Here is a 461373-nt window from a genome sequence, read left to right as displayed (position 1 = left end):
AGAAGTATTGCCATAGTATCCTCGGCTATCGTAAGAGCTGCGATCGTCATTGAAATTCCGTCTGATATTATCGCCAGAATTTGATTTGAGGCTATCTACAGCTTTGTCTATCAAGTTACCACCACTGCTGCCGCTACCAATGTTATCGGGTGTGCCTTTATAATAGATTCCCTCTGGTGTTTTGACAGTATCGGCTTGTGCTTGCATTCCATTACTGTAGCCGAAAAACTGCATTCCCAAAAACGCCAAACCTAATAGAAAAACCATCGCAATCCGGCGGACTAGTACATTTTGTACCCAAGCAAATACACGTGTCATAGACATCCTCTATTTTATTACAATGTGTAGGTTGTTAATAGCTAAAAGCTATTTCAAGGTTTAAGAACAACTTTGATACAGTTGTCTTTTTTCTGTTGAAAAATCTCGTAACCGTAGGGTGCTTGCTCTAGCGGTAATTGATGGGTAACAACAAAAGATGGATCGAGTTTTCCATCCAAAATGAGATTTAGCAACCGATGCATATATTTCTGACCATGCATTTGTCCCATTCTGAAGGTTAGACCTTTATTAATCGCTGCACCAAAGGGCATTTTGTCTACGAATCCACCGTAAACACCCATAATGGAAAGAGTGCCACCTTTACGTGCAGCCACCATCATTTGCCGTAGTACATGGGGACGGTCGGTTTCTAATCTCAGCTTTTGTTTTGTCTGATCGTAGAAGTCTTCTAGACCTACACCATGTGCTTCTAAACCCACTGCATCAATGCAAGCATCGGGGCCACGGCCACCAGTCATCTCTTTCAACGCTTCGCCAGCATCAACGTCTTCGTAGTTAATCGTTTCTGCTTTGGCAAACTTTCTCGCCATTTCTAGACGTTCAGGAAAGCGATCGATCGCAATCACTCTCTCTGCACCCATCATGTAGGCGCTAATCATGGCAAACTGTCCGACAGCACCGCAACCCCAGACGGCTACGGTATCACCGGGTTGAATATCGCATAATTCGGCTCCCATATAGCCGGTGGGAATCGCGTCGGAGATGAATAACAACATCTCGTCCGGTAAATCGGGAGGAACTTTCACTACACCCACATCAGCAAAAGGTACGCGTATATATTCGGCTTGTGCACCTGCATAACCACCTAACAGATGAGAGTAGCCGTAAATTGCTGAGGTTATATTGCCGTATAGTTTTTCTTCCATCCAACCTTTAGGATTGGAATTATCGCACAGCGACCACATATCACGTCGGCAATAGTTGCAGTGACCACAGCCAATTGTGGAGGGAACAACGACACGATCTCCAGGGAGAAGCCGCTTCGCGTCTACGCCTACTTTTAAATTGTTGACTCCACTACCTACTTCTACTACTTCCCCCATAAATTCGTGACCAATGATGTCACCCTTTTGCACTGTGGGAATATAGCCACCGTAAATATGTAAATCTGAGCCACATATCGCTGTGGATGTAATTTTGATAATTGCGTCACGCGGGTTGAGAATTGTGGGGTCTGGTACTGTCTCTACCCGGACTTCATTAGCACTTTGCCAACAGACAGCTTTCATAATTTAGTCCATAGTCATTGGTCATTGGTCATTAGTCATTAGTCATTGGTGTAGATTGCAAATGACACAGAACAAAAGACAAGTGACAAACACTAATGACTCCGTCCAGAGGGTTGACCTTCTGTAGTAGCGATTTCTCCAGCTTCCATCAGCATTTTGAAGCGGCGTAAATCATCGCCAATTTGTTGTTCTGGTTCTTCACCAAAGAGTTTGGCGAATACAGCTGCTAAAGCTCCACCAGGGGGGTTATATTCTAGAACTACTTTGACTTCCGTACCGCGATCGCCTGGTGCTTTTTGAAAGCGTACAAAACCAGAATTATCCACGTCTGCGCCTTCTACGGAAGCCCAAGAAATAAACTGATTTTCTCTATCTTCTAAAATATCTGCATCCCATTCCACACTGTTACCTAAAGGTGCATTGGCAATCCAATGAGAACGTTTTTCGTTGTCCACCTTCACAGATTTGAGATGTTTCATAAATGTGGGCAGTTTTTCAAAGTCGTGCCAATAGCGGTACAGTTCCTCTGGCGATTTATTGATAGTTACTGTCTTTTCAACTTTGATCGGTTTATTCATCCCCACAATTTCCTGTGCTTGCTGGATTGTGCTTTGTTTGGTGACACCTTGATATATCAAACCGCCACCAGCCAAAGCCGTTAGCGCACCTCGCAAAGAGCCTTGCTTTAAACCCATTAACACCATAGCTCCGCCACCAATTAAAGAAGCCCAACGTTCGGCTTCACTGGCTTCACCCTGATTGGTATTTATCTGATCTCCCGGAGTTGCAGTCATACAATTTTAGATTTTAGATTTGGGATTTTCGATTGATTCCACAGATAAATCCGGAGGCTTGTACCATCAACTAACTATTGGTCATTTTTCTCCTGATTACTGTAAAATGACCACTGAAGACGCAAAGGCTCTCTTCTCTCTCTAGTTCTTTGCGTAACGGACACTTTCCACTTTGGGTTATCCCTGCTGAAAAGTGTCCTCTCCTGTGGTTCAAGCAGAATTTACATAGCGGTAGCTGCGCCTGTAGTTGGCTTAGGTGGCTTAACTTCAGCACCTAAAGCGTTACGATACAGCCCTACCAATCGTTGTTCGTATTGCAACAAATTCTGATATATTTCTTTGAAAATAGCGGTGGCTACCGGATCTGTCAGTTTCGCCCACAAATTGCCAATGTCGCCAATACCTGTTTGTAAGTCGCCCAAAGCTGAACGGATTTGATATATATCATCACTTCCAGTTAAGGCGGTTTTCACCTTGGCGTATTGTTCTGCGACATTTACAGCTAAGGAAGGTTTTTCGCCTAGCCTGTCGAGATAGGTTTCGATGATTTGGATATGGCGCTGTTTAGTACCGATGAGTTCTTGAAACAGCGATCGCGCTTCTGTGTTAGATTCTTTTTCAAGATATTTTTCTAATGCTTCCAAAGAATAGCGCTCACCAGCCAAAGCCGTATTTAAATTTTTAACGATATCGCCTTTGGTTGAGCCACCCCAAGCATCAGCCAGCTTCCACCATTCTGCAGTTGTATCCTTCTCGCTAGGTAATGCCGCATCTTTACCACCGTAACCCAAACGGCTGAGAATCGCTGTGGTGAAAATCGCCAAATCTCCAGGTTCACGGGAAGTAATTAAATTACCATCCACTACTAGCGCCTCATCTTTAAAATCTGCGCCAGCATTGATAATATCTTTGCGGATCGCTCTAAAACCCGTGATGCGCTTACCTTGAAGTAAATCGCCTTCAATTAACAGTTGTGGCCCGTGACATACCGCCGCTACCCATTTTCCTTGCTGTACAGCTTCTTGTACAAAGCGTACTGTATTGGGGTTGCGACGCATTTTATCGGGAGCCATACCACCAGGAATTACCACAGCATCAAATTCCGATGCGATCGCTTCTGTGGTGGTAGCATCTGCTTGGATGCTAACTTTACCTTGTTTTCCCTTATACTTCTCATTCATGCGTCCGCCGAGGACTACTACCTCCATCCCCGCTTGTTTTAAGCCATTGTAAGGAACAGTAAATTCTGCATCCTCAACCCCATTTTCTATGAGAATTGCCACCTTTTTCTTAGCAGAATGATTGTTAGTGTGTGCCATCTAATTTTTCCTATGTAACTGTAAATTCGGCTACCTAAAATAGTTAACAATTTTGTTAATTTTTTTATCCCCTATGGGAGATATTTTCTATGTAGAAACTTCACTACTTGAGACGCTAGTAAAGAGTTCTTCGTAATCGTGAGAAAAATAACCATGAAAACTAGCAAACTTTTCTGGAACAACTGCATTTTGTAGCACAGCAAAAACTGCTCTCACATGAATAGCGGTAGTTGTAGGTTCAATATTTTCTTTTTGACTAGTACGGTTAATAAACTCTTGCAGATTAAAACTTTGTCCTGGTTGCCCTTGACTTGTTTCTAAATATTTCCTGATTTCTCCAGGTAACTGTTCTGCTAATGCTTGTACTTCATCTGCAGGAATTCTTTCCTTAATTGTTTCTAATGTCGCACGGGTAGCACGTTCTGCCTCTACACGAGAATCTGATAGAGCCAGGCTTTGTACGTGGGTAATAAACTCTTCGTATTGCACTTTCTACCTCCGTTTTTCCCCATTCATGCTGTGAATTAGCATTCAGGTAGTTGAGAGCAACAAGAAAATTCAAAAAAGATTAATTGAATATATTGTTAATTTTTTGAATAAAAATTAGTTATAAGTAATAAGCCACTAAGCAAATTTTTCCTTTATTAACTTATTACTCATAACTAATAACTTCAACTACACGGGGTTTGACCATGAATTCATATTTACAAGGTTATTGTTCAAATCTGGAATTATCTTCGTTCCCAAGGGATAGATTCTTTTATTTCTAAAGTTATACATCCCTGGTTAGACACAGCTTCTGTTAGTAAAAGGTTATGGTGAAGATGCACCAAATGACTAGCATTATGGCAGAAGAAAATCATAACCAAGAAATCAACTCTGATGATTTGCCTCAGGCAATCACCGAATCCTACGGTACTGGGGTGAAAGACTTGCCAGGGTACAATATCGGTGGGCGTTCCATACAAGCAGAACGGCGTGAGTATACAGAAACTAGTCCTGAACTGACTGGTGGTGATGTTGATGCTTATTGGGAAGATGCGGATGCTGTGGGGGATGAAGCAGTGGGTGGTACTGCTCCCACTCCCGATCAAAACGTCACTGAAGATTTGGAAGCTGCAGTAGGATTAGAAATGGACGATCGCTCTTTCCTCCGCACTAACGATATCTTAGAAGAGCGTGACGATCGCCGTTGGGAATTAGATCCGATGTCCTCTGAAGATTATCAACAACGAAAATAGCTCGCTGTTGTGTAGTTTAACTCTCGCCAGAATCCAAAGTCTCTTGCGAGGTTTCCTCCGTAGAGGCGTAGCGGCTCAGGTATTAGGGACTTCCACCTAAAAAATATTCTATCGCTAGGGTAGCAGAGGGAGAGAAAGAATTTGCTCAATATCTTCGCCCTTGCTGATTGAATAATTTAATGTCTGGAAGTCCCTAAAGAAATCTTTACCAAAATAAGTGATTGAGGAAATTACATAATAACTTTGGCCCAGTTGGTTCTTGATAATCTGTTGGTAAAAGAGCTTGCATTTCAGATTGCAATTTCAACAATACTTGCTCAACTTCTTGACGTTTGGGTATGGGATTTTGAGCAAAATATAATGGTTGACCAAATCTAATAGTGAACTTTTTTCTTAAGTAAAGATTATGAGTGCCAATCAGCGCTACTGGTACAATTGGTACTCCAGATTTTAGAGCATAAATTACAGTTCCTCGCTTCAAAGGAAGGTGTAAATTTCCTTCAGTTTCTCCGAGTCGTCCTTCAGGAAATAAAACTATCCCATCACCACGAGTCAAAATTGTCAGCACAATGCGATCGATTTGTCTTAATGTTTGAATATCTGTACCTTTAGGAACATTCTGTTCAATTTCTGTCGCTAATTCTAATAGTTCTTTTCGTCCAGCTTTCGCCTCTGCAATTACTGCAAATTCTTCTTTCCACATCCTTTCTAAAGGGATGACACCACCAGCAAATCCTAAAATGAAGCGTTTCCACCACTTGTTATAAAGGGTACGAGCATCACCCAAAATATAGTAGTAAGGTGCGGTAGGAATTTCGCTGAGTAACAGAAAGGGGTCAATATGGTGGAGATGGTTGACGGCTAAAATTGCTGGTTGTTGAGGAAATCTTTCTAAGTATTCTACCTGGACTTGAAAAAAAGTATGAATTAGCGATCGCAACACTAAACGACGCACTCCAGGGTTAACTCGCGGTTCTGGATACTGGGAAGTCATGTCTGTTAACTGTTGCAGCGTTTTTGCAATCTGCTGGCGCACAGCAGGATCGACAGCCGCAGCTAAACCCTCTCGTACTCGGTTAATGCTTTGGGCAGTCAAGGGTGGTACGTTGGGTAGTTGTGTTTGATTTTCTCGGGAATTAGATTTTTCTTTTGCAAATATCTGAGAATTGTTCTCTTCTGTGTAGTCTTGAGTCACAACTTCACTACAAATATTGTGAATAATAGCCTGATTGAATTTGTAAATAAATCTTAGTTCTTGTTGTGCAATTATTAACTAATCTCTGGTTATAAAAATATTAATAGGACTTACGCAAATGTCATATTTTTTCGTTGAGGCTGTCAAGGGGAGCCAGTCACGTGCGGAGGTTCCCTCCGTTGAGTGAACTGGCGTTCAAAAGTCAAAAGTCAAAAAAACTTGAATTTTTAATCCTTGACTCTTACACAAGAAGATAGATGTACCAGTCGCGTAAGTCCTGATAACTACAATCTCAAATTTAAATGGTGTACCATAGCGAAGATACTTTCAAAGGTTTGGGTGAGCTTGATCTCTATTACCAAAGCTGGTTTCCAGAAGGTCAATTAAAGGGAATCTTGGTAATTGTGCATGGATTGGGGGCGCATAGTAGCAGATTTGGAAATATTATTGACCAACTGATACCTCAACAATATGCTATCTACGCTTTTGATATGCGTGGTAATGGAAGTTCCCCAGGACAGCGAGGCCATATTAATAGTTGGGCTGAGTTTCGTGAAGACTTGAGAGTTTTCATCAAGTTAATTGAGATTCAGCAGCCAGGATTTCCACTTTTTATTATGGGTCAAAGTTTAGGTGCAGTGGTTGTCTTAGACTATATTTTGCACTATCCCAATGAAGTATCTACATTAAAAGGTGCGATCGCTTTAGCACCTGCTTTGGGAGTAGGTGTGTCAAAATTCCGCCTACTTTTAGGTCAGTTACTTTCCCGCATCTGGCCGCAGTTCAGCCTCAGTACTGGTCTGGATTTGTCTTCAGCTTCCCGTGATCAAAAGATTTTAGCTGCTTACGCCCAAGACCCCCTACGTCATACTTTAGGAACTGCGCGTTTAGCTACGGAGTATTTAGCTACCGTAGATTGGATTTATACTCATGCTCCTGAGTGGCAATTACCGCTACTAATTCTCCACGGCGAAGCTGATAAGGTAGCTTTACCAGAAGGAGGAGAGAGATTTTACGATTTAGTTTCTGCCAAAGATAAGCTGCGGATTGTATATCCCGGGGCGTATCATGAGTTACACAATGACATCAATTACAAAGAGGTAGTGGCTGATTTGCAAAATTGGCTAGACTGTCATGGGGATTAGGGATGAGGGGGATGGGGGAGATGAGGGAGATGAGGGGGATGAGGGGGATGAGGGAGAAATAATTACCCATTACCCATTACCCATTACCCATTACCAAATGACAAACCCCCTTTTTTAACTGTCATCTTCCTATAGATAGGTTATCGCAAAACTTTAAGTCAGATTTCTTAAATGAAACTGTGTGATTTAATAAATTTAGCCATATAGGTATACGGGTAGTGCCTCTGTGAAGCGTGATAAGAGGGGTAAGTTTATCCAAAGTTGGGGATTAGAAGCGAAGCAGGCAGTTAACCTATCGTTGACGAAGACGGCTTGGCAACTATTACAGCAGGAGGCACATAAACGTGGCATTTCTCGTTCTGAACTTGTAGAACGTTTTGCCCGGAGTTTAGAACTTGATACTGCTGATAATTATGTTGCCAAAAGTAATGACACAGTTGCAGCGCTACTAAATCTCCATAATAGCGATGTCTACGACGGGCTATGCCTACACACTGCCGATGCAATACTGAATGTAGTACAGGTTGACAATACAGAGATTAGCAGTACATATACGGCAAATGGGCAGCAAGCTGAAGATTGGTTTCGGCAAGTTCTTGATGTCATCCCTCATATAGTTTGGACTTGTAAACCGAATGGGGAATTAGAATACTTCAACCAGCAGGCCCTTGATACCTTTGGTGTCAACTTGCAACAACTCCTAGCTAATGGTTGGTATCCATTAGTTCACCCAGAGGATTTACAACAATGTATCAAGACCTGGATGGCAACAGTGGCTACAGGTAACGATTACCAAATAGAATGTCGTTTGAAAATTGCTGACGGCTCTTATCGCTGGCACTTGACAAGGGCAATTCCTAACCGCGATCGCACAGGAAAAATTACCCGTTGGTATGGTACTTCCACTGATATTAATGACCGCAAGCAATTAGAACAAGTATTTCAACAGCAAGCTCAAGCTCAAGCTAATCAAAGCCAATGGCTGGAGGCGGTACTAAATTTGCTACCGATTCCATTGGTATTTATTGACCCAAATACTACTTGTTTTACCTTCTCCAATAAAGCTGCAAAAGCAATGGCAGGAGGTGAAATGTATAGCGATCGCCCCTCTGGAATATACGATCAGGACTTTTACTGTACCGATGCTACAGGAAAGCTGATCCCATCTGAGCAACTGCCGACATTCCGCGTCACCCTAGGCGAAACAATTCAAGGCGCAGAGTTGAATTGGCATACCCCAACTGGTGTTTACCCATTGTTGGTTCATGCTGATACTTTACCTGCAATGTACGATCGCCCGGCAACTTGTGTGATGGTGTTTCAGGATATTAGCGATCGCAAACGCATAGAACAACGAGAAAAGTTTCTGGCGCAAGCATCGCAAACTTTTGCCGCCGCTAGGTTAGATTTACAAACTTTGTTGGATACCATCACTCAACTGATTGGCAATTTAACTGGTGATTCCTGTGTCTTGAGTTTGTTATCTCAGGATCAACTTTGGCTAGATACGGTTTCTTCTTACCATGTCAATCCCGAAATTCGGGAATTTATCGGTGAACTACTCGCTCAACGGCGTTCTATTGATGATGGCATGAGTGGACTTGTTGCCCAAACAGGCGAAACGATTTTTTTGCCAGTTGCTTCACCAGAAGAAATTCGTAAATCTATTAAGCGAGAATATTTACCCTATGTCGAGCGCTACGGCGTTTACAGTTTGTTAATGATACCGTTGCAGGTACAAGAACAAATTATTGGCACTCTGAGCATTTCGCGGGAAAGGCCTGGAGAACCTTATAGCAACGAAGACCGCAGATTATTTCAAGATATCGCAGACCGAGCAGCGATGGCGATCGCAAATGCTCGACTTTACCAACAAGTCAAGCAAACTGCTAACCGTAACGCTAGTTTACAGTTAGTTACCACCGCCCTTTCGGAATCGCTGACACCAACGGAAGTTGCAGAAGTAATTGTAGAACAAAGCTTTGCTGTTTTAAATGCGGCTGCGGCTTTAGTAGCAGTTGTCTGTGAAAATGGCCAGGAATTAGAAATCATTCATTCTATCGGTTTTCAGCTAGAAGTAGTCAAAAGTTGGCAGAGAGTTGCCATTAATGTATCATCTCCCCTATCGGATGCAGTGCGTACTGGCAAACCGATTTGGGAAGAGTCGATAGAGCAGCGAGTCAAGCGCTATCCGCATCTGGCAGATATCTATGCTAATTATGATTATGCTGCTTGGATTTCCTTACCCCTCATGCTGGAAGGTCGAGCAGTGGGAGGAATTACCCTTGGGTTTCAAGAATTTTCTGCACTTAATCAAGATGAGCGAGCATTTATCTTAGCTTTATCACAACAAGCTGCTGGTGCGATCGCTCGTGCCCAACTTTACGAAGCCGAAAAACGCGCTAGAGCCGCAGCAGAAGCAGCCAACCGCACAAAAGACGAATTTCTCGCTATCCTCTCTCATGAACTGCGAACACCATTAAGTCCGATTCTTGGCTGGACTAAATTACTTCGTAGTGGCAATCTTCATGCCAATAAAACAGCCGTAGCGCTAGAAACCATCGAGCGCAATGCCAAGTTACAAGTCCAGCTCATTGACGATATCTTGGATATTTCGCGCATTTTACAGGGTAAGTTCAGTTTAAATTCTGATGCTGTTGACCTGAAAGAGATTATTAGCGCAGCTGTAGAAACTGTACATTTAGCAGCCGCAGCTAAAACAATTCCCATCCACACTGATTTTGCAGTTGATGTTGGACAGGTATTAGGTGATGCAGCAAGATTGCAACAAGTTATCTGGAATTTGCTCTCAAATGCAGTGAAGTTCACACCTACAGGGGGTAGGGTAGAAATTCGTTTAGAGAAAAATGGTTCACAGGCGCAAATTCAAGTTATAGATACAGGTAGAGGTATCAACCCAGAATTCTTACCCTACGTCTTTGATTATTTCCGGCAAGCTGATAGCAGTATTACCAGAACTTTTGGGGGTTTAGGATTAGGATTGGCGATTGTCCGACAAATTGTCGAACTGCATGGCGGAACTGTCAAAGCCGAAAGTCCAGGTATAGAACAGGGTGCTACCTTCAGCGTTAATTTACCTTTATTACCGACACCAAAATTAAAAACAGCAGTGGAACAATCAATAACAGATAGCCTGAGTTTGCAGGGAATTCAGGTGTTAGCTGTAGATGACGAAGTAGATAATTTAGACTTAGTTAATTTTATTTTAGAAGAAGCAGGCGCTAACGTTATCTCCGTATCTTCTGCCACAGAAGCATTACAGCTACTCCAGCAAACTCAACCCGACATTTTGCTAGCGGATATTGGAATGCCAAAAATCGATGGCTATACATTAATCCGCGAGATTAGAGAACAAGGGGGAAAAATCCCTGCGATCGCTTTAACAGCCTACGCTGGGGATATGAACAAAAAGCAGGCTCTGCAAGCTGGTTTTCAGTTCTATCTCTCCAAACCCGTTGATCCAGACGAGTTAATCCAGGCGATCGCGCAAATTGTTCAGCGTGAATAATTGCGATCGTATCTACCTCAAACTCATATAAATTTGAAAAAAGACTGCGACAGATGCTAAATCCCAGCAGGGTTGGCTGAAAAATCAAAGGTGATACCAATTTGAAAAAAGAATGCGAGAGATTGTAGGGGCAAGGCAATGCCTTGCCCTCTAGAATATATTGATGTGTAGCAAACATTATTTGAATTGGTATAACCTTCTCTGGATTCTCAGAAGAAAAAATCTATTCAGGTGCAAGGATGGGAGTCAATACTGCTCGGTTAAGGATTTTCAACTCGGAATTTGGTTTGGGGAAAAGGTGAAAGGGTTAGGGTTAAAGGTTTTTTCTTGCCCATTTTCCCCTTCCTCTTTTGCTCTTAACCGACAAGTATTGAGATGGGGGTAAAGTATACCCCCATCCTTGCATCACACTGGTCAGATTCAAGACGGTGTATCCGAGGTAAAATCAAGACAAATTTTCAATTGCTATAAATATGAAGGATTCTGCAAGAAGTATCAAAGCTTCTAGCATAGTATCAATAAGTGCCTGATCAGTATCTCTTACGCACTCAAGTAATTTAAGTTATTATTTTTACTTTACAGTTACTGAAACCTGAAATTACCATCATCACAAGAGATTCGATGATTTTAAGAGGATGAGATAGCATAGAACACCAATAATTATAATGCTTGTGTAAACAAAATTTGAACTTTTTATAAAAAACGGGGAAACTAGTTGCAAATTTAACATGACTAATCGATGATAACTAATAAGTAAATCACGTAAAAAACAGACTAAAAGTTTCAGTATTATTACGGTTGCATCACCTATCTACCTCGACTTTAATGTCGATTTTAATCGGGGATTTTGAAAATTAGTTATTGCTTGGGGTAATTTAGTTATAAATTACCAGTAGTCAACATAGGAAATTGTTTGGCAATTTCATGTGATGTGCAAAACTACGTAAACTTATCTTTTTTCTGTTTTTTATATGTATGGTTTTTCATACATAGATAATTGTCACAAATCATATAGGATAGCTCAATATCTGGGATGTGTTATAGAGTGTAAGAAAGTGTTAAGCTTTTAAATCCAAGTAATACATCACATATAAATAGGTGTGCCTCTACATTTAAATGCTTTGGACTCGTAAGAGACGTACTCATCAGTTTTCCCAACTATTTAATTTAAATAATCTAATTAGGAATATTGGTGATTTGCTACATAGTTGATTAGACAATTGAGGTAGCAATTAACCTTTGTTTCTGATTTCATTGCATCAAGGCAGCTTTTTGTAGGCTATATACTTTTGATGTCAAGCTTGCTTGTGCTTGAATATTTTTTAGTCATGGAAAGCAAAGCAGAAAGAATTATTGTTAACCCTTAATGGTTAATAGTTACATTATTGGTGAACATCGAAAAATTAGATATTGGCAACAAACTCATGTTTGGTAATTAACTAATCACGTCGAAGTCAAAACTGAGATTACTTAACTTTTTGGTTGTGTAATTTTTACAAACCAGATAAGTTTCAAATATTCATTTTTCCTTTCACCTGAGTGCTGTTTGGTCTAAATTAGAGACGATGAAAATAATGTTGGTATGTACTTCTGGCGGTCACTTTGCGACCATGAGAAGTTTGCAGTCTTTTTGGTCAATGCATGAGAGAGTATGGGTGAGTGATCGCAAGAGCGATACAATAATTCTTGAAGAGAGTGAGAAAGTACATTGGTTGCCTTATCAAGCGCCCAGAGATATTTTAGCTCTAATCAAGAATATTCCCAAAACCTTCCAATTTATCCGTTTGGAAAAACCTGATGTAATTATTTCAACTGGAGCTAGTATTGCTATAAATTTTGCCTTTGTAGCTAAGATTTTAGGGATTCGATTCATCTACATCGAAAGTATCTCTCGTGCTAATGAATTAAGTATTTCAGGGAGATTGGTCTACCCAATATCTGATGAATTTTATGTTCAATGGGCTGAACTTTGCCAGAAATACCCTAAAGCAATTTTTAAGGGATATGCATCATGATTCTAATGACCTTAGGAACTATTTCATTTCCGTTTGACCGTGCTGTATTGTGGTTAAAGATATTAATAGAACGTGGCGTAATTTCTGAATCTGTGTTTTTGCAATACGGGACTAGCGACGTTTCTATATTAAAAGGAATGTCTTCTGTAACTTTAGAACCAACGATTACTGCCCAAGAATTAGTGAAGTTGGTAGATGCTTCTCGCTTAGTTATTTCTCATGCTGGGCAAGGTTCAACTAAGATGCTAGCAGCTAAAGGTGCAAGTTTTGTGATTTTACCAAGACTCAAACGCTACGGAGAACATGTTGATGACCATCAGCTGTTATTTGCTCGAAGCGTTGCGAAATTTGGGATCAAAAGCTTTCTATCGTTAGATGAATTAGAGAAGGCTATTGTCGAACCACCACCATACTTTCAAGAAAAAATCTTTGCCTATCCTAGGCTAACAGATTACCTGTTGACACAATATCCTCCTAAGAATAAGACTATTCAGTTAGTTTCGTAAGCTTATTATCTATTTGTAGTTATTTGAGGTTTAAAGCTGTGAAGGTATCTGCAATTGTAAAAAGACATGGACTAGCCTTAGCTGGATTGAATAGCCTAACCATTGGTGGTACTGCAATCATAGCTATATTTTCACCAAGGGTTTGGACGGCTAGTACTCAACTAATATTGCCGGATACCACAAGTAACTTAGATGCGAATTTAGGCAGTTTAGGACAAATCAAAGACCAAGGAGTTGCTTTTACTAACGAACTCAATCCTTTACAAGTGCAGACTTCCATCATCACTAGCGATGATGTGATTCGTCCTGTTTGGTTTACTGATCCTGAAAAAGATAACTATAGCAGCCTTGAAAGCTACAAAAAACAATTTAAAGTCAAGCCTGTAGACCAATCCACAACTATTCGCTTAGAGGTAACAGGTTCTTTAGCAGAACTGGCAAGAAACAGGTCAGAAAAACTGCTTTTGAGCTACCAACGTCGTCTTAACGAACTGCGTCAGGGAACTTCCAATTCTCGACAGCAATTTAGCAAGGTGCAACTTGAACAAGCAGAACGCAATTTGCAAATAGCTAAGAATAAACTGGCGCAATTCAAGCAATCTACAGGATTGGTGAGCAATGATGACCAAACTAGGAATTTAGTAGAAGCCATTAAAAGTTTGCGAACGACACAAATTGAAGTGCGTTCCCAAGCGCAAGCTGCAAAAATGCGATCGCAAGCTTTAAGTCAGAGACTGGGGATGTCTGCACAACAAGCAATGAATTCTTTACGTTTGAGTCAAAATAAGGAGTACCAAGGACTAAGACAAAAATTATCAGAAGTTGATACTGCGATCGCCGCCCAAAGGGGTAATTTTACTGAAGAACACCCCAGTATCCAGTCTTTGCTGGAAAAGCGTACTTCATTAAATGATGCACTCAACCGACAACTAAGTTTGCTAATTCCTGGTTCGGAAAAACTTGATACTAGTTTTGGTGGTAATAACTTTAAAGATCCGACAATGGATTTAATTGTGCAGTTGATTCAAGCCGATACTGATGGCCAAGCACTAGAACAACAAGCAAAACAAATTCAAGCTCAAGTGCAGAGTTTGAATGCAGAATTAAAATCAATTTCTACTAAACAAGGAGAACTGTTAGATTTACAACGCAAGTATGAGATTGCAGAAGGGGTTTACAAAGGTCTTGTAGCTCAGTTAGAGCAAGCAAAAATTAGCGCTTTTAACTCTTATCCGAATGTGCAAATTCTAGATTCACCGACTGTTGATCCTAAACCAACAAGTCCCAAGTTATCTTTGATGGTTCTGGGTGCAATGTTGTCATCAATCTTTGGTAGTCTGGCTGTTGTCACATATCTGGAATCTCGTAACTCGCTACTCAAAGTCAAGGATTTGCAAGAGATGGAATTGCCTATTTTGGGAAGAATTCCGACTCTCAAAGCTGCGACTAGAGGGTTGAAATTGGAATTGGTATCGGAAATAGGGTTTCAACGCTTGGCTTCTACCCTCAGCTTGATGTCTTTAGAGAAGCGTCGTTTGATGGTGAGCAGTTCTATACCTGGCGAAGGTAAAACTACGGTAACAATTGGACTAGCTGCAGCATTAGCTGTTTTAGGTTTCCGAGTGTTAATTATGGATGGCGATTTCCACAAAGCTCAACTAAGCAAGTATTTTGGCTATGCTGTCCCGCGAGAAACAAATGTTTTACCTTCACCAATAGCGGTAAATTTAGGATTAGATTTTTTACCTGCACCTTCGATACCGACGAATAAGGTGATGGAATTTGTAGCGAGGGGACGTTTTGAAGAGTACTTAAATAAAGCTCAGAAGTTAGGCAACTATGATTACGTGATTGTTGATAGTGCTCCTGTGAATTCGACGGTGGAAACGGCTTTGATGGCCAAGATATTCACCAACGTGTTGTTAGTAGTTAGGTTGGGAGTCAGCGATCGCCACATGTTACATGAAAGTTTAGAACAACTCGCACATCACAATGCCCAAATTATCGGTTTAGTACTGAATGGTATCGAGCAACGAGGTGAGGGGTATGTATACAGACAAGATGGGCAAAAGATTGAAGCATGAAACGACATTTATCTTTAAACGCTTTTTCATCAAGAATAGATAGCTATAACGATAAACTCTTTCGCGGTGTTTTGATTCGTTGGGAACTCTTAACGCAAGCAGAAAAAGTTGTCAGCCAGGGAATTATCTTGATTCCCCTGTGGTGGTTAATTGGCTGGGCTATAATGCCATTTATATGGGTTATTGGTATCGTAATTTATGAATACAAAAATTATAAAAAAATACGTTTATCTCGTCCTAGTGTAGAAGTCATTGCAATACTTTTATTTACCGTTAATAGCATAATTTCTTTTATAGTAAATTCTCCACAAATTTATCCAAGAGGGCTGATTTTCCCATTTTATATGTGGGGATGCGGTGGACTGTTACTTTGGTATATTCAAAGCCATAAAATTCGCATTCGCTTACAAGTTGTCGCTTGGGCATTTTCTATTGCTATCTGTATGATGTTGGTTTGGTGGTTACTGTTTTACTTTATTCTTAATGAGCCATACTTTATTCCAACGAGAACTCTTTATGCAACCATTCTTGATAAAGGAGCACGATATAATCCTAATGATATAAGTAGTGTTAGTAATTTCTTGGTTCCATATAACTCTGCCGAAAGAGGTTTTGGAGGATTATATCGTTATACATTCTTCTTCACTCATCCAACAGTTTCTTCTTTTGCTATAGGCTTTGCAGGACTCATCGTTTTAGATACTAAAAAACGTCTATGGTATTTACCAATTATTACAGTATGTTCTTTTTTAATCCTGATTTGTCAAGCACGTAATGCTTGGTTAGTGTTACCTATAATCCTGATTTTACGGTGGTTATTTATAAATAGTAAAACAAAAGAAATTGCATTTATATTAACATTATTATCAATCATAAGTTTTGTCAGTCTCTCTATACCTTCAGTTACTAATTGGATTAATGAAACTAACTCTAATACAGTAGAAGTTACTAGTAACTTCCGCAAAGATTCTACGGAAACACGGAATTTGATTTATCAACGCACATGGCAAAGTATTGTTGAAGAACCTTCTCTAATAGGACATGGATTAAATGGAGCTTCTGTACAGCCTGGGTTTGAGTTTGCTGTGGTCGGTACTGAGAGTTTTATTTTGGGAACCTTACTTTACAAATCAGGTTTTTTAGGTACTGGATTATTTATCACTTTTTTGTTTGCTTTTCTCCGATGGTTTTACAAAACACGCGAAAATAGACCTATTTGTAGTTTTTTAATACTACTATATTTTGGCTTAACTTCTCTAGTAACTGAATTTGAAATACCCGTTGTAATCATGACTTTATTGTCAAGTATGTTATTCAATCCAAGTCAAATTACATCTAAAAAATAATTGTTAAAAACATGCTTTTTTATTTAAAATAAAGGAAATATTTATGCGTAAATTACTAATTTTGCCTGGGGACTGTGATACTATTGGAGGGACATTAGTTTCTTTATCTATGCTCATTACTGGAGTTAAGGAACAGCAGATACAGAAGCATATATGTGTCATAGTTCAAGCAGGTTCTGTAATGGAGAAATATTTACACAACCTGGGATTAGATTTTTGCCTTCATGCAATTCCTGCCGTTACCCAAAAAGAATTTTTTCAGAAAGGAATTCAATGGGTAAGCCAACAACCAAAAGTCTATCCTTTGTTATTGGATAACTGCGCTTATAACTACTTGCTACCAACTTTCTTGATGATTGCATTTCGACTACGTTTCAGCGGCCGTACTATATATTACTTTTGTCATGACTTGGTAGGTTCAGGTAGATTTTGGGGTTATTTAGCTAGAAAATACATTTTTTTTTGTTTGTCTCCTCGTGCTCTTTGCAATTCGCACTTTACCGCCCAACATGTGCGACATCTAATGCCCAATGTCCAAGGTGTTCTTTACCAGCCAGTAGATCAGAAGCGTTTTAACGATTTACCTCTGCTGTATCTTCCCAAAGAATTGCAATCAATTTTACAGCTAGGATTTCGTGTCATATTGACACCTTCACGCATTAACAAGCATCCGAAAGACGGCGAAAACTGTGATAAAAATTTGCGAACTTTAATTCCAGTTGTTGCACATTTGAAGACTAGGGGTTATGATTATCACGCAGTAATTATTGGCGAAGATAAGTCTCCCAATCAAGTTAATAGCCGTATCTTACTTGAAAAAGCTGAAGAGCTAGGAGTAGCAGATCGTTTTACAATTCTGCCTGCGACTATAGGCATTGAAGATTATTATAAATGTGCAGACATAGTAGTTACACTCGCTCATAAAGAAGCTTTTGGTCGCGTTGTTGTAGAAGCGATCGCTTGTGGTGTTCCTGTTGTTGGTAGTTGCAACGGTGGCATTGGCGAAATACTTAATCATTTTGCACCAGAATGGACAGTTAATCCTAATGATCCTATTGCTGCTGCCGAGGCTATTATACGCATTGCTAATGATCCGAACACATCCAATCTTCTAATACAGGGCAAAAACTGGGTTCAGTCAAAATGTAGTATTGCTAGCTACGCCCAACATATGATGGAAATTACAGGAATAATTAGTAATACGAGAATTAATCAAATCCCTTCATTGACTAATTAAATAGTTATCTCTTATGAATGTACTATTGCAAGAAGCTGCTACAAAAATTGAGCAATCCCAAAAACGAGATATTTTAATTATCTGCCGTGTATTTTTCCCGGATGCTGGAGGAATACAAGAGTATGTTTACAATCGTTGTATGCAAGATCCAACGCAGATTGTGGTTCTCACTTCTAGCTGTACAGGTGATCGAGCATTCGACCAAATGCAATCATTTCCTGTCTATCGTTGGTGGATGCCTGCAATTTGTAGTTTGGGAGCGTTTGGAAGTATTATCAAGCAAATTCTAAATATATTCTGGTCAGTGACACTAGGCATCAAATTATATCAAAAGTATCGCTATAGTTACATCGAATGGTGGCACGGTTACGACTTCCCAGCGTTATTGCTATTAAGCTATTTATTGCCTGTAGAGTGTGTGATTTACCTTCATGGTGATGATGTATTATGTCCTTTAAAAAATCCAATTTTTCATTTTTTATTTCAGTGGACATTACAACGCACTAAAGTTATCGTGTGTAACAGTAAATTTACGCAAAGTTATGTCAAAAGCAATTGGAAACTGAATAGGCATATTGAAATAATTCATCCCACTATCAGAGCAGAAAAATTCGGTGATCTAAGTTTAAACAGTTTGGAAGATTTGCGTCAGCAAATTCGTGATAAATATCAAATTCCAAAAGATGGTATTGTAATATTATCGGTGGGTCGTTTAGTAAAACGTAAAGGCTTTGATCGTATAATTCATAATTTACCACACCTAATAGCAGCAGGATTGAATGTCTATTATTTAATATGTGGTCGAGGACCGATGGAATCGGAACTCAATGAATTAGCAAATAGATTGGATGTTAACTCACGGGTAATTCTTACAGGATATATCTCTGATGCAGATTTAGCAGGATATTATTCAGCTTGTGACATATTTTCGATGTTAACTTTTTATGATAGTAATAGCCGAAGTATAGAAGGATTTGGAATAGTTTATTTAGAAGCAGGTTATTTTAGCAAACCAGTCATTGCTTCACGAGTTGGAGGAGTAGAAGATGCAGTTTTTCACGGAGAAACTGGTTTATTAGTAGATCCTAACTCATCAGAAGAAATTTTATCTGTACTGCATCAATTATGTGTTGATAAAGAACTACGTCAGCGACTTGGTTTTAGGGGAAAAGAATTAGTAAATCGGACAATTTTCCATCGAATTATTTACATGAATAAAGTTACACATAAAATTATAAATAATTAAATTTAGGTGAAGTATGAGTTTATCTAACATATTAGCTGAACAAATAGGTAACTATGATAATCCAGCTTCTATCGGTTATAAGTTACGCTGCAAACGTATAGAAACACTTATCTCTATAATAAGTAAAGTCTACGACAAATCGAAGGAAGTAAGAATAATTGACATTGGTGGAAGAAAAAATTATTGGCAAATACTACCTCAAGAAATATTGAACAAATACAAAATTTACATCACAATTGTAAATTTACCTGGAGAAATATTGCCAGCGTCTGAAGAACATTATCAATTCATTTATGGAGATGCATGTAACCTCAAAATTTTTGAAGATAATTCTTTTCATATAGCTCACTCCAATTCAGTAATAGAACATGTTGGAAATTGGAATAACATGAGTAAATTTGCTAAAGAAGTAAGAAGATTAGCACCAAACGTTTATGTTCAAACTCCATATTTTTGGTTCCCAATTGAGCCACATTTTATGTGTCCGTTTTTTCATTGGTTACCTCGTCCATTACGCATTAGCTTGATTAAAAATTTTGATTTAGGTAATCATAAGCGTTCAAAAAATGTTCATGAAGCGGCTACTAAATTAGAAAATTATCGTTTACTGGATAAACAAATGTTACAGGAATTATTCCCAGATAGCGTAATTAACTATGAAAGGCTCTTCGGTATAACTAAGTCTTTGATTGCTATTCGATCTGCTGAAATTAGTTAGCTTCTTATAAGCTAATAAGGAGTGAATATTTACAAATAAATATGTAATCAAAAGTTAACATCTATTTTCATTCGGAATACATATGAAGCTTGAATATCGCAAAGTAAAAAATACATCTCATATAGCAGAGTTCAAAACATATCTGCATGATTTGACTACCGCTCCAGAAATTAAAAGAATATGTGAAGTAGGTGGAGGAGCAAACCCAGCTATTTCCTTAGATTTGATTGATAAATATGGATTGGAATACACTTTACTTGATATATCTGCTGAAGAACTAGCAAAAGCTCCAAATGGATATCATAAAATTCAAACTGATATTTCATCTCCTAGCTTGAATATAGATAGAGAATTTGATTTAGTTTTTAGCATTATGCTAGCTGAACATGTTCCAAATGGGCTGACTTTTCACAAAAATGTCTTTAATATCTTACGAGATGGTGGGTATGCAATACATGTGTTCCCTACTATGTATGCTCTACCGTTTATTGTTAATCAAATATTACCGGACAAATTATCAGAAAAAATTTTATGGGCACTTTCACCCCATAGAAAAACAGATACGAATAAACTTAAGTTTCCAGCTTATTACAGTTGGTGTCGTGGCCCTTTAAATAGCCAGATAAATAAGTTTGAAAATCTTGGTTATAAAGTCGAAGAATACGTTGGTTTTTTTGGAACTCCCGCCTATTTTAGTAAAATTAAGCCACTCAGTTTATTAGATGATTGGATGTCTTCTATATTAGTTAAATATCCACAACCATTAATTACAAGTTATGCATATCTTTTATTGCGTAAAGATTTTAGCTTGTTAAATTGAATATAGCTTTTTGTGATTGCTAGCAAGCTATTTCAGCTTTTTGTACAGGGTGCTTACTTTGTAAGTATACGTTAATTTTGCTATTAAATCTACTAATGATCAGTATGCTGCTTAAATTTTACTATGACTGTAAGCAATTCAAAAAAGTTATTTAAAGCGAGTTTATGGATGACTGTAAGCTTTGGTCTTGGCAAAGTTGCTCAATTACTTTCTCAAGTTTACTTGGCTCGTTTACTCTCGCCTGAAGACTTTGGTATTTGGGCAATGGTTCTAGTACTTTCTAATTTTTCCCTTCTTTTTAGAGATAGTGCTATTGCTCAAGTATTAGTACAAAAAGGTTTAGATGATTCCAAACTAGTTAATACTGTTTATAGCTTAGGTATTAATATTTCTATTTTTTTATTTTTTATACAAGCTTTAGCAGGATTACCTTTATCTTACTTCTTTAAGCAACCTATTTTATTTCCTTTGACAGTACTATCAGCATTTATCTTCCTAATTGGTGCTGGTGCTGGTTCTCATACTGCAATATTACAAAGAACAATGAAGTTTAAAGAGCTAGCTATTTGTGATTTGCTAGCTAATTTTTCACGAGTGTTTAGCTTAGTTATTAGCTCGATGCTTGGATGCGAATTTTGGTCTTTTGCTATTGGAGAAATTACTATGGCTTTGGTGGATTCCTGTTCAAAGCGTTTTTTTAGTAGGTATGAATTTAAATACTATTTAAAATTGGAGAGAAATAAAATAAATGAAGTCAATGGCTTTATTTTAGGTGTTATAGGTAGTAAGATTGCTCATCAAATGAATATAACGGGAGATAACTTAATTATTGGAAAATTAATAGGAACACAAGCTCTTGGCTATTACAATGTTGCTTATCAATTAGCTACCACACCAGCTTTTGCATTTTCTCAAATTAATAGTCGTGTAATTTTTTCAGCACTGTCGCAAGTGAGTGAACAGAGAAAGTCATTGATAATGATTGAAAAAGTCGTTGAATATTACGCTACTACTGCTACTTTAATATATGGTTTAGCATTTATTTTAGCACCACCAATCATCCTACTAATTTATGGGGACAATTGGAAACAATCTATCAGTATATGTCAAATCATATTAATCTTTTCCTATACATCAGGTTTTGTATCAATCCTTGCTGCCTATCTATTGTCCATGAATAAATCTCTAGAAATTGCACGTATAGACTGGTTTATCGTTCCTATTTCTTTAACTGCTTATTTTATTGGTGCTCAAATAGGAGGAGTACAAGGTGTTGCGATTGCCGTTACATGTGTTATGGGCTTTGTTGCTTCAAGTTGGTATCTTATCTCAGCATGTCGTATCGCTGGAGTGAATATTCTAGCCTTATTAAAACCAGCATTGATGCCGACAACAGCTATATTAATAGCTTTAGCAACAATACGAGTGATTCCTTACCCTCATAACGGAGCTATTTATCTACAAATACTAACTTTAGTATTTCTTTATATAACAATAATTGCTTTAATATCAAAAGGTCATTTACCTTTTAGCATCTTTAGAAGATTGCTTTATAAAATAGGTTTATAGAAATAGTATCAATAATTGTAAACTTGGTTTTTCTTGGTTATAAACTTAGATATTCAAAGATTTTAAATTGCTTTATTCTCTTTATGTAATCTAATAAAATTAACTTTATGAATAATGATTATCAAGCTTTATCAATTACGAGTCATATTCTTGGACATCACACCTATGGTAAACTCTTAAGAGAGTACTTCAACAATTCAAATTCCCTTGGCTCAGTAGACTTCTATTGGTTTAAAGAAGAATGTAACAAGTTACTCTGGCTTGCCACTAGATCTTTTTATTGCAAATTCCCAAGCTCTTGGATTCAGCAGCGTAATTTAGATTTTCAATGTCTTCGTTCTGAATTGACAACTGCATATATTACTAAGTTGTTAATAAAACAAAAATTGCACAGTAAGCAATATTCTGTTATGCATCTACATACTCAAGTTATGGCTCTCTTAGCCCTTGAGTATATGAAAAGAGTTCCTACAATTGTTAGTATTGACTTTACTGCTGCGCTGAAATATCGTGAGATGCAAGATGTGAGTTTTCAGTGGACTTATGCTCCAAATATTTCATTAGAAAAAAGAGTTTTTGATGCTGCTTCTCAGATCGTGACATGGTCTGAGTTTGCCAAACAATCTGTGATTGAAGATTATGATATTAATGAAAATAAAGTCATAGTCATTCCTCCTGGCGTTAATTTAAGTGCTTTAGAATCTGACAATAATTCGGCAGATAAAAATTCTGATAACTGTAACATTCTATTTGTAGGTGGAGATTTTAAAAGAAAAGGAGGACATGATTTATTAAAAGTCTTTCTAGAGAATTTCTCAAATATAGCAATTCTTCATATAGTTACTAAAGAAGCTATTGAATGTTCTCATCATCGCGTGCGAGTTTATAACAATATAAGTGCATATACGCCTGAATGGAAATCTCTTTACCAACAAGCAGATATTTTTGTAATGCCTACTTATAGTGAGGGTTTACCTCAAGTATTTATGGAAGCTATGGGATTCAGTCTTCCGATAATTGCTACAAATTTACCTCAAATGAAAGAAGTTATTATTAATGATGTAACAGGCTTTATGATTCATCCTGGAAATAAAAATGAATTAGCAAAAATGCTCAAAATTTTGGTTGAAAACCCTATATTAAGAATTGAAATGGGTAGAAAAGGCAAGCAGATTGCTCAACTTAAATTTGATATTCATAAAAACTGCTCTCATCTAGAAAGTATCTTTAAAGAACTTTCTGCTAGTCAAGGGAGAAATATCTACACAAATATTTTGTGATCTGTTGATTAGAACCAAGCCTTTGCAAGCAAATCTATCTTGTCTCAAATTTTGTACACAAGGAATAAATTTATATGAATAGCCAAACCATTAGTTACAGTTCAAACTATTTCCAAAGTAGTTTTTTTGAAACTGATTATCGAATTCTAGCTTCTGTAATTTTTGAACTTTATCGCCCCGCAACTGTAGTAGAATTCGGCTGTGGACCAGGTCATTTAAGTAGGGAATTCGCGAAGCTTGGGGTACAGGTTATAGCTGTAGACGGTTACTCTCAACCAAACTTCACTGGATTTTCAGTGGAATTTCATCGACTAGATTTAAATAACCCTGTAGCAATCGCCAACTTCTTCACGAACAAGCACTTTGACTTAGCTGTATGTTTAGAAGTGGCTGAACACTTACAGCCAGAAAGTTCGTCTACTTTAGTTAAGTGGTTGACTCAAGTTGCCCCTATAGTAATATTTTCAGCCGCTGTTCCCGGACAAGGTGGACATGGGCACATTAATTTGCATCCTCGCGAATACTGGCACAATGAATTTACTCAACATGAGTTTGTAATCGCAGATCGTGTACGTGAGAAGTTACGCGTTACTTCTAGTGTTGCACCCTGGTATCGCTACAACACCATTGATTACTTGCAGCGTCAGCATCCTCAAGCTCCAGATTCAACTGAGGTCATTCCTCGTTTGATTGCCTCTGAATCAGCATCAGCAACAGGTTATTACCAAGAATATGATAGGCGATTTCTTGCAGAACTTCGTCTAAAGTATTCGCCTTTGCAGTTTTATACACCGATAAAGCAATTTCGTCAGTTTACTAAATACCTTCTTGGTAGAGCTTAATGGGCTTCAGAATTGAAATATACGGGACTTACGCATGAGCAACAAGAAAGCTGAAAGCGGATTGTAAGAAAGTATACACCAATAAACCTTTGTTGTGGCGTAGATTCTATATAAATCAAGCTGAAACTTGCTGAAATATTGGGGCTTATAGATTCATATGAACTTGGAGTAGGAAGGAGTAAGCTCTCTCCTACCTATCCCATAAAATCATAAATATTGTGTAAGTGAGCTATCTTTGCTATTGAAAGTGCTTAATTAGTAAGTAAACATTATAAAATTTATCTCACTTCTCTGTAATAATGCGCTGAATCAGCCTGCGAGGTGTCCCCATAATCGGGTTTCTTGACTTGTATCGATTGCTTATAGGTTTTTCAATTAAGGACAAATAAAACGCAAAATAGGGGCATTGTTATTAGTATATAATAAACCTTTTGATTATATTTTTATATATATAAATTATCTCTAAAAATAGATTTTAATTACACAATTAAATATATGACATCTAAGCATAAATTTGTAGAGTTATTCGTATATTTTTTAGTTTATTCAAAAGTAACCTTTTTAATATTTCAATTTTATAAAGATTGTATAAATTTAGCCTTTTCTCAATCAGAAACTAAATTTATACAAGTATAATAAGTAATAACATGCAAGATAATGGTCATAAAAATACTTGATTTTTACGACCTTTGTTTTGTAAGGAAAATAGAAGCAAAGTGTTTTCTAGGATAACCGTTAGGCTCTAATTTTGGAGTCTCTAGGCTATTGATATAGCTTCCATTTGTTCAGTTATGATGAATACCCTAGCACTAAGAACAAATATTGATAATCTCTTAATTATTGATTTTTGTTCATTTGCTAATTAAGATTTTTATCTTAACTTCACAATAAGTCTTTGAAATATACATCTGTAAAAGTTTGAGATTGCATAGTTAATTTCATTATTTAAATACTAATGAAATGATGATAAATCAAACTTTTATAGAGTGATATATATGATGCGCGAACGCATTCTTGAAAAAGATGTAGTGAACGCTTAAGGCTTCTATCTGCATTAGAAGTAAAAGTCTTAAATAATGGGTTGAGTTCATCAGGGTGCATTTATTAATTTGATTTCCGAAAACTTTAATTGAAGGAGCAAAGCTCTACTATGACTATTAGCTTGACTAACTTAACTCCTGGTGCTGATACCTACAATGGTACTGATGGCGCTGACTATATCAACGGTAGAGGTGGTAATGACACTCTAAACGGCTTCGGTGGTGATGACTACCTCGGTGGTTCACTGGGAGACGATGTCATCAGAGGAGGTAGAGGCAACGATATTATTGTAGGTGATGAGGGAAATGACTTTCTAGCTGGCGGAAACGGTAACGATACACTGTACGGCGGCATAGGCAATGATCTCCTTACTGGCGGTAATGACGATGATAGGCTTCATGGGGGTGCTGGAAACGATTATCTCCAAGGCGAAGCGGGAAACGACTTGCTTGTAGGTGATGCTGGAAATGACTTTCTCTGGGGTGGCTTAGGCAATGACACTTTAATAGGTGGTACTGGTAATGATGTGTTTAACTTCAGAAATACAACTGAAGGCAGGGATATTATCAGCGACTTTGTCATTGGCGAAGACAAACTAAACCTATCTGGTATATGGCAACAATTGGGTGTTAGTAACTATTCACAAGCAATTGCTGGTGGTTTCCTGGGTATAGTACAACAAGGTGCAAATACAGTCATCCAAATTGATATCGACGGTAGTTCTAGTTCAAGTAGCTTTAATGATTTGGCAATTTTGAACAATGTGACTGCTACAAACATTCAAGCTAGTAGTTTCACAGTTTAAGACTAAGAACACTGCTCTAATCCTTTTCTATGAAGGTGATTGATACCTGAAGTGTTGTTGTCTGTTGATTGATGTTGCTATCGCAACATCAATCAACAGCTTTTATTGTCTGAAAATTTACAAGTTTACTTTTTGGAAAACAGAATCAGAATACTAAAATCAATGAGAAAAACTTTAATTAACAAATTCTTATCAGATAAAAGCTCATCTCAGCAGAAAGCAAATAGGCTATTCTCACTTGACTTACTCAAAGCCATGAGTATTATAGCTGTAGTATCCTTTCACTCAATTCTTGTACCAAGGACAACTTATGCAGATAATGGATTAGCAATTGATATACTTTTTTCACCTTTAAGGTTTTGCGTTCCAGTCTTTCTGACAATCTCTTTTTTACTAATGGAAAAAAGATTGGTTAAACAGACAAGTTCTACTTGGGATGCAATTTATAAACGCTTGAATAGGCTTTTAATTCCAACTTTATTTTGGTTTACGATCGCAGGATCTTTTAAAATAATAAATCATAACCCCTTACTAGAGGTAATTGCAACTATATTTAATCAAATTATTGGTTCAATATGTCTACATTTATTTGCAGAATCTAGTTTTAACTTTTTAGAGATTATGAGTATAAAATTAGTATCTTGTTTATTATTGTTATCTATTTCTTTAGGTTTCTCTATATTGTTAGACAAAATAGGATTGAAAGCAGTAGTTCGTTGAAAATTTATTTAAATTAATGATTATATTCGTGATAATTTGTTATTCTAAACAAATTTTTTGTAATTGAATCAGAAATTAATAATTTTATTGATTATTTTGGAATACTCTCTAGAGTAATTACCAAGGCAATCTGCTACCATCCCAAGAGAAAAATTGCCCACTATCGCCTTCCTGAAGTTGTTCAATAACATTCATTAATTGACTAACAGTACGTTCTACTGAAAATAATTTTTCTGGTGGTACATTACGTTGAAAAGGAAGTGATAGACGTGTATCTGTTGTCCCTGGATGTAATGTCACTACTAAAGTTTGGGGACTACTTCTACCATACTCAATTGCGACTGTACGCATAAACATATTCAGCGCAGCTTTAGAAGCGCGATAACCATACCATCCACCTAGTTGATTATCGCCAATACTACCAACTTTTGCAGAAATGCTAGCAAATACGCTGCGTTCTTTATGTTTAAATAGAGGCAATAAATGTTTGGCTAACAATACAGAGCCTATACTGTTAATTTGAAAGTAGCGCAGTAAATTATCTGGGTTAATTTGTCTTAAACTTTTTTCAGGTTGCAAAGTATCTTCATGAAGTAATCCTACACAATTAACTACCAAGTGGAGCTTGTTAACTTGGTTACGGATTGTTTGCGCTGCTTCTGCGATTTGCGATTCTTCAGTAATATCTACAGGTAAACAAATTAATTGTTCGGAATTCTCGTGTGACAGCCTAATCAAATCTGAAGATGATTCTAATTGACGATAGGTTGCATAAATTTTACTAATTCTTGTATCTAGCAATAGTTTTTTCACAAAACCGAAACCAATGCCTTGATTAGCTCCCACAATCAAAGCATTTACCTGATTAATTTCATCAATAAAGGACATAACTTAAATTTAGATATATACTTATTTGCCAATACAAAACTTACTAAAAATCCTGTCAAGTACAGATTCAGTCACTTCCTCACCAGTAATTTCTCCTAATGCATGAATAGCATCGCGCAAGTCAATTGTCCAAAAATCAAGGGGTAGTTTTTGAGTGATTGTGGCTTGCATTTGCTCGAGAGAAATTTTAGCTTTTGTTAAGGATGCGGCTTGTCTTTGGTTAATCGCTAAATCCATATCAGCAGCTTGGACTTTTCCGGCTTTGACTATTTCTAAAATCGCCGTTTCTAAATCTTCAATGCCTTTATTTTGTGCTGCAGCTGTGAAAATTTGAGATTTTATATTTGGGATTTGGGATTGGAGATGATTTCCTATATCTGCTACTAAATCTATTTTGTTAATCACCAGAATTAAGGGACGATGTTGCACCTGTTCGTAAATTTCTGCATCGCCTGTTGTCCAACCTGTAGATGCATCAATAGTTAATAGTACTAAATCAGCGGCACTGGCAGCACGGCGCGATCGCTCTACGCCAATTTTTTCTACTTGGTCTTCTGTTTCCCGAATTCCTGCCGTATCTAGCACTTGCACGGGAATCCCACCCACGACTAGCTGAGATTCCACAACATCGCGGGTGGTTCCTGGTAAGTCGGTGACAATCGCGCGATCGCTCCGGCTCCAAGCATTGAGCAAGCTGGATTTTCCCACATTCGGCCGCCCAACAATTGCTACTTTTAAACCTGTGCGGAGCAGTTCGCCTTTGTCTTTGGTTGCCAATAATTGAGAAATTTCGGCGGCGATGCCATCAATTGCTGATATGATCACTTTATCATCCAGCGGAGGTAAGTCTTCCTCGAAATCAATCCGCGCTTCAATTTCTGCCAAAATATCCAAACAGTTAGCGCGTAACTGGCGGATGGGATGAGCTAATTTACCTTGCAAACCAGCTAAAGCAGTTTGAGCAGCTTGGGGCGATCGCGCTCCTACTAAATCGGCAATACCTTCAGCTTGGGTTAAATCCAAGCGCCCATTTAAAAAAGCGCGTAGGGTAAATTCTCCCGGCTGTGCTAGCCTTGCGCCATTTTCCAAACACAGTTGCAATACTTGCTGCACTGCCATAATTCCACCGTGGCAATGAAATTCCACCACATCTTCCCTGGTGTAAGAACGGGGTGCTTGCATAATCAATAGCAAAGCTTCATCCACCAATTTTTTGCTCTGGGGATGGCGAATATAACCATAAAGAATGCGGTGACTTTCCCAAACTTGACGACCAGGAGCATGAAAAAGAATTTGGGCGATCGCGATCGCTTGAGAACCAGACACCCGCACAATGCCAACGCTACCCTGCTGCGGAACAACAGCAGTTGCGATCGCGGCAATGGTTCCAGTTGTGGCAAATACTTCCGACATGAGCGCCCTTTTTCACAAATATATATTATGAGACTAGCAGGTACATTTGCATAAGATGGGGAAAGGAGAAAAGGTGAAAGCGTAGAATTTACAGTTTGTTGTCAGGTTTGCCTCGTCTCTTACTAAGGGCAGAAGTTACGGGATCGAGGAATTATATACTAAATAATGGTAAGTATTTAAACCAATCAGGGAGCAACAAGCAAGGTAAGATTTATCTGAAGAGTAGAAAAAAGCTCTTACTAGAGAGGGATTCACTGTGGAGCAAAAAATTAATTGCGCGGAAGCCTGCGTTAATGGTTGTGTTTTAGGGGATAAATGCCCCAATATTGAATTTAGAGAAGCTGCGGCACAATTTATTGAGGAGACTTCTTTAGATCAAATGCTGGCGCTTGCGGAAGAACGACTGCGGCGAAAATTCATGGAACCGCCAAAATGGGTACTTCCAGACGAAGAATAGCATTTTTGTGAGCAGATAACAGAATAACAGGGGGAGATTCTTTACTTTTCACATCTTTGCTACTCAGCGATCAGCTTCAGGAACACCAAAACGCTCAGGAAAAAACTAACATCACCTAATAGTATCTGGATCGATACCTAATTCTCGCAGTTTTGCTGCCAAGCGATCGCTTCTTTGCTTTTCTTGTTCAGCTCTTTGTTTTTCTTGTTCTACAAGTTCTTCTGGTGTTGTAACTAGTTGTCCATCAGCAGTGAAAAAGCGTAACTTTTCTTGTTCAACTCCTAAATATAGCTCTAGCTGCTGACTCCACAACCAACCTTGAGCATTCGCTTCTATTGCTTGATATTTACCAGCTACTAAGACAAACCCAGCAAAGTCTAAATTCTGCGGATCAAACCAGAAATATTCGGGTGTGCGAAAAGTATCTTGATAAATCTGTTTCTTCAAGCCTTTGTCTGTTAAAGCTGTAGAATCTGATAACAGTTCGATAATTACATTGGGATACTTGCCATCTTCTTGCCAAAGTACCCAACTTTTACGGGGTTTGCGTTCAGTTCCTCGCACCACAAAAAAATCTGGGCCGCGAAAATCTTCTGATTTGCGCTGACGTGGACTGTAGTAAATTGTAATATTGCCGGATACATAGAAGTCATTGCGATCGCGCCACAATAACTCTAGACATTGGATCAGCAATGTCATTTGTAGACGATGTAAGTCAGATTCCAAAGGCGGTTCGTTACTGTATAAATCTCCTGGAGGAAATATTACATTATCTGGGGTAGCTAAATCTTGGGCAACAGACATGGCAATCACTGTCTCAGTGCTAATAAGTTTAGCGTAGCAGGGCAAATATCAAATTCTAAATATCTAAACCAACAACTGTTAATTCCGGTGGATACTCAACTGTAAATTGATAAGTTACCTCTCGTCTTTCTTGCGGTAGCAGAGTTAAATCCCATTCCAAAATCCCCATCTCTCCCAGTTGAATTTGCGGATGGCTGTGGGTGAGGCGGACTTTAATTTTTTCGTTGCGGCTAATTGGTAATTGTTCAGTAAGTATCAGATGAGTTTCTTCTTCCAGCAAGTTAGTAACTATCAGCCGATAACCATAAGTAATCCGGCGCTGGTTACTCATCAATTTTTTATCAACTATTCGCTCAAATAAGTCACGCTCAATTTTTAAGCCTTCATCAATTCCTAAATTAATTTTGAATTCTTGTCCTGGCGCAATATTATCTAGTTTTGTTGTTCCCACAAACATATTGTCGCGGAAAATATTGGCTTTGCCTGGTAATAAAGTTGCGTTGTTAGCACTATTTTTGACTATGGCTTGGAGATAAGCAAAGCTCACTAACCTCGGCATGGCAACATAATGGCAACTACTCAAATAATCATCTTGAAAAATTGTAGTTTTATGGGGTGAGCCATCATTAGGAATATTACCACCAGCACTGAGTTTAAAGGTGACTACACTTCCTGTTGTCGAGACTTCCGCATCAACAGTTTCAGCTTCTATAGATTTGTCTTGTACAACCTCATCTGCTTCTTCATCCATTTCCCGCGCCATACCAGCTGACTCTGATTGAGCCGCCATCATTGGCATTTGGGTGACTTTGCGCCGCATAAAATCTGTTGTATAGCTGGGAGTATTTATATACCAAGGTTGCAGTTTGGGGGGAATAGTACCTAAGCCCGGTTTAGCAGTAGAGAGGGTTAGAGCTACGCCCAGCCACTCTTCCCCTGTGCTTTGGGTAACTTCAGCTAAGTAAGTGAGATTCACAACATTGCTGGTACTGCTAAAACGCAAATCATAAAGCGGAGTCCAACTAGCGCGATGAACTACGTAAGATAGCTCTAACTCAAAGTCTCCCGCACCAGCAACTTCCACAGGCACAATTATGCTCAAGCTTTCTTTGGGGTGTGGCGTTTGGATTTTTTGTAATGAAGCGCGCAGTACTTGCAACTGCTTGTCTAATTCTTCCTGTTGAGTTTTGCACTCCCCAGAGGCGATCGCATATTCGCTATACTGGCTGCCAATAAAGTTGAGAAAATCTAGAGTTTCGCTGAGACTGAGGTTTTTCCGTGACAAACTCTGAGAGAAGGGTTCTTCTGTCTTTTCCCGTAAGCCGGCAATAAAACTAGATTGCAATGCTAAAGCGTCGATTTGAGCTTGTAGGTGGCGTTTTTCTGCCTCCAACTGCTCAATCTGTCTGGTTAATTGCGCCACCCGTTCGGTAATCGGTTCTGTAGTGTAAATGCGATCGCAACTCACTCCTAACAAGCGTACCCCTACCGTCCCTTTACCACCAACCCTCACAGAATCAGTTTCTAGCGTTACCGGCAGTGAGGTAACGACTAATTCCTGTTCTTCTCCTGTTAGAGAAACCATCCCCCGTCTTGTAACTAGGGCTTGATCGCTGTAAACTGTCACAGCTACAATCTGGCTTGCTACTATCTTGCGTAAAGAAGGCATTTCTGGGTTAACCACTGCCAGTTTTCCCCCATTTTGAATGATTCTGCTGCTTAATTGTTAATGGTTAAAGGTTCCACCGTCAAGTCATTAACAAATTGGGTGTTTGGTGTTTGGTATTTGTCCCAATTACCCATTACCCATTACCCATTCCCCAGTCCCCAGTCCCCAATCCCCAATCCCTAATTCTTCACCTCTTCCTCATCCTGAAGTTGCTCAAAGGTACCCCAAGAAAAAGAGGTATTTTGCTCGATAAAATTCTTAGCAGCATTGATCAGGTAATCATAATAGGTGCGAGCCACAATCGATAGCTGTTTCCCAGAAGGGTAAACTATGTACCAAGTGCGCTTAATCGGAAAGTGCTGTACATCCAAAATACTGAACTCTGAAGAGTCAGAAGTTAGGGTATGACGGGATAATACAGAAATTCCTAAGCCACCTGCGATCGCTTGTTTAATCGCTTCATTGCTGCCCAATTCTAATTTCACTTTCACTGTTAATTCATGCTGATCAAACAGGCTTTGGATAGCACGACGAGTTCCTGAACCTGGTTCTCGCATAATAAAAGCTTCTTGCGCTAGGCGTTCGATGGGAATATTTTTCTCTTTTGCCAGTGGATGATTAACTGGAGCAAAAACCACCAAGGGATTATCTAAAAATGGTTGGCAATTCACATCAATATTTTCTGGCACTTGGCTCATAATATACAAGTCATCCAGATTATTAATCATTCGCTCCAAAATCCGCTCATGGTTTGTTACTTGCAGCGAGATATCTATGCCCGGATAAAGTTGGCAAAAAGGCCCCAACAAACGCGGTATAAAATATTTTGCAGTTGTAATTACTGCTAATTTTAATTGACCTTGTTTTAGCCCTTTTAAGTCTGCTACTTTCATTTCAAATTGGGCTATGGTTTCAAAAATCTGCCGACAAGTAGCAAACAATTCTCGTCCTGCTTCGGTTAAATATAGGCGCTTACCAACCTGCTCAAATAAAGGCAATCCGACCGATTTTGTTAACTGCTTGATTTGCATGGAAACGGTAGGCTGGGTGAGGAACAATTCCTCAGCAGCACGAGTAAAACTACCGTGTCGTGCTGCCGCCTCGAACACCTTCAACTGGTGTAGCGTCGCTTGGTTCAAGGGTGATTCTCCTCTAAGAGCGATACAGAGATATTAATCTAGTATCACTGAACACTTGCATTAGCGATAGCATTGGTCACACAAAAATTCTGATTCATAAGTATAGACAATACTCTATGAATTCTATTACGAGATAGATCTTTTCCTATTATAGTGAAACAGTTATTATCAAAACAACAAAGCAAAGCGTAAGATGCCTTCCAGCTCTAGATGAATGCTGAATACTGAATCCTGAATGTGGATCTCCTACAATCCATAATTCCTAATTCATCATTCACCATTCATCATTCTTCTAATTCTTCTAAAACTTTGATAGGTAACTGAGCCAAATCTGGCAACTGCAGGCGTTCAATTTCGGCAACTTGCTCTTTAATATTAATGGGTAAGTTGATTGGTTGACGTTCTTCTATCCAGCAACTTGCTAATGGTAATGTCTGCTCTAATTCATCTAAAGGACGAGGAATTACCATAACTGCATTCAATTCCCCGATGCGTTCTGCCTCATACATTCCTGCTTCTACTGCTACTGCAACATTGGCTACGGAACCGCGAATAATGGCTGTACACAAACCTGCACCAATTTTTTCATAGGCTGCCAATTGTACATCAGCTGATTTCAGCATGGCATCGCAAGCTCCTACCATCGCTGGAAATCCTCGTGTTTCCACCAAACCCACTGCTTGGTTACTCAAACGACTGTAATTTCCATCCTCCATAATTTTACTGAGCTTGGAGGTAATGGGTAGCACTATCTCTAAATTTGGGTAAGGACGGGGAATAACTAAGCTAGAAACTAATTGACCAAACTGTTCCGCAGTTTGGATACCAGCTTCTACAGCCAATCGGACATCAGCAATCCCACCTCGGACAATTGCTGTACAATGACCACCACCAATTTTTTCATAGCCAACTAAATGAACCCCTGCTGATTTCAGCATCATATCGGCTGTTCCCACGATCGCGGGAAAACTCAGCGTAGATACCATACCCAAAGCAGTATCCTTGAGGCTATCTCGACGGCGGGTGTCTTTAATAGTGCTAAGAGCTTTTTGATTAGATGTTTCCATGTGAAGTCTCCGGATACTCACAGAAAGGATAAAGGCTAAAGGCTAAAGGATGAAAATATATAATCATTTAACTCCTGAATTACCAGGAATTTCATCCTTCATACTTCAGATGACATCTTACAATTAACACTTATTCACTCTGCTCGTCCGAGATGGGTTCATTTAGAGATTGCCGATGGGGAAATAGTGTAACTAACAGTCTTTGAATACTCCCTGTACCATAAATCTGAGTGCCAAAAGTATTGGGGGATTCGGTAGCAGGTGGAGTTGATTGTGACTCTTGGCTGCTTTCTTGTGAGGCTTGTGCGGCTGCTTCTAGTTCAGGACTACCCAATGAGGGGTTTTCTTCTAGAACAGGAGATTCATTTGACAAATTATTAGCAGGCTGAGTTTCAGAACTGGATTGGTGTTGTAACTCCAGGTAAAATCCGCCGGAGAAAGTAGTAGAGGAGGTAGTTGTTTCCCCATTGCTACTTTGTTCCTTGTTCCTTCGCCTCCCAATCAAAGTTTTTTGTTCTCTCAACCCCTGCGTATTTGTAGAAGCATTACTTGCTGATGGTTCCGGTGTGATACCACCAATATGCCGACTACTATCTCCCAAAATTGAACCAGGCGGAACCACTTGTCCTGGTGCAACTGAACAGTTAAACACTGTAGTTGCGGAACCAATACAAGCATTTGTTCCGATTTTACCTTGACCAACCATGAGAAAACCGGCTCCCAAGTTTGCTCCTGCTTCTACTTCTAGGGTTCCTTCATCAATTTGCAGAATCGACCCCATGCCAATACAGACTCCTGGGCCTATGATGATTTTGCCGTTAACAGCCGCTTGTAGTATTACCCCTGGTGCAATTACTGCACTGGGATGAATAGTCACCTCGCCACTAATGTAAGAGTCAAAGTTGTTGCTGAGGCGCAGTGGCGGCACAGACATGGAAATTCTAACCTCGGAAGCCGGAAAATTAGGAAATGCGGAAGATAATGAGTTTAAAGGATGTAGTCTCCTAAAAAGTGGCTGACCACAAGCTACTTCATCCTTTATACTTTATCCTTCCTAGCTATGGGCGTTGGATAATGGTCTCCAGTACCCGACGCTTGGCTTTGGGGTCAATACCAATTAGGCGCACATATTCTCCTGCGTATTCAGCGAGGGCTGCTTCTATAGCTGCGATCGCATCTCTTTCAGAATTGGCTTGAATGGGGCCTGTGCTTGTCCAGGAACCGGTGCGGAAGCGTCTTTGGTCTACATGTTCAACGCTAATTTTATACCCAGCACCTAGTAATTGCCGTAGTTGATCGATGACTTCTCCACTCAAACGGGTGCTAGTTGCGGTGGCTGTAGCTGTAGCTGTGGCTGTAGGCGCACTGCTGGTAAAAGATTTTGTGCTGCTAGATGGATTAACCTGACCGTTGGGACGTTGGATAATGCTTTCTAATACCCGACGTTTAGCTTTGGGGTCAATACCAATTAACCGGACATACTCACCTTGATGGTTGCTGATACAATCTTCTAGAGCCGCAATCACTTCATTGGTAGAGGTAGAGTTAATAGGACTACAGCTTTGCCAAGAACCAGTCCGGAAGCGGCGCTCATCCACATGTTCTGTACCAATTTTGTAACCACCTGCTAACAGCTGACGGATTTGTTCTACTGTTTCTGTGTTTAGTCCGCCACCAGAACCGTTACCATTACCATTAGAGCTATAGCTGCCATTAGAAGCAGCCTTGGGAGCCTTAAATGCAGCAGCAGGCGCACCAACTGTGCCATCTGGACGTTGGATAATTGTTTCGAGAACGCGTCTTCTGCCGTTGTCGATGCCAAACAAGCGCACATACTCACCAGCATGATCTGCCAAACAAGCTTCTAATGCTGAGATGGCTTCACCAATGGATCTAGCATTGATAGGCTGACAGCTAGTCCAAGAACCCGTACGGAAACGTCTTTGGTCTACATGTTCTGTACCGATTTTGTATCCTTGCTGTAACAAATAGCGTACTTGCTCTATTGTTTCTGCACTTAAACTACCGCTTGCCACTTCACTACTCCTTTCTAGCTCTAAAACAGTAATGCCATTACCTGTAGAAGATTTTTTTATTTGATCCCGAATGGGTGTAATACATTTACTATCTGCAACGCACAAATATCCAGCTCGCAGTGCCTGATTAATTCCCACTACATGATGGGTGAATTCCTGATCCTGCGATTGGACATCTGGTAAACGGTCAGCTTGTTGCTGAGTAGTAATGATTGCTCCCGAAGGTACATATTTACCAGGGGGAATTTCTACATCTTGAATTAAAGCGTGCATCATCACGATGCAACCTGCACCCACCCTGGCATTAAATACCGTAGAGCGAAAGCCTATAAAAGAATTATCACCAACATAAGCAGGCCCGTGAATCAGGGCCATATGGGTAATAGAAGCATTTTTACCAATCCATACCGAGTATTCTTCTTGGTCATCACCAATTACTCGGCCTTGCTCCAACCCATGAATTACTACACCATCTTGAATATTAGTATTTTCACCAATGAAAAAAGGTGTACCTTCATCCGCTCTAATCGAAGTCCCCGGAGCAACGATTACGTTGGCACCTATTCGCACGTCTCCAATCACCTTGGAAAAAGAATGTACAAATGTGCTTTCATGGATTGTTGGCTCAGCTAAGTTCCTCGACCACGGGGTTGGGGGTGCCACCGTGCTGCTGACTGCCATTGCGAGATTCCTCCTAAAATTGTCAATTGTCAATTGTCAGTTGTCAGTTGTCATTTGTCCTTTGTCTTTTGTCTTTTGCCATAATTTTTGTGTTATGACCAATGACTAATGAACAGTAACTAATGACTAATGACCAATGACTAATGACTAACGGTATTGGTCTTTTTTGCTGTAAATGAGACGATCTTCAACATGAATAGTATCAATTATCGCCACCACTGCTGCATCTAACGGACGATTTTCGTTTCCAGGAACTTGACGAGCTGCGCTACCACGACTGAAAAGTACCCATTCGTCTACTCCTGCACCTACGATATCTGCTGCTACTTCGTATTTTTGCAGGAGGTTGCCTTCTTCATCTACTAATTGCAACAACAGTAGTTTCACACCTCGAAGACTTGGTTCTTTTTGCGTGCTAACTACTGTGCCCCGGACTTTAGCAATTTGCATTACAAATTATGGTCTTCTGCCGAAAGGACGAATGGCGTTGACATTTTCCCGGAACTGCTCTACATCCTCTGTATAACGAATTGGCAGGACATACTCTAAGTTTTCGTGAGGACGAGCAATGATATGGGTAGACAGTACTTGTCCGCCGTTAACTCGCTTCACAGATTCTACGCCTGCGGCAACGGAGGCTTGAACTTCGGAAACATCTCCCCGAACGATAACTGTGACGCGACCGCTACCAATTTTTTCGTAGCCTACTAAGGTAACGCGAGCTGCTTTCACCATCGCATCTGCGGCTTCTACTACTGCGGGAAAGCCCAGCGTTTCTACCATTCCTACTGCAATCGACATTAGTTTTAATCCTTAATGACAGTTTTTCACTCTGGACAACAAAAGCACTCAAGAAGGCAACCCCGTTAATCTATTTTCTTAATGGGTTTTTAAGTGCGGAACTGTTCTACGGCTTCTGTATACCGAATCGGTAATACATATTCGAGGTTTTCATGGGGACGGGCAATGATGTGAGTGGATACTACTTCCCCACCATTTACTCTTCTGGCTGCTTCTACCCCAGCTGCAACTGAGGCTTGCACTTCCGATACGTCTCCCCGCACAATTACTGTGACTCGTGCGCTACCAATTTTTTCATATCCTACTAATGTTACACGGGCGGCCTTCACCATCGCATCAGCAGCTTCTACTACTGCGGGGAAGCCCTTGGTCTCAATCATTCCAACTGCAATTGGCATCGCAGAACTCCTACAAAATTAATCCAATCAGTACTGAGCTTTGAAATTTTTGACGGGGAAGCTCATCTTGAGCTAAGAAAACACTTCCAAAATAAGCATAGGAAAGCTTGGCGTTCCTGGCAATATAAATCACTATAATAGTTTATAATAAAATTGTTTAAGAAAACTTAACAAAAATTAATGCTGTCATTTGGTTAATGAAATTTTACGGATTGCTAGAGCGCTCAAGTAAGCTTTATAATTTTTTAATTACATTTGTCAAACTTCTATTAATAAAGTTTTTAATTTATTCTCAAGAGATTTGACAAAAGCCTATAACCTTTGCCAGCATTGCCTTTGGTAGATTTATCTATTGTCTCCAAGCAAGAGGCTAAAAGGCAGATAAGTTTTACTAATAATACATATAAATTGAAAATGTAAAAGTAAGAATTCCCATACTACAAGTCAACTGTAGTTTAGGAATTAAATATTTTTATTCTGTTATATTCACTTTTGCTATCGATCTAATGTCAAGCTAATTAGAGAAAATATATTTAATAAAACTGGTTTTAAAACAAGGCATTCCATACTGAGTCGTCAAAGGAAATTTAAATGGATCATTTTCTCTACATTACAAGTTGGTTTGTGCCTTTTTATGGTTTAATAGGTGCTATTTTGACCTTGCCCTGGGCCATGGGAATTATTCGGCGAACAGGGCCAAGACCAGCAGCATACTTCAACTTGTTGACGACCATTGCCGCATTTATCCATAGCCTGTTGATATTTCAAAACATCTGGGATAAAGAGCCAGAAACAGTGATAATTAACTGGTTCAAAGTCGCAGATTTAGATTTATCCTTTGCCTTAGACATTTCCCCCGTCAGTGTTGGGGCAACGGTGCTGATTACAGGGTTAAGTTTCTTAGCACAAACTTATGCCCTAGGCTATATGGAAAAAGACTGGGCATTGGCGCGGTTTTTTGGGCTGATCGGATTTTTTGAGGCGGCGCTGAGTGGTTTAGCCATTAGTGATTCTCTATTTCTCAGCTATGCCTTGTTAGAAGTGCTGACGCTTTCCACATATTTGCTAGTGGGATTTTGGTATGCACAACCCTTAGTGGTGACCGCAGCGCGGGACGCATTTTGGACAAAAAGGGTCGGAGACTTGTTACTGCTGATGGGGGTAGTGACCCTTTCTTGCCTAGCTGGTAGTTTGAACTTTTCTGATTTATCTGAATGGGCGCAAACAGCTAGCTTAGATCCAGTCACTTCTGCGTTATTAGGATTAGCTTTAATTGCTGGGCCATCTGGTAAATGCGCTCAATTCCCCCTACATCTGTGGTTAGATGAAGCAATGGAAGGGCCTAACCCTGCTTCTATACTGCGGAACTCATTGGTGGTAGCAGGTGGTGCTTATGTGCTATACAAAATGCAGCCTTTGTTGGCACTGTCCCCAGTGGCTTTGAATGCCTTGGTAATTATGGGTACGGTGACAGCAATTGGGGCGACGTTAGTGTCCTTAGCGCAAATTGATATTAAGCGAGCACTATCTCATTCCACTAGTGCATACATGGGCTTGGTATTTTTGGCAATGGGTTTACAGCAAGGGGGTGTAGCCTTGATGTTGCTGTTAACTCATGCGATCGCAAAAGCTCTATTATTCATGAGTTCGGGTTCGATTATCTCTACTACCCACACCCAAAACCTTACAGAAATGGGTGGTTTATGGTCACGGATGCCGGCTACAACCACTGCTTTTGTTGTTGGTTCGGCAGGGATGGTGACACTGCTACCACTAGGCAGTTTTTGGGCAATGCTGGCTTGGGCAGATGGCTTTGTGAATATTAGCCCTTGGGTGATTGGTGTATTAGTAATAGTTAATGGCTTAACAGCACTCAATTTAACCAGAGTATTTAGATATATTTTCTGGGGTACACCGCAACAAAAAACCCGCCGTGCGCCTGAAGTGGGTTGGCAAATGGCATTCCCGATGGTGACCTTGATCATCTTGACTCTGTTATTACCCGTAATGCTACAGCAATGGTACTTACTTCCTAGTTGGGAAAGTATTAACTGGTATGTAGTAGCGATATTACTTTCCTCAACCTTAGTAGGGGTAGCAATCGGCTCGGTAATGTATCTAGACAAAGCATGGTCAAGGTCAAGAATCCTAGCATGGAGATTTATCCAAGACTTGTTGGGTTACGACTTCTACATCGACCAAGTGTATAAAGTCACCGTAGTCAGCGCTGTAGCCATCCTATCGAAAATTTCCGCATGGAGCGATCGCTATTTGATTGATGGCTTAGTCAACTTAGTTGGTTTTGCCGCCATCCTCAGCGGGCAAGGTTTAAAGTACAGCATTTCTGGACAATCCCAAGGTTATATGCTAACAATCCTCTTCGTTGTCAGCGTCTTGGGATTTTTCATTAGCTGGTCATTAGGGCTACTAGATAAGTTGCCTTTTTAGTCATTTGTCATTGGTCATTTGTCAATAGGCAATTATCATTGATCGCCTCTGCTTGCTCTTCCTCTCTGCCCTCCTTCCTCATATCCTTAACTAGTTCTGTGTATGCTGAGTGCGTTGATTTTAGTACCATTAATTGGTGCTGTTGTAATTAGCTTATGGCCACCGGGGATAAATGGTAAAAACTCCCGAGGGATAGCCTTGGTAGTTGCCAGTATCGCCTTTGTATGGTCGATAATTTTAGCAATTCAATTTAATCCTGGGCAGGTTAGTCAACAATTTGTAGAATTCTTACCTTGGGTAGATGCCTTAGGTTTAAATTATAATCTTGGGGTAGATGGCTTATCTTTACCTTTGCTAGTTTTGAACGGCTTGTTGACTTGCGTTGCCATCTACAGCAGTGATGAATCTCTGCAACGTCCAAGATTGTATTACTCATTAATACTGCTGTTAAGTGCTGGGGTAACTGGTGCTTTTATTGCCCAGGACTTACTATTATTCTTCCTGTTTTACGAAGTTGAACTCATACCCCTATATCTGTTGATTGCAATTTGGGGTGGTGAAAAACGGGGTTATGCAGCTACAAAATTCCTCATTTATACTGCTCTTTCTGGGATTTTGATTTTAGCCAGCTTCTTAGGAATGGTTTGGTTGAGTGGTGCGCCTAACTTTGCTCTCGGTTCTTTGAATGCCACGACTCTACCATTAGCAACGCAACTTTTGTTACTAGCCGGAATTTTAGTTGGTTTTGGCATTAAGATTCCTCTAGTTCCCTTCCATACATGGTTGCCAGATGCTCACGTAGAAGCTTCCACACCCATTTCTGTGCTACTGGCTGGGGTACTGTTAAAACTAGGAACTTATGGCTTACTGCGCTTTGGCATGAACTTATTGCCAGAAGCTTGGACTTATTTGGCTCCCTGGTTAGCGAGTTGGGCTGTAGTCAGTGTACTTTATGGTGCATCTTGTGCGATCGCCCAAAAAGACATGAAAAAAATGGTGGCATATAGTTCTATTGGACACATGGGCTATATTCTGTTAGGGGCGGCATCTGCGACACAGTTAAGTATTTTAGGCACTGTGATGCAGATGATCAGCCACGGCTTGATTTCTGCACTCCTGTTTTTGCTGGTAGGGATTGTCTATAAAAAAGCTGGTAGCCGCAACCTAGATGTTATCCGGGGGCTACTAAATCCAGAACGAGGTATGCCCGTAATTGGTAGCTTAATGGTTTTAGGAGTCATGGCTAGTGCGGGAATTCCAGGAATGATCGGGTTTATTTCCGAATTTGTCATCTTCCGTGGTAGTTTCCCGGCTTTTCCCGTGCAAACCTTGTTATGTATGATTGGTACAGGTTTGACTGCCGTGTACTTCTTAATCCTGGTAAATAAAGCCTTTTTTGGACGTTTATCCGAGCAAGTTGTCAATCTACCAAGGGTATATTGGAGCGATCGCCTACCATCGATAGTATTAGCTGTAGTGATTGTAATTTTTGGTATCCAACCCTCTTGGTTAGCACGCTGGACTGAACCAACAATCACAGCGATGGTGAATACACAAAACACCGTAGTCACCGTGGCTTTGGATCATCAAAGCAAAAATTAAAATACCAGATTGGGTTTGTAGTCAGGATGATGCCAGACTACAAACTCAATCATCTGTTTGGTAGGTGATGAATAATTAACAATTGATAAAGGCAGATAAAAACTACTTAATTTCCCCATTTTAATAAAAAATCAAGCTTGACCAAATCATATTTTAAATTACTAGGAGAAACTGCCAATGGTCACCATCAAAAAGAAACCTTATAACAACCCTTTAGGTGAATTTATCAAGCGTTTGCAAACAGGAGAAGCACTGCTGGCTGATAGCCCCCAGAACGTTTTAGAAGTGGTCGGCATTCTGAAAAGCTATGGCGTAGTTTTAGATGCTTACTCCAATAATCTCATCTACATTGCTGAACATCAATTTTTAGTATTTTTCCCCTTCTTTAAATACTTTAATGGGGAATTTAGTTGGCAAAAATTATTTCGTCATTGGTGGCATGACCGAATTAATTTTGAATATGCCGAATATTGTATGAAGTCCATGATGTGGCACGGTGGCGGTGGACTGGATACATATTTAGATACAAAAGAATTTCAAACAGCCGCCGAAGCGGTAATTGCTGCTAAATTTAAAAACAATCCTTTAGTTATGGTAATGCACCAACTGTTTCCCGATTTCTTAATTGAACAGTTGCGTGTTTCTGCATATTACAGTGGCTTGGGGCAATTTTGGCGGGTAATGGCTGATATCTTCCTGACTTTATCAGACCTATATGACCAAGGAAAAATCAAAACCATTCCCCAAGTTGTAGAACATATTAAAGCAGGCTTAGTTGCGGATGCTAGCAAGCCAATTACTTACGCCGTCAAAATTGATAATAAAGTTTATGAACTCCTGCCTAAGAAACTTGGTTTAACCTTCTTAGCAGATACAGCAATACCTTATGTAGAAGCTGTTTTCTTCCGGGGAACACCTTTTTCTGGCACAGTTACATATAATGCCCAAGCATATCAAATTCCGCCCGATCAATCGCGCTTTCAATATGGTGCATTATATGCAGATCCTTTACCCATTGGTAGCGCGGGCATTCCTCCCACTTTATTAATGCAGGATATGCGGCATTATTTACCAGAGTATTTGCATGAAGTATATCGCCGCAGTCGTCGCGGTGAAGATGATTTGCTAGTGCAAATTTGTATTACTTTCCAAAAGTCAATGTTCTGTGTAACTACAGCTACGATTTTGGGATTAATGCCTTATCCATTAGATAGCGAAGATCCATCAGAACAACAAGCTAATCAAGTTTATTTAGAAAAGTGGATGGAACGTTTCAAAACTTCTCGCTTGTTGGAAGTGAATAAATGAAAAACTCCACCCACTCGTGTGTGGAGTTTTTGGGCATAGGGCATAGGAAAAAGTTACTGTGTCCCGCCACAAACCCGAAGCAATGGGGTGAGTATCCCTGTTCATCGAATAAGGTTCGGATAAGACAAATCGATTGGCGTTTAAATCCTGTAGAGACGCGATGAATCGCGTCTCTACAAACCCAAAATCATGACGAAAAATGATTAACCGAACTGTATTGCTTGTTCATCGACAAGGAAATAAAGTTTCCCCTTGCTTTCAATAATTGAGGGATGGATTTTGTGCATTACGGCTTATATGATGTCTGTTCAAATGCCCGTCATTGCGAACACTTCGTTCTGTACCCTATGGGAAGGTGTTCTGCCAACGCAATGACATATTAAGCGTAATTTACCGGACATCATACTTATGCCTAACACACATTAAATAGTAATGAGATTCCAATTACCAATTACCAATTACCCATTACCTATTCGCCAAATATTGATACATTTGCCAACGCATATCCACTTCCGCTTGCGCTTGTTCTAGCAATTGTTTGGCAACTTCCGGCTTACTCTTGGTGAGCATTTTGAAGCGATTTTCTTGATACATGGATTGCTCTACCGATTGCTTCGGTGCTTTCATATCCAATTGCAAGGGATTTTTACCTTGTTTTTGCAACTCAGGATTATACCGATACAGCAACCACCTTCCAGATTCTATCAGAGATTTTTGGTGATTCATGCCTGTGGTCATGTTGATGCCGTGGGCGATGCAATGGCTGTAAGCAATAATCAAGGATGGGCCGTTGAAGGCTTCGGCTTCTAAAAATGCTCTTAGGGTATGTTCATCTCTAGCACCTAAAGCTACACTCGCTACGTAGACATTTCCGTAGGTCATGGCGATTAAGCCTAAGTCTTTTTTCGGCGCAGGCTTACCACTGGCGGCAAATTTGGCAACGGCGGCTTTGGGGGTGGCTTTTGATGATTGTCCGCCTGTGTTGGAATATACTTCTGTATCCATTACTAAGATATTCACATTGCGACCACTGGCTAAAACATGGTCGATACCGCCAAAGTCAATATCATACGCCCAGCCATCACCGCCGACAATCCAAACGCTTTTCCGCACTAGGTAATCTGCGATCGCTTTGAGATTTTGGATTTGGGCATGGGGCATGGGGCATTGGGCATTGGGCATTGAGAGATTCGGCTTTTGCAATAATTCATCTAGCTTTTGTTTGAGGATTTCTACTCGTTCCCGTTGTTCCCAAATGTCAGCTTCGGTGCTTTGTTTGGCATTGAGAATAGAGTCCACTAAATCACTGGGTATTCCCAATTCCCCATGACCCAATTTTTGCAGCAGTTCCGCCGCAAATTCCGCTTGCTTATCTAAAGAAAGGCGGAAACCATAACCAAACTCGGCATTATCTTCAAATAAGCTATTCGACCAAGCTGGGCCTCTTCCTTCAGCGTTTGTTGTCCAGGGTGTTGTGGGTAAATTTCCGCCGTAGATGGAAGAACAACCGGTAGCATTGGCAATGACAGAGCGATCGCCAAACAATTGGGTTAATAATTTTAAATAGGGTGTCTCGCCACAACCAGCACAAGCACCAGAAAATTCAAATAATGGTTCTTGCAGTTGTTGTTGGCGGATTTGGTTAAGTTTGAGTTGTCTGCGGTCGGGATTGGGCAAACTTAAAAAGAAATCCCAGTTTTTGCGTTCTTGTTCCCGCAAAGGTAACTGTTTTGCCATGTTAATGGCTTTTTTCAATGGCTCAGTTTTATTTTTGGCTGGGCAGACGTTTACACAAATAGCGCAGCCTGTACAATCTTCTGGGGCTACCTGAATGGTAAATTTTTGATTGGCAAAGTCTCTATCTTTGGCATCAACTGACTTAAAGCTGGGCGGTGCATTCAGTAATTCACTTGGTTGATAAGCTTTAGCACGGATGGCGCTGTGAGGACAAACCATCACACATTTACCGCATTGAACGCAGACATCCTCATCCCATACCGGAATTTCTTGAGCAACGTTGCGCTTTTCCCACTTGGTTGTACCTGTGGGGAATGTACCATCAGGGGGTAGGGTGCTGACAGGTAAATCATCGCCTTCCCAAACCATAATTTTACCTAAAACTTCCCGCACAAATTCTGGGGCTTGGTCGAGTAATGAGGAATTTTCGCTTGGGGATTGGGGATAGTGAATTGTTTGGGGGATGTCTACCTTATGCAAGTTAGCCAGGGTATTATCTACGGCTTGCAGATTCATGCGGACAACTTCTGCACCTTTTTTACCGTAGGTTTTCTCAATTGCTTGTTTGATTTTGGTAATTGCTTCTTCCTGTGGTAAAACATTGGCTAAGGCAAAGAAGCACACCTGCATAATGGTGTTAATTCTCCCACCCATGCCGCTATTACGAGCAACTTGGTTAGCATTAATAACATATAACTTCAGGTGCTTATCGATTATTTGCTGTTGCACCTTCACAGGTAAATGTTGCCAAACAGTATCCGCATCGTATGGGCTATTCACTAAAATAGTCGCCCCAGGAATCGCTGCTTTGAGAATGTCAATGTTTTCTAAAAATCCCCAGTGGTGACAACCAATAAAGTTGGCTTTGTCGATGAGGTAAGTTGACCGAATCGGCTGGAGGCCAAAGCGCAGGTGAGAAACCGTCATCGAACCGGATTTTTTGGAGTCGTAGACAAAGTAGCCTTGGGCGTAATTGTCGGTTTCTTCCCCAATAATTTTAATTGAGTTTTTGTTTGCCCCCACTGTACCATCGGAGCCTAAGCCGTAAAACATCGCCCGCACTACATTATCGGGTTCCGTGGAGAAGTTCGGGTCAAAGCTTAGGGATGTATGGCTAACATCATCATTAATCCCAATAGTAAAGTGATTTTTCGGCGTAGGTAAGGCCAGGTTATCAAAAACGCCCTTCACCATCGCCGGGGTGAATTCTTTTGAGGATAAACCGTAGCGACCACCAACTATTTTAGGGGATGAGGGAGATGAGGGAGATGAGGGAGATGAGGGAGATGAGGGAGATGAGGCTTTTCCTGTTTCCCAGACTTCATGAATGGCGGTTACTACATCTAAATAAAGTGGTTCGCCGGCGCTACCGGGTTCTTTGGTGCGATCAAGAACTGCGATCGCTTGTACAGTATTAGGTAATGCTGCGATAAATCTTTCGACATCAAAGGGGCGGAAGAGTCTAACTTTGACGACACCAACTTTTTCGCCTTGCTTGTTGAGGTAATCTACGGTTTCATGGACTGTTTCGCAACCAGAACCCATAATTACAATTACGCGTTCGGCATCCGGTGCGCCATGATATTCATAGATTTGATAATACCTGCCAGTGCGATCGCCAAATTCATCCATGAGGCGCTGGACAATGGCGGGAGTGGCGCTGTAGTAAGGGTTAGCACCTTCACGGGCTTGGAAGTAGATATCGGGGTTTTGGGCTGTACCGCGCAATACTGGACGGTCGGGGGTGAGGGCGCGATCGCGGTGGGCTAATATGAGATTGTCATCGATGAGCGATCGTAAATCATCATCAGCAAGTAGTTTTACTTTCTGCACTTCATGGGAGGTGCGGAAACCATCGAAGAAGTGCATAAACGGGACTCGCGACTCTAAAGTTGCAGCATAGGCGATGAGGGCAAAATCCAGATTTTCCTGTACAGAAGCCGAACATAGCAGCGCAAAGCCTGTAGCCCGGGCTGCCATTACATCACTATGATCGCCGAAAATAGATAAAGCATGGGTAGCTAAAGAACGTGCTGCAACGTGAATTGTTGTACTGGTTAATTCCCCAGCAATTTTGTAGAGATTGGGAATCATTAGCAATAATCCCTGAGATGCAGTGAAAGTGGTACTCAGGGAACCTGTTTGCAACGCCCCATGTACCGCACCAGCTGCGCCGCCTTCACTTTGCATTTGCACTACGCTGGGAACTGTACCCCAGAGGTTAGGGCGATTTTCTGCCGCCCAAGCATCCGCCCATTCACCCATTGTTGAAGAGGGGGTGATGGGATAAATGGCAATTACTTCATTTAATTTGTAAGCAATCCGGGAAACAGCCTCATTCCCGTCAATAGTAGCAAAGGTTTTGTTCATCATTTACTCCTGCCTTGTCAGCCAGATGCGAAAATATCCACATTGCTCAGTAGAAGGGCATAATTAAACGTCAAGAGTCCATAATTTGGACTCTTTTTTCCAGTCATTGCCAACTAGGTTTTATTTATAACTGCCTGCTACTAAAAATTAGGAAATGTAGGAATAGATGAATTAGAGTGAGCCAATCCCAGGCAATAGTATTTCTCAATATTCTCTTTTAAAGAACTGTCTTCTGCTCAAGTTAAAATTACAATTTATGGGCAGATTTTAGCTCTATGTTTGTCTCTAATTCCTTATGATTATCTCATAAGGTTTCTATACATATATAAATATATTAATTTTGTACTCAATACCAACTCAACCTCTAGATTATGGATTTCAGGCGAAACATTAATGTTTTGGGGGTAGAGGTTCGGGAATTCATTATTCAATAATCTTCAGCAGATTACCTAATTTATGAGATTTGTTTGTACATTTTATAGCAATTATAAATTATGATTTTGTACTCATAACTTCAATCATCATATTTAGTATGAAATTTATACGCTTATGAATGCTTACAAAATGGACAATCGCATATTTGTCTTTTGAATATTTAAGAGATGATTGATAGAGTAGTGGCATGGCAAGCCTTAAATGTTGCATTAAAAATCAATTTTATCCGCACGGCAGTTGCTTCTCCCAAGGGGAGACGCTACGCGTAGCTTGCTTCCCCGTAGGGGTACAAGTCGGGAAACCGCAAGGGCGCACTGCCTTGTTTATCTGCGTACCCTGCGGGAAGCCGCTTTGCGTCTACATCTGCGGTTAATTTTTTCCAATCTAATGCACTATTTTAGCCTTGCCACGCCAGTAGGGTGCGTTAAAAAGATGTTGCCCTGCTCATAGCCTTGCCAGCAGTAGTTTAGATGGCACGATGATGCTTCACTTCCAGAAACAGGAGAACTGAGGAAATTACTGAAATCTCAGCAACTTTATGAAGGTATAGATATAACAGATGTGGTTCATCTCACAAAAGTACAAATCAAAACTTTAAAAAGTTGAGGAGCAAAAAAGATGAATAGAAAACTACAAAATGCTTTGATTGGGATTACCACTTATGGGCGCAAAGACGCATCACCATTTTCTTTGCCAAGTACTTACATAGATGCTGTCCGTGCCGCAGGTGGTACTCCCATCTTATTACCACCAGGAGAAACCGATCCTGCCAGGCTTTTAGAACCGCTAGATGGATTGATTATTTCTGGTGGTGGAGATATTCACCCCTTACACTACAACGGCTGTGACCACCCTAGCATTTATTCTGTAGATAGCGATCGCGATACCTTTGAACTGCAACTAGCTCAGTTAGCCCTGGAGTATCATTTACCTGTGTTGGGTATTTGTCGGGGTTTGCAAATTCTCATTGTCGCTTCTGGTGGTACTCTAATTCCCCATTTACCAGAGGTATACGGTACTTCAGTCTTACATCGCCTAGATCCGGCACCTGGAAGGCGTTTATCAACAGAACACATGGTAAAAATTAGTCCAGACAGCCGTTTAGCTGATTGTGTCAAAAATACTCATATTTCTGTAGTTTCTTGGCACCACCAAGCAGTACACCAAGTTCCCCCAGGATGGCGTGTTGTTGCCCATGCTTTAGAAGATGAGGTGATTGAAGCTGTGGAACACGAACATCATCCTTGGGCTATTGGCGTGCAATGGCATCCAGAACTTTCAGCTAACGATCCCAATCATCAAAGAATTTTTCAGGCTTTTATTCAAGCAACCTATACTAAACAACGGTTATTAATAGCTTGAATTATTATTCAATGCTGAGTTTATAAAATAATATAGAGGCAGTGTGGCTTGCTGTAAGCTACCGCAAATTATACAAAAAGAAACAAGAAAGCATAGACAGATGGGTAGCGTGTGTTACGGCTATGAAAGTATTTGGAACACAGAGACAATGAAATTTAGCCGTAACGCACGAAAAGCTTTGTGCTGACATTATATCGCTAACGCATCCTACTGGACTGACACGCCTGAAATAGTGCATAAAAAAACTCTTGTAGGATGGGCTTCTAGCCCGTCCTGGGCGGACAAAATGTCTACCCCACAAGAAAAATTATTGCATAAAATTAGCTGTGTCAGTCCACTACTAATGCTCTGCGACTTTATATTAAGCTGAACTGTAGCGAATAACATTAATGTTAGCTAACTACAAATTTATTAAAATTTGCTACTGTTACAATAATTACTTTAAATTTTCTTAAGATGAGCTATTTTTCCTTTATTAGCAAGTTTATAAAAGATTTGTTGTTGATAACTCTAGTATTCAAATTATTTTAGCTACTTACTTCCATATACTAGCCACTTTATAATAGATAGGTTACAATACATAGCCCCTAAGATGTATTGACAATTAATTTTTTTTAAGCATTCATATTGCATAATTTGAAAAAAAGTTATAAATTATTAAGTTATAGGGGAATAAAAGAATTTTTAGTGTCAAAAACTAAATCCTAGCTAAGTAAAAATACCTTAACTATTTGAAACTCTAAGGAAATATTTAACAGTGTTAGCAATATATTTTTGTTTGAGATATCAAGCATTCCAGGCTTAAAAGTCGATTTGCGAGCAAGCTAAAATATATTTTGCGTAACTGGTTTTAAAGTAATATCATTTTTTAAGGTGAGAGATAAATATTTCTCTTTCACCAAGATGCTTATTGCTTAAAAGCAAATTAACTGCCAATTAAGCAGCATAATAACTGGCAGTTATAGACAGCTTTTGTAGAGTTAATCATTTATTCCCAGATTGCATTTGCTATCCAAAAAATCGTCTTTGTTATGATCGGGATAGCAAAGTCCATACATGAAAACGAACGCATCTACCACAAATTTACAAATCTAGTGGAGTTATTCTGGCGATGCAAATAAACGAATTGGTAATAGCTGAAAATATAGAAGAACAAGCTTGGCAAGCATTAGAAAAGTCGATTCTCTATTATCAAGGTCGTCCTATTGGGACATTGGCCGCATACGATCCTTCTGTAGAGGCGCTGAATTACGACCAATGTTTTATTCGCGATTTTGTCTCATCGGCTTTAATTTTTCTGCTCAAGGGTAAACCAGAAATTGTCCGCAATTTTCTGGAAGAAACCTTAAAGTTACAGCCTAAAGAAAGAGCATTAGATGCATATAAGCCGGGAAGAGGTTTAATTCCTGCTAGTTTTAAAGTTGTATCGATTAATGGCGAAGAATATTTAGAAGCTGATTTTGGCGAACACGCGATCGCTAGAGTCACACCTGTAGATTCTTGTCTGTGGTGGATTCTGTTATTGCGTGCTTATGTCGTCGCTACCAAAGAGTATTCGCTAGCTTATCAGCCTGAATTCCAAACTGGGATTAGGTTAATTATGGAAATTTGCTTGGCGAATCGATTTGATATGTACCCAACGCTATTAGTTCCAGATGGCGCTTGTATGATTGACCGACGCTTGGGTATATATGGTCATCCTCTAGAAATTCAAGTATTATTTTATGCGGCTCTGCGTGCTGCGCGTGAGTTATTAATTTGCGATGGTAACCAAGATGTTGTCGCCGCAATTGATAATCGCTTACCTCTTTTATGTGCTCATATTCGTCAGCATTATTGGATAGATATTAATCGACTCAATGCGATTTACCGCTTTAAGAGTGAAGAATATGGCAAAGGAGCAGTAAATTTATTCAATATATATGTAGATTCTCTTCCATATTATGAATTAGACAAATGGTTACCAAGAAAAGGCGGTTATTTAGCTGGGAATGTTGGCCCATCACAACTAGATACTCGCTTCTTTTCACTTGGTAATTTGATGGCGATTATTTCTGACCTTGCTACTGAAGAACAGTCGCAAGCGATTATGACTCTGATTGAAGAAAGATGGGAAGATTTAGTAGGAGATATGCCTATGAAAATTTGCTTCCCAGCTTTGGAACATGAAGAGTATAGAATTGTTACTGGTTGCGATCCAAAAAATATCCCTTGGTCATATCATAATGCTGGTAGCTGGCCTGTATTGATGTGGATGTTAGCGGCTGCTGCTGTGAAAACTCACAAAACAGGTTTAGTGAGAAAAGCAATTGAAATTGCCCAAACACGTCTAGTTGAAGATGAATGGCCAGAATATTACGATGGTAAGAAAGGGAGATTAATTGGTAAACAAGCGAGAAAATATCAAACTTGGTCAATTGCTGGATTTTTATTAGCAAAAGAACTAATAGCGAATCCCAGTTCTTTAAAATTGGTGAGTTTTGATGAATTATCACCAGAAGCAGTTTCTCGAGCTTGTGAGTTTGAAATTAGCAGTGTAGATCCATACCTATCACACTAGAAATACCTAGCAATACATAATTATAGCTATACAAAAAATTCCGCCTAACATAGGTGGATTTTTTTTGTGCATTACATCTATTAATGACAGGACTTACGCAACTGGTACACCAATCTTTTGGTTTAAGAGTCAACAGTCAAGGGTCAAGGGTCAAAAATTCAGGTTTTTTGGACTTTGGACTTTTGACTCTTGATAGCCTCAACGAAAAAAATGTGACACTTGCGTAAGTCCTAAATGAATTAAACATCATCAATTGTTGTAGGGTGTGTTGTCGCGTAGCGCAACGCACAATCAATTAATAATTCATGCAAGATACTTTACTTCCATAAATAATATTCTCCAAAAAATTTTGTAGTGAAAACAGCTTTTATATTTTTCTCAATTGTTCTCCGTGATAGATTCAATAATATGTCATAAAACCAAATGAATTAACTGAAAAACTTGGGCTATCCTGAAAGAATATATGAAGAAATATAGTGCTGAGAAGGTGTGATAAATACTCTGCAACTATATCTCTGTATCTATTCCTAAGTAAAAAGCATTAAAGCTGCAGTACTCAATAAAAGTATTATCTATTGCCAACATCCAAGCAAAATGGAGAGTTTATTGCTATGGAAAAAGATAAATTATTTACATTTGATGATATAGAGAAGCAGGCGTGGGAACTACTAGAAAATTCAATTCTCTATTATCAAGGTCGTCCTGTCGGTACAATAGCTGCAAGAGATCAATCATTAACAGAATTGAATTATGACCATTGCTTTGTGCGAGATTTCGTCTCTTCAGCCATACTGTTTCTGATTAAAGGTAGATATGATATTGTCCAAAATTTTTTGGAAGAGACTTTAAAATTACAACCTACACAAAATCAATTAAATGCATATACCCCTGGACGGGGTTTAATACCAGCTAGCTTTAAAGTTATCTCAGAAAATGGACAAGAAACGTTAGAAGCAGATTTTGGCGAACAGGCGATCGCACGAGTGACACCAGTTGATTCTTGTCTCTGGTGGATTCTGATTTTATATGCTTATGTCAAAGCTACAAAGGATATAAAATTTGCTTTGCAGCCGCAATTTCAAAAGGGAATCATGTTAATTATGGAACTTTGTTTAGCGACGCGATTTGATATGTACCCAACGCTATTAGTTCCAGATGGTTCTTGTATGATTCATAGGCGGTTAGGTATTTATGGTTATCCTTTAGAAATTCAAGTTTTATTTTATGCAGCTTTACGGGCGGCGCGCAAGCTATTAATTTGTGCAGGTGATGAAGAAATTGTGACTGGTATTAATAACCGCTTACCTTTATTACGAGAGCATATTCGCAATCATTATTGGATAGATATACCTCGTCTAAATATAATTTATCGTTTTAAAGGTGAAGAATATGGACAGACAGCAGTGAATCAATTTAATATCTATGCAGATTCAATTGCTTATATTAATTTAGCTCTTTGGTTACCAAAAACTGGCGGTTATTTAGCAGGAAATGTTGGGCCTTCGCAGCTAGATACACGCTTCTTTGCACTAGGAAATTTGATGGCGGTGATTTCTTCTTTAGCAAGCGATCGCCAATCGCAAGCCATTATGAATCTAATTGAAGAACAATGGCAAGACCTAGTGGGAGAAATGCCGATGAAAATCTGCTTTCCGGCTGTCGAAAAAGAAGAATACAGGATTTTTACTGGTTGTGACCCTAAAAATATACCTTGGTCGTATCATAATGGAGGCAGCTGGCCTGTCTTATTGTGGTTTTTAACTGCTGCTGCTCAAAAAACAGGTAGAACCAATCTTGCTCAAAAAGCGATCGCACTTGCCGAAACACGCTTGAATGCAGATGAATGGCCAGAATATTATGATGGCACTAGGGGTTTATTAATTGGTAAAGAAGCGAGAAGATATCAAACTTGGACAATTACCGGATTTTTATTAGCCAAAGAATTGATGAGAAACCCTGAAAATTTAGGTTTGATTAGTTTTGGTGAATTAGATTTAAGTGATGCTTCCCAAGTTTGTGATTTGTAAGTTGAAATTACTGAACTTTATAAATACAAGCTGACAATTTGCTTCATCACTTGCATCACGTCGTACAGTTCATTTTTCTGAGGATTAGACAGAGTAAATTTATTGGATAACGCATACAGACGTTGCTGCTGATTCAGCTTGATAAAAAGATAGTCTTCCCCAGTTGTGACCATACCAAAAATTGGTCTTTCTAAATTAGGATTTGCCATTATGTAAGTTAAGGTTTGAGGAAGAGCCTGCATGACACTAAAACCAAAACGTTTTGATTCAATCAATACGACCCAGAATCTATTTTGAACTATTAAAGCGTCAATAAATCCTTCTAAGATAATTTCTTCATCATCGCCGCTTGGAAGTTCAACCTTCACTAACTCCTCACTTTTAATTTTAAAAGGCGGATCGCATAAACCCATTAATTCTAAAAGCGGAGATAGCATAATAATATTGACAGTACCTTCCGTAATAGCACCATCTGCTGCATAATAAAGATAACGACTCTTGAGCCGATTTAAAGAGGCTTTTTCATTATCAGTAAGTTCGGGTAAATTCTCAAACCATTCTGGAAAAAAATCAGGCGTAGTAGTTTGAGTTAAATGGAACTTATTGTGTACTTCATTCAGGTTAGTAATTGCTTTGCTGATGCCAAGTGTTTTGACCATATTTGATTAAATAGTGCTATTTTTTTAAATTTATAGCCTGAGTATAATTAAAATTCTCTAGATTATAAAATCTAACATTTTAAAGATTTCCATGACAAATGCTCGTCAAATAGCTTTTCTTGCCCTGCGAGATGTTCACAAAGGGGCTTATGCTGATTTTGCTTTAGATAAAGTACTGCAAAAATTTAAATTACAAGATACAGATCGCCGTTTAGTTACAGAATTAGTTTATGGTAGCGTCAGGCGACAACGCACCCTTGATGCGTTAATTGACCAATTCGCAAAAAAGAAATCTCACCAACAACCCAAAGAACTTCGCACTATCCTGCATCTTGGCTTATATCAACTGTGCTATCAAGAACGGATTCCGGCTTCTGCGGCTGTGAATACAACTGTGCAACTAGCTAAAGAAAACGGCTTTGCGGGATTGACGGGTTTTGTAAATGGTCTATTGCGGCAATATATTAGACAAGCTGAGGGAGATGAGGGAGATAAGGGAGATGAGGGAGAAAAATTTATCTCATCCTCCTCATCTGCTTCCCGTATTCCTTTGCAACTTCCAGACAATCCTGGGGAACGCTTGGGTATTTTGCACAGCTTTCCTGACTGGATTATTCAAGTGTGGTTGGAACAACTGAGTATTGCCGAGACAGAACAGTTGTGTGAATGGATGAACCAATCACCCACAATTGATTTGCGAATTAACCCACTTCGCTGTTCTATTGAGGAGGTGGAAGCGGCGTTGCAATCGGCTGATATTTTAGTCAGGCGGATACCCCACCTACCCCAAGCTTTAAGATTGATTAGTAATAGTGGGCCGATTCAAAATTTACCTGGTTTCCGTGAAGGTTGGTGGGTTGTCCAAGATAGTAGCGCGCAATTGGTGAGTCATTTACTCGATCCGCAACCAGGGGAAGTGGTGATTGATGCTTGTGCTGCACCAGGCGGGAAAACTACCCACATTGCTGAATTGATGGGGGATAAAGGGAAAATTTGGGCTTGCGATCGCACTGCTTCTCGGCTCAAAAAATTGCAAGAAAATACCAAACGCTTGAATTTGCAATCTATTGAAATTTGTACTGGTGACAGTCGTGAATTTTTACAGTTTCAAAATACAGGCGATCGCGTATTATTAGATGCGCCATGTTCGGGTTTGGGAACTCTCCACCGTCATGCTGATGCACGTTGGCGACAAACACCTGAAACTGTGCAAGAACTTTCCCAACTGCAAACAGAACTTTTATCCCATACTGCTACTTTTGTAAAATCTGGCGGTGTCCTTGTCTACGCTACCTGTACCCTACATCCTTTAGAAAATGAGGCTGTAATTAGCCAATTTTTGGCTAATTCTCCTGATTGGCAAATCGAACCGCCTCAGAAAGATTCACCTGCTTTCGCCTATTCCACCCCTGAAGGTTGGTGTAAAGTCTGGCCCCATCGCCAAGACATGGATGGTTTTTTTATGGTGCGCTTAAGAAAAACTAATAATTCCGAGTGAACACTGTTTGTGATTGTACTATTTAATCGAGGTTGAAATCTCCCAGAGGATGCAGCATGGTTACTGATTCCAATGTGAAAAACTTAGTGAAAATCCTGATCGGGGCAGCTTGGATAGATGGTAAAATCCAACCTGAAGAACGCCAATATTTGCGCGAAATCGCCCAAGCTAAAGGTGTAGCCACCGATCCAGAGATTAAGCCTTGGCTGTACGAATTAGTTCCTGTACAACCAAATGAATGCTATACCTGGGTACAAGAATATTTAGGCGATCATCCTAGCTTAGAAGATTACGAAAGTTTGATTGAAGCTATCAGTGGCCTAATTTATAGTGACGGGGATGTGGCGACTGAAGAAGCAAGACTCCTGACTAAATTACAGGAGTTAGGCAAAGCCAGTGAGTCACATCCATCAGCCTACAATGCTTTACTCAAACAAATTCAAAAGCTCTATCGCCGTTGGGTTGATGTGCAAAATTAAGAGAGATTTATGATTTTTGGTTTAAGCAGACGCGATATCTCGCGCCTGACCATGTTTTTTAAATTTCGTAATTTAACTCAGCACTCATCAGTACTTATGACTTCGGTTCACCCAGTCCCGGAGTTTCTTCTTTTTCTACCTTGGGTACAAAGTCAGGACGTTCTTTGCTTTCCCAACCTGGTGGACGCTTAGAGTTATACCAGGCGATAGAACCAATGGTAACAGCGGCAATAAAACCAAATACATATACAAATGTAAAAGCAAAAGGAAAATGAGGCCCATCTGCTATTGGTGCGGCTGTTTGCATGAATATAAGCATGAGTATATTCTCCTAATGTAGGTAACACTGCTTAACACACTATAAAACGAGCGTATCACCTAACATCCCTCTGTAGTTTGAACCCAGCAATTTTAAATTTTAGATTTTAGATTTTGGATTTTAAATTTAAGGGTCAATAAGGTTTAGCTAAGGATAATTCTAGATTTAGCAAATGTTGACTGCTGACGGTTAACAGTCAACAGTCAACGAACAACAGATAACCCCCTTTATTGCGAGGAAGATGGTCTCAGTCTCTCCCGCCAGGTAGGGGTCGAATTGGAGGAACCAGATGAGCCACTACCAGAGGATGAAGCAGAACTCCGAGATCTCCGAGGTGAGGAAGGTTGAGATTCTACACTCCTGCGCCGACGGGGACGAGATTCTGAAGATGAATCGCTGCTGCTAGCTTCTGTGCTACGATAGCGCCGCCGTCTGCTAGAGGACGGGGTGTCATCATTTTGTTGTTGATAACTCCTGCGCCGCCTTCTTGGGGTTTCATCTTGTTGTTGCTGGTCTTCTTGAGAATATCTCCGCCTTCTAGATGGGCGTTCCTCATTATTAGAGTTATCCTCATCTTCATCATTAGAAGGAACAGCTTTATTAACAATGCTTTTGGGCTTGAGGCGCTCGGCTTTAATCGTCCCCTTACGACCATCTAATTTTGGCCTTGGGGGAAACTTTTCGACCGGCATATCTTTAACGGCTTGTTCCATAAATTCATGCCAGGTATAAGCAGCGCTACCGCTACTACCCCAAGTCGGGCGGTTATCATCGTTACCTAGCCAAACTCCGGTTACGATTTGGGGAATGTAACCAATAAACCACAAATCCCGGGCTTCGTCAGATGTACCAGTCTTACCTGCTACAGGTCGATTATCTAATTGCGCTGCTGCACCAGTCCCTTCTTGCACAACATTACGTAGCATCCAGGTCATAATCGCAGCACTATCAGCATCCAGCGCCCGCTTGGAGGAAAAATCAGATGACCAAATTACTTGCCCTTGGCGGTTGAGGATACGGCGAATACCGTGGGCTTCGGTGTGTAAACCTTGAGTGGCAAAGCTACCGTAAGCGCTAGTTAATTCCAGCAAATTTACTTCATTTGAGCCAAGGGCTAAAGAATAAGTAGGCTTAAGTTCAGATTTAATGCCCATATCTTTAGCTAGCTTAATTGTTGGCTCAAATCCCACATCAATTAACACCTTCACCGCAATAATATTAATGGAACGGGTGAGGGCATCACGCATATTCATCCAGCCACGGAAGTTTTCGCTGTAGTTTTTGGGTTCATAACCATCTACAACAAAGGGTGCATCTAAATAGCTATCGTAGGGACTCTTACCACTAGCGATCGCAGTCGCATAAACAAAGCCTTTAAATGTTGAGCCTGGTTGACGCTGGGCTTGCGTAACGCGATTAAATTGGTTTTTTCCAAAATCTTTACCCCCCACCATCGCTTGAATTTCGCCGTTGCGGGGGTCAATAGCGACCATTGCTGCTTGTTTAAAGTTTTCCCAGCGTCCTTGATTTCTTAAGGTTTTCGCAACTGCTTCTTCGGCAAATTTCTGCCAAGTTGGGTTTAAAGTGGTTTCAACAACTAACCCCCCACCTGCTAAAACATCAGGGGAAACGTATTTGGGTAATTCTTTTTGAATATAGGTAGTAAAGTAGGGTGATTCTACTTGCAGTCGCTTGGGGAAACTACTGTTCACAACTAGCGGTTCTTTAACTGCGGCTTCCCTTTGGGCAGCAGTAATGATGCCATCTTCCTGCATCCGCTGCAATACTAAATTCCGCCTGGCTTTTGCAGCTTCAGGATTTTTATCTGGGGCGTAGAGGCTGGGTGCTGGTGCTAATCCGGCAATGGTAGCCATTTCCGGTAGGGTCAATTGGTCTACGGTTTTACTAAAATATACCCATGCCGCATCCGCTACACCATAAGCACCAGATCCCAAATACACCAAATTTAAGTAACGCTCAAGAATCTGGTCTTTGCTCAATTCATTTTCCATCTTTTGTGCCAGACGGACTTCTTTGAGCTTACGCCAAATAGTTTTTTCTTGTTTGAGGAAGAGAATACGCGCTAGCTGTTGGGTGATGGTGCTACCACCTTCCACAACATCTTGCGATCGCAAATTATTCCAAACTGCTCTAATTATTCCTTGAGCATCAACGCCATTATGTTGCCTAAATCGCCTGTCTTCGGAAGCGATAAAAGCTTTTTTGAAATTATCTGGTATTTGCTCCAGTCTCAGTTGTTCTCTGGCTGCTTCACCTTGCTGTTGTAAAATTGTCCCGTCGGCAGCTTTAATGGTTAATGTCTGCTCGCGGATCACAGCGTTTAATTCCGATTTATCTGGCAAGGTGCGATCGATTGTCCCGATGCCGTAGCTAATCGCTATCACACTACCACCTACACCCAAACTAGCCCAGAACCAGAGGCGACGATAAAAAGGTTTATCGCGGCTGGAAAGTTTGGCAACGATCCCAGATGAGATGTTTTGCATCTGGCTCAGTACCGGTTTTAACTTGTCCAGCTTGGTTGATGGTAAGTTCTCATTTGCAGATTCTTCGTTCTCGAGATGATTACCAGGCGACAATCGCGGCTTCTCCTTGTCAGATGCACTGAAATCGGGTGATCTTTGCTTGAACCAGGAGGTTAGTTTCCCCACGTTAGTTCCTCAGCTCAAATGTAGTTGTCACCTAACCACCAGCCAAAAATCACGGGGTTAGCGTACCACTTTCGTGTTAGTATAATATCCCATAAATAAAGAACTAAATTAAGTCAAATATGATGACTTTTTAGAATTCTTTAAATACGATCCCGTAAAGATTAGTACAGAATTCTCATCAATTATTCGGACTCAGCAGACCGTGGACTTAGCGGAAAAATATACCGCATGGTATAGGTATAAAGACCAGATAACTAGTATGGATGAAACTGCTGAGATTGCTATGGGTGTAGGTGCAGCTATCGCTCTAGGTAGTAATATCGGGGATTCGCGGTTGATTTTAGATGCAGCGATCGCCACCTTAGCCAAAACACCAGGGATTTTTATTGAAGCCCAGTCTCATTGGTATATAACTAAAGCCGTAGGCCCGCCACAACCAGATTATTTAAACGGCTGTGCAATATTGCGAATATTCATGTTACCGCATCTATTATTAGAAACATTATTAGCAATTGAACAGAAATTTGGACGTGTTCGTCAACAGAGGTGGGGCCCCCGCACCCTAGATTTAGATTTACTGTTGTATGATGATTTGATTTTACATACACCAAATTTGCAAATTCCCCATCCCCGGATGCGGGAGCGGGCTTTTGTACTAGTACCCTTAGCAGAAATAGCACCAAATTGGGTAGAACCAGTTTCCGGATGTGTGATTAAAGAACTGGTTAAAGATGTAGACTGTTCTGATGTACATCTATTCATGGGCAATTAAAATTACCACCCATAAACACAGAGAACTTCTGGATTGTACAGCCAGTCTGAATATTTGCCTTTGTATCGAAAGACAACAAATAATACTATGCCATTAGGTAGAGAATTACCGCAGCTGCTGAGACAACGCTTATTTTATAAAGGGCGCAAGTTTAATTTTGAAGTTAATCGCTTGCGGTTACCCAACAAAGCGGAGGGAGAATGGGAGTGTATTCGTCACCCAGGGGGCGCTCTAGCTGTGCCAGTTACCCAAGACGGTAAGCTAATTCTGTTGCGTCAGTATCGTTTTGCTATTCAAGGCAGAATTATCGAGTTTCCGGCTGGTACTGTAGAAATAAATGAAGATCCCTTAGAAACAGTACAGCGGGAAATTCAGGAAGAAACTGGTTATCGTGCAAACAAATGGGACAAATTAGGAGAGTTCTTTCTGGCTCCGGGTTATTCTGATGAAATCCTCTATGCTTTTCTGGCGCGAGATTTGGAAAAGTTAGAGACACCGCCAAATAAAGAAGATGATGAAGATATTGAAATTCTCTATTACACACCCGAAGAATTGGAGAAAGCCTTTTTAGATGGTGAACCAGTTGATGCAAAAACAATCTCTAGCTTTTTGTTGGCGCGTCCTTACTTGGTTTAGGGATTAGGGATTAGGGACTGGGGACTGAGGAAAACGTCAGATTTTTCACCCTGTAGAGGCTTTAGCGCATCAGGGTGAAGCCCAACTTTAACCTTTAGAGACCATTTATTAAGTCAATCTGAAGTAGGGTGTGTTACGGCTATGAAAGGATTTAGGACACAGAGACAATGAAATTTAGCCGTAACGCACCGCCGCATGGATGGTAGGTTAGGCTTGATAAATAACCTTTTAGCTATTGTGGGAACTTGTAGATGCTCATAGAATTAGCAATTGGCGATGCCTACGGTGCAGGCTTTGAATACGCTAACGAAATGAGCGTTTATAACGATTTGAGTCGATACTTTACACATCCTCGTCATCGACTCAATCCTGGTAGCTATACAGACGACACGCAAATGAGCATTGCGATCGCAGAAGTGATTGTCTCCGGCGCACCTTGGACACCACAAGTTTTAGCTGAAAGTTTTGTGACTTGCTTTAAACGCGATCGCAGAAAAGGTTATGCTAGTCGCTTCTACGATTTTCTAGAAAGTATCCCAGATGGAAGTGAGTTCCTAGACAAAATTCATCCTGATAGTGATAAAAGCGGTGCGGCAATGCGCGCAGGGCCGATTGGGGTTTTTGCTACACCAGAAAAAGTCATAGAAGCCGCAACTATTCAAGCAGCGCTTACCCACAATACACCAGATGGCATTAACGCCGGTGTTGCTGCTGCGTTAATGACCCATTATTTTATTTACCAACTAGGGCCAAAGCGCAAATTAGGGCAATTTCTCGAAGGCTATGTTTCTGGAGAATGGTCTAAGCCTTGGGCAGGTAAAGTTAAGTCTAAAGGATGGATGAGCGTCAGAGCAGCAATTACAGCAGTAATGCGAAATGACAGCATGAGCGAACTGTTAAAGGACTGTATAGCTTTCACAGGTGATGTGGATACAGTCGCCACAATTGCTCTAGCTGCTGGTTCTTGCAGTCAAGAAATCACACAAGATATCCCCCATCATCTTTTAATGGGTTTAGAGAATGGTACCTACGGCAGAGATTATCTCATCGAATTGGATAAACAGCTGATGAGTTTGGTGAGGTGGTAGGAACTGGGGATGAGGGGGACAAAGGGACAAGGGGACAAGGGGACAAGGGGAGAAATGCCCCATGCCCCACGCCCCATGCCCCATAGCAATTTACGCTGGATTTAAAAACTTCGCTACAGTTTGCACATCCTTATCACCGCGTCCGGAGCAGTTAATTATAATGCGGGGACTACCAGTTAGTTGCGGACAGAGGGTTTCGAGGTAGGCGATCGCATGAGATGTTTCTAATGCTGGGATAATTCCTTCTAGACGGGATAATCTTTGGAATGCTTCTAAAGCTTGGGCATCTGTGACGCTGTAATATTCGGCGCGAGATGTATCTTTCAAATAGCTGTGTTCTGGCCCGACTCCGGGATAATCTAAACCAGCACTAATTGAATGGGCTTCAATTACTTGCCCATCTTCATCTTGCAGTAAATAGCTCATTGCGCCATGTAATACACCTACTTGCCCTTTGGTTAAGGTGGCAGCGTGTTTATTGGTATTCACGCCTTCTCCGGCTGCTTCCACGCCAATTAAGCGCACAGAAGAATCATTGACAAACTCATAAAATAGTCCCATCGCATTAGAACCACCGCCCACGCAAGCCATGAGAATGTCTGGCAAACCGCCCCACTTTTCTTGAGCTTGGGCACGAGTTTCTTGACCAATTACGGCATGGAAATCACGTACCATCATGGGGTAAGGATGGGGGCCTGCTACTGAACCGAGAATGTAGTGAGTGGTTTCTACATTTGTCACCCAATCTCGAATCGCTTCAGAAGTTGCATCTTTGAGGGTTCCAGTTCCCGCAGCTACAGGACGCACTTCTGCACCCATTAATTTCATGCGGAATACATTTAACGCTTGGCGTTCCATATCATGAACGCCCATATAAATAATGCATTCCAGCCCAAAACGCGCGCAAACCGTCGCCGTGGCTACTCCATGTTGTCCAGCGCCAGTTTCCGCAATAATTCGGCGTTTGCCCATGCGCTTTGCCAACAATACTTGACCCAGGGCATTATTAATTTTGTGTGCGCCAGTGTGGTTTAAATCTTCCCGCTTTAAATAAATTTGCGGCCCAGTACCATCGGGGCGAGCATAATGAGCAGTTAAACGTTCAGCAAAATACAACGGTGTAGCGCGCCCTACATAGTCTTTCAGCAGTTGTTGCAGTTCATTGAGAAACTCAGGGTCATTGCGGTATTGCTGATAAGCTGCTTCTAATTCAGCCAGCGCAGGCATCAGTGTTTCCGGGACGTACTTACCGCCAAAGCGTCCAAAGCGTCCTTGTGTATCGGGAACAGAAGCAGTAGATGGGGAACTTGGAGATATGGGTGTGGTAGTCACGGACTGATCTCTACGACAGAACGAACTTTATTATAGATAAAGTCTGAGCTGCGTAGAATAAAAAGTGCGATCGCCAGACTGACTACTTGATAGAAAAAAGTTTTTGCAAGCGGGGACTAGCTAGAAAATAGAGACTGGAGATATAAGGATATAAATGACCTTTGACCCTTGACTCTTGTACAGACGCGATTAATCGCGTCTCTCCAACCCTTGACTTTTGATTAAAATTTATGTCTCCTTCCAATTCTTCAGACAAACGCTTCGTCTATCGTGAATTTGGCAACGATGACTCACCAGCTTTAGAAAGACCAATTTCCGAACTACCACCGCAACAGCAAAATCTGAAAGTGCAAGCTAGCCGCAAAGGGCGTAAAGGTAAAACTGTCACTGTTATTAGTGGTTTTCAGTCCAAACCAGAAACCCTCAATGATTTAGTAAAACAATTAAAAACTCAATGCGGCACAGGTGGCACAGTTAAAGAAATGGAAATTGAAATTCAAGGCGACCACAAGCAAAAAATTGTGGAGATTTTGACTAAGCTGGGTTATAAAGCCAAAATTAGCGGCGGCTAGTGTAGAGATTGTTGTCAAATTACGAGAAATCGGCAACAAATGGGCTAATGTTATCGTTGAAATATTAATAGATATCTGAGCAGTTGTGAATCTGTTACTTTAATCTCTGCTCACTATTAACATTCACAGGAGGCTTACATGGATTTAATTCGGATTCTTGCCGCGATTTTTTTACCCCCTTTAGGTGTGTTTTTGCAAGTAGGGATAGGTAAAGATTTTTGGATTAATATTCTTTTGACCTTTTTCGGTTATATTCCCGGAATTGTCCATGCAATTTGGGTAATTGCTAAGAAGTAATCGGGCATCAGGTTAGGTTAGTTTGCGATCGCAAATTCACTAAAGTAAGTTCCCATACTTGTTAGTTAAGGGAAAAAAAGGGGAAGGGTGAAAAGTATATCTTTTCACCCTTCCCCTTTAAACACACAAGCCCCTAATTAGAAGACTTTGAAGGTTGCGGTGCTGGATTTGGTGATGGTTTGGCACGTTCTTGCTGATAAAACTGAGACACTTTTTTGACATAAGCAGCAGTAAAGCCACTGTTACAGCCTGTATAATTCCCAGTCATCCACCAACAAGCCACGCCATTAACTGCGGCAGTTTCATTATTGTTAGTAGCGCGAAATTGGTTATTTAACTCCCGGCGCGTAATACAAGAGACAACTTGGCGTGCTGTCTCCGGACTGTTTTCAAACTGCGTCGGTGTTAGCTCTTTTTTGAGACAAGTTCTTGCCCAACCTTTGAGAGTGTCTGGTTTGACTTGCCATTGACTATATAGTCCATCGTTTTGCTTGCCAGTTTGGGGCGCTGCTTTTCGTAGCGCTTCTACCATTGCTGTAACTTGAGCATCTGCAACCTGCTGTTGTGCTTGAACTAACCCAGAGGAAAGTCCCAAGCTAACAGCCACTCCGCCTAGTAGCAATCCTAAGAAGTTTTTGCTCATGACTTTGGACTTATTTTAAACACTAATCATTTAGGATACTACGTGTTTATATGTTGTAACAATTTTATATTTGGTAGAAAAGCTGAGTTTGTCAGCGGATATGAAATTAAAGTAATGATTAATGGCGATAATTGCTACTTCTAGGAATCAGATTTGATTTCTCAAAAAATCTCGTTACCACGTAGGCTGCCTGAGGCCTAGCCGTAACGCACGTAAAGCCTGAGAAAAGGTGCGTTTCGTTGAAACTAAAGAAGAAAAAGTTGCAATTAAATCTTGAATAATTCTGTATTAACAATAACTTGTATTTATGAGTTTGAAAAACAAGAGTATTTGCTCCTAGCTTGCGGAATGCATAAAGTAGAAGTAGTAGTTGGATACATATATAAATAAATGGGGGTATTAGTATGTTTAATAACTTCCGGGAAATTCGTTATCAACAAGGATGTCGCGATCGCGATGCTGGGTTACTGCCTAAAATTCAAGATTCCGCATATTTGGAAGCTTACCTCAAAGGAAGGCCAGAAGGGTTAGATGGCATCATGCAATACTTTCCTTCTGTTGAGGCATATATGAAATGGAAGTTCAAAGATTTAGGTCGTTCAGTATCTTGAGGTTGGGGGTTGGCGACTGGGGGACAAGGAGAAATTACCAATTACCCATTTTTGGAATGCGCTAACATACCATTGTATAAATAACAGTGGTTAAACCGCGTAAATGTATGGATATAGCTTTAATTGTAAAATTTCTCGCGCCTTGTCTGCCGTTTCTGTTGAATGTGGGTGGTAAAGCCATAGAAGGCGCATCGCAGAAAGTCGGTGAGGATGGATGGAATAAAGCAAAAGCTATTTGGGCTAAGTTACTACCCAAGGTAGAGGCGAAGGAAGCAGCGAAGGAAGCGGCGGCGGATTTAGCGCAAAATCCAGATGATGAAGATTTACAAGCCAGCTTGCGAGTGCAAATCAAGAAGATTTTAGATTCAGATACAGCACTGGCTGAGGAAATAGCCAAGATTTGGCAAGAAAATAATTCTGCTGATGGCTTTGTTAATCTTAATGCTCAATCTTACGACGACAGTATACAGATAAATACAGCAGGTGATGTTAATCAGCCAACCTATGACTTAAGCAGGAATATCAACAGCCCAAAGTAATTACAAATATTGCTGTTTATGGTACTGCACAGCAAGAAATAGTGGAGTTGATAGAACGCAGTACCAAAGCAGAATCGCCTGGGGTTCTCAAAGCTGGGAACCCACAGAAAAGTTTGGCTTATTGGCAAGGACGCAAAGCCGAAATTGCCCAAATACAGCAATGGTTAACTGATAACAATACCTTTTTAATTGGCATAGAAGGCATCGGTGGCATGGGTAAATCGATGCTGGCAAGTAAAATTTATGAAGGTTTCCCTGAACCTCAGCGATTTTGGGGTGATGTGAGTAATGGGGCAAGTTTTAGCGATTTAGCCCGTAAAGCACTGCGTAAATTTGGCTTTCCGGTTCCAGAAGAAGAAGCGCAGTTAGTAGACGCGCTGGTGATGTGTTTACGCAGTGGTGAATTTTTACTGATTATTGACAACCTAGAGAGTTTATTACAACCGAATAGACAATGGGGAAGTCTATTTTACGGTGAATTTTTCAACGCTTGGGTGGAATTTGGTGGTAATAGTAAGGTAATAGTGACCACCAGAGAAAGACCAGAATTAAAAGGCTTTGAGTGGCTACCGTTGAAAGGTTTGCAAGTAGATGAAGGGGTAGCACTGTTAACAGCTTTAGGCATTCGGGGAGATTTAGCCGAGTTTGTGGAATTAGTAGATGGACATCCTCTGCTGTTGCGATTGATAGGTGATTTATTAAAAGAAGAATATCCCCAAGACCCAGATTTAAACAGATTAGCAAATTTAGGTTTAGGCAATTTGCGGCAGTTGTTGACAGATTCTCAAGTGGTAGGTGTGCATCGCCGGGAAAATGTGGGGATGGTGTTGGTATTGGATGCCAGTTTTGAAAGGTTGAATGATTTACAAAAGGCTTTATTGCTGAATATTAGTGTTTATCGTGGTGCGGTTGATAGTGCAGCAGCAGTGGCGTTGTTGCCGGGAAATTCAGCAGCAGAGATTGAGGGAGAATTAAGGAATATTGTTAAGCGTTCTTTGTTAATAGAAAAGCTGAATGGTAAGCGGCTATTTGAGTTTCAGCCTGTGGTGTTGGAGTATGTGCGGTATAAGGCTGGCAATCAGACAGAGGCGCATCAGCAAGCCATTAATTATTATCGCTCAATTGCTCAACAACCGCCTTGGACAATAAAAGATGATGTAAAAGAATACTTAGAAATCTTTTATCACTATTATCAATTGCAAGATTATGACTCTGCCTTTGATGCGCTTTGGTTTTGCGATAAATTTTTAAGCTTGCGGGGTTATTATGCAGACAAAGTAGAATTATATGAGCAATTGGTCAGTAAATGGCAAGAAATTGGCGATAGAGAAAATAGGAATTATCAGGCTTCTCTCACTTCATTAGGCAAAGCTTACTACTACCTGGGACAGTACCAACGGGCAATTGAGTTCTACCAGCAGTCTTTGGATATCACACGGGAAATTGGCGATTCTCCAAAGGAGAGGCTTCGCCAACGCAATGGTGAAGGTAATTCCTTAATCGGTTTGGGCAATGCTTACAATTCCCTGGGACAGTACCAACGGGCGATTGAGTTCTTCCAGCAGTCATTGGATATCACACGGGAGATTGGCGATTCTCCAGAGGAGAGGCTTCGCCAACGCAATGGTGAAGGTAATTCCTTAATCGGTTTGGGCAATGCTTACTATTCCCTGGGACAGTACCAACGGGCGATTGAGTTCTTCCAGCAGTCATTGGATATCACACGGGAGATTGGCGATTCTCCAGAGGAGAGGCTTCGCCAACGCAATGGTGAAGGTGCTTCCTTAAACAATTTGGGCAATGCTTACAATTCCCTGGGACAGTACCAACGGGCGATTGAGTTCTACCAGCAGTCTTTGGATATCAAACGGGAGATTGGCGATTCTCCAGAGGAGAGGCTTCGCCAACGCAATGGCGAAGGTAGTTCTTTAAACAATTTGGGCAATGCTTACAAGTCCCTGGGACAGTACCAACGGGCGATAGAGTTCTACCAGCAGTCTTTGGATATCTTTCGGGAAATTGGCAATCGCAATGGCGAAGGTAAATCCTTAAACAATTTGGGCAATGCTTACAAGTCCCTGGGACAGTACCCACGGGCGATTGAGTTCCACCAGCAGTCATTGGATATCACACGGGAGATAGGCGATCGCAATGGCGAAGGTAATTCCTTAATCGGTTTGGGCATTGCTTACGGTTCCCTAGGACAGTACCAACGGGCGATTGAGTTCTACCAGCAGTCAATGGATATCTTTCGGGAAATTGGCGATCGCAATGGCGAAGGTAATTCCTTAATCGGTTTGGGCATTGCTTACGGTTCCCTAGGACAGTACCAACGGGCGATTGAGTTCTACCAGCAGTCTTTGGATATCAAACGGGAGATTGGCGATCGCAATGGCGAAGGTAATTCCTTAAACAATTTGGGCAATGCTTACGATTCCCTGGGACAGTACCAACGGGCGATTGAGTTCTACCAGCAGTCTTTGGATATCAAACGGGAGATTGGCGATCGCAATGGCGAAGGTAATTCCTTAAACAATTTGGGCAATGCTTACGATTCCCTGGGACAGTACCAACGGGCGATTGAGTTCCACCAGCAGTCATTGGATATATCAAGGGAGATCGGCGATCGCAATGGCGAAGGTAATTCCTTAGGTAATTTGGGCAGTGCTTACGGTTCCCTAGGACAGTACCAACGGGCGATTGAGTTCTTCCAGCAGTCATTGGATATCACACGGGAGATTGGCGATCGCAACGGCGAAGGTAATTCCTTAATGAATTTGGGCAGTGCTTACGGTTTCCTAGGACAGTACCAACGGGCGATAGAGTTCTTCCAGCAGTCAATGGATATCAAACGGGAGATAGGCGATATTCGAGGGGAAGCAACAGCCTGGTTTAATTTAGGTGTGTCATTAAAAAACGTCAATCGACAAGCAGACGCGCTGGGTGCTTATCGCAATGCGCGTGAACTGTATCAGAGAATGGGACTTGATGCTGATGTGCAAGATTGCAATGATAAAATTGAGCGTCTTTCGCAACCACAAGCGCCTGTAGTTTCTCGGCGTGGGTTTTGGGGGTGGTGGCGGCGGTTGTGGCGTTGGGTTCGTGGTTGGTTTCGGCGATAAAATAAGGTATACGCTATAATCACTTGCAAGATTTCATAGAATTACTATGACAACTCCACTGCTGCCAACGCTTCATAATTTACCTGCTACCTTACTTTTAGAAGGTGCAATCAGCATTGAGTTGCAAGAGGGAATACCTATATTTAGAGCTTCTAGTATTATCCAAAATCGCATTGCAGCTTTACTAGCCAAACAGCAAAATTCTTCACTCAATTCACAAGAAGAACAAGAACTAGATGGCTACGAAGAAATTGATGATTATTTAAGTTTTCTCAATCGTGTAGCTAGAAATGTTGTGCAAAATCCCGATAATCAAACTGTGTTAATAGCAATTTAATGTGAAGTTGCACATATCTAGATCCCCCTAAATCCCCCTTAAAAAGGGGGACTTTAAGAACTTTTCCCATGTTTTAAGGGTAGGGTGTATAGACCTCTTCGTGCTAAGTGCAAAATGTGGTTTTATCCCCCTAAATCTCTCTTAAAAAGTGGGACTTTGATTCTCTCTTTCCCCCCCTTTTTTAAGGGGGGTTAGGGGGGATCAAAACGTTGTGGTGCTACGTTATAAGACTTATATATACACCGTAGCCTTACAAAGGGGTGATTAAATCTTGTATCTGCTCACATACACTATCAAACTGATTTAAAACTTGATTATTTGTAAACCTAATAATCTTTAAACCATAGCTTTCTAAAATTCTTGTTCTCTCTATGTCATAGTCTTGAGCTTCATCTGTAAAATGGCTATCACCATCAATTTCAATCACTATTTGTAAATTAGGACAATAGAAATCAACTATAAAATTATTAATTGGTCGTTGCCTTAAAACCCGAAATTTAAAATTCCTCAAATACTCATACCACAGCTTTTTTTCTGCTATGGTCATGTTTTTGCGAAGTTCCTTTGCTCTTTTTATCAGCTTTGGATTATACGGTAAATGGAAATCGCTACTTTTCAGATTGTTTGCCATAATTTATAGCATTTATATCTATATACCAATTTTTTATGAGGCTGCATAGAATTCGATCCCCCCTAACCCCCCTTAAAAAAGGGGGGACAAGAAAATATCTTCAAAGTCCCCCTTTTTAAGGGGGATTTAGGGGGATCTACAAGTCTAAAATACAACACCAAAAAGTTTTGAGAAATCCTCTTTTGCGAAAACCACAAACCATCTATCTAAGTCCTCTTACATAAATTATTCGTAAGGGTACAATAATTTTGTACCCCTACCAATTTATGGCTTTCACCAATTTGTATGGCGGTTTTCGTAATTATGAATTACGAAGTAGGCACAACTACATTTTGACGTACAACACGTTTGCGATCGCTTTTTCGAGTACCCCCAGCCATCTGATATTCATGGCTATTGCTGCCAAATTTATACGCAATACCACGCAAAATGTTCTCAGAATAGTCTGCTAAATCTTTTTCATTCTCTACAATTTGAGTTAATAAATTATCTATAGTAGAGAGAGTCCGATTATATTCTTTTATAGATTGGCGTAGTTTTTGGATTTTTTCAATATATCCTTGGACTGTTAATCCTTCTCCTACATCGAGATTGGAATTGATAGATTCAATGCTAGCTAGACGTTTCTCAGCTTTGCTAAGAACACGTGAACTACGTTTCATTCTTGTCATTATTTGCACCCTATTAGCAAATTTTTCCTAAATCTATAGTGGACAATTAGGGAAAAATTTGTCATACGTAGAATTGTTGATTTTTCTGAAAAAACTCAAAATTTCCGTAATTTAGCGCAATTTATCATTAAGAAAGTCTCAAAATATGTCATTTCTAGGGTTTAAAACTGTTGGTAAATTTTAGAACACCAGTATGTTTTTGCTAACCTCAAGGTGAAAGTTCCTACAGACTACGCGAAACACGGAAACGTCAACCCTGAAGTTGATTCCGACTACGCGAAACACGGAAACGTTAACCCTGATGTTAATTCCGGGAACCCTGAAGTTGATTCCGACTGCGCGAAACACGGAAATGTCAACCTTGATGTTGATTCCGGGAACCCTGAAGTTGATTCCGACTGCGCGAAACACCGAAACGTCAACCCTGATGTTGATTCCGGGAACCCTGATGTTGATTCAGTCAAGAATAAAGGAATAAATTACTCAATATTGATGCTACGTTTGCTTACCCTGCTTGCCAAAGTTCATGTAGGATGCGTTAGCGATAGCGTAACGCATCCGCTAAGATTTTTTCAGAAATCAAATCGGATTTTCTATATTTTATTAAGTAACGTACCATATTCGGCGGCGGTGCGTTAGGCGCTAGATTAGTTATTTTGTGGCAAATAATATTTATCATATAGCGTTTCTCAGTCTGGTGAAGTACGAAATTACCCCTCCCCAACCCTCCCCTTGGTAAGGTGCGCGATAGCGCGGGTGGGGTGTATTTCATTTGCTTGGGAATTGCTATATGCGCCTAACACACCCTACAACAAGATTTATTTTTAATTGATAAATAATCTCTTATTTAGAGCTAGATTCAAAATCAGATACAGCACAGGAAAACTCTCTGAAGGCTGTTTTAATTAGCACTTCTTTCATTTCTCTATTTAAAGCAGAATCACGGATCATGTCTGCTAATTCGAGGAATAAAAAGGAAATCATAAAACGGTCTTGGCGGTCAATTTGTTTTAAGCAAGATGAAATAAATTCATAAAGTTCTGTTTTTTTGGGTTTGCTTTCTTCTTCCCAAAGTTGAAAAGCTAACCTGAAGGTTTTTAACCTAATTTCGTTAGTGTTGTAAGACGCGTCTTTGTAGCGAATTGATACGCGTTGGGGCATTTCCATAGTTTTGAATAGCCTGAATAAATATAAATTATTCTTCCATTTTTTATTAGTTAATCCGGAGGAAACAATAATTTTAGATTGGGTTAAAGCCAGTGAAACATAACAAAAAATTGAACTTAGGTTAAGTTACCTTGGAAATGTTTGGTTAACCCAAAAATATTGGGTTCCGTTCCTCAAACCAACCTCCGCAGATTGAAATCAAAATTTGTTTTGGGGTAAAGATTAACGGGTAAAATTTAAAGTGTTTTATTTTGCTTTTTACTTTTTGGTGTGAGAAGTCGCTAAAATCGAAATGTTTACATAATAATTTACGCTTAGTTAGGTTGTGGCTACTGTAACTTGTCCTCGCTGCCATCAACTGGTTGATCATCAGGCTATTACTTGTCCTTATTGTCAGACAACTCTCAAGGCTTACGGACATCCTGGTATTCCGTTGCATCGTGTGAGTGGTGATGGTTATCTGTGCGATACTTGCACCTATCATGCGGATGATACTTGCAATTTTCCTAAACGTCCCTACGCAAAAGATTGTACCCTTTACCAAAATTTGGAGGAGAGTAAGTTGGAGTCACAACAGCAGCTTGCTGAACAGAGTTTTGGTGTGGCTGTCAAAGGTTGGATTAAACGTAATCAGGGCTTGCTGTTGATATTAGGTCTATTATGCATCTGTTTACTGCTGGCGTTGTCAACAGGATAGCAGGGGTGGTAATAATACTCGGTTAAGCGTTTTGAACTCAAAATTGGTTTTGGGGAAAAGGGGAAAGGTTAAAGGGGAAGGGGAAAATACAACACCTTTCCCTCTTTACCTTTACCCTTTTCCCGACTTACAGCAGATTCAATGTTTATGAGGTACAGCAACTAATGGAAAAAAGTAATGAGTAAGAAGTAGTGAGTAATAAGTAAATTTCCTACTCATTACTCATTACTCATTACTCATTACTCATGATGTACCTCAATTACTTCAAAAGTGCTGTATGCAATAAGTCTAATGTTTTGTATGAGGTGCGATCGCGACTATCTTTTTGGCTTCATCTACTGTAATCCGCGCTAGTCCAAATTTTTCAATAATCGCCGCATTTGTGGTTAAGTGGGTACTAATGTTGGATACCCCATATTGGCTTTCTTCTAAGGCTAAGGTAGCTGGTAATAATAATTGATCACCTAAATGTTCATCGACTGGTGCGCCTGTGTGATGAAATTCTAACAATTGGCGACAAGCAATATCTGCAACTTTCTCGGCTGGTAAACGTAACCGCCCAAAGCCACCAAATCCGGTTAAGCTGTGTTTATACTCAGCAGTTAAAAAAACTCCCGCCCCCGGTGCAATTCCTTTTTCTCGCAAGGCTTGAATAGCTGTATTTAAACCAGCTTGATGTAATAAATTTTGGGCGCGATTCGCCATGCGTTGAGAAATATGCGAGGCTAATTCTGTGACTACTGCTAATCCTCTGACTTGCTGTAAGTTACCTCTCTCCAGCAAAGTAATACCGTTAATTTTGCCACTACCATTCACTTTAATATGCATTTCGCCGCCACCTTGGGGATACCATCCCCAAGCGCGTAACTTAGCTGTCGCCTTAACTCCCATGCGGCGCAGCATCGGCAAATATACTTGCTCAATATAGGTCATGGTGGGGCTAAAGGGTACATGAGTCCCACCTTTTAAAATTACTTGGGATTCCGCAGAAGCTAAAGCCAAAGGTAAAAGAACAGTCTGTAATACCAAAGTCATCGCCCCAGCCGATCCGCCTTGCTGTGCGTCGGTGACATCAAAGGTATATTGTCCCGGTTTTACAGAACTACCAGGAATAAATTCCAACATCATGGAACCCAAAGTATCACCATGCATTTTGGCATCACAAATTCTAGCCGCAGCACGAACTGCTGTTAAATGTTGTGCTGCTAATCCTGGTCTTCTACGTTTAGCACGAATACCTGCAATGCGGATAGATTCACCAGTGATAGCCGCTAAACTCAAGGAAGTGCGAAGAACCTGTCCACCTCCTTCTCCGTAGGAACCGTCAATGTCAATCATGGGAAATTTGAGATATTGAACTTTGGATTATCTCTACGGTTGAGTAATCAGATTACAAAGTTTATAGCTGTTTTCATATAAGTGCAATATGGCTCATTTGTCATTGGTCATTGGTCATTTGTCATTTGGTAATTGGTGTTTGTCTTTTATTCTTCCTTATCTCCCTCATCTCCCTCATCTCCCTCATCTCCCAGTCCCCATTACCCCTTATCCCCAGAGGGGGCCCCGAGTTCCCCATTCCCCACTCCCCGTTCCCCATTCCCCATTCCCCACACATCCCAGGAGATTGCTAAAATCCTGTTATCCTCGTAACTACTCACGCAGAAAGCACCAGAAAAAGCGATCGCTATGCTTCAGTATCCGAATCTCGAACAAGCGCTAAAATATCACTTCGGTTATGACCGATTTCGTCCGGGACAACGGCAAATTATCGAGGATGCGCTGCAAAATCGGGATTTAATGGTGGTGATGCCTACGGGTGGGGGAAAATCTTTGTGCTTTCAGTTACCAGCGCTGTTAAAGAAGGGTTTGACGGTGGTGGTGTCTCCTTTGATCGCTTTGATGCAAGACCAGGTGGAGGCGTTACGGAATAATAATATTAGCGCTACGTTCCTGAATAGTAGTTTGAATGCTTATAAGGTGCGATCGCGGGAGGAAGCAATCCTCAGTGGTAAGGTAAAATTACTTTACGTTGCACCAGAACGGCTGTTGAGTGAAAGATTTCTGCCGTTTCTGGATTTAGTTAATCACCAAATTGGGATTTCTACTTTTGCAATTGATGAGGCGCACTGTGTCTCGGAATGGGGACATGATTTCCGTCCAGAATATCGGCAATTGCGATCGCTACGCCAACGTTACCCTAATATTCCTGCTGTCGCCCTGACTGCTACAGCTACCGATCGCGTCCGCAGTGATATTATCCAACAACTAGGGTTAAAGCAACCGAGTATTCACATTGCCAGTTTTAACCGCCAAAATCTTTATTATGAAATCCGTTCTAAATCTAAATATGCTTACGCGGAATTATTAGAATTAATTCGGGATACCCAAGGTTCGGTAATTATTTATTGTTTGACTCGTAAAAAAGTTGATGAATTAACTTTTAAATTGCAAAACGATAAAATTTCTGCCATACCTTATCATGCGGGATTAACTGACGACGAACGCACCAAAAATCAAACGCGGTTTATTCGGGATGATGTGCGGGTAATTGTCGCCACTATTGCTTTTGGGATGGGAATTAATAAGCCGGATGTGCGCTTGGTGGTTCACTTTGATTTACCCCGCAATATAGAAAGTTACTATCAAGAATCCGGGAGGGCGGGTAGGGATGGCGAACCTTCACGCTGTACGCTGTTCTTTAATTATGGTGATATTAAAACTATTGAATGGAGTATTAATCAAAAAACCGATCCGCAAGAACAGTTGATTGCCAAACAACAATTGCGGCAAATGATCGACTATGCCGAAGGTACAGATTGCAGACGCACAATTCAACTAGGTTATTTTGGCGAACGCTTTGCGGGTAATTGCGGTAACTGTGATAATTGCCGTTATCCCAAACCGATGCAAGATTGGACGATTGAAGCGATGAAGTTCTTATCTTGTGTGGCGCGTTGTAAAGAAAGATTTGGGATGCTGCATATTATTGATGTGCTGCGGGGTGGAAAAAGCCAGAAAATTCTGCAAAACGAACATGACAAGCTATCTACCTACGGTATCGGCAAAGATAGAACTGTGGATGAATGGCGAATGCTGGGGCGATCGCTTTTGCACCAAGGTTTACTGGAACAAACCACCGATGGTTACTCGGTTTTGAAGCTGAACGCCTTGAGTTGGGAGGTGATGCGGCGACAACGTACCGTCAGTTTAGCTGTGTCAGCAGTGCAAAAAGTGACTTGGGAAGAAACCAGCGAGAAAGCAGTTGAAGTAGAATTACTCATGCAGAGATTGCGATCGCTGCGGAAACAACTAGCTGATGAACAATCTGTACCACCCTACGTTGTTTTTCAAGATTCTACCTTGAAATTAATGGCTCAGGTGCAACCTACAACCCTCAGCGAATTTGCCAAACTTTCTGGTGTTGGTAGTCATAAACTCGCCCAATATGGTGATAAATTCCTGGCAGAAATTCGCGCCTATCGTCAAGAACAAGGTGTCATCGATGTAGTGGTGAATGAAAAACCCGCTTTTGGTTTTCGCTTACCTTCAACTACAGAATTATTAACATTACAATTGCATCAACGCGGTTTAACTGTTGCTAAAATTGCCGAGCAAAGAAATCTTCGTTCTAGTACAGTTGTAGGACACCTAGTAGATTTAGTTGAAAATAATCAGCCTGTAGACTTAAATCAATTAGTGCCTTTAGAAAAGCAAAAAAAGATTTGGCAAGTGTTAGAAGTGCTGGGTGATATTTCTCTCACCCCCATTCGCGAACAGCTGGGCGAGAATTATACGTATGATGAAATTCGCCTAGTGCGGGGAAGATGGCGCAGGGAGAAAAGGAAGTAATGGGGATTGGGGATTGGGGATTGGGTAATTGCCCTGTTTATGAAAAGGTATTATGAATTTGTGATTTTAAAAGCTTGCCACTACCTACAATTTTCATACCAATTTAAAAAAAGAATGCGACAGATTGTAGGGGCAAGGCACTGCCTTGCCCTCTAGATTATATATTGATGTGTCGCAAACATTATTTTATTTGGTATCAGCTATTCCCAATTTAAATTGCATAATTCAGGCGCGCAGAATACCTGAGCCACAACATCTTAGATATTGTAGATATACAAAATATATTGGATTTAGCTTAATTTTTGCTTTGCCGTCTACTCACTTGGGAATAAATTCCCATACCTATCGTAAGTTAGATTTTGTAGTGAGATGACAGGTTGTTTTGATACTGGAACCTTGACAAAAATGTAGGCAATGACAAGGGGAGTTTTCCTAGTGTCTGTTGACTTTTTGTAAATCGTGCTGCAATCAAAATGATGCGCTGGAATTAATGGCAATTTTGGTGAGTATTACCAGATTTCATGAAGAAAAGCTGGGTACTTCTGAACTAGGTTCTGGTACTTCCATAGGAACCACAGCAGGTTGCGCCTCTTTGGTTTTGGGTGCCAAAATTATCGATAGCAGCTTAGGGAAAGACAAACAAATAACAGTACTCACCAGAGTTAATAGTAGTACATCTATCATACTCATAGATTATCCCCCCGTAAAATAAAGATTTTTTTGATTCTATTTCTTAACTTAGCAGTAAAATTTGTATTTGCAAATACACCTAGCATTTGAAATTACTTGTATTTTATATAAGCAAGTTAAATATATTGATTTCCTTTGCCAACCATAGAAAAAATTATTGGTTGGTGATGCGCTGATGCTGATGTTTTCATGTATGTGAAAATATCCTATTTGAATTGTCAACTTCCTCGCAGCAGAATAAAGCTAAGACGGAAACAGCGTACTAATTCTACACTGCTCGTCTGAACCTCATAAATATTTCCCACAAACAATCGAGAGTTTGTATCCCTATCTCCAAAAATTTTGAAGATTACGTAGTCAGCTATTTAATGCTGAAAAAATTCCCAAATATAGCAGTCCCAAATTATTTGTGAAAAACTATTGATGAGGCTACGAGAGATTTCACAATTCAAATAGGATGGCAATCGAACTCAACATGGTATGAATGCACCGGTGGGTTGTTCTCCTAATTAACAGATCCAACTAAAGAAGCGGAAATTATCATTAATTTGGAGTACAGCGATCGCAAAAACGAGGACGGAATCTACAAAATTGGCTGCCTGTCAATGGGTGAACCGTACAATAAGGAAAGGTCGTTATTGGGACTCTACTTGCTTGGGAACTGGTTGATGATTCAGTCGGTTCGGTTTTAAGTGAGAGAATAGTAGATAGCAGCCTAGGAAATGCCAAGCAAGCAATAGTACTGATGATTGTCAGTAATGCAGCATCCTGTACAACTATAGGTAATCACCCCCCTGTGTAAATAGGTGGTCGCTTTGATCTACTGTCAGCAAATGTTGATGTCATTACATTAATTGTCATGACAGCCATTGCTTTAAGTCTATATAAGTGAATTCTACCATAAATATTTGTAAATGGAAGCCAGAACTTTCCGAAAATATAGATGCGGAAAGCATTGTGTATATTAAAGACATTTATTGCGACACAATAGCAAAATCATCTCCAAAAACAGCAAATTTAGTATCTAGGTAATAGTGTGATGTCAAAAACTCAATCTGCGGCGATTTACTTATCTAATATTAGTGAACAAGAACGTTTAGCATTAAAGCGGTTAAAAGATTACACCCATATCAATGCAATCCCAGAAATTTGGCCCTTAGCAGCCAAGTCATTTGGGGATACAGTGGCGTTGCACAATCCCCATGCTAAACCAGAGGTGGTGATTACTTACAAGCAGTTAGCAGAGCTAATTCAAAAATTTGCGGCTGGGTTACAGGTGTTAGGAGTCAAAGCAGGCGATCGCCTGTCGTTAATTGCCGATAATAGTCCCAGGTGGTTTGTAGCCGATCAAGGAATTATGACGGCTGGCGCTGTGGATGCGGTGCGGAGTTCTCAAGCCGAAAAGGAAGAATTACTGTTTATTATTGCTAATAGCGGCAGTACAGGGCTAGTACTAGAAGATTTAAAGACACTGCAAAAATTGCGCGATCGCATCAACGATTTACCCGTGCAATTTGTGATTTTGCTTTCCGATGAAACACCGCCAGAAGATAGCCTGAAAATCCTCAATTTTTCGCAATTGCTAGAAATTGGCGCTAACAATGCTTGGCAACCAGTTGAGTACAATCAAGACAATTTAGCCACACTCATTTATACTTCCGGTACTACAGGCAAACCCAAGGGTGTGATGCTGGCTCATAGCAATTTAATTCATCAAATCACAACTATGGGTACCGTAGTACAGCCTAACGTCGGTGATATTGCCTTGAGTATTCTTCCGAGTTGGCATAGCTATGAAAGAACCGTAGAGTATTTCTTACTTTCTCAGGGTTGTACTCAAATTTATACCAACTTGCGTGCTGTCAAAAACGATTTAAAAAACCGCAAACCCCATTTTATGGTGGCTGTACCGCGCCTCTGGGAATCAATTTATGAAGGAGCGCAAAAACAGTTTCGCGAACAACCAGCTAATAAGCAACGCCTGATCAACTTTTTCTTTGAAAAGAGCGATCGCTATATTAAAGCCAAGCGCATTGCTGAAGGAGTCAGTTTAGAGCATTTAGAATCCTCAGCAGTAGAGAAATTAACGGCGAAAATCCAAGCTGCGGCTTTATTTCCCCTCCATGCCTTGGGAGAGCGGCTAGTTTATGCTAAAGTCCGGGAGGCAACAGGAGGGCGAATCAAGCAAGTCATTAGCGGTGGTGGCGCACTTCCCAAGCACATCGATATGTTTTTTGAAATTATTGGTGTCGAAATTTTGCAAGGCTATGGCTTAACCGAAACATCTCCTGTAACTAATGTGCGTCGCCCTTGGCATAATGTCCGTGGTTCATCCGGTCAGACATTACCCGCAACAGAAACTAAAATTGTAGATCCAGAGACTCGCAAACCTTTACCAATAGGTGAGCGAGGCTTGGTGTTATTGAAGGGGCCGCAAATTATGCAAGGCTATTACCAAAATCCCGAAGCAACAGCGAAAGCCATCGACGCTGACGGTTGGTTTGATAGCGGCGATTTGGGTTGGTTAACACCACAAAATGACTTAGTACTGACTGGTAGGGCAAAAGATACGATTGTCTTAACTAATGGGGAAAATATCGAGCCGCAACCAATCGAAGACGCGTGTTTGCGATCGCCCTACATCGATCAGATTATGCTAGTTGGTCAAGATCAGCGTAGCCTTGGTGCATTGATTGTCCCCAATTTGGAAGCATTAGTAAAATGGGCAGAAACTCAAAATATCGATTTGAGTAAACCAAATGAAGATGTTACCGCCTCAGCCAGTCAAAAAATAGACCTGGAGAGTAAAATAATCCAGGAATTATTTCGGAAAGAATTGAATCGGGAAGTGCAAAATCGTCCAGGCTATAGAGCAGATGACCGCATCGGCCCATTTAAGCTCATTCCAGAGCCGTTTTCTATTGAAAATGGTTTAATGACACAAACACTAAAAATCCGGCGACATGTCGTCAGCGAACGCTATCGCGATATTGTGAACGCCATGTTTGCTTGATAATTCCACTTACAAAATATAGAGTGAACGTGAAACTTTATGGATGCTTCCAAATCCCAACAATTGCTTTTGAAACGGATCGTGAATGTCAAAGTCATTGTCACCCCTCTGTGGAAAGAGGAAGTACAACAGCAATTGCAAGCGCAAATCAACCAAACCGATCAGCAATTGCAACAACTAGACGTTGAAGGACAAAGAGCGATTACCGCCATTCAAAAGCAAAGTTTGCAACCCCCAGGCCCCCAAACTCTGCAACAGATTGACAATATTCAACTGCAAGTCAACCAAAAGAAAAGCGAACTGCTAGAACAGAAAAACCAATTCCTGCAAAATCTCCAGCAAGTCCAGTATTTGGAATTAGATCAAGAAGTCAACCAATTCCAAATGGAAGGCTTTTTCCGCATCGAACCAGGCGATAACTTAATCAGCAAAACCCAAGTTGAAATCGTTATCCGCGATGGCATTGTCGAAGAAATTCGAGGAGATATTTAGAAATTTGTTTGCCATTTGTCATTTGTTAATGTTCTCCTGCTAATTACTGCATAACTCATGACGAATGGCTCAAATCCCAGCATCTACTGACATGATTTACTAGCTGTATTTCACCCCACGCACTTGCATTCAATTGGTAAACGCAAGGACGTGGGTTTTTTAATGGAATTGGTAATTGGTAATTGGTAATAGGAATTTGAAAAGGAATGTGATACACGGGTAGGGGCAAGGCACACCTGTGTCAACTTAACGTGAAACCCTTGCCAAAACTCGATTTTGAATTCCTTTGCCTACCATCAAGATCCGCGTTACCCCACCCCAGTTTTGTCTAAAGCCAAAACGTCACCTCCCCGCGCGCGGAGAGAAGTTACAAGAGATGCGTTACGCTGACGCTAACGCATCCTACTGGCGTGGCAAGACTAAAATGTTGCAATAATTTTTCTTGTGGGGTGGACATCTTGTCCGCCCCGGACGGGCAAGATGCCCATCCCACAAGAGTTTTTTTTCATGGACTATTTTAGTCTTACCATGCCAGTAGTGGCATGGCAAGCCTTAAATAATGTTCGCAACAGATAAATTCTACGTAGGGGCACGGCATCTACAATATTTTGGTACATTCAATTATCTTACTGGTGCCGTGCCCTTAACAAGGTTCGGTTAAAAATTTTTTCGTCATATTTTGGGCTTGTAGAGACGCGATTAATCGCGTCTCTACAGGATTCAAACGTCAATTGATTTGTTTTATCAGAACCGTATTTGCCTTATCCTTAACCATGTAATTCAGATTAACTTGGGCGGGGTTGAGTGATTATTTGCTCATCATGTGCATGATTACTCAAGCTATCTAAAATTTCCAAAACTTGCTGTTCAAAAGCAACTTGGGCGCGATTAGTTTTACCACCAACAAACAAGCGATCGCCTTTTTGCAATGCCCAAATTTGGGAGTGGGAAAAGTAACTCATCACGACACCCAGCATCAGTAAGGCAAAGCCGGTGTACACAATGGGAATACCCGGATCGGCTTTGATTTGTAAGCCAGTACTACCGATGACTTCTAAAATTTTCAGGGTTACGCCATTTACTTGGGTAGACATTCCCGCACGGACGGTATCAATTAATTTACCAGTGGCATCATAAATTAACACCATCCCTTGTAAGTCTTTGGCAATTAACGAAACACCTTCGCTTAAATCTGGTTTTGTGGGAATCCAAGTACCCCAAATTCGCCCTGCACCATTAGTATCTAGTTGTGCCATTGGCAGTTGAAAAATGGGGCTGTTATTAAATTGAATGCGAACCCCCGCCAGTCCCCAATCTGTTTGATAAAAAGTCACACCATGATAACGCAAAGGTTCGTTGACAAAAATCTTTTTGTGGTCAACTTCTTGCCCTTGCTGATTTAACACAGACATATCTGAATAAAACTGATCAATTCCACCTGTGGGGGTGTAGTCAATCCAAAATCGATTAACTCTAACAGACCAATCTTTAGGAACTTGAGCTAATGCCAAAGGCCCAGCATCTACAATATTTTTTACCTGAAATGTATCGCCGCTAGCAACCATTTCTTGAGCCATAAACCCAGTCATTGCCCCCCAAATTCCCCCTAATAAAATAGTGACGATGCCGATATGCACAATAATCGGCCCAATGCGTCCCACTATTCCTTTACGGGCATAAAGAATATCGTCTTTTTCTTGAAAAATTTTATAACGCTGTTTTTGTAATATGGGGATGAGGCTATTTAAGGAACCTGTATCTAGTTCCGCACTCAAAGCTAATTTTTGAAATTGTCGCGGTTCATCATAATATTTCCACCTTTGAGCAGCTTTTAAGGCGGGAAGTTGGCGCGTAAAAGTACAAGCTGTCAAACTAGTCCCAAATAAAACTAATAAGCTGAGAAACCACCAAGTACGATATACATGGTCTAATCCCACTACTTGAATTACTTTCCAACTGAGGAAACCAAATAAAGCAGGGTGTTCTGGGTAATTAGCTTGGTAGAATCCGGGTGTCTGACCTTGTTCGATGACAGTACCGCTAATACTAAATAGGGCGATCAGCAGTAAAAGTGCGATCGCTAATCGTAAATCTGTCAGTACAGGTAAAAACTCTCGCCGCAAAAAGCGCCCAGGAATTGACCACCAACTTAATTCTGTGGTCGTGGAATTGTCTGTTGTCATTGCTTAAAAACTTCCAAACGGAATCCGCGAAATTAAGGAAAATACACCAAACCCAACTAACAGCACACCGCTAACAGGGTTAATCCAACCAGACCAACGGCGTAATTCCAGCAGCCTTTTAATTGCTGCTGTAAATGTACCTGCCAAAATTAATGGTGCGACATAACCGGCTGTGTAAGCAATTAGCAACACCGCACCTAAAATTAAGTCTTGTGTATTCGCCACCCAACCCAGCAAGCTGGCCAACACTGGGGTACTACAAGGTGACGCAACTAAACCGAAGGTTAAACCTATCAAGTAGGAACGCACTCCTGGGGGTAAATCTTGGGAAATCCAATTTGTTTCACCTAAAGAGGGAAATTGCAGCGGTAGTGCTTCCAGCAAGTTCAGCCCCATGAGAATGGCGATAATACTGACAATTATCGGCAAACCGATGCCCACTTGACCGTAAACCTTGCCCACAAAAGCCGCTACTATCCCCATCCCAGCTAATGTGGTGGCTAATCCCAAGGCAAACCAAGTGGATTGGGCGGCGGCTTGTAGACGGCTTTTAGCTTCATAACCGCCGATATAGCCAATGGTAATTGGCAGCATAGAAAGCATACAAGGCGTGAGGCTGGTTAACAAACCAGCCGCGAAAATAACGCCAATACTCACCACACTGAGGTGTCCCAGCTGATTAGAGACTAGGGCATTGGCAAATTGTTCTAGTTTGTAAAGTTGGATTTGCAAAGTCTCAAGCATGGGGCATTATGACCGGGAAATGCTTACTATGCTTGAATTTTAGCTTAGTTTGGGACTTTGGGTAGAAGGAATCAGGGAAGGCGATCGCAATATTATAGAACTCATATTTTGATGTTTAAAGTTCAGGTAGTGGCGTGTCTAGACTAAAATGGTGCATTATTCAAACTCTTGTGGGATAGGCATCTTGCCCGTCCTGGGCGGACAAGATGTCCACCCCACAAGAAAATTATATTGCCACATTTTAGCCTTGCCACGCTACTACAGTAATTCTATGTTTACTTTATAAATAATCTCTCAGAGGAAGACGGTAGAGAAATACGATACCTACGATAAATGCACTTACTCTGTATAAGTTGGTAGCTGCCATTAATAAAATCTACTCTGGATGTTACTATTCCATTGCTCCAGAAACTTTTGATAAGCCAGATTTATTGCTTGCATTGAAGCTTTAGCATTCTCAGAAGCGTTAAGATCAGGATGGTAAAATCTTGCTAATCGACGGTAAGCAAGCTTCACTTCATTAGGATGAGCGTCCCGATCTACACTCAAAACTTCCCACCATAACTCAGAATCTATATTTTCGATTGTGAATTTCTCAAAGCTTTGAGTTGTTTGCCAAATCTGGACTGTAGCATTATTACCACCACTAATCAGGGTTTTGCCATCAGGACTAAAAGCTACAGGACTACGACCATAAAAAGTTTGTATGATTTCTCCTGTAGGCAGATGCCAAATGTTAATGACACCATCACTGCTGCTACTAGCTAAAGTTTTACCATCACTGCTGAGACTAATAGATAAAACCGCCGTTGAGTGTCCGGTGAGGGTGTGGAGTAATTCACCAGTATTGAGATTCCAAAGTTTAATTGTGGTGTCTGTACTGCCACTAATTAAAGTTTGACCATCAGAATTAATAACAACCGTGTTAACTGCTGCTAAATGTGCAGATAAAATAGAGCGCTGTTTTCTAGTATTGACATCCCAAAGTCTAATAGTTTTATCCGCACTTCCACTCACAATCGTTTTGCTATCTGGGCTAAAAATAACGCCTAAAACTGTATCTAAATGCCCATTTAAAGTACATTTAATTGTTCCTGTATAACCTCCCCAAATTCTGATAGTTTTATCATTACTACCACTCACAATGTATTTCCCATCAGGGCTAAAAGCAACTGAGTGAATAAAACCGTTATGGCTGTAGGGAGAGTTTAAATAAAAGAATGTACGCAAGAATTTTCTTGTATCTATCTGCCAACTGCTAATTTTACGATCTACACTACCACTGACAACTTTCTGCCCATCAGGACTAATAGCCACAGATAAAACAGCTTCTGCTTGTCCGGAGAAAGTATAAAGCCATTTTCCGCTGCGTAAATCCCATAGATGAACTTGTGCGTCATTACTGCCAGTAGACAGGAGATGACTATCTGGACTGATTGCGATCGCATTTACTGCTGCTGAGTGTCCCTTGAGTGTGCGTATACATTTCCAAGTTTCTGTTGTTGCAGCTGATGCAGGAATTATTTTTGTTTCAATATTGGTAGGAGAAGGTTCAGGATTAGTTTGATTTTTTTCTTTTAATTCAGCCTTCAATTGTTCCAATTCATCTTCAATTTCTAAAGCCGCAAATTTGGGGTTGAGATCCTCACCAGATAAAAATGCCTCTAACTCCATCACAGCTGCGGCATAATAATCCATTGCTAGGACTTTCTCTTCCATGCGCTCAAAAACTTGTGCAGGAGTTTCCTTAGTTTCCGATTCATCTAACAGCTTGGCAATCCCATAAGCGGCAAGTCCCACTACTGCACCAACCCCTACCATTGGTACTGTACCAATACCAACCGCCAGCCCTATTTTTGGCGCAACTAATCCCATACCACCCACAACGCTAGAAAATCCAGCACCGCCAACTGCGCCAATTCCCATTGCAGCAAAAGCTGCTGCATCTCCTTGGGCGATCGCACTAAACGCCCCATAAGCAGCTGCACCACCTACAGCACCAATCCCAACTACTGGAACTGTGCCAAGTCCCACAGCGCCAAATCCTCCAGCTAACCCCATCCCGCCAACTGTTGCGGAAACGCCAGCGCCTGTTATGCCGCCTCCAGCAATAAATGCTGCACCTGTTTGAGAATTTTGAGTCACTTTCAATTTATTTGGAGAATCTCTTCATCAACGATGCTCCAGATAAAAAACAGTTGAGAATGGAAAAAATACTTAAAAGTTTCTCTATCTTCTTTAATGCTCAGTTTCTATCGCCAAAAAAAGGATGCAAGCCCCTAAATCTACTTATGCATCACATAGATTAACACCAGGCACAAAACTTAAGTATGGGTATTGTAATGGGTGAATTTTGAATTTTGAATTTTGAATTTTGAATTCCCCGGAGGGGTTGACGGTATTGTAGTAAAAGCGATGCCTGGATAAAACAAAGAATTTATATGACTTCGGTTTCTCCTCATAAAAAAGCCAAAGCCTTAAAACCCACTAGCCGCCGCCCTGCTAAAGAACTGTGCAGCGAGTGCGGACTGTGCGATACCTACTACATCCACTACGTTAAAGAAGCCTGCGCCTTCATTAATCAGCAGATAGGGGAACTAGAAGCACAAACCCACACCCGTTCTCGCAACCTGGATAACCCCGATGAACTTTACTTTGGTGTTCATCAAGACATGATGGCGGCGCGGAAACAGCAGCCCATCGAAGGCGCACAGTGGACAGGTATTGTCAGTTCCCTGGCGATTGAAATGCTGAATCGTAGGCTAGTTGAAGGTGTTGTTTGCGTGCAAAACACCAAAGAAGACCGCTTTCAACCCATGCCAATTATCGCCCGTACCCCAGAGGAAATACTGGCAGCGAGAGTCAATAAGCCAACACTATCACCCAATCTCTCAGTTTTAGAGCAAATAGAACAATCTGGGATGAAGCGGTTATTAGTAATTGGAGTTGGTTGCCAAATCCAGGCATTAAGAGCCGTAGAAAAACAGCTAGGCTTAGAAAAGCTGTATGTTTTAGGTACGCCCTGCGTAGATAATGTTACCCGGGCTGGACTGCAAAAATTCTTAGAAACTACCAGCCGATCGCCTGAAACTGTCGTGCATTACGAATTTATGCAAGACTTTCGCGTTCACTTTAAACATGAGGATGGCTCTACAGAAATGGTGCCATTCTTTGGCTTAAAGACCAATAAACTCAAAGATGTCTTTGCCCCCTCATGCATGAGTTGCTTTGACTACGTCAATTCTTTGGCAGATTTAGTTGTCGGCTACATGGGCGCACCCTTCGGCTGGCAATGGATTGTTGTGAGAAATGATACAGGTAAAGAAATGTTGGACTTGGTGAAAGACCAGTTAGACACCCAACCTGTAATGTCTCAAGGGAATCGCAAAGAAGCTGTACAGCAAAGTATTCCAGCTTACGATAAAGCTGTGACTCTCCCCATGTGGGCAGCAAAACTTATGGGTGTGGTGATTGAGAAAATTGGGCCGAAAGGTTTAGAATATGCCAGATTTTCGATTGATTCCCACTTCACTCGTAATTACCTGTATGTGAAGCGGAATCACCCAGAGAAGTTGGAAGCCCATGTGCCGGAGTATGCTAAACGCATCGTTGAGCAGTATAAGTTACCAGACTAATACGCAACGATTTTAAGCAGGGCCGACAGCTTCTATTGCTGCTTCTAGTGCGATCGCAATATGTGTCCAATGCGTACCCCCTTGGCAATAAACCACATAAGGCTCACGCAACGGCCCATCTGCGGAAAATTCCAAGGTGCTACCTTCGATAAATGTCCCCCCAGCCATCACTACCTGGCTCTCATACCCCGGCATTTCATCGGGGATGGGGTCAAGGTAGGAACCGATGGGAGAATTTTGTTGTACAGCTTTACAGAAGGCAATGAGCTTTTGGGCGGAACCGAGTTTAATTGCTTGAATTACGTCGCGGCGGGGCGCAAGTGGCGCAGGATTGACAGGATAACCCAGTTGATCAAAGACATAACCTGTAAGGTGAGTGCCTTTCATCGCCTCTCCCACCATCTGCGGCGCGAGAAATAACCCTTGGAATAACAGACGATTTTGGTCAAAGGTTGCACCACCATAACTACCAATACCAGGAGCAGTAAGACGACAGGCTGAGGCTTCTACTAAATCAGCGCGACCAGCTACATAACCGCCAGCAGTCACAATTGTGCCACCAGGATTTTTAATCAATGAACCCGCCATTAAATCAGCACCAACATGGGTGGGTTCTTGAGTTTCGATAAATTCACCGTAGCAGTTATCTACAAAACAAACAGTGTTGGGATTTTGCTGTTTGACTAGTTGGACAATTTTTTCGATATCAGCAATCGATAAGCTAGGCCGCCAAGAATATCCGCAGGAACGTTGAATTAATACTAAACCTGTGTTATCAGTCACGCTAGTGCTTAAAGCCTGCCAATCAATATTTCCATCAGGTGTTAAGTCTAATTGGCGGTAATTTATGCCAAACTCAGTAAGGGAACCTTGACCTTTACCCCGTAAACCAATCACTTCTTCGAGCGTATCGTAGGGAGCACCGACCACTGCTAACATTTCATCTCCAGGACGCAGCACACCATACAAGGCACAAGCGATCGCGTGAGTCCCTGAAACAAACTGTACCCTTACTGCCGCAGCTTCGGCCCCCATTACTTCGGCAAATACTTTATCTAAAGTTTCTCTTCCTAAATCATCGTGTCCGTAGCCACTTACACCTGCAAAGTGGTGTGCGCCTACGCGTTGATCACGAAAGGCATGTAATACTCGTTGAAGATTGTGCTTGACCTGAGCGTCAATTCCAGAAAAAATCTCTAACAGTGCCTGTTCTGCTTGCCGCAGCTGTTCCAAGCTGTTCATTGGTTCCTCATTAAAAAAAAATTAAATTAATATGCGGATTTTTGGGATCGCGCAGATTAGGCTTCACCTTTCCTATTCAGGTTACTCATGACAATTGCTACCTCAACCAAACTTCAAATTAACTGGGTTAATACCCTCTTCTTCGCTGCGTTGCACATCGGAGCGCTGTTTGCCTTGCTTCCTAGCAACTTTAGCTGGCAGGCATTTGGTGTCGGTTTATTGCTCTACTGGATTACCGGAGGTTTAGGTATTACTTTGGGTTTTCACCGCCTGGTTACCCATCGCAGTTTTCAAACTCCCAAGTGGTTGGAATATCTATTGGTGCTTTTCGGAACTCTCGCCTGTCAAGGTGGGCCAATTGAGTGGGTAGGTACACACCGTATCCATCATCTACACTCGGATACTGAACAAGACCCCCATGATTCTAATAAGGGCTTTTGGTGGAGCCATATGGGTTGGCTGATTTATCACGCACCCGCTCACGCTGAGGTTCCTCGCTTCACTAAAGACATTGCCGATGACCCAGTTTATCAGTTTTTGCAAAAATATTTTATTCTCGTCCAAGTGGCCCTAGGTTTGTTGCTATTGGCAATAGGCGGTTGGCCGATGGTTGTTTGGGGCATTTTTGTGCGGATTGTTTGGGTTTACCACTGTACCTGGTTGGTAAATAGTGCTACACATAAATTTGGTTATCGTACCCACGACTCTGGCGATCGCTCCACTAATTGCTGGTGGGTAGCTTTACTGGTATTTGGTGAAGGCTGGCATAATAACCACCACGCTTTCCAATACTCAGCTCGTCATGGCTTGGAATGGTGGGAAATTGACATGACTTGGATGACTATTCAATTGCTGCAAGTGCTTGGTCTGGCTACAAATGTCAAGCTGGCAGATAAAAAGTCCTAAGCGAGTACATTGATTGGCAATTACATCTTGACATTGCACAGTCGATAGTTTACTCAGGGACAAAGTTTTTTTTAGTAACCAAAATATTGATTCCCTTAACTCTTAAACAAGAGTGAGTTGGGTTACTATAATCCGAGACGTTAATGTGTATAAGCTTTACGGCAAACCACTTAGTGGTGTGTTGGTGGAGGATTTTGTTGTTTTTCAGGTTTTCATGACTACATCAATAATCAAAATTCAAAATCAAGCTAATGACCTTGGTAGCTCCAAGCTGAAGCTAAAAGATATTATTAAAACCCTGCCCAAGGAGTGTTTTAAAAAGGATAAACGTAAAGCTTGGACAAATGTGGTGACTGCCGTTTTCATGGTGGCTTTAGGCTACTTCAGTCTGGCAATTTCGCCTTGGTTTCTCTTGCCATTTGCTTGGATTTTTACAGGTACAGCTTTAACAGGTTTTTTTGTCATTGCCCATGATTGCGGTCATCGTTCCTTTGCGAATCGTCGTTGGGTCAACGATTTAGTCGGGCACATTTTAATGATGCCTTTGATTTATCCATTTCATAGTTGGCGGATTAAACATAACTATCACCATAAGCATACAAATAAGCTGGAAGAGGACAATGCTTGGCATCCCATCACACCAGAAGTATTTCAAAATTGGGGGCCATTCCGCCGTTCAGTCTTTGAAGGCTTTATGCGTAAACGCTTCTGGTGGGTAGGTTCCATTGGACATTGGGCAGTTGTACATTTTGATTGGCGTAATTTCAAAGCTAAAGACCAATCAAGTGTTAAGCTTTCTGTGGCTGTAGTAGTAATTTTTGCAGCCGTTGCCTTCCCACTACTCATTGCGACAACTGGTATTTGGGGATTTGTCAAATTTTGGCTTTTACCCTGGATGGTTTACCATTTTTGGATGAGTACCTTTACTCTGGTTCACCATACTGCCGCAGATGTGCCCTTTAAGGCAGCTACCAAGTGGAATGAGGCTCTAGCTCAACTATCTGGCACTATTCATTGTGATTATCCACGCTGGATAGAATTTCTCTGCCACGATATTAATGTTCATGTACCTCATCATCTTTCTACTGCTATTCCTTCCTATAATCTGCGCTTGGCTTACAAGAGCATCAAAGAAAATTGGGCAGATTATCTTCATGATGAAAGCCAATTTTCTTGGGCTTTAATGAAGGACATTACCGGCCAATGTCAACTTTACACTCCTGATGTTGGTTATCAAACTTTTGACGATTATTACGCAGGGCGATAAATCAAAGATGAGGTATAACTTGGAAGATTATTTTTTCTTCTGGAAAGTTTTGCTTTTATCTTTGTAATTTCCCCTTGTTAGTGATTTGTATTCTGGCAGATCCTACTAATGAACATTGTTCAGGAAATTGCCAGAAGACAATTTTGTGTGGATCAGCACTCAAAAATATATCTCCGAAGCTGCTCATTGCAGAGGTCAAACGATTTTGGATTTTGGATTGGTTACATACTTTAGAGGTGAGACATAATCACAACCAACTAAAATACGCCAATCTAAAATTTTCAGTAACATTTCCTTGTTTACAGCAAGGCTTAGAATTTATATTCCATTGAATCCAGTGCCATCAAATAGTATCCCAGCCGACAGCGTTAAGCTACTCCATCCCCTTAGCTCACAATCATCTGAAGATTCGGCAAAATTACCTTTTACTCTTCAGGAATTAAAAGCAGCAATCCCACCTGAATGCTTTCAGCCAAATTTAGGTAAATCTCTGTTCTACTTTTTTCGAGACATCCTCATTATTGGTCTACTTTACGCAGTTGCTAATTATCTGGATTCTTGGTTTTTTTGGCCAATTTTTTGGCTAATGCAAGGAACAATGTTTTGGGCTTTGTTTGTAGTTGGACATGACTGCGGACATCAATCTTTCTCTAAAAAGAAATGGCTCAATGATTTAATTGGACATCTTGCACACACACCAATACTCGTTCCTTATCACGGTTGGCGAATTAGCCACAGAACCCACCATCTCAATACCGGCAATATCGATAATGATGAAAGCTGGTACCCTGTGAGCGAATCACAATATAAAGAAATGCCGTGGGAACAAAAGATAGGGCGGTATTATGTGTTTTTCTTAGCTTATCCGGTTTATCTGTTTAAGCGTTCTCCTAATAAAGAAGGTTCCCACTTCTTACCCAGCAGCTCACTTTTCAAACCTTCTGAAAAATGGGATGTGATTACCAGCACTGTACTGTGGACTTGCATGGTAGCTTTGCTTGGCTTTCTTACATATCAGTGGGGTTGGTTATGGTTGTTGAAAAATTACGCCGTACCCTACATTGTGTTTGTAATTTGGCTAGATGTGGTGACATTCTTACATCATACTGAGCCTGATATTCCCTGGTATCGTGGCGAAGATTGGACTTTTCTCAAAGGTGCTATTTCTAGCATTGACCGTAATTACGGTTTAATCAATCATATCCATCACGATATCGGTACTCATGTAGCTCACCATATCTTCCTGAATATCCCTCATTACAATTTGCTCAAGGCAACTGAAGCAATTAAACCAATTATGGGGGAATATTTCCGTGAGTCTCAAGAACCCATTTGGAAGTCATTATGGCGTTCCTGTATTAGCTGTCATTTTGTGCCCGATTCTGGCGGAAAAGTTTACTACACATCTAATAGTAAACTTGCTAAACCTTCATAAATAGACAGCATTTGATGAACTAAAAAAGCATAGCTCAGAAGATAATCTGCTGACGCTTTTTTAAGTTTCCATTAACTAGTGCTAGCTTCTTATGAAGCAGCACTTTCATATTAAAGTTACGTGAGTAAATCTATGACAACAGCACCAGAGACAAGAGTTACTTTTACTAAAAACTTTGGTTTTAGAAAAGAACTGAATAAACGAGTTGATGCTTATTTTAAGTCAAACAATATTTCTACCCGCGATAATCCAGCAATGTATTTCAAAACATTGACTATTGCTGTTTGGGTAATTGGAGCCTGGACATTTACTCTCTTCGGCCCCCCGCAAATCTGGCTGAAAGTGATTGGCTGTATTGTTTTAGGATTGGGTATTGCGGCTGTCGGATTTAGTGTCGGACATGATGCTAATCATGGCGGTTATTCGAGTAAGAAATGGGTCAATACTCTTGTGGGTTCAATTTATGACGTAATTGGATTATCTAGTTATTTATGGCGATATCGGCATAATTTTCTACATCATACTTATACAAATATCTTAGGTCATGATGTGGAAATACATGGTGATGGCTTAGTGCGAATGACTCCCTATATGGAGCATCAATGGTATCACCGATTTCAACACATATTTATTTTATCTATCTATACAATCATCCCTATTTACTGGTCTTTTGCAGATATTCACATCATTCTGTTTAAGCGTAAATATCATTCCCATGTGGTTCCTACACCCAAACCACTAGATATGCTGATTCTTTTTGGCGGTAAAATCATCTGGCTAGCACTTTTTCTAGGAATTCCCATTGCTGTAGGCTACAGTCCTATACAGGCGCTTGTAGGATTTCTCATCACTTACATGACCTATGGATTTTGGATTTGCATAGTTTTTATGCTGGCTCATGTGATGGACACAGCAGAGTTTATCCAACCAGATAGTCAACCAGAAGAAATTGATGATGAATGGGCAATTTTCCAAATTAGAACCACCGTTGATTTTGCTCCTAAGAATCACTTCTTAAATTGGTATTTAGGTGGACTGAATTACCAAGTCGTCCATCATTTATTCCCTCAAGTTTGTCATATTCACTATCCCAAAATTGCTCCTATTTTGGCAGAATTGTGTGAGGAGTATGGAGTGAAATATAATGTCTGCCCAACATTTACATCAGCGCTTATTTCTAATTTTCGTTGGTTGAAATATTTAGGCACTACGCCAAACGCAGAATATAAAACTCCAGCTTTAGTGAATAGTTAGTATTCAGTAAGCTTCTTGTATAGTGTCAATAAGACAGAATATAGCTTATATTTAATCCGCTTTATTGACACTATACTATATACCAGATTGTGAATTTTTAAATAGATTAATTTTTAGGGGCATAGTATTACTATGCTCCTAATTTTATTTGTATTTGTGATTTAGCATTTGGGACATCAAAAATCCTACCCTGCAAGATTTATATGTATTATCCCCAGTCCCTTAAAACCTACCATTACCCTGCACAATATGCTTAACAGTCGTCAGGGTTTCTAGGCTGATAAATCCCCGGCGATGACCTTTTTGATTAGACATTCCTAAAAATATCGAGTCTCCCCGTGAAGGATTGCGAGAAAACTTTGGGGAGGCATTGATATAAGTAGAGGCGCTATTTACCCCTAAAGCAAACTGGCGACTTTCTTGATAAGATTCGGTGACAATGCAGTCAGCATGACCGCTACTGTATTGATTAATCCACGCGATCGCAGCTTCTAAGCTATCAACCAATTTAAAGGCTACGGTTTTGGTTAAATAGGCAGTTCCCCATTCGGTATCTTTCGCTAGCTGCAATTGGGGAAAGGCTTCTACTAGTTCCGCATCGCCTTTAACTTCAAAGCCTTTGTCTTTTAAACTATTCCACAAAACTGCTAAGGATGAAGGTAAGGCTTGGCGATGAATTAAGACTTTTTCAATGGCGTTGACTGGATCTGGATCGCTTTCATGGCTATCGATAATCATCCAGCGCACCATTTCTAAGCTACTATTGAGCGACCAGTAAAGGTAACAATTGCCCATTGCTGACTTTAACACTGGGCAAGTTGCTTGTCGCATGACTTGCTGTACCAAGGTGGAACGTCCGTAGGGAATAACTAAATTTAAGTATTGGTCTTGCACAACCAAATCCCGAACGGAAGCACCATGTTCTGTGGTAATCAATTCTAAACAGCCTGCTGGTAAACCAACTTCAGTAATCGCACTTTGGAGAACATTAGCGATCGCTTCGTTAGAATGACTGGCCTCAGTACTGCCTTTAAGAATAATACTATTACCAGTTTTGATACATAAACCAGCTGCGATCGCTCCTAAATCGGGGAACGCTTCATAAATGAATCCAATCACCCCTAAAGGCATTAACTGGGAGTAACTTTGAGAATCATCCTGCTGATACTCAGCATTTCTCACCCGCCGCAGTGGATCGGATAATTCCCCTAACCGTTGTAAAATTTCCACAGTCGTTTCTAGCCTGGTGGGAGTTAATTTCAGCCAATCTAAAATCAACTCTGGCACTGCCATTTCTCGGCTTGCTTCTAGGTCTAATGTATTAGCTTCTAGAATGTCATCAAAAGCGCGTTCTATAGCCCGCGCCATTGCCAATACAGCACGACTGCGGTCTACTCCTTTTGCGATCCCCAGCTTAAGGGAAGCTTGGTAAGCGCGTTTAGCGCTATTTATTGGTTCGGGGATATCATCCAAAACTTCAACGGTCATTGAGTTAACGTCTGTAGGTAAGCCAGACCATAAGTGCTGGCAAAATAGCCAGAAGTACCGCCACCATTGCCCAAGCAATAATGGTGGAACCATTTGCTAATCGCAGTGCTAATGGTAGCCATATAATCACTAGCACGAAAATAATGCCCAGCGCTATCGGTAGATAGCTTTCTCCTAGTTTTGGATGGACAACGTGCCAACTATTACCCATCCAGCGCCAAGCACGTTTGTAGGGGTAGGTGGTAGAAAGTTGCTCTAGGACATAAGCATCATTTTCTACCACAAAGATTTGTTGACAGCGATCGCAACCAAATGCATCTGTCAGGGTAATCGGAATTAACCGTCCTCGGCGACGGCAGGGACAAGGATATTCCGTATTGAAGTCTATTTTTTCAGGTTTTTGAGATTGCACAAGCGTTCTAATAACTTGAGCTTATTTTTTACAATAGGTGAAAACACTATGCCTTGGTCTATGCCTTGGGTAGTGGTTTTCTGATTTTTTCAGCTTGATACAGATAGGAGACAAAGCCGAAGTTGCAATGATTCTCCAGGATAAATGAGGCTGAATGAGGCTGTGATCACAGCCGTCTTCACGTTCGGTTAGTTAAATAAAGCTTATCTGGCTGTTGTTCCCTATGTTGAGCAATTTTTTTTAAGAGTTTTCTCGTCTGCATCTGTGGCTTAAAAAGTAATCTAGTAGTGTTTTTTAGACATTTATTGTTTTTGAATATCTGGCACCGTTTTTAGTTTAAGTGGCAATATCTCATAAAACAACCGTTCTCTGAGGTCAAGCTTAAAAATAATTAGTACCAGCAAATCAAGGCTAAGTTTTTACGTCAAACGAATTACAATTTACTCGTCAGACTAATCAGGAGTCAACAGTTCAAGTTAGCCTAAAACAGGCAATTGCAAAAGCCAATGAACTTAACAGTGCCGACTCTTGGTCTAGGTAGATTTTGGCTCACTTCACAGCCACAAGGCGCTTGACACCTACACAATATTGCTATTAATCTAGCCACCCTTGATCCAGTGTAGTACACTGCATAAAAAACGAATTGACTACATATATGAAGATTAGATTAAGCCTATATCTCAGTCACTAGAGACTTACACTTTCACTTCATCTATTCTTATTTTTATAAAGCGGGTAACGCGATTCGAACGCGCGACATTCACCTTGGCAAGGTGACGCTCTACCACTGAGCTATACCCGCATTGCTTAACACATTTAATATAATGTCATAAATATCCTGGTTTGTCAACCCCCTGATTGAAGTTTTGAGTCAAGGAGGGGATTGGGGGATTAGGGACTGGGGACTGGGAATTAGGAAAAAAATGACTTTTGAACGCCAGTTGCTACAACGGGGGAAACCCCCACAACGCACTGGCTCCTTTTGTACAGACGCGATGCATCGCGTCTCTGCGACTCTTGTTAGCCCAATTCTTCAGACTCAGGGGAGAAATTGCCGATGCTGGCGCTGGGGAAAGATGCTGGTAGAGATGGGCTATTACGGGCGTATGGCTCTGCGAGATTAGAGCGCAATTGCCGCATCAGGCTGGCCATTTCTAAGGCATTCATAGCGTATTCCCAGCCATGATTACTTTTTATCCCGGCTCTTTCTAAAGCTTGCTGCATGGTGTCTACTGTCAAAATGCCAAAAATTACAGGCACACCAGTTTGAAAGCTTGCGGCGGCAATGCCTTTGGCTACTTCTGAAGAGACATAATCGAAATGGGGTGTTTGCCCGCGAATGACAGCGCCTAAACAAATAATGGCATCATAGCGATGAGAAAGCGCTAATTGCCGGGCGACTAATGGTACTTCAAAGCTTCCAGGAACCCAAACGTAATCAACTTGCTTACCTTGGGGGTCGGGATCTACACCGTGGCGTTTCAAGCAATCTTGACATCCCTCTAACAGCTTTACGGTAACTAGGTCATTAAATCGACCAATTACCAATGCAAACCGCAAAGGTTCTGTTTGAGTAAAAGTTCCCTCAAAAACTGCCATGACCGCCTCTTTACAAACTATACATCAAGGCTAATATACATTTCTTCTGCAAAGATAGAAGAGCAGAAGAACACAATCAGCTAAAAAGAACAAGGCGAAAAAATAAATTCACCTCAATTACTCTTTAGCGTAGCTCTTCTGCTCCTGAATATTTTTGCTATTTAACTGTGTCTCTAAGCGATCGCTTACACTACAAAAAAGTTTAATAGCCCTACTAAAAGTACCAAAGCGATCCAAACTCCAGAACCTAGCCAGAGTAGTTTTTTCGACTCTACCCAATTTTGGGGGGTCGCATAGGCAACAGGAACGCCAATAACTAATACAAAAGACAGCAGAACCAATCCTAACAAAGCAATTTGGAATATTATGGTCATTTTTGCTTCTCCCAAGACAGCGAAATACTAAAGATAGAATATCGTACAGGGCAATACTGACATTTCCTTATTTGTTAAGCTATCAGAAATTGCGTCACTATAGTCATTAATCCCAAGTCCAAATCATGAATGTTGCTTAGTCCTTCTGGAAGTGCAAAGGATAAGGGAGATAGGGAAGACAAGGCATAAATATTTATATTACTATGCCCCATGACGGCAGTTGCTCCACTTGGGGAGACCCCAAGACCGCACTGCCTCCCCCATGCCCCATGCCCCTTGACCCTTGACTATGGACTTAATTCTTTGCCACACTACAGCTGATTTTGACGCACTGGGCGCTGCGGTAGGGCTGACGCGGTTACAACCAGGTAGCAAAATTGTACTAACAGGCGGCGCTCATCCACCTGTACGAGATTTTTTAGCATTGCATCGTGATGAATATCCGCTGATTGAAAGGCGTTCGGTCAATCCTGAGAAAATTCGTTCTATAACCGTGGTCGATACTCAACAGCGCGATCGCTTGGGTAAGGCTGCTGAATGGTTCGATTTACCCAATGTCAAAAATATCATTATCTACGATCATCACCTGGGACAAGATACAGATATTCCCGCCACTCAAACTCATATTTCCTCAGTAGGAGCCACTACAACTTTAATGGTGGAGCAATTGCAACAACAGCAAATCTCTCTTACACCATTTGAAGCTACAGTTATGGCTTTGGGTATCCATGTGGATACAGGTTCGCTAACATACGAACAAGCCACGCCACGAGATGCTTTAGCTTTGGCTTGGTTAATGCAACAGGGAGCCAGCTTGTCTGTAATTTCGACTTATCGAGACCCTGGTTTGTCACCGCAATTACAGCAGCTATTAACTAAGGCACTGGACAATTTAGAATATCTTTGCTTGCGTGGATATACGATTGCTTGGGTAACTTTAAAAACTAATGAATTTGTGCCAGGGTTATCAAGTATTGCTTCCCAACTAGTTGAGTTAACCGAAATTGATGCTTTACTGTTGGCAAACGAATACCCTTTGACAGAAGATGAATCTCGGTTAACAATAATTGGGCGATCGCAAATTCCCGAGACTAATCTCAACGAATTATTCCAACCTCTAGGCGGTGGGGGTCATTCGCAAGCAGCATCCTTAAATTTACGCGGAGTCGATTCTCAAGCTGTCCTCAAGCAACTCCTAGATGATTTTAAAGCCACAATTCCCCATCCCCTCACAGCTAGGGATTTGATGTCCTCCCCTGTCCGCACTATCCGTCCGGAAACCACAATTACGGAAGCACAGCGGATTATGTTGCGTTATGGACACTCCGGTTTATCTGTAGTTGATGCTGAAGGGCAATTATTAGGTATTATTTCCCGCAGAGATATTGATATTGCTTTACACCACGGCTTTAGTCATGCACCAGTTAAAGGCTACATGACATCCAATATCAGGAGTATTACACCCGAAACAACATTGCCACAAATTGAGGCGTTGATGGTGACTTATGATATTGGACGATTACCAGTATTAGATAATGATCAACTAGTTGGAATTGTCACCCGCACTGATGTATTGCGAGAATTACATCAAAATAGCGCCGAGTTCCGAGAGATGGATTCTCAGTCGCAATTTCCTCTCAAAACTCAAGATTTAGGACTCAGCACAGAATTAAAAAATCGCCTGACTCCCCAATTATGGCAATTGCTTACCCAAGCATCTCAAGAAGCCGAAAAACGAGGTTGGCATTTATATTTGGTTGGGGGTGCAGTCCGGGATTTACTATTAGCTGAGGGTGCTAGCAAGACTTTAATGATTAAAGACATCGACTTAGTAGTTGATGGCTTCCATAAAGCCGCAGATGTGGGTGCTGGTGTCGAACTAGCCAAAGCGTTACAACAAATACACCCAGAGGCGCGCCTAGAAATTCACGGTGCTTTTCAAACTGCGGCTTTGCTATGGCACAAACACCCAGAATTAGATTCATTATGGGTAGATATTGCAACGGCTAGAACTGAATTTTATCCTTATCCTGCTGCGAATCCGGAGGTGGAAGCGAGTTCTATTCGCCAAGACTTATACCGCCGAGATTTTACCATCAACGCTATGGCACTGCGGCTGACTTCTTCCCGTCCTGCTGGGAGAACACAGCAAGCTGCACCCCTACTCGATTTCTTTGGCGGATTACTAGATTTACAAGCCAAGAAAATTCGCGTTTTACACGCCAACAGCTTTATCGAAGATCCCACCCGGATTTATCGCGGTGTGCGTTTTGCTGTCCGCTTTGGATTTGATATTGAAGCACAATCAGAAGATTATATTCGCTATGCCATTAATAGCGGTGTTTATGATCGCACTGCTCAAGAGAATAGCAGAACTCCAGCTTTACAAACTCGCCTCAAAGCCGAATTGAAACATATTTTGGAAGCGCCTTACTGGAAACCTGCTTTACAATTACTCGATAACTTAGGCGCATTGCAGTGCATTCATCCCACCTTGAAATTAGATGAGGATATCTTACGAGAATTGCGTTTATTAGAGTTATGTTTGCGAAGATTTGACCGCCAACAAACTTTAATTCATTGGCAAATGCGTTTAGAAACTTTAATTGCTCACTTATCACCTAAATATAGAGAAAAAGTTGCCAAAAATCTGCAAATGCAAGAAGAAAGTATTAGCAGATTGCAAACTTTAGCCCATGTACAAGCTGAGGTAATAGCATCATTATCTAATTTTCAATCTCCCAGTCAGATAGTAAATTTATTGCGACAGCAGGATTTACAAACACTGATTTTAATTGCTTTGAAAAGTCCACGAACAATCCGAAGACAGATTTGGCATTATTTAACAGTTTGGGCTAATGTTCAACCTATTCTCAACGGTAATGATTTAAAGCAACTTGGCTACAAACCAGGCCCCCAATATCGCCAAATCCTCGACGATTTACTCACAGCAACTTTAGATGGCATAATCAACAATAAAACAGAAGCACAAGAATATTTAAGCACGCATTACCCTCAATAAATTCTCTCCTCTCTGCGTCTCTGTGCCTCTGCGTGAAAAAAAAATTATTTTAACTTTATCTTACCGCTTTTATGCAAACACAAACACAAAAAATATTCTACACACCAGAAGAATATCTCCAACTGGAAAAAACATCGGAATTTAAAAATGAATATTGGGATGGAGAAATTGTACCAATGGCTGGCGGGACAACTAATCACAACGAAATCGCTCTCAATTTTTGCACCAATTTTAAATTTACAACGCGAGGTAAAAACTACAAAATATATATGGGTGATGTCAAATTGTCGATACCGCGTTATCGCATTTACACATATCCAGATATTATGGTCATTCAAGGAGAACCAATATATGAGGGAAATGGTACTACTACAGTGACAAATCCATTATTGATTGTAGAAGTATTATCTAAATCCACAGAAAACCACGATAGAACCAATAAATTTAGATTTTATCGTTCCATCCCAACATTAAAAGAATATATTATGATTGACCAGTATGAATATCTAGTTGAGCAGTTTACTAAAAATGCTGATAGTCAATGGGTATTAACTGAATATGAGTCTGAAGATGCAGTATTATCACTTCAGAAAATAGACTTTCAAATTCCCTTTAGTGAAATTTATGCAGGGGTGAATTTTGAAGTAGGCGAAGAATGAATTTTGGCTTGTCTTTCAATTCGCATCTGGCGCATTTTTTCTGACAAATGTTTTTTTCTGACTCTATGACTATATTCTATCCATTGAAATATTTTAGTGAAAGCGATCGCACTACATGAAGGGCTTGGAAAAAAGGCGATCGTATTCTTAACTAGCTAGATTAAATTGAAAATTCACTATTAGCATAAGACTACGCTGCATATCTTATAATCTCGACCTCTGCGCCATTATTCACAGCTATTTCTGCCCTTTCTAGGACTTGTTCAGTAATGGAATCACTTAAATAATATTCTCCGCAGTTATCACAAACTTCTGCTGGAAATTTTTTAATTATGATAATACATTCATCTCTTTCTAAGGTAACAGTTACTAAACCAGGTTTAGTTTCTCCGTGCTTGCAAATGACACATTTCATAGTTTTTGTCTCCTAATTATAAAATCATTTGACCAAATGTTTTGATCGAGAATATAAGCAGTTACTACATATCCTGTATCTGTAGATTCATCATATGAATATACGACATGAACAGGTTTACCTTTGAGTTACGGCTTGATTAAATATTCTTCAGAGTTACGATATTTAGTAATTAACTTACGTGTTTTTAGGGGTGAATAAAGCAGCATGGAAAGTGCGGATAAACTGGTTCCAGTTAGTGCCAACAAAACTAATGGATTTAGAAAGCCTGCTATTATCCCAGTTCCTGCGCTAGCTCCAAATCCTAATGTTAGTAGTACTTGTAGCCATAGCTACCACCACAGTCATTAAAAACAACCCAATTAAACTACCAAAGGGTATCTTTCGCTTGTCATGTCTAGCAAGGGAACGCACAAGTCAAGTTATTTTTAAAACGGAAAGATTATCAATGCTGTGCCTCTACAATTTGTCTTAACACTAGGTACATGACCGAAATAGTTACTCTACAGCATAAGCGGTGAATTGCCGTTTAAAAGGCGAATAAAAACCAATTACAATATCATAATTAGGTACACCACACTCCACTAATTTTTCCGCAATCAGTTCTTCCGTACCATTATATTGAATCCATATTTTTCCATTTAAAATATCAAAATGTAGCACAGGGCCAAATACCCTTTTATCGCCATTCCAGCCAACATAAGCTAATTGATAATGGTCGTTGTCATTATCAAAAATCAATTATGTATTTTTAGACCATATTAGTTGGGATAACTTTAATGAATCAACCGACTTCAAAACACAAATAGAATCAAATAAAAACTACACTGGATATTATCCAGAATCAGTTCACGTTGATAAAATTTATCGCACCAGAGAAAACCGGGCTTGGTGTAAAGAACGAGGTATTAGAATTAGTGGAGTTCCTTTAGGAAGACCTCCAAGAAATCTGAGTAAAGAAAAAAAGAAGCAAGCTTTACAAGACGAGAGAATTCGTAATTATATTGAAGGCAAGTTTGGAGAAGGTAAAAGAAGGTTTAGCCTGGGTAGAGTGATGGCGAAACTCTCTCATACTTCTCAAACAGCAATTGCTATTACTTTTTTAGTCATGAATCTTTCTACTCACTTGTCACGGGTTTTTTATGCCTTTTTCTGTCTATTTTTAAAAAATAGACCTTTTTTAGAGATTGACATAATTGAACATTATGATTTTGCTAGCTATGGGCAACAAAAACTTATCTTTAACCTTGTTTAAATAACTAGTCAACCCAAAAGAATTGCTTTTTTATGACTTTTTCAGCAACCCCTAAATAGGTTTGTTCGCCTAATGTTTTTGAAAGCGACGTTGTAAAGATACCCGACTTTTTCAAAAAGTCGGGTATCTAAATTCCGCGAAAGTCAGCGTCGCGCCACGAGTCATAGTTGATCACTTATTCCCCTGACGGGGATGAAAAATATGGCACTGGAGGGTCAATTCCTTTAACTGCTTGACTCTCCAGTTTTGGGGCTACCAGATATCCCCATGATTAAAATCTCAACTATAGTTTGTTGCTTCTTGGCTAATTTTGTTCAACAGCAAAGATAATTATCTGGTGTTCGCAATTGCTGCTAATTATTGGACAGTGATTGTACCAACCATACCAGCACCACGGTGAGGTTCGCAGTAGAAGGTGTAGTCACCAGCAGGTGCATCTGCGGGGATGGTGGTGGTTTGCTTTTGACCAGGATTCATTAACAATTGCTTGTGAGACAATGATTTAGCTAAATCAGCGCTCTTTGCAGGGTTTTTAGCTGTATCAAATACAACGTTGTGGGGAGGAACTTTGTTGTTTACCCATTCAATGGTGTCGCCAGGTTTAACGCTTATTTTTTTGGGTTCAAATGCCAACATTCCTTTGTCAGTCCCTAGCTTGATTTGGTATGTGTCAGCCGATGCGCTGGGAGTAAAAACAGCAAAGCTGCTCACGACTAAAAGAATTGTCAAAACAGCTAGGCTAAAACGCCGCCAGCTTGCTGCAATTAATTTCATGGCTTCTCCTAACAAACAGTTTTTAATTTCTCTTTCCTATTTTAAATACAAATAACGCTAAATACGACAAACTGTCATAGATAATTTTTTTTGTAAAATATCGCCAACCAATACTGACGCAAAATCTGAAAAAATGTAAACCTGGAACGGCTTACCGCAGACTAGGAAAGAGAAATTCCTAGTTTCTTACCCTATATGACGTATAGAAGAGTCAGGAAGCAGAATTTTAGAGATTTATTGCATCAACCCTATCAACGCCCATTAATAAAAAGTTGTGCAATCAGTAATAAATACTAGATTGACATATAGCAAAATATCTGTATATGAAGAGGTTTAGTACTCAGGTAAAAATAATTTTATAGAAAAGCTGCATCAATGTTCAAAAATCTTCTTGGCCCCAACCAGGAGCTTTTTTTGCTGCGGCGAGAACAAAAGCTGCTAAACTCTCTATTTGCTGTTGTGGCAAAAAATTGGGTGTTAACTGCCGACACCAATAAGTTTCTTGACTACCATCATAGGTCATTGGCTGGCGCATAAATTCTATCAGCGCGTTAATGCGATCGCGCGGCGGATTCGCACCCTGGAGTGTTGTTAGCGCCAGGGATACTTGAGGATCGGGTAAAGTTGCACCACCAACATGGCAATTAATGCAGTTGGCTTCAAACAGTTTTTTACCCACAGATAATTCTACAGGTGAAAACAGACGCGTATTACCCTGTGCATCCATTTCCAGGGCAATTGGCTCAGTGACATGTAAATATCTACCTATATAAGGGTCAATATTGGCAGCGTGAGCTATTAAGCTACTGCTGTCATAAAAAACAAAGAAAATCACCAAAACCAGGAAAACACAACGAGCCAAAAATTTATCCAACATACACAAGCAGTATATTGCGATCGCGTTCCCAAGGTACTGAGATCTAGATTCTCAGTCCTGAGTCTTTGAGGAAGGGAATTAGCGGGTAATCTTAAATCCCTAGTCCCTAAATCTCAGAACTCAGCACCCAGACCTCAGCACTAATGACTAGATTTAGTAGTAAATCTTACCGCCGCCCCACTTAGTACCTACAACTTTGGGTTGTAAGAGAATATGACCAGCGATCGCTTCTAAGTCGTCATCAGTTAGGTTTCTCATTTCTGTGAAAATATCTGCACTCTTGGTGCTGGGGTGTAATTCTGAGATATCTTCTTCACCGTCATAAGTAGTAGGATTCTTCATGTAATCCACCAAACCTTCAATATTATTACGGTTTGGTGTAGCCAGTGATAATGCTTCTGGTTCCAGCCCTACGTTTTGGTTAGTCTTAGTTACACCACCAACGTGACATTGAGCGCAAGCGTATTGAAATAAACGTTTACCTTCTTTGACTTGTTTCAAGCTGAGTACAGTTGTATCACCTTTGTCATTTAATGTTACTGTCCGGGTGGCTTTATCCAGTTCTACGGCTGTCGCATTACCGACAAACAACTGAAACGTTAATAAAACAGTAGCTACAACAACGCCAATTAATCTTCTAAACATGTTTCCCCTTAAAGATTTTGACACTCAACACAGCTATTTAGCGTGACTCAATCTCCATGTTGTTATTTGTTCATTGCTATAAGCCAAAGCCATAGCAACAAAGCCCTTCAGGTGGCTTCAGTTTCACCCAACAAGCCGCTAGTACTTATGGGATATTTTTCAGCCAATATGTGAGAAATAATTGCCTTTGCAGCCGCCAACGCCAAATGGGTCTTTTGGTGTTTATCGGCAATTAAGAGGTGGTTGTACAGAGAAAACCCTTTCTCCACAGTATTCCTGCGGTCTGCTGCTATCTCTGCGATCCATAGGTCTGCAAAACCCATAATGTTTTCTTAACTGATATATAGAGATTGAGTCGCTGTAATACCAATATCACGTTAAGAGTGCAATTTGTCGCCCAAAATACTGTTCTTGTAGTGGGGAGAGTGGGGACTGGGGATTGGGGATTGGGGATGAGGGAGATGAGGAGGATGAGGGAGATGAGGAGGATGAGGGAGTAGGGGAGGATGAGGGAGATGAGGAGGATGAGGGAGATGAGGAGGATGAGGGAGATGAGGAGGATGAGGGAGATGAGGAGGATGAGGGAGATGAGGAGGATGAGGGAGATGAGGAGGATGAGGGAGTAGGGGAGGATGAGGGAGTAGGGGAGGATGAGGGAGATGAGGAGGATGAGGGAGATGAGGAGGATGAGGGAGTAGGGGAGAAATAATTAATGACAAACACCCAATTACCAATTACCAATTACCAATTACCAATTACCAATGCCCAATGCCCAATGCCCCATGCCCAATGCCCATATTATTACCCCTTCCCCCCCGTAAATGTGACACTTTGAATAAAGTAACGGTTGAAAAAGGCGTAGATTCCCAAGGCTGGTAGAGTGAAGACCATCGAAGCTGCCATGATGTAGTTCCAATAGCTGATGTATTGACCTTTGAAGGTGTTTAATCCTAAAGGGAGGGTAAACATTTCGGGGTCGAATAAAATTACCACAGGAAGCAAAAAATTATTCCAGCTACCCATAAATACAAACACTGCTTGGGCGGCGAGGGCTGGTTTGGCTAAAGGTAAGACAATATGCCGAAAAATTTGTAAGGTATTTAAGCCATCAAGTTGTGCGGCTTCTTCTAGTTCTTTAGGAAAATTAACGAAAAATTGCCGCATCATGAAAATGAAAGTGGCATTAACCATGCTAGGCACAATCATGCCTTGGTAAGTGTTGAGCCAGCCGATCGCTTTTAAAATTAAAAAGGTGGGAATCAGGGTAATCTGAGCAGGAACGGCTAAAACCGCTAAAATTAGCAAGAACCAGAAGCTTTTACCCGCAAAGCGCAATCTAGCTAAGGCATAACCTGCCATTGAGTTCAGCAGTAAATTTAAAATTGTCACACTGAGAGCAATTAGCACACTGTTAAATAACCAGCGCCAAAATAGGGGTTCTTGTAAGAATATTTGCTTGTAGTTATCAAAGGTAAAATTTTGTGGTATCAAATTGGGCTCTCCACTAACAATTTCTGATAGCGGCTTAAATGAGGCTGAAAGCGCCCATAAAAAAGGAATTAAGGTAATGACAGCATAGAGTGTAAGTAAGGCATAAAAAAGTATTCTCAGCCAGGGAAAGTGCAAGATTTTACTCAAATTCTCTCACCTCCAAACAATCGCTGCTGAATCAAAGTAATCGCAATAATAATTGCTGCTAGCAAAAAAGCGATCGCAGCTGCATAACCCATCTGTAAATTCCGAAATACAGCTTGGTAGATTAACAGTACAACAGTGAGGGTGGCATTATTTGGCCCACCAGTCCCGCCAGAAAAAATATAAGACTGATCGAATAATTGAAACGTGCCAATTATCCCCATAGCGACAACAAAGAAGGTAACTGGCTTGAGTATGGGGATAGTAACATGAATAAATTTTTGCCAACCATTTGCCCCATCCAGTTCTGCGGCTTCGTAAAGCGATTGGGGAATATCCTGCAACGCTGCTAGGTAAATCACCATGAAAAACGGCGCTGTAGACCAAATATTCATCATCATGATGCCTTTGAGGGCAACGGCTGGATCTCCTAACCAGTTATATGTAGGTAATCCCAAAGCCGCGAGAAAATCATTTAATAGCCCATCGGTATTGTAAATCCACATAAAAATCAGCGTTAGTACGGCTGAAGATGTGACCGTTGGTAAAAAATATAGGATACGCCACCAATTTTTTCCCCGAATGCCAGAATTCAGCGTTACAGCTAAAATTAAAGCCAGGATAGTTTGGCTGGGCACAACGATCGCCACATATTCTGCTGTATTTCTCAAAGCAATCCCAACGCGCTCATCTTCAACCAAGCGTGAGAAATTGCGAAAGCCGATAAACTGGTACTCAATACCCCCAAGCAGCTGGACTTTGTGCAAGGAAAGAAAGACAGCATAGAGAATCGGCAGAATCACAAAAATGCCCAAAACTAAAATAGTAGGCATCATAAATAGATATCCAGCCAGGTTTTCTGTCATACTCCACCTGGGATTTCTCTGCCGTCTCCTACTTTCCAACATAATTAACCTCCCCTGAATCTCGCATCAACCCAGCTGTAGCGAATGGCTGTGCATGATTATTGATCGTACTGCTTATGAGGGAGATTAGGGGGATGAGGTAGATGAGGTAGATGAGGTAGATGAGGGGGATGAGGGGGATGAGGGGGATGAGGGGGATGAGGTAGATGAGGGAGAAATACCCATTACCCAGTCCCCAATCCCCATTACCCCTTATCCCCAGAGGGGGCCCCGAGTTCCCCAATCCCCAGTCCCCAATCCCCAATCCCCAATCCCCAATCCCCAGTCCCCATTCGATTACTCTATGGAAACCGACAGAAAGGTTTATGGAACTTTAGTTCAGAACAATAGATAGAATGAACAAAGTTAGCCTTGATGTCTAATCGCCAAAACCTATACAACTCATGGATTTTGCTAATCTTGCATCCCAGTTAAATGCTGGAACGATTTTACCAGAGGGTATTGTCATACTCACCCTTTTGGGGGTTTTGATTGTTGATTTGATTTTAGGGCGTACATCTTCGCGCTGGATTGGGTATCTGGCGATCGCAGGTTTACTTGCGTCGATTGTCGCCCTGTATTTTCAATGGGATGCTACTAATCCCATTGCCTTTAGCGGTGGCTTTAATAGTGACGACCTTAGTATCGTCTTTCGCGGGATTATTGCCTTATCTGCCGCAGTCACCATCTTAATGTCCATTCGCTACGTGGAACAGAGTGGCACGGCTTTAGCAGAATTCATTGCGATTTTGCTTACCGCTACCCTAGGAGGAATGTTCTTATCCGGGGCTAGTGAGTTGGTGATGATTTTCATCTCCTTAGAAACCCTGAGTATTTCCTCTTATTTGTTAACCGGTTATACCAAGCGTGACCCGCGCTCTAATGAAGCGGCGCTGAAATACCTGTTGATTGGTGCTTCCAGTACAGCAGTATTTTTATATGGCGTATCGCTGCTGTATGGCTTATCAGGTGGACAAACAGAACTGAGTGCGATCGCTAATGGCATTGCTACAGCTCACATTGGTCAATCATTAGGTATAGTGATTGCCTTGGTGTTTGTGATTGCCGGGATTGGCTTTAAAATTTCTGCTGCACCCTTCCACCAATGGACTCCAGACGTTTACGAAGGCGCTCCTACCCCAGTGATTGCCTTTTTATCTGTCGGTTCCAAAGCAGCAGGTTTTGCCTTAGCTATCCGCTTACTCACCACCGTCTTCCCCTTGGTTGCTGACGAGTGGAGATTCGTCTTCACCGCCCTTGCAGTTCTCAGCATGATTTTGGGTAACGTAGTCGCCCTCGCCCAAACCAGCATGAAACGGATGCTGGCTTATTCATCCATTGCCCAAGCTGGGTTTGTGATGATTGGCTTGATTGCTGGTACTCAAGCTGGATATTCCAGTATGATATTTTATTTACTGGTCTATCTGTTCATGAACCTGTGCGGTTTTACCTGCATTATTCTGTTCTCTCTCCGGACAGGAACCGACCAGATTGCCGAATACTCTGGTTTGTATCAAAAAGACCCACTGCTCACCTTGGGTTTAAGCATTTCCCTGCTGTCTTTAGGCGGTATTCCCCCACTAGCCGGATTCTTTGGGAAAATTTACCTATTCTGGGCTGGTTGGCAAGCAGGACTTTACTGGTTAGTCTTGTTAGGCTTAGTTACTAGCGTTGTCTCCATCTACTACTACATCCGCGTAGTCAAGATGATGGTAGTCAAAGAACCACAGGAAATGTCTGATGTGGTAAAAAATTACCCTGCCATCAATTGGAATTTACCAGGCTATAGACCTTTGCAGGTAGGATTGGTAGTGACTTTAATCGCTACTACCATTGCCGGGATTTTGTCAAATCCCCTATTTACCTTAGCTAACAATTCAGTTGCTCATACAGCCATATTGCAAACAGCTACAATTGTCAGCTCTCAAGCAAGTGCAGTTACTATCCAGCAACCCGAAGAGTTATAAATTGCCTCATATTGATCCCCCCTAGCCCCTTTAAAAAGGGGGAAAAGTTCTTAAAGTCCCCCTTAAAAAGGGGGATTTAGGGGGATCTAAAACGTTGTACTATCAATCAGAAGACTTTTAAACAATCCTCTAATAAACATGGGAAAAGCTCTAATATTTTTACCAAACACCCAACACCCAACACCAAAAACTATCAAATCGGCAAAGTAATTACAAATTCGGAACCATGACCTAGTACAGAATTTACCTCTATATTTCCCCCATGATTTTCCACAATGATTTGATGAGTAATCGATAAACCCAAGCCTGTGCCTTTACCCACAGCTTTAGTTGTGAATAAATGCTCAAATACTTTTGATTTAATATCATCGGGAATACCTAAACCATTATCTTTAAACTTAATCACAATAGAATTTTTATCTTCAGTTAAATTAGTTTGAACTTTAATATAATTAGGATTGTTTTCTATTTCTTGATAACTCCGCCCTTCATTAGACTCTTCTAAAGCATCAATCGCATTAGCTACTATATTCATAAATACTTGATTGAGTTGCCCAGCAAAGCATTTTACCTCAGGTAAATTACCGTAATCACGAATGACTTCAATAGCAGGACGAGTCTCACAAGCTTTTAAGCGATGCTTCAGAATTAAAATTGTGCTGTCGATGCCATCATGAATGTTAAAGGGAATTTTGACAGTGCTATCGGCACGAGAAAAGGTGCGAAGAGAAGCACTAATATCAGATATTCTTTCTACTCCCTTATGCATAGAAGTGAGTATGTGCGGGAAGTCTTCTAGGAGAAAATCTAAGTCAATTTTTTTGGCATGTTGAACAATTTCTGGTGTTGTAGCCTGATTTTTATAAAGGTTGATGTGGTCTATCAGGTCTTGCATATATTTTTGAGCATAGGTGAGATTGCCCCCAATAAAACCAGCCGGATTATTAATTTCGTGGGCAATTCCTGCTACCAATTGTCCTAAAGAAGACATTTTTTCACTTTCTACTAACCGCTTTTGAGATTGTTTGAGTTGCGCTACAGTAGTAGTTAATTCTGCTGCTCGTTGTTCTAGCTTTTGGTTGAGATGGCACAATTTTAAGTGGACATTTACACGCGCCAGTACATCTTCTGGTTGAAATGGCTTAGTGATATAATCTACAGCACCGAGAGTTAAACCTTTTACTTTATCGACCACATCTGATAAAGCCGTCATAAAAATAACTGGAATATCACGGGTCGATTCTTGTTCTTTTAATCGGCGGCAAGTTTCAAAGCCATCAATTCCCGGCATCATCACATCTAATAATATCAGGTCTGGAGAGACTATTTGTAATTTTTCCAGAGCACTTTCGCCACTTTTAGCAACTAAAACACGAAAACCCGATGCTTGCAAAAACTCAAACAGTACCTTGGCATTAACTGGGTTATCCTCAACAATCATAATCAAATTTTGTTTATCACTAAGCATATTTACAGCTGACCAATGTACTGTTTGACTAGTTTAATAATTGCTTCTTCATCTAGATTTTGAGTCAGTTCTAGAAGCTTGGTAGTAAAAGGTAAATATTTATTATTTAAATTTTGTAGTCTTTGGGCTTCCTGCTCAACTCCTGTAATATCGCCAATTGTGGCAGCATTCACCAAAGTTTTTAATTCCTCTGTGGCAGGAAATACCCATTCTTTAGGCGAATATTCATTAAAAATTACTGATTTTGGGATCTTATGATTGGTTTCTTGATAAATCCAAATTATTCCTAAATGCTGCTGAATTTTGGCTAATAAATCTTCTGATTCCACAGGTTTAGGCAGAAAATCATTGCAGCCAGAATCATAACTTTGTTGTCGGTCAACTTGGCAGACATTAGCTGAAGACGCAATGATAATCGGGTGGGAAAATTCTCGTTGAGAACGTAAATTTCGCGTCATTTCCCAACCATTAAGTAAGGGCATTACAACGTCAGTGATGATTAAGTCAGGATTCCAAGCCAAGGCTTTCTCTAATCCTTCTTGCCCATTGACTGCTTGCATTAGTGTAAAACCAAGAGGTTCTAAAAAATTAACAATCACAGAGCGATTTTCCCATCGGTCATCAACAACTAGAACCTTGATTGGGTGATTACCTTCATAACCAACAATGTTATTAGTAGTCTTCTGGGTAGCTAAATCAATCCATTGCTGTGATACTTGCAAGTCCACATCAAACCAAAACTTACTACCTTGGCCTAAAGTACTTTCTACATGAATTTCACTACCCATCATTTGCACGATTTGCTGGCTGATAGCTAACCCAAGTCCAGTTCCCTCTGCCATGCGCTGCTTATTGCCCACTTGTTCAAAAGGAAGGAATATTTTATGTAATTGCTCTGGACTCATGCCTAGGCCTGTATCTTCAATTTGAAATCTAATTTTAATTATAGGTAATTGTTTATAGTCGCTATGATTCGTGATTTCCGCTTCTGTCTGGTTTGACAGATTATCAAATTTAGCCGCATTACTTAGCACATCGACTTTAAAGATTACTTGACCAGAATCTGTAAATTTGATGGCATTACCTAATAAATTCAATAAAACTTGGCGTAACCGTTTTTCATCAGCAAATAGAGCTACAGGCAGTTTATTAAATTCTTGGTAAATAAAACCGATTTCTTTTTGTTCAGCTTTAATGCGACAGATTTCAAAAATGCTTTTGAGGAAATTAGCGAAGTGAAAATCGTGGGGGAATAATTCCAGCTTGCGGGCTTCAATTTTGGAGATATCCAAAATATCGTTAATCAGTGTTAGTAAATGGGAACCACATTGGTAAATAATGTCAAGTCCCTCCTGTTGCTTAAAAGTCACATTTTCTTCCATCCCTAAAATCTGAGCATATCCCAAAATACCGTTGAGCGGTGTCCGAAGTTCATGGCTCATATTTGCCAGAAATTCACTTTTGGCATTGTTTGCACTGTCAGCAATTTCTTTAGCTGCTTTTAATTCGGCGGTACGTTCTTCAACCCTAGCTTCTAGTTCAATAAAAGCAGTTGCTAACTGTGTAGCCATTTGATTAAAAGATTGTGCCAAACTTTCTAGCTCATCTATACCTTTAATTTCGACTTTCTGGTCGAGTTTTCCGGAAGCGATCGCTAAACTCGCAGCCTGTAAACTTAAAATTGGTTGTGTAATCCACCGGGATGTGAAAATGCCGATCGCAGTGGCCCATACTAAGGCTATTAAACATAAAATAATGCTAGTGCGGGTATTTTCGCTGATTTGTGCCATAAATTCCGATTCCGGCACAACTACAACTACTAACCAATCCAAACCAAATTTGTCTCGCCAAGGGTTAATGTGGATATACTGTCTCTCACCTTGCAAGATAAAATTTGTTTCTTGGCTTCCTTCTATCTGCCGAAAATCACCATATTTCTGCTGTATATACTGGGCTGTTGCTTTAATTAAAGAGTCTTGACTATTTAAGGCTGATAGTCTTTCTGCTTTGCCATTAATCACCTTGTATGGTAATTCATTTGCAGAAGAAGCTACTATTAATCCAGAACGCTCCAAAATAAAAGTTTGACCAGCTTTACCAATTTTCAAATTAGCTAAAAAAGTACTAATCTGTGACAATATCAAATCAACGCTTAATACTCCAGCTATCTGATGATCTCGATTGTAAACAGGATAACTAGAAGAGATAGAAAAAATATCTGGTTTATCTTCCCATTGATAAATTTGACTCCAGAGTGGTTTATTAGCTTTAACTGCATCTGCATACCAAGCTTCTTGACGCGGATCGTAATCTTTGACTTCTTTTAGTTGATTAATATTGCCTTGGCTGTCTGAACTATAAACATAAAGTTTACCGAGACGAGTTTTTTGAGAAACTTCATTAATTAACAAATTGCCATCATTTAATCTTTCAACGCCAATAAACTCACCTTTAGGGTTAGCAAAGCTAATATAGCCAATATTAAACACCTGCATTTGCTTCCAAAAATAAGTTTCTGATTTCCGAAAATCTTGCAAGTTGAGCATTCCCAACTTACTAGCATCCAGGTTAATTTGATTGATTTGATGAGGAGTTACTAAATAAGTATCAAGATGCTGGGTAACAATTCTGTTGACTTTTTCGATCAACTGGCTAGCCAGATCATTAACTGCTTTTTCACCATTCCTAAAAGAAAGATAGCCCACTAGTCCCACAGCCGTAAATATCTGAATTACAAAAGGCAGAATCAGAATAAGTCGCAGTGGTATTTTTTTTGATTTTTTTAATATAAAGTTAGTCATAAAATTTCTACTATTAAAATTTATGTGTAAAACTCATATTTAATTTTTGAAAAAAGTAAGTACACTATTATTTCTTCTTGCCCTTCGGGTGAATCCTTCACATACGCTACGCGAGCAGCCGTTGCTCATGGGGAAAACCCCCTTGGCGCTAGCCTCTCCTCTTGGGAGAAGACTGCTTCACCTGTTCTCCCTTCTCTATTAAGAGTTACCTCCCTAGGCAAATAATTTCAGGAATCAAAACTGATTTAGCTATCACTGAGAAGACTAAGTATAAAAACTATCATAAACTTAAAAGCACAGCAGGGTTTAAAGATTATTCTTCTTGCCAAATACATTGCTAGATAGGAATAGCGATCGCAAATTTCTCACCCTGCTTAGTACAAAATATACCTTCTAGTTTTTGCTCCGGAGTAGCAAGTGCGATCGCACTACTTGCTGGCACTAATCCCAGGGTAAGTATAGAGGGTTAGACATTCCTCAACATCCTGCATCTGTTGTCAAAGCATAGCTGTTGTAGCCAATCTCCTGAAATACCTGTATTTTTTTACAAAAATAACGACCTGAACCTCGGAAATTACGCAAGTTTAGGCATCCTACTTCTATTGCATCGGCATTGATTTGATGAATTTGATGAGGCGTTGCCAGATATCTATTTAAATTGTGATTGACAAGTATGTTAACCTTACTCATTAACTGTTCAACAAGGTTGTTGACAGCTTTGTGTCCATTTTTAAAACAGAAATAACCTACAAATCCCACTGCGGCAAAGACTGGGATTAAGAATGAGACATCGACTATCAGCCGTAGAGATAACTTCTGGTAAATAGAAACACCAGGATATGTCATGGTTTTCGGTTGTGAGCATTTAGAACAATGAAGAGTAAACTCTTACCAGCATTAGTTTGCCCATTCTCCGAGTGTAGATATCATACAGTTTCAATGCCTGGGAATTGAGGCGATCGCTGAAAAATAAATTAGCTGCTTTCAACTTTTTAATTTTGTCATCTGTCATCAGTATTATTTCTTGAATATCCAACTGCTACTTAATTGCTGAGTGTAGACTGCTATATTGAGTTTTTGCGTTTTTATTCCAAAAAATTTTTGATATCTGCGTAAAAAAAAACTATATGTTAACAAGTCCTGACATTTAAGTGATTTTATATAATTTATATGTTACTTAAATTACGAAAATTTATAAATGATTTTTATTAAAATTTTAAAATTAATAAACAAAAGTTTTGCTTATTGTTATCTGTAATACATGTTACACCGCAATTCACAGATATATATTTGCATCTGATAAAAATCAACCTATATTTGCAAAAATCTCATGCATAGGTTAAAAAAATATGTGTATAGAGAAATTCAGTAATTTTTACAACAATGTACTTGTTGAGCTTCATTTATTTATATTAAACCCATATAATTACTGATCTTTTTTTGAATAAAAAATTAAAAAATGATTACATTCATCAAGGAAGAATATTTCTAACTCTACTTTTTAAGGATGTAAGCAAAACTAAGAGCAGACAAAAATATTCGCTAATTCTATCCATTACTGTTCAATAGTCTTAATTTTAACTCATCTAGACATCAAGCTATTACACAGTTAAACATTTTTATAGCTTCAGGGTACAAAGTTGTAGAAGAAGCTATCTGTTGCAGATATACTGTCACTGAATTTCTCACAAACAGCAGATATATGCATATTTAGGTTGATTTAAGCGCAGACAACCTAAATTAGATTTGGAAAACTTAGCTGATGTTTCAGTGTTGGATTTCCTGATATCAAAATAGATGAGATTTAAATCCTGAATAATGAGCAATGACATAGACGCATTGGCGCTTTCCACATGGTAATACAAATGACATGCCGTACCAGTTACTGTTAATTAAATTTCTTACATATAGATAGTTTGAAATTTCACAGCCTGTAAATCCATAAATATTCAACATCAGAGTAATAGATATGAAAGAAGTTCTAGATTTCATCCAATATAAAAAGCAAGAATTTGCTCAGTTGCCATTATTTAATTTTATGCGTGACCAAAGCATAGACCCGAAGCAAAGATTAGCTTGGGCACCATGTGCGGCTTATTTCATCATGAATTTTGGCGAACTGAACAAATATTTTCTCCGGGTAGAACCCACAGAAGATCCTTTGCAACTTATCATCAACAAACATACTTATGAAGACGATCATCATTGGCTTTGGTTTTTGGAAGATCTCAAGCGTCTAGAACTGGATCAATCACTAAAATTTAGTGAAGCTTTGAGATTTCTCTGGAGTGAAGAAACAGAAAAATCACGCTGGTTAACATATCAACTGTATCGCCACACTTTACAAGCTACTCCTATCCAGAAATTGATAGTTATTGAAGTTGTGGAAACAACTGGTAACGTGATGTTTTCAACAGCAGCAGATATTCAGCAAGAACTGAAGTCCATTACCCACAAAGAATGCTTATATTTTGCTGATTTTCATTTAGCTGTGGAAACTGGACATACAACAGGTTTACCTGGCATAGAAGAATTTATCAGAAATATTAAACTTACCGAAGAAGCTCGCATAGAGGCTTATGAATTAGTTGATAAGGTATTTGCAGCCTTCACTGAATTTACGCATTCTCTTCTAACTTATGCTGAAAAATACCAAGTACAGCAACTATCTAATGTTGCATGAAGCAAATTTACTAGTCTGTATAAATTGTAACCATAATTTCTATATCACTAGTCCGTTTGTTTTCTACACAGATAAATCATCATTAAGTTCATCCACTTTCGTCAAATAACGAGGTAACAAACAGCATGAACGTACTAACATTTGAGTATTTGATAATTGGTGCTGGCCCTGCTGGATTACAATTAGGTTATTTTCTAGAAAAAGCTAACCGAGATTACCTTATATTAGAATCAGGTAGTACGCCAGGAACATTTTTTCAAAAATTCCCCAGACATAAGAAATTAATTTCTATTAATAAATTTTATACAGGATATAATGACCCTGAAATTAATCTCAGATGGGATTGGAATTCACTTTTAAGTGATAAGGAAGAAATGCTCTTTAAGAACTATAGCAGAGAGTATTTACCCAATTCCGATGACCTTGTGAGATATCTAAATGATTTTGCTAACCACTTTCAACTCAAAATTAAATATAACTGCCGAATTTCTAGAATTGCCAAAAATGAGCAATTCATGATTATCGACAACCAAGGAACAGTTTATTGTGCAAAATATCTGATCGTTGCCACAGGTTGCTCTAAACCCTACGTTCCAGAAATTCCTGGTATTGAATTTGCTGAAAATTATAATGATGTAACTATCGATCCTGAAAATTTTGCCAATCAAAAAGTATTAATTATTGGCAAAGGTAATTCCGGATTTGAAACTGCTGATAATTTAATTGGCACAACTTCCTTGATCCATATAGTAAGTCCAGAACCCATATCTTTATCATGGAAAACCAAATATGTAGGTCATCTCAGAGCAGTCAATAATAATCTCATAGATTCATATCAACTAAAATCACAGAATGTAATTTTAGATGCTGTTGTAGATAGAATCGAGTATACAGAAGGGAAATATATCGTAACTTTTACGTATGATCATGCTAATGGAGAAGTTGAAGACATCATATATGACCGTGTGATTGTATGTACTGGATTTCATTTTGATGCTTCTATCTTTGATGAATCATGCCAGCCTGAACTAACTATCAACAACCGCTTTCCAAATCAGACTAGTGAATGGGAATCAACCAACATTAAAGACTTATATTTTGCTGGAATCCTGATGCATATGCGGGATTTTAAGAAGAAGCAATCTGGTTTTATTCATGGATTCCGTTATAACATTCGAGCGCTTTACCAAATCTTAAGTTATAAGTACCACAATCAAGAGCTACCCTATCAATCTATTCCTCTGAATCCCGAAAGCTTGACAGAAGCAATTATCAGACGAGCAAATCAAAGTTCGGCCCTATGGCAGCAAACAGGCTTTCTTTGCGATTTAATTATTGTTTCTAAAGATGATTCAACAGTCAAATATTACCAAGATCTGCCAATAGATTATGTTCGTGAAAGTGAATTAGGTGAGCATGAACACTACTATACTGTCACACTAGAATTTGGATTAGATATTATCTTCTCCAGCCCAGATCCCCTTGCAGTTGAGCGAATACATAAAGATGATGTTGAACGAGCTGCTCTAAGTTCTGGTATTCATCCTATTATCCGGCGCTTCTGTGGTAATCAGCTAGTAGCAGAACATCATGTTATTGAAGATATTGCTAGTGAATGGTTGGAAGAGGTACATATTCAGCCATTAATCAAATTCTTGCGTAACCAACTTTCCACAGATGTATCTCATTCTGTAGTTGAGTCAACTGCTACTTCTATATGAGTCTAATGGAGAGAATGCAAGATGACAGTGAAACAAGTATGCGTCATTGGAGCTGGAATCAGCGGATTAGTCTCAGCCAAGACATTTCTAGAAGAGGGCTACGAAGTTACAGTCTTCGAGAAACACAAAGGAATCGGCGGCGTATGGGAAAAATCGAGAATTTACCCAGGCGTAACGACTCAAACACCTCGTGATATGTATGCTTTTTCCGATTATCCTATGCCTGCATTCTATCCTGAGTCTCCCACAGGTGAGCAGGTACGGAATTACCTAGAGTCCTACGCCCAGCACTTCGGCATTGCACAAAGAATTTGCTTCCAAGCAGAAGTTACTAATATCGCCAGAAAAACTGGGGAAGGGACGGGATGGATTGTCACAGTCAAAAATCATAATAACGATCAAGGGAAAGCAAAAGAAGAAAAGCACGAATTTGATTTTGTCCTCATCTGCAATGGCACTTGTAATATCCCAAATACACCTTCCTTTCCTGGTAAGCCAGAGTTTATGAAATCTGGGGGATTGGTCTTGCATTCTACTGATATTAATGATGATTCTCTGATTCAAGGTAAACGGGTTGTTGTTATCGGTTTTGCAAAATCAGCGGCTGATATAGCAACTTTCGCTGCTGACAAAGCTTCTGAATGCACGCTTGTTTTCCGCCAAGCTTCTTGGAAAATACCTAGATACTTTCTCGGATTCATTAACATCAAATATCTGATGTTAACGCGCTTGGGACAAGTTTGGTTTCCGTACCGCAAACTTCGCGGAGTAGAGCGGCTATTGCACACAGTAGGCAAGCCCTTAGTCTGGGCTTTTTGGCGAACTTTAGAGATGGTACTACGCCTACAGTTACGTTTAGATGCTTGTGGGATGTTGCCTGAAGAACCAATCGAAGGATTTATCAACTGTCCCTTAAGCATAACTACGAAAAACTTCTATAAATATGTGCGTCAGGGCAAAATACGTGCCAAAAAGACAACCATAGAACGGTTTGTTCCTGGTGGTGTGGAGTTGGCAAATGGTGAACGGTTATCAACAGATGTCATTATCTTGGGAACCGGATTCCAGCAGAATATCCCCTTTTTGCAAGAGCAGTACCGTCAGCAGATTATTGATAAACAGGGTAACTTTCACCTATATCGCAATCTCATTCATCCTCATGTTCCTAATATGGGTTTTGTCGGCTACAACAGCATTTTTTCTTGCACGCTCTCATCGGAGATTGGCTCTCGGTGGCTAGTGGAATATGTCAAAGGCAACTTAGTATTACCCTCATGCTTGGAGATGTTAAAAGATATAGAGGAAGAGTTGGAGTGGAGGCAGACTAAAGCACCAAGAGGTTTATACAGTGCAACATGCTTTTTCCCTTTTAGTTTTCACTACTTAGACTATCTAATGCGTGACATGGGTGCTAGCATTCGTCAAACAGGCTCGATATCAGAACTTATGAAGCCTTTAAGTCCATCTGCCTACAAAAATCTCCGGCAAGAATTACAAGCGAAAAGACCGATATCTGTGAATTATTTTCACCCTGTTTTGTCACTTTTGGAAAACAATCATTGAAGTGAAACTCTGAGACTTTAATGTAATCAAGCTTTACCCGGATTTCTCACAGAAACTAAAATTTGTAGCCAAAGCATGAAAAATAAAGCTCCCAAAGGCTTTCAGGCATTGGCTTCTCCCAAATTGACAAAGTAGGGTTAATTATGGAATTAGCTAACAAAATAGCTCTAATTACAGGAGCAAGTTCTGGTATTGGGCGAGAGACTGCAAAGCTTTTTGCCTTAGAAGGAGCTAAGGTGGCACTTGCAGATATAGATAGCGTCGGTGGACAAACACTCATTGATGAAATCAAATTATTTGGTGGTACTGCTCTATTTCATCCAGTGGATGTTTCCGTAGAAAGTGAGGTTCAAAATTGGATAGCTGGAGTAGTTCATGAATGGGGTGGTATAGACATCCTAGTTGCCAACGCTGCGGTTATGGTTATAGGCACTGTAGAGCAGGCAACAGAGTTAGATTGGGATCGAGTTTTAGCAGTAAATGTCAAGGGTTATGCTTTTTGCGCTAAGTATGTAACTCCCCAAATGCGCCAACGTGGCGGCGGAGCAATTGTGAATCTTGCTTCTATTAGTTCATTCGTTGCTGTACCTGCATTTGCACCCTATAACACTAGTAAAGGAGCGATTTTACAACTAACTCGAAGCCTAGCCTACGATTTAGCACCTGATAATATTCGTGTTAACTGTGTTTGCCCAGGGCCGATTTATACTTCTGCTGTACAACAAGTTGCCACTTCTTTGGGTTTAAGCGATGAAGATTTAGTCAAGCAATTTGCACCATTAACTCTCTTGAAGCGCATGGGACAACCACAGGAAGTGGCAAATGCGATTCTCTTTTTAGCTTCTGATAAAGCCTCGTTTATTACAGGAACACCACTCATGGTAGATGGAGGCTATACTGCCTACTAAATGATACTAGCTCTCCAAAATAAAGCTAAATATACATAGCGAGGCGACAGAGATCTGGGAAAATTATCTGTAGCCAGAATTGAGAAATGGTATAACTCCCCAGTCTAGCTGTCACGCCCGTAACTTTTTGCCAGCGAAATGCCAGTAATTTACTGTCGTATTGGTATCTCAATCACAAACTCAGTCCCTATTCCTGGTGTAGAATCGCACATTAACAGGCCTTTGTGTTTGTCCACTACAACTTGATAGCTAATAGATAGTCCTAAACCTGTACCACTGCCTATCGGTTTAGTAGTAAAAAATGGGTCAAAAATTTTCTGCTGCACCTGTGCAGTCATTCCATGACCATTATCAGCAATCCTAATCCTCAGCGTATTTGTATCTTTTAGTTCAGTATGAATACGAATCTGAGGATTTTGTCTTACAGAATTATCTTTATGTGTGTAATCATCCAAAGCATCGATCGCATTACTTAAAATATTCATAAATACCTGATTAAGTTGACCTGCATAACAACTTACTTCTGGCAGCTGTGCATATTCTTTGATTATCTCTATTTCGGGACGAATACTATTTTCTTTGATTCGGTGCTGCAAAATCATCAAAGTGCTATCAATTCCCTCATGAATATTCACAGGTTTCATTTCCGATTCATCTAGGCGCGAGAAGTTGCGTAAACCCAAAATGATATTTCGGATCCGAGAACTGCCGAGCTTCATAGAATCAAGAACCTTGGGTAAATCTTCTGCCAGGAAATCTAAATCCATTTCCTCAAGCTTGTTCTTGATTAAATCAGAAGCATAAGGGCATTCTTGCTGATAAATACTCACTAAATCTAGCAAGTCTTGCACATATTCATAGGCATGAGTAATATTGCCATGAATAAAATTGATAGGATTATTAATCTCATGAGCAATACCTGCTACCATTTGCCCTAAAGAGGACATTTTTTCACTTTGGATTAATTGGCTTTGCGTACTACGTAATTCTTCTAGAGCCTGTTGTAAATGGTAATTCTTGTCATTAATTTCTTGGGTTCTTTCTGCCACCTTTGTTTCCAAATCGTGATTGTAGTCTGCTAATTGTGTATTGACAGCTTCTAAATTTTGATAAAGAAGAGCATTCTCTAATGAAATAGCAGCTTGGGTAATAATTAACTTCAAAACTTCTAAGCGCTCTTTGGTAAATGCTGCCGTAGTTAAATTATTTTCTAGATAAATGATGCCTAGCAATTTACTTTGATTAATAATAGGAATACATAATATACTCTTTGGCTCCTCACGAGTAATGTATATATCTAAGGCAAAGGCAGCTTGAGTTTTGATATCATCAATCACCAATATTTCTTGAATGCGTTTTACATAATTTATTAAAGTAATAGGTACATGATCGCTAGACTCTAAAGGAATAGATAAAAATTCAGTGTAATGGGCAGCAAAATTCCCATGAGAACTAACTGCGGTAATAGTTAAATCTAAGTTATTGACATCACTCAGAATCAATACACATTTAGAAGCTCCTGCATTCTCCATGACAACTTTGATTAAAGTAGAAAGCAGTGCCTTGAGTTCAATTTCTCCAGAGACTGCTTGCGAAGCTTTAATTACAGCAGCCAAATCTAGCATATCCGAAATGCTCGTATTAGAACCGAGAATAGTTTCATTAGTAGCTATGGTAGATTGATGGCTAGTTGTAGATAAGTGTGTTCTCTGCTCTAGTAAGTTATTTTCACTAGAAGATGACTTCATTTTCTCCTGTTGAATAATAGGTGTAAGTAATTGAGGGTAGCGTTTTTTTAAGTCATTAATTTTGGCTTTCGCACCCCAACGAATATAGGAATAGTAGGCATCAATGAGGTAAGTTTGGGCGATTTTTTGTTTGCCCCATTCAAGATAAAATTTAGCCGCTAATTCGTAAGCGAGGGCTTCTTCATTGATGTAATCGTTTTCTTTAGCATGGGCAATAGCATATTCATAATTATCTATAGCTGCAATATATTCACCAATAACTCTATACTTTTCTGCCTCTACCAAATGAAATTTATGCAAATGATTCATCGGGGCATGATTCGCCCAGTTCTGCATCTTTTCCTGGTTAAAATTCACTTTATGGAGGATTTTATCTTGTTCAACTTTTTCAACATCAAAATATATTGCTAAATGTGCTAATGAGTCATAAAAATAGAATTGAGCAGTTACTAACATGCCGACTCCAGCATATAAGTATTTTTCCACCATATTCGCATTTTTAATAGCTTCAGGGTAGTTATTCAGCAGAAAAGATATGTTAAGTTTGCAAAAATATAGCAATAGAAGTGCTACACCATCTTTAGCTTCAAGATGAATAGGTAACATTTTTGTTTCGTCATATGCTTCCCCCATCAATATTTCTGGATTTTCTGTACTTGACTGCAAATTTAATATTGTCTGCCGAAAGATTTCATTCCAGTGAAATACTCTTTCTTGCTTCATTTTTTGAATAGTATGGCTATATGTTGCTAAATCCTTCTCCAATCCTACTAGTTCATAACCAAGAAAATAGGCATTATGAGAGTAACCATAAAGAGCATAAGCCGCAAATTCAACATCTCCTACTTCGAGATTTGTAGCATAAACATCAAGTAAAGGTTTTAATGTTGTTCGTACATGCTCTTTCCAATGTCTAATCAGTTGATTAAATCCTTCAAGCACCTTGCCAGCAACTTCTTTTGCCTGAAATCTATGTAATAAATTTTCAGCTAGCTTACCAAATTTATAGCCAGAATCAATGTCTTCCATTACGCCACATAACATTAATCCATAAGTTACATAGGCAAAAGCAGAAAAAGAAGAATTACCATATGTAATAGATAAATTGATTTGTTTAAGAATAATCAGCAAGAATAGTTTTGGTGCAACTGGATAGGCGATCCCAACTACACTAGATAGAATACGCATAACTATCAATGCTGAAGCTTCTGTAATTTCTGGCAAATCAATTAAGTCTTCAATATTGATATTAGCCAGCTTTGCAGATGTATTTTCTATTTCTAACTGAACATCTTCTTGGGTAGGGTTTTCAGGGAAATCTACTCCCAACATTTTCAAAATAGCTATTGCAATGTTGACAGCTTCCAGTTCTTTACCTTGCGCCCCATAAGCTTGTATTTGAACTTCATAAGCTTTAATTTTATCCAGCAAAGTTTTTGCTTTTTGCAAAATAACTGGGATTAATTGCTCTGTTAGCTTAAAATTACCGTTGAGATATGCGGCTTCTGCTGCTGTCTCATACAAAGCTAGGGTTAGCTCATATTTAGTATCCCAACAATCATCTGTCAGCAGTTCGATTCCTGTAGTTAAATACTTAATTGCAGATGAGTAAGCTGTTGATATCAAAGCTTTACGTCCTGCAGTCAAATTCATTACAGCCAATTCATCACGTTTAGCTTGATGAGTAATAAATTCTAGGGCAATATTGAACTGATTGACAAGCTCAAAAATCTTGTCTTCCCGTTCTGCTATTGGGATATTACTTAGCAAAAGTAACCCTATTTTTAAATGAATTGGCTTTCTTTGCTCTTCAGGAATGAGAGAATAAGCAGCTTGTTGTACTCTATCATGTACAAATTTGTATTTAGGTAATTGATAACTACTAATTGTTAAATCATCTAATATTTGATTGTCATTTTTTGAAATTAAATTATATCCATCAGTCAGAGGTAAAATTAGCCCTTCAAATAATGCTTTCCATAAGTCTGATGCTGTATCCATGACAGACTTTTCATTGACAATTGCCAAAGTTTTTAAGTCAAACTCATTACCTATGCAAGCAGCAAACTTTAACACATTTTGTGTATTCATGGGCAATTTTTCTATTTGAATGCCCATAAACTCTACAACATCATCTGTCAGAGATAAAGTTTTGATTCTAGCAATATCGTACTGCCAATAACCAACATCAATATTTAATGTAATTAGTCCGTCATCACATAGCGACTTAAGAAATTGAGCAGCAAAGAAGGGGTTACCTTTGGTTTTGGCAAACACCATTTGAGTTAAAGGAACTGCAATTACCTCGCGGCAATGAAGTGTATCAGCGATTAAATGGTTTAAATCAACTTGATTTAAAGGTGAAAGTTGAATTTGATTAATTATTGCTCCCGTTTGAGCAATTTCCTTGAGAGTTAAAGTTAAGGGATGTAAATTTGAAACTTCATTATCTCTATAAGCACCAATCAGTAGTAAACTACCCTTACTGTTGGATATTTCTTCTGTATCATCTGCAATCTGAGCAGCAGTTTCACTCATTAATAGTTGGATAAATTTTAAAGAAGCATTATCTGCCCATTGCAAATCATCTAGAAAAATTACTAGAGGATGTTCTTTTGTAGTGAAGACCTGGATAAATCTCTGAAATAATAAGTTAAACCGATTTTGAGCAGCCAAACCAGCAAGTTCAACTACTGAAGGTTGTTGACCAATAATTTTTTCTAATTCAGGAATTACATCTATAATTACCTGACACTGTGTACCTAATGCTGATAGAATTTTCGCTTTCCAATCTTGAATTTGGATATCTGTTTCGGAGAGTATTTGCCCAATTAAGCTACGCAATGCTTGTACCAAAGCTGACAAAGGAATATCTCGTTGCATTTGGTCAAACTTGCCTTTGATAAAGTAACTTCGCTGCCGTACTATAGGTTTGTGAATTTCATTGACTACAGCTGTTTTACCAATACCAGAAAAACCAGAAACTAAAATCATTTCTGTTTTACCGTTGCTGACTCGCTCAAAGGTAGTGAGTAATGTTTCAATTTCTTTTTGGCGACCATAAAGTTTTTCGGGAATCGCAAACTGATTCGAGATATCTCTAACGCCTAATGCAAATGATGTAATATTTCCTTTCTCTTGCCATTGTTTTTGGCATATTTCTAAGTCATGTCTAATTCCATACACGCTCTGATATCTATCTTCGGCATTTTTTGCCATCAGCTTGCTGATAATATCAGCTAAAATTTGGGGAATTTTAGAGTTAATCAGGCTGGCTTTTGGTGGTTCTTTCGCAATGTGTGAATAGACTAACTCCATTGGATCATTAGTATTGAAGGGTAACTGTCCAGTGAGCAGTTCAAAAAATGTAACACCCAAAGAATAAAAATCTGTACGGTAATCAATACCTCGGTTCATACGTCCTGTTTGTTCAGGAGAAATGTAAGCTAAAGTTCCTTCTAAAACATTAGGATTCTTAATAGATTGAATTTCTTTTGGCAATAAGGTTGCAAGACTAAAGTCGATAATCTTAATTTCTCTTGTGGTAGGATGAACTAGAATATTTGCAGGTTTAATATCTTTATGAATTATGCGATGGCTATGCAATTGTTCAAGAGTAGAACAAACTGACAGAGCTATCTGAAAAAATTCTTTTAATGGAACAAAATTATTTCCCTGTTCTTGCTCTCTTATTTGCCAATCTTTGAGGGATATAGCTTCATAATCCTCCATAATCAGAACATAGCCATTGCGGTAATTCTCTAAGCTGAGGGGTTTGACTATGCCTGGAATCTCCAGATTTTGAGTAATAGTATATTGACTGCGAAATTGACTAACTTCTGCAAAGGTAGGATATTCATTTCGCATCAATTTCAGGATGACCCTCTGGTCGTCTTTTTCTCTGATACCCCGATAAACTACAGTCTTTTTACCTAAATAGAGTTGCTCAGTAATGCGATAGCCAAGGATGGGAGATACTGTATCTGATACTAATAACATAAAAGCTTATGAGGGTAATTATAATTCTGTTATTATTATTCCCATTGCAAAGCTGGAACTAGCAGACAATAATGTGGAAATTATGTGAAATATATAGATTTAGGCTAAAAAATTAACTACTTTAAAGTGGCTTTCCTAATTCAGAAGAGGAGAAAACCGCCAATCTCTAATATTGAAAGACCAAATATCCGCCAATAGAGAGTATAAAAAACCTCAGATGTTCCACATTTAACTTGCATATATTGGGCGGGCAAGATGCCCACCCCACAAGAAATATACAATTTCAGATTATGCAAACTAGATTTGGTTTAGCTTACCTTTTTCTTGATGATGCTGAAGCCTGGCAGGTAGTTTTATGATTATTGATTGCACTCAAAATAGTTATATAGGATTCATATTTGATTTCTGAACTAGACGTAGGGTGTGTTGTCGCGTAGCGCAACGCACCAAAGCTGAGAATACGGTGCGTTACACTTCGTGATAACGCACCCTACATATACTTAGATTTTTCAATAATCAAATCGGATTCCTATACCAATTTAAATAATGTTTGCGACACATTATTTAAATTGGTATAATCTCAAATTTATCTATTTTGAGAACTGGAGTTTACCTAAAGGGAATAGCCTAGGATTTAGAAATCAAATTTAATTTCTAAATCCTAGGCTGTTTGATTGGCTAATTACACTAGTACAACAAGGCAAAAATAAAAAGTGAGCCAATACCATAGATATGCTGTCTGGCTCACTCTATAAAATAATTTATTTCTAAGAACTCCCTTAGTGTTATCAAATTAAGAGCATATTTATTTGCGTCTAGAATGCTACGAGTAAGTCAACAGTCAAAAAGTTTCTATATCAATCAAAGCTTTTAGCTGGTTGAAATGGTTACTTTATTTATGCCGTGTTGTACTAGTCTTTAGTCTCTAGTTTTATGCGTGAATGTTCTACGCATTTGATAAAGACTATTTTACTTTTTGTTTAATGAAGGTCACAACCTGAGTTAGCTGTTTCTTCAAGCTCTCTATTTCTGCTTGCATCTTGGCAATTTTTTCATTTAAAAGCTCAATTTCTCCAGAGGATGCGGTAGCAACGCTTGGAGGCGGAACTGTAGCATTACTATTGATAGCAGCTGGGGCTGTGGCAAAACTATGGCTAGAAGTTACAGTTGCACTATGAGCAACAGCAACGCCTGCTCCCACTAGAACTGGTTCTGGGCGTACCAGTTTAGCTTTTGTCATTGCTGACTTAATAGCACCAATAAGTTGTTTCTGGTCAAAAGGCTTACCCAGAAATTCAAAATATTCAAAGGGTTCTGAAATTTTTTCAGTTACCTCTTCTTTACGCCCAGACATCATTACTAGAGGAATCTTCCTTAACTCAGGCTGGGCTTGAATTTGCTGGAACACTTCCCAACCGCTCATTTTCGGTAGTAGAAAATCTAACATGATTAAACTAAATTTTTCTTTAAGGATGTAATTTAGTCCTTCTAAACCGTCTTTTGCTTCTACTACCTCGAAATTGCCAGGCGGCAACATCTCTCGTACTTTTACCCTGACAACTGTGGTGTCATCAATAACTAGAATTTTGTTACTTGGCACGACTTATTACTCTAACAGAAACTATAGGTGTAGATGGCTATTATGCCCATTGACATTGAGAATGCTCTTACTATATCCAACATTTATCTTGATTGGGGGAGAGTATATTTTCGGTATAAGTGATTTTCGGGGATGTGTTTTCTAGAACCTCTGCCCTTGTTCTGGTCAATTTATGTCATGGTAATATTTAAGGCTTTAACCTTGCTCTAGAGCATAGAAAATTTGCTCCACAATACCTTTGGATCTCGCGTGGATGTCTATGACTTCGTCACAACAAGCCCAACTCAAGTCAGAAATAATGGCAATGCCCAGTTGGTTACGTCGTTCTATCGGCAGAGCCAGCGAAATTTCTACAGTACAACGGATTATTAAGCAGCGCCAAATTCATACAATTTGCGAAGAAGGACGTTGCCCCAACCGGGGGGAGTGCTATGCCCAAAAAACTGCTACTTTTCTGCTAATGGGCCCTACTTGTACTCGTTCTTGTGCATTTTGTCAAGTAGATAAAGGTCATGCACCAATGCCCGTAGATTTAGAGGAACCGCAAAAGGTGGCAGAAGCTGTGAAGCTTTTGGGTTTACGTTATGTGGTACTGACTTCTGTCGCCCGTGATGACTTGGCAGACCAAGGAGCAGGTCATTTTGTCCAAACGATGGAGACTATCCGCCAGTTGAACCCAGAAACTCAAATAGAAGTGCTGACACCAGACTTTTGGGGTGGTATAGCTGCTGGGGAAGAAGGACAACGCCAAAGGATAGAGATGATTGTCAAGGCCAAGCCCGCTTGTTTTAACCACAATATTGAGACAGTGCGACGCTTAACTGGGCCAGTGCGCCGGGGAGCAAAATACGATCGCTCCTTGCATGTACTTGCACTCGTCAAAGAAATCGACTCCTCTATCCCCACCAAATCTGGTTTAATGCTGGGACATGGCGAAACCTTTGATGAAATCATAGAAGCCATGAAAGATTTAAGAGCAGTAGGATGCGATCGCTTAACTATTGGTCAGTATATGCGACCTTCCCTAGAACATCTGCCAGTTCAAAAATACTGGACTCCAGAGGAATTTGATCAACTGGGCAGCATAGCATGGCAAATGGGATTTAGCCACGTCCGTTCTGGGCCACTAGTTCGGAGTTCCTATCATGCAGGGGAAGAATGAGGGAGGTGAGGGAGGTGAGAGAGATGAGGAAGATGAGGAAGATGAGGGGGATAAATATCCCAATCCCCAATCCCCATTACCCCTTATCCCCAGAGGGGGCCCCGAGTTCCCCAATCCCCAATCCCCATTACCCCTTATCCCCAGAGGGGGCCCCGAGTTCCCCAATCCCCAATCCCCATTACCCCTTATCCCCAGAGGGGGCCCCCTGAGTTCCCCAGTCCCCAATCCCCAATCCCCAATCCCCAATCCCCAATCCCCAATCCCCAGTCCCCAATCCCCCATTCCCAACCTTCACACAAATATTTTTAAAGAAACTGGCTAATCGGTACCTCTGTTTGGTATTTCTTAAACAGTCCTGAAATTTAGGAGAACAGCCAATGACTGCTAAAAGCAAAAGTTCACCAGTAGCAGATAGTGGAGCTAAACCCCCCTATCCTTTCCGTACTGGTTGGGCATTATTCTTATTAGCGATCAACTTCTTAGTTGCAGCTTACTACTTCCATATCATTGAGTAATTAGGAGCTGATTGGTGCTGCTCAAATCGTGCCTTTAAATAAACCTTTAGGACGAATGAGCAGCACCAAAATCATGATTAACAGCGCTACTCCTTGTTTATACTGAGAACCAAGCCAAGGGGTGCTGACTTCTTGGACTATGCCAATGATAAAAGCAGCTGCGATCGCTCCGTAAGGATTACCTATTCCCCCCAAAATTACTGAGGCAAATAAAGGCAGAATCAAAAACCACCCCATATTTGGGCGCACTGCTGTAATTAACCCGTACATACTGCCACCCAAGGATGTGAGTGTGCCAGCGATTAGCCATGTCCAGAGGATGACTTGCTCTACATTAATTCCCGACACTCTAGCTAAATCTAAATCGTCAGCAACTGCTCGCATTGCCTTGCCAATTTTTGTATTTTGCAGCAGGTAATGCAGTGCCAAAATCGCTACTACTGCTAATCCCAACACTAACAACTGATTTTGTGGTACCTTTAAGCCGAAGATATCTAAAGCTTGGGTCACAGGTAAATTGTAATTTTGGTTCTTGCCACCCCAAATGAAGATAATGCCATTGCGGAGGAATAAGGCCAATCCAATAGAAATGATAATTAGTGTCGTAGAAGTAGCACGAAGACTACGCATTCTTGACCACAGTAATTTTTCTGATACCAGCATCATTACTACTGTTCCCGCTGCAGCTAGTACCATTGATAGCCAAATATTTACGCCAGCACTGTTTACTAGCAGCGTTAGATAAGCTCCCAAAGTGAGAAAATCTCCGTGGGCAAAATTAGACAACCGTAAAATCCCATAGGTAAGGGTAAGTCCGACCGCGCCCAGAGCAATAATACTCCCTACAGCAATTCCATTAATAATTAATTGAGCAAGTTGTAGATCCATAGTGTTGTGTTAAGCAGCTCTTAAGAATTTACTAGTTAGTGATTTCATACATTAAATTGGTGGGATCATCGTCACATTCGACACTATAGGTTATGCTTTATAAATAAGCAGGAATTGTGCGCTAATATACATAGAATCCTGTTCGCACTTTTGTGCGAAGCTCCACTTGTTCAGCGGTCTAGTTGACCATGCAGCAGTATTCAAGCTTACCAGAACAGAACTCACAGATAGATACAACCCAAACACTTTTGACCACAATACAGCAACTTCGAGCCGAGTTGTGGCTAGAAGGTGGCTTGAACCAGTTGCAAAGCCATCTCAATGATTGCTTGCTTTCTGCTTGTACCACCTTGCCACAGCCAAGAAGCTCAGAAGCAGATATTTTTCAAATTTTGGTCAACGAGATCAGCCATGCTTTAAACACTAGTAAGGTGGCGATCGCGCTGTTCCAACCACAAGAGACAACTGGTAAAATTTTTTATGTTCCACCATCCTCCTCCCGACGCTCACAACTTCTACAGGTAGAAGCGTTATCCAAAAAAGGCAAAAAGTTACGCCTAAAATTGGATGAGGTGATAGAACTTGAGGATTTACAGCACTTAGAGAATCAAGCAACGCCCGGTGCTTGGCAATTGGCCAATGATTGTGGCGGTATAACCGTTTGGCTAATTGTGGCGACAGCGCAGGTGAGAGCGGATGGGGAACTATGTAACACAGCAGAATTAGAACTGCGATCGCAATTTATCGCAAGGGCTGTGAAATATTGCTCTGTAGCGTTGGCAAAACTCAGACATATCCAATCTTGGCAACAAAAGTCGCAATATTTGGGTAGTTCTAATCGTGAGTTGGAGCGTACTAATCAACTTAAGAACCAGTTTTTGGCAAATACCAGTCACGAAATCCGCACACCGCTGAGTTCGATTATCGGCTTTACTCATCTGCTGTTGGCGCAAGGCTACGATCCAACGAGAGAACGCCATCAAGAATATTTAAATATTATTCAATCTAGCAGCAAGCATTTGCTAGCACTAATCAATGATATTTTGGATCTTTCTAAAATTGAAGCCAACCAGCTAGATGTCCAGTGGGAAATAGTTAATGTGCCGACATTGTGCCGGAATGTGTTGGCACTAGTAAAAGAAAAAGCTGCTAATAAAGGTTTAAAATTACTATTAGATATTGAGCCGGAGATAACAACGATAGTTGCCGATCCTTTACGGCTCAAACAAATGTTATTAAATTTACTTTTCAACGCCCTTAAGTTTACAACTACAGGCACTGTCGGTTTACAGGTAGTCGCTAAAGGTAGCTTTTTACATTTTACAGTTTGGGATACTGGTACTGGTATTTCTCCAATAGACCAGGCAAAACTTTTCCAACCCTATTTCCAAATTGCTAATCCCACAGTTAACCGTAATGAAGGTACTGGCTTAGGTTTAGCTGTAACTCGTAAACTCGCTGAAGTGCATGGTGGTTGTATAGAAGTCGAATCTAAAGTTGATTGCGGCTCGCGTTTTACGATCGTACTTCCCTTAAATCCTGTGGGAGAATTAACGGGAATTATGGGTGATGTGACTGCTGCATCCGCTACAACGCCTTTAGACATTGCGCCTAGTTGTTTTTTAGAAATTTTGCTAGTAGAAAATGACTTAAACAATGCTAAGTTAATGCAAATTTATTTAGAAAAACTAGGTTATCAAGTCACTGTGGCCAAGAATGCTGCTGAAATGTGGGAAGCATTAAAAGATATTAATCCAGCAGTAATTTTAATGGATGTAAATCTGCCAGATGATAATGGTTTAAATTTAGTGCGGCAGTTACGAGAAAATTCCCAATATCAAATGACTCCGGTAATTGCCCAAACAGCAATGGCCATGAAAGGCGATCGCGAAATTTGTCTGGCAGCTGGAGTGAATGATTATATTTCTAAACCTATCGATTTACCACTGTTAGCTAGTTTGGTAGCTAAATATAGTAAACCTCAGTAAGAGATGATTTATAAAGTAAAAATAAAATTGCTGTAGGGAAGCTAGTACAAGCCGGCGTAAATAGCGCAAAGTTGGCGGTGTCGGTTTCCGTCCCGCCAAACTTTGTAAGAGAAACAGACCATCTGTAATCGCTAAAAGGCTTGTGCTAACTATTCTTTCTTTTGACTTTTGACTCCTGCGGAGTTCGCCAGTTGCTTTATGCCGACGGCACTTCCTTCAAGTCGGCAAAGCCGCCCAACGGAGTGCCTTGGGAACCCGTCCACCGCACTGGCTCACTTTTGACTTTTGCCTTGTTGTACTAGTCGTGTAACGTCTCCGCAGTATTCACCCGTAATACCATTTCTCTAAATTCAGGCTACAGATAATTCTCTCCCTACCCCCTGCTGCCTATTTGTAGCGGTATTTTGGAGAATTGGGATAATTTGCTGGCTGGTGGGATGACAGTGGAACAGGTGACGAAGTTTACAGGTTTGGATATAGAGGCGATGGCTTCGCCATCGCCTTAGGCGATCGCATCCACAAAGGCACTATCAGCAGTTGACGATTGACTGTTAATCCTAACACCAAATTTGGACAACGCGACCTTGCAATTGTTGCCCTAGCCAAGGTGTATTACTAGAAAGGGTGTGCAGGTTTTTACTCTCGACTTTCCAGTTTTGCTGAGGGTCAAATAAGGTTAATTCAGCTTTTTGATGAGGTGCGATCGCCTGAAGTTTATCTCGCAAACATTCGGCTGATCGCGTACTCAAAGCCCGCCATAATTCTAAGGCGGTAAATTCGCCAGTGTCTACGAGATGTTGCCATAACAAAGGCAATGCTAACTCGTAACCAATTGCCCCTGGAGGTGCTTCTGCAAAGGCTTGGACTTTTTCTTCGTAGGTGAAGGGTGCGTGTTCAATGGCGATCGCATCAATGATTCCGGTGCGTACCCCCTCCCGTAGCGCCTTGACATCGCTGGGATTACCCAAGGGCGGATCTAAATGCAAGCTGGTGTGATAGCTTTTGACTGACTTGGTATCTAATAACAAATGCATCCAAGTAGTGCTGGCGGTGATGGGTAGACCAGATGCCTTGGCAGATGCAATTAAATCTACACTACGTGCAGTAGAAACACGCATAATATGCACGTGGGAATTGCCTGTGGCGGCGACTAATTCCAATAAAGCTGCGATCGCACTTGTTTCTGCACTGGCGGGGATGGGTGGTAAACCCAGGCGAATCGCGTCTGGCCCTTCTCGCATCACTCCATTGGCTGTTAATTGCTGGTCACAAGGCCAAAAGGCTACTGGTTTACCTATAGGCAGGAGATATTCTAACACCCGCCGCACTAGCCCTAAATTTTCCCTGGGGACAGCATCAGTAAAGCCAACAACACCCGCCGCAGCTAAATCTGCTAATTCTGTTAATTGCTTCCCTGCTAAATCGAGCGTCATCGCACCCCAGGTTTGGAGATGTGGGAGAGGGGGGGATGAGAGGGAGGAAGCTTCTCTTTGTTGACTCATCTTTTGCAACTGTGCCACAACAGCCGGGTTATCAATGACGGGGGAGGTATTAGGTAAGATGCTGATTCTGGTAAAACCACCAGCCGCCGCTGCTTGTAGCAGAGATGAGATGGTTTCCCTTTCTTCAAATCCCGGTTCTCCAGAGTGGCTGTACAAATCCACTAACCCTGGCCCTAGAATTAATCCCCGACAGTCTTTGATTTGAGTATCGGAACTGACATCGGTAATATGTGCGGCAATGGCTTGAATGTAACCATCAGCAATTAGCACATCAGTTAGTTGATCTGTTCCAGAAACCGGGTCAATTACCCGTACTTGTTGTAGCAATTCAGTTGTCATGTGTGCTTTTAGCGATTACTTATCAGTGTTTTAACTGTGAGTCTATTTTGATCTATTTGTTGACCGAACAAAGGATGAAGGATAAAGACAGGTTGAATGATACCAATTTTAAAAAAGAAGGCGACAGATTGTAGGGGCACGGCACTGGCCATTGGTGTCAACTTAACGTGAAACTCGCTTGGTTGAAAGGTTTCGCCCTCACCCCCAGCCCCTCTCCCGCAGGGAGAAGGGAGCAAGAGATTTAGTTCTCCTTCTCCTGGGGGAGAAGGGGTTAGGGGATGAGGGCACGAGGTATTTGTACAACGCCCGCCCTATATAGCTTTTAGCTTAAGTTGACACGTATGGGCACTGGCGTGCCCTCTAGAATATATTGATGTGTCGCAAACATTATTTGAATTGGTATGAGAATGGCGATCACTTCAAACCCATCCCTAAATCAGTCGAGTAATTTCATACTTCATACTTTATATTTCAGTCTTCAATTGACTGACAGCTTAACACTGACCTCTACAATGCTCCAGCTGCTGTTTTATCGAATACTCCGCCACCTAAGTGAGTGGTGATATTCATGGCTTGCAGCACTGGTAAACCATCTGGCCCAGCTGGGTAATCGATGACGCTAACTGCGCCGTTACCCTGGCGGAAATTCCAGAAGTTGTCTGATGGTAAACCAAGAATATGACATAGTAAAGTTTTATTGGTAGCGTCGTGAGCGACGACGATGCCAGTTTTGAGATGACTTTGTGATGCTGCTTGCACAATTAAGCGCCAAGCTGCAACGCTACGTTCCCAAACTTGCTGTAAATTTTCCCCTTCAGGCATTTGTACTTGTGCTGGTTCTGTGCGCCAGCGTTCTAACTCTCCGGGAAACTCTTGTTCTATTTCTGCTTCTAATTTGCCTTCCCAGAGTCCGTGGCTGATTTCTCTTAAACCATCTTGAAATTCCAGCTTTACACTAGGATGATGCTGCAAGATGAGTTCTGCTGTTTCTTTGGGACGCGCCATTGGACTGCTGACAGCAAAATCTATGTCCACATCTTTGAGAAATTCACCAGCTTTCCGCGCCTGGTTTCTACCGTTGTCGTTGAGGGGAACGTCAATTTGTCCTTGGAACTTAGTTTGACGATTCCACTCGGTTTCTCCATGACGTACCAGTAGCAACCTGACTCCTTGATGTCCGGGACGCAATGAAGGCAGAGTTTCGCCTGTATGTTGTGTCTGATTTAAAGATTCTAACTGTACGGGGTCGCCCAAACCGCCAGCAAAATTTAATACTGTAATGCCACAGTTAGATTGCTGTATGGAGTGGTAGCGGCTAGCGGGAATTCCTAACGCCGTGCTAATTAAAGCGCGATTAATGCCGTTATGTCCCACAATCAAGATAGTTTCACCTTGATGATGGGGTAAAGTTTCTTGCCAAAACTGCCGTGCTTGTTCGTATAAAGATAGAACCGGAAAATGTTCTTTGGTTCCTTCTGCGCTTTCCACTAACATCCGCAATTCATGGGGACGTTCGTGCCAAGTTTGGTAATCTTCAGCGAACTGTTGCTTCACCTCAGCTGTGAGCATTCTCTCCCATAAAGGCAGGTCAATCTCCAGCAATTTATCAGAAGTTTGGCAGACAGCAGACTTGCTAGTCGGATTTGTCAACTCACGTTGAATAATTTCTGCTGTTTGCTTTGCTCTCTGTAATGGACTGCTATAAATTGCATGGAATAAAATATTACTGAGGGCCTTGCCTAATTTGCCGGCATCGGTTTGACCTTTTTCTGTCAATAAGGACGCATCCGTGCGCCCTTGGATACGCCGCTCAGTGTTATACATACTTTGGCCGTGGCGTACAATGATCACACGGGTCACTATCTTGCCCTCCTCTCTCTAAAGGAACAATTTTACTGCAAACTGGGTTAATCACTGTAACTTAATTTTTACCAGGAAAGATAGGGGGGGTTGGGGATGAGGGAGATGAGGAGGATAAGGGGGATGAGGGAGAAAATAATCATTATTGTACAGACGCGATGAATCGCGTCTCTTGGTCTCTATGACTCAGTACTATTAAGGAATTATATATGTTAAAAGGTATTTCGTTAGCGATCACTCTTTCTTTTATTTCTTTCATTAACTACAGCCATAGTCAAGCAATTGCTACCACCACTACTGATTATCAAATTGCTCAAAATTCTCAGCCATCGACAGCATTAACTGAGGAACAGTTGGGAATCGGTGGTATTAAACTTTCTATGCGTGAAATACAAGTCAGAAAGATTTTAGGTAAACCTGTAAAAGTAGAAAATATTGATAGTCCTGCGATCGGCAGAATTCGGACTCTGAAATACCCTGATATCACAGTTGATTTAGATGAGGGTGGTACGCCAGGTAAATTTACTGTTTATCAAATTAAAGTTACCAGTAATAAATATGCCACTATCGATGGTGTAAAAGTTGGCGATGGGCAATCAAAAGTCATCAGAACATACGGTAAAGCTGAGATTTATAAAGAAGATAATCTGACTAGAATAAATTACGGACTAGAAAACCCTAGCCCTGCAGGTTTAAATTTTACTTTTAAGAATGGCAAAGTTATCGAAATTCTCTGCTTTTACGTAATGAATTAACCTGACTTTTTTTACTGCAATTGCATTGCACTTATTAAGAGAGCATTGATACATTAAGGTGTGTTACGGCTATGAGAGTGGGACAAAGAGACAATGACATTTAGCCGTAACGCACCATCAATGCGCCGATGCGTTAGGCGCTAAGATAGTTATTTCGTGACAAACCACATTGGAAATGAGCACCTAACACATCCTACAGTAATTTTATTTTTCCTTTAGCAATAACCCGTAACCGATAATCGTAAAGCTCAGTTATCCAACTTTCCTAACCAATACTTGTCGGTTAAGGGGAAAAAGAGGAATGGTTCAAGGGAAAGAAAAAACCTTTAACCGTTTCCCCAAAACCAATTTTGAGTTCAAAACGCTATCCCTTGTAGTATTGCTCCCCTAACTTCCTTAAAATCAGATAATTGTGATAAACTACGGTAAGACGATGGATTTAAAGACTATTGTAAATGCAACTGTCAATCGTTTGATTCATGGGAAAAAAGTGCAAGATTGGCGTTGAGATTTGTAGGTATCTTTGCGTTGTATTAGCTAGAAAGAGAAATTCTGATATTTTGAGGAATTAGGGGTTATGGCTTTATCAATAGTAGATTCTACACTTACTTATATCTGCATTCGCGTAAACTTGCAAGACCATACCCAACCGATAATTTCCCAATTAATTTCTCGCTACGGCTTAACAGTTAATATTGCAGCAGCTAGTTTAAAAGAAAATACTCAAAACAACGGCTGGTTTAATTTAGAAATTCAAGGCGATGCTCAACAAATAGCATCTGGACTTAGCTATTTACAATCGCTAAATATAGATATTGAGCAGTTAAACGTTAAAAGCCTCAGCGCTCAAAATCAAGAAAAACTCAAATTATTATGTATGAACCCAGATTGTTATGGGTGTTATCAGACAAAGCAAGAATTACAAAATCGTAACCAAGAAGTTGAGATGACTGTTCCCAAAAATCGAGCGAAATTTCAAGTTTCTATTCCCCATAATTATCGTTCAGCGCCGATAATTAGCGGATTGGTAGCTTGTTATGGCTTAACTGTAAATATTGCTAAGGCTGATTTAGATATAGATGCTCAAAGAGATGGTAAGTTTGATTTAGAAATTTCCGGGAGTCCTCAACAGATTATCTTCGGGTTGAGATATTTAAAAGAATTAGGCTTACAAATTTGGCTGTAATATCAAGTCCATAGAGCTTTCTCAACAAAGGTAGGGTGCGTTACGGCTTTAATAGCAGCAGAATAGATAATACTATTTTGAACAAAGACAGCATCGATAAGGGCACGGCGACCATAATTTTTTGCGATATCAAATTATCTTACAGGTGCCGTGCCCCTACAAAGAATTTATCTATCGCTTGTATCGGCGTTTATCAGCGTTTATCTGCGGTTAAATTCCTTGCAAACTAACATCTATTGTGCAAGCCATACAAAGATGCAATAGTATAAAAGCGTATGGGTGAGTAAGCATCTTTTACCAGTTTACTGACCTAAAACGCTTAAAATTACTTAATATTTTAACTTGTATGGTGGCTATTGTTACTCAAACACAATTGCATGACTTACGCCCGGGCGATCGCGTTAGATATCATGGTGTCGATTGGAAAGTAGAAGACTACAGCATATATCAAGATCCGCAGGGGTATTTAACGGATGAGTGGTTGCTAAGTTCTAAGAAGGGTTCAGAATATTACTTATTACGAGAATTCGATCCAAACAACAAGCCACATTCTATAACTTGGTATCTAGCTAACCCACTGCAAAATCCGCGCCTGTTACTACCAGATTCCGAAGAAAATATCATACCCAGGTTATGGGAGGATATGCAATCTCAAGGGGAACCATATCCAGAATTGCAACTCTTTTATAAGCGTTATTACTTTGAGTCACGCACAGAGGGAGACTATCAGACAGAAGGTGAAATAAAATCTCGGATTACCTGGGATTATTGGGATGAAGAACATCAAATGAATTTAGCTATAGAAGCTTTTCCCTATCATCAATTAGATATTTATTCTACCAAAGTAGTCCGTCCTGACGAATTTTCCTCTATCCAAAAATTAGCAGATGCAAATCAGATTGATGTGGGAGAGATTATTGTCAAATCTGTGCAAGCTGTATTTGCTTCTGTGCTATTGCTCATAGGAATTTGTATGCTCATATTTGGATAAGTGGGAAATGCCTAATTCTTTATTTATTGAACAGCATGATGATGGTATTGCTTTCTATATCAATGGAGATTTGCAGTTTGATACAGCAGATGAAGCAATATATCATGAATATTTGGTAATTCCTGCGATCGCTTTAGCCATTAAAAGATTTCCGCATACCGATTTACGGGTGCTGGTTTGTGGAGGTGGTGATGGATTAGCGGCGAGAGATATCTTACGGTTTCCCCAAGTTAGCGAAATTGATTTAGTTGATTACAATCCAGAAGTTTTAGAACTAGCTAACACTGTATTTAAACCTTATAACTTAGGCAGTTTAGAATCAGAAAAAGTCACTGTCTATACTCAAGATGCATTTGGCTTTGTTTCCCAACAGCCAAATGATTATTATCATGTCATCATTTGCGATTTTACCTATCCCCATGCTGCAGAAGACACGAATATATATAGTCGGGAATGGTTCCAAAAGCTAAATCGCGTACTAATTCCCAATGGCGTAATTTGCACGAACGGCGTTTCTCCCCAAAATAGAACAACAGGTTTTTGGTGTTTATATCAAACACTGTTAGCAGCAGATTTCACAGTCAAACCTTTACAGCTAGCTATTCCTTCATTTTCTCATCATGGTTACGGCAATTGGGGCTTCTTTTTAGCATCGCCGCAGGTAATTACGCGCTATGAAATCGAAATCCTCAACTTTCCTGAAGAGTTACATTTTTTAACACCTAGTCAGCTACTCTCAGCCTTTATTTTTGAGAGTGCGATCGCAAATTCTCGGCATGGAGTTATGATTCATACTTTAGAGAGTCCGCAACTGTTTTATTATCTGCTGAATGCGTCATCTAATTTAGACAATTTAGATTTAGAATCTGACGCTAGCGTTGATTTTTTAGATATTGAAGAGATAGGAACAGCCGAAATTGGAGAAGGTGATTTCCTAGATTTAGCATCAGTAGCTAAATTTTGGATAGAAAATATTTATGCTTTGCCAGAAACACAGGATAAATTAGCAGATATGAATCGGTATTTACCTGTGCGTCATCGCTACCATAGCCAAAATATGACATCAGCATGGCTAGCACATCTCAAAGAATTACTCGCAGAAATAGATATTAAGCAATTATTGCAGAGTTTGTTAGCCAGAGCGCAAGATTTACCTCCACAAATTGCCCAAGATTTGAAAAAATTAGCTGACAAATTTAGTAATAATCAAGCATTAGCAAATCTACATCCGCAAACTGTGGAGTTAATCGCCATGCTATCGGTAACGTTATTAATGGCAAATTTAGTCGCGCCTGATTCAGTATTTGCTAAAGGTTTCTCTTCTAGTAGTGGTAGTAGCAGTAGTACTAGCTATAGCGGCGATGGTGATACCTTTATGAACAAATTTATTGGTATGTGTCTCACTGGAGTGGGGGGAGTTTGGCTATATAATATCTTCTTCCCGCAACAAAGGGATGAGTGAAGATAATTCGTAGTTCGTAATTCGTAATTACATCAATACGCAAATAATATGATTTATGCAGATAAATCGACGCAGCAGGATTTAGCTTTAAATATTAGAGAATTAAATACAGCCGCACAACAGGATTGGGATGCACTCATTAAAAATCATCCCAATGGTTGCTTTATGCAAACTTTCAGTTGGGCAGATTTTAAAGAAATTGAGGGATATAAAACCTTTCGCTATGGTTTGTTTTTAAATAATCAATTAATAGGAGGATGTATTTATTATTTATATCCTCAAAGCAATAAAGCTAATTTATTGATTGCGCCTGGTGGGCCGATATTACCAGCAGAATATGCAGAGTCAGCGCTACAGCTATTGTTACATCAAGCTGAAAAATTAGCAAAAGAATTAGGAGCGATCGCACTGCGGATTGAACCACTATGGACAGAGAAACCAGCGTACCTGAAAAAATTTGTGCGCGCACCTGCTGATTTATTACCATCGGAAACTTTACTTATAGATTTAACCCCAGAAACCAGCGAAATTTTAGCGGCGATGAAGCCGAAAGGACGCTACAATATTCGCCTCAGTCAACGCTATGGTGTGACAACAGAATTTAGCAACGATTCGCAAAAGATTCCTGTCTTGTATGAATTGTTTTGGGAAACTGTACAGCGTCAAAAGTTTTTTGGTGAACCCTACGGCTTTTTTATCAATCTTTGCCAAACATTATTTAAATCAAACATGGCAGAAATTGGTGTAGCCTATTGGCAAGGTGAAATCATAGCAGCAATTTTAGTAGTATATTGCGGTCAAGTGGCTACTTATTTATATGGCGGACGCAGTTTAGCACATCCACAAGTCATGGCTAATTACAGCTTACATTGGGAAGCCATGCAAAGAGCCAAATTGCGCGGTTGCCAATTTTATGATTTCTATGGGTTTACCCAAGATGCAAATCATAGCTATGCCAAGTTTTCGCAATTTAAAAGTCAGTTTGGTGGTCAGCCTATTAAAACTATAGGCGCACATGATTACTTTTTTTATGACCAATTAGCTGATACCCTCATTAGCTTATTTCAAAACCTGGCAGGTGGAAGCAAATGAACGAAAGACTGATGGCGATAGTTACGCAATTTGGTGTTATTTTACTAGAATTATTTGTAGGTTTTGGTTTATTCTGGGTGGGACAGTTTGCCTACCAAAAGCTGTTTCGCCGCCGCATGGAATTAAATTTAGAATTGTTTGTTAATGATAACCCTGCGGTTGCTGTAGCGCTGGTAGGTTACTATTTTGGTATAGTTATTGCTTTAGGCGGCGTTCTCGGCCAAGCTGTAGATAATTGGCAAGATAAAGCGCTGAATTTAATTAGTTATGGTGCAACAGTAATTTTATTAATGTTAGCTGGTGCATGGGTAGGGGATAAATTAATTCTGCGTCATTTTAATTGCGAACGCGAAATTATTCAAGACCGTAATATCGGTGCGGCGAATGTAGAAGCTGCAAACCACATCGCCAACGGTTTAATTTTAAATGCGGCTTTAGCTGGAGAAAGTGGTGGTTGGTTGGTAGGAATAGTTTGTTGGTTAATTGGTTTGGGATTACTCGTGTTAGTCAGTTTCATCTATCCCAAAGTTACTAAATATAATGTATTTGCAGAAATTGAAAAGCGCAATAACCCGGCGGCTGGTGTTGCTTTAGCAGGGTTACTGATTGCTACAGGTAACATTGTACGAGTCGCTTTTGCTGCTGAATTTGAAAACTGGGTTGTGAGTTTTACCCAGTATGGATTACTGTTAATATTTTGCTTAATTTCCTTGGTTGTAATTCGCTGGTTAGCCGATTTAATTTTAGTACCTGGCGTTAAAATCTCCGATGAAATTGCCAATCAAGAAGTTCCCAATGTTGGCGCAGGTTTAATAGAAGCTTTTGCTTATATTGCCGCTTCTTTTTTAATTGCTTGGTGTCTTTAATAAATTATGAATTATTAGTAGGCTGTGTTAGCGAGCGCGACTCGTAGCGCACCTCCGCTTAAATGGTATGCCAATACTTGTCGGTTAAGGGGAAAAGGAGAAGGGTAAAAGGGGCAAGAAAAAACCTTTAACTCTTACCCTTTCACCTTTTCCCCAAACCAAATTCCGAGTTGGAAATCCTTAACCGAGCAGTATTGAATGGTATGCTACTAATATTTAAATAATACCTTTGATATAATTATCACGAAATAATTGTTCTCGCGCCTAACGCACCGCCGCGTAGATGGTGCGTTACGGCTAATTTTAATTGTCTCTAAGCATCAAATTATCTCATAGCCGTAACACACCCTACATTGATTGGTATATGAGAAAGTTTATTAACCAGTGATATTTAAATAATTCCAGTTAGCCATGCTTTCAGAATTAGTAATTTGTCTGGTGAGAATTTCTGCCAATAGCCTAGCTTTTTGCTGATTATCTTTTTGGTAGTCGCAGATATGAATATCGATTGTAACTTTTGCTTCTTCTGGCCAAAAATGCAACGCTACATGAGACTCTGCTAGTAAAATAACTGCAGAAACTCCCTGTGGTTGGAATGCATAAGCCAGTTCACCAACAATAGTAAGTTGAGCTATATGAGCCGCATTTTTGATAACCTTGATAAAATCTGCCGTTTCCCAATTGAAAACAGTCTGTGCAGCAGGCAAAATTGCGTAGAAATGATGGGACTGAATCACCTATACAAGTCTTGGGTTTGAATCGTCAAAGGTAATAGTATGCTTAAGCGTAACAGTAAAATGATCCTTGTGTATGATACAGAAGTATAGTATGATTACCCAAAAATAATCATTGCTTAACTACATTGTTACGGACAGCATATGCTGTGACGGCTTGTGGTTTAGCATAAGTTTGTTCTGGTGCGTTAACCTCGAACCACAAGAATTAAAATTACAGATTTTTTACAGTTTAATCTTACCAATCTGACTTAAAAAGTAGTGCGGTAGGCATTAGGGAGCAGAGAAGAGAAGGGACGGGGTAACGAAAAATAACGAATGAAAAATTACAAATTACAAACTAAGAAAATTCAAAAATATTTATTCGTTATTCTTAATATGCAGTTTATTGAGGAATAATTAGAGAAATTCATGTCACGCGATGGTAAAGAGAAGCGTAGCCTCTACTTTTACCATCATTGATTACAGTTATCTCCAGTTTAAGAAAGCGGGCGAGAATCTATTAATTGAGAAATTTTATTCTCGAAAAGATGCGATCGCCTACGTTTTGTGTTGTATTTTTCTAATATAAGTACCAGTTAAACAACCACAGGAGCATCTATAGATTGCTTAGTTAAATCCAACACCCAATCACTATTGCCTAGGTTAATTGGAATCATAATGGCTAAAGTTTATATTTTGGATGCCAACAAACAACCCTTGTATCCCATACACATCAGCCAAGCTAGAAAGCTATTGTCACAAGGTGATGCAAAAGTATTCCGACGATATCCATTTACGATTATTTTAAAGGAGGTGCTGACGCAGTCTAGGCTAGAGCAACTTGGTATTAAGATTGACCCTGATGTAAATTAAATTAATACAGAATAACGTACATCAATTTCTAACTAAAATAAGCGAAAAGCTTATACAGTAGAATTTTTCTATTAATTTTTACTTTTGCTTTTTGTCTTTTTTTCTATTATTGCTGTGCGAAATTCGCGGATTTCAAATTAAAAACTTTTGTGAACTAGGCTTGTAGCTATTTTGTGACTGTGTATTAGTAGTGACAGTAGCTTTAATATGTCGCAATACTTTAATCCTCAGGAGAATCCAAAGGATAGAGTAAGGCGAAAGGCAGGTTATGGTAAGCTAAAACAACTCTAATTTGTATATGTGATATCAATTTATATTGAGATTGATCATCGTCTTGTACGTTTGAGGTTTTATGAGTTCTTTTGTACTAAGCACCTCGCAAATTGGTATCAATTTGTGCAATTGCTTAGACTATTCTGAGCTATTTTAGCGAAGCGACTTTTCGGTAGTTGCTTTAGCAATTTATACGTGCCAAATTATGCAAATTCAATTATGTAATAGCTGAGTTTGATGGTTGTCTGCTGTATTAAAATCAACATTTTTACGGCTTCAGAGCCTGACTAAGCCTATCATCACCCCAGGCAAGAGTATGTGTTATTCATGCCGATTGTTTGGTGAAGCTAGGAATATATATTGCAAAGTACAACAATTTTCAACCATTGCTAAAAAATTAATGGTTAATTAATAGTTAGGAATAAGAAAATGCCTAAATTAGAAAGACCCAAACCCCCTGTATTTGAAAAAGTAGAAGATGAACGCTTACACCGTAAACAACGTTTAGCCGCAGCCTTTCGTTTGTTTGCGCGCTTAGGATTTAATGAAGGTACAGATGGTCATCTGACAGCGCGCGATCCAGAATTTACAGATCATTTCTGGGTAAATCCCTTAGGTGTCGAGTTCTGTGATGTTCGAGTTTCCAACTTAGTATTAGTTAACCACGATGGCGATGTAGTTAAAGGCGACCAGCCGATAAATCGTGAAGCGATCGCCATTCATTCTCATATTCATGCTGCTAGACTAGATGCGATCGCAACTGTATACGCCCATTCAATTTATGGTAAAGCTTGGTCTACCCTAGGTCGTCCACTTGACCCCCTCAATGAAAATGCTTGTGCTTTCTACGAACACCACAGTGTATTTCATGACTGTACGGAAGTCTTATTTAACGCTTCGGAATATCAACGCATTGTGGAAACTTTGGGAAATAATAAAGCGATAATTTTACGTAATCATGGGATGTTAACCGTTGGTCAATCAGTAGATGAAGCTGCTTGGTGGTTTATTAATTTAGAAAATTCCAGTCAAGCGCAACTTTTAGCTGAGGCTGCGGGAAAACCGCATATTATTGAACATAATACTGCCCGTTTAACCAGAAATCACATTGGCGCACCTTCAAATGGTTGGTTCTGTTTTCAAACACTTTATAACAGAATTGTCCGCGACCAACCTGATTTACTTGAGTAATATTACAGCACTTTTGAAGTAATGAGTAATGAGTAGGAAATTTACTTATTAGCCAAGATTGATATTAATAAAATTGGGCAAAAGATTTAAACGTACCGCAAAGCGGAAGGGGGAAGTCAAAAGTCAAAAGATTGTGACTGTTTGAAAGATAGCTTTATTTCCGCCGAACTAATCTAGGTAATCTTCAATTACGAATTACGAATTACGAACTACGAATTACGAATTACGAATTACAAACTAAAAATATGGATTTACAACTAAATGGCAAAGTAGCTTTAGTGACGGCTGCTAGCAAAGGTTTAGGTAAAGCCACAGCTAGACAATTTGCCCGTGAAGGTGCAAAAGTTGTGATTTGTGCGCGCAGTGAATTAGTTGAGAAAACTGCTGCGGAGATAGAAAGCGAAACTGGAAATGAAGTATTAGCTATCCGTGCAGATGTTAGCCAACAAGCGGATATTGAACGGGTAATTAATACTACAGTAGAGAAATTTGGTGGCTTAGATATTTTAGTTACCAATGCTGGGGGGCCACCTGCGGGTACATTTGATGATATTGATATTCCTCAATGGGAAGCTGCGATTAATTTAAATTTGCTCAGTGCAGTTCATTTAGTAAAATACGCCTTACCTTATCTGCGCCAATCTAGCGCTGGGGCGATTCTCACTATTACTTCTACTTCCACTAAACACCCAGTACAAAATTTGGTTTTGTCTAACTCCATTCGCCTAGCGGTAATTGGCTTAACCAAAACACTCAGTCAAGAATTAGGTAGCGATCGCATTCGGGTTAACAGCATTCTACCAGGCTGGACATATACAGAACGGGTAGAAGAATTAGTCAACGCCCGCATTGCCAAAAGTGGTAATACCAAAGAAGCAGAAATTACCGCTATCACCAACAATATCCCCTTAGGTCGCCTGGGAACACCAGAAGAATTTGCCAATGTCGCCGTATTTCTCTGTTCGCCAGCCGCTTCATTTGTGAATGGCGTGATGTTGCAAGTTGATGGTGGAAGCAACCCAGGCACATTTTAAGAGAAGTCAAAAGTCAAAAGTCAAAAGTCAAAAGTCAAATAAAAATGCTATAGGATGCGTTAGCGTTAGCGTAACGCATCGTAATTTCTATTCTGCTGCTGCATACTTAGGAAAGACTTCTCCGGCTAAGTAAGCATCAAAATGTTCTTGAAAGTAAAGCCAAGAAGTCATATCTTCCACATCCAGCGCTGATTGTGGTGCTTCCTTATATAAAGGAATGCGATGATTAATTTCATCTTGAAATAATTGCGGTAACCCAGAGAAACCGTTGACTTTACCACCAATAGCACTATAAATCAGCTGACCGGGGCGATCGCTCATTTTCATCCAAGGTAGCCATTGACCAATCCTATCCCAACTGAGTTTCACTTCTGAGACGGAATTTAGTGCTGAGTTAGATAAATCTTCAGTAGGTACAGTGAGTTTAAATAATTCCGCCGCTTGATAAATTTCTTGGGGACTGTACTCTGCAAATTTTGGGTTTCCTGCTAAAGGATTGGGGTAAGTAGGAAAGATATCAAAAACGAAAGTTGTGCTTTCACCCTCAACTTGCGCGGGAAATTTACCTTTAAATGTACCTTGTACAGGATTATTCGCCACATGCATCACCGGCACAACTTCCCCCGTCCAAGGATTTTCCCATTTAGTTAACTTCTCTTCTGTTTCTGGGTCAAGGTAGTATGTCAGTTCCCGAGAAGTAAAATCCCAAACTCCTGGTTCTAGGGCAATACATCTACTAACACTCATCCCTAATATTTTAAATAAGAGTTTCCGCTTTTCACCGGGGATAAAGGCGTAAATTTTACCTTTCCATACTAAAAAAGTCGATTCGCTAGCATCGAGGGAAGAACGTGTTTTTACCCAGTCTTGGGCATCTAATTCTCGAGTTTGAGCAACCATTTACAATATCCTTGGTATTGGGGACTGGGGATTGGGGACTGGGGATTGGGTGAAAGTCAAATTTTCCTTTTTCCAGTCCTTATAGCAATTTGAAAAAAGAATGCGACAGATTTTAGGGGAGTGGTGTCAACTTAACGTGAAACCCGCTCTTGTGCAAGGTTTCGCCCTCACCCCCAGCCCCTCTCCCACAGGGAGAAGGGAGTCAGAGATTTAGTTCCCCTTCTCCTGCGGGAGAAGGGGTTAGGGGATGAGGGCGCGAGGTATTTGTACAACGCCCACCCTATATCGCTTTTAACTTAAGTTGACACCACTGGGCACTTCCTTGCCCTTTAGAATATATTGATATGTCGCAAACATTGTTTGATTTGGGATTACCCAGAATTTTAAGGTTGGCAGACAAGTGAGTTAAAACAGCGATAAATTAATCTAACACAAACAATTTTTCTAGGTGTCCCCCCTCCGGTTTACTCAACAAACGCCAAACATCTAACAAAAATCCATTAGATTTACCCCAGGGCGGACAAGATATCCACCCCACAAGAAAAATTATTGCAACATTTTAGGGACTTCCAGAAATTAAATTATTCAATCAGCAAGGGGGAAGATATTGAGCAAATTCTTTCTCTCCCTCTGCTCCCCTGCTTCCTCTGCTCCCTCTGCTACCCTAGCGACCGTATATTTTTTTAGTTGGAAGTCCCTTAGCTGTGTCAGTCCACTACAATTTCAGGGTTACTTGATTCGTGGCGAATTACAAATTATCAATTCCCCTCGAATCTATTTAAGAAATCAATCTTCACCCCTAGGTTAATAATTCCCCGTCCATCACGAGATTTAATTTCTGCATTGTTCAGAGCGACAATGTAAGGACGATTATTAATTACACCGATAATCGGCCCACCTGAAGAACCACCACTAGTATCACAATCATGTAATAAAAAATTGTTTTCTTCACTAACAATACTGCAACCTTTTTCTACACTAGCTGTCCAGCCTTGACCTGCGGTGAAGAATTGATATTGTGCTTTATTATTGTTAGGGAAATCGCCAGAGTAACCAACGAAAATATATTTGTTGCGGTTTTTTGTGAGAGTTGCTGTAGGTAAAGATTTCCAACCTAAATAACCGTATTTTAATCCGATGGGTTTATTCAGTTTTAACAGCGCCCAATCGTTGATTTGATTTTCTAATTGAGTTCCTGAGAAATCAGTGCCGTAAACTACATTTTCTACTTGGGCGATATCTTCTTCATCAGCTACTTTGCGATTAATCACATTGGGTAAAAATGCGACTTTTGCACTTAGTTGGCGAGTTTCTGGATCGATGACGCAGTGTGCATTAGTTAATACTATATCTTCACTAATTAATGTTCCTGTGCAATGATAACCTTTACCTTCTGTAGTCAATCCTTGAACTCTACCAATAGCAGACCAAGGATATTTGCGACTAAGTAGGGGAATTCTGTCATCCCAACCAATCACTGCTCGGCGGCGAAATTGTTTATCATCAGCTTGATCGGGTTTATCGGTTTGTTGTAAGTTGCTAGGTTGAAAAGCATTACCTTTGCCTTTAATTTGAAAATTCTTAGCATCTTGCAAGGATGTATATTTTGGTGCTTTTTCTGTTGATGTAGCAGTTTGCGCGTTGGCGTTCCACCAAGTATTTAAGGTAATTCCGCCGAGACAAGCTGCAATAAATAATGCGATCGCCTTTTTGTTAATGATTGTGCTTTTCATAGTTGTTGGTGTAGTTTGTTATTTGGTAATGAGTAATGAGTAATGAGTAATGAGTAATGAGTAATGAGTAATGAGTAATGAGTAATGAGTAATGGCTATTCTCCCCTGCACCCCTGCTTCCTCTGCTTCCTCTGCTTCCTCTGCACCCCTGCTTCCCCAATCCCCTAACGCCATTCCCCCTGCAACGTAAACGCCGCCCATTCATAGGGACTTCTCCCCTCTTGCCATAACTTTAGCTGTGCTGCACGTAACGCCTCTGCAGGCTTTTTCCCTTGCTGCAACATCTGTTTATAAAACTCCTGCATTAATGTTGACGTACCTTGATCGCTAACTTGCCATAGGGAGACTGCAACCCGCGCCGCACCTGCATACATCAAGCCGCGTGTCAAGCCTACCAATCCCTCACCGGTGATATTTTTACCCAATCCGGTTTCGCAAGCACTCAAAACAATTAACTCTGCGGGATAATCTTGGTTAAACAAATCTGCTAACCGCAAATGTCCGCGAATATTATTACCTTTTTGATCAACTAAAGACAGTACAATTCCCGATAACTCTGGTTGGTCTTGATTGACAAAGCCGTGAGTAGCAAAATGTAAAATGCGGAATTGATTTAAAGCGCTGTTAGTTGCCCAATTGTAATTAGCATCAAAATCTAAAGCTTGCGCTTTACTTTCGGCTGGTATCAGTTTTAAAATTTCTTGAGCTTCTATAGCTGTGTTAGTTAACCTAGCCCAACCCTTACGCTTGAGACTTCTGGCGGAACGTTCTAAGGCGGAACGTTCGAGTTCTAATTCTAAACTTGATTGCGATTTGTCTGATTTAGTTGATTTTGTTGATGTTGCTGTGACTCGCTGATCGTTAGTGCTGTATACTGGGTCAGCGAGGACAGCTAAAGCTTTCGGCGCAGGCTTGCGGTTGGCGAGTTGTTGACGTTGAAAGGCTATGGTAGATGCAGAAGGTAGACTAACAATTTCGTGGTTGGCTAATAGCGGTTGATAATTCCAATTTTGTGGTTTAACTGGCGAACAAACACGAATACCACGAGCATGAGAACATTCAACTTCCTTTGGTTTTTCTGGTTCGGCTTTGGGTGGTGTGGAACTCTGTGGAGAATTTAAATCAACTAACGCTGTAAACGGAATATATTGCAAAGCACCATCAGCAACAATGACTAAGCGTTTTTTACCGAGTTGATCTTTTGCGGGTGAGAGAATTAAGTGACTGAGTTCTTGAGCAGCGACATTAATCTGCGGCGTTTTAAGATTAGCGCAAGGATTTTCTTGATCAGTTGCAGAAGGCGGTTTAGAACTATTTTGACTAATTAAACAAAATAAATTGATGGCGCTTTTTTCTATATCTTGTCTTTTGGGAAGTTCGTAAGTATCGAGAGAATTAGGACTTACCACCCACAAAAAGCTGCGTTCTGCTCCTAAAGAATATTGTAAAAGTAAAGTGTCTTTATCTAGTTGTTGTTGAATTTGCGGTAATTTGAGAATATCTTTTTCTGGGTCTAAGTTTTGTAATTGGGCATAAGCTGGGCTAGAAGCACGAATTTTTGCTTGGATTTCTTGGTATTGGTTGAGAAGATTTTCTATTTCGGTAGTGAGTTTTGCAATTGCGGTTTTGGTGATGGGATCGTTTTTATTGGCTGAATTTTGTAAATTGAACCGCAGGGTATCTTTAGCATCAATTTGCTGACGTAAATCTTGTTCTTGTGCTACTAGTTCGGGATTTGTGCCTTTTTTGATTTTGGAATTGGCTTCGTTTAATAATTCGATGAGGCTGCGGGCGCGGGAGCGTTCGCTGTAGTGTAGGGCTAATGCAGCGTATCCTTGGGATGGGTCTTGTTTGTGCAGTTCCATCAGCAAGTCGATGTAGAATTTGTAAACATCCTGCTGGGTGGCGAAGTAAGAACTGCGAAGGTCTTTGCTGTCAATTTTGGTGCGTAATTCTTCGATAATTTTGATAGCCGCTTCTACGTTAGTGCGAGATGCTTGAAGATTTCCGCGACTCCGTTCTAGGTAGGCGAGGTTGTAAAGGGTAGTAGCTTCCCCACCTCTGTCGCCCACCGCCCGCCTCAGTGGGAGTGCATTGTTGTAATATTCCAATGCTTTCTGCTTTTCCCCTAAAGCGGAGTAAACATAGCCGATATTATTCAGGGTATTAGCTTCCCCATCCTTGTCGCCCACCACCCGCAAGAGTGGGAGTGCATTGTTGAAATATTCCAATGCTTTCTGCTTTTCCCCTAAGTTGGAGTAAACTAGCCCAATATTATTGAGGGTAGTAGCTTCGACTGCTTTGTTACCCACCGCCCGCCACAGTGAGAGTGCATTGTTGAAATATTCTAAAGCCTTCTGATTTTCCCCTAAATCGGAGTAAACTAGCCCAATATTATTGAGGGTAGAAGCTTCCCCACCCTTGTCGCCCACCACCCGCCTTAGTGGGAGTGCATTGTTGTAATATTCCAATGCTTTCTGCTTTTCCCCTAAATCGGAGTAAACTAGCCCAATATTATTGAGGATATTAGCTTCCCCACGCTTATCGCTCACCGCCTGACTGAGTGGGAGTGCATTGTTGTAATATTCCAATGCTTTCTGCTTTTCCCCTAAATCGGAGTAAACTAGCCCAATATTATTGAGGATAGTAGCTTCCCCACGCTTATCTCCCACCGCCCGCCACAGTGGGAGTGCATTGTTGTAATATTCCAAAGCCTTCTGCTTTTCCCCTAAATCGTCGTAAACAGAGCCGATATTATTCAGGGTAGTAGCTTCCCAACCCTTGTCGCCCACCGCCTGACTGAGTGGGAGTGCATTGTTGTAATATTCCAAAGCCTTCTGCTTTTCCCCTAAATCGTCGTAAACTTTGCCAATACCAAGAAGTGCAACAGCTTCCCCTTCTTTATTCCCTACTTTCTGCCACAATATGAGTGCTTCTTGCAATTTTTCTATTGCTTGTTGCAATGATTCGGCTGTACCTTGTTTGTAAAGCGCCGTCCCTTCTTCAGTTGCTTTCATCGCTGCGGCGCGGGTTGCATCTTGCTGTGTTGTGGTTGACTGCTGGGCAATTTGCGTCTGTTGAAATGTAGCGTTTGCTCCCACTGACTCAGATAATAAAACTACACTCAGCAAGCAGGTTAAGGTGTAAAGCTTCAACATAGTTCGTAGTTCGTAATTCGTAATTAAGAGGTATGAGAAGTTAGCCAGGCGTTTGGGTATCAATCTGTCTCTGGATTGCGGATAATGGGGATTATTAAGTTATTTTCAGAATATATACTGAGCTAGATGGGATTTAGTTTAAAGCTTGGATTAACATTGGCTGAGGCTGGTTTCAGTTTTGGCAACAAAATTTTTGATAATTTGTCTGTTCATGGGGGTTTTTCCTCGCTTCTCTTATATTTATTTCTGAAAAGCGAGGACTTATGCAGTTTTCGCGTTTTGATGCCACGTACAACGTAAGTCTTTGGAGTTCTCTCTCTTTGCACGATAAACTTTCGATCCCCCCTAACCCCCCTTGAAAAAAGGGGGGAAAAGAATCAAAGTCCCCCTTTTTAAGGGGGATTTAGGGGGATCAAATATCTTATAGCAACAAAGCCTTTCACGTTAAGTTGACACCAATTGGCATTGTTAGCCCATACAATCGCAATGTCAGCCGATACATTGGCATTGTTAGCCCATACAATCACAATGTCAGTCGATGCAATAGCATTGTCAGCCCGTACATTGGCAATGTTACCCGATACATTGGCATTGTTACCCGATACAACTCAATTGCTATTCGATGCATTAATATAACAAGCCGATGCAATAGCTCAAGTTTGCCATAGTGCGATAGTGCGATCGCATCGCCTTATACCAATTTGAAAAAAGCAGGCGACAGATTGTAGGGGCAAGGCACTGCCTTGACCTCTAAAATATATTGATGTGTCGCTTTTCCCCCTTATCTCCATTCCCCCTGTACTGTAAAAGCTGCCCATTCATAAGGACTACGCCCGTCTTGCCATAACTTCGTTTGCGCTGCACGCATGGCGGAGGCTGGGGTTTTATTTTGCTGTAACATCTGTTTGTAAAATTCCTGCATTAATATTGATGTACCTTCATCGCTCACTTGCCATAGGGAAACTGCAACCCGTGCTGCACCTGCATACATCAAGCCACGTGTCAAGCCAATTAAACCCTCACCGTTGACATTCTTACCCAATCCGGTTTCGCAAGCACTTAAGACAATTAACTCTGCGGGATAATCTTGGTTAAATAAATCTGCCAAACGCAAATAGCCGCTAATAGGAGTGCCTTTTTGATCAAATAATGACAGTACAATACCGGATAACTGTGGCTGGTCTTGATTGACAAAGCCGTGAGTAGCAAAATGGAGAATGCGGAATTGATTTAAAGCTTTGCTGGTTGCTTGGTTGTAATTAGCATCAAAATTTAAAGCCTCTAAGCGGCTGGATGCTGGTAATAGTTTTAAAATTTCTTTGGCTTCGGTTGCGGTGTTTACTAGCCTATCCCAACCACTGCGTTTAAGGCTTCTGGCGGAACGTTCTAGGGCAGAACGTTCGAGTTCTAAATTTGAACCGACTGAGGTGTTTTCTGTTTTACCTGTGACTCGTTCATCAGTAGCGCTATATACTGGATCTGCAAGGATAGCTAAAGCTTTCGGTGCAGGTTTGCGGTTGGCGAGTTGTTGGCGTTGAAATGCAATGGTTGAGGCTGAGGGTAAATTGACGATTTCATGGTTTACCATCAGTGGTTGATATTTAGTAGCGCTTAAATCAGGTAACGCTGCAAAAGGAAGAGTTTGCAATGCACCATCAGCAACGATTACCAAACGCTTTCCTGGTAATTTATCGGCAACAGGTGCGAGGATAATTTGACTAAGTTTTTTGGAACTAGCAATAGTAGCTTCACTAACTATTGGTGATTTTAAATCTTGAATTAATTGTTGGGTAAGTTTTTCTATTTCTTGGCGTGGGGGGAGTGTGTAAACTTGCATTGATGTGGGAGTAACAGCCCATAAATAACTACGTTCTTCTCCCAAGGAATATTGCAACAGTAGAGTATCTTTATCGAGTTGTTGTTGAATTTGAGGCAATTTAAGAATGTTCTTTTCGGGGTCTATGTTACTCAATTGTGCGTATACTGGGCTAGTAGCACGAATTTTTGCTTGCAGTTCTTGATATTGAGTCAGAAGATTGCTGATTTCTTTGCTCAGTCTTTGAAGAGCTGCTTTAGTAACAAGGTCGTTTTTATTAGCTGATGTTTGTAAATTTTGCCGCAGTGTATCTTTAGCATCAATTTTCTGTCTTAAATCGCGTTCTTGTTGAATTAATTCAGGATTCGCACCTTTCAAAATTTTGGCATTTGCTTCATTCAACAGCTCAATGAGACTTCTAGCACGGGAGCGTTCGCTATAGTGCAGGGCTAAAGCATCGTATGCTTTTGATGGGTCTTTTTTGTGCAGTTCCATTAGCAGGTCAATGTAGAATTTATAAACACCCTGCTGTGTAGCAAAGTAGGAACTGCGGAGTTCTTTACTGTTAATTTTGGTGCGTAATTCTTCAATAATTTTAATCGCAGCTTCTATATTAGTGCGGGCTGCTTGCAAGTTGCCGCGACTTTGTTCTAAAAGAGCAATGTTACTCAGAGAAGTAGCTTCCCCTTCTCTATTGCTTACGGCACGATATAACAGTAAGGCATTGTTGTAAAATTCCCAGCCTTTTTGCTTTTCTCCTAAACCATCGTAAACTAGCCCGATATTATTGAGGGTAGTAGCTTCTCCTGCCTTGTCACCTACCGCACGCCGCAATGGCAGTGCATTGTTGTAATATTCTAAAGCTTTCTGCTTGTTCCCTAATGCATCGTAAACTGTGCCGATATTAGTGAGGGTAGTAGCTTCTCCTGCCTTGTCACCCACCTCACGCCGCAGCAGGAGTGCATTGTTGTAATATTCTAAGGCTTTCTGTTTTTCCCCTAATGCGTCGTAAACTACACCGATATTATTGAGGGTATTAGCAACGCCTGTCTTATCACCCACCGCACGCCGCAGTAGGAGTGCATTGTTGTAATATTCTAGGGCTTTCTGTTTCTCCCCTAATGCGTCGTAAATTCCCCCTAGATTATTTAAGCTAGTAGCTTCCCTGGCTTTGTCACCTACCGCACGCAATAGTGGGAGTGCATTGTTGTAAAGTTCCAAGGCTTTCTGCTTTTCCCCTAATGCATCGTAAACAGCACCAATATTATTGAGGGTAATAGCTTCACCAGTTCTGTTACCCACCCCACGATACAGTGGAAGTGCATGATTGTAATATTCCAAAGCCTTCTGCTTTTCTCCTAAAATATCGTAAACTCGCCCGATATTATTCAGAGTTATAGCTTCGCCTGTTTTGTCACCCACCGTACGCCGCAGTGGAAGTACATTGTTAAAATATGCCAGTGCTTTCTGCTTTTCCCCTAAATCTGAATAAATTAATCCGATATTATTCAAAGTAGTAGCTTCCCCGCGCTTTTCGCCCACCACACGCATTAAAGGGAGTGCATTGTTGTAATATTCCAATGCTTTCTGCTTTTCTCCTAAAGCAGAGTAAACCAGCCCGATATTATTAAGCGCAGTAGCTTCCCTCGCCTTATCACCTATCGCACGTATTAGTAGAAGTGCATTGTTGTAAAATTCTAGGGCTTTGGGCTTTTCTCCTAAAGCAGAGTAAACTCCCGCGATATTATTGAGGGTGGTAGCAATACCTAACTTGTCGCCCACCGCACGCCTTAATGGAAGTGCATTGTGGAAATATTCTAATGCTTTGCGCTTTTCTCCTAAATCGGAGTAAACCAGCCCAATGTTATTAAGGGTAGTAGCTTCCCCACCCTTATCACCTATCACACGTAGTAGTGGGAGTGCATTGCTGTAATATTCCAATGCTTTGGGCTTTTCCCCTAAATCATCATAAATTCTGCCAATACCCAAGAATGTAATAGCTTCAAATTGTTTATCCCCTACTTTGCGCCACAACAAAAGCGCTTCTTGCCATTTTTCTATTGCCTGTCGTAGTGATTCTGCTGTACCTTGTTTATAAAGTTGTGTGCCTTCATTCAAGGCTGTTTGTGCTGCGGTGCGGGTTGCATCTTTTGTTGTGGTTGGCTGTTGGGCAATTTGCGTTTGTTGAACTGTGGCGTTTGCCCCCACTGACTCGGATAATAAAGCTAGACTCAGCAAGCAGGTGAAAGTATAAAGCTTCAACATAATTCGTAGTTCGTAATTCGTAATTCGTAATTAAGAGGTATGAGAATTTATCCAGGCGTTTGAGTATTAATCTGTTGCTGGATTGAGGATAATGGGGATTATTAAGTTATTTTCAGTATCTACTGAGCTAGATGGGATTTAGTTTAAAGCTTGCATGAATATTGGCTGAGGCTGGTTTCAGTTTTGGCAACAAAATTTGAATAATTTGTCTGTTCATGGGGGTTCTTCCTCGGTTCCCTTATATTTATTTCTGAAAAGCGAGGACTTATGCAGTTTTCGCGTTTTGATGCCACATACAGCGTATTTTGCGTGAATTATGTATGCGGGTAGGGGTAAGGCGTTGTATAAATACCTTGCGCCCTCATCCCCTAACCCCTTCTCCCGCAGGAGAAGGGGAATTAAATCTCTGGCTCCCTTCTCCCTGTGGGAGAGGGGCTGGGGGTGAGGGCGAAAACCTAGCTACAAAGCGGGTTTCACTTTAAGTTGACACCACTGGGCATTGCCTTGCCCCTACAATCGTAAGTAACCACGCAAAATTAATTACAGTCATTGCGAGCGTAGCGAAGCAATCTCAACCCTTGCGATTGCTTCATTCCGCTCCGCTCCATTCGCAATGACATTTTGTAATTAATTTTGTTTAACTACTTATTGTCAGGTGATAGGATGCATTGTTTATGGATGCGTAGACATCGCATTGTTACCCGATGCAACTCAATTGCTATTCGATGCATTAACATAACAAGCCGATGCAATAGCTCAAGTTTGCCATAGTGCGATGATGCGATGATGCGATCGCAAATTGCTGCTAGGGACAAGCACTGGTAATAATAAACTCATGCCTGAGATTATATGGACATCTTATCTTCGCTATCGTGCAACTCAAAGAGGCTTTGATCTCGACCTAATTGAAAATATTCTACGCTTCTCTAGCGAACGATATTATGATGTAGAAACAGATCGGGCGATCGCAGTGGGTAAGCATGGTGAACAGCTAGTTTTAATTCCCTATGAGCAAAGTGACAACACCATTACGCCGATTACAATTCACGCCACAACTAGACAACAAATTAGATTTCGTCTAAAAACTGGACGGTTGATCCCAAATGTCTGACATCAAACAACAATTACCGCAAATAAATTATTTCCAAGACGAGGATGTTCTTCATCTACTCATCTCCGAAGAAACCGAATCAGCAAGTATTGAAATTAGCCCCAATGTCACTGCTGAACTAAATGCAGCTGGGGAGTTGATTGGCGTGGAAATTCTCAATGCCAGTCATTATATGCGAGATATGATTTTGGAATATATTCAGGGTAAGCTTTTGAACTTGGTTCGCAATAAAGTATAGCTAGCGATCGCAATTTGGTTGCTGACATAGCGAGGAATATTTTTTTGGAATTCCCTAATGCTGTGTCGGTGCGTTGCGCTGCGCGACAACACACCCTACGGATATGAAACTTTTAATGCCAGCAATGGAAAGTTTTGTTGAGCAATTATATTTTTAAATCTAAATTATTTATAGTGTATTTGTGCCTATATCTAGGATGATCAATATTTTTTACACTTAATATACCCAAAGAAAAATCAAACCATTACACAAATAATTCCGAATAAATAACCAATACAGCAAATAACATCAAATTAGAGTAAAGCCAAGCTTCTCTTTGATTGAGTATCAAAATTCAAATTATTTAATTGTTGAAAATCTTGGTTTATTTTGCAACCATAATTATCAGCATACTTATATTTTAAATAATAGGAACTTCTATTTTCCATAAACCATCTGGGTAAATGTAACCCAGAGTATTTGCAAGCATCACATTTTTCAGGTTTTGATATTAAGTTAATATCCCTAAAAGCTGATAAATTTATTAATGCTAGTGTCTATACTCGTAGTCAGGGGATCTAACAGGCGCGAGTTTTATGATGGAATGGTTAGTTAGCTGGGTAGCAAGTAATGCTTTAGGAATTCTTGTAAAGTCTATTCTCAATGAAGATTTTGCTAAGGATTTAGCCAAGGATTATGCAAAGGACTTTTTTAAAAGTGGTTTGAAGAATGCGGCTAAGATATTTAAAGAAGAACCAATTCAGAAAGCTGTAGCTGAAGCACTCCATCAATTTCTACAACTCGTAGAAGATGAGCTAAAGTCTTGCCAGCTTGCTGATAATGATATTAAGAAATTAAATAAGCCTCTCAAGCGATTTATTTGCCATCAGCCTGTAAAAGAAATACTCGGTAAAGCTTTTGATGGCGATTGTACGCGCTTAGATTATCAAAGTTTAGAAACTATTTGGCAAAGTCTCAATCTACCAGAGTTACCTGTTGATTTTAATTGGCAAGCGGTAACAGATAGTTATGTCGTAAAATGTCAGCAAATTCTGAAAGAGTCACCAGAATTGCGCGAGATACTCAATTCCCGTAACTTACAAGCAATTCAAATTAATAGCCAAGAAGCTGCGGGAATTATTCCTAACTTTGATTTGCAGCAATATCAAGAAGCAATTCGCGAACGTTATATCAATTTAAAATTAGATAGTTTGGATACTAGTGGTTATGCTTATAACGAATTGCGGTTATGGAGTATATTTGTCACTCCGAATGTGCGAGAAGTTCACCAAGTTTTACCTCAAGTTCACGAACTACCTAAAGAACATTTGCGGCGGATGCGCGACAGTAATCAAATAGCAGATGCAGCAATTTCTTGGGAAGAATTAGAACAATACGAACGGGTGTATTTTCAACAGCCGCTAGCTTCGGTGTTGGATATTGTTAATCAGCCACAAACTTATAAATATATTGTGATTCTAGGTGATCCTGGTTCTGGGAAGTCTACATTATTGCAATATTTAGCATTAGCTTGGGTGGAAAAAACGCTTGATCAAATCGGTAAGCGAGGTTGTTCTCTAGCGCCAATTCCCTTGTTGATTGAGTTACGCGCTTATATGCGGAATTATGATGATGGACATTGCAAGAATTTTTTAGAATTTTTCCATCAAAGTCCCGGCGCAATTTCGCATCTCAATCAGCATCAATTACAAGCACAGTTAAAAACTGGCAATGCTTTGGTAATGTTTGATGGTTTAGATGAGGTGTTTGATTCGGGAAAGCGTGAAGATATGATTACCGCAATTCATCGCTTCACCAATGAATATCCGCAAGTACAAGTAATTGTTACTTCTCGCGTCATTGGTTATAAACCGCAACGTTTACGCGATGCTCAATTTCGGCATTTTATGTTGCAAGATTTAGATAGCCAGCAAATTCAAGATTTTATTCATCGCTGGCATAATTTAACTTTTAAATATGAGGTAGATAAGCAAAGGAAGAAGGAAAGATTATTACGCGCCATTCATACCTCAAAAGCAATGGCAGAATTGGCTGGTAATCCCCTCATGCTCACAATGATGGCTATTCTTAATCGTAATCAAGAACTGCCAAGAGATAGAGCCGAATTGTATAAAAAGGCTTCAGAATTATTGCTGTATAAATGGGATGTGGAACGTGCATTATCCCATGAACAGCATTTACCCACAACCATTGATTATCAAGATAAACAGGCAATGCTGCGGCAAGTTGCCTATTATATGCAAACTAGTAAAAAAGGTTTAGCAGGTAATTGGATTAGTGCTTGTAATTTAGAAAAAATTTTCACTGATTATTTGAAAAATCTCGAAGTCAGCGAACCCAGAGATAAGGCGAGACGGTTAATTAATCAACTGCGGACTCGTAATTTTATGTTATGTTTTCTCGGTGCAGATTACTATGGCTTTGTGCATCGCACATTTTTGGAGTATTTCTGTGCTTGGGAATTTGTTTGGCAATTTAAAGAAGCGCAAACCTTATCTCTTAGTGAACTCAAGCAAGAAGTATTTGGTAAACATTGGCAAGATGAAACTTGGCATGAAGTATTGCGGCTAATTGCGGGAATGATTGAGCCAAGATTTGTAGCAGCCTTAATTGAATATTTAATGTTGCAAAATGGCGAACAGCAAAAGTTTACTAATCTATTTTTAGCGGCTAAATGCTTGGCGGAAGTAAGGAAGCGTTCAGTTATTGGGTTAACTGCTAATAAATTACTAGTGCAATTACAAGATTTAACCAAGTATGACCTTTGGTATTATTATGACCAATTATTTGACAATAAAGAAACGAAACTCGTTGAGGAAATTCGTACCCAAGCAGTGACAGCAATTGCTACTACTTGGAAAGATGATTTCAAAATCAAATCTTGGCTGAAACAGCGTGCAACTTTAGATGAGAATTGGCACGTACGATGTGCAGCAGTGCAGGAATTAGCACGTAACTTTGTTCATGATAGCGATACTATAAGCTTCCTCAAACAACGCACGATTATTGATGAAAGTTGGAATGTACGCCGCGCAGGTGTACAAGAATTAGCGCGGAATTTCTCCGATGATAGCAGTACTATACAGTTCCTCAAAGATAGAGCAATCGCAGATGAGGATGCAGATGTGCGTCGTGTAGCTTTAGAAGAGTTAGCGCGCAACTTCCACGATGATAGCAGTACTGTACAGTTTCTCAAAGACTGTGCGAGCGCAGATGATGCCGATATTCGCCGTGTAGCCTTAGAAGAATTAGCCTGCAATTTTCCCGATGATACTGAGACCATCAGCATTTTACAAGAGCGATCGCTCGCAGATGAGGATGCAGATGTGCGCCGTGTGGCTGTAGAACAATTAGCACGCCACTTTGCTGATGATGCTGACACTATGGGTATTCTTCAAGACCATGCTACCGTTGATGAGGATGCAGATGTGCGTCGTGTCGCTGTAGAACAATTAGCACGCCACTTTCCCTATGATGGCGATACCCTGAGCATCCTCAAAGACCGTGCTAATGTGGATGAGGATGCAGATGTGCGCCGTGTAGCTGTGGAAGCATTAGCTTGTCATTATCAAAACCATACAGATACTATAGGCTTTCTCAAATACCGCATCATTGCTGATAATGATAGCGATGTTCGCCAAAGCGCAATTCAAGGATTAGCCAGAAATTTTGCCGATGATACTGTTGTCAGCTTCCTCAAAACCCTAGCCACTGCTGATGAAAATTGGCAGGTGCGACGTGTGGCTGTAGCAGAATTAGCCTGTAATTTTAAAACTCAAAATGATATTATCAGTTTTCTCAAATACCGTGTGACTGTGGATGATGATGCCGATGTCAGACAAGCTACACTGCAAGCATTAGTAAGTAACTTTCCAGATGATGCCGAAATTATCGACTTGCTCAAAACCCGTGCGACTGTAGATGATGATGCTGATGTGCGCCGTGTGGCTGTAGAAGAAATCGCACGCAATTTTCTAGATGATGCAGAAACTATCAGCTTTCTGCAATATCGTGCCACACATGATGCTAGTTGGAATGTGCGCCTTGTGGCAGTAGCAGAGTTAGCGCGTAACTTCCCAGATGATGCAGAGATGATTTCTTTTTGGCAAACCCGCGCCACTGCTGACAAAAACTATTACGTGCGGCGTGCAGCCTTGCAAGCCTTAGCGCGGAACAGCCAAAATCATCCTGAGACAATTTGCTTCCTCAAATCTCGTGCTACCATTGATCATCATTGGCAGGTACGCCGTGCAGCTATAGAAGAGTTAGCCAATAATTTTCTAGATGATGCTGACATTCCCAGCTTCTGCAAATACTGCGCCACCACTGATCAAAGTTGGCAAGTAAGACAAACCGCACTACAAGAATTAGCGCGCCACTTCAAAGAAAAAGCCGAGATGTTTGAAATCTTTTATAACTGCGCCGTTAACGATCCCTTCCAGCGCCGTAACAGTTGGCAAACCAACCCGCGACGAGTAGCGCTAGATATTATTATCAAGCAATACCCCCATCATTCTCAAACCTTACCACTATTACAAAACAGAGTTAGTAATGATTTAGACATCAAAGTCAGGGAATTTGCTCAGAAGAAACTCAAAGAATTAGGTAGTAGGGTGGGTTAGCGTTCAGTGGTGTCGTGAAACCCGCTCTTGTGCAAGGTTTCGCCCTCACCCCCAGCCCCTCTCCCACAGGGAGATGGGAGCCAGAGATTTAGTTCCCCTTCTCCTGCGGGAGAAGGGGTTAGGGGATGAGGGCGCGAGGTATTTGTACAACGCCCTAAAGTCAATCCTTGGTGGTGCGTTAGCCTGCGGCGTAACACACCCTACCTCAATTACAGGTTTTTTTCCTTACAACAATTGAATCAGCAAAAGCAGATATTGCTTTCTCAAAAGTTGCTTTTGCTTTCTTCTTTGACTGTATTTAGCAAACAAAAGTAGATATTGCTTTCTCCAAAGTTGCTTGTGCTTTCTTCTTTGACTGTATTTAGCCAGCAAAAGTAGATATTGCTTTCTCCAAAGCTGCTTTTACTTTCTCATTTCAGTATATTCAGCAAGCAAAAGCAGATATTGCTTTCTCCAAAGCAGCTTTTACTTTCTCATTTCAGTGTATTTCGCAAGCAAAAGCAATTATTGCTCAAAATCCACCAGTGAGATTTATGTAACAATTAAGTAATAAATTTGACTAAAAATCGGCAAAAGTTGTATTTTAAGGATAGTTTGTGTCCTTCATCGACACCACTCGCCCGCACCTTGAAAACCGCATAACTTCTTTGACTGGTGTCGATTGCCTACGCAGCAAAGCTTTCAGGCTTTGACAGCTTGAGTTTATTGAGAATTTTTCGGAGCTATTGACACTCAAAAAAGTGGTGTCGATTGAGGGGTCTCAAATCCTCTCCTGGCAAGGTTTCCAAAAGTGAACTCTTTACAATCACCTCGCCCCGAAAGGGGATGGAAACAAAAAAGGTTTTCCTTTTTGTTTAAATGCAAGAGGGAGTACTTTACAATCACCTCGCCCCGAAAGGGGATGGAAACACCTAGATAACCCCCTGAAGCTGTTGATGCTAAAACTTTACAATCACCTCGCCCCGAAAGGGGATGGAAACTATTTGGTGTATTTTGATTAATTTCATTTACAACCAACTTTACAATCACCTCGCCCCGAAAGGGGATGGAAACCCTTCAGGGGTTACGGAAGCCTGTGCGTTTCCAATCTTTACAATCACCTCGCCCCGAAAGGGGATGGAAACTTTATAATGCAAAGCATTCATAAGACGCATTTCTATCTTGACGATCACCTCGCCCCGAAAGGGGATGGAAACGTGTAAGTCTTGAGGAAATCCAAACCTTGATAGAGCATGAACCTTGACGATCACCTCGCCCCGAAAGGGGATGGAAACCCCTGCTCATGATTGGTCAAGACCCGCAGAATGTCGTGGTCCTTGACGATCACCTCGCCCCGAAAGGGGATGGAAACTTTGAATAACAGGCCTATTCGCAAGCCATTGAAGGCAACTTTACGATCACCTAGCCCCGCAAGGGGATGGAAACCCGATCAGTTGCCGTCACGGTAACAGTTTGAGGCCCTTTACGATCACCTCGCCCCGCAAGGGGATGGAAACCCTGCTTTCCAAATGGTCATCTTCGCGCAGATGTCTTTACAATCACCTAGTCCCGAAAGGGGATGGAAACTGGATAGCGTTCTGATCTCCCCAAGCGCCGCCATCACCTTTACGATCGCATCGCCCCGCAAGGGAATGGAAACCGACGAATTGCCCAGCGCAGTTGAATTTCTATTTGCTTTGACGATCACATCACCCCGCAAGGGGATAAAAATCTATTAGTAGTAGGTGCAGTCACAGGAAAAGCATTCTCTAGGCGATCGCATCACCTTGTAAGGGCAGAGAAAAAGTGAAGATAAGCAGTGCGATCGCATATCCTCAAGCAAACATTGCCGTCCAGATCCCCGACTTTTTCAAAAAATTGGGTATCTAAATCCCGCGTCAATCCTCAGTGGTGCGTTATACTGCAGGCTGACGCACCTACCGCTTTGTGATTTGTCCTTTGTCAAAAAATGACCAATGACCAATGACAAAATGAAATTTTTCCGGATTTGAATTCAGGAAAATAGAGATCCTGATTTGATTTATACTTTTAGATTCGTCTGATTATCGAAAAGCTTGAAAGTTGTATGTCCAGCCCCAGTCCCGACACAGTTCGCGTTTATTTGCAAGAAATTGGTCAGTATCCCTTGTTAACAGCAGACCAAGAGATTGCTTATGGTAGGCAGGTACAGCAAATGATGGCCATCGAGCAACAAAAAGAAACGCTCCGCCAAAAATTAGATCGCGAACCTACTTTGAGTGAATTAGCTGCTGAAGTTGACAAGAGTGAAGCTGAGTTGAAACAGATACTCAAGCTAGGTCAACGCGCCAAGCAAAAGATGGTAACAGCAAACCTGCGGCTGGTAGTTTCAATTGCCAAAAAATATCAGCGCCGCAATTTGGAATTCTTGGATTTAGTTCAAGAAGGAGCAATAGGTTTGCAACGAGGTGCAGAGAAGTTCGATCCAAATCGCGGCTATAAGTTCTCAACTTATGCATATTGGTGGATTAGCCAAGCAATTACAAGAGCGATCGCAGAAAAATCTCGAACTGTTAGACTACCAATTCATATCACCGAAAAACTCAATCAAATCAAAAAAGTCCAGCGAGAACAGTTTCAAGCACTTGGACGTTTTCCCACAATTACAGAAGTGGCTGAAGCGTTAAACCTCCAACCCAACCAAATCCGAGAATATATGAGTGCTGCAAAACAGCCATTTTCTCTAGATTTAAAAGTGGGAGACAACCAAGACACCGAACTCAACGAACTTTTAGCAGATGAAGGTATTTCGCCCAGCGAACAGCTAACACAACAGCTGTTGCGTCAAGATATGGAAAATCTGTTAGCTTCTCTCAAACCCATGCAGCGTGAAGTCCTAATTTTGCGCTTTGGACTCGAAGACGATCAACAACTTAGTTTGGCTCAAATTGGGCAAAAGTTAAACGTCAGTCGCGAACGAGTCCGCCAAATTCAGCAGCAAGCTATCAATATCCTGCGTCGTCAACAACCGTCGATTGAACAGTACTTGTCTGTTTAGACAATAGGCGCAAGGCTTGTTGGTTAAGGGGAAAAAGGGGAAGGGTGAAAGCTATGATCTTTCCCTTTCCCCTTTCCTCTTGATTTCCTCAAAGACGCACGCCAAACAGTATGTGATACCATTTTGAAAAAAGAATGCGACAGATGAGTAGGGGCACGGCACCAGTAAGATATTTGATATGCCAAAAGATTGTGGATGCCGTGCCCTTACAAAGAATTTATCTGTCGCAAACATTATTTTGAATTGGTATGAGTTAAGAATTGTTGGTAAAGGGTAAAAAGGAAAAAGGGGAAGGGTGAAAGCTATTATCTTTCCCTTTCCCCTTTTCCCTTTAACCTTTACCCTGATTTACTCAAATTAGTCTAAGGTAGTTGACAAACCGGATCATCGGTTTAACGATAAACTGGGAAAAATCATTTGAGGTATGACTAATGGCAAAGACAAACGCAGCTAAAAGTGAAACACCTGTAGAGGAATCACCCGCAGTTGCAGATAATGAAGAGACAACAACAGTTGAAGATACACCTCAAGCTGCTGAGGATAGCCAAGACATTGACGAAATCTTAAACTCACTCAAAGCTTTACTGAGTGCTGTAGAAAAATTGCAAAAAGTCCGCCAAGAAGTTGGCGATATCAAACCTTTGGTAGTGCGGATGCTAGATGGCGAACTGCTTGTAGGCGAAGAACTCGAGCAACTCAAATCAGGGGTGAATGGACTGCTAAAGCTGGTGCGTGTTTACAGCGATCATCAAGCAGCACTCACGAAAGCACAACCTGCAAGAAACTTGCTAGATGAAATCCTCAAATAAGTAAGTCGTTGCAATCAAAGACGACTAGTACAAGTCGGCGTAAATAAACAGACCATCTGTAATTGCTAAAAGGCTTGTGCTATGAATATTCTTTCTTTTTATACCAATTTGAAAAAAGAATGCGACAGATTGTACGGGCAAGGCATTGTCCAGAGGTGTCAACTTAACGTGAAACCCGCTTGGTTGGAAGGTTTCGCCCTCACCCCCAGCCCCTCTCCCACAGGGAGAAGGGAGCCAGAGATTTAGTTCCCCTTCTCCAGGGGGAGAAGGGGTTAGGGGATGAGGGCGCGAGGTATTTGTACAACGCCCGCCCTATATCGCTTTTAGCTGAAGTTGACACCAATGGGCACTGCCTTGCCCTCTAGAATATTATTATTGGTTATCAGCGTACCCTGCGGGTAATCCTAAGGATAACTTGGAAATTAGCCGTTTACGCGTCTATATCTTCTGCCATTCCTGCGGAACGCTACGCGAACGGCAGTTAATTTTTGATTGCTATACCTTACCAATATGAGAAGCACTATAATACCCGCAATCATCTATTGGTAGGTTATACCATTTCATACTTCATACTTCAGCCTTCTTGTTCTTGCCTATAACCTACTACTTGGTAAAAGTAGAATATCTATCGTTTCACCTACTGCCAAACCCAATACCGCTAAGATTGTTAACACTAAAAATGCATCTAGTTTAGTAAAACCAGCAAACCGCAATTCTAAATCTGCTAAAAGCGTCGTTGCTACTGGTATCAGAAACAGGCTAAATAATAGCGACCAAGTTGCCACTATAGCAATTGATAGGCTTAAAAATAAAACCACAATTAAAGTTTGAGAGCCAAAATTAATTAAGCGCTCTAACCAAGAGAAACTTTTTCTAGCTATCGCTAGAGCCACAGCAGCAATAAAACCTCCTACTAGCCAAACAATGTGATGAACCGCAAGATACCATCCTAAAAGAGCGTAAGCTAACCAGAGTAATCCTAAAGGTATCCAAGGAATTCTGTGATAAAATTCTATATTCATAATATTTAAAAATTTAAATTTTACCAACTTGTAATTTTTTACTTTTAACTTAATTATTTATAATTATTTAATATTCTGCCCAGTCAACAAACTGCAATTTAAAACTTGACTTATTTTTTAATTTTTCCAATACAAGTACTCTGCTAACACTAGCTTAATGCACATCTCACCAAGCTTTTGGTTCATTAAGTTTTATGCCTAACCCACCATAAATCATTCTTGTTTCGTATAGAACATATGTAATGGTTTTTGATTTATTATGTAATAGTTTAGCTCTTTATTTGCGACAATATTATAGCATAAACTCAGGTTTATGCCCAGAAATGATTAATATATTCCTTTAGATATATATCAATAAATAACAAGCAAAACTCTTGGCAGATATACGAAGACTTCTCTTTTGATAAACCTATAATTGAAGCCTTGCAAATCTAATTTCCGACAAGTCAGTAACCAATTTATAAAAATTAATTTCTCTTAATAGAGGGTTTTAATTATTTGCCAATAATATACTGACATTATACTGTCGGCAAAGAGTATATTTAATTCAAATTACTAGGGTGCAAAGCTAAAGTTAATAACTAGCCTCAGCCTCTACGCGTCCGCATAACCTCAAATGTAGGGTTTTCAAATTGGAATTTGCGTAGTGGTAATAGGCATCAACCATCAAGGTGTCAAGCTATAACGAAAGGTAAATAATATGTCTGTTGAGCAAATACTACAAAAAAATTTGGTAGCAGATGAAAATCTGCCTGGTGTTGTCAGAAGCGATGTTAAGTACGAACCGGCTAAACCCAATCAATTAAACATACCTGATGTTGCCATATCTTTAACTCCTCTGGCTTTACTAATTAGTTGGATAGTTTTCTTTTTAATGTTGCGAAAAAGCCAAGCAATTGTAGATAATAAACGATTTTTTATAATTAATAGTATAAAAAAAGTTCCTTGTAAAAATTGTCAATATTATTCAAACAACCATTATCTCAAATGTGCAGTGAATCCTTCTCTAGTAATGACAGAAGAAGCAAAAGAATGCCCTGAATACTTACTTGATAAAAGCAAATCACACAAAAATATTTTTGGTAGAAATGATGATTCTGAGTAGTGAGTGCTGAGAAAATACTACTCTTTGCTCTGCCCCTGCCGACATTCTCTGACAATATTTTCCACAAATTTGCAAAAATTATTACTTTGCACTAATTTTTTGTGTACCTTTCTGGTATAATTCACAGAACCTCTCGCATCAAAAGCTAGAACTTAGCTTTCGCAGTCGTAATTGTTAGCACAAAAAATTTATTCCTTCTAAATTAAGGCCCTCTTGCCTAAGAGGGTGATTTGTTAATTTATACTTATGATTCCTACCCTAATTTTAGCTTGGATCGTATTTGCAATCTTGTGGAAAATCGTGAAGACAACTATCAGGACTGCACTGACCGTAGCTGCGATTCTCATCTTATTAAATATCAGTTTTGGTATTACTCCCCAAGATATTTGGGATATGATCGCTAATTTACCGCAAACGCTCTCGCAAATACGTAGTGGTAAATAAAAAGTATGAAGGATGAAGTAGCAAAACTTTCATTGAAAGCGGCGGGAAACTCCATCCCCTTGTGGGTGAAGAGGGACAGCCGCCCCGCCGCATGGGGCATTGGGCATTGGGCATTGGGCATTGGGCATTGGGCATTGGGCATTGGTAATTTCTTCGCCATGCCCCATGCCCGATTCCCCATGCCCAAAAACTCCATCCCCTTGTGGGTGGAGTTTTTCATACTTTATCCTTCACCCTTCTCAGTTAGTTATTGTGTAATGAAGAAGCTCTTGCTAATGCATCTTTGACGCTTGCAGGTAGCTGACGCATGATTTTGCCTCGCTCACGGTCTAACGCTACTAAAGTTACTTTAGCAGTTGCGTAAAGTTCCTGCCCATCAGTGGAGGTGATAGCGTAATCCCAATTAATTCTTACACCTGTGACATCCGCCATGCGTGTCTTAACTAATACGGCTTTACCTAATTGAATAGACCGATGGTAGCGCACGGAAAGTTCTACAACTGGTAAATCGCAGCCTAAAGCTACTAAATCTACATACTCAATGCCAATAGACCGCAAACATTCTATCCGTGCTTCCTCCATCCAATTGAGGTATGTACCATGCCAGACAACGCCTGCATAATCGGTGTGGTGGGGTTGGACTCTTACAGGATAAGCAAACCAATTTTCAGATGTATGATTTAATGGGCTGTCAATGGCACTAGTTGGTGGTAATTGGGGTTGACTTGATTGTGCTTGTGACATCTTGCAATTTTTGAATAGCTGTAAATTTTTACATTGAATAGCTTGACACAATTATTCAAGACTTGTTCAAGCCAACTCTTTTCTATTTTGGGATCAAAAACAATAGTTAGAACTAAAGTTGCAGTATCAGAGCAATTTTTGGAGGGTGAGTATTGTTGTATATTTCCTCTCAACCCTGATGAGAAGTAGTTTCTACTCTACAATTGACTACCGTCAGTGAACTCTTGCCGATTGTGGAATTAAAAGCCAGCCAAAACTCAATACAGTTCAGTTAAGCTGATTAGCCATTGATTTGTCACTTATTAAAGAAGCCAGCTCAATTGGGGGATTCTCCCCCAAACCCCCGATTGGGTGACGGTTGCGTCCCCCAAACCCCCTCCAAAATTATTGTTCGGTTTTTTTGTTGAATAACTAGTTTTTTGGTTTTGTTATCAATTAATTTTCCTAACTGAACTGTATTTAGCCAAAACTAAAGTTTGAGCATAAATTTCTGGGAAAATGTGTAAAATTTAAAAGTTCAGCATCTACGCTCCCCAAAATCGGGAGCGTTTTGTTATGCGCTCTTATTTTCAGCGATTCAATTTTTTTGCCTTTTCTATCCTGGTCTTTCTAGTTTCTAGTTGTACAAACCTAGATAATAAACAGGTAAATTCCCCTGTCAGCACACAACAAGGCTCAACAGCAACGCCTCAGGTTTCACCACAGAATCAGCAAGAATCAGAAATCAAACTGCTAAATGACGAGGCTGTTAATATCTTGCAGCAAGGTCAGTTTCAAGAAGCATTACAGAAATTAGAGAAAGGTTTACAGATTAGCCAAGACAAAGGAGAACGTTTTTGGGAAGCTGTCACCTTAAATAATATTGGCAGGTTATACCAAAAACAAGCTAACTACTCACAAGCACTCCAGTCTTATCAGCAAGCTTTAGTAATTAATAGAGAAATTGGCGATCGCGTTCAATTGGGTAAAACTTATAGTAATATCGGTTACTTATTTGATATTCAAAACCAACCAGAGTTAGCAATTTTCTTTTACAAGCATTGTTTGATTAATCGTGAAATCGCGCGCTTAACTCCGGCATTACTTTCGGCACCGCAACCAGATGCCTATAACGTTACTGTTGCCCAAACATATCGGATTTTGGGGGAAAAACTCCTGAAACAAGGACGTGTAGTAGAAGCACAACGGAGTATGGATCTCCTCAAAGTTGAAGAACTCGAGGGATTCCTTAAAGATGTACCAGGTAATCAACGCACCGCTAAAGGTATTGAGATTGCCCCAGGAGAAAAAGTAATTAAACAAAAGTTAGAGCAAACTGGCAATAATGCTGTAGAACTGGGTAAAGAGTTAACAAAACTTCGCAAAATTGCACCCGAACAGCGATCGCCAGCACAAAAACAGCGGCTCGAGCAATTAGTATTAGATCAGCAGAAACTTTTAGAGCAATTCAACAATTTTATTGCCAGTCCAGCAGTTAAGACACAACTAGAGCAACTTAGCGTTACAGCCAAGCGACAAAGTTTAGATTTAGCAAGTATCAACGAACTGAGAGATAATTTGGCTCGTTTATCGCAAAAATCAATTCTTATCTATCCTTTGGTCTTGGATGATAGCTTGGAATTGGTTGTTGTTAGCCCAGAATCTGTACCAATTCATCGTAAAGTTGCCGTCACACGTGAACAGCTTAACCAGACAATTGCTACCTTTCGCCAGCAGCTACAAACTCCTGAACGTAACGACACAGTCATCAAGACAGCTAACCAGTTATATAACTGGCTGATCAAACCGATAGAAAATGAAATTAAAGCTTCAGGCGCAACGAATTTGATGTACGCACCTGATGATCAGTTACGCTATATTCCTCTGGCTGCTTTACATGATGGCAAACAATGGCTGGTGGATCGCTTCAGTGTGAACTACATCACTGCTGCTAGTTTGACTAACTTTAATACTCCACCAGCATCTAGTTTGCGGGTTTTAGCTGGCGCTTTTACTAAGGGTAACTATCAAGTTGAAGTGGGTAATCAAAGGCTAGCTTTTTCTGGCTTACCATTTGCCGGTCAAGAAGTGGAAGGTTTAGCAGCTACGATCCCCGGAACACAAAAACTAATTGATGAAGCTTTCAGTCCCAAAGCAACTATCCCCCAAATGGATGATTATTCCATTGTCCATTTCGCAACTCATGCAGCCTTTGTGGTAGGTAAACCCGAGGATTCATTTATCTTATTTGGCAATGGCGATCGCGTGAACCTGAGAGATGTCGCCAACTGGTCTTTAACTAATGTAGATTTGGTAGTTTTAAGCGCTTGCGAAACAGGTTTGGGAGGCAAATTAGGTAACGGTGAGGAGATTTTAGGGTTTGGCTACCAACTGCAAAAAACTGGCGCTAGAGCAACTATTGCTTCCTTATGGTCTGTAGATGACGGCGGTACTCAAGCATTGATGAGCGCTTTTTATGCCTTGTTATCTCCAGGTAAGCTAACAAAAACTGAAGCCCTTAGACAGGCGCAACTTGCATTGATTCATGCAGACTCTAAGGTAAAAAATAAAAATGTTCCGATAGCAACGAGTAGTGGTTTGAGCCACCCTTACTATTGGGCACCTTTCATTTTAATTGGCAATGGATTGTAATAACTTCGAGTTTTTTGAGTCTGTGGCTGATATCAGCAATAAAACAATCAATTAATGGTAAGAGTGAATGGGTAATCAATGGGCAAAATCACCCAAAATTACCGATTCCCAATTACCAGATAGTGCTTGATGCTTTTTCGTAAATAACCCATTCGACCAAGAATCCTTAAAACTTCTTGACTAGGGTTTTGTTAGCTGTGGAGATTGTCCCCGATTGGTGCTTGACAATATTAGCCAGTTCTTGTAACTGATTAATCGCCTCTGCACCTTCTAATTTCATTAATTCACGGTCATCCCGCATTTCTGTCCAAGTAATCCCATAGTCAGATACTAAAAACCGAATTAGGTGATTATCTCCCAAGCTGACCATAAATGAAGCACTATTCATTTGGTCACCACAGGTATAACAGGAAGCCGGATATCCACGTCGTTCCAGTACAATTGCTAAGGCTTGTAGGTTCATTACCAAGTCTTGAACGAATTGTCGATGTTGATGCGCTAGTCTTAGAAACACTTTTTTCCTCCAGACACCACGGTCATTTGAGTTCTTTTATATTTTCTTTAGATTTTCTCTTCCTCTGGTATTGTAAACTATCCATTACAATAACCATCCATTTACGTAGTCTATTTATTGACTATCTTGCTAGGGTAGTAGATAACGGTTTTTGATGCCGTATCAAAGTATTCAGTTTGAGAAGTCCAAATATCTGACAGAATATTTAAACTTAAGATTGTCTTTATGTGGTTCTGTCAGCTTAGATGCTTATGAGAAACGATCCGATTTAAGAGTAACTCAAATTTGCCACTAGTCAACCATATAGAAAGATACATATTGTATCTCTATCTGCCAGAATAGCCAAATCTATTACGAGTAAAGGCTTCCAGGCAGTTTTTTGTAGCCTGAATCTCAAATACTGGCTTAATAACTTGTTTATTCTCTAACATCTGCTTGATATTGCCCCGGATTGGGTACGCAGAGTCACATTTTTTCACATAATCTAACTTTTGGCAGATGACTGTGTAACTTTTAGACTGGCAATTTCAGAAGCAAGCTGCTTTAGCAGTATTTGTTTATACTTATAAGCTTGGTTAGATAGATGCTAAATATAAAACCAAGTTTGGTAGATTTAATACTGAGAATAACTAATGTTAGAAGATTAATGTTGCCATTTAGGCAAGATTTTTACGGCTTTTGACATCATAGCGAAATGTTGTTTAAGCTACCGAAAATCTCTTGGCAATGACAATCAAATGTAACATAACATACAAAAAAGTTCATGTTTGAGCTTTTGGGATTGGGATTTTGGATTGGGGATCATATCCATATACATAAGTTAGGGGCACAGGATTATTGTGCCCCTTTATAAATTTAAATCAACTCTGTGTGAAAAATAGTTCTGAGTGCTGAGTTGGAGAGACGCGATTAATCGCGTCTTTCCAAGAGTTGTGAGTGCTGTGTAAAAATTCTAATCCCCAATCCCTAATCCCCATTACCCCTTATCCCCAGAGGGGGCCCCGAGTTCCCCAGTCCCCAATCTTAAGAGACTACACTACTTGCCACCAACCAAAAGCGGGGCCAATAAAACGGATGGTAACCCAAGCAGCAACCATCACACCAATACCTATCCAGGCACCGCGAGTAGTCCATTGCACAAATAGTTCACCTTGAGTTTTGGTAATCGGAACCCACGGTAAAATGCGAGTATCTTGACCGTATTTGTCTCCCAGTGTGGTTTTGCGACGCTTTGCTTCACCCATAATCAGCAATTTAAATTCTCAATTCATTTATGTTCTAAGTGTAGATTGGCATTGATTCCAAATGAATCCCATCTCCAGTGCCAATGAAATTGTGGCAGTCAATTGAAGCATAGAATGCCGCAATAAGCTGATGATAACGTTTACTGTGCAGCGATGTCTACGACGGGCTACGCCTACGCGTTGCGGTTGACAACAGTCAACAGTCAACAGTCAACAGTCAACAGTCAACAGTCAACAGTCAACAGTCAACAGTCAACAGTCATTTCTAAGCAGAATTTTCGGCGTTGGGATGGGAGAACAGACTGGGGTCGAGGTAGTTAATTCGCGCCAAGGGACTGAGGGATGCGAGAATTTGTGCGCCATAGCTGCGATTTACGACGCGTCCATCAAGTAAAGCCACAATACCTTGACTTTCGCGCACTGGTGCAACTGCACGTTGTAATTCATTTAAGGCTGTGGGCAATAAATATAAACGGAACCAATCTTGATGCGATCGCTTATAGTGGGCTACCCTACCAGCCACCAAGGGATTTTCTAAAGATGGCAAGGGCAAAGTTGCAATAACTAATAGATTGGGTGCGGGTAAAACACCTTGATGTTCTCGCCAAAATTCCCAACCGCTAATTAAAATCCCGTTTTCATCCAAGCAAGTTTTTTCTACTTGCACCCGCGAACCAAACTCAGAAGCGAGGATTGCTCCGACTTGCGCCTTTAGCGGTACATCCCCAATTAACACAACTGTTAAACCTGATGCAGTCGCACTCAAACACAGCAGCGTCCGCACTTTATGAATAAACGCCGCTTGAAATTCTGGTGTGTTTGGTAGAGGTAATTTGTAGGGTACATACAGTTGAATAGCGTCTGTTTGGCTATCCGCCGAGAACTTCAGACAAGTGACATCCTCCAATCCCAAGCGCTGACGGAACAAAGGAGCTTCTGTTTCTGGTTCTAAGGCACTACCAATGAACACTACAGGTTGTCGTTGCCAAATGGGTGCGACTATTTTTCCTAATTCAATTGGCGCGCAGTGTAAGGAAAATAAACCTTGACGACGAGCGATAGTTGCCCAGAGGAGGGGGGGAGGTGGAGATGAGGAAGATAAGGGGGATGAGGGGGAAAAAGTCTCGTTGATGTCTTGGAAGTAGTGCCAGAAATTTTTCCAAGCGTCGGGTAGTTGAGTACTATCTAAAGCTGAATATAGACGCTGCAAAATTTCTACTTCTAGTTGAGAAATTAGATAACACTCGTAGGGATTAGCTGGGTGCTGAAAAAATTCTTTCGTCAAATGCGATCGCGCCGAACGAATTAAGTCCGCTTGTTCTGGACAAGCCAGCATCAGCTCATCCCAATCGTGGGGTTGAATAGTTTGGGTAAGTTGATGGCGTACCCAATCTTCTAAATCATCCACGCCATCAATAATTGTGGGAATCCCTTCAGGAAAATGAGGCACATTTTTTATCTGTCTGCTTAACCAAGCTGCTGGGGTAGTTAGCAGTATCCCTTGGAACTCAGAACCAGGCCAATCGTCCCCAGTTCTAATAGGCTTTTTAGCTTGCAGCCACTCTTGTAGCCGCGGAATTTCAACTTTTAACAAGCGTTGTTGCACGGATTCCGGAGCCACAATAATTACAGGGCCATGCCACATCAATGCCGATGCTATAAAACTAGTGCGATATCTTCCCTGATAACCGCTAACAGCCCCGACTTGAATTAAGGCGCTACGTCCCAACCGTAAGGCGCGTGCTACCAACCTTGCCATCGTCAAATGATGGGGCCAGGAAGGGAACCCCGCCTGCGATCGCAGGAAGTTATGTAATGACAAATGAACTTCTGCCTCTATCACACGCTTTTAATCCCATTAAAATATGATTTTTACTTCCAATTGCCCCATTTCTATTATCTTGGCATTAGCCATCAGTCAGTAGTTATTTGTAGTCAACAATGACCAATCACCTATTTCCCTAAATTATGCCAACTTACACAGGAATTTCCAGCGAAGCCTTTAGGCATCCACTGGATCGCCAAGCCGAGCAAGCTTTACGTAATTTGCCAGGATTTGATTTAATCGCCCGTAAGTTTGTGGAATTTATCTATGAACGCCCACAATTAGTTTATTTAATGGGTAACGCCATCCAAGTTGGGCCACGTCAATATTCCACTATTTACCAGATTTTTCGCGAATGTGTACGAGATTTGGATATCTATCCGGAACCTGCACTGTTTGTCTTGCAAAACCCCCAAGCCAATAGCTATGCGTTGGGGCAAGAGAATCCTTACATAGTCATAAATACAGGGATACTGGACTTACTAGACGAAGTCGAAATTCGGGCGGTGCTAGCCCATGAACTGGGGCATATTAAATGTGGTCATACTATTTTAATTCAAATGGCGATGTGGGCGATGAGTGCTGCTTCGGCCTTAGGAGAGTTAACCTTTGGGATCGGAAATTTTGTTACTCAAGCCTTAATTTACGCCTTTTTTGAATGGCGGCGCAAAGCAGAGTTATCGGCAGATCGTGCAGCGCTGTTATTAATAGATGACTTAAATCCCGTAATGTCTTCAATGATGAAAATTTCTGGTGGTAGTATCAAATATGCCCACGAATGTAATTTACAGGAATTCATCAATCAGTCAGAAAATTACAAAGCATTAGACTCTGATGGATTGAATCAAGTCTACAAGTTTTTGTTGTATAACGGCGCTCAAGGCATGATGCTAACTCATCCGTTTGCTGTAGAGCGTGTACACTATTTACGTGAGTGGGCAGTATCAGAAGAGTATCAGCAAATTCGCCAAGGAAACTATCAGCGATCGCCTGCTTCGGGAGCAGTAAATGTTACCTCCGAATCTTCCGAAAATGATGCAGAAAATTTGCGCCGTCAAATTGAAGAATTGCAACAGGAAATTAACAGAATCAAACGGTCTGAGTGATATTTACTACTGAGTAGGTAAGTAATCGCAATTACCTTGAAATATGTAAAGTTTTATAGGGGAAAGGTTAAAGGCAAAGGGTTAAAGGTTTGTGCTTTGCCCTTTCCCCTTTCCCCTTATCTTTTGTAATTAACTGACAAATATTCATAATTTGAGAGTTGAACCCCTTTTCTCGTAATATGAAAATATAGCGGTTCCTAGTCTAGGGAAATACACATTTATCGGCGTTTATCGGCGTTTATCTGCTTCCAACGTCGGTTAATTTTTATCGCTGTACTTCACCAATATAGGAATCGCTATAAATCACCTGGGATTAGCTAAGAACTGGAGTTAAGAATATTGAATATTTCCAATATATTTCATAAATTTATATCTATATTATCTACTATTTCTCTTTTGATATTATTGCTACCTGGAATTGCTATAGCATTACCACAAAAAATCAATACTCAACCTAACTTGATGATTGCTCAAGCTCCTAAATCTTATTCTGACAGTGATTTAACTCCCTTACAGAAACAAAGACTCCAAGCTATAAGGCAACGAAGAAATAAAGAAATTTACGCAGTTTTAAATTCCTCACAACGGGCAAAATTAGCTGAAGAATTGCATCGTGGTACTGACTTTAACCAAGCCTTAGACAAACTGAATTTAAAGCCAGAACAGAAAGAAATGATTCAAGCAATTTTGCATTTTACTAACTTGAAGATGAAATTTAAGAATAATGGGTAATTGGTAATTGGTAATTGATGATTCTATCCCTTTTCCCCTTTCCCCTTTCACCTTTCCCCTATTCCCTATTCCCTATTCCCTGTTCCCTTTTATTCCTGTGACAAACGTTTAACCGCTTCACCCCCTAATAATTGATGTGCTTGTTTCAAAATTTGGGGGATTTTCTGGGCTTGGGGACTATGAGCAAGACATGAGCGTAAGTCTAGTTCGTCTATTTTGTCGGCTTTGTTGCCAGGAAACCAGTGACTAGCATTGCCTAGTAAGTTGTAGCGCATTTTGGCGTAGTCAATCATATCGTAGGCGATCGCTAAATTCCACAGCCACAATATGACTTGCATATTCACTTTTCCCGGTGTTTGCTCAAAGCTGGGCAAATTGACGCGCCAGGTTTTTACCCAGTCTTCTCCTAAAGTGGCGATCGCTTCTGCTTCTAACCGGGCAATGATTGGCGGTAAAATTTCATCGGCTCTGTCTAGCAAGTCTAGGGTTTTCAGGTGTTCGTCAAAGTCTTGGGGTTTGGATGCGCCTAAGCTGAGGGTATGTACCTGGGGATGACTGAGGCAAAATAAATCGTTAAACACCATCGGACTCAAAGGCGCGCACAAATCCAATAATTTTTGCGGTGGGTTGTAAAGCTTTCCGCCTTTATCAGATGGGCTAATGATAAATACTCCCATATCGTGCTGAGTAGCTGCGGCAATTGCAGCCCAATTCCATTGATTGATGTAGTACCAATGCAGATTCACATAATCAAATTGATTGGTATTAATGGCTTTTACAATTAAATCTGTAGCACCGTGGGTAGAAAAGCCAATAAATCGTACTTTGCCTTCAGCTTGTAACTGTTTTGCTACTTCTAAACAGCCACCAGGACGGATGCTATGGTGCAAAGATTCAGCATGATTAACACCATGTAGCCCTAGTAAATCAACATAATCTAGTTGCAGATAATTTAGCGATCGCTCAAATGTTTCTCTAAATTCTTGAGGATCTGCAACTGGGCTAACTTTTGTCTGCACAATCAACTTTTCGCGGGGAAACTTGGGTAATACTTGCCCCAATTGCATTTCTGAAGTGCCATAACCACGGGCAGTTTCGATATGATTAATGCCTAAATCTAGCGCCCGGCGAATCGTCGCTTCCAGATTATCCTGCTTATCTTGGGGAATCTCTGCTGGGGAAACATCCTGCCATTTGAACTGGTATCTCATCCCACCGCAGGAAAATACCGGGATTTGTAATTCTGTGCGTCCAAATCTTCTGTATAGCATTGATGATAGGGGAAGGGGGAACGGGGAATGGGGAACGGGGAATGGGGAACGGGGAATGGGGACAGAAAGAAGTTTACAGCAGTTTTTAGGGATTTATATCCCACGTGGATGTGTGTATTTCTGCTACTTGAAAATTTTTAAATTCATGCTTTCGCTTTTTTCTTGTGAAAACATTGCCAGGTTTTATCGCATCCCAAAATTAATCAGCCTACGGCTAAACCAAAAAGTAAGCTGTAAGCAATTGATATTGCAGTTCTGATTGGCGAGGTTATTTTCCTCGTGAACGAGGCTCGGAAGCTCGTCAATGAGGTTATTTTCCTCGTGAATGAGGCTCGGAAGCTCGTCAATGAGGTTATTTTCCTCGTGAACGAGGCTCAGAAGCTCGTCAACGAGGTTATTTTCCTCGTGAATGAGGCTCAGAAGCTCGTCAATGAGGTTATTTTCCTCGTGAACGAGGCTCAGAAGCTCGTCAATGAGGTTATTTTCCTCGTGAACGAGGCTCAGAAGCTCGTCAATGAGGTTATTTTCCTCGTGAACGAGGCTCGGAAGCTCGTCAATGAGGTTATTTTCCTCGTTAAACAGTAAATATACTGAGGCGATCGCCTGAACAATTCCATAGTGCGATGCCTACGGCTGGCTACGCCTACACTTTGCTGCAAAATAATACTTACTGAGTAAACATCAGCCCTTGAGTTACGATAACACCTGCAAATACCTCGCAGAAAACTACCCAGCCGATTTTGCCAGATGGCTACTTGCGTCTGAAACTTCAGATATCCAAGTACTTAAAACCGAATTAACTCTAGAACCGATTCGCGCTGATTCTGTTACCTTCCTGCAAATCGCCAATCAAATCCTGCATTTAGAGTTTCAAACTTCACCCAAATCCACACCACCCCTTGACTTTCGGATGCTAGATTACTACACCAGATTAAAGCGTCAATACGGGTGTGAGATTCAGCAGGTACTCATTTTCCTGCAATTTACATCTTCAGAAATTGCTTATCAAACCCAATATGTAGACACCAACACCATACATAAATACCGTGTCATTCGCCTTTGGGAAGAAGATCCCACACCTTTGCTAGCTAACCCCGCACTTTTACCTCTGGCGACATTAGCGCAAAGTAACTTCCCAGAAGACTTATTACAGCAAGTAGCGACTGCTGTGGATATGATTGAAGAAACAGATGAGCGACAGAATATATCAGCTTGCGTACAACTTCTAGCTGGTTTGCGGTTTGACAAAAGTTTAATTACACAGCTTTTTCGAGAGGATATTATGCAAGAATCTGTGATTTACCAGGATATTTTGCAGAAGGGAGAAGAACGAGGAAAGAAACAAGAGGCGTTACAACTAATTCTGCGTCTTTTGACACGACGGTTTGGTGCAATTGAGCCGCAGACGGAACAGCAGATTCGTGCTTTATCTGTTGCTCAACTAGAAGATTTAGCCGAGGCGCTGTTAGATTTCACTAGCCAAGCTGATTTAGTCAATTACCTGACAAATATCTCCCCAGCTTAAGCAGATACAGAAAAATAAGCGATCGCCTGAATAATTCAGCAAGGCGATCGCTTGACTTTTAAGATATTCGCTACACAGTTTAAGTTTTTTGACTAAAACAATAAAATTAAGGAAAACATTGAGGTATCGACTCAAATATGAGTACTTTGCCAGAAATTGAAGCCGCTATCAAACAATTATCGGAAAATGATATTCGTCAACTAGCTGCTTGGCTGGAAGAATATTTAGAACAAATGTGGGATAAACAAATCGAAACTGATTTGGTATCGGGAAAATTAGATAAATTAATCGCGAAAGCTGAAGCCGATATTGCAGCAAACCGGGTGCAAGATATAGATGAAATCCTTAACAACTCCTGATTTTTGGGAAGCTTATGCGCGACTACCAGATGATGTAAAGGAACAAGCAAAAAAAGCCTATCAAATTTGGCAAGAAAATCAATCTCATCCGTCTTTGCACTTTAAGAAAGTTGGCAAAAATCTTTGGTCTGCGCGTGTTAGCGGTGGATATCGCGCTTTGGCTTTAAAAAAGGGAGATGATTATTACTGGTTTTGGATCGGTACTCATGATGAGTATGATGCATTGTTGAATTAAAATCCAACTAATTATGCATTACCAGGCCCAGCCTGGTAATGAGGTGATGCTAAATATTCGCTTGCTGACGTTGATAAAGTGACCAGTACAATCCCTTTTGCTGCAACAATTGCGGATGAGTACCACGTTCTGCAATTACCCCTTGTTCCATCACCAAAATTAAATCCGCACGTTTGAGGGGGGCGAAACGATGGGCGATAAGAAATACGGTGCGGTTGGCGGAAATTTTTTGTAGGTTTTGCAGTACTTGCTGTTCGGTTTCGCTATCTAAGGCGCTGGTGGCTTCATCCAAAATTAAAATCGGTGCTGAGGAAAGGAACAACCGCGCTAGGGCTATGCGTTGTCTCTGTCCCCCTGATAAAGCTGTACCCCGTTCGCCCACATTGGTTTCGTAACCGTAGGGTAATTGACTGATGAAATCATGGGCTACGGCTAACCTAGCGGCTTCTACTACTTGCTCGGCGGTAATATCGGGGTTGCCGAGGGTGATATTTTCTAAGATGGAACCGTTAAATAAAAAGTCTTCTTGTAAAACAACACCAATTTGTTGCCGCAGTGAAGCTAAATCGGCACTTTTGATATCAAAACCATCAATTAAAATGCGTCCTGATTCTATTGAATATAGGCGTTGTAATAATTTTGAAAGGGTACTTTTACCAGAACCGCTACGCCCAACAATACCGACAAATTGTCCGGGTTCAACATTAAAAGAAATGCCGCGTAATACTGGTTCTGTACTTGCTTGATAACGGAAAAATACTTGCTCAAAAGTGATTTGTCCGTTGAGATTTGGTAATACTAAGCCTGTCCCTGGTTCTGCTTCTGGTGCAACATTCAGAATATCACCAATTCTATCTACAGAAAGTAGAACTTGTTGCAGATTTTGCCACAATTGCACAAGGCGTAACAGTGGCCCAGTGACTCTTCCTGATAACATTTGAAAAGCTACCAGTTGACCAATTGTAAGTTGATGATCAATAACTAATTTTGCCCCAAACCAGAGAATTAACAAGGTAGAAAAATTGGTGAGAAAGTCACCCAAATTGCTGCTGATGTTAGAGGTAGTAGAGGCTTTAAAACTGGTGCGAATGAAGCGCGCAAATAAACCTTCCCAGCGATCGCGGGCTACTGGTTCGGCTGCATGGGCTTTAACTGAATGTATCCCGGTAACTGTCTCAACCAAAAACGATTGACTATCAGCGCTGCGGTTAAAGGTTTCATTCAACCAACCCCGCAAAATTGGTGTCGCCACAATAGTTAATGTGGCAAATAATGGCAATACCGCCAAAGCCACAAAGGTGAGGGGAATATTGTAATAAAACATCAATGCTAAATACACCACAGCAAAGATGCTATCCAAAATCACCGTTAAGGCTGTACCTGTGAGAAATTGGCGGATTTGTTCGAGTTCTTGAACTCTTGCTACTGTGTCCCCAACACGCCGCGATTCAAAATAAGCTAAAGGCAAACGCATTAAGTGACGAAATAGCTGCGCTGATAAACTTAAATCTAAACGTCGGGCGGTATGGGTGAAGATAAATAAACGCAGTATGCCGAGTACAGCTTCAAATATTGCTACCAATAAAAGTGCGATCGCCATGACATCGAGAGTCGGTAAACTCTCTTGCACCATGACTTTATCAATCACAACTTGGGTAATTAGCGGTGTTGTTAACCCCAACAGCTGCAATGTCAAAGACGCGAGTAAAACTTCGCCGAGTAATCCGCGATATTTCCAAACTGCGGGAGTAAACCAACTCAGATTAAATTTTTCTTGCTGAGAAATCAGTTCTACTGTCCACATTTGCCCATCCCAAGCTGCTTCTACCACAGATTGGGGGAGACTTTCACAAGTGCGATCGCTATTGAGGGGATTAGCGATAATTAAGCGATCAGCTTTGACTCCATAGGCTACTACCCAGCTAGGACTTTCTTGTGAGCCAGAATTCCACTGTATCAAAGCCGGAAATGACAAGGCGCGCAAATCAGTCCAATTAATTTGCAATCGCTGCAACACCAATCCTAACTTTTCTGCTGCTTCCACAACATTTTTCGGGCGTTGTCCCCGCAGTTGGCGTTGTACCCATTCCAGCTTCACAGCATGATCCAAATGCTGCGCCACCATCGTTAAACAAGCTGCGGCTGTATTCCAGCTAGCGACAAACGGATAGTTATAGGTGGGGATTAGGGATTGGGGATTGGGGATTGGGGATTGGGGACTGGGGACTGGGGATTGGGGACTGGTGATTGAGGACGTGATAATTTCCCCTTCCCCCTGCTCCTCTGCTCCTCTGCTCCTCTGCTCCTCTGCTCTCTGCTCATCCTGTACGCCTTGAAAGAAGCTTTCCATTTGTGGCGTAGAAACTTCTTTCCATAATGCTGTTTCCCAACAGACTACGATGACTTCTTTACTAGCAGCTACAGCTTTGCATTCTACAGCTAAATTTTGTAAGTCACCAAACCAATCACCTGCTTGCAAAGCAGCTAATGGCTTGCCAATTCCTTCTTCACGCAAGCGCACTTTACCAGTAACAAGAAAAAACTGATAACCTCCAATAGTATTTGACCAAATTTTTTCACCAAGACGATAGCGACGAATTTCTGAGTGATTTTGTAATCGAGTTTGTTGTTCAGGAGTCAGCCAGCATAGAGGTGGTTGATTCCAGGGTACAGAAGCTAGCACGTTTATTCGTAAAGATTGATTATCCAGAAGTTTTATTTCACTTGTAATTTGACTGTCAGCTTTTGAATTTTCTCTGCTAGCCATTTTTCAAACAACTCATTTTGTAGCACTTGCTTTAGTTGAGTATCTTCTAAAGAAGCTGGCAGAAATTGTTCTAATCGAAACAAACCATAACGTTCTTCTAGTTCTATTGGCCCAATCAATTCTCCGGGAACTGCTGCATCAATTGCGGCTCTGATTTTATCTGGTAATGTTCCCCGACTAATTGGCCCCATCATGCCGTTAACAATGCGATCTTCTGCTAAGGAATATTCTTTAGCTAGTTGCTCAAAACTACCTCCTTCTTCAATTTGAGTTAGTAGTTCTTCGCAAAGCTCGCGATTATCAACAAAAATCCTCGATAGTACCACCCGATCTAAATAAATTTTTCGCTCAATGAAATACTCTGGTAGTTTCGGTTCTGTAACTAAAGCTTTCAGTTTTTCTAACTTAAAGTTGTAGGCAGCTGATGCATGAAAGGTGGCGTAATCTGTGCCATTTTTCTTTAACCATTCTTGAAAAATTTGGGGGTCTGTGAGTTGATTTTTGAGACGAAAATCAATAATTGTCTGTTCAGTTAAAGCCGGATTGATCTCAATATCGTCTCTAGTATTGATTTCTTGTTCAATCACGTACTGGCGAATAATATCGCCGATAAACTGCGACAATTTGCCGGAGGCTTGGAGATATTTTACTGCTTGTTCAATAGAAATAGATTGCCGATCAACAGTTAAAAATGATAAAGATTCCATAAAGCAATCCTGAGAGGAAAAATTAAATTTTTTATACTATTACAACCACAATCATCTATAAATAGCCATATAATGAGTTACCCATATACATTATTAATTTCATTAAATAAAATAATTTAGAAAATCATTTTTGATATTTACTAATATTCTTTTAGTAGAAAGGAATTGCTAAATTTAGCGCTTGCCCATCTACGAAAAATTTATATATTGAAATTTCAGAGCGAGAATTAAGCCATTACACTGGCCCAGGTAAAGGCAATTAACATAGCAGCGATCGCACCAATCAAGGTATTGATAATATTGACCAATTCATTGGTGAGCCAAGTATATTGAGATTGCAGCGTTGCGCCAATGACGCTTTCTAAACTGGTAGCAATCAAAGCTGCGATCGCACACCAAACTACACCAGCAAAATCGATTAAACCGACACCCCAACCAATAAAGGCGATTGCAATGGAAGCCACAACCCCAGCGAAGGTTCCTTCTAAACTCACTGCGCCTTCGGTTCCGCGAGGTACTGGTTGCAATGTGGTAATCAAAAAGGTTCGTTTACCGTATGCTTTACCTACCTCACTCGCACAAGTGTCAGAAAGTTTGGTACTAAAACTCGCCACATAGCCCAAAATCAATAGAGAGTTGAGACTAATGACTACAGACTGGGGAAGAGAAAAGAATCCTGCACTTAACGTTCCGATTCCTAAAGCACACAGCGCCGCAATCAACGCCGAACCCCAGACATTTTCCGGGCCTCTAGCCCCAGAACGCTTTTCTGCAATCCCTTCAGCTTCCTTTTGAGCTATCCCAATGCGTGTTACCCCAGAACCTACTAAAAAATAAAACGCTACTACTAGATACCCCTGCCAACCTAATGTTCCCCAAATAATTACGCCTAATACCCAGGCGTGGAATATTCCTGCTGGAGTCAGCAGCTTTTTGGGAGCAATCCAAACTAAAGCCAATAAAATGGCATTCAATCCCACTCCCACCAACCAAGGATTCGCAGAATCAAACAAAGAGAGCATTAGCAATATATGACAATTAGTGTGGCCCGAATATCAACAGAATAGCGAATTTCTCACTTTGCTGCTGGATCGTCTCCACCCCCTAATCCAACAATTACAGATATTCCTTCCTCTTTCCGGAAAAACCTATATGATTCACAAGATTAATTTTGATGAATAAATTATTTTGTAGTCAGCACTTCAATCCGGATTTCCCACACTTATATTGCTGAATACGTAATAAAATTCACTTGTTAGAGGCTACTTATAAAGTAGAGTGCGTTAGGCACTGATTTCCAATATAATTTGTCACGAAATAACTATCCTAGCGCCTAAAGCAAAGCCGCATGGATGGTGCGTTGATTATACCATTTGGCAAAAAACGCAACAGATTGGTAGTAGGGGCACGGCATCCACAATCTTTCGGTATATCAAATTATATTACTGGTGCCGTGCCCTACAAAGAGTTTATTTTTCGTCAACATTATTTGAATTGTTATTCGTATAATTAATAATTTCAGAATAAATCATATATAGTACTAACAACTACTAGTGTTCTAGGCAAAAGCTATGAGCGCAACTTTATTTCATCTTGCTTTCCCTGTAACTAATATTGCCGAAACCAAAGCATATTATGTTGATGGTTTAGGCTGTATTCCTGGGCGTGAAAATCCCCATGCTTTAATCCTTAATTTATTTGGTCATCAATTAGTAGCTCACGTTACTAAAGAACCATTAACACCACAACGTGGTATCTATCCAAGACACTTTGGGCTAGTTTTTACAGCCGAACAAGACTGGCAAGATTTATTAGAAAAGGCACAAAAGCAAAAACTACTATTTAAAGAAGAAGCGAAATATCGTTTTGTTGGTTTACCTTTAGAGCATCGTACTTTCTTTTTAGAAGATCCCTTTTATAACTTGATGGAATTTAAATATTACTGTCACCCAGAGGCGATTTTTGGAAGTTCTCAGTATACGCAAATTGGGGATAGGGTTTAATTGGTTCTGTTAAGGTTTCTGCTACTATTTTCAAACACCTAGCATCAGTTAGCATCCAAGGGTGTAATCCCACAGGTAAAACTACCTCTCTTCCCACTGGCATTTGTGAACTCTTAGCTGGGACGATCATCAAATCATAGGGAGTCCAGATTGATGTAAAATTAATCGCCTCCAACATTGCGACATCAGAATTCAAATCATTGAGTAAAGCACTGTTGGGGCGCATCTGCACGCAACCAGGTCGCAGAGAACCATAAGCGATCACCGTACCATGATGGGGCGAAGCAATTGTTATAAACCTCTGTACGTGGTTTATTCCCCCAAGCCTTTGGATATAGTAACGGCTGACAATTCCTCCCATACTGAAAGCCACTAAATCTAGTGGTTGTTCTGGGGGAAATTCTTTGGCGACATAGTCTGCTACCTGCTGTGCCAACTTATCTAAACCGACTGCACCATTATTAGGCACTAAATCTAAAGCATATACAGACCAACCTTGTTGTTTTAAATATTTCCCCATGCGGTAGAAAACTGCGCCTGTGTCATCAATACCATGTATTAACAACAGGGGATTGCGCTGCTGATTGTTAGTGTTTATCTCCATATCTTTGCTTAATCACTTCTGTAGAAAATCTAACTAGTCTGTGCCTGATTGACAAAGAAACTATGACAGTAGTTTCACTGGTTAACAGCTAGCCACTGCATTAGAATTTTTAATGGTATGGAGCAGATAACAAAATGTTAATTTTTGTTACGCCAACTTTCAGAATCTTGCCCTCAGTTACAGTAAAATTTAATAATTAATTTCCAGTGTATGCATTGTATGCAGGGTGCGAGTGCTTGTACAAATCAGTTGAAAATACTTGCCCTGTATTATTATTACAATGTTGATTAAGTAGAAACCTATATTGGTTGTCATCTAGAATAAGATCACGAAAAGTAAAAAAACGTAAAATAATGTCGTAATTTTTAACAATTACGGTAGGGATTCCAGATTTAAAAGGCAGGGAGAGATTGTAATGGATTTTATCAAAAAGTTGATTGCAGGGATTGTCAGTTTTATTACTGGACTATTACCAGGTAAAAATAAGAAAAGCAATGGTTACTACTTGGAGCTAGATGAATCCAAGGAAGCAAAGCCTGTAGCTGCTGTTAAGGAAGCAGCTAAAGAAGTAGGAGATAGCGCCAAGAAAGCAGCTGTAGCAGTTGCAGATAATACCAAGAAAGCAGCCGAAACAGTTGCAGATAATGCCAAAAAAGCAGCTGAAACAGTTACATCACAAGCTCCAGCACCATCATTGAATGGTACAAAAACTGCTGCATCTAAATCATCTAAGAAAAAATCAGCTAAAGAACCAAAACCTGCTGATGTTGCTCTAGTGCAGACTGCTGAAGGCTTGAAAATTGAACCTGGTAAAAATGACAAAGCTGTATCAGCCAAAGTAGTTAAAGAACAACCAAAAGAAACCACCTTTGCACCCAAATATGTTGCTGCTGGCGCTGGTAGTTCTAACGGTCGTCGTCGTCCAGGAGCTAACATGAGTGTTTATTTAGATATGGCACGTCAAGTCAAAACTCCTGGCTAATATGTTGATTTAGGCAGAGGGTTTTTTGGATTTTGAATCTTCAATCGAAAAATTTAAGATCCAAAATCTAAAATTCCCTAAGATGTGAAAATACCAACCCACTATATAAATGAAATGCTGAGTCCCAATTAGTCTTATCCCTGCGAAACAGGAGAACGTGAGACTGAATGTTACTCAGCATTTCTGTATGGTCTAATATTGTCTCAGCAAAGTGTGTAAAATCTGACCATACTTTGACTTCGGGAATTTGCTTTCCCAGCCATTCTTGTAAAATATTCCAATTAATTTTGATAGTATTTTGGTTAGGGTGAGTAGCGATTTCTAGCCCTTGTTGAAATTGATAGCTTTGATCGGAAAGCCGCAAAATGCAACGCCTACTGGGTAGGTGTAAATCGCAAAATTCGGCATAATCTTGAGTTTGAGTTTTGCGTTCTAGTTTACGTTGCGCGTTAACGTCTACAACTTGTTCAAAAATCGGCAGCATTCCCGACACTCGTGCTTTCACCTCTGACCAATTAAACGTTAAAGAACCAAGTTGACTGGTTTGGTTACGACAAACCACAGTAGTATTTGTTGCCGATTCAGCAAAATAATTAACTTGAAATACTTGAATCTGCTTAATCTCGGCAATTGTTGCCCAAAAGCAGGGAATACCTGCATTTTGTAATTGTGTACCGTAAAATTTCAATTCACCGATTTGTCCAGTGCGATATAACTTCCAGCCGCGACTAGGCAAAGTTAATCTGGCAGTATAAGTGTCAATTTGCCATATTTGGGCAAATTTCGGGGCTGCTTCGGCTTTTAATTCGTTGCTGAGAGGTTCTAAGACAAGTAAGCCTAGTTCAGTCTCGCTAGGTTCTGTTGTCGCCTGAATAATAGCCCTTTGTCTAACTTCTTGCTCAATTTCTTGGATTCGCTGCAAACCCTGACGCGCTTGCATCAAAATTTTACTATTGGTTGTACTTCGTAGCAGCTGCCGATAAATTTTTTCCGCATTCTCGTACTTTTTTGAGACTTCATGCAGCCGCCCTAAATAAAATTGCACCCAAGGATTTTCTGGTGATTCTTTTAACAGCTGTTGGAGTAATTTAGCTGCGGTGCTATAGTCTTTACGTTCAAAGGCCGTGGCAACTTGTTCAATCATCACTTTGTTTACATCCACGCGAAAAGAATGTCTCGCGCCTACCCTGCGGTAACGGCTGGGCTAAGTGCATGAGATATACATCATTTATACTTCACACGCTGCGGAAACTAGTGATAAAGCCACTACTGGCGCTGTGACTGCTCGCAAAATTCTCCGACCAAGGGAAACTGGTTGAAATCCTGCTGCGATCGCACTATCAATTTCTGGTTGTGTCCATCCACCTTCTGGGCCTGTAGCTATAACTAGTTCTTGGTCATTTGTCATTTGTCCTTGGTTTTGCAAGCACTTTTTGAGGTGAGGTAAATTTCCTCGCGCTTCACAGATATATTTGTGGCTGTTGGCAAAAGACAAACTACTGCTAAAAGCCACAGGTTCTAAAATTGTCGGTATAAAAGCGCGCTCCGATTGTTCCGCAGCTTCCGCCGCAATCCGCCGCCAGCGTTCCAATTTTTGCGGGCTGGGTTGCAGTAAAGTGCGATCGCTCAATACTGGGGCAATAGTTGTGACTCCCAACTCTGTGCAACACCTAACGACTTCATCAAAGCCGCTACCTTTGGGTAAAGCCACCATCAGAGTAATTGATACAGGTAACTCAGTTTCCACCACCAAAGCTTCTAAAACCTGCCCTTGCTCCCCTAATAGCTGCGTCAACCACCATTTACCCTTACCATCCATCGCAATAAAGCGATCGCCCTCACGCAACCGCAACACCCTTGCTAGATAGTGTTGTTGTTCTTTGGTGAGTGAAATTTCCCCTGCTTGGAGTTGAGAAGGTGCGATCGCAATTCTTTGTAGTTGAGACATAAGATTTTCCGCACTGAGTGAGTATCAATATTTGTTTGCTTTCCGTAGTAACTTCGGTTTTTAGGGAAATATCTGTGTATATCTTCATAAAAACATTAAAATCGAATAAATCCACTTCAGTAGTTTCTCGTAAGTATGCGGAATCAAGGCTAGGAGTGAAAAACGATGCAGGTTATTAATTGAACTTGGGGAACGATTCTGGATGACCAACGATAGCCAGATTAGAATTCTGTTTTTGACGGCTGAACCTACTGATACTGCTAGGCTGCGTTTACAAAAAGAGTTACAAGAAATCAAACAAAAGCTACAACTAGCCAATCAGCGAGCAAGATTTCTGTTAGAGTTCGGATTTGCTGTGCGTCCAGGAGATGTGAGCCAAGAATTACTGAATTTTCAGCCTCATATTGTACATTTTTCTGGACATGGCATAAGTACTGGTGAGCTTTGCTTTGAAAATGAGTTAGGTAAAATGCAGCCAGTAACGCCCCAGGCTTTAGCTGCGTTGTTTGAATTAGTAGCCCATCAAGTTCAATGCGTAGTTCTAAATGCTTGTTATTCAGACATTCAAGCCAGAGCTATTGCCCAGCATATCTCGTTTGTAATTGGTATGAATAGAGCAATTGGCGATCAAGCTGCGATCGCTTTCGCCGTTGGTTTTTATAAAGCACTGGGGGCGAATCGCTCACCTGAAGAGGCTTATGAGTTTGGCTGTGTAGAAATTCAACTGCAAGGTATTCCCGAAGAATCAACTCCAGTCCTCCGTAAAAAGATAGTAAATCAATCCCCTAACGATGTTTATATAGAACGCCCTCCTACCGAGCAGCGCTGTTATGAGGCGATTAAGCAGCTAGGTGCCCTAATCCGGATTAAAGCGCCTGACAAGATGGGGAAAACATCTCTGATGAACAGGATTCTTACTTATGCAAGAGCGAATAACTTTCAAACCGTAACTTTGAGTTGTCGGCGGTTAGTAAATCGCCAAGTTGCGACTGATATGGAGAGATTTTTACAGTCATTTTGTGGTGTTATTAGTAACGAGCTAGGGTTGAGTAATAAGGTAAATGAGTATTGGAATAATCAACTAACTCCTAGTTATAACAGTAGCGAATACTTTAAAAAATACTTATTACCAAACACAGCTAATGATTTTGTTTTAGCTCTGAATGATGTCGATTTAATTTTTGAACATCATGAAATTGCCCAAGATTTTTGTAGTCTGCTGCGGAGTTTTCACGATATGGCAAGACGCGGCGATCCAAATAGCAAGATTTGGGAAAAGCTCCGTTTGATCATTGTTCATTCTACAGAATTTTATACCTCTTTAGATATCCATAGCTCACCTCTTGCTAATGTAGGTTTAGTCGTTGATTTACCTGAACTTAGTCGGGAGCAAGTACAAAAGTTACTCAAGGCTCATGATCTTAAGTTGAAAGGACAAAACATTGATCAACTGATGGCTATGGTAGGAGGTCATCCTTATCTTCTGCGAATTAGTATCGATGAATTTAAGTTTAATAAAAAGAAATTTGAGCAATTTTTAAAAGAAGCACCCACCCCATCTGGAGCATTTAGTGACCATCTACGCGAACTCTTGGAACAACTCGAAAATAATCTAGAGTTGAGAACAGCATTCAGTCAAGTTATATCGGCGGATGCAGAAACTCCAGTTAAGTTACGTCCGCAGATTGCAAAGTCTTTGCAACGTTTGGGATTGATAAAGTTAAAAGGTTATTTTGCAGAACCGCGTTGTGAATTATATCGGCTTTATTTCCAAATGTTCCTTTAACAGATAGTAGATAGGTAAAAATTAACAATGAATCAAGCAGAAAAATATTATCAAGTTAGCGGAACTTTAAAACCTGATCATCCTAGTTATATAGAGAGACAAGCTGACAAAAATCTGTATGAGGAATTGAAAAATGGAAATTTTTGCTATGTATTGAACTCTCGACAGATGGGTAAGTCAAGCTTACAGGTAAGAGTCAGTCAAAAGTGTAAGGATTCAGGTCTAAAATTGAGGAACTAGAGAAGGGCGAGACTGAGAATTAATAGAGTCAGCAATTAGTGCTTGTACAAAAAAATCAATAACAGACAGACTTTGACGACGACAGGTTTGAACCACCGTCAACAAATTGGCAGTATGTTGAAACCGCTCCATCGAACGGGAACCACCACTAACTTTACGTTTTGTCACAGCCAAACGCAGCGATCGCTCGGCTTGATTGTTATCAGGAGGAACTTCAGGGTTGTCAAGGAAATACCACCATTGGGAGGCTTTATCGCGCAAGGAACGTAAAAGGTTTCCTGCTGTAGCTCCGGCTAAGTTAATCCAGTCATCAAGTGTTTGTTGCAATTTAGATTTGAATTGATTGACCCAATCGTTATAACTGGCGCAGTCAAGAGTCTCAAACCATTGGGCATAATTTCCAAAAGCTTCATCAATTAAATCCACAAATGCTTCACCAATAGCTTGGTTGTGAAGACCTGGAAGTTGAATTAGTTTTTTGAAGTGACGGCGTAGATGAGCCAAACATTTCTGCTGCTCAGGCACCGCATAGCCATTGTAAACACTAAAATCATCGCTGCTGATTACCCCTGTATATTTAGCCCCTAAAATGGCTTCTAGTTCTGCTCTGGAACGAGTGTCAGCAGCAGTAAACAGGCAAAACTCAGAATTGGCAACTACCCACAACCATTCTTTAACTCCCTTGACAGACCAAGGTGTTTCATCCACATGAATGTTAGGTTGTGTCTGTTTTACCCAATTACTTAACTCAGTAATGCTTGGTTGAATCGCTGTTTGAATTCGTTCATTTGTGGTGACTAAAGTTCCCAGCCCAATTTCAATTTGACCTAACTCCCACAACATTTCTTGCTGTTTTTCATAGGGCATATGTGCATAATTATTTGCCCATCCTAAAAATGCCTGTAAAGAAATCCCTAAATCCTGTCCTGGGATGATATCTTGTGACCAGGAGGCTGTTTGTATATTGCCACAGTACTCACACTGGCACGTATGGCGTTGATACTCAACTATTTCAATGGGACGCTCCACTAGTTGCGCTACAGACTGTTTTTCTACTTTTACTGCCACAGCCGCAAACGCTTTTTGACCACAACAGACACAATCACTTGGACGTAAGATTTCACAACGATCTACTCTACCAAAACCCTTACGGGTCTTACCTTGATGCCCTGGTTGCCCACCTGGCTTTCTTTTGGGATGATTTGATTCTTCTTGCGGTGCTGCTTTTTTTGTTTTCACTCTTTTTGAGGATGTCCCCTGATGGCGGCTTAGATGAGGTTTTGCTGTCTAAATCTCTGCTGACTTTTAAACGTTCTATTTCTTGCTGTAGTTCTAATACTGTTTTCTGTAATTCACCTATTACCTTGCTCTGCTCAATGATTATCTCTACCAGTTCTTGTTTCGATAACTGGTTCAAGCTTTCCCGGTCTAAATCTTGAGGCAGGTTTTGGTTCATATCTGTGATACTCCTCCTCAAGCGATCCCTTTGTCAATACTCTGCCACCTGAATCCTTACTCAAAAGTTAGAAAAAGAAGGCTTCAAATGTGTGGTAATCAGCTTAGAAAAATTGGGGACTAAAGGAGTTACCCAAGAGCAGTGGTATGATACTTTAATTAAAAATATAGCAGATAACTTCGATTTACAAACAGAGCAAGTATCAACCTTATTTCAAGACAACAGACGATTAACTCCCTTAAATCTATTAAGTGATTTTTTTGAAAAAAAATTACTAGCAAAATTTGATAAAAACATTGTTACTTTCATAGATGAAATCGATACTGTTCTCAGTTTAGATTTTCCAACTGATGATTTTTTTGGATTTATTCGTTATTGTTATAATCAACGTGCTAATAACCCAAATTATGAGCGAATTACCTTTGCTTTATTAGGAGTAGCAACGCCATCTCAATTGATCAAGGATACGCGACGCACACCTTTTAATATTGGCGAAGCAATTCAATTAAATGGTTTTTCATTCCAGGAAGCTCGACCTTTAGCTAAAGGTTTAAAAAGTAAAGTCAATGATTTGAAAATTGCCGAAGAAATTCTTCTAGAAGTACTTAAATTGACTAGTGGTCAACCATTTCTCACACAAAAGATATGTAAAATTATAGTGGATGATGAGAATGTAATTCCTAGTGATAAACAGCTAATATCTAAATGGATAAAAGAATTAGTAAAATCACGGATAATTGATAATTGGGAATTTCAAGATGAACCGCAACATTTAAGAACTATACGTGACAGGATTATTAATAGTAAAGAACCTATGGTTAAATTGCTTAAATTCTATTTAGAAATTTTGCGATACCATGATTTACCCAGTAATAACAGTCCAGAACAGAGTGAACTAGTTTTATCCGGTTTGCTAGAAGAGAAAGCTGGAAAATTAAAAGTTTATAACCTGATTTATGAATCTGTTTTTGATTCTAACTGGGTTGCTGAAATGCTTGCTGATATTAAACCTTATGAAGAAGAATTACTAGGATGGTTATCTTCTAATCGTAAAGATAAATCCTGGCTATTACTCGGTCAGAAATTACAAATAGCAATTGAATGGTGTAAAGATAAAAATTTGGCAATTGAAGATTATCAATTCATTAATGCTAGCCAAGAATTAGAAATTGCTAATATCAAAACTAGCCAAGAATTAGAAATTGCTAATATCAAAGCTAACCAAGAATTACAAATTGCTGAATTAGAAAATAAAATTATAAAATCTAATCGTTCTCAGCGATTATTTGCGGGAGTAACTGCAAGTCTGATGATTTTTACTGGGGTAATTACATTTCAATTGAAGGAAAAAATTCAATCAGTATTCATTCCATACATTGAATATCCAGAGCTATTTAGCCAAGGAGAAAAGTCTTTCTTTTTGGGAAATGGTAATTATTACCAAAATCAGGGTGTCAATGCTTTCAACCGAGGCAATTATACAGAAGCAATTAACCAATTCGCCAAAGCAAAGGAAATTGATAAAAATGATCCAGAAGGATTGATTTACTATAATAATGCCTTAGCACATAAAAAAGGAAATTATTTAACTTTAGCGGTTGCTGTACCTATTAACGCTAGAAGAGATATGGCAAAAGAAATATTGAGAGGAGTCGCACAAGCACAAGACGAATTTAATAAAAATGCAGGGCGTGGAGCAAATGATAAATTATTGAATATTGTAATTGCTGATGATAAAAATGATCCAAGCCAAGGTGAAAAAGTTGCCCAACAATTTATTAAAGATGCAAAGGTTTTAGGCGTAATTGGACACAATGGAAGCTCAGTGAGTAAAACTGCAATTGCTAAATACAAAAATGCTAATTTAGGGATGCTATCTCCAACAAGCACTAGTACAGAGTTAAGCATGAAAGAAGATAAAGTTTTTTTTAGAACCGTTCCTTCTGATGCAAAAGCTGGTGAAAAATTAGCTGAATATGCTATTAAAAATGCTATTAAGCGAGTGGTTATTTTCTATAAAGCCGACGATATATATAGTAAAAGCTTAAAGCAAGCTTTTAACACAGCGTTTGAAGCTAAAGGTGGCAAAGTTGTCCGAACTGGAAATTTAGCAGATCAAAATTTGAATGCGTCTTATGAAGTGTATCGCAGTGTAGTTGAAGATGAAGCTGATGCAGTTGTCTTTTTCCCAAATATAGAGCTAATTTCTACCGTGATCAACATGGCTCGAGCTCGCCAACAGCCCAAAATACAGAAAATTCTGGGGAAAAATATCCCATTATTGGGAGGAGATGCTTTGTATGGTGCAGACACTTTAACACAAGGTCAAAAGGCTCTTGAAGGTTTAGTTCTACCGATTCCCTGGTTTCCTCAAGAATCTAATGATTCAAAAAAATTTGCGAAACAAGCTTGTAAGCAATGGGGAGGAGGTATTAGTTGGCGTACTGCTGCTAGTTATGATGCAACTCAAGCTTTTATTCAAGCTATTTCTGAGTTAAAAAATCCTACTCGACAAACAGTAGTTGAAAAGCTCAAATCGATTAAACTCCCATCTAAGGAAACCTCAGGAGATGCACTTGCTTTTCAAGATGGTGAACGGGATAACAAACCAGTCCTTGTTCAAGTAGTTCCTGGTACTGGTGATGATTGCGTTGGTGCTCAAGGGGGTGGATATCACTTTGAAAAAGTTGATGAAAATTCATCATCATCGTCTTCTGTTGTACCCCTCACCATTCCTGATGAGGGGGTTAAGAATAAAATTGCTAACTAGAGATTCTGAAAATAAGCTTCTAGCGCCTCATGTACCAATTCGGTCATTGGCCTACCTTGGCTAGCTGCAGCAGCTTTCAGCTTGTCATACACCTCATGTTGCAAACTCACGCGCCGACGGGTTTTATAGGTGGCAATGGTAGTATTTTCAATCGCCACTTCTTGTCCTTCGCTTTCTGCGGTTCTGGAGTCGGCTATAGCTTCAACTAAACCATCACTATCGTCTGTAATGTCTGACGTAGCAACAGCTTGAGCGGTGTAATTAGCTGCAAATTCGCGGATGGCATCAAAACCGACGCGATCGCAAAAATCGCCAAAGCTTTCTTCCGATGTTTTCGCCTGCTTAAAGTAAACGAAAATCGGCTCTAGCTGGGTTTCTATGTCGTTATGATGCAACCTTTCCATATAAGGCTGGGCTAACCTTGTCTGATTGGGGGAACCGCCTAACCATACTTGGTAGCTTTCTGGCGCACTCCCCACAAAAGCCAATTCCGCCATGTAAGGACGAGCGCAACCATTAGGACAGCCTGTCATCCTTACCACAAACTCTTCATTTTGTAAACCAACTTTATCCAAAACTGTGCCAATCCGTTCTAAAATGCCAGGAATAGCGCGTTCTGATTCGGTAATAGCCAAACCGCAAGTTGGTAAAGCTGGGCAAGCCATTGCCAGCCTTTCTAAGCGGGCAATTTTGCTGGGATCGGAGTTAACACCGCGACGGTCAAGAATGTCTTGAATGGCTGCTTTATCTGCTGGTGCAATTTCGTAGAAAATCAGGTTTTGGTGCGCTGTGAGGCGAATGGGCAAGTTAAATCGCTCAACGATTTCCCTTAAGGCAGTTTTCAGTTGAAACGAACCTTCGTCTTTTACCCGACCGTTATCTATAGAAAGCCCTAAGAACAGCTTGCCATCACCTTGTTCATGCCATCCCAGGAAGTCATAATATTTAAATTCTGGCAGTTCCTTAAAGGGAGCGATCGCTTTGCCAAAATATTCTTCGACTTTGGCGCGGAACTTTTCTACACCCCAATCGTGCAGTAAATATTTTAATCGGGCGTGACGGCGATCAGAGCGATCGCCATAATCTCTTTGAGTGGCAACAATTGCTTTGACTATTTCGTAAACATCGTCTTTGTCCACATAGCCAATGGGATCTGCCAGCCTAGCGAAGGTTTCTTCTTTGTTATGTGTTCTGCCTAAGCCACCACCAGCAAATACGTTAAATCCTTCGAGTTCACCTTTTTCATTGGTAATTACAACTAAGGTGAGGTCTTGGGAATATAAATCAATGGAATTATCCCCTGGCACTGTCACGCTCACTTTAAACTTGCGCGGCATATAGTAGGTGCCATAGATGGGTTCTTCAGAATTGCTGATGAGTGTCCCATTACTATCGCGTTGTCTTGCGGCTTTTAATTCTGGGCTTTCTTCCGCACTAATTGCCTTTTCACCATCTAGCCAAATTTCGTAATAAGCACCAGTTTGAGGCGACAATAAGTCAGCAATATTTTGGGCATATTCCCAAGCGTACTGGTATTCTGGACGATTCTTCCAAGGAACTGGCGGTGCCATGACGTTGCGGTTGATATCGCCACAAGCGCCCAAGGTGGAACCGAGATTTTTCACAATAGTAGCGATCGCAGTTTTGAGATTCTTCTTTAAAATCCCATGTAACTGAAACCCTTGACGGGTAGTTGCTCGCAAGGTGTGGTTACCATATTCATCAGATAGCTTATCCAAAGCTAGATATAGCTGCGGCGGTACTAAACCACCAGGATTTTTTGTCCGCAGCATAAACTGGTAATCTTTCTCCTGCCCCTTGACGCGATTATCACGGTTATCTTGTTGATAAGACCCGTGAAACTTCAGTAACTGCACTGCGTCTTCGCTAAAGTGAGTCGTATCCTGAAGTACTTCGGTGGCTACAGGTTCACGCAAAAAATTACTATTTTCCTTGATTCCTTCGACTTTGGAAGGCTTACGGCTTGCTATCGGGGAAGGAGGAGATTTAACCATTAGAGTTGTAGACTATTCTGAATAAGGCATCAGTAGAGGCCGAAGTTGCAAATTTAAAAGCACTTATTCGGCAAGATGATCCCCGGATATCCGGTCGAAATTAGGGGGAATATTTAATTTTAACATAGCAAAAAGCTGGCTTTGTCAGTGATGTAACACTCCACAAAACCAGCATACATATATTTCGGTAATCAGGGAACCAGTAAAAAATAGTGATTTCCCTGGGTCTCAATATTTGTTCAGTTTAGGGAATCAGAGGAATTTTTCCTTTCTCCTTTCACCTTTTCCCCTTCCCCTCTATAGTTTGTTATCTAAAGCGATAACCCAAACCACCTTGGATACTAACAGCAGAAGCAGGGCTATTTTGGTAAGTCTTCATACCTACGGTAGCATTACTGTAGATCAAAAAGTTTTTAGCAACTTCCGACTCTACACCAGCAGTTAGCGCTACTCCATCTCTGTCACCCAGGGGAGTTTGTTTACCATTAGCTTCGACAAAAGAATAACCAGCACCTAAAAAGACGTTAGTTCCTTTAGCAATTGGTGCGTCTACGGAAACTTGAGGGATGATTGCTGTCGTCTGATTCCGTATTAATAAACTTATTTACAGATCAGACGACTCAATCATCCTCAAGTTTCCGTAGACGCACCAATTGCTAAATGAACTAACGTCTTTTTAGGTGCTGGTTATTCCTTTGTCGAAGAATGGTAAACAAACTCCTGGCTGACAGAGATGGAGTGGCGCTAACTGTTAGCTAGAATCGGAGTTATCTAAAACTTTTTGATCTATCGTTTTTCTACTGTAGGCATGAAGACTTCCGTAATATCTGTTTTTGCTGTTTCAAGGTGGTTTGGGTTATCGCTTTGATAAAACTATAGGAGGGGCATGGAGAACTCCTTGATTCCCTAAACGAACAGATAGACATCTCAGGGAATCTTTTTTTACTGGTTCCTTGACAGGCGAAATATATGTATGCTGGTTTTGTGGAGTGTTACATCACTGACAAAACCAGTTTTTGCTATGCCAAAATTAGTCATTCCCTAATTCGACCGGATATCCAAGGATTATCTTGCCGAATAAGTGCTTTTAAATTTGCTAACTTCGGCCTCTACATGCCTTATTCCGACAGTCTACAACTCTAACGGTTAAACTCCTCCTTCCCCGATAGCAAGCTAGTAAGCTGCGCGGTTCCAACCACCAGGAATTTTCCGCAGTAAACTGGTATTTTTTGCCTGACGCGATTCACGGTGTATGTGGATAACGAACCAAACTTCAGTAACTGCACTGCGTCTTCGCTAAAGTGAGTCGTATCCTGAAGTACTTCGGTGGCTACAGGTTCACGCAAAAAATTACTATTTTCCTTGATTCCTTCGACTTTGGAAGGCTTACGGCTTGCTATCGGGGAAGGAGGAGATTTAACCATTAGAGTTGTAGACTATTCTGAATAAGGCATCAGTAGAGGCCGAAGTTGCAAATTTAAAAGCACTTATTCGGCAAGATGATCCCCGGATATCCGGTCGAAATTAGGGGAATATTTAATTTTAACATAGCAAAAAGCTGGCTTTGTCAGTGATGTAACACTCCACAAAACCAGCATACATATATTTCGGTAATCAGGGAACCAGTAAAAAAATAGTGATTTCCCTGGGTCTCAATATTTGTTCAGTTTAGGGAATCAGAGGAATTTTTCCTTTCTCCTTTCACCTTTTCCCCTTCCCCTCTATAGTTTGTTATCTAAAGCGATAACCCAAACCACCTTGGATACTAACAGCAGAAGCAGGGCTATTTTGGTAAGTCTTCATACCTACGGTAGCATTACTGTAGATCAAAAAGTTTTTAGCAACTTCCGACTCTACACCAGCAGTTAGCGCTACTCCATCTCTGTCACCCAGGGGAGTTTGTTTACCATTAGCTTCGACAAAAGAATAACCAGCACCTAAAAAGACGTTAGTTCCTTTAGCAATTGGTGCGTCTACGGAAACTTGAGGGATGATTGCTGTCGTCTGATCTGTAAATAGGATTTGTGTACGTGCAGAAAATGGAGTGGGGCCCAATTTTAAACGTCCGCTAACGTTACCACCAAATTGAGCATCCTGACCAACTTGTCCGCCATTAGTGACACCACCTGCAACACCCGCACCGATATAGCTAGCATCAGTACCTTTTTGTGTTTGTGCAGATGCTTGTCCAGCATTTAAAAAAAGTGGAGCTACTACTAAAGAAGACAATGCAGAAATTGTCACAAAAGATTTAACAATACCTTTCATAATCTTGCCCAAAAATTGTGAATTATGCTGATAAATTATTAGTCGCAAACTCACAATAAAGGTTCCAATTATTTGGCAATTTATATTGAATCATTGTTGCCATTAATGCATATAACTTTAGTCATGGTATTTATTTGCTTTTTATGTAAAAGATTTATAATTACAAAACATTTTCCCTCTGTCCGGGATTTTTACCAAAACATAGACGGTTTTTCAACTGGCACAATAATTAGCAAGACAAATTATCTAATACCAATTTAATGTAATGTGAAGTTGCACATATCCTGATCCCCCTAAATCCCCCTTTTTAAGGGGGAATTTGATTCTTTTCCCCCTCTTTTTTAAGGGGGGTTAGGGGGGATCGAATTTTATGCAGCTTTATAAAGAATTGGTATAATTTGAGTTTACTTGACTAACCCATTACCAGATACAGCACTTTTGAAGTAATTGAGTTACATCATGAGTAATGAGTAGAAAATTTACTTATTAATCACTACTTATTACTCATTACTCTTTTCAATTAGTTGCTGTACCTCATAAACATCGAATCTGCTGTAAATAGGTTATTTTTACAGAGAATGAAATCATCGGTTGTAGCAGCTATTGCAACAAGCTCTAGAGGGAATATATAAAGTAAAGTTTTGGGAGCTTCTATGGAGACTAAACAATGCTAACCGCTGCAAAAACATTGTCTGGTTTGATGGGTTTATGTGTCGGTGATGCGTTGGGTGTGCCGGTGGAGTTTACCAGCCGCGCCGAACGGGTACAATCTCCAGTTACGAAGATGCTAGGTTATGGCACATGGAATCAACCGCCTGGAACTTGGTCAGATGATAGTTCTTTGACATTTTGTTTGGCAGAAACTCTTTGTCGCGGGTATTCCTTAGATGCTATAGCCAATTCCTTCTGGCGCTGGTACAAGCAAGCTTACTGGACTCCCCGTGGTGAACTCTTTGATATCGGACATACCACCCATGCCGCGATTATGCGCTTAAAGCAGGGTATTTTGCCCCGGGAAGCAGGGGGAAAAATTGAAAATACCAATGGTAATGGTTCGTTGATGAGAATCCTGCCAATGGCTTATTGTCACAAGATACTCACCTTCAGCGAATTAATTGCGCGGGTACATGATGTTTCTGCAATTACCCATGCCCATGCGCGATCGCTAATGGCTTGTGGTATTTATATCACTATTGCCGTTGCCTTACTCGAAGGATCTGACCCGCAAACGGCTTATTTGCAAAGCTTACACAAGCTGGAGCCAATTTACTCACAGCGCGAATATTTATTAGAAAAACACCATTTTGCCAGAATCTACAGTGGCACAATTGCTCAGTTACCAGTAGAAGAGATTAATTCTGGCGGCTATGTGATTGATACCCTAGAAGCTGCGCTGTGGTGCTTCTTAAATAGTTCTTCCTACTCACAAGCGGTATTAACAGCAGTGAACTTAGGCGGAGATACTGACACCACCGCCGCCGTTACTGGTGGGTTAGCAGGAATTTACTACGGGGTAGAAAATATCCCCCAAGCATGGGTTAATCAAATCGCCCGCAAACAAGACATTATTAACTTAGCTACCCGGTTTGCGGCTGCTGTTTATAGTTAGGGGAGAGAATCAACAGCCGTAGAGACGCGATTAATCGCGTCTGCAAAAGAGTCGGACAGACGCGATTAATCGCGTCTGTACAAGAGTAATTTTCTCCCTTATCTCTCATATCTCAGTCCCCAGTCCCCAGTCCCCAGTCCCCAGTCCCCAATCCCCCCTAAACAGGAGATAAAGAATACACCTGACCATCAATTAACAGCCTTGTAATACCTTTAGCTTGAAGATGAGTCCGAGCCTTTTGCAGCATTTTACTATCAGGGACTTTAATCACGCGATCGCGCTTGGTAGAAAAGCGCTTGGCTACGCGGTGATTATCGAATATTGGTAGTGTTCTTTGCTGGGTTTCTAAGCTCGGAATTTGTCCCAAATCGCCAAAGTCTTTCAACGGACGGGTAATCAATTCTGATGACCTGTCGATGACCAAATAGCAGGTTTTAGGCAAGTGCGCTGAAGACAATGGTAAAACTTGGACTGGTGCTTCACCTGGTCTGCGCCTTGTGACTAGAGGTCTTGATTCCTCAAAATCATATTCCTCATCGTCATCCTCGAAGTCATCATCTTCTAAATCGTCATCCAAATCGTCCAAATCTTCAGACTCATCTAGCAAGTCTTCGCCTAGCATTTGAGCTAAAACGTTAGCTTCTGGACGTTCATCCTCTAACAATGGGCTAGAAATACTTGCAGGTTCTTGCCGCTTGGGAGTGGGAAGAATGGGCATTTCCGGCGGTTTAGGGCTGGGAATGCTGACGATTTCTGGTAATTTCTTGGTGGGTAAAATCTCTAGCTGCTCTGCTGCTGGAGGCTCTAGTGTTCCTTCTGCAGAAGAGCGTCGCCGTACCCGCCTGATAGGAGGAGCTATATCCCGACTATCCCTGTCCTCAGACTTCGCTACTATTGGTTCTGGCTCAACTTTCGGTAACTCTACAGGGCGACTTTCTGCGTGAGGAATGTCTATTTCTGGCTGTGGTTTACTCAACAGTGGTAACTGTTCATAGTTTACCTGCGCCCTACCCTCGGGAGTTCTCGCAGCACGTTTTAAAGAAACGAGATATTCATACTCGTCTTCTGGTAACGTACTTTTGAGCAGGCGACTAATTGTCGAGTTACTAACGTCATAGCGCTCTGCCAAAGTTGAGGTGGTTTCGGCAGTCTCTCGATATAACTTAAGAATTTCTTGTTTGTCAGAATCTGTTAATTTTCTCACGGTAGACACCAAAAATCTTTTTTATGCTCGTTTGCGTCCGCGTTCCCGCCGCGAGCGGCTCAATGATGCCTCATATTCTAGAGCAGCGCCCATACCAAATAAAACTCCACTAAAAACCCAAAACACTTCTAATATTTCTCCACTTTGATAATTGGGACCTTGGGCGTATTTAAACCACATATCTGCAATGTATAGCGAAAACGCTGCGGCTGCAATCATTCTCCAAGACTGGGCAACTTTTCCTCCCCAAAAGGCTAGTAGCAAGGTAGTAGCAATAATGAGAATAGCTACATCGCTAACGATGTAAAACCAATTCAATACCGTGCCTAGCAAATCCAGAGGTTTTGGCTGTTGCAGAGAAATCCACCAAGCTAACAAACTGCCAAACACGCCAATAGCTAAGACAACTAGCCATTGCCATTTTTCGAGATTGATTCGCCTGTGAGCCGCTGCTAAAATCATGCCTGTACCAAGACACAGATACGTTACTACAAAAAACACATCACCAATAGAAACATCCGGTTCTTCTTTTAAGATTATTTCCGTATAACCGAAAAATATCCCCCCCAGGAAATAAGACAGCATACCTATGCCAATAGCGAGCCAAACATTTCGACCACTGACAATTTTTTGGCTACGCCAATTCCTCAAGCATAAGATACCGGCACCCAGGTAAGCTAACGCTTCAAAAATATTTGTACCAATTACATACCATTCAGCACGACTTTCTACGCCATCTGCACCCGGAACTTTAGCACTAAACAATAAAAAGTATAACAGTGCTAGTACAGCCCAGCCAATGCTCGCTAAGACTATATTTCCTGTATTGAAAATAGATTTAGAACGCTGGGAGCTTTCGTAAGAACTACTCATAATATGACTTGTTTATGTAAACACACTTTGGCAGGATTTTGACTTATATAACTGTGTGAGAAGCTTTTGTACTGAAAATCAACTAGTACAGCATGGTGGAAATAGAACTCGTAAGAGTAGCTGTCTAGTATCTACAAAACAGCCAAAAAGCTCAAAATATAGGCTTTTGAACGCCAATTACTACAATGCGGCGCACCCGCACCAAGCAATGGCTACTTTTGACTTCCGCACAGATGTACTAGTCAATTGCTCTACCAAACAATGCATAATTAAATGCCAAGAGCAACTATCCCTGGCAATATTTTTCCCACTTTGTTAATGCTATTGCCACAGTTTACTCATTGGAGATTGATTTAGCCAACTAATAAACATTGATCGCTCTCCTTCGGGTAGATCTTGTAAGCGATCGACCACTGGATGAGCGAAGTTAGCATTACCAAAATAGGTTTTTCCTAGCTTATGGAGTTCTTGTAACAGAGTAATTACATGATTTTCTTGCCAAGAAGGCAGACTGGTCGTATCCAGTGGGTCTTCATTGAGCAAATATTTTACGGCTTCTGGCGAAGATGCTTGTGGCAATTGCTTCTGCCGCAATACTTCCGTAATATCTTTTTCAAATAAAGCTGCTTGTTTAGAACCTAAAAAATCTTCTATTTCTAGATAGACTGCTTGCAGCAGCAAAATACTAGCTTGGATAAACACTCCTGTCTTGCTATGGACATCCGTATCAGAACCTAGCTGGTCTAAACGGATTTTTCCCCAGATGCTATAGCGGTCTGGTTCTTCCAACAAGACACAGGCTTTACCTCGCCCGTCTGTTAATTCTCTCCACAAAGCTCTGGCTTCTTCCTCTTGGCTAGCTTTAAAAACACTAATCAAGCGGAAAGTTTGCCCCTGATAGTGGAGGACTGGCATTGGCTGCTCTCGCTTAGGGTGCGGAATGCTTGATATTTCTACATCCTGCCGTTTGAGAATAAACATGGCACTAGCAAATAACTCCTCTCAGGGGCGTTCTCAATATGCGATCTATAATCTGATTTCCAGGCATCGCCAAGAGTGCGATTACCTAGCGTTAAGTAGGGGTCAGCCTCGCGATCGCCAGAGGTTGCTCTACAGTAATTCGCCCAAAGGTGATTTACGCCAATACCCAAATAACCCATTGACCACACAATATATTTAATAAATAGTCCATTTACTTCGTTTAAAGTGTACATTGACTAACTAGCGACTAGCATCTTAGCCTTGCTACTAGCAGATCTGCAATTTTCAATTGCCTATTGCTAGAGAAAACGATATAATTGGAGAGATGACTCATTAAAGAGCCACAGCATTATGTTGGGCGCGTAGCTCAGTGGATAGAGCCACGGATTTCTAATCCGTTGGTCGCAGGTTCGAACCCTGCCGCGCTCGTTTTAAATTGCAATGCCAAAGTTTTGGCATTACCAAAATAACCTACTTTTTCCAAGGTAGCTTTGTACCCATCTCAGTTAATGCCGAGAAAAATAGATATAAGATAATTAGACCAGCAGTAATCAAAAATAAAACAATATCGTTATTCATTTTCCGTCTTTGAACTCCAAAAGATAAATTTTCTCCATTCCTCTACGCGATCAAACTTTTCTTAGCTGCTGTTTGCGTCTCTATCCTCCATAAGATAAGGTGCTGTTTTATGACAACCCCCTAAAGGAATATTTTGTTAAAAATTTAGCAATTTTTGGGATCGGTAATCAACGTAGCGAGAGCCAGAATAATAAGTAAATAGATAACATTTATACTTAAATATCAGTGTTTAAATGACTTTTTGTAACGCTTTTTGTAACTGACACCCTGACAGCAGGCTACTGTGTAACACTGGAAATGGAGAGTTAATTCGGCGACCGCGTTTGTTTTTATTATTGATAGGCTTTTTCCTTTTGGTATTCACAAACTTTTCTCCGAAATCTAAATCTCTACACCGTTTTGATTTTGGAGACGACTTATGTCAGTTTATGTAGGCAATCTTTCCTACGAAGTTACAGAAGAGAGTTTGAATGCTGTATTTGCAGAATATGGTTCTGTAAAACGCGTTCAGCTGCCTACTGATCGTGAAACAGGTCGTTTACGCGGCTTTGGTTTTGTAGAGATGAGTTCCGATGCTGAAGAAGCAGCTGCCATTGAAGCACTTGATGGTGCTGAGTGGATGGGACGTGACCTCAAAGTCAATAAGGCTAAACCAAAGGAAAATCGAGGAGGTTCCTTTGGTGGTAACCGTGGTGGTGGCTACGGCGGTGGTTCTCGTAATCGCTACTAAGCTACTGTATTTGACATCACAAGTACAGGTTTATTTGTTTTTAAATAAGTCTATATAGATTTTGGCTGAGGCTCAGGCAAGATGCTTGAGTCTTTTTGCTGTTAATAAAAATCTGTATCAATACTGCTCGGTTAAGGATTTTCAAATCGGAATTTAGTTTGGGGAAAAGGTGTACCCCTGCGCTTAAGCAAGCTACGCGTAGCGTCTCCGCAGGAGAAAGGTTAAGGGTTTCGCCGTGAGCGTCAGCCGAACGGTTAAAGGTTTTTTCTTGGCCCTTTTCCCTTTCCCCTTTTGCCTTTAACCGACAAGTATTGAAATGTGTATAAGTTATAGAAGAATCTGCTTTATTTCTGCGCGGCAATTTTAAGCCAATATGATTTCAGCGCGGACAACTCCAGCGCGTTCATGACGGGCTAAAAGTTGAACTTTGCTACCCGCAGGCCCGCGCACAACCCATTCAACCTTGGCGCGGTCTTGGGTTGGGTCGCTTTGTCTCCTCGTCGGATATGAAGGTTTATAGGCACGTCCCTCTAGTTGTCCTAATTCTTCGCGGAGTTTGCCTGTGATTAAAGTTACGCTATCAGGTAATTGAATTTCACAAATACAGCCCTTGACGAGCTTTTTATCTAACGCTTTTTGGGTAATGTATGTAGGTAGCCAACCTGTATTTTGTACTACTAAATCTACTTGATATATGTCATTACCTAAATTATGGACATTAGTTTGATCAATCTCCAAGCGGGGAGAGATTAATAAATGCCACACTAACCAATTAGGAAACAGGGCTATCTCCCGTTCTAAAAACTCTGGAGGTGGATTCACCCAAGCATACATAGGGCTTGCTGAAAAAGTCATTCCAAGGCAAGAGAAAAATTGACTCAGTAGTCAGGGAAGAGCAAATATAAGTTTTTGTTGTCTGCAATCAAACAGAACATCACTTTTGCTAATAAAAGAAGTGAAAAAAGATGTAATGTTGAAAAATTGGCATAAAAATTCCCAAAAAAGCCGTGAAACAAGGGTAGAAAGATTCATGACTAAAAAAGTAATAGCAATAGCAGTGACAGAGGTATGAGGAAGTTTAGCCATGACTCTACCCAAGCTAAATCTTCGTTTACCTTGTCCGAATTTACCCTCAATAGAGTTACGAATTAGCTCATCTTCTCGTGCTTGTTTCTTTTTTTCAGGACTGACATTTTTAGGTGGTCTCCCTAAAGGTGGCCCACTAATTCTAATTCCTCTTTCTTGACACCAAGAGCGGTTGTCTCTAGTGCGATAAATTTTATCAACATGAACTGATTGAGGATAATACCCGGTGTAGTTTTTTGTAGGCTTCTACTTGTGATTTTAAGTCGCCTGATTCGTTAAAATTATCCCAACTAATATGGTCTAAAAATACATAGCCATCATAGCAACTAGCTGAAAGCTTTGCCCCAAACTCTACTTTTTTTCCAGCTTTACCACGGACTATCGGACGAATGTGTGGTTGATTTAAACTGACAATACGGTCTTCTATACTAATTTTTTTATTTTCATATAACCAAAGTTGTTGACGATAAATTTCTGCTACTACCAGTAATTTCTTATATTGCCTATTACTCAGGTTGAAGAGTGACGCACCTAACTCCATTAGCTGCTGAATGTGAGCTAAATTTCTTTTGATATATTGTAGTTGCCGTTTAATGGCTTTCCTTCTTTCTTTAATGGTCGGTTTTCTTTTTTTGGCTACCAATAAGTAATTCTTTCTAGCTATATTTCTATAGGTTCTCGGTTTTTTTGATACTCTTTAACAAGAGGGAGTTATATAAAATATCTATAATTGTTTCTGTATGCTTTCTGGCTTGATTTAATAATCCTAAGTCTGTGGGATAACTGATATCCGCTGGCGCACAACTCGCATCTAATATTAATTTTCCCCGATTGGTCGGCTCATTTTTTAAATCCTCGGTTTCTGACTTTTTTTGATTTTACTTCTACCTCCTCTTTACTTTCTAACACTTGCTTGACTATTTCTCGATTCAGTTTGTTAACTAATTTTATATCTATTCTTTCTCTAAAGTGAACTAACATTGACGCATCAAATGGGGCATTATTGCTATAGCAAGACATTCCTATAAAGTATTGCAGATAGGGATTCTCCCTAATTTGCTCTACTGTCTCCCTATCACTTATGCCTAGTTTTTCTTTAATTATTAATGCCCCTAATGCCATCCTAAATGTTTTGGCTGGCGCGCCCATTTCTGCTGAAAATATTGCTGCGTACTCTGCTTCAAATTCTGACCAAGGTATCATCTCCGCCATGATTACCCAACGGTTATCTGAGGCTAGTTTTCCCCCAAAGGGTAGTTCAAAGTCTTCTGCTGCTGTTTCTTGCTTTTGCGCTTTTCGATACATATCAACGCAACTTGCTACAAGGGTTTTTACTTACTTTATCCTTTTTCCTTGCACTTTATTCTCTTTTGTCCCCCCAAATCTCTTGATTTATCTAGGTTTTTTGTTTATTCTGCAAGCCCTACATAGTATCCCAACCACCTAATTCTATTTGACCTAATTGGGGATGCTCGAAGGCATACCAATCTACATAACCTTTGCCTGAGAGTTGTTCGTCATTCCAGCGCAACAACTTTAATTCATCTTCTAAAGGATGTTCGCGTTGCCATTCGACGTGTTTATAATCTTTAATTCCCGCTTGGTTTTGGGGACTCCAGACTTCTACTGTCCAAGCAAATACCCCCCGTTCATCATAAGCCCAGTCATCGAAAGTCCCGGAGATGAAATCTTTGGGGTCATAGCGGAAATCATGAAAAGCAGAAATTGCTGGGTATGTAGTAAATTCTGCGCCTTTTTGACCAATGTACTGATAAGTACGGAGGTCATTAACCGGAAATTCCTGATCACTGTGATAGCTAAAAGGTCTGATGATTACACCGCCAAAAGTATGGAAAGATACAGCCCCAGTAATGTTAGGATGGCTAGTAATAAATTGGACAAGCGATCGCACTTCTGTTTCTGAGGCTGGATAAGGGCCTGCCCCTGGCTGTTGAAATTCTTGCCGCCACATCACCGGAAAATTACGATTTAAGTCTAACCTCTGTTGCGGAGGCTGAATATTAATCTGCACTCCATCGTAATTTTCTATACGTCCTTCAGGCAAAACTCGGTAATATTGACCGCCTATTTCTGTGGGTTCACGACGCATTAATAACCGGGGTTCAGTAGGGCAGATTTTCCATGCGCCATTAGCATCAGGGATACGCATGAGTAAAATCCGGCCATCGCCATCGATATCTTCCATGATTAAGCCGTCATTGCTTTCCCTACCTTCAGGATAGGGACGGGTAGCAGAACGAATAAATTTTGGTTTGTCAGCCAAAGCCCATTCCGCACCATCAGGGTTAACACGGGGGCATATATAAAAGGTGCGGCTGTCCAAACAACGAGTAATATCTGGCTGAGTACCGTAGGCTGTAACTAATGTTTGCAGAAGATACAGGCAGACAATTGAGGGTGCTAATTCCGTAGCATGAATATTGCCATCAACCCATAAAGCAGGTTTTTCTGTATCTGTTCCTGTAGCGAAATTGGTAACAGTCAGCAGCCAAATGTCCCGATTTTCATAACTCTTGCCAATGCTTTCTATGCGTACCAGGTGAGGAAATTCCTCAGCATAACTATGCAAGATACTGGTCAATTCTTCGTAACGATAATACTTGTTAAACCGCACATCTGGCATAACTACCCTCTCATGCGCCAGGTGAACATCCTTTACAATACCATTGGCTGGTAATAGGTAATGGGTAAAAACTTTGTCGCAATTACCAATTAGCAATTACCTATTACCAAATTCCAACACTATATCTACGTTAACTACCAACTTCGGTCATTATGGTTTATCCGCAACGCATAGAACCCTTACCTGGACAAGAATCAGTGTGGGATTATCCCCGTCCGCCACGCCTTGAGGATACAAGCAAACATATTCAAATTATTTTTAATGGCGTAACAATTGTAGATACGCACTCAGCTAAACGTGTGTTAGAAACTAGCCATCCCCCGGTTTACTATATCCCGCCTGCGGATATCAAAATGGAATACCTGTTGCTAACACCACAATCTAGCTTTTGTGAATGGAAAGGAAGTGCAGGTTATTACACTCTGCGTGTTGGTGACAAAGAATTTCAAAATGTTGCCTGGTTCTACCCTAATCCCACACCAGCTTTTGCATCTATCAAAGATTATGTAGCTTTTTATGCTCATATCATGGATGCTTGCTATGTTGATGGCGAAAAAGTACAACCACAACCAGGTAACTTTTACGGTGGTTGGATTACAAGGGATATTGTTGGGCCTTTTAAAGGTATTCCTGGTAGTTGGGGATGGTGAATCAATTTTGGATTTTGCGGAAAGTTGCGTGGGCGGTGAGTGCAGCCACACGTGCGGCTATGCCGCCGAGTGGACTGCCGAACCCGAAGGGGTTCCCCGACTTGAGCAAACTTTCCAAGACGGATTTTAGATTTTAGATTGTCTCCCTTACGTGGATTTCAGAAATCAAATATGAATCCTATCTTTAGCTTACTTCTGGCACAGCCACTATAAATTTAGAAGCCAATTTAAATATTAATCTTCTCCTGACGGAGAGGCTACGCCAACAATCCAAAATCTAAAATCTAAAATTCGGTGACTATTGTCGTCGCTTAGTGCGATATGGCCTGATGAGCAAACTGACTCCAGTTGCCCAGGCAATTGAAGCTGTCCAGCCTGCTAAGATATCGCTGGGATAGTGGACTCCCAAGTATAGGCGTGTCCAGCCAATTGCTAAGACAAATATACCTCCAGCAATCAGAACTAAGAGACTCCAGCGACTACCCCAAGTGAGAATTACTAAGGCTACTACCAGAGTCATACTTGACATAGCATGACCGCTAGGAAATCCGTAGTCAAACTCTGGGGCTGGTGATTCCCACAGGTGGGGGCGTACTCGATGTAACAGTACTTTTGCGGTGCGATTAATGATGATGCTTCCCAGCAGAGTGGTGAGGAGGTAAGCAAGTTTACGCCATTGTCTGCGGATAAACAAAGCCAATGCGATCGCACTAGCAACCGGAAATACACCCCAGAATACTCCCAATTTGGTCAGTGTGGAAGCAAAAACATCTAGTTGCGGTTGGGCTGTGGAGTGTATTGCTAACAGGATAGGTACATCCCAAGCAAAGCCAGCTTCCTTCTCCCAAACTTCCTCGGCTAATTCTCCAAAGATTTGTAGGGGTAAAAATACGCCGATGAGCAAGATAAAGAGTGCAGCACGGCGCTTAACAACCAAATGCCACAAAAAAGTTAGGAAAGACTTGGAGTATCGCCAAAAAGCAGAGTTAAACATTGAGTTTGTCAGATTAACTTGAAAATTGGTGTAGTAATCTGGAAGCTACGACCAATTGAAAATTAAGCTTTAACTCTGATAATATAAGCTTTCTCAACTCTCACCTGAGTTGAAGTAGCGATCGCTGCTGCTGTATTCACTTCCATAGCTCCATAAATCAGTCCAATAAATGTCATATTCCTGAAAAAACACAGATAACATAGACTTCCGTATAATTGCTAGTTAGTTTCAATAGATAGTCCCTCATGAAAGTAGAAGTGGTACCGCATGACGCAACATGGAGTGTCAAATTTGAGGAGGAAGCCAAGCGAATTGCACTAGCACTTGGTGACAATGTCGTAGCAATTCACCATATTGGTAGCACCTCAATTCCCAATATTTATGCCAAACCAATTATTGATCTGTTGGTTCAGGTGAAAGACCTTGCTAAGTTAGATCAGCAATGTTCAGCGATGATTGCATTAGGTTATGAGGCTATGGGTGAGTTTGGCTTACCTGGTCGTCGTTTCTTTCGCAAGGATAATGAAGCAGGTACTAGGACGCATCACGTTCACATTTTTGTGTTTGACATTTTTGAAGTGCAAAGACATTTAGCATTTCGCGATTACATGATTGCACATCCTGATGATGCGCTCAAATACAGTGACTTGAAACGTCAATTAGCCAAGCAATTCCCGCAAGATATCCAAGGATATGTCAATGGGAAAGATGGATTCGTCAAGGAGATGGAAAGAAAAGCCCTAGAATGGAAGCGATCGCAACAAACGATAGGTAACTCTTAACTAAAGCTAGAGTGAAGAAGTTTTTTATTTGCTGCTTGCGCCTAAAAGCGCTGGTAAGGTTGTTATATTTGGTGTTACTTTGAAGCTTTTGGTTCAAATATTAAGTACGTCCCTCCTAAACCCTCTACCAGTGTGCGCGTATTAGCAACCATCATACTTTGATAAGTTTCTCCCTCCGTTCCCGGCCTTCCCAATCCATCAGCATAAAGTTGTCTTTCGGAAAGTTTGACTGTAGCTTCTTTAGCTACAGACTGAATCACATTAGAATTAATATCTGCTTCTGCAAAAATTGTCGGTACTTTCGCTCGTTCAACATTTTTAGCCAAGTTCTTCACTTGTGTATTTGTTGGCCTGTCATTGGTGTTAATACCTTCTAAAGTTCCTATTAACGACAAACCGTAAGCTTGAGTGTAATAACCAAGTGCATTATGGGTAGTAACTACTGTCCGTTTATTGTTAGGAATACTGGCAATTCTAGCTTTAATCCATCGGTCTAATTGGTTGAGTTCTTGGGTAATTTTTCTTTTATTACTATTATAAGTTTTTGTATTGCTAGGTTCTAATTTGCCTAAGTTACTGCTAATTACCTCAACCATTCTGAGAGCATACTTGGTATTGTGCCAAATATGAGGGTCGGTGACTATGTTGCCATCCTCCCTAAATTTTTGGGGTTTGGGAACAGCAAGGGGAGCAACAGCAATTTTCGGTGCAGCACTTTTAATTGTTTTAATTTGTCTAATCAGCCTTGGTTCTAAATTATAGCCGTTATATAAAATCAAATTAGCTTGTTCTAAAGCTTCTCGGTCTTCTGGTTTTGGCTGGTAAATATGTGGGTCTGTACCTGGCGGAATTAAGCAGGTAAGGTTAATAGTAGTTTTGGCAATTTGTCTGGCAAAATCACATATTATACTTGTGGTGGCAACTACTCGCGGCAGATTAGTATTTACTCGCGTGGTGGTTTGAGTCAAGGAAGTACTTGTTGCTTGGTTCCCACAGCCAACAAATCCTATTGTTAAAGCGATGAGTGCGGCACGGATAGAATTATCTTTTATTACTAATTTTGACATATTATTAAGGTTAGATATTTAAAAATAATTATGAGAATTATTTCATTAAAAAGATGTTTGAAAAAGTCTCATAAGTATCGGAAGGGATGGTTAAATATAAAATTTATCGATGTTGCATCAAGTCGGGATGATTTAGCTCACGCAGAGGCGCAAAGCCGCAAAGAGGATAAGAGTTTTAATTTTCAATGAATCAAGTTTTATTCCATAATTCAGCAACAGCAATTTATCTTTTGCGGACATAACATAACATATTTGTTCGCTATTTTGCAGCATTCTATCCACATATTATTAACTGTCTGAATCTGTAAATTCTCTAGTTTCCATCAGAGATTGCAGCAGTAACAGCAATGCTAACTCTCAAGCTATTAACCCAGATACTGCTTTAGCAAAGTATTGGGCTTTACTCATCACGAATAATTGTCAAACCTAAAGATTTGTAAGCAGCTAGCATTTGATTAGATACTGTCGGTGCAGTTACAAGGTAAGTCAGTGCATGAATCGACTCCACTACATAAGGGGCGGCTGTGTCTAATTTTTCTGCGGTGACTAATCCCACGACTTCAGCCGAACCATCTATCATGGCTCGTTTGACATGGGCTTCATCTAAATTCGGTACACTGATGCCAACTTCCGGATGCAAACTGCACACTCCCAACATGCACAAATCTGCACGAATCATCCGTAAAGACTCAATGGTGACAGTACCGACGTTCACTAAGGCTTTTTTGTAGAGCTTACCACCCAACATTACAACTTCTATATGGGGATGTTCTGCTAAGGCGATCGCAATTGGTGGACTATTGGTGACGACTGTGGCTTGCAAATCTTTTGGTAAATGGCGGGTAACTTGCAGCGTAGTTGTTCCCCCATCTAAAATTACTACCTGCCCCGGACAAACTAATTTAGCCGCAGCAAGTGCGATCGCTTCTTTTTCTTTGGGCGCTTGTTTTTGGCGATCGGCGTAACTGGCGGTGGCTGGGGAAGTTAGCAGTGCGCCGCCATGTACACGCTGTAATAGTCCAGCTTCAGCTAATTCCCGCAAATCCCGCCGAATCGTGTCTTCAGAAACCTTGAGAACTGCACTCAGTTCCGTTGACAGCACCTTTTTATCACGACGCAGAATTTCGAGGATGAATTGTCGGCGTTCAGCAGTGAGCATAATTATTTTCCGGAAGTTGCGTTTTTAATCTTGAAATTGCACGTTTGTGAGTTTATACTTATTGCATACAGTTCAATACAAATAAATCACAAGCATTAGACTCAATCTGATGTCCGCCTAATTGTCTAGCAAACAACTCTCCTTGTGCTTATCGCTCTGAATCCTTACAGAGTAAGATTTTCGATTGACCAGTGTCAACCTAGCAATCAGTATTAAATCGGACTTGATATCACCTCCGGCTGCTTTTTCCTATACCAGCAAGCAGACATTTCAGCCTATCTTCTGTCAAAAGAGAGATTGCTGCTAGGGTTATTCATTTCACAATAGCGGTAAAGTGTATGTTTTCGTGCATTTAACCGTATCTTCACTTGGATTCAAGTACATTCGTGCATAGTTGATTGTTGACAGTTGACAGTTGACGGTTGACCAATGACAAATGACAAATAACAAAGGACAAATAACAAATGACTAAATTTCCTATTGATCTCGGTGCTTACAAATATTTATCGCTCAATCCGGCGAATCCTACTTTGACGGCGGAACAAAGAGACTCACTCAAAGCCAATATTCAACTTTGCCGAGATGCGATCGTGTTTTTTACCGCTACAGGTGCAGCTAGAGGCGTGGGTGGTCACACTGGCGGGCCATACGATACAGTTCCAGAAGTGATGATTCTCGATGCTTTCTTCCGGGGAGTATCTGAGCAATTTGTGCCGATTTTTTTTGATGAAGCTGGACATCGTGTCGCTACCCAGTATCTGATGTCAACGCTGCATGGGGATTTACCCGCAGAGCGCCTGCTACAATATCGTGCAGCCCATTCTCATTTACCCGGACACCCGGAATTAGGGTTTACTCCTGGGGTAAAATTTAGCTCTGGAAGATTGGGGCACGTCTGGCCTTACGTCAACGGTGTGGCGATGGCGAATCCTGGCAAAGTCGTTTTCTGCCTTGGTTCTGATGGTTCCCAGCAGGAAGGAAACGACGCAGAAGCGGCGCGGTTGGCTGTTGCTCAACATCTCAATGTGAAGCTAATTATTGATGATAATGATGTGACCATCGCCGGACATCCTTCTAAATATTTACCTGGGTTCACCGTAGCCAAAACCTTAGAAGGTCATGGATTAAAGGTACTTCAGGGAGATGGGGAAGATTTAGACGATTTGTACAGCCGCCTATGCGAAGCCGTAAATACACCCGGTGCGATCGCAGTGATCAACAAACGCCCCATGTGTCCCGGTATTGCAGGTTTAGAAGGCTCAACCCACGGACATGATGTGATTTCCGTCGATTTAGCGATTAAATATCTCGAATCTCGCGGACAGACTGCGGCTGTAGATTACCTGAAAAATATCGAGAAACCCAAGCAAACCTATACATTTATTGGTTCTAGCGATAAATGGGGCGCTAACCGCAACGTCTTTGGGGAAGCTGTGGTCAATGTCCTCAGCCGCATGAGTGAAACCGAACGCAAAGAAAAAGTCTTAGTCATTGACAGCGACTTAGAAGGTTCCTGTGGATTGAAGAAAATACACGATACCTATCCCGAAGTATTTATCCCCTCTGGCATCATGGAACGGGGTAATTTCTCGGCTGCGTCAGGGTTTGGGATGGTAAAAGGCAAACAAGGCATTTTCGCCACCTTCAGCGCCTTTTTAGAAATGTGCATTTCTGAAATTACAATGGCGCGATTGAACCAATCTAACGTTCTCTGTCACTTCTCCCATGCAGGTATCGATGACATGGCGGATAATACCTGTCACTTCGGCTTAAATAATATGTTTGCCGATAATGGCTTAGATGACCGCCATGACACAAGACTCTACTTCCCCGCCGATGTAAATCAAATGACAGCTTGTGTAGAAGCTGTATTTTTTGACCCCGGATTGCGGTTTATCTTCTCCACCCGTTCCAAAGTACCTAATATTTTGGATACTAATGGTAATGAATTCTTTGGCAGTGGTTATAAATTCGTCCCTGATAAAGATGAAGTCATCCGCGAAGGCACCCAAGGTTATATTGTCAGCTTTGGCGATGCTTTATACCGTTCTTTAGATGCGGTAGAACGCTTGAAGCAAGAAGGCTTAGACGTAGGTTTAATTAACAAACCGACTTTAAACGTAGTGGATGAAGAAGCGATCGCTAAAATTGGCAAAGCACCTTTTGTTTTAGTAGTGGAAGCCTTCAACCGTCGCACTGGCTTAGGTAGCCGTTTTGGTTCCTGGCTGTTAGAACGCGGCTTGACTCCTAAATATGCTCACCTGGGGACTTATAGAGAAGGTTCCGGTGGCTTGTGGGAACAGTACCCCCATCAAGGTATCGATCCGGTGGGCATTATCAAGAAGGTGAAAGAGTTAGTTGGCTAGATAAAGTGCGATCGCTAAAATATCATGGAAAAATCTAGCTATAAGCCTTGAAAACTCTACCTGGTATTTTGGCTTTTCTATCAATGCGTAAGTTCTATACCTATCGTTAGAGATGGTAGAGCAAGTGCTGACGTAAAATTTAGAGTCCCCACCCTTAATCAAATCTAGGGTGGGGAATTTTAATATTTAGAACAAATTTTGGCAGGATAGAGCAATGCGTCGCTTGACTGTGTTTACAGTTTTGTATCTAACCTTAGGAACTTGTTTAGCCGCAATCGCACTTCAGCAACCTGACACGGCTTCAAAGCTTAAAAACGTTCTGTTCTTCAATGTAGGGCTATTGTATCTTTTCGCAGTGCTTAGTACCTTTCAGTTTTGGCAGCAATACGTTCTCAATAGTTACAGTAGACTGCGTGAGCAAGCTGTATGGAGGCAAAAAATAGGCGCGATCGCCCCCTGGCTAATCATTGCCACAACGCTTTTTTCCTTCGTCTTTATCGTGCTGACTGAAAACTGGACAAATTATGCAATCGGACAAGCAGCAACGACGCTAACGATCATCTTGTTATGTGTCGAACAGCTTTTCATCAGACATCGAAACTCATTATAAGCGAAACTCAACGACTGACTTGAAAATGGGCATTGGGCATTGGGCATTGGTAACTCTTTGCTATGCCCAATGCCCTATTCCCCATGCCCAAAAACTCCATCCCCTTGTGGGTGGAGTTTTTTATCTGGTCTGGTGTACGCCGTAATTGAGTAGCTTGTGTTGTCGCGTAGCACACCGATTTTTGGAAGGAAGTCTCCCGTAATCGTTCTTCGTTGTTGTAACGGGAGATAAATTGCTCCATTAAGATAGAGTTGGGTGCTATAGGATTGCGGTAGGACTGGAAAATGAAAATAACAGAAAAACTTGAGCGACTAAAAGCGATATTCGCAGAAATGGAGCAAGCGCTAATTGCTTACTCTGGGGGTGTTGATAGTACTTTGGTTGCCAAGATTGCGTATGATGTTTTAGGCGATCGCGCTTTGGCTGTGACGGCTGTTTCACCATCGCTATTGCCAGAAGAATTGGAAGATGCGAAAATTCAAGCGGCAACTATTGGGATTCCTCATCAAATTGTCCAGACAAACGAAATGGACAATCCCAATTACACTTCCAATCCTGTCAATCGCTGCTATTTCTGCAAAAGTGAATTGCACGACACACTCAAACCTTTAGCTAGGGAATTGGGTTATCCCTACGTCGTGGATGGCGTGAATGCTGATGATTTGCACGATTATCGCCCAGGAATTCAAGCAGCGAAAGAAAGAGGTGCGCGATCGCCTTTAGCGGAAGTTGGTGTTACGAAAATGGAAGTCCGCCAGCTTTCCCAAGAACTCGGTTTACCTTGGTGGGATAAACCAGCGCAACCTTGTCTTAGTTCACGGTTTCCCTATGGTGAGGAGATTACTGTTGCGAAGTTACAACGCGTTGGGAGAGCAGAAATTTACCTGCGTAAGTTGGGGTTGAAAAATTTACGCGTGCGTTCTGAAGGGGATACAGCAAGGATTGAATTACCGCCAGAACAAATCAAAGAGTTTGTGTTGACAACAGATTTACAGCAAATAGTGTCTGCTTTTCAAGATTTTGGTTTTATCTATGTCACCCTCGATTTGGAAGGTTATCGCAGTGGTAAGTTAAATCAAGTTTTGCAGCCGCAAGCCTTGAGCTTTAAAGCTTAGAATTCTGCAATTTGTCATTTGTCATTGAGTGTTTGGCGTTTTTTATTTTTCCCCTAACTACGAAAATTTACTGAATAGTTACATTTTCTTGATTGAATTCCGAAAAAATGCTTGCATAATTACCTCAAAGGTTACGTAATATACCTTACACCTGCAAGCAAAGATTTTATCAATGAAAAAATTTATTGTATTATTTTTCATCAGCTTATTGCTAGTTACAGCAACACCAGCAATGGCTCAATTTTCTCTACCTATCCCCATCCCAACAGTCCCCATCCCCATACCTGAGATCCCAACACCACAACTTCCCATCCCCGATATCACCAAACTTTTAGAGGGAGACCCCCCTATCAGCACCAGTTTTGCCGATACTCGCCAGCAATCTACCCTTCCCGATAACTTTAAACCCCAGAAATTCCAACGCTTAACAAAGCTACCACGCGGCGCTAACGGTGGTTTTTTATTGCGTCCGGGGGCTTTTGAATTGGCAGTGGAAAGCTACTGTTTACGAGCTGGTACTCATGGGCCTAGTCAGGGAAACGGCTATCTCTACGCACCTCTAAAAGGTTCCAAAGCCGGACTTATCCGGCAAATTCTGCAAAACTCCGTCCGTTATCCAGAAATTCCCCAAAAAGATATACAAATGTTGTTATGGGCAATAATAGCCCGCACAAAAATTAGTGATACTAACGCAGAAATCCAGCAGACAGCAGCAAAATTACTAACGAAAGATGAGATTTTTCAACTCAATGGTGGTGCTTTGGGCTTAATACCCAAATCAGTACTAGATCAAGCCACTGCTAATTTGCCTTCTCCATTACGTTTGGTGTTTGAAACAGAAGCACGTATCCGAGAAATGCTCACGATCAAGAGTACAAGTTACGCACAACTAGAACAAATTGCAGTGTTGGCTGGAGAACCGCAACGAGATGGGCCAGAAATACCAGAGGGTCGTTGGTCACTTAATCCCCAAGGATTTTACATCCGTTATCTGCCTACTTACTACAGCAAGACACTTATTCAGATTTACGTTCCTGATAATTTTCGTAAGCAAGCAAATGCAAATGTAAACTTAGCTGCTAAGTCTACAAAACAAGCATTACTTCTAACACAAGATGGAGGCGTAGAATATAATCCAGCTGGTGAAGTTGCTGTTCCTGGTGACACAGGAAGACAGCGCTTAGGTTTATCAGCTCGTCCGGCTGATGGAGGTACTCCCGATGCAGATAACGATGCAGGTAATAACGCAGGTAATGACGCAAGCGGTACTCCTGGTACAGGTAATAATGCAAACGGTGCTTCTGGTACAGGCGATGATACAAATTCACAGCCAGACTCATCTGCTCCCAGAACAGGAAATACCCTAACACCTACACCTAAAGCGCCATCAAAATTAGAAATCTTTTGTAATCCTGTAGTCAGGCAGTCTCTTGACCAAGACTGGCAAGGAACACAAGCTGATAATAGAGAGAGACTGAGATGGGTGTTGTGGAATAGCACTACTGGAAAACTTTCAGTCACAAATGTCACAGTAGGAGATCCTATTAGTGGTAGCGTTGCACCAGGAAACACCCCCCCTGATGAAAATGGTGTATACGTGGTGGGAATATATCATACCCATCCCCCCAAAAATCTAGACTCAGAACCAGGTAGTGTTCAAGTACGTGGCCCTAGCCCTTTCAATGACATAATTAATGCAGATAAAAGGAAAGTACCTTCTCTAGTCAGAGATTATACAGATAATAACCTCACAACCGTTGTGGACTATCTCTACGGCCCCAACAAAAGGGGTGAAGCACAACCCGGCGGCGACGTGATGACAAATGTTCATCAATTGCCTTTGGGTACATGTGGTTCTTAATCCTCTTTTGTCAGATTAGGAGAATCTAATTCAATACAGGTCAGATAAGGTCATTAGTGATTGATTTGTCAGTTGTGGAAACAGCTAGCTCAATTGGGGGATTCTCCCCCAAACCCCCGATTGGGTGACGGTTTCGTCCCCCAAACCCCCTCCAAAATTATTGTTCGGTTTTTTGTTGGGTAACTAGTTTTGTGGTTTTATTGTCAATTAATTTTCTTAACTAAGAATCTCAGAATCAGCCTGAGATTATTGTTTTCCGAGAGTGACAAAACAGGGTTAATTAGGGGTAATATCAATTTGGGATTTTGGTCTCAAACACTACTTATTACCCGATACTTCAATACCATTTCGACGTGCAGATTTTTGTCGAAACTGTGGAGTTTGTTGTTGATGACGACTTGCACAAGTGCCTCATATTCGTCACGAGGTTGCAACTTAATCTTGTGTGCCACAGTAGCAGAAGAAGTACACAGATTTCTGACTAGACAAGCAGTCCCTATTAATCAGCGATCGCCCATCTGACATAAGGACGAGAAGCTGCTACAGTCTTGTAAGTAATTTCCTTAGCATTTGCCTGAATTTTTCGCAAATCTACACGGAAATATGCTTGCTTATTCTTAAATTGCACATTGTAAAATGTGTATTCTTTATTCTGTGCTTGACCAACACAAGAAGCATAATTATCGTTTAAGTTGGCAACATATTCTACAACTTGCTTATTAGATGAAACTAATTTTGTGGTGTTAGAAAATGGTCTAGTGTCAGCAATTACTGTATGTTCAGCACCACCTTCATAAGGTAGTGTCAACCACCATAAACCAACTGACTCAGGACAAGTACCTGCAGTACTTTGGATATTTAATTTGACATTTGGTGTAGTAATTGGCCCTGCTGCTGATTCTGGTTGCGCTTGTGCATTAGCCGAAATTATGCTTGCTACTGCTAAGGGAGATAGAATTACACCAATAGTTGTTAATTTTAGCCAAGTATTCATATAGATTTTTTGCAAATTCAACCTATCTAATTAATATTGACTCGCAAAATATTGCAAAAGTGCCGTCTTATTTAAGATTACCGTGTTGTCAGTTACAGTTCTACACAACTAATTCAGCAACAATGTTAATAAATACTTGAGAATGCAGCCTCATCGGAATATTGCGGCTCTTTCATGAAACCTAGAATTATTGTTTGTGGCTTAGGACGGACTGGATATAAAGTCTTTCGTCTGCTGCGACAACAGGGTGCGTTTGTCGTTGGTATTCATCACAAGCCTATCCCTGGCGAAACCGCAGGAGATGTGATTATTGGTGATTTGCATACAGCAGCTACCCTCAAGGCTGCTGGAATTGAACAATCCCACACTTTAGTCATTGCTAGCTCTGATGATGCGCGCAATTTAGCAATTATGATGCAAGCGCGGATACTAAATCCGCATATTCGCATTATTAATCGCTTTTATAATAGTAGTTTGGCGGAACGTCTCGATCATACTTTGCCAGACCATTTAAGTATGAGTGTGGTGGGTTTGGCTGCACCAGTGTTTACTTTTGCAGCACTGGGTAATAAAGCGATCGGGCAAATTAAATTATTTCAACAAACTTGGCCGATTCAAGAAGAATATATTGACGAATATCATCCTTGGTTGGGTCGGAAATTAGGCGATTTATGGGAAGATAGGTCGCGAATGCTAATCTATTATCTACCTGTAGAAGGTGATTTAGATTTAGTGGCGGCGGTGCTATCTGGGCAAGAATTAAAAGTAGGCGATCGCTTAATTGTTGGTATCCAACCTCGCGTTCGTCCTATCCGCAAATCATGGGTAAGAAAATTCATCAAAGTTCTCACTAGTTTGCAGCAATTTCAAAAACACGCTCAATCAGTTGTAGCGATGGCAATGGTGTTATTTGCCATTATTTTGATGGCTACACTTACCTATGTTTCGGCTAGTTTAAATATCTCTTTTATTGATGCTTTATATTTTGCAGTCGGTATGATTACGGGAGCAGGTGGTAATGACAAAATAGTTGAAAATGCTCCCAGCAGCATTAAATTATTTACTGTTGTGATGATGTTAGTTGGTGCAGCAGTAATTGGTATTTGGTATGCCATGCTCACCGATTTTATTTTAGGTAACCGCTTCAAGCAATTTTGGGATGCAGCACGTATTCCGCAGCGACATCACTACATAGTCTGTGGCTTGAGTGGTATTGGTGTGAGAATTGTGCAAGAACTTCATACCAGTGGACATGAGGTAGTAGTAATTGAAACCGACAGCAACAACAGATTTGTCAACACAACTCGCGGCTTAGGTATTCCCGTAATTCAAGGTGATGCCAGTTTCCGCGCTATTCTCCAAGCCAGTAATATAGATAATGCTGCGGCTGTGCTGGCTGTTACTAGCAACGATGCTATTAATTTAGAAATTGCTCTCAAAGCCAAAGGATTATCTCCCTGCATTCCTGTCATTGTCCATTATGCTGACCCAGATTTTGCAGGGATGGCACAACAAGTATTTGATTTTGAAGCCGTACTTAGTCCCGCAGAATTAGCTGCACCAGCTTTTGCGGCGGCTGCATTAGGGGGACGCATCCTAGGTAATGGGATTACCGCCGATAGTTTGTGGGTAGCCTTCGCGACGATGATTACACCAGCACATCCATTTTGCGGTGAATTAGTCAAAGATGCTGCGATGTCGGCTGATTTTGTCCCTTTGTACGTAGAAGCGAGTTGCCAAACCTTCCACGGCTGGGATTTATTAGAAACTCAACTCAGTCCCGGCGATATTTTATATTTAACAATGCCAGCAAATAGATTATATGAATTGTGGCGAGATGGGCGATCGCAAGTCATGGTAAGTTGATTGATGGTCATTTGTCCACTTCATTTTTCTAACTATGATCAGGAACTAATTACTCTACAAAACGTCTAATTTCTTTTATTAAATTAGTTCCAATATGAAAGTTAGGTCTATTAAAACTGCGATCGCTTTATCGCTGATTAGTGTAGGATTTTCGCAAACTGCTCATACTCAAACCCCCAGCACAAATTACGCACAACTTACACAGCAAGTTGCATCACTTCGTCCCCAAGGGGCAAAAGGTTTAGAGACATTTCTTAATAATCATGCACAAGAATTAAACAATCCTTCGCCACAAATCAAAGAGGCGTTAGACAAAATTTGTCAGCAACGAGATTGTTATGCTTCTAAACTTTATTGGTACACCGATTTAGAACAAGCAAAAGCTGCTGCTAAAGCTAGTAATAAACCTATACTTTCATTACGTTTGTTAGGAAATCTTGACCAAGATTTAAGCTGTGCCAATAGTCGCTTTTTCCGCGTAGCATTATATCCCAATGCAGAAATTTCTAAATTCCTACGCGATCGCTATATTCTCCACTGGCAATCTGTACGCCCTGTCCCCAAAGTTACCATAGATTTTGGTGACGGGCGCAAGTTAGAACGCACCATTACAGGTAATAGCATTCACTATATACTCGATAGTTCTGGTGAACCAGTCGATGCAATTCCCGGTTTATATGGGCCGCAAGCATTTCTGCGTCAGTTAGTAGCTGGAGAAAAACTAGTTAAAGAATATACTAATTCTCAAGGTGTTGCCCGCGCTGGTTTTTTGCAAGAGTATCATCGTCAACAATTAGCATCTAGCCAACGTCAATGGGGAACAGATTTATCAAAATTAGGTATTAAAAATCTTCCTCGCCTTGTGGAACTACCTGCTAATAATAGTGAAACACCTAATGCAGCGATAGCTGGTACTATAGCTGTGAGTAAAATGCGAGTTGAATCTCCTTTGTTACGAGATATTAATATTGCTAGTAGCAATCAAACGGCACTTCAAGATATTACTGATTCCGCAACATGGCAGCGAATTGCCCAACTATATACAGCAGATGCCAAGTTAGATAATAACAGTGTGGCATTAATACGTAACAAACGTTTTCAAGCTCATAAAGCTGATAATTTACAGCGAATTGTGAGCAATTTTGAAAATGTAATGGCATTAGATACAATCAGGAACGAATATACGCTACATAACCAAATTCATCAGTGGTTTATGCAGGGTAATGCCACAAATAATGTGAATACATTGAATGAAAAAGTTTACGCTGAATTGTTTTTAACTCCTAATTCCGATCCTTGGCTGGGATTGATGAGTAATGATAGTTACAGTGCAATTGATAATGATGGTATTCGCAAGTGATACCAAAAATATTAGAGGTTGTTTGAACAATGATTGGCTGTAATTTTCAGCGCTTATTTTTCCCCCAAACACCCTTGAAAAAAGGGGTTAGGCAATTTGATGCAAAATCGAGTTTTGGTAAGGGTTTACAGTTAAATTGACAGGTATGGGCAGTGCCTGTGTCCTACTCGCATAACTGATTTACCTGAAATATGCTGTATTTCTACTTTTATAGGTAACGACATTTACAGTCTTTATCTAGCTAAATCGCATATTAGTAAATTAAGTCGGCATTTAAAGCGATTAGGAAAATCCTTTGAATAAAAACTTAATAGCTTTTATAGCTAGTTTGATTTTTAGTATTGGAGCAGCAACTCTTCTCGACGCTATAGTTAAATCCCTGAAGATACCTACATTTACAACTTTAACTATAGCTATTGTAGGCAGTTATATTTTGATGATGTTGAGTATCATACACAATTGCCTAGCTCACTCTAAGAAGAATAAATGAGCTTTTGAGTATTTTTTCTTGAAAGGGATGGAAAACTCAATCTCCTTGTGAATAAAGTTTTTTATCATACTCACTTACAGAAAGTTAGTGATAGATAAATACTTGATAAATGCACAAGATTGTTATAGCAATTTGAAAAAAAATGCGCCAGATTGTAGGGGCAGGGGCACTGCCCTGCCCTCTAGAATATTATTGATGTGTTGCAAATGTTATTTGATTTAGTTTTAGTATAAAATGCTATTTTTTTACAAAAATTACTTAAATAAAAATGCCACCCCAAGGAGTGTTTGGAGTGACCTCAAGCCCTAAGATGATGTATTACACACAAAATAATTATGTGGTAACTACTAATGTTATTTACTCTATCAAAAGAAAGTTACTTCAAAGATGTATATCTATCGTAAGTATGAGAGTTTTTTGAGTGGACTGCCAACCCAAAAATGCTGGGTGAAGTTTGGGGAATGGGGAAAGGGAAAAGGGTAAGGGATAAAAACCTTTCCCAATACTGCTCGGTTAAGGATTTTCAACTCTTAATTTGGTTTGAGGAAAAGGTGAAAGGGTAAGGGTTAAAGGTTTTTTCTTACCCCTTTTACCCTTACCCTTTTGCCCTTAACCGACAAGTATTGAAACCTTTCCCCCTTACCCCTTAACCTGTATCCTGCTAAGTTACCTTGGCGAACCGCTTACTTATCGCCAGTAAAATCAACCACTATTGGTGGAATATTGCTTTGTCCGTTGGCGCTTGTTTCGGGTTTGACTATTGGTTGTGGATGCAATGGAGTTGGTAACGCCTCACCTGGCTTGGCAGTTTGATTCCACAAAATTAGTGATAGTAAACCATCAACTAAACCGTTACTGCTGCCATTACTACCACCAACCAGGATATCTGGGATGAGGCGAACATTGCGATCGCCAATAATTTGCATCAGCTGCATGGCTGTATAACCTTGTGGCCCCAAGGCTTCCACACCAGAACGATAGGTTTCGGCTTTCGCATTACCTGTGGCGCGGATACCTTCAGCTTCAGCCACTGCGCGGAGTTTTGTACCCTCGGCTTCACCATTAGCCTGCTTAATTTGGGCTTGCGCTTTCAAGTCAGCAATGTGGACACTCTGCTCTGATTTCACCATTTCTTGCTGAATATCAGCCAGTGCTGTTTCCCGGACGAGTTGTTGTCTTTGGGTTTGTGCTGCTTGTTGCACTTCGTAAGTCTTGCGCTGTTCTTCGGCAATTTTCCGGTCTGTCTGAGTCTGCATTAAGGTTGCTGGCGGCTGAATATCACCAATTAAGGTGTCTATTGCCTGTACGTCATAAGCGCGAATTGCGACTTTAATATACTCGGCAGCTTCGGCTTGACGTTCACTTCTCGCAGTCAGAAAGTCAAGGACTGTACAGTTTTGGGCAGAGTTACGGAAATAGTTACCAATAGTTGGTTCCAAAACATGGTCTACAAGGTTTTGCATGGAACCAACGCGAGAAATTACCTTGGGAGCATCTAAAGCACCAACGTGGATAATTTGCGCTACTTCTAAATCGAAGGCAAACCCATCACGCGATCGCACTGTCAGGGAAGCTAGTTTAGCATCATAACTATGGCGTTCGGTGCGACCTGACCAGTTTAAAACAATGTTGGTCGTGGGCACTAGTTCAATCTTCATGATCCGGGAATTCAGGGGGTGCTTACCTGGATAAAGTGGTTCAACCCACACACCCTTATGTCCTTGGTTGACTAAGTTACCGTGGGTAAAGGCTGCACCACTCACGTCTTCTTGAGCTTTACCTACGAAAGAAATTACTACGCCCACATAGCCGATGGGAATTTCCGTCATTGGCACTTGTTCAACTTGCACAAACCAAGGGTTCAAGTTCCACGAACCAGAAAGGAGAATCTGCTCTTGCAAGCCTCTGCGTCCACCTGCATCGATGAATTTTTGCCCATTCTGGAAGTTGTCGTGTCCCGCAATTGTCGGCCCTGCTATTTCTCCACCAGCAATTGGTAAACCATCTAGAGTTGTGACGATGCCAACTTTATCAGATGACACACTGTACACCCGCAAATGTTCGGGATTCATGCCATGAGCAGAAGCGTTCGATGCCATGATCACTTTAAACAAAGCGGTGTTGATGCGGTAAGTACCTGCCGTCAAAAAGCCCATTTGACGACCTTTTTCGCCACCGTGGGTGAGGAATTTCCGCGCATCTTGAAAGTTATCGCAATCGACGATTTTCCCTAAAATGCGTTCTGGTGGGTTAGATGCACCATCTGCCGCTACAATCAAGGCGATTTCACCTTGAGGTACAACTACCACAGATTCTTTCCGCACAGAATATTGCCAAGGCCAATAACCCCAATGCCAACCAGGAGCTAGGGTATCTGCTTGCAAACCAGCTTCACCATTGAGCGCAATTAACCGCCCTGCGGGGAGTCCACGTCCAGATAAGGTAAACTTCCTGACGACAATACCAACTTCCCGTTCGCCAATTACTACCAAGCCGCCAAAGAACAAGGGGACAAATACAATTACACCTCCCAAAACAATAACTGGGACTAGCACCCCAGACGATAATTGCATTGCCTGGTATTGAGTATTGCTACTCGATAACTGGGCAACGAGGGGCTGTTGCTGTGTAGGTTTGACTGAAACTGAGGCGATATTGTTGGTTGTAAATGTTTTTGTGGGTGTTGCCTTAGCAATATTGGCATAATTTACACTGCCAGCGATCGCTAACGATGCGACAACAGATCCAGCAAAACGAGCTAATTTATTTTGTTTCCGCTTACCAAAAGAAGATTGAAAGCTGTTCATAATGTGTGCCCTTCTGGGCAACTAATTATCTAACGTATCACTTCACTGGGGCGGAGCGGAATTTCTTAAACTTGGTGTAATTTTTTTAGCAAAAAAGCCAGAAGGCTCGAAGGTAATTCTGATTCCTGCCCTCTGCTTTCTTCATCTCGTTTTCAGCCAGAGGCTATTGTTGACAACTTAAAGTTAAGTCAGAATTGTCAATGAGTAATGATACTCAAAATTCTCGCGCAATTGAGGAATCAGGGGCGAAAGGCTGTATCCTACGGAATTACAAAGCCTACTCCCCTACTGAATTTTTGGACTAGCTGATGCGTCATATTTAAACTTAATTAATCATTGTAGTCCTCAAGGACTAGCTGTTCTTAATTCAAACTTTTAATTAGTAATTGACTATAACATTTAAAGCCAGTTTTTAGATATTCTTCATATTCAGAGTCATCTGTTAATCTCAGTCTGCTATCTGGATTTAATAATTGACGATCGCTGCTGATAATTAATCTGCGGCGTGAATCGTTGATTTTCTCAAGAATTTCTAAAGCAATAGCTTTGTTTTCTCTTAAACTTCCTGTCTGCTCTCCTCCATACTTGTGACATACAAATTTATGAGCTAAAGCCAGAAATTTATGTGACTCAAGAAATTCTTCATACGCAGATTTAAGAAATGTAGGTACTAATTTAAATAGTCCTTTCTCCTTATTCCATGAATTGATGAGATAAGCATGATCGTAAGACATGATGCCACTAAAATCAGGAGAATTAACATGAGGAAGCATCATAGTGGGGCGAATTTCATTTTCGTATTCTTGAGGTTGTGATGTCCCAGCAAATAACATTGATGCCCCTGATGCTAACATTAATTGAGACATGGATTTTAAAATAACTCCTACCTGAACAATATTTTCTTTTCGCATCTCTTTTTTTAGATGTATCATACAAAGAATATTAGCTTGCAAAAAAACAAAAAAAAGCCAATGATACCTTTTCCATATAAATAAAGCATTGTAGGTATTTTCTGATTGCTTATTATGACTAACTTGTCTCAAATTTAAAAATGTTTTATAAGCAATGAGGATACTTCTAATCAACAAAAATGCAGGTGAACCTTTAGTTTTTTCTCGCTTAACATCAAAGTAAAAATCATAATCTTCAACTTCACATTTTTTTAAGGAAGTAGTGATAGTTAAGTATTTGTCAGAAGGAAATGTTTCCAATGAGCCAAGCATTGAGTAAGCTTGACTTAATTGAGTTTCAGATTCTGCTTTTGATGGTGCATATAGAGAGGCTTGAAATATATTTATTAAGCTCTTAATTTTTAACTTATCTAAGTTATTTAATGTATAGTTATCTGAAATATCTTCAGGCCAGACTAGAAGCAAATTCGCATCTAAATTTAAGATTTCATTAGGCATAATTTTATGATTTTTTTTGATATCTAACTTTTGTAAATAAAGAGAATGTATTTAAATTGTAGAGGACATTAATAGGCAATTATCAGGATGAGCGATACAATGAAAAATTTGTTTATCTTTGAACTTATATGACTTATATTCAATGGCAAATTCTTCAGTAAATCTAAGTTTCCGAAATATGTGCTGAGAAGCAACCCCGGTAGCTTCAGTAACAGCAATTTCAAATTTATGATGTTTAGCTAATTTCAAATTTTCTCTGATTAAAGTTGTGGCGATATGTCTTTTAGTATATTTCTCTTGGACTCCAAGCATGGAAATATGCAGTACCTGTCCAGCTGTAAATGCATGAGTTCTTCGATAATTTTCACCCAACTCTGACAGTAAAGAGAAAATGTATTCAAATTTATGATCAATACCTTCTAAAGATTCAGGATAGACTGTGATAAAATCTTCAGAAATAATGAATCCTACTACTTTTCCTGTTTTCCTATCTTTAGCTACAATCGATATTTTTTCATCTACCGCTTTCTGACAGACAGATAAAGCGAACGGATACAACTCATTAAAGGAAATTTTTAGAGCTTTGGCCATCGGCTCAAAACTTGAAAAAATCTGGGATATACAAATAACAGTTTCTTCGATATCGTTAGGCTGCATCACTTGAAACAGGATTTCGCTGTTATTTTTATCAATAAAATTCATAGATGATATCAATAATATTATTTTTGATTCTTGCGTACTTAACGAACTTAAAAATCTATTTAAATTCGCCAATACTGACTAAACAATGACTACATATGCTCAACCTTAACAAAAATTGATTTTTCACGCTTTGTGGTATTTACTGAAAAATATTCTTGCTTGTATACATCAATAAAATAATAATTTATCAAACACTTTTCCAAACCACATTGATTCTTGATCAGGGGCAATAGCATTGTAAAAAATGCACTTGTCCTCAAGCTCAAAAGACTCACATGCACTTTATTATGTTGCAGAATATTGGCTGCTTCTAGAACTTTTTTTCAATTGTGGCTTAACCTTTATAGTGCAGTTATACATAGGTGATAGTGAGTCTGTGCAGCTTGTTTTTAACCATCGTAATCAACATTTTTCTTGCAAAATACATCCTACGACTTGAGAAAATATTAAAATCAGATATCACTCGCTTCGCTCAAATTGAAAATTCAAGATTCGCTCATGACAATTCTCATAACTAAAGCCCGCAGCGTCAGTCAGCACAACTAACAAGCTAACGGCAGTGAAAATACATCTTTTTTATTTTCCATCGCTTGGGGCGCTTATATGCTAAATTAATTGATTAAAATTGTTATTTCTTCAATTTTGAATTTTGTACCCGAAGGGAACCGACAGAGTTCATATTAATTTGGAATTTTTTCGGTTATGGGGATATTGACAGTGATAATGCAGGGAGACTATAACACCTACTGAAGAGTTATATTTTGAGATATTACAATATGGAAAATCATCAAGAATATCATATGTCCTCGGATGAATTTCGTTATTGGGGATATAAAACTATTGATTGGATAGCTAACTATTTAGAAACAGTAGATAAATTGTCAGTTTTATCTCAAGTAGAGCCTGGAGAAATTAGAGCTAAATTACCAGAAACAGCCCCGCTAAAAGGAGAATCTTTTGCCAATATTTTACAAGATTTAGATGAAATTATTATACCCGGATTGACTCACTGGCAGTCTCCAAACTTCTTCGCTTTCTTTCCTACAGGTATTTCTGCACCATCAATTTTAGGAGAATTAGTCAATGCAGGACTTGGAGTTCAGGGAATGCTGTGGGCAACTTCTCCAGCTTGTACTGAGTTAGAAACCCATGTTTTAGATTGGTTAGTAGATATGCTGGAACTTCCATCCCAGTTTAAATCTTCAACCACAGGAGGAGGAGTAATCCAAGACTCAGCCAGTAGTGCTTCTTTAGTAGCTTTGATAGCAGCTAGAGAACAGTCAAAAGGAGATATTAATAACCTGGTTGCCTATACTTCTACTCAAGCACACTCTTCAATTGAAAAAGCAGCTAAAGTAGCGGGAATTCGACCAGAAAATTTCCGCTTAATTGAGGTTGATGCTGGTTATAGAATGCGTCCAGAATTACTACATCAGCAGATTGTTACAGATATTGAATCTGGGTTAACACCCTTTTATATTGCTGCTACTGTAGGGACAACCTCATCTCATGCCATAGATCCATTAACAGAAATAGGTGCGATCGCTCAAACACATAACATTTGGTTCCATGTTGATGGAGCGATGAGTGGTACAGCAGCTATCTGTCCTGAGTATCGGTGGGTTCATCAAGGATTAGAACTAGCGGACAGTTATTGTTTTAATCCTCATAAATGGATGCTGACAAATTTTGATTGTACCTGTTTTTATGTAAAAAATAGAACCAAACTAATTCAAGCACTATCCATAATGCCTGAATATCTAAAAAATCAAGCCAGTATGTCCGGCAAAGTCATTGACTATCGAGACTGGCAAATTCCTTTAGGACGTAGATTTAGGAGTCTCAAGCTCTGGTTTGTAATTCGGCACTATGGTATAGAAGGTTTACAGCATTATATTCGCAAGCATATTGCTTTAGCCCAAGAATTTGCCGAATGGGTAAAATCTCATCCTCATTTTGACCTAGTTGTCAATCCCCCGTTAAATTTGGTATGTTTTCGTCACCAAGCTGGTGATGCAATTAACCAGAAAATCATTAACCATATCAACTCATCGGGTGACATTTATCTCACTTCTACCCAGCTTGAGCAAAAACTAACTTTAAGAATGTCAGTTGGACAAGCAACTACAGACAAAATACATGTACAGAAAGCTTGGGAATTAATTTGTCAAACTGCTGATGAAATTGTTAATCAATAAAGTGTAGCGACCTGCAATGCTAATCGCTCAAACCTGCAATCAAGAGATTTACAAACCAGGATTAAATGCAATTATAGTTGTTGAGCTATTCCACATCCAATACTTGTCGGTTAAGGGGAAAAGGGGAAGGGGAAAAGGGGCAAGAAATAAACCTTTAACCCTTACCCTTTCTCCTGCGGAGACGCTACGCGAACACCTTTTCCCCAAACCAAATTAAGAGTTTAAAATCCTTAACCGAGCAGTATTGATTCCACATCTAATATGCATATATGGCGTTCCCCAATCTGGTGAAATACATTCTCAAAGCTACTAGCCTGAATAAGGTATGAGAATCAATACCTAATGCCCTATTTTCAACATAGCACCATAAAATTTGAGGGTGGACAAATAGTCCACCCTCAAAAATTAAAACCCAGAGTAAAATTTTAGACCAAACCGCCAGCAGCTTGAAACCGAGCGCGGGCGCGTTTAAAGGCTTGGGTTGCTTGAATTTGAGCTTGGCGATCGCCTGCTGTTACCTGATTGAGCTTGGTTTGTGCTTGATTATAAGCAGTCCGAGCTTCTTCTAGGTTAATAGCGTTGCCACTTTCAGCACCATTGACGAGAATGGTAACTTCATTTTCTTCAATTTCGGCAAAGCCACCCAAAAGCGCGATCGCTTGCCAATCTTGATTTTTGTTAGCACGCACGCGCATTACGCCTGTATCTAGGGCGGTCAACAGGGGTGCGTGTCCACTCAAGATACCTAGCTGACCAGTGGTGCTGGGTAGAATTACTTCTTCAGCTTCGGCATCCCACACAGTTTTATCTGGGGAAATTACACGAACGGTTAATGTCATTTGTCTGTTGTCCTTTGTCTTCTGTCTTGCGTAATTTGCCATTAGTCACTAGGACTGACGCTAATGACTAATGACCAATGACCAATGACTAACCTTTGAGCTTTTGGCCTTTGGCGATCGCTTCGTTAATATCGCCCACCAAGTAGAAGGCTTGTTCTGGCAGATCGTCCAATTCGCCAGAAAGAATCTTCTGGAATCCTTTGATGGTATCTTCCAACTTCACATACTTACCAGGAGAACCAGTAAATACTTCTGCTACGAAGAATGGCTGAGATAAGAAGCGCTCAACCTTCCGGGCGCGTGCTACCGTTAGACGATCTTCTTCAGACAATTCATCTAAACCGAGAATAGCGATGATGTCTTGCAGTTCTTTATAGCGCTGCAATGTTGCTTGGACAGCACGAGCTGTGCTGTAATGTTCATCACCAACGATTTCTGGCTGAAGCATGGTGGAAGTAGAGCCTAAGGGGTCTACTGCTGGATAAATGCCCTTAGAAGCCAAACTCCGAGACAGTACTGTTGTTCCATCCAAGTGAGCGAAGGTGGTTGCAGGTGCGGGGTCAGTTAAGTCGTCCGCAGGTACGTATACAGCTTGAATAGAGGTAATAGAACCTTCTGTAGTTGAGGTAATCCGCTCTTGTAATGCACCTACGTCAGTACCTAAAGTAGGCTGATATCCTACCGCAGAAGGCATCCGTCCCAATAGCGCAGATACTTCTGAACCTGCTTGTACGAACCGGAAGATGTTGTCAACAAACAGCAGTACGTCTTGTTTGTTAACATCGCGGAAGTACTCTGCCATTGTCAATCCAGACAGACCTACCCGCATTCTTGCTCCAGGTGGCTCGTTCATCTGACCGTACACTAGAGCAATTTTTGATTCGTTGAGGTTATCTTTGTTGATTACCCCAGATTCAATCATTTCATTGTAGAGGTCATTTCCTTCGCGAGTGCGCTCACCCACGCCAGCGAAAACGGATACGCCACCGTGCTGAGTAGCGATGTTGTTGATCAACTCCATCATGATCACGGTCTTACCAACACCCGCACCGCCGAATAGACCAATCTTACCGCCACGTCGGTAAGGAGTCAGTAGATCGACAACTTTAATTCCGGTCTCAAACACAGAAGGTTTGGTTTCCAGATCGGTGAATTTGGGAGCTTCGCGGTGGATAGGCAATGTTGCCTCAGGATTTACAGGGCCCTGATTATCTACAGGATCGCCAAGGACATTGAAAATTCGACCCAAGGTGGCTTTACCAACTGGCACGCGAATGGGAGCGCCAGTATCTACCACTTCCAAACCACGCACTAAGCCATCGGTGGTGCTCATAGCAACAGCCCGCACCTGGTTGTCGCCTAGCAGTTGCTGTACTTCCACGGTCAGGCTGATTGCCTGACCAGCTTCGTTGGTGCCGTTGATGGTCAAGGCGTTGTAGATTTGCGGCAATTTCCCGCCGGGAAATTTAACGTCTACAACAGGACCAATAATTTGGGTAATGTAACCGATGTTTGTTTTTTCTGCGGTGGTGACCATGCTGAGCCTAATGATTGAAGCTATATTTCAGATAGGGTCGTAGACGACATAATATGAAGTAATGTCACTTTTCAGATTAACACTGAACGACCCCCTTATCCGCCATAAATTGATTGTTAAGACTTGGAGTTGGGAATTGGGGATCGGGCAGGGGGCATTGACATTTGAGTACAGACGCGATTAATCGCGTCTCTTTGACTATTGACCTTGGTAATAAATTCCGTTTTCAAATTTTCTGAATATCCCTAAGATAAAGAGAGGTACGGAAAACTGCTGTCAGTTCACCCGCTTCAACTTCATACCTCCACCGAGTAATTGCTTATGAATTTCTCGTCAGCGCGACAATATTTTTACCAGGAGATTCAGCAGCCTGACGAGCACATCGACCTGGTAAAGGCGGCTTTATATATTGCTCAGGAAGAATATCCTCAGCTTGACCTAGAAGAATACCTCAATGCCTTTGAGACCATGGCATTGGAGTTGCAAGAACGCTTACCTGATTCACCCTACCCGCTACGGATTATTCAAAGTATTAATCAATATCTCTACAATGATTTAGGATTTGCGGGCAATAAAGCAGACTACTACGATCCACGCAACAGCTTTTTAAATGACGTGATTGAGCGGCGGCTAGGGATACCTATCACCTTGGCATTAGTTTATATGGAAGTGTCCCGCCGAATTGATTTCCCTATGGTAGGTGTAGGAATGCCTGGACATTTCCTCATCCGTCCAAATGTTGCAGAGATGGAAGTTTTTGTTGATGCATTCAATGGTGGGGAAATTTTATTTGCCCAAGATTGTCAGGAAAGACTGTCTCAGATGTTCCAGCAACCTGTGGAACTCAAGTCGGAATATTTAGCAACAGTTAGCCATCGGCAGTTATTGGCCAGGATACTCACAAATCTCAAATTTATTTACCTCAAAAAGCAAGACTTAGAAAAAAGCCTGGCAGCGGTTGAGCGCATTTTACTATTGTTTCCTGGTGTAAGTTTAGAATTACGCGATCGCGGTTTAATTTACTATCAACTCGGCTACTACCCCCAAGCAGCTGACGATTTGCAAACCTATCTAGAAAAAGTTCCTGATGCCGAGGATTCCGGAGCCATTCGCCGCTTACTTGCCGAATTGGGTAGATAAATTTTGGGGAAATAGGCATTGCTAAGGAAGCCGTCCCAATGAAAAATTCTATCCAAGCTCGGCGTTTTTGGGCATCAGCAATAGAGCATGAGGGAGGTAGTGCGTTGCAAAGACAATGCATCTCTCATGCCCATTTTCACGAGCCTTGCATAAAAATCTGTCTCAATACTGCTCGGTTAAGGATTTTCAACTCGGAATTTGGTTTGGGGAAAAGGTGAAAGGGTAAGGGTTAAAGGTTTTTTCTTGCCCCTTTTACCCTTCTCCTTTTCCCCTTAACTGACAAGTATTGAAATCTGTCTTTCCCATGCCCTATGCCCTATGCCTCAAAGGATACTCACTATAAAATTCTTCGCTGTTCCTTCTTAAACAGAGGCAATGTCTAAATTGGCATATAGATTTGTCTGTTTTTATACTATATAGAAAAATTTTATCTCATGGGTATTTGTCGGCTTTAATTATTTATATTTCAAATCTTCAATGAGATAAACCTTGATTGTTTGAAATTTTAATCACAATCTATTTATCAAGAGTTTTATCTTCAGATAAAAGCCCAAAATCCCGATTAAATCTCTTAGATTGCTAGAAAAATTGGGGTTTTAAATAATTGTTAAAGTTTTATTAATAAAAGTAAATATTAATTTAATATTAAGTTTATAAGATTAAAAAAACAGAGATTTAATATAAAAGATTCACTAAATGTAAATTTCTATAATAGTTATTTTCTAGTACAACTATGCAATTTGCAGAGAATCATATAATATTTGATTATTCACAAATACATAGTGTTTACAGTATATTTTTTAATGTGATTCACTATGCAGAAGAGAATTCAAAATTTCTAGATTAGACATGATAGTCACTATTTAAGTGTTATTTTATCTGTCAGATTTAGTCCAATTCTCTGTTCATTAATATCCCATTAATGCACGGGGATGTTTTTCATGGTTATTAATATCTATCGAACTAACTTTAGAGATATTTAGCTAAATATCTCTAAAGTCAAGAAATTATGACTTACTACTAAAAATATTGGTAATTACAAAAATCAAAATGTTACAGCAAATTTAAGTATGTAAAATATCAACATAAAAATAAATTAAAATACTTAGAAAGAAAAATCATGCTGATTGGTTATATATTAAATCAGGTTATTAATTATGCAAATTTCCAGGGTATTACTACAAGCTAAAAATGCGCCATCTACCATAACAGAAACTACTATGCTTGTCTTGATGGTTGGTTTATGTATCTACTTAGGAGTCAGAATAATTGCCTTATATATGGCAAATTATCGTTCATCAAAAGTTGAAAATCAACGAAAGACTTCTTGTGAAAAAGTTTTAAGAGGCAATACCCAAAAAATCCTATTCACTAAGGAGGAAAACCCTAATTTATTCCTAATAAATCACCAATCTCCATCAGCCGAAAGTGATGAAGCTAATCAATTGAGCCAGTCTGTCAAAGAATTGGCTTCTAATTGTGGCACTTTTTATCTAGAAGCCCTTGCTGCTATTGAACAGTCTTTACTGAATTTCGATAACCGACTCAGATGTTATACAGAAATTCTGCAAACTCTGGGAAAAGCCTGTCAGGTTAGTCGTGTATACATATTTGAAAATTATGTTGATGATGATGGTAACTTAATCATGCATCAGCAAGCTGCATGGTGCGCTGAAGGTATCCCATCCAAAAATGAAAACCACCCTTGGCACAAACTATCTTATACAAAATTCTGCCCACGCTGGTTAAAGTTATTAGCGCGAGGTGATATCGTTGCTGAAACAATCACAGAGTTGAACAAAACAGAAATTCAGACTTTAGGCCTAGAGGATGTTTTGACAATATTGATTTTACCAATCATTGCTCAAGGTAATTTTGTCGGATTTATTGGATTTGATAACTGTAAAGAAGCACAAATTTGGGAAGCCAAAGAAACAGCATTTTTGCAAGCGGTAGCAGGTGTACTTGCTCTAGTGCATGATCGTTTACTAGCAGATCATGCCCTCAAGACAGTAATTTTAGAAACCCAAGATTCTGCTTATCACTTAGAAAATGTAGTACAAGAACGCACAGCAGAGTTGCACAGAGAAATTGCGGAGCGCAAGCGGATACAAACAGAACTAGAAAAATCACTATCTTTGCAATGGGCGACCTTAGAATCTACTGCCGACGGCATCTTAGTAGTAGATAATCAAGGTAAGATTGCAGGCTTTAATCAAAAGTTTCTGCAAATGTGGCGCATTCCGGAGTCATTAATCACCACCGGAAATTACAAAGAAGTGCTGAGATTGGCGATGAAACAGCTAGAAGCGCCAAAACAGTATTTTGCTACGATTAGAGAATTATACTTTAATCCAGATACACAGCTTTATGATGCGATCGCCTTTAAAGATGGCAGAGTTTTAGAGCGTTATTCCCAACCTCAGAGGATTAACGGCAAAATAGTCGGTAGAGTCTGGAGTTTTCGCGACATTACAGCCCATAAATTAGCAGAAGCCAAAATCCGGCATCAAGCTTTACACGACCTGTTAACCGATTTACCTAACCGCGTGCTATTTAATGAGCGACTTTCAGAAGCTTTAGCACAATCGCAGAAACATCGTAGCAAATTAGCGGTGTGTTTTTTAGACTTAGACCGCTTCAAAGTGATCAACGATACATTAAGTCATGCTATTGGTGATCAATTACTGCAAATTGTGGCTCAACGTCTGATCGAATGTCTGCGGGAGATTGACACCATAGCGCGGTGGGGAGGCGATGAATTCACCCTAATCTTGCCAGAAATTAACGATAATCAAGAAGTTACACAAATTGTAGAAAGCATCTTAGCAGCTTTTAAACCAGTATTTGAAATCGAAAATTACCAATTACATATCAGCGTCAGTATTGGTATTGCCCTTTATCCGATGCATGGACAAGATGCCGAAACTTTAATTAAACACGCTGATGTGGCACTATATCGTGTTAAGTCTCAAGGACGAAATCATTATCAGTTCTATAATTCAGCCATCAATTCTGGTTCTTCAGAATTGCTAACTTTAGAAAATAGCTTGCACTCTGCCTTAGAACGCCAAGAATTTGAAGTTTACTATCAACCACAGGTCAATATCACCACAGGCGAAATTACCAAAATAGAAGCATTACTACGTTGGCGACACTTAGAATTAGGCTTAATCCCACCCCAAAAGTTTATTCCCCTGGCTGAAGAAACTGGATTAATTATTCCAATTGGGGAATGGGTGTTAAGAACTGCTTGTGCTCAAAATAAAGCTTGGCAAGATGCACTTAATTTACCCTCACTTTCAGTAGCTGTGAATCTTTCTGCACGCCAATTTCAGCAACCAAACTTAGTAAATATGGTGCAACAGATATTGTCAGAAACGCAATTAAACCATAAATTTTTGGAGCTAGAAATTACCGAAAGTATTGCTATGAAAAATGTTGAGTTCACTAAAAGAATTTTAAGTGAATTACACGCTCTAGGTGTTTCTATTTCCATAGACGATTTTGGTACAGGGTATTGTTCTCTCAGTTATCTGAAAAATTTTCCAATCCATTGCTTAAAAATTGATAGGTCTTTCGTGAGAGATTTATCTGATGATAATCATGATGCTGCCATCACAACTGCAATTATTGCTTTAGCACATGGATTAAAGCTTGCAGTTGTTGCCGAAGGCGTAGAAACTGAAGAACAGCGGAATTTTTTACGACTGCTAGATTGTGAACTCATGCAAGGCTATCTCTTTAGTCGCCCTTTATCGGCAGAAGACACCACGAGATTACTCAAAAAATCTAAATCCCGTCGGATTAATCCTTCATTTTTAGTAGCTTAAATAAAGTTGTCATTGGTCATTGGTCATTGGTCATTGGTCATTTGGAGTTAGATTATTACCTTCATTCCACCTTTGATATTGACCGTCCCAATTTGAGATTTTAAATTTTGGATTTTGGATTATTTCTTCAGTAAAAGTACAGCCGTGTTCAGAACAAATCTCTAAGCTGTATCTGCTTGTGGGTACAGTCAATCTAAAATCGCAAATCCGTCTTGACAAGTTTGCTCAACGGGGGGAACCCCCGCACGCAACTTTTCGCAAAATCTAAAATTGATTGACTCTTAAAAATACTCTACCCTAGCATCTAAACCATAAGAGCGTAACAGTTTAGATAAATTCTCTGCTTCTGTTCTATTCCCAAATCTACCTGCATTCACATAATCTCCTAAACCAGATTTTTCGACAACTGGATTAGCTATATATTGTCTTACTTTGTTGAGAGTATCGGCATTATGAATTGGTACTACAACTACATAGCGATTTTGATTGTTATTAGCATTAGTATTCACAGGAGAGGTATTTAAACCTAATGCTTGCCAGGTTTGTGCATCTACATTGCCAGTTGGAGCAATACCAGAATATTGCTGGAATGCATACACATAAGACCTAGTATTTTCACCATAATATCCATCAGGATTTGTATTAAAAAATCCTAATTGCAATAACCTCTGTTGCACGGCTTTCACATTATCGCCACTATCGCCAACTGTGAGGTAATTTCTAGTCTGAGGAGGAGCTTGAGAAGCTTGAGGAGCTTGATAAGCTTGTCTATTTTGCAAAACGCCACGTACTGCTTGCAAGGCTTGTGTATCAGCTACACCATCAATAGCTAATTGGTAATCTCGCTGGAATCGCAGTAGTGCATCTCTAGTCAATGGGCCAAAATTACCTGTAGGATTAGCCTGCAAGTATCCTAACTGCCGTAAACCCTCTTGTAATTCTCTAATTTGTTGCGGCGCAAGACTAGTTGTGTTGGGTATGACTGGATTAGAAGGACTACTAGTAGGAGCCAAAAGTCTGTTCCAGGTTTGTCGATTGGTAATTCCATCAGCAGGTAAACCAGCATAGCGCTGAAATGCAATCACCGCATCTTTAGTAACAGGCCCAAACTTGCCAGTCGGAGTAGCTTTAAAATAACCCAGTTGCTGCAACCTCTGTTGTAACCTAGTTACTGCTGGGCCTTGGCTACCTTCCAACAAAATGGGATATTCCCCTCCGGTGCTGGGTATATTTGAGGGTGCTTGGGAAATTTTGGTAGAGTTGCGCGAACCTTGCTGAGAGCGAGTTAAGGCTTGTTGAGTTTGCGGGCCAAAATAGCCTGTTATTGGGCCTTGAAAATAGCCTTGGCGTTGCAAACGTTGTTGTAGCTTCACAACTTCTGGGCCTCTGCTACCTAGCCGCAGATTACCACTGGTAGTATTACTAGTATTAGTAGCGATTCTACCTCGGCAGGCTTGTTGGAGCGATCGCGCAGTGCTATCACCTACAACTCCATCAGCAGGTAGTTTATTCGCCTGCTGGAATGCAATCACTGCTTGCTGAGTGATCGAACCAAACTTACCGCTAACTGGGCCACGAAAGAAACCTAATTTCTGCAAGCACTGCTGTATGTTTGTAACTTCAGCGCCATTACTTCCTACTTTCTGTACAGCTAAAGTTTGCCCAGCGATACTGAGAAGTGACAAGGTTAATGCTACAGATAAAAAACGCATCGCCAAGGTGCTAGAAAGCTTTGTCCAATTCCAGAATCTCAAATTAGCTGGAACAGGAACAATTTCTAGAGTTGCGGATGCTTCGTAGACTGCGGCGCTATGTAGATCACCAATGACTTCCATAAAATCGAGGGTTTGGTATTGGGTATTGGGTATTGAGGACTGGGGATTGGGGATTGGTAATTGGTAATTGGTAATAGAAACACCAAACGCCAAATGCCATTTTTAAGTCAGTCCATTACTTCTGTTTGGGGATATACCTAGAATGAAAATTTTGCTTTTCTAGCCCCTATTCCCTAGCCTATGCGCCCCTCTTCCCGAGTCCATGAGGAATTTTTGCTACCAGTATACTATAGGATAACTAAGACTAGAAAATAAATTCATACATCATCAAAAAAAGAGACCTGGCAAGAAAAACTTAGCCAGGTTAATCAATGGAATTACTCTATTAATTTTAATTGCGATAAATTAATTTCATTTACGATGTAGATATTTAGCAGTTGGCTTTGCGTATCTACTGGTCTTGTTGTGGCTTTTCTGGCTGTTGTACTTCTTCGTTACCTTCTAATTTTTCAGTATTACCTGCTTTCACCCAGCCTTCTTGATTAGTATCTTCCTGGCGAATTTTTTGCCACAATTTATCGTCACTTTCCTCTAAAACTATCACTTTTTGATTAAAACCAACCCCACCCACACGTTCAGCATCTTGTTTTGGTTCGGCTCGCAAACTCAAGCCTTGGTTCCAAGTAACTTTTCCTTGGTAAGCTCCTGGTGGTAATGGTTTGGGTGATTCTTCAGGTTTGGGTGTTTCTGTAGCTGCAGGAGTTGGAGTTGCAGTAGAAGTTGCTTTTGGCTGAGATTCAGTTTTGGTAGCTGTTGCTTCCGTGGCTTTGGGAGATTGGATTCGCTGTGAAGGATGATCGTTGGCAAAAATTGGTTTGGCGGGAGGTATGGCGGTTCTATTCATGAAATAGAGTGCAGTAGCAACACCAGTACCTATTAAAATAGCGATCGCCAACAGAAACCCAAGTATAAATTTAAGTAAGTTAGAAAACATATTTTATAACCTCATTACCAATCGTCAATTGTCCAGAGTCAAGGGTCAACGGTCAAGGGTAAATGAATCTAGACTCTGGACAATGCAAATTTTAGATTTTAGATTGCCGATTTTAGATTTTTTGGGTGATCCTGCAATCTAGTAGCTTAGATACCCCGCCAAGTTAGGGCAGCACAAATCCGGAGATCTAAAATTTAAAATCCTTGAGCCAAGTACTAAACGTTGTCGGGGTCAATCTATAATCCAAAATCGATTGACTCAACTATTATTGCAGCTGGCGTTAGCGTAGTTTACCGAAGGTATCGCTTAAAGGTGTTTGTTTTGATGCTAATCGCGCTCGTCCAGCCGCAGCCCATTCTTGTAGTTGCTGAATTTGTTCTACAGCAGTTCGCGCCAGAGGTATGATTTGACTGGCAGCTTCTAGAATATCGTCGTTGGTAAAGTCGCGATTTTGACTAAATCCAATATGCATCGCTTCAATTAAAGTTTGCTCAATCTCTGCTCCAGAAAAATCGGGTGTTTCATATGCTAGCCTATCGATGTCATAACTTTTCAAGTTATGGGGGCGCAGTCGGGATAAATGGACATTAAAAATTGCTTTTCTCTCTTCTTGGGTTGGTAACCCGACAAAGAAAATTTCATCAAATCGCCCTTTCCGCAACATTTCTGGTGGTAAGGACTGAATATCGTTAGCGGTGGAGACGACAAATACAGGTGAGGTTTTTTCCGCTAACCAGGTAATAAATGTTCCAAATACCCTGCTAGTGGTTCCTGCATCTCCTTTACTACCAAGCCCAGAAAAGGCTTTATCTATTTCATCAATCCACAGCACACAAGGCGCTAAAGCTTCGGCTACTTGGATCATTTGACGAGTGCGGGATTCTGATTCCCCCACCAAACCACCAAACAACCGCCCAACATCTAAGCGTAATAAAGGTAAATGCCAATGATGAGCGATCGCTTTTGCTGTTAAAGATTTCCCCGTACCTTGAATTCCCACCAACATGAGACCACGGGGATGTGGTAATCCGTACTGTCGCGCTCGTTCGGTAAATGAACCGCCCCGCCGGAATAGCCAGTCTTTGAGGTTATCCAATCCGCCAATGTCAGAAATTTGCTCGGTGGCGGGGTAAAAATCCAAAATTTGGGTTTGGCGGATAGTTTGGCGCTTTTCTTCCAAAACTAAATCCACATCTTCTGGTTGCAATTCCCCGTGCGTGGCGATCGCTTTTGCCAAAACCCGGCGAATCCTCTCCATTGATAGCCCTTGGCAAGAGCGCACCAAATCATCTATGACTTTACTAGGAAGTAAGTTACCAGTCACTTGCAGCAACCGTTCCACCTCTTTTTGAATTTCGGCGGCGGCTGGTAATGGAAATTCCACAACTGTTAGCACTTCGCTTAAATCGTCCGGAATCGCAATCCGTGGTGACAGTATGACAATATTTTTCGGTTGCGATTTTAGCAGTCTCGCCAGGTTGCGAAGCTTGCGCGCGATCGCCACATCTTCTAAAAAGCGATGGTAATCCCGTAGAATCATTACCCCTGGTGCTGAAGCTGGTAACTTTTCAATAAATTCCAAAGCTTGCAGTGGATTGCGTCGCCCAAAACCCTCATCATTGGGGTTTCCCTGGTAGCCATCCACAAAATCCCAAGTATATACAGGGCGATTACCTTGGTTGGCTGCTTCTTCTCGAATCGCAGTTTCTACCCGTTCTTCTTCGTATGTAGGAATATAAATCAAAGGATAGCGGGCGCGCAGCAGTAGTTTAAACTCTTCACGAAAGCTCATAAGTAGCTGTTAGTGTTATTAGTTCTTATCCCATTGTTAAAGGTTGTATTGTCTCTCACAACTAAAAACTAAAAACAACAACAGCTAGAAACTTAGCAAATCTTCTGCTGCAATGGGTAATAGCTTATTTTTACTGGTTTAAATATCTTTAATGAGCGCCCAAGCGCTCAAATTCAAAACAAAAAGAACTACCAATTCCAGCAACTATCACGGAAGTTGCTTTTTCAAAGCCTCTAAACCAGCCCAACGGCTATCAACTGACTTTTGCGAACTCTCAGCCGCAGTACTCAAAATACCAGGGCAATTGAGGTCACATAGCTGGCGCTGAGGTAATTCTAAACACATCTGCTCATACAACCATTCACCAGGATAAAAATAGCCATCAGGCGGTAGAGTTTCCAGCAAATCTTCAACTGCTACTTCTCGTTCTAATGGCAAGTCGTTGATTTGATTAGCTGTTACGTCTAACCAAATCACTTCCTGAGTATCAACTACCAAACGCTGATTGTATTGCTGTAAACATCGGTTACAAGTACAAGTAATAATTGCTTCTGCTTGACCAGATACTTCTAAGTAATTACCTTGATGCTGTACGCGAATTACACCACGAACAGGAGTCAAAGTGTCCAAACCAGGCAGAAAATCCTGAACTTGAATTTCCTCTGTCCGCTCCGGGGCTTTGGTGAGCTGCGGAATCAAAATTGCGTCCATAGGATTTGTGAGATATCCTCACGAAACGAAACTTAGTTTAACTACCAGCAAAATTGCTGAGATTTAGATCTTTATTTTAGCTTTTAGTGAGGTGGTCAAGGGTCAAGGGTCAAGGGTCAAAGTTCAAGGTTTTTCCCAGTACCCAGTACCCAATCCCCGATCCCCATTACCCAATCCCCTCAGGCTCGAGCGCCGGGCGAACTACAAGATGACGATGTGGTTCTTTGCCACGACTAAAGGTTTCTAAATCCGCAAATTCCTTTAAAAATGTATGAATTTGCCGCCTTTCCGCCGAACTTAGGGATTTTATTTCTACTTCTCTGCCTGTAGTTCGCACTTCTTCGGAAGCTGCTTCTGCCAATGCGCGAATTTCAGCTTCTCTTTTGACGCGGTAGCCATTCAACTCAATGGTATAAGAAGCTTGCTCTTCTTGTGGTTGGTTAATGTTCAATACTGAATTAGCTAGATATTGAATTGCATCTAGCACTGAACCATCGCTACCAATTAAAGTTCTGATTTGCTCAGGGTTGAGGTTCGTTTCATCAATTGTCAACCAGTAGTTATCTGGTTCTTCGGAGTCGCCGCCCTGAGGTTGAGCAGGTTCTAAATTACCCTCAACCTCAGCAGATACCCCAGTAAGTAGCAGCAATGTTTTTAACCATTGCTGCCCTCGCTGCATGGGACTGTTGCTCATGATCAATTTGTAGCCTTTTTCTTAGAACTTTTTGGCTCAAATGGCAATGATTTTTGCTCTGCCACTGCTGCTTCTTTTTCTTGGGTTGCTACGATTTTTTGTAATTCTTCTGGTAATGGTTCGCGGGAGAGAATGAAGGTTTGCAGAGTTTGGAAGATATTCCCAATTACCATATACATCAAAACCCCAGCCGGCAGGGGGAAGAACAAAAACATCCCAGAAAATATTACTGGAGTAATTTTGTTAACTGTATCCTGCTGTGGGTTCCCACCGCTAGAATTTTGCCCGGAGAGAATTTGGCTGACGTAGAGACTGATACCAAAGAAGATTACCATCGCCACAATATCCCAATGGATTGTGCCGTCGGGATCGGTTGCACCGACTCTACCTAAAGCATCAATGAACAGAAATCCTTTATCTGCTGCTAGTCCGGGGATGGTACCTTGTATGGTGACATCTCCAGGCTGTAAGGCTTCGATATTGCCTTCAGCGTCAATTTTAATTCTGTCTTCACCTTTGACTACTTTCCATTCAGGAGTCAATTTATTGTTTTCTGGGTGTTCTGCCAAAAGCACCTGAAATGGTTTGCCTTCAAGGGTCTGATATTGAATCTTGGTTTTTTCTCCTACCGCTAATTTATTACCTCCAGGGAGGATAGCAGTAATACGGCTGTGTTCCCCATCAGCAATGTAGATATTTTGCGGGGGAGTGGCAAAAGCTTGGGGTTGAATTCGTTCGATTTGTTCAGAGGGAAAGACTTGTAAGTTAACGCTGTAGTTGACTCCAGCAAAGGGCGAACCCCGCAAAGTGGCAAACAGCGCCAACAATACTGGCATTTGCAGCAGTAGTGGTAAACAGCCAGCCAGAGGATTGCCAAATTCTTTCTGGACATTAACCATTTCCTCTTGCTGCTTTTGCGGATCGTCTTTATAACGCTCCTTGATTTCTGCCATCCGCTTTTGCATCAGAGGCTGAACAATCCGCATCCGCCGCATATTCCGGATGGAACCAGCACTCAGGGGATAGAGCGCAAAGCGGATTATCAATGTTAAAGCAACGATCGCCAATCCATAGCTAGGAACAATCCCATAGAAAAAATCTATGATTGGCAGCATCACGTTGTTCGAGAGAAACCCGATACCAAAATCCATTATTCTGAATTCAACCTGAGGTACTGTAAACTAACTGAATCTAATTTATCTAAATCAAGATCGGTCTGCGACTATCATTCACTACGGATAGCCGCACATGATATTAACAATTGAATGTTAAAGTCAACGAGCTTTTTTAAGTGCTGAGTAAGGAAGATGATAGAGACTAAACAAGCTGAGTGATAGATTTTATCCTTGATTTCTTATGATTTAAGCCTTTTTGAGACATTGAACCCCAGAAATTCAGACTCAGCACTATGAGTTAATTAACTACTTAGCAGCAGCGCTATATTCGGGATTTTTAGCAACAACTCTTTCGTTAATATATTCATAAACTTCTCGGAAATTAGGAATAGCTCGCATTTCTAGACGGCTACCATTTCTGAGGGTTACTACCATATCTCCCCACAAGCCAATAGCACGGGGAACTTTGACGATTTTGACAATTTCTGAGTAGATTACGTCAGTGCGATCGCGTCCCATCCAACCCCCAATCACCGTAACTCGGCGATCGGTGATGCGGTAGCGTAGCCATAAAGCTCTGACAATTGCCCCAACTGTCAATGGAATGCCGATGACAGTTAGCCCAAACAGCAGGTTAAGAATTAAATCCCCAACGTGAGGGCCACCTTCATAATAAATTTCTTCACGAATGCCCATTGAGTACCTCGGCTTGTGCTAACAACTGCTCTAATTCTTGCAGAAATTGTTGGCTTACGCACTCTCGTTCTGCTGCTGTTGGTTTCACAACTACCACTAACCGCCATCCAGGTGACAATCTGGGCAACAACTGATACAAAGCTCCCGTTATTTGCCGCTTAATCCGGTTGCGGACTACTGCACGCTTGCTGACTTTTGTGCTAATGGAAATACCAAATTTTGTACTATCTAGATGCGTGGCATCAGCATCAGTTAGCTGTATAGTCTCAGGGGCAGTATCCAAAGAAGACTTTTTGGAAGCCAACGGTTTCAAGGCCCTTAATGTCAAATAAGCGCCATGTCGCCGAATTCCTTCTCGGAAAACTGCCTGGAAATCTTTTCGGGATTTTAGCCGATTCGCCTTGGGCAAAGCCACAGATGCTCTTTCGCCTAATATGCCCTAAACACTCAGACGATGACGGCCTTTTTTTCTTCTGGCGCGAATGACATTTCTGCCATCTGGTGTCCGCATTCTGGCGCGAAACCCAGAAGTCCTTTTCCTCTTACGGTTAGTACCGCCTAGCGTTCTCTGCATACAGTTCTCCTCTTAGGTGATGCTTACAAAAAATCACAATCTCTTATTTTATCACTATTACAGGTAAAAGTTAGAGATTCCGGTAAATGGTTAAGGGTCAAGGATCAAAAGTCAAGAGTCAACTGTCTTGTGTTTCCGATTACCCATTACCCATTACCAACTATCTATTGCCCAACTTAATTAATACTTACTACCCAAGAACCTAAATAACGCAACAGTGGCACATCACCAGGAGAGAGAACTTGGCAATTGAAATAGTAAACGCCACCAAAGGTAGGGTTTTTCACGTTGGATAACTCAACTTCCACCCTACTACCGGCTGGTACTGGCTCTTCAGGAAAAATTTCGATGACGCGTCCTTCCTTATCCCACTTCACTTCAGACAGGCGAACAGCTTTACCTTTGACTTTTACCTCAACCTGTTTAGGATCAAAAGTTCCTTTGTAATAATCAGGGTAAGTAATAGCAAATTGGGCCACTGCCAATTTCATTTTGTTGGCAGGAATTCTGAAGATATAACGATCCCAACCATCAGATTGTCCGCCAAAGTCTAAACGATAGGGCAGTTGATTTTCGGATTTAATGCCGCTAAATAGTGTCAATCCTGGTAAACCCTGTGCCCAGCTGACAGCTTGGAAACCTGTCAACAAGCAGCCAGTCACCGCTAAAGTAGAAAGTAAACGTCGCATAATTAAGGCTCCTCACTATCAACTAGTAAGCTTGGTTATCTAAATAACTAAAAATTTAGTATTCGTAACTAAACTTTACTACTGAATTTCTAAAAATAGACGTTAAAGAGCAATAAAAAGTGTCACAAGGTATTGGGCATGGGGCATGAGGCATTGGTAATGGGTAATCGGTAATTGGTAATTGGTAATTAGTTATTTCTCCCCAGTCCCCATTACCCCTAATCCCCACTCCCTGCGGTCGTGGGTGCCCCGAGTTCCCCAGTCACCAGTCCCCAATCCCTCACCTGGGGATCACAATTATGTTGCTGAATATGTATAAATGTAGCTGAATTGTAATGCTCTTGTTATAAAAATTGAGAGATACAAACAGCGATCGCCTGTTAAGTTGGGCTAGATTGATAAAAACACGCGTGAATCTAAGCAGTTGCCATCAAAATTTACTTTGGGCAGAATGAAGTTTTTTCTAAGTGGATGCATATTGCAATATGTCATAGAGGAATACAAAATTTTTAAATCCCTAAAATAAGCTGAAGAGACAGATGCACAATTGGGGAATCAACTTAGGATGTGCAGTATGTAATCCTATATTAATTATCTAAAATTGCTGACATCTGTGACTAGCAAGCTGAATCTTGACCTAGGCAGCGATTCAGTAGAAAAACAAAAGGTCAAGCGGCAATTTATAGAGCAGCGCAATGGCTGAAATAACCAGCCTATGAGCTATTGAGAGCGGGGAATTATTCAGCAAAAAACTACAAAATTTGCAGAGATTAGGTATTTATCTCCAGGAGATTTCATGAGAATAGCAGTAGCTAAAGAAATAGAAGTTGGTGAGCGTCGTGTAGCTTTAATTCCAGATGTTGTGGCCAAATTGGTAAAACAAGGTTTAGAAGTTTGGGTAGAAACAGGCGCGGGAGAGCGCTCATTTTTTAGTGATTCTGCCTATGAAGCAGCAGGAGCGAAAATTATTGGCGATCCCGCTACATTATGGCGCGAAGCAGATATTTTATTGAAGGTTAGTCCGCCACAAGAAAGAGAAGACGGACGTTCAGAAATTGATTTTCTCAAAGCAGGCTCTGTATTAATTAGCTTCCTGAATCCCTTAGGAAATCCGGCGATAGTAGAAAAACTGGCAAATCGCCAAGTAACAGCCTTGAGTATGGAATTGATCCCCAGAACCACCAGGGCGCAAAGCATGGATGCATTGTCCTCGCAAGCATCCCTAGCTGGCTACAAATCTGTGTTAATAGCTGCTGCTGCATTACCGAAATACTTCCCCATGCTCACCACAGCTGCAGGCACGATCGCCCCAGCGAAAATATTTATCATGGGGGCAGGTGTCGCTGGATTGCAAGCGATCGCTACTGCTAGACGCTTGGGAGCAGTGGTAGAAGCCTTTGATATCCGTCCCGCCGTGAAAGAAGAAGTGCAAAGCTTAGGCGCAAAATTCGTCGAAGTGCAACTCGAAGAAGACACTGTGGCGGCTGGTGGCTATGCCAAAGAAATCTCCGAAGCTAGCAAACAACGCACTCAAGAAGTTGTTACCGAACACGTTAAAAATGCCGATGTGGTGATTACCACAGCCCAAGTTCCCGGGAAAAAAGCCCCACTGTTAGTCACCGAAGAAATGGTGAGACAGATGAAGCCAGGTTCAGTGATTGTAGACTTAGCTGCCGAACAAGGTGGTAACTGTGCCTGTACCGATCCTGGTAAAGACATCGTGTGGAACGGGATCACCATCATCGGGCCGATCAATTTACCATCATCAATGCCCGTTCACGCCAGCCAACTGTATGCCAAAAACCTGACATCGTTGATGCAACTACTGATTAGTAAAGAGAAAGCTTTGCAGGTAGACTTTGCCGATGACATCGTTGACGCAGCTTGCGTCACCCATGCAGGCGAGATTCGCAATCAACGAGTAAGTGAAGAATTAGCAGCGTTGAAAGTTAGAGGTTAGGGATTGGGGACTGGGGACAAGGAGAAATTACCAATGCCCAATGCCCAATGCCCCATGCCCATTTAAACAAGGAGTTTTTATTTCATGTCAGAGGCATTACTTGCTGCTTTGTTTGTATTTGTGTTGGCATCTTTTATTGGGTTTGAAGTCATCAACAAAGTGCCACCTACTTTACACACTCCCTTGATGTCGGGATCAAACGCGATTTCTGGCATTGCGGTACTGGGGGCGATTGTAGCTTCTGGTGCAAGGGAAACCAGTGTGGCAGTGATTCTCGGTTTAATTGCTGTAGTACTAGCGACAGTCAACGTTGTGGGTGGCTTCCTAGTGACAGATAGAATGTTGCAAATGTTTAAGAAAAAGGAGATTAAGGCGTGAGCGATTTTCTACCAACTGGGATTCAGTTAACGTATTTAGTCGCTGCATCCTTATTTATTCTGGGGTTAAAAAAGCTAGGTTCACCTGCAACAGCTAGGAACGGTAATGTTGTCGCCGCCGTGGGGATGTTGTTGGCGATTGTCGCCACAATGTTGGATCAACACGTGTTGAACTACGAGATGATTTTGTTAGGCTTGGCGATTGGATCGGGTTTAGGTGCGATCGCAGCTTATAAAGTGCAAATGACGGAAATGCCCCAAATGGTGGGCTTACTCAACGGTTTGGGTGGTGCAGCTTCCGCATTAGTTGCTGTCGCTGAATTCTGGCGTTTATTGGATTCAGGCGCACCCATACCTCTGGATGTCAACATTTCCATGCTGCTGGATGTGTTAATCGGTGGTGTTACCTTCACAGGTAGTTTTCTCGCCTTCGCCAAATTGCAAGGTTTAATAAGCGGTTCCCCGATTACATTTCCTTTCCAGCAACCATTTAACCTATTACTGCTGGGTGCTTATATAGTCGGTAGTGCCTACTTAATCGTCACACCAGATAGCCTACCTATATTCTTAGCAGTAGTTGCTGTTTCTCTAATACTCGGTGTTATGTTCGTCATCCCCATTGGTGGGGGCGATATGCCTGTAGTAATTTCGCTGTTGAACTCCTTATCTGGTGTAGCAGCATCCGCCGCAGGTTTCGTGGTGATGAACAATATGTTAATCATCGCTGGGGCGTTGGTGGGAGCATCAGGACTGATCCTCACCGAGATTATGTGTAAAGCCATGAACCGTTCTCTGTTCAGTGTGCTGTTCAGTGCTTTTGGTACAGGCAGTGCGGCTGGTGGTGCGGCGGCTGGTGGTGCAATTGATCAAACCGTTCGCAGCATCGATCCCGAAGAAGGCGCGATGATGTTGGGTTATGCCCGTTCTGTAGTAATTGTGCCTGGTTATGGGATGGCGGTTGCTCAAGCACAACATAGCGTGCGGGAGTTGGCTGATCAACTAGAACGCATGGGTGTTGATGTGAAATATGCCATTCACCCTGTAGCGGGAAGAATGCCAGGACACATGAACGTGTTGTTGGCTGAGGCGAATGTGGCTTATACCCAGTTGTATGACATGGATGATATTAATCCCCAGTTTGAACAAGCGGATGTAGCTTTAGTAATTGGGGCTAATGATGTAGTCAATCCGGCGGCGCGTACTGATGTAAATAGTCCAATTTATGGAATGCCAATTTTGGAAGTAGATCGGGCGAAGCAGACAATTGTGATTAAACGCGGGATGAGTACAGGTTTTGCCGGTGTAGATAATGAGTTGTTCTACAAAGATAAAACCACAATGCTCTTTGGTAGCGCGAAGGATATGGTGTCGAAGTTGGTTTCTGAAGTGAAGCAGCTTTAACGAACCGCAAAGACGCGAAGGGCGCGAAGTAAAACAAGAAATAAAGAGTTGGCTTGCCTTGGAAGTGTAATGCTTCTGAGGCAAGTTTTTTGTTGGTGTATGAAGGCAAATATTACGGGTAGTGGTTTACAGAGATTAACAACGCTTTAGATATGCTGCCACAGTCTAACTGTACAATCCTTACTACCACTAACAATAGTTTTACCATCAGGACTAAAAGCTACTGATGTGATTGCGCTAGTGTGTCCAGAAAGAACGGAAATAGCAGATTGACTTTTTAATTGCCAAATTTGGATTTTACAGTCATCACTTCCACTGACAATTATCTCACCATCAGGACTAAAAGCTACTGAGTTCACTGAGGCTGAGTGCTGTCCAAGCGTACAATTTTCTCTTCCTGTCTTTGCATTCCAAAGTTTGATGCTATAGTCATCACTACCACTAACCAGCATTTGACTATCTGGGCTAAATGCTAGTGAGCGAACAGGCAATGAACTGGCTTGTATACTGCGAATTTCTCTTTTTGTTCTCAAATTCCAAAATTTAATAACTCCGTGTCCATCACCACTCACAAGAATTTCCCCATCTGGAGAAATCACTAGACATCTGACTTCACTAGAATGTCCAGTAAGTTTACCAAGTTCTAACCGTTCTTCTTTAGCATCCCATAGTTGAATAGTCTTATCTCCACCACCACTAGCAACAATTTTACTATCCGGGGTAAAAGCTATTGCTCTAACTCTATGAAGACCATTCCATAGGTGTTCACCAAGGTCTTTGACTTGCTTTGTATTTACATTCCATAATTTAACAAAATTTTGATCTATATCTTCAATCATGGCACTAGCAATAAATTCTCCAGTCGGATTGATAACGAGTGGAGCAGGATAACCACTAGAACTTCTCTTTTCACTTGAGAATTCATTAACTATTCGTTTTTCATTCAAATTCCAGACAAGAATTATATTATGTTGTCGAATAGCAATGCAATTATCATTGGGGAAAAAGGCAACTGAACTAATTTCACCTGTAAATCTATAAGTAGATACATCCCATGAATTATCCCTTTGTTCGACTAATACTTGTTGTTGTGTATATGTCTGCTTAATACCTAAAATATATGGCTTTAGGGTTTGGCATTCGTAAGGATTCAGGTCTAAAATTGAGGAACTAGAGAAGGGCGAGACTGAGAATTAATAGAGTCAGCAATTAGTGCTTGTACAAAAAAATCAATAACAGACAGACTTTGACGACGACAGGTTTGAACCACCGTCAACAAATTGGCAGTATGTTGAAACCGCTCCATCGAACGGGAACCACCACTAACTTTACGTTTTGTCACAGCCAAACGCAGCGATCGCTCGGCTTGATTGTTATCAGGAGGAACTTCAGGGTTGTCAAGGAAATACCACCATTGGGAGGCTTTATCGCGCAAGGAACGTAAAAGGTTTCCTGCTGTAGCTCCGGCTAAGTTAATCCAGTCATCAAGTGTTTGTTGCAATTTAGATTTGAATTGATTGACCCAATCGTTATAACTGGCGCAGTCAAGAGTCTCAAACCATTGGGCATAATTTCCAAAAGCTTCATCAATTAAATCCACAAATGCTTCACCAATAGCTTGGTTGTGAAGACCTGGAAGTTGAATTAGTTTTTTGAAGTGACGGCGTAGATGAGCCAAACATTTCTGCTGCTCAGGCACCGCATAGCCATTGTAAACACTAAAATCATCGCTGCTGATTACCCCTGTATATTTAGCCCCTAAAATGGCTTCTAGTTCTGCTCTGGAACGAGTGTCAGCAGCAGTAAACAGGCAAAACTCAGAATTGGCAACTACCCACAACCATTCTTTAACTCCCTTGACAGACCAAGGTGTTTCATCCACATGAATGTTAGGTTGTGTCTGTTTTACCCAATTACTTAACTCAGTAATGCTTGGTTGAATCGCTGTTTGAATTCGTTCATTTGTGGTGACTAAAGTTCCCAGCCCAATTTCAATTTGACCTAACTCCCACAACATTTCTTGCTGTTTTTCATAGGGCATATGTGCATAATTATTTGCCCATCCTAAAAATGCCTGTAAAGAAATCCCTAAATCCTGTCCTGGGATGATATCTTGTGACCAGGAGGCTGTTTGTATATTGCCACAGTACTCACACTGGCACGTATGGCGTTGATACTCAACTATTTCAATGGGACGCTCCACTAGTTGCGCTACAGACTGTTTTTCTACTTTTACTGCCACAGCCGCAAACGCTTTTTGACCACAACAGACACAATCACTTGGACGTAAGATTTCACAACGATCTACTCTACCAAAACCCTTACGGGTCTTACCTTGATGCCCTGGTTGCCCACCTGGCTTTCTTTTGGGATGATTTGATTCTTCTTGCGGTGCTGCTTTTTTTGTTTTCACTCTTTTTGAGGATGTCCCCTGATGGCGGCTTAGATGAGGTTTTGCTGTCTAAATCTCTGCTGACTTTTAAACGTTCTATTTCTTGCTGTAGTTCTAATACTGTTTTCTGTAATTCACCTATTACCTTGCTCTGCTCAATGATTATCTCTACCAGTTCTTGTTTCGATAACTGGTTCAAGCTTTCCCGGTCTAAATCTTGAGGCAGGTTTTGGTTCATATCTGTGATACTCCTCCTCAAGCGATCCCTTTGTCAATACTCTGCCACCTGAATCCTTACGTTAGTCTGCCACCAGCATAATCCAAATATGCAAATTTGCAAGCTGAATAAATTGGTAAGTTTTCTGTCTGAACACGACAAGTAAAAGTCCATTCTGAAATTTCGCTATACGTTGTCCCTTTAGGCCATTTCTCGTCAACAGCAATTTGTGTATAGATGTTGTTCAGCCGCTTTCTTTTTTCTGCTCCATCAACTTCTAAAAAGAAGCCATGCTCTCCCTGAGTGGATAGCTTCTTATACATACTCGCTAAAAAAACTGTCTTGCCAGATCCAGATGGGCCTAGCATAATTATTGTGTAAGTATTCAAGATTTTCTCCAGTTAGATAAGTACTTGTGATTTCATGACAAGACTATCTAGAAGCTTTACCAAACTGCTAAATCCAGATATTATTGCCAACCATCAACAATTTTCGATCATATAATGTTAAAATGCCTCAGTAATTATCCTTAGCCAAAAGTACAGGAAACCCTTAGTAAGGCTTATCTGAGCAGAAACAATTTATCCTCTAAATAATCTCTTCGTGTATTGATTTTTACTTTATAAATCAAAAGCGATCGCCCTTTCTCTCTTCCTTTGCGTGAAATAAAAAAGCGATCGCTTTTTTCTCAATATCTAACTAAATCACGTCTTTGGACTTGTACTAAAATGGAATCCATTCCAATTTATCAATCCATTCTTCGGCTTCAGTAGCTTCCCAAACAAACACAAGTTCTTGCGCTATCCTTCCTATTGGTGTGCGAGGACGTAACCACAGTAAACCCCAAATATGTTCACCTTTAGCCCAATGTGTTTCTAAATGTCCTGGCATACTAGCACGATTATCTGTTACCAAAATTCTTTGAGATAATTTCAGATAAAGCAAAACATCAGGATCTAAAGTACCTGTTGCTGGTGCATTGTCTTCACCCACACGCACAATATCTATCTCAGGATTCAACCTTAAAACCGCTAACTTTAAACGTGGAGGCAAATTCTCATCTAATAAAAAACGTACCTTCACAACTGATTTACCTGCTGTTCAGATTTTGTAAGTTTCAATTTTCTTAAGCGTTCTGCTAAAGGTGAGGGATGAGCAATTGATTTTTGATAACGTTCTTCTCTCCACTTTGCCAAGCGTGAAATATAGGTATCAATTTCAGTGCGATTATGTAAATAATAAGTAATAGTCGCGTAAATTTGCTCTAAGCTGATATCAGGTAAGTTCGCAGCTATTTCTTCTGGTGTATATCCTTCTAAATAGTAATCAATTACATTGTCTATACCAACGCGGTGTCCTTTGAGGCGAATATCATCAGATGAGAGAAAGTCAAAATAATCTTCTAATTGCATGACTCTACCTTCAATAAAAAGGTTTATTTTGTTGATTATTTTAGCTTAATTAAGTGATTTGAACCTTTTATATGAGCCTCTTCGTGAAATAACAACGACAAGAATTTGTCACTTAGAGGAAAAGACCGTGAAACATAAAGTTCCACGGCTGTAAGTGTGTGTGAGGAGCTTAACTACAGATCATCATAAAGTAGGCGATCGCAAATAATACGCTCGTAACAGTTTTGGTAACAGAATTTTTACGGATGACCAATTTTTACTGTCAGTAGACCGAAAAGTTTGGCGATCGCTAAAAAATAGTAGTCTGTGATACCGTTTTTGGAGAAAAGTGCAAAAGCTGAAAGACTTGAATAAATGATAACTTTAGCTTATTAAAATCCTCCAAATACCAAGCAACTAACATCAGCCAGACGGTAAATAAACTTCGCAGGCTACCCCATAGTTGCGGTCTACTGCTTGGCGTAAAAATTCAAGCATTTGTTTGAGAGTAAATAAGTGAGAAAAAACTTGTCTAGTACTTCTTTTTAAACGACTGAGATAATGCCATACTAAATAAATCCAAATATTAATAATTAAAAAAGCTAGACCAACAAACAGAAGCCGAATAATGGGATTTTTGATAGTAGTTTTAATCCGGCATTGATTTTTCATCCGATAGCTGCTTTCAATTCCGAAACGAAGACGATAGTCGTATAGTTAAACGGCTCCACCTGCTGTATTTCCTCCATCAAGCAATAAACAACTTCCCGTTGCATATTGAGAATGAGCTAAAAAGTAAGCAGCTTCAGCCACTTCTTGTGCTGTAGCAAAACGTTTTAGAGGAACAACACTTTCCCATTGCGCTCGTTCGGCTTCATCTACTTCAGCAATCATCGGTGTTGTTACAACACCAGGACAAAGTACATTTACTCGTACACCTTCGTGAGAATGGTCTAAAGCCATCGCTTTAGTAAGTAACACAACTCCACCTTTAGAAGCACAATAGGCAGCGATATTACGTCCTCCTGTAACACCTAAATCCGAAGCCACATTCACAATCGACCCTGACTTTCGAGGTAGCATATGACGTAATGCTGCTTGATTAACTAAAAATGTACCTTTGAGATTGATATCAATTATGCGATCCCAAGCTGCTTCATCAGTATCCAAGATAGTTCCTGAATGAAGAACCCCCGCTGCATTGATAACCACGTCGATTGTCCCCCATTGAGAAATCGCATGTTCCATCAATTTCTCAACTTCCTCTGCAATAGAAACATTGGTAGGGATAATTGAACAATCGCCCCCAAATTCTTTGATTTCTTGCTGCACTTTTATCAGTGCCTCTAATCGCCTTGCCGCGATGGTTACTTGATAACCTTTCTGTGCAAATAAAATTGCAGTTGCTCTACCAATCCCAGAATTCCCACCTGTAATAATTACGCCTGCCATAAGCTACTTATTAATAAAAAATTTCATACTCAAAAAATAGACTTTTGAAATTTGCCACCGCAGGCAACGTGTAAGATTGATTCAAAAAAAATTTTGCGATTACGTAAGCTGCTTTATCCTCTTCCATTTTTGGGGCAACCCAATCAGCTTCATCTTTCATTACTTCATCTTTCATTAATATATGTGCATTGCCCATAACCACACCTAAACCAGTATAGCGAATTATTTCTAAGTCGCACTATTTGTACTAACGCTTCCCCTGCTACTTGCAATTTTTCTGAGGTATCTAAATCAATAAGCGATGAATCTCAACCATATTTAGCTTATTGCTTATAATTTTTTTGCTCATAAATGCTTTATGCGATAGTATGAGTAAATAAAAAGCAAACATCTGCTAGTAAGATTAATAAAATGAATAGTTAATTTACAAAAATAATTTTTTCTTTAAATTAATTATACAAAATTCACAAAACTTTTCAGAATAGATAGATAGAAATAACATAATTGACAAAATATTCTAAATTATTAGATAATAATCAAACATAGAAATAAATAATTATCTTACAATTTTAAGATAGTTTTTTGGTAAGAGTTCAGTCACTTTGATGCTAGTCTGAGAGCGACTTTCAGATTTAAATATATTTAATCGCAATAAACTGCGAAATAATAGGCATTTTATTATTGTTGTTGAGAATTACAGAAATCACTTCTAACGCTTATTTTGTAAAGCTTTTAGCGATTTTTTAGATGACCTTAATCCTTCCGTTTTTGGAGCATCAGTGATGGTGATTTTAACAGCAAAATCTTTTCTTAGCCAACAAGAATTTGACAACTATTTTAATTTTTCTGTGCTAGATAAAACAGTAGAAATATCTTGCCGTTTAGCGTATGAACGTCCCGATGTTTTTTACTTATTTATGCAGCGATATACTTATTTTAATGGAGTCGCTGGTTCATGTGTTGCAAGATTAGCAAGTTCAATTGGTTTATCGCGTGAATTTTTTCGAGAACCAAATTGTTCAATTGACGATGAAGCAGACCGAGGAATGGAGGTTGCTGCAAAAGTTTTAGAGGCTGCTATTGAGGAACATTCTGATAAACATCAAAAATATTTTGCACATCGCACTTTAGCACAAGCAACTCTAAAAGCTATTGGTAGCTATGCTTGTTTGAATGCACAACAAAGGAATGAATTTGCTAAAACGCCTGATTGGCTAGCAACCTTAATCAATCAGTTTGTAGAAGGATACCAAGGAATTCCAGGTAATATTGAGGCGCTAATAAAATCTATAGGTTTCCACATCGCCTCGGAAATACTTGCTCACCGTGAATACTCAATTATTGATAAAATTGTACGTCAGGAAAATTCGGGATTAGCATTTGATAAATACTTAAAAGATACCAATGGGAAAATAGATTTTTCTAGTAAAAAAATTAGTTCTTGGTATTGGGTTGTTATTCATGGTAATTATAACAATTATGGTGTTGACAAAAAACATGCAGATGCTGCTTTAGAAGCTTTGAACTTAGCAATAAGATATTTGAGCCATATTCAAATAGATGTTCAAGAGCTTGCATTTATTGGCTTCCGTGACTTTGTAAATATTCAACAAAATTTCTTTCAAAAAGCACAACAAGAATGTTTGGAATTTTGTTTTAATAGCAAATACAGATAAGATTGCGATTAATATTGCAGCAAGAGACTATTATCCTGAAATTTAAGGATATTGATGAGGTAATTGAGCGGGCAAATAACACCATGTATGGACTCGCCGCCGCCGTGTGGACTCAGGATATTACTAAAGCCCATGCGATCGCAAATAATGTGCGTGCTGGTACTGTGTGGGTAAACTGCTACGACGTATTTGACGCTGCTGCACCTTTTGGTGGCTTTAAGCAGTCAGGTATTGGTCGAGAATTAGGTGAGTATGGCTTGCAACAATACACCGAAATTAAAACAGTGACAATCAAACTGTAAGCTGAAACCGCGTGAAGTTAAACCAACAAAGCCTGCGATCGCAGGCTTTGTTTTTCAGTTATTTGATGGTTGAAATGCACATAGGGTATATCAGCGTAAATCACCTCTGCCAGGGTTTTTGGTGCGTTAAGGCTGATGGCGAACATACCCTTAAATTTCAAAATTACGAATTACGAATTACGAATTACAAATTATTTTTACACTTTCAAAAACCAGCGTTGGCGATACATAATTACCGCAACTACCCACCAAAATAAAACGGTGACAAGGGCAAATAATAGTGAACCGTTGAAAGTTCCAGCCCAGGAAGCGAACACATTTTGGTAAATCCAATCGTAGGTAGTGGGAGCATTATCACCAGTACCGATGTTGGTTCTCACGAAGATTTTAATCAGTAAGACTGAAGCAACGAAAAGCGCGATCGCATTTAGTCCCATAATCTCAAATGGTTTACTCCAGCGACGTATCTGCCTAACTTCGATGAGTTCGTAACAAGTGGCTAACAAAAGCAACGCCCAACCGCTAGTAAAGACAACATAGGAACTCGTCCAAATTTTTTTGTTGATGGGAAATGTCCATCCCCACGCCCAACCTACAATTAAGCAACCAATACCAAATAAAGCTAAACCAATACTTATACGTGATTGTACTGTTTGAGAACGTATCCAATTACCTGCAAAGTAGCCAGCTAATACGCTAACAATTGCAGGAATAGTACTAAAAATTCCCTCTGGATCGCCCATGAAGTTAAAGCCATCACCCTTGTACAGATGTGCTTTCGGTATAATTAAGCGGTCAATATATGCGCCAAGGTTACCTTCCCTGGTGAGAACGCCAGCACCATAACCGGGTACGGGTACATACATCATCGCCAGCCAATAGCCAATGAGTATGGCGGCGGCGAATATCCATTGAGCCTTACGCGGTAACTTCAGGACTATTAAGGAAGCAAATAGATAAGCCAAACCGATGCGTTGCAACACTCCCATCAACCGGATGCTACTGAAATCAAAAGTCCAAATACCCTTATTCCAAAAGCCGTTGAGCAATAAACCCAAAGCGAAGAGAATTGCCGCACGGCGCAAAATCCGCCAGTAAACTGCCGATTGTGGTTTGTCGCCTTCGGTGTATTTTGACAGCGAGAAAGTCATCGCCACACCAATAATGAATAAGAAGAAGGGAAACACCAAATCCGTTGGTGTGCAGCCATTCCATGCAGCATGGTCTAAGGGAGGATATTTATCATCAGCAACTCCCGCCATATTGACGAGAATCATTCCGGCGATAGTAATGCCACGAAAAACATCTAGTGAGGTCAGGCGCATAAACAGAAATTTGTCTTTAGAGATCTAACATTACTCCTGCTAGTGCTGACGAGCAAGGAAAATATCTAGACAAACACAGAAGTTAAAATTTTTTAAACTCAAATTCAGCTATGCCGGGATTTTTGCACAGATAAAGCTACGCTGATTTTGTCATCCAGGTAAAAGTTGCGATCGCATCACATTTTCCACTCCACCAAGAACTCTCAGGCAAACATTGAGCGTCAAGCCAAAATCAGAATATGTTTGCTAGAGTCTAGCTCCCATAAGGCTTTTAAGGAAATATCTAGCAGTACTCCAGTTACAAAACTAAACAAAATTCTCTGCAATCAATTAGAATCCCTAATAGTGTTTGAAACTTGAGTATTAATTTTTTTTAAGACTATGCCAGTTAAAGTTGGAGATACTGCTCCTGATTTCAGCTTACCTGCTCAAAATGGTGAAACCGTTAACCTGAGAGATTTTCGCGGTAAAAGTGCTGTTGTGCTGTACTTTTATCCCAAGGATGATACACCGGGATGTACGGCTGAATCTTGTGCTTTTCGCGATCGCTATGAAGTGTTTAAAAATGCTGGCGCTGAGGTGATTGGCGTGAGTGGGGATTCTAATCAATCACACCAGCAATTTGCTGCCAAGTACAATTTACCGTTTATTCTACTGAGTGACAAAGGCGACAAAGTTCGTAAGGAATATGGTGCAACAGCCGCCTTTGGTTTATTACCTGGACGAGTCACCTATGTAATTGACCAACAGGGAGTTGTGCAATATGTTTTTGATTCGATGTTTAACTTTCAAGGCCATGTTGACGAGGCTTTGAAAAAGCTGCAGCAACTGCAAGCTGTCTAAGCGACTTCAAAAAATCAATTATTCAGCTTGAAGTTTTTGACTGTTGACTGTTGACTGTTGACTGTTGACTGTTGACTGTTGACTGTTGACTGTTGACGGTTAACTGTTGACGGTTAACTGTGAACTGTCAGCAGTCAACCGTCAACAATTCTTAAAAAGAGAGAAGGACAAGGGGAAACACTCCCTTGTCCTTCTTATATTGCTTGTCTTGTTATCCTCCGTGCCTGACGTTGCTGTTATATTTCTTAGTAACCAATCCCCGGTTGCTCATTTAGCCAAAAACGGTTTTTCGGAAATGACAAAATTAGCATTAGCTGTCTTGCCATTTTTACCATTGCTATGACCGTTGGTATGGCCGTTATTATGACGTGGTTGAATTACACCGTAACCACCGTGGTTACGTTCATAAATGACGTTAATTTCACCTGTTTCAGAATTGAGGAACATATAAAAGTCATGTCCTACCAGTTGGAGTTGTTCCAACGCTTCTGTAACAGTCATTGGCGGCATTGAGAAGTACTTGGTGCGGACAATCTCATTGGGTAATTCTGGAGTGCGATCGCCAATTAAATCTGCAACTACTGGTTGGGGAACTACTAACTCATTAGTAGGTTGACTCTGAGTTTTCTTATCATGTCGTCTTTCTTTATACTTACGCAGTTGACGAGCAATTTTATCTGCTACCAAGTCAATACTGGCATATAGATTCTCGCTGCTTTCCTCGGCACGGATGACGTTACCATTGGCATAAATAGTCACTTCAGCCGCCTGTCTGGGGTTAATTCGGGGATTGCGAGCTACGCTTAAATGCACATCCACTTCATTGGTGATGTTCTGAAAGTGACTAACTGCTTTTTCGATTTTTTGATGCACATATTCCCGAATCGCATCGGTAATTTCAATATTTTTGCCGTGGATGACAAGCTTCATGTAAACTCTCCCGCTCAAATATTTAATATGAATTGGTTTGGTTTTGTAACGAAATTGCGGTAAGGTCTATCACTGCCGCCAATACAATATTTGAAGTTTTTTATGTACTACCGTTACGCCTACCATCATCATTGTTGTATCTTCGTTTATGATTGCGCGTTCCACTTAATGATTTTCTCTATCTCTGCATCGGTTGATAACTGGTTGTCAGGCAATTAGTTAACCAAAGCGAGATACCTGTATTGAGGTAGTCTGAGCAGCTTATCCTTTACCTGCTGGGAATTTTGGAACAATCTTTACATAAATAGAAGTAGTTGTTCCGCTAATATTACAGGTAGTTTGCTCACGTGGGATAGAGAATATTTGTGTTGTCGATGCAAACAATTTATTTAGACGTCATCAGCCAGTGCATTTCTTCTTCTTGTGTTGGCGTGATGCTTATTGCAGAAGATTCCTCCTAGAACCATTCGAGGTTATATATTCAAACTAGCACTTTGTATTTTCTAAAGCCAATTCCCTTGATGTTCCTTTAAAATCCTTTGCATAGCTTGACAATTGTTGACTCAAACCAGTCTACTTGCAATATATTTCGTTCCAAAACCAGTTGATTTTTGCTCTAATCCGTAGTAAGCAAATGCATCATCATCGTTGTTTGTTATATAACCAGGGATTACTGCCTTATATTGAGGCGCTAGAATGGCAACGTTCGCTGATGAGCGATCGCATCCAAAATCCTCAGCTCGATGACGTGCTAATTTTGCTAGAGCATCCTCCTGTCTATACTTTGGGACAAGGAGCTAAATTAGATTTTCTCAAATTTGACCCTGAGCAAACTAAATTTGAAGTCCATAGAATTGAACGTGGCGGCGAAGTTACTTACCATTGTCCGGGTCAACTCGTAGGGTATCCAATTTTAAATCTGCAACGCCATCAAAAAGACTTGCATTGGTACTTGCGCCAACTAGAAGAAGTTTTAATTCGGGTACTAGCCGTTTACAATTTGCAAGGCGAACGAATTCCCGGTTTTACAGGTGTTTGGGTAGAAGGACGTAAAATTGCAGCGATTGGTATTAAAGTCAGCCGTTGGATTACAATGCACGGCTTTGCTTTTAACGTCTGTCCTGAGATGACAGGCTTTAGTCAAATTGTCCCCTGCGGTATAGCCGATAAACCTGTAGCCAGTCTAGCTGCATGGATTCCTGACATTACCTGCGAACAAGTACGTCCCCAGATAGCAAAGTCCTTTGCGGAAGTTTTTGCAGTGGAATTGGTTGAGTCCGTAGACAAGGAATTATTTTCAGTATCCTGACTTTCATATCTTGGTCTCTTTAACAAGCACGAATAATAATATCATTGATGATATATATCATGTATGATAAGTTATTGGCATGTGCTGGAATGTTGAATTACATCCTTTATTTGCACAGGAATTCTTAGAGTTTGACGAAGCGGTGCAGGATGGTTTATTAGCCGAAATAGTCTTGTTGGAAAAGTATGGGCCTCTGCTAGGTAGACCCCATGTAGACACACTTAAAGCTTCTAAACACGCAAATATGAAAGAGTTGCGATTTACAGCAGATAATGGTGTGTGGCGCGCGGCCTTTGCCTTCGATCCGCACGCAACGTCAAGCCATTGTACTGGTCGCTGGCGATAAATCTGGGACGAGTGAAAAACGATTTTACAAGCAACTGATCAAAAAGGCCGATGAACGCTTTGACAATCATTTGACCCAGTTACAAGAGGAAGAACAATGACTAAAGGGAAAATCTTACAAAGTATATGGGATAATTTGCCAGAAGACCGTAAGGAGCGCATACAGGCGCGGGCGGAAGAAATAGAAGTAGAATATCTCACCTTGCAGGAGCTACGAAAAGCAGCAGGACTAACACAAGCGGAAATTTCTAAAAACTTAGAAATGCCACAGTCGAACGTGTCACGTCTGGAAAGAGAATCGGATATGTTACTTTCCACTCTCCAAAACTATATTGCCGCGATGGGCGGCAGTCTCATTATTACCGTTGAGCTTCCAAATAAGCCACCTGTTCGCCTCAATATGCTAAGTGACCTTGTAGACAGCTAACTATTTCCTGTTAACTCCCATCCTACGAGTACTCCTGGGGAAAATTCGCAGAGTAGGTGCTATGCATCTACATCCCTAAGCCCCACCTGGGCAATACTCACATATTTGTGTTTTAGTGGTTATTGCTAGAGAATTATTAATTTTCTAAGAATAATGGAGGATGACGATATGAGGATTGCTATGATTTCAGTCTAAGGCTCAATGTCCAAGTTAGAATATGATTGTTTATCAACAAAATATACTAACTTTTCGCTTTATTCTACTCTAAATTTAGCGTGTGAATTATCCAGGAAATGTAAATATATATGCCCCGGCTATCACTTCTTTGGAAGAACGGGACTGGAAAGCAATGACAGAATTGTTTGACAGGGAAGATAGTGAAGAAATTGAAGCGGATATTATGAAAAGCTTGCTCTTCATGATACCTGAACCTTGTTGGGGAGACGATCCTTTTGACTTTCTACGTGAATATCTTTAAGTATTACTGAGTACTGAAATAATTAAGAAAAATTAAATTAAAATCTATTTTTACGGTATGCGATCGCTGCAACACAGCACTGGTTATTTTAATTCTTAATCGAGTATTGAGTTATGATAAATAAAATCAAAAAATCCCAGCATTTCTTTACGATTTATTTTTAGCTGGCGGTTTATTACTCAGTAATTTACAGCTTACCTGCATTGAGACGGCTGAGGAAAGTACGCAGGCGATCGCTTTGGGGATGAGTCAAAACTTCATGGGCTACACCTTGTTCTACTACCAGCCCTTGATCGAGAAATACCACCCGATGGGCTACTTCTTTCGCAAATTGCATTTCGTGGGTAACAACCACCATTGTCATGCCTTCTGCGGCTAATTGTTGCATGACTTGCAAAACTTCCCCGACCAACTCTGGATCTAAAGCACTGGTAGGTTCATCAAATAGCATAATCTGAGGATTCATACATAAACTGCGGGCGATGGCTACTCGTTGTTTTTGTCCCCCAGATAGTTGCTCAGGATAGGCAGATGCTTTATCAAAAAGACCGACTTTTTCCAGATACAATCCTGCTAATTGGGTGCTTTCTTTTGGTGTTTTCCCTAAAACTTTGCGGGGGGAGAGTGTCAAATTCTCCAGTACACTGAGATGAGGAAATAGGTTAAATTGCTGGAAAACCATCCCTACTTGGGTTCTGAGTTCTCGCAATTGAATATAGCTAATTTCAGGCTGAGATAAGTCGATACCGTTAACGACTAAACGCCCATGATTTATACTTTCTAAACGATTGAAACATCGTAGTAAAGTGCTTTTACCACAGCCAGAAGAACCAATCACCGCAACCACTTCTCCCCGGTTAATTTCGCCGGAGATTCCTTTGAGAACTTTTAGTGAACCAAAGCTTTTTTCGATATTTTCAAAAATAATTGCAGGTGTGGAATTATTCATAAAAGTTAAAGGTAAAGAGTCAAAAGTCGCAGAGAGGCGATTAATCGCGTCTGTCATCAAAATTCAAGGAAAATAAATATGGCTGGATTTGCTTGGTTACGTTGGCTAAACTCTTTTGTGGCTACAGCTTTAAGTTTATTGTTACTTGTAGGCTGTAGTGTTAATCCTAGTGTAGGAAAAACTCTGCGGATAGCTAATGAACCAGCATTTCCACCTTTTGAGTTTCTGGGAACTGGCGGTAAATCGCAAGGTTTTTCTATTGATTTGATGAATGCGATCGCAACTGCGGCTAATTTTAAAATTAATTTTCAGAGCATACCTTTTGATGGCATTATCCCCGCTTTGCAAGCCAAAACGGTAGATGCGGCGATTAGTTCAATTACGATTACTGAGGAAAGAGCAAAAACTGTTTCCTTTTCCCGTCCTTATTTTAAAGCTGGGTTAGCGATCGCTATTCGCACCGACAATCAAGATATTACTAATTTTGATAGTCTCAAAGATCAAAGAATTGCTGTACAAATCGGCACTACAGGCGCAAAAAAAGCTGAGGATATTCCCGGAGCAAAAATTCGCAGTTTTGATTCTGCACCTCTAGCCCTGCAAGAGTTAGCGAATGGTAACGTTGATGCAGTAATTAACGATGCCCCAGTTACTTTATACGCCATTAACACAGGAAATCTTAAGGGGCTGAAAGTAGTAGAGCAATTGCTCACAGAAGAATATTACGGCATTGCCACACCAAAAAACTCACCCAATCTGGCATTAATCAACGATGGGATTGATAAAATTCTGAAAAATGGCATTTATGCCCAAATTTACCGAAAATGGTTTAAAGCTGAACCCCCAACCTTACCAGCTACAACAAACTTTAAAAACCAAAATAATGCAACATCAGGAATATTTGCCTCATTTAATGTGATTTTGCAGGCTTTGCCCACTCTTTTACAAGGAGTCTTGGTAACACTGCAACTGACAATACTTTCTGTAGTGCTGGGTTTAGTAGGTGGTTCCCTGATTGGTATTGTCCGCCTTTCCCGGATTAAGCCTGTGCGTTGGCTAGCAAGGGCCTATGTGGATTTCTTTCGCGGAACTCCCTTACTCGTGCAGATTTTTATGATTTATTTTGGCATACCTGCGATCGCGCAAGAATTGGGTCTTACTTTCTCATTTGATCGCTTAGTCGCTGGAGTAGTTGCATTAACATTAAATAGCGCCGCCTACATTGCAGAAATTGTCCGCGCGGGAATTCAATCAATTGAACCAGGACAAGCCGAAGCCGCACAATCTCTCGGATTGAGTGCGGTACAAACCATGCGCTATGTAATTTTTCCTCAAGCTTTGCGGCGGATGATTCCACCTTTAGGTAATGAATTTATTAGTTTATTGAAAGATACTAGTTTAGTTGCAGTTATTGGTTTTGAGGAATTATTCCGTAAAGGACAATTGATTGTTGCAAATAACTATCGCGCCTTTGAAATTTATATAGCTGTTGCTATTGTTTATCTATGCTTAACGCTGCTTTCCTCCCAAGCATTTAGTCGTTTAGAAGCATGGATGAATCCGGTGAAACGCTAATAATTACTAATTCGTAATTCGTAATTCGTAGTTCCTAATTACAAGATAAATTATACTAATTCCAATAAACACCGAGCAATAATCAGCGTTCATCGGCGTTTATCTGCGGTTAAATATCCGTATTTTCTAACTACTCAACTGCGCCGAGAATTTTTAAAGTTGCTTTTTGGGTAGTAGTTAAACCTGTGATACCTTGAATGTTCATTCCTTCATAAGGACGAGGCGATCGCAAAATTTGCAAGCATTCCCCTGTAGCGATATCCCATAGGCGAATTGTCTCATCTTGGGAACCACTGGCTAAAATTGGTCTATGAGGATGAAATGCGATCGCCCAAATCCAATTACTATGTCCTCGCAGTGTTTTTAAACATTCGCCTGTCTGAGTATCCCAAAGCTTGACAGTTTGGTCGTGGCTGACACTAGCAATCATCTCCCCATTGGGACTAAACTTCACATCGGTAACGTTAGCTTCATGTCCCTGGGATGTTTGCCAACTGTTCCCTGTGCTAAGATCCCAAAACTTAATTTTGTATTCTTTATCCCCAGTCACTAAAATTTGACTATTGGGACTGAAAGCAATTGACCCGATAAAACCATATTGTCCTGGTAATACTTGAATCAGTTCCTTTGTATTTGCATCCCATAAATGAATGCTATCTTCACTCATACTAGCTAAAAATTTACCATCAGAACTCCAGGTAACTGAAAATATCCAGCCATTATGTCCTTCTAAAGTTTTGAGACATTGTCCTGTGTTTATATCCCATATTTTGATCATCTTGTCTGCGCCTGCGCTAGCCAGAGTTTGATCGTCGTGGCTATAGGACACTGCAAAGATAAAACTATTATGTTCTGCTAAAATTTTGAGACATTCTCCAGTTTGGACATTCCAAATCCGAATTGTGCTATCTACGCTACTACTTGCCAATGTTTGCCCATCGCTACTGTAAGCTAAAGCCATAACATCGCGAGAATGATCGTACAAACTTTTTAAGCAATTCCCATCTGGAAAATCCCAAAATCTAATTGTATTTCCTGTATTACTAACCAAAGATTGACCATCGGGATGGAAAACTACTGAGCCGATTAAACTGGGATATCCTTGTAAGGTTTTGATGCATCGTCCTGTAGATACTTCCCATAATCTAATACTTTGGTCTTCAGAACCACTAGCAATAATTTTCCCATCGGGACTAAAGTTAACTGACCAAACACGAGTTGTGTGACCTAATAAAGTTTTAATACACTGTCCTGTGTTGACATCCCATAAACTAATTACAGGGGCTTCACCTGCGATCGCCAAAGTTTGCCCATCTGGACTAAAAGCTATTGACCATACGATATCTATATGCGGCCCTTGTAAAGTTTTCTTGCATCTACCCTTATTGACATCCCAAAGTTTTACAGTTTTGTCTTGGCTACCACTGGCCAGAATTTTGCCGTTAGGGCTGAAGCTAACTGACCAAACTGCTTGAGTGTGTCCCTTTAGGGTATGAAGACAATCACCAGTACTCAAATCCCAGAGTTTCACTGTTGCATCTTCACTTCCACTAGCAAGAATTTGCCCATTGGAACTAAAAGCCACCCCACCAATTTTGCTTTCCTGTTGTTCCAGCGTTTTTACACAATCACCAGTACTAATATCCCAAATTTTGATTGTTTGTTCTGTTCGACTACAAGCTAGTAGGGTGCAATCTGGATTAAAGCTGGATAACCAACCGCGTATTTCATCTTGTTGTACAGTATGTAGGCATTGCCCTGTTTCTACATCCCAAAGTTGAATAATGCCGCGATCGCAGCAGCTTGCTATAGTTTTACCATCTGAGGTGAAGTTAATTTGCCAAACCCAGGCAGTATGTCCTTCTAAACTCCGCAGTTGTTGACCATCTTCTAGATTCCACAGGTGTACTCTGCCATGAACATCACCAGATGCTAAAATCTGACCGAGAGGACTGAATTTTACTACGACAATTTTTACCAAAGCCTCATTAAAAGCTGATTTTTTTAAATTGGTATTTTGCAAGTTAACTTGATGCAAATTTACATCTTTGAAGTAAGCTTGCCAAATAGTTAAACCAGAAAAATTCCAGCCTGTAAAATCAATATTTAGCTGACGCAGTAGGTTGATAATATTACCAGCAGCATATCCAGGCTTTGTAGAAAAATTTTCTTGTAAGATGACAATCAGTTCTTTTAGTCGGGTTTCAATTGCTGAGGGAGTTGTGAAACGAGTTTTTAATCGATTCAATATTGGTTCGACAATTACCCACCTTTGACTTTCTCTGACATAATCTTTAGCTGTCGCTGTCATTAAAGCATAGGAATTAAATAATGCAATTTCTCCGGAATTTATTTCACTACATACCTGTTTAATCAATTGGTCTGTGACATACTCCATGACTACAGGTTGTTGAGTATAACTACCTGAGTGTTTTTCAATTAGCGTTCGCCCTTGCAAAGATAACAATACTTCTAGCAATTCCCGCTTCGAGATTCTCGGGACAATATCTGCTTGTAATTCCGTGATGGTTACCCATTCTCGTTTTACGGATAGCCAGTACATCACTTGTTTTTCGTTGGGTGACAAGCGATTAAACTGTTGCTCTAATATTTCTCTAATATCACCAAAAACTACTGGAGCTTGCTGCAGAAATTGTAAAATATTGCCATCAAATAAATATTGAATTGTTGTGGCAACGATTTTTAAAGCTAGGGGATTACCTGTATAGCGCTGAATTAAACTATCACGTTCATCAGTGGCATTGACTAATCCTTTAATGCTGAGAATTTGCTGGGATTCCGCTAAAGACAAACCAGTTAATTGCAGCGATCGCACTGGTAAATTAGCACCTTCTCTAGCTGTAAACCCAATGGGTTTTTCGCGGCTAGTAAATAGCAGACAACTTTGATGGCGTTCATCACCTACCCTGCGTAAAAGCTGCCCATATCCCTCATATCCCGAACGATAGTAACCAGAAGCTTTGCCACTTTCTAAAATTGATTCAGCATTATCTAAAACTATTAGGCAACGTTGAGAACGGAGATATTTCATTAAACAATCAATATGCCCCTCTACAGTTTCTGGAATATTAGCTTCTTGCTGTTGAGAAAGAAATAAAATGATATTTTTCAGCAGAGACATGATCGGTGGCGCATTTCGCAAACTGCGCCAAATTACGTAATCAAAATCATTTTGTAGCTGTTGGGCTAATTTTACAGATAAAGCTGTTTTACCCACTCCTCCCATACCTAGCAAAGCTACTAAACGGCATTTTTCTTGCACAATCCATTGCTGTAGTTGAGCGTGCTCTAGTATGCGTCCATAGAAGATAGAAACATCAATAGCTTCGCCCCAATCTTGTTGTGGGCCAGTTTGAGGGGTTGGTTTCATAGCTACGGAAGATACTTGTAATTCGCTTTGCGGAAGCGTAGTATAACGCCGTCTCAAGACAGATTTGATATTACTTTTATTGACATTCTCTCCCAAGGCTTTAGAGAGAGTTTGCCACAACCTAAAGCCTACATCTCGGATGTAATCATCATCATAACCTGAGCTTTGAGCTATCTCTGCATAAGTGTAACCTTCCCAAGACTGGCGGAGGACTAACTCTTGAATATCACTTAAATGCTTGTGCTGTAACACTAGATCTAAAACTAGCATTGCTTGTTCAAAAGTCAAATCTATGGCTCCCAAAGGCTGTAAGAAATAGATAACCCCAGTTATTGACGATGGGATTTCATTTATAAAGCTGATTTTAAGGCTATTTACTTTTTTCACTGCCTTTATTGGGATTTACCTGATTTTTTCTGATTTTTCCTGACTTTAGGTATAGAATCTGGGTAATAGGGTATAGAAGCTAGGGGGTAGCAGTAGGGAAGGGTCAGTACTCGTAATCATCAGGGTTGGAGCCAAATACCAGGTATCGCTCACCCCAGAAAAATGTGCTGACTCAGGATGATGGCCTAGAGTCGATCGCAACCAAATCATACAAATTCAGTATACAGATCACTACATAGGGGAAGAAATAAAACTAAAATTTAAAACAGTGTAAAAGCTTGAAATTCAATACTTTTGCATTTCATTTAGTGGTATTAGCCCCTACCCTGTATTGTCATTTTTATGCATGATGAGTTTACGCGGTTCATGCTAGTTAGAAAAAGCTAGCTCATGGGAATACTGAGGTTATCAAAGCTATCAAAAATTACAACTTTGCAGATGAGGTAAATACGCATGATTGCAGGGCTGGATTTAGAATGCAGAATTTTAGGATATCGAGTGGTAGAGCAACTGCACTTTAGTTCCAGGACAATTGTCTATCGAGGTATTCGAGTTAACAATCAGCAACCTGTAATCATCAAATATCTCAAATCTAGTTACCCAAGTTTTCACGAACTGTTGCAATTTCGCAATCAATATACAATCGCCAAAAATCTGGACTTCCCTGGTGTAGTACGCCACTACAGTCTGGAAGCATATCGCAATAGCTATATATTAGTGATGGAAGATTTTGGTGGCATTCCGTTACGAGCTTATACCAAAAAACAGCCACTAGAAGTAAGTGAATATTTAGCGATCGCACTACAAATCGTTGAGATTTTACATAATTTACATCAGCATCGAGTTATTCACAAAGACCTCAAACCTGACAATATTTTGATCAATCCTTCCTCTAAAGAAGTAAAGCTGATTGATTTTAGTATTGCTTCGTTGCTACCAAGAGAAACTCAGGAAATTAAAAACCCCAATGTTTTAGAAGGAACCCTCAATTATATTTCTCCAGAGCAAACTGGGCGGATGAATCGCCGGATTGACTATCGCAGTGATTTCTATTCTTTGGGGATTACTTTATTTGAACTCCTGACAGGTGAACTTCCGTTTCAGTCTGATGATCCAATGGAGTTGATTCACTGTCATATTGCGAAAATACCTGCGGTATTGGGGAACGGGGAAAGGGAAGAAAGACCGCAGGTACTTTACGATATTGTGAGTAAGCTGATGGCGAAAAACCCTGAAGACCGCTATCAGAGTGCTTTAGGGTTGAAATTTGATTTAGAAAATTGCTTAGAACAACTGCAGAAAACAGGTAAGGTTGTAGATTTTATCATTGGTAACCGGGATGTATGCGATCGCTTTCTCATCCCAGAAAAACTCTATGGTAGGGAAACCGAAGTTCAGCAGTTGCTAGATGCATTTGAGCGGGTAGCCCACAAAACCAATGCCAGAAGCGAACTGATGTTAGTCGCAGGTTTTTCGGGTATTGGCAAAACTGCGATCGTCAATGAAGTCCACAAGCCGATTTTACGGCAAAGGGGTTATTTCATTAAAGGTAAATTTGATCAGTTCCAACGGAATATTCCCTTTTCGGCATTTGTGCAAGCATTACGCGATTTAATGGCACAATTACTGACAGAAACAGATAGCCAATTAGAGCAATGGCAAACTAAAATTTTGGCGGCATTAGGAGATAATGCACAGGTAATTATTGAGGTGATTCCAGAATTAGAAAAAATTATTGGCAAGCAACCTCCATCAGTAGAACTTTCTTTCGATGCAGCCCAAGTTCGCTTTAATTTATTGTTTCAAAAGTTTATTAGAGTTTTTACTACTCCCAAACATCCCTTAGGAATTTTCTTAGATGATTTGCAATGGGCAGACTCAGCATCGCTTAGACTCATGCGCTTGTTAATAGGTGAAGCAGAAACAGGTTATTTGCTATTAATTGGTGCTTACCGCAATAACGAAGTCTCAACTGCTCATCCACTGATGTTGGTTTTAGATGAGATTCACAACTCTCCGGCAATTGTTAACACTATTACCTTGTCACCTTTGCAATTATGCGATTTAAATCATTTGATTGCTGATACCCTCAGTTGTCCTGATGGAATTGCCGCACATCTAGCAGAGTTAGTTTACCAAAAAACCAAAGGAAATCCTTTTTTTGTTAAACAATTTCTCAAAGCATTATATGTAGATAAATTGATTAACTTTAATATTAATACTGGTTGCTGGCAAGGTAATATCGCCGAAATTAGAGAATCAGCCTTGACTGATGATGTTGTTGAATTTATGGCACAGCAGATTCAGAAATTACCCGCAGCTACCCAAACAGTTTTAAAACTGGCTGCTTGTATTGGTAATGATTTTGATTTATCCACCTTGGCAATTGTTTATGAAAAATCTGAATCAGAAACAGCCGCAGATTTATGGCAAGCACTGCAAGCAGGGTTAATTTTACCTACTAATGAAGTTTATAAATTTTTTCAAGACTGCGATTGTCAAAATGCAACATGTCCATTACCCATGAGCGGTAATCCATTAGCCCATTACAAATTTTTGCACGATCGCGTCCAGCAAGCAGCTTATTCTCTAATTCCCGAACCACAAAAACAACTGACTCACTTCCACATTGGTAAACTACTACTAAATAAAACTTCTGTTGCAGAACAAGAGGAAAAATTATTTGAGATTGTTAACCAATTTAATATTGGTAAAAATTGGATTGGTCAAGATATTCACTATACCCAACTAGCTCAACTTAACTTAAAAGCTGGCAAAAAAGCGAGAACCGCCACTGCCCATACAGTAGCTTTAGAATATTTCACTACAGGGATTAACTTATTGCCCAAAAATCAATGGCAAACCCAGTATGAATTAACTTTAGCACTGTATACAGCAGCTACCGAAGCCGCGTATCTAAGTAGTAACTTAGAGCAAATGACTAATTTGGCAGATGTAATTTTAGCAAGTGCTAACAGTTTATTAGATAAAATCAAAGCCTATGAAATTCAAATTCAAGTACTACAAGCCCAGAACCAACCCTTAGCAGCAGTAAAAATTTCCCTGAAAATTCTTGGACTTTTGGGCATCAATTTTCCAGAACAACCTAGTGAATTAGATATTGCACAAGCACTGCATCAAACAAAAAAAATTTTAGCAGGTAGACAACCATTAGATTTAGTCAATCTGCCCCAAATGACAGAACCAGAAAAATTAGCTGCCATCAAAATCATGGCGGCGGTTTCTTCTTCTACTTATATTGCAGTGCCGCAATTATTTCCGTTAATTATTTTAGAGCAAGTTAACTTATCAATTACCTACGGTAATACGCCATTTTCTCCTTACAGCTATGGCTGTTATGGGCAGTTATTATGTGGAGTCCAAGGAGATATTGACTCGGGCTATCAATTTGGCAAACTAGCACTGAAATTACTCGAAAACTCCCATATCAAAGAACAAACAGCTAGAACCTATGGAGAAGTTTGTCTGGGTACATTACATTGGCAAGAACCTGTAATCAACAGCTTACCATTACTAAAAGCAGGCTACCAAAGTGGTTTAGAAACTGGCGATTTAGTCTGGACTAGTATTTGCGGCATTATTTACATTATGCATTCTTGGCTAGCAGGTCAAGAGTTGAACGATATCAACCGAGATGCTACTGCTTTTTGTACCCAGTTAACTCAGCTCCAGCAAGCAGCACTAGTCAATCAAATTGCAATTTTTCAGCAAAGCATTGTCAATTTATTAGGAGATAATACTGAAGTTTGGCGATTTGAGGGCGATGCTTTTCATGAAGCTCAAATGTTACCAATTCTGGAACAGGGAGGTGATCAAACAGCCCTGTGCTATTTCCATTACCAAAAACTTTTTCTGTATTATTTATCTGAGGAGTTTCAGTCAGCAGTAAACGCTGCGATCGCTACAGAAAATTACTTGGGTGCAGCTACCGGATTGTTTATCGTTCCTAGCTTCTATACCTACGATTCCCTGGCACATCTAGCAATTTATCCGCAAGTTTCTGCAGCAGAAAAACAACGCATTGAACAGCGAGTCAAAAGCAACCAAGAAAAAATGCAGAAATGGGCTAATTCATCCCCAGGAAATCATCTGCATAAATTTTATTTAGTGGAAGCAGAACGCCAGCGCGTTTTACATAACAAAGCTGCAGCTATTGAATTATATGATTTGGCAATTTCCACAGCCAAAGTCAATAATTATCCCCACGAAGAAGCCCTAGCCAACGAACTTGCTGCTAAATTCTATTTAGCATGGGGGAAAAATAACATTGTTCAAGAATATTTATTAAGCGCTTACTATGGTTATGCGCGTTGGGGTGCAACTGCCAAAGTTAAACAACTGGAACAAAACTATCCGCATTTTCTGATTCCCATTTTGCAACCAGACAGCATCAATTTTTCATCTGATGTCACGATTCCATTAGCAGAAATGGTATCTTATTCAAATGACAGTCATCATACAAAATATAGTAGCAATAGCGTATCTGCTGCCTTAGATTTAGCCACTGTCTTGAAATCTTTTCAGATGTTAGCAAGTGAAATTCATCTGAACAAATTGCTCTCTACATTATTGCAAGTAGTATTAGAAAATGCTGGGGCAGATAAATGTGTTTTATTACTACAAAAACATGGCAAGCTCACTATTGAAGCCACAATTGCATTGGGACAACAATCAGCAGTCCTGCAATCACTTCCCCTAGAAAACAGTCAAGAAGTACCCGTGGGCTTGATTAATACTGTCAAAAGAACCTTGACAGCTGCAGTATTAATTGATGCCATCACTCATCCTTTATTAACAGCCGATCCCTATATTTTCCGTTACCAGCCCAAGAGCATATTATGTACGCCAATTATGTATCAGGGTAAACTTTTAGGGATTTTATATTTAGAAAATAAAGAAGCCACAGCCGCCTTTACTAGCGATCGCGTGGAACTCCTAAATTTACTTTGTACTCAAGCGGCGATTTCCTTAGAAAATGCCCACCTTTATCAACAAGCTCAACTTTACAGCCAGCAGTTAGAGCAATTCCTCGATGAACTCAAAGCAAGTGATACCCGCTTCCAGAACCTTGCAAATAACATCCCGGGGATGATTTACCAGTTTCATTTAGCAGCTGATGGTTCTACATCTACGCCCTATGTCAGTTCTGGCTGCTACGAAATCTATGAGGTGTCAGCAGAGGATGTGATGTCAGGTAAAGAAAACCTGTATAAAATGAATTATCCTGACGATATGGCACAGGTTGCCGAATTAATAACTCATTCTGCCCAAAATTTAACGCCATTTCAACATGAATGGCGGATTATCACACCTTCTGGTATCATCAAATGGATTCAATCTGCGGCGCAACCCCAGCAGCAACCTGATGGCTCAATTATGTGGGATGGGATTGTGATCGATGTTAGCGATCGCCATTTAGCTGAAGAAAAAATCCGCGCCCAAGAACAATTTCTCCGCAGTATCTACGATGGTGTGGATCATCCGATTTTTGTCATTAATGTCACACCAGAACAGGAATTTTTCTATGCAAGTTGGAACCCAGCCGCAGCCAGGATTGCAGGTGTAGTAGCAGCGGAAGTGATCGGCAAAACTCCCGAACAAATTCATGGTGAGGTAGAAGGCGCTGCAGTGAGACAACATTTTATCAGTTGTATTAAAGCAGGAACTAGCATCGCCGTTGAGCAATGTCTTACCTTTGATAACGAAATAACTTGGTGGCTGACAACCTTTAATCCCCTGCGCGATCGCACCGGAAGAATCCATCAATTAATTGGCACAGCGATTAATATTAGCGCCCAGCAAGCTGCACTTCGTGAACGCAAACGAGCTGAAGCCCAAGCACAGCAAAAAGCCCAAGAATTAGAAACAGCCTTGCAAGATTTGCAACAAACCCAACTACAAATGGTGCAAAGTGAGAAAATGTCTGCCTTGGGAAACCTGATAGCGGGTGTTGCTCATGAAATTAATAATCCGGTGGGATTTATCGTCGGTAACTTGCAACCTGCGCGAGATTACATTAACGATGTGTTAGGAATACTCGATTTGTATCAGCAGCAATTTCCCGATCCTGGTGCAGTCATTACCGATGAAATAGAAGCCATTGATTTGGAATATATACGTGAAGACTTACCCAAACTCATTGACTCCATGAAACTTGGTGTCGATCGCATCCGCAATATAAGCATCAGCCTGCGAAACTTTTCTCGCGCCGATAAAGATTACAAAATTCCCTTTAATCTTCACGAAGGTCTCAACAGTACAATTTTAATTCTCAAACATCGCCTCAAAGCTAACGAAAGCCGAACTGCAATTGAAGTAATCACAAATTACGGCAATTTACCCGAAGTCGAATGTTTTCCCGGACAACTCAACCAAGTGTTTATGAACATTTTGGCAAATGCCATTGATAGTTTAGAAGAATTTAACCAGCAACGCGCCCAAGGTGAATTTCGCCCCCATTCTCACCAAATCACCATTAAAACTGCATATATTCCCCAGAGTGATAGTGAATCTACTCCCCATGTGATCATTCGCATCAAAGACAACGGTACAGGAATGACACCAGAAGTCAAAGCCAAAGTCTTTGATCACCTATTTACTACCAAAGCCGTTGGTAAAGGCACAGGTTTAGGATTAGCGATCGCCCGCCAAATCGTCGTAGAACGACATGAAGGTACAATCAGCGTAGATTCTGTTCTCGGAGAAGGTACAGAATTTACCATCAAGCTGCCTGTAAATGCCTCTTAATTTTGTCATTTGTCATTTGTCATTTGTCATTTGTCATTTGTCATTTGTCATTTGTCATTTGTCATTTGTCATTTGTCATTTGTCATTTGTCATTTGTCATTTGTCATTTGTCATTTGTCATTTGTCATTTGTCATTTGTCATTTGTCATTTGTCATTTGTCATTTGTCATTTGTCATTTGTCATTTGTCATTTGTCATTTGTCATTTGTCATTTGTCATTTGTCATTTGTCATTTGTCATTTGTCATTTGTCATTTGTCATTTGTCATTTGTCATTTGTCATTTGGTATTTGTCATTTGGTATTTGTCATTTGTCATTTGGTATTGTCTCCCTCATCCCCCTCATCTCCCAGTCCCCAATCCCTAATCCCCAGTCCCCAGTCCCCATTACCCCTTATCCCCAGAGGGGGCCCCGAGTTCCCCAATCCCTAATCCCTAATCCCCAGTCCCCTTCACCTGCACTTTAATCCCATATTCAGGGCGCAGGGTAATTGAAGGCTGGGGTACAATCGGGAATCCTGGTTCTATTTCTATTTGGAAGCGTTGGGCAATGGTCGCTAATAATAAAGCTGCTTCCATCATTGCAAAGCCTTTACCAATACAAATCCGAGGCCCATCACCAAAAGGAATATATACGCCTTTAGTTAATTGCTTTTCAAATTCTTCTGTCCAGCGCTCTGGTAGAAACTCTTCAGCACGATCAAAATATTTGGGATGGCGATGCATTACCCACTGACTAATCATGATGACTGTGCCTTTGGGGATTTCGTAATCACCAATTGTCGTATCTTCCGATGCTTCTCTCCCTAGTAGCGCTACAGGAGGATACAACCGCATGGATTCTTTAATCACTTGTTGGGTATAGGTTAAGCGCGGTAGATCTGCGGTTGTGACTAATTTTCCTTGCAGGACTGCTTTTAATTCTGCAGAGAGTTTCTCTTGTACTTCGGGATGTTGAGAAATGAGCATCCATGTCCAAGATAAAGCGTTAGCAGTGGTTTCATGACCTGCGAGCATCAAAGTGGCTACTTCATCTCGCAGCAGCTTATCATCCATTTGCTGCTGAGTTTCCTCGTCTCGCGCTTCCATCAGCATCGAGAGTAAATCATTGCTTTTTTCGCTACTATTACGGCGATCGCGAATTAACTGATAGATAGCCTCATCCATTGCTGCTACAGCATGACGATAGCGAATATTTTCCGGTCTGGGAAACCATTCCCATGATAAGAAGTTCTGTTTTCGCTTGCTTTCAAACCAGTGCATTGTCACATCTAAAGCATTGGCAACTACTTTGGCTTCCCCAGCATCAACATCAGTATCAAAAATACATTTCATCACAATCGCCAGGGTGAGGCGCATCATATCTGCATGGATGTCATGAATTTCACCATCTTGCCAGGTTTGCAACATTCGGTCAGTGTACTTCACCATGATGTCACCATAGTTATTAATTCGCCTTTGGTGAAATACAGGTTGAGCTAGGCGACGTTGCCATAACCAAGATTCGCCTTCCGCAGTTAATAAACCTTCACCTAAGAGGGTTTTTAACACCCGAAATCCCGGACTTTTAATAAAACTCTCGCGATTTTTGAGAACTTCTTCAATATATTCAGGATTAGTTAATAAACAAGTTGGTGTTAATCCTAAACGTAAAGGAACAATGTCACCATAATCACGACAACTAGTGAGAAATGCTAATGGATCTTGCCCCAATTCGACTAAATGCCCCACGATAGAGTTAATTGGTGGTGCAGGTAAATCAAATATATCTTTTGACATAGTAAAAATTCTCAGCGCTTATTTGTGCTTAAAAAAGCTTATTTTCTCAGAATATTTAATTCCTCCTCAAAAAGATAGATTTATATTCAGTAATAAGTAAGAGATTTATATTCAATAGTTCACGTAGGATGCGTTAGCGATAGCGTAACGCATCCGTAACTGAGATTTTTCAGCCATCAAATCGGATTCCTAGAGATAACAGGTGATTAAATACATCAGACTTCTGGCACAAGTCGGAAAAAGGAGGAACGGTTTGGTATTTTTCCTTTCCCCTTTCACCTTTTGCCTTTGCCCACCTATTGCCTACTTGGTGCGATCGCCTGATCGCCTGATAGCTTGGCGGTTCTCCAGTGCCATGCTAGGGTATTTGTACAGCAATGTCTGTTTCCTCAAGGGTAAAAGCTTATGGTTCAGTTACAGCCATCCTCTCAGTCAGAGGTGATTTACCCCGACAGCGATGGTAAACCGATGGCGGATAACACTAAGCAGTTTCGTTGGATTGTCACAATTAAAGAAAATCTGGAATGGTTATTTGCTGATGATCCTAATGTGTTCATCGCTGGAGATTTACTGTGGTATCCGCTTGAGGGGAATAATAAGACTTGTCAAGCTCCTGACGCGATGGTAGTGGTTGGTAGACCAAAGGGAGACAGAGGTTCTTATAAACAGTGGCTAGAAGATAATATTCCACCACAAGTAGTTTTTGAAATTCTCTCCCCAGGAAATACCAAAGCAGAGATGAACAGAAAGCTGCTGTTTTATGACCGTTTTGGTGTAGAAGAATACTACTTGTACGACCACGATCGCAATGAGTTGAGTGGGTGGTTGCGAACGGAAGGCTTTTTGGATGTAATTGACCCCATCGATCAGTGGATTAGTCCGAGGTTGAAAATTCGTTTTCAGCTAGCCAATCCACAATTGCAAATTTTCTACCCAGATAACAAGCCGTTTTTAACTCACACAGAAATTGCTCAACAGGCACAAGATGCTGAAGCTAGGGCCCAAGAGGCAGAGCAACGAGCCGAACAAGCTGAAGCACGAGCCGCAAGGCTGGCGGAACGATTGCGCGCAATGGGTATTGACTTAGATGATGAGCGATCGCCCTAAATTATAACTCAGCATATTAACTGAAGTTATGAGCAATAAAAACTACATTAACTTTTCGTAGGAGATATTGCCCATAACTTAGGATTATATTTGGGAACTTCAGTCCCCTTTTTAGAAGGTGTTGGGTAATTGATCAATGTTGAGATGAAACGTAAAAGTCCACAGTTAACTTACAGCAGTTTTCATGTATTTAGACCACAGGCTGATATCTGTATTTCTTTGTTACTTTGCGCCTTTGCGCCTTTGCGTGAGATATAAAATTGTGGTTCATTTACCTGAAAATAGCTGTAAGCTGGGATAGTTGACTGTGGACTTTTGGGCATGAACTTATTGAACTTCTGCAGGATGTAGTTCTTGTTGCCTTTCCACAAAGGTTTGTACACGGGTGCGGTAGTTTCTTAAGTTTTCATCTACCCAATCGCGTTCGTTACTGTTAGCAAACAAATGTACTACTGGTTCACTAGCATCGGGTAAAACTAACAGCCAACTGTCATCATGAGGCTGACCGATTTTTACTCCATCGATTAATTCTAAATTTTGGGCAGGGTGAGTTTCGACTAAATAACGCATCAGTGCGCCTTTAGCACTCCAAGGACAGCGGACAGTATGTTTTCTGTGAATCACACGAGGTAATTCAGCCCGGACAGTCGCAAGCGATCGCTCTTGAATTGTTAGCATTTCAATTAGCTTGGCAATACAGAACATGGCATCAAATCCCGGATGCAGTTGTGGGAAGATAAAACCTGTATCCCCGCTCCCAGCTAATACAACATTGGGGTATTTCTGCGAAGCTTCCATTAAAGCTGTGGGGTTGGCTTTAGTGCGGATGACTTTACCATCGTGGCGACGGGCGACTTGTTCTACCGCACTAGAAGCATGAACTGGTACAACTACCGTTCCTCTAGGGTTAGAAGTTAAAATCATATCCACCATTAAGGCGGTTAACATTTCCCCGCGAATTGGTATCCCAGATTCATCTACTAAAATCATCTGTTCGCCATTAGCAGAGACTTGAACACCAAAGTTTGCCTTTAAAGCCTCAACTACATGGCCTAGCTGAGTTAACAAGGCTTCTCGTTCGGTTGTGGAAATAGCATGTTTATTCAGACTAGCGTTTAAAACTACGGCATCTGCACCAAATTGATCTAACATTTGGGGTAAAACTGCCCCAGTCACAGAATAAACATAGTCAATTACTACCTTGGCGCGACTGTTGCGGAGAGTTGCGACATGCAGCAGTTTCTCAAAAGCCGTGCAGTAAAGGTCATTAACTTGGCTAGGATAGGCGACATCACCAATTTCGTGTAATTGCGCCCGCCGCATATCTTCTTTAAAGAAAGCCCCCTCAATTTTCTTTTCTTGGGCTTTGGAGATATTAATTCCCTTGTTATCCATGAATTCAATCAGGATATAGTCAGGGCGATCGGGGTGTACCCGCACATGAATCCCACCTACTACCGACATTGTGGGTATAACTGTCCGGGCTATAGGCACAGCTGTCGCATCAAGGTTTTGAATATCAGTCCCCACTGACATTAAACCCGCAATGAGCGATCGCGTTACCATGCGCGAAACATTTCGCTGATCGCGGGAAACTGTTACCCGCGAACCTGGTTTCAATGTGGAACCATAAGCGGCTCCCAACTTCACCGCAAATTCTGGGGTAATATCGACATTAGCTAACCCTTGTACGCCGCGTTGTCCAAATAAATTCCTTTGGGCAGTATTTCCCCAAATCAAGTTGATGTTTAAAATAGCACCAGATTCAATTTTTTTACTCGGCCAAACTCTCACTCCCGGGCTAATTTGCGCTTCTTCACCCACCGTAGAAAGCGAACCGACTACAGAAGCTTCTAATACATGAGCGCGGCGGTCTACACGAGTACCACGGGAAATTACACAAGCTGAAAGTTGTGCTTCTTCCCCAATAATCGCACCATTCCACACAATCGGGCGCTTCAAATTCGCATCAGCGCCAATAGTCACATTATCGCCAATAACAGTTCCCGCCTCAATTTGTACCCTAGAACCAATCCGGCAATTGTCACCAATGACAGCAGGACTTTCAATGGTAGCAGAAGGATCAATATAAGTATTTTGACCCTTCCAAATACCCTGAGAAATCTCTGTATAAGCAAAGTCAAGTTTTACCTTGCCATACAAAGCATCATACTGAGCTTCACGATAGGCATCCAAATGTCCGACATCACACCAATAACCTTGAGCAATGTAGCCATACATTGGCTCATTTTTTGCCAGTAATAAGGGGAATAAATCTTTGGAAAAGTCCGATTCTGTGTTATCTGGCAGATATTCCAAAACTTCTGGTTCCAGAATATAAGTACCAGTGTTGACAGTATCAGAGAAAATTTCACTAGTAGAGGGTTTTTCTAAAAATCGATTAATCTTGCCATCTTCATCAGTAATCACCACCCCAAATTCAATGGGGTTGGGGACACGAGTCAAAATCAGAGTGGCTTTTGATTTTTTTTGTTTATGAAATTCAATTGCTGCTGTTAAATCAAAATCTGTGATGCTATCGCCGCTAATTACGAGAAAAGTTTCATCTAGGAGTTCGGCAATATTTTTTACACAGCCTGCCGTTCCCAGAGGTTGGTCTTCTTCCACAGCATAAGTCATCTGCACGCCAAAATCGCTACCATCTTGAAAGTAGTCTCGCAGAACATCAGGCAGATAATGTAATGTTGCAATCACTTCTGTGACTTGATGTCGTTTGAGGAGATTGATGATATGTTCAGCAATTGGCCGATTTAAAATCGGTACCATCGGTTTGGGCAAATCGCAGGTTAACGGACGAAGCCGCGTTCCCGAACCGCCTGCCATCAGCACTGCACGCATAAATCCTCCTTAACTATTAGCAGCATTTGCTGCGTCAAGACCCGCATATACGTTGTATTTTTCTTTCTCTAGTCTCCTATGGATCTTGATATTTGAGTAACTCCCGCGAGATGCATCTGTGGGGGGGTTGGGGATGAGGGAGATGAGGAAGCAGGGGAGACAAGGAGCAATTAGTTACCCATGCCCAATGCCCAATGCCCCATGCCCAGTCCCTTACGCTACATCATTCAAGGGAAGTTGCGGGATTTGATTGTAAACTTCTAGATTTTCTGCCAAAGCTTGGTGTAAATCATATTGAGTTTGTGAATTTAGCCAAAACTGAGCGCTGTTGCCAAAATAGCGTGATAAGCTATTTGGCTTTTAATTTGCACAATCTATTGTGAGGGCTGTTAACCGTTGACAGTCAACAGTCAACAGTCAACAGTCAACAGTCAACAGTCCCTTAGACTGTACTGAGAATGTGCGATCGCAGTTTTTCTACTAATTGATGTAAATTACCTGTATTCAGGCGATAGCTTAAGGGATGGGCAATTAATCTGGCTGTACTTTCATACAAAGTTGTAATCTCAACTAAACCGTTTTCTCGCAAAGTTCTTCCGGTAGAAACTAAATCTACAATCGCTTCCGACATTCCAGTAATCGGCCCTAGCTCCACGGAACCATACAACGGTACGATTTCTACTGGTAAATCCAAACTTTGAAAATATTCACGCGCGCAATTGACATACTTAGAAGCCACTCGACCGTGCGCGGGTAAATCTAAAGGCGATTTATAAGGACTGGATGCTTTGACTGCTACTGACATCCGACAATGTCCAAAATGCAAATCTACCAATTGTGCAACTTGTGGTTGCTTTTCTCGCAGCACATCATAACCAATAATACCCACTTGTGCCTGACCATATTCCACATAAACAGGTACATCCTGGCCCCTAACTAGCAATCCTTTCGCTTGTCCACTAGCATCAACAATTTGCAGTTGGCGATTTCCTGAATCTAAAAAAGCGCTAAAATCCAAACCTACAGATTGCAGTAGGTGGATGCTATTTTTAAGTAATTCCCCTTTTGGCAACGCAACAGTCAGCATTATTGTCCTTAATATCTTGAGATACGGACACTTTGCAGTTTTGGCAAAATCCCATCAGCAAGTGTCCTTGTCTTGGTAGTTTATTACTATTGAGAATATCTCGATATGCTCACCACAAGCAGCATGAGAATTTTATTAGTTGATGACGAAACAGAACTAACTGACCCCCTAAGCCGCCTCTTAACCCGTGAGGGTTATAGCGTAGATGCTGCTTATGAAGGAACAAGTGGTAGTCAATTAGCACAAGCAAGCAATTATGACTTACTGATTTTAGATTGGATGCTACCAGGAAAAACGGGGTTAGAAATTTGTCAGGAATTACGCCGTCAAGGTAAAACCACTCCTGTACTATTTCTCACAGCTAAAGATACTCTAGATGACCGTGTTGCAGGTTTAGATGCGGGTGCAGATGACTATTTAGTTAAACCCTTTGAATTGCGGGAACTCTTAGCCAGAGTCCGTGCTTTGTTGCGTCGTTCTGGTGTGGAGACTTACAACACCCCTACAGGACGCTTAGTTGTAGCTGATTTAGAACTCGATGTTGACAACCAATTAGCTTACCGTCAAGAACGAGTAATTGAACTCTCCCAAAAAGAAAGCCAATTGCTGCAGTATTTTATGGAACACAGCGGCCAATTGCTAACTCATGGGCAGATTATGCAACATCTTTGGCCAGATGACGAACAACCAAGTAGTAACGTGATAGCCGCATTAATTCGGCTACTACGGCGCAAAATAGAAGTAGCTGGTGAAAGTCAGTTAATTCACACTGTTTATGGTAAAGGCTATCGCTTTGGTACTACTTCAGGAGAAGGTATTTAAGGGACTCCCTATCAAGAAGCAGGGGGATGAAGAGGACAAGGGGAAATCAACATTACCCATTACCCATTACCCAATGACAACAAAACAAAAGCTATTAAGCTGATTCAGAATCGTTAAATAACAGCAAGCGTGCTGCGAGTATGGCAAATCCTACAGCCGCGATCGCTTTTAAAACACGGGTGGGTAAAAATTCTGCCACTGCTCCCCCGGCTAATGCTCCTAGTAAGCTAGTTAATACTAGAGCGATCGCAGTAGCAAAAAAGACAGCGCGACGAGACTGAGTGCGTCCCGAAAGCGCGATCGCAGCTAACTGACTTTTATCACCTAATTCTGATAAAAAAACTGTAATAAAGCTTAGTCCTAAAAGATGCCAATCCATAATTAATTGAGATAAGGGAACTGTTGACTGTTAACTGTTGGTTATTAACCCATGATTACATCCCAAAAGAGCATGATGGAAATTAGCAATAACATCACACCTGCTGATGTCTCTACGGTTTTGGGACTGAGTCGCTTGGCTATCCAGCCTCCTAACAGTACGCCTAATAAGCTGGTTGTAATCAATGCAGCTGCAGAACCCATAAACACTAACCAAGGTGCATGAGATTCTGCACTCATTAATAAGGTAGATAGCTGAGTTTTATCACCAATCTCAGCGAGAAAGATGGTGACAAAGGTAGTACCAAAAATAACTAATACTGATTCTGGCTTTTTTGGGCTATCCGCTACTACAGGCTGAAGTGGCTCAATGGTTGCAGTCGTTAAGTTAATATCGGTACTGTCTTTTAGTTCGGGCTGGTTTTCAGTCTGAGATCTGACAGAAAGGCTTAGAGGTGCAGAATCAAGTTTCACAGGCAGTATATTTGGATTACTAGATTGTTTTCATATTCTTCTCATTTTCTCAGATTGTTGTAATAAATTGCAACTAGTGTTTAGCCATAGTTACAAATTTCATCTAAAAACCGACTTCTTTATTGAAACGAATGAGTTCCAAGCTGCGATCGCCATATACTCCTTCTATCTGTTGACGACAGCAGTCAATCGCAAAATCATTTAACTCTTCTGGTTCAATACCATACATATCTTGAAATATCTCTGCTTCCACACGACAGAAGCGCGGACGATTGGCGTAAATCCGACATTCTCGGGTTATATGGTCAAAATTAACGCACCATCCACCTTCACCTACCATGCTCATATAAAGTTCCAGTTCTGCGGGTGAAAGATACTCTTCTATATCTGGACGATCTGCTGGATCGAGATTACAGCAGGCTCCACATTGTTTTATACATTGCCAAGTTGCCATGATTTGTTATTTGTCCTTTGTTATTTGTCATTTGTCATGAGGTAATGGGTAATTGGTAATTGGTATTTCTCCCTCATCTCCCTCAATACTTGTCGGTTAAGGGTAAAAGGGGAAGGGGAAAAGGGGCAAGAAAAAACCTTTAACCCTTACCCTTTCACCTTTTCCCCAAACCAAATTTCAACTTGAAAATCCTTAACCGAGCAGTATTGTCATCTCCCTCATCTCCCTCATCTCCCTCATCTCCCCAATCCCCAATCCCCAGTCCCCCACTCTTACATTTTTATTTCTTTTTTTATAATTTTGTTAAGTAAATTAAATCTGGCGCTCCTTCGCCGGATATGATCGATACCGGGTTTTGCAATTGCAGTTATTGAATTTTTTAAGACAATTGGGAGGAAACAATGTTTGGATTGTTTGATGCTCTAGCCAATATCAATTGGGAAGTTATTTTTCAACTACTGTTTGTTGGGCTGATTGTACTTGCTGGGCCTGCTGTAATTTTTGTTTTAGCATTTCGCAACGGCGACCTGTAAAACTGCTGATTGCTGAGTTACAAGTGCTGAGTATTGTGTGAAAAAGTTTGAGTTGTAGAAGATTGTAGAATTCCCAACTCTAACTTAAAATAACCAAAAACTCAGGACTCAGGACTTGGAACTCAGCACTGACAAAGCCTGAAGCGCAGCTTGGATGATGTTGTCATATTGTGGTTCACAGACATCAACCTCTTTGGCATCTTCACGACTGTTACCTAGCAAACCGATTGTATGCCCTGGTTGCATCACTAAGACTTTGCCTTCAGAATTTTTAATTCTTAATTCTGGTAAGGAATTTTGTTGAAAGATACCACAAGTGTAATGGCGCTGTTTGTACTCAAAGCTGGTTGTTAAAGGACGAGTTGAGGAACGGAAAAACAGGTGAGATTGCGTTGTTAGCCGCACACCTATTAGTTCCATTTCAATAGCGGTATTGCCATTAAAATGATTTTCTCGCAGTTTATAAGCTACATCCACTCGCGAAGGTAGGGGATAGTAGTCGCGCCAACGCCAAGCGATCGCCTTAATTTTATACTGTTGCTGCTCGATAGTTTGGGCTAGTGTGAGTTTAATATGACCTTTCCCGACTATTTGTTGCTCAACTACTTGCACATTCGGAGTCCAGAACACTGGATCAGGGTTATCGATACCGCAAGGATGCAGAGTATTAAGCTGTTGATAAAGCTGGTGATTGATTTCACTAAAATTGACTTCGGTATCAATTTTTAGCAGTGGTTTGAGGTGCTGGGGTTCCAGACATTGATTTGCAAACTCAATTAAACGCGATCGCAGTTTTGCTAAATTTGGCGCTGGTAAAGAAAATCCGCCGGCGGCTTTATGTCCGCCAAATTTACCTAGTAAGTCATGACAAGCTTGTAAGGCTTCAAATACGTTAAATTCGGGAATTCCCCTAGCTGAACCGCGAATATGGGTTTCATCTTCGTATGTACCAATAAATACTGGCACACCGTAGCGTTCCACCAAACGAGAAGCGACAATCCCAATGACACCATGATGCCAGTTTGGTTGCACAACAACTAATACTCTATCTTGGGGGAGTGATGTGATAAATTCAGTTTCTACGTAAGCGATCGCTTCTTGTTCAATTTGCTCGCACATTTCCTGGCGCTGTTGGTTTACAGATTCGCACTGCATTGCTCTTTCCAGCGCTATCCCCATATCATCTGTAGTCAGCAAATCAATCACAATCTGCGGATCGCCAATTCTACCAATTGCATTAATTCTCGGCCCCAGTTTAAAGCCAATGTCCTCTGGCTTTAACGATTTTGGATTTTGGATTTTGGATTTTGGATTGGTATCAATTTCTTCTGAATTTTGAATTTTAAATTTTGAATTTTGAATTGCTTCCCTCGCTTGAACTCCAGCCATTTGAATTAAGGCTTGTATTCCAGGTAAATGGGATTTGGGTAGGAGTTGTAAACCGCGTTTTACCCAGCGACGGTTTACGCCGGTTAAGGGTGCTAAATCTGCGATCGTTCCTAAGGTAAATAGTGCAAGCATCGGCTGGATTAACCCTCTAGTTTCGCCTAGCTGTTGTGCGAGAGATACCGCCAAGATATAGGCGACACCTACACCCGCAACACCGCGATAGGGTGAAGATTCAGCGATTAATTTGGGGTTGAGAATGGCGTTAGCTGGTGGTAATTGTTGCGGAATGTCGTGATGGTCGGTGACAATTACCTTTAATCCTAGTTCTCTGGCTCTAGCTATGGGTTCAACTGCGGAAATCCCATTATCAACAGTGAGAATTATCCCCACACCTTCGCTGTGGAATTCTTCGACAATTCGTTTATTAATGCCATAACCATCATGCATCCGGCTGGGGATAGCGTAATCAACTTTCGCACCCAAAGCTCGGAGATTCCGCAACAGTAAAGCCGTGCTAGTCATCCCATCTGCATCATAATCACCGCAAATAGCAATTTTTTCTGATGAGGCGATCGCATTTTGCAATAACTCTACACTCAGCGCTAAATCGGGAAATTCTTCTAGTGGTGCAGGTAAAATTAACGATTCTGGTTCTAAAAAGGCTTGTGCTGCGTCTAGGGTTTCAATACCCCGGTTAATCAAAAGCTGGCTGACAATTGGAGAGATATTGTTGTAATTAGACAGCTTTTGAGCAAATTCGTCCTTTTGGGGATAAATTTGCCAACGCTGATTCGGTAAGCGCCTGCGAGGTTTTGATGTTTCTGAACGAGCAATGTCTAGCACAATCAAAGTTACAAGGTTTTCTCTAACTCATAGCGTAAAGTGATTTTACTAGTTTTTTTCCTCATTCATAAAAAAATGTAAAAGACTAAATAGCCTTTCTCGTTAGTCTATATCTAGTTGATGGGAATACTAAATTTGTCTAAACCCTCTCTGTAAGGCTTGTCATCAGCTAATTGTTGCGAAAGCCTAGAGAAGCAAAAATCAATTTGCATTACATGGTAAGTAGAAATGCCTGCTGAGAACTTTAAACCCATCATCCCAGGATATCAAATTGGCTCTCAACTCTATATTGGCTCCAGAACTAGAGTCTATCGAGCTATCCGGGAGCAGGATCAACTTCCAGTGGTAATTAAACTTCTTGCCTCTCAATATCCCAGCTTTAACGAATTGCTGCAATTTCGTAACCAATATACTATCAGCAAAAATTTTCAGATTCCCGGTATTATTCATCCTTTATCATTAGAACCTTACGATAACGGTTATATTTTGGTGATGGAAGATACAGGAGGGATTTCTTTACGAGAATATATCAAAACAGTTAATCTCTCTTTAAAGGAATTTTTGGCTATTGGTATTCAATTAGCCAATATTATTGGATATTTACACAATCAGCGTGTCATTCATAAAGATATAAAACCCGCAAATATTCTCATTCATCCTGAAACAAAACAAATTCAAATTATCGACTTTAGTATCTCTTCATTACTTCCTAAAGAAACCCAAGAAATTCAAAATCCCAATGTCTTAGAAGGAACTCTCGCTTATATTTCTCCCGAGCAAACAGGCAGAATGAATAGGGGGATAGATTACCGCAGTGATTTCTATTCTTTGGGTGTAACATTTTATGAGTTATTAACCGGAGAATTACCATTTCTCTCTGACGATCCCATCAAATTAGTGCATTCTCATATTGCAACAATTCCTAAAAAATTAGGAAACAGGGAACAGGGAACGGTGAATAGAGAGGAAGTTCCGCAAGTAGTGGCGGATATTGTGATGAAGTTGTTGGCGAAAAACGCTGAAGATAGATATCAAAGTGCATTGGGATTAAAGCATGATTTAGAAACTTGTTTAGCACAACTCGAAGATACAGGAGAAATTAGATATTTTGAAATTGGGCAACGGGATGTGTGCGATCGCTTCCTGATTCCCGAAAAATTATATGGGCGAGAAACAGAAGTTTCTACCTTGCTGCAAGCTTTTGAGCGTGTCGCTAATGGTACATCAGAAATGATGCTGGTGGCAGGATTTTCAGGTATTGGTAAAACTGCAGTAGTTAATGAAGTCCACAAGCCAATTACCCGTCAGCAGGGATATTTCATTAAAGGTAAATTTGACCAATTTAATCGCAATATTCCCTTATCAGCTTTTGTGCAAGCTTTACGCGATTTAATGGGGCAATTGTTGTCAGAATCGGACACGCAACTACAAACATGGAAAGCGAAATTTTTGGATGCTGTTGGAGAGCATGGACAAGTTCTCATTGAAGTAATCCCAGAACTAGAAATCATTATTGGCAAACAACCCCCTGCACCAGAATTATCAGGAAATGCAGTACAGAATCGGTTTAATTTATTGTTTCAAAAGTTTATTGGCGTTTTCACTAATAAACAACATCCATTAGTGATATTTTTGGATGATTTACAGTGGGCAGATTTAGCTTCTCTACAGTTAATTAAACTGGTGATGGGAGACAATGGACATCTATTATTATTAGGTGCTTATCGAGATAATGAAGTTTCCTCAGCACATCCTTTGATATTAACAGTAGAGTATCTGCAAAAAACGGGAACAACAATTAATATAATTACCCTGGCACCTCTAGCTTTAAGTGATACGAATTTGTTGGTTACTGATACGTTGCAATGTTCCATCCAGCAAGCGCAATCACTGACAGAATTAATCTATCGCAAAACCAAAGGTAATCCATTTTTTATTACGCAGTTTCTCAAAGCATTACACGAAGATGGACAGATTACCTTTAATCATCATCAAGGTTATTGGGAATGTGATATTGCTGAAATTAAAGCGCTATCTTTCACTGATGATGTTGTAGAGTTTATGGCGCAGCAATTGCAGAAATTGCCGAGTGAAACGCAAAATGTGTTGAAGTTAGCCGCTTGTATTGGTAACTCGTTTGATTTAGCAACTTTGGCAATTGTTTCTCAGCAATCTCAAATTCATACCGCTACAGCTTTATGGAAAGCCCTACAAGAAGGGTTAATTCTGCCAACGAGTCAGATTTATAAATTCTTCCAAGCAGAAATTACAGAACCAACTTTGGGAGAGCAATCTATTAATTTGACTTACCGCTTTTTGCACGATCGCATCCAACAAGCTGCATATAAACTAATTGCTGAAGATGATAAACAAGCAACCCATCTGACAATTGGGGAATTATTGTTATCTAACACCCCAGAAACCCAACTAGATGCAAATATCTTTGAAATTGTCAACCACCTAAATATAGGCATTGAGTTGATTACTCAGGCAGATAAAAAACTGGAATTAGCCCGACTGAATTTAATTGCAGGATGTAAAGCCAAAAATGCGATCGCCTATGATGCGGCGGTGAAATATTTCACTCAAGGAATTGATTTACTACCCCCTACTGCTTGGACAGTACATTACAAATTAACCCTAAATTTGCATCATGAGCGTTTGGAAGCCGCTTGTCTGAACACAGACTTTGACAAGCTAGCAGCATGGGGTGACATTGTGTTGCAATCTGCTGCTTCTCTCTTGGACACCATCAAAGTCCATGAAACAAGAATGACGGCATTCCGCTCTCAAGGTAAATTTCTTCAAGTAGTTGAGACTGGGTTGCAGGTGCTGAAATTACTGGGTGTGGAATTTCCTCAAGAGCCAACTATGGCAGATATTGGTGCAGCAGCCGCGCAAACAAGGCAACTTTGGCAAGGGCGCGCACCCTTGAGTTTGCTAGACTTGCCAGTGATGAGCGATCTGCAGCAACTAGCAGCCATGCAAATCCTCACAAAACTTGTGCCATCAGCCCACATTGTTGCACCTCTACTTTTACCACTACTCATCTTCAAGCAAGTTGAGATGTCTATAGAGTGCGGTAATTCATCGATTGCCATTTTTACCTATGCTGACTACGGGTTGATTCTTTGTGGCGTAATGGGAGATTTAGATGCGGGATATGAATTTGGGCAAGTGTCATTAAAGTTACTAGAGCAATACCAAATTCCCGCATTCAAAAGTAGAGCTTACTTTATTGTCAACAGTTTTATTCGCCACTGGAAAGAACCCTTGAGTCAGTCTATTCCATTTTTATTGGAAGGCTACCAGAGTGGTTTAGAAACCGGAGATTGGGAATGCGTAGCGCTGAACCTGGTGTCATACGGTCAGTACAGTTATTGGAGTGGTCGAGGATTAAATGATTTAGCTGAGGAAATGGAGGCTTATCGGCAAGCCATCAGCCAAGTTAAACAAGATGCAACGTTAAAATATCATGAGTGTTACCAGCAAGTGATTATTAACTTACTGGGAAGGGTAAAAGTTGCCTATGATTTGCAGGGAACAGTCTTTAACAAAAGCGAGGCCTTAACCCACTTGCAAGCGATGAATGACCAAACAGGGTTATTTCATGTTTCTCTAAATCAAACCATTCTCTATTATTTGTTTGGCAAATACGAATCGGCTTTGGTACAAACAGCCCTAGCAGAACAGTACAGTCATGCTGGCATTGGGTATTTTATGGTTGTTGTTCAAGTCTTCTATGATGCCTTAGTTCATCTGGCAAATTATGCTGAAGCTTCTCCACAACAGCAGTCTGCAATTATTGAGCGAGTCAATAACCATCAAGCAAAACTCCAAAACTGGGCAACTCATGCGCCATGCAATCACCAACATCGTTGGGAATTAGTAGCAGCAGAACGCGATCGCATTTTGGGGCAATTTACTGCTGCGATGGAGCATTATGAATTAGCCATTAATGGCGCAAAAACTCACGGTTATTTGCAAGAAGAAGCACTCAGCAATGAATTAGCAGCTAAATTTTACCTGGAATGGGGTAAACAGAAGGTAGCCGCAGGTTATATGCAAGAAGCTTACTACTGCTATGCCCGTTGGGGTGCAAAAGCCAAAACTGATGATTTAGAAAATCGCTATCCCAATTTACTGCGCCCTATTCTGCAGCAAACAGTACAAAGCCTCAATCCTCTAGAAACCTTAGCTTCAATGACTGCGCTGAATGTCTCGATTCATAACTCCACAAAAAATAACAACTCATCCAGCAGTATCAATAATGCTCTAGATTTTGCCGCCATCCTGCAAGCTTCTCAAAGTTTGTCCAGTACGATTCAACTGGATGAACTCATGTATCAACTTACTCAGATGATTCTGCAACATTCTGGGGGCGATCGCTGTGCTTTAATTTTGCCTGATAGTCATGGAAAATGGCAGGTGCGAGCCGTTGCTACACCAGAAACCACAGAACTTTGTACTGAACTCTTAGAAGGAAATCCTCACTTCCCCCTCAAACTGATCCAGTACGTCAAAAATACCCAAGAAGTTGTAGTCATTGACGAACTCAAAACCAATTTACCTGTAATTGATGAATATTTGAATCAGCGACAACCAAAAAGTTTGCTGTGCTTGCCAATTCTTAATCAAGGACATTTAATTGGGATTTTATATTTAAAAAATCGCTCCACTAGCGGCGTGTTTACGAGCGATCGCATTTTGCTGCTCAACTTTCTTTGTACCCAAGCGGCAATTTCTCTAGAAAATGCCCGTCTTTATCAAGATTCGCAAAAATATGCCCAAAAATTAGAAAAATCCTTAGAACAGTTAAATCTTAGCGAAAACCGCTTTCAAAAATTAGCTGATAACATACCAGGATTAATTTATCAGATTCGCATTCAAGCTGATGGTTCATCTTCCATCTCCTATGTCAGTTCTGGATGTCAAACTCTGTACGAAGTCGCCCCAGAAGATTTGATGTCAGGAAAATACAGCTTGCGTGATTTTGAACATCCCGACGATCGCGCAGAGGCTTTTCGCGCCTCGATGGAATCAGCAAAAAATCTCACCCCATTTCATCACGAGTGGCGGATTATTACACCCAATGGCAATATCAAGTGGGTAAAAGCAGCTTCTCAACCAGAACGTAGGGAGGATGGCGAAATGGTATGGGATGGTATTGTGATTGATATTAGCGAACAGCAAACAGCACTTCATGAACGCAAACTTGCTGAACAACAACAACAGAGACTGTTAGGGATTTTGGAAGCTACCCCAGATATTGTAGGTATTGCTGATGCTAATGGTAATAGTCTTTATGTTAATCCTTCTGGACAGAAATTTTGGCAGATGAAAGATAGTGCAGCTGAATTTCACATTGCTAGGGTCACTACACCTACAGTAATGGCATATCTGCAAAATGTTGCTATTCCCACTGCTATCAACCGAGGGACTTGGAGTGGTGAGTCAGCCATTTTAGACTCCCAAGGTAATGAAGTGCCTGTATCTCAGGTAATCATTGCTCATAAAAATGCTGCCGATGAAGTCGAATATCTGGCTACCATTATTCGAGATCTTAGAGAACGCAAACAAGCTGAAGCTGCGATTGAGCAAAAATCCCAGGAACTAGAAACGGCTTTGCAAGAACTGCAAAAAGCTCAATTGCAAATGGTACAAAATGAAAAAATGTCTGCACTAGGTAACTTAGTTGCTGGGGTAGCCCATGAAATGAACAATCCACTAGGATTTATTTCAGCTAGCCTCAAACAAGTTAAACCCACTTTGGATGATATTACCGAACACCTGAAGCTATATCAACAAGCCCTACCCGAACCTGAAGCAGAAATTCTCGATCATGCTGAAGAAATCGACTTGGATTATAGCTTAGAAGACTTACCAAAAATTATCGATTCGATGGTCATAGCTTGCGATCGCTTGAAAAATATTAGCACCAGTTTAAGAACTTTCTCCCGTGCTGATAAAGATTATAAAGTTCCATTTAACATCAATCAAGGGCTGGATAGTACAATTTTAATTCTCAAACATCGCCTCAAAGCTAACGAAAAACGCCCGGAAATTATTGTAGAAACCGAATACGCTAATTTTGCACCTATTGATTGTTTTCCAGGACAATTAAATCAGGTATTTATGAATGTTCTGGCAAATGCTATTGATGCTTTAGATGAATTATTTATCGGTCAGAGTTATGAGCAAATGAAGTTGCGTAATCCTATAATTATCGTCAAGACTGCTATTGATAATTACAATGTCAAAATCTCAATTGCTGATAATGGCAAAGGCATGAGTGAAGAAGTGAAAATGCATATCTTTGACCATTTATTTACTACTAAAGGAGTTGGTAAAGGTACAGGTTTAGGACTCGCTATAGCTAGACAAATTGTTGAAGAAAAACATGAGGGTAAAATTGAGGTCAATTCTGTTTTAGGAGAGGGAACAGAATTTGCAATTTTCCTTCCCATTGCAGATAAATCTAAATAACCACACAACACAAATTCTTGAGAAAAGTATTGCTACAGGCAATACTTGTCGGTTAAGGGGAAAAGGGGCAAGAAAAAACCTTTTCCCCAAACCAAATGAAGAGTTGAAAATCCTTAACCGAGCAGTATTGTTACTACAGGTGCTTGCGAGCGTCATGACAATAAAATTCGGATAAGACACATCGATTGACGTTTAAATCCTGTAGAGACGCGATTAATCGCGTCTCATATCCTACCAAATTGTAAAAATTAGTAAATTTACGGAAAATAGCCCAGCAGTCATGCCTTCCTTCATTAATTCTTTATATAATCCAGATGTTTCTTGTTAAAATATTTAGGGACTTCCAAATAAAAAAATATCCCAGTATGTATTGTGGGGTGGACATCTTGTCCGCCCAGTTTATGTGGCGGGCAAGATGCCCGCCCCACAAGATGGAATAATTTATTTCTGGGAAATCCCTTATATACTTGTATATAATTACTCAAAATATTTATAAATTTTTATTAAAATAACAATGTATAAGTCAGTAAATTAACACCTTATTAATACTGAAAATAAATAGTAATAGTTTTTCAGATTTTTGTCAAAAACTACGTATTGACATAATACATAAGTCATGATTTAAAGAATTCGGCACTGCTTAACCCTCCGGAGATCTGAACTAATCGCAAATATTAGCAGCCTAAATTTTCAAGTAGAACTTGCATACTTGAATTTTTATTTCAAAAGATTTAAAAAATTATCATTCTTCTGGTTGTTACGCAATTGTACTAGCCAGCTTATTGTCAGGTTATAACCACCGACTTAAGTGGGCTACTTTTGACTGCTCTTATTCACTCATCTATCTATATACTGATTTGCCGCTAGTGAAGACTCTATCTGCCTTTACTGAAGAACTTGCAGAACCCTTACCTTCTAAAGAACTGCTGACATCCCTAACTACAGACTCACCGCCGAAAATTTCTCCGCAAGCAACTCGAACTAGCCTGAAAGCATCTACTATAGATGGCGTATTTGCCACAATTTTTTCTAACATTACCAGTGGCGTAATACTGATTAATTTTTTACTTCAGTTGGGCGCTACCCCAGTAGAAATAGGCTTGCTGTCTTCCATTCCCATGCTGGCAAATTTCCTGCAACCAGTGGGAGCTTATTTTGCCGATCGCACTACCAGCCGTCATTGGTATACCTTAGCAATTTTTGGCCCTTCGCGCTTGCTGTGGCTGATTTTAGTAGGGGGAATTGCATGGTTTTGTTACTATCACACCCCACCCCACCAGTTAGTTATCTGGACACTGGGAATAGTTGTAGTCACCAATATTCTCGGAGGTTTGGGTGGTTGCGCCTGGTTTAGCTGGATGGCGGCTTTGGTTCCCCCGCGCTTGCGAGGGCGTTATTTCGGTTTTCGTAATAGTGCTGCTAGCTTGGCTAATTTTTTATCTGTACCCCTGTTGGGATTTGCGGTTTCCGCTTGGCCTGGTGGTGGAATTGAAGGTTTCGGCGTACTTTTGTTACTAGGAGTAGTCATCGGCCTGATCAGTTTAGCTTGTCAATTTTGGATGGTGGATGTCAATCCCCAAGTTTACCGCTTTGGCAAAACTGCGCGCCAAAACTCAGAAAATGCTGAAACTCCAAAACTAAATACATTTAGCATCCTCAAAGATTTCAACTTTCTCAAATTTCTGGTTTATTTTGGGCTGTGGACATTTGCAGTCAATCTCAGCGCCCCATTTTTTAACCTTTATATGCTGCAAAATTTAGGTTTAGACCTCAGTACAGTCACACTTTATAGTAGTTTGATTGCTGGGGCAAACTTACTCATGCTGGTATTGTGGGGTAAGTTGGCTGACAAGATTGGCAATCGTCCCATACTATTGTTAGTCGGCTTTTTAATTGCAGTCACACCTTTATTTTGGTTAGGGGCTGGGAATGACTTCATTTCTGTATGGGTTTGGCTACCACTGATACATATTGTCTGGGGTGGCTTTGGAGCTGCGATCGACTTGTGCAACAGTAATATTCAGATGGAAATGGCACCATTAGAGTCTCCTTCTCAATATTTTGCGATCGCAGCTGCGGTTACTGGTGTTACTGGTGGTTTAGGCTCAACAGTAGGCGGCTTTTTAGCCCAGCTAGATATCATTGGTGGCTTACCTGGATTATTTGCGCTTTCAGCTATAGTGCGATTGATGGCGCTGTTACCTCTAATATTTGTTAGAGAACCACGTAGTAAATCCTTTAGTGATTTGCTAGAAAAAATCTTACCTTGGAAGCCAAAATCAGAGCTTGTTTCCACCGAAAAAATTGCTGCTTAACTAAATTACTCAGCATTAACCTTCATTAGCTAATCCTTCCTGACTTAAGAGGGAAGGATTTCTTTTGGGTGCATCCCAGTTTTTATTTTATAACTAGAGAATTAAGCGTCATTGCGAGGAGGAACGACGAAGCAATCGCATGGATTTATTCCTGGTGAGAGATTTTGCGATTGCTTCACTCCACTTCGTTGCGTTCGCAATGACATTGAAAAAAGTGGGATGCTCCCTTTCTTTTTTTATACAGCATCATGCGAGATAGTTGAGGGGAAAGGCTGATGGTGGAAACAAAAAATGATGCTGAAAACAAATCTGAGAATAATCATGAGATTTTTGCTGACAATCCTTTAACTAATATTTCTTTAGATAATGTTTCTGCAATTGTGGAAGCTTTAAGTAAATTAGACGAGCATCTTCTAAGTTTTGCAGATGAAACATATAATATGTTTGATTTCCGGAATGATGTAGGAATTAAACGCATTATCTCTTATCTTTCAAATCAATTGAATGAGCAAGAGAGATTTGAAATAATGCAAAATGCAAATTAGTTTTAAACAGTTGTGAGGGGTCAGATCCCCGACTTCTTGAAGAAGTCGGGGATCTTGCAACTAGGTAAACTTAATAGGGCAAATTACTACTTGGAGAAATCTTATTTTTAGGGTAAAATGTATTGCTTTAAATTTTTATTATTATAGTTCGTGTAATCGTTGGTTCACGTACCTTTATCAGAGTCCATAGGTCAACGTCTGAATCACAAATGAGACTCAGAACTGATAACTTAGAACTCAGCACTGTTCATCAAAGACCAATTGCAGTTGACTTGTTTGCTGGTGCAGGCGGTATGACTCTTGGGTTTGAACAAGCTGGCTTTGATGTGCTGGCATCTGTTGAAATCGACCCGATTCACTGTGCCATCCATGAATTTAATTTTCCTTTTTGGAAAGTGTTATGCCAAAGCGTTGTAGACACTACAGGGGAAGAAATTAGAAAGCGATCGCAAATTGGCGATCGTGAAATAGATGTGGTAATTTCAGGTAGTCCTTGCCAAGGTTTCTCTCTCATTGGTAAACGCGCTGTTGACGACCCCCGCAACTCTTTAGTATTTCACTTTCATCGCCTAGTTTTGGAGTTGCAACCGAAGTTTTTTGTGATGGAAAATGTCCGGGGCATCACAATTGGCGAACATAAACAAATTCTGCAAACTTTGATTAGTGAGTTTCAAAGTAAAGGCTATCAAGTAGAAGAAAATTACCAAATTCTTAATGCTGCCCATTACGGTGTACCACAAGCGCGAGAAAGATTATTTTTGTTAGGCGCAAGGGAAGATATAGCTTTACCAAAATATCCGCAGCCGATTACTCAAATCGCAAAGCCTCATGATTCTATAAAACCAAATTCATCTCCCTTGCCAATGAGTCCGACCGTATGGGATGCCATTGGTGATATACCAGAAGTAGAAAATTATGATGAGTTACTTGCACAAGATTCAGTATTAGCAGAATATGGTAAACCTAGTAATTATGCTAGGCAACTTCGCTGTATTGAAACTTTAACAAATAATTATTCCTACCCTCGTAAATTTAATTTTCAAATTCTCTCTTCCAGTTTCCGCACCAAACACTCAGATGCAACTAGAGAACGCTTTGCGGCTACAATGCAAGGAGAAAGAGAACCTATTAGTCGGTTTCATAAATTACATCCGGCTGGTGTTTGTAACACATTAAGAGCAGGTACAGATATGTATCGTGGCTCTTTTACTTCTCCTAGGCCAATTCATCCTTTTACACCTAGATGTATAACAGTTAGAGAAGCAGCAAGGCTACATTCTTATCCCGATTGGTTTAGATTTCATATTACAAAATGGCACGGATTCCGCCAAGTTGGTAACTCTGTACCTCCTTATTTAGCTAAGTCTATTGCATCAGAAATTATCAATGTACTGGGTATATCACCATCTCAACCAAACATCATTCAAGAACTTGGGGATGAAAGTTTATTGCATTTTAAGATGTTGGAAGCGGCTAAATATTATGGTGTTAATCCCAAAGTAATGGAGATTATCAGCGATAGTGCAAACTTATAATTGTAAATTTCCGAAAATCTTTTGGTTTTCTCGGCTAGCCACACGAATCGTATAACCCTCTTTGACAGCAATATTCGGTGTCCATTCATAAACTCCATCGCTAGCAGTACGTTTAGCAATATTTTGGATAGTTTTGTTGTTACGATCAGATAATTTAATCGACACATCGCTGTTGATATTGTCTCGCCACAAGATTAAATAAGGTCGATTTTGTTCAACCTGTACTTTACCTGCTGGCTGTTCGATTAATATTTGCGGTACAACCTTTTGAGTTATAGCCTTGCGAACTCCTAGGTAATGGGGTAAATCTCGAAATGTGGGATTTTCTTGAGGATTAGACAGTTGGGGTAAGATAATATCCCCCACTTTAGAATTAAACAAATAAGTGGATCTGCCACCGTCAACGGTTATGATATCTCCTTTAACACCTAACTGGCGTAATAATTTAGCAGCTTCATCCAGAGTTGTTTGATTCACTGTCATAATTAACAGTTGCTCATTACCTGGACGACTATCTTTATTTAAAGTACCGATAACTTGATATTTATTTATTTGATTGTTAGCTAATACTTTCGCGGGATGGTCGCTATATTTATAACTAACGATCGCATTTTTTACTCTTGTTTGATTAAGAGGCGCACCGCTAGCTGGATCATAATCTGTAATATATGCTTGCTTGTCATCCCAAACTAAAGCTTTTAAGCGAATTGTACGATAAAATTCAGATTCTGGTTTCTTAACTGGCCCGTACGGGCTATGACCTCCAGTGATCACTACACCATTAAATTTAATGGGAAAGGATAATTGTGTACTTGATTGGTATTGCTCGAAGAACGAACAATTAATCATGGAAAATACATCATTACCATAGAGTTTTTTATATTCGTCATTTACTTGGGAAAACAATTTATTTTTAAAATAAGGACTATAAATTCCTCCTTCGCCTTTATAATATTTACCTTGACCATTACCCATATTATCAACCTCTCCCACAACTTGGTCTATCCGCATTTTTCGGAGGTCGATTACTTGCAAATATGCTGTATTACCATTGGTTAATTCTTTTTTATATAACCATGCACCATCTATTACATGAAGCGGCTGATAAGAAGCTAGAGGGTTAGAAACTTGGGCTATATAAATACTAGTCAAAAGTGGAATAACAAAAAATAAAAAGCTAATTACAGCATTCATTTGGGTTATTTATAGCAAAAAATAATTAACCCAGATTATACCAATTCCCCAGATGTTGCCAATTGCGTAGGCGTAGCCCGTTGCAGATATCTCAGGGGATAGGATTGAGGACGTACAACCCTTGATAGGAGACAAGAGCCAAAAAATTTAGTATATTTTTCCCCAAGGCTGCATAAAATTGCGATCGCTAACCTATTGATTGAGTGAAGGGGTTGAAACCTCGCAAACACCACTCACATCAACAGGAAAACGATTATGAAAACCCAAATGCTGTTAAGTCTTGCTTGTTCTCTGTCTTTGTTAGGTGCTGTCACAGTTCCCGCAAGCGCCCAACCAACTACAAATGCAGCGCCTCAACCAACTGTGCAACCTCAAGCAGCTAGCCAAGATTTAACCATCCCTCAAGATACAGCAATTATTGTTTCCTTTCCTGCATCTGTTACCGTAGATGTTGGGCAAAAGAAGGATTATCCTTTGACACTTCCCTTGGCTAGTGCAATTAAAGATGCTCAAGGTAATGTTGTCGCACCAGAAAATACTCCCGTTACCATTGTGCTGAAACCTACTGATGGAGGCGCTAAAATTGTTGCCCAATCTTTAGTAATTAATGGGCGCATCGTCTCGATTAAAGCATCAAGTCAAATGATTCCTGGCACTACTATTACTCAAAAGCGCGCTAATGATAAAGCTGTAGAAAATGGTTCTGTTTGGGGTAGACTGACTGGTAGTACCTTGGGCTTTATCAGCAATGGAGATCCTGAACAGTTTGACCGAGGTGCAATGTTAGGAAGCGCTATTGGATTAGTTACAGGTTTGCGTTCCGCAGAAAATACTCGGATTGTGCAGATTCCCCAAAGCAGTGTTTATGTTTTATCTCTAGAAGCTCCTATCCAATTGTCTGGGCGCTAGTCTCATCTTCATTAATAAAGCCAGAGTCTTTGGGATGTAAAATTGTTAAATGAAAACCATGTCTAGTTTCGGTTGTCAGATAACGCTCTTGTAATGGTTGCCACTGTTGCCATAATTTATAGCGATTTTCAGTGAGTAATTTATTCAGTCCATGCACATGAGAATCCATATCTGACTTAAAGACATCCTCAAGCCATTCAGTTAACACCACACTATCTTGCATTGCACCCAAAATATCTTGGATATTTTTTACATCTGCAATATACGCTGCATAGGATTCGTTGTACAAATCTGCAAATAAATCCATTTGGTAGCGGACACGTTTAGCTTGTTTGCGTAAGCTATGAAGTTTTTCGCCTTCATTAGTTAAGTGTTGTTCTACTTTTTTGGCTCCCCAATCGGTGCGGACTTTGAATTGCGATTCCACAATTTCAGTACCCACTAGCCAACCAGGATGCAATAAAAACTGACTCACTTCTGGTAACAGTAAATCTGGTAGAACTTGCTGAATAGTAATCGAAGCTAATTCTTGATAACTGGGTTTTTCTAACCAATCTTCTAAAGCTTGTTTTAAAGACTTATATGAGTCATCTTTTAATGTTGTTTGTACAGTATCTAGTGCGTGTTCACGTTGTTTAGCTAAAGCATCAAAAGCTGTATTTAAATGCTTCTGATCTTTAGAAGATAGCTGTGGTTTATATTCTTTTTCTAGACTTTCTTTGAGTACATCTAAATCTCGGAGATTACCCAGGCGACGAGCAATTTTTCCAATATTTTTATCACTAATTGGCTTAGATAAATCTAAGGCGATCGCAAATCTACTGACAGAGGTACGTAAGCGACGCATTCCTACTCGCATTTGATGCAACGCCTCTGGGTCTTCATCTTTCTTAACTGATTTTTCCCACTTCAATGTTTTCTTATAATGTTTTTCAATCGCCTGATAAGCGTAATCTCCTAGCGTTTGGATTGTGGTATTTGTATCTACTTCCATAAAATATCAACCAATCAGATACCGATGCGGATTATTGCATGATAACATCAGTTAAAAATTTGCCTATATAACTTTTGATATTTGTTTAAGCAGTTCTTCATAGAAAAGCTGCAGATAATTAAAAATTTTGATTTTTTTATCAATTTTTTTTAAATAGCACAATTATTGCACAATGATTATGGTTGCGATCGCTCATTTTTAAATCACAATTCTCAGTTATCAATATAAATACAAAACTAGTATTGATTACAACATTAATTAGTTAATGTCAATTCGTACAGTACTTAGGCAAAATGTAATATGCATAACTCTAATTTAATAGAACCAATATTTTTGACATTTACAGAAAGTTTCCAAAAACACAGAACAGACCTTTCAGCATTACTATTAACTCCTGACAAGTATCTCTGGGTGGGATCTGATGAAAGTTCTACCCTGGAAAGACTTTCTTTAATTGATGGTAAGAATTTTGGCGACCATCAACAATTTCGCGTGGCAGAATTTATTAGTTTACCTGCGCCAGAAAGCGAGGAAATTGATATTGAAGGGCTAGCTTATGCCGATTATTACTTATGGCTGGTTGGTTCCCATAGCTACAAACGTAAAAAACCAAAAACCAAAAATACCGATGTCAAAAATATTCAAAGATTAGCAACTGTTACCTCAGAACCTAACCGTTATATTCTTGGCAGAATTCCGCTTGTAGATGGAAAATTATTCTCATCTTGTCCACATCCACAAAACCCAGATGTGCAGTTAAGTGCTGCCAAACTAGAATGTATTAACCAGAGTAATTTGCTAATGACAGCCTTAGCAGGCGATCCTCATTTAGGCTTATATATTCAAGCAGCTGTTCCCGGTAAAGACAATGGTTTTGATATTGAAGGAATCAGCATTTATCAAAATCGAATTTTTCTAGGTTTACGAGGGCCAGTATTACGAGGTTGGGCTGTAATTTTAGAAATTGAATTAGAAAAATCTACCCCAGGATTGATGACATTACGACAAATAGGTGATGTACAAAAAGGGTATAAAAAACATTTTCTGTGGTTGAATGGTTTAGGAATTCGAGATTTAGCTTTAGATGGTGAAGACTTATTGATATTAGCCGGGCCGACGATGGATTTAGATGGCCCAGTGCAACTTTATCGCTGGCAAGGTGGCGTAAATGTAGCCGAAAATATTTTAAGCTACCCAGAGTTTGTGCAAGATATTCCCTATGGTAATCGCGAGGATCATGCTGAGGGGATGACGCTATTTAATGATATTACTGGTAAACCTTCATTGCTGATAGTTTATGACTCCCCAGCTAAGAGTCGGTTAGTAGGAGAGAGTGGAGTAATAGCAGATTTGTTGAGTTTGGTAATGAGTAATGAGTAATGAGTAATGAGTAATGGGTAATGAGTAATGGGTAATGAGTAATGGGTAATGGGTAATGAGTAATGAGTAATGAGTAATGAGTAATAAGTAATGAGTAATGAGTAATAAGTAATGAGTAATAGTAACTTCTCCCTCATCCCCCTCATCTCCCTCATCTTCCAGTCCCCAGTCCCCAGCCCCCAATCCCTAGAGATTAGTAGAAATTGCTTGCACCGGACAGGTAGGTATACACTGTTCACAGACAATGCAGCGCGATCGCGTGAATGTCAGCTTATATGTTTCTGCATTGAGACTCAAAGCTTCAGTGGGACAAACCCCAGTACATAAACCGCAGTGAACACAGGTATCCTCATCAATAACAATTTCCCCTAAAGTGTGAGAGACATTAATATTTTGCGATCGCATCCACTCAATCGCCGCATCTAACTGATCGATATCTCCCAATAATTCCACAACCAGCTTACCAATTTGATTTGGGGCAACTTGGGCACGGATAATATTAGCCGCAACATTAAATTCCTTAGCCAGTCTATAGGTAACCGGCATTTGTATAGCACGTTTGGGAAAAGTGAGAGTAACTCGTTTTTTCACAGGCTTGGCAGAGACTCTTGTCTGTTCTAGGGTATCTTTAATTTTGGGCATTGGGCATGGGGCATTGGGCATTGGTAATTGGGTGTTTGTTATTTCCCCTAGTTCCCAGTCCCCAGTCCCCAGTCCCCAACCCCCAGCCTTCAGTTAAACTGAAAGATGATAATGCTTAATAAGATTTAATAATTTTGTTATGACTAAAGATTCACCAGTGAATATTCCAGCAAAGCCGGAATCTACAGCAGCTGCGCGGGTAAGAAATTTTTTAATCGCCCTAGTAGCGATCGCACTCAGCGTTGCTTTAGTTGTAGGATTGCGAAGTGAGACAACTTCGGCTTCTTTGAGTAAGTTAGATGAAGCCTCTACACCCTTAGAAGTAGCTATTACTAACGGTAAGCCTTCACTGGTAGAGTTTTACGCTGATTGGTGTACTGTCTGCCAAAAAATGGCACCAGATATGACTGAGTTAAAACAGCAATATGCTGACAAACTAAACTTTGTCATGCTGAATGTGGATAACACCAAATGGCTACCAGAAATGCTGAAATATCGGGTGGATGGCATTCCCCATTTTGTATTTTTGGGTAAGAATGGTGAAACCATAGCGCAAGCAATTGGAGATCAACCACGGGCTGTTATGGCTAGTAATTTAGAGGCTTTAGCAACAGATTCATCTCTACCTTATGCCCAACTTAGCGGCCAGGTTTCCAAATTCTCCGCACCAGTTGCACCAAAGGCTAGCCAAGATGATCCGCGTAGTCATGGTAGCCAGGTAGTAAATTAGTAATTCGTAATTCGTAATTCGTAATTCGTAATTCGTAATTAGGTGTGGGTTGAAATATGCTCAACTTAATTACGAATTTTTTTATCCAATAATTCAATCTTGGCAAGGCATAGTTAAGTTTTCTGTATTACATATAAATTATTGATGCTGTACCTCTAATGTTATTTATATATACCTTTATCAGGTCACAACAATTTTGTAACCTCAAAATAATGTTGGCTAGAAATTTAGTTTAAGAAAGATAATAATTCAAAATTTGTCGTTACCCTTTATTTTCTTTACTCTTAATTACGAATTACGTAGCGCTTTGCGCTTCCCGTAGGGTATTACGAATTACGAATTATTTAGGAGTTGAATCTTGAAATTTGATGAACTAGATAACCGGATGCGGGTGTTTGAGACAGCACACGATCATTGTGTGCTACCCGGAATTTATATAGTTGCGAGATTAGATGGACGTGGCTTTACTCGACTGACAAAAGAAGTACATCAATTTGAGGCTCCCTTTGATAGCTACTTTCGAGATTTGATGGTGGATACTGTCGAACATTTGATGAATTGCGGCATTGATATCATCTATGGTTATACCCAAAGTGATGAAATATCTCTACTTTTTGCGCTAAATGAAAATACATTCAACCGTAAATTAAGAAAACTCAACTCAGTTTTAGCAAGTGAAGCTAGCGCTAAATTTTCTTTATCGCTGAGTGCTTTAGCCTGCTTTGATTGTCGAATTTCTCAGCTTCCTAATCAAGAAGAAGTAGTGAATTATTTTCGCTGGCGGAATGAGGACGCTCATAGAAATGCGCTGAATGCTCATTGCTATTGGTGTTTGCGTCGAGAAGGGCAAAATGCAACTCAAGCAACCAGCATGATGAAAGGTTTATCTGTTGCTGAAAAAAACGAGATGTTATTTCAACACGGAATTAATTTCAATCAAATTCCTAACTGGCAAAAACGCGGTGTAGGGCTGTATTGGGAAAAATATGAAAAGCAAGGATTTAACCCAGTTAAGGGAGAAATTGTACCTGCACTACGGCGACGCATTCGGCGAGATTTAGATTTAGCGATGAAGGATGAATATAGCCAATTTATTGCCAAGTTAGTTAGTACTGATTCATAAGTTTTGTGGAGGGTGTTAAAGTCTGTACATCAAAACAAGCGATCGCACCTTCAGTAGTAGTCACATACAGCCTATTTTCCCACAGACGCATATTCAGAACGGCACCGCAACCAGTAGGATTGATGGAAAAGCGATCGCTTCCCATACGGAAACAATAAAGATTAGCTTGGCAATCACCTGCATAAACTAATTTTTTATCTTCAGAAATCGCACAGGCGTAAACTGCTGTTTTACAGGTGGCGATAACTTTACTCTCAGTTTGCCGAATTTTTAGATCCCCAACTTTCGCTAATTGATAAATTGTGCCGTCGCTGGTACCAACAATGACTTGCTGTGCAGTCAACTGTCCGCACAGAACTGCTGCTGTTGTCTGATTTTCCCAAATTATCTTGCCTGTCTTGGGATGATAGCAAGTAACACCACGACTATGCCCATGATAAATTGCTTGGTCATCAGCAGCTAAAAACCAACCCTGCCGAGTTGCAGTTTTTTGTTGCCATAATACCTGCAAGTTAGAGTCGAGGGAAGTTAACTGTCCATAAATATCTAAAACTAAAAGATGATCGCTGTGGAGAGTTAAAGCCGAGATTGTAAAGTTATAAAAATGTGGCACGCTACGATTACGTGCATTGTAAATTGACTGCGGCAGTTTGGCGATCGCATCATATATCTGCCCATCATCACAACTAGCATAAAGATGGCGATCGTCTCCTACCAAACAGCGCACATTCTGAGAAAGCTTGTGCTGATAGGAAAATTGCCCTTGATGATCCAAAGCCAAAATCAAACCATCGCGATTACCCAGCCAGCAACCTTGCTGATTCACCCATAAACCAAAAGCGGGAACCTTCCACAATCCTGCAGGATTAGGCGGGATATATTTCCACAAAGCTGCAAGAGGGTTGGAAGCAGGTTTTTCGCGTGTAGCGTTGTAGCCAATCGCTTTCGCCTCCGCATAAAGAAAATTATGCAGAGATTGCCAATTTGGACTATGTAAAAAGCGGTCAAAATCGGAGAAACTTGGATATTCAATCGCAAAAAATTCTACATCTGCCAGTTCTGGGAAGTCACTGACATTCAGTAATTCTTTACGGTTATAGGTTGAGCCGAAATTATACGCAAATGATTGGGGGCTTTCTCCAGGTATCGGCAACAGCATCAAACCAATGAAAGTTGCCATCTCAGGACTTTGGAGTAAAAAGCGATCGCCACCTTGATGAACGATAAATGCCATTTTTTTATACCAGCTTTTCGACTCTATTATTCCCAGCTGATGATCAAAGAAGAATAAAGAATTTCTCCAATCAAGATGAATTGTGAAGCAAACAAGGGATAAATAAAGATAGTTCCCAATACTACTCGGTTAAGCATTTTGAACTCAAAATTGCTTGAGGAGAAAAGGTTAAGGGTGAAAGATTTTTTCTTTCCCTTGAACCATTTCCCTTTTTCCCCTTAACCGACAAGTATTGAGATAGATCCAACTAAGGTGAATCTTCCGGCAGCTATTATATGACCTATTGCCTCAGAATTGCTGATATGCCTGAGACTGAACGTCCACGTGAACGTTTAATGGCTCATGGCCCCAAAGTTTTAGCTACTGCTGAATTGATTGCAATTTTGCTAGGTACTGGTCAAGGGCCAGGAAAATTATCGGCTGTGGGTTTGGGACAATATATTTTGAGCGAATTAGGCAAACATCAGCGTGACCCTTTGGCAGTTCTAAGAGAAGTTACCCCAGCAGAGTTAATGCAAATTCCTGGGATTGGGCCAGCCAAGGCGACTACTATCTTAGCGGCGATTGAATTAGGGAAACGCGCTTTTCAAACCAGACCAGAAGGGGAAACTATTGATAGTCCATTAGCCGCAGCCGCAGCTTTGAGCCAAAATTTAATGTGGCAATCACAAGAACGGTTTGCGGTGTTGCTGTTAGATGTCAAGAATCGCTTGCTGGGAACCCAAGTCATTACCATTGGTACAGCTACAGAAACCTTAGCTTCCCCCCGCGAAATTTTTCGAGAAGTAATTCGCCAGGGTGCAACGCGGGTAATCGTCGCCCATAATCATCCATCTGGGAGCCTGGAACCAAGCCAAGAAGATATTGAACTGACGCGTCAATTGTTATCAGGAGCAAATTTTTTAGGTATTCCCCTGCTGGATCATCTCATTTTAGGCAATGGTAACCACCAAAGTTTGCGAGAAATTACAACTTTATGGGATGAATATCCGCAAGGGGATTAGGATTGGGCATGGGGCATGGGGCATGGGGCATTGGGTAATTGGTAATTGGATTTGCCGTTTATTCTTTCCCCCTTCCCCCTTCCCCCTTCCCCTTTCCCCCTTCCCCCTTAATATCCCCAAGCTACATAGGATAATTTTGCCGCAGTGGCGCGAACTTGATTGGCATTGGCTACTAATTGACCGCAAGCATCCCAAGTGCCGGAGACGAAGGTGCTTCTTGTGCCTTCACCGATAGATATTGGGGTGGTGTAATCGTCAACTTGGACTTGCAAGCTTTCTAGATTGATGGTGACAGATGCTTGGGGATTGGTTGTTACTAGTTCTTGCAGCTTTTTAATGGTGGCGCTATCAGCAGTGACGCAAGGTATACCCATTGCGACGCAGTTACCGAAAAAGATTTCTGCGAAGCTTTCACCAATTAAGGCTTTAATGCCCCATTTTGCTAGGGCTTGGGGTGCGTGTTCTCTTGAGGAACCACAGCCAAAGTTGCGGTTAACTATTAAAATGTTCGCCCCTTGATATTGTGGTAAATCAAAGGGATGCTCACCTTTTAGTGCTGTGCGGTCATCGATAAATGCACCTTCACCTAAGCCGTCAAAGGTGATGGCTTTTAAATAGCGGGCGGGAATGATGCGATCGGTATCTATATCATTACCTATTAAAGGTACGCCACGACCGGAGACTTGTTTTACTTCACTAACCATAAATTTTTAGGAAAAACGAACCGCGAAGGACACAAAGAACGCAAAGGAAGAATTGAGAGAGAGTTTTGCTGTAGTGACGTGTCTAGACTAAAATAGTGCATTATTCAAACTCTTGTGGGATGGGCATCTTGCCCGTCCTGGGCGGACAAGATGTCCACCCCACAAGAAAATTATATTGCCACATTTTAGCCTTGTCGCACCCTACATATTGTTGAGAGTTTGGTTACAGCAACTCGCGCACGTCGGCGACTTCGCCTTTAATTGCCGCAGTTGCCACCATTGCGGGACTCATGAGTAATGTGCGACCGGAGGCGGAACCTTGTCTACCTTTAAAGTTGCGGTTGGAGGAGGAGGCGCTGATTTGTCTTCCCTGTAATTTATCTGGGTTCATGGCGAGGCACATGGAACAGCCTGGTTCGCGCCATTCAAAGCCGGCGGACTCGAAGATTTTGTCTAATCCTTCGGCTTCGGCTTCTTTTTTGACTCTTTCGGAACCTGGGACGACGAAAGCTTTCACTCCCTCGGCTACATAGCGACCTTGGGCAATTTTCGCGGCTTCTCGTAAGTCGCTGATTCTGCCGTTGGTGCAACTACCAATAAAGCAGACATCTACTTTAGTGCCTTTAATAGGCTGACCGGGAAATAAATCCATGTAGCTGTAAGCTTCTTCGGCAATAAATCTGTCTTCTTCCAGTAGTTCTTCGGGTTTGGGGATGAGTTGGTTAACACCGATACCTTGACCGGGGGTAATTCCCCAGGTAACTGTAGGGGGAATATCGGCGGCGTTGAAGACTACAACATCGTCATATTCGGCATCAGCATCACTCTTGATGGATTCCCACCAAGCAAGGGCTTTGTCCCAATCGGCACCTTTGGGGGCGAAGTCTCTACCCTTAAGGTAATCGTAGGTGACTTGGTCGGGGTTGACGTAACCACATCGAGCCCCGCCTTCGATCGCCATGTTGCAGACGGTCATCCTCTCTTCCATGTTCATTTGCTCAAAGGTTGTACCTGCGTATTCGTAGGCGTAACCAACACCACCTTTCACGCCGAGGGTGCGAATAATATGCAGAATGACATCTTTGGCGTAAACACCGGGGTTGAGAGTACCGTTAACCTCGATTTTGCGGACTTTTAATTTTGAAAGGGCGAGGGTTTGGGAAGCCAAAACATCACGGACTTGGCTAGTACCAATCCCAAAGGCGATCGCACCAAAGGCACCATGACTAGATGTATGGCTATCGCCGCAAGCGATGGTCATTCCTGGCTGGGTTAGTCCTTGTTCTGGGGCGATGACGTGGACAATTCCTTGACTGCCAGAACCAATATTGTAAAATCTAATGTTATTTTCTTGACAATTTTGCTCTAGTGCTCGAATCATTTCCTCTGCCATCGTATCGACAAAGGGACGAGCTTGATTATCAGTAGGTACTATATGATCTACTGTGGCAACAGTGCGATCGCTAAATAATACTTTTAAACCTCGTTCCCGTAACATTGCAAAGGCCTGGGGACTGGTGACTTCATGGATGAGGTGAAGCCCGATAAATAGTTGTGTTAGCCCTGAAGGCAGTGTCCCAACAGTATGTAAGTCCCAAACTTTATCGAACAGGGTACCTTTACTCATATTAATAGTTAGTTCACGAGTCAGAGTTTTTATAGTATCAAAAAATTGTCGGGCTTTTGCTATGTGAATTGCTTGATTTTAAGTTAGCAATATCAAAAATCACAGGGGAATAGGGTTTAGTTAAGATCATTAGCGATTGATTTGTCGCTTGTTAAAAAAGCCGGCTCAATTGGGGGATTCTCCCCCAAACCCCCGATTGGGTGACGGTTGCGTCCCCCAAACCCCCTCCAAAAATATTGTTCGGTTTTTTGTTGAGTATCTATAGTAATCCTATTTAATTAGGATTTACGCAAGTAAAATTTGTCATTGCGACCGGGATTGCCACGCTACGCTCGCAACAGGCTCCTTGTAGGGAAGCAATCCCATAATTTTAGGCGATTACGTTGCTACCCTTGTAAGGGACTTCCAAGTAAAAAAATATTCCATTGCTCTTGTTCACAGTCAACAGTCAACAGTCAACAGTCAACAGTCAACACTCAACACTCAACAGCGACTTCCTTTAACCCTATTTATCTGTTTGTAAAACTAAAATACTCCGAAATCAACGCTTAAATTACTGTAAATAACTGTATTCTTGCTATCAAGGATATCTGGCACATATAAGATAAATAAATTACTAGCTTTATGTCCATAGATTTACTTGCTTTTTTTCAAGCTACCGACCCCAGCCGCACTTTGTTTATAAATAATGCAGTTGATGCCAAGTATTATATAGACTTTTCTGAAGTGCGGGGTGGTGATATTATTAACCGACTGCAACAGAAAATTACATTTTTTAAGCCGAATGACCCTACTTGTACTTTATTTACTGGGCATATTGGTTGTGGTAAATCGACGGAGTTATTAAGGTTACAGGCGGAACTGGAAAAGCAAGGCTTTCATGTGGTGTATTTTGAGTCTAGCGAAGACTTGGAAATGACTGATGTGGATATTGCTGATGTATTGTTAGCGATCGCTCGCCGTGTAAGTCAAAGTCTGGATAAAATTACACTGGCGGAAACCAGCAAACTCAATGAATTGCTACAAGGTGCTTGGAAGGTCTTAAACTCCGAGGTGACGGGAGTGAAGCTGAAAGTTCCCAATCTTGGGGATGTGGGTTACTCGGCGGAAAAAGAGAAAGTTTCCTTAGCTTTTGGAATTGGCGAAATTACCACCAAAACTAGGAACGACCCCAACCTGCGGGAAAAACTCAATCAATATTTAGGGCCGCAGAAAACCCAATTACTTGAAGCCATTAACCGCGAACTTTTAGAACCTGCGATCGCTAAACTCAAGCAGCAAGGTAAAAAAGGTTTAGTGGTAATTGTCGATAACCTCGACCGCATCGATAACCGCGTCAAATCTTGGGGTCGTCCACAACAGGAATATCTGTTTGTGGATCAGGGGGAGTTTATGACCAAGCTAAATTGTCATTTAGTTTATACAATGCCCCTATCGCTGAAATTTTCCAATGATTATGGTACCTTAACCCAGCGATTCCCCGAAGACCCGAAAGTTTTGCCGATGGTTCCCGTACAGTGGCCTGATGGTAAAGTCCACGAACAGGGAATAACACTTTTGCAGCAGATGGTGTTAGCAAGAGCCTTTCCTAATGTACCAGCAGCAGAACGCCTCGATCATATTACAGAAATTTTTGACAGTGCTAGCACCTTAGACCGCTTATGTTACATGAGTGGTGGTCATGTGCGCGACTTATTGCGGTTGCTGAACACCTGGATTATGGAAGAAATGACCCTTCCCCTTTCTCGCGACACCTTAGAACAGGTAATTCGTTCACGGCGTAATGAAATGACTATGCCAATTTCTGATGAAGAATGGCAATTATTGCGTCACGTCAAGCAGAGAAAGAAAGTCAGCGATGACCAAGGATATCAAAAACTGATTCGCAGTCGCTTTGTTTTTGAATATCGCGATCGCGGCGAGTCTTGGTTTGATGTCAACCCCATTTTAATTGAAGCCAGGGAGTTAGAGTCTTCTAATTAAGTGAATGATTGTAGTGGACTGACACACCAAAAATAGTGCATGAAAAAAACTCTTGTGGGATGGGCATCTTGCCCGTCCGGGGCGGACAAGATGTCCACCCCACAAGAAAAATTATTGCACTATTTTAGCCTTGCCACGCCACTACGAAATGACAAATGACAAAGAACAAATGACTAATGACAAAATAAACAATAATCGCTCTCTAGAACATAAATTTTTATATAATTAATCATTGCCAATCCTTGCTAACACATAAATTATGCGTAAGGGTACAAGAATTTTGTACCCCTAACCATTTATGGCTTGTTCACGAATTTGTCTGGCGGCTTGCGTAATTACGAATTACGCAGTAGGCACAGCTACATTTTGACGCACAACACGTTTGCGATCGCCTTTCCTCGTACCCCCAGCCATCTGATATTCATGGCTATTGCTGCCAAATTTATAGGCAATACCACGCAAAATGTTCTCAGAATAATCGGCTAAATCTTTTTCATTCTCTACAATTTGGGTTAATAAGTTATCGATAGTAGAGAGAGTTCGATTATACACTTTTAAAGATTCGCGCAGGTTTTGGATTTTTTCAGTATAACCTTGGACTGTTAATCCTTCTCCTACATCTAAGCTGGAATTAATAGATTCAATACTAGCTAAACGTTGTTCAGCGTTGCTAAGAATACGTGAAGTACGTTTTCTTCTCACCATAGTTGGCACCCTATTACAAAATTTTTCATAAATCTATAGTGGACAATTATTTAAAAATTTGTCCTACGTGAAATTGTTGATTTTTTGTCAAAAATTCTAAATATCAGTAATTTATCTGAATTCCTCATGACAAAAGTCTCAAATCAGGTAATTTCTACTATTTAAATTTGTTGGTAAATTTCAGAGTAAAAATCTGTTTATCCTCATGTTAAAGCGGAAGCTTCTACAACTTGCGCGTAACACCGAAACGTTAAAGCTGAAGCTTCTACAACTTGCGCGTAATACCGAAATGTTAAAGCGGAAGCTTCTACAACTTGCGCGTAATACCGAAACGTTAAAGCTGAAGCTTCTACAACTTGCGCGTAACACGGAAACGTTAAAGCTGAAGCTTCTACAACTTGCGCGTAATACCGAAATGTTAAAGCTGAAGCTTCTACAACTTGCGCGTAATACCGAAACGTTAAAGCTGAAACTTCTACAGGGAAAGCGGAAGTTGCTACAGAGAAAGCGTAACTTATTTATGAAGTAGGGTGTCCTGCGGCTATTAAAGGATGTGGAACTTAGAGACAATAAAATTTAGCCGTAACGCACCGCCGCATAGATGGTGCGTTAGGCGCTAAATTATACCAAATCAAATAATATTCTAGATGGCACGCCGTGCCCAGTGGAGTCAACTTAACGTGAAACCCGCTTTGTTGCAAGGTTTCGCCCTCACCCCCAGCCCCTCTCCCACCAGGCTACGGTGTACACACAAGTGGTAGCTGTAAGGGTTTCAGGCGTTATAGACCCCTTAAATTGTCATTACGAGCGCAGCGATAGCGGAGCGAAGTAATCGCATAATCCCGTAGTTTTTGCGATTGCTTCGTCGTTCCTCCTCTCTACGAGACGCTACGCGAACGCAATGACAGGCTTCGGGAGCGTTCCAACAGCCCAGAGTTAAAGGGCAAAACCAAGCTTCAGGTGGAATTTCAAGACTTCTGTGTACACCGTAGCCCACCAGGAGAGGGGAGCAAGAGATTTAGTTCCCCTTCTCCCGGGGGAGAAGGGGTTAGGGGATGAGGGCACGAGGTATTTGTAGAACACGCGCCGTACATAGCTTTTAGCTTAAGTTGACACGTATGCGCCATGCCATACCCCTACAATCTGTCGCATTCTTTTTTCAAATTGGTATTACTCAACAAAAAACAGATCAATCATTTTGGAGGGGGTTTGGGGGACGCAACCGTCCGAAGTTTTGTGGAAGGAAACCTTCCCCACAAACTTCACCCAATCGGGGGTTTGGGGGAGAATCCCCCAATTCTTCTGGCTTCTTTAATCAGTAATACCAAATCAAATAATGTTTGCAACACATCAATATATTCTAGAGGGCACGGCGTGCCATACCCCTACAATCTGTCGGATTCTTTTTTGAATTGGTACAAACAGTAGATATATAGTGATAAATCATACTATACAAGTAAATAAAAATACTACTTTAAATAATCACCGCGTCCAACTAACAGCTAAGGATAAAATGCAAAATCCCTCCTCTGCTACCATTACAATCTATCGCAGAGATGATTTTCGCATCCATATTTTAAGGCAGTCTAATTAAAGCAGTAATTTATAGCTCTTTCTACCTAAGTACACACAGCTTAATATGTTGTAAGACTACTCGGTTAAGGGTTTTGAACGCAAAATTGGCTTTGGGGAAAAGGTTAAAGGTTAAGGGTTAAAGGTTTTTCTTTCCCCTTTTCCCTTTCCCCCTTCCCCCTTAACCTTTCCCCGACTTCTACAAGAAGTCTATTGTGTTTCGATAATCACCTGTGTTCACGACGTGGGAAAATACTTAAAAGTAACGGCATTTCTAAATTTGAGTAGGAATTGAGATGATTTACTCAAGCTAAAGGTCAATTATTTGCGCCTTGGCGGGAAACAAAATTCATCTGCTTACTCAGCAATGCCAAGTAGCTAATACTGAAAAAACCGTAGGATGGTTGATTTATTTACCAGACCTACAAAGGCTCAGAGGATGAGAGATGACACGCTCTCCTAATTCTAATCGGCGTTTGTGGTTGCTGTTACTAAGTCGTAGCAGCATAGCTTTGGGAGTAGTTTTACTCGTAGGGATTATTGGGGGTATTTGGTGGGCTAATAACTTTATTCATCAAAAATTAGTACCATTAATTGAAAGCAATCTTTTAGAATTGCTGGGAAGACCTGTAAATTTAGGTGCGGTTCAAAGCTTTTCACCGAATAGCCTGCGTTTTGGTAACACAACAATTCCTGCAACTACGACAGATCCCGATAGACTGGTAGCACAAGCGGTAGATGTGGGTTTTGACCCTTGGCTATTAGTTTTTAACCGGACTTTAAAGCTCAATGTGACTTTAATTCAGCCTGCTGTTTATATTGAACAGGATCAGCAAGGGCGTTGGGTTTCTACGAAAATTAATACCGCTACGCAGGAAAAGAAGGGTTTTATTACCACTGAATTAGAGACACTTCGCTTGCAAAATGGCGGTTTGGTCTTGTCTCCCTATACCCCAGCCAATAAACCAAGGGTGAATGTTGGGTTTAATCAACTGAATGGGGTGGCGCGGTTATTAGAGCAAAATCAACGGATTAATTTTGATGCTACTACTCAACCTGTGAATGGTGGTAGTTTGCAAATTTCGGGAGACACTCTAACCAAAACTACGGAAACGACGCTGCAAATCAATACTAGCAATTTGGCAGCAGCGACACTGACGCAATTAGTCCAGTCACCTGTGACTTTACCATCGGGGACTGTGGATGGTAATTTAACAGTTAAATTTCAACCTAAGCAGCCGAAAACAACGGTTTTTGGCATAGTTAACGTTAATCAAGTTACGGCACAAGTTAATAATTTTCCCAATAAATTAACTAACATCAACGGGAAATTACAATTCCAGGGTACGCAGGTGGCGCTGGAAAATATATCTACCAGCTTGGGTAATATCCCGGCGCAAATTAATGGCTCGGTCGATACGCAAACTGGTTATAATGTCACCGCGAATATCCAAGCTGTTAGCGCGCAAAATCTCTTACAAACTTTTAATATTAAACTTCCCATCACCACGGCTGCTGACTTTACAGCAAATTTTAAATTACAAGGTGCAATTCCCAAGCCTGTAGTTACAGGTGCAGTGAGTACAATTAAACCTGCGGTGATTGACCGTGTGAATTTTGAGAAAATTAGCACCCAATTTCGCGGAACACCGCAGGAAATTGTGATTTCTCAGATTCAAGCTACCCCAACGGTAGGGGGAGAAATTACAGGTAGCGGTCGAGTTGGATTAGGTAAGCAGGGTGAAGTTGCGATCAATTTACAGGCAGAAAGGTTACCAGGAGATGCATTAGCTCAAACTTATAATGCTAGTACTGCCAATATTCGCATTGGTACAATCTCCGCCAATACCAAAGTTTCAGGAACTCTGGCGAATTTACAAACCCTGGTGCAAGTCCAAGCACCAATGGCTACTTATCCGGGGAAAGTTGAATTAGCAATCAATAAGGGACTGATTCAGTTCCAGAATACAGTTTTTCAGGTAGCGGGGGGGACAGTTGCAGCGCGAGGACAACTTGTAGGCGATCGCTGGCAAGCTTTTGTGGATGCAAATCAAGTTCCTCTGCAAAGTTTAGCTCAAGCTACTAGCAACCCAGATAATGCGAATGCAACTTTACCAAAGCAGTTTCAAGGTAATTTAAACGGGAAATTTAATTTATCGGGAACCACCAAGTCTTTTCAGTTAGCAAATATTCAAGCTTCTGGACAGGCGAACTTAAATGTCGCTGGCGGGAGAGTTAACCTTAATAATATCCGCCTAAATAATGGTCTGTGGCAAGCTGTAGCCAATGCTTCGGGGATTCAAATCAATCAATTTGCCCCAAATGTTCAAGGACAAATTGCTAATAGTAATATACAAGTTTCTGGTAATACGAATTCTTTTGCTTTAGCTAATATTCAAGCTGCTGGACAGGCGCGATTGAGTTTAGCTAGGGGAAGCGTTAATGTCAGAAATATCAATTTGAGTAATGGCAACTGGCAAGCTATAGCCACTATTTCCCAAATTCAATTAAATAATTTATCACAAAATTTGCGCGGGCGGTTAAATGGTGATGTGCAAGTAGCGGGAACCACGGCTTCTTTCCAACCGCAAAATATTGTAGCAGCAGGTAATGTGAGATTTTCCCAAGGTTTAGCGGCACTCACACAACCGTTAACTGCCCAATTTCAATGGAATGGGCAACGTTTGCAAATTGCCCAAGCCACTGCACCCGGTTTACGAGCATCTGGTGATATTGCTGTGGCATTGCAACCCACTCCTCAAATTACTGGCTTAAATCTTAATGTCCAGGCAGATAATTACAACCTGCAAAGTCTGCCAATTCAGCTTCCGGGTAACATTGCTTTGGCGGGGAGAGTAGATTTTAACGGACAAATTGCTGGTACGCCTACTAATCCAATTGCTAACGGCAATGTTCGCTTAGAAAATTTTGCCATTAATGGTTTAGCATTTGACCCTGTCTTAACTGGAAACGTCAGTTATCAAGCGGGACAGGGAACCCAATTTCAAGTTACTGGTAGACAAGACCAAATTGCCTTTTCTTTAGGTGCAAATAATCGCCCTACGGCATTTAATATTAGGCGCGACGGTACTGTTGCCACTGGCAACACTGTGGGAGATAATTTAGCAGTTAATGTCCAAGATTTTCCTATATCTTTAGCGAAGGGCTTTCTTCCGGCTAATGCCAATTTAGGCAGTATCAACGGACAATTATCAGGAAATTTAACAGTTAATTTAACAGATTATAGTTTAGTCGGTAATGTCGCCGTAGCTCAACCGCGAATTGGCAGAATTCAAGCAGATGAATTTCGCGGCAATATTAGTTATGGTAATGGCAATTTTGCTTTAACTAATGGCGAGCTAATTCAAGGACAAAATCGCTATTTGCTTAGTGGGATTTTACCAACTTCACTCAATAACCCCTTACAATTTACAGTTAGCTTTGACCAAACCAGAATTGAAAATTTACTCTCAACACTGAATATCTACAATTATCAAGATTTACAGACTGGTTTGCAGCCTCCAAACCTTGCTGGTGCGGAAGCATTACAAACTGAGCCTGTGAGTTTACCCAACACCAATTTATTAGCGCAAATAGATTATCTCTCCAAAATTCAAAGCCAAGTCACTCAAGCAAGAACCCAAGAACAACGAACCGAACGCGTACCTTCTTTAGAAGAATTACAAGGATTAATTAGCGGTAATATCGGCGTAACAGGTTCTTTACGCTCCGGCTTAAATATTGGCTTTAATTTTACAGGTAATAATTGGGTATGGGGCAAATATAATATTAATCAAGTTATCGCTAGCGGCAATTTTGAAAATGGCAATTTAACCCTACAACCTCTGCAAGTTAATTTCAATAATTCCATCCTCGCTTTTACCGGACAATTAAGCCAGCAAGCATTATCTGGACAAGCACAAGTCCAAAATTTAGCATTAGCAGATATTAAACCTTTATTCCCCCAATTACCTGTAGATGTGGAGGGTAATATTAATGCCAATGCCACATTATCAGGAAGTTTAAATAATCCCCAAGCTGTAGGGGAATTAGCTTTAGTAAATGGTAGCTTAAACAATCAATCTCTACAGTCTGCCCAAGTTAGCTTTAACTATAACGATGCGAGATTAAATTTTGGCAGCAATATTTTAGTTACTAGCACACAACCAATTCAAATTAATGGTAGTATTCCTGCCAAATTACCTTTTACATCCGTCGAGCCATCTCCTAGTATTAGCATTCAAGCTAACGTGCAAAATGAAGGCTTGGCATTATTAAATCTGGTGAATAACCAAGTCAAATGGGTAGATGGTCAAGGACAAGTCAACGTCCAAGTTCAAGGAACATTAGATAGACCAGAAACCACCGGCATTGCCACCATTAATAATGCCACCATTAACGTGCAAAGCCTGAGCGAACCATTAACAAATGTTACAGGTACAGCACAGTTTGCAGGCGATCGCTTAATTGTCGATAATCTACAAGCACAATTCAGTCGCGGACAATTAACAGCCGCAGGTATTCTCCCCATTTTCGCCAGTCAAAACGCCCAACAGCAAGCCGCTAGCAATCCTCTGACGGTTTCATTGCAAAACTTGCAGTTGAATTTTCAAGACTTATATCAAGGCGCAGTCAACGGTAATGCAGTAATTACCGGCACAGCATTTGCTCCCCAACTCGGCGGTAGAATTCAACTCAATGATGGTGAAGTATTATTAGGAAACGCCGCAGCTGTCAGCAATAATACAACTTCCCAGTCAGACAGTTCTCAAGAATTTACAGTCACAACACCGGAAACAACCACGGCGAATAATACCCCCACAACACCGACAACCACAAATACAGCCAGAATACCGATAGAATTTGCCAACCTACAGCTAGTTTTAGCCGATGATGTCCGCGTCACCCGTCAACCGTTATTTAGCTTTGTGGCGGAGGGTGATATCACTCTCAACGGAACCCTAGCTAAACCTCGTCCCCAAGGAGAAGTTCGTCTACGGGGAGGACAGATAAATTTATTTACTACCCAATTTACCTTAGAGCGTGGTTACGAACAAACAGCACTATTTACCCCCAGTCGTGGTTTCGATCCCACATTAGATGTGCGCTTACTCGCCATTGTCCCAGAAGCAACTCGCAGTTTAGGGCGAACCTCACCCATATCTAGCGAAATTCAAGATATTTCTGCCATCAACTTTGGTACATTAAACACAGTTCGCATTAGTGCGATCGCCAAAGGCCCAGCCAGCGAATTATCTGATAATTTAGTACTAACTAGCGAACCTCGCCGTAGTCGATCTGAAATCGTGGCTTTACTGGGAGGTTCAATTCTCAACAATTTACAGCAAGGCGATGCAACCTTAGGATTAATTAATATAGCTGGTTCAGCAGTTTTCTCTAATTTGCAAGGTACTCTTAGCCAAATTGGTCAAACTATCGGCTTAAGTGAATTAAGACTATTTCCTACCTTGGTAACTAATACTAATACCAATGTTTCGGTATTGGGTTTAGCTGCCGAAGGTGTATTTGATGTATCGAAAGATTTTTCTGTTTCCTTATCGCGAGTTTTTGCTAGCAATGAACCCTTCCGTTACAACGTAATTTATCGCCTCAATGATGAACTGCGCGTGCGCGCTTCTACTAATTTAGGTGATGAAGGTCGTGCTGTGGTTGAGTATGAAACCAGATTTTAATCCACACAGACACAAAGATGCAATTTTAACTAAATAGGATTTACGCAAGCAAAATTTGTCATTGCGACCGGAACGAAGTGTAGGGAAGCAATCCCAGGATATCAGGCGATTACGTCGCTACGCTCGTAATGACGTAATTCCGTGACTTTTGCGTAAGTCCTACTAAAATAGATAAATAAAGTCTTCAAAGTGGCTATATGACCACCATTATCTCTACATCAGGAATCACTTATCCCAGCAGCGATGGAGAACCTGTGGCAGAAACTTATGACCATTTATATGCAATTTTAACTACGCTAGAAGTCATCAGACAATATCTTCAAGGTCGTCACGCCACAGTTTTAGCTAATCAATTCTTGTATTATGCCCAAGGTTTCCCTAAATTAAGAGTTGCACCTGATGTCATGGTTATTTATGACGTTGAACCTGGGGGACGAGATAACTACAAAATTTGGGAAGAAAAACAGGTACCAAAGGTAATTTTTGAATTTACCTCTAAAGGAACTCAAGAAGAAGACAAAACCACTAAGAAAAATCTTTATGAAGGCTTAGAAGTAGAAGAATATTGGTTATTTGATCCCAAAGGCGAATGGATTACACAACAGCTGCAAGGTTATCGCTTAAGAGGAGATATTTATGAGCCAATTACCGATAGTTGCAGCCAAGCATTACAACTACGTCTAGCCGTAGAAGGAAAACTGATTGGCTTTTATCGCCTAGATAATGGTGAAAAATTGTTGGTAAATGATGAATTAATTGCCGCACTGAAACAAGAGACTAATAAACGTATAGAAGCAGAAGCACAAGCAGAACAAGAACGCCAACGCGCTGCAGAACTTGAAGCGCTGCTTTCTCGTTATCGAGAACAGTTTGGCGATTTAACCTAAATTCTTGTGGAGAAGCTTCTAGACATAAAAAAGAAGAACGCAAATCAACTGTACTCTCAATACTTGTCGGTTAAGGGGAAAAAGGGGAATGGAAAAGGGAAAAACCTTTAACCCTTAACCTTTCACCTTTTCCCCAAAACCAATTTTGGGTTCAAAACGCTTAACCCATTAGTATTACCAGTACTCTGCGTTCTTCTATCTGCCTTTAAAAACCTTCTCTGCTAATTAATGATGATGGTGATGGTGATGATGTCCATCTAAGTGAGGATTAACAGTTACAGCTTCCTCTGATCTTAATGCACTAATGTGATCCTCAGCCCATTGTGCAGCCATCGCCAAAAACTCTGGATGATCATTAACACAAGCCATTTGCACATAATCCACACCATGATGCTTTTTCTCTAAAGCATGGATAATGTGATGGACATCCAATAAAGTTTCGTGGTTTTCTGTCGCAAAACCAATTGGCATAAATATTACGACTTTGGCACCCAATTGAATCAAGTTACTAGCTGCTTGCTCGGCATTGGGTAGTGTCCATTCAATTAGCGGTGTGTCGTGGTTTAACCAACCAACAGAAATTAAAGGATACTTATTAATCAGCTTGTCCCGTACTAAGTCATATAGTGCTTGACTTTCGACAATCCCAGAGGTAAAGCCTTTCGCTTTGTGGGGACAGCCGTGATTCATCAGCACAATCCCAATTTGAGAAGGGAGGTAGGTTGCTGCTAAATCAGCATTAATTTTTTCTTCTACCAAATGCGCCATCAAATCAATATAAGCTGGCTCATTGTAGAAAGAAGGAATGTAACGCAGTCCTTTTACCCAATGTTCTTCACCTTCAGCCATCTCAGCTAAAGCGTTATTTACCTGTTCGATCGCAATCCCACTAGTAAAGATAGAATCAACCACTAGTAGGGGATAAATCAGAATTTTGTCGAAGCCTTGGTTTTTAATCTCTGCTAAAACTTGTTTAGGTAAAAAAGGCGCGCAGAAGTTAAAAGCTTTGAAAACTTGAACGCCTTCACCCCACTTTTCTTGTAACCGCTTCTCAATTCCAGCCCGTTGCTGTTCAAAAATAGCATTATGTGGGGAGATAAAATCGTGATGCGTATGTCCCCACTCATGACGGTCAAATAACGCCAAAAGCTTTGCTAGGGGTGGGTAAATCCAAGTAGGGACTGGTGCAAATTTTGCTGTCAGTAAATTTAAAGCCTGTTCGTTATAGTTAGCGAAATCTTCGTAGCTTTCGACTTCGCCGTAGCCCATGAGCAATACGGCGACTCTATCTTGACGTGATGATTGCTCGTGGGTATGTTGTACTTTTTCCGGCGTGGCTACCACAGTGAGTTCCTCAATATAACCAGAATGTAGAGAAGTATCAAAGAAATAATTGATTATTTCCCGACTGAGTAAAATAAAATCCCATCCGGGGGGATAGGATAGTTACGAATATCATAACGGAGCAACGCTGCTTATACCTCTACCGTTAGGATCTAGACAAGAAAATTTACTTAAATCAATCAGGATTTACGTAATCAGCACATTTTTGTGTTGGCTGTCAACAGTCAACAGTCAACAGTCAACAGTCAACAGTCAACAGTCAACAGTCAACAGTCAACAGTCAACAGTCAACAGTCAACAGTCAACAGTCAACAGTCAACAGTCAACAGTCAACAGTCAGCAGTCAACAGTCAACAGTCAACAGTCAACAAAACTCAAGAAATTCAACAATTCTTTCCGAGGTGAAATTCTCAGCCAATTGCTTACAATATTAATGTTGTATTTATAACCAATAGGGATTCAGCATTGCTAAACCCTAGCTCTGAACCAGAGACTCAAGATAAATGGATATTATTATTTGCCCTGGAATTCATGAGCCAGAATTGACAGAAAGTTTTATCTCAGGGTGCTTCAATTTCAATAGCGATCGCGTAGCGCTTCTCTCAAGGGGCGATCGCACACCTGCTCAAAATCCAGCTCACAATATTCTGATTTTTCCTGAACAGGGTGTACTGACCGTATCGCCATTGAAAATTTTACAATTTTTACACAATTGCTTAAAGGATAGGTTACAATCGCCCGTGTTCTTCATTAGCTTTAGCGCTGGTGTAGTTGGAGCAATTATCGCAGCGCGGTTGTGGCAACTTTTAGGGGGTACAGTCACAGCTTTTATTGCTGTAGATGGATGGGGCGTGCCACTATGGGGTGATTTTCCCATTCACAGAATGAGCCATGATTATTTCACCCATTGGAGTTCGTCTTTATTGGGTAGTGGGCACAATAACTTCTATGCAGAACCAGCTGTAGACCATTTATCCCTTTGGCGATCGCCCCAAACTATACAAGGGGTGTTAACCGACCAGTCCCTAGGATTGTACCAAAATAGCGATCGCTTAAGTGCCTCTGATTTTGTGCATCTGCTATTACAGCGCTATGAAGAAAAATAGTCCGGAAAATAAACTGGGCAAAGGGGAGTGAGAAATAGGGAAAATTTTCCAAAGGAGCGATAAAAATAAGGAAGATGAGGAAGATGAGGGGATGAGGAGGATAAGGAAGCAAAATAAGTTTTAGCGCCAAGCATGAAAGTGTTTTTCTCCCCCAACTTCCCCTTGTGGTGGGATATTTATCTACTTGAAAGTCCCTAACTCCCTCATCTCCTCCATCTCCCTTATCTCCCTCATCTCTCTTCGCTCCCACTCCCCTACTCCCATCTACCCTAGTCCCCATTACGTAGTATCAAATGTTTCCAACGGAACCTGCTGCTGTTAATAACGGGTTTGGCGCACTGCTGAAAAACCGTAGTTTTATGCTCCTGTGGATTGGGCAACTGGTTTCCCAGTTGGCAGATAAGGTATTCTTCGTTTTGATGATTGCCTTGCTGGAAAACTACCCACCGCCACCAGGATTGGCAGAAAACTCAATGTACTCAACATTGATGGTCTCCTTTACAGTACCAGCCATTTTGTTTGGTTCTGCGGGTGGCATTTTTGTTGACCGCTTTCCTAAAAAGTTAATTATGGTTGGCTCGGATGTGGTACGTGGGTTCTTAACGTTGCTGATTCCGTTTTTACCACGAGAGTTTTTGATACTTTTGATACTAACTTTTGCAATATCAACAGTGACGCAGTTTTTTGCCCCGGCGGAACAAGCTGCTATTCCCCTGTTAGTGCGACGGGAGAATCTAATGGCAGCTAATGCCCTGTTTAGCAGCACAATGATGGGAGCCTTAATCGTTGGCTTTGCTATTGGTGAGCCAATGTTAAGCTGGGCGAAAGATATTCTGGGAGAGGAATACGGTCAAGAATTAATAGTGAGTGGGCTTTATCTGTTGTCGGGTGCAATTATGCAGCCGATTAATTTTAAAGAACATAAGCCAAATCATGAGCATCAGGCTGCACCTCATCTGTGGTCAGAGTTTACAGAGAGTTTGCGTTATTTGAAGAAAAACCGCCTGGTGTTAAATGCCATGCTGCAACTTGTCACCTTATATTGCGTGTTTGCAGCTTTAACAGTGTTGACAATTAGATTAGCAGCCGACTTTGGCTTAAAAGAAAAGCAGTTTGGCTTTTTCTTAGCCGCAGCCGGGGTGGGGATGGTTTTGGGTGCAGGAATTTTGGGACACTGGGGTGTAAAATTACACGGCAAGCCCTTACCCTTAATCGGCTTTTTACTGATGGCGCTAGTTTTAGGCGTGTTTACTTTTACCCACAATCTTTTATTAGCATTGATACTTTGTGCCTTATTGGGTGTAGGTGCTTCCTTAATAGGCGTACCGATGCAAACTTTAATCCAACAACAAGCGCCACCCACGATGCATGGTAAAGTATTCGGTTTCCAAAATCATGCGGTGAATATTGCCCTTTCTTTACCACTAGCAATTACCGGGCCGTTAACTGATATGCTTGGTTTGCGCGTTGTCTTAGTAGCCATGAGCGTGATAGTAGCGGCTGTAGGTGTTTGGGCTTGGAAAAATACTCGGCGAGTATTGCAAGATGTGATTTAGTTGGGATTGGGGACAAATCAATTCAAAATTCGTCTTGTAAAGTTTGCTCAACGGGGGGAACCCCCGCACGCAACTTTCCGCAAAATTCAAAATTCAAAATTACAGAACTCCTGGGGATTGATGTCTGGGGAACTGGGGACTAGAATTGAGTATTTTTATTTAGCAATATTTTTAAGATAGTTAATTTTAGGAAAATACTATTAGTTAGTGTTAAAAATCGTTATTTACTATTTCTTATTTCTAATTAGCCAGTCCCTAGTCACCAATCCCTAATACCCAATCCCTTTTGTCAACAATTCCAGACAAATTATCTTCCTATGGCCTAAGCTGATGGGAAAATTAGATATGAATATAAGGATTTTATTAAACTTTTCTATTAAAATGAAATCTTAATTACAGAATCCAAGCATTAACTTAGCTATTCTCAGAGGTTTGACAGTGCGATCGCCTTCCCGAATCAGTCCCCCCCAAACCGAGAATCACACCCAGCCTAAAACCATCAAGACTGTGGTAACACCGCAACGGGCCTCCGGCGGGTTCGCCCTCTTGGACAGCCTCCAGCGTCACGGTGTTGAGTATATTTTTGGTTATCCCGGTGGCGCAATTTTGCCAATTTACGATGACCTTTACAAGGTGGAAGCAACAAGTGGCATTAAGCATATCCTTGTACGCCACGAACAAGGTGCTTCCCATGCGGCTGATGGCTATGCCCGTGCTACAGGTAAGGTAGGAGTGTGTTTTGGTACTTCTGGCCCAGGGGCGACTAACTTGGTAACAGGTATCGCTACCGCCTACATGGACTCAATTCCCATGATTGTGGTGACTGGACAAGTACCACGGGCCTCAATTGGTACAGATGCATTTCAAGAAACAGATATTTACGGTATTACCTTACCAATTGTCAAACACTCTTATGTAGTGCGTGACCCTAGAGATATGGCGCGCATTGTAGCAGAAGCATTCCATATTGCTAGCACCGGCAGGCCAGGGCCAGTATTAATTGATGTTCCTAAAGATGTAGCCTTAGAAGAATTTGACTATGTACCAGTAGAACCAGGTTCTGTAAAATTACGCGGCTATCGTCCCACTGTTAAAGGCAATCCCCGTCAAATCAATGCGGCAATTCAGTTAATTAGTGAAAGCCGCCGACCGCTATTGTATGTCGGTGGTGGTGCGATCGCAGCTGGAGCGCATGAAGAAGTTAAGGAACTAGCTGAGTTATTCAATATCCCTGTGACCACCACTTTGATGGGAATCGGGATTTTTGACGAACATCATCCCCTAGCTTTGGGTATGTTGGGAATGCATGGCACAGCTTACGCTAACTTTGCTGTGACTGATTGCGATTTGTTAATTTGCGTGGGTGCGAGATTTGATGACCGGGTAACTGGGAAGTTGGATGAATTTGCTTCCAAAGCGAAAGTCATTCACATCGATATCGACCCCGCCGAAGTTGGGAAAAACCGCGTTCCAGATGTACCCATTGTTGGTGATGTGCGAAATGTCTTAAGTGACTTGCTGCGTCGCTGCAAACACACAGGTACAAAAGGTACACCCAACCAAAACCAAGAATGGTTAAACCTGGTTAACCGTTGGCGGGAAGATTATCCCCTCGTTGTACCCCAACATCCCGATAGTATCTCTCCCCAAGAGGTAATTGTGGAAGTCGGTCGCCAAGCACCCGATGCTTTCTACACCACAGATGTTGGTCAACATCAAATGTGGGCAGCACAATTCCTCAAAAATGGCCCCCGTCGCTGGATTTCTAGCGCTGGGTTGGGAACAATGGGCTTTGGTGTACCTGCAGCAATGGGAGCAAAAGCTGCATTCCCTGATGAAGAAGTTATCTGTATCAGTGGTGATGCGAGTTTCCAAATGTGTTTGCAAGAATTGGGTACGCTTGCACAATATGGTCTAAATATCAAGACTATAATTCTCAACAATGGTTGGCAGGGAATGGTACGCCAATGGCAGCAAGCCTTTTACGGTGAGCGTTACTCCTGCTCTAACATGGAAGTAGGGATGCCAGATGTTGAGTATTTAGCCAAAGCCTATGGTATTAAAGGCATGGTAATTCGCAAACGGGAAGAACTCCAAGATGCGATCGCCGAAATGCTGGCGTATGATGGCCCTGTAGTTGTAGATGTACGCGTTACCAGAGATGAAAACTGCTATCCAATGGTAGCCCCAGGTAAAAATAACGCCCAAATGATTGGCTTACCCAAGCAATCACCAAAAACATCTACAGAACCCGTTTACTGTAGCAACTGTGGCTCTAAAAACCTGCCCACACACAACTTCTGTTCTGAGTGCGGGACGAAACTGTAAATATAGTGCTGAGTTGTGAGTGCTGAGTGCTGAGTTATGAGTGGGGAGTCTCACTTATTGTTCAGTAATTTAGTAAGAAGCTTTCTAAATTAGAGGCGCGGAAAGCGTCTGAAAAGCAGAGGATTTTATCCTCTGCTTTTTTTTGGGAAAAAATTTTTAAACAAATTACTAAATTTGTTATTTTTGCAATTTTCGTGGGAACCATAGCTTTCAAGCAGCTGTGTGTAGCATTTCTGGTATGAAATACAAAATTCTTTCCCAATATGCGCCATCAGCAATATAAAGATAAACTGCCCAGCAATCAGGGAATTTTGAAAGGTTAATTATGATTAAACCCAAATTGAGCAACCGTCGTACTAGTAGTTCAGTAGTTTTAGAACCAGAAGTTGCGATCGCAGTCATTGGACTTTTGTCCGCAGCGTCAGATGGTGAGGGAATAACTATAGAAGAAGAGTATGCTTTGAGTGAAATGCTAAGTGGAATTTCCCAATTTGAAAATTACTCTGATGAAGACTACCGCAACTTAACAGACAAAGTTTATAGTTTGCTAGAGTCAACAGCACCACAGGATTTATTAGCACAAGCGATTGATTCCTTGCCCGATCAGGATTATTGCGAAGCTGCTTATATTACTGCGCTTTTGGTAGTAGGGATTGATGAAGAAGTACCTGATTCTGAGCAAGATTATATTTCTAGCTTGCAAGAAGACTTAAATATTTCTGACAAACGCGCAAAACAGATTATCGACGAAATTTTTGGCGAAGATGATGAAACTGAATATGACGATGAATAATAATTCTTTGGCTTTTTGATTATTCAGGATTTACCTAACTAATCCGTTAGTTCATTTGTTCAATTGCAGATTACTCAAGTGTGTAGCTCATGATAGCGTTTAAATTGCTAATCATGAGCTTTTTATTTAAATGATGACGGTTGACGGTTGACTGTTAATATCAATTCCCGAAAATTATGCCCATATCCTAATACGCTTGGGTTGAGCTTATTAGTGATTGATTTGTCACTGATTAAAAAAGCTCTTTCAATTGGGGGATTCTCCCTCAAACCCCCGATTGGGTGACGGTTGCGTCCCCTAAACCCCCTCCAAAATTATTGTTCTGTTTTTTTGTTGAGTAACTAGTTTTTTGGTTTTGTTATCAATTAATTTTCTTAACCCAAGCGTATTGGCCTATATCCTAGCTAAGGAACATTTGAAAAATTTGATTTTCTTAATTTGGAATTTTGAATTGTATTATTATCTAATAGTTTTTAGTATTATGTGATGACTCAAAAAATTACTGTTGGTTTAATGTTACTGCTTCTCGGTACTCAGATTAGTATTAGCCAACAAGCCGCTACCGCCCAAACACCAACACCAATAGCACCAGCATCTACCACTAAAGCCATTTGTCCCGCCCAGTTTGGAACATCTATAGATGCTATAATCAATCGTCCCTCGTTTAATCGAGTCCGCTGGGGGATATTAGTACAATCAATATCATCTGGGCAAACACTTTACAGCCGGGATGCTCAAAAATATTTTACTCCTGCTTCTAATACAAAATTGTTAACAACCGCCGCAGCTTTGCAGCAATTAGGTGCAAATTTCCGAATTCGTACCTCTATTTATCAGAATGCTAATGGAGTTTTGCGTGTTGTTGGTAGAGGAGATCCCAGCTTAAGCGATACTCAATTGCAAACATTAGCCCAGCAATTGCAAAGAAAAGGTATTACTCAAATTAAGCAATTAATTGCCGATGATAGTTATATCCAAGGAGATATAGTTAACTCAACTTGGGAATGGGAAGATGTACAGTCAGATTATGGTGCGCCTATTGGCAGCTTTATATTGAATGAAAATATTTTTAGTTTGAAATTAATTCCACAAACCATAGGTAAACCTTTACAAATTGCCTGGAATGATACTAATGAAGCGGCAAGGTGGCGGATAGTTAATCAATCAACTACAGTCAACAAAAATCAAGAAAATAATATCAATATTACCCGCGATTTAACAGGAACAGTGTTACGTATACAAGGGCAATTATCACAAGATTCTCAACCTTATTTAGCAACCTTACCTGTAGTTGACCCTAACTATTATTTTTTACGCAGTTTTCGGACTGTATTAGCAAAGCAAAATATTACTTTAGGACAAACATTAGTATTAAATAGTGGTAGTAATCAGCAGGAAATTGCGGCGGTAGATTCGCCTCCTTTATCTGAGTTAATTAAGATAACTCTGGAAGATAGTAATAATCTTTATGCTGAAGCTTTACTAAGAGCATTAGCTATCAAACAGCCCAGAGTTCAAAATAAAACTACTGCTGATATTGGCTTAGAAGTTCTTAAAACGAGTTTAACCCAATTAGGAGTTGACCCCACCACTTATTTTTTAGTAGATGGTTCTGGGTTATCACGTCGCAACTTAATATCGCCTGAAGCTTTAGTACAAACTTTGCGTTTAATAGCCAAAACACCAAACTCAGCTATTTATCGTGCCGCATTACCAGTAGCGGGGAAAAGTGGTACCTTAAAAAATCGCTTTCGCAATACTCCTGCGGCAGGAATTGTCCAAGCAAAAACTGGTACATTAACTGGTGCGGTTTCGCTCTCGGGATATGTCAATGGGGCTAAATATGAACCTTTAGTTTTCAGTATTATGGTAAATCAAAGCGAACAACCAGTCAGGAATTTGCGACCAGCCATTGATGACATTGTGGTGTTGTTAACACAGTTGCAACGTTGTTAAGAAAAAAATAATTGGAATCAAGGAAATATTGCCCAAAGAATTTTAAACTTAATGGGGGTTGTGCAAATTCAGGGATACTAACTAGAGCGACAATATAGGTAGTCATGATTATGAACTGGGGAAAGTAGATGAATCATTTTTGTCATTAGTTATTGGTCAAGAATTAAGAGTTATAAATTATTGTTCTCCTATCTTCTTTGTTCCAATTACCCATTACCCATTACCCAGTCCCCAATCCCTTGATATGCAAATATATCTAGATTACAGTGCCACAACTCCCACCCGCCCTGAAGCGATCGCAGTTATGCAAAAAGTTCTCGCTCAACAATGGGGGAATCCTTCCAGCTTACATGAGTGGGGAAATCGGGCGGCGACAATTTTGGAACAAGCTAGATTCCAGGTTGCAGGATTAATTAACGCCTCTGTTCCCGAATCAATTATCTTTACCTGTGGTGGCACTGAGGCGGATAATTTAGCAATTATGGGTGTGGCTCGATTGTATGCTGTGCCGCAACACATAATTATTTCTAGTGTGGAACATTCGGCAATTTCCGAAACGGCGCGATTGCTGGAAATGTGGGGTTGGGAAGTTACTCGCTTACCTGTAGATGCTAAAGGTAGAGTCAACCCCCAAGATTTAACAGCCGCATTGCGTCCTCATACTGTTTTGGTATCGATAATTTATGGACAAAGTGAAGTTGGTACAGTTCAAGCGATCGCAGAACTGGGAACTATTGCCCGTAATCATGGGGTATTATTTCACACGGATGCAGTACAGGTTGTAGGACGTTTACCAATTGATGTGGAAACATTGCCTGTAGATTTACTGAGCTTATCTAGTCATAAAATATATGGGCCTCAAGGTGTGGGGGCGTTGTATGTGCGTCCGGGTGTAGAGTTAATACCTTTATTTGGTGGTGGAGGACAAGAGAGGGGACTACGTTCTGGAACACAAGCTGTACCGATCATTGCTGGCTTTGGTGTAGCAGCTGAACTCGCAGCCCAAGAAATGCCAAAAGAAACACCGCGATTAATTCAATTACGCGATCGCTTATTTGCTCAATTAGTCGATCTACCTGGTTTAATTCCCACAGGCGATAGTGAGCATCGTTTACCCCATCATCTAAGTTTTTGTTTAGAATCCGCCGATGGCGAAAAACTGAGCGGTAAAACTATAGTCAGGCAATTAAATTTAGCCGGAATTGGTATTAGTGCTGGTGCAGCTTGTCATAGTGGGAAACTTAGCCCTAGCCCGATACTTTTGGCAATGGGTTATTCAGAAAAAGCAGCTTTGGGCGGAATTCGTTTGACATTGGGACGTGAAACCACCGCCGCAGATGTAGATTGGACTGCGATCGCTTTAAAGCAGGTTTTGCAAAGATTGACACAGTAGGCAAAGGGTGCAGAGAACATAGAATAAGGGTAAAGAAAAATCCTCTTTTGCACCTCTGCTCCCTCTGCTAGTGATAAATCCCTAGTAGTCTGCCAAAGTTTTTTTGACAGGCGGGGAAAAGGGTAAAGCTTTTAAACCCTTCCCCATTGCCCTTTTCCCTTTACCCAATCTATACCTGTCAATATTTGTGTGTTGAACTACTAGAACGGGCCAATCTGTGGGAACAAGCCAAAATAAGTGAGCAAAGATAAGGTTGCTATTAAAGCCAGTCCAGAACCGACGATTGACAACACCAAATCTCTGTTACGACTACGTAGGAAAGTTTGTAAATTCATGGGTATATAACCTCTGCGTGGTAGTTGATCGCGGTAATCAGTGCCGTAGCGTGCCATGCGTTCAAAGGGTAACTCGCCTCTAGAACGCTGGGGTAAAACCCGCCGCAGTTGGTAAGGAACTGTATGATCACCAAAGTTATCAAGATATTCCTCACTGTTGATCAGCTCTGTAATGAAGCCTGCTATACCTTTAGTAGCAATAACAGTTGACCAAGCAAATTTTTCGCGATCGCTATAAATTCTCCGCCCTAAAACCCTTTGTACACAGATTTCTACAAAGCGGTAATTATTGTTAACATCGTAATTCAGCCTTCTAAAGGAATCGGATAGAACCAATCCGCGAATAAATTCCCTAACTGTGATCATTCCTGTTCTCAGTTGAGATTCTAGAATGATTTGGCGATTACTAGACAGCATTTGCTGTTCATGAAAAATTTGCCGATAAGCTGCCAAAATCAAAGCATCCATTTCAGTAGGTGATGGCAGATTGTCGGTTGTGTGAATTCTGGGTTTTTCTTCACCAGGGATCTCAAAGCCAACAACACGCTGATTTTGAGATGAAGGACTGTACTCCAACAAAGGAATCGACATGATAAACACCTTTACGCTATTCGCTGACATGAAAAAGCACAGCATTGGTCGATCGATTTGAGTCACACTCGATAACCGCAGCTTCTAATTCGCAGCCAATTGACTGCTATCCAAATTCGGAATTTCAAAATTCAGAATAATCTTGTTTGGTAGATTCACCTTGTGATTTGCGAGAGAAAGCAGTAATTCGTAACACTTTATGAGTAATTTTGCTTATCTCTATCCAAACCATAAATTATCCCAATCTCTGGACTGAGCAAGATTTTTCTTCCCCCTGCTCGCTGCCCCTGATTCAATAGTGATGGGATATTAGTCTTCGTTAGCAGTCCCTGATTCTCCTCGCCAAAATGCTAATGGGTTCTGAGTGGGACAGCAATCAGGATAAAATCGCAGGTAAGATTCCATACCAGGTTGTAAAGGAGGCGGCGCAATACCCAATCCCAGGCAGAGGTGAGAGAGCGATCGCGCAAATTGTTCGTGATGACCGGGAGAGCCGACATGAGCATGGGCATATTCATGGACTACTAATCGCAGCCAGTCTGCCGGCACAACTCGTCCCACATCTATCAGGATGGTAATAGGATTTGTCTGAAGATTGCACAGAGCATCAATCCCAAAGGATTGAGCAATGGGAGCAGCAAAAATTTGAATCGTAGGTTGCTCCCAAGGGTGAAAACAATCATGGCAAGCCTGAAGACACTCTTCCAGTTGTTGGTTCACCGCATCAATATGTTCGCAGATCCAGACACACAGAGATTTACGATTTTCTAAATCATACACCACATCTATCATCTCTGCATCAAGGGCTAGACTTCTCACTCCATAGAGATAGTCTAACCCTCGTGTAAAGGGATCTGTGCTGGTGGTGAAGATTAATTTACCAACCGAAGAAGGAGAAGTGTTTTGTGGGTTCAGCCGCATTGTTTATCTGATCGGGAGTCTGATTTGAGAGGTTAGCTTCATCCTGGTTAGAAGGAACCTCTGAAGCATCTGCAACCCGGAATTCGGTACAGAATGTGGCGGTGCTAAAACCACCAAATCTTTTGACTGTACTGCTTCTCATCCGGAGGCTAGGACTCACAAACCAGAATCTCTCAATCGAACTCATGGTTTCATATTCAGTGATCAAGACTAATGCGTCTTCATCATCCATGTGATAGCGTCCTGCAACTGGGACAATTTCCGCATAACCTCGTTCTCGCAGCAGCGATCCTTGACGGGGATTATCAACATCAGGAATCAGAGAAAACACTGTAGAACCTTCATGGTTTTCATCTTCTTTATCCCATCCCATTGCACCCTGCCAAGATACAAAGGCACCACCAATAGCCAACTTGGGGTCAACCTCATGGAGTTGGCAAATCTCGATCACTTTTGGATCGTCGGCAGCAAGGGCTTGAACAATAATCTCAGATTCTCCAGCCTCAGATCTCTTGAAGGCTAGGTGGTGTGTCGTCCGTTGCGATCGCCATTTACCAGTACTTAGTTCAAAAAACTCCATTGCATCCATAACTTAAAAGCAAACTCCAAACAAAAAGTTGAGTATCCCAATTCTTGATCAATTATAAAACTGCAAGCGCCATCCTCATTTCAATAAGGACTAAAGCTGCGTGTCATATTCTTTTCGTAAATATTCTCAAAAGTCAAGGGGCAGAGTAGAGACGCGATTAATCGTGTCTCTTCAAGCAATGTGCTTCTTTGCCCTCAAAACTCAATAATTTAATTCTGAAAGTCCCCTAGCTGCTAGCTGTAGAAGGGAATCGCTGTAGTTTATAAAATGTAAAGATAAACTACAAGAAATTTACATGACTGCGATCGCTGTGAATATCCAAACTGACAAAGACAAGCAACAAACGAGCACCAGTACAAATATCATGCCAGAAACCGAGAAAATTCTCTGTCCTCATTGCCAGCGCACAGCTACAAATGGCATCAAATGTAAGGGAATATGTGTGGCTGACAGCGACTATTAAATCTTTTCTGTTTGATTAAGCAGTCGTTTTTTAGGTACTCGCAGTAGTGAAATACCAATTATTAGTAACCAAACTTCCCACAAAATAAATCCAACAGGAGTAGCTTCTATTACAGGTATTGAGGGAATTACTGTTGATATTAGTTCACTTTGCCCCAACAGCAACAGCGGTGTGGTGAGCAAACCCCACCAGGCTACCCAAGATTTAAATAGTGGTGACGATCGCATTGCGATTCCCACCCCTAGAGTCCAGCCAATCAGTAAGGTTTGTCCTAAATGTTCACCGATTAAGACACCGCCATACTGATGAACTGCCTGATAAACCACACTTACCGCTTCTTTTGTAGCGGTACTAGCATTAGTGTTTGTATAAAGGTTGGCCAAAACCGGAACGACAAACACCCAACGCATCAACCCCAATGCTTGCAAAATACCGGACATAGCACCCATAAATGTTGCTATGGGAAGATAAATTTTATCTTCGCGGGCAAGGGCTAGGTGTAGCATGATACTAGCAGGGATAAATAGTAGCGCTGCCAATCCAAAGGTAAACCAAGTAAGAATCAGCCTGGCTCCGCCTGCGTGAAACTGAGTTAAGACATAGTCAACTGGTTGACGGAGAATATCGTCATACTCAAAGGTTTGAATCAGCAGAATATAAGGAATATTCGACAATACAACTAGAAAAATTAAGAGAATGCCTGTATTACGGACGAGTTGCCAGCGTTTCATCAAACTTTCCTCTAAATACTTGCAGTGGCTATGTAATTTCCAGCAATGCGTTGATATTGCAACAGTAAGGCTTTCTGCTAAAGTATGAAGTGACTCGCCATGCCAAAAAATTGACTCCTCGTGCCAATTTATGCAGGATGCTAGGTTCTCAGTTGCGATCGCGCGGGACATTGTGCAATATGTAGCGGCGCAAGGTGTGGATATTAATCGCTTATACACCGCCGTCAACATCGATCCAGCTTGGCTGGAGAACCCAGATTATCAGGTTTCTGGAGAGGTATTGAAATATCTGTGGCGAGAGTCCGTTAAGCAAACAGGCGATCGCAATTTGGGTTTGCACATTGGGGAATCTTTTAATCTATCTGCTATTGGTATCGTTGGCTATGTCCTGCTGAATTGCCAAACCTACGGACAAGCTTTGGAAAAACTTTCTCAGTACACTCGTCTTTTTAGTCAGGGAGTGGCGATTCACCATACTGTTTCAGCGGGTTGGGTGCATTGTGATTTCGAGATTGTAGATAACTTGAAAAACTATCTCATCGATGAGCCACGACATCCCATTGAAAGTACTTTTGCAGCTCTAGTCACAGCTACACAGCAACTCACCGGAAAACTTCTAGAACCCACGGCTGTTTGGTTTCAACATCCCCATCCCGAAGATTGTTCTGAGCATGAGCGCATTTTTCAAACAAAAGTCCAGTTTTCTCAGCCGACGAATCGAATTATATTTGATGCTAACTGTTTAAACTGGTCAGTGCGATCAGCAAATCCTAATTTGCTATGTGTCTTTGAAAACCATGCCACAGCAATGCTGAAAGCACAACAGCAGGTGCAGAGTTATACCCAAAAAGTCATATTAGCTATTACTCAGCAATTACATGGAGAAGTACCTACCATTGAGGCGATCGCTCGTAGCTTAACGATGAGTGTGCGACAACTCCAACGAGAATTGCAGGGTGAAAATAAATCTTACCAACAGCTTCTAGATGAAACTCGTCAGGAACTTGCTTTGCGATACTTACAAGATAAAGAAACATCAATTCACGATGTTGCATTTCTGCTAGGATTTTCGGAACCCAGTGCTTTTCATCGTGCTTTCAAGCGCTGGACAGGAAAAACACCCGGAAGTTATCGCACCACACAGTGCAAAAACGTTATTAGTTGATGAAGCTTATAGGCCAATACAGGTCAGATCGTTAGTGATTGATTTGTCACTTGTAGAAAAAGCTAGCTCAATTGGGGGATTCTCCCCCAAACCCCCGATTGGGTGACGGTTGCGTCCCCCAAACCCCCTCCAAAATGATTGTTCGGTTTTTTGTTGAGTAACTAGTTTTTTGGTTTTGTTGTCAATTAATTTTATTAACTGAACTGTATTGACTTATAGGCATTTAATAGCAATTCTCCAAAATGAACTACCTACCCTTATTTCGTTTGGGACTTGCGGCGGGACACAACAACATCCAATACTGTGGAATTTGGTTTGGGGAAAAGATGAAAGGGTTCAAGGTTCTTTCTTGCCCCTTTTGCCCTTCACCGACAAGTATTGCAATAACATCTTTCCCATGCCCCATGCCCCATCCCCCATGCCCAAAAACTCCATCCCCAAGGGGATGCAATACTGCTCGGTTAAGGATTTTAAACTCTTAATTTTGTTTGGGAAAAGGTTAAAGGGTAAGGGTTAAAGGTTTTTTCTTGCCCCTTTTACCCTTCCCCTTTTCCCCTTAACCGACAAGTATTGCAAGGGGATGGAGTTTTTCATTTTTTATCTTCCCTGATTAAATTGCTGCCATAATCCTAGGCGCTTATTTTTAGCATTGGCTTCTGCAATTAAAAATTGAGTTTTGGTTTCGTTGCAGAACTCTAAAGATTCCTGATCAACAACTGCATTACCCTCTTCTACTAAACGCAGATTTACTGAGCGATTATCTACATATACTTCACCCAAGGTCTGCCCCTTGTCATCTAAATTGACGCTTCTAATGACAACTCGGGTACTCGGTGGTAGTAGCTGTTTGAGCTTTTTGGCGGCTGCGGAAACATACTGCTGTTTAGTTTCTTTGGGCGTATTAATACAAGCTAATTTAACTGTTTTAGTTTGGCCAGTTTCATCTTTAAAACGAATTGTATTGCTATCTGCTACACTAATTACTGTAGCCAGCACTAACATTAACTCTATTAAATCCATCAATTGTTTAGTATTGTTTTATGCATCAATATTAATTTTATAACCGTAATATCTCATAGATTGTGATTTAACTCACTCTTAAGCGTATCGCTACAGATGGGAAAAGGTTAAAGGTTATCCTTTCCTTTTTCCCATTCCCCATTTTCCCCTTCCCCTATTTTCAACCCCATAATAAGCGTGAAGCCAACCCGATCGCGCCTCCTGCTAAAACCAACCAAGCAGAATTGATTTTGAAGCGGAAAACAGCGATCGCACTCAATATTGCCAAGATAATTGTTAACCAATCTACTAATGTGGCTCGTCCTAATGTGTAGGTGACTCCTGCCATTAACCCTAGAGAAGCGGCATTTACACCATCGAGAAAGCCACTGGCCCAAGGTGATTGGCGTAATTTAGATACCCAGGGATTTACTAACAATACCAACACAAAGGCTGGTAAAAATATACCGATTGTCGCTGCGATCGCCCCAGCATTTCCTGCGAGCAAATAGCCGATAAATGTGGCGGTGGTAAAAACAGGCCCTGGTGTAAACTGTCCGATGGCTACCGCATCCAAAAGCTGCTGTGATGTTAACCAGTGGTTGCGCTCGACTAAATCCCGTTGCAGAAATGCCAGCAATACATAACCACTACCATAAAGAACGCAGCCAATTTTTAGAAAGAAGAAAAAAACGTTAAACCAACCGATTGATGTGATTGCTGCTGTACTACCAACCTGGGCGAAAATGCTAGAAAAAGGTAATAGGAATGCTCCTGTAATATTGCCTCTGGTCTGCCAATTTTTCACTACCATAACGGCGATACCCAGCAAAATCAGCACCAAAATTTCATTTAAGCCAGCGAAGTAGGCTGCGATCGCAATTACTCCAGCAATGATTGTTGGTAAGTCTTTGGCGGCTTTTTTACCCAAATTCCACACAGCCAAGAGCACAATCGCAATAATTACAGGTTTAATTCCATATAGCAGCCATTCCACCTGGGGGATAGTTTGATAGCGAGCATAAATCGCAGCTAATACCCAAACTATCACCATCGCAGGCAGAATAAAGCAGCTACCTGCAACTAGTAAACCAGCCCAGCCAGCTCGTTCATAACCGATGTGAATGGCTAATTCCGTCGAGTTAGGGCCAGGAATTAAATTTGTAATTCCTAGTAAATCCAGCAGTTTCTCCCGACTCATCCATTGACGGCGATTAACTACTTCATTGTCCATCATGGCGATATGAGCAGCCGGGCCACCAAAGGCGATCGTTCCCAATCGCAAAAACACCGTTGCTAGTTGGGTTAATCGCTGCTGTTGTTGTTTGCGAGTCAGAGCATGAAAGGAAACCGCCGCTTCCTCTATCTGAATATTCTCAGTTTCCTCGGTCACTATAGTTTGCTTGATGATTTGATGATGTTGACAGCATCAATATATCGAAATTCGATAACGAGAATCTATATATAAAAGGTTAATTTGTGCTACCATGCCGTTGATTAATAACTACGGTAAGTTTATCAATATTGTGAGGTATGTATTGTCATAGCGATAATTTTTAACACCGAGCTACTTATTCAAATAATTCGCCAAATAATTCTCGGACTTTTTCTTTGGCATCCTCTAGAGTAATTTTTCCTAAATCGGTAGCGCGATAGACTCGTCGGTTTTGTCGCCCCGATCGCTCCTCAACGGAAGATAAATATCCTTTGCGCTCCATATCATGCAACATCGGGTAGAGCGTTCCCGCACTAAGTTTATAGCCGTGATGTGCCAGTTCTTCAATAATACCTAGCCCAAAAATTGGTTTCTTAACTGCATGATGCAGGATGTGAAGTCTAATCAAACTCGAGTAAAACTCTCTTCCATTCATTGGGCAGACTTTTGCAAAACTTAGAATTTTATTTTCGCTTATAGCGCTTGTGTTACATAAATTGCAACAATACAAACTTCCATTGTGCCATCAGCCATACTGAAATTAATTTCATCTCTCTTAGGTTTAGATTATGCCAGCCTCGACTCGATTACCAGGCAAATCGGCTTTATTTGTCAGTGCGTTGTTGGGAAGTGTGATTTTTACTAGCTGTGCTTCGGTTCCACAAACAAGGAGTAAGGCATTACCTCCCAGTACAGGGAATACTGTGAATCAAGCTGCACCCGCTGTTGAAAGTGGCGGTGGATCTCAAAAAGCTGATGCTGCACCAGTACCCCAAACTCGTCCGCAATTAATTAAAAAGGCGGCGATGAATGTAATTGTTAACTCTGTAGATCAAAGTATTGATGCAGTTACCAAAATTATCAATAACAAACAAGGGGACTTAATCGGATTAAACGAATATCAACCAACTAAAGAAAATGCCCGTCATACTGCAGCTATCACCCTGCGAGTACCGCAAAACCAGCTAGACTCAACTCTCAACGAACTAGCTAAATTGGGTACAGTAGAAAATCGTAATATTACGGCAGAAGATGTCAGCAATCAACTTGTAGATGTCCAAGCTCGATTAAGTAATCTAAGGAAAACAGAAGCTAATTTGCAAAAAATTATGGATCGTTCTGGTTCCGTTAGAGATGTATTAAGTGTTGCTCAAGAACTAAGTAATGTGCGGCAATCAATTGAGCAAATTGATGCTCAATTAAAAAATCTTCAAAATCAAGTTGCCTACTCGACTATTACTTTAAACTTGGAAGCGGCAGTTTCTAGCAGCAGTCAAGGGCGGGGTTTAGGTTCACAAATTCAGGAAACCTGGAATAACTCTAGCCAGTCTGTTGGGGAATTTACCGTTGGTTTGCTGAAGTTGGGTATTTGGTTGATGGTATACAGCCCTTACTTGTTGATTTTGGCTGCGGCTATCTATGGTTTGAACCGTTGGCGACGCAATTCACAACCTGTAAGACCAACACCATCCACAGAAAATTATGAGTAAACAACTGAGGTTTAAGGCAAAAACAACTCTGGGTAGCAACAGTTTAATGCAGCTATTTTTACTAAGCAATTAGTTAACTACTTAAATAATCAAAGTCTTATGTTTTTGATTCAAAAACTACCTAGTACAAGTCGGCGTAAATCAACAGACCATCTGTAATTGCCAAAAGGCTTGTGCTATAACTATTCTTTCTTTTTACTTTTGACTCCTGCGGAGTTCGCCAGTTGCTTTATGCCGACGGCACTTCCTTCAAGTCGGCAAAGCCGCCCAACGGAGTGCCTTGGGAACCCGTCCACCGCACTGGCTCACTTTTTACTTTTGCCTTGTTGTACTAGAGTTTGGTGCTGATGCGTTACGCTATCGCTAACGCATCCTACGTGAACTTAAAAAATCAAATAAGAGTCCTATATTCTCTATTGGTTTTCTTGATAGCTTCCTGTTGTTAATTCCTGATTGATTACTAGAGTTACTCAGCCTCAGTTGTAATTATTAAGATTGTACCAATTAACACGAAATAATTAGGCGCAGGAATGCCAAGATCAAAAAAGGACGACCAATGCTATTGACAGTACTATGCCAGAAATACACCAATCAATTGCTCAGCACTACCACGAACGTACTAAATATGACCCTGAGACTCTGTCTGCAAAAAGCCAGAGGTTAGATTGGGCTAAACAACCAGTACCGTTTAAAGAATACAGAATTGGCTCGTCTTTTGATCTCAAACCCTACATTCTCGAAAATACCTCAGTTCCTGACACTGCAAATGCTCAATGGTGGCAAAGAATTTCTCGGTTACTGTTTCGTAGTTATGGACTAACAGCGAAAATGCCTTCTATGGGTAGCGCTGTATATTTACGTTCTGCGCCTAGTGCGGGTGGATTGTACCCAGCTGAAGTGTATATAGTTTCCCGAGGAACGGAGTTGTTACCACCAGGGCTATATAACTACCAATGTCGGAGTCATTCGCTGATGCATTATTGGGAACGCGATGTGTGGACTGCTTTACAAGAAGCTTGTTTTTGGCACCCTTCCTTAGAAAATACGCAAATCGCAATTGTGATTACTGCAGTATTTTACCGTTCTGCTTGGCGATATGAAGACCGCGCCTATCGCCGCATCTTTTTAGATACAGGACATCTGCTAGGTAATATCGAGTTAGCTGCAGCAGTCAATGACTATCGTCCCCATTTAATTGGCGGTTTTGTGGATGAAGCTATCAACGATTTACTTTATATCGATCCACAACAAGAAGGTGCGATCGCAGTTTTACCTCTGGCAGACTTATTAGATATCAAACAAAATTTACCACCGGGAAGAACAGCACTACCTTCAGCGACCGAAACCCATTATCCTCATATTCCTGATGGTCATTTACTCAAATATTTTCATCGCCAAACTCAAATCCAATCCGGTACAACTGGCAAACTCAATCTACCAGCAGTTAAACAAGAAAAGTCCCTTGAGGATAAATATAACTTCCCCTTCTGTCTGAAAATTCCCACAGCTACCACGCCAGTTGAGTGGGGAAATAAGCTAGTAGAACTGGAAAACACCATGCACAAGCGGCGTTCTACCCGCGCTTATAGTGGTGAAGATATCACCTTTGATGAACTCAAAGCCTTACTCGATTTCACATATCAACCGCAAAATTACATTTACCAAAGCTTAGATCCAGCCCCCGACTACTTTGACTTGAATTTAATCGAAACCTTTATTGCTGTGTGTGGAGTCAAGCGGCTAGAAGACGGCTGTTACTACTACGCACCCAAAGCCCAAGAATTACGCCAAATTCGCTTTAAAAACTTCCGCAGAGAGTTACACTACCTTTGCTTGGGGCAAGATTTAGGGCGAGATGCTGCAGCCGTAGTATTTCATACCGCAGATCTCAAATCCGCGATCGCTCAATATGGCGATCGCGTTTACCGTTATTTACACATGGATGCTGGACATTTAGGGCAACGGCTCAATTTGGCGGCTACTCAACTCAATGTTGGTGTTAGCGGTATCGGTGGCTTTTTTGACGATCAAGTCAATGATGTTTTAGGTATTCCTATCGAAGAAGCAGTTCTATACATTACAACTTTGGGAAGATCTCGTTAATTTTGACGATTGGGAATCATTAATCAATCTAGGTACCTTTTTGAAGGTTTTTGATGTGTTACGGCTTCCGCCTAACACATCCTACTGGACTGACACAGCTAAAATGTTGCAATAATTTTTCTTGTGGGGTGGACATCTTGTCCGCCCTGGACGGGTGAGACACCCATCCCACAAGAGTTTTTTATGCACTATTTAGCCTTGTCACGCCACTACTTAAGATTTACTCAGCACTAACATCATAACTGCTCAGAAACTTTTGCGGCGATGCACTAGCGATCGCTCTTCATTGACGCTGCAATCAATCTGAATCTCGTTACAAAAATTAACTATTGGCTGCTAGTAATTTTGCAGGGATAATATTATTTCTCTAAGTGACAATCTCATCTCTAGGACTCCTATTTGATTTTTGTGAAGCTAGAACACCGATTCTCTATTTAGCAATCCATAGTAACCTGCATTTCTCACAAGCAGGAGATATAGCAGATGTAGGTTGGTTTAAGCGCAACCCAACATGAATATGGAAAACTTAACCTATATTTTGGTGATAAATTTGAGAGTAAATAGTAGTGTGGAATGAAGATTCTCGTTCTACCAATTCTCTCAATTCAATGACAGATCCAAACTCAAAAAATCTTTTGTTATCGGGTTTTGCTAATTTTGAATTTTGAATTTATATTATACATCTATTCCCAGTTTCGCTGTTCCCTGCCTTCACCAATAATTTCAAGAATCAAATCAGTCAACTTTTTTATATACAAGCACTAATGCTGTTACCTGATAATGAAAGACAACGACTAGAATTACTCTATCAATATCGGATTTTAGATACAGAAAGAGAAGAATTTTTTGATGAACTTACGCAGTTGGCTGCGGATTTATGCGAGATGCCAATTGCAATGATTAGTTTAGTCGATGCTGAACGTGAATGGTTTAAATCTAAAGTTGGCATCAATCAAGCTGAAGTGCCGCGTAGGTTTGCTTTTGGTAATTACACAATTCTCGAAAGTCAAAAATTGATAATTCCAGACATATTGGAAGATGAGAGATTTATCAAAAATCCGCTTGTGACTTCTGAACCTTATTGTCGCAGTTATCTAGGAGTTCCTTTGATTGCCGCAGATGACTTAGCTATAGGTAGCTTTTGTGTAATTGATATTGTACCTCGTCAATTCACTTTGCAACAGCAAGCAATCTTGCAAAAATTAGCGAAACAAGTAGTTAGGTCTTTAGAATTACATCGAGATAAAACTACTAATTATCAACAAAAAATGATTAATCTCTTATTCCGAAATCATCCTAATCCTATGTGGGTGTATGACGGAAATACACTGAAATTTTTGGATGTTAACGAAGCAGCCGCTATTCATTATGGTTACTCTCGTAAAGAGTTATTAAGAATGCATGTTACTGAAATAGATTTATCAGAAGACGTGCGTTTATTACAGAAATGTTTAGTTCACAAAAATAGTAAATTTAGCTTTTCAGGAGAAGCTAAACATCGTCTTAAAAATGGCAATATTATTGATGTTGAAGTGGTTAAACACGCCATAGAATATGATGGTAAATACGCTTGCTTAGTTTATAACCGCGATATTACAGAACGGAAAAAAACTGAACAGGCAATTAAAACTCAACTGGAACGAGAGCATTTAATGCGAACTGTTTCTGGAAGAATTCGCCACTCTTTGAATCTCCAAGATATACTCAATGCCACGGTGCAAGAGGTACGAGACATACTTCAAGTCGATCGAGTCATAGTTTTTCGCTTTGCTGCAGATATGAGTGGTACAATTGTTGCCGAATCAGTAGAAAATGGCTGGACTGCTTGTATTGGTGTAGAGATAGAAGATACCTGTTTTCAAACAGGTATAGGATTGGAGTGTTATCAAGGCCGTAACAAAGCGATCGCAAATATTTACGAAGCCGGATTTACTGATTGCTATATTAAGATGTTAGAACAGTTTGAAGTCAAAGCAAGTTTAGTAGTACCAATCCTCTTGCAGGTAAGTGAGGACAATCCTAGCTCTAGCTTCTGGGGTTTATTAGTGGCGCACCAATGTTCTCATCCTCGCACCTGGGAAGAACATCAAATAGATTTACTCGATCAACTGACTGTGCCAATTGCGATCGCCATTCAACAATCTAGCATTTTACAGCAAGCTCAGATAGAAATTTCTCAGAGACAGCAAGCTGAAGTTAAGCTAAGAAGCGCATTGGCAGAAAAAGAAGTGTTGCTCAAAGAGATTCATCATCGAGTTAAAAATAATTTACAAATTGTCTCTAGCCTATTGCAACTTCAATCTCAAACCCTCGACTCCCAAGAAGCTATTAAAGTCCTCAGAGAAAGCCAAAATCGCATTGATTCTATATCTTTAATTCATAAAAACTTATATACAGCACCAAATATTGGACAACTTGATGTTGCTGAATATATCGATAATTTAGCAACTAATTTGTTAATTTCTTATCAAATAGAACCTGCCAAAATTAGTTTAGAAACTTATATAGATGCAGTGAGCTTGAATATTGATCAAGCAATTGCCTGTGGCTTAATTATCAACGAATTAATTTCCAACGCTCTTAAGCACGCTTTTACGAACCAGCAAGTAGGCAATATTATTATCAGCTTGCATAATCTCGCAAATACCATAGAAATGGTAGTGCAAGATGATGGGATTGGTTTACCAAATGATTTTGATTTAAGAAATACTAACTCACTAGGGCTTTCGTTAGTTTATGATTTAGCCACTGCTCAATTAGAAGGCACTATTAGTGTAGATAATGCGCGGGGAACATTATTCAAAATCCAATTTCCACAATTAACTTTATAGTAGTAAATCTCAAATGGTTAATGTGAGGGTTTTAATTGTAGAAGATGAAGTGATTGTGGCTAGAACTATTGCTAGCCAACTGAGTCAACTTGGTTATATTGTTACGGGTACAGCTTCTTCAGGGAATATTGCCATTGCCAAGGCTTTAGAAATTAAACCAGATATTGTGTTAATGGATATTATTCTTAAAGGGGAAATGGATGGTATTGCTGCCTCTAGTTATATCCGGGAACAATTAGATATTCCAGTCATTTTTCTCACAGCCTATGGCGATGCTAATACTTTAGAACGGGCAAAAATTACTCAGCCTTTTGGGTATATTGTTAAACCATTTACAATTAAAGATTTACAAATAGCGATAGAAATAGCCCTATTAAAATATCAGCTAGAATGTGAACTTAGAGAAAATCGGGATCAATTAGCAACTTTGCTAAACTCCATGAGTGATGCAGTGATTGCTACTGACGATCGCGGAATTATTACATTTATGAATCCCGCATCGGAAAAATTGACTGGCTGGTGTAAAGAAGAAGCATTAGGAAATGACATAACAAAGATTTTTCGGTTAATCGATGATGTGATTAACGCCACAATAGAAAACTCTGTAACCAGAGCGCTGCAAGAGCAAAAAGTTGTTTCTTCAGGAGATTATACTTCTCTAATTGCCAAAGATGGTAAAAAAATACCGATTGGCGATAAAGCTTCACCGTTGATGCGAAGGGCAAATCAAATCAGTGGTGTAGTGTTAGTTTTTTGGGATCTCAGTGCTAAACGTGAAACAGAATTGCTTAAGCAAGCTTTAGAAAAAGAGCAAGAAGTTAATCGTCTCAAATCTTTATTTATCTCTACTGTCTCTCATGAATTCCGTAATCCCTTAACAGTAATTCAAACCGCAGTTGAGTTGATTGATCTCAAAGGAGCAAATTTACCAGATGCTAAAAGAACAACCTACGTCAAGCGCATTCTCACTGCTGTGCAAACCATGAAGCATCTCATGGATGACGTACTATTCATGGGTAGGGCTGAAGCTGGAAAACTTTTGTTTAACCCTGTTCCCTTAAACTTGTATAAATTCTGCCAAGAAATCATTGAAGAATTTACAATTGTTGAAGGTAGTAACCATGAATTTGTCTTTACTTGCGAAAGTCAAACTACAGATGCTGTAATGGACGAACGTCTCTTGCATTACATCTTAGGAAATATACTTTCCAATGCAGTTAAATATTCGCCAGAAGGTGGCAGAATCCAACTGCATCTTACATGCGATTCTTTGGCAGGCATAGCTACTTTTGAAATTCAAGACCAAGGAATTGGTATTCCCGAAATAGACTATAGTAAACTTTTTGAATCATTTTATCGAGCTTCTAATGTCAAATTAACCCAAGGAAACGGACTAGGTTTAGTAATTGTTAAAAAGTCAGTAGAAGCTCACAAGGGCCAAATTAGTTTCACCAGTCAAGTTGGTGTTGGTACTAAATTTACAGTGAATTTGCCCTTAAATGCTGAATTATCTTCAATGAATGAAAATGAGTAATGGGGAATGGGGGGAATGGGGAATGGGGAATGGGGAATGGGGAATGGGGAATGGGGAATGGGGAATGGGTAATAGATATTTCTCCCCTGCTTCCTCTGCTCCCTACCTGCCTACTAAGGTTCCTGCGTTACACCGCCCACAACTGGCTTCACACTCTCTCCGGAAAATGGATTGGTACCACCACTCCAGTTAAAGTCACTAATGCGGAAACTAATACCGCCTAATTGCAGTACTGGATTGTAACGTAAAGTCAGCCCGTAGGTGCGGCGGCTATATTCCAGAATGTAATCTGTACTACTTTCTCTTCCTGTATCTAAGTTGACTGATGTCTGGAAACCTAGGCGGAATGGGCCATAGATTTGCTGGGTAATTCCTGCACTCAACACTCTAGTATCAACAGCGCGATCAAATAAGAAAGGTGATAACCCACTGTTGAAACCTTGGGAATAGCTGACATTAAAGGCGGTATAGTCGAAAAAAGGGCGTGAAAAATGACCAATTTGCCCTTCTAAACCAATTGTGCCAATGAGGGTGCTTTGGTTATCGCCGTTAGTGTAGTAACTAGTAGTGCCTGTAATACCAGCGATCGCTCGCAAGTAAGGAACCACGGGGTTAGGTGTGTATCGTAAGCCTGCAGTGGCAGTGGGGGGTAAGGGTTGCCCTTGCCATAGCAACAAACCTCCACTCAGGGCCACACTCCCTTGCAAGCGACCGAGGGAAATGCGATCGTTGTCTCGATCCACAGCTAACAAGTCGAGTCTATCTGTATTAGCGTTAATATATTGAGCGCCTGCTTGATAGCTCAGGACAATACCACTGTTACCTAGAGGAATGATTGGCGAACTCACCACACCGCCCAAGCTACTTTGCACAGTTTGATAGCCAAGTGTACCGTTATAAAGGCGATCGCGGTAGCTGTATTCTAAATTCAAGATATGAGGATTTTGATTGCCTAATTGCTGGCGTAAACGCAGGCTGGCTTTGAGGTTATCTTCTACTTTACTGAGGTTAAAACTGGTTAATTCTCCATTGCCCTCAATTACAGCTTTGGGATTCAAATTCACGCTCAGTCTGCTTCTGAGACCAAACAAAGCGCTTAGATCACCAGTGCCATCTTGTACGGCTTTCTGCACAAAAAACTGTGGCGAAATTGTCCAGCGTGTCTTATCTGTACTTACAACATCAAAACCACGCTCAAGATACAAGCCACCTCGTTGATCACCATCAAAACCTGGGGAAACAATTGCGGGAGTCACTTCCCGTTCCCGGCGGTCAATCCGCTGCTGATCGCGGGGAATACCAACAGCAAAGTTTTGATCGAAAACTAACCGTGCTCCCTGACTTTTAACGTTATCTACTAAGGGCGATTCTCGGCTTAACGTGACGTTAGATGCCCGTAAGACTAGTTCCGGGGGTGAAAAGGGGTCGTTAGTGATCCTGACATCTTGCGCTTGCCAGCCGCGTGGGTAAAAATCAATATTTTCCGCTTCAAAACGCAGCCGCTTAATTATACCCCCCGATTTAGGTGGAGGAATATTGCTCGCACCCGATCTACCGCCGACGGTGACATCAATTCCGCCTGGACTGTTGACATTAGAAACCGGTTGATTGGCGCGAATGTGATCGCTAGGCGGACGCGGTGAAACTCCTCCAGCCGTCACATCTGTGGGTAAAAATGCCACATCTTGTTCCACTGTGGGCATATAAATTTCGCCGCGACCTTTTTGTAGTTGCCCACTATCTTGAATAAAGTTATATGTAAACCTTTGTCCTCGCAACACCTGATCGCCCCGTGTTAAGGCGACATTACCCTCTCCCACGGCAATCAAGTTGTCTAAATTGATTTGTAGGCGATCGGCATCAACTACAGCCCCATCAAACCGGACTACCACATTTCCTTCCGCAGTCACAATCCGGCGTTGGTCGTCAAATACTTGGCGATCGGAAATGACTTCTACAGTTCTCGGTCGAGGCGGTGTATTGGTAGGGGGAGTTGTATTTGCTGGTTGAGTTGGTTGTTGATTTGTCGTTTCACCTTGAGGCGCTGTTGTGGGCTGGCTGGGGGTGGGAAGAGTTGGCGCAGGAGAGGTAAATTCTATAGCTGAAGGCACTGCGGAGCCGTTTGTCGGGCTGCGAGACTTAAACTCAATCGTATTTTGTACGAGTTGCGGCGGTTGCTGGATGTTTTGGGCAACTGTTGTGGGTGCAGCTGGTGTCTTGCTAGGCTGTGCTACTTGAGCAGAGGGGAATGAGCCTTGATTGTTTGTAGCGTTAGGTGCAGGGAAATTTTCCTTGTTGATGGCGTTAGGTGCAATCGCATCCCCTATATTTAAGCGATCGCTCTCATTTTGCTGTGGGTAAGCAATGCCCATCGGCTCCCCTAATAACGCCGCACTCATTGGCGCATTCGGGGGCGACAAGTCCGGTGGAACAGTTTTTAGTGGATTTGGTTGATGGAGATTTGGAGAAACTACTAATTTTTCCCGCGTCAACTTGTTGGCATCGGGCTGAGGTTGAGATTTTTCCCCCACAGTTGGAGGCTGCGGCGTTGCTTGTTGCGGCTGGGATTTCTCTGAATTTGACTGCTTACCAGTATCGGCTGCTACAGATAATTTGAACTTAGTATCAATAGCAGATGCGGTAGGATTTGCAGGTTGTAACGCTTCCGCCACGGGAGGCAGAGCGGGAGGCAGGACGGGATGAAGCATATTTCAGCACAATCAAGCAAACAAATAGCCAATTAGTAGCCGGAAGGAGAATACACCTATTGCCTTCCGACTATGCCTTCTGCCTATTTGCAGCAAGCTGGCCGGAGATGGACACTTTTGCACTACAAGAATCCGCCAGGAGGGCTTCCTGTTGGACAAAATTTAGGGTTCCCTCCTTTGTAGCAAATGCCGTTAGCTTTGACTATTTATTGATGTGTCTGGGCAGTGAGAGATTAACCTCAAAACCGAATCTACAACATAGATTAGCCAACTGGCGTGGGGAACCCCATAGCAAGTGTCCATAGCTTCTGGTGTCTTCCGCCTTCCGGCAATTCTACGCGGATGAGCGATCGCGTTTTTACTCGAAATCCCGACGACCGGGGTTACGAGCTGGATCGTTAGACAAGAATCCCAAAACGAAGATAGTCACAAAGAAGGCAACAACAATATAAACAACGATTTTTAAAGTAAGCATCAGAGATATCTCCAAAAGGTATGAGAAACAGCAAATCTCTCTCTCGGTATCTGCTATGCAGAAAAGATAGCTCCTTTATATTACCCAAATCTCGTACCTTTTTTGGAGGACTCTATTGAGACAGGTCGAGTATTTGTTTTTGCTGTTGTTGTCTATCTATCTTTGAGATATTCCCAATCAAGAACTTGTGGACTCGCTACTCTTGTGACGTTGGCTCACGGTTTAGGTTTCCAGTTGTAGACAAAAAAGTTGTTTGGTGTTGGGTAATTGGTAATAATAATTTCTCCCCTCATCTCCCTCATCTCCCTCATCCCCTAACCTCCACCCCCTCACCCATGCGGCTTTTAATCACTTTTGCAGGTATACCTACAGCTACAGAAAAGGGAGGAATATCTTTGCTCACAACTGCGCCTGCACCAATGACGCTGCCTTTACCGATAGTGACTCCATCTAATACAGTGACTCCATGCCCTAACCAACAGTTATCCTCAATGACGATTCCCTGGCGGCTGATCCCTTGGTTTCTGATTGGCTCAATTGGATCGGCAAAATTGTGATTATTCGCATATATTCCCGAGTGGGATGCAATCATGCAGTGTTTGCCAATTCTAATATCCCCAGGGCCAGCAATACACACATTCGGGCCAATGAATGTTTCATCATCAATATATATAGAAGTATTATCCAAAGAACCAATATCTACATTGCGCTCAATTGCGACTTTATTTCCTAAATAAATTCTATTGTTGTTGCCTCTAGCATCTATCCGCACACCTTTAAAGATAAATACATTCTTGCCGATTTCAATGCAATCAGTGCTAATAAATTCCACACCATTTTGAATATAAACCGGACTATCTAAGCGAGCAAAGATACTGCGATAAGCAAAATTTCGTAACTTTGGTCCTAGTAGCAGTGCAGGAATTTCTCCTAGTAAGGTTGTGACAATAATTTCCTCTAAGCGCTGAATTTTGGCAAAATATTGCTGATTTTTCATAGTTAAATTTGTCTCGAATAGATTTTTTTTGACTCGTCAAGATAATTTGTCGTTAATAGATTTCGGGTTATACCAATGCCATTTATCTTGAATATTTCTCAATCGCAGTGTTGCCATAGTTTTGAGCAACAAAAATGCATATTAAGTAGTTAGCTCTCAAAAACCGACTACATAGACTGCACAATTGGTTTAGTGAAGAGGAATATGCTGATTAAGCATTAGCCAATATATTGCTGATTTCTAGTTGCTTAATTTCAAAACTTAGTTGTAGCGAAATGCTATGCAATACTCAAGCTATAGCCAAGTATTAATGTTAACAAAATTACATTTTTTGATAAAAATAGAATTCCTATGGAATGTTTTCATCCTAGTGCTTCATTTCATCTCATTAATTTTGCGGCGCTGTGAGATCCCCGACTTATTCAAGAAGTCGGGGATCTAAAAACTCATCAAAATTCATGGGAAAGACCACTAGATTGAGGATTTCTATATAGCCAAGCTAGCAAAATTTACATTTTGCTCAAAATGTAATTATTGTTAAATAATTATGAGTATTTATGCCCTAGTAAAAACCGCCTAGGGTGGAGTGTCTCCGACTTCAGCCATCACATTAAAATTAACCATCGGTGCAAACAAGTAAGCGCTTCCCCGACTATTATGACGGCTTTCTTGCAACGAATTTCTAGAGTATGCTGCTCTAATCATGTTGCACACAGATGTTACGTACAAAACAAATCACTCTTGCTATTATATGAGTGGCTTTTGACAACAAGTGACCATCAATATAACACATTTTCTTTTTTATGGGTCGCTATAATAAATTAATTGGTTCCTCTAACTCGTGCTAAAAAAATAACAATATTAAGCTGTTATTTTTATTTGCTCTTCATAAGAAGAAAGATTTTATACATACAAATAAAAATATTTTAGAGTTTTAAAGTTTACTTTCATTAATTCTTTAATCATCGCTCATATATTCAGAATTGCCTGAGCGCTTTTACCTAACAATTTGTAAATCACCCGCCTGGATAACCCATTCGGGTGATGTGTACTCATCAGTCGGCATTATACATTTTGAAGAAAACCTAGAGATTCTTGGCTAGCAAAGTAACTCTTCTCGCCAAGAGAGTTGACCACACTTAGCTCTAATTGCATTTTTTATGAAAGAAATTGTTGAACAGGCTTTAACTACTGGATATTTGACTATTGCAGCCCAAAATCAGATTCAATCGCTGCTTGCAAGTGATTATGACTCAGATGATTTAGATGCTTACATTATTTTACAGCGGGCTGTTGTGGCGGGTGATGTCACCAAAGAAGCACGCCATCATCAAACTGCTGTTTCCTCTACCCCTAAGGATAAAGCATCAAATATTAAACTGGCTTATCAGGTGGCTGCGGAACTTGCTTGTGTTGCGGCGATGGCTTTGAGTCTACCAAAAAATACTAATGATTCTCCTTATTTAGGAGCATAAAATACTACATCATTTAGTTATCAATGTAACACACTTTACTGCATCAAAAAAATCACAGGAAAACCGCCATGATAATAGTTTTGTGCTCTCAATTAACTATTAGTAACTGAAAGTTTTGTTAAGAAATAATTAAAAATTTATTTTTTACTGGAACTAATAACAGACTGTTTTTAGTTGCAGCTAGAAGCCGCGAAAGTAAGCTCAGAGAGGAGTTTAGTAATTCTAGGCTGTCTAGAGGGAAATCTTAAATAAATATAAATACTGGATAAAATTAAATACACAAAGTCATCTTGAGAGTGATTCTGAAATCTCAGGAAATAGTTAAGTTTTACGAGCGTCAGGAGCAGCAAAACAAGACCACGTAAGCTGAAAAATACTATATAGTGTAAACGTTAGGAACTATTATCAAGAATGATTCTCAATGCTTAACAAAGTCATAGCATTTTCACAAATGTAGTATAAAGAATTGGCAACATTGGCTAAAGACAGTAAACAATAACCATAGCTAAACTTGGAGTTTTGCCAACCTATGCAGCCAATTCGTACATTTAACGTTTCTCCTTCTCTCCCGCCGCGACTCGAACCGCTGCGGCGGCTGGCATATAACTTGCATTGGGACTGGAACGTTGAGAGCAAAGATTTATTTCGCCGCCTAGATCCCGATTTGTGGGAAACTAGCCACCATAACCCAGTGTTAATGCTAGGTACAATCAGCCAAGGGCGACTTTTGGAAGTTGTAGAAGATGAAGGCTTCTTGGCTCAAATGGATAGAGCTGCGCGTCAGCTAGAAGATTATTTACAAGAACGGTCTTGGTATCAAAAACAGCGCAGTAATTCACCCAAGGAATGCTACGCCTATTTTTCGGCTGAATTTGGCTTAGTAGATTGTCTACCTGTGTATTCGGGAGGCTTGGGTGTTCTCGCGGGAGATCACCTGAAATCTGCCAGTGATTTAGGGCTACCCCTAGTAGGCGTAGGGTTACTCTACCAACAAGGATACTTTGCTCAGTATCTTAACGCCGATGGTTGGCAGCAGGAACGCTATCCCATCAATGATTTCTACAATATGCCTTTACACCTGGAACGTAATTCTGATGGTTCAGAATTGCGGATTGCGGTAGAGTACCCAGGACGTAAAGTGTACGCCAGAGTTTGGCGGGTACAGGTGGGTACGGTGCCATTGTATTTATTGGACACCAATATTGAACCCAACAACCCCTACGATCATGACATTACCGACCAGCTGTATGGTGGGGATATCGATATGCGTATCCACCAGGAAATCATGCTGGGTATCGGTGGCGTGCAGATGTTAAAAGCATTGGGGTATAAAGTTACTGCTTACCACATGAACGAAGGACACGCCGCCTTCTCTGCCCTAGAACGGATTCGGATGCTGATTCAGGAAGACGGGTTGCATTATGATGATGCGAAACAAGTAGTAGCTTCCAGTAATATTTTCACTACCCATACTCCAGTTCCCGCCGGGATTGACTTGTTCCCGCCCCAGAAAATCTTGGACTACCTGAGATACTATGCAGATATCTTCAACTTACCTGAAGAACAATTTTTAGGACTGGGACGAGAAAATACAGGTGATTTATCTGCACCCTTTAGTATGGCGGTGTTGGCGCTGAAAATGGCGACATTTTCTAATGGTGTAGCGCAGTTGCATGGTGTGGTATCGCGCCAGATGTTTCAAGGGTTGTGGAAGAAGGTTCCAGTTGAAGAAGTGCCGATCGCAGCTATTACTAACGGTGTTCATGCACGGAGTTGTGTAGCAAAATCTACACAAGAGTTGTACGATCGCTATTTAGGGCCAAACTGGTCATCAGCACCACCAGATAATCAATTGTGGGAGAGGATGGACGCGATTCCCGATGAGGAATTGTGGCGCAATCACGAACGCTGTCGCTTGGATATGGTTTTGTATGTGCGAGATCATTTAGTCAAGCATTTACGCGATCGCGGTGCGTCAGGTTCAGAAATTGCTCAAGCACAGGAAGTTTTAGATCCCAACGTTTTAACCATTGGTTTTGCCCGCCGTTTTGCTACCTACAAACGTGCTACCTTGTGGATGCGCGATTTAGAAAGAATCAGGCGGATTCTGCTGGGTGACAAAAACCGCAAAGTCCAATTTGTGATTGCTGGGAAAGCGCACCCCAAAGATATTCCCGGTAAAGAACTCATCCGTGATATCAACCATTTCATCCGTGAACAACATTTAGAAAAACAAGTTGTATTTGTTCCCAATTACGACATCCACATCTCGCGGTTAATGGTGGCTGGTTGCGATATCTGGTTAAATACACCCCGCCGTCCCCGGGAAGCTTCCGGTACTAGCGGGATGAAAGCCGCTATGAACGGCTTACCCAATTTAAGCGTCCTTGATGGTTGGTGGGATGAAGCTGATTACGTTCGCACCGGTTGGGCGATCGGACATGGTGAAAATTACGAAGATCCCAATTATCAGGATGAAGTCGAAGCCAACGCGCTCTACGATTTGTTAGAGAAAGAAGTTGTGCCCTTATTCTACGATCACCGCGATGCTGATGGCTTACCCCGTGCTTGGGTAGCCAAAATGAAAGATGCAATTCGCCTGAATTGTCCATTCTTCAACACCGCCCGCATGGTGCGAGAATATGCTCAACGTGCTTACTTCTCAGCTAGCGATCGCTTCCATACCCTGACTGCGAATAATTACGCGCCAGCTAAAGAACTAGCCGCGTGGAAAGCTAATCTCAGCGATCACTGGTTTAGTATCAAAATCAAAGATATTGACGTATCAGCATCAGCAGATATTGAAGTTAACCAAACCGTTGCAGTCAAAGCCAAAGTAGATTTGGCAACTTTAACAAACAAAGATGTCCAGGTGGAACTTTACCAAGGAGCAATTGATGCTAATGGTGATATAGTCAACGCTTTACCCGTGGTCATGGATTACCAAGGCGAAGATACACAGGGTTTAAGTGTTTACACCGCTAATATCATTTACACCGTCTCTGGTTTGCAAGGCTTGTCTTTGCGCGTGTTACCAAAACACCCGCATTTGTCGAACTCTTACGAACCGAGGTTAATTGCTTGGGCTGAATAAGCCCATTTTAGATTTTGGATTTTGCGTTCGCGTAGCGTGTCGCAGACAAAAGTTGCGTGCGGGGGTTCCCCCCGTTGAGCAAACTTTTCAAGACAGATTTTAGATTAGCAATCCAAAATCTAAAATCTAAAATCCAAAATTCTTTGGGGGACGACAATGTAACCAGTAGTGCGATCGCCTAGCACTAAGTTACGTTGTTCACCCCAATACCACCAATGTGCAGCTACATAAGCGCAGATGAGGCTATCTAATTTATCTTCAACAGCTTTGAGTGCTGCACCTGTGTGGGGAATTTCTGGTAAAAACGAACTACTCAGAGTCAGAGAATGTAGCGGCGGTTCTAGAGTGGGCAAGATTTCCCCAATATAATTATAGAGTTTGAGCAGTTCTAAACGGCGATCGCCCAAGCGTCCTTTTTTGTATTTCAGAATTCGTTCTAAATTGAATAAGTTAACAATCGCCGGGTGGGGAAACACTTCGATTTGATATCTACTGGGTTTTTGCGGTTCAATACTGGGTGCGTGTGCAAAACCCCAAGATTCTAATTCCAAGCCAAAGTTGACAGTGCGCGCTGCAAAAGCTAAACCCAAATTCGCTGGGTAACATCCCGCATGATATTTACCAAAATATTTATGAGTGAGTTTATCAGGAAGACGGCTACCATCGGCGTTGGGAATGAGAGTCGGTGCATCTACGGCGATGAGTGCTGGTTCCTCTGCTGGAACAAAAGTATCAATCCAAGCGAGAATATCTGCGATCGCATCTTTCCTGTCTAAATCCAGAATTTGTAATTTGCCATCAATTAATTCTAAACAGCATAATCCGCTTGGTTGCGATTTCCAACCTAAATCAATACCTAAAAATTTCATCGTTTATTATTTCATACTTGGTTAGGATGCGTTAATAACGCATCCTACGCGTATTTTAAACAATCATGAAAGCTTCACTAGCACTGGTTCTGGCTGAGGTGATGCCGCAGTTGCCAAAGGATCGTAGCCTAATTGTTGAGTAATCCGTTTTCTGGCTAAAACGCGATACTCCCAAAAATGTTCGCCAGCAGCGCATAAACCCAAATACATATTGAGAACTTGCGGCTTTTTCATCAGAATTATCCACAGTTGTCGCCAGAACTGTCCGCGAATTTCTGCTCTTTGGAAGCCTTGCAGCCAAATTAATTTTACAACCAGGCGCAATCCTTGACCTGGAGAAAACTGCATGGTTTGTTTTCCCTCTGTTCTTGAGCCAATATTGAGACATTGCTGAAAACAACGTCTGAGATAGTTTTGCGGTTCATACAAAGTCCAGAAAGTTTCTACATATTCTCTGGCAATTTCCGCTAAGGGGCGAGTCGGTTTAAAATTCATCAAGGAATTCTGATCTCCTACTTCCGTTGCACCCACACCCGTAACTAAACGCTGTTCTTGTTGCAGGCGGTTCCATAAAGCAGTATTGGGTAAAGCTTGGAGAATACCCAACATGGGTTGAGGAATACTGGTTTGTTCTACAAAAGCTTGAATTCGGTTTCCTGCACCTGTGCGTTCGCCATCAAAACCGAGGATAAACCCTGCATATATCAACATTCCCGCTTGATTAATTTTGCGACAAGCTGCAATCAGGGGATTGCGAGTATTTTGTAATTTGTTTGTCACTTGCAAGCTATCTTGATCCGGGGTTTCAATCCCCAGGAAGACTGCATAAAAACCTGCTTCTCGCATTAAATGTAGTAGTTCGTCATCTTCTGCCAAATTCACAGAAGCTTCTGTGATGAAGGTGAAAGGGTAATTATGTTGCTTTACCCAAGGAATCAATTCTCTTAAGAAACGTTTGACGTTACGTTGATTACCAATAAAGTTGTCATCAACAATAAATAGAGAACCCCGCCATCCTAAATCATACAGAGTTTGCAATTCTGCGATCGCTTGGCTTGGTTCTTTGGTGCGTGGTTTCCGCCCATACAGGGTAATGATGTCACAAAATTCGCAGCTAAATGGGCAACCGCGAGAAAACTGCATCGCCATCATCAAATAAGCATCGCGCTTTAACAAGTCAAAACGCGGCATAGGACTCAGGGTTACATCCGGTTTTTCACAGGCGCGAAAGATTCCGCAGCTTTTACCTTGACTCAATGCTGCCAAAAACAGCGGAACCGTAATTTCTCCCTCATCCAAAATTAGATAATGCGCGCCAGAATCTAGCGCATCCTGCGGTAAAGAAGTGGGATAAGGGCCACCAACTGCAACTTTTTTGCCCAATTGCACAGCTTTTTTAATCAAAGCGTGGAAATCTGGCTTCTGCACCAACATCGCGGAGAGAATTACCAAATCACACCATTGCCAATCCGCTGCCGTTTCCAAATTGACATTGCGATCGCAAAATCTAATTTCCCAATCTTCAGGTAAAAGTGCAGCAACAGTAATAATCCCCAATGGGGGAATCGCCGCCTTTAAACCTGCAATTTCCATAAAGCGATCGTAAGACCAAAAGGACTGAGGAAACTGGGGATAAAGCAATAGTGCTTTCATAAATATCCTTAGAGCATCTGTAGTGGACTTTGAACTAAATCAAGATGCAGGGATTAGTTACAGCCTTGGCGCTAGTCCCTACAATAGATTTCTCAACGAATAATTCGCGATCGCAGTGGCTACAACGCTGGTACATTATCTGTACCTAACAAAGCAATTTGCTGTATGTAATTGATTAGAAAATACTTTGGTATTAAATAGATATTTTGAGATATTTTCAAACTCTATTTATAGATTATGTTTGCTCAGTAATTTTAGCAGATTATTTATTTGATCGCCTCTATCTGTAGGCATGTTTAATGTGTATTTATGCACTTCTCTGGGTCAGTTGATATTCCAAATTATTCTCACCTAAAAGGTATATTTTATTATTATACTTGCAAAGTTACTGAGTGAATTATTTTCTATTTAATCCTCAAATACTTACAAATAAAAGCTTTTGCTTACATTAATATAACCTTGGTATGAGTAAGTAAACAATATTGAAGTAATTAATTACCTCGGTAGTATGAGGACATAATTCTGTAATTTGAGAAAATGAAATTGTAAGAGTGAAATATATTACCAATTAACACACACAGTTGCTTTAGTAAAACACATCCGTAAATCTTTTACTGATGGTTGAGCTTTTAAAACTGCAGGGAGGAAGAATTATGAGACAGACATTGTTGACAGCAATAGCCTTATTTAGCACACTATCTTTAGCTGCTCCAATTTCTGCTCAAGCAGGTGAAACCCAAACTCAAGTAAAACGTTTATTACAAACCGGAGCCTGTTCTGGATGTGATTTAACAGGTGTGAATCTTAGCGGCGCTCACTTAATTGGCGCTGATTTGAGAAACGCAAATTTAAAAGGTGCTAATTTAAAAGGCGCAAATTTAGAAGGTGCTGATTTAGCAGGCGCAAATTTAGAAGCGGCGAATTTAACAAAAGCCTTCGCCAGTGGTACCAGCTTCAATAACGCTAACTTGACTAATGCTGATTTAAGCGATTCTCATCTACATAATGCTCAAGTAGATGGCGCTGTGATGATTGGAACTAATTTAACGGGTGCTGATGGATTTGATATCAATCTCGGTATCGGTGGCGGAGAAGAATAGTCACACAATTTTGGATTTTGGATTTTGGATTTTGGATTGTGAATAGCTGTCTAGTTGATACTTGTGTGACTCCATCTGTCGCAATCATTGTTTAAATTTGTGTCGGACAATTTGGGATTTTGTTGTGTACCCCTTTTCTATGGAACGCTCCGCAAATGGGAAAGCAAACTAATACCATTTTGAAAAAGAATGTGACAGATAGGTAGGGGCACGGCATCCATAATCTTTTGGTATACTCAATTATCTTACTGGTGCCGTGCCCACACAAAGAATTTATCTTATTCAAAGCAAAAGTTTAGGAGTATTAATCTACTCCTAACTTTTAAATGCTAATCTCCGGTAATTGAGAGTTCATTAACCCAGATGCGAGGACAAACGCCGCCTGGTGTTAACTCAGCTTCTTTTTCTACACAAACAATAGATTTCATAACTTCTAAGAAATCACCCGCAACCGTGGCTGATTCAATACTCGTCTTCACACCTTTATTGATTAACCAACCATCAAAAGGTAAAGAAAACGAACCTTGTAAAGCTTTTACCCCAGCATGGAGAGCTTGCAAATCATCAATTAAAACCACATTCTCAGCAGTTTCTAAGCTTAATTCTTGCTCAGGCTCGGCGGCTCTAAATACATGAAAAAAGTTAGGACTAACACTAACTTTTGCACCAATGCTAGCGTTTCCTGTGGGTTGGGCGTTCATTCTTTTCGCAGTTCCAGCACTGTGTAGAAAGCTGGTTAATACGCCTTTTTCAATTAGGGAAATGCGGCGAGTTGGTGTACCTTCACCATCAAAACTTTCTGCGCCAATGTTAGCAGGATGCAATGCATCATCTGCTACTGAAAGTAGAGGCGAAGCGATTTGCTTACCTAAATCATCAGGGGTAGATAAGCTTTGATTGTCTAAAATATTTTGAGCGTTGTATAAGTTAGAAAAAGCGCCCAATAAACTTAAGAAAGCTTCGGGAGAGAAAACAACTAGATATTTACCAGTCTTAATTTTTTCATAGTTCAAGTGACTGATAGTTTTCTCGGCTGTTTCTTGAATGCAACCATTAATATCGAGATTTTCTACACCACGGTTAATTCTAAAAGCACCCGCACTGCGTGGTTTTTTCCCTTCCTCTTCAGTTTTGCTGTAAAGATAAACTGATGCTATGGAATGGGACTCAATTCTGGCTGCACCTTCACTATTGAGATAAAAACGGTCAATATCTCTTTGTGCCAAGCCATTATAAGGTACGCCTTTAATTGCTGGGTGCGCTGAAAGTAATTCTTTTTCAGCTACTATTAGTTTTTCTATCAGTTCAGAAACAGGTGCTTGTGCTGCTTTATCGTGGGGTGTATTGTCGATAGGAACTGTCGCTTCTGGGCTAAAATCAGGCACATTTTCCTTGACACCAAAGAAACTAGCTTCATAAGCAGTTTTCAATGCTAATTCTAATCCTTTAGGGTCTACATCTGTGGTGCTGGTAACACCCATTGTATTGTCTTCATTCCAAACACGAACTGTAACACCAGAACGATTGGAAGCTTTAACTTGTTTTGGCTCACCTTGGTCTACTTGCACACTAGTTTCGTCTACAGTGGAGCCATAAATATCGAATTTTTTAATGCCAAGCTTCTCTGCATTTTCCTTGGCGTAATTTGCAATTTCGTTGATAGTCGCCATAGTCAATTTTGGATTTTGGATTTTGGATTTTAGATTTTGGATTTATTTGAGGTTTGGCTACTGTGTTGTGAATTATAGATTTTAGGATTCAGATTTTGGATTTGTGCTTTTCTTTGAGGGTTTTGATTGATGCAACAGTCATAGCTAGAATTTCAGCAGTTTCTTGCATCAGGTTGGTTAGTTTATCTGCTGAAATCATTCCCGCTTCAACTAGAATCTCTAACCAATAAAGTGTTTCATCAGCTTCTTCTTCTACAATGCTAAGTTTGGCAATCAAATCGGCTGTAGATTTGGCTCGACAAGCTGCTCGATAATTAGCACCTACAGAAGTAGCTGAACGTAACACCTGTTTACCAATTACATCAGCAGTTCTAGTTTGTGGTAGTGCCTCAACTAGATAAATAACTCGCAACCCAAGCTGCTTTGTTCTATCTTTAAACTGCTTTTCGTTCACAATCCAAAATCCGTCTTGAAAAGTTTGCTCAACGGGGGGAACCCCCGCACGCAACTTTTGTCTTCGACACGCTACGCGAACGCAAAATCTAAAATTCCTTAACGTCCACCTACGGTAATAGAATCGACCTTAATATGTGGCTGTCCTACTGTGGTGTAGATACTACCGCTAACGGAACCACAGAAACCAGGTGCTAGCTCTAAATCTTGAGAACACATGGAAATTTTATTCATAATTTCTGTTGCTTCCCCAATCAGAATTGCTCCTTTTAATGGTTTGGTGATTTTGCCATTTTCAATCAAATAAGCTTCATCAACACCAAAGTTAAATTGACCAGTAGCACCTACGCTACCACCACCCATTTTCTTGCAGTAAATGCCTTTATCAATAGAGCTAAATAAATCATCAATACTATATTCACCAGTAGCGATGTAAGTATTTCGCATCCGGCTAGCAGCAGCAAAGGTATAATTTTGACGGCGACCGCTTCCGGTTCTAGGATGTCCAGTCCGCCAAGAACCTGTTCTGTCTGCTAAGAAGTTTTTCAGAACGCCTTTTTCTATTAATAATGTTCTTTGAGCAGGCATACCTTCATCATCCATGTCTATTGTGCCGAAGGCATTGTCAGCTCGCCCTTCATCCCAAGCTGTGAGGCTTTCGTGGGCAATTTTCTCACCTTTTTTGTCAGCAAAGGGAGAAGTATTACGTTCAATTTGAGTAGTTTCTAATAAGTGTCCGCAAGCTTCGTGGAAGATTACCCCGCCAAAGTGATTAGCCATGATAATGGGGTATGTGCCAGATTCTACGTAATCGGCATAGAGCATTTTACCAGCAGATTCAGATATTTGCTCGGCGGCTTGTTGATAATCCCAAGTTCTCAGGAAATTGGCATCACTGGTATTACCAGCACGTTCACCAATGGAGGCGCGATTAGCTCCATCTGCACACAACAGGTTAAATCCTACCGATTGGGTGAGGCGAATATCACGAGCAAAAGTACCATCACTAGCTGCAACTAATACTTCTTGCCAATCGCGGAAGTAAGTAGCGCGGCGTGATTGCACGTGGCTAGCTTTGCGTTGCAATTGGGCTGTACCATCAAGTAGAATTTCTCCCATTTCTCGGATAGAGCTACACAGAGGTAACCACCCATCTTTACCTCTTTTTGTGGCGTAGTCTCGGAGTAATTCTAGATTGATTTCTGGGATAAAAGCGTTAGGTGCAGGTAATTGTAATCCCAGGATAGAAAGACCTTTTTCTAAGGCTGCTTTCAAACCGGAAAATGTCAGATTATTGGTACTGACGTAGCAATCAGCTTTACCGCGAAAGACTCTAACTCCCGCACCTGTGGCGAGGCTAGGTGAAATACTGGTAATTGAGTCATCTTCAGCAAGGCAACTAATATAGTTGCGACGCTCTAGAAAAAATTCCACAAAATCCGCACCAGCAGCCCGTCCTAATCCTAATAGGGTAGCTAGAGGAGCTTCCCAAGTGTCATCGAATTGTTCCGATGTGGAGGAATACTGTAAATTGGGCAGTTGGTTCGAGAGAAGTAGCGTACTTGTAAGCATTTATAGCCTCTTCTGCTGGCGTATTCAGAGATTTGACCGAAAGTTCCTGGTGTGTTAAGTCTAACAAATCAGTGAAAGACGCAGTCGGCAGTTAAGCTGTAGGGGTTTCCTCACCTATAAAATTGAGAGCCTCATTTAAACAAAGCCAAAGGTAGGCACAAAAATTGTAAATGGAGAGAGTGATCGCTTTCATGGCGCAGTCGAGATAAAATACAGTTTCCTCAACTTTATTCTGCAACAATAAAAGGAAAGTTCCGCAGCATTGCCAATATCAGCAGGAACTATTTGATCTAAAAAAGGAATATAAAAATGAGTTCGTATGCTTTTTGGAATAACAAAGGTGGCGTAGGAAAGAGCTTTCTTTGCTTTGTGGCTGCTGCTGAATATGCTCACCGACACTCCGATACAGATGTTTATGTAATTGACCTATGTCCTCAAGCCAATGTCTCAGAAACTCTATTAGGAGGATATCTTAATAGTCCAAAAGCACTACATTCTTTAAGCAGCAAAACACCGCGTGCAACTGTGGCTGGCTATATAGAAGCACGTCTTAATTCCCCCTTCCGAATGATTACAGACATATCTCCTTATGTATGTGAGCCAAGAGAGTTCAACCCGCAAATACCTGACAATTTAAGGCTTATATGTGGAGACAATCTTCTTGAAATCATTTCTGAGGCAATTAGACAAACTTCTCAATTACAAATACCGATTGATGCTTGGAAACAGGTGCTGAGTTGGATTCGAGATTTAACAGTTGCTCTACGTACATTTAGTGGAGAAAGAGATACTTTATTCTTAATCGATTGTAACCCTAGCTTTGCTGTATATACACAGCTTGGTCTAGTTGCAGCAGAAGGTGTGGTTATTCCGTTTACTGCGGATGACAGTTCGCGTCGTGCAATTGAGAATGTGGTTGCACTTTTATATGGAATCACCGATCCTAACACTGCGCCCTATGCAAGAATTAGCTTTGCTAAACGTGCAAAAGAAGAAGGTGTATCAGTGCCAAAATTACATACTTTTGTGAGTAATAGAGTGACTATGTATGAAGGTAAAGCAGCATCTGCATTTATAGCTATAAACAAAATTATTAAGAAAACTATGGATGATATACATCAGAAAAATCGTCAGATTTTTGCTAGCCCTAAAGACTTACCGAGCCAAAGTTTTATTGAAATTCCTGATTATCACAGTGCTTGTGTTGTGGCTGCAACAACTGGTACACCTTTGCACAAAATCAAACCAGGCCCTAAAAAAATTGGTGAGGAGCGAGTTCAATTAAATCCAGAGCCATTGCAGAGGTATCGAGATGCACTTGAAGCGTTTGTAAATTGTCTTTGAGAGCATCACCGTGCCATCACCAGCAGCATTAAAGTACGATATAGCGGCTCAAAAGGCTCGTGTTCTACGTGATACTGCAATAGATCCCCGCTTGCGCCCAATTTTAAATAGCCAAACTCAAGTTTATTACCATTCAGCCTTAGCAATGTTTGTTGCAGGATGGGAAGCTTATATTGAGGAACTGGTTCGTAACTTTTTTGATGTCACTGCAAACCCTTTAAACCCACATTTTCATGCTGTTCATTCTATTGCTAACAATGCAGCAGAGCGATCACTTAAACAATTTAATACGCCAAATGCGGAAAATTCACGTAATCTTCTGGTTCAATATACTGGTTACGACCCTATCAACGATTGGGTATGGTCAAGAAGAAGCATGAACGCACTAGCCACTCGACAAATGCTAAACGATATTTTGCAAGTAAGACACAGTTTTGCACATGGCTTTCCCATTCCTGCATATTCATGGACACAAACACCAACTGGAAAAGTTAGACTCACGGCTAAAGCTATAAAGGATGTTGATGCACTGTTACAGTATCTCGTAAATGTTACCGACCTTGGTATGAAACAAAATATTCAAATAACTTATGGCATAGTTCTACCTTGGTGATAAATCTAATTATTTATATAAAACCGTGAGTTTGAACCATAACTATATTGATAGCTGTTAGCTGTGATCGCTGTTTCACTTCTGGGTCTATTGTGAGGGTAGGACTTTCGCATTACGTTACAAACTCATCACAGTTGTAAATTTTTCTAAAATTTAGGACGTTTTACTCCTCAAATAAAAATGCAAGATTGGCGCGTTCAAGATAAATTCCCAGATTGATGCGATCGCACCAGAAATTTTGCAGCGATCTGAAGTATTGTAATTCCATAGTCCAGGCCTGGGTTTTTACAATGTGTCAACTGCTGGGAATGAATTGCAATACCCCAACAGATATCTGCTTTTCTTTTGAAGGTTTTTCTCTTCGGGGAGGAAGAACTGACGATCATTGCGATGGTTGGGGTATTGCTTTTTTTGAAGGTAAAGGATGTCGGATTTTTTTAGATGCTAAAGCCTCTGTTCATTCACCAGTGGCAGATTTAGTCAGACGTTATCCGATTCATTCTACTCATGTAATTGCTCATATTCGCAAAGCTACACAAGGTGACATCGCTTTGCAAAATTGTCACCCTTTCCAAAGAGAACTTTGGGGTAGATATTGGGTATTTGCTCATAACGGCAATTTACCAGACTTTAATCCGGCGAATATGGGCTTTTATAAAGCTGTGGGCGATACCGATAGCGAAAAGGCATTCTGTATCATCTTAGAAACTTTGCGGCAAAAGTTTCCTGAAGGAAAGCCACCGCTAGAAGAACTGTATTCTACCCTCAGTAAAGTTACTGCTGAGATTGCAGCACAGGGCGTGTTTAATTACTTACTATCGGATGGGGAACACTTTTTTGCTTACTGTTCCACTAAACTAAGCTATATAGTACGCCAAGCGCCGTTTGCAGCAGCTCATTTAATCGATCAGGATATGACAGTGGATTTTCGCGAGTTGACTTCACCACGCGATCGCGTCGCCATTATTGCCACTACTCCCCTGACTGACAATGAAGTTTGGACAATTTTGGAACCCGGACAACTCCTAGTGTTTCAGGATGGTTTACCAATAAAATCAGTAGAGCGGTGCAATTAAAGATAGCTAAGGCGGTCATTTGTCATTGGTGATTTGTCATTGGTAAGGATTTCAAGTCTATTAACGTTTCTGAGATTTGTTTTCACCGACTTACTTAGTCATCTAATATTGTCAGAATTCATCACCTCACAATGAGGTTTTCAACCAATTAATATTCAAATATAAATTTTATATTTATGTACGAACTTTACCCACCAATTGAACCCTATAAACAAGGTTATTTACAGGTATCAGAATTACATAAAATTCATTTTGAAGAGTCAGGAAATCCCCAAGGAAAGCCCATAGTTTTATTACATGGGGGCCCTGGTGGAGGCTGTCCACCTTTTTATCGGCAATATTTCAATCCTGAAAAGTGGCGCTTGGTGATGTTTGATCAACGCGGTTGCGGTAAAAGTACACCCCATGCCGAATTGCGAGAAAATACGACTTGGGATTTAGTGAATGATATTGAAAAACTGCGGGAATATTTAGGAATAGAAAAATGGGCAGTATTTGGCGGTAGTTGGGGCAGTACCCTGTCATTAGCATATAGTCAAACCCATCCCGAACGTTGTGCAGGGCTAATTTTACGCGGTATATTTATGCTGCGACAAAAGGAATTACGCTGGTTTTATCAAGAAGGTGCTAGCTATATTTTTCCTGATGCATGGGAAGAATATCTGAAACCAATTCCTATTGCTGAACGGGATGATTTGCTAACAGCTTATTATCAACGTTTAACTAGCCCAGATACTCAAATTAGATTAGAAGCAGCCCGTGCTTGGTCAATTTGGGAAGCTAGCACTAGTAGATTATTCCCTGATACAGCCTTGATGCGAAATTTTGGTCAAAATGATTTTGCTGAAGCCTTTGCGCGGATTGAATGCCATTATTTCATCAATCAAGGATTTTTAGAATCAGAAAACCAGCTACTTTCAAATGTTGAGAAAATTCGGCATATTCCGGCTGTAATTGTTCAAGGTCGTTATGATGTAGTCTGTCCAATGGTATCAGCATGGGAATTACATCGAGCTTGGCCAGAAGCAGAATTTATTGTAGTTCCTGATGCGGGACATTCGATGAGCGAACCGGGAATACGTAGTGCATTGATTGCAGCGACAGATAAATTTGCTATTAATTCGTAATTCGTAATACCCTACGGGAAGCGCAAAGCGCTACGTAATTCGTAATTAAATAGGAATTACGCAATGCTGATCATGTCATTGCGACCGAAACGAATTGTAGGCAAGCAATCCCAGCGTCAGAGGAGATTGTAAGTAGTTAAACAAAATTAATTACACAATGTCATTGCGAATGGAGCGGAGCGGAATGAAGCAATCGCAAGGGTTGAGATTGCTTCGCTGCGCTCGCAATAACTGTAATTAATTTTGCGTGGTTACTTAGCAGTTCTCTAAATTCAGGCTACAGATAATTCTCCCCCTGCTGCCTATGTGTAGCGATATTTTGGAGAATTTGTATTACTTCTCTGTGAGACGCTACGCGTTAAGCGTTAACGCAGCCTCTCGCAGAGAAGGCTTTACGCTATCGCTCGTAATGACGAAGTTATACCAAATTGGTATCAGTAAGCCGTAACCCACGAAAAGCTTTGGCATGGATACCGTACTACGTGAACTGACAATTCCAGGTTTTCCTTTTCCCCTTTATATATCTCCTGCTTAATACTCAATTTGCGAGCAAATACTGTATATTTTTTTAAGTTTTTTGTGAACTTGAATATGTATTCCAATGAATACAGTAGTAATATTGCTGAGATATTTCATGAAATTAATTGAGGATACAATTCATTTCAATAAGCCATTATTATCTATGTTTTTTAGGCATGATATAAACTTAAAAGCCTGACATATTAAGCATTTTAGCCAGGTATCGCTTTATGAAATACACAAGCTCATCTACAAAATAAATAATAGCCATAGTAGTATTGCTTGTTATTTATGAAACCTTTATGATTTAAATAAAAATTTTTATCAAAATATCGATTTTGTTCTAAATAATATTATTACTACATTTAATAAATATTCGTGAAATCTCCATCTTTACATTCAGTCTATTTAAGTAGAGAATGAATTCAAAGTTAATCGAGGTTGATTGAGCATGAAAATCATAGCAAAAGATGTTAGAGAAATTGACTCTTTAATTGAAGAATTAAGTGATGAAGAACTAGCAAGTTGTGTGGGTGGTTGTGGCTGGTACAACCCAGCAGGAAATGAATGTGAAATTGAAACACAAGAAGATGGAACATTTAAAATTACAGAGTATGTTCTAGTTGGTGAACAATGGAATTCATCTTCATATACCACCAATTCCATAGCTGATTATTGGTACGATCCCAACGGTTCAGCCCGCTACAAATTCTCTTATTAATATAGAGAAGATTATGGAATTAAGTATAAATAAAAGATAACAAAGAAGTATCCAAACAAGATTAATACTATAAAGAGGAGCGTTTTAAACTGTTGATTTGGTTTTGGTTAAAGTTTTTTCTTTCTCCTTCTTCTCGGAACCGATAAGTCTTATCGCCCTTATAACTATCGCAGGCTTTACCTGCATAAACTATATAGATCTGCCATTGGCAGATCTATTTGCATATTGGAGTTATTTTTGCTCATGCAATCTGATGAGCTTAGTATATAATGATAGATTGTGTCGATCAAAGCCAAACCATGCCTAAACTCAAGACTCGTAAAGCAGCTGCAAAGCGATTCCGTGCCACCGGTACAGGTAAAATCGTTCGTCGCAAAGCTTATAAAAACCACCTTCTAGAGCATAAAACTTCAGATAAGAAGCGCAGTATGTCCAAGTCTGGACTTGTACACGAACGCGACGAAGATAATGTACGTTTGATGCTCCCCTATTTGTAAGTCCTTCAGGAAAATTAAGTTATGACACGGGTAAAACGCGGTAACGTAGCTCGTAAACGCCGCAATAAAATTCTCAAACTAGCTAAAGGTTTTCGCGGTTCCCACTCAACTCTGTTTAGAACCGCTAATCAACAGGTAATGAAAGCACTGCGGAGTGCTTATCGCGATCGCAAAAAGAAAAAGCGCGATTTCCGTCGCCTGTGGATCGCTCGTATCAATGCTGCAGCAAGGGTACATGGTTTGAGCTATAGCAAGCTCATCGGTAATCTCAAAAAAGCCGATATCCAACTCAATCGCAAAATGTTGGCGCAATTAGCAGTTGTCGATCCAGCTAGCTTTGGCAAAATTGCTGAATTAGCCGCCAGCCAAGGTAAAGGTTAAAGGATTAAGGATGAAGTATAAAGTATGAAGGCTGAAGTATACCCCAATAAATTGGGGGGCTGGAAAAAAGGCAGCATACTACACAGAATGCGTGTCTGGCAGCAATACTGGTTTTCATCCTTTATCCTTTACTCTTTATCCTTTTTATTAATTGTTTGTTTTTGCTTTTTGGGGACAGTACCAATTGCATCTGCCGCCCAAATGCCAGAAATTCAGCGGCGAGGCTATTTCACAATTGCTGTCAAAGATAACTTGCGTCCCTTGGGATTTAGAGATGCCAAGGGTAATTTGCAAGGCTTGGAAATTGACTTAGCACAGCGTTTGGCAAGTGACTTGCTAGGTAAAGCAAACGCTGTGAAATTAAAACCCGTAGCCAATCGCGATCGCTTATCTGTAGTATTCAACAATCAAGTTGACTTTGCCATTGCGCGGGTAACAGCAACAGAGTCACGTTCTCGCTTAGTAAGTTTCAGTGTTCCTTACTACTTTGATGGTAGTTATGTAGTTGTAAAGGATACTGGAATGCAGCGAATCAATGATTTAGCAAAACGCAAAATCGCTGTACTGAATAACTCCACAACTATTGCCGATATCAAGTACTATGTGCCGAATGCTGAGTTAGTAGGAGTAAAATCCTATGAAGAAGCGAGAGAAAAAATAGAAAGCGATGCTGTCTCTGCCTTTGCCGCCGATGCTAGCGTTTTGAGTGGTTGGGTGCAACAATATCCCCAATATCGACTACTACCAACCAAACTATCCACAGCCCCTTTATCTGTAGTCATGCCCAAAGGCTTGCAATACGATGATTTAAGACTACAGGTAAATGGAGCGATCGCACGTTACATAGATGAAGGCTGGCTCAAACAACGCGCCCAAGATTGGGGGTTACCATAAATTCGTCATTTGTCATTTGTCATTGGGTAATAGGTAATAGGTAATGGGTAATGGGTAATTGGTAATCCAATACTTGTCGGTTAAGGGGAAAAGGGGAAGGGTAAAAGGGGCAAGAAAAAACCTTTAACCCTTACCCTTTCACCTTTTCCCCAAACCAAATTCCGAGTTGAAAATCCTTAACCGAGCAGTATTGATTGGTAATCAGATTTTCTTCCCCAGTCCCCAATCCCCAATCCCCATTACACCTTATCCCCAGAGGGGGCCCCGAGTTCCCCAGTCCCCTTGCAGCTGATAATAAATAAGAAGACTCTTTATATTCGTATTTCAAGACAATGGATAACAGTCTAGCGGTTGTTTATCTCTCGATTTTCATCGGTATACTCACATTTGCTGTTGTGAGTGTTTTCCAGCAAATTTTCAAAACTCGTCGGATTGAAAGTTCCTTGTCTCGCTTAAAAAAGAAGTTGAGTAAGGATAAAGGAACTGCTCAAGAATATTACGAGTTAGGCAGTATTTATTCTCAAAAGAAAGTCTATTCCCAAGCGATCGCGCTGTTTCAAAAAGCTCTCAAAGCAGCCGAAGAAGAGGGAGAAGAAGCTGTTGCTCCTATCTACAATGGGCTAGGGTATGCTTACTTTGCCCAAGAGCAATATGATTTAGCAATTCGTCAGTACAAAGAAGCGCTGAAGCTAAAACCTGATTATGTGACAGCGCTCAATAATCTCGGTCATGCTTATGAGGAAAAAAAATTAAATACACAGGCACTACAAACCTACGAAGAAGCCCTCAAATTCGCGCCTAATAATTCTATTGCTAAACGTCGTGCTGAATCTTTGCGCCGTTTGGTTTCTGCATAAGTAGTTGGTGTTTGGGATTGGGTGTTTGGTGTTTGTGTTCCCCTTCACCCATTACCCATTACCAATCCCCAATTCTATACTACATCGTAGTATACAAGTAGCACAGGGTTTAATTAAATATAGTGCTGTCGGTTCGCCATTATTAGAAACTCAACCATACTACAAAGATTATTTGAACCTTTATATGGTCATTTTCTTAAAGATTATGCGCCATACGCTTGGTAATTTGTAATTCGTAATTCGTAATTCGTAATTTAGAGGTAGTAGCGTGTCTAGACTAAAATAGTGCATTGTTCAAACTCTTGTGGGATGGGCATCTTGCCCGTCCTGGGCGGACAAGATGTCCACCCCACAAGAAAATTATATTGCCACATTTTAGTCTTGTCAGTCCAGTAGGGTGTGTTACGCCGTCGGCTAACGCACCTTTAATTTTCGATTATACCCCATGAAATAATGTTGACGACACCAATATATTCTAGAGGGCAAGGCACTGCCTTGCCCTTACAATCTGTCGCATTGTTTTTTTTAATTGATATGACATTTTGCAAATTCAAATAAATCTATTCGGTTTACCAACATAATCTAGGAATATAGATAAAATCAGTTCTCCAAAATTCTTGTATCCAAATTTCGTAATTACGAACTACGAATTATGAATTGGTACTCTATCTTCCTATAAATATCTAAAGAATGATTAAGAAGTTGCGGTTCTTTAGTTTAGCTATAGCCATTATTATCTTCACGGTTGGCGCTTTAGGTTCTAGGGAAATGTTACTTGCACAACAACCTGTGATTTCCCATCCTTTAACAGCGTTAACATCAGCAGAAATTGAAACAGCAGTGACGGTGGTGAAGAAAGATAAAAATCTTACTGACAAAGCTGTATTTCCCTTAATAACTTTGCAAGAACCAAATAAACAAGAAGTTATTAATTTTACACCTGGTAAATCTTTTCAGCGTCAAGCTTTTTTGGTAGCGTATGAAACAGAAAAAAATCAAACCTATGAAGCTGTAGTTGACCTGAAAACTCAAATCTTGAGTTCTTGGAAACAAATACCTAACGCCCAACCTGCAATAATTAATTCAGAATATGGTCTAGCCGCAAAAATTGTAAAATCTGATCTCCAATGGCAAGCAGCAATGCAAAAACGGGGAATTACAGATTTTGACAAAGTTAAAATTAATTGTTGGGCAGCGGGGATTTTAACTGATAGCGAAACGGCTAAAGGTAAGCGTATTTGTCGCGCTTTATCTTACTATAAAGGTAAACATTGGAACTATTTTGCTAGTCCGATTGAAGGTGTGCTGGCTACTGTTGATTTAAACACAGGTAAAATCGATAGTTTTATAGACAACGGGGTAGTACCTTTATCTCAACAAAATTGGAATTACGATATCCAATCTTTAGGTAAATTACTTTCTCCACCCAAATTATTAAAAATTCTCCAACCTCAAGGTACTAGTTTCCGAATACGAGGTAATACAATTAGTTGGCAAGGTTGGAATTTTCGCTATTTGATGCATCCTCGCAGTGGCTTAGTTCTTTACCAAGTAACTTATGATGACGGGGAAAAAGTTCGCCCAGTTTTATATCGCGCTAGCCTATCAGAAATGGTAGTGCCTTATGGTCATCCTAATTTTACCTGGGCTTTTAGAAATGCTTTTGATGTGGGGGAATATAACTTTGGTTCTCTCGCCACTTCAATGGAGTTAGGTAAGGATATTCCCGAAAATGGCTTGTTATTGAATGCGGTGATGGCTAATGAACAGGGAGAACCTTACGAAATGCCAAAGGTAATTGGCATTTATGAACGAGATAATGGGCTGTTGTGGAAACATTATGAATACAACACCCAGAAAAATTATGTCCGTCGTAACCGCGAATTAGTGCTGACCATGACGGCGGCGGTGGATAATTATGATTACAGCCTGAATTGGATTTTTCACCAAGATGGCAGTTTAGAAATTGAGAATGATTTAACAGGAGTTGTTTTAGTACAAGGGACAGCAGCGGACAAACAGTCTCAAGATAATTCCTATGGACGACTGCTAGCGAAGAATATATTCGGGGTAAATCATCAACACTTTTTCAACTACCGCCTAGATATGGATGTAGACGGACAGGCTAATTCTGTGATGGAAATGAATGTGCAAGCCTTACCACTGGATAATCATAATTCTCTGGGAAATGCGATCGCAGTTACAGATACTCCCTTAACTACAGAAAAAGCTGCTGTGCGCGATTTGGATATGAAACACAGCCGCGAATGGATGATTGCTAACGCCAAACGCCAAAATACTATAGGCACTCCCCCAGCATATATGCTGATGCCAGGCGGTAATACGATATTCTTCCCTGTAGAAGGTTCTAAGATTCGAGAAAAAGCTGGCTTTGCGACACACCATGTTTGGGTGACAAAATATCAGCCAAATGAACTCTACGCTGGCGGCGATTATCCGAACCAAACTCAACCAGGAAAGGGCTTACCGCAATATATTGCCAACGATGAACCTTTAACTGGTGAAGATATCGTACTTTGGTACACAATGGGCGTTACCCATATTCCCCGCCCCGAAGATTGGCCTGTGATGCCAACGCACCAAGTTAGCTTTAAACTTGCTCCTAGAGGATTTTTTAGCCGTAATTCTGCGATTAATTTACCTGAATGAACGTCAACAGAGAACAGTATCTTGCCCACAAAAGTCTATAGTGTTTCCTCAAAATTACGAATTACGAATTAAGAATTAGGTAGATTATCAGGATCAACGCCTATTGAGCGTAGGTACTGGGCTAATTGTTCAGCACGTTGTCGTTCTTGCTGTGCTTGTTCTTCTGGGGTTAAATAGCGATCGCCTTTTTCGTCATACCATGACAATAACTCTTGGGGAATCCCAGCAACTACACCTTGATATCTGCCAATCCCTAAACCGATTTCGCTCATCCAGTAGGGTTCACCTATCTGCAATTGATACTTACCATCTACCAACTTATACACTTCAAATGGTTGATGTTGGTCGCGTCGCCAAAATTCTGGATTGTAAATCACGTAGTACAATACGCCCAGTTTGGTGTATATCTCCATCTTTTCGTCATATTCACCCCCTGGCGTATGGGATACCATTTCTAAGGTGAGGATAGGAACTACTTCGTTTTCTTCCCAAACTGCGTAACTTTTGCGTGATTTCCCGCCTTTTTTCCTTTCTACTCCCACACTCAAAAATGCATCTGGCACTACTGGTACTCTAGGATTAATACCTGTGGTGTGATAAACTCCCATATCTACGCCAAAGTACCAATCCATTCTTGTTGCCCATATCGAGTTGAGTAAGAACAGGAGAATATTAGGCAACAAATTCTGATCTTCGTTATCCACGGGCGTATCGTCGCTACAAGGCAATTCATCTGTGCTTGGTAACGCATTTTTGAGATTGTGGGACAGCATAGTCGTTATCTCACGGGCGTTCAGTTTTTTAATTATAGGCTTTAGGTGATTTAGTAATTGATTTAAGGGATTTTCAAGTAAAAAAATATTGCATTTTTATTGTTGGTTATTGACAGTTAACAGTTAACAGTCATCAGTCAACAATTAATGTTTAATGAAAGGTTGCAGAAAATAAAGATTTATGTCACTTAAACAACATCAATATTGTTTAAATTAGGCTCTAAACCCCAGATGGTACAGGAGTTTGGGCGATCGCAGTTGTCGTGAAACTTAATAATTTCCCCATTTTATAAGGGCTACAAGTTTTGAGAGAATCAGACAACGATGAGAAAACCAGCAATCATAAGTCCATCTGTTAACGGACTCTGTGTTATTTCAGTTTAAAAGGGAGAAAACTTGATGAAATTGGCTTACTGGATGTATGCAGGGCCAGCGCACATTGGTACGCTGAGAATTGCCAGTTCTTTTAAGAATGTCCATGCCATCATGCACGCCCCACTAGGCGATGACTATTTTAATGTCATGCGCTCCATGCTATCGCGGGAAAGGAACTTTACTCCGGTAACAGCCAGTGTTGTAGATCGCAACGTTTTAGCACGTGGTTCTCAAGAAAAGGTGGTAGAAAATATCACCCGCAAAGATGCCGAGGAACACCCAGATTTAATTGTCTTAACTCCCACCTGCACTTCTAGTATTCTGCAAGAAGACTTGCACAACTTTGTCGAACGGGCACAAATAGAATCGAAAGGCGATGTCATGTTAGCGGATGTGAACCACTACCGCTATAACGAACTGCAAGCAGCCGATCGCACTTTGCAACAAATAGTGAAATTCTACATTGAGAAAGCCCGCAAAAAAGGCGAACTACCAGAAGGCAAAACTGCAAACCCCTCAGTCAATATCATCGGGATTTCTACCCTGGGTTTCCACAACCAGCATGATTGCACCGAACTGAAAAGGCTGATGGCTGATTTGGGAATTGAGGTGAACACCGTGATTCCTGAAGGCGCTTCTGTCAACGAATTGAAGAAGATGCCCCAAGCTTGGTTTAACCTAGTACCTTATCGCGAACTCGGTTTAACAACAGCGCGTTACCTGGAAGAACAATTCGGCACTCCTTACGTAGACATTACCCCAATGGGTGTTGTAGAAACTGCTCGTTGTATCCGAAAAATTCAGCAGGTAATTAACGCTCAAGGTGCTGAGGTAGAGTACGAAGAGTTCATCAACGAGCAAACTCTGTATGTATCGCAGGCTGCTTGGTTCTCCCGTTCCATTGACTGTCAAAACTTAACTGGTAAAAAAGCCGTCGTGTTTGGTGACAACACCCACGCCGCCGCCATGACTAAGATTTTGTCACGGGAAATGGGGATTCACGTTGTTTGGGCGGGAACCTACTGCAAATATGATGCAGACTGGTTCCGCGAACAAGTGAGTGAATATTGCGATGAGGTTCTCATTACCGACGATCACGGGGAAATTGGCGATGCGATCGCCCGCGTCGAACCTTCCGCCATCTTCGGTACACAAATGGAACGCCACGTTGGTAAGCGCTTGAATATTCCCTGCGGCGTAATTGCTGCACCCATCCACGTGCAAAACTTCCCCATTGGTTACAAACCATTCTTGGGTTACGAAGGTACAAATCAGGTCACAGATTTAATCTACAATTCCTTTACTTTAGGAATGGAAGATCATCTGTTAGAAATCTTCGGTGGACACGACACTAAAGAAGTGATTACCAAAGGAATTTCTGCCGAATCTGATTTGAATTGGACAAAAGATGGTTTAGCAGAACTGAACAAAATTCCGGGATTTGTGCGCGGTAAAGTGAAACGCAACACCGAAAAATTTGCACGCGATCGCGGCATTAAAGATATCAATTCTGAAGTGCTTTACGCTGCAAAAGAAGCTGTAGGCGCTTAATTGAATAGTTGAATTCAGAAAATTCAGGGTGAAGAGTAAGAGATACTTTTTACCCTGATTTTTTTAACTATAAATATAGTGGCAAAACTTAAATTATAAGATACAGCAAACCTAAATTTTATTTTTACCCTTTGGGGAACGACTTCATCGAACTTGTACTACCCTGTGGAAAGCCTTTCCGCGACGCGTTTCGTGGTAATAATTTTTAGCTCACGACATATCTGAGATTGCTATGGCAATAACGATAAAACTAATGGCTGATTATGGGTGCGACCCTTTATGGTGGGCAGATGCTGATAAAGTTGGTAATATCGATCCAGCAAAATTGCCCCTCAGTCAAGAAACCATAAATCGCCTAAAAAATTGGGCTAGTGATTATAATGCAAGCTTAAACTGGCAAGATCCTGCTAACTCACCAGATTTAAGTCCAGAAGCTGAAGCAGCTTTTGAGGAAGAAGGAATTAACCTGTGGAAGCAACTACAAACAGAGTTAGCACCTAATTATCAAGTTATCTATTTCAGCGAGTTACTAGGTAAAGTGATAGTGCATCCCAGTGAGTGCGCGGTAAAGTGAAACGCAACACCGAAAAATTTGCGCGCGATCGCGGCATTAAAGATATCAATTCTGAAGTGCTTTACGCTGCAAAAGAAGCTGTAGGCGCATAGTTTTGCGACTATAGCAGATTGCTCAATCAGGTTCGGTTAAGAATTTTTCTTCATAATGTTTTGGAGACGCGATTAATCGCGTCTCTACTAAAATTTACTTGTGGTAATTCCACATCCTGTGAATAATCTTGGGAGATAGGAAGACGAGAAAAATCGTACTCAGTTTAATTTACTTGTAGTTGGATTAAGAGATTGATTAAATTTCCCTCCGCATATCCCGCGAGTACTTGCAATTCGGCTTCTCTTAATTTTTTAAGAATAAGACGAAATTTCTGTTCTATAACTTTTTTAGTCTGATTTTTGCATAAATATTCTACTACTGGTTTTAATAGCATCTGGATTTGATGTTCTCGGATGTAATCAGGTACGGAAGCTTGAATAATCGTATGAGTTCTCAATAAATCTAATTCGCTACTTTCTAACTCATTAATGATTTTGTGAATGAAAAGATTGCTCACATATTCCATCACCACATTTTGTAGCGTCAGACCTTCATCAGTAGATTGAATTAAACAACGTCGTGATAGAGAATTCAAAGCTTCTCGAACTTCCTTTGCAGATAAACCCAAAACATCCTCAATTAAATCATTTTCCAACACTGGTTGACGATAAATTGCTAACCAATACATTAAAGATTGTTCTGGTTTAGATAATCTTTGAAACTGTTGTGTCAATAAATCTTCAATATCATCAAAAACCGTAGTTTCCGAATTTAAAAAAGCTCTAATATCTCCATTAAACAGCTTTTTAATTGTTGCTGGCACAATTTGTAAAGCCAAAGGATTACCGTGATAATGCTTTACCAAATCTTTAATATCTTCTGCACAACCAGTTATTCCCCTCGCAGTCAAAATTTCTGTTGCTGACTCCAAACCTCCCAACTCCCAAACCCGCACAGGTAAACTTTCCCCCGCTAATCGTCGCACTTCTAGAAACTGTTCACGACTAGTTAACAGCAAACAACTTTGATGCTGTGATTCTCCCACCTGGCGAAATAACTCACCATAACCTGCATATCCTTGGAGATAGCAACCCGTAGAAGCACCACCTTGCAAAATTGATTCCCCATTATCGAGGATTAGCAAACAACGGGAAGTATTTAAATATTCGATAAGTCGCGTGATTTTTTCCCCTAAACTTTCCGGTAAATCAACTTCTTGCTGCGGGGAAAGAAACCGCACCACATCCGCAATGATTTTTTCTACCGTCGGTGCTTCTCGCAGACTGCGCCAAATAATGTAGTCAAATTCCCCACTTACCTCCTCCGCTAATTTTTTCGCCAAAGCAGTTTTACCCACACCACCCATCGCCAAAATACTCACCAGGCGACATTTATCGTTAATTAGCCATTGTTTTAATTGGGTTCGTTCTATACTTCTATCGTAGAAAATTGGTATATTCGGCGCACCATCCCAGTCATACTGAGAAATCGGTGATGATTCATCTGTCTTTTTCGCGCTTTCAACTTCATCCTCAGTCTCAACAACCTCCTCCCAGTCTAGGTTCAGAACTTGGCAAAAAGCCTTGAAATATACAGGTTTAACTGGTTTACCCCATAGAAAGCGTTTCCAAGTCCCAATCGACACAGTTGCAGGAACAAGATTTTTACCATTTTTCACTGGCGCTATAAAATTACTTGCCTCTTCCAGCCATTCTTCTCGGTCAATGGCTATTTCTCGTGAATTCCGCGCTTGTCTGATTTGCTTTAGCCCTGTTGGGGATGATTTTAAGCTCCGCATTGTTACTGATTGTTGTTGTGGTTTCAAGTACATTTACGGAACACTACACAGTGGGGTGTAACTGATCCGGAATTGTGCTTGCGACTTTTCAGTAACTTCATGGATGATGGTGATGTGAAAAGATACAGAGTGTCGGTGGAAGGATAATATTGCCAAAAATGTCACCATAATATTGCCACGACAAAGCTCAAAACATTTATTCTGTCGTTAATCACTGATGCCAAAAATTTGGCAATTGGAATGATAATACTGCCGAAAACTAAAAATGGAACAATAAGCGTGCCAAAATTGTTAAATTAGATGACTCGTTCAAAACGCTTTTGTAGCTAGAGGTACAATTAATAACACATCAGATCCCGTGCAATGGCTTGAGTCATCATCGGCTACTGTTTCTCGCAATTAATTAGTGTTTGCTACTTCTGACGTGCCATTGTTATAGACTGCATGTCTAACTCAAGTTTCAGGGAGTAAGAAAAATGCTCACCGATTACGAGTTTAAAAAATGGTGTAGCGACCAAAAAATTATCAAAATTATCAATCTTAACTCTTACGGATATTCGGTCTAGTGAGCCAGCGCGACGAGTTGGGGGTGGAAGAAAGAATGTTTCAGGTTTTTTATCCCAGCAAAAAAGAATCAAAAAAGCATTCAATTTGAGTCTCATAAAGTCGAGCTTCCCTTTATTTATGAACTAGAGCATGATGAGTCGGTTCTGGAATATTACGACCAACCTCCGGCATTTAAAATAAATTACCAGTCCAAGTCGGGAAGAAATCTTGGATTTTTCTATACCCCGGACTTTTTCGTTATCAGAGCTTCGAGCGCTGGGTGGGTAGAGTGTAAAACAGAAAAAGAATTACAAAAGTTGCTTGTCAAACAGCCTCATCGTTACAGCTTTAATAGTGATGGTTGTTGGTTATCACCACCTGCTTTATCGTATGCCGCACAATTTGGATTTGATTTTCAAATTTTTTCAGATGCTAAAATTAATTGGATTTTATACCGCAATCTAACATTTTTAGAAGATTATTATCGTGCTATTGATGAATCCAAAAATCTGAGGGATAGGTCAGACGAGTTAATTGAAAATATTGTTCGTTCCCAACCAGGGATAACGCTGAATCAATTGCTTGACAATAAGTTAGGAATTAGCGCCGACTCGATTTATTTTTTAATTGCTAGCGAGCAGATTTATATAGATTTAGGGGCGTGCTTACTAGTTGAGCCAGAACAATGCCAAGTTTTTTGTGACCGAGAGTATGCTTCTTCCCATAAATCGATATTTTTGTCATTGCGAAGTGCAGATACAATAACTCTTCCAGTCATAAATTTAGTTCCCAAAGAACAAATAAACTGGAATGGTCAAATCTATACATTGATAAAAGTTGGTCATACACAAATTACTCTGCGCTCTGAATTAGGAGAGTTGATTGACTTACCAGTTACCGAACTAGAGAGTAAAATTCGGCTGGGTCAAATAACAGTTAATAAACAGATGTATGCTGGCAGTAACCCCGACGAATTAAATTCAATATTAAGGGGTGCAAGCCAAAAAGATTTAGAAGATGCTAACCGACGTTACAGAAGTATTGAACCAATATTGTTAGGTCAAAAAATAGAAAATCCAACAGTCCCAGAACGCACTTTAAGGGATTGGCTAGCCAAATATAAACAGGCTCAACAACAGTACGGCTACGGCTATATTGGGCTTTTAAATCACTCCCATAAAAAAGGGAACCGCAACCGGAAGTTACCCGAACAAATCTTAGAATTAATCAATGAATTTATTACGCAAAGCTACGAAACCCACAAACAAAAACGCAAGTACGAGGTATATGGAGCTTTTTGTAATGCTTGCGTCAATGCAGACATTCCAGACGACCAAATTCCTAGCTATAAAACATTTATTAGCGAGATAAAAAAGCGTAGTGGTTGGCAGCAAACTTGTAGCAGAGAAGGACATAGAGCTGCTTACCCACAACAATCGTTTTACTGGGAATTAGAGCTAACAACACCAAAACACGGAGATAGGTCTTTAGAGGTTTGTCATATTGACCACACAAAATTGGACATAGAGCTACGATGTTCACATACAAACCAAGTACTTGGCAGACCTTGGGCTACATTTCTGGTAGACGCTTACAGCAGAAGAATATTAGCAGTTTATTTAACTTTTGACCCTCCGAGTTACCGCAGTTGCATGATGGTACTGCGGATTTGTGTAATGCGCTACTCACGTTTGCCCCAAATCATAGTCACAGACAACGGTAAAGAATTCCACAGTACCTACTTCGAGAGCTTGTTAGCTCTGTTTGAATGCACGCTCAAACACCGTCCCCCTGCTGCATCCCGATTTAGTGGCGTTTGCGAGCGTTTATTTGGAACAGCTAACACTCAATTTGTTTATAACTTAGCTGGTAACACGCAGATTACCAAAAAAGTCAGGTTGATGACCAAAACAGTCAACCCTAAAAATCTAGCAATTTGGACTCTTGGGTTATTGTATCTGTATCTTTGCGAATGGGCTTACTCAGAATATGACACAACAGAACATCCAGCTTTAGGGATGTCTCCTTCTGACGCATTTAATCAAGGTATGGCAAAGTATGGATTAAGAACTCACCGACTCATACCCTGGGACGAAAACTTGAGAATTTTAACTTTACCAACAACACAATCACAGAAAGTAAAAGTTCACCCAGTCCAAGGGATACAAATTCGAGGAATTCATTACTGGAATTCGGCTTTCCGCGACCCTAGTATTCACAAAACGTATGTGGCAATAAGATACGACCCATTTGATATTGGGATTGCTTATGCCTATGTTCGTGGTCAGTGGATTGAATGTATTAGCGAATATTATGCAGCTTTTAAAGGGCGTTCAGAAAAAGAGATTTGGCTGGCAACAACTGAGTTGCAAAAACGTAAAACCAATCATCATCAAGAATTTAAAGTTCGAGCCAAAAAATTAGCAGAATTTCTTTCATCAGCAGAAGCAGAAGAGGTTTTACTTGCACAACGTCTCCGAGATAATCAAGGAAAAGAAGTATTTAAACTCATTGAGTGTGAAAGAAATAAAATTCAATTTCATGAATCATTAAATTTGATAGAAACAGTAGCTTTTGAGTCAAGTGAAAATCACAATTCAGAATCAGTTCAAGTAGAAAGCGTTACTCAAATACCTACTAAACTCCAAATTTTTGATTCTTATTAATCATGTCTAATCAAAAGCATTTTCCCACAGCATTACTGACACAATCAACGACGGAAAAGCTATTGTACTTCGACAATTATACAATGGCACACCCTCGGCTAGAAGAAGCCTTCAATTTTCTCAAACTGGCGGTTAGTAATTCTTCGGAATCACGAATTATCTTTATTTATGGTCCAACAGGGGTTGGCAAAACTACCCTACGTTTACTAATTGAAAAGTGGTTAGTTGAGTCGAATTTACCGCAACTCGAAATTGACCCAGGTTGCTTACCATTCGCATCAGTTGAGGCAGTGGTTCAAAAATCAGGGGTATTTAACTCGAAAGACCATATTAAGCGCTGCTTATTTGCCCTTAATGAACCATTAATTGAACATAAGATAGACTACGGCACACGAGGTATTTATCGGAACAATTCGGGGCAAATTGTGATTGAGTCAAAAGTTATTGAAACAGATTTAGGATGGGCGTTAGAGCAAGCTCTTAAACATCGCAAACCCAAAATATTTTTTATTGATGAAGCTCATCATATGCTAATGGTAGCCTCTGGACGCAAGCTAACAGATTTACCTGAAGCTATAAAGTCATTAGCTAACAGAACTGGAGTTGTACATGGTCTAGTAGGCACATACGAATTATTGACCCTACATGATGTTGGCGACCAGTTAAGCCGACGTAGTGTTTACTTACATTTTCCCCGTTACCATGCTGATATAGAACAAGACAGAGAAGTATTCCAAAGTGTGGTTTGGGGTTTTCAACTAAGGATGCCATTACAGCAAGAGCCTGATTTAGTATCACATTGGGATTACTGTTATGAGCGAAGTTTGGGTTGTGTAGGCATTCTTAAAAACTGGTTTCAGAACGCATTGTTCGATGCAATTAATGAAGGATCTGACTCTGTTGAGCTTAAACATCTAGAACGTCGCGCCTTATCGGTTGCCCAATGTCGAAACATCCTCAAAAAAATTAAAGAAGGAGAGAATAATCAGGCACAAATTGAGGGAGAAGTTCAGCAACTGCGTGCGGAATTGGGCTTACCAATAAAATCTGCGCTAATTGATAACGACATTAAACAAGTTGAGATTCAACCACAACAGAGTAACTCAACTTTGAGAAAAGTGCAGTCTAAAGTCGGACAACCATTACCTAAGCGTCGTCAAGTAGGAACTTGAGTGATATGTCCACATTAACCCTAAAACTTTACCCATCGTGGGATACGCAAAAATCTCCGATTCCACCAAGAAGCCGTTTGTATAATCTAGAGCCAATTGGTATAGGGACTCCTTATGTAGAAAGTTTAACAAGCTATGTCATTAGACTAGCTGAACAACATTGCATCACTACTAGAAGGCTACTGATAAAGGAAATTGCCCCATTTATGGGTAGAGAACCGAAATTATCAAACTTAAGAAATGAAAGAAATGAAAGTATCGGCAAAATACTTGGAGTTAATAGAGATAGAACAGCAACTAATGGAACGGGCTTAATGGCAACTAATTTAGTACGTGCAATGTCCATCCTGACGAAACGAACAGACTTATATTTTCTTACCCTTAGACCTTGGGAAAAGGTGCTTTCTAAAAAGGGATTTACTTCGCCATGAGCGTGTTTGGTGTCCTTCTTGTTACCAAGAATGGCGTGATACTAACAAAAGTATTTATGAGCCACTTCTTTGGTGTATTAATGTAGTTCAGATTTGTCCAATCCACCACCATCCTTTTTTATCAGTGTGTCCCCATTGTTTGAATCAACAACTTGTACTTTCTGGTGATTCTCAGACCGGACACTGTAATAAATGCGGTAAATGGCTGGGGAGTTACCGATACAAAAGTGGTGGAGTCAACCAAATGAAAAAAGCGGATGAAATTGCTTGGCAACTTTATGTGAATCACGAATTGGGAGAATTAATCGCATCTGCACCCACTATCATATCTCCGATTGATTCAAATCGGATTAGTCAGACAATTTCTAATTTTATTAATCAAGCATTTCAATCAAATCAAGCTGCTTTATCTCGCGCTATTTCAGTAAATCAAGCAACAATTGGTTCATGGTGTAAAGGAAAAGTAATACCTCAAATAGATAAACTTTTGCTACTAAGTCATCAGATGAGAATCAAATTGCTTGATTTTTTAACAACAGATATTTTATTTTTTGATAATATTGCTTGTGGCTCATCAACAAATCAAGCCGAACAACCAAGAAAGTCCTATAAAAGAATCAATTCCGAGAGAAAGCAAGTTTTAAATATAGTTCTTCAAGAAGTAATTAATGAGTACCCACCACCTTCTTTAGAAGATGTCGCGTTTCGTCTAAAACATTATCCGCTTTGTTTACAGAATCATTTTCCCGAATTATGTCAAATAATAAAAGTTAGACACGCTGATTATAAAAGCGTGAGTAGACAGCAAAAAATTCAACCTATTCTCGAATTAGCACTTCAAGAATTTCCACCTCCTTCATTCCTAGAAATTTCTCGACGACTAGGTTACAAAAATAACAGCTATTTATACAGATATTTTCCTGAACTTTCTCGTTCTATCTCCAAGCGTTACCAAGAATACAATAATGCAATTGGTAAGAAAAAAAGAGAACTTGTATGCCAAGAAATACAAAATGTTGCTCAATTGCTTCATTCACAAGGACAAAAACCTACACAACGTCGGGTTACTCAACTTCTTACCAAGCCGGGAGTGATGCGTAACCTTTGGGTGAGGTCTTACTTACGTGAAATTCGGCAGTCTCTTGGCTATGATTAACACATTTGGCAACTGAGTACAACCTATGCTTAGGATTAGAAGTATAATTTTGCCGAAGTTAATTGGAAGCATAAGCAAGCCATTCCGGCAATATTATCCTTCCACCGACACAGAGTGATTTGTAAAGGGTGTAGCCCCTGGTGACAGCTTCGCTATATCTACGCCAATAGGAGTGAAACAATGCTACTAGATTGGTTAGTTAATGGCTTACCAGAATTTTCAAAGCCGAAAGATGAAAACAGTAACAAAATAATTGGTGATTTCCAAAAACTATTACCACGTATTATGGGTATATCAGAAGTAATTGATAGCATAAATTACGATGAAACTATCAAATATTTTAAATTAGAGCGACCATCTGATAAAAGAGTTCAAAAAGGTGTAATTATTCGCCAAAATCATTATCAGGGTACTTTGCTAATAGCACAACTCTTCTTGGATAAAAATGATCGGATAGTTTTGCGCTCAGATGGAACTCCCTATGGAAAAAAGTTAGTACTTGAAAGATTAGATGCAAAATTAGATAAGTCTTTCGGTACTTATGACTTAATTTTTGTGGAATTAGAAAGTAATAAATCGCAAATCTATGAGTTAAGTCAATCGATATTTTCTCATTTCAGTCAACAATTACAAGAAATTGTGACAGTACCGGATATCTTACCTGTAATGACTTATGAATCAGCCATTAGGTATTTTGTTACAGAACGTCCAGAAGATACAACCATAGAAAAAGGAGCTATTCTTCGTCAACCTCATTCACGAGGTCAACTTATAATCCAGGTTTTTTTAAACAATGATAATAAGTTAGTTTATCGTCATGATAGAAAACCTTATGGTCGTCAGATAATATCTAAAGAATTAGATGACGAACTATTAGAAGCTTTTGATGGCAAAAATATCATTATTGTGGAGTAAATATATTATGGATCCATTTACTATATTTATTTTAGGTTCCGCACTATTAGGAGTAGGAGCAGGAATTGCGATATTTGTTGCTATCTTAACTTTTTCAATACTTACTGAATGGTTTCAAGAACACGAAGCTATTGCGACTAAAGAAGAGAATATAGCTGTGACAGTAGAAAATGCAATTGAAAATGGAAAAGCAACTACTGTACAAGGTATTTTTAATAAAAATAAGAAGGAGTTCGTTCAAAAACGTGTAATAGAGCATAACAAAGTTGACCAAGAGGTACGCGATCTTCATCGAAATAGTAAGGTTGTAATTTGGCAGTAAAGTAATACATTCATTATTGATTAACAAATGAACTCATCCAACAATATTCTAATTCAAGGTATTCCTGATAGTATACCTGAGCCAATAGCTGCTATTTTTCGCTCTAGACTATTGAATGCAACCAATAAGTTTATAGATGAAACTGGTCTAGAAAGTATCAAAGTAACTGTTGGTGATGCAAAAACTTTACAGAACACGGAAGTAAAACAATATAACTCCATCGCAGAAAGTGAAAGTAATCAGGAAAAGGCTAGTAACGATTTATCAACACAAGAACGTGCTTGTAGATATAAAGCTCAAGAACCACTATTTGCTTTTGAACAATTAATAGTGCCTAAAGAAGTAGAAGAAGACTTACTTTTAGCTGTTGACTTAATTCACTTAGAAGCAAAAGTCTTTGATGAATGGGGTTTGCGAAAAATAGAGCCATTTCCACGTACAGCACTTAATTTCTATGGAGCACCTGGAACAGGAAAAACTTTGTCAGCACATGCTATAGCATCCAAAATAAATCGACCGATTTTAGTTGCTAGCTATGCTCAGATTGAAAGTATGTATCATGGTGAGGGACCAAAAAATGTTGAAGCAATTTTCCTTGCAGCAGAACGAGAAAATGCTGTGTTATTTATAGATGAAGCAGATTCCTTACTATCTAAGCGACTAACAAATGTAACGCAAGGCTCAGAACAAGCTATCAACTCGATGCGTAGTCAGTTGTTAATTTGTCTAGAGAAATTTCGTGGAGTCGTAATATTTTCTACAAATCTTGTTGAAAACTACGATAAAGCATTTGAAACACGGGTGCGTCATGTTCGTTTTCCAATGCCGGATGAAAAATGCAGACGAGAAATTTGGAAGCGACATCTCCCCGAACAAATGCCATTAGAAAAAGATGTCACTTTTGAAAGACTTGCCCAAGTTGATGATGTTTGTGGTAGGGACATAAAAAATGCTGTTATTGATGCAGCAATGAGAGCAGGAAGACAAGAGAAAAGAAGTGTTGCAGTTAGTGATTTACTTAATTCTATTGAGCGAATTAAAGCAGCACGTATTCAAACCAACTCTGAATCACAAAAGCTACAACCCGAGGAAGAAGAGAAAGTGAGAAATCAGGTACTAGAAGCTTTATCTCAGCAAGCAAAACAACAAAATGGTGCAGATAATTATATAAACTAAAAACTAAAAATTATTAGTGATTTATAAAGTAGATAGGCATAAACAAATACAACTAGCAACATCAGTAATTTATAAATACTAAAAAATTATTGATTAACACGGTTATATTATTTTATGCTGTCTTACTTTTATTGTTGATTCTTTATAAATATTTTTATCGAAATAAAATGCAGTTTTTTATAATTATATTTCGTATGCCAATAGGTTTGATAGGTCTATTTATTAGCATAATATTCTGGACTACAATTTTTATTTCGGAAACAATAATTGTTTTTATTTGTTTTCCTATAGCAGCAATTTTCAGTAGTCGTATTCATATAGAATCTTCTTTTATAGGTAATTATCCTAATTCAAATCCGATTGAAAATATTAGCGAAAATATACAAAATATTTGGGGATGGGTTTTTGATACATGGTAATCAAAAAAGATTAATAAATAATAATTTTAACTTTATAATAATGTTCTCCAACGAAAACAATAATGCAGCCTTATCCATTGCTGGGCTAGCTGTAGTCGCAACTGGAATATGGACAATTTTCACTAACTCCAATAACTCAAATAGCGACCAAATTCAAACGCAAATTCAAGCTTCATTTAATCAAGCAGTCGCATTAACTCAACAAGGAAACTATTATCAAGCAACCCAGATATTCTTCCAGATTCTGCAAACCAATCCTCAACACGCACATACCTATAACTATCTTGCTTGGATTTACGCAATTCATAACTTTCAACTCGATCAAGCACTTGCATTTGCAAACAAAGCTGTTCAACTAGCAACTAATCATATTGATAAAGCTTGTTTTATTGACACACTTGCAGAAGTTTATGCTTGTAGACAAGAATTGGATACAGCAATAAAATTATCTCTAGAATACTTAAATATACTTCAAAGTATTAATCAATATCCCAGTCAACCAACAACTTATTTCCGTTTAGCATCGTGCTATCGAGTCAAGCAAGATTTTCGTAGCGCTTACAATGTTATTCAACAAATATTACAATCTAATAATCTCGGCGCAAGAGACTATGCCACCATTGGCGATATATTTTATATGATGGGAAATACCGTTTTGATGAAAGGAGTTTATCATGACGCTATCTATCATTATAATAATGCTGAAATTCAATATAAACATGCAATTCAAGTAGCTGGTAATCAAAATATTCCCCAAGGTATTTTATTATTTCAGCTAAGTCGTAATATTGGAGACAAGGGTGTCGCTTTTTATTACCTAAAAGATTATCATAATTCTAAAATAACGCATCAGGAAGCATACCAAATATATCCTTATAATCCTTATCCACCAGTTAATTTAGCGCTAATAGCAGCACGAGATAAAAATTATCAAGAAATGCTTTGTTGGTTAGGGATTGCAATGCCTTATATTGTTGATAATCCTCCTTTCATTCAACAAGGACATCTCATCTCAACTATGCTGAATGATTTGGATTTTTATGAATACAGAGATGATGTTTTAGGTTTACTTTTAAATCATGGCAAAATTAATTCTCTAGACTATCAACGATATTTAAAAAATTGGATGGAGCAAAAATCAAGCCCTACACATCAGTTGGCTAACTTCTCTCAGCAAAATTTCTATGCCGAGGTTACAGGTGTCGCTGGGAATGTAGAAGGAAATTTTATGTATCAGCCTCAAAGTACTTGTGAAAAAACTAAAAACTAATAAATTGATGATCAGGAGATAATTTTATGTCAGATAATTTCAAAGTACAAATGAATATGAATCAGGCAACTATTTCCGGTGGTGTCGCTGGGAATGTTGAAGGCGATTTTAACGTTAACCAAACAAAAAATAATTTATCCGAAGCAGCAGCAGAAATCCAACAGCTACTTAACCAATTATCCCAAAGCTACCCGACAACCACAACAGCCGAAAAAATGACGGTAGCAAGTGCAGCAATTCAACACATAGAAAATAATCATGCCCTGCGTCAACGAGTACTCAGCGCGTTAAAAACTGGTGGTATCCAAGCATTAGGACAAATACTAAATCACCCCGCAGCTACATTTTTAATTGCTGCTTTGGAAGATTGGCAAAAAAGCCACAATTAGGGACTTCCAAATAAAAAATATCCCAGTATTTATTGTGGGGTAGATATCTTGTCCGCCCAGTTTATGTGGCAGGCAAGATGCCCGCTCCACAAGATGGAATAATTTATTTCTTGGAGATCCCTTAAATCATACCATTTTGAAAAAAGAACGCGACAGATGAATAGTAGGGGCACGGCATCCACAATCTTTTGGTATAGTCAATTATCTTATTGGTGCCGTGCCCCTATAAAGCATTTATCTGGCGCAAAAATCATTTGAATTGGTACAATTCAAAATTCCTCATTAAATTACGAATTACGAATTACGAATTACCAATTCTCTAAGGTGTACTTGTCGGCGTAGGCGTAGCCGTCTCTGTTGGTGTCGGCGTAATTGTTTCCGTGGGCGTTGGTATAGGTGTTTCGGTAACTGTGGGTGTGGGTGTTGGGGTTGGGGGAGTAGGAGATTCGGCTTTGATGCTGAGTTCATAATCTGCTGATTGTGAGGCTGTGGAAACAACCACAAACTCATAAAAGCCATCTTCTGGGAGTTTGATTGATAAACTCCGTTGCGTTGAATCTTGTAAAAATTGGATTTTGCCGGAGGGGGAATAAATTGATAATAAAACTTTGGTATTGGCTTTTAAATTCGCTGTTAAAGATTGTTCTTTAACTAATTGAGCGATGTAGACTTTGCCATTACTAGGAGAAAGAGTACCACTAACAGATTTACTAACAGTACCTTGATCAAAAATTATTTTCTCAAAAGCGCTTCCAGCTAAAATGGCGCTGAGTTTATCACTCACAAACCCATACCAAACTTGTCCAATTGGTTTATCAATAAAAGTTTTGTTGCGCTGGTTAGGAAAGGCTGCAAAGAAAGCTACATCACCTAAATCATATAAAGAACGGCTACCAACATTTACTTGGTTAACTTCCACTTTCCAGCGATCGCGTTCTGCTGATGTGTAGGTTCCTAGCTGCTGGCGGGCTTTGGCGCTGAGTAGGGCTAGTTTGTCTAAAGTTTCTGCGGCTTGTTTATCCCATTGTGCCCGTAAACTCTCATCTTCTGGCCCATCGCTGAGGGTTCTTCCCTGTAAACTGGGGTTTTTCTCCCAGAACAGCTGATTTACCAAATTCACGTAAAAGTTATAGTCTATCCCCAATTGTTGACGGCGATCGCGCAATCTATTTTTGCGTTGCTGTTCTGCTTGGGAATACTGGGGTGCGGGTGTGGTGGGGGTTGCTGTGGGTGTGGGTGTCACTCCGCCAAGATTACCACCGTCCGATTGAATTAAATTTTTCACTCCCCACAAACCAACTCCCGCCAGACTCGCCCCTAATAGCACTGCTAAAACAGTCTTGACGGGTGATGAAGAATTTTGAGGTTCCGGGGAACGAACAGGAACAGGGGGAGGGGGAGATGGTGAAATCGCAATAGTTCCCGATTCAGTTGGTTGTGTAGGACGTTGAATGGGTGGTTGAATTGGTGGTTGAATTGGCGGTTGAGTCGGTGCTTGAGTTTGTGCGTTCCCAATAGTCACTACCGGGGAGTTCAGCAGTTGTAAAACTTGATGCGCCGATTGATAGCGATCGCCTGGTCGGGGCGATAACATTTTATTGAATAATTGTCCTAAAGCTGGGCTGAGTCTAACTTCGCGTTCCCATTGCCAACTGAGGGTATAAGTATCAATTAAATCGTTTGGCTGTTTACCTGTCAGTAAAACTAACATAGTAGCCGCCAAAGCATATAAATCGCTGTGGGGAGACACCAAACCAGTTTGCATTTGTTCTGGAGGTGCAAATCCCACTTTACCCAGGAGAGTGGGTGAGGGTGGAGAGCCGACAACACCCGGCTGATAATATTGGGAAGCTACAGTGGCGACTACTTGCTTTACACCACCAAAATCAATTAATACTGGCAGTTGATCGCTTTTGCGAAGAATTAAATTATCTGGGGAAATATCGCGATGAATAACTCCCAAGGAGTGAATGTACTCCAACACCGGGAGAATTTGCTGTAAAAGTTGGCGAATTTCCGCTTCCGTAAACCGCAAACCTTGCTGCTGACGATTATTTAATAGAGAACTATAAGTTTCTCCTTCCACATAATCTTGCACCAAAAACAGGTATTCTTTCCCACCCAAATTGATGCGAAACAATTCCCGAAAACGGGGAATTTGGGGATGTTGTAGCTGATAAAGAACACTAGCTTCGCGCTGAAACAGTTCTTCCGCCTTTTGTAAAACATAAGCCGTTTGTACTTGCGGCGAAAACTCCTTTAAAACACACAATTCACGGAATCTATTGATATCCTCCGCCAAATAAGTGCGCCCAAAACCACCTTGTCCAATTTGATGCAAAATCGCATAGCGATCGCCTAAAATTTTTCCCGCTTGGATACTATAATTTACAGGCTGATCTGCTAGCTTTTCGCCACAATTGTGACAAAAACGACTACCAACCGGATTTTCATGTCCTTGAGAGCAATACACAGAAGGCATATAAAATTAGTTTATATTCATAGGGCATGGGGCATTGAGAGTACTGAGTGCTGAGTTCTGAGTCAGGAGTTATAAAGTTATTCGCTTTTTCTCTTCCCAGTCCCCAGTCCCCAGTCCCCAATCCCCGATACCCCTAATTGCCAGATTTTACTTTACTTACTTGATCGGCTGCGATCGCATACCAAATTTGACCATAGGTTTGTTGATTGAGTTTCCCACGCTGTTGACCGGGAAACAACCGATCAAATTTAGCATAGGTATCTTTTGTTAGTTGATTCAGGGTGTAATTACCAAATTCACCGTTGCTGGCTTGTCGCCTCCAGGTATCGAAATCTTTTTGACTGTAGCTTCCTAGTTTACGACGAGCGGCTGAATTGAGATTGGCTTGTTCCAATTTTTGCAACAGGTTTTCTGCAATCCCGTTCCAATCATCTCGGAATCGCGCATCTTCGGCGCTAGAGGTAAGGCTACGCCCTTGTAATTCTGGATGTTTTGTATAAAACAAGTTATCTACCATCCGGATGAAAAAGCCTTCGGGAATTTCCAGTTGTTGACGGCGACTTAAAATATCGCTGATGCGGCTTTTTCCTTTGTCGCTAACTGGCTGACCAATGGGTAAAGAAATCGAGGGAATTGATGGGACAGAAATTGAAGATACCGCCCGAATTACACCATTGACTACCGCGAACGTACCAGCAACAATTAACCCTACTGCAGCCGTTCCTCCCAAGCTGACAATAAAAGGACGTAACCAAACCGGAGCAGGTATTTTATTACTAATTAATTGCGTTTGGCTCTTGATTTTACTAACAATTTTATTAGTCTGTTTACCTTGTTTACCTCCCGGAGCGACAATCATTGTCTTAAGTTTGGTAATGTAAGAGTTTGGTGGTTTGGTAGACATTTTTGTAGGTAACTCTTTCAAGACTTGATTGGCATTTTGGTAGCGAGCATTAGGTTGATAAGCTAACATCTTTTTAAATACTGCTTCCAATTTAGGACTGACTTTGATTTCTTTGCCCCAACGCCACATTCCTTGATAACTATCATAAAGCCCTTGTGGTTCCTTACCTGTAATCAACACCAAAGCTGTTACTGCTAAGGAGTACAAATCACTACTAAAAAATACTTTACCTTGTCGTAATTGCTCCTCTGGTGCATAGCCTGTTTTACCTAATAAAGTATTATTAGCCGCTAACTGCGTAAACCAAAACCCTTGAGATGCAGGTAATTGTTTCACACCCCCAAAGTCAATTAAGACTGGTAAATTATCAGAACGCCGCCAGATTAAATTATCGGGAGAAATATCGCGGTGTACTACATCTTTTGAGTGGAGATAAGCTAATACAGGTAAGATTTTTTCTAATAATAAAAGTACTTCTTCTTCAGTAAAAGTTTTGCCTTGGCTTTGGCGCTGTTCCAATAGCTGATAATAATTATCACCGTCTATATAATCTTGAACTAAAAAGAAAAAATCCCTACCGCCTAACTTCTCTTGTAGCGAAGCATGAAACTTGGGAATTTGTGGGTGCTGGAGTTTTGTTAGTACATTTGCTTCTCTCTCAAACAACTCCTTAGCTTTCTGTAAATCTTGCGGTTCTTCTACCTGGGGTGCAAATTCCTTCAGCACGCATTGCTGATCCCCTTGATTTTTATCCTCTGCCAAATAAGTACGCCCAAAGCCACCTTGACCGAGTTGACGTATAATTTTATAGCGTTTATCTACCAGCTGCCCTACAGGCAAAGGCAATGGTTCACCGCAATGAGTACAAAAACGGTTACTGCCATTATTTACGTGTTGTTTAGTGCAATATACCTGCATGGCGCTGAGGGATAGATAAGGATTTTTAATAAATTGCTACAAGAGGCTAGGCCCCATTTACAGAAATTGTCGCAACTTCTACCTTGAATCAGCAACAGGCGAAAAGTTTCCTTACATGTATTTAGTCGGAGAGACGCGATTAATCGCGTCTCTACAAAAGCTACCGTAGGGTGTGTTGTCGCGTAGCGCAACGCACCGCGAACCATTAAATATTTAAGGTGCGTTAGCCTACGGCATAACACACCCTACTGGCGTGTCTAGCCTTAAATGTTGCAATAAAGATGAATTTTATCCGCGTTTATCTGCGTTTATCTGCGTTTATCGGCGGTTAATTTTTTCTAACCTAACGCACTATTTTAGCCTTGCCAGGCCACTACGTTGAATTTTGGTCTCTTAATATAGGTTGAACTTTTTTGCATTTAATGCAACATCGTGCAGCGTTAAGGCTTAATGTTATAACTTTAATGCAATATCGTGCAGCATTAAGGGTTAATGTTGTAACCTAAAGGCAAAACCTTTGACCATTAAGGGTTAATGTTATAACTATCATGCAACATCGTGCAGCATTAAGGGTTAATGTTGTAACCTAAAGGCTTAATGTTGCAAAATAAAGACTTAAACCCTAGCACTAAAGAACTTGCCAGTCCCCAGTCCCCAATCCCCAACCCCCAATCCCCAACCCCCAATCATCTGCTAGACTAGCTTAAATTTGCAATTATAAAAGCTGCTAGCTCCGGGCTGAATATATAAAAATATGAGTGAAGCCTTATTTCGTGTCGAAAATCTGCGAGTTGCCTATCCTCAGTCTAGCGAAGAAGAACTCAATTGGGCGGTTGATGATGTATCTTTTACGCTGCAATCTGGCGAAAGAATGGGGCTAGTAGGAGAATCAGGTTGTGGGAAATCAACTCTGGGAAGGGCTGTTATGCGTTTGCTTCCCTCATCTAGCCGGATTGAAGGGAACGTAAATTTTCTAGGTAAAAAAGTATTTGATTTAACACCCCAAGAAATGCGGAAGTTTCGCGGGGAAGTGGTGGCGCTGATTTTCCAAGATCCGATGACGCGCCTAGATCCGTTGATGACTATTGGTAACCATTGTATAGAAACACTTCAGGCGCATTCACCAGAATTATCAAAAAAACAAGCCAAAGAAAAAGCGATCGCAACTTTAGAAAAGGTAAAAATCCCCGCGAGTCGGTGGAATCAGTATCCCCATGAGTTTAGCGGTGGGATGCGTCAACGGGTAGCTATAGCTTTGGCGTTACTTCTCAACCCAAAATTGATTGTGGCTGATGAACCCACTACTAGTTTAGATGTCACTGTCTCCGCCCAAATTTTGCAGGAATTAACGCGCCTGTGTGCGGAAGAAAATATGGGGCTATTGTTAATTTCTCACGACTTAGCAATGGTTGCCGAGTACTGCGATCGCATTGGCGTAATGTACCAAGGCAAAATGGTAGAGATGGGTTCTACAGAGTCAGTATTTCGCCAGCCTCAACATGAATATACGCGATCGCTTTTACAAGCAGCTTTGCATATTCAAGCTGTTGATGATATCGCCAATGAAGATTGGGCATTAGGAAGCGAAGATATTCCCGCACAAAACCCCATCTTGAAGATTACGGAACTCAAGCAGCATTACACCATCGAACCGAACTTTATTGAACGCATATTCAAAGCCCAAAATCAAACCATTAAAGCTGTAGATGGAATTAATTTAGAACTATACCCAGGAGAAATTTTAGGCTTAGTCGGGGAATCCGGTTGTGGGAAAAGCACCCTATCACGGACAATTTTGCAGCTTATTCGTCCCACTGCTGGTAAAGTCGAATTTTTAGGACAAGAATTAACCACCTTATCGCGCCAAGAAATTCGTTCCTCACGGCGACAAATGCAGATGGTGTTTCAAGATCCCCACGCTTGTCTTAATCCAGCGATGACAGTAGGACAAAGTATCGGAGATCCGTTATTAATTCACAACTTGGCTGATGCGACAAAAGCCAAAGAACAAGTTTTATGGATGCTGCAAAAAGTCGGCTTAACACCGCCAGAAGTATATTATCAGCGTTACCCCTCAGATTTATCTGGTGGACAACAGCAACGAGTTGCGATCGCGCGCGCTTTAATTACTCGTCCTAAACTATTAATCTGCGATGAACCCGTGAGTATGTTAGATGCTAGCGTCCAATCGCAAGTATTAGAGTTGATGCTGCAATTAAAAGAAGAGTTTGAGTTAACATACTTGTTTATCACCCATGACTTGTGGTTAGCGAGATTTTTATGCGATCGCATTGCAGTCATGAATGGTGGACAAATTGTCGAACTCGGCCCCACAAAACGAATTTTTGCTAATCCTCAACATCCTTATACTAAAACCCTACTAGCGGCTGCACCTTTATTAGCACGCGCTTAGGGGATTTCAATACTTGATGGGGAAGGGTAAAAGGGGAAGGGTAAAAGGGGAAGGGTAAAAGGGGGAAAGGATTTGTATTTTTCCTTTACCCTTTCCCCATTTTTGCAAATTGGTATAATTTCTGCGGGTTATATGATGTCCGGCAAATTACCCTTAATATGTCATTGCGAGCAGAACGAAGTGGAGCGAAGCAATCACAAGGACTCTGCGATTGCTTCACTTCGTTCGCAATGACGGGCATTTGAACGGACATGATATTAAGAGGAAAAGGAAAAGAAAGTAAAGAATTTGTATTTTCCCTTTCACCTTTCACCTTTCACCTTTCCCCTTGTTTGCAAATTGGTATAACTTCTCCGGCTCAAAATTGAGAAGAAAACATAAAAGGATTACAAGGTTAATTAGCAAGCAACAATAGTTACCTCTCCAATTACTTGTAATCCTTTGACACCACAATAATCTTCCAGCATTAGAGCAAAACTTGTTATTAAAGTACCTAACTTTGGATACAGCGAACTTCTACCAAAAGGTAGAAGTCACGATTAAATTACCATGTAATATTTGTCACACACAAATTGCTGATGACTGATACCAAAGCAAGTAATGTTTGCAACACATCAGTAATATTCTAGAGGGCAAGGCAGTGCCCATTGGTGTCAAAACAATTCAAAATTCAAAATTATCAATTCAAAATTACAATCAGTGGGGGCTTGAAACCCGCCACTGATTGTAGACCACTGATTCAAAGAATCAGTGGGGGCTTGTACCCAGAATTAATTAATTCAAAATTATTCTTCTTATTCATTTTGAATTTTGAATTTTGAATTTTGAATTCAAAAAGTGGTCAACTTAAGCTTAAAGCTATATAGGGCGGGCGTTGTACAAAAACTTTCGCCCTCATCCCCTAACCCCTTCTCCCCCAGGAGAAGGGGAATTAAATCTCTTGCTCCCCTCTCCCAGTGGGAGAGGGGTTGGGGGTGAGGGCGAAACCTTGCACAAGAGCGGGTTTCACGTTAAGTTGACACTACTGTTGCCCCTACAATCTGTCGGATTCTTTTTTCAAACTGGTATGAGCTTGATTTGGGATAGATTATACCATTAGCAAACAGGGCATTGAGCATTAGTAATTATTTACCATGCCCTATGCCCCATGCCCTAAGCTTCAATCACCACTCGTAAATTGCCGCGTTTTTTAGCTACACGACAAGCGGTAGTGCTACCAGAACGCTCAAATTCTAAATCGAGGACGGTAGGGCCGACGTGCAAATTATGCAGGGAAAGGCGATTGATTGACTCTGGTAAAGCCGGATCGATGATTCGCAAGCAGTTATTTTGCGCGTCAGGGACGAGGTTGACGATCATTTGTAGCAGTTGGAAAATACTACCAGTCGCCCAAGCTTGGGGAGTACAAGCGACAGGATATTGTACAGGCGCATTATCACCGTTGCGTTCGTAACCACAGAACAGTTCTGGGGGACGTTGATATGGTTGCTGGGTAGTCATATCTACCAAACCTTGGAAGAGTTCTAAAGCTTGATCGATTAACCCTAGCGATCGCAATCCCATTGCAATGATGGCGTTATCATGGGGCCACACTGAACCAACGTGATAGCCCATTGGGTTATAAGCTGGCGATAAACTGCTGAGTGTGCGTATTCCCCAACCATTAAACATATCGGGGGCGCGTAAGCGTTCGGCGACGCTGTAGGCTTTTTCGGGTGTAAAGATGCCCAAATGTAAACAATGGCCAGGGTTTGAGGTAATACTATCTACTTGCTTACCATCACCATCCAAAGCCAAGGCGCAGAAATCTTGGTCTTCCATCCAGAAATCGTGGTTAAACCGCAATTTCAGATTTCTGGCTTCCTCTAGCCAACGATCTGCTAAATCCAGCCGCTTTTTCATCCGTGCAATTTCAGCCAGGCGCATTTTCGCTGCATAGACATAAGCTTGCACCTCACAAAGGGCGATGGGGCCGTTAGCTAACTCTCCCTTATGGTCTACAATACAATCGCCGGAATCTTTCCAGCCTTGGTTAGCCAGACCGCGTTTGGATTTACGATAGTAGCTCAAGTAGCTAGTTTCTTTAGTATTGCGGTCAATCCACTCCATTGCTGCTAAAGCATTGGGCCAAAGCTGCTCTAAAGTTTCTTGATCATGCGTCCAGGCATAATATTCAGCATAAAGCATCAGCCATAGGGGTGTGGCATCAACTGTACCGTAGTAAGGTGTATGAGGAATTTCCTGACACCTGGCCATTTCCCCTAAGCGCAACTCGTGTAAAATCTTTCCTGGTTCTTCTTCACGCCACTCATCATCTACTTTGCCTTGGTATGTCGCTAATAGCGTCAAGGTTTCTTTGGCAATGCGGGGATTTAACATCAAAGTTTGGGAAGCTGTAATGATGGAATCTCGCCCAAACAATGCCGAAAACCAAGGTACACCAGCCGAAACAGTCTTATTTTTGCCAAAGGACTGGCGCAACAAATACATATCTTGTTCCGCCCGTTCCACCACTCGGTTAAAAGTGCTTTTATCGGTACTGATGCGGGTAATTTGTTGCACCCAATGCTGTTCTTCCATTAATTCAGCGGCTTTGGCTTGTGCTAAAGTCACCGCCGCACTAACAGTAGAACTCGATTGATTATTTCGCAACATATTCACCCGATAACCCAACTTTTGGGTTTCGTGAGAAGCTAACTCTAGCTGCCATACCGCAGTGTAACCCTTAAAATAGTCTGGTTGGCGATGCTGGAAATTAATCCGCGATTCCATCACCAAACCATCTAAACCTTGATAGGCGAGGGTTAAGGATTCATCCCGCACCATCGCAGAGTGATTTTGTAGTGGTGAACCACCATCAGCAGCTGTTCCATCTTCTGGCGTTGGCTCTACTAAGCGTAACAGTCTACCGCGCTGATCTCTGCCATAGCCACGCACTTCAAATAAATCCACAAAATCGGCATCAAAGCTGATACTCAGTTCAAAACTAACGGTAGTGGTGCTGTAGTTAGAAACTTCAATTTCTTCAAACAGCGCCCCATTTAGCACTAGTTCGCGACGAATCCCGACAGTATCAGCTTTGAGACGTTCATCGATTCTGGGATTAGTACACAGAACCGAGAGTGCAAACCCTTTATCTGCAGTACTGCTGAGTAAAACAGGCGATCGCCCTTCAATCTGCAACTCTAGGCGGCTCAAAAAACGCGTATCACAGCAAAATAGCCCCATACTGGGATTACCATCGTTCAGAGAGCATCCAGAAATGTTGCCTATTGTATCTGTGATAAAAAATAAATCATCATCTTTGACCGTCAGCGTTGGTTGTGGTCTTTCGCTTATAACACAAGGCCACTCCGGGATAGGTAACTGTTCTGCTGGAATATAAGTCTTTCCGTCTAAGAAAATTTTTTCCGGTGTCATCAGTATATCCGATGTCATTAGCCAGTCTTCCGTGTACAGGTCTAGATTTTCGCGTAAGCATAGCCCGCCGTAGGCATTGCATCAGCGTCAACAGGAAACAAGCCCCAGTAGAGGTTTGCCTCATTCGGAACTTAGGCACTAAGCTGAGTAAACTCAGTTGAGCCATTCAAGCCTAGATAATACTTACATAATCTGGGAAAAAGGGCAGCTATTAAATGTACAACAATCAAATTTTTAGCAATTGATAATTTAGACTCAGAAGTATGACAAAGCTTTGATAAAAGCGGCTTTTGAGCTTGATCCCCAAAACAAGATTGTTAATTAAAGCTTCGGGTTGCAACTGCCTTTGTCAGAAATTTATATTTTTTCTCAATTTTTGAATGTTTTTTTAAGGTTTGAGCAGGAGGAAATTAAGTATAAATGCAGATTCAACATTTAACCAAGTTCAGAATTGTAGAATTGCGATCGCCTTTTAAACCTGAACCTGAAATTCCGGGCTGTGCTATCTCAACTATGAAAGGGAACAGGGAACGGGCAACGGGCAACAGGAAATTAACATTGTCACCCACAATTCCACTCGGCTTTCAACCTTACTTCTCTACGAGACGCTACGCGTAGCTTGCTTAAGCGTAGGAGTACGGGGCTACCCATTGGTGTCAACTTAACGTGAAACCCTCTTTGTTGCAAGGTTTCACCCTCACCCACAGGGTGAGGGGAGCAAGAGATTTAGGGATTTCCAAGAAATAAATTATTCCATCTTGTGGGGCGGGCATCTTGCCCGCCACATAAGCTGGGCGGACAAGATGTCCACCCCACAATAAATACTGGGATATTTTTTTATTTGGAAGTCCCTTAGTTCCCCTTCTCCTGCGGGAGAAGGGGTTAGGGGATGAGGGCGCGAGGTATTTGTACAACGCCTGCCCTATATAGCTTTTAGCTTAAGTTGACACCAATGCCTTTTTCCTCTGTTCCCTGTTCCCTATTCCCTGTTCCCGCTCCGAAGGTGATTCGTAAATGCAAGCTAAAATAACCTATAAGTTGTGCCAATTAGCCAGCACGCGTCTGGGCATATATTTACTGAAATTTGTTCATATTACCTGGTTTATCGATTGTGAAGCTAATGCACGATCTGTAAACTTGATGCACGAGTTCGTGCACTTGATTCACAAGTTGTAAACTTAATGCACGAGTTCGTGCACTTGATTCACAAGTCGTGAACTTAATGCACGAGTTCGTGAACTTGATTCACGAGTCCTGTACTTGATGCACGAGTTTGTGAACTTGATTCACGAGTTCGTGCACTTGATTTTTGAGTAGAAAAACCTGAGTTCGGGTTAAGCAGATTAAGATAAAATCCAGTCCATGTTAAGGCTGGGCTTCTTAGGTTGATGACATCAGCAATTAATCCACACAGAAAATTAACACAGAAATTAACAGGGCTGGGGTCAAAATAAAATTTTTACGAGGTTTTCAGTTTTTTTCTTTCTGCTAACCAAGTAAAAAAAACAATACCGCAAAGGTCAGCAGTTAAATCAAATAAATCAAAAGAACGATAAGGTACAAAGAATTGAATTATTTCATCTATTACACAAATTAATATCACAATCATGGGAGCCAATGGCAAAGAAATATTCAAAATTTGAATTTTACGTTTATTCCCAGCTAAATGGCTGATAAAAGCGGCTATACCTAATAGAAGAAAATGCAAAATAGTATCATAATGAGGAAATTGCGCTAGTTCGGTGGGGATAATTTTTAGATATGCAGATAGCGAGATAGACATCAAAATGCCAAAGTAAACCCAAAATGCAAATACCCAAAATCTATTAGCTTTCATTTTCAGCGCAGAAAAAGTATTCTTGATAACTCCAAGAATAACAAAGAGCATTCCGCAATCAGGAACGCTCTTTTTAGAAAAATTTTCTCAAGATAATGAAAAGTTAACTTGAAGACTGCTAATATTTAAAATGCCTAAATTAGCAAAAAATCAGGCATGAAGATTGGCTTGTTCTTGTAACCAGGGGTCTACCGGCTGTCCATCTTTGCGACGCAATTCAATTTCCACTACCATAACTTCTTTAGAACCAGGAGGAGCAGGTTTTTTATGGAAAATAATGTCATAGTCTAGTGGATCGTGATTGCGTTCTTTCAACCATTCTTGGACTTTGGTAGTGGCAAAGAATGTTTGACCTTGCTCAAACATCCGAGTAATCTGCATTTGTAGGGTGTAGGGATTTAGGCGACCCATTTTTAATTACCTTTGTTCAATAATTTGCAGGGTTAGCAATGCCTACCCTACTTGACACTTTTATGTTACTTGTATCCTAAGAAAGTTTTCTACTGTATAAGATATTAACGCCAGCTTAATATTTCCCTAAACTACGCCAAGACAACTTGGCGGGGGAAAGGGGCCAGAAAAAACCTTTAACCCTTACCCTTTAACCTTTTCCCCAAACTCAATTCCAACTTGAAAATCCTGAAAGGATTGGGGATACAGAGACAATGAGATTTAGCCGCAAGACACCGCAAAACTTTCTGTGTCATCATTGTTGCCAATTGTACTACCGCTAGAGTTATTATTTTGAGGTTATCTAACGCTCACTTTATTGGTTATTTAGGTAAATTGCATGGCAGCTGACAAATTAAAACGGGTTCCAATGGTTTTACAGCTTAAAGGCTCGGTGATCTCAGCTATTGCTAAAAATGTCTTATTGTTTGGAATTTTTGGAATTATTATTTCTACACTTCACTATTATAAGTTTCCAGTTTCCCAACCTATATTAGGCAGCGTTATTCCCAGTATTGTTTTAGGTTTATTACTAGTTTTCCGCACAAACACAGCTTATGAGCGTTTTTGGGAAGGTAGAAAAAGTTGGGGTGCAATAGTCAATACTGTGAGAAATTTAGCAAGGCAAATTTGGGTCAGCGTTGATGAAGTTTCTCCAGAAGATAGAAAAAATAAAATTACAGCTTTATATCTATTAGTAGCTTTTGCTGTGGCAACGAAATTACATTTACGCGGTGAACCTGTCAATCAGGAGTTAAAAGAATTGATGCCGTCGTCTATGTATCAGGAATTGAAAATCATGAATAATCCGCCAATAGAAGTGGCTTTTTGGATTGGCGATTATTTACAGCAAAGATATAACTACAAATGCCTCAATAGCTACCAGTTAACATCTATGCAAGAATTATTGAATAATTTAGTCGATAATTTAGGAATTTGCGAACGGATTTTAAGAACACCAATGCCCCTTGCCTATGCAATTCATTTAAAGCAATTATTATTTCTTTATTGTCTGCTGTTACCATTTCAAATGGTGCAAAGCTTGGGTTGGTGGACTGGTTTAATTGCAGCTTTAGTCAGTTTTACATTATTTGGCATTGAAGCTATCGGCTTAGAAATCGAAAACCCCTTTGGTTATGATGATAATGATTTGCCTTTGGACGCAATTTGCCAAACAATGAAACGCAATATTGATGATTTAATCGGCTTAACGCCAAATGTGCGATCGCTTTCCAGCAACTTGACTAATACAGAAGATTTGAGTCTCGGTAATTAATCCCAATTTCACAACCGCCGAATAGCAATTTCTAGCCCTGTACAAACACTTGTGAGAAAATCTAAATCTAAGCTCGCGATCGTATCGCTTGGTTTATGATAATGCGGGTTCCTCATAAATGCCGTATCTGTCACCATAACTGCCGGATAGCCAGCATCCCAAAAAGGTGCATGATCACTAAGTCTCGTTTGCGGCACAATTAAACCGCGATTGGGAACTGGTAACCACTGGCTACCTATACCAGCTTGGCGAATATTGCGACTCATGCTAATTAAGTCAGGAATGGTTCGCAGATTTCCAATTAAAGCAATGAAATCCCCAGTATTGGGGTAAAAGCGTTCTAAGGGAGGGGGATAACTTTGGCTACCAGGAGTAGAGTCTTGATATCCCAACATTTCTAAAGACAACATTAAGCGTAGTGGTTGCTGTTGTTGGCGTAATAAAGCTGCATATTCAGCACTACCTAATAAGCCATATTCTTCCATATCAAAAGCCACCAGCCGCAAGGGATATTTAACTGGTTCAGCTGCAAACTTGCTCGCCAATTCCAACAGAACCGCCACACCTGTAGCATTATCATCAGCGGCTACTGTTCCCGGTACACCATCATAGTGAGCTGCTATTAAAATTGGTGGTAAATTTCGCTGTTGTTTTGTAGCTGCTGGCGGCAAATTTAAAATAAGATTCTGACAAATTTTTCCCCCAACATCAAAGGTGTGGATTTCCACACTTCCCCATTGGCTAAATTGCTGACGAATATATTCTTGGACAAAAAAATGTCCGGCTGTCGCCATATAGGGATCGCGTTCTCGCGCTATTTCTGATAGGTAAGCTTGGAGACGTGCTTTTAAATTCAATTGTTTATGTCAATGTTATCCTAGTCTTGCAACTAGCTTCTTTGGCTAAGGGTGCGATCGCTCTTACCTAAATCATCAATATTTAGATGAGGTATACCGATTCCACAGCATCAAGCTAGGGGCAGTCTCTTCCAATCATAATATATATAGTTAAGACACATTTAGGAGAAGAGTAACGCATGGGCAAGGTAGTCGGCATCGACTTGGGTACAACCAACTCAGTAGTCGCCGTAATGGAGGGTGGCAAGCCGGTGGTGATTGCCAATGCAGAAGGAACGCGAACAACCCCCTCCGTTGTTGGCTTTAGCAAAGAAGGTGAACGAGTCGTGGGGCAAATGGCACGACGACAAACCGTCCTTAATCCCCAAAACACTTTTTTTGCTGTGAAACGCTTTATTGGGCGGAAGTATGGTGAATTAAGCCCAGAATCTAAGCGTGTACCCTATACTATCCGCAAAGATGAAGTTGGTAATATCAAAGTTGCCTGTCCCCGGTTAAATAAGGAATTCGCCCCAGAAGAAGTTTCGGCAATGGTGCTGAAGAAATTGGCAGACGATGCTAGCCGCTATTTAGGCGAACCGGTGACAGGGGCAGTAATTACAGTTCCCGCTTATTTTAATGATTCCCAGCGCCAAGCCACTAGAGACGCAGGCAGAATTGCTGGTTTAGATGTATTGCGGATTCTCAATGAACCGACAGCCGCTTCTTTAGCCTACGGAATGGATCGGGGCGATACGGAGACCATCTTAGTATTCGATTTAGGTGGCGGTACATTTGACGTATCGATTTTAGAAGTTGGCGATGGGGTTTTTGAAGTTAAAGCCACTAGTGGAGATACCCAACTTGGTGGTAATGATTTTGACAGAAAAATAGTTGATTGGTTAGCAGAACAATTTTTAGAAGCGGAAAGTGTAGATTTAAGACGCGATCGCCAGGCTTTACAACGGCTGATGGAAGCAGCAGAAAAAGCCAAAATCGAACTTTCGGCAGTTAGTGTTACCGAGATTAACTTACCTTTTATCACCGCCACAGAGGACGGCCCCAAACACCTAGAAACTCGCCTGACTCGTGCCCAATTTGAAGGTTTATGCGGTGATTTGGTGGGACGTTTACGCACCCCAGTGAAACGCGCCCTTAAAGATTCTGGACTAGCACCCGCAGATATTGAAGAAGTGGTGTTAGTAGGCGGTTCTACCAGGATTCCGATGGTGAAGCAGTTAGTGCGAGACTTAATTGGTGCAGAACCTAGCGAAAATGTCAACCCCGATGAAGTGGTGGCTGTAGGTGCAGCCATTCAAGCAGGTATTTTGGCTGGGGAACTGAAAGATGTGCTGCTGTTGGATGTTACTCCCCTATCTGTGGGCTTGGAAACCATCGGCGGCGTGATGAAAAAATTAATTCCCCGCAACACCACTATCCCAGTCCGCCGTTCTGACATTTTCTCGACATCAGAAAATAACCAAAATACCGTGGAAATCCACGTAGTCCAAGGTGAACGGGAAATGGCAGCTAATAACAAATCTTTAGGAAGATTCAAGCTGTATGGTATTCCCCCAGCACCGCGAGGCATTCCCCAAATTCAAGTATCATTTGATATTGACGCTAACGGCATTTTACAAGTAACAGCCTTAGATAGAACCACCGGCAGAGAGCAGAGTATCACAATTCAAGGCGCTTCTACCTTGAGCGAATCAGAAGTTAATCGCATGATTCAGGATGCTCAAAAATACGCCGATATTGACCGGGAACGCAAAGAAAGAGTAGAAAAGCGGACTCGTTCCGAAGCGTTAATTTTACAAGCCGAACGCCAACTGCGAGAAATCGCCCTAGAATTTGGGATGCAGTTCGCCCGCAGCCGTCGCCAACGCATCGACAATATTTGTCGCGAACTCAAAGACAGTTTACAGCAAGACGACGATCGCGGCATTGACCAAGCCTACGCTGACCTGCAAGATGCTTTGTATGAACTAAATCGCGAAGTCCGCCAGTACTATGCTGAGGACGAAGACGACGATTTATTTGGGACAATCCGCGACATCTTTACCGGTGGCGACAAAGAACGGGAACGCGATCGCGATTATTCCCGAGGAGATTCCTATTGGGATAATAATTCCTATGGCGGCGGGAATTCTGGTAGAGACTATAGCGGCAATTCTAGTAGAGACTACGGCAGAGACTCTAACAGAGACTATAGTGGCAATTCCGGTAGAGACTACAGTGGCAATTCCAGTAGAGACTCTAACAGAGACTACAGTGGCAATTCCGGTAGAGACTACAACAGAGATTCTAACCGCGGCTATGGCAGAGATAATCGTTCCTCCTCTGACAATCAGTCTAATCGGCGATCGCGCCCCAGCTACCAAGATAACTGGGATGATGATGATGATTGGCTGTAACTCCTAGCAAATGAAATTAATTCAAAATTCGGATTTGGTGATTGGTGATTGGTAATTTGTTATTAGTCAGCGTGAAGCAAAACAACAGCTGACAACTGACTGTATCCATTACCTATTACCAAAAACTACAATCTCAAATTTAAAGTTGAATAACTGAACTATGCAAAATTTGCAGAATTTTCGTGATTATTACGAGATTTTAGGAGTACCTAAAGAAGCCTCAAGCGAGGAAATTAAAAAGGTTTATCGGCGGTTAGCGCGACAGTATCACCCCGATCTCAACCCTGGAAACAAAGAAGCTGAGGAGAAATTTAAGGATATTGGCGAGGCTTATGAAATCCTTTCCGATACAGCCAAGCGCGCACAATATGACCAATTTAGCCGCTACTGGAAACAAAAAGGCTTTAATAAACAAACCCCCAAAGCTAAAACCTGGGGCGATAATCGCAATAACAATCGCAACAATCAAGAAGTAGATCCCAGTCAATTTCCTGATTTTGAAAGTTTTATTAATCAGGTGATTGGCGTAGGTAATGGTAAAAGCAGCAGAAATGGTGCAGCTAACAACACAAATAACGATCCATTTCGGGCGACTAAAAGCCGAGTTGAGTATACAGTCCCCAAAAGCCAACCACGCCCCGCCCGTCGGGATATTGAAGCTAGGTTAACCCTACCCCTAGAAAAAGCTTATGTAGGCGGTAATGAAAGAATTAGACTTGAGGATGGGCGATCGCTAGAAGTGAGTATGCCGCCTGGAATGGTCACAGGTCAAACTATCCGGCTACGAAACCAAGGTATTGGTGGCGGAGATTTATATTTAAAAATTACCGTCGAACCACATCCTTTGTTTAAGCTAGATGGTTCTAATATTTTCTGCCAAGTTCCAGTCACTCCCAGTGAAGCCGTTTTAGGTGGACAGGTAGAAGCACCAACTCTTGATGGCCCCGTAAAAATGACCATTCCCTCCGGCGTGAGGTCTGGTCAAAGATTCCGTTTAGCAAACAAAGGCTATCCCAACGACAACGGTAAACGTGGTGACCAATTAGTTGAAATTCAAATACTTACCCCTAAAACTATTAGTGCTGAAGAACGGGAACTGTATGAAAAATTGCGGGAAATTGAAACTTTTAAACCCCGTGCAGATTTAATAGATTAGGCATGACGCTTAATCAAAAATATAAAAATTAGGGAAATGAAAGATTTTCTCTTGATTATTAGTGTAATTTTTACACCAGCATAAATGCCAGATATAGCAATCTCAAATCATTTTTGAACCGCTAAAAATGATAAATTAATACTGAATAAAAAATTTTAGATAAAAAACAAAATTTAAATAGGGTTGCTATTGCATGAATTTCAAGTATATCCAGGAAAAATTTGCACCTATGATCAAAGTCATATCTACAGTTCTTATATCCAGCGCTATTGGGTTAGAACTGTGGAATATTTATGCAATTACCCATAATATTCAAGTACCAAGTAGCCTCACTCCCATTTTTTGGTTTGAGCGTTTTGCTGTCTCTTGCCATTTAGTTGAAGCAATGATCGCAGGTTTCTATGCACCTTCCAGAAAGCAGCTGCCCATAAAATACGCTACTTATACTTTTTTTGTCGGTACTGTTGGTTTACTGGAATTATTTAATCAGTCTAAAGAATAGCTGCAATTATTAATTTTTGAAATTAACGTAGGATGCGTTACTAACGCATCCTACTTTGATTTTTTATCTATATAAGGGCAAATAAAATTCGCCAGGACAGAGCAATATTTTGACTGTTTTAAGTAAAGATTATGCGTTGTTTAGGTTCAGGAATTTGACGACCTAATTTTTTAGCAGTTTCAACCCATTCTTTCATAATAATTTCTGTATTTTTCAGTGCTTCTTGATAAGTTTGTCCATCAGCAGCACATCCTGGTAATTCTGGAACTTCAGCAATAAAGGCTTGGTCTTCTTTACTCCAGTAGAGAATTATTTCATAACGAAGGTTCATTTTTAGTTCCTAACTGGTATTTCAGAATGACTGCACGGACTAATTTAATTTGGTAGGCTTTGGCTTTGCCATTATGGTGTTGTAAGTTTAATATTTCTTCAACACCTTGTTTGGTAAAAATGTAATGTCCGCCACGAATATTTTCATCAAAGCCTAGTCTAGTTAAAAGTTGCCATAGTTGGGCAAAAGGGATTGCTGTATCAGATATCCCCGATAGGATTTTCGCTAAAAGTGGATCTGGTTGACTCACGAGTTTGAGATGATTTGACTGTATTCTATAGTGTCATATTTATAGAATACTGTCCTTATATAAGTGCGATCGCTGGCTTTGGCAATTGTATAATCACTGATCACCGCTATCCGCATTATCTCACCCCAGTTTTTTCTTGAGCTAAATATAGTTTAAAATTTCGGGTTGTCATACTGGAAACGCTTGTGGAGTCAGGAAAAGCTGCTTGTGCGATCGCCTCAACGAAATTGAGATCCCCGACTTTGGGAAAAAGTCGGGGATCTGGGAAGTAACCGTTGCTGAAGTAGCAATGCTTTTCGTGCGTTACTTCTGCTGTCTATTCATCAGAAGAACTTCCATCTCGCCTTCCTAGTTCATAAATACCAGAAGAAATACAAGCAAGTATTCCTGTACTAATTCCCCAACTACGACCTAAACTGATTTCAACACCCCAGTAAACTAAAGCGCCTACTATCAAAAACGGCACAATACTAAACAAGGAAGCGTAGAAAGCGTTTTGGGATTCTCTGGCTTTACGAGTTTTCTCAAATTCTGATTGACTGGTGTAGAGCGATCGTTCAGCGAAGTTAAACCAACGATTTAGCTGCACAATTACCCATTCACTAACTCGTGAAAAAGCTAAATATAATGCCAAAGACCACAAACTCGCTCCAGCGATCGCAATTTTATCCAATTCAAACTGGAAAGGCAAAAGTTCTGTCAGCATAGCTTGTTGTCGCAAATGCCTAATTTTAGCGTTAAAGCTGGGATCGATGCTCAATTAGCAGTTGCATCAATTTTCTGACTAAAATTAACAGTATTTTACCGGATGTGCAATTCGCTTAGTAGTAAATTATCTCAGCCATGACTCTACTTGTAGCCTCTGGCAAATAAACTTACATACACTATTGCTCCGTGAAAACAAGCACAGGTATTTTCTCTTAGATATGCAATTAATCCGTAATTCCTAGCTAAACACTACGCCGATTAGCGATTATACTTGTGTACTGAAATGTATGATAAATGCCGAATTAAATCCGATTATTTGGTTTTTAATTGCACTAATTAAACCCACTAATTTGATATTTAAAAAATCTGATTTGTTAGCCAGATAACTTGACATGACAATGTTTATAAGTGATATATTATCATGTCTTGATATTGCAATATCAATAATAAATTGGCTGATACAGCAGCTTTTTTAAACATATTCACCTGTAATTTTCAAGCAATTTACTGATACATCAATTGGATTGAGGACGAAAAATGAGTATGCGTCAGAAAAAAGCATTAGTATACGGAGCTACTTTATTAACAATAGGATTGAGTCTGGTAAGTTTAATTACTATATTACCGAAACCAGAAGTTGCTGGAGCTAGAGAAGTTAAGTCAAATAAAGCCAATTCTAGCAACGCTTGGCTAGCTGCATCTTTTCCTGTAGAAAACTTTCAAGGCTATAGTTCGGCTTTTGGTTATCGCCGTTCTGCTACTGGTGGTAGTAATTGGGAATTTCATGGTGGCTTAGATATTGCAGCTCCACAAGGTAGTTACATTCGCAATTGGTGGGCTGGTAGAGTATTGAAAGTAGGCGATCGCAATGCTTGCGGTACCCATATCATCATTAAATCCGGCACATGGGAGCATACTTATTGTCACATGGAAGGCAATGTAGAAGTCATCTCCGGTCGTCGTTATCTAGTGGATCGCGCAGGTGGAATTCAAATTGCTGAAGGTCAAAATATCCCCACAGGTTTTAGAATTGGGCGAGTAGGAATGACTGGAAGGACTACCGGGCCTCATTTACATTGGGGATTGAAGTATGACACTAACTATGTAGATCCAGCAATGGTTTTGCGAGAAATGTTTTCCCAACAGCAAATTGCTAGAAGAGGTGGATCGAAAGTTAGTCCTCAACAGTCACAAGTCGTAATTCAAGAATCAGCAACTACTGGCGATTCTGGTTATTAAATATTAGATAGGGGCTTGTCCCCTATAAGACTTACGCAACGCCGATAATGTCATTGCGACTGCAACGTAGATGCCTGAAAGGCGGCTTCCCGTTCGCGTAGCGTCTCTGCAGGAGAAGGGTAGCGTAGGGAAGGAATCCCAGCATCAGGGGAGATTACAAATCTATGCTACGCAACGCCAGCGCGAACGAGACGCTACGAAGCTTTGATTTTTGACACTAATATAGATTTAAGAAGAAAATTTGGTACAGTCCGGAAAAGATTGTTCCTAAAGTGAAGTTTGGCTCCAGTAGAAGATTTTGCTTGAGCTATGAATAAAAAATACTTATGCAGTAAGCTGGGATTACTGTTAGCACTTATATTGCTTTGCTCACCCTCTGTTGCTATTGCTCAAACAGAAGTACAGAGTCAAGATGAAATATTAATTGAAGCAGTTTCAACCGATCAGATTGATGTGGTAAAAAATTATCTTGATAATGGTGGTGATCCCGATAGATATTTTGCGCTGGCGGTGAGTGATGGTGCCATGCAAAGTGTGCAAATGATGCTGCGACGAGGCGCAAATGTGAATTATGGCGATCAATATGGCATTACACCTTTGATGGTTGCAGCTAGATATACCTATCGTGCTGGGGTAGAAATGACAAAGTTACTGTTAGACAGAGGTGCTGTAGTTAATGCCAAAAGCCTAAAAGGTAGTACTGCACTCATGTTTGCTTGCTCTCCTCCTGCTCAATACTATGAAGATGATTATGTAAAAGTTGTACAAATGCTAATAGCAAAGGGCGCGAAGATAAATGTTAAAAATCAGATGGGTGCATCACCACTGAGTGTTGCGACTGGAGGTAATTGGCAAAAGATAGTTGCTGTACTCAAGAAAGCAGGAGCAAAATTCTAGATTGGAGTTTATTAGTCGTCAACAGTCAACAGCCAACACAAGATGCGATCGCACCCAGCAATTAGCAATTAACTTATAAATCTTCTCCTGACGGAGAGGCTACGCCAACAATCCAAAATCTAAAATCTAAAATCTCAAAATTCGGTAAGCTGTTTGAGGGCGTTTTTCACAATCTACTATGGCAACGATTAACGACAACTACCTCAAGTTAAAAGCTGGTTACCTGTTTCCGGAAATTGCACGACGGGTGAATGCTTTTGCTGAAGCTAATCCAGATGCAAAAATCATTCGGCTTGGGATTGGTGATGTCACAGAACCTTTACCTGAAGCCTGTCGCACAGCCATGATCAAAGCCGTAGAAGAAATGGGCGATCGCGCTACCTTCAAAGGCTATGGGCCAGAACAAGGCTATGCTTGGTTAAGAGAAAAAATTGCGGCTCAAGATTTCCAAGCACGGGGAGCCGACATCGACGCTTCCGAAATCTTTATCTCCGACGGTTCCAAGTGCGATACAGGCAATATTTTGGAAATCTTTGGACATGATAATGCGATCGCTGTTACCGATCCTGTTTATCCTGTCTATGTAGACACCAACGTGATGGCAGGAAATACAGGAACCGCTAACGATAAAGGCGAGTTTGCTGGCTTAGTCTATCTCCCCATTACCGCAGAGAACAACTTCACTGCAGAGATTCCCTCACAAAAAGTTGATTTAATTTATCTTTGCTTCCCCAACAACCCCACAGGTGCAACTGCTAGCAAAGCGCATCTCCAAGCATGGGTAGACTATGCTAAGGCCAATAACTCCATCATTTTCTTTGATGCAGCCTACGAAGCCTATATTACCGATCCGGAAATTCCTCATTCTATATATGAGATTGAAGGTGCAAGAGACGTTGCGATCGAGTTTCGCTCCTTCTCTAAAAATGCAGGCTTTACAGGAACTCGCTGCGCCTTAACCGTCGTACCCAAAACCCTCACAGCCAAAGCCGCAGACGGTTCTGATGTCGAACTGTGGAAGCTGTGGAATCGCCGCCAATCCACCAAGTTTAATGGTGTATCTTACATTGTGCAACGAGGTGCTGAGGCAGTTTACTCTCCAGAGGGACAAACTCAAATTAAAACACTAGTTAGCTTCTATTTAGAAAACGCCAAAATTATCCGCGAGCAACTCACAGCCGCAGGGTTAGCAGTTTATGGCGGTGTGAATGCACCCTACGTTTGGGTGAAAACCCCCAATGGATTATCTAGCTGGGAATTTTTCGATAAATTGCTACAAACTGTCAATGTAGTCGGAACCCCTGGTTCTGGTTTTGGTGCTGCAGGTGAAGGTTACTTCCGCATTTCCGCATTTAATAGCCGCGAAAATGTAGAAGAAGCAATGCAAAGAATTACAACTCGCTTGTCTTTATAGACTGTTAAAATTAGCAACGCTGTTCGTGCGTTACGGCTTACACCTAACGCACATTACATGGTAAACCTGCAAGCGATCGCTCTTGAAATTGGTATTAGCTATTAGCCAGAGACTTCATTCTCTGGCGGCTAGTCAATTCATATACCCAGCATTTAACAACAGATTTACACTACCGATAGAGTGTAAGTAAAATATTAATTGCTACAATTTCAGTAAAATATAGTATAATAAATTTCAATTTAATTACCGAATGTTACTTAACTGGTAAATAATTCAAAATTCTGAATTTAATTTGAGCTTCTAATCTAGAACCTCATCAGAACTGAAACAACCTGAAAAATCCTAATTATTTTTAGAATTTTTCAATTACGAATTAGTAATTATGTAGAGGAAATATTTATGACTACCAACAAGCCTTCTTTTCATGATGAGGCTAGCCTATCAGAAAGAGCTGAAGAATTGGGAAAAAAAGCATTGGAATTAGGACTAATTCCCAGTTTTGTTGTGCGCTACTTTGCCGATAACAGACAATTTTATATTCCAGATGAAAACCACTCTGAACCACTTACAGCAGAAGAAGCATATATGCGCCTCAAAAAGATAGTGGAACAAGGTAATAAATAACCAAACTCTAGCTTTAAGTCTGGAATTTAGAATTAAATTTTACCTATTTTGATAGGTGTTAGGGCACAAAATTTTTGTGCCCTTTGTTTTTTATAACTACTATATTATTGAAAGTTTTAGGAATTATAGCAATCTCTAACAGCCAGCTACAGATAATACCAAATCAAATATTTTGGTGACAGATAAATATATTCTAGAGGGCGAGGCAGTGCCCCCTTACCTGTGTAGTTTAAGCTGTTAAGCATATAAGAAAGTACATTGAGACTGCAGGAGCCCCGAGTTCCCCCTGCTTTTTCATTGCAGAACTCTTACAGTCAAGCTTTTTACGGGCACAACTAGACCAGAAAATTTGATTCACCAGTATATTCGGAAACTTTATTTAGAAATATTTACAAAAATATACTTATGAGGATATAAACAACCTTTTAAGGTTATCTTCCCCATCAGCAATGAAGGAAAATGGCTGATAGCTTTTTTCTCTTAGACTCTGAAAGATGACAATAAGGAAAGAAATTTGTATCTTTAAGTAGATACTTTATCTGCCGCCTAGATTTGAAGAATTGGTATGACTTGATACAACACAGTGACAAATTTGCCAGGGTATAGAGGAAATAAAGGGATAGAGCGGACAAGGAGGAAGGAGTAGGGGAAGCAGGGGAGCGGAGGCGGAAAACTTTCCCCATGCCCAATACTCTTTTACCCAAGCTAGTTACAGTTAGGTTCTTAGCGGTTAAGCTGTATTAATTTATCGTAGGGAATCAGAGCTATTACTAGTATTAGCAATTAAGTATGATTTGTCACGCCAAAGCAGTAAGATGTCATGACACATGATTTTGAACTACCCCCTAAAAGCTTATCTTTATTAGCTTCCGTGGGAGGGGTAGTTACAGCTATAATCGCTATCGCTAGTCTAAATTATTTATCTAAGCAGCTAACTAGTACTGATACTGTGCTAAAAACTGAAATTTCAACTTCTCACTCTGATACAAATAACAAAGCAGCACAAGCTATTGCCAAACTTGATGCTCAATCTTTAGCATTGCCTGGTACACCTGTAATTCCTAGTCAGGTGACAGTCAATACAATTCCTTATGTTGCGCCGGGAGTAGGAGCATTAACGCCTTGGGACGTTGCAACTGCTCATCAGGCTTGGTTGTACTTCCAACGTAATTGGAACAAAGAAACAGGCTTGGTCAATTCTGTTGATGGATATAACACTATAACAATGTGGGATCAAGCTTCTGCGATCGCCGCTTTCGTAGCAGCTAGAGAACTCAATTTTATATCTGCCACAGAATTTGACCTCAAAATTGGCAAAATGTTGGATACTCTAGCATCTTTGCCTTTATATAAGGGAGAATTGCCTAACAAAGTCTACAATTCTCAAACCCTAATACCTGTAGATTACGGTCATCCAGATAAAAAAGCCGAAATTGGCTGGTCGGCTATTGATTTGGGACGAATGGCAATCTGGCTCAAAATAGTGGGCACAAAATATCCGCAGTTAAAATCTAAGTCTGATGCTGTCTGGCAGCATTGGCACGTTCAACGTCTGACTAAAGACGGGCAAATGTATGGTACAAGCGTCATCGAAGGTAAGGAACAATATAACCAAGAAGGACGCTTAGGCTATGAAAATTATGCCGCCTATGGTTTAAAACTGTGGGGTTTGGATGCCAATGAAGCTTTAGATTATCAGTCTGACGTTGCCTTTGCAAATCTTTACGGCAAGGGTGTACCCTTCGACCAGCGTAACTACGAAAATTCGGGAGCTAATAACTATGTTTTGAGCGAGCCTTATATTCTTGATGGCATTGAAACTGGCTTTCAAGCTTTACCTAAAGCTTATGCCGATCGTGTTTTAGCCGCTCAAGAAGCTCGTTATCATAATACAAAACAGTTAACAGCCGTTTCCGAAGATCACATAGATCGTCCTCCCTACTTTGTTTACAGCAGCTTGCTTGTGAATGGCGAACCTTGGGCGACCATAACAGAAACTCAAGAAAAACACAATAATTTGCGCTTTCTCAGTACCAAGGCGGCGATCGCTTGGCATGTGCTTTATAACAATGCTTACACTCGTCAATTATTTGATTTTGTACAAAAAAATCTCAAGTCTGAGAAAGGTTGGTATAACGGTTTCTACGAAGATTTACAGCAGCCAAACACTTCTCTAACTGCTAATAATAATGGTGTAATTCTTGAGAGTTTGCTTTATAAGCATGTAGGCAAGCCACTTACAGTTTGGGCAGGGGTAAAATCAGGGCGTTCTTCTGGCAAAAAATCGCCCTAATCCTAAATTGATCTTCAAAAATTAATTTTTTTAATATGCTGCAACGCCATAAAAAGACGCTAATGAGAGCGATTGCATTCTTTCTCATTGGCACATTTTTGCAATTTTGATTTTATTTACTCTGCTACTACAATCTGCTTAGTCTAAACGCCAGCTATATATCTTGCAGATTCGATTAATTGAGTGCCAAAATAATAAAGTGAAATTTTATCTACATAACAGGAAATTTGAGCAATGAAAATAAAATTAACCATTATAGAGCCATCAGGTATTTTAGATGCTATTAGGGGTAATCAATTGCGTCGTGAAGTTAGCGACATTGTTACCAAGCAAACAGGATTAGACGTATTATTGATTGACCTCAAAGACGTGAGCTTTATTGATAGTTCTGGTTTAGGCGCTTTAGTTTCAGCTATGCAGATAGTACGCAATGCTAATGCGAAGCTCTTTGTGTGTTCTGCTAGTTCACAAGTCAAAATGTTATTTGAATTAACTAAAGTAGATAGAATTATTCAAAACTTTGCCGATCGTGAGGAATTTCAACGCCATGTATTGTCAGTACAGTGAAATATTCTAGAGTTAATTGGGGTATAATATATACAAATTTTATTATGACAATTTGGCGTAAATAAATAGACTGTTGTAAGCAGCCCAAAACTCTAAATTAGAGATTGTTGAATTCTCTGCCGAGTTACTAACTTAGCCAAAGCTTACCTTCAGCAAAGATAAATCATCTGCTAGATTTTTTTGAGTATTTAAAGATAAAATCTGGGCTAATACTTGCTGCAGCTGAGTAGTCTGCTCAGTGCTACATTTGATTAACAATTCAATAAAAGCATTGATACCCCAAAGCTGTCCATTAGGCTGATGAATTTCGTAAGCACCATCGCTAAAAATGTATAAACTGCTGTGAGCAGAGATTTCAACAGTTACATCCTCAAATTCCACATTAGGAACAAAGCCAATAGGTAGATCTAAAGAACTTAGCTGTTTCACACTAATGTCTGTTGTATCTATTCCAGATAACAATACTGCGGGTGGATGTCCAGCACTAGCGTAGATTAGGTGACGTTTTGAGCAATCGTAAACTCCATACCAGATGGTAAAGTACTTATCATTGTGATGGCTCATAGGAAAGGCTTGATTGAGAGCGTAAAGTACTTCTTTTGGTTGACTAAAGTTAGTGTTGGGTAGAGACTGCGATCGCAACACATTCAGCACAGATACAGACAAGAGCGCTGAACCTACCCCATGTCCTGATACATCCATCAGATAAATGGCTAAACGATCGTCATCTAGCCAGTAGTAGTCAAAGCAATCACCACCTAATTGCGCCGAAGGAATAAACAGTGATTCTGTTGTGACTGTTCCCAGCATTGGGGATGGTAAAAGCGATCGCACATAATCAGCAGCTTCAGCTAGTTCTGCTTCTAAAATTTGCTTTTGAGTTTGCAGGTTTTGATTGAGTTGCTCTAAAGCCTGCTTTTGAGTTTGCAAATCTTGATTTAGTTGATGTAGCCTTAACCCTGCTCTCACTCTTGCTTTTAATTCATTCATCTCTATTGGCTTCGAGACAAATTCATCTGCACCAGCATCTAATCCTAGAACTCTATCTTTTTCTTCTCCACGAGCTGCACCTTTAGCCGTTAGGAGAATAAAAAAAGTAGTTGCTAATTCTGGATCGGCTTTGATGCGACGACAGACCTCTATTCCGTCCAGTTTCGCCATCATCCAGTCACATATAATTAAAGCAGGAGTTATGCTCCTTGCTAGGGCGATTCCCTCTTCTCCATTGCTGGCTGTCGTCGTATCGTATCCTTGGTTTTGTAGTGTTCTTTTTAGTGCTATACGTACTATAGGATCGTCATCAATTATGAGAATTTTAAACATAAGTTTTATTTAAAAAGCTTCAATTTAATTGTGCATAAAATTAAGATTATCACTTATATTAATTAATCAAACTGTAATTAAATATTATATAATGAAATATTAAAGTTGCTAGTTTTGGTTTTGACTTAATGTAATCAGTAATCAATAAATTTGACAGGTTAAAGTTACAGTGAATCATAAAATCCATCTCAAAGTTGATACAGATCTGAATAATTCTGCACAGGTTTTATCATGGTTTGAGCAGATAAATAGACCGCCAATTTCTGATGCAAAAATCTGGTGGCAATGCCAAACTTTGCTGATAGAAGGTTTTGCAAATATTGTGGAACATGCACATAAAAATTTACCTGTAGAAACCCCTATTGAATTAGAAGCTGTGCGTTCAAGCGAACATATAGAAATCAGAATTATGTCGAAAGGGCCTGCTTTCGATTTAGCTCTAAAATTACAAGAAGTAGCGGAATTTGAAGATAACGATCAAGAGCGTGGACGTGGATTAAAAATCATGTCAGAAATTGCTGATCAGTTAACTTACGAGCCAACAAAAGATGCTCGTTACTGTTTATTTATTAGTAAATATTATTGCTGATTTTGGTGCAACAAAAAAGCTTGAATTTGGCTGATATATTTGGTTAACTCATCAATTAGCTTCGCAGTACCTCTACGTTCTTGTTCGTGAGCTAGTTGTTCTAATTGTTCTGCAGCTCGGCGCATAGGTGTCACACCCACATTAGCACTAGCACCTTTAATGTGATGAGCTTCTTGTGCTAGTTGTTCAAAATCATTATTCTCGATTGCGGCTTTAGTGATATCTAAATGAGTATGAGTATCTTCAACAAAAATTTCCAATAACTCAAATTCAAATTCTGTATTGTCTTCTGAAAGTTGATGTAGGTGTTCCCAATCAATTAGTAAACCTAGTGGATTCGTGTCTGTAGTCTTGGCTTCAGGTTTACAAACCACAGTATCCTGTGTTTTCAAAATTATACTTCCCCAATAGTCTAACATGGCTACAAGTTTGTCTTTAATTACTGGTTTACTCAAATAGTCATCCATACCAGCATCAAGACACTTTTGTCTATCTTCTTTCATCGCATTAGCAGTCATCGCAATCACTATAGGACGACGACGGCTAGCAAAGGCGGTTTCTGGCAAACGATGAATTTGTCTTGTGGCATCTAAACCATCAAGCACAGGCATCTGACAATCCATAAAAATTAAGTCGTAGGGAACTTTTTCTAATATTTCCAGTGCCTCTTGACCATTAGCCACCACATCCGCGCTATAGCCTAAGCTTTGTAATAGTTTGATAGCGACTTTCTGATTGACTAGATTATCTTCAGCTAGCAGAATTTTTAACTGAGATTTACTGGCAACTTTAGTTTGTATAGTTTGCACAGAATTAGACATTTTTGTAACTTCTGAATTATCGAAATTATGAGGTTCTGTCCCGTTTCCTAAGTTATTCATAATAGTATCCAAGAGGCGAGATGGCTTCACAGGTTTGACTAAATAAGCAGCAAATCCTATTTGCAGTGATTGTCTAACTTCATCCCTTTGATTAGTAGAGGTAAGCATAATCAAAGGTATCTCACCAATGGCAGAATTGGCTTTAATTTTGGCTCCCAAACTTATACCATCTGTGTCGGGCATTTGCATATCAATCAAAGCAATATCATAAGGCTGTGACTGCTGATAAGCTTTTTGTATAGCGCTGAAGGCAGCTGCTGCACAGTCGGCTGTATCTACCTGCATTCCCCAACGGGTAGCTTGATGGTAGATGATTTTACGATTAGTCGCATTATCATCCACAACTAATAAACGACGATTCTTTAAAAATCCGCGATCGCTAATTGGCGCTACAGGCTGGATTTGCTTGGCAAAAGTCACTCGAAACCAAAACTTTGAGCCTTCACCTAGCTGACTTTCTACCCCAATTTCTCCCCCCATTAAAGTTACTAGTTGTTTGCAGATAGCTAACCCTAAACCTGTACCGCCATATTTACGGGTTGTGGAAGCATCAACTTGAGTAAATGGCGTAAAAAGTTTGCTTTGGTCTTCAATGGAAATCCCCAAACCTGTATCTGTAACCGCAAAATAGATGGTAGCTGTAGTTGGAGTTTCTGATTCTAATGCGGCTCGGACTAAGACCTCACCTTTAGTAGTAAATTTGATAGCGTTGCTGAGTAAATTCATTAAAATTTGTCGCAGACGGCTAGCATCCCCTTTGAGGTAAGTAGGAACATCGCGTTGAATTAATGCTCCCATTTCTATCCCCTTACTATGAGCTTGGGGAACTAATAAATCGATTACCTCTTCCACACAGGTTGATAAATCAAAGTCTAGAGTTTCGAGAACCATTTCCCCAGCCTCTAGTTTGGATAAATCCAAAATCTCGTTGATTAACGTTAGTAAAGCATCGCCACTAATGCGAATAGTTTCCACAAAATCTCGCTGTTCGGCGTTTAGCACTGTGTCTAACAACAAACCAGTCATCCCCAAAACTGCATTCATGGGGGTACGAATTTCGTGACTCATGTTTGCTAAAAAAGCACTTTTAGCTTGAGATGCCAACTCTGCTTGACTGCGAGCACCTTCAAGTTCTTGTCTTTGCAGAGTTTCTGCTTCTAGCAATTTAGCATGAGCTAAAGCCATAGCAATTTGGTCAGCTAATTCTCGCAAAAGTTCAGTTTCCCAATTAGTCCATTGCCGCGGATGATGGCATTGATGAGTAATTAGCAATCCCCAAAGTTGACTTTTTAAGATAATGGGCACAACTAAGTTAGCTTTCACCGCAAATTGCTGGAGCATCTCGATATGGCAAGGTTGAATCTGAGATTGCTCAATATCGTTAATGGCACTAACTCTGCCTTGGCGGTATTTGTCAATGTAATTTTCGCTAAAACAAGGATCAAAGATATTCTGCCCCATAATTGCAGGCAACTCAGGCATCACTACTTCTTTGAGCGTTGTAAAAGAGCCATCTGATTCTAATTGCAATATTAGTACTCGGTCTGCCTTCAGCAGCTTTTGCACCTCTGTCACACTGGTTTGTAGAATTTCATCTATTTGTAAAGACTCCCGAATTTTGAGAGTGATATCAGCTGACAGTTGCGATCGCAAATTTTGGCGTTGGAGTTCTTCTTCTCCCTGCTTGCGTTCAATAAACTGACCCACTAAGTTACCAATAGTAGTCAGACTCACAAGCAAATCTAAATCTATTTGCTGCTTCTCCCGCTTGAGAAAAGCAATCACACCAAAAGTTTGGTTGCGGCTATAAACAGGGAAACCAAAAGCAGTTTGCAATCCTGCTTCAGCAATCTGTTGGTAGGCACAATTGGGATCTGCCAACAGATCATCAATCCAAACAGGTGTATTATCAGCCCACACACGACCAGGTAGACCTACTCCCAAGGCAAAAGTGGTTTGTCGGGTAAATGCTTCCAACTCTGATGTCACCAGAGATGATGCATACCAAATATCAAGACAACGCAAAACATTGGCTTGTTGATCCACTAACCACATTTCCCCTGCATCCCAACCCAAACTCTCACATATTCCCTGCAAAATCAGGGGAATAGCTTCAGCAATATTATTAGCGGCGGTTAATACGCTGGTTGCGGCATATTGAGCATTTAGGTGTTGTTCTGCGCGTTTGCGATCGTTAATATCATGTGCAGTGCCCATAATTTGGCACGGCGCACCATCGGCTCTGCGCTTAAAAATAGTTTCACGATGCCAAAACCATCGCCACTCGCCGCTACTATGTTTTAGTCGTTGTTCAAACTCTACTACTTCGTTGTCTTTGAGTTGTTGAGCAGCCTCGAAATATTTCATTCTGCTGGGCAAATAGTCAGGATGAATAATATTACTCAGAAAGTCTGAGCCCATTGCTGTAATTTCTTCTGACTCGTAACCCAAATATCTACTCGCAGGTTTGTTGGTATAAATAGCACTCATGGTGTCCAAATCGAACACATAAATCAAACTGGGTGAGTTGTCCGCAATGCTTTCGGTAAACCACTTGCTATCTTGCAAAGCGGCTTCTGCTTTTTTGCGTTCAGTAATATCAACCCCTGTACCAATCACATATTCAACCTGCCCAGCATCATTCTTGAGGATGGTGTTTGACCAGGCAAGCAACCGCAAACTACCATCTTTTTTCACCCAGTAGTTTTCGTACTCATGGAGAAATTGACCACCTTGTAGCTCTTGAAAAACGGCTTTAACTAGCTCTTTTTCCTCTGGAGTCAGCAAGATGTCCCAGAAATTTTTACCCCTAACTTCATCAAATGAGTAACCAGTAGTTTGCTCACAAGCTTGATTGAAGCGAACAATTCGCCCTTGCGCGTCGAGAACAATCACTAAAGCTGCAACTGTATTTAAAATTTCTGAGATTAAATAGCGCTCTTGTTCTATGATTGCTTCTGTTTGCGATCGCTCTTTAATTTCGCGATAGATCAGATAGTAAACTACACTGAGAATCATAAAACATAGACTAATGGCGATGACGATTGTCAAAATTGTCTGCGCCCCACTGATTTTGGCGGCTACAGCATATTGTTGATGTTGCTGGCTGTCTTCATTTCGCATCTTTGCCATCAGCTTGCGGATCTCATCCATGAGATTGTGACCGCGATTGCTCAAAAATAACTGCCTACTAGAATCAGAAATATTTTGCTGACGAAAATCTATAGCTTGCTGAATTGCTGCGAATTTTGCTTTAATTAATCTTTCCAAATGGGCAATTTTTTGCTGTCGTTGGGATTGCTTGCCCGATATTTTTTTTAGTTCTTGAATTTGGAAATTAATATTACTAACTGCTTGTTTATAAGGTTCTAAATAAATTTTATCTCCTGTGAGCAGATAACCAAATTCTCCATTTTCAGCATCTTTGAGGAGAGATAGCAGTTTTTCTTGAGTAAAAATTTTCTCTTCTGTAGTTTTTTCGGCATTAAGATTTTCAATAAATATTTTTGTATTACGATAGGACGATATACCAGTTATTACTAATATGGTAGATACTAGTCCTAATGCTGCCGCAATCTTTTTTAAGAATTGCATACCTGTCTTTTTAATATATTTATTCTTCTGATATGGCAGCCCTAAACTTGCTAAATCGCGTCGCAGTTCTAGTTGCCTAATAACATGGCGGCCTAAAATCCGTAAGGCTTCCATCTGTTCTACAGTTAGTTCTCTTGATACATAATCAATTACGCAAAGCGTTCCTAAAGCATATCCCTGACTATTAATCAGAGGTACACCTGCATAAAAACCTATATGCGGATCTGACGTAACTAAAGGATTCGTGGCAAATCTTTCGTCAGTTGTGGCATTAGGAACCACAAAAACCTCAGATTGTAAAATTGCATGGGCACAAAATGAAATATCGCGGGGGGTTTCTACGGCTGTTAAACCAACTTTGGATTTAAACCATTGACGGTTACTATCGACTAAGCTAACTAGGGCAATGGGAGTGCCACAAATATACGATGCTAAATAAGTCAGGTCGTCAAAAGCTGCTTCAGATACTGAATCTAAGATCCGATACTGGGAAAGTGCTTCAAGTCTCTGTGCTTCGTTATTAGGTAATGCTGCTTTCATCCTTGCGCTTGATTTGTAGGTCAAAAGACCTCAATAAATCGATCGTGCTGAACCTGCGATCGCTGTCTAAGTAGTTTGTCGTAAAAATACCCAACATATAGAACAGAATTTATACATTAAAAAACTAGGATTCATATATTAATAATGATACTTTTTTACGAAAATCGTTATAGTAAGTTCACTGATTATGGTATATATACAAGTCTTTTGATTTTTGAACGCCAGTTGCTACAACGCGGGAAATCCGTGCAACGCACTGGCTGCTTTTGACTTTTGACTTCCGCCTGCTGGTTAGAGCGATCAAATAAATGACAAAAGTCTGAAATAATTAATAGTTAACTGCTAATAAAAAATAAGAAAACAAGTTTTGTAGTCTTCTAGCTATCACAGCTTTGCATAACTGCTTAGACAACGCAAAGATTGTTAATTTAAAATTGTGAATTTGGAGTAAGCAACGTGACTGCGACTATTCCTTCTAAACCACGAAAGTTACCAAATCAAGCAATAGGAGCTAAAATTTTCCACTGGATTAATATCATTAGCTTGTTTATTATGCTGACCAGCGGACTACAAATTTATAATGCTAACCCGGTTTTTGGTGGGCGTGCAGGTATACATATTTTTCCTTTATTTACATTAGGAGGTTGGCTGGCTGGGGGTAGACATTGGCACTTTTTTGCTATGTGGTTATTTTCGCTGAATTTATCATGGTATGGAGTTTATGTTTTCATTACTCGCCGTTGGCGACATAGATTTGTGGGTAGCAATGATGTAAAAGCATTACAGAAAACTCATAACAGCAAGCGATTAATTTATGCTTGGCATCGCATTGTTTATACAGCTATTATTCCTATCTTACTTTTGGCTTTATTTACTGGTATCGGTATGTATAAACCTGCCCAATTTTCCTGGATTGTGGATTTATTTGGCAGTTGGCAAGGATTGCGTATTGCTCATTTTGCTTCAGTACCCATTGTGATTGTATTTGCGATCGCCCACTATTTCCTAGGACGGAAAGCTGGGGGTCAAGAACTTACAGATTCGATGTTTTGGTAACTTGGTATTCATCACCCTTTTTATCTGAGATTGGGTACTACACACCACAACAGCTTGCAGATACATAATCAAAAAAATTAATCTAACTCTTGTGAAGCAAGAATTTTACTCTCTACTATTGTATGAATATTGAATAGTCCCAACTCTGCCAATTCTATGTTTAGCTAAATTATTTTTCGGCTTTTTAATATGGGTTTAATTCGCAGAAATATTCCTCAATTTACACGTCGGCAATTTTTACAAATTTCTGGATTGTCTAGTGCTAGTTTATTACTTGGTGGCTGTGGTACACCTAGCTTTGAAGATTTGGTGGGTAAATTATCGGAACCACTCAATCAAAAGGTAGAAACTTTCATCTTTAAACCACAAAAACCAGTACCAGAATTTTCGCTAAGTCAAATTCAACCAGAAGCGTTAATTGTGAATAGCTTTAGGTCTACTCCGATTATTGATGAGGAGAAGTATCGCTTAATTATTGATGGTGAAGTTAATCAACCTCTGAGTTTGACTATGGCAGAAATTCACGCTTTGCCGCTCACTTCCATGATTATTCGTCATGTTTGTGTAGAAGGCTGGGCTGCGATCGTGCAGTGGGGTGGTGTATGTTTAACAGAAATTCTCACACTTGCCCAGCCCAAAGCAAATGTTAAGTATGCTTATTTTAAATCAGCCGATGGCTATTATGAAAGTTGGGATATAGCATCAGTTTTACATCCCCAAACTTTATTAGCTTATCAAAAAAATGGAGAAGCTTTACCGATTGATAATGGCGCGCCTCTGCGTTTAGCTTCGCCAATTAAGTTGGGTTACAAACAGAGTAAATGGGTAACTCAAATTACACTAACTAGTTATTTATCACCTTTTAAAGGCTATTGGGAAGACCAAGGCTACGAATGGTTTGCAGGACTTTAGTAGCAATTACTATTAGTTTTTAACTTTTAACTTTTGACATTTGACTTTGGACTCATAATAACCATGAATTTTTTTGATAAGCTGCAAAATAATATTACCCATAACCAAAGTCTACTATTTGTAGGACTTGACCCCAATCCAGAAATGATGCCCAAGCGCTATGTAGATGAAGATATGATAGCGGGATTGTGGAATTGGTTGCAATTTATTATTGCTGAAACTGCTGATTTTGTCTGTGCTTATAAACCAACATTCGGCTTTTATGAGGCTTTGGGAATTCCTGGTTTAGAACTGTTGCATCAAACTTTAAAAGCGATTCCCCAGCATATACCAATTATTTTAGATGCCAAGCACAGTGATTTAAACACTAGTACTATTTTTGCCCGCACGGTTTTTACAGAATGGCAGGTAGATGCTATTACTCTTAGCCCCTATACTGGGCAAGATCATGTAGCACCGTTTTTAGTTTATCCTGATAAAGCAGTCTTTATTTTATCTTGTACATCTAACCCCGGAGCTGAAAGTTTACAGCAATATCCTACTAACGAATCACCGCTATATTTACAGGTAGTAAAAGAATCAAGAAATTGGGGTACACCAGAACAATTAGGTTTAGAGGTGGGAACTACCAATCCTGAAGTTTTGGCATTGATTAGAGCCGTAGCCCCTGAAAGAATAATTATGGCTCGTAGTATCTGGGCCCAAGAGAATAATCTGAATGAAATTTTAGCTTCAGGTTTGAATGATCACGGTGATGGCTTGTTGATTCCTGTACCTCAAGATATGTTAAGTAGCCCACAGTTAGCTCAGGAAATTGCATCTTTAGGAGCAGAAATTAACTTAGCCAAAAATCACATTATTCAAGAGAATTCAAGCTGCTCTGTGTGGCTACCTGATGTGTGTTCTTTTAACCAACATCCACAGCAAGATTTAATTTTACAACTGTATGATATTGGTTGCATTATGTTTGGTAGTTTCGTACAAGCATCAGGAGCAACATTTCCTTATTATATTGATCTACGGAAAATAATTTCCAATCCGCAAGTTTTTAATCTAGTACTGACTGCTTATGCAGAAATTTTACAAAACCTGAATTTTGATAGGATAGCAGGTATTCCCTACGGTTCTTTACCAACAGCAACAGGGTTAGCTTTACGTCTGAATTATCCGATGATTTTTCCACGCAAAGAAGTAAAAGCACATGGAACTCGTAAGGTAATTGAAGGTAACTTCCATCCTGGTGAAACTGTTGTGGTTGTGGATGATATTCTCATTAGCGGTAAAAGTGCGATGGAAGGAGCAGAAAAATTACAATCTGCGGGATTAAAAGTTAATGATATCGTGGTATTTATCGACCATGAAGCAGGAGTTAAAAATAGGTTAAAAGCAAATGGTTACAACAGTTATGCAGTTTTAACCATTTCGGAAATTACAGAAACTCTGTATCAAACTGGACGTATTACTGAAGAGCAATTTTTGGCTTTTAAAGAAAGCTAGTGCAGCTAATAAAAAGTCAAAAGTAAAAAAATATTTTTATCGGCTCATCAACATTGAGGACTGACATACGATCGCAGTTGTAAATTAACTTTCTCTTTGCTAATCAACATCAGAGTTTTGTAACTAAATATTATGAATTTCTCACTCAATCAACTAATTAAAGTATTAATTTTAACGCTACTATTTCCTTTAGTGTTTCTTAATGGTTGGCTATTATTTAAATTTTTTCAATATTTTCAACCAATAGTCACGATTTTTGTCTTGGCAAGTTTGTTTGCTTTTATTTTAAACTATCCAGTTACACAACTACAAAAACGCGGGTTTAAACGTAATTATGCAGTAGCACTAGTTTTTATCTCAGCCTTATTAATTTTAATTGGTTTAGGCATTACTTTATTTCCCCTAGCTTTGGAACAATTTAATGAAATGGCTAAACTTTTGCCTCAATGGATTGATGCTAATGAGGCAAAAATTCAAGCTTTCAATCATTCTCTGAGTAATCAAAGGTTAAAAGTTAATTTGGGTCAAATACTCACTCAGATAACTAATCACTTACCTGATGAATTAGAATCTATATTTAATAATTTTCTGATTATTATCAAAGATACTATTGATAGTGTTTCTGAAATAATAGTGACAGTTGTTTTGACTTTTTATCTATTAATAGATGGGAAGAGAATTTGGGAAGGTATTTTTCACAAAATACCCAGTGAGTCTGCTCAAAAAGTGAGAGAATCTCTGCAACAAAATTTTCAAAATTATTTAATTGGTCAAGTAAGTTTAGCTCTATTGATGGGTGTAGCTGAAACACTATTATTTTTAGCTTTTCAAATTCAGTTTGCTTTACTATTTGGGTTAGGGGTGGGAATTTTAAGTTTAATTCCTTTTGGTGATGTCGTCAGCTTAATAGTAATTATTTTAATAATAGCGTCCCATGATATTTGGCTAGCTGTGAAGATTTTTGCAGTCGCTATTATTATAGACCAGGTAATCGACCAAGCGATCGCACCCCGTCTGTTGGGGCGGTTTACAGGACTTAGACCAGTATGGGTAATAGTTTCTTTATTAGTAGGAACTTATATTGGCGGCTTGTTGGGTTTACTAATTGCAGTACCTGTAGCTGGTTTTATCAAAGATGCAGCCGATGGTTTTATATCTCTCTCTGATGATGCCAAAAACACTATTGAATCCCCAAGCCTCCCAGAAATCTTAACAGAAGAATCCACTTAAATTGCCAATAGGGTAACTAGCTAAATAAATGACTTTTGAATTTTGTACAGACGCGATTAATCGCGTTTCTCCGACTCTCGATTAATTCCATACTCAATTATCTTTCCTAGCAATCTTCAACATCATATTGCCACCTAGCTGTAATTCATAATCAACTTTTGCAATCTCTACACTGTAACCTGCTGATGTGTAATGCTTTACTATCTCATCTAAATATGCAGAAGGTTTTGACATTAAAGTCAGTAAAGGAAATATTCTGATTTCTTGAGCAATTCGGAGCATTTCTGCAACCGAATTGAGATGGAAATCATAATCAAAGTGGTCAGAATATAAAAATAAAAAATGTGAACAAAGAGCTAAATCAAATTGTTGATTTTGATAGTTTAAGCTTGGCAATTCACCAATTATATATCTGCAATTATGCTTGCCCAACTCATAGTCAGCAATAAATTTTTCCATAACTTTTACCCGATGATCACGCAAATTATCAGGCGATTTATGATGGCTCCACACCCAATTATTAGGCGTAGCTTTCACTTGGTCAATAATAGAATCAACTACTTGATTAAATCTAGCTAATATCTCTTTAGCAGAAAATTGATATAGAGGATCGACCGAAATCACGCTGTTACCTAAAAGAGTCATTTCCGCATTAAAACTTGCTGGCCCATCCCCAATACCAATAATTTTTTTATTTAAATCTGCATTCGTTAAATTAAACATTTTTACATATTCATCCATTGACCTCCCAAAAGGAACAACTTTATCTAAAACCATCGCCATAAAATTATCCTCATAAGTAGAACCTCATGAAGATAATATAATATTTCTATTTAAATTTTGGATTTTACTGAGCTTCAGTATACTTATTTTTCTCTTTTATAAGTATTTCTGTGGCTTTATCGGCAGCAACCGGACGGTAGAAAAGATAACCTTGTACATCTTCACAATTGATAGATTTCAAGAATTCTAATTCTTCAGCTTTTTCTACGCCTTCAGCTGTCAACCTTAATCCTAAATTCTGCCCTAATACCACTATTGCTTTGATAATATGAGCTACCTTATCATCTCTGGTTAACTCTTGGATAAAAGACTTATCAATTTTTAAATGATGTAAGGGTAAAAGTTGTAGGCGAGAAAGGGAAGAATGACCTGTACCAAAATCGTCGATGGAGAGGTAGACACCCATCTCTTGGAGAGCATCCAACACATTTCGCGTAAACTCTAAATCTTCAATTGCAATTGATTCTGTAATTTCTAACTCTAAAAATTTGGGTTGTAGACCTGTCTCTTTTAAGATATTATTTAAAATTTCCACTAGATTAGGTTGACGAAACTGTTTAAGAGAGAGATTAACAGCAACTGTCAAAGGAGTAAATCCAGCATCTTGCCAAGCTTTATTTTGCTTACAAGCTGTCCTGAGTACCCATTCGCCAATGGGGACAATTAATCCGCTTTCTTCCGCCAGGGGAATAAACACGCTAGGCGCTACTAGTCCCATTTCTGGATGTTGCCAGCGTAAAAGAGCTTCCATGCCAGAAATTTTTCCGGTGATAATATTAACTCGAGGCTGATAATACACCATAAATTCATCCCGCTCTAGAGCAAAACGCAAACTCTTCTCTAAAGTTAGGAGTTCGGGTGTTTTGATAGATAGAGCTGTGGTGTAAAATTGGTAGTTATTTCTACCTGCATCTTTTGCGTAATACAAAGCGGCATCCGCGTGCTGTATGAGGGTTTCCGCATCAGGACTATCTTCATTCAGCAGAGCAATCCCCAGACTCGCACTCACATAAAGTTCGTGTCCCTCAATTTCAAAGCAATTTTCTAAGGCTTGTAGAATTCTTTGAGATACTTGTGTGACTTCGTCAAGATGATTAATTTGAGGTAGTAAAATCGTGAATTCATCTCCCCCCCAACGGGCAATGGTATCCCCTGCTCTTAGACAATCTCTCAAGCGTTGAGCCACAGATTTTAACAGAGTATCCCCTAATGTATGACCCAAAGTATCATTGATTACCTTGAAACGGTCTAGATCGAGGAACATGACAGCTAGACTGTCATAAGTGCGAGTTGCGTTAGGTAAAGCTTTATCGAGTAATTCGTTAAACAGCAGGCGGTTGGGTAATCCTGTCAGTAAATCATGTAGCGCTTGGAAGCGAATCTTTTCTTCGACTTGCTGACGTTGCCAAGCGGCATTAATACTAGCTGCCATAGTTAACAGCGTGGATTCTTCATGCCTTGACCAGCGACGCTCTTTTGAACAGTCTGCCAAGCCTACATAACCCCACAACTTTTCCTCCAGACGCAGAGGTACTAGGAAGATAGATTGAATACCATCGCGAGCCAAAATTTGTTGTTCATCAATGGGAAATTCTTGAGTCAGTCCCATAATCGACTCGCCACGTGAGAGTGTGCTGTACCAACTGGCCAATTCAGAAGATTGATAAGAGAGATTCTGCCAATGTTCTAATGATGGTTCTATGTTTGAGCCCGTCCATTCAAACTTGAGGCTGAATGCTAATTCCCCTGTAATTGGGTGGATATGATTTCTAAAGAAATAAGCACGGTCTACTTGAGCAGCTTCACCCATCATAGTTAGAGCTTTCTCAATCCCGTTCTGATAGTTCATTTCCACCAGCAAATAATTGGCCGATTCGGCAACTGCTTGTAGTAGCCTGTCTCGCTGACGCAATTCGGCTGCGGCTTGTTTTTGCTCGGTAATATCCCTAACTATAAAAGTTCTAATTAAATCACTTTCTGCCAGATAATGAATAGATTGTTCAAAAATTTCTGTGCCAACTTCTACCTCGCGCACAAAAGAATTTTCAGAATTGGCATCTCGATTCTTAATTGTATTGAGCAATCCTGATAATACTGGATGTTTTTCCCCAAATTCCCGCAGGTTAGGAAACTTGACAGATGCAGCCGGATTTAAATAAATGACATTTCCCTCTATATCCATTTCAATAATGGGATTAGGAATGAGTTCGGGAAAAGATGCTAGGCGTGCAAGTACAGTTTCGCTAGCTCCCTCAAAAGTAGAATCTGGCGAAATTAAAGTTTCAAAAGGATTAACTGGATTGGCTTGTTCGGATAAAAAGCTAGATATATCTTCTACTGTAATCGATTCCGAAAATGCTTTTTCGGAAATATTAGAAATAGCATAATATTTGGCATGAACTTGGTTATTACCAAATGCAATTACATCTCCATTTTGCAGATTATGCGAGAAGCATTTGTTGCCATTGACAAATACGCCATTAGTACTTTTTTTACCTTTAAAATCACCATCAATAATCCGAAACCCATATTGATCGGTTTCGGGAATCGTTACTCTTAATAAAATGGCGTGTTGCCTGGATACGGAGCGCGAACGTAGGACAATAGCGTTTCTCGAATCTCGTCCTAGCGAATAAGTAGCATCTTGAAGAGGGATGGTGCGTTGCCCTTGTAAGTCTTTGACAACCAAAAGGTGACGTATTTTTTCCCGTTCATGTTCTGGCATGTCTTTTCCTCACATTGTCATATCTTCGGTCTTTTTTGGCAAAATAAAACTTCAATAAGTCCTAACTTTGAGCTTCTATTTACTACATAGAGCTACTCAATAACTACGAGCGGTATTTATAAAAGGATAGACTGGAATTAATTTGTAATTTAGCTATTGAATGCAATATTTCCAATTATTTAGTACCAGTATTTCCCTAAGAATTTTAAAATTAGTCTCAAATCACTAGAAGATGAAAAAAATTCGTCTTACAGCCCAATTTATCGACTTTTTTATGTATTCACTCTCAGAATAAATTCAAATACCTCGGATTATGTATGGTATATTTGCGGATTTTTGTTTAAATTAGGTAAGAAGCAAACAACCAAAAAGTTATAGTCAAAGGGTGGTTGCCTTGAAAAATTGATAATGTTCACAGTATAATTGCTGAATATAAGGAATAATATTATCACAGAGCATTTGATTTAGCTTACTGAGAAATACGATAATCTGGGTTTAGGTATTAAAAGCATGGGGAGAGAATGGCGAATCAGAAAAAATTCGCATCCTTCCTAATGCACAAATTTCATTCTGAGCGATCGCATGAGGCTACTGCAAAAGACACAGAAGCGCTTGCTTCATTGAGTAATTATACTTAACTCTAATGTAGGAAGTATTTTTTTTAGCGATCGTGCGACTCTAGACAAAGACTCATCTAGGACAAACTTATGGCTAAAAAATCTAAAGACAGCCTAGAGCAATCCTCGGATATCAGAGTAGCTGCTACCTCCAAAATCTGGGGACTGACAGTAGGAATCCTCGCAATTTGCATTCCGCTTTCAGCTGTGACCAGAAGTGGTGCAATTCTACCTTTAGCGGCTATTGGTGGTGCAGCAGCTGGTACGGTAGCAATATGGCGTTCTGATGATAAAAAATCCAAAAATGGTTATCTGCAACAGCAGCAGATAGAGCTTTTAGAAGCAAGAATAGCAACTTTAGAAACTATTGTGAGCCACAATGATTTTGATTTGCATATGAAAATTCAAAATTTAGAGGCGAACAACAGTATTAAAAATGCCCTACCACAAAATCAATCGGAAAATTAGCCAATATTGATAATTTATACTCTCTTAGGTATTTTCAGAGTCAGTAAATTACAACTTCTTGACATGGCTATTTTATAATCTAACATTGCTGCTACTCTTTGTGTCCGCTGCCAATCACACCATTTTTTCCTTTAAGAACTGTTTCCATCGAAACAGTATGTTATTCTCCATTGTAGTTAGAATAATTTGACATCAGTTAACTCTCTATACCTCAGCCATATCAGTTAATGATATGTTTGGGTACTATTTAGGTGCATCATGACCGTGAACTCATGCTGATGCTTGTGTTCTATGAAACCGATATAATTACTGAATTTTAATCAATAGAGATTATAAACTTGAGTAATTAGATTGGTATAGCTTACCGTAGGTATGCAGTAATGTGCCGCTCTCATGCAGATGGATTGGATTAGCTTACTCAAAGCTCAACAAGCTGACTTCCTTAACCGCGTCAAAAAACTAAAAATAAATGACTTATCTATACTGAAAAGTCATGTGAAAAATTGTCATAGTGAAATTATGACAATTTGGGGTGAGCCATTGGCAAAACTGCAAAAGTTGTCTTGTCAACAAGCAGAAATTCTGGCCAAAAATCCACCGCCAACACCACCTGAATATCCAGAACCGCCTGATTGGACAATCCCTTTTCCGCAACACTTTCAACAGCAGGCGGAAGATTATATTTTGCGGGAGCAAATTGTTGAGCAGGTAATGGTGGAACGCCTTGGTAAGTTGGTAAAAAAAGTGTCGCAAGACACTATTAGCCACATAGCTTTAGATGATGAGGGCAATTTACGGGGTGAGAGTAAATTTTCTTATTTGCTTGCAGCTAACCAAAAATTGACTATTCAAGTTTATGCTGCCGATGGAGAAAGTTTTAATGGGATTAAGAAAAATAAGATTAAGTGGTCAGTTACTCAAGAGGATATAAAAAAGCATCATGTATTAATTTTTCTTTGCTTGTTGTATCCGCAAAGTAGTCAATTAGGCGACGAAAAACAAGTAGTACTTACTGGGTTTTTGCCTACAGAGCAGGTGGTATGTAATGAACCAAAAATCTTCGTTACACCGACTGACTTGTTGTATGCAGGGGGATTAAGTTGGTATTTAGAATCACTAGTAGGCAAAAAAGATGTAGCCCTAGTGGTCAAAGAAAGAGCGATCGCACCTAAAATTGACACTATCCCATCTGAACATCCCCTGAAGAGTATCGTAGGTGACTGGGAATACTGGCAAACCTTGCAAGGGCACACGAGAGGAATTAATTGCCTGGCTTATTCTGCGAGAATACCCACAGCCAACATGAATAGCTGTGACCTCAATAGAAAGCCTCCCATATTAGCCAGTGGTAGCCGTGGTGAAACAAAACTCTGGGATTTAACTAGAGGTGAACTAATCGAGACATTGTCAGAAGCGCCTTGGGTGGTATCTGGATTAGTCGATGAAGTGAATTCTTTAGCCTTTAGTACCGATGGACAGACTTTAGCCAGCGTTGGTGCTGATTCTACAATCAAGATATGGCACGTAGGTGCATTAGATTTAATCGATATTTTACACAAACATCATGGCGTAGTGAGATGCGTAGCTTTTACCCCAGATGGCAGAATGCTAGCTACTGGTGGCGATGACAGAAAAATCCTATTTTGGGATTTGATGAAGCGACAAGTAGCGATCGCTCTTTCATTAGATGATACCGCAGCCCATTCTCTCGCCCTCAGCCAAGATGGGCAAATTCTCGTCACAGGTAGCTATCGCAAAATCAAAGTTTGGTGTACTTCTCATTTAGCTGAGGTAAGCAATTTGCAGGATGTGCCACCACTCTACAACCTCATGGGCCATTCTCATATTGTGCGTTCCCTAACTATTAGTGCTGATGGTAAGCTACTCGTTAGCGGTAGCCGGGATCAGACAATCAAAATTTGGCATTTAGAAACCGGAGAATTAATTAATACTCTCAAGGGACATAGAGATGAAGTCTGCACAATCACCTTAAGTCCTGATGAGCAAATTATTGCCAGTGGGAGTGCAGATAAAACTATCAAGTTATGGCATTTAGCAACGGGAGAACTCCTAGGCACTTTTACCGGACATACTGACACAGTCACCGCAGTAGCGTTCACAGCTTCTGGCGAAATGTTGGTAAGTGGGAGTTTAGATAAGACGATTAAAATTTGGCAACGAAGTTAAGCAGAGATTCTACCAATTCAAAATTCAAAATTACGAAAGCCTAATTCCAAAAGGCTTTCTGCGTTTCTATTTGTTGCTGAATTTTGCTGAATTGGTATTAGTCGTTTATTTGTAGAGACAGGGAAAAGGAAGAAAATCTTTGTCATTACCCCTCTAGCTTGAAAGTGCTGAGTGCTGAGTAACAATCCCCGCCTCGACTTTCATGGAAGGCTTGTGAATTTTTTTCATGAGGACTTCTGTCCCTGCTTGCGAAAGTGATTAATTATTTTTATTGGGAATTCCCTAATGCGATCGCTATCTCTTGAGCAATTAAAAATTATCTTCCTCAAGACTTAAAATAGTTATTATTTGTCCTTACAAAACAAACTAAGTGTAAAGTAAGGTTACAAACCTTGGAAAAATATTGAGAAATTGACCTCTTGTCAAACCTGGCTCTAAGGTAGAACCTATAGGAGAGACTTGAGGCGGATGTGATGAACATGAATAATATTCAAAACTATCGGTTTGTCTGTACCTTGACCTTTGGCGATATCTACGGTCAAATCATCGTTTGGTTAATTACAATTACTATAAGTTTGGCATCAGCTTTGGCGCTAATGGGTGCCAGAAGACCAGTTTATGCCTTAGCTACTGTTGGTCTGGTGGTGCTGCTATCGCTGCCTTTCTTGTTATTTGCATTTGTAACTACATTGTTAAATCATATTGAATTAACTGCTGTAGGGCCAGGAACAAAAACTGAACCGATTCCAGGAAATGTTTCCCAGCAAAAACCAGTACAAGCAACTAGCTGAAAAAATTTGCAGGATGAAGGATTAAGGATGAAATTAATCCACTAATCAAGGGATGGGTATGAACGCGGAAAGGCAATATCTTTTCTACTCAACGTTGCGTACCAATTCTTGATTTTATTTTTTATCCTTTTTTTGACAAAAAGCTCAAATGAGTATTCAAAATCGCTATTATATCCCTGTCACTAGACAGGGAATTTTTTTGTAGAGGCGCGATGTCTGCGTAGCAGCTGATGCGTTCAAGTTGCACATTCTCTTGTCAATGCAAATGACTAATGACAAAGGACGACCTTTGACAACCTTTGCTAAAAAAATATGACGCTTACGTAATTTCTATTAAAATCGGGGCTAATCAAGATTAATTATGCTGGAACATGATGTAATTATTGTTGGGGGTGGCTTGGCTGGATGCCGTGCGGCGGTGGAAATTGCCCGCATTAACCCTAGTTTAAATATTGCTGTAGTTGCTAAAACTCACCCAATTCGTTCGCACTCAGTGGCGGCGCAAGGTGGGATGGCTGCGTCGCTGAAAAATGTTGATACCGAAGATAGTTGGGAAGCCCACGCCTTTGATACTGTTAAAGGTTCGGATTACTTAGCAGACCAAGATGCGGTAGCAATTCTTACTCAAGAAGCCCCAAATGTGGTGATTGACTTGGAACACATGGGCGTTTTATTCTCGCGCTTACCGGATGGAAGGATTGCTCAACGGGCTTTTGGTGGACATGCTCACAACCGGACTTGCTATGCTGCAGATAAAACTGGTCACGCCATTTTGCATGAATTGGTAAATAATTTGCGCCGCTACGGTGTGCAAGTTTACCAAGAATGGTACGTAATGAAACTGATTTTAGAAGAGGGACAAGCTAAGGGCGTAGTGATGTACCGCCTGTTAGATGGGCATATAGAAGTACTCAGAGCTAAAGCCGTGATGTTTGCCACCGGGGGATATGGTCGCGTTTATAACACTACATCCAATGATTACGCCTCCACCGGTGACGGTTTAGCAATGACAGCGATCGCAGGTTTACCTCTAGAAGATATGGAATTTGTGCAATTCCATCCCACAGGCTTATATCCGGTTGGGGTACTGATTTCCGAAGCAGTTAGAGGCGAAGGCGCATATCTAATTAACTCCGAAGGCGATCGCTTTATGGCGAACTATGCACCTAGTCGTATGGAACTGGCTCCTCGTGATATCACCTCACGAGCGATCGCCTACGAAATACGGGCTGGGCGTGGTATCCATGCTGATGGAAGCGCTGGGGGGCCATTTGTTTATCTGGATTTGCGCCACATGGGTAGAGAAAAAATCATGAGTCGCGTTCCCTTTTGTTGGGAAGAAGCCCATCGATTAGTTGGTGTTGATGCTGTGACTCAGCCCATGCCTGTACGTCCTACCATTCATTATTGTATGGGTGGTATCCCTGTGAACGTTGATGGTAGAGTCCGCAGTAGCGGTGATAATTTTGTTGATGGCTTCTTTGCGGCTGGTGAAACGGCTTGTGTTTCCGTTCATGGTGCAAATCGCCTGGGAAGTAATTCCCTTTTAGAATGCGTAGTTTATGGTAAACGAACCGGAGCTGCGATCGCTAACTTTGTGCAAAATCGCAAATTACCAATAGTAGATGAGCAACGTTACATCAAGGAAGCGCAGCAAGAAATTCAAGCTTTACTAGAACAGCCAGGAAAATACCGTATTAACGAAGTGCGCCAAGCTTTTCAAGATACCATGACTCAGTACTGTGGCGTTTTCCGTACTGAAGAATTAATGAGTCAAGGTTTAGAAAAATTAGCAGAATTAGAACAACAATATCCACAGGTATATTTAGACGATAAAGGCAAATCTTGGAATACAGAAATTGTAGAAGCCCTAGAATTACGCAGTTTAATGGTAGTAGGGCACACAATTCTGGCATCAGCATTAAATCGTCAAGAAAGTCGCGGCGCACATTTCCGTGAAGATTATGCCAATAGAGATGATCAGAGATTCCTCAAACATACAATGGCTTACTATTCACCAGCAGGGATTGATATTCAATATCGCCCAGTTGCAATTACCATGTTTCAGCCACAGGAAAGAAGATATTAATTAGGGTAATTGGAATTACAACTATTTTCAGATCTAAGGGCACGGCAGTGCTGTGTCCTTACCTACGTACCTCATTGATCTGAAATACGTTGTATGGCTGTCAACAGCCAAGTATTTTCATTTTTTGATTCACGCTTGTCTAAATAGCGATAAATTTCCGTGTAATCACTGATAGACATTTGTCATTATGGCTCTTTAAATAAGACTAAAGAAAATCTCTGAAAAATCTCTTTACGAGTTTTTACTAGAATTAACAAATTCTAGGGTTAAGAGCTATTTTCAACTTGCTCTTACAAGAAAATGAAAACGCATATCTAAGTCAACAGTTTCTACTTCTTGTAATAGTAAAAAAATGGGTGTTACTACTATTTGGTATAGTTGTTAGTTTGTTTGGCTGTTGTAGAATTCCCATCAGATGTACAAGCTTAACAGTTTCGGTTTTACTATACCAATTTTCATACAACTTTGAGTTTTTAGCATCAAGAAAATCTTAGAGGCTGTTGGAAAAGCGGTTCGCCGTGATTTAGGCACAAATTGCTTCTGCTTTTATTTAAAGAAAGCTACAGTGTAGTGCTACTCACAAGCAGGCTTTTACAACATCCTGCAATAGGATTTTCTTATATCTGATTTCTACAAAATCTCTAAGTCTTGAAAAATGCAAGAATTTAACATTCCCCAATCGCTAGAAATAGAAGTATCACAACTGCGTAAAACTATTAATTCTCTGCTATGGATAACTAAACTTTTTCGTACAGTCGGCTATAGCATTTTAGTTTTAGTATTTATTGACTTAATTGATATATTTGTACCCTTAAATTTTAAGAATCCCGTGTGGGAATTTCAGATGATAGGAGCGCTAGTAGACCTGGTAGCTATAACCTTAATTGGGCTAGCTTTAGTATTCTCCGGTAAGTTAGAGAAACGTCTAAAATGGGAATTTCCGTTTTTACTGTGGTTATCAAGGTTATGTCTATTAGTAGGATTATTATATTTATTACTCATCCCTTTAGGAATTAATAACACTATCAGTCTTTATAACGTAAATATCCAGGGATTAAATCAAGATTATAGTCAACAGGAGCTACTCAATAGCAACTGGAAACAGCAGAGCGACCTAGCTTCAGCCGCAGAATTTAATAATCTTCGTGAACATCAGAGTATGCGAGAAGTAAAAACTCAAACATTAGTAGATGTGAATCAAAGCCAGAATCATCCAGATAAAAAATTACCAGCTACAAATTTATCTAGAAATTTCAAGTTGTTGAAAAGCTCGGTAAAATTTAATTTAGGAGCTTTGCTTGCTGCGGCTTTATTTATTACTATCTGGAAGGAAACATCCTGGGCTAGATAATGGTCTTAATGCTGATAGGCTGCTTACTTACACAGAAGTAATTTTAAGTGATTCAAATCGTTGAATTTCAATTAAATAACCATTTGGATCGCGCAGAAAACAATGATAAATTTTGTACTTCTCATTGAATGTAGGCGGTTTTTCAAATTCTACACCTTGTTGTTGTAGATACTCATACCACTCATCTACTTGCTGTGTCACTAAAGTAAAAATTACACTTGATTGTTTTTCGGTAATTTTTGTACTGAAAATTTCACTTGCTTGACACAATCCCAAGTATCCAGAACCAGTAACAGTATAAATTCTACAAGTTCCTTGATCGAGCCAGAGATGCAACCCCAGCTTGTCTTCATAGAAGCTGGCTGAGGCTGCGAGATTCTGGGTATATAAAAAGGTAATTTGCTGATCAATTGGCGGGCGATCGCACATAAAATTGAGTTATGAGAGCAAACAGATCTAAGAAAACCCTTTTGAAGTGGTACAGATTTGAGCTATGCTAGACTCAGTCTAACTTTTCTTCCTCAAGTCAAACTTAATTAAGCCAAACTCTACAGAGCAATTTTGTGTCCGGGAATCTTGCAAAATAATTGTGTTAGCGCTCTGAAAGATTTTGGTTTACATACAACAGTTCTCAGTTAGCATTTCTCCTCAAGGCTAACTTTTTGGGTGCTGCGTTCTGAGTAAAAATACTAGTATCTCTTACCCAGTGCCCAATCACCAGTCCCCAATCTCAATTATTCGCGTAGTCCTTTTGCTAACCTCAAGTTAATTTTTGAAAAGTTTAGTTCATCTAGGTATCTATATAGCCATAAAGTTATATAGAAATCCAAAACTGAAGGAATCAAGTATGAGTAGCGATCTAGCAAGCAAGTTGCGGGAAGGAACAAAACAATCCCATACAATGGCGGAAAATACAGCCTTCATGAAGTGTTTTCTTAAAGGGATTGTCGAAAGAGAGCCTTTCCGCAAACTCATAGCTAACTTGTATTTAGTTTATAGCGCTTTAGAAGCACAACTTCAGCGTTATAGTACTCATCCTGTAGTGAGTCTGATTTATTTTCCCATATTGAACCGTACAGCTAATTTGGAAAAGGATTTGGCTTTTTACTACGGTGAGAACTGGCGGGAGCAAATTGCAGCCCTGGAAGCAGGTAAAACTTATGTAGCACGCATCAATGAAATTGCTGAAACTGAACCTGCATTACTAGTAGCTCATGCCTATGTGCGCTATATGGGAGACTTATCTGGGGGTCAAAGTTTAAAGAAAATTATCCGTTCAGCTCTAGACTTACCACCAGATCAAGGTACTGGATTGCATGAATTTGAGCAATTACCATCGGTTGAAGCCATTAGAGCATTTAAAGGTCAATATCGTGATGCTTTAAATGCATTACCAGTAGATGATGCTTTAGCTGAAAAAATTGTCGCAGAAGCAAATTATGCTTTTGCACTCAATCGCGATGTTGTCCATGAGTTAGAAGATGATGTGAGAATTGCAATTGGCGATCATGTTTTTGACTTGATTACACGCCAAGATAAACCCGGTAGCACAGAACGTTCACCTGGTAGTACTTCAGTAGAACTTGTGGCTGCTGACTAAGCATTACACATCAACAGTGAAATTTAGGGAAACTCTTGATTTTTGGCATGTTTAAAGTGTAGGTATCTTTGCTCTCCAAATTAGATACCTGCACTGAGAAAAGATTAAGAGGAATTAATACCAATTCGTAATTCGTAATACCCTACGGGAAGCGCAAAGCGCTACGTAATTCGTAATTACTGAATCCCAAAATAATCTAGTAAAAATTACGGCATCAATTTGCGGTACTAGGTTTTTGGGTTTGAGTCTTTTGCCGATTTTAGAGGATTGGTATTACTCAGCAGGGGTAATTATTAGATTCCTATTTAACCGCTAACACAGGATTAAAACATTCAAGGTTACTAGCATCATGAAACTTGCAACGCAAACAGTCCAATTCAACTCGGAGTTACTCAGAAAGTACGACCAAGCTTTGCCTCGATATACCAGTTATCCGCCAGCAACGGAATTACAAGAAAATTTTGGCGAGTTGGATTTGCGATCGGGTATTGCGGTTGGCAATTATAAGAATACTCCTCTGTCTCTCTACTTCCATATTCCCTTTTGTGAAACTGCTTGCTATTTTTGCGGTTGTAACACCATCATTACCCAAAAAAAAGAAATAGTAGAGCCATATTTAAATTATGTGGTGCGTAACCTCGAACAGTTTTCTGGCGTAATTTCCTCAAAACGTAAAGTGCATCAATTACATTTTGGAGGCGGAACACCAAATTATTTAACGATGCAGCAGATGGATTTTTTATGGAACAAAATCAATCGCCAATTTAGATTGGACGAGCAAGCAGAATTTTCCATAGAAATTAATCCTAGATATGTAGATAAAAACTATATCTTTTTCTTAAAAAATTTAGGCTTTAATCGCATCAGCTTTGGCATTCAAGACTTTAACACACAAGTCCAAGAAGCTATTAACCGTGTCCAACCAGAAAAGATGCTGTTTGATGTTATGGAATGGATTCGGGATGCTGGATTTGAGAGCGTTAACGTTGATTTAATTTATGGCTTACCTTATCAAAGCCTTGCTACCTTTAAAAACACCATTGAAAAAACTCTAAAACTCGATCCAGATAGAGTTGCAGTTTTTAACTTTGCTTATGTACCTTGGATGAAGCCTATACAAAGAAAAATTCCCCAGTCGGAATTACCTCAGGCTTCAGAAAAATTAGAAATTCTGAAGATGACTATTGAAGAACTAACCGGGAATGGTTATTGGTTCATTGGTATGGATCACTTTGCTAAACCCAATGATGAACTCACCATTGCTCAACAACAAGGTCAACTGCATAGAAACTTCCAAGGCTATACCACAAAACCAGAATCCGATTTATTTGGCTTTGGCATTACTTCAATTAGTATGCTGCATGATGTTTACGTGCAAAATATTAAGCAGCTAAAAAGTTACTATCAAGCAATTGATACAGGCTTAATGCCAATTGAGAAAGGAGTCAGTCTCAACCGAGATGATATTCTCCGCCGAACTGTAATTATGGAACTTATGTGTCAGTTCCAATTGTCAATTAATGACGTTGAAGAAAAATATCATATAGCTTTTGATACGGATTTTAATGAATATTTTGCTAGAGAATTATCTGAGTTGCGATTGCTAGAAGCTGATGGACTGATTCGGATGATACCTAATGGGATTGAGGTAACACCGAGCGGTAGATTACTTATCCGCAACATTGCCTCAGTCTTCGATGCTCATACCAAAAAGCGAAAAAATGCAGCTTTTTCTAAAGCAATTTAATTTGAAGGATGAAGTATGAAAAATGAAGTAAATAAATTCATCTTTCATACTTTACACTTCATCCTTTCTCACCCTCTTCAAGCAGCAGGAAGAAAACTATGCGTATCATGATGATTCAGCCCAACTATCATTCTGGTGGTGCGGAAATTGCTGGTAATTGGCCACCGAGTTGGGTTCCCTATGTTGGTGGAGCATTAAAACAAGCTGGCTTTACCGATATCCGCTTTGTTGATGCGATGACAGACTACATTCCTGATGATGTTTTAGCAGAAATTATCGCTAAATATCAACCGGATGTGGTGTTAGCAACGGCAATTACGCCGATGATTTACCAATCGCAAATCACCCTAAAAATTGTTAAAGAAGTTTGCCCTAATGCAAAAACAATTATGGGCGGGGTTCACCCTACCTATATGTATACTGAAGTTCTCGGTGAAGCACCTTGGGTAGATTATATTATCCGTGGTGAAGGTGAAGAGATTACAGTTAATTTACTGCGCGCGATCGCCAATGGTACAGATGTGAGCGATCGCCGTAATATTTTAGGTATAGCTTTTTTAGAAGATGGTCAAGTAGTTGCGACACCAGCGCATCCGCCAATTGCTGATTTAGATACTCTGACTCCCGATTGGGATCTTTTAGATTGGGAGAAATATATTTACACTCCTCTCAACGTGCGGGTAGCTGTACCCAACTATGCGAGAGGATGTCCATTTACCTGTCGTTTTTGCTCCCAGTGGAAATTCTGGCGCAAATACCGTTCCGGTTCTGCCAAGCGCTTTGTTGATGAAATTGAAATCTTGGTGAAAAAGCACAAGGTAGGCTTTTTCATTCTGGCGGACGAAGAACCGACAATCAACAAACCCAAATTTATTGCGCTATGTAACGAATTAATCGAGCGTAATTTGGGCGTGTATTGGGGAATTAATACCCGAGTCACAGATATTTTACGCGACGAAAATGAATTACCTTTATATCGCAAAGCTGGACTAGTTCACGTTTCTTTAGGAACAGAAGCAGCAGCACAGTTAAAGTTGAATTTGTTCCGCAAAGAAACGACAATTGAACAAAATAAGCGGGCAATCCAACTGTTAAAACAAAATGGTATGGTTGCCGAAGCGCAATTCATTATGGGTTTAGAGAACGAAACCCCAGAGACAATCGAACAAACCTATCACATGGCGCTGGATTGGAAACCAGACATGGTGAACTGGAATATGTTTACCCCTTGGCCATTTTCCGAATTATTCCAAGAATTAGGCGATCGCGTCGAAGTGCGAGATTATTCGCAATACAACTTTGTTACGCCCATCATGAAGCCAAACGCAATGGAACGCGAAGAGGTTCTCAAAGGCGTGTTGCGGAACTATGCTCGGTTCTATATGCGTAAAACGATAGAGTATTGGTTTGTGAAAGATCCCTTTAAGCGGAAATATCTCTTAGGCTGCTTAAAGGCTTTTGCTCAAACTACTCTCAACAAACGCTTCTACAACCTGAAGCGGGTGAAATATAAAGGACTACATACAGAAATCGAATTAGGTTTTGATGAGTCCAAAATTCTCACTCCTGAACAAATTGCTGAACGTAAGCAACAACATCCCGAATTAAAAGCAGATGTCGATTTCACCGGCAATATTTCCGCTTGTGGCGCACCTAACGACATTGAGGTTTCCGCTTGTGGCGCACCTAATGATCTTCCGGAATATCAAGATGAAGAACAAGATGTGCCCAGCATGAAAATTTAAAACCTCTAGGCGATCGCTCAACAGCTATTTAGCTAATCACAACAAGAGCGATCGTCTACTCTTTTGTCCATAGATCAATAAAATATTTATACAGCGTAGTAGAAGCCTGTGTTTAAGTAGAGCAGTGCAATTAAATATAATTGGTCTACCCCTTTGGTTAAGCTAGCTAATTGTAGCGTTTCCGACAAGATAACGCTGTAATTTGCCATTGCTAGGGGTTTCAAGATTATTTATATTTCGTAACATAGTTTGCTGCAATTACCGATTTACTTACACTAAAAATTGCCAGGTTTTATAGTTCTGATAAAACTACATTTGATCCTAAAGGCATAATCGCAGTAGCAAAATGAGTTCTTTGTGTCTCCGAGTTATACCATTCTTTTATCAGTACAAACTCAGTTTCTGGGTCATAAAATAATACAGCCAAGGATATCTGACCTTCCCAGCAATAACGCACATTTCCATCCTTAGAGAAATACACAGCACCTCTACCATGTGCAGAGAAACCATTCACAGCAGCTTTGGTTAGAGTATTCCAAGACACATATTTCATAATACAACCTCCGGGAGTTAGATTTTATTCCTTCCATCCCAGATATACGTGACAAAACACTATCCATCCGTATAAAAACTGATAATTTTTCCACTTTTTTATTGCCCATCAGAGATTGAAGTCATAGCCATTACAGCTTGCATCTCATCCTTGTCTCATAGAATCAATTTTTGGGTGAGGCATTTAGATACAATCAATTGGGTGTTTGGTAATGGGTAATTGGTAATGGGTAATTGGTAATGGGTAATTGGTAATCGGTAATCGGTAATTGGTGTTGGTAATTTCTCCTTGTCCCCTCATCCTCCTCATCCCCAATCCCCATTACCCCTTATCCCCAGAGGGGGCCCCGAGTTCCCCAATCCCCAGTCCCCAATCCCCAATCCCCAATCCCCATTACCCCTTATCCCCAGAGGGGGCCCCGAGTTCCCCAATCCCCAGTCCCCAACCCCTCTTCCTGTACCATGAGTAAATATCAATAACCTTTAATAAACAGCCTATGTCTTCGGCTCCGCTAACATTAAACTTGGTTGAAGGTTCTGTTTCTTTCAGCTTTTCCGCCCAAGCTGCACGGGAATTAAAAGCCGCTTTGGATGAATTAATGGTTCGTCTCAAAAATGTCGCGGCTAAAGCCACTCCAGGGGGCGGTAAAGTCACTCCCCAGCCTCCTGTAGAGTATCGTTACACTGGCGAGGTATTCTTAGAAATTTTTTGTAACCCTAATATTTGGCCTACTCCCTTCGCTGCTAAAGTCTTACTCACAGTCCGCGATGTCAGCATTCGTTTAACAACAGAAGCGGAACTGACTCGTGTGATTGAAGATGTTAATCAGTACTTGGAACAAGTTGGATGAAGAGTGCTGAGTGCTGAGTTAAAAGACTGCACACAAGGGGAGAGGCTAGCACCAAGGGAGTTTTCCCAGGAACAACTTGTGGGGCATTTATCAAGTGCGAGCATTACTGAGTACTATTGTTGCTACTCAAAACTCAGTAATGAGTATGGTCAAAACTCTGTCAGCTAATGTTTATTAATCTCTATCTTCCCTGAAAAATTACCGGAGCAGTTGAATGGGATAACTGCCCCGGTTAGGGAATGTACATACTATATTCAGGGCGACATCGGATGTAAACAAGGATAGATTCCCGATGCGATCGCTACTGGTAAAGTTGTATAAATTAGACTCTAATGCTTCGTCTTAATCAGAAATTAAAGATTCTGGATGGGAAATTTTCATTAAAAACAGAGATGATCCCAAAAATTTTTCACTTGAATTATTTGTTGTCAGGCTCAATATGCAACACCAAGTTCCTATCCAAAATCAGGAATTAATGTTTGATTAGTCGTTGTCCCATTCTTCACGACCAATCAAATCGCCAATGCGATCGCGTAACAAAAAGTCACATTTTTCTAATTCACATTCAACGCAAACCCACTCTCTCGCAGGGATGTATTGACAGAGTGTATATATTGGCTGTTGTCGGCTGACCATTCCCTTTTGCACCAGTCGGCGTGCTTCATCTTGAATTACATCTAAAGAGTAGTAACTGATAGAGGGCACCGTATTCACACTCATGATTTTTACTCACAAATTACACGTAGATAGTGTTCCCGATATTTACTTGGAACAAACATTACAAGGATTAGGCTTGTGGCTAAGGTTTTGTAGTTTGCTATACGGAACTAATTCCATTTTGACGCTACATACCCTCAAATTATCTAAAGAAATGTAAATAAAGTCAACATTTTCTGACATTTATGTTGAATGGGCTTCATATAAGAATATCAGGGTAGTCAACATCACCTGTTCAAGAAATTTTAGGTTTGCTATTTAAAAGGGTTTAAAGGCTTGCTGTTAAAGGTTTAAAGCTTAATTGGTTCATTAGGAATAGTACAGAAGAAGGACTTCTGCACCATAAAACCTGATCTAGCTTTGCGGCTATTTGTATATAAATAATAGCTAGGAATCTCTAGCAGCAGAGATTAAGGTATAAAGTGTTGCCTAATACAAGCGTATACCCTACACCAGAAAAGCTTGCAGCATCTCATCTGTTAATGATTTCTTAAAGAATTTCGCATTTACTGTGTTAACTGGGACACAAAATATAACAATAAAATTTGTCATTTAGTTTTCATGTTTGGTGTTGGTTATTTTTCCCCTAGCTTGAAAGTGCTGAGTGCTGAGTTTTGAGTACACATCCATTGAGACTTTCATGCAAAGCTGTTGAAATTTTTTTCATTGGGACTGTTTGCTCATCCTCCATTACCCACTACCCACATTGAAACAGACGTTATGTGGTTACGTCTGTAAACAGTTTGGCGAATTTCTTGGTATGAGATTGTTTGCGAAGTTACTTTGTTGTTTAAATTACTTATTCCGCAAAATCATCATCATAGTCGTCCGAATTGTTGTCATCCTCTCCTGACAATTTTTCGGATGGGCGGTCAGTTTTGAGTTGATTCAATAACGTCAGTACTCTTGTACCGCGTTCTAAAGAACGGTCTTCGATAAATATTACTTCTGGTGTACGACGCAACCTTACCCTAGCACCCAGTTCGCTGCGGACGTAACCTGTTGCTGACTTCAAGCCAGCCATTGTTTCTGCTTTAGCTTCTTCTGTGCCATAGATACTGACGTAAATTTTGGCGTGTTGTAAATCGCCAGAGACATCAACATCGGTAACACTTACCATTCCTGTACCCACACGGTCATCCTTAATCCCGTTAAGTAGCATTTGGCTAACTTCCCGTTTGATCAATTCAGCAACGCGGGAAACGCGGCGATTTGTAGCCATAAAAATTACGCCTCCTCACAGAGGTTGAACAACATCAATAAAAATATAAATGCAATTTTGGGAGGACAGTGCTTGACATTGACAATGCTGTGAGCAATTGTCTTTAGGGTAGCCTCCCTAGAACCCTTGTTTAAATTGTACTTAAGCCCAGCATTGCACGCAGGGTAAAAGTAATAAAGGCTAGCCCGCCAATAAAGAAACCTAAAAGAGCAATCAAAGTCACTGGACGTTTTAACAATGGAAACAAAGGCTCAAGCGTGTTCAAAAAAATACCTAAGATGAGCGAAATTAAGTAGCGGGGGTAGCGCAGGACGTTCTCCCAAAATCCATCAAACATTTATTTAGACTGCCTTGCTATCGACTATAAGTTTGTTTTCATCTGCTTGTTTAACCTAATTGTAATCGATAGCGTATGAAAATTAATAAATTCCGATAAAATATGATTCTCAGTTATATTAGTTAGATTTCGTAAATTTAAGTTCTAATGAAATGGTAAGTCAAATTCCCCAAGAAATTTGCCCGCGTCCGTTTTTGAAGTGGGCGGGTGGTAAAAGTCGGTTAATTCAGCAATATATCCCTTATTTACCAAAAAAATATAAGACTTACTATGAGCCATTTATTGGTGGTGGTGCAGTTTTTTTCTACTTAAAACCTCAGACGGCAGTTTTAACTGATATTAACGCAGAATTAATTACTACTTATCGTTGTGTTCGCGACAAAGTTGAGGAATTAATCTGCCTTTTAAAAGAGCATAAAAATCAACATAGTAGAGAATATTACTATACTGTAAGAAGTAATCCTCAAGGTACAGATTTAGAAAAAGCTGCTCGTTTGATTTATCTGAATAAAACTTGTTTTAATGGACTATATAGAGTTAACTCCAAAGGTCAGTTCAATGTACCTATAGGCAGATACAAAAATCCTAATATTTGTGATGAAGGTTTACTGAGAGCCGCCTCAGCAGCCTTGACACACACTGAAATTAAACAAGCAGATTTCGTGGAGGTGTTAAATTACGAGACCAAAAGCGGTGATTTTGTTTTCTGCGATCCGCCTTATTACCCGATAAGTAGTACTAGCTATTTTACAAGTTACAGTCGAAATTCTTTTGATAAAAAAGACCAAGAAAGGTTAAGAGATACTTGTGCTAAATTAGCCGAGCGCGGCGTTAAAGTTATGATTTGTAATTCCGATTGTGATTTTATCAGAAAACTCTATAAAGAAATTAATTTTAATATTTATCCTATAGAGGCAGCGCGTTCTATTAATTCTAATACAAAAAAAAGAGGGATGATTTATGAGGTATTAATGACCTCATATTAATTAAGCCAATTTAGCTTTATAACCAAAAAGTAATTTTATGATTTACTAGTAAATTAATTTAGCGGCTAATTAATTAACAATATTTATTTGCCCAAGCAATAAATCTATCTAAAGTGTAAACTGCTAATAAATTACGATTATATGTAACTTGTTGTCTCAACCAATTAATTGCACCTTCTCTCATCCCTTCACCACCAATAACTACTATAGTTGGTGCAGGATAAGATTCTTTGATATTCAAATTTAAATAAGGAAACTTTTCATCAACAGAACCACCACTTTCTTGCCATTTACACTCAATAATTAATCCTGATGGACTGGTTGACGCGCCTACAACAAAAAAGTCAACCTTTAAAGCAGTTTGATAAATTCCTGCGCCGATATAAACCTGCTTCGCATAACGCTTGGGTAATAAAGTAGCTGTGAGAAGAAACTCTGTGGACACATGATTTCCTACTTGGAAATAATTATGTCCATTCAAAATTGCTTCTACATTTCCTTCTAGAATATTGCCAGATTTATTTGCCCGTGCGCCTTGAGTCATAGCCATACCGAATTAGTCTGCCAAAGTTTCCTAAATTCTAGGATTTCATGGAAGTAGCCACTATTGGTATGTTACTTCATATGTATTTTCAATTTTGATATAGCAATCAGGTTATGAGCAATTTAATCTGACTAGGAAGCACGCTAGGCAGAGCATTTGGTAGTAAATAGCAGGTTAAGCAGTAGCTATCATCAGGGTTTGAACAAAAGATATAGTATTGCTTACCCAACAAAATGCTTGTGTTCGATGAAAGAATCAGTGTTTTAAATTGATCACCGGATTAATCGAGAAAAACTCAATTTTTTAGTACCTTTGTACCAAGATATTTTATTAATTGATGGTAAATGCAATAGAAGCAGCGACAATGATTAATTCCTATTAAAAATGAGGCGTACTTTCAGCAGTCTAATTCCTCAACTTGACTTTTGTGAGTAATTCTTCTTTAATGCGGTTGAGAATTGACGTTTCATCCAAAGTTGCCAAAATTTTACTAATTACTGCTTTTGGCCCATCAGGCCCCCATGTTGCGCCATTTGCTAAATAAGCTTTAGTAACTTGACCAATTCCGTAAGAAGAAACACCCGCTACCCCAGCTTGAGTTACTGCTACTGAAATATAAGGGCCGATAGCAGCACCAGCTGTAGCTGATGCAGAGATCCCCAGCAAAGTTTTTAATCCACTCAAACCTAAATTTGCCAATAGTTCGCTAGCGCCAATACCGCCCATACTCAGAGCAATTTTTTGCAGCAATTGCACAGCACCAGCTTCCGTCATCGGAATACCGTAGAGTTTCGATAAACCGACAATCAGCGAAATATCAATGACAATACTGCTGAGTATATCTACTACAGTAACCGGATTGAGAGCGATCGCTAATGCTTTTGTCATTACGGCTTTCCAAATTAGCGCATTGGCGTTCTGTTCCCGAATCATTAATTTACGCTGTACTAGTTGCTCGTTGACAACATCTGCATACAGCATCGTATTTAAAGCCACTAAAGCTTTACCTTCACGCTGCAAAATCTCTAAGATTTTTAACTTCAATTCGTCAACTTGAGCATTACCTGTACGCAACTGCACACCTCTGCTACCATCAGGGCGACGAACCGCTGTCTTGACTAATGGTGATGCTGCAGCCATAACAATTTCTAGAGGCGAGAGTAACTCTTTGACTCGCTCATCGCGAATTTTATGATAAATTGCCATCCGGTCTGCTTCTGGATATTGGTCTACTTTGTTAAACACCAAAATTATTGGTTTACCAGCTTCTCTTAGCTGCGAAAGGGCCTGGTGTTCTAACTTTGTCATATCCCCAGCAATCACAAACAAAATTAAATCTGCTTGTTTTGCTATCTGTTCAGCTAATACAGCGCGAGTTTCACCATCAATCTCATCTAATCCAGGCGTATCAATTAATTCCACCTGAGATTTACCAACGGCTGGTAAAGTGACTCTTAAAGCGCGTTCAGTTTCTCCGATTGCCTCCTCGTTAATACTCCAATTTACACGTTGTGCATCACGAGTCACGCCATGTAGGGGCCCTGTTTCAAATACACTTTGCCCGACTAAAGCATTGAGTAAAGAAGATTTACCACGCCCCACCATGCCAAAAGCAGCAATCTGCACCACCATGCGTTCCAATTTCCCCAGCATGGTATCTAAATCATTAATTTCCGCCTCTAAGCCCTGTTTTTCTTGGGGAGAGAGGTCAAGATTAGCTACCAAATTTTGTAACGCCGTTTGTGCCCTTTTATAGTTGAGTTCCGTTTGAATATCTTCAAAACTAAAAATGGCACTATCTAGTTCTTCCTCCCAGTTGGGTGAGTCGCTGTGATGAGGTTCGGGCAATATCGAAGTCATGTGAATTTTGAGATGTGAGATTTGGGATTTACCTCAGATCTGATCCTAGTTATTTTTAACCGTCTTTCACCATCCACACGAGAAAACTCAAAATAGTTTCAATCGGCGGTAGGGGATAATCTGTGAAATCAATTGTCACTGTTTGCCCTTCAAGCTTGAGAAATCGCCATTGGGTACCACTGCTGACAGTACCGTAAACTGCTGTCATAGATTGTCCTTTGGCTTCATTGAATTTTTGGGCAGCTACCATTTCTGCAATACATTGTCCCAGTCCGGATTTTAAATCTGATTTTTTCGCTTCAACGATGACAATTGCAGGTGCTTCCACTGTTAATTGTTCTGGAGAACGGCTGATTAAAAAATCACAGACACCGTTCAGCCCAATACTGGGATCAACGTTAAATTCTTCCCCAGAAAAGACGCTAATTGAGGAATTGAGGATGCGGCGTACTTCCAACAATATCGGATTAATAATTACTTCGGAACGGGCTTTTTCTGTATCGACGGCAATAGCCCAAGGTAAATCCTCTAAAATAGCTTGCAGTCTAAGGGAAGGATTTACAGATTCAATCGATTCGGGAAAAAAGCGCACTCCCTCTACAGTGTTCAGGTGAAAATCTTGTTTCACTTTTTCAATGGTAAATTGACTGTAGGGCATAAATACTCATTTTCTCAATTTACTGGATAGCCTGAGTTTATCTTCATTATTAAGCGATGAGGGCTGGGGGATTGAACATAAAATTTTTGTGATAAATACCCTGCTTTAAACCTTCCTGTGCCCAATACTCAACTCCTACAGAAAGGAGTGTCCGAAAAAGTAGTAAATTGAAAAATGCATCTAGTAGCGTTAGGAACTTGACTAAATCACCTGTGCGGAAAATCGTTATTGCCGGTAACTGGAAAATGTTCAAAACTCAGGCAGAGTCCGAAGAGTTTTTACGCGGATTTCTGCCTCACTTAGAGGACACACCCGAAGAACGCGAAGTCCTGCTGTGTCCTCCTTTCACTGACTTAAGTGCTTTATCAAAGTATTTACATGGTAGCCGTATCCAATTAGGCGCGCAAAATGTCCACTGGGAAGAAAATGGAGCCTACACTGGCGAAATTTCCGGCCCTATGTTGACAGAAATTGGCGTGCGCTTTGTAATTGTCGGTCATAGCGAAAGAAGACAATATTTTGGCGAAACAGACGCAACTGTTAATTTGCGGCTGAAAGCCGCTCAAAAGAGCGGTCTTACCCCCATTCTCTGTGTAGGCGAAACTAAAGAACAACGAGATGCTGGTCAAACAGAATCGTTGATTATCGGTCAGCTAGAGAAGGGCCTAGTCAATGTCGATCAAGATAATTTGGTGATAGCTTATGAACCAATTTGGGCAATTGGGACAGGCGACACTTGTGAAGTCACAGAAGCAAATCGGGTAATTGGCTTAATTCGTAGCCAGTTGACTAATGCGAATGTGTCGATTCAATATGGTGGCTCAGTCAAGCCCAATAATATTGATGAGATTATGGCTCAACCTGAAATCGATGGTGTTCTGGTAGGAGGCGCAAGCTTAGAACCGGAAAGTTTCGCCAGGATTGTGAACTACAACTAGTCTCCATTTTGTGGTTGTCAAGAGCCGCAGAGACGCGATTAATCGCGTCTGTACTCAAAAGTCAAATAGAATTTTGAATTTTGAATTATTTGTCTCTCTAGTCCCCAGTCCCCATTACCCCTTATCCCCAGAGGGGGCCCCGAGTTCCCCAATCCCCAATCCCCAATCCCTATTCCTCACCCCTAATTTGTCTATGTCAACTAACTTAATGATTCGGGGACGCTGTTTCCAATGGGGACAGCAGACTTATCTCATGGGTGTATTAAATGTAACTCCTGATAGCTTTAGTGATGGTGGTGAATTTAACTCTACTGCTACAGCTGTAGCACAAGCCCAAGCACTAGTAGCTGCTGGCGCTGATATTGTTGATGTCGGTGGTCAGTCTACGCGACCAGGAGCAGAGCAAATAACTGTTGCGGAAGAAATGGAGCGAGTGGTACCAATTGTCAAAGCCCTGCGTTCCGGAATGGATATACCGATTTCTGTAGATACAACTAGGGCAGATGTAGCTAAAGCATCTGTAGCTGCTGGCGCTGATATAATTAATGATATTTCTGGCGGCACTTTTGATTCAGAAATGTTGCCAACAGTAGCGAGTTTAGGCGTGCCTATTGTGTTGATGCACATCCGGGGAAACCCGCAGACGATGCAACAACAAACTGATTATCAAGATTTAATGGCAGAAATTTATAATTTTCTTGCAAAACAAATAGCTACTGCAATTGCTGTAGGCATTGACCAGCAGAAAATAATTATTGATCCTGGTATTGGCTTTGCTAAAAACTATGAGCAAAATTTAGAAATTTTTCGCCGCTTGCGGTCATTGAGAGTGCTTAATTGCCCTATTTTAGTAGGGCCTTCTCGTAAAAGTTTCATCGGTCGGATTCTCAATCAACCAGATCCCAAAGCACGAGTCTGGGGAACAGCTGCGGCTTGTTGTGCGGCTATCTTTAATGGCGCTGATATCCTCCGAGTTCACGATGTGAAAGAAATGCGTGATGTTTCATTTGTAGCCGATGCTTTGTTTCGGCAAACAACACAAGATTAGTGAATATGTTGTAAATAAATATACCGATTGACTAGAAAACTAGCGATCGCAAAACCACCTAAATTCTACGCCACATATCTAGGTATTCCCATTACCATTGGGTGTGCCATTACCTTCTATATTTGTACTCTCAGCAATCATCTCTTTCATCAAGTCGCCACTTTTGCCAGGATCTACAAACACAACTTTCGCGTTTTGACTTTCACCTAGCCTGTAACTAGCATTGATGTAATCTTGAGCCACAAGATAACGCAAAATTTCCTTACTTTCAGGATTGGTGCGTAAAGCTTCAGCAATTATTTGCATAGAAGTCATAGTTCCTTCTGCTTTCTTAATTGCGGCTTGGCGTTCTCCTTCAGCTTCGGAAATCAGCGCCCGTTTTTTGATTTCAGCTGCTCTTTCCTCTTCCATCGACTTCCGCACGCTTTCAGGCGGCGTAATGCGCTGAATATCTAAGCGGATAATCTCAACGCCCCAACCAGCTGTTGTATCATTCAACTGGTCTAAAATGGCTCTGTCCATCTCTGAGCGAGAGACATTGGTTTCTTCGACCGTATTCTGAGCGATAATTTCCCGGAGTGTGGTGTGAGCTAGCTGTACCAATGCGCCTTGGAGATCATCAATAGCGTAAAAGCTCTTTTCTATATCTTTAATGCGCCAGTAAAGGATAGCATCAACTTCGAGGTAGATATTATCTCTAGTAATGACATTCTGGGGCTTAATGTCTATATACTGCTCCCTGGTAGTATCTTCCATGACGATCTGATCTACCAGGGGAACAATAAAGTTCAGCCCTGGACTTAATTTACGATGATATCGCCCTAATCGCTCTACTAGAGCGACATTCCCTTGATTAATCAGTTTCGCAGATCCTAAGGCATAACCTATAAGCGCTAAGACTATAGCAATAATTGGCTCCATATCTGCTCCTAATTTAGCTTTTGGAGAAATTTTAGTTTAAAGGACATGGTACTATCTTGTCCTAAATCTAAGTCTAATGTTTTAAGTTTGTAATTTTCCGAACACGAGCCGCAACATTGCGATCGCAAGTCTCAACTCGTCTTGTGCAGATAGGACATTTTGCCTCAATGCAATCGCTATTAAAGCACCTTGATTACATACTGGCAAGGTCTAGGCTCCTCATGACAAAGGTTTTCAACTCCAGCATTGTATTGTTTGCTGAGTGTGGTTGCGATCGCATATTGACCAAGCCGATTTTATATTAAACAAACAAAACCCACGCAAGTGAGTTTAAATGCTGATGCTCTTGTTGGCTTCCATTTAATTACGAATTATGAATTACGAATTAGCAATTATTTGGTCAGCTGATCAACAACAAAACCTAACCAGGGTTTGATATTTCTAGGTAAATCAGAATTCAGGCGCAGGGGTAATTCTGGTGTCGAGAGAGATTGAGCGTAAGCAGGTGTGAGAAACGGTTGATAAATTTTCGCTTCTGGGGTTGACTGTTTGACAAACGCTAAGGTGACACCACGAACTAACTGACGCAGAGAATTGGTTTCGGAACCGCGCTTTTCTGGAAAAATGGTAGTGGCTGTACTAGCGCTATAGCTGGGATCGCTAATACTTAAGTGAGTTCCACCAATAGCGGTTAACAAATATTTGTTGCTTTGCAGTTGATTAAAAGGTGCTATTTGGTGTTTCAAGGACGGGGTTAGAGAATCTTCAGTGCTAGTTAAAATTAATACTGGATTATTAATTTTATTTAGACCTGTTTTACCAAACAGATTACCAACTACAGGGTTAAAAGCGATCGCACTTGTGACTCTTGGGTCTTTTAATTGTAGTTTCTTTTCTTTTAATGGCGCAGCCGCACACTGTAACCAATCCCCAGGTGATTCGTTGATAGAAAGAGAATTTTGACAGAATTGTCTGACTGCTTCTAAATCTACTTCTGGGCCTAACAAGGCTAAAGCCGTATAACCGCCCAAGGAATGACCGATAACAGTAACTTTATCAGTGTTAAATTTTCCTTGTAGCGTTCCTGATTGATTGTTGAGTTTGGCTAGTTCGTCCAGTAAAAAACTGATATCTTTGGGGCGATTAATAAATTCTGTAGCTGGTAGTATTTGGGCTAAATTTGTTGGCGTTGAGGTTTGATAAATAGAGTTATTTATCTTGCTATCTGGATGTTCAATCGCCGCTACAGTGAACCCGTAGGAAGCTAAATGACGCGCTAAGTAGCTCAAGAATTTGCGGTTTGCACCAAAACCAGGAGAAATTACAACTAATGGTGCTTGGGTGCTACCTTTACTCCAATAAATATCTACGGGAATGCTTCTTTGACGTTGCTTATCTTGTAGAGTAAGGGTTTGTTGTTGTACTGCTTCTTTACCAATAGCAGCGGGATCAAAGGTCGGTTGAAAAGTTGTAGTGTTTTTGACTAACAAATCTCTTTCTAGCAACGTACCTAAGGCTTGGCTTTGCAGGTAATTGCTGTTGAATTCTACGGCAATTTGAATGGCTTTAGTTGCATCTAATGTCACATTTTCTTCTGGGTAGGCTCGTAAAAACCCCAGCACACTCAAACCGTTAACTTGACGTAGAGAGAGGTTGAGTGCGGCTTGGAGACCTTCTACTGTACTACCTGGGATTGCAACTCCCAATGATGAAATTAACTGTTGACCTTGTGGCGATCGCACTAGGTCATCAAAAAACTTATCAGCCAAAGCTGGATCTACTTGTACGCGCCGATTCAATAATTCTTGAAATTGTGGAGTTAAGAAAGGGCGAAAAAGTTGGAGGTTTTCTGGAAGTTTTCCGGTTTTGGCAAATGCTTCAATATCGCCGATGGCGATCGCTTGCTGAAATGGCCCTAAGCGGATAGTGATTTTTTGGGCTGCTAAAGTTGAAGTCATCCCCGCACCCCAACTGAGTGCAATGGTGATGCTACATAGTAACCCTTGCACCCAAGATATTTTACGCTGTTGTTTGCTACGCCAAAAATGCATATTAGCCATTAATTATTTAGTTACAAAAAATTCATAACGCATAACTGTGACTCGACAATATACACTTTTGTTGCAGCCTGGGGACATAAATCCGCAAGCAGTGTCCCCAGTACTTAGATAAATCTAAAATCCAGAGAAGATAGTTCTAAGAATCCCGAAAACAGTACCTATAGGATTGAATATCACACCCAGGGTATCACCAGCCTGAGCTGTACCATTGCGGCTGACTACGACCACATCGTTATTGCGAAGTATAGGATTAGTTTGCTCGTTGATTCCTTTGGAGAAATCTACTTGTACTACACGTTTGGTTACAGTTCCATTGGGATTCAAGCGAATCAAATCTACAGCACCGCTTTTCGCTCTAGCATCGTTAAATCCACCAGCAGCTAGCAATGCTTGGTTTAATGAACTATTTGGCTTCAGGTCTACAGAGCCGGGTCTTTTAACTTCGCCTACTACACCAACTTGAATAACTGTGGGAGACAAAGTAGTAGTTGCTAATTGAGTCGCTTCTGCGGGGTTAATCTCAGTTGCTGTGGGGATAACAATTGTATCTCCATCTTGCACAATTACATCTTGGTTAACATCGCCACTCTGCAACAGTTGCCAAAGATTGATATCTATAGTTTGTTCTGTTCCAGTTCTGGTGGGGCGGCGGATTTTCAGATTGCGAATATCAGCTTGTGGTGTAATTCCCCCAGCTAGTTGAATTGACCGTGTGAGAGTTGGGAAACCAGTACCAGTAGCTCCACCATTTTGTCCTTCTGTACTACCTTGAGTAACAAGATAAGAACCAGGACGGTTAACTTCCCCAATTACTGCTACGGTGCGTGGTTTTGTAGGGTCGGCAGCAAAGTTAGCTGCAAACAAATTGCGTGCTTCTGCTACGTTAAAAGTAGTGGCAGTAGGTACAACGATGGTATCTCCATCTCTTAAGGTAATATCCTGCCCAATTGTGCCTGTTTGGATAAATTGTTTTAAATTCAGCGTTACTGTTTGCTCGCCAGTTCTGCCTACCTTGCGTCGCAACTGCACTTTAGTGACATCGGCTGCGAGTGTTACGCCTTCGGCTGTGGTCAGGGCTGCTAATACAGTTGGGTATTGTACACCGGGATTGTTTCCTGCGCCTCCCTGTAAGTTGAGAGTGTAAGCTCCTGGGCGTGTAACTTCCCCTGCTACGAAAATATTGATGGGGCGTGGTGATAGCAGGTTAACGGAAATTAGAGGACGTTTCAGATAGCGCGTGTATTTTTCGCTAATTAAATCAGCGGCCTGTTCGGTAGTTAGCCCGAGAACTGAGACACTGCCAATTAAGGGTAAGTTAATCGAGCCACCAGGGGGAACTTGGTATTCACCCGTATATTCTGGGACTTCAAATACGTTTACCCGTATCAGGTCGCCGCCGCCTAATAAATAATTAGTATCTATAACAGATGATACAGATGGCGCTGCAGGTGGTGTAGTTGGTGCTGTAGTAGGTGTTGTGAACTGAGCATTAGGTAATACTGGTCTTCTATTCGGTGATACCGGTTGTCCCTGAGCTTGACTGGCAGATGGCGCAGCAACATTAACAGCCGTTAACACAACCACACCCATAATTGACTGAGTGAGGATTTTAAGCAAACCTGTATTAAGCATATTTACCTAAGACTCTGAAACTACAATTGCTAAAATACTGTCTAAACATTTTAATCTTGACTATAGGGAATTACTCAAGTTCCGTCACATTCTTATTTTCTTATAAAAACTTGACCTTCCGGAGAAGTATTT

358 protein-coding genes, 2 tRNA genes and 8 pseudogenes (1 of these 368 running past the window's edge) are annotated in these 461373 nt (G+C 40.5%); 193 read left to right on the top strand and 175 right to left on the bottom strand.

Annotated elements, in window-relative coordinates:
* The 5 genes from HG267_RS16550 to HG267_RS16530 all read right to left on the bottom strand — a co-directional run.
* Positions 1-318, bottom strand: partial view of a hypothetical protein gene (locus tag HG267_RS16550; RefSeq protein ID WP_045872117.1) — the 5' portion only. Its footprint begins 240 nt before the window's first position; the window shows 318 of its 558 coding nt (coding positions 1-318); the start codon lies at positions 316-318; the stop codon falls past the left edge of the window.
* Positions 319-371: 53 nt separating this feature from the next.
* Positions 372-1568: a zinc-dependent alcohol dehydrogenase gene (locus tag HG267_RS16545; protein WP_045871851.1), complete on the bottom strand. Its 1197-nt coding sequence runs from the start codon at positions 1566-1568 to the stop codon at positions 372-374.
* A gap of 92 nt (positions 1569-1660) precedes the next feature.
* Positions 1661-2362, bottom strand: a complete 702-nt coding sequence (locus HG267_RS16540) for an SRPBCC family protein (protein WP_045871852.1) — start codon at positions 2360-2362, stop codon at positions 1661-1663.
* A 221-nt stretch (positions 2363-2583) separates the two neighbouring features.
* Entirely contained in the window at positions 2584-3681 is a 1098-nt protein-coding gene (locus tag HG267_RS16535; protein WP_045871853.1) for a DJ-1/PfpI/YhbO family deglycase/protease, read from the bottom strand.
* 87 nt (positions 3682-3768) lie between these two features.
* The gene (locus HG267_RS16530) at positions 3769-4170 is read right to left on the bottom strand and encodes a DUF2267 domain-containing protein (protein WP_045871854.1); all 402 of its coding nucleotides are present in this window, start codon (positions 4168-4170) and stop codon (positions 3769-3771) included.
* A 344-nt stretch (positions 4171-4514) separates the two neighbouring features.
* On the opposite strand from HG267_RS16530, the gene HG267_RS16525 reads away from it, so the two are divergent.
* Positions 4515-4922 (top strand): DUF6335 family protein, encoded by a 408-nt coding sequence (locus HG267_RS16525; protein ID WP_369792187.1) that lies wholly within the window; start codon positions 4515-4517, stop codon positions 4920-4922.
* A 205-nt stretch (positions 4923-5127) separates the two neighbouring features.
* Here the strand turns inward: HG267_RS16525 and HG267_RS16520 are convergent, their stop codons facing one another.
* Complete coding sequence (locus HG267_RS16520; RefSeq protein ID WP_369792188.1) at positions 5128-6117, bottom strand: lysophospholipid acyltransferase family protein; 990 nt, start codon at positions 6115-6117, stop codon at positions 5128-5130.
* 302 nt (positions 6118-6419) lie between these two features.
* Here HG267_RS16520 and HG267_RS16515 point away from each other — a divergent pair, with 302 nt between their 5' ends.
* The 16 genes from HG267_RS16515 (at position 6420) to HG267_RS16440 (ending at position 27020) form a co-directional block, all read left to right on the top strand.
* Positions 6420-7262: an alpha/beta hydrolase gene (locus tag HG267_RS16515; protein ID WP_045871856.1), complete on the top strand. Its 843-nt coding sequence runs from the start codon at positions 6420-6422 to the stop codon at positions 7260-7262.
* The gene (locus tag HG267_RS16510; RefSeq protein WP_255325260.1) at positions 7252-7380 is read left to right on the top strand and encodes a hypothetical protein; all 129 of its coding nucleotides are present in this window, start codon (positions 7252-7254) and stop codon (positions 7378-7380) included. The genes HG267_RS16515 and HG267_RS16510 overlap by 11 nt, the downstream gene beginning before the upstream one ends.
* 108 nt (positions 7381-7488) lie before the next feature.
* Positions 7489-10791: an ATP-binding protein gene (locus tag HG267_RS16505; RefSeq protein ID WP_052335278.1), complete on the top strand. Its 3303-nt coding sequence runs from the start codon at positions 7489-7491 to the stop codon at positions 10789-10791.
* Positions 10792-12356: 1565 nt separating this feature from the next.
* The gene (pssD, locus tag HG267_RS16500) at positions 12357-12806 is read left to right on the top strand and encodes a PssD/Cps14F family polysaccharide biosynthesis glycosyltransferase (protein WP_045871857.1); all 450 of its coding nucleotides are present in this window, start codon (positions 12357-12359) and stop codon (positions 12804-12806) included.
* A complete protein-coding gene (locus tag HG267_RS16495) occupies positions 12803-13312 on the top strand; it encodes a glycosyltransferase (RefSeq protein WP_045871858.1) in 510 nt (169 codons plus the stop codon). The genes pssD and HG267_RS16495 overlap by 4 nt, the downstream gene beginning before the upstream one ends.
* Positions 13313-13350: 38 nt before the next feature.
* Complete coding sequence (locus HG267_RS16490) at positions 13351-15396, top strand: GumC family protein (protein ID WP_045871859.1); 2046 nt, start codon at positions 13351-13353, stop codon at positions 15394-15396.
* Positions 15393-16742: a hypothetical protein gene (locus HG267_RS16485; RefSeq protein WP_045871860.1), complete on the top strand. Its 1350-nt coding sequence runs from the start codon at positions 15393-15395 to the stop codon at positions 16740-16742. Before HG267_RS16490 ends, HG267_RS16485 begins: the two co-directional genes overlap by 4 nt.
* A gap of 43 nt (positions 16743-16785) precedes the next feature.
* Complete coding sequence (locus HG267_RS16480) at positions 16786-17979, top strand: glycosyltransferase family 4 protein (RefSeq protein WP_096621986.1); 1194 nt, start codon at positions 16786-16788, stop codon at positions 17977-17979.
* A 13-nt stretch (positions 17980-17992) separates the two neighbouring features.
* Positions 17993-19225, top strand: a complete 1233-nt coding sequence (locus tag HG267_RS16475) for a glycosyltransferase family 4 protein (RefSeq protein ID WP_045871861.1) — start codon at positions 17993-17995, stop codon at positions 19223-19225.
* Positions 19226-19238: 13 nt separating this feature from the next.
* Positions 19239-19943 (top strand): methyltransferase domain-containing protein, encoded by a 705-nt coding sequence (locus HG267_RS16470; protein ID WP_045871862.1) that lies wholly within the window; start codon positions 19239-19241, stop codon positions 19941-19943.
* An 82-nt stretch (positions 19944-20025) separates the two neighbouring features.
* On the top strand, positions 20026-20763 hold the full coding sequence (locus tag HG267_RS16465; RefSeq protein WP_052335279.1) for a class I SAM-dependent methyltransferase: 738 nt from the start codon (positions 20026-20028) through the stop codon (positions 20761-20763).
* 123 nt (positions 20764-20886) lie between these two features.
* Positions 20887-22332, top strand: coding sequence for an oligosaccharide flippase family protein (locus tag HG267_RS16460; RefSeq protein ID WP_045871863.1), 1446 nt, complete (start codon positions 20887-20889; stop codon positions 22330-22332).
* 107 nt (positions 22333-22439) lie between these two features.
* Positions 22440-23612, top strand: coding sequence for a glycosyltransferase family 4 protein (locus tag HG267_RS16455; protein WP_045871864.1), 1173 nt, complete (start codon positions 22440-22442; stop codon positions 23610-23612).
* A 74-nt stretch (positions 23613-23686) separates the two neighbouring features.
* Positions 23687-24454 carry a class I SAM-dependent methyltransferase gene (locus HG267_RS16450; RefSeq protein ID WP_045871865.1) on the top strand — a complete coding sequence of 256 codons (768 nt, stop codon included), beginning with the start codon at positions 23687-23689 and terminating at the stop codon, positions 24452-24454.
* 1150 nt (positions 24455-25604) lie between these two features.
* Positions 25605-26300: a calcium-binding protein gene (locus HG267_RS16445; protein ID WP_052335280.1), complete on the top strand. Its 696-nt coding sequence runs from the start codon at positions 25605-25607 to the stop codon at positions 26298-26300.
* A 162-nt stretch (positions 26301-26462) separates the two neighbouring features.
* The gene (locus tag HG267_RS16440; RefSeq protein WP_045871866.1) at positions 26463-27020 is read left to right on the top strand and encodes an acyltransferase family protein; all 558 of its coding nucleotides are present in this window, start codon (positions 26463-26465) and stop codon (positions 27018-27020) included.
* 117 nt (positions 27021-27137) lie between these two features.
* Here the strand turns inward: HG267_RS16440 and HG267_RS16435 are convergent, their stop codons facing one another.
* A complete protein-coding gene (locus tag HG267_RS16435) occupies positions 27138-27908 on the bottom strand; it encodes an SDR family NAD(P)-dependent oxidoreductase (RefSeq protein WP_045871867.1) in 771 nt (256 codons plus the stop codon).
* 21 nt (positions 27909-27929) lie between these two features.
* Positions 27930-29321, bottom strand: coding sequence for a tRNA uridine-5-carboxymethylaminomethyl(34) synthesis GTPase MnmE (gene mnmE / locus HG267_RS16430; protein WP_045871868.1), 1392 nt, complete (start codon positions 29319-29321; stop codon positions 27930-27932).
* Between the two features lie 256 nt (positions 29322-29577).
* Between mnmE and HG267_RS16425 the strand changes: the two genes are divergently transcribed.
* Complete coding sequence (locus HG267_RS16425) at positions 29578-29778, top strand: hypothetical protein (RefSeq protein ID WP_045871869.1); 201 nt, start codon at positions 29578-29580, stop codon at positions 29776-29778.
* Positions 29779-29889: 111 nt separating this feature from the next.
* On the opposite strand, the gene HG267_RS16420 is transcribed toward HG267_RS16425, so the two are convergent.
* From HG267_RS16420 to HG267_RS16380, 9 genes are all read right to left on the bottom strand, one after another.
* Positions 29890-30582 carry a Uma2 family endonuclease gene (locus HG267_RS16420; RefSeq protein WP_045871870.1) on the bottom strand — a complete coding sequence of 231 codons (693 nt, stop codon included), beginning with the start codon at positions 30580-30582 and terminating at the stop codon, positions 29890-29892.
* Between the two features lie 55 nt (positions 30583-30637).
* Positions 30638-32266, bottom strand: coding sequence for a mucoidy inhibitor MuiA family protein (locus tag HG267_RS16415; protein WP_045871871.1), 1629 nt, complete (start codon positions 32264-32266; stop codon positions 30638-30640).
* A gap of 164 nt (positions 32267-32430) precedes the next feature.
* Positions 32431-33390, bottom strand: a complete 960-nt coding sequence (locus HG267_RS16410; RefSeq protein ID WP_045871872.1) for a LysR family transcriptional regulator — start codon at positions 33388-33390, stop codon at positions 32431-32433.
* A 284-nt stretch (positions 33391-33674) separates the two neighbouring features.
* The gene (locus HG267_RS16405) at positions 33675-34457 is read right to left on the bottom strand and encodes a BMC domain-containing protein (RefSeq protein ID WP_045871873.1); all 783 of its coding nucleotides are present in this window, start codon (positions 34455-34457) and stop codon (positions 33675-33677) included.
* 130 nt (positions 34458-34587) lie between these two features.
* Positions 34588-35391, bottom strand: a complete 804-nt coding sequence (locus HG267_RS16400; protein WP_045871874.1) for a transferase — start codon at positions 35389-35391, stop codon at positions 34588-34590.
* Positions 35392-35515: 124 nt separating this feature from the next.
* Positions 35516-37174 (bottom strand): ribulose bisphosphate carboxylase small subunit, encoded by a 1659-nt coding sequence (locus tag HG267_RS16395; protein ID WP_045871875.1) that lies wholly within the window; start codon positions 37172-37174, stop codon positions 35516-35518.
* A gap of 147 nt (positions 37175-37321) precedes the next feature.
* Positions 37322-37624, bottom strand: coding sequence for a EutN/CcmL family microcompartment protein (locus tag HG267_RS16390; protein ID WP_045871876.1), 303 nt, complete (start codon positions 37622-37624; stop codon positions 37322-37324).
* Positions 37625-37630: 6 nt separating this feature from the next.
* Positions 37631-37975 carry a carbon dioxide-concentrating mechanism protein CcmK gene (locus tag HG267_RS16385; RefSeq protein ID WP_010995041.1) on the bottom strand — a complete coding sequence of 115 codons (345 nt, stop codon included), beginning with the start codon at positions 37973-37975 and terminating at the stop codon, positions 37631-37633.
* A gap of 89 nt (positions 37976-38064) precedes the next feature.
* Positions 38065-38373, bottom strand: a complete 309-nt coding sequence (locus HG267_RS16380) for a carbon dioxide-concentrating mechanism protein CcmK (protein ID WP_009457333.1) — start codon at positions 38371-38373, stop codon at positions 38065-38067.
* A gap of 591 nt (positions 38374-38964) precedes the next feature.
* On the opposite strand from HG267_RS16380, the gene HG267_RS16375 reads away from it, so the two are divergent.
* The 3 genes from HG267_RS16375 (at position 38965) to HG267_RS16365 (ending at position 43731) form a co-directional block, all read left to right on the top strand.
* Positions 38965-40821 (top strand): NAD(P)H-quinone oxidoreductase subunit F, encoded by a 1857-nt coding sequence (locus HG267_RS16375; RefSeq protein ID WP_045871877.1) that lies wholly within the window; start codon positions 38965-38967, stop codon positions 40819-40821.
* Positions 40822-40923: 102 nt separating this feature from the next.
* Positions 40924-42423 (top strand): NADH-quinone oxidoreductase subunit M, encoded by a 1500-nt coding sequence (locus HG267_RS16370; RefSeq protein ID WP_045871878.1) that lies wholly within the window; start codon positions 40924-40926, stop codon positions 42421-42423.
* Between the two features lie 177 nt (positions 42424-42600).
* Complete coding sequence (locus tag HG267_RS16365; RefSeq protein ID WP_045871879.1) at positions 42601-43731, top strand: CO2 hydration protein; 1131 nt, start codon at positions 42601-42603, stop codon at positions 43729-43731.
* Positions 43732-44196: 465 nt separating this feature from the next.
* On the opposite strand, the gene nifJ is transcribed toward HG267_RS16365, so the two are convergent.
* Positions 44197-47838 (bottom strand): pyruvate:ferredoxin (flavodoxin) oxidoreductase, encoded by a 3642-nt coding sequence (nifJ, locus tag HG267_RS16360; RefSeq protein ID WP_045871880.1) that lies wholly within the window; start codon positions 47836-47838, stop codon positions 44197-44199.
* A 1053-nt stretch (positions 47839-48891) separates the two neighbouring features.
* Between nifJ and HG267_RS16355 the strand changes: the two genes are divergently transcribed.
* The 3 genes from HG267_RS16355 to HG267_RS16345 all read left to right on the top strand — a co-directional run bounded on the left by HG267_RS16355 (position 48892) and on the right by HG267_RS16345 (position 54222).
* Positions 48892-49635, top strand: a complete 744-nt coding sequence (locus HG267_RS16355; RefSeq protein WP_045871881.1) for a gamma-glutamyl-gamma-aminobutyrate hydrolase family protein — start codon at positions 48892-48894, stop codon at positions 49633-49635.
* Positions 49636-50746: 1111 nt separating this feature from the next.
* Positions 50747-52195: a glycoside hydrolase 100 family protein gene (locus HG267_RS16350; protein WP_045871882.1), complete on the top strand. Its 1449-nt coding sequence runs from the start codon at positions 50747-50749 to the stop codon at positions 52193-52195.
* 611 nt (positions 52196-52806) lie between these two features.
* On the top strand, positions 52807-54222 hold the full coding sequence (locus HG267_RS16345; protein ID WP_045871883.1) for a glycoside hydrolase 100 family protein: 1416 nt from the start codon (positions 52807-52809) through the stop codon (positions 54220-54222).
* Between the two features lie 17 nt (positions 54223-54239).
* Here HG267_RS16345 and HG267_RS16340 read toward each other — a convergent pair whose 3' ends face one another.
* Positions 54240-54881 (bottom strand): hypothetical protein, encoded by a 642-nt coding sequence (locus HG267_RS16340; RefSeq protein WP_045871884.1) that lies wholly within the window; start codon positions 54879-54881, stop codon positions 54240-54242.
* A 91-nt stretch (positions 54882-54972) separates the two neighbouring features.
* Between HG267_RS16340 and HG267_RS16335 the strand changes: the two genes are divergently transcribed.
* The gene (locus HG267_RS16335; RefSeq protein ID WP_045871885.1) at positions 54973-56379 is read left to right on the top strand and encodes a 16S rRNA (cytosine(967)-C(5))-methyltransferase; all 1407 of its coding nucleotides are present in this window, start codon (positions 54973-54975) and stop codon (positions 56377-56379) included.
* Positions 56380-56435: 56 nt separating this feature from the next.
* Entirely contained in the window at positions 56436-56858 is a 423-nt protein-coding gene (locus HG267_RS16330; protein WP_045871886.1) for a TerB family tellurite resistance protein, read from the top strand.
* 94 nt (positions 56859-56952) lie between these two features.
* On the opposite strand, the gene psb35 is transcribed toward HG267_RS16330, so the two are convergent.
* Together psb35 and HG267_RS16320 are read right to left on the bottom strand one after the other, a co-directional pair.
* On the bottom strand, positions 56953-57177 hold the full coding sequence (psb35, locus tag HG267_RS16325; RefSeq protein WP_045871887.1) for a photosystem II assembly protein Psb35: 225 nt from the start codon (positions 57175-57177) through the stop codon (positions 56953-56955).
* Between the two features lie 227 nt (positions 57178-57404).
* Positions 57405-59849: a transglycosylase domain-containing protein gene (locus HG267_RS16320; RefSeq protein ID WP_071989438.1), complete on the bottom strand. Its 2445-nt coding sequence runs from the start codon at positions 59847-59849 to the stop codon at positions 57405-57407.
* Between the two features lie 259 nt (positions 59850-60108).
* On the opposite strand from HG267_RS16320, the gene folK reads away from it, so the two are divergent.
* From folK to HG267_RS16305, 3 genes are all read left to right on the top strand, one after another.
* Positions 60109-60621 carry a 2-amino-4-hydroxy-6-hydroxymethyldihydropteridine diphosphokinase gene (folK, locus tag HG267_RS16315; protein ID WP_045871889.1) on the top strand — a complete coding sequence of 171 codons (513 nt, stop codon included), beginning with the start codon at positions 60109-60111 and terminating at the stop codon, positions 60619-60621.
* Positions 60622-60708: 87 nt separating this feature from the next.
* Positions 60709-61257, top strand: coding sequence for an NUDIX hydrolase (locus HG267_RS16310; RefSeq protein WP_045871890.1), 549 nt, complete (start codon positions 60709-60711; stop codon positions 61255-61257).
* A 251-nt stretch (positions 61258-61508) separates the two neighbouring features.
* Entirely contained in the window at positions 61509-62345 is an 837-nt protein-coding gene (locus HG267_RS16305) for an ADP-ribosylglycohydrolase family protein (RefSeq protein ID WP_045871891.1), read from the top strand.
* Between the two features lie 90 nt (positions 62346-62435).
* Here the strand turns inward: HG267_RS16305 and trpB are convergent, their stop codons facing one another.
* Positions 62436-63677, bottom strand: a complete 1242-nt coding sequence (gene trpB / locus HG267_RS16300) for a tryptophan synthase subunit beta (RefSeq protein WP_045871892.1) — start codon at positions 63675-63677, stop codon at positions 62436-62438.
* A gap of 230 nt (positions 63678-63907) precedes the next feature.
* Between trpB and HG267_RS16295 the strand changes: the two genes are divergently transcribed.
* The gene (locus HG267_RS16295) at positions 63908-64249 is read left to right on the top strand and encodes a translation initiation factor (RefSeq protein ID WP_045871893.1); all 342 of its coding nucleotides are present in this window, start codon (positions 63908-63910) and stop codon (positions 64247-64249) included.
* 138 nt (positions 64250-64387) lie between these two features.
* Positions 64388-64546: a YqaE/Pmp3 family membrane protein gene (locus HG267_RS16290; protein ID WP_045871894.1), complete on the top strand. Its 159-nt coding sequence runs from the start codon at positions 64388-64390 to the stop codon at positions 64544-64546.
* A 133-nt stretch (positions 64547-64679) separates the two neighbouring features.
* On the opposite strand, the gene HG267_RS16285 is transcribed toward HG267_RS16290, so the two are convergent.
* The gene (locus tag HG267_RS16285; protein WP_045871895.1) at positions 64680-65189 is read right to left on the bottom strand and encodes a hypothetical protein; all 510 of its coding nucleotides are present in this window, start codon (positions 65187-65189) and stop codon (positions 64680-64682) included.
* Positions 65190-65593: 404 nt separating this feature from the next.
* On the opposite strand from HG267_RS16285, the gene HG267_RS16280 reads away from it, so the two are divergent.
* From HG267_RS16280 to HG267_RS16265, 4 genes are all read left to right on the top strand, one after another.
* Positions 65594-65800 (top strand): hypothetical protein, encoded by a 207-nt coding sequence (locus HG267_RS16280; RefSeq protein WP_045871896.1) that lies wholly within the window; start codon positions 65594-65596, stop codon positions 65798-65800.
* A gap of 107 nt (positions 65801-65907) precedes the next feature.
* The gene (locus HG267_RS16275) at positions 65908-66339 is read left to right on the top strand and encodes a hypothetical protein (protein WP_045871897.1); all 432 of its coding nucleotides are present in this window, start codon (positions 65908-65910) and stop codon (positions 66337-66339) included.
* 41 nt (positions 66340-66380) lie between these two features.
* Positions 66381-69461 carry a tetratricopeptide repeat protein gene (locus tag HG267_RS16270; protein ID WP_045871898.1) on the top strand — a complete coding sequence of 1027 codons (3081 nt, stop codon included), beginning with the start codon at positions 66381-66383 and terminating at the stop codon, positions 69459-69461.
* Positions 69462-69507: 46 nt separating this feature from the next.
* Positions 69508-69798 carry a hypothetical protein gene (locus tag HG267_RS16265; RefSeq protein ID WP_045871899.1) on the top strand — a complete coding sequence of 97 codons (291 nt, stop codon included), beginning with the start codon at positions 69508-69510 and terminating at the stop codon, positions 69796-69798.
* Positions 69799-70048: 250 nt separating this feature from the next.
* On the opposite strand, the gene HG267_RS16260 is transcribed toward HG267_RS16265, so the two are convergent.
* The 3 genes from HG267_RS16260 to HG267_RS16250 all read right to left on the bottom strand — a co-directional run bounded on the left by HG267_RS16260 (position 70049) and on the right by HG267_RS16250 (position 72267).
* Positions 70049-70429 (bottom strand): endonuclease domain-containing protein, encoded by a 381-nt coding sequence (locus HG267_RS16260; protein WP_194007720.1) that lies wholly within the window; start codon positions 70427-70429, stop codon positions 70049-70051.
* A 308-nt stretch (positions 70430-70737) separates the two neighbouring features.
* Positions 70738-71091 carry a hypothetical protein gene (locus HG267_RS16255; RefSeq protein ID WP_263420068.1) on the bottom strand — a complete coding sequence of 118 codons (354 nt, stop codon included), beginning with the start codon at positions 71089-71091 and terminating at the stop codon, positions 70738-70740.
* A gap of 852 nt (positions 71092-71943) precedes the next feature.
* A complete protein-coding gene (locus HG267_RS16250) occupies positions 71944-72267 on the bottom strand; it encodes a hypothetical protein (RefSeq protein WP_045871901.1) in 324 nt (107 codons plus the stop codon).
* A 325-nt stretch (positions 72268-72592) separates the two neighbouring features.
* Here HG267_RS16250 and HG267_RS16245 point away from each other — a divergent pair, with 325 nt between their 5' ends.
* On the top strand, positions 72593-72964 hold the full coding sequence (locus tag HG267_RS16245) for a zinc ribbon domain-containing protein (protein WP_045871902.1): 372 nt from the start codon (positions 72593-72595) through the stop codon (positions 72962-72964).
* Positions 72965-73252: 288 nt separating this feature from the next.
* Here HG267_RS16245 and rtcA read toward each other — a convergent pair whose 3' ends face one another.
* Positions 73253-74302, bottom strand: a complete 1050-nt coding sequence (gene rtcA / locus HG267_RS16240; protein WP_045871903.1) for an RNA 3'-terminal phosphate cyclase — start codon at positions 74300-74302, stop codon at positions 73253-73255.
* A gap of 348 nt (positions 74303-74650) precedes the next feature.
* On the opposite strand from rtcA, the gene recQ reads away from it, so the two are divergent.
* From recQ to HG267_RS16220, 4 genes are all read left to right on the top strand, one after another.
* Entirely contained in the window at positions 74651-76813 is a 2163-nt protein-coding gene (gene recQ / locus HG267_RS16235) for a DNA helicase RecQ (RefSeq protein ID WP_045871904.1), read from the top strand.
* 490 nt (positions 76814-77303) lie between these two features.
* Positions 77304-77525, top strand: coding sequence for a hypothetical protein (locus HG267_RS16230; protein ID WP_045871905.1), 222 nt, complete (start codon positions 77304-77306; stop codon positions 77523-77525).
* A gap of 1017 nt (positions 77526-78542) precedes the next feature.
* The gene (locus HG267_RS16225; RefSeq protein WP_045871906.1) at positions 78543-80516 is read left to right on the top strand and encodes an AMP-dependent synthetase/ligase; all 1974 of its coding nucleotides are present in this window, start codon (positions 78543-78545) and stop codon (positions 80514-80516) included.
* Positions 80517-80555: 39 nt separating this feature from the next.
* Complete coding sequence (locus HG267_RS16220; RefSeq protein ID WP_045871907.1) at positions 80556-81008, top strand: YlqD family protein; 453 nt, start codon at positions 80556-80558, stop codon at positions 81006-81008.
* 785 nt (positions 81009-81793) lie between these two features.
* On the opposite strand, the gene HG267_RS16215 is transcribed toward HG267_RS16220, so the two are convergent.
* The 3 genes from HG267_RS16215 to HG267_RS16205 all read right to left on the bottom strand — a co-directional run bounded on the left by HG267_RS16215 (position 81794) and on the right by HG267_RS16205 (position 86080).
* Positions 81794-83191: a cytochrome c biogenesis protein gene (locus tag HG267_RS16215; protein WP_045871908.1), complete on the bottom strand. Its 1398-nt coding sequence runs from the start codon at positions 83189-83191 to the stop codon at positions 81794-81796.
* 3 nt (positions 83192-83194) lie between these two features.
* The gene (locus HG267_RS16210; protein WP_045871909.1) at positions 83195-83935 is read right to left on the bottom strand and encodes a cytochrome c biogenesis protein CcdA; all 741 of its coding nucleotides are present in this window, start codon (positions 83933-83935) and stop codon (positions 83195-83197) included.
* A gap of 366 nt (positions 83936-84301) precedes the next feature.
* On the bottom strand, positions 84302-86080 hold the full coding sequence (locus tag HG267_RS16205; protein WP_045871910.1) for a DnaJ domain-containing protein: 1779 nt from the start codon (positions 86078-86080) through the stop codon (positions 84302-84304).
* Between the two features lie 296 nt (positions 86081-86376).
* Here HG267_RS16205 and HG267_RS16200 point away from each other — a divergent pair, with 296 nt between their 5' ends.
* Positions 86377-87570, top strand: coding sequence for a Coenzyme F420 hydrogenase/dehydrogenase, beta subunit C-terminal domain (locus HG267_RS16200; protein WP_045871911.1), 1194 nt, complete (start codon positions 86377-86379; stop codon positions 87568-87570).
* A 12-nt stretch (positions 87571-87582) separates the two neighbouring features.
* Here the strand turns inward: HG267_RS16200 and HG267_RS16195 are convergent, their stop codons facing one another.
* A complete protein-coding gene (locus HG267_RS16195) occupies positions 87583-88812 on the bottom strand; it encodes an aminotransferase class I/II-fold pyridoxal phosphate-dependent enzyme (RefSeq protein WP_045871912.1) in 1230 nt (409 codons plus the stop codon).
* Positions 88813-88899: 87 nt separating this feature from the next.
* On the opposite strand from HG267_RS16195, the gene HG267_RS16190 reads away from it, so the two are divergent.
* The 4 genes from HG267_RS16190 (at position 88900) to HG267_RS16175 (ending at position 93674) form a co-directional block, all read left to right on the top strand.
* On the top strand, positions 88900-89718 hold the full coding sequence (locus HG267_RS16190) for an acyl-CoA desaturase (protein WP_045871913.1): 819 nt from the start codon (positions 88900-88902) through the stop codon (positions 89716-89718).
* Positions 89719-89932: 214 nt separating this feature from the next.
* Entirely contained in the window at positions 89933-90985 is a 1053-nt protein-coding gene (locus tag HG267_RS16185) for a fatty acid desaturase (RefSeq protein WP_045872124.1), read from the top strand.
* Positions 90986-91322: 337 nt separating this feature from the next.
* Positions 91323-92420 (top strand): fatty acid desaturase, encoded by a 1098-nt coding sequence (locus tag HG267_RS16180; protein WP_045872125.1) that lies wholly within the window; start codon positions 91323-91325, stop codon positions 92418-92420.
* 132 nt (positions 92421-92552) lie between these two features.
* Positions 92553-93674 carry a fatty acid desaturase family protein gene (locus HG267_RS16175; protein ID WP_045871915.1) on the top strand — a complete coding sequence of 374 codons (1122 nt, stop codon included), beginning with the start codon at positions 92553-92555 and terminating at the stop codon, positions 93672-93674.
* A gap of 222 nt (positions 93675-93896) precedes the next feature.
* On the opposite strand, the gene HG267_RS16170 is transcribed toward HG267_RS16175, so the two are convergent.
* The 5 genes from HG267_RS16170 to psbZ form a co-directional block, all read right to left on the bottom strand.
* Positions 93897-95162, bottom strand: a complete 1266-nt coding sequence (locus HG267_RS16170; RefSeq protein ID WP_045871916.1) for a glutamate-5-semialdehyde dehydrogenase — start codon at positions 95160-95162, stop codon at positions 93897-93899.
* A 4-nt stretch (positions 95163-95166) separates the two neighbouring features.
* The gene (locus HG267_RS16165; protein WP_045871917.1) at positions 95167-95574 is read right to left on the bottom strand and encodes a hypothetical protein; all 408 of its coding nucleotides are present in this window, start codon (positions 95572-95574) and stop codon (positions 95167-95169) included.
* Between the two features lie 730 nt (positions 95575-96304).
* Positions 96305-96376: transfer RNA gene (locus HG267_RS16160), tRNA-Gly, on the bottom strand.
* Positions 96377-96594: 218 nt separating this feature from the next.
* The gene (gene ribH, locus HG267_RS16155; RefSeq protein ID WP_045871918.1) at positions 96595-97173 is read right to left on the bottom strand and encodes a 6,7-dimethyl-8-ribityllumazine synthase; all 579 of its coding nucleotides are present in this window, start codon (positions 97171-97173) and stop codon (positions 96595-96597) included.
* Positions 97174-97358: 185 nt separating this feature from the next.
* Complete coding sequence (gene psbZ / locus HG267_RS16150; RefSeq protein WP_045871919.1) at positions 97359-97547, bottom strand: photosystem II reaction center protein PsbZ; 189 nt, start codon at positions 97545-97547, stop codon at positions 97359-97361.
* A 289-nt stretch (positions 97548-97836) separates the two neighbouring features.
* Here psbZ and HG267_RS16145 point away from each other — a divergent pair, with 289 nt between their 5' ends.
* Both HG267_RS16145 and HG267_RS16140 read left to right on the top strand, forming a co-directional pair.
* Positions 97837-100569, top strand: coding sequence for a CBS domain-containing protein (locus HG267_RS16145; protein WP_045871920.1), 2733 nt, complete (start codon positions 97837-97839; stop codon positions 100567-100569).
* A 71-nt stretch (positions 100570-100640) separates the two neighbouring features.
* The gene (locus HG267_RS16140; protein ID WP_045871921.1) at positions 100641-101228 is read left to right on the top strand and encodes a Uma2 family endonuclease; all 588 of its coding nucleotides are present in this window, start codon (positions 100641-100643) and stop codon (positions 101226-101228) included.
* 190 nt (positions 101229-101418) lie between these two features.
* Here HG267_RS16140 and HG267_RS16135 read toward each other — a convergent pair whose 3' ends face one another.
* Entirely contained in the window at positions 101419-101643 is a 225-nt protein-coding gene (locus tag HG267_RS16135; protein WP_045871922.1) for a type II toxin-antitoxin system MqsA family antitoxin, read from the bottom strand.
* Positions 101644-102141: 498 nt separating this feature from the next.
* Positions 102142-102384, bottom strand: a pseudogene (locus HG267_RS16130) (XisI protein); the annotation flags it as partial.
* 1 nt (position 102385) lies between these two features.
* Here HG267_RS16130 and HG267_RS16125 point away from each other — a divergent pair.
* Positions 102386-102898 (top strand): annotated as a pseudogene (locus HG267_RS16125) (transposase); the annotation flags it as partial.
* A 357-nt stretch (positions 102899-103255) separates the two neighbouring features.
* On the opposite strand, the gene petE reads toward HG267_RS16125, so the two are convergent.
* The 4 genes from petE to HG267_RS16105 form a co-directional block, all read right to left on the bottom strand.
* On the bottom strand, positions 103256-103672 hold the full coding sequence (petE, locus tag HG267_RS16120; RefSeq protein WP_045871924.1) for a plastocyanin: 417 nt from the start codon (positions 103670-103672) through the stop codon (positions 103256-103258).
* 379 nt (positions 103673-104051) lie between these two features.
* Positions 104052-104549, bottom strand: coding sequence for a photosystem II cytochrome PsbV2 (gene psbV2, locus HG267_RS16115; RefSeq protein ID WP_045871925.1), 498 nt, complete (start codon positions 104547-104549; stop codon positions 104052-104054).
* A gap of 153 nt (positions 104550-104702) precedes the next feature.
* Entirely contained in the window at positions 104703-105194 is a 492-nt protein-coding gene (gene psbV / locus HG267_RS16110; protein ID WP_045871926.1) for a photosystem II cytochrome c-550, read from the bottom strand.
* Positions 105195-105301: 107 nt separating this feature from the next.
* A complete protein-coding gene (locus HG267_RS16105) occupies positions 105302-105517 on the bottom strand; it encodes a hypothetical protein (RefSeq protein WP_045871927.1) in 216 nt (71 codons plus the stop codon).
* A 116-nt stretch (positions 105518-105633) separates the two neighbouring features.
* Here HG267_RS16105 and HG267_RS16100 point away from each other — a divergent pair, with 116 nt between their 5' ends.
* Complete coding sequence (locus tag HG267_RS16100) at positions 105634-105903, top strand: hypothetical protein (RefSeq protein ID WP_210403112.1); 270 nt, start codon at positions 105634-105636, stop codon at positions 105901-105903.
* A 92-nt stretch (positions 105904-105995) separates the two neighbouring features.
* Here HG267_RS16100 and HG267_RS16095 read toward each other — a convergent pair whose 3' ends face one another.
* From HG267_RS16095 to HG267_RS16085, 3 genes are read right to left on the bottom strand one after another with little or no spacing between them, the layout of a single operon-like run.
* Entirely contained in the window at positions 105996-106832 is an 837-nt protein-coding gene (locus tag HG267_RS16095; protein WP_045871928.1) for a carbohydrate ABC transporter permease, read from the bottom strand.
* Entirely contained in the window at positions 106829-107737 is a 909-nt protein-coding gene (locus tag HG267_RS16090) for a carbohydrate ABC transporter permease (protein ID WP_045871929.1), read from the bottom strand. Before HG267_RS16090 ends, HG267_RS16095 begins: the two co-directional genes overlap by 4 nt.
* Positions 107724-107999, bottom strand: coding sequence for a hypothetical protein (locus tag HG267_RS16085; protein ID WP_263420067.1), 276 nt, complete (start codon positions 107997-107999; stop codon positions 107724-107726). Before HG267_RS16085 ends, HG267_RS16090 begins: the two co-directional genes overlap by 14 nt.
* A gap of 139 nt (positions 108000-108138) precedes the next feature.
* Here HG267_RS16085 and HG267_RS16080 point away from each other — a divergent pair, with 139 nt between their 5' ends.
* Positions 108139-109701, top strand: a complete 1563-nt coding sequence (locus HG267_RS16080; protein ID WP_045871930.1) for an NAD(P)H-quinone oxidoreductase subunit N — start codon at positions 108139-108141, stop codon at positions 109699-109701.
* Positions 109702-109894: 193 nt separating this feature from the next.
* Here the strand turns inward: HG267_RS16080 and HG267_RS16075 are convergent, their stop codons facing one another.
* From HG267_RS16075 to HG267_RS16060, 4 genes are all read right to left on the bottom strand, one after another.
* On the bottom strand, positions 109895-111169 hold the full coding sequence (locus HG267_RS16075; protein WP_045871931.1) for a sensor histidine kinase: 1275 nt from the start codon (positions 111167-111169) through the stop codon (positions 109895-109897).
* 2 nt (positions 111170-111171) lie between these two features.
* A complete protein-coding gene (locus HG267_RS16070) occupies positions 111172-113970 on the bottom strand; it encodes a hybrid sensor histidine kinase/response regulator (protein WP_045871932.1) in 2799 nt (932 codons plus the stop codon).
* Between the two features lie 477 nt (positions 113971-114447).
* Positions 114448-114816, bottom strand: coding sequence for a hypothetical protein (locus HG267_RS16065; RefSeq protein ID WP_045871933.1), 369 nt, complete (start codon positions 114814-114816; stop codon positions 114448-114450).
* Positions 114817-114835: 19 nt separating this feature from the next.
* Entirely contained in the window at positions 114836-114982 is a 147-nt protein-coding gene (locus tag HG267_RS16060) for a hypothetical protein (protein WP_155539404.1), read from the bottom strand.
* A gap of 957 nt (positions 114983-115939) precedes the next feature.
* Here HG267_RS16060 and HG267_RS16055 point away from each other — a divergent pair.
* From HG267_RS16055 to HG267_RS16040, 4 genes are all read left to right on the top strand, one after another.
* Entirely contained in the window at positions 115940-116653 is a 714-nt protein-coding gene (locus HG267_RS16055) for a hypothetical protein (protein WP_045871934.1), read from the top strand.
* A gap of 125 nt (positions 116654-116778) precedes the next feature.
* A complete protein-coding gene (locus tag HG267_RS16050) occupies positions 116779-118374 on the top strand; it encodes an NAD(P)-binding domain-containing protein (protein ID WP_045871935.1) in 1596 nt (531 codons plus the stop codon).
* Between the two features lie 21 nt (positions 118375-118395).
* Complete coding sequence (locus HG267_RS16045; protein WP_045871936.1) at positions 118396-119937, top strand: flavin-containing monooxygenase; 1542 nt, start codon at positions 118396-118398, stop codon at positions 119935-119937.
* Positions 119938-120080: 143 nt separating this feature from the next.
* Positions 120081-120845: an SDR family NAD(P)-dependent oxidoreductase gene (locus HG267_RS16040; RefSeq protein WP_045871937.1), complete on the top strand. Its 765-nt coding sequence runs from the start codon at positions 120081-120083 to the stop codon at positions 120843-120845.
* 149 nt (positions 120846-120994) lie between these two features.
* Here the strand turns inward: HG267_RS16040 and HG267_RS16035 are convergent, their stop codons facing one another.
* The gene (locus HG267_RS16035; RefSeq protein WP_045871938.1) at positions 120995-126592 is read right to left on the bottom strand and encodes an ATP-binding sensor histidine kinase; all 5598 of its coding nucleotides are present in this window, start codon (positions 126590-126592) and stop codon (positions 120995-120997) included.
* A 964-nt stretch (positions 126593-127556) separates the two neighbouring features.
* Entirely contained in the window at positions 127557-128192 is a 636-nt protein-coding gene (locus HG267_RS16030) for a PleD family two-component system response regulator (RefSeq protein ID WP_045871939.1), read from the bottom strand.
* Positions 128193-128451: 259 nt separating this feature from the next.
* Between HG267_RS16030 and lipA the strand changes: the two genes are divergently transcribed.
* Positions 128452-129354, top strand: a complete 903-nt coding sequence (gene lipA, locus HG267_RS16025) for a lipoyl synthase (protein ID WP_045871940.1) — start codon at positions 128452-128454, stop codon at positions 129352-129354.
* Positions 129355-129731: 377 nt separating this feature from the next.
* Positions 129732-129869 carry a photosystem I protein PsaX gene (locus tag HG267_RS16020; RefSeq protein ID WP_045871941.1) on the top strand — a complete coding sequence of 46 codons (138 nt, stop codon included), beginning with the start codon at positions 129732-129734 and terminating at the stop codon, positions 129867-129869.
* Between the two features lie 21 nt (positions 129870-129890).
* On the opposite strand, the gene HG267_RS16015 is transcribed toward HG267_RS16020, so the two are convergent.
* Positions 129891-130757, bottom strand: a complete 867-nt coding sequence (locus tag HG267_RS16015) for a branched-chain amino acid ABC transporter permease (RefSeq protein ID WP_045871942.1) — start codon at positions 130755-130757, stop codon at positions 129891-129893.
* A 188-nt stretch (positions 130758-130945) separates the two neighbouring features.
* Between HG267_RS16015 and hrmK the strand changes: the two genes are divergently transcribed.
* Positions 130946-132745: a hybrid histidine kinase/response regulator HrmK gene (gene hrmK, locus HG267_RS16010; protein WP_045871943.1), complete on the top strand. Its 1800-nt coding sequence runs from the start codon at positions 130946-130948 to the stop codon at positions 132743-132745.
* A gap of 557 nt (positions 132746-133302) precedes the next feature.
* Here the strand turns inward: hrmK and HG267_RS16005 are convergent.
* Complete coding sequence (locus tag HG267_RS16005) at positions 133303-134586, bottom strand: dihydroorotase (RefSeq protein WP_045871944.1); 1284 nt, start codon at positions 134584-134586, stop codon at positions 133303-133305.
* Positions 134587-135093: 507 nt separating this feature from the next.
* Positions 135094-136446, bottom strand: coding sequence for a histidine phosphatase family protein (locus tag HG267_RS16000; protein WP_045871946.1), 1353 nt, complete (start codon positions 136444-136446; stop codon positions 135094-135096).
* A gap of 209 nt (positions 136447-136655) precedes the next feature.
* On the opposite strand from HG267_RS16000, the gene HG267_RS15995 reads away from it, so the two are divergent.
* The 6 genes from HG267_RS15995 (at position 136656) to HG267_RS15970 (ending at position 142798) form a co-directional block, all read left to right on the top strand.
* Positions 136656-137201, top strand: coding sequence for a hypothetical protein (locus HG267_RS15995; protein ID WP_045871947.1), 546 nt, complete (start codon positions 136656-136658; stop codon positions 137199-137201).
* A gap of 577 nt (positions 137202-137778) precedes the next feature.
* The gene (locus HG267_RS15990) at positions 137779-138387 is read left to right on the top strand and encodes an NIL domain-containing protein (protein WP_045871948.1); all 609 of its coding nucleotides are present in this window, start codon (positions 137779-137781) and stop codon (positions 138385-138387) included.
* A gap of 346 nt (positions 138388-138733) precedes the next feature.
* Positions 138734-139378, top strand: a complete 645-nt coding sequence (locus HG267_RS15985; RefSeq protein WP_045871949.1) for a DUF4178 domain-containing protein — start codon at positions 138734-138736, stop codon at positions 139376-139378.
* A gap of 7 nt (positions 139379-139385) precedes the next feature.
* Entirely contained in the window at positions 139386-140840 is a 1455-nt protein-coding gene (locus tag HG267_RS15980) for a spermine synthase (protein WP_045871950.1), read from the top strand.
* Between the two features lie 48 nt (positions 140841-140888).
* On the top strand, positions 140889-141932 hold the full coding sequence (locus HG267_RS15975; protein WP_045871951.1) for a lipid II:glycine glycyltransferase FemX: 1044 nt from the start codon (positions 140889-140891) through the stop codon (positions 141930-141932).
* Positions 141929-142798 carry a DUF350 domain-containing protein gene (locus tag HG267_RS15970; protein WP_052335282.1) on the top strand — a complete coding sequence of 290 codons (870 nt, stop codon included), beginning with the start codon at positions 141929-141931 and terminating at the stop codon, positions 142796-142798. Before HG267_RS15975 ends, HG267_RS15970 begins: the two co-directional genes overlap by 4 nt.
* 377 nt (positions 142799-143175) lie before the next feature.
* On the opposite strand, the gene HG267_RS15965 is transcribed toward HG267_RS15970, so the two are convergent.
* Positions 143176-143505: an S-adenosylmethionine decarboxylase family protein gene (locus HG267_RS15965; RefSeq protein ID WP_045872130.1), complete on the bottom strand. Its 330-nt coding sequence runs from the start codon at positions 143503-143505 to the stop codon at positions 143176-143178.
* A 687-nt stretch (positions 143506-144192) separates the two neighbouring features.
* Between HG267_RS15965 and HG267_RS15960 the strand changes: the two genes are divergently transcribed.
* The 3 genes from HG267_RS15960 to HG267_RS15950 all read left to right on the top strand — a co-directional run bounded on the left by HG267_RS15960 (position 144193) and on the right by HG267_RS15950 (position 146885).
* Positions 144193-144387, top strand: coding sequence for an RRXRR domain-containing protein (locus tag HG267_RS15960; protein WP_045871952.1), 195 nt, complete (start codon positions 144193-144195; stop codon positions 144385-144387).
* Between the two features lie 702 nt (positions 144388-145089).
* Complete coding sequence (locus HG267_RS15955; protein WP_045871953.1) at positions 145090-145851, top strand: class II aldolase/adducin family protein; 762 nt, start codon at positions 145090-145092, stop codon at positions 145849-145851.
* A gap of 245 nt (positions 145852-146096) precedes the next feature.
* Positions 146097-146885: an SDR family oxidoreductase gene (locus HG267_RS15950; protein ID WP_045871954.1), complete on the top strand. Its 789-nt coding sequence runs from the start codon at positions 146097-146099 to the stop codon at positions 146883-146885.
* Between the two features lie 87 nt (positions 146886-146972).
* On the opposite strand, the gene HG267_RS15945 is transcribed toward HG267_RS15950, so the two are convergent.
* The 4 genes from HG267_RS15945 to HG267_RS15930 all read right to left on the bottom strand — a co-directional run bounded on the left by HG267_RS15945 (position 146973) and on the right by HG267_RS15930 (position 152676).
* A complete protein-coding gene (locus HG267_RS15945; protein WP_045871955.1) occupies positions 146973-147785 on the bottom strand; it encodes a DUF1838 domain-containing protein in 813 nt (270 codons plus the stop codon).
* A gap of 758 nt (positions 147786-148543) precedes the next feature.
* Positions 148544-149518 carry a trypsin-like serine peptidase gene (locus HG267_RS15940; protein ID WP_045871956.1) on the bottom strand — a complete coding sequence of 325 codons (975 nt, stop codon included), beginning with the start codon at positions 149516-149518 and terminating at the stop codon, positions 148544-148546.
* Between the two features lie 18 nt (positions 149519-149536).
* Positions 149537-149692: a hypothetical protein gene (locus HG267_RS15935; RefSeq protein WP_155539407.1), complete on the bottom strand. Its 156-nt coding sequence runs from the start codon at positions 149690-149692 to the stop codon at positions 149537-149539.
* The gene (locus HG267_RS15930; RefSeq protein ID WP_045871957.1) at positions 149683-152676 is read right to left on the bottom strand and encodes a CHAT domain-containing tetratricopeptide repeat protein; all 2994 of its coding nucleotides are present in this window, start codon (positions 152674-152676) and stop codon (positions 149683-149685) included. Before HG267_RS15930 ends, HG267_RS15935 begins: the two co-directional genes overlap by 10 nt.
* A 486-nt stretch (positions 152677-153162) precedes the next feature.
* On the opposite strand from HG267_RS15930, the gene HG267_RS15925 reads away from it, so the two are divergent.
* On the top strand, positions 153163-153312 hold the full coding sequence (locus HG267_RS15925) for a hypothetical protein (protein ID WP_155539409.1): 150 nt from the start codon (positions 153163-153165) through the stop codon (positions 153310-153312).
* Between the two features lie 145 nt (positions 153313-153457).
* On the opposite strand, the gene HG267_RS15920 is transcribed toward HG267_RS15925, so the two are convergent.
* The gene (locus HG267_RS15920; protein WP_045871958.1) at positions 153458-156757 is read right to left on the bottom strand and encodes a CHAT domain-containing tetratricopeptide repeat protein; all 3300 of its coding nucleotides are present in this window, start codon (positions 156755-156757) and stop codon (positions 153458-153460) included.
* Positions 156758-157592: 835 nt separating this feature from the next.
* Between HG267_RS15920 and HG267_RS15915 the strand changes: the two genes are divergently transcribed.
* The 5 genes from HG267_RS15915 to HG267_RS15895 all read left to right on the top strand — a co-directional run bounded on the left by HG267_RS15915 (position 157593) and on the right by HG267_RS15895 (position 166553).
* Positions 157593-157868, top strand: a complete 276-nt coding sequence (locus tag HG267_RS15915; protein WP_045871959.1) for a hypothetical protein — start codon at positions 157593-157595, stop codon at positions 157866-157868.
* Positions 157861-158106 (top strand): DUF2283 domain-containing protein, encoded by a 246-nt coding sequence (locus HG267_RS15910; RefSeq protein WP_045871960.1) that lies wholly within the window; start codon positions 157861-157863, stop codon positions 158104-158106. Before HG267_RS15915 ends, HG267_RS15910 begins: the two co-directional genes overlap by 8 nt.
* A gap of 575 nt (positions 158107-158681) precedes the next feature.
* Positions 158682-162728 (top strand): HEAT repeat domain-containing protein, encoded by a 4047-nt coding sequence (locus tag HG267_RS15905; RefSeq protein WP_045871961.1) that lies wholly within the window; start codon positions 158682-158684, stop codon positions 162726-162728.
* A 2065-nt stretch (positions 162729-164793) separates the two neighbouring features.
* Positions 164794-165744: an RpoD/SigA family RNA polymerase sigma factor gene (locus tag HG267_RS15900; RefSeq protein ID WP_045871962.1), complete on the top strand. Its 951-nt coding sequence runs from the start codon at positions 164794-164796 to the stop codon at positions 165742-165744.
* Positions 165745-166175: 431 nt separating this feature from the next.
* Positions 166176-166553, top strand: coding sequence for a hypothetical protein (locus HG267_RS15895; protein ID WP_045871963.1), 378 nt, complete (start codon positions 166176-166178; stop codon positions 166551-166553).
* Between the two features lie 593 nt (positions 166554-167146).
* Here HG267_RS15895 and HG267_RS15890 read toward each other — a convergent pair.
* On the bottom strand, positions 167147-167575 hold the full coding sequence (locus HG267_RS15890) for a hypothetical protein (RefSeq protein ID WP_045871965.1): 429 nt from the start codon (positions 167573-167575) through the stop codon (positions 167147-167149).
* A gap of 700 nt (positions 167576-168275) precedes the next feature.
* On the opposite strand from HG267_RS15890, the gene HG267_RS15885 reads away from it, so the two are divergent.
* Together HG267_RS15885 and HG267_RS15880 are read left to right on the top strand one after the other, a co-directional pair.
* Entirely contained in the window at positions 168276-168680 is a 405-nt protein-coding gene (locus HG267_RS15885; protein WP_045871966.1) for a hypothetical protein, read from the top strand.
* A 246-nt stretch (positions 168681-168926) separates the two neighbouring features.
* Positions 168927-169124 carry a hypothetical protein gene (locus HG267_RS15880; protein WP_045871967.1) on the top strand — a complete coding sequence of 66 codons (198 nt, stop codon included), beginning with the start codon at positions 168927-168929 and terminating at the stop codon, positions 169122-169124.
* Here the strand turns inward: HG267_RS15880 and HG267_RS15875 are convergent.
* On the bottom strand, positions 169081-169344 hold the full coding sequence (locus HG267_RS15875; protein WP_194007788.1) for a hypothetical protein: 264 nt from the start codon (positions 169342-169344) through the stop codon (positions 169081-169083). The genes HG267_RS15880 and HG267_RS15875 overlap by 44 nt on opposite strands.
* 23 nt (positions 169345-169367) lie before the next feature.
* Positions 169368-169868, bottom strand: coding sequence for an acyl-CoA thioesterase (locus tag HG267_RS15870; protein WP_045871968.1), 501 nt, complete (start codon positions 169866-169868; stop codon positions 169368-169370).
* Positions 169869-170423: 555 nt separating this feature from the next.
* Here HG267_RS15870 and HG267_RS15865 point away from each other — a divergent pair.
* Entirely contained in the window at positions 170424-172499 is a 2076-nt protein-coding gene (locus tag HG267_RS15865; RefSeq protein ID WP_052335284.1) for a CHAT domain-containing protein, read from the top strand.
* Between the two features lie 166 nt (positions 172500-172665).
* Here the strand turns inward: HG267_RS15865 and HG267_RS15860 are convergent, their stop codons facing one another.
* The 3 genes from HG267_RS15860 to HG267_RS15850 all read right to left on the bottom strand — a co-directional run bounded on the left by HG267_RS15860 (position 172666) and on the right by HG267_RS15850 (position 176100).
* The gene (locus tag HG267_RS15860; protein WP_045871969.1) at positions 172666-173013 is read right to left on the bottom strand and encodes a DUF1815 family protein; all 348 of its coding nucleotides are present in this window, start codon (positions 173011-173013) and stop codon (positions 172666-172668) included.
* A gap of 1031 nt (positions 173014-174044) precedes the next feature.
* A complete protein-coding gene (locus HG267_RS15855; protein ID WP_045871970.1) occupies positions 174045-174257 on the bottom strand; it encodes a DUF2839 domain-containing protein in 213 nt (70 codons plus the stop codon).
* A 265-nt stretch (positions 174258-174522) separates the two neighbouring features.
* Entirely contained in the window at positions 174523-176100 is a 1578-nt protein-coding gene (locus tag HG267_RS15850) for a helicase C-terminal domain-containing protein (RefSeq protein WP_045871971.1), read from the bottom strand.
* A gap of 125 nt (positions 176101-176225) precedes the next feature.
* Here HG267_RS15850 and HG267_RS15845 point away from each other — a divergent pair, with 125 nt between their 5' ends.
* Both HG267_RS15845 and HG267_RS15840 read left to right on the top strand, forming a co-directional pair.
* Positions 176226-177188 (top strand): M48 family metallopeptidase, encoded by a 963-nt coding sequence (locus HG267_RS15845; RefSeq protein ID WP_045871972.1) that lies wholly within the window; start codon positions 176226-176228, stop codon positions 177186-177188.
* Between the two features lie 339 nt (positions 177189-177527).
* Positions 177528-177920, top strand: coding sequence for a hypothetical protein (locus HG267_RS15840; RefSeq protein ID WP_228045410.1), 393 nt, complete (start codon positions 177528-177530; stop codon positions 177918-177920).
* Between the two features lie 89 nt (positions 177921-178009).
* Here HG267_RS15840 and HG267_RS15835 read toward each other — a convergent pair whose 3' ends face one another.
* Complete coding sequence (locus HG267_RS15835) at positions 178010-179191, bottom strand: aldo/keto reductase (RefSeq protein ID WP_045871973.1); 1182 nt, start codon at positions 179189-179191, stop codon at positions 178010-178012.
* Positions 179192-179470: 279 nt separating this feature from the next.
* On the opposite strand from HG267_RS15835, the gene HG267_RS15830 reads away from it, so the two are divergent.
* The 4 genes from HG267_RS15830 to HG267_RS15815 all read left to right on the top strand — a co-directional run bounded on the left by HG267_RS15830 (position 179471) and on the right by HG267_RS15815 (position 181310).
* Positions 179471-179776: a hypothetical protein gene (locus HG267_RS15830; protein WP_052335285.1), complete on the top strand. Its 306-nt coding sequence runs from the start codon at positions 179471-179473 to the stop codon at positions 179774-179776.
* Positions 179777-179879: 103 nt separating this feature from the next.
* The gene (locus HG267_RS15825) at positions 179880-180716 is read left to right on the top strand and encodes a DUF4351 domain-containing protein (RefSeq protein WP_045871974.1); all 837 of its coding nucleotides are present in this window, start codon (positions 179880-179882) and stop codon (positions 180714-180716) included.
* Between the two features lie 137 nt (positions 180717-180853).
* Positions 180854-181075 (top strand): hypothetical protein, encoded by a 222-nt coding sequence (locus HG267_RS15820; RefSeq protein ID WP_045871975.1) that lies wholly within the window; start codon positions 180854-180856, stop codon positions 181073-181075.
* Positions 181053-181310: a hypothetical protein gene (locus HG267_RS15815; RefSeq protein ID WP_045871976.1), complete on the top strand. Its 258-nt coding sequence runs from the start codon at positions 181053-181055 to the stop codon at positions 181308-181310. The genes HG267_RS15820 and HG267_RS15815 overlap by 23 nt, the downstream gene beginning before the upstream one ends.
* A gap of 49 nt (positions 181311-181359) precedes the next feature.
* On the opposite strand, the gene HG267_RS15810 is transcribed toward HG267_RS15815, so the two are convergent.
* The 3 genes from HG267_RS15810 to HG267_RS15800 form a co-directional block, all read right to left on the bottom strand.
* Complete coding sequence (locus HG267_RS15810; RefSeq protein ID WP_045871977.1) at positions 181360-184077, bottom strand: type I secretion system permease/ATPase; 2718 nt, start codon at positions 184075-184077, stop codon at positions 181360-181362.
* A complete protein-coding gene (locus HG267_RS15805) occupies positions 184026-184784 on the bottom strand; it encodes a peptidylprolyl isomerase (protein ID WP_045871978.1) in 759 nt (252 codons plus the stop codon). Before HG267_RS15805 ends, HG267_RS15810 begins: the two co-directional genes overlap by 52 nt.
* Before the next feature lie 227 nt (positions 184785-185011).
* Positions 185012-185806, bottom strand: a complete 795-nt coding sequence (locus tag HG267_RS15800; protein ID WP_045871979.1) for a TIGR00297 family protein — start codon at positions 185804-185806, stop codon at positions 185012-185014.
* Positions 185807-186355: 549 nt separating this feature from the next.
* On the opposite strand from HG267_RS15800, the gene HG267_RS15795 reads away from it, so the two are divergent.
* Positions 186356-186787 carry a VOC family protein gene (locus tag HG267_RS15795; RefSeq protein WP_045871980.1) on the top strand — a complete coding sequence of 144 codons (432 nt, stop codon included), beginning with the start codon at positions 186356-186358 and terminating at the stop codon, positions 186785-186787.
* Here the strand turns inward: HG267_RS15795 and HG267_RS15790 are convergent.
* Positions 186717-187385 carry an esterase/lipase family protein gene (locus tag HG267_RS15790; protein ID WP_045872134.1) on the bottom strand — a complete coding sequence of 223 codons (669 nt, stop codon included), beginning with the start codon at positions 187383-187385 and terminating at the stop codon, positions 186717-186719. The two genes, HG267_RS15795 and HG267_RS15790, sit on opposite strands and share 71 nt — an antisense overlap.
* A 421-nt stretch (positions 187386-187806) precedes the next feature.
* Here HG267_RS15790 and HG267_RS15785 point away from each other — a divergent pair, with 421 nt between their 5' ends.
* A complete protein-coding gene (locus HG267_RS15785; RefSeq protein WP_045871981.1) occupies positions 187807-188373 on the top strand; it encodes a hypothetical protein in 567 nt (188 codons plus the stop codon).
* 67 nt (positions 188374-188440) lie between these two features.
* Here the strand turns inward: HG267_RS15785 and HG267_RS15780 are convergent, their stop codons facing one another.
* Entirely contained in the window at positions 188441-189517 is a 1077-nt protein-coding gene (locus tag HG267_RS15780) for a tetratricopeptide repeat protein (RefSeq protein ID WP_045871982.1), read from the bottom strand.
* 84 nt (positions 189518-189601) lie between these two features.
* Positions 189602-190321 carry a 16S rRNA (uracil(1498)-N(3))-methyltransferase gene (locus HG267_RS15775; protein WP_045871983.1) on the bottom strand — a complete coding sequence of 240 codons (720 nt, stop codon included), beginning with the start codon at positions 190319-190321 and terminating at the stop codon, positions 189602-189604.
* Between the two features lie 202 nt (positions 190322-190523).
* Here HG267_RS15775 and HG267_RS15770 point away from each other — a divergent pair, with 202 nt between their 5' ends.
* On the top strand, positions 190524-192107 hold the full coding sequence (locus tag HG267_RS15770; protein ID WP_045871984.1) for an AAA-like domain-containing protein: 1584 nt from the start codon (positions 190524-190526) through the stop codon (positions 192105-192107).
* A gap of 222 nt (positions 192108-192329) precedes the next feature.
* On the opposite strand, the pseudogene tnpC (HG267_RS15765) reads toward HG267_RS15770, so the two are convergent.
* A pseudogene (gene tnpC / locus HG267_RS15765) lies at positions 192330-193803 on the bottom strand (IS66 family transposase).
* 52 nt (positions 193804-193855) lie between these two features.
* On the opposite strand from tnpC (HG267_RS15765), the gene HG267_RS15760 reads away from it, so the two are divergent.
* Positions 193856-196573, top strand: a complete 2718-nt coding sequence (locus HG267_RS15760) for an ABC transporter substrate-binding protein (protein WP_255325273.1) — start codon at positions 193856-193858, stop codon at positions 196571-196573.
* Here the strand turns inward: HG267_RS15760 and sir are convergent.
* From sir to HG267_RS15740, 4 genes and pseudogenes are all read right to left on the bottom strand, one after another.
* Positions 196570-198588, bottom strand: coding sequence for a sulfite reductase, ferredoxin dependent (sir, locus tag HG267_RS15755; protein ID WP_045871986.1), 2019 nt, complete (start codon positions 198586-198588; stop codon positions 196570-196572). The genes HG267_RS15760 and sir overlap by 4 nt on opposite strands.
* Before the next feature lie 307 nt (positions 198589-198895).
* A pseudogene (locus tag HG267_RS15750) lies at positions 198896-199174 on the bottom strand (hypothetical protein); the annotation flags it as partial.
* Positions 199175-199727: 553 nt separating this feature from the next.
* Positions 199728-200012, bottom strand: a complete 285-nt coding sequence (locus HG267_RS15745; protein WP_263420066.1) for a hypothetical protein — start codon at positions 200010-200012, stop codon at positions 199728-199730.
* A gap of 307 nt (positions 200013-200319) precedes the next feature.
* Positions 200320-200856 (bottom strand): histidine kinase, encoded by a 537-nt coding sequence (locus tag HG267_RS15740; protein WP_045871987.1) that lies wholly within the window; start codon positions 200854-200856, stop codon positions 200320-200322.
* A gap of 667 nt (positions 200857-201523) precedes the next feature.
* On the opposite strand from HG267_RS15740, the gene HG267_RS15735 reads away from it, so the two are divergent.
* Entirely contained in the window at positions 201524-202465 is a 942-nt protein-coding gene (locus HG267_RS15735; protein WP_045871988.1) for an ADP-ribosylglycohydrolase family protein, read from the top strand.
* 157 nt (positions 202466-202622) lie between these two features.
* Here the strand turns inward: HG267_RS15735 and HG267_RS15730 are convergent, their stop codons facing one another.
* The 3 genes from HG267_RS15730 to HG267_RS15720 form a co-directional block, all read right to left on the bottom strand.
* On the bottom strand, positions 202623-203669 hold the full coding sequence (locus tag HG267_RS15730) for a transposase (RefSeq protein WP_045871989.1): 1047 nt from the start codon (positions 203667-203669) through the stop codon (positions 202623-202625).
* 21 nt (positions 203670-203690) lie between these two features.
* Entirely contained in the window at positions 203691-204542 is an 852-nt protein-coding gene (locus HG267_RS15725; protein ID WP_045871990.1) for a hypothetical protein, read from the bottom strand.
* A 321-nt stretch (positions 204543-204863) separates the two neighbouring features.
* The gene (locus tag HG267_RS15720) at positions 204864-205523 is read right to left on the bottom strand and encodes an Npun_F0813 family protein (protein WP_045871991.1); all 660 of its coding nucleotides are present in this window, start codon (positions 205521-205523) and stop codon (positions 204864-204866) included.
* Between HG267_RS15720 and HG267_RS15715 the strand changes: the two genes are divergently transcribed.
* The 3 genes from HG267_RS15715 to HG267_RS15705 all read left to right on the top strand — a co-directional run bounded on the left by HG267_RS15715 (position 205522) and on the right by HG267_RS15705 (position 206832).
* Entirely contained in the window at positions 205522-205722 is a 201-nt protein-coding gene (locus HG267_RS15715) for a hypothetical protein (protein ID WP_045871992.1), read from the top strand. The genes HG267_RS15720 and HG267_RS15715 overlap by 2 nt on opposite strands.
* A gap of 157 nt (positions 205723-205879) precedes the next feature.
* Positions 205880-205952 (top strand) — tRNA-Arg (locus HG267_RS15710).
* 568 nt (positions 205953-206520) lie between these two features.
* A complete protein-coding gene (locus HG267_RS15705; protein WP_045871993.1) occupies positions 206521-206832 on the top strand; it encodes an RNA recognition motif domain-containing protein in 312 nt (103 codons plus the stop codon).
* Positions 206833-207195: 363 nt separating this feature from the next.
* Here the strand turns inward: HG267_RS15705 and HG267_RS15700 are convergent, their stop codons facing one another.
* From HG267_RS15700 to HG267_RS15690, 3 genes and pseudogenes are all read right to left on the bottom strand, one after another.
* Complete coding sequence (locus HG267_RS15700; protein WP_155539415.1) at positions 207196-207687, bottom strand: hypothetical protein; 492 nt, start codon at positions 207685-207687, stop codon at positions 207196-207198.
* Positions 207688-207717: 30 nt separating this feature from the next.
* Positions 207718-209223, bottom strand: a pseudogene (locus tag HG267_RS15695) (IS5 family transposase).
* Between the two features lie 118 nt (positions 209224-209341).
* Positions 209342-210658 carry a M14 family metallopeptidase gene (locus tag HG267_RS15690; protein WP_210403113.1) on the bottom strand — a complete coding sequence of 439 codons (1317 nt, stop codon included), beginning with the start codon at positions 210656-210658 and terminating at the stop codon, positions 209342-209344.
* A gap of 56 nt (positions 210659-210714) precedes the next feature.
* On the opposite strand from HG267_RS15690, the gene HG267_RS15685 reads away from it, so the two are divergent.
* On the top strand, positions 210715-211212 hold the full coding sequence (locus HG267_RS15685; RefSeq protein WP_045871995.1) for a DUF427 domain-containing protein: 498 nt from the start codon (positions 210715-210717) through the stop codon (positions 211210-211212).
* Between the two features lie 298 nt (positions 211213-211510).
* Here the strand turns inward: HG267_RS15685 and HG267_RS15680 are convergent, their stop codons facing one another.
* Positions 211511-212206, bottom strand: coding sequence for a phosphatase PAP2 family protein (locus HG267_RS15680; protein ID WP_045871996.1), 696 nt, complete (start codon positions 212204-212206; stop codon positions 211511-211513).
* Between the two features lie 245 nt (positions 212207-212451).
* Here HG267_RS15680 and HG267_RS15675 point away from each other — a divergent pair, with 245 nt between their 5' ends.
* Positions 212452-212988 (top strand): GrpB family protein, encoded by a 537-nt coding sequence (locus HG267_RS15675; protein ID WP_045871997.1) that lies wholly within the window; start codon positions 212452-212454, stop codon positions 212986-212988.
* Between the two features lie 74 nt (positions 212989-213062).
* Here HG267_RS15675 and HG267_RS15670 read toward each other — a convergent pair whose 3' ends face one another.
* Positions 213063-214055, bottom strand: a complete 993-nt coding sequence (locus tag HG267_RS15670) for a metal ABC transporter solute-binding protein, Zn/Mn family (protein WP_045871998.1) — start codon at positions 214053-214055, stop codon at positions 213063-213065.
* Between the two features lie 400 nt (positions 214056-214455).
* Positions 214456-215214 (bottom strand): DeoR/GlpR family DNA-binding transcription regulator, encoded by a 759-nt coding sequence (locus HG267_RS15665; RefSeq protein WP_045871999.1) that lies wholly within the window; start codon positions 215212-215214, stop codon positions 214456-214458.
* A gap of 464 nt (positions 215215-215678) precedes the next feature.
* Here HG267_RS15665 and HG267_RS15660 point away from each other — a divergent pair, with 464 nt between their 5' ends.
* Positions 215679-217580, top strand: coding sequence for a transketolase C-terminal domain-containing protein (locus HG267_RS15660; RefSeq protein ID WP_045872000.1), 1902 nt, complete (start codon positions 215679-215681; stop codon positions 217578-217580).
* A 214-nt stretch (positions 217581-217794) separates the two neighbouring features.
* Complete coding sequence (locus HG267_RS15655; protein ID WP_045872001.1) at positions 217795-218190, top strand: hypothetical protein; 396 nt, start codon at positions 217795-217797, stop codon at positions 218188-218190.
* A 7-nt stretch (positions 218191-218197) separates the two neighbouring features.
* On the opposite strand, the gene HG267_RS15650 is transcribed toward HG267_RS15655, so the two are convergent.
* Complete coding sequence (locus tag HG267_RS15650; RefSeq protein WP_155539417.1) at positions 218198-218431, bottom strand: hypothetical protein; 234 nt, start codon at positions 218429-218431, stop codon at positions 218198-218200.
* 43 nt (positions 218432-218474) lie between these two features.
* Between HG267_RS15650 and larE the strand changes: the two genes are divergently transcribed.
* Entirely contained in the window at positions 218475-219305 is an 831-nt protein-coding gene (gene larE / locus HG267_RS15645; RefSeq protein WP_045872002.1) for an ATP-dependent sacrificial sulfur transferase LarE, read from the top strand.
* A 172-nt stretch (positions 219306-219477) separates the two neighbouring features.
* On the top strand, positions 219478-221166 hold the full coding sequence (locus HG267_RS15640) for a hypothetical protein (protein ID WP_052335288.1): 1689 nt from the start codon (positions 219478-219480) through the stop codon (positions 221164-221166).
* 499 nt (positions 221167-221665) lie between these two features.
* On the opposite strand, the gene HG267_RS15635 is transcribed toward HG267_RS15640, so the two are convergent.
* Positions 221666-222160 carry a hypothetical protein gene (locus tag HG267_RS15635; RefSeq protein ID WP_045872003.1) on the bottom strand — a complete coding sequence of 165 codons (495 nt, stop codon included), beginning with the start codon at positions 222158-222160 and terminating at the stop codon, positions 221666-221668.
* Positions 222161-222334: 174 nt separating this feature from the next.
* Here HG267_RS15635 and HG267_RS15630 point away from each other — a divergent pair, with 174 nt between their 5' ends.
* Together HG267_RS15630 and HG267_RS15625 are read left to right on the top strand one after the other, a co-directional pair.
* A complete protein-coding gene (locus HG267_RS15630; RefSeq protein WP_045872004.1) occupies positions 222335-224026 on the top strand; it encodes a potassium channel family protein in 1692 nt (563 codons plus the stop codon).
* A gap of 94 nt (positions 224027-224120) precedes the next feature.
* Positions 224121-225386, top strand: coding sequence for a hypothetical protein (locus HG267_RS15625; protein WP_045872005.1), 1266 nt, complete (start codon positions 224121-224123; stop codon positions 225384-225386).
* Positions 225387-226559: 1173 nt separating this feature from the next.
* On the opposite strand, the gene HG267_RS15620 is transcribed toward HG267_RS15625, so the two are convergent.
* The 3 genes from HG267_RS15620 to HG267_RS15610 all read right to left on the bottom strand — a co-directional run bounded on the left by HG267_RS15620 (position 226560) and on the right by HG267_RS15610 (position 230794).
* Positions 226560-228683, bottom strand: a complete 2124-nt coding sequence (locus HG267_RS15620) for a flotillin family protein (RefSeq protein ID WP_045872006.1) — start codon at positions 228681-228683, stop codon at positions 226560-226562.
* Between the two features lie 362 nt (positions 228684-229045).
* Positions 229046-230092 carry a hypothetical protein gene (locus tag HG267_RS15615; protein ID WP_096621997.1) on the bottom strand — a complete coding sequence of 349 codons (1047 nt, stop codon included), beginning with the start codon at positions 230090-230092 and terminating at the stop codon, positions 229046-229048.
* Between the two features lie 51 nt (positions 230093-230143).
* Positions 230144-230794 carry a GNAT family N-acetyltransferase gene (locus HG267_RS15610; RefSeq protein ID WP_045872007.1) on the bottom strand — a complete coding sequence of 217 codons (651 nt, stop codon included), beginning with the start codon at positions 230792-230794 and terminating at the stop codon, positions 230144-230146.
* A gap of 776 nt (positions 230795-231570) precedes the next feature.
* Between HG267_RS15610 and HG267_RS15605 the strand changes: the two genes are divergently transcribed.
* Complete coding sequence (locus HG267_RS15605) at positions 231571-232992, top strand: pyridoxal-dependent decarboxylase (protein ID WP_045872008.1); 1422 nt, start codon at positions 231571-231573, stop codon at positions 232990-232992.
* A 425-nt stretch (positions 232993-233417) separates the two neighbouring features.
* Here the strand turns inward: HG267_RS15605 and atpC are convergent, their stop codons facing one another.
* Together atpC and atpD are read right to left on the bottom strand one after the other, a co-directional pair.
* Entirely contained in the window at positions 233418-233831 is a 414-nt protein-coding gene (atpC, locus tag HG267_RS15600) for an ATP synthase F1 subunit epsilon (RefSeq protein WP_045872010.1), read from the bottom strand.
* 88 nt (positions 233832-233919) lie between these two features.
* Positions 233920-235368, bottom strand: a complete 1449-nt coding sequence (gene atpD / locus HG267_RS15595; protein ID WP_045872011.1) for a F0F1 ATP synthase subunit beta — start codon at positions 235366-235368, stop codon at positions 233920-233922.
* 321 nt (positions 235369-235689) lie between these two features.
* Here atpD and HG267_RS15590 point away from each other — a divergent pair, with 321 nt between their 5' ends.
* Both HG267_RS15590 and HG267_RS15585 read left to right on the top strand, forming a co-directional pair.
* The gene (locus HG267_RS15590; protein WP_045872012.1) at positions 235690-236508 is read left to right on the top strand and encodes a SirB1 family protein; all 819 of its coding nucleotides are present in this window, start codon (positions 235690-235692) and stop codon (positions 236506-236508) included.
* A gap of 1157 nt (positions 236509-237665) precedes the next feature.
* Positions 237666-240341 carry an EAL domain-containing protein gene (locus tag HG267_RS15585; protein WP_228045435.1) on the top strand — a complete coding sequence of 892 codons (2676 nt, stop codon included), beginning with the start codon at positions 237666-237668 and terminating at the stop codon, positions 240339-240341.
* Between the two features lie 281 nt (positions 240342-240622).
* Here the strand turns inward: HG267_RS15585 and HG267_RS15580 are convergent, their stop codons facing one another.
* The 10 genes from HG267_RS15580 to HG267_RS15535 form a co-directional block, all read right to left on the bottom strand.
* Positions 240623-242269 (bottom strand): peptidoglycan-binding protein, encoded by a 1647-nt coding sequence (locus HG267_RS15580; RefSeq protein WP_228045434.1) that lies wholly within the window; start codon positions 242267-242269, stop codon positions 240623-240625.
* 298 nt (positions 242270-242567) lie between these two features.
* Positions 242568-243110 (bottom strand): SH3 domain-containing protein, encoded by a 543-nt coding sequence (locus tag HG267_RS15575; RefSeq protein WP_045872013.1) that lies wholly within the window; start codon positions 243108-243110, stop codon positions 242568-242570.
* A gap of 280 nt (positions 243111-243390) precedes the next feature.
* The gene (locus HG267_RS15570; RefSeq protein ID WP_045872014.1) at positions 243391-244902 is read right to left on the bottom strand and encodes an AAA family ATPase; all 1512 of its coding nucleotides are present in this window, start codon (positions 244900-244902) and stop codon (positions 243391-243393) included.
* Between the two features lie 207 nt (positions 244903-245109).
* Entirely contained in the window at positions 245110-245613 is a 504-nt protein-coding gene (locus HG267_RS15565) for a YceD family protein (protein WP_045872015.1), read from the bottom strand.
* A 166-nt stretch (positions 245614-245779) separates the two neighbouring features.
* Positions 245780-246307, bottom strand: a complete 528-nt coding sequence (locus tag HG267_RS15560; RefSeq protein WP_045872016.1) for a protein jag — start codon at positions 246305-246307, stop codon at positions 245780-245782.
* A 2-nt stretch (positions 246308-246309) separates the two neighbouring features.
* Positions 246310-247458, bottom strand: a complete 1149-nt coding sequence (yidC, locus tag HG267_RS15555; RefSeq protein WP_045872017.1) for a membrane protein insertase YidC — start codon at positions 247456-247458, stop codon at positions 246310-246312.
* 270 nt (positions 247459-247728) lie between these two features.
* A complete protein-coding gene (locus HG267_RS15550; protein ID WP_045872018.1) occupies positions 247729-248118 on the bottom strand; it encodes a PH domain-containing protein in 390 nt (129 codons plus the stop codon).
* Positions 248105-248533, bottom strand: coding sequence for a ribonuclease P protein component (rnpA, locus tag HG267_RS15545; protein ID WP_045872019.1), 429 nt, complete (start codon positions 248531-248533; stop codon positions 248105-248107). The genes HG267_RS15550 and rnpA overlap by 14 nt, the downstream gene beginning before the upstream one ends.
* A gap of 24 nt (positions 248534-248557) precedes the next feature.
* Complete coding sequence (gene rpmH / locus HG267_RS15540) at positions 248558-248692, bottom strand: 50S ribosomal protein L34 (protein WP_015139827.1); 135 nt, start codon at positions 248690-248692, stop codon at positions 248558-248560.
* Positions 248693-248868: 176 nt separating this feature from the next.
* Entirely contained in the window at positions 248869-249381 is a 513-nt protein-coding gene (locus HG267_RS15535; protein WP_045872020.1) for a DUF2808 domain-containing protein, read from the bottom strand.
* 796 nt (positions 249382-250177) lie between these two features.
* Between HG267_RS15535 and HG267_RS15530 the strand changes: the two genes are divergently transcribed.
* The 3 genes from HG267_RS15530 (at position 250178) to HG267_RS15520 (ending at position 253119) form a co-directional block, all read left to right on the top strand.
* Positions 250178-251341, top strand: coding sequence for a Re/Si-specific NAD(P)(+) transhydrogenase subunit alpha (locus tag HG267_RS15530; protein WP_045872021.1), 1164 nt, complete (start codon positions 250178-250180; stop codon positions 251339-251341).
* A gap of 84 nt (positions 251342-251425) precedes the next feature.
* Positions 251426-251719, top strand: coding sequence for an NAD(P) transhydrogenase subunit alpha (locus HG267_RS15525; protein ID WP_045872022.1), 294 nt, complete (start codon positions 251426-251428; stop codon positions 251717-251719).
* The gene (locus tag HG267_RS15520; protein WP_045872023.1) at positions 251716-253119 is read left to right on the top strand and encodes an NAD(P)(+) transhydrogenase (Re/Si-specific) subunit beta; all 1404 of its coding nucleotides are present in this window, start codon (positions 251716-251718) and stop codon (positions 253117-253119) included. Before HG267_RS15525 ends, HG267_RS15520 begins: the two co-directional genes overlap by 4 nt.
* Before the next feature lie 146 nt (positions 253120-253265).
* On the opposite strand, the gene HG267_RS15515 is transcribed toward HG267_RS15520, so the two are convergent.
* From HG267_RS15515 to HG267_RS15480, 8 genes and pseudogenes are all read right to left on the bottom strand, one after another.
* Complete coding sequence (locus HG267_RS15515) at positions 253266-254066, bottom strand: WD40 repeat domain-containing protein (RefSeq protein WP_155539422.1); 801 nt, start codon at positions 254064-254066, stop codon at positions 253266-253268.
* A 209-nt stretch (positions 254067-254275) separates the two neighbouring features.
* A pseudogene (gene tnpC / locus HG267_RS15510) lies at positions 254276-255749 on the bottom strand (IS66 family transposase).
* A 56-nt stretch (positions 255750-255805) separates the two neighbouring features.
* The gene (locus tag HG267_RS15505) at positions 255806-256117 is read right to left on the bottom strand and encodes an ATP-binding protein (protein WP_255325268.1); all 312 of its coding nucleotides are present in this window, start codon (positions 256115-256117) and stop codon (positions 255806-255808) included.
* Between the two features lie 334 nt (positions 256118-256451).
* Positions 256452-256811, bottom strand: coding sequence for a DUF5615 family PIN-like protein (locus tag HG267_RS15500; RefSeq protein ID WP_045872027.1), 360 nt, complete (start codon positions 256809-256811; stop codon positions 256452-256454).
* The gene (locus HG267_RS15495) at positions 256808-257140 is read right to left on the bottom strand and encodes a DUF433 domain-containing protein (protein ID WP_045872028.1); all 333 of its coding nucleotides are present in this window, start codon (positions 257138-257140) and stop codon (positions 256808-256810) included. The genes HG267_RS15500 and HG267_RS15495 overlap by 4 nt, the downstream gene beginning before the upstream one ends.
* A 402-nt stretch (positions 257141-257542) precedes the next feature.
* Entirely contained in the window at positions 257543-257791 is a 249-nt protein-coding gene (locus HG267_RS15490; protein ID WP_228045583.1) for a hypothetical protein, read from the bottom strand.
* A gap of 45 nt (positions 257792-257836) precedes the next feature.
* The gene (locus tag HG267_RS15485) at positions 257837-258571 is read right to left on the bottom strand and encodes an SDR family NAD(P)-dependent oxidoreductase (protein WP_045872029.1); all 735 of its coding nucleotides are present in this window, start codon (positions 258569-258571) and stop codon (positions 257837-257839) included.
* 10 nt (positions 258572-258581) lie between these two features.
* Positions 258582-258746 carry a hypothetical protein gene (locus HG267_RS15480; protein ID WP_155539424.1) on the bottom strand — a complete coding sequence of 55 codons (165 nt, stop codon included), beginning with the start codon at positions 258744-258746 and terminating at the stop codon, positions 258582-258584.
* A gap of 607 nt (positions 258747-259353) precedes the next feature.
* On the opposite strand from HG267_RS15480, the gene HG267_RS15475 reads away from it, so the two are divergent.
* Together HG267_RS15475 and HG267_RS15470 are read left to right on the top strand one after the other, a co-directional pair.
* On the top strand, positions 259354-260247 hold the full coding sequence (locus HG267_RS15475; RefSeq protein ID WP_045872030.1) for a hypothetical protein: 894 nt from the start codon (positions 259354-259356) through the stop codon (positions 260245-260247).
* Positions 260248-260249: 2 nt separating this feature from the next.
* Positions 260250-260549, top strand: coding sequence for an aldehyde dehydrogenase family protein (locus HG267_RS15470; protein ID WP_045872031.1), 300 nt, complete (start codon positions 260250-260252; stop codon positions 260547-260549).
* Between the two features lie 17 nt (positions 260550-260566).
* Here the strand turns inward: HG267_RS15470 and HG267_RS15465 are convergent, their stop codons facing one another.
* Together HG267_RS15465 and HG267_RS15460 are read right to left on the bottom strand one after the other, a co-directional pair.
* On the bottom strand, positions 260567-260695 hold the full coding sequence (locus tag HG267_RS15465; protein ID WP_263420065.1) for a hypothetical protein: 129 nt from the start codon (positions 260693-260695) through the stop codon (positions 260567-260569).
* Positions 260696-260746: 51 nt separating this feature from the next.
* Positions 260747-261874 carry an acyltransferase family protein gene (locus HG267_RS15460; RefSeq protein ID WP_045872032.1) on the bottom strand — a complete coding sequence of 376 codons (1128 nt, stop codon included), beginning with the start codon at positions 261872-261874 and terminating at the stop codon, positions 260747-260749.
* A 381-nt stretch (positions 261875-262255) separates the two neighbouring features.
* Here HG267_RS15460 and HG267_RS15455 point away from each other — a divergent pair, with 381 nt between their 5' ends.
* The gene (locus HG267_RS15455) at positions 262256-262717 is read left to right on the top strand and encodes a peroxiredoxin (RefSeq protein ID WP_045872033.1); all 462 of its coding nucleotides are present in this window, start codon (positions 262256-262258) and stop codon (positions 262715-262717) included.
* Positions 262718-262984: 267 nt separating this feature from the next.
* Here HG267_RS15455 and hpf read toward each other — a convergent pair whose 3' ends face one another.
* Positions 262985-263647 carry a ribosome hibernation-promoting factor, HPF/YfiA family gene (gene hpf / locus HG267_RS15450; RefSeq protein WP_045872034.1) on the bottom strand — a complete coding sequence of 221 codons (663 nt, stop codon included), beginning with the start codon at positions 263645-263647 and terminating at the stop codon, positions 262985-262987.
* A 634-nt stretch (positions 263648-264281) separates the two neighbouring features.
* Here hpf and lipB point away from each other — a divergent pair.
* The 4 genes and pseudogenes from lipB to HG267_RS15430 all read left to right on the top strand — a co-directional run bounded on the left by lipB (position 264282) and on the right by HG267_RS15430 (position 266206).
* The gene (gene lipB / locus HG267_RS15445) at positions 264282-264956 is read left to right on the top strand and encodes a lipoyl(octanoyl) transferase LipB (protein ID WP_045872143.1); all 675 of its coding nucleotides are present in this window, start codon (positions 264282-264284) and stop codon (positions 264954-264956) included.
* A gap of 79 nt (positions 264957-265035) precedes the next feature.
* Positions 265036-265402: pseudogene (locus HG267_RS15440) on the top strand (type II toxin-antitoxin system RelE/ParE family toxin).
* Positions 265399-265728: an XRE family transcriptional regulator gene (locus HG267_RS15435; protein WP_045872035.1), complete on the top strand. Its 330-nt coding sequence runs from the start codon at positions 265399-265401 to the stop codon at positions 265726-265728. The pseudogene HG267_RS15440 and the gene HG267_RS15435 overlap by 4 nt, the downstream one beginning before the upstream one ends.
* 277 nt (positions 265729-266005) lie before the next feature.
* Positions 266006-266206 carry a hypothetical protein gene (locus tag HG267_RS15430; RefSeq protein ID WP_045872036.1) on the top strand — a complete coding sequence of 67 codons (201 nt, stop codon included), beginning with the start codon at positions 266006-266008 and terminating at the stop codon, positions 266204-266206.
* Between the two features lie 187 nt (positions 266207-266393).
* Here HG267_RS15430 and HG267_RS15425 read toward each other — a convergent pair whose 3' ends face one another.
* On the bottom strand, positions 266394-267155 hold the full coding sequence (locus HG267_RS15425) for an amino acid ABC transporter ATP-binding protein (RefSeq protein WP_045872144.1): 762 nt from the start codon (positions 267153-267155) through the stop codon (positions 266394-266396).
* Positions 267156-267233: 78 nt separating this feature from the next.
* Between HG267_RS15425 and HG267_RS15420 the strand changes: the two genes are divergently transcribed.
* A complete protein-coding gene (locus tag HG267_RS15420) occupies positions 267234-268730 on the top strand; it encodes an ABC transporter permease subunit (protein ID WP_045872037.1) in 1497 nt (498 codons plus the stop codon).
* 130 nt (positions 268731-268860) lie between these two features.
* On the opposite strand, the gene HG267_RS15415 is transcribed toward HG267_RS15420, so the two are convergent.
* Complete coding sequence (locus HG267_RS15415) at positions 268861-272409, bottom strand: NB-ARC domain-containing protein (RefSeq protein WP_081584079.1); 3549 nt, start codon at positions 272407-272409, stop codon at positions 268861-268863.
* Between the two features lie 552 nt (positions 272410-272961).
* Between HG267_RS15415 and HG267_RS15410 the strand changes: the two genes are divergently transcribed.
* A complete protein-coding gene (locus HG267_RS15410; protein WP_045872038.1) occupies positions 272962-279276 on the top strand; it encodes an AAA family ATPase in 6315 nt (2104 codons plus the stop codon).
* A 434-nt stretch (positions 279277-279710) separates the two neighbouring features.
* Here HG267_RS15410 and HG267_RS15405 read toward each other — a convergent pair whose 3' ends face one another.
* A complete protein-coding gene (locus HG267_RS15405) occupies positions 279711-281054 on the bottom strand; it encodes a cytochrome P450 (protein WP_045872039.1) in 1344 nt (447 codons plus the stop codon).
* A 405-nt stretch (positions 281055-281459) separates the two neighbouring features.
* Between HG267_RS15405 and HG267_RS15400 the strand changes: the two genes are divergently transcribed.
* Complete coding sequence (locus tag HG267_RS15400; RefSeq protein ID WP_045872040.1) at positions 281460-282161, top strand: Uma2 family endonuclease; 702 nt, start codon at positions 281460-281462, stop codon at positions 282159-282161.
* Positions 282162-282488: 327 nt separating this feature from the next.
* Here the strand turns inward: HG267_RS15400 and HG267_RS15395 are convergent, their stop codons facing one another.
* On the bottom strand, positions 282489-285020 hold the full coding sequence (locus HG267_RS15395) for a mannose-1-phosphate guanyltransferase (protein WP_045872041.1): 2532 nt from the start codon (positions 285018-285020) through the stop codon (positions 282489-282491).
* A gap of 442 nt (positions 285021-285462) precedes the next feature.
* On the bottom strand, positions 285463-286107 hold the full coding sequence (gene hisG, locus HG267_RS15390; RefSeq protein ID WP_045872042.1) for an ATP phosphoribosyltransferase: 645 nt from the start codon (positions 286105-286107) through the stop codon (positions 285463-285465).
* 123 nt (positions 286108-286230) lie between these two features.
* Between hisG and rppA the strand changes: the two genes are divergently transcribed.
* Entirely contained in the window at positions 286231-286929 is a 699-nt protein-coding gene (rppA, locus tag HG267_RS15385) for a two-component system response regulator RppA (protein WP_045872043.1), read from the top strand.
* Positions 286930-287023: 94 nt separating this feature from the next.
* Here rppA and HG267_RS15380 read toward each other — a convergent pair whose 3' ends face one another.
* The 3 genes from HG267_RS15380 to HG267_RS15370 form a co-directional block, all read right to left on the bottom strand.
* A complete protein-coding gene (locus HG267_RS15380) occupies positions 287024-287308 on the bottom strand; it encodes a TMEM165/GDT1 family protein (RefSeq protein ID WP_045872044.1) in 285 nt (94 codons plus the stop codon).
* 44 nt (positions 287309-287352) lie between these two features.
* Entirely contained in the window at positions 287353-287781 is a 429-nt protein-coding gene (locus HG267_RS15375) for a TMEM165/GDT1 family protein (RefSeq protein WP_045872045.1), read from the bottom strand.
* Between the two features lie 103 nt (positions 287782-287884).
* A complete protein-coding gene (locus HG267_RS15370; RefSeq protein ID WP_045872046.1) occupies positions 287885-288235 on the bottom strand; it encodes a YkgJ family cysteine cluster protein in 351 nt (116 codons plus the stop codon).
* A gap of 410 nt (positions 288236-288645) precedes the next feature.
* Between HG267_RS15370 and psb30 the strand changes: the two genes are divergently transcribed.
* A complete protein-coding gene (psb30, locus tag HG267_RS15365) occupies positions 288646-288768 on the top strand; it encodes a photosystem II reaction center protein Ycf12/Psb30 (protein WP_045872146.1) in 123 nt (40 codons plus the stop codon).
* Between the two features lie 108 nt (positions 288769-288876).
* On the opposite strand, the gene HG267_RS15360 is transcribed toward psb30, so the two are convergent.
* Entirely contained in the window at positions 288877-291000 is a 2124-nt protein-coding gene (locus HG267_RS15360) for a single-stranded-DNA-specific exonuclease RecJ (protein ID WP_045872047.1), read from the bottom strand.
* Between the two features lie 228 nt (positions 291001-291228).
* Here HG267_RS15360 and HG267_RS15355 point away from each other — a divergent pair, with 228 nt between their 5' ends.
* The 4 genes from HG267_RS15355 to HG267_RS15340 all read left to right on the top strand — a co-directional run bounded on the left by HG267_RS15355 (position 291229) and on the right by HG267_RS15340 (position 301881).
* Positions 291229-297486 carry an ATP-binding sensor histidine kinase gene (locus tag HG267_RS15355; protein ID WP_045872048.1) on the top strand — a complete coding sequence of 2086 codons (6258 nt, stop codon included), beginning with the start codon at positions 291229-291231 and terminating at the stop codon, positions 297484-297486.
* An 866-nt stretch (positions 297487-298352) separates the two neighbouring features.
* Positions 298353-299801: an MFS transporter gene (locus tag HG267_RS15350; RefSeq protein WP_045872050.1), complete on the top strand. Its 1449-nt coding sequence runs from the start codon at positions 298353-298355 to the stop codon at positions 299799-299801.
* Between the two features lie 275 nt (positions 299802-300076).
* On the top strand, positions 300077-300346 hold the full coding sequence (locus HG267_RS15345) for a hypothetical protein (RefSeq protein ID WP_045872051.1): 270 nt from the start codon (positions 300077-300079) through the stop codon (positions 300344-300346).
* 209 nt (positions 300347-300555) lie between these two features.
* Positions 300556-301881: a DNA cytosine methyltransferase gene (locus HG267_RS15340; RefSeq protein ID WP_045872052.1), complete on the top strand. Its 1326-nt coding sequence runs from the start codon at positions 300556-300558 to the stop codon at positions 301879-301881.
* On the opposite strand, the gene HG267_RS15335 is transcribed toward HG267_RS15340, so the two are convergent.
* Complete coding sequence (locus HG267_RS15335; RefSeq protein ID WP_045872053.1) at positions 301876-303075, bottom strand: hypothetical protein; 1200 nt, start codon at positions 303073-303075, stop codon at positions 301876-301878. The genes HG267_RS15340 and HG267_RS15335 overlap by 6 nt on opposite strands.
* A gap of 255 nt (positions 303076-303330) precedes the next feature.
* On the opposite strand from HG267_RS15335, the gene HG267_RS15330 reads away from it, so the two are divergent.
* Entirely contained in the window at positions 303331-303984 is a 654-nt protein-coding gene (locus tag HG267_RS15330; RefSeq protein ID WP_045872054.1) for a hypothetical protein, read from the top strand.
* Here the strand turns inward: HG267_RS15330 and HG267_RS15325 are convergent.
* Complete coding sequence (locus tag HG267_RS15325; RefSeq protein ID WP_045872055.1) at positions 303962-304978, bottom strand: CHAD domain-containing protein; 1017 nt, start codon at positions 304976-304978, stop codon at positions 303962-303964. The two genes, HG267_RS15330 and HG267_RS15325, sit on opposite strands and share 23 nt — an antisense overlap.
* A 300-nt stretch (positions 304979-305278) precedes the next feature.
* Here HG267_RS15325 and HG267_RS15320 point away from each other — a divergent pair, with 300 nt between their 5' ends.
* On the top strand, positions 305279-306358 hold the full coding sequence (locus HG267_RS15320; protein WP_096622005.1) for a DUF3616 domain-containing protein: 1080 nt from the start codon (positions 305279-305281) through the stop codon (positions 306356-306358).
* Here the strand turns inward: HG267_RS15320 and HG267_RS15315 are convergent.
* Positions 306299-306541 carry a hypothetical protein gene (locus HG267_RS15315; protein WP_235623088.1) on the bottom strand — a complete coding sequence of 81 codons (243 nt, stop codon included), beginning with the start codon at positions 306539-306541 and terminating at the stop codon, positions 306299-306301. The genes HG267_RS15320 and HG267_RS15315 overlap by 60 nt on opposite strands.
* Before the next feature lie 3 nt (positions 306542-306544).
* Positions 306545-306949, bottom strand: a complete 405-nt coding sequence (locus HG267_RS15310) for an NIL domain-containing protein (protein ID WP_045872147.1) — start codon at positions 306947-306949, stop codon at positions 306545-306547.
* Positions 306950-307139: 190 nt separating this feature from the next.
* Between HG267_RS15310 and HG267_RS15305 the strand changes: the two genes are divergently transcribed.
* Positions 307140-307730 carry a thioredoxin family protein gene (locus HG267_RS15305; protein WP_045872056.1) on the top strand — a complete coding sequence of 197 codons (591 nt, stop codon included), beginning with the start codon at positions 307140-307142 and terminating at the stop codon, positions 307728-307730.
* A 358-nt stretch (positions 307731-308088) separates the two neighbouring features.
* Positions 308089-308853 (top strand): tRNA(His) guanylyltransferase Thg1 family protein, encoded by a 765-nt coding sequence (locus tag HG267_RS15300; protein ID WP_045872057.1) that lies wholly within the window; start codon positions 308089-308091, stop codon positions 308851-308853.
* On the opposite strand, the gene HG267_RS15295 is transcribed toward HG267_RS15300, so the two are convergent.
* Complete coding sequence (locus tag HG267_RS15295; protein ID WP_045872058.1) at positions 308837-310087, bottom strand: PQQ-binding-like beta-propeller repeat protein; 1251 nt, start codon at positions 310085-310087, stop codon at positions 308837-308839. The two genes, HG267_RS15300 and HG267_RS15295, sit on opposite strands and share 17 nt — an antisense overlap.
* Before the next feature lie 275 nt (positions 310088-310362).
* Between HG267_RS15295 and radC the strand changes: the two genes are divergently transcribed.
* On the top strand, positions 310363-311091 hold the full coding sequence (gene radC / locus HG267_RS15290; RefSeq protein WP_045872059.1) for a RadC family protein: 729 nt from the start codon (positions 310363-310365) through the stop codon (positions 311089-311091).
* A gap of 107 nt (positions 311092-311198) precedes the next feature.
* Here the strand turns inward: radC and leuD are convergent, their stop codons facing one another.
* Complete coding sequence (gene leuD / locus HG267_RS15285; RefSeq protein WP_045872060.1) at positions 311199-311795, bottom strand: 3-isopropylmalate dehydratase small subunit; 597 nt, start codon at positions 311793-311795, stop codon at positions 311199-311201.
* Positions 311796-312018: 223 nt separating this feature from the next.
* Positions 312019-313422 (bottom strand): 3-isopropylmalate dehydratase large subunit, encoded by a 1404-nt coding sequence (gene leuC / locus HG267_RS15280; protein WP_045872061.1) that lies wholly within the window; start codon positions 313420-313422, stop codon positions 312019-312021.
* Positions 313423-314046: 624 nt separating this feature from the next.
* Here leuC and HG267_RS15275 point away from each other — a divergent pair.
* On the top strand, positions 314047-315405 hold the full coding sequence (locus HG267_RS15275; protein ID WP_045872062.1) for a P-loop NTPase fold protein: 1359 nt from the start codon (positions 314047-314049) through the stop codon (positions 315403-315405).
* Between the two features lie 342 nt (positions 315406-315747).
* Here HG267_RS15275 and HG267_RS15270 read toward each other — a convergent pair whose 3' ends face one another.
* Positions 315748-316110, bottom strand: a complete 363-nt coding sequence (locus HG267_RS15270) for a hypothetical protein (protein ID WP_045872063.1) — start codon at positions 316108-316110, stop codon at positions 315748-315750.
* 2018 nt (positions 316111-318128) lie between these two features.
* On the opposite strand from HG267_RS15270, the gene HG267_RS15265 reads away from it, so the two are divergent.
* Complete coding sequence (locus HG267_RS15265) at positions 318129-323375, top strand: translocation/assembly module TamB domain-containing protein (protein WP_045872066.1); 5247 nt, start codon at positions 318129-318131, stop codon at positions 323373-323375.
* 197 nt (positions 323376-323572) lie between these two features.
* Positions 323573-324262 carry a Uma2 family endonuclease gene (locus HG267_RS15260; protein WP_045872067.1) on the top strand — a complete coding sequence of 230 codons (690 nt, stop codon included), beginning with the start codon at positions 323573-323575 and terminating at the stop codon, positions 324260-324262.
* Positions 324263-324487: 225 nt separating this feature from the next.
* Here the strand turns inward: HG267_RS15260 and HG267_RS15255 are convergent, their stop codons facing one another.
* Positions 324488-325606: a ferrochelatase gene (locus HG267_RS15255; protein WP_045872068.1), complete on the bottom strand. Its 1119-nt coding sequence runs from the start codon at positions 325604-325606 to the stop codon at positions 324488-324490.
* 207 nt (positions 325607-325813) lie between these two features.
* On the opposite strand from HG267_RS15255, the gene HG267_RS15250 reads away from it, so the two are divergent.
* From HG267_RS15250 to HG267_RS15220, 7 genes are all read left to right on the top strand, one after another.
* Entirely contained in the window at positions 325814-326011 is a 198-nt protein-coding gene (locus HG267_RS15250; RefSeq protein WP_263420064.1) for a hypothetical protein, read from the top strand.
* 98 nt (positions 326012-326109) lie between these two features.
* A complete protein-coding gene (locus tag HG267_RS15245; protein WP_045872070.1) occupies positions 326110-326712 on the top strand; it encodes a hypothetical protein in 603 nt (200 codons plus the stop codon).
* Positions 326713-327005: 293 nt separating this feature from the next.
* Positions 327006-328268 carry an MFS transporter gene (locus tag HG267_RS15240; protein WP_045872071.1) on the top strand — a complete coding sequence of 421 codons (1263 nt, stop codon included), beginning with the start codon at positions 327006-327008 and terminating at the stop codon, positions 328266-328268.
* 432 nt (positions 328269-328700) lie between these two features.
* Entirely contained in the window at positions 328701-330596 is a 1896-nt protein-coding gene (gene ilvB, locus HG267_RS15235) for a biosynthetic-type acetolactate synthase large subunit (RefSeq protein ID WP_045872073.1), read from the top strand.
* A 325-nt stretch (positions 330597-330921) separates the two neighbouring features.
* Entirely contained in the window at positions 330922-331389 is a 468-nt protein-coding gene (locus HG267_RS15230) for a tellurite resistance TerB family protein (protein WP_045872074.1), read from the top strand.
* A gap of 486 nt (positions 331390-331875) precedes the next feature.
* A complete protein-coding gene (gene dacB / locus HG267_RS15225; protein ID WP_045872075.1) occupies positions 331876-333345 on the top strand; it encodes a D-alanyl-D-alanine carboxypeptidase/D-alanyl-D-alanine-endopeptidase in 1470 nt (489 codons plus the stop codon).
* A gap of 244 nt (positions 333346-333589) precedes the next feature.
* Positions 333590-334738 carry a cysteine desulfurase family protein gene (locus HG267_RS15220; RefSeq protein WP_045872076.1) on the top strand — a complete coding sequence of 383 codons (1149 nt, stop codon included), beginning with the start codon at positions 333590-333592 and terminating at the stop codon, positions 334736-334738.
* Between the two features lie 200 nt (positions 334739-334938).
* Here HG267_RS15220 and HG267_RS15215 read toward each other — a convergent pair whose 3' ends face one another.
* From HG267_RS15215 to HG267_RS15205, 3 genes are all read right to left on the bottom strand, one after another.
* Positions 334939-335664 carry a phycobilisome rod-core linker polypeptide gene (locus tag HG267_RS15215; RefSeq protein ID WP_045872077.1) on the bottom strand — a complete coding sequence of 242 codons (726 nt, stop codon included), beginning with the start codon at positions 335662-335664 and terminating at the stop codon, positions 334939-334941.
* A 309-nt stretch (positions 335665-335973) separates the two neighbouring features.
* Positions 335974-336585, bottom strand: a complete 612-nt coding sequence (locus HG267_RS15210; protein WP_045872078.1) for a hypothetical protein — start codon at positions 336583-336585, stop codon at positions 335974-335976.
* Positions 336542-337174, bottom strand: coding sequence for a phycobiliprotein lyase (locus HG267_RS15205; protein ID WP_045872079.1), 633 nt, complete (start codon positions 337172-337174; stop codon positions 336542-336544). The genes HG267_RS15210 and HG267_RS15205 overlap by 44 nt, the downstream gene beginning before the upstream one ends.
* 295 nt (positions 337175-337469) lie before the next feature.
* On the opposite strand from HG267_RS15205, the gene HG267_RS15200 reads away from it, so the two are divergent.
* A complete protein-coding gene (locus HG267_RS15200) occupies positions 337470-337637 on the top strand; it encodes a hypothetical protein (RefSeq protein WP_168161005.1) in 168 nt (55 codons plus the stop codon).
* On the opposite strand, the gene HG267_RS15195 is transcribed toward HG267_RS15200, so the two are convergent.
* Complete coding sequence (locus HG267_RS15195) at positions 337634-338368, bottom strand: DUF4386 domain-containing protein (protein WP_045872080.1); 735 nt, start codon at positions 338366-338368, stop codon at positions 337634-337636. The genes HG267_RS15200 and HG267_RS15195 overlap by 4 nt on opposite strands.
* Before the next feature lie 130 nt (positions 338369-338498).
* Here HG267_RS15195 and HG267_RS15190 point away from each other — a divergent pair, with 130 nt between their 5' ends.
* The gene (locus HG267_RS15190) at positions 338499-339533 is read left to right on the top strand and encodes an AraC family transcriptional regulator (protein ID WP_045872081.1); all 1035 of its coding nucleotides are present in this window, start codon (positions 338499-338501) and stop codon (positions 339531-339533) included.
* A gap of 597 nt (positions 339534-340130) precedes the next feature.
* Here HG267_RS15190 and HG267_RS15185 read toward each other — a convergent pair.
* The 3 genes from HG267_RS15185 to HG267_RS15175 form a co-directional block, all read right to left on the bottom strand.
* Positions 340131-340553, bottom strand: coding sequence for a thermonuclease family protein (locus HG267_RS15185; protein WP_045872082.1), 423 nt, complete (start codon positions 340551-340553; stop codon positions 340131-340133).
* 160 nt (positions 340554-340713) lie between these two features.
* The gene (locus HG267_RS15180; protein ID WP_045872083.1) at positions 340714-341925 is read right to left on the bottom strand and encodes a chromate transporter; all 1212 of its coding nucleotides are present in this window, start codon (positions 341923-341925) and stop codon (positions 340714-340716) included.
* A 178-nt stretch (positions 341926-342103) separates the two neighbouring features.
* Positions 342104-342403 carry a PadR family transcriptional regulator gene (locus HG267_RS15175; RefSeq protein WP_045872084.1) on the bottom strand — a complete coding sequence of 100 codons (300 nt, stop codon included), beginning with the start codon at positions 342401-342403 and terminating at the stop codon, positions 342104-342106.
* Positions 342404-342536: 133 nt separating this feature from the next.
* Between HG267_RS15175 and HG267_RS15170 the strand changes: the two genes are divergently transcribed.
* The 4 genes from HG267_RS15170 (at position 342537) to HG267_RS15155 (ending at position 349925) form a co-directional block, all read left to right on the top strand.
* A complete protein-coding gene (locus HG267_RS15170; RefSeq protein WP_045872085.1) occupies positions 342537-343457 on the top strand; it encodes a DUF4349 domain-containing protein in 921 nt (306 codons plus the stop codon).
* A gap of 573 nt (positions 343458-344030) precedes the next feature.
* Positions 344031-345560: a SagB/ThcOx family dehydrogenase gene (locus tag HG267_RS15165; protein WP_045872086.1), complete on the top strand. Its 1530-nt coding sequence runs from the start codon at positions 344031-344033 to the stop codon at positions 345558-345560.
* Positions 345561-346324: 764 nt separating this feature from the next.
* Entirely contained in the window at positions 346325-348391 is a 2067-nt protein-coding gene (locus tag HG267_RS15160) for a GAF domain-containing protein (RefSeq protein ID WP_045872087.1), read from the top strand.
* Between the two features lie 13 nt (positions 348392-348404).
* Entirely contained in the window at positions 348405-349925 is a 1521-nt protein-coding gene (locus HG267_RS15155) for a hybrid sensor histidine kinase/response regulator (protein WP_045872088.1), read from the top strand.
* Between the two features lie 113 nt (positions 349926-350038).
* On the opposite strand, the gene HG267_RS15150 is transcribed toward HG267_RS15155, so the two are convergent.
* From HG267_RS15150 to HG267_RS15140, 3 genes are all read right to left on the bottom strand, one after another.
* Entirely contained in the window at positions 350039-352633 is a 2595-nt protein-coding gene (locus tag HG267_RS15150; protein WP_045872089.1) for a DUF3769 domain-containing protein, read from the bottom strand.
* A gap of 358 nt (positions 352634-352991) precedes the next feature.
* Positions 352992-353108 carry a photosystem II reaction center protein I gene (locus HG267_RS15145; protein ID WP_071989442.1) on the bottom strand — a complete coding sequence of 39 codons (117 nt, stop codon included), beginning with the start codon at positions 353106-353108 and terminating at the stop codon, positions 352992-352994.
* Between the two features lie 307 nt (positions 353109-353415).
* Entirely contained in the window at positions 353416-354105 is a 690-nt protein-coding gene (locus HG267_RS15140; RefSeq protein WP_045872090.1) for an acyltransferase, read from the bottom strand.
* 1160 nt (positions 354106-355265) lie between these two features.
* Between HG267_RS15140 and HG267_RS15135 the strand changes: the two genes are divergently transcribed.
* Positions 355266-355580, top strand: a complete 315-nt coding sequence (locus tag HG267_RS15135) for a hypothetical protein (protein ID WP_045872091.1) — start codon at positions 355266-355268, stop codon at positions 355578-355580.
* Positions 355581-356109: 529 nt separating this feature from the next.
* On the top strand, positions 356110-358674 hold the full coding sequence (gene glgP, locus HG267_RS15130; RefSeq protein ID WP_045872092.1) for an alpha-glucan family phosphorylase: 2565 nt from the start codon (positions 356110-356112) through the stop codon (positions 358672-358674).
* A 119-nt stretch (positions 358675-358793) separates the two neighbouring features.
* On the opposite strand, the gene HG267_RS15125 is transcribed toward glgP, so the two are convergent.
* Together HG267_RS15125 and HG267_RS15120 are read right to left on the bottom strand one after the other, a co-directional pair.
* Positions 358794-359543 carry a DUF429 domain-containing protein gene (locus HG267_RS15125; protein ID WP_045872093.1) on the bottom strand — a complete coding sequence of 250 codons (750 nt, stop codon included), beginning with the start codon at positions 359541-359543 and terminating at the stop codon, positions 358794-358796.
* 63 nt (positions 359544-359606) lie between these two features.
* A complete protein-coding gene (locus HG267_RS15120; RefSeq protein WP_045872094.1) occupies positions 359607-361196 on the bottom strand; it encodes a B12-binding domain-containing radical SAM protein in 1590 nt (529 codons plus the stop codon).
* 653 nt (positions 361197-361849) lie between these two features.
* Here HG267_RS15120 and HG267_RS15115 point away from each other — a divergent pair.
* Positions 361850-362296 (top strand): pentapeptide repeat-containing protein, encoded by a 447-nt coding sequence (locus HG267_RS15115; RefSeq protein ID WP_045872095.1) that lies wholly within the window; start codon positions 361850-361852, stop codon positions 362294-362296.
* A 329-nt stretch (positions 362297-362625) separates the two neighbouring features.
* Here the strand turns inward: HG267_RS15115 and HG267_RS15110 are convergent, their stop codons facing one another.
* The 3 genes from HG267_RS15110 to HG267_RS15100 all read right to left on the bottom strand — a co-directional run bounded on the left by HG267_RS15110 (position 362626) and on the right by HG267_RS15100 (position 365991).
* Complete coding sequence (locus tag HG267_RS15110; RefSeq protein ID WP_045872096.1) at positions 362626-363966, bottom strand: TldD/PmbA family protein; 1341 nt, start codon at positions 363964-363966, stop codon at positions 362626-362628.
* 88 nt (positions 363967-364054) lie between these two features.
* Positions 364055-364420, bottom strand: coding sequence for a four helix bundle protein (locus tag HG267_RS15105; protein WP_045872148.1), 366 nt, complete (start codon positions 364418-364420; stop codon positions 364055-364057).
* Between the two features lie 98 nt (positions 364421-364518).
* Entirely contained in the window at positions 364519-365991 is a 1473-nt protein-coding gene (locus tag HG267_RS15100) for a TldD/PmbA family protein (RefSeq protein ID WP_045872097.1), read from the bottom strand.
* Positions 365992-366300: 309 nt separating this feature from the next.
* Here HG267_RS15100 and HG267_RS15095 point away from each other — a divergent pair, with 309 nt between their 5' ends.
* The 10 genes from HG267_RS15095 to HG267_RS15050 all read left to right on the top strand — a co-directional run bounded on the left by HG267_RS15095 (position 366301) and on the right by HG267_RS15050 (position 376690).
* Positions 366301-367335 (top strand): ParA family protein, encoded by a 1035-nt coding sequence (locus HG267_RS15095; RefSeq protein WP_045872098.1) that lies wholly within the window; start codon positions 366301-366303, stop codon positions 367333-367335.
* Between the two features lie 10 nt (positions 367336-367345).
* Positions 367346-367948: a HEPN domain-containing protein gene (locus HG267_RS15090; protein WP_045872099.1), complete on the top strand. Its 603-nt coding sequence runs from the start codon at positions 367346-367348 to the stop codon at positions 367946-367948.
* A gap of 290 nt (positions 367949-368238) precedes the next feature.
* A complete protein-coding gene (locus HG267_RS15085; protein WP_045872100.1) occupies positions 368239-369024 on the top strand; it encodes a class II glutamine amidotransferase in 786 nt (261 codons plus the stop codon).
* 176 nt (positions 369025-369200) lie between these two features.
* Positions 369201-370151, top strand: a complete 951-nt coding sequence (pip, locus tag HG267_RS15080; protein ID WP_045872101.1) for a prolyl aminopeptidase — start codon at positions 369201-369203, stop codon at positions 370149-370151.
* A gap of 970 nt (positions 370152-371121) precedes the next feature.
* Positions 371122-371391 (top strand): hypothetical protein, encoded by a 270-nt coding sequence (locus HG267_RS15075; RefSeq protein ID WP_045872102.1) that lies wholly within the window; start codon positions 371122-371124, stop codon positions 371389-371391.
* Between the two features lie 299 nt (positions 371392-371690).
* Positions 371691-371888 carry a 50S ribosomal protein L35 gene (rpmI, locus tag HG267_RS15070; RefSeq protein ID WP_045872149.1) on the top strand — a complete coding sequence of 66 codons (198 nt, stop codon included), beginning with the start codon at positions 371691-371693 and terminating at the stop codon, positions 371886-371888.
* A 21-nt stretch (positions 371889-371909) separates the two neighbouring features.
* On the top strand, positions 371910-372269 hold the full coding sequence (gene rplT, locus HG267_RS15065) for a 50S ribosomal protein L20 (RefSeq protein ID WP_045872103.1): 360 nt from the start codon (positions 371910-371912) through the stop codon (positions 372267-372269).
* Positions 372270-372356: 87 nt separating this feature from the next.
* On the top strand, positions 372357-373163 hold the full coding sequence (locus HG267_RS15060) for a transporter substrate-binding domain-containing protein (protein ID WP_369792189.1): 807 nt from the start codon (positions 372357-372359) through the stop codon (positions 373161-373163).
* 332 nt (positions 373164-373495) lie between these two features.
* Positions 373496-374020 (top strand): tetratricopeptide repeat protein, encoded by a 525-nt coding sequence (locus HG267_RS15055; protein ID WP_045872104.1) that lies wholly within the window; start codon positions 373496-373498, stop codon positions 374018-374020.
* Between the two features lie 690 nt (positions 374021-374710).
* Positions 374711-376690, top strand: a complete 1980-nt coding sequence (locus HG267_RS15050) for a primary-amine oxidase (protein ID WP_045872105.1) — start codon at positions 374711-374713, stop codon at positions 376688-376690.
* A gap of 68 nt (positions 376691-376758) precedes the next feature.
* On the opposite strand, the gene HG267_RS15045 is transcribed toward HG267_RS15050, so the two are convergent.
* A complete protein-coding gene (locus HG267_RS15045; protein ID WP_045872106.1) occupies positions 376759-377463 on the bottom strand; it encodes a Uma2 family endonuclease in 705 nt (234 codons plus the stop codon).
* Between the two features lie 399 nt (positions 377464-377862).
* Here HG267_RS15045 and bchB point away from each other — a divergent pair, with 399 nt between their 5' ends.
* From bchB to HG267_RS41740, 3 genes and pseudogenes are all read left to right on the top strand, one after another.
* Complete coding sequence (gene bchB, locus HG267_RS15040) at positions 377863-379389, top strand: ferredoxin:protochlorophyllide reductase (ATP-dependent) subunit B (protein ID WP_045872107.1); 1527 nt, start codon at positions 377863-377865, stop codon at positions 379387-379389.
* Between the two features lie 232 nt (positions 379390-379621).
* Entirely contained in the window at positions 379622-379963 is a 342-nt protein-coding gene (locus tag HG267_RS15035; RefSeq protein WP_045872108.1) for a hypothetical protein, read from the top strand.
* Positions 379948-380055, top strand: a pseudogene (locus HG267_RS41740) (hypothetical protein); the annotation flags it as partial. The gene HG267_RS15035 and the pseudogene HG267_RS41740, both read left to right, overlap by 16 nt.
* Before the next feature lie 164 nt (positions 380056-380219).
* Here the strand turns inward: HG267_RS41740 and HG267_RS15030 are convergent.
* A complete protein-coding gene (locus tag HG267_RS15030) occupies positions 380220-381827 on the bottom strand; it encodes an NB-ARC domain-containing protein (protein ID WP_052335292.1) in 1608 nt (535 codons plus the stop codon).
* Between the two features lie 584 nt (positions 381828-382411).
* Here HG267_RS15030 and HG267_RS15025 point away from each other — a divergent pair.
* The 9 genes from HG267_RS15025 (at position 382412) to HG267_RS14985 (ending at position 392256) form a co-directional block, all read left to right on the top strand.
* Positions 382412-385006, top strand: coding sequence for a TnsA endonuclease N-terminal domain-containing protein (locus HG267_RS15025; RefSeq protein WP_317891626.1), 2595 nt, complete (start codon positions 382412-382414; stop codon positions 385004-385006).
* Between the two features lie 2 nt (positions 385007-385008).
* Complete coding sequence (locus tag HG267_RS15020) at positions 385009-386178, top strand: ATP-binding protein (RefSeq protein ID WP_045873515.1); 1170 nt, start codon at positions 385009-385011, stop codon at positions 386176-386178.
* Positions 386179-386183: 5 nt separating this feature from the next.
* On the top strand, positions 386184-386609 hold the full coding sequence (locus HG267_RS15015; protein WP_263420063.1) for a TniQ family protein: 426 nt from the start codon (positions 386184-386186) through the stop codon (positions 386607-386609).
* Between the two features lie 244 nt (positions 386610-386853).
* Entirely contained in the window at positions 386854-387765 is a 912-nt protein-coding gene (locus HG267_RS15010) for a hypothetical protein (protein ID WP_263420062.1), read from the top strand.
* 180 nt (positions 387766-387945) lie between these two features.
* Complete coding sequence (locus HG267_RS15005; protein WP_045872702.1) at positions 387946-388680, top strand: hypothetical protein; 735 nt, start codon at positions 387946-387948, stop codon at positions 388678-388680.
* Positions 388681-388687: 7 nt separating this feature from the next.
* Entirely contained in the window at positions 388688-389002 is a 315-nt protein-coding gene (locus HG267_RS15000) for a hypothetical protein (protein ID WP_045872701.1), read from the top strand.
* Between the two features lie 27 nt (positions 389003-389029).
* Positions 389030-390178: an ATP-binding protein gene (locus tag HG267_RS14995; RefSeq protein ID WP_045872700.1), complete on the top strand. Its 1149-nt coding sequence runs from the start codon at positions 389030-389032 to the stop codon at positions 390176-390178.
* A gap of 405 nt (positions 390179-390583) precedes the next feature.
* Positions 390584-391867, top strand: coding sequence for a tetratricopeptide repeat protein (locus tag HG267_RS14990; RefSeq protein WP_045872698.1), 1284 nt, complete (start codon positions 390584-390586; stop codon positions 391865-391867).
* 26 nt (positions 391868-391893) lie between these two features.
* Positions 391894-392256: a hypothetical protein gene (locus tag HG267_RS14985; RefSeq protein WP_052335325.1), complete on the top strand. Its 363-nt coding sequence runs from the start codon at positions 391894-391896 to the stop codon at positions 392254-392256.
* A gap of 319 nt (positions 392257-392575) precedes the next feature.
* On the opposite strand, the gene HG267_RS14980 is transcribed toward HG267_RS14985, so the two are convergent.
* Both HG267_RS14980 and HG267_RS14975 read right to left on the bottom strand, forming a co-directional pair.
* A complete protein-coding gene (locus tag HG267_RS14980; protein WP_045872697.1) occupies positions 392576-394738 on the bottom strand; it encodes a serine/threonine-protein kinase in 2163 nt (720 codons plus the stop codon).
* A 133-nt stretch (positions 394739-394871) separates the two neighbouring features.
* Positions 394872-396560 (bottom strand): serine/threonine-protein kinase, encoded by a 1689-nt coding sequence (locus HG267_RS14975; protein WP_045872696.1) that lies wholly within the window; start codon positions 396558-396560, stop codon positions 394872-394874.
* Between the two features lie 754 nt (positions 396561-397314).
* Here HG267_RS14975 and HG267_RS14970 point away from each other — a divergent pair.
* A complete protein-coding gene (locus HG267_RS14970; protein WP_045872695.1) occupies positions 397315-398973 on the top strand; it encodes a dipeptide ABC transporter ATP-binding protein in 1659 nt (552 codons plus the stop codon).
* Positions 398974-400125: 1152 nt separating this feature from the next.
* Here HG267_RS14970 and HG267_RS14965 read toward each other — a convergent pair.
* From HG267_RS14965 to HG267_RS14955, 3 genes are all read right to left on the bottom strand, one after another.
* A complete protein-coding gene (locus HG267_RS14965; protein ID WP_045872694.1) occupies positions 400126-402411 on the bottom strand; it encodes an amylo-alpha-1,6-glucosidase in 2286 nt (761 codons plus the stop codon).
* A 1441-nt stretch (positions 402412-403852) separates the two neighbouring features.
* A complete protein-coding gene (locus HG267_RS14960) occupies positions 403853-404230 on the bottom strand; it encodes a VanZ family protein (RefSeq protein WP_045872744.1) in 378 nt (125 codons plus the stop codon).
* Positions 404231-404380: 150 nt separating this feature from the next.
* On the bottom strand, positions 404381-404641 hold the full coding sequence (locus tag HG267_RS14955; RefSeq protein ID WP_045872693.1) for a hypothetical protein: 261 nt from the start codon (positions 404639-404641) through the stop codon (positions 404381-404383).
* A gap of 379 nt (positions 404642-405020) precedes the next feature.
* On the opposite strand from HG267_RS14955, the gene HG267_RS14950 reads away from it, so the two are divergent.
* A complete protein-coding gene (locus HG267_RS14950; protein ID WP_045872692.1) occupies positions 405021-405956 on the top strand; it encodes a bestrophin family protein in 936 nt (311 codons plus the stop codon).
* 8 nt (positions 405957-405964) lie between these two features.
* On the opposite strand, the gene HG267_RS14945 is transcribed toward HG267_RS14950, so the two are convergent.
* Positions 405965-406813, bottom strand: a complete 849-nt coding sequence (locus HG267_RS14945; protein WP_045872691.1) for a M28 family peptidase — start codon at positions 406811-406813, stop codon at positions 405965-405967.
* 179 nt (positions 406814-406992) lie between these two features.
* Between HG267_RS14945 and dnaK the strand changes: the two genes are divergently transcribed.
* From dnaK to HG267_RS14930, 3 genes are all read left to right on the top strand, one after another.
* Complete coding sequence (dnaK, locus tag HG267_RS14940; RefSeq protein WP_045872690.1) at positions 406993-409209, top strand: molecular chaperone DnaK; 2217 nt, start codon at positions 406993-406995, stop codon at positions 409207-409209.
* A gap of 160 nt (positions 409210-409369) precedes the next feature.
* Entirely contained in the window at positions 409370-410365 is a 996-nt protein-coding gene (locus tag HG267_RS14935) for a DnaJ C-terminal domain-containing protein (RefSeq protein WP_045872689.1), read from the top strand.
* Between the two features lie 229 nt (positions 410366-410594).
* A complete protein-coding gene (locus tag HG267_RS14930; protein WP_228045406.1) occupies positions 410595-410867 on the top strand; it encodes a hypothetical protein in 273 nt (90 codons plus the stop codon).
* 118 nt (positions 410868-410985) lie between these two features.
* Here HG267_RS14930 and HG267_RS14925 read toward each other — a convergent pair whose 3' ends face one another.
* The 3 genes from HG267_RS14925 to HG267_RS14915 form a co-directional block, all read right to left on the bottom strand.
* The gene (locus HG267_RS14925; protein ID WP_045872687.1) at positions 410986-411198 is read right to left on the bottom strand and encodes a type II toxin-antitoxin system HicB family antitoxin; all 213 of its coding nucleotides are present in this window, start codon (positions 411196-411198) and stop codon (positions 410986-410988) included.
* Positions 411182-411448 carry a toxin HicA gene (locus tag HG267_RS14920; protein WP_045872686.1) on the bottom strand — a complete coding sequence of 89 codons (267 nt, stop codon included), beginning with the start codon at positions 411446-411448 and terminating at the stop codon, positions 411182-411184. Before HG267_RS14920 ends, HG267_RS14925 begins: the two co-directional genes overlap by 17 nt.
* 316 nt (positions 411449-411764) lie before the next feature.
* Complete coding sequence (locus HG267_RS14915) at positions 411765-412154, bottom strand: hypothetical protein (RefSeq protein WP_045872743.1); 390 nt, start codon at positions 412152-412154, stop codon at positions 411765-411767.
* Positions 412155-412693: 539 nt separating this feature from the next.
* Here HG267_RS14915 and HG267_RS14910 point away from each other — a divergent pair.
* From HG267_RS14910 to HG267_RS14885, 6 genes are all read left to right on the top strand, one after another.
* Positions 412694-413395, top strand: a complete 702-nt coding sequence (locus HG267_RS14910; protein WP_045872685.1) for a M23 family metallopeptidase — start codon at positions 412694-412696, stop codon at positions 413393-413395.
* A 309-nt stretch (positions 413396-413704) separates the two neighbouring features.
* Positions 413705-414292, top strand: coding sequence for an ankyrin repeat domain-containing protein (locus HG267_RS14905; protein WP_045872684.1), 588 nt, complete (start codon positions 413705-413707; stop codon positions 414290-414292).
* A 178-nt stretch (positions 414293-414470) separates the two neighbouring features.
* Positions 414471-415706: an LL-diaminopimelate aminotransferase gene (locus HG267_RS14900; RefSeq protein WP_045872683.1), complete on the top strand. Its 1236-nt coding sequence runs from the start codon at positions 414471-414473 to the stop codon at positions 415704-415706.
* A gap of 399 nt (positions 415707-416105) precedes the next feature.
* Positions 416106-416330, top strand: a complete 225-nt coding sequence (locus HG267_RS14895; RefSeq protein WP_045872682.1) for a hypothetical protein — start codon at positions 416106-416108, stop codon at positions 416328-416330.
* An 820-nt stretch (positions 416331-417150) separates the two neighbouring features.
* A complete protein-coding gene (locus HG267_RS14890) occupies positions 417151-418623 on the top strand; it encodes a DUF3131 domain-containing protein (protein WP_194007786.1) in 1473 nt (490 codons plus the stop codon).
* A 234-nt stretch (positions 418624-418857) separates the two neighbouring features.
* Positions 418858-419190, top strand: coding sequence for an STAS domain-containing protein (locus HG267_RS14885; RefSeq protein WP_045872681.1), 333 nt, complete (start codon positions 418858-418860; stop codon positions 419188-419190).
* Between the two features lie 132 nt (positions 419191-419322).
* On the opposite strand, the gene HG267_RS14880 is transcribed toward HG267_RS14885, so the two are convergent.
* Entirely contained in the window at positions 419323-420513 is a 1191-nt protein-coding gene (locus HG267_RS14880; protein ID WP_045872680.1) for a SpoIIE family protein phosphatase, read from the bottom strand.
* A gap of 169 nt (positions 420514-420682) precedes the next feature.
* Here HG267_RS14880 and HG267_RS14875 point away from each other — a divergent pair, with 169 nt between their 5' ends.
* The gene (locus HG267_RS14875) at positions 420683-421102 is read left to right on the top strand and encodes an ATP-binding protein (protein WP_045872679.1); all 420 of its coding nucleotides are present in this window, start codon (positions 420683-420685) and stop codon (positions 421100-421102) included.
* Here HG267_RS14875 and HG267_RS14870 read toward each other — a convergent pair.
* On the bottom strand, positions 421093-426117 hold the full coding sequence (locus HG267_RS14870) for a response regulator (RefSeq protein ID WP_045872678.1): 5025 nt from the start codon (positions 426115-426117) through the stop codon (positions 421093-421095). The genes HG267_RS14875 and HG267_RS14870 overlap by 10 nt on opposite strands.
* 456 nt (positions 426118-426573) lie before the next feature.
* Between HG267_RS14870 and HG267_RS14865 the strand changes: the two genes are divergently transcribed.
* The 4 genes from HG267_RS14865 (at position 426574) to HG267_RS14850 (ending at position 430812) form a co-directional block, all read left to right on the top strand.
* A complete protein-coding gene (locus HG267_RS14865) occupies positions 426574-427173 on the top strand; it encodes a cytochrome b/b6 domain-containing protein (protein WP_045872677.1) in 600 nt (199 codons plus the stop codon).
* Positions 427174-427362: 189 nt separating this feature from the next.
* On the top strand, positions 427363-428085 hold the full coding sequence (locus HG267_RS14860) for a molybdopterin-dependent oxidoreductase (protein WP_045872676.1): 723 nt from the start codon (positions 427363-427365) through the stop codon (positions 428083-428085).
* Between the two features lie 63 nt (positions 428086-428148).
* Complete coding sequence (locus HG267_RS14855; protein ID WP_045872675.1) at positions 428149-429582, top strand: bifunctional orotidine-5'-phosphate decarboxylase/orotate phosphoribosyltransferase; 1434 nt, start codon at positions 428149-428151, stop codon at positions 429580-429582.
* Positions 429583-429714: 132 nt separating this feature from the next.
* Complete coding sequence (locus HG267_RS14850) at positions 429715-430812, top strand: AI-2E family transporter (protein ID WP_045872674.1); 1098 nt, start codon at positions 429715-429717, stop codon at positions 430810-430812.
* A 93-nt stretch (positions 430813-430905) separates the two neighbouring features.
* Here the strand turns inward: HG267_RS14850 and HG267_RS14845 are convergent, their stop codons facing one another.
* Together HG267_RS14845 and HG267_RS14840 are read right to left on the bottom strand one after the other, a co-directional pair.
* Positions 430906-431595: a hypothetical protein gene (locus tag HG267_RS14845; RefSeq protein WP_045872673.1), complete on the bottom strand. Its 690-nt coding sequence runs from the start codon at positions 431593-431595 to the stop codon at positions 430906-430908.
* A gap of 64 nt (positions 431596-431659) precedes the next feature.
* On the bottom strand, positions 431660-434320 hold the full coding sequence (locus HG267_RS14840) for an EAL domain-containing protein (protein WP_045872672.1): 2661 nt from the start codon (positions 434318-434320) through the stop codon (positions 431660-431662).
* A gap of 707 nt (positions 434321-435027) precedes the next feature.
* Here HG267_RS14840 and HG267_RS14835 point away from each other — a divergent pair.
* The 5 genes from HG267_RS14835 to HG267_RS14815 all read left to right on the top strand — a co-directional run bounded on the left by HG267_RS14835 (position 435028) and on the right by HG267_RS14815 (position 441823).
* Positions 435028-435405: a hypothetical protein gene (locus HG267_RS14835; protein WP_045872671.1), complete on the top strand. Its 378-nt coding sequence runs from the start codon at positions 435028-435030 to the stop codon at positions 435403-435405.
* 393 nt (positions 435406-435798) lie between these two features.
* Positions 435799-437592: a WD40 repeat domain-containing protein gene (locus HG267_RS14830; RefSeq protein ID WP_045872670.1), complete on the top strand. Its 1794-nt coding sequence runs from the start codon at positions 435799-435801 to the stop codon at positions 437590-437592.
* Between the two features lie 473 nt (positions 437593-438065).
* Complete coding sequence (locus HG267_RS14825) at positions 438066-438383, top strand: hypothetical protein (protein WP_045872669.1); 318 nt, start codon at positions 438066-438068, stop codon at positions 438381-438383.
* Positions 438384-438744: 361 nt separating this feature from the next.
* Positions 438745-440472 carry a succinate dehydrogenase/fumarate reductase flavoprotein subunit gene (locus tag HG267_RS14820; RefSeq protein ID WP_045872668.1) on the top strand — a complete coding sequence of 576 codons (1728 nt, stop codon included), beginning with the start codon at positions 438745-438747 and terminating at the stop codon, positions 440470-440472.
* A gap of 655 nt (positions 440473-441127) precedes the next feature.
* Complete coding sequence (locus HG267_RS14815; RefSeq protein ID WP_081584092.1) at positions 441128-441823, top strand: HpsJ family protein; 696 nt, start codon at positions 441128-441130, stop codon at positions 441821-441823.
* A 27-nt stretch (positions 441824-441850) separates the two neighbouring features.
* Here the strand turns inward: HG267_RS14815 and HG267_RS14810 are convergent, their stop codons facing one another.
* Positions 441851-442252 (bottom strand): VOC family protein, encoded by a 402-nt coding sequence (locus HG267_RS14810; protein ID WP_045872667.1) that lies wholly within the window; start codon positions 442250-442252, stop codon positions 441851-441853.
* A 418-nt stretch (positions 442253-442670) separates the two neighbouring features.
* Here HG267_RS14810 and HG267_RS14805 point away from each other — a divergent pair, with 418 nt between their 5' ends.
* From HG267_RS14805 to bchE, 3 genes are all read left to right on the top strand, one after another.
* Positions 442671-443423 (top strand): heme oxygenase (biliverdin-producing), encoded by a 753-nt coding sequence (locus tag HG267_RS14805; protein ID WP_045872666.1) that lies wholly within the window; start codon positions 442671-442673, stop codon positions 443421-443423.
* A 349-nt stretch (positions 443424-443772) separates the two neighbouring features.
* Positions 443773-445170: an oxygen-independent coproporphyrinogen III oxidase gene (hemN, locus tag HG267_RS14800; RefSeq protein WP_096622011.1), complete on the top strand. Its 1398-nt coding sequence runs from the start codon at positions 443773-443775 to the stop codon at positions 445168-445170.
* Positions 445171-445268: 98 nt separating this feature from the next.
* The gene (gene bchE, locus HG267_RS14795; protein WP_045872665.1) at positions 445269-446915 is read left to right on the top strand and encodes a magnesium-protoporphyrin IX monomethyl ester anaerobic oxidative cyclase; all 1647 of its coding nucleotides are present in this window, start codon (positions 445269-445271) and stop codon (positions 446913-446915) included.
* Positions 446916-447207: 292 nt separating this feature from the next.
* Here the strand turns inward: bchE and HG267_RS14790 are convergent, their stop codons facing one another.
* Both HG267_RS14790 and HG267_RS14785 read right to left on the bottom strand, forming a co-directional pair.
* Complete coding sequence (locus HG267_RS14790) at positions 447208-447468, bottom strand: hypothetical protein (RefSeq protein ID WP_045872664.1); 261 nt, start codon at positions 447466-447468, stop codon at positions 447208-447210.
* Positions 447469-447661: 193 nt separating this feature from the next.
* Positions 447662-447790, bottom strand: coding sequence for a hypothetical protein (locus tag HG267_RS14785; RefSeq protein ID WP_255325293.1), 129 nt, complete (start codon positions 447788-447790; stop codon positions 447662-447664).
* A 174-nt stretch (positions 447791-447964) separates the two neighbouring features.
* Here HG267_RS14785 and HG267_RS14780 point away from each other — a divergent pair, with 174 nt between their 5' ends.
* The gene (locus HG267_RS14780) at positions 447965-448318 is read left to right on the top strand and encodes a hypothetical protein (protein WP_045872663.1); all 354 of its coding nucleotides are present in this window, start codon (positions 447965-447967) and stop codon (positions 448316-448318) included.
* A 483-nt stretch (positions 448319-448801) separates the two neighbouring features.
* On the opposite strand, the gene HG267_RS14775 is transcribed toward HG267_RS14780, so the two are convergent.
* From HG267_RS14775 to HG267_RS14765, 3 genes are all read right to left on the bottom strand, one after another.
* Positions 448802-449038, bottom strand: coding sequence for a DUF4327 family protein (locus HG267_RS14775; RefSeq protein ID WP_045872662.1), 237 nt, complete (start codon positions 449036-449038; stop codon positions 448802-448804).
* 796 nt (positions 449039-449834) lie between these two features.
* Entirely contained in the window at positions 449835-450257 is a 423-nt protein-coding gene (gene rbfA / locus HG267_RS14770; RefSeq protein WP_045872661.1) for a 30S ribosome-binding factor RbfA, read from the bottom strand.
* A 130-nt stretch (positions 450258-450387) separates the two neighbouring features.
* A complete protein-coding gene (locus HG267_RS14765) occupies positions 450388-450594 on the bottom strand; it encodes a DUF751 family protein (RefSeq protein WP_045872660.1) in 207 nt (68 codons plus the stop codon).
* A gap of 152 nt (positions 450595-450746) precedes the next feature.
* Here HG267_RS14765 and HG267_RS14760 point away from each other — a divergent pair, with 152 nt between their 5' ends.
* A complete protein-coding gene (locus HG267_RS14760; RefSeq protein WP_045872659.1) occupies positions 450747-451580 on the top strand; it encodes a DNA adenine methylase in 834 nt (277 codons plus the stop codon).
* A gap of 73 nt (positions 451581-451653) precedes the next feature.
* On the opposite strand, the gene HG267_RS14755 is transcribed toward HG267_RS14760, so the two are convergent.
* The 3 genes from HG267_RS14755 to HG267_RS14745 all read right to left on the bottom strand — a co-directional run bounded on the left by HG267_RS14755 (position 451654) and on the right by HG267_RS14745 (position 454642).
* A complete protein-coding gene (locus tag HG267_RS14755) occupies positions 451654-452130 on the bottom strand; it encodes a PD-(D/E)XK nuclease superfamily protein (RefSeq protein ID WP_045872658.1) in 477 nt (158 codons plus the stop codon).
* Positions 452131-452529: 399 nt separating this feature from the next.
* A complete protein-coding gene (locus HG267_RS14750) occupies positions 452530-453984 on the bottom strand; it encodes a GTP-binding protein (RefSeq protein WP_045872657.1) in 1455 nt (484 codons plus the stop codon).
* Positions 453985-454039: 55 nt separating this feature from the next.
* Positions 454040-454642 carry a hypothetical protein gene (locus tag HG267_RS14745; protein ID WP_045872656.1) on the bottom strand — a complete coding sequence of 201 codons (603 nt, stop codon included), beginning with the start codon at positions 454640-454642 and terminating at the stop codon, positions 454040-454042.
* 212 nt (positions 454643-454854) lie between these two features.
* Between HG267_RS14745 and tpiA the strand changes: the two genes are divergently transcribed.
* Positions 454855-455580: a triose-phosphate isomerase gene (gene tpiA, locus HG267_RS14740; RefSeq protein ID WP_071989455.1), complete on the top strand. Its 726-nt coding sequence runs from the start codon at positions 454855-454857 to the stop codon at positions 455578-455580.
* A 193-nt stretch (positions 455581-455773) separates the two neighbouring features.
* Positions 455774-456628: a dihydropteroate synthase gene (folP, locus tag HG267_RS14735; RefSeq protein ID WP_071989454.1), complete on the top strand. Its 855-nt coding sequence runs from the start codon at positions 455774-455776 to the stop codon at positions 456626-456628.
* 78 nt (positions 456629-456706) lie between these two features.
* On the opposite strand, the gene HG267_RS14730 is transcribed toward folP, so the two are convergent.
* The 3 genes from HG267_RS14730 to HG267_RS14720 form a co-directional block, all read right to left on the bottom strand.
* A complete protein-coding gene (locus HG267_RS14730; protein ID WP_045872652.1) occupies positions 456707-457549 on the bottom strand; it encodes an SPFH domain-containing protein in 843 nt (280 codons plus the stop codon).
* A gap of 392 nt (positions 457550-457941) precedes the next feature.
* A complete protein-coding gene (locus HG267_RS14725; RefSeq protein WP_045872740.1) occupies positions 457942-459600 on the bottom strand; it encodes an alpha/beta hydrolase in 1659 nt (552 codons plus the stop codon).
* 123 nt (positions 459601-459723) lie between these two features.
* Complete coding sequence (locus tag HG267_RS14720) at positions 459724-461241, bottom strand: SLBB domain-containing protein (protein ID WP_045872651.1); 1518 nt, start codon at positions 461239-461241, stop codon at positions 459724-459726.
* Positions 461242-461373: the final 132 nt, after the last annotated feature.

It is taken from the genome of Tolypothrix sp. PCC 7601 (assembly GCF_025677855.1).
Taxonomy (GTDB): Bacteria; Cyanobacteriota; Cyanobacteriia; order Cyanobacteriales; family Nostocaceae; genus Aulosira; species Aulosira diplosiphon.
This window is presented reverse-complemented; position numbering and strand designations above follow the sequence as displayed.

Excerpts from the sequence above, each read along its gene's own strand:
- HG267_RS16545 (WP_045871851.1), bottom strand. The coding sequence starts at position 1,568 with ATGAAAGCTGTCTGTTGGCAAAGTGCTAATGAAGTCCGGGTAGAGACA.
- HG267_RS16540 (WP_045871852.1), bottom strand. The coding sequence starts at position 2,362 with ATGACTGCAACTCCGGGAGATCAGATAAATACCAATCAGGGTGAAGCC.
- HG267_RS16535 (WP_045871853.1), bottom strand. The coding sequence starts at position 3,681 with ATGGCACACACTAACAATCATTCTGCTAAGAAAAAGGTGGCAATTCTC.
- HG267_RS16525 (WP_369792187.1), top strand. The coding sequence starts at position 4,515 with ATGACTAGCATTATGGCAGAAGAAAATCATAACCAAGAAATCAACTCT.
- HG267_RS16515 (WP_045871856.1), top strand. The coding sequence starts at position 6,420 with ATGGTGTACCATAGCGAAGATACTTTCAAAGGTTTGGGTGAGCTTGAT.
- HG267_RS16510 (WP_255325260.1), top strand. The coding sequence starts at position 7,252 with ATGGGGATTAGGGATGAGGGGGATGGGGGAGATGAGGGAGATGAGGGG.
- pssD (WP_045871857.1), top strand. The coding sequence starts at position 12,357 with ATGAAAATAATGTTGGTATGTACTTCTGGCGGTCACTTTGCGACCATG.
- HG267_RS16495 (WP_045871858.1), top strand. The coding sequence starts at position 12,803 with ATGATTCTAATGACCTTAGGAACTATTTCATTTCCGTTTGACCGTGCT.
- HG267_RS16485 (WP_045871860.1), top strand. The coding sequence starts at position 15,393 with ATGAAACGACATTTATCTTTAAACGCTTTTTCATCAAGAATAGATAGC.
- HG267_RS16480 (WP_096621986.1), top strand. The coding sequence starts at position 16,786 with ATGCGTAAATTACTAATTTTGCCTGGGGACTGTGATACTATTGGAGGG.
- HG267_RS16475 (WP_045871861.1), top strand. The coding sequence starts at position 17,993 with ATGAATGTACTATTGCAAGAAGCTGCTACAAAAATTGAGCAATCCCAA.
- HG267_RS16470 (WP_045871862.1), top strand. The coding sequence starts at position 19,239 with ATGAGTTTATCTAACATATTAGCTGAACAAATAGGTAACTATGATAAT.
- HG267_RS16465 (WP_052335279.1), top strand. The coding sequence starts at position 20,026 with ATGAAGCTTGAATATCGCAAAGTAAAAAATACATCTCATATAGCAGAG.
- HG267_RS16460 (WP_045871863.1), top strand. The coding sequence starts at position 20,887 with ATGACTGTAAGCAATTCAAAAAAGTTATTTAAAGCGAGTTTATGGATG.
- HG267_RS16455 (WP_045871864.1), top strand. The coding sequence starts at position 22,440 with ATGAATAATGATTATCAAGCTTTATCAATTACGAGTCATATTCTTGGA.
- HG267_RS16450 (WP_045871865.1), top strand. The coding sequence starts at position 23,687 with ATGAATAGCCAAACCATTAGTTACAGTTCAAACTATTTCCAAAGTAGT.
- HG267_RS16445 (WP_052335280.1), top strand. The coding sequence starts at position 25,605 with ATGACTATTAGCTTGACTAACTTAACTCCTGGTGCTGATACCTACAAT.
- HG267_RS16440 (WP_045871866.1), top strand. The coding sequence starts at position 26,463 with ATGAGAAAAACTTTAATTAACAAATTCTTATCAGATAAAAGCTCATCT.
- HG267_RS16435 (WP_045871867.1), bottom strand. The coding sequence starts at position 27,908 with ATGTCCTTTATTGATGAAATTAATCAGGTAAATGCTTTGATTGTGGGA.
- mnmE (WP_045871868.1), bottom strand. The coding sequence starts at position 29,321 with ATGTCGGAAGTATTTGCCACAACTGGAACCATTGCCGCGATCGCAACT.
- HG267_RS16420 (WP_045871870.1), bottom strand. The coding sequence starts at position 30,582 with ATGTCTGTTGCCCAAGATTTAGCTACCCCAGATAATGTAATATTTCCT.
- HG267_RS16405 (WP_045871873.1), bottom strand. The coding sequence starts at position 34,457 with ATGGAAACATCTAATCAAAAAGCTCTTAGCACTATTAAAGACACCCGC.
- HG267_RS16400 (WP_045871874.1), bottom strand. The coding sequence starts at position 35,391 with ATGTCTGTGCCGCCACTGCGCCTCAGCAACAACTTTGACTCTTACATT.
- HG267_RS16395 (WP_045871875.1), bottom strand. The coding sequence starts at position 37,174 with ATGGCAGTCAGCAGCACGGTGGCACCCCCAACCCCGTGGTCGAGGAAC.
- HG267_RS16390 (WP_045871876.1), bottom strand. The coding sequence starts at position 37,624 with ATGCAAATTGCTAAAGTCCGGGGCACAGTAGTTAGCACGCAAAAAGAA.
- HG267_RS16385 (WP_010995041.1), bottom strand. The coding sequence starts at position 37,975 with ATGTCGATTGCAGTAGGAATGGTAGAAACGCTGGGCTTTCCCGCAGTA.
- HG267_RS16380 (WP_009457333.1), bottom strand. The coding sequence starts at position 38,373 with ATGCCAATTGCAGTTGGAATGATTGAGACCAAGGGCTTCCCCGCAGTA.
- HG267_RS16375 (WP_045871877.1), top strand. The coding sequence starts at position 38,965 with ATGGATCATTTTCTCTACATTACAAGTTGGTTTGTGCCTTTTTATGGT.
- HG267_RS16370 (WP_045871878.1), top strand. The coding sequence starts at position 40,924 with ATGCTGAGTGCGTTGATTTTAGTACCATTAATTGGTGCTGTTGTAATT.
- HG267_RS16365 (WP_045871879.1), top strand. The coding sequence starts at position 42,601 with ATGGTCACCATCAAAAAGAAACCTTATAACAACCCTTTAGGTGAATTT.
- nifJ (WP_045871880.1), bottom strand. The coding sequence starts at position 47,838 with ATGAACAAAACCTTTGCTACTATTGACGGGAATGAGGCTGTTTCCCGG.
- HG267_RS16355 (WP_045871881.1), top strand. The coding sequence starts at position 48,892 with ATGAATAGAAAACTACAAAATGCTTTGATTGGGATTACCACTTATGGG.
- HG267_RS16350 (WP_045871882.1), top strand. The coding sequence starts at position 50,747 with ATGCAAATAAACGAATTGGTAATAGCTGAAAATATAGAAGAACAAGCT.
- HG267_RS16345 (WP_045871883.1), top strand. The coding sequence starts at position 52,807 with ATGGAAAAAGATAAATTATTTACATTTGATGATATAGAGAAGCAGGCG.
- HG267_RS16340 (WP_045871884.1), bottom strand. The coding sequence starts at position 54,881 with ATGGTCAAAACACTTGGCATCAGCAAAGCAATTACTAACCTGAATGAA.
- HG267_RS16335 (WP_045871885.1), top strand. The coding sequence starts at position 54,973 with ATGACAAATGCTCGTCAAATAGCTTTTCTTGCCCTGCGAGATGTTCAC.
- HG267_RS16330 (WP_045871886.1), top strand. The coding sequence starts at position 56,436 with ATGGTTACTGATTCCAATGTGAAAAACTTAGTGAAAATCCTGATCGGG.
- psb35 (WP_045871887.1), bottom strand. The coding sequence starts at position 57,177 with ATGCTTATATTCATGCAAACAGCCGCACCAATAGCAGATGGGCCTCAT.
- folK (WP_045871889.1), top strand. The coding sequence starts at position 60,109 with ATGGATGAAACTGCTGAGATTGCTATGGGTGTAGGTGCAGCTATCGCT.
- HG267_RS16310 (WP_045871890.1), top strand. The coding sequence starts at position 60,709 with ATGCCATTAGGTAGAGAATTACCGCAGCTGCTGAGACAACGCTTATTT.
- HG267_RS16305 (WP_045871891.1), top strand. The coding sequence starts at position 61,509 with ATGCTCATAGAATTAGCAATTGGCGATGCCTACGGTGCAGGCTTTGAA.
- HG267_RS16295 (WP_045871893.1), top strand. The coding sequence starts at position 63,908 with ATGTCTCCTTCCAATTCTTCAGACAAACGCTTCGTCTATCGTGAATTT.
- HG267_RS16290 (WP_045871894.1), top strand. The coding sequence starts at position 64,388 with ATGGATTTAATTCGGATTCTTGCCGCGATTTTTTTACCCCCTTTAGGT.
- HG267_RS16285 (WP_045871895.1), bottom strand. The coding sequence starts at position 65,189 with ATGAGCAAAAACTTCTTAGGATTGCTACTAGGCGGAGTGGCTGTTAGC.
- HG267_RS16280 (WP_045871896.1), top strand. The coding sequence starts at position 65,594 with ATGTTTAATAACTTCCGGGAAATTCGTTATCAACAAGGATGTCGCGAT.
- HG267_RS16275 (WP_045871897.1), top strand. The coding sequence starts at position 65,908 with ATGGATATAGCTTTAATTGTAAAATTTCTCGCGCCTTGTCTGCCGTTT.
- HG267_RS16265 (WP_045871899.1), top strand. The coding sequence starts at position 69,508 with ATGACAACTCCACTGCTGCCAACGCTTCATAATTTACCTGCTACCTTA.
- HG267_RS16260 (WP_194007720.1), bottom strand. The coding sequence starts at position 70,429 with ATGGCAAACAATCTGAAAAGTAGCGATTTCCATTTACCGTATAATCCA.
- HG267_RS16255 (WP_263420068.1), bottom strand. The coding sequence starts at position 71,091 with ATGAAACGTAGTTCACGTGTTCTTAGCAAAGCTGAGAAACGTCTAGCT.
- HG267_RS16250 (WP_045871901.1), bottom strand. The coding sequence starts at position 72,267 with ATGGAAATGCCCCAACGCGTATCAATTCGCTACAAAGACGCGTCTTAC.
- rtcA (WP_045871903.1), bottom strand. The coding sequence starts at position 74,302 with ATGATTGACATTGACGGTTCCTACGGAGAAGGAGGTGGACAGGTTCTT.
- recQ (WP_045871904.1), top strand. The coding sequence starts at position 74,651 with ATGCTTCAGTATCCGAATCTCGAACAAGCGCTAAAATATCACTTCGGT.
- HG267_RS16230 (WP_045871905.1), top strand. The coding sequence starts at position 77,304 with ATGGCAATTTTGGTGAGTATTACCAGATTTCATGAAGAAAAGCTGGGT.
- HG267_RS16225 (WP_045871906.1), top strand. The coding sequence starts at position 78,543 with ATGTCAAAAACTCAATCTGCGGCGATTTACTTATCTAATATTAGTGAA.
- HG267_RS16220 (WP_045871907.1), top strand. The coding sequence starts at position 80,556 with ATGGATGCTTCCAAATCCCAACAATTGCTTTTGAAACGGATCGTGAAT.
- HG267_RS16215 (WP_045871908.1), bottom strand. The coding sequence starts at position 83,191 with ATGACAACAGACAATTCCACGACCACAGAATTAAGTTGGTGGTCAATT.
- HG267_RS16210 (WP_045871909.1), bottom strand. The coding sequence starts at position 83,935 with ATGCTTGAGACTTTGCAAATCCAACTTTACAAACTAGAACAATTTGCC.
- HG267_RS16200 (WP_045871911.1), top strand. The coding sequence starts at position 86,377 with ATGACTTCGGTTTCTCCTCATAAAAAAGCCAAAGCCTTAAAACCCACT.
- HG267_RS16195 (WP_045871912.1), bottom strand. The coding sequence starts at position 88,812 with ATGAACAGCTTGGAACAGCTGCGGCAAGCAGAACAGGCACTGTTAGAG.
- HG267_RS16190 (WP_045871913.1), top strand. The coding sequence starts at position 88,900 with ATGACAATTGCTACCTCAACCAAACTTCAAATTAACTGGGTTAATACC.
- HG267_RS16185 (WP_045872124.1), top strand. The coding sequence starts at position 89,933 with ATGACTACATCAATAATCAAAATTCAAAATCAAGCTAATGACCTTGGT.
- HG267_RS16175 (WP_045871915.1), top strand. The coding sequence starts at position 92,553 with ATGACAACAGCACCAGAGACAAGAGTTACTTTTACTAAAAACTTTGGT.
- HG267_RS16170 (WP_045871916.1), bottom strand. The coding sequence starts at position 95,162 with ATGACCGTTGAAGTTTTGGATGATATCCCCGAACCAATAAATAGCGCT.
- ribH (WP_045871918.1), bottom strand. The coding sequence starts at position 97,173 with ATGGCAGTTTTTGAGGGAACTTTTACTCAAACAGAACCTTTGCGGTTT.
- psbZ (WP_045871919.1), bottom strand. The coding sequence starts at position 97,547 with ATGACCATAATATTCCAAATTGCTTTGTTAGGATTGGTTCTGCTGTCT.
- HG267_RS16145 (WP_045871920.1), top strand. The coding sequence starts at position 97,837 with ATGGACTTAATTCTTTGCCACACTACAGCTGATTTTGACGCACTGGGC.
- HG267_RS16140 (WP_045871921.1), top strand. The coding sequence starts at position 100,641 with ATGCAAACACAAACACAAAAAATATTCTACACACCAGAAGAATATCTC.
- HG267_RS16135 (WP_045871922.1), bottom strand. The coding sequence starts at position 101,643 with ATGAAATGTGTCATTTGCAAGCACGGAGAAACTAAACCTGGTTTAGTA.
- petE (WP_045871924.1), bottom strand. The coding sequence starts at position 103,672 with ATGAAATTAATTGCAGCAAGCTGGCGGCGTTTTAGCCTAGCTGTTTTG.
- psbV2 (WP_045871925.1), bottom strand. The coding sequence starts at position 104,549 with ATGTTGGATAAATTTTTGGCTCGTTGTGTTTTCCTGGTTTTGGTGATT.
- psbV (WP_045871926.1), bottom strand. The coding sequence starts at position 105,194 with ATGTTTAGAAGATTAATTGGCGTTGTTGTAGCTACTGTTTTATTAACG.
- HG267_RS16105 (WP_045871927.1), bottom strand. The coding sequence starts at position 105,517 with ATGGGTTTTGCAGACCTATGGATCGCAGAGATAGCAGCAGACCGCAGG.
- HG267_RS16090 (WP_045871929.1), bottom strand. The coding sequence starts at position 107,737 with ATGTTGGAAAGTAGGAGACGGCAGAGAAATCCCAGGTGGAGTATGACA.
- HG267_RS16080 (WP_045871930.1), top strand. The coding sequence starts at position 108,139 with ATGGATTTTGCTAATCTTGCATCCCAGTTAAATGCTGGAACGATTTTA.
- HG267_RS16075 (WP_045871931.1), bottom strand. The coding sequence starts at position 111,169 with ATGCTTAGTGATAAACAAAATTTGATTATGATTGTTGAGGATAACCCA.
- HG267_RS16070 (WP_045871932.1), bottom strand. The coding sequence starts at position 113,970 with ATGACTAACTTTATATTAAAAAAATCAAAAAAAATACCACTGCGACTT.
- HG267_RS16065 (WP_045871933.1), bottom strand. The coding sequence starts at position 114,816 with ATGACATATCCTGGTGTTTCTATTTACCAGAAGTTATCTCTACGGCTG.
- HG267_RS16060 (WP_155539404.1), bottom strand. The coding sequence starts at position 114,982 with ATGACAGATGACAAAATTAAAAAGTTGAAAGCAGCTAATTTATTTTTC.
- HG267_RS16055 (WP_045871934.1), top strand. The coding sequence starts at position 115,940 with ATGAAAGAAGTTCTAGATTTCATCCAATATAAAAAGCAAGAATTTGCT.
- HG267_RS16050 (WP_045871935.1), top strand. The coding sequence starts at position 116,779 with ATGAACGTACTAACATTTGAGTATTTGATAATTGGTGCTGGCCCTGCT.
- HG267_RS16045 (WP_045871936.1), top strand. The coding sequence starts at position 118,396 with ATGACAGTGAAACAAGTATGCGTCATTGGAGCTGGAATCAGCGGATTA.
- HG267_RS16040 (WP_045871937.1), top strand. The coding sequence starts at position 120,081 with ATGGAATTAGCTAACAAAATAGCTCTAATTACAGGAGCAAGTTCTGGT.
- HG267_RS16035 (WP_045871938.1), bottom strand. The coding sequence starts at position 126,592 with ATGTTATTAGTATCAGATACAGTATCTCCCATCCTTGGCTATCGCATT.
- lipA (WP_045871940.1), top strand. The coding sequence starts at position 128,452 with ATGACTTCGTCACAACAAGCCCAACTCAAGTCAGAAATAATGGCAATG.
- HG267_RS16020 (WP_045871941.1), top strand. The coding sequence starts at position 129,732 with ATGACTGCTAAAAGCAAAAGTTCACCAGTAGCAGATAGTGGAGCTAAA.
- HG267_RS16015 (WP_045871942.1), bottom strand. The coding sequence starts at position 130,757 with ATGGATCTACAACTTGCTCAATTAATTATTAATGGAATTGCTGTAGGG.
- hrmK (WP_045871943.1), top strand. The coding sequence starts at position 130,946 with ATGCAGCAGTATTCAAGCTTACCAGAACAGAACTCACAGATAGATACA.
- HG267_RS16005 (WP_045871944.1), bottom strand. The coding sequence starts at position 134,586 with ATGACAACTGAATTGCTACAACAAGTACGGGTAATTGACCCGGTTTCT.
- HG267_RS15995 (WP_045871947.1), top strand. The coding sequence starts at position 136,656 with ATGTTAAAAGGTATTTCGTTAGCGATCACTCTTTCTTTTATTTCTTTC.
- HG267_RS15990 (WP_045871948.1), top strand. The coding sequence starts at position 137,779 with ATGGCTTTATCAATAGTAGATTCTACACTTACTTATATCTGCATTCGC.
- HG267_RS15985 (WP_045871949.1), top strand. The coding sequence starts at position 138,734 with ATGGTGGCTATTGTTACTCAAACACAATTGCATGACTTACGCCCGGGC.
- HG267_RS15980 (WP_045871950.1), top strand. The coding sequence starts at position 139,386 with ATGCCTAATTCTTTATTTATTGAACAGCATGATGATGGTATTGCTTTC.
- HG267_RS15975 (WP_045871951.1), top strand. The coding sequence starts at position 140,889 with ATGATTTATGCAGATAAATCGACGCAGCAGGATTTAGCTTTAAATATT.
- HG267_RS15970 (WP_052335282.1), top strand. The coding sequence starts at position 141,929 with ATGAACGAAAGACTGATGGCGATAGTTACGCAATTTGGTGTTATTTTA.
- HG267_RS15960 (WP_045871952.1), top strand. The coding sequence starts at position 144,193 with ATGGCTAAAGTTTATATTTTGGATGCCAACAAACAACCCTTGTATCCC.
- HG267_RS15955 (WP_045871953.1), top strand. The coding sequence starts at position 145,090 with ATGCCTAAATTAGAAAGACCCAAACCCCCTGTATTTGAAAAAGTAGAA.
- HG267_RS15950 (WP_045871954.1), top strand. The coding sequence starts at position 146,097 with ATGGATTTACAACTAAATGGCAAAGTAGCTTTAGTGACGGCTGCTAGC.
- HG267_RS15945 (WP_045871955.1), bottom strand. The coding sequence starts at position 147,785 with ATGGTTGCTCAAACTCGAGAATTAGATGCCCAAGACTGGGTAAAAACA.
- HG267_RS15940 (WP_045871956.1), bottom strand. The coding sequence starts at position 149,518 with ATGAAAAGCACAATCATTAACAAAAAGGCGATCGCATTATTTATTGCA.
- HG267_RS15935 (WP_155539407.1), bottom strand. The coding sequence starts at position 149,692 with ATGGCGTTAGGGGATTGGGGAAGCAGGGGTGCAGAGGAAGCAGAGGAA.
- HG267_RS15930 (WP_045871957.1), bottom strand. The coding sequence starts at position 152,676 with ATGTTGAAGCTTTACACCTTAACCTGCTTGCTGAGTGTAGTTTTATTA.
- HG267_RS15925 (WP_155539409.1), top strand. The coding sequence starts at position 153,163 with ATGTCAGCCGATACATTGGCATTGTTAGCCCATACAATCACAATGTCA.
- HG267_RS15920 (WP_045871958.1), bottom strand. The coding sequence starts at position 156,757 with ATGTTGAAGCTTTATACTTTCACCTGCTTGCTGAGTCTAGCTTTATTA.
- HG267_RS15915 (WP_045871959.1), top strand. The coding sequence starts at position 157,593 with ATGCCTGAGATTATATGGACATCTTATCTTCGCTATCGTGCAACTCAA.
- HG267_RS15910 (WP_045871960.1), top strand. The coding sequence starts at position 157,861 with ATGTCTGACATCAAACAACAATTACCGCAAATAAATTATTTCCAAGAC.
- HG267_RS15905 (WP_045871961.1), top strand. The coding sequence starts at position 158,682 with ATGATGGAATGGTTAGTTAGCTGGGTAGCAAGTAATGCTTTAGGAATT.
- HG267_RS15900 (WP_045871962.1), top strand. The coding sequence starts at position 164,794 with ATGTCCAGCCCCAGTCCCGACACAGTTCGCGTTTATTTGCAAGAAATT.
- HG267_RS15895 (WP_045871963.1), top strand. The coding sequence starts at position 166,176 with ATGGCAAAGACAAACGCAGCTAAAAGTGAAACACCTGTAGAGGAATCA.
- HG267_RS15890 (WP_045871965.1), bottom strand. The coding sequence starts at position 167,575 with ATGAATATAGAATTTTATCACAGAATTCCTTGGATACCTTTAGGATTA.
- HG267_RS15885 (WP_045871966.1), top strand. The coding sequence starts at position 168,276 with ATGTCTGTTGAGCAAATACTACAAAAAAATTTGGTAGCAGATGAAAAT.
- HG267_RS15880 (WP_045871967.1), top strand. The coding sequence starts at position 168,927 with ATGATTCCTACCCTAATTTTAGCTTGGATCGTATTTGCAATCTTGTGG.
- HG267_RS15875 (WP_194007788.1), bottom strand. The coding sequence starts at position 169,344 with ATGAAAAACTCCACCCACAAGGGGATGGAGTTTTTGGGCATGGGGAAT.
- HG267_RS15870 (WP_045871968.1), bottom strand. The coding sequence starts at position 169,868 with ATGTCACAAGCACAATCAAGTCAACCCCAATTACCACCAACTAGTGCC.
- HG267_RS15865 (WP_052335284.1), top strand. The coding sequence starts at position 170,424 with ATGCGCTCTTATTTTCAGCGATTCAATTTTTTTGCCTTTTCTATCCTG.
- HG267_RS15855 (WP_045871970.1), bottom strand. The coding sequence starts at position 174,257 with ATGGGTGAAGCAAAGCGTCGCAAAACCACACTGGGAGACAAATACGGT.
- HG267_RS15845 (WP_045871972.1), top strand. The coding sequence starts at position 176,226 with ATGCCAACTTACACAGGAATTTCCAGCGAAGCCTTTAGGCATCCACTG.
- HG267_RS15835 (WP_045871973.1), bottom strand. The coding sequence starts at position 179,191 with ATGCTATACAGAAGATTTGGACGCACAGAATTACAAATCCCGGTATTT.
- HG267_RS15820 (WP_045871975.1), top strand. The coding sequence starts at position 180,854 with ATGAGTACTTTGCCAGAAATTGAAGCCGCTATCAAACAATTATCGGAA.
- HG267_RS15815 (WP_045871976.1), top strand. The coding sequence starts at position 181,053 with ATGAAATCCTTAACAACTCCTGATTTTTGGGAAGCTTATGCGCGACTA.
- HG267_RS15810 (WP_045871977.1), bottom strand. The coding sequence starts at position 184,077 with ATGGCTAGCAGAGAAAATTCAAAAGCTGACAGTCAAATTACAAGTGAA.
- HG267_RS15805 (WP_045871978.1), bottom strand. The coding sequence starts at position 184,784 with ATGGAATCTTTATCATTTTTAACTGTTGATCGGCAATCTATTTCTATT.
- HG267_RS15800 (WP_045871979.1), bottom strand. The coding sequence starts at position 185,806 with ATGCTCTCTTTGTTTGATTCTGCGAATCCTTGGTTGGTGGGAGTGGGA.
- HG267_RS15795 (WP_045871980.1), top strand. The coding sequence starts at position 186,356 with ATGAGCGCAACTTTATTTCATCTTGCTTTCCCTGTAACTAATATTGCC.
- HG267_RS15785 (WP_045871981.1), top strand. The coding sequence starts at position 187,807 with ATGGATTTTATCAAAAAGTTGATTGCAGGGATTGTCAGTTTTATTACT.
- HG267_RS15780 (WP_045871982.1), bottom strand. The coding sequence starts at position 189,517 with ATGATTGAACAAGTTGCCACGGCCTTTGAACGTAAAGACTATAGCACC.
- HG267_RS15775 (WP_045871983.1), bottom strand. The coding sequence starts at position 190,321 with ATGTCTCAACTACAAAGAATTGCGATCGCACCTTCTCAACTCCAAGCA.
- HG267_RS15770 (WP_045871984.1), top strand. The coding sequence starts at position 190,524 with ATGACCAACGATAGCCAGATTAGAATTCTGTTTTTGACGGCTGAACCT.
- sir (WP_045871986.1), bottom strand. The coding sequence starts at position 198,588 with ATGGTTAAATCTCCTCCTTCCCCGATAGCAAGCCGTAAGCCTTCCAAA.
- HG267_RS15745 (WP_263420066.1), bottom strand. The coding sequence starts at position 200,012 with ATGGTTAAATCTCCTCCTTCCCCGATAGCAAGCCGTAAGCCTTCCAAA.
- HG267_RS15740 (WP_045871987.1), bottom strand. The coding sequence starts at position 200,856 with ATGAAAGGTATTGTTAAATCTTTTGTGACAATTTCTGCATTGTCTTCT.
- HG267_RS15735 (WP_045871988.1), top strand. The coding sequence starts at position 201,524 with ATGCTAACCGCTGCAAAAACATTGTCTGGTTTGATGGGTTTATGTGTC.
- HG267_RS15725 (WP_045871990.1), bottom strand. The coding sequence starts at position 204,542 with ATGAGTAGTTCTTACGAAAGCTCCCAGCGTTCTAAATCTATTTTCAAT.
- HG267_RS15715 (WP_045871992.1), top strand. The coding sequence starts at position 205,522 with ATGGCACTAGCAAATAACTCCTCTCAGGGGCGTTCTCAATATGCGATC.
- HG267_RS15720 (WP_045871991.1), bottom strand. The coding sequence starts at position 205,523 with ATGTTTATTCTCAAACGGCAGGATGTAGAAATATCAAGCATTCCGCAC.
- HG267_RS15705 (WP_045871993.1), top strand. The coding sequence starts at position 206,521 with ATGTCAGTTTATGTAGGCAATCTTTCCTACGAAGTTACAGAAGAGAGT.
- HG267_RS15700 (WP_155539415.1), bottom strand. The coding sequence starts at position 207,687 with ATGACTTTTTCAGCAAGCCCTATGTATGCTTGGGTGAATCCACCTCCA.
- HG267_RS15685 (WP_045871995.1), top strand. The coding sequence starts at position 210,715 with ATGGTTTATCCGCAACGCATAGAACCCTTACCTGGACAAGAATCAGTG.
- HG267_RS15680 (WP_045871996.1), bottom strand. The coding sequence starts at position 212,206 with ATGTTTAACTCTGCTTTTTGGCGATACTCCAAGTCTTTCCTAACTTTT.
- HG267_RS15675 (WP_045871997.1), top strand. The coding sequence starts at position 212,452 with ATGAAAGTAGAAGTGGTACCGCATGACGCAACATGGAGTGTCAAATTT.
- HG267_RS15670 (WP_045871998.1), bottom strand. The coding sequence starts at position 214,055 with ATGTCAAAATTAGTAATAAAAGATAATTCTATCCGTGCCGCACTCATC.
- HG267_RS15665 (WP_045871999.1), bottom strand. The coding sequence starts at position 215,214 with ATGCTCACTGCTGAACGCCGACAATTCATCCTCGAAATTCTGCGTCGT.
- HG267_RS15660 (WP_045872000.1), top strand. The coding sequence starts at position 215,679 with ATGACTAAATTTCCTATTGATCTCGGTGCTTACAAATATTTATCGCTC.
- HG267_RS15655 (WP_045872001.1), top strand. The coding sequence starts at position 217,795 with ATGCGTCGCTTGACTGTGTTTACAGTTTTGTATCTAACCTTAGGAACT.
- HG267_RS15650 (WP_155539417.1), bottom strand. The coding sequence starts at position 218,431 with ATGGAGCAATTTATCTCCCGTTACAACAACGAAGAACGATTACGGGAG.
- larE (WP_045872002.1), top strand. The coding sequence starts at position 218,475 with ATGAAAATAACAGAAAAACTTGAGCGACTAAAAGCGATATTCGCAGAA.
- HG267_RS15640 (WP_052335288.1), top strand. The coding sequence starts at position 219,478 with ATGAAAAAATTTATTGTATTATTTTTCATCAGCTTATTGCTAGTTACA.
- HG267_RS15635 (WP_045872003.1), bottom strand. The coding sequence starts at position 222,160 with ATGAATACTTGGCTAAAATTAACAACTATTGGTGTAATTCTATCTCCC.
- HG267_RS15630 (WP_045872004.1), top strand. The coding sequence starts at position 222,335 with ATGAAACCTAGAATTATTGTTTGTGGCTTAGGACGGACTGGATATAAA.
- HG267_RS15625 (WP_045872005.1), top strand. The coding sequence starts at position 224,121 with ATGAAAGTTAGGTCTATTAAAACTGCGATCGCTTTATCGCTGATTAGT.
- HG267_RS15620 (WP_045872006.1), bottom strand. The coding sequence starts at position 228,683 with ATGAACAGCTTTCAATCTTCTTTTGGTAAGCGGAAACAAAATAAATTA.
- HG267_RS15615 (WP_096621997.1), bottom strand. The coding sequence starts at position 230,092 with ATGCCTAATGAAATCTTAAATTTAGATGCGAATTTGCTTCTAGTCTGG.
- HG267_RS15610 (WP_045872007.1), bottom strand. The coding sequence starts at position 230,794 with ATGAATTTTATTGATAAAAATAACAGCGAAATCCTGTTTCAAGTGATG.
- HG267_RS15605 (WP_045872008.1), top strand. The coding sequence starts at position 231,571 with ATGGAAAATCATCAAGAATATCATATGTCCTCGGATGAATTTCGTTAT.
- atpC (WP_045872010.1), bottom strand. The coding sequence starts at position 233,831 with ATGACATTAACCGTTCGTGTAATTTCCCCAGATAAAACTGTGTGGGAT.
- atpD (WP_045872011.1), bottom strand. The coding sequence starts at position 235,368 with ATGGTCACCACCGCAGAAAAAACAAACATCGGTTACATTACCCAAATT.
- HG267_RS15590 (WP_045872012.1), top strand. The coding sequence starts at position 235,690 with ATGAATTTCTCGTCAGCGCGACAATATTTTTACCAGGAGATTCAGCAG.
- HG267_RS15585 (WP_228045435.1), top strand. The coding sequence starts at position 237,666 with ATGCAAATTTCCAGGGTATTACTACAAGCTAAAAATGCGCCATCTACC.
- HG267_RS15575 (WP_045872013.1), bottom strand. The coding sequence starts at position 243,110 with ATGTTTTCTAACTTACTTAAATTTATACTTGGGTTTCTGTTGGCGATC.
- HG267_RS15570 (WP_045872014.1), bottom strand. The coding sequence starts at position 244,902 with ATGAGCTTTCGTGAAGAGTTTAAACTACTGCTGCGCGCCCGCTATCCT.
- HG267_RS15565 (WP_045872015.1), bottom strand. The coding sequence starts at position 245,613 with ATGGACGCAATTTTGATTCCGCAGCTCACCAAAGCCCCGGAGCGGACA.
- HG267_RS15560 (WP_045872016.1), bottom strand. The coding sequence starts at position 246,307 with ATGAGCAACAGTCCCATGCAGCGAGGGCAGCAATGGTTAAAAACATTG.
- yidC (WP_045872017.1), bottom strand. The coding sequence starts at position 247,458 with ATGGATTTTGGTATCGGGTTTCTCTCGAACAACGTGATGCTGCCAATC.
- HG267_RS15550 (WP_045872018.1), bottom strand. The coding sequence starts at position 248,118 with ATGGGCATTCGTGAAGAAATTTATTATGAAGGTGGCCCTCACGTTGGG.
- rpmH (WP_015139827.1), bottom strand. The coding sequence starts at position 248,692 with ATGCAGAGAACGCTAGGCGGTACTAACCGTAAGAGGAAAAGGACTTCT.
- HG267_RS15535 (WP_045872020.1), bottom strand. The coding sequence starts at position 249,381 with ATGCGACGTTTACTTTCTACTTTAGCGGTGACTGGCTGCTTGTTGACA.
- HG267_RS15530 (WP_045872021.1), top strand. The coding sequence starts at position 250,178 with ATGAGAATAGCAGTAGCTAAAGAAATAGAAGTTGGTGAGCGTCGTGTA.
- HG267_RS15525 (WP_045872022.1), top strand. The coding sequence starts at position 251,426 with ATGTCAGAGGCATTACTTGCTGCTTTGTTTGTATTTGTGTTGGCATCT.
- HG267_RS15495 (WP_045872028.1), bottom strand. The coding sequence starts at position 257,140 with ATGCAATTAGAAGATTATTTTGACTTTCTCTCATCTGATGATATTCGC.
- HG267_RS15490 (WP_228045583.1), bottom strand. The coding sequence starts at position 257,791 with ATGAAAAATCAATGCCGGATTAAAACTACTATCAAAAATCCCATTATT.
- HG267_RS15485 (WP_045872029.1), bottom strand. The coding sequence starts at position 258,571 with ATGGCAGGCGTAATTATTACAGGTGGGAATTCTGGGATTGGTAGAGCA.
- HG267_RS15480 (WP_155539424.1), bottom strand. The coding sequence starts at position 258,746 with ATGAAAGATGAAGTAATGAAAGATGAAGCTGATTGGGTTGCCCCAAAA.
- HG267_RS15475 (WP_045872030.1), top strand. The coding sequence starts at position 259,354 with ATGGTGATTTTAACAGCAAAATCTTTTCTTAGCCAACAAGAATTTGAC.
- HG267_RS15465 (WP_263420065.1), bottom strand. The coding sequence starts at position 260,695 with ATGTTCGCCATCAGCCTTAACGCACCAAAAACCCTGGCAGAGGTGATT.
- HG267_RS15460 (WP_045872032.1), bottom strand. The coding sequence starts at position 261,874 with ATGCGCCTGACCTCACTAGATGTTTTTCGTGGCATTACTATCGCCGGA.
- HG267_RS15455 (WP_045872033.1), top strand. The coding sequence starts at position 262,256 with ATGCCAGTTAAAGTTGGAGATACTGCTCCTGATTTCAGCTTACCTGCT.
- hpf (WP_045872034.1), bottom strand. The coding sequence starts at position 263,647 with ATGAAGCTTGTCATCCACGGCAAAAATATTGAAATTACCGATGCGATT.
- lipB (WP_045872143.1), top strand. The coding sequence starts at position 264,282 with ATGCATCATCATCGTTGTTTGTTATATAACCAGGGATTACTGCCTTAT.
- HG267_RS15435 (WP_045872035.1), top strand. The coding sequence starts at position 265,399 with ATGACTAAAGGGAAAATCTTACAAAGTATATGGGATAATTTGCCAGAA.
- HG267_RS15425 (WP_045872144.1), bottom strand. The coding sequence starts at position 267,155 with ATGAATAATTCCACACCTGCAATTATTTTTGAAAATATCGAAAAAAGC.
- HG267_RS15420 (WP_045872037.1), top strand. The coding sequence starts at position 267,234 with ATGGCTGGATTTGCTTGGTTACGTTGGCTAAACTCTTTTGTGGCTACA.
- HG267_RS15410 (WP_045872038.1), top strand. The coding sequence starts at position 272,962 with ATGATTGCAGGGCTGGATTTAGAATGCAGAATTTTAGGATATCGAGTG.
- HG267_RS15405 (WP_045872039.1), bottom strand. The coding sequence starts at position 281,054 with ATGTCAAAAGATATATTTGATTTACCTGCACCACCAATTAACTCTATC.
- HG267_RS15400 (WP_045872040.1), top strand. The coding sequence starts at position 281,460 with ATGGTTCAGTTACAGCCATCCTCTCAGTCAGAGGTGATTTACCCCGAC.
- HG267_RS15395 (WP_045872041.1), bottom strand. The coding sequence starts at position 285,020 with ATGCGTGCAGTGCTGATGGCAGGCGGTTCGGGAACGCGGCTTCGTCCG.
- hisG (WP_045872042.1), bottom strand. The coding sequence starts at position 286,107 with ATGCTGACTGTTGCGTTGCCAAAAGGGGAATTACTTAAAAATAGCATC.
- rppA (WP_045872043.1), top strand. The coding sequence starts at position 286,231 with ATGAGAATTTTATTAGTTGATGACGAAACAGAACTAACTGACCCCCTA.
- HG267_RS15380 (WP_045872044.1), bottom strand. The coding sequence starts at position 287,308 with ATGGATTGGCATCTTTTAGGACTAAGCTTTATTACAGTTTTTTTATCA.
- HG267_RS15370 (WP_045872046.1), bottom strand. The coding sequence starts at position 288,235 with ATGGCAACTTGGCAATGTATAAAACAATGTGGAGCCTGCTGTAATCTC.
- HG267_RS15355 (WP_045872048.1), top strand. The coding sequence starts at position 291,229 with ATGCCTGCTGAGAACTTTAAACCCATCATCCCAGGATATCAAATTGGC.
- HG267_RS15345 (WP_045872051.1), top strand. The coding sequence starts at position 300,077 with ATGGTGGAAACAAAAAATGATGCTGAAAACAAATCTGAGAATAATCAT.
- HG267_RS15340 (WP_045872052.1), top strand. The coding sequence starts at position 300,556 with ATGAGACTCAGAACTGATAACTTAGAACTCAGCACTGTTCATCAAAGA.
- HG267_RS15335 (WP_045872053.1), bottom strand. The coding sequence starts at position 303,075 with ATGAATGCTGTAATTAGCTTTTTATTTTTTGTTATTCCACTTTTGACT.
- HG267_RS15330 (WP_045872054.1), top strand. The coding sequence starts at position 303,331 with ATGAAAACCCAAATGCTGTTAAGTCTTGCTTGTTCTCTGTCTTTGTTA.
- HG267_RS15325 (WP_045872055.1), bottom strand. The coding sequence starts at position 304,978 with ATGGAAGTAGATACAAATACCACAATCCAAACGCTAGGAGATTACGCT.
- HG267_RS15320 (WP_096622005.1), top strand. The coding sequence starts at position 305,279 with ATGCATAACTCTAATTTAATAGAACCAATATTTTTGACATTTACAGAA.
- HG267_RS15305 (WP_045872056.1), top strand. The coding sequence starts at position 307,140 with ATGACTAAAGATTCACCAGTGAATATTCCAGCAAAGCCGGAATCTACA.
- HG267_RS15295 (WP_045872058.1), bottom strand. The coding sequence starts at position 310,087 with ATGGCATTTATCGTTCATCAAGGTGGCGATCGCTTTTTACTCCAAAGT.
- radC (WP_045872059.1), top strand. The coding sequence starts at position 310,363 with ATGACCTATTGCCTCAGAATTGCTGATATGCCTGAGACTGAACGTCCA.
- leuD (WP_045872060.1), bottom strand. The coding sequence starts at position 311,795 with ATGGTTAGTGAAGTAAAACAAGTCTCCGGTCGTGGCGTACCTTTAATA.
- leuC (WP_045872061.1), bottom strand. The coding sequence starts at position 313,422 with ATGAGTAAAGGTACCCTGTTCGATAAAGTTTGGGACTTACATACTGTT.
- HG267_RS15275 (WP_045872062.1), top strand. The coding sequence starts at position 314,047 with ATGTCCATAGATTTACTTGCTTTTTTTCAAGCTACCGACCCCAGCCGC.
- HG267_RS15270 (WP_045872063.1), bottom strand. The coding sequence starts at position 316,110 with ATGGTGAGAAGAAAACGTACTTCACGTATTCTTAGCAACGCTGAACAA.
- HG267_RS15265 (WP_045872066.1), top strand. The coding sequence starts at position 318,129 with ATGACACGCTCTCCTAATTCTAATCGGCGTTTGTGGTTGCTGTTACTA.
- HG267_RS15260 (WP_045872067.1), top strand. The coding sequence starts at position 323,573 with ATGACCACCATTATCTCTACATCAGGAATCACTTATCCCAGCAGCGAT.
- HG267_RS15245 (WP_045872070.1), top strand. The coding sequence starts at position 326,110 with ATGGATATTATTATTTGCCCTGGAATTCATGAGCCAGAATTGACAGAA.
- HG267_RS15240 (WP_045872071.1), top strand. The coding sequence starts at position 327,006 with ATGTTTCCAACGGAACCTGCTGCTGTTAATAACGGGTTTGGCGCACTG.
- HG267_RS15230 (WP_045872074.1), top strand. The coding sequence starts at position 330,922 with ATGATTAAACCCAAATTGAGCAACCGTCGTACTAGTAGTTCAGTAGTT.
- dacB (WP_045872075.1), top strand. The coding sequence starts at position 331,876 with ATGACTCAAAAAATTACTGTTGGTTTAATGTTACTGCTTCTCGGTACT.
- HG267_RS15220 (WP_045872076.1), top strand. The coding sequence starts at position 333,590 with ATGCAAATATATCTAGATTACAGTGCCACAACTCCCACCCGCCCTGAA.
- HG267_RS15215 (WP_045872077.1), bottom strand. The coding sequence starts at position 335,664 with ATGTCGATTCCTTTGTTGGAGTACAGTCCTTCATCTCAAAATCAGCGT.
- HG267_RS15210 (WP_045872078.1), bottom strand. The coding sequence starts at position 336,585 with ATGCGGCTGAACCCACAAAACACTTCTCCTTCTTCGGTTGGTAAATTA.
- HG267_RS15205 (WP_045872079.1), bottom strand. The coding sequence starts at position 337,174 with ATGGATGCAATGGAGTTTTTTGAACTAAGTACTGGTAAATGGCGATCG.
- HG267_RS15200 (WP_168161005.1), top strand. The coding sequence starts at position 337,470 with ATGACTGCGATCGCTGTGAATATCCAAACTGACAAAGACAAGCAACAA.
- HG267_RS15195 (WP_045872080.1), bottom strand. The coding sequence starts at position 338,368 with ATGAAACGCTGGCAACTCGTCCGTAATACAGGCATTCTCTTAATTTTT.
- HG267_RS15190 (WP_045872081.1), top strand. The coding sequence starts at position 338,499 with ATGCAGGATGCTAGGTTCTCAGTTGCGATCGCGCGGGACATTGTGCAA.
- HG267_RS15185 (WP_045872082.1), bottom strand. The coding sequence starts at position 340,553 with ATGGATTTAATAGAGTTAATGTTAGTGCTGGCTACAGTAATTAGTGTA.
- HG267_RS15175 (WP_045872084.1), bottom strand. The coding sequence starts at position 342,403 with ATGAATGGAAGAGAGTTTTACTCGAGTTTGATTAGACTTCACATCCTG.
- HG267_RS15170 (WP_045872085.1), top strand. The coding sequence starts at position 342,537 with ATGCCAGCCTCGACTCGATTACCAGGCAAATCGGCTTTATTTGTCAGT.
- HG267_RS15165 (WP_045872086.1), top strand. The coding sequence starts at position 344,031 with ATGCCAGAAATACACCAATCAATTGCTCAGCACTACCACGAACGTACT.
- HG267_RS15160 (WP_045872087.1), top strand. The coding sequence starts at position 346,325 with ATGCTGTTACCTGATAATGAAAGACAACGACTAGAATTACTCTATCAA.
- HG267_RS15155 (WP_045872088.1), top strand. The coding sequence starts at position 348,405 with ATGGTTAATGTGAGGGTTTTAATTGTAGAAGATGAAGTGATTGTGGCT.
- HG267_RS15150 (WP_045872089.1), bottom strand. The coding sequence starts at position 352,633 with ATGCTTCATCCCGTCCTGCCTCCCGCTCTGCCTCCCGTGGCGGAAGCG.
- HG267_RS15145 (WP_071989442.1), bottom strand. The coding sequence starts at position 353,108 with ATGCTTACTTTAAAAATCGTTGTTTATATTGTTGTTGCCTTCTTTGTG.
- HG267_RS15140 (WP_045872090.1), bottom strand. The coding sequence starts at position 354,105 with ATGAAAAATCAGCAATATTTTGCCAAAATTCAGCGCTTAGAGGAAATT.
- HG267_RS15135 (WP_045872091.1), top strand. The coding sequence starts at position 355,266 with ATGAAAGAAATTGTTGAACAGGCTTTAACTACTGGATATTTGACTATT.
- glgP (WP_045872092.1), top strand. The coding sequence starts at position 356,110 with ATGCAGCCAATTCGTACATTTAACGTTTCTCCTTCTCTCCCGCCGCGA.
- HG267_RS15125 (WP_045872093.1), bottom strand. The coding sequence starts at position 359,543 with ATGAAATTTTTAGGTATTGATTTAGGTTGGAAATCGCAACCAAGCGGA.
- HG267_RS15120 (WP_045872094.1), bottom strand. The coding sequence starts at position 361,196 with ATGAAAGCACTATTGCTTTATCCCCAGTTTCCTCAGTCCTTTTGGTCT.
- HG267_RS15115 (WP_045872095.1), top strand. The coding sequence starts at position 361,850 with ATGAGACAGACATTGTTGACAGCAATAGCCTTATTTAGCACACTATCT.
- HG267_RS15110 (WP_045872096.1), bottom strand. The coding sequence starts at position 363,966 with ATGGCGACTATCAACGAAATTGCAAATTACGCCAAGGAAAATGCAGAG.
- HG267_RS15100 (WP_045872097.1), bottom strand. The coding sequence starts at position 365,991 with ATGCTTACAAGTACGCTACTTCTCTCGAACCAACTGCCCAATTTACAG.
- HG267_RS15095 (WP_045872098.1), top strand. The coding sequence starts at position 366,301 with ATGAGTTCGTATGCTTTTTGGAATAACAAAGGTGGCGTAGGAAAGAGC.
- HG267_RS15085 (WP_045872100.1), top strand. The coding sequence starts at position 368,239 with ATGTGTCAACTGCTGGGAATGAATTGCAATACCCCAACAGATATCTGC.
- pip (WP_045872101.1), top strand. The coding sequence starts at position 369,201 with ATGTACGAACTTTACCCACCAATTGAACCCTATAAACAAGGTTATTTA.
- HG267_RS15075 (WP_045872102.1), top strand. The coding sequence starts at position 371,122 with ATGAAAATCATAGCAAAAGATGTTAGAGAAATTGACTCTTTAATTGAA.
- rpmI (WP_045872149.1), top strand. The coding sequence starts at position 371,691 with ATGCCTAAACTCAAGACTCGTAAAGCAGCTGCAAAGCGATTCCGTGCC.
- rplT (WP_045872103.1), top strand. The coding sequence starts at position 371,910 with ATGACACGGGTAAAACGCGGTAACGTAGCTCGTAAACGCCGCAATAAA.
- HG267_RS15060 (WP_369792189.1), top strand. The coding sequence starts at position 372,357 with ATGCGTGTCTGGCAGCAATACTGGTTTTCATCCTTTATCCTTTACTCT.
- HG267_RS15055 (WP_045872104.1), top strand. The coding sequence starts at position 373,496 with ATGGATAACAGTCTAGCGGTTGTTTATCTCTCGATTTTCATCGGTATA.
- HG267_RS15050 (WP_045872105.1), top strand. The coding sequence starts at position 374,711 with ATGATTAAGAAGTTGCGGTTCTTTAGTTTAGCTATAGCCATTATTATC.
- HG267_RS15045 (WP_045872106.1), bottom strand. The coding sequence starts at position 377,463 with ATGCTGTCCCACAATCTCAAAAATGCGTTACCAAGCACAGATGAATTG.
- bchB (WP_045872107.1), top strand. The coding sequence starts at position 377,863 with ATGAAATTGGCTTACTGGATGTATGCAGGGCCAGCGCACATTGGTACG.
- HG267_RS15035 (WP_045872108.1), top strand. The coding sequence starts at position 379,622 with ATGGCAATAACGATAAAACTAATGGCTGATTATGGGTGCGACCCTTTA.
- HG267_RS15030 (WP_052335292.1), bottom strand. The coding sequence starts at position 381,827 with ATGTACTTGAAACCACAACAACAATCAGTAACAATGCGGAGCTTAAAA.
- HG267_RS15020 (WP_045873515.1), top strand. The coding sequence starts at position 385,009 with ATGTCTAATCAAAAGCATTTTCCCACAGCATTACTGACACAATCAACG.
- HG267_RS15015 (WP_263420063.1), top strand. The coding sequence starts at position 386,184 with ATGTCCACATTAACCCTAAAACTTTACCCATCGTGGGATACGCAAAAA.
- HG267_RS15010 (WP_263420062.1), top strand. The coding sequence starts at position 386,854 with ATGAAAAAAGCGGATGAAATTGCTTGGCAACTTTATGTGAATCACGAA.
- HG267_RS15005 (WP_045872702.1), top strand. The coding sequence starts at position 387,946 with ATGCTACTAGATTGGTTAGTTAATGGCTTACCAGAATTTTCAAAGCCG.
- HG267_RS15000 (WP_045872701.1), top strand. The coding sequence starts at position 388,688 with ATGGATCCATTTACTATATTTATTTTAGGTTCCGCACTATTAGGAGTA.
- HG267_RS14995 (WP_045872700.1), top strand. The coding sequence starts at position 389,030 with ATGAACTCATCCAACAATATTCTAATTCAAGGTATTCCTGATAGTATA.
- HG267_RS14985 (WP_052335325.1), top strand. The coding sequence starts at position 391,894 with ATGTCAGATAATTTCAAAGTACAAATGAATATGAATCAGGCAACTATT.
- HG267_RS14980 (WP_045872697.1), bottom strand. The coding sequence starts at position 394,738 with ATGCCTTCTGTGTATTGCTCTCAAGGACATGAAAATCCGGTTGGTAGT.
- HG267_RS14975 (WP_045872696.1), bottom strand. The coding sequence starts at position 396,560 with ATGCAGGTATATTGCACTAAACAACACGTAAATAATGGCAGTAACCGT.
- HG267_RS14970 (WP_045872695.1), top strand. The coding sequence starts at position 397,315 with ATGAGTGAAGCCTTATTTCGTGTCGAAAATCTGCGAGTTGCCTATCCT.
- HG267_RS14965 (WP_045872694.1), bottom strand. The coding sequence starts at position 402,411 with ATGACATCGGATATACTGATGACACCGGAAAAAATTTTCTTAGACGGA.
- HG267_RS14960 (WP_045872744.1), bottom strand. The coding sequence starts at position 404,230 with ATGAAAGCTAATAGATTTTGGGTATTTGCATTTTGGGTTTACTTTGGC.
- HG267_RS14955 (WP_045872693.1), bottom strand. The coding sequence starts at position 404,641 with ATGGGTCGCCTAAATCCCTACACCCTACAAATGCAGATTACTCGGATG.
- HG267_RS14950 (WP_045872692.1), top strand. The coding sequence starts at position 405,021 with ATGGCAGCTGACAAATTAAAACGGGTTCCAATGGTTTTACAGCTTAAA.
- dnaK (WP_045872690.1), top strand. The coding sequence starts at position 406,993 with ATGGGCAAGGTAGTCGGCATCGACTTGGGTACAACCAACTCAGTAGTC.
- HG267_RS14935 (WP_045872689.1), top strand. The coding sequence starts at position 409,370 with ATGCAAAATTTGCAGAATTTTCGTGATTATTACGAGATTTTAGGAGTA.
- HG267_RS14930 (WP_228045406.1), top strand. The coding sequence starts at position 410,595 with ATGATCAAAGTCATATCTACAGTTCTTATATCCAGCGCTATTGGGTTA.
- HG267_RS14925 (WP_045872687.1), bottom strand. The coding sequence starts at position 411,198 with ATGAACCTTCGTTATGAAATAATTCTCTACTGGAGTAAAGAAGACCAA.
- HG267_RS14915 (WP_045872743.1), bottom strand. The coding sequence starts at position 412,154 with ATGCTGACAGAACTTTTGCCTTTCCAGTTTGAATTGGATAAAATTGCG.
- HG267_RS14910 (WP_045872685.1), top strand. The coding sequence starts at position 412,694 with ATGAGTATGCGTCAGAAAAAAGCATTAGTATACGGAGCTACTTTATTA.
- HG267_RS14905 (WP_045872684.1), top strand. The coding sequence starts at position 413,705 with ATGAATAAAAAATACTTATGCAGTAAGCTGGGATTACTGTTAGCACTT.
- HG267_RS14900 (WP_045872683.1), top strand. The coding sequence starts at position 414,471 with ATGGCAACGATTAACGACAACTACCTCAAGTTAAAAGCTGGTTACCTG.
- HG267_RS14895 (WP_045872682.1), top strand. The coding sequence starts at position 416,106 with ATGACTACCAACAAGCCTTCTTTTCATGATGAGGCTAGCCTATCAGAA.
- HG267_RS14890 (WP_194007786.1), top strand. The coding sequence starts at position 417,151 with ATGACACATGATTTTGAACTACCCCCTAAAAGCTTATCTTTATTAGCT.
- HG267_RS14885 (WP_045872681.1), top strand. The coding sequence starts at position 418,858 with ATGAAAATAAAATTAACCATTATAGAGCCATCAGGTATTTTAGATGCT.
- HG267_RS14880 (WP_045872680.1), bottom strand. The coding sequence starts at position 420,513 with ATGTTTAAAATTCTCATAATTGATGACGATCCTATAGTACGTATAGCA.
- HG267_RS14870 (WP_045872678.1), bottom strand. The coding sequence starts at position 426,117 with ATGAAAGCAGCATTACCTAATAACGAAGCACAGAGACTTGAAGCACTT.
- HG267_RS14860 (WP_045872676.1), top strand. The coding sequence starts at position 427,363 with ATGGGTTTAATTCGCAGAAATATTCCTCAATTTACACGTCGGCAATTT.
- HG267_RS14855 (WP_045872675.1), top strand. The coding sequence starts at position 428,149 with ATGAATTTTTTTGATAAGCTGCAAAATAATATTACCCATAACCAAAGT.
- HG267_RS14850 (WP_045872674.1), top strand. The coding sequence starts at position 429,715 with ATGAATTTCTCACTCAATCAACTAATTAAAGTATTAATTTTAACGCTA.
- HG267_RS14845 (WP_045872673.1), bottom strand. The coding sequence starts at position 431,595 with ATGGCGATGGTTTTAGATAAAGTTGTTCCTTTTGGGAGGTCAATGGAT.
- HG267_RS14840 (WP_045872672.1), bottom strand. The coding sequence starts at position 434,320 with ATGCCAGAACATGAACGGGAAAAAATACGTCACCTTTTGGTTGTCAAA.
- HG267_RS14835 (WP_045872671.1), top strand. The coding sequence starts at position 435,028 with ATGGCTAAAAAATCTAAAGACAGCCTAGAGCAATCCTCGGATATCAGA.
- HG267_RS14830 (WP_045872670.1), top strand. The coding sequence starts at position 435,799 with ATGCAGATGGATTGGATTAGCTTACTCAAAGCTCAACAAGCTGACTTC.
- HG267_RS14825 (WP_045872669.1), top strand. The coding sequence starts at position 438,066 with ATGAACATGAATAATATTCAAAACTATCGGTTTGTCTGTACCTTGACC.
- HG267_RS14820 (WP_045872668.1), top strand. The coding sequence starts at position 438,745 with ATGCTGGAACATGATGTAATTATTGTTGGGGGTGGCTTGGCTGGATGC.
- HG267_RS14815 (WP_081584092.1), top strand. The coding sequence starts at position 441,128 with ATGCAAGAATTTAACATTCCCCAATCGCTAGAAATAGAAGTATCACAA.
- HG267_RS14810 (WP_045872667.1), bottom strand. The coding sequence starts at position 442,252 with ATGTGCGATCGCCCGCCAATTGATCAGCAAATTACCTTTTTATATACC.
- HG267_RS14805 (WP_045872666.1), top strand. The coding sequence starts at position 442,671 with ATGAGTAGCGATCTAGCAAGCAAGTTGCGGGAAGGAACAAAACAATCC.
- hemN (WP_096622011.1), top strand. The coding sequence starts at position 443,773 with ATGAAACTTGCAACGCAAACAGTCCAATTCAACTCGGAGTTACTCAGA.
- bchE (WP_045872665.1), top strand. The coding sequence starts at position 445,269 with ATGCGTATCATGATGATTCAGCCCAACTATCATTCTGGTGGTGCGGAA.
- HG267_RS14790 (WP_045872664.1), bottom strand. The coding sequence starts at position 447,468 with ATGAAATATGTGTCTTGGAATACTCTAACCAAAGCTGCTGTGAATGGT.
- HG267_RS14785 (WP_255325293.1), bottom strand. The coding sequence starts at position 447,790 with ATGGGGATTGGGGATGAGGAGGATGAGGGGACAAGGAGAAATTACCAA.
- HG267_RS14780 (WP_045872663.1), top strand. The coding sequence starts at position 447,965 with ATGTCTTCGGCTCCGCTAACATTAAACTTGGTTGAAGGTTCTGTTTCT.
- HG267_RS14775 (WP_045872662.1), bottom strand. The coding sequence starts at position 449,038 with ATGAGTGTGAATACGGTGCCCTCTATCAGTTACTACTCTTTAGATGTA.
- rbfA (WP_045872661.1), bottom strand. The coding sequence starts at position 450,257 with ATGGCTACAAATCGCCGCGTTTCCCGCGTTGCTGAATTGATCAAACGG.
- HG267_RS14765 (WP_045872660.1), bottom strand. The coding sequence starts at position 450,594 with ATGTTTGATGGATTTTGGGAGAACGTCCTGCGCTACCCCCGCTACTTA.
- HG267_RS14760 (WP_045872659.1), top strand. The coding sequence starts at position 450,747 with ATGGTAAGTCAAATTCCCCAAGAAATTTGCCCGCGTCCGTTTTTGAAG.
- HG267_RS14755 (WP_045872658.1), bottom strand. The coding sequence starts at position 452,130 with ATGGCTATGACTCAAGGCGCACGGGCAAATAAATCTGGCAATATTCTA.
- HG267_RS14750 (WP_045872657.1), bottom strand. The coding sequence starts at position 453,984 with ATGACTTCGATATTGCCCGAACCTCATCACAGCGACTCACCCAACTGG.
- HG267_RS14745 (WP_045872656.1), bottom strand. The coding sequence starts at position 454,642 with ATGCCCTACAGTCAATTTACCATTGAAAAAGTGAAACAAGATTTTCAC.
- folP (WP_071989454.1), top strand. The coding sequence starts at position 455,774 with ATGTCAACTAACTTAATGATTCGGGGACGCTGTTTCCAATGGGGACAG.
- HG267_RS14730 (WP_045872652.1), bottom strand. The coding sequence starts at position 457,549 with ATGGAGCCAATTATTGCTATAGTCTTAGCGCTTATAGGTTATGCCTTA.
- HG267_RS14725 (WP_045872740.1), bottom strand. The coding sequence starts at position 459,600 with ATGCATTTTTGGCGTAGCAAACAACAGCGTAAAATATCTTGGGTGCAA.
- HG267_RS14720 (WP_045872651.1), bottom strand. The coding sequence starts at position 461,241 with ATGCTTAATACAGGTTTGCTTAAAATCCTCACTCAGTCAATTATGGGT.